General features: G+C 64.9%; 412 protein-coding genes, 1 tRNA gene, 3 pseudogenes and 1 riboswitch (2 of these 417 cut by a window edge). Of the genes and pseudogenes, 221 read left to right on the top strand and 195 right to left on the bottom strand.

Translation table 11 applies throughout. The annotated features are described in order from the left end of the window. Both C3F42_RS27080 and C3F42_RS27085 read left to right on the top strand, forming a co-directional pair. On the top strand, positions 1–85 hold the 3' end of the coding sequence (locus C3F42_RS27080; RefSeq protein WP_023630452.1) for a hypothetical protein. 197 nt of this gene lie to the left of the window's left edge; only the last 85 of its 282 coding nucleotides appear in the window; its start codon lies off the left edge, out of view; its stop codon occupies positions 83–85. A gap of 95 nt (positions 86–180) precedes the next feature. Then, positions 181–1155: a L,D-transpeptidase family protein gene (locus C3F42_RS27085; protein ID WP_023630451.1), complete on the top strand. Its 975-nt coding sequence runs from the start codon at positions 181–183 to the stop codon at positions 1153–1155. Between the two features lie 234 nt (positions 1156–1389). Here the strand turns inward: C3F42_RS27085 and oprI are convergent, their stop codons facing one another. Beyond that, entirely contained in the window at positions 1390–1641 is a 252-nt protein-coding gene (gene oprI, locus C3F42_RS27090; RefSeq protein WP_003259780.1) for an outer membrane lipoprotei OprI, read from the bottom strand. Positions 1642–2304: 663 nt separating this feature from the next. Here oprI and C3F42_RS27095 point away from each other — a divergent pair. Beyond that, a complete protein-coding gene (locus C3F42_RS27095) occupies positions 2305–2586 on the top strand; it encodes a GNAT family N-acetyltransferase (RefSeq protein ID WP_031315036.1) in 282 nt (93 codons plus the stop codon). Positions 2587–2647: 61 nt separating this feature from the next. On the opposite strand, the gene C3F42_RS27100 is transcribed toward C3F42_RS27095, so the two are convergent. Further along, positions 2648–3724: a 3-deoxy-7-phosphoheptulonate synthase gene (locus C3F42_RS27100; protein ID WP_031315035.1), complete on the bottom strand. Its 1077-nt coding sequence runs from the start codon at positions 3722–3724 to the stop codon at positions 2648–2650. 259 nt (positions 3725–3983) lie between these two features. Here C3F42_RS27100 and C3F42_RS27105 point away from each other — a divergent pair, with 259 nt between their 5' ends. The 3 genes from C3F42_RS27105 (at position 3984) to cysB (ending at position 6641) form a co-directional block, all read left to right on the top strand. Beyond that, a complete protein-coding gene (locus tag C3F42_RS27105; protein WP_094011292.1) occupies positions 3984–4946 on the top strand; it encodes a putative 2-dehydropantoate 2-reductase in 963 nt (320 codons plus the stop codon). A gap of 95 nt (positions 4947–5041) precedes the next feature. Further along, positions 5042–5539 carry a universal stress protein gene (locus tag C3F42_RS27110; protein WP_023630447.1) on the top strand — a complete coding sequence of 166 codons (498 nt, stop codon included), beginning with the start codon at positions 5042–5044 and terminating at the stop codon, positions 5537–5539. Between the two features lie 127 nt (positions 5540–5666). Next, positions 5667–6641, top strand: coding sequence for an HTH-type transcriptional regulator CysB (cysB, locus tag C3F42_RS27115; protein ID WP_094011293.1), 975 nt, complete (start codon positions 5667–5669; stop codon positions 6639–6641). 37 nt (positions 6642–6678) lie between these two features. On the opposite strand, the gene C3F42_RS27120 is transcribed toward cysB, so the two are convergent. The 5 genes from C3F42_RS27120 to C3F42_RS27140 all read right to left on the bottom strand — a co-directional run bounded on the left by C3F42_RS27120 (position 6679) and on the right by C3F42_RS27140 (position 12161). Further along, positions 6679–7413, bottom strand: a complete 735-nt coding sequence (locus C3F42_RS27120) for a phosphoadenylyl-sulfate reductase (protein WP_094011294.1) — start codon at positions 7411–7413, stop codon at positions 6679–6681. Positions 7414–7525: 112 nt separating this feature from the next. Continuing rightward, positions 7526–8869, bottom strand: coding sequence for an aminodeoxychorismate synthase component I (gene pabB, locus C3F42_RS27125; protein ID WP_104445117.1), 1344 nt, complete (start codon positions 8867–8869; stop codon positions 7526–7528). Positions 8870–9103: 234 nt separating this feature from the next. Further along, a complete protein-coding gene (locus tag C3F42_RS27130) occupies positions 9104–10084 on the bottom strand; it encodes an alpha-L-glutamate ligase-like protein (protein ID WP_038706442.1) in 981 nt (326 codons plus the stop codon). After that, entirely contained in the window at positions 10084–11619 is a 1536-nt protein-coding gene (locus C3F42_RS27135) for an inactive transglutaminase family protein (RefSeq protein ID WP_046854910.1), read from the bottom strand. Before C3F42_RS27135 ends, C3F42_RS27130 begins: the two co-directional genes overlap by 1 nt. Positions 11620–11624: 5 nt before the next feature. Beyond that, positions 11625–12161 carry an ATP-dependent zinc protease gene (locus tag C3F42_RS27140; protein ID WP_023629916.1) on the bottom strand — a complete coding sequence of 179 codons (537 nt, stop codon included), beginning with the start codon at positions 12159–12161 and terminating at the stop codon, positions 11625–11627. 285 nt (positions 12162–12446) lie between these two features. On the opposite strand from C3F42_RS27140, the gene C3F42_RS27145 reads away from it, so the two are divergent. The 6 genes from C3F42_RS27145 (at position 12447) to prpD (ending at position 20869) form a co-directional block, all read left to right on the top strand. Beyond that, positions 12447–13163 (top strand): GntR family transcriptional regulator, encoded by a 717-nt coding sequence (locus C3F42_RS27145; protein ID WP_094011296.1) that lies wholly within the window; start codon positions 12447–12449, stop codon positions 13161–13163. Beyond that, positions 13160–14050, top strand: a complete 891-nt coding sequence (gene prpB, locus C3F42_RS27150; RefSeq protein ID WP_094011297.1) for a methylisocitrate lyase — start codon at positions 13160–13162, stop codon at positions 14048–14050. The genes C3F42_RS27145 and prpB overlap by 4 nt, the downstream gene beginning before the upstream one ends. Positions 14051–14145: 95 nt before the next feature. Then, entirely contained in the window at positions 14146–15273 is a 1128-nt protein-coding gene (gene prpC, locus C3F42_RS27155; RefSeq protein ID WP_104445118.1) for a 2-methylcitrate synthase, read from the top strand. 156 nt (positions 15274–15429) lie between these two features. Beyond that, positions 15430–18018 (top strand): Fe/S-dependent 2-methylisocitrate dehydratase AcnD, encoded by a 2589-nt coding sequence (gene acnD, locus C3F42_RS27160; RefSeq protein ID WP_104445119.1) that lies wholly within the window; start codon positions 15430–15432, stop codon positions 18016–18018. 107 nt (positions 18019–18125) lie between these two features. Then, positions 18126–19316: a 2-methylaconitate cis-trans isomerase PrpF gene (gene prpF, locus C3F42_RS27165; RefSeq protein ID WP_023630594.1), complete on the top strand. Its 1191-nt coding sequence runs from the start codon at positions 18126–18128 to the stop codon at positions 19314–19316. Between the two features lie 68 nt (positions 19317–19384). Then, complete coding sequence (gene prpD / locus C3F42_RS27170) at positions 19385–20869, top strand: 2-methylcitrate dehydratase (protein ID WP_094011300.1); 1485 nt, start codon at positions 19385–19387, stop codon at positions 20867–20869. A 182-nt stretch (positions 20870–21051) separates the two neighbouring features. On the opposite strand, the gene acnB is transcribed toward prpD, so the two are convergent. Further along, on the bottom strand, positions 21052–23661 hold the full coding sequence (acnB, locus tag C3F42_RS27175; protein WP_104445120.1) for a bifunctional aconitate hydratase 2/2-methylisocitrate dehydratase: 2610 nt from the start codon (positions 23659–23661) through the stop codon (positions 21052–21054). A gap of 407 nt (positions 23662–24068) precedes the next feature. Between acnB and C3F42_RS27180 the strand changes: the two genes are divergently transcribed. Both C3F42_RS27180 and C3F42_RS27185 read left to right on the top strand, forming a co-directional pair. Further along, complete coding sequence (locus C3F42_RS27180) at positions 24069–24536, top strand: DUF1289 domain-containing protein (protein ID WP_023630591.1); 468 nt, start codon at positions 24069–24071, stop codon at positions 24534–24536. Between the two features lie 71 nt (positions 24537–24607). Beyond that, positions 24608–25213 carry a hypothetical protein gene (locus tag C3F42_RS27185; protein ID WP_031315091.1) on the top strand — a complete coding sequence of 202 codons (606 nt, stop codon included), beginning with the start codon at positions 24608–24610 and terminating at the stop codon, positions 25211–25213. A gap of 8 nt (positions 25214–25221) precedes the next feature. Here the strand turns inward: C3F42_RS27185 and queD are convergent, their stop codons facing one another. Together queD and C3F42_RS27195 are read right to left on the bottom strand one after the other, a co-directional pair. After that, positions 25222–25578, bottom strand: a complete 357-nt coding sequence (queD, locus tag C3F42_RS27190; RefSeq protein ID WP_023630589.1) for a 6-carboxytetrahydropterin synthase QueD — start codon at positions 25576–25578, stop codon at positions 25222–25224. Between the two features lie 53 nt (positions 25579–25631). Next, positions 25632–26711 carry a patatin-like phospholipase family protein gene (locus C3F42_RS27195; RefSeq protein ID WP_094011301.1) on the bottom strand — a complete coding sequence of 360 codons (1080 nt, stop codon included), beginning with the start codon at positions 26709–26711 and terminating at the stop codon, positions 25632–25634. Between the two features lie 194 nt (positions 26712–26905). On the opposite strand from C3F42_RS27195, the gene C3F42_RS27200 reads away from it, so the two are divergent. The 5 genes from C3F42_RS27200 (at position 26906) to C3F42_RS27220 (ending at position 30910) form a co-directional block, all read left to right on the top strand. Further along, complete coding sequence (locus C3F42_RS27200) at positions 26906–27214, top strand: PepSY domain-containing protein (protein WP_094011302.1); 309 nt, start codon at positions 26906–26908, stop codon at positions 27212–27214. Then, the gene (locus C3F42_RS27205; protein WP_023632694.1) at positions 27214–27528 is read left to right on the top strand and encodes a PepSY domain-containing protein; all 315 of its coding nucleotides are present in this window, start codon (positions 27214–27216) and stop codon (positions 27526–27528) included. The genes C3F42_RS27200 and C3F42_RS27205 overlap by 1 nt, the downstream gene beginning before the upstream one ends. After that, positions 27529–28197 carry a response regulator transcription factor gene (locus tag C3F42_RS27210; protein ID WP_023632693.1) on the top strand — a complete coding sequence of 223 codons (669 nt, stop codon included), beginning with the start codon at positions 27529–27531 and terminating at the stop codon, positions 28195–28197. Further along, positions 28194–29513: a sensor histidine kinase gene (locus tag C3F42_RS27215; protein ID WP_094011303.1), complete on the top strand. Its 1320-nt coding sequence runs from the start codon at positions 28194–28196 to the stop codon at positions 29511–29513. Before C3F42_RS27210 ends, C3F42_RS27215 begins: the two co-directional genes overlap by 4 nt. 239 nt (positions 29514–29752) lie before the next feature. Further along, positions 29753–30910 carry an HPP family protein gene (locus C3F42_RS27220; protein WP_094011304.1) on the top strand — a complete coding sequence of 386 codons (1158 nt, stop codon included), beginning with the start codon at positions 29753–29755 and terminating at the stop codon, positions 30908–30910. On the opposite strand, the gene C3F42_RS27225 is transcribed toward C3F42_RS27220, so the two are convergent. Both C3F42_RS27225 and C3F42_RS27230 read right to left on the bottom strand, forming a co-directional pair. Continuing rightward, positions 30884–31750, bottom strand: a complete 867-nt coding sequence (locus C3F42_RS27225; RefSeq protein WP_094011305.1) for a LysR family transcriptional regulator — start codon at positions 31748–31750, stop codon at positions 30884–30886. The two genes, C3F42_RS27220 and C3F42_RS27225, sit on opposite strands and share 27 nt — an antisense overlap. Before the next feature lie 81 nt (positions 31751–31831). Then, a complete protein-coding gene (locus C3F42_RS27230) occupies positions 31832–32695 on the bottom strand; it encodes a universal stress protein (RefSeq protein ID WP_104445121.1) in 864 nt (287 codons plus the stop codon). 157 nt (positions 32696–32852) lie between these two features. Between C3F42_RS27230 and C3F42_RS27235 the strand changes: the two genes are divergently transcribed. Next, complete coding sequence (locus C3F42_RS27235; protein WP_094011307.1) at positions 32853–33470, top strand: tRNA-(ms[2]io[6]A)-hydroxylase; 618 nt, start codon at positions 32853–32855, stop codon at positions 33468–33470. Between the two features lies 1 nt (position 33471). Here C3F42_RS27235 and C3F42_RS27240 read toward each other — a convergent pair whose 3' ends face one another. Next, the gene (locus C3F42_RS27240) at positions 33472–33792 is read right to left on the bottom strand and encodes a YqjD family protein (protein WP_094011308.1); all 321 of its coding nucleotides are present in this window, start codon (positions 33790–33792) and stop codon (positions 33472–33474) included. A gap of 131 nt (positions 33793–33923) precedes the next feature. Here C3F42_RS27240 and C3F42_RS27245 point away from each other — a divergent pair, with 131 nt between their 5' ends. Together C3F42_RS27245 and C3F42_RS27250 are read left to right on the top strand one after the other, a co-directional pair. Further along, on the top strand, positions 33924–34187 hold the full coding sequence (locus C3F42_RS27245; protein WP_023630897.1) for a hypothetical protein: 264 nt from the start codon (positions 33924–33926) through the stop codon (positions 34185–34187). A gap of 67 nt (positions 34188–34254) precedes the next feature. Continuing rightward, a complete protein-coding gene (locus tag C3F42_RS27250; protein ID WP_094011309.1) occupies positions 34255–35196 on the top strand; it encodes a carbon-nitrogen hydrolase family protein in 942 nt (313 codons plus the stop codon). A gap of 25 nt (positions 35197–35221) precedes the next feature. Here C3F42_RS27250 and C3F42_RS27255 read toward each other — a convergent pair whose 3' ends face one another. Both C3F42_RS27255 and C3F42_RS27260 read right to left on the bottom strand, forming a co-directional pair. Then, complete coding sequence (locus C3F42_RS27255; RefSeq protein WP_023630895.1) at positions 35222–35692, bottom strand: LEA type 2 family protein; 471 nt, start codon at positions 35690–35692, stop codon at positions 35222–35224. An 86-nt stretch (positions 35693–35778) separates the two neighbouring features. After that, positions 35779–36675 carry a LysR family transcriptional regulator gene (locus tag C3F42_RS27260; RefSeq protein ID WP_094011310.1) on the bottom strand — a complete coding sequence of 299 codons (897 nt, stop codon included), beginning with the start codon at positions 36673–36675 and terminating at the stop codon, positions 35779–35781. A 102-nt stretch (positions 36676–36777) separates the two neighbouring features. On the opposite strand from C3F42_RS27260, the gene C3F42_RS27265 reads away from it, so the two are divergent. The 6 genes from C3F42_RS27265 to C3F42_RS27290 all read left to right on the top strand — a co-directional run bounded on the left by C3F42_RS27265 (position 36778) and on the right by C3F42_RS27290 (position 42260). Continuing rightward, positions 36778–37857 (top strand): extracellular solute-binding protein, encoded by a 1080-nt coding sequence (locus C3F42_RS27265; RefSeq protein ID WP_094011311.1) that lies wholly within the window; start codon positions 36778–36780, stop codon positions 37855–37857. Positions 37858–37880: 23 nt separating this feature from the next. Next, complete coding sequence (speB, locus tag C3F42_RS27270) at positions 37881–38846, top strand: agmatinase (protein WP_094011312.1); 966 nt, start codon at positions 37881–37883, stop codon at positions 38844–38846. Positions 38847–38977: 131 nt separating this feature from the next. Then, positions 38978–39298, top strand: a complete 321-nt coding sequence (locus C3F42_RS27275; protein ID WP_094011313.1) for a hypothetical protein — start codon at positions 38978–38980, stop codon at positions 39296–39298. Positions 39299–39319: 21 nt separating this feature from the next. Then, positions 39320–40468 (top strand): PQQ-dependent sugar dehydrogenase, encoded by a 1149-nt coding sequence (locus C3F42_RS27280; protein WP_094011314.1) that lies wholly within the window; start codon positions 39320–39322, stop codon positions 40466–40468. A 95-nt stretch (positions 40469–40563) separates the two neighbouring features. After that, on the top strand, positions 40564–41664 hold the full coding sequence (gene zapE / locus C3F42_RS27285; RefSeq protein WP_094011445.1) for a cell division protein ZapE: 1101 nt from the start codon (positions 40564–40566) through the stop codon (positions 41662–41664). Between the two features lie 11 nt (positions 41665–41675). Further along, positions 41676–42260 (top strand): DinB family protein, encoded by a 585-nt coding sequence (locus tag C3F42_RS27290; protein WP_094011315.1) that lies wholly within the window; start codon positions 41676–41678, stop codon positions 42258–42260. Positions 42261–42267: 7 nt separating this feature from the next. Here the strand turns inward: C3F42_RS27290 and C3F42_RS30010 are convergent, their stop codons facing one another. Together C3F42_RS30010 and C3F42_RS30015 are read right to left on the bottom strand one after the other, a co-directional pair. After that, positions 42268–42384 (bottom strand): hypothetical protein, encoded by a 117-nt coding sequence (locus tag C3F42_RS30010; protein ID WP_256586237.1) that lies wholly within the window; start codon positions 42382–42384, stop codon positions 42268–42270. 23 nt (positions 42385–42407) lie between these two features. Continuing rightward, complete coding sequence (locus tag C3F42_RS30015) at positions 42408–42635, bottom strand: hypothetical protein (protein WP_256586238.1); 228 nt, start codon at positions 42633–42635, stop codon at positions 42408–42410. Positions 42636–42999: 364 nt separating this feature from the next. Between C3F42_RS30015 and C3F42_RS27300 the strand changes: the two genes are divergently transcribed. The 13 genes from C3F42_RS27300 to C3F42_RS27355 are packed head-to-tail and all read left to right on the top strand — an operon-like array spanning position 43000 to position 50229. Continuing rightward, positions 43000–43776 (top strand): helix-turn-helix transcriptional regulator, encoded by a 777-nt coding sequence (locus C3F42_RS27300; protein WP_158659598.1) that lies wholly within the window; start codon positions 43000–43002, stop codon positions 43774–43776. A 39-nt stretch (positions 43777–43815) separates the two neighbouring features. Beyond that, entirely contained in the window at positions 43816–44238 is a 423-nt protein-coding gene (locus C3F42_RS27305; protein ID WP_023630360.1) for a CesT family type III secretion system chaperone, read from the top strand. Continuing rightward, positions 44226–45791, top strand: a complete 1566-nt coding sequence (sctC, locus tag C3F42_RS27310) for a type III secretion system outer membrane ring subunit SctC (protein ID WP_104445122.1) — start codon at positions 44226–44228, stop codon at positions 45789–45791. The genes C3F42_RS27305 and sctC overlap by 13 nt, the downstream gene beginning before the upstream one ends. A 1-nt stretch (position 45792) precedes the next feature. Beyond that, entirely contained in the window at positions 45793–46713 is a 921-nt protein-coding gene (locus C3F42_RS27315) for an FHA domain-containing protein (protein ID WP_158659599.1), read from the top strand. Continuing rightward, on the top strand, positions 46703–46900 hold the full coding sequence (locus C3F42_RS27320) for an EscE/YscE/SsaE family type III secretion system needle protein co-chaperone (RefSeq protein ID WP_023630363.1): 198 nt from the start codon (positions 46703–46705) through the stop codon (positions 46898–46900). The genes C3F42_RS27315 and C3F42_RS27320 overlap by 11 nt, the downstream gene beginning before the upstream one ends. A gap of 1 nt (position 46901) precedes the next feature. Beyond that, on the top strand, positions 46902–47162 hold the full coding sequence (locus C3F42_RS27325; RefSeq protein WP_023630364.1) for an EscF/YscF/HrpA family type III secretion system needle major subunit: 261 nt from the start codon (positions 46902–46904) through the stop codon (positions 47160–47162). 2 nt (positions 47163–47164) lie between these two features. Further along, positions 47165–47515, top strand: a complete 351-nt coding sequence (locus C3F42_RS27330) for a YscG family type III secretion system chaperone (protein WP_023630365.1) — start codon at positions 47165–47167, stop codon at positions 47513–47515. After that, positions 47512–47742 carry a hypothetical protein gene (locus C3F42_RS29510; protein ID WP_023630366.1) on the top strand — a complete coding sequence of 77 codons (231 nt, stop codon included), beginning with the start codon at positions 47512–47514 and terminating at the stop codon, positions 47740–47742. The genes C3F42_RS27330 and C3F42_RS29510 overlap by 4 nt, the downstream gene beginning before the upstream one ends. Then, positions 47739–48077: a type III secretion system inner rod subunit SctI gene (sctI, locus tag C3F42_RS27335; protein WP_158659600.1), complete on the top strand. Its 339-nt coding sequence runs from the start codon at positions 47739–47741 to the stop codon at positions 48075–48077. Before C3F42_RS29510 ends, sctI begins: the two co-directional genes overlap by 4 nt. A gap of 52 nt (positions 48078–48129) precedes the next feature. After that, positions 48130–48819 carry a type III secretion system inner membrane ring lipoprotein SctJ gene (gene sctJ, locus C3F42_RS27340; RefSeq protein ID WP_023630368.1) on the top strand — a complete coding sequence of 230 codons (690 nt, stop codon included), beginning with the start codon at positions 48130–48132 and terminating at the stop codon, positions 48817–48819. Then, positions 48816–49430, top strand: coding sequence for a SctK family type III secretion system sorting platform protein (locus C3F42_RS27345; protein WP_104445125.1), 615 nt, complete (start codon positions 48816–48818; stop codon positions 49428–49430). The genes sctJ and C3F42_RS27345 overlap by 4 nt, the downstream gene beginning before the upstream one ends. Continuing rightward, complete coding sequence (locus tag C3F42_RS27350; protein WP_023629659.1) at positions 49409–50044, top strand: HrpE/YscL family type III secretion apparatus protein; 636 nt, start codon at positions 49409–49411, stop codon at positions 50042–50044. The genes C3F42_RS27345 and C3F42_RS27350 overlap by 22 nt, the downstream gene beginning before the upstream one ends. Then, positions 50041–50229 (top strand): hypothetical protein, encoded by a 189-nt coding sequence (locus C3F42_RS27355; protein ID WP_023629660.1) that lies wholly within the window; start codon positions 50041–50043, stop codon positions 50227–50229. The genes C3F42_RS27350 and C3F42_RS27355 overlap by 4 nt, the downstream gene beginning before the upstream one ends. A gap of 40 nt (positions 50230–50269) precedes the next feature. Here the strand turns inward: C3F42_RS27355 and sctU are convergent, their stop codons facing one another. From sctU to sctN, 8 genes are all read right to left on the bottom strand, one after another. Then, positions 50270–51322 (bottom strand): type III secretion system export apparatus subunit SctU, encoded by a 1053-nt coding sequence (gene sctU, locus C3F42_RS27360; protein WP_023629661.1) that lies wholly within the window; start codon positions 51320–51322, stop codon positions 50270–50272. Beyond that, positions 51319–52107, bottom strand: coding sequence for a type III secretion system export apparatus subunit SctT (gene sctT, locus C3F42_RS27365; RefSeq protein ID WP_094011323.1), 789 nt, complete (start codon positions 52105–52107; stop codon positions 51319–51321). Before sctT ends, sctU begins: the two co-directional genes overlap by 4 nt. Then, on the bottom strand, positions 52104–52370 hold the full coding sequence (gene sctS / locus C3F42_RS27370; protein WP_023629663.1) for a type III secretion system export apparatus subunit SctS: 267 nt from the start codon (positions 52368–52370) through the stop codon (positions 52104–52106). The genes sctT and sctS overlap by 4 nt, the downstream gene beginning before the upstream one ends. A gap of 1 nt (position 52371) precedes the next feature. After that, positions 52372–53025: a type III secretion system export apparatus subunit SctR gene (gene sctR / locus C3F42_RS27375; RefSeq protein WP_023629664.1), complete on the bottom strand. Its 654-nt coding sequence runs from the start codon at positions 53023–53025 to the stop codon at positions 52372–52374. After that, positions 53022–53945 carry a type III secretion system cytoplasmic ring protein SctQ gene (gene sctQ, locus C3F42_RS27380; protein WP_104445126.1) on the bottom strand — a complete coding sequence of 308 codons (924 nt, stop codon included), beginning with the start codon at positions 53943–53945 and terminating at the stop codon, positions 53022–53024. Before sctQ ends, sctR begins: the two co-directional genes overlap by 4 nt. Beyond that, the gene (locus C3F42_RS27385; RefSeq protein WP_052062220.1) at positions 53942–54496 is read right to left on the bottom strand and encodes a type III secretion system needle length determinant; all 555 of its coding nucleotides are present in this window, start codon (positions 54494–54496) and stop codon (positions 53942–53944) included. Before C3F42_RS27385 ends, sctQ begins: the two co-directional genes overlap by 4 nt. Positions 54497–54726: 230 nt before the next feature. Beyond that, positions 54727–55197: a YscO family type III secretion system apparatus protein gene (locus tag C3F42_RS27390; RefSeq protein ID WP_104445127.1), complete on the bottom strand. Its 471-nt coding sequence runs from the start codon at positions 55195–55197 to the stop codon at positions 54727–54729. Further along, positions 55188–56516, bottom strand: a complete 1329-nt coding sequence (gene sctN, locus C3F42_RS27395; protein WP_104445128.1) for a type III secretion system ATPase SctN — start codon at positions 56514–56516, stop codon at positions 55188–55190. The genes C3F42_RS27390 and sctN overlap by 10 nt, the downstream gene beginning before the upstream one ends. A 204-nt stretch (positions 56517–56720) precedes the next feature. On the opposite strand from sctN, the gene sctW reads away from it, so the two are divergent. The 11 genes from sctW (at position 56721) to C3F42_RS27450 (ending at position 65894) form a co-directional block, all read left to right on the top strand. Then, positions 56721–57569 carry a type III secretion system gatekeeper subunit SctW gene (gene sctW / locus C3F42_RS27400; RefSeq protein WP_081941277.1) on the top strand — a complete coding sequence of 283 codons (849 nt, stop codon included), beginning with the start codon at positions 56721–56723 and terminating at the stop codon, positions 57567–57569. 1 nt (position 57570) lies between these two features. Next, the gene (locus C3F42_RS27405) at positions 57571–57834 is read left to right on the top strand and encodes a TyeA family type III secretion system gatekeeper subunit (RefSeq protein ID WP_052062219.1); all 264 of its coding nucleotides are present in this window, start codon (positions 57571–57573) and stop codon (positions 57832–57834) included. Between the two features lie 2 nt (positions 57835–57836). Then, the gene (locus C3F42_RS27410; RefSeq protein WP_094011325.1) at positions 57837–58208 is read left to right on the top strand and encodes a hypothetical protein; all 372 of its coding nucleotides are present in this window, start codon (positions 57837–57839) and stop codon (positions 58206–58208) included. Further along, the gene (locus tag C3F42_RS27415; RefSeq protein ID WP_104445129.1) at positions 58205–58570 is read left to right on the top strand and encodes a hypothetical protein; all 366 of its coding nucleotides are present in this window, start codon (positions 58205–58207) and stop codon (positions 58568–58570) included. The genes C3F42_RS27410 and C3F42_RS27415 overlap by 4 nt, the downstream gene beginning before the upstream one ends. 4 nt (positions 58571–58574) lie before the next feature. Next, positions 58575–58904: a type III secretion protein gene (locus C3F42_RS27420; RefSeq protein WP_104445130.1), complete on the top strand. Its 330-nt coding sequence runs from the start codon at positions 58575–58577 to the stop codon at positions 58902–58904. Next, positions 58901–61000: a type III secretion system export apparatus subunit SctV gene (gene sctV, locus C3F42_RS27425; protein WP_104445131.1), complete on the top strand. Its 2100-nt coding sequence runs from the start codon at positions 58901–58903 to the stop codon at positions 60998–61000. Before C3F42_RS27420 ends, sctV begins: the two co-directional genes overlap by 4 nt. 162 nt (positions 61001–61162) lie before the next feature. Then, complete coding sequence (locus C3F42_RS27430; RefSeq protein ID WP_158659601.1) at positions 61163–62110, top strand: virulence-associated V antigen; 948 nt, start codon at positions 61163–61165, stop codon at positions 62108–62110. A gap of 8 nt (positions 62111–62118) precedes the next feature. Continuing rightward, a complete protein-coding gene (locus tag C3F42_RS27435; RefSeq protein WP_094011329.1) occupies positions 62119–62616 on the top strand; it encodes a SycD/LcrH family type III secretion system chaperone in 498 nt (165 codons plus the stop codon). Next, positions 62606–63772 carry a type III secretion system translocon subunit SctE gene (gene sctE / locus C3F42_RS27440; protein ID WP_158659602.1) on the top strand — a complete coding sequence of 389 codons (1167 nt, stop codon included), beginning with the start codon at positions 62606–62608 and terminating at the stop codon, positions 63770–63772. Before C3F42_RS27435 ends, sctE begins: the two co-directional genes overlap by 11 nt. A gap of 13 nt (positions 63773–63785) precedes the next feature. Beyond that, positions 63786–64607: a YopD family type III secretion system translocon subunit gene (locus tag C3F42_RS27445; protein WP_104445134.1), complete on the top strand. Its 822-nt coding sequence runs from the start codon at positions 63786–63788 to the stop codon at positions 64605–64607. A gap of 219 nt (positions 64608–64826) precedes the next feature. Further along, the gene (locus C3F42_RS27450; RefSeq protein ID WP_158659603.1) at positions 64827–65894 is read left to right on the top strand and encodes a hypothetical protein; all 1068 of its coding nucleotides are present in this window, start codon (positions 64827–64829) and stop codon (positions 65892–65894) included. 69 nt (positions 65895–65963) lie between these two features. Here C3F42_RS27450 and C3F42_RS27455 read toward each other — a convergent pair whose 3' ends face one another. From C3F42_RS27455 to yegQ, 6 genes are all read right to left on the bottom strand, one after another. Continuing rightward, entirely contained in the window at positions 65964–66962 is a 999-nt protein-coding gene (locus C3F42_RS27455; RefSeq protein WP_094011332.1) for an alpha/beta fold hydrolase, read from the bottom strand. A 70-nt stretch (positions 66963–67032) separates the two neighbouring features. Beyond that, on the bottom strand, positions 67033–67470 hold the full coding sequence (locus C3F42_RS27460; RefSeq protein ID WP_023629647.1) for a YqaA family protein: 438 nt from the start codon (positions 67468–67470) through the stop codon (positions 67033–67035). Next, positions 67470–67898, bottom strand: a complete 429-nt coding sequence (locus tag C3F42_RS27465; RefSeq protein WP_094011333.1) for a DUF411 domain-containing protein — start codon at positions 67896–67898, stop codon at positions 67470–67472. Before C3F42_RS27465 ends, C3F42_RS27460 begins: the two co-directional genes overlap by 1 nt. A gap of 84 nt (positions 67899–67982) precedes the next feature. Continuing rightward, the gene (locus C3F42_RS27470; protein WP_104445136.1) at positions 67983–68888 is read right to left on the bottom strand and encodes a copper resistance protein B; all 906 of its coding nucleotides are present in this window, start codon (positions 68886–68888) and stop codon (positions 67983–67985) included. Next, entirely contained in the window at positions 68881–70608 is a 1728-nt protein-coding gene (locus C3F42_RS27475; RefSeq protein WP_104445137.1) for a copper resistance system multicopper oxidase, read from the bottom strand. The genes C3F42_RS27470 and C3F42_RS27475 overlap by 8 nt, the downstream gene beginning before the upstream one ends. Before the next feature lie 79 nt (positions 70609–70687). Further along, entirely contained in the window at positions 70688–72022 is a 1335-nt protein-coding gene (gene yegQ / locus C3F42_RS27480; RefSeq protein WP_104445138.1) for a tRNA 5-hydroxyuridine modification protein YegQ, read from the bottom strand. Between the two features lie 123 nt (positions 72023–72145). Between yegQ and C3F42_RS27485 the strand changes: the two genes are divergently transcribed. Next, positions 72146–73210, top strand: coding sequence for an AI-2E family transporter (locus tag C3F42_RS27485; RefSeq protein WP_023631352.1), 1065 nt, complete (start codon positions 72146–72148; stop codon positions 73208–73210). A gap of 23 nt (positions 73211–73233) precedes the next feature. Here C3F42_RS27485 and C3F42_RS27490 read toward each other — a convergent pair whose 3' ends face one another. From C3F42_RS27490 to C3F42_RS27570, 17 genes are all read right to left on the bottom strand, one after another. Continuing rightward, the gene (locus C3F42_RS27490) at positions 73234–75315 is read right to left on the bottom strand and encodes a TonB-dependent receptor domain-containing protein (protein WP_104445139.1); all 2082 of its coding nucleotides are present in this window, start codon (positions 75313–75315) and stop codon (positions 73234–73236) included. A gap of 129 nt (positions 75316–75444) precedes the next feature. After that, positions 75445–76914: an NADH-quinone oxidoreductase subunit NuoN gene (gene nuoN, locus C3F42_RS27495; RefSeq protein WP_038706426.1), complete on the bottom strand. Its 1470-nt coding sequence runs from the start codon at positions 76912–76914 to the stop codon at positions 75445–75447. Positions 76915–76921: 7 nt separating this feature from the next. Then, positions 76922–78454, bottom strand: a complete 1533-nt coding sequence (gene nuoM / locus C3F42_RS27500; RefSeq protein ID WP_038706425.1) for an NADH-quinone oxidoreductase subunit M — start codon at positions 78452–78454, stop codon at positions 76922–76924. 40 nt (positions 78455–78494) lie between these two features. Next, complete coding sequence (gene nuoL / locus C3F42_RS27505) at positions 78495–80348, bottom strand: NADH-quinone oxidoreductase subunit L (RefSeq protein ID WP_023631350.1); 1854 nt, start codon at positions 80346–80348, stop codon at positions 78495–78497. After that, positions 80345–80653, bottom strand: a complete 309-nt coding sequence (nuoK, locus tag C3F42_RS27510) for an NADH-quinone oxidoreductase subunit NuoK (RefSeq protein WP_023631349.1) — start codon at positions 80651–80653, stop codon at positions 80345–80347. The genes nuoL and nuoK overlap by 4 nt, the downstream gene beginning before the upstream one ends. Positions 80654–80656: 3 nt before the next feature. Then, a complete protein-coding gene (nuoJ, locus tag C3F42_RS27515; RefSeq protein ID WP_023631348.1) occupies positions 80657–81157 on the bottom strand; it encodes an NADH-quinone oxidoreductase subunit J in 501 nt (166 codons plus the stop codon). A gap of 10 nt (positions 81158–81167) precedes the next feature. After that, positions 81168–81716 (bottom strand): NADH-quinone oxidoreductase subunit NuoI, encoded by a 549-nt coding sequence (gene nuoI, locus C3F42_RS27520; protein ID WP_016488223.1) that lies wholly within the window; start codon positions 81714–81716, stop codon positions 81168–81170. An 11-nt stretch (positions 81717–81727) separates the two neighbouring features. Next, positions 81728–82735 carry an NADH-quinone oxidoreductase subunit NuoH gene (gene nuoH, locus C3F42_RS27525; RefSeq protein ID WP_104445140.1) on the bottom strand — a complete coding sequence of 336 codons (1008 nt, stop codon included), beginning with the start codon at positions 82733–82735 and terminating at the stop codon, positions 81728–81730. After that, positions 82732–85446: an NADH-quinone oxidoreductase subunit NuoG gene (gene nuoG, locus C3F42_RS27530; RefSeq protein ID WP_038706424.1), complete on the bottom strand. Its 2715-nt coding sequence runs from the start codon at positions 85444–85446 to the stop codon at positions 82732–82734. Before nuoG ends, nuoH begins: the two co-directional genes overlap by 4 nt. 133 nt (positions 85447–85579) lie before the next feature. Continuing rightward, a complete protein-coding gene (gene nuoF, locus C3F42_RS27535) occupies positions 85580–86941 on the bottom strand; it encodes an NADH-quinone oxidoreductase subunit NuoF (protein ID WP_094011338.1) in 1362 nt (453 codons plus the stop codon). Then, on the bottom strand, positions 86938–87435 hold the full coding sequence (gene nuoE / locus C3F42_RS27540) for an NADH-quinone oxidoreductase subunit NuoE (protein ID WP_012313767.1): 498 nt from the start codon (positions 87433–87435) through the stop codon (positions 86938–86940). The genes nuoF and nuoE overlap by 4 nt, the downstream gene beginning before the upstream one ends. A gap of 2 nt (positions 87436–87437) precedes the next feature. After that, on the bottom strand, positions 87438–89219 hold the full coding sequence (nuoC, locus tag C3F42_RS27545) for an NADH-quinone oxidoreductase subunit C/D (protein ID WP_094011339.1): 1782 nt from the start codon (positions 89217–89219) through the stop codon (positions 87438–87440). 79 nt (positions 89220–89298) lie between these two features. Continuing rightward, positions 89299–89976 (bottom strand): NADH-quinone oxidoreductase subunit B family protein, encoded by a 678-nt coding sequence (locus tag C3F42_RS27550; protein WP_008096180.1) that lies wholly within the window; start codon positions 89974–89976, stop codon positions 89299–89301. A 9-nt stretch (positions 89977–89985) separates the two neighbouring features. Further along, positions 89986–90399 carry an NADH-quinone oxidoreductase subunit A gene (locus C3F42_RS27555; protein ID WP_011534614.1) on the bottom strand — a complete coding sequence of 138 codons (414 nt, stop codon included), beginning with the start codon at positions 90397–90399 and terminating at the stop codon, positions 89986–89988. 380 nt (positions 90400–90779) lie between these two features. After that, positions 90780–91442: a lysoplasmalogenase gene (locus tag C3F42_RS27560; RefSeq protein WP_038706423.1), complete on the bottom strand. Its 663-nt coding sequence runs from the start codon at positions 91440–91442 to the stop codon at positions 90780–90782. Positions 91443–91586: 144 nt separating this feature from the next. Next, positions 91587–92912, bottom strand: a complete 1326-nt coding sequence (gene aceA, locus C3F42_RS27565; protein ID WP_023630475.1) for an isocitrate lyase — start codon at positions 92910–92912, stop codon at positions 91587–91589. A 490-nt stretch (positions 92913–93402) separates the two neighbouring features. Next, positions 93403–94167, bottom strand: a complete 765-nt coding sequence (locus tag C3F42_RS27570; protein WP_177182911.1) for a secretin N-terminal domain-containing protein — start codon at positions 94165–94167, stop codon at positions 93403–93405. Positions 94168–94342: 175 nt separating this feature from the next. Between C3F42_RS27570 and C3F42_RS27575 the strand changes: the two genes are divergently transcribed. Continuing rightward, positions 94343–95785: a SulP family inorganic anion transporter gene (locus C3F42_RS27575; protein ID WP_104445141.1), complete on the top strand. Its 1443-nt coding sequence runs from the start codon at positions 94343–94345 to the stop codon at positions 95783–95785. Between the two features lie 130 nt (positions 95786–95915). Here the strand turns inward: C3F42_RS27575 and fusA are convergent, their stop codons facing one another. Beyond that, positions 95916–98027 carry an elongation factor G gene (fusA, locus tag C3F42_RS27580; protein ID WP_104445142.1) on the bottom strand — a complete coding sequence of 704 codons (2112 nt, stop codon included), beginning with the start codon at positions 98025–98027 and terminating at the stop codon, positions 95916–95918. A gap of 67 nt (positions 98028–98094) precedes the next feature. Next, positions 98095–98523: a hypothetical protein gene (locus C3F42_RS27585; protein WP_104445143.1), complete on the bottom strand. Its 429-nt coding sequence runs from the start codon at positions 98521–98523 to the stop codon at positions 98095–98097. A gap of 193 nt (positions 98524–98716) precedes the next feature. Between C3F42_RS27585 and C3F42_RS27590 the strand changes: the two genes are divergently transcribed. Continuing rightward, positions 98717–99019: a hypothetical protein gene (locus C3F42_RS27590; protein ID WP_046855047.1), complete on the top strand. Its 303-nt coding sequence runs from the start codon at positions 98717–98719 to the stop codon at positions 99017–99019. 3 nt (positions 99020–99022) lie between these two features. Here the strand turns inward: C3F42_RS27590 and C3F42_RS27595 are convergent, their stop codons facing one another. The 3 genes from C3F42_RS27595 to C3F42_RS27605 all read right to left on the bottom strand — a co-directional run bounded on the left by C3F42_RS27595 (position 99023) and on the right by C3F42_RS27605 (position 101114). Continuing rightward, positions 99023–100273 (bottom strand): aspartate aminotransferase family protein, encoded by a 1251-nt coding sequence (locus C3F42_RS27595; RefSeq protein ID WP_094011342.1) that lies wholly within the window; start codon positions 100271–100273, stop codon positions 99023–99025. 207 nt (positions 100274–100480) lie between these two features. Next, positions 100481–100861 carry a glycine zipper domain-containing protein gene (locus C3F42_RS27600; protein ID WP_094011343.1) on the bottom strand — a complete coding sequence of 127 codons (381 nt, stop codon included), beginning with the start codon at positions 100859–100861 and terminating at the stop codon, positions 100481–100483. A gap of 73 nt (positions 100862–100934) precedes the next feature. Beyond that, positions 100935–101114, bottom strand: a complete 180-nt coding sequence (locus C3F42_RS27605) for a hypothetical protein (protein WP_031316984.1) — start codon at positions 101112–101114, stop codon at positions 100935–100937. Positions 101115–101361: 247 nt separating this feature from the next. Here C3F42_RS27605 and C3F42_RS27610 point away from each other — a divergent pair, with 247 nt between their 5' ends. Then, positions 101362–101712 (top strand): hypothetical protein, encoded by a 351-nt coding sequence (locus C3F42_RS27610; RefSeq protein ID WP_023632956.1) that lies wholly within the window; start codon positions 101362–101364, stop codon positions 101710–101712. Positions 101713–101737: 25 nt separating this feature from the next. Here C3F42_RS27610 and C3F42_RS27615 read toward each other — a convergent pair whose 3' ends face one another. Further along, complete coding sequence (locus C3F42_RS27615) at positions 101738–102190, bottom strand: Lrp/AsnC family transcriptional regulator (protein ID WP_038706418.1); 453 nt, start codon at positions 102188–102190, stop codon at positions 101738–101740. Positions 102191–102301: 111 nt separating this feature from the next. Here C3F42_RS27615 and C3F42_RS27620 point away from each other — a divergent pair, with 111 nt between their 5' ends. Both C3F42_RS27620 and C3F42_RS27625 read left to right on the top strand, forming a co-directional pair. Next, positions 102302–102916, top strand: coding sequence for a LysE family translocator (locus C3F42_RS27620; protein ID WP_094011344.1), 615 nt, complete (start codon positions 102302–102304; stop codon positions 102914–102916). Between the two features lie 61 nt (positions 102917–102977). Then, a complete protein-coding gene (locus C3F42_RS27625; protein ID WP_104445344.1) occupies positions 102978–103445 on the top strand; it encodes an FAD/FMN-containing dehydrogenase in 468 nt (155 codons plus the stop codon). An 18-nt stretch (positions 103446–103463) separates the two neighbouring features. On the opposite strand, the gene C3F42_RS27630 is transcribed toward C3F42_RS27625, so the two are convergent. Next, positions 103464–104213, bottom strand: coding sequence for an NAD-dependent deacylase (locus C3F42_RS27630; protein WP_104445144.1), 750 nt, complete (start codon positions 104211–104213; stop codon positions 103464–103466). Positions 104214–104340: 127 nt separating this feature from the next. Between C3F42_RS27630 and C3F42_RS27635 the strand changes: the two genes are divergently transcribed. The 4 genes from C3F42_RS27635 to C3F42_RS27650 all read left to right on the top strand — a co-directional run bounded on the left by C3F42_RS27635 (position 104341) and on the right by C3F42_RS27650 (position 106756). Then, positions 104341–104553: a PLDc N-terminal domain-containing protein gene (locus C3F42_RS27635; RefSeq protein ID WP_031315336.1), complete on the top strand. Its 213-nt coding sequence runs from the start codon at positions 104341–104343 to the stop codon at positions 104551–104553. 87 nt (positions 104554–104640) lie between these two features. Beyond that, positions 104641–105060, top strand: a complete 420-nt coding sequence (locus C3F42_RS27640; RefSeq protein ID WP_023631062.1) for a RidA family protein — start codon at positions 104641–104643, stop codon at positions 105058–105060. A gap of 117 nt (positions 105061–105177) precedes the next feature. Next, positions 105178–105678 (top strand): GNAT family N-acetyltransferase, encoded by a 501-nt coding sequence (locus tag C3F42_RS27645; protein ID WP_023631061.1) that lies wholly within the window; start codon positions 105178–105180, stop codon positions 105676–105678. A gap of 199 nt (positions 105679–105877) precedes the next feature. Continuing rightward, positions 105878–106756, top strand: coding sequence for a DMT family transporter (locus C3F42_RS27650; RefSeq protein ID WP_023631060.1), 879 nt, complete (start codon positions 105878–105880; stop codon positions 106754–106756). Positions 106757–106763: 7 nt separating this feature from the next. On the opposite strand, the gene C3F42_RS27655 is transcribed toward C3F42_RS27650, so the two are convergent. Further along, the gene (locus C3F42_RS27655; protein WP_104445145.1) at positions 106764–107678 is read right to left on the bottom strand and encodes an AraC family transcriptional regulator; all 915 of its coding nucleotides are present in this window, start codon (positions 107676–107678) and stop codon (positions 106764–106766) included. A gap of 102 nt (positions 107679–107780) precedes the next feature. On the opposite strand from C3F42_RS27655, the gene C3F42_RS27660 reads away from it, so the two are divergent. The 5 genes from C3F42_RS27660 to C3F42_RS27680 are packed head-to-tail and all read left to right on the top strand — an operon-like array spanning position 107781 to position 112219. Next, positions 107781–108341 (top strand): carboxymuconolactone decarboxylase family protein, encoded by a 561-nt coding sequence (locus tag C3F42_RS27660; RefSeq protein ID WP_038706414.1) that lies wholly within the window; start codon positions 107781–107783, stop codon positions 108339–108341. A gap of 48 nt (positions 108342–108389) precedes the next feature. Continuing rightward, the gene (locus tag C3F42_RS27665; protein WP_023633026.1) at positions 108390–109454 is read left to right on the top strand and encodes an acyl-CoA dehydrogenase family protein; all 1065 of its coding nucleotides are present in this window, start codon (positions 108390–108392) and stop codon (positions 109452–109454) included. Continuing rightward, entirely contained in the window at positions 109451–110272 is an 822-nt protein-coding gene (locus C3F42_RS27670; protein WP_104445146.1) for an ABC transporter ATP-binding protein, read from the top strand. The genes C3F42_RS27665 and C3F42_RS27670 overlap by 4 nt, the downstream gene beginning before the upstream one ends. Then, positions 110259–111464: an ABC transporter substrate-binding protein gene (locus tag C3F42_RS27675; RefSeq protein WP_094011348.1), complete on the top strand. Its 1206-nt coding sequence runs from the start codon at positions 110259–110261 to the stop codon at positions 111462–111464. Before C3F42_RS27670 ends, C3F42_RS27675 begins: the two co-directional genes overlap by 14 nt. Continuing rightward, positions 111464–112219, top strand: a complete 756-nt coding sequence (locus C3F42_RS27680; RefSeq protein ID WP_038706411.1) for an ABC transporter permease — start codon at positions 111464–111466, stop codon at positions 112217–112219. Before C3F42_RS27675 ends, C3F42_RS27680 begins: the two co-directional genes overlap by 1 nt. A gap of 102 nt (positions 112220–112321) precedes the next feature. Here C3F42_RS27680 and C3F42_RS27685 read toward each other — a convergent pair whose 3' ends face one another. From C3F42_RS27685 to C3F42_RS27695, 3 genes are all read right to left on the bottom strand, one after another. Continuing rightward, entirely contained in the window at positions 112322–114490 is a 2169-nt protein-coding gene (locus C3F42_RS27685; RefSeq protein ID WP_094011349.1) for a TonB-dependent siderophore receptor, read from the bottom strand. Between the two features lie 149 nt (positions 114491–114639). Continuing rightward, positions 114640–115482 carry a TIGR03915 family putative DNA repair protein gene (locus C3F42_RS27690; protein WP_038706409.1) on the bottom strand — a complete coding sequence of 281 codons (843 nt, stop codon included), beginning with the start codon at positions 115480–115482 and terminating at the stop codon, positions 114640–114642. After that, positions 115479–116699 (bottom strand): putative DNA modification/repair radical SAM protein, encoded by a 1221-nt coding sequence (locus C3F42_RS27695; RefSeq protein ID WP_046855067.1) that lies wholly within the window; start codon positions 116697–116699, stop codon positions 115479–115481. Before C3F42_RS27695 ends, C3F42_RS27690 begins: the two co-directional genes overlap by 4 nt. Positions 116700–116912: 213 nt before the next feature. Here C3F42_RS27695 and C3F42_RS27700 point away from each other — a divergent pair, with 213 nt between their 5' ends. Genes C3F42_RS27700 through C3F42_RS27710 form a run of 3 tightly spaced genes read left to right on the top strand, consistent with a single transcriptional unit; the run spans position 116913 to position 122563 of the window. Next, a complete protein-coding gene (locus C3F42_RS27700) occupies positions 116913–118115 on the top strand; it encodes a TolC family protein (protein ID WP_052062218.1) in 1203 nt (400 codons plus the stop codon). 59 nt (positions 118116–118174) lie between these two features. Beyond that, a complete protein-coding gene (locus C3F42_RS27705; RefSeq protein ID WP_104445147.1) occupies positions 118175–119401 on the top strand; it encodes an efflux RND transporter periplasmic adaptor subunit in 1227 nt (408 codons plus the stop codon). Between the two features lie 15 nt (positions 119402–119416). Continuing rightward, positions 119417–122563 (top strand): efflux RND transporter permease subunit, encoded by a 3147-nt coding sequence (locus C3F42_RS27710; RefSeq protein ID WP_104445148.1) that lies wholly within the window; start codon positions 119417–119419, stop codon positions 122561–122563. A 70-nt stretch (positions 122564–122633) separates the two neighbouring features. Here the strand turns inward: C3F42_RS27710 and C3F42_RS27715 are convergent, their stop codons facing one another. The 6 genes from C3F42_RS27715 to C3F42_RS27740 all read right to left on the bottom strand — a co-directional run bounded on the left by C3F42_RS27715 (position 122634) and on the right by C3F42_RS27740 (position 127261). Further along, a complete protein-coding gene (locus tag C3F42_RS27715; protein ID WP_094011355.1) occupies positions 122634–123122 on the bottom strand; it encodes a DoxX family protein in 489 nt (162 codons plus the stop codon). Positions 123123–123137: 15 nt separating this feature from the next. Further along, entirely contained in the window at positions 123138–123761 is a 624-nt protein-coding gene (locus tag C3F42_RS27720) for a ferric reductase-like transmembrane domain-containing protein (protein ID WP_104445149.1), read from the bottom strand. 128 nt (positions 123762–123889) lie between these two features. Continuing rightward, positions 123890–124555: a hypothetical protein gene (locus C3F42_RS27725; RefSeq protein WP_038707575.1), complete on the bottom strand. Its 666-nt coding sequence runs from the start codon at positions 124553–124555 to the stop codon at positions 123890–123892. A 167-nt stretch (positions 124556–124722) separates the two neighbouring features. Further along, positions 124723–125823 carry a hypothetical protein gene (locus C3F42_RS27730; protein ID WP_232888054.1) on the bottom strand — a complete coding sequence of 367 codons (1101 nt, stop codon included), beginning with the start codon at positions 125821–125823 and terminating at the stop codon, positions 124723–124725. 26 nt (positions 125824–125849) lie between these two features. Continuing rightward, complete coding sequence (locus C3F42_RS27735; protein ID WP_031315284.1) at positions 125850–126482, bottom strand: LysE family translocator; 633 nt, start codon at positions 126480–126482, stop codon at positions 125850–125852. A 2-nt stretch (positions 126483–126484) separates the two neighbouring features. Further along, positions 126485–127261, bottom strand: coding sequence for a YqcI/YcgG family protein (locus C3F42_RS27740; protein WP_094011357.1), 777 nt, complete (start codon positions 127259–127261; stop codon positions 126485–126487). A 170-nt stretch (positions 127262–127431) separates the two neighbouring features. On the opposite strand from C3F42_RS27740, the gene C3F42_RS27745 reads away from it, so the two are divergent. After that, positions 127432–128352, top strand: a complete 921-nt coding sequence (locus C3F42_RS27745; protein ID WP_023630977.1) for a LysR substrate-binding domain-containing protein — start codon at positions 127432–127434, stop codon at positions 128350–128352. On the opposite strand, the gene C3F42_RS27750 is transcribed toward C3F42_RS27745, so the two are convergent. Then, positions 128333–129244: a LysR family transcriptional regulator gene (locus C3F42_RS27750; RefSeq protein WP_104445150.1), complete on the bottom strand. Its 912-nt coding sequence runs from the start codon at positions 129242–129244 to the stop codon at positions 128333–128335. The genes C3F42_RS27745 and C3F42_RS27750 overlap by 20 nt on opposite strands. 114 nt (positions 129245–129358) lie before the next feature. On the opposite strand from C3F42_RS27750, the gene C3F42_RS27755 reads away from it, so the two are divergent. The 7 genes from C3F42_RS27755 (at position 129359) to C3F42_RS27785 (ending at position 140682) form a co-directional block, all read left to right on the top strand. Then, the gene (locus tag C3F42_RS27755) at positions 129359–130564 is read left to right on the top strand and encodes an MFS transporter (protein WP_104445151.1); all 1206 of its coding nucleotides are present in this window, start codon (positions 129359–129361) and stop codon (positions 130562–130564) included. A gap of 93 nt (positions 130565–130657) precedes the next feature. Beyond that, complete coding sequence (locus C3F42_RS27760; RefSeq protein WP_104445152.1) at positions 130658–133018, top strand: DNA polymerase II; 2361 nt, start codon at positions 130658–130660, stop codon at positions 133016–133018. 76 nt (positions 133019–133094) lie between these two features. Further along, positions 133095–137624, top strand: a complete 4530-nt coding sequence (locus tag C3F42_RS27765) for an NEL-type E3 ubiquitin ligase domain-containing protein (protein ID WP_104445153.1) — start codon at positions 133095–133097, stop codon at positions 137622–137624. A gap of 209 nt (positions 137625–137833) precedes the next feature. Beyond that, on the top strand, positions 137834–138394 hold the full coding sequence (locus tag C3F42_RS27770; protein ID WP_023630983.1) for a DUF4174 domain-containing protein: 561 nt from the start codon (positions 137834–137836) through the stop codon (positions 138392–138394). Positions 138395–138561: 167 nt separating this feature from the next. Further along, positions 138562–139050: a hypothetical protein gene (locus C3F42_RS27775; protein WP_031315297.1), complete on the top strand. Its 489-nt coding sequence runs from the start codon at positions 138562–138564 to the stop codon at positions 139048–139050. 95 nt (positions 139051–139145) lie between these two features. Further along, positions 139146–139967 (top strand): DUF692 domain-containing protein, encoded by an 822-nt coding sequence (locus C3F42_RS27780; RefSeq protein ID WP_104445154.1) that lies wholly within the window; start codon positions 139146–139148, stop codon positions 139965–139967. Positions 139968–139971: 4 nt separating this feature from the next. Continuing rightward, on the top strand, positions 139972–140682 hold the full coding sequence (locus C3F42_RS27785) for a DUF2063 domain-containing protein (RefSeq protein WP_104445155.1): 711 nt from the start codon (positions 139972–139974) through the stop codon (positions 140680–140682). A gap of 18 nt (positions 140683–140700) precedes the next feature. On the opposite strand, the gene C3F42_RS27790 is transcribed toward C3F42_RS27785, so the two are convergent. From C3F42_RS27790 to C3F42_RS27800, 3 genes are all read right to left on the bottom strand, one after another. Next, on the bottom strand, positions 140701–141906 hold the full coding sequence (locus C3F42_RS27790) for an NAD(P)/FAD-dependent oxidoreductase (protein ID WP_104445156.1): 1206 nt from the start codon (positions 141904–141906) through the stop codon (positions 140701–140703). 131 nt (positions 141907–142037) lie between these two features. Further along, positions 142038–143093 (bottom strand): GlxA family transcriptional regulator, encoded by a 1056-nt coding sequence (locus C3F42_RS27795; protein WP_104445157.1) that lies wholly within the window; start codon positions 143091–143093, stop codon positions 142038–142040. 293 nt (positions 143094–143386) lie between these two features. Then, on the bottom strand, positions 143387–145504 hold the full coding sequence (locus C3F42_RS27800) for a TonB-dependent siderophore receptor (RefSeq protein ID WP_104445158.1): 2118 nt from the start codon (positions 145502–145504) through the stop codon (positions 143387–143389). 106 nt (positions 145505–145610) lie between these two features. Then, a riboswitch (cobalamin riboswitch) is annotated at positions 145611–145816 on the bottom strand. A 188-nt stretch (positions 145817–146004) separates the two neighbouring features. Between C3F42_RS27800 and C3F42_RS27805 the strand changes: the two genes are divergently transcribed. From C3F42_RS27805 to C3F42_RS27815, 3 genes are all read left to right on the top strand, one after another. Next, positions 146005–146502 (top strand): PaaI family thioesterase, encoded by a 498-nt coding sequence (locus tag C3F42_RS27805; protein ID WP_023631478.1) that lies wholly within the window; start codon positions 146005–146007, stop codon positions 146500–146502. Between the two features lie 65 nt (positions 146503–146567). Beyond that, positions 146568–147089, top strand: coding sequence for a GNAT family N-acetyltransferase (locus tag C3F42_RS27810; protein WP_104445159.1), 522 nt, complete (start codon positions 146568–146570; stop codon positions 147087–147089). Between the two features lie 25 nt (positions 147090–147114). Next, positions 147115–147810: a glutathione S-transferase N-terminal domain-containing protein gene (locus C3F42_RS27815; RefSeq protein ID WP_023631479.1), complete on the top strand. Its 696-nt coding sequence runs from the start codon at positions 147115–147117 to the stop codon at positions 147808–147810. A 39-nt stretch (positions 147811–147849) separates the two neighbouring features. Here the strand turns inward: C3F42_RS27815 and C3F42_RS27820 are convergent, their stop codons facing one another. Further along, complete coding sequence (locus tag C3F42_RS27820) at positions 147850–149466, bottom strand: inorganic phosphate transporter (RefSeq protein WP_094011366.1); 1617 nt, start codon at positions 149464–149466, stop codon at positions 147850–147852. 128 nt (positions 149467–149594) lie between these two features. Between C3F42_RS27820 and C3F42_RS27825 the strand changes: the two genes are divergently transcribed. Then, on the top strand, positions 149595–149981 hold the full coding sequence (locus C3F42_RS27825) for a DUF488 domain-containing protein (RefSeq protein ID WP_023632656.1): 387 nt from the start codon (positions 149595–149597) through the stop codon (positions 149979–149981). After that, positions 149971–150402: a GNAT family N-acetyltransferase gene (locus C3F42_RS27830; protein WP_104445160.1), complete on the top strand. Its 432-nt coding sequence runs from the start codon at positions 149971–149973 to the stop codon at positions 150400–150402. The genes C3F42_RS27825 and C3F42_RS27830 overlap by 11 nt, the downstream gene beginning before the upstream one ends. 4 nt (positions 150403–150406) lie before the next feature. Here the strand turns inward: C3F42_RS27830 and C3F42_RS27835 are convergent, their stop codons facing one another. The 12 genes and pseudogenes from C3F42_RS27835 to C3F42_RS29515 all read right to left on the bottom strand — a co-directional run bounded on the left by C3F42_RS27835 (position 150407) and on the right by C3F42_RS29515 (position 164992). Continuing rightward, positions 150407–151837: a right-handed parallel beta-helix repeat-containing protein gene (locus C3F42_RS27835; protein WP_094011368.1), complete on the bottom strand. Its 1431-nt coding sequence runs from the start codon at positions 151835–151837 to the stop codon at positions 150407–150409. A gap of 14 nt (positions 151838–151851) precedes the next feature. Next, positions 151852–152961: a polysaccharide lyase gene (locus tag C3F42_RS27840; protein ID WP_104445161.1), complete on the bottom strand. Its 1110-nt coding sequence runs from the start codon at positions 152959–152961 to the stop codon at positions 151852–151854. Next, positions 152952–154346, bottom strand: a complete 1395-nt coding sequence (locus C3F42_RS27845) for an alginate biosynthesis protein AlgX (RefSeq protein ID WP_104445162.1) — start codon at positions 154344–154346, stop codon at positions 152952–152954. The genes C3F42_RS27840 and C3F42_RS27845 overlap by 10 nt, the downstream gene beginning before the upstream one ends. Before the next feature lie 26 nt (positions 154347–154372). Then, the gene (locus tag C3F42_RS27850; RefSeq protein ID WP_094011370.1) at positions 154373–155002 is read right to left on the bottom strand and encodes an alginate O-acetyltransferase AlgF; all 630 of its coding nucleotides are present in this window, start codon (positions 155000–155002) and stop codon (positions 154373–154375) included. An 18-nt stretch (positions 155003–155020) separates the two neighbouring features. Further along, positions 155021–156115, bottom strand: coding sequence for an alginate O-acetyltransferase (locus C3F42_RS27855; RefSeq protein ID WP_177182913.1), 1095 nt, complete (start codon positions 156113–156115; stop codon positions 155021–155023). Between the two features lie 9 nt (positions 156116–156124). After that, the gene (locus C3F42_RS27860) at positions 156125–157552 is read right to left on the bottom strand and encodes an MBOAT family protein (RefSeq protein WP_104445163.1); all 1428 of its coding nucleotides are present in this window, start codon (positions 157550–157552) and stop codon (positions 156125–156127) included. 12 nt (positions 157553–157564) lie between these two features. Further along, positions 157565–159010: an alginate export family protein gene (locus tag C3F42_RS27865; protein ID WP_104445164.1), complete on the bottom strand. Its 1446-nt coding sequence runs from the start codon at positions 159008–159010 to the stop codon at positions 157565–157567. Next, the gene (locus tag C3F42_RS27870; RefSeq protein WP_104445165.1) at positions 159007–160455 is read right to left on the bottom strand and encodes a tetratricopeptide repeat protein; all 1449 of its coding nucleotides are present in this window, start codon (positions 160453–160455) and stop codon (positions 159007–159009) included. Before C3F42_RS27870 ends, C3F42_RS27865 begins: the two co-directional genes overlap by 4 nt. Positions 160456–160464: 9 nt before the next feature. After that, positions 160465–161616 (bottom strand): PilZ domain-containing protein, encoded by a 1152-nt coding sequence (locus C3F42_RS27875; RefSeq protein WP_104445166.1) that lies wholly within the window; start codon positions 161614–161616, stop codon positions 160465–160467. A gap of 16 nt (positions 161617–161632) precedes the next feature. Beyond that, a complete protein-coding gene (locus C3F42_RS27880; RefSeq protein WP_177410844.1) occupies positions 161633–163165 on the bottom strand; it encodes a glycosyltransferase in 1533 nt (510 codons plus the stop codon). 54 nt (positions 163166–163219) lie between these two features. Then, positions 163220–164520, bottom strand: a pseudogene (locus C3F42_RS27885) (nucleotide sugar dehydrogenase). Between the two features lie 130 nt (positions 164521–164650). Continuing rightward, complete coding sequence (locus C3F42_RS29515) at positions 164651–164992, bottom strand: hypothetical protein (RefSeq protein ID WP_158659604.1); 342 nt, start codon at positions 164990–164992, stop codon at positions 164651–164653. Positions 164993–165136: 144 nt separating this feature from the next. Here C3F42_RS29515 and C3F42_RS27890 point away from each other — a divergent pair, with 144 nt between their 5' ends. The 5 genes from C3F42_RS27890 to C3F42_RS27910 all read left to right on the top strand — a co-directional run bounded on the left by C3F42_RS27890 (position 165137) and on the right by C3F42_RS27910 (position 168957). Continuing rightward, the gene (locus tag C3F42_RS27890; RefSeq protein ID WP_023631420.1) at positions 165137–165526 is read left to right on the top strand and encodes a helix-turn-helix domain-containing protein; all 390 of its coding nucleotides are present in this window, start codon (positions 165137–165139) and stop codon (positions 165524–165526) included. Positions 165527–165751: 225 nt separating this feature from the next. After that, entirely contained in the window at positions 165752–166390 is a 639-nt protein-coding gene (gene uvrY, locus C3F42_RS27895) for a UvrY/SirA/GacA family response regulator transcription factor (protein WP_023631421.1), read from the top strand. Between the two features lie 9 nt (positions 166391–166399). Further along, positions 166400–168223, top strand: a complete 1824-nt coding sequence (uvrC, locus tag C3F42_RS27900) for an excinuclease ABC subunit UvrC (RefSeq protein ID WP_038706386.1) — start codon at positions 166400–166402, stop codon at positions 168221–168223. A gap of 33 nt (positions 168224–168256) precedes the next feature. Continuing rightward, positions 168257–168817, top strand: coding sequence for a CDP-diacylglycerol--glycerol-3-phosphate 3-phosphatidyltransferase (gene pgsA / locus C3F42_RS27905; protein ID WP_038706385.1), 561 nt, complete (start codon positions 168257–168259; stop codon positions 168815–168817). Between the two features lie 64 nt (positions 168818–168881). Further along, positions 168882–168957 (top strand) — tRNA-Gly (locus C3F42_RS27910). A gap of 266 nt (positions 168958–169223) precedes the next feature. On the opposite strand, the gene C3F42_RS27915 is transcribed toward C3F42_RS27910, so the two are convergent. From C3F42_RS27915 to C3F42_RS27930, 4 genes are all read right to left on the bottom strand, one after another. Next, positions 169224–170462: an MgtC/SapB family protein gene (locus tag C3F42_RS27915; RefSeq protein ID WP_104445167.1), complete on the bottom strand. Its 1239-nt coding sequence runs from the start codon at positions 170460–170462 to the stop codon at positions 169224–169226. Beyond that, positions 170447–171268 (bottom strand): helix-turn-helix domain-containing protein, encoded by an 822-nt coding sequence (locus C3F42_RS27920; protein WP_023630306.1) that lies wholly within the window; start codon positions 171266–171268, stop codon positions 170447–170449. Before C3F42_RS27920 ends, C3F42_RS27915 begins: the two co-directional genes overlap by 16 nt. A gap of 2 nt (positions 171269–171270) precedes the next feature. After that, entirely contained in the window at positions 171271–171489 is a 219-nt protein-coding gene (locus C3F42_RS27925) for a hypothetical protein (protein ID WP_094011377.1), read from the bottom strand. Positions 171490–171560: 71 nt separating this feature from the next. Beyond that, entirely contained in the window at positions 171561–172634 is a 1074-nt protein-coding gene (locus tag C3F42_RS27930; RefSeq protein ID WP_094011378.1) for an NAD(P)-dependent alcohol dehydrogenase, read from the bottom strand. A gap of 197 nt (positions 172635–172831) precedes the next feature. Between C3F42_RS27930 and C3F42_RS27935 the strand changes: the two genes are divergently transcribed. After that, positions 172832–173758, top strand: coding sequence for a universal stress protein (locus C3F42_RS27935; RefSeq protein ID WP_023630309.1), 927 nt, complete (start codon positions 172832–172834; stop codon positions 173756–173758). 27 nt (positions 173759–173785) lie between these two features. Here the strand turns inward: C3F42_RS27935 and C3F42_RS27940 are convergent, their stop codons facing one another. Next, positions 173786–174334, bottom strand: coding sequence for a GNAT family N-acetyltransferase (locus C3F42_RS27940; RefSeq protein WP_094011379.1), 549 nt, complete (start codon positions 174332–174334; stop codon positions 173786–173788). A gap of 181 nt (positions 174335–174515) precedes the next feature. Between C3F42_RS27940 and C3F42_RS27945 the strand changes: the two genes are divergently transcribed. Genes C3F42_RS27945 through C3F42_RS27955 form a run of 3 tightly spaced genes read left to right on the top strand, consistent with a single transcriptional unit; the run spans position 174516 to position 177465 of the window. Next, entirely contained in the window at positions 174516–175442 is a 927-nt protein-coding gene (locus C3F42_RS27945) for a universal stress protein (protein ID WP_104445168.1), read from the top strand. Further along, positions 175433–176800 carry an MBL fold metallo-hydrolase RNA specificity domain-containing protein gene (locus C3F42_RS27950; RefSeq protein WP_094011381.1) on the top strand — a complete coding sequence of 456 codons (1368 nt, stop codon included), beginning with the start codon at positions 175433–175435 and terminating at the stop codon, positions 176798–176800. The genes C3F42_RS27945 and C3F42_RS27950 overlap by 10 nt, the downstream gene beginning before the upstream one ends. A gap of 20 nt (positions 176801–176820) precedes the next feature. Beyond that, positions 176821–177465 carry a hypothetical protein gene (locus tag C3F42_RS27955; protein WP_232888057.1) on the top strand — a complete coding sequence of 215 codons (645 nt, stop codon included), beginning with the start codon at positions 176821–176823 and terminating at the stop codon, positions 177463–177465. 101 nt (positions 177466–177566) lie between these two features. On the opposite strand, the gene C3F42_RS27960 is transcribed toward C3F42_RS27955, so the two are convergent. Further along, the gene (locus C3F42_RS27960; protein ID WP_023629267.1) at positions 177567–178133 is read right to left on the bottom strand and encodes a GNAT family N-acetyltransferase; all 567 of its coding nucleotides are present in this window, start codon (positions 178131–178133) and stop codon (positions 177567–177569) included. A gap of 169 nt (positions 178134–178302) precedes the next feature. Then, on the bottom strand, positions 178303–178728 hold the full coding sequence (locus C3F42_RS27965) for a potassium channel family protein (protein ID WP_023629268.1): 426 nt from the start codon (positions 178726–178728) through the stop codon (positions 178303–178305). Here C3F42_RS27965 and C3F42_RS29520 point away from each other — a divergent pair. From C3F42_RS29520 to C3F42_RS27985, 4 genes are all read left to right on the top strand, one after another. After that, entirely contained in the window at positions 178703–178954 is a 252-nt protein-coding gene (locus tag C3F42_RS29520) for a hypothetical protein (protein ID WP_123902482.1), read from the top strand. The genes C3F42_RS27965 and C3F42_RS29520 overlap by 26 nt on opposite strands. A gap of 274 nt (positions 178955–179228) precedes the next feature. Beyond that, positions 179229–179654 (top strand): YeeE/YedE family protein, encoded by a 426-nt coding sequence (locus C3F42_RS27975; protein ID WP_023629269.1) that lies wholly within the window; start codon positions 179229–179231, stop codon positions 179652–179654. 1 nt (position 179655) lies between these two features. After that, positions 179656–180072 (top strand): DUF6691 family protein, encoded by a 417-nt coding sequence (locus C3F42_RS27980; protein ID WP_094011382.1) that lies wholly within the window; start codon positions 179656–179658, stop codon positions 180070–180072. A 256-nt stretch (positions 180073–180328) separates the two neighbouring features. Then, positions 180329–181093 (top strand): SDR family oxidoreductase, encoded by a 765-nt coding sequence (locus C3F42_RS27985; RefSeq protein ID WP_104445169.1) that lies wholly within the window; start codon positions 180329–180331, stop codon positions 181091–181093. Positions 181094–181276: 183 nt separating this feature from the next. Here the strand turns inward: C3F42_RS27985 and nhaA are convergent, their stop codons facing one another. From nhaA to C3F42_RS28005, 4 genes are all read right to left on the bottom strand, one after another. Further along, positions 181277–182479, bottom strand: a complete 1203-nt coding sequence (gene nhaA / locus C3F42_RS27990; RefSeq protein WP_038707571.1) for a Na+/H+ antiporter NhaA — start codon at positions 182477–182479, stop codon at positions 181277–181279. A 434-nt stretch (positions 182480–182913) separates the two neighbouring features. Beyond that, on the bottom strand, positions 182914–184629 hold the full coding sequence (locus C3F42_RS27995) for a S8/S53 family peptidase (protein ID WP_244891322.1): 1716 nt from the start codon (positions 184627–184629) through the stop codon (positions 182914–182916). A gap of 92 nt (positions 184630–184721) precedes the next feature. Next, positions 184722–185105 carry a DoxX-like family protein gene (locus tag C3F42_RS28000; protein ID WP_094011385.1) on the bottom strand — a complete coding sequence of 128 codons (384 nt, stop codon included), beginning with the start codon at positions 185103–185105 and terminating at the stop codon, positions 184722–184724. Continuing rightward, the gene (locus C3F42_RS28005; RefSeq protein ID WP_104445170.1) at positions 185102–185554 is read right to left on the bottom strand and encodes a thiol-disulfide oxidoreductase DCC family protein; all 453 of its coding nucleotides are present in this window, start codon (positions 185552–185554) and stop codon (positions 185102–185104) included. The genes C3F42_RS28000 and C3F42_RS28005 overlap by 4 nt, the downstream gene beginning before the upstream one ends. Before the next feature lie 153 nt (positions 185555–185707). Here C3F42_RS28005 and C3F42_RS28010 point away from each other — a divergent pair, with 153 nt between their 5' ends. Further along, positions 185708–185911 carry a DUF1289 domain-containing protein gene (locus C3F42_RS28010; protein ID WP_023631435.1) on the top strand — a complete coding sequence of 68 codons (204 nt, stop codon included), beginning with the start codon at positions 185708–185710 and terminating at the stop codon, positions 185909–185911. Here C3F42_RS28010 and C3F42_RS28015 read toward each other — a convergent pair. Further along, positions 185898–186578, bottom strand: a complete 681-nt coding sequence (locus C3F42_RS28015) for a phytanoyl-CoA dioxygenase family protein (protein WP_094011387.1) — start codon at positions 186576–186578, stop codon at positions 185898–185900. The genes C3F42_RS28010 and C3F42_RS28015 overlap by 14 nt on opposite strands. Positions 186579–186719: 141 nt before the next feature. On the opposite strand from C3F42_RS28015, the gene C3F42_RS28020 reads away from it, so the two are divergent. The 4 genes from C3F42_RS28020 (at position 186720) to C3F42_RS29675 (ending at position 189959) form a co-directional block, all read left to right on the top strand. Then, complete coding sequence (locus C3F42_RS28020) at positions 186720–187064, top strand: hypothetical protein (protein WP_023630028.1); 345 nt, start codon at positions 186720–186722, stop codon at positions 187062–187064. Positions 187065–187191: 127 nt separating this feature from the next. After that, positions 187192–189390 carry an OsmC domain/YcaO domain-containing protein gene (locus C3F42_RS28025; protein ID WP_023630029.1) on the top strand — a complete coding sequence of 733 codons (2199 nt, stop codon included), beginning with the start codon at positions 187192–187194 and terminating at the stop codon, positions 189388–189390. 238 nt (positions 189391–189628) lie between these two features. Further along, on the top strand, positions 189629–189772 hold the full coding sequence (locus tag C3F42_RS28030; protein WP_023630030.1) for a hypothetical protein: 144 nt from the start codon (positions 189629–189631) through the stop codon (positions 189770–189772). A gap of 49 nt (positions 189773–189821) precedes the next feature. After that, a complete protein-coding gene (locus tag C3F42_RS29675; RefSeq protein ID WP_023630031.1) occupies positions 189822–189959 on the top strand; it encodes a hypothetical protein in 138 nt (45 codons plus the stop codon). Positions 189960–190041: 82 nt separating this feature from the next. Here the strand turns inward: C3F42_RS29675 and C3F42_RS28035 are convergent, their stop codons facing one another. The 4 genes from C3F42_RS28035 to C3F42_RS28045 form a co-directional block, all read right to left on the bottom strand. Then, complete coding sequence (locus tag C3F42_RS28035; protein WP_094011388.1) at positions 190042–190554, bottom strand: isochorismatase family protein; 513 nt, start codon at positions 190552–190554, stop codon at positions 190042–190044. 91 nt (positions 190555–190645) lie between these two features. Beyond that, the gene (locus C3F42_RS28040; protein ID WP_094011389.1) at positions 190646–191719 is read right to left on the bottom strand and encodes a nitronate monooxygenase family protein; all 1074 of its coding nucleotides are present in this window, start codon (positions 191717–191719) and stop codon (positions 190646–190648) included. Between the two features lie 35 nt (positions 191720–191754). Beyond that, positions 191755–191925, bottom strand: a complete 171-nt coding sequence (locus C3F42_RS29680) for a hypothetical protein (RefSeq protein ID WP_094011390.1) — start codon at positions 191923–191925, stop codon at positions 191755–191757. Between the two features lie 7 nt (positions 191926–191932). Further along, a complete protein-coding gene (locus C3F42_RS28045; protein ID WP_023631136.1) occupies positions 191933–192235 on the bottom strand; it encodes a DUF1883 domain-containing protein in 303 nt (100 codons plus the stop codon). A 161-nt stretch (positions 192236–192396) separates the two neighbouring features. On the opposite strand from C3F42_RS28045, the gene C3F42_RS28050 reads away from it, so the two are divergent. The 7 genes from C3F42_RS28050 to ahpF all read left to right on the top strand — a co-directional run bounded on the left by C3F42_RS28050 (position 192397) and on the right by ahpF (position 199497). After that, positions 192397–192756, top strand: coding sequence for a hypothetical protein (locus C3F42_RS28050; RefSeq protein WP_094011392.1), 360 nt, complete (start codon positions 192397–192399; stop codon positions 192754–192756). Between the two features lie 145 nt (positions 192757–192901). Further along, on the top strand, positions 192902–193552 hold the full coding sequence (locus tag C3F42_RS28055) for a cytochrome c (RefSeq protein ID WP_094011393.1): 651 nt from the start codon (positions 192902–192904) through the stop codon (positions 193550–193552). Further along, positions 193549–194463, top strand: coding sequence for a c-type cytochrome (locus C3F42_RS28060; protein ID WP_104445171.1), 915 nt, complete (start codon positions 193549–193551; stop codon positions 194461–194463). Before C3F42_RS28055 ends, C3F42_RS28060 begins: the two co-directional genes overlap by 4 nt. A gap of 232 nt (positions 194464–194695) precedes the next feature. Beyond that, on the top strand, positions 194696–195535 hold the full coding sequence (gene galU, locus C3F42_RS28065) for a UTP--glucose-1-phosphate uridylyltransferase GalU (protein WP_023631140.1): 840 nt from the start codon (positions 194696–194698) through the stop codon (positions 195533–195535). Between the two features lie 98 nt (positions 195536–195633). Beyond that, positions 195634–196989 carry a glutathione-disulfide reductase gene (gorA, locus tag C3F42_RS28070; RefSeq protein ID WP_104445172.1) on the top strand — a complete coding sequence of 452 codons (1356 nt, stop codon included), beginning with the start codon at positions 195634–195636 and terminating at the stop codon, positions 196987–196989. A 256-nt stretch (positions 196990–197245) separates the two neighbouring features. Further along, positions 197246–197809 (top strand): alkyl hydroperoxide reductase subunit C, encoded by a 564-nt coding sequence (gene ahpC / locus C3F42_RS28075; RefSeq protein ID WP_023631141.1) that lies wholly within the window; start codon positions 197246–197248, stop codon positions 197807–197809. 125 nt (positions 197810–197934) lie between these two features. Next, positions 197935–199497 (top strand): alkyl hydroperoxide reductase subunit F, encoded by a 1563-nt coding sequence (ahpF, locus tag C3F42_RS28080; RefSeq protein ID WP_104445173.1) that lies wholly within the window; start codon positions 197935–197937, stop codon positions 199495–199497. A gap of 72 nt (positions 199498–199569) precedes the next feature. On the opposite strand, the gene C3F42_RS28085 is transcribed toward ahpF, so the two are convergent. Then, a complete protein-coding gene (locus C3F42_RS28085; protein WP_094011397.1) occupies positions 199570–200751 on the bottom strand; it encodes an MFS transporter in 1182 nt (393 codons plus the stop codon). 58 nt (positions 200752–200809) lie between these two features. Next, positions 200810–201613, bottom strand: coding sequence for a 2,5-didehydrogluconate reductase DkgB (dkgB, locus tag C3F42_RS28090; RefSeq protein ID WP_094011398.1), 804 nt, complete (start codon positions 201611–201613; stop codon positions 200810–200812). A 299-nt stretch (positions 201614–201912) separates the two neighbouring features. Between dkgB and C3F42_RS28095 the strand changes: the two genes are divergently transcribed. Beyond that, the gene (locus tag C3F42_RS28095) at positions 201913–202773 is read left to right on the top strand and encodes a GyrI-like domain-containing protein (RefSeq protein ID WP_256586239.1); all 861 of its coding nucleotides are present in this window, start codon (positions 201913–201915) and stop codon (positions 202771–202773) included. Positions 202774–202849: 76 nt separating this feature from the next. On the opposite strand, the gene C3F42_RS28100 is transcribed toward C3F42_RS28095, so the two are convergent. The 3 genes from C3F42_RS28100 to C3F42_RS28110 all read right to left on the bottom strand — a co-directional run bounded on the left by C3F42_RS28100 (position 202850) and on the right by C3F42_RS28110 (position 206714). Continuing rightward, on the bottom strand, positions 202850–204415 hold the full coding sequence (locus C3F42_RS28100) for a hypothetical protein (protein ID WP_104445175.1): 1566 nt from the start codon (positions 204413–204415) through the stop codon (positions 202850–202852). A 168-nt stretch (positions 204416–204583) separates the two neighbouring features. Further along, complete coding sequence (locus tag C3F42_RS28105; RefSeq protein ID WP_023629994.1) at positions 204584–205078, bottom strand: DUF934 domain-containing protein; 495 nt, start codon at positions 205076–205078, stop codon at positions 204584–204586. Then, entirely contained in the window at positions 205062–206714 is a 1653-nt protein-coding gene (locus C3F42_RS28110; protein ID WP_023629995.1) for a nitrite/sulfite reductase, read from the bottom strand. Before C3F42_RS28110 ends, C3F42_RS28105 begins: the two co-directional genes overlap by 17 nt. A gap of 216 nt (positions 206715–206930) precedes the next feature. On the opposite strand from C3F42_RS28110, the gene C3F42_RS28115 reads away from it, so the two are divergent. Next, complete coding sequence (locus C3F42_RS28115) at positions 206931–208007, top strand: ABC transporter substrate-binding protein (protein ID WP_094011401.1); 1077 nt, start codon at positions 206931–206933, stop codon at positions 208005–208007. A gap of 304 nt (positions 208008–208311) precedes the next feature. Here the strand turns inward: C3F42_RS28115 and C3F42_RS28120 are convergent, their stop codons facing one another. Next, positions 208312–208530: a DUF2970 domain-containing protein gene (locus tag C3F42_RS28120; protein WP_094011402.1), complete on the bottom strand. Its 219-nt coding sequence runs from the start codon at positions 208528–208530 to the stop codon at positions 208312–208314. A gap of 45 nt (positions 208531–208575) precedes the next feature. Beyond that, a complete protein-coding gene (locus C3F42_RS28125; protein ID WP_104445176.1) occupies positions 208576–209517 on the bottom strand; it encodes a LysR family transcriptional regulator in 942 nt (313 codons plus the stop codon). A gap of 140 nt (positions 209518–209657) precedes the next feature. On the opposite strand from C3F42_RS28125, the gene C3F42_RS28130 reads away from it, so the two are divergent. Beyond that, positions 209658–210887, top strand: a complete 1230-nt coding sequence (locus C3F42_RS28130) for an acyl-CoA dehydrogenase (RefSeq protein WP_038706377.1) — start codon at positions 209658–209660, stop codon at positions 210885–210887. An 87-nt stretch (positions 210888–210974) separates the two neighbouring features. On the opposite strand, the gene C3F42_RS28135 is transcribed toward C3F42_RS28130, so the two are convergent. Beyond that, positions 210975–212387, bottom strand: coding sequence for a cytosine permease (locus C3F42_RS28135; protein WP_023631216.1), 1413 nt, complete (start codon positions 212385–212387; stop codon positions 210975–210977). A gap of 271 nt (positions 212388–212658) precedes the next feature. Here C3F42_RS28135 and C3F42_RS28140 point away from each other — a divergent pair, with 271 nt between their 5' ends. After that, a complete protein-coding gene (locus tag C3F42_RS28140; RefSeq protein ID WP_023631215.1) occupies positions 212659–213084 on the top strand; it encodes a bifunctional (p)ppGpp synthetase/guanosine-3',5'-bis(diphosphate) 3'-pyrophosphohydrolase in 426 nt (141 codons plus the stop codon). Positions 213085–213090: 6 nt separating this feature from the next. Here C3F42_RS28140 and C3F42_RS28145 read toward each other — a convergent pair whose 3' ends face one another. From C3F42_RS28145 to C3F42_RS28155, 3 genes are all read right to left on the bottom strand, one after another. Beyond that, on the bottom strand, positions 213091–213780 hold the full coding sequence (locus tag C3F42_RS28145) for an endonuclease (RefSeq protein WP_104445177.1): 690 nt from the start codon (positions 213778–213780) through the stop codon (positions 213091–213093). A 6-nt stretch (positions 213781–213786) separates the two neighbouring features. Further along, positions 213787–214029, bottom strand: coding sequence for a DUF1654 domain-containing protein (locus C3F42_RS28150; protein WP_023631213.1), 243 nt, complete (start codon positions 214027–214029; stop codon positions 213787–213789). A gap of 227 nt (positions 214030–214256) precedes the next feature. Beyond that, positions 214257–215345 carry an asparaginase gene (locus C3F42_RS28155; protein WP_094011449.1) on the bottom strand — a complete coding sequence of 363 codons (1089 nt, stop codon included), beginning with the start codon at positions 215343–215345 and terminating at the stop codon, positions 214257–214259. 339 nt (positions 215346–215684) lie between these two features. Between C3F42_RS28155 and C3F42_RS28160 the strand changes: the two genes are divergently transcribed. The 7 genes from C3F42_RS28160 (at position 215685) to C3F42_RS28190 (ending at position 222834) form a co-directional block, all read left to right on the top strand. Continuing rightward, the gene (locus C3F42_RS28160) at positions 215685–216632 is read left to right on the top strand and encodes a sugar ABC transporter substrate-binding protein (RefSeq protein ID WP_104445178.1); all 948 of its coding nucleotides are present in this window, start codon (positions 215685–215687) and stop codon (positions 216630–216632) included. Positions 216633–216776: 144 nt separating this feature from the next. Next, a complete protein-coding gene (locus tag C3F42_RS28165; protein ID WP_104445179.1) occupies positions 216777–218330 on the top strand; it encodes a sugar ABC transporter ATP-binding protein in 1554 nt (517 codons plus the stop codon). Further along, entirely contained in the window at positions 218327–219319 is a 993-nt protein-coding gene (locus C3F42_RS28170) for an ABC transporter permease (RefSeq protein ID WP_038706376.1), read from the top strand. Before C3F42_RS28165 ends, C3F42_RS28170 begins: the two co-directional genes overlap by 4 nt. Before the next feature lie 4 nt (positions 219320–219323). Further along, positions 219324–220349: a LacI family DNA-binding transcriptional regulator gene (locus C3F42_RS28175; protein WP_038706375.1), complete on the top strand. Its 1026-nt coding sequence runs from the start codon at positions 219324–219326 to the stop codon at positions 220347–220349. A 9-nt stretch (positions 220350–220358) separates the two neighbouring features. After that, complete coding sequence (gene rbsK, locus C3F42_RS28180; RefSeq protein WP_094011406.1) at positions 220359–221267, top strand: ribokinase; 909 nt, start codon at positions 220359–220361, stop codon at positions 221265–221267. Then, entirely contained in the window at positions 221264–221668 is a 405-nt protein-coding gene (gene rbsD, locus C3F42_RS28185) for a D-ribose pyranase (RefSeq protein WP_094011407.1), read from the top strand. Before rbsK ends, rbsD begins: the two co-directional genes overlap by 4 nt. Positions 221669–221823: 155 nt before the next feature. Next, a complete protein-coding gene (locus tag C3F42_RS28190; protein ID WP_046855160.1) occupies positions 221824–222834 on the top strand; it encodes a nucleoside hydrolase in 1011 nt (336 codons plus the stop codon). On the opposite strand, the gene C3F42_RS28195 is transcribed toward C3F42_RS28190, so the two are convergent. Next, positions 222806–223018 carry a hypothetical protein gene (locus tag C3F42_RS28195; RefSeq protein ID WP_023632517.1) on the bottom strand — a complete coding sequence of 71 codons (213 nt, stop codon included), beginning with the start codon at positions 223016–223018 and terminating at the stop codon, positions 222806–222808. The two genes, C3F42_RS28190 and C3F42_RS28195, sit on opposite strands and share 29 nt — an antisense overlap. A gap of 288 nt (positions 223019–223306) precedes the next feature. Between C3F42_RS28195 and C3F42_RS28200 the strand changes: the two genes are divergently transcribed. Next, a complete protein-coding gene (locus tag C3F42_RS28200; RefSeq protein WP_023632516.1) occupies positions 223307–223624 on the top strand; it encodes an I78 family peptidase inhibitor in 318 nt (105 codons plus the stop codon). 58 nt (positions 223625–223682) lie between these two features. Here the strand turns inward: C3F42_RS28200 and C3F42_RS28205 are convergent, their stop codons facing one another. Next, on the bottom strand, positions 223683–224297 hold the full coding sequence (locus C3F42_RS28205) for an NAD(P)H-dependent oxidoreductase (RefSeq protein ID WP_104445180.1): 615 nt from the start codon (positions 224295–224297) through the stop codon (positions 223683–223685). A gap of 93 nt (positions 224298–224390) precedes the next feature. On the opposite strand from C3F42_RS28205, the gene C3F42_RS28210 reads away from it, so the two are divergent. Continuing rightward, positions 224391–224987, top strand: a complete 597-nt coding sequence (locus C3F42_RS28210) for a TetR/AcrR family transcriptional regulator (protein ID WP_094011409.1) — start codon at positions 224391–224393, stop codon at positions 224985–224987. A 25-nt stretch (positions 224988–225012) separates the two neighbouring features. Here the strand turns inward: C3F42_RS28210 and C3F42_RS28215 are convergent, their stop codons facing one another. After that, entirely contained in the window at positions 225013–225918 is a 906-nt protein-coding gene (locus C3F42_RS28215) for an AraC family transcriptional regulator (protein WP_104445181.1), read from the bottom strand. Between the two features lie 177 nt (positions 225919–226095). Between C3F42_RS28215 and C3F42_RS28220 the strand changes: the two genes are divergently transcribed. Then, entirely contained in the window at positions 226096–227148 is a 1053-nt protein-coding gene (locus C3F42_RS28220; RefSeq protein WP_104445347.1) for an NAD(P)-dependent alcohol dehydrogenase, read from the top strand. Positions 227149–227162: 14 nt separating this feature from the next. Here the strand turns inward: C3F42_RS28220 and C3F42_RS28225 are convergent, their stop codons facing one another. Continuing rightward, positions 227163–227822, bottom strand: a complete 660-nt coding sequence (locus C3F42_RS28225; protein ID WP_094011412.1) for a DUF3313 domain-containing protein — start codon at positions 227820–227822, stop codon at positions 227163–227165. Continuing rightward, positions 227819–228157 carry a hypothetical protein gene (locus C3F42_RS28230; protein WP_023632737.1) on the bottom strand — a complete coding sequence of 113 codons (339 nt, stop codon included), beginning with the start codon at positions 228155–228157 and terminating at the stop codon, positions 227819–227821. Before C3F42_RS28230 ends, C3F42_RS28225 begins: the two co-directional genes overlap by 4 nt. 121 nt (positions 228158–228278) lie before the next feature. On the opposite strand from C3F42_RS28230, the gene C3F42_RS28235 reads away from it, so the two are divergent. Continuing rightward, on the top strand, positions 228279–229025 hold the full coding sequence (locus C3F42_RS28235) for a response regulator (RefSeq protein ID WP_052062214.1): 747 nt from the start codon (positions 228279–228281) through the stop codon (positions 229023–229025). Then, complete coding sequence (locus tag C3F42_RS28240) at positions 229022–230356, top strand: ATP-binding protein (RefSeq protein WP_104445182.1); 1335 nt, start codon at positions 229022–229024, stop codon at positions 230354–230356. Before C3F42_RS28235 ends, C3F42_RS28240 begins: the two co-directional genes overlap by 4 nt. Before the next feature lie 5 nt (positions 230357–230361). Here C3F42_RS28240 and C3F42_RS28245 read toward each other — a convergent pair whose 3' ends face one another. Beyond that, complete coding sequence (locus C3F42_RS28245; RefSeq protein WP_104445183.1) at positions 230362–231669, bottom strand: substrate-binding domain-containing protein; 1308 nt, start codon at positions 231667–231669, stop codon at positions 230362–230364. 131 nt (positions 231670–231800) lie between these two features. Beyond that, positions 231801–233198, bottom strand: a complete 1398-nt coding sequence (locus C3F42_RS28250) for a cytosine permease (RefSeq protein ID WP_038706367.1) — start codon at positions 233196–233198, stop codon at positions 231801–231803. A 260-nt stretch (positions 233199–233458) separates the two neighbouring features. Here C3F42_RS28250 and C3F42_RS28255 point away from each other — a divergent pair, with 260 nt between their 5' ends. Then, a complete protein-coding gene (locus tag C3F42_RS28255) occupies positions 233459–234352 on the top strand; it encodes an EamA family transporter (protein ID WP_038706366.1) in 894 nt (297 codons plus the stop codon). Positions 234353–234359: 7 nt separating this feature from the next. On the opposite strand, the gene C3F42_RS28260 is transcribed toward C3F42_RS28255, so the two are convergent. The 4 genes from C3F42_RS28260 to C3F42_RS28275 all read right to left on the bottom strand — a co-directional run bounded on the left by C3F42_RS28260 (position 234360) and on the right by C3F42_RS28275 (position 237472). Further along, on the bottom strand, positions 234360–234944 hold the full coding sequence (locus C3F42_RS28260; RefSeq protein WP_038706365.1) for a LysE family translocator: 585 nt from the start codon (positions 234942–234944) through the stop codon (positions 234360–234362). A 49-nt stretch (positions 234945–234993) separates the two neighbouring features. Beyond that, a complete protein-coding gene (locus C3F42_RS28265; RefSeq protein WP_038706364.1) occupies positions 234994–235824 on the bottom strand; it encodes an AraC family transcriptional regulator in 831 nt (276 codons plus the stop codon). Between the two features lie 78 nt (positions 235825–235902). Beyond that, positions 235903–236517 carry a LysE family translocator gene (locus C3F42_RS28270; protein ID WP_038706363.1) on the bottom strand — a complete coding sequence of 205 codons (615 nt, stop codon included), beginning with the start codon at positions 236515–236517 and terminating at the stop codon, positions 235903–235905. Between the two features lie 34 nt (positions 236518–236551). Next, positions 236552–237472, bottom strand: coding sequence for a LysR family transcriptional regulator (locus C3F42_RS28275; RefSeq protein ID WP_094011418.1), 921 nt, complete (start codon positions 237470–237472; stop codon positions 236552–236554). A gap of 103 nt (positions 237473–237575) precedes the next feature. On the opposite strand from C3F42_RS28275, the gene C3F42_RS28280 reads away from it, so the two are divergent. After that, the gene (locus tag C3F42_RS28280; protein WP_038706361.1) at positions 237576–238229 is read left to right on the top strand and encodes an oxygen-insensitive NAD(P)H-dependent nitroreductase NfsB; all 654 of its coding nucleotides are present in this window, start codon (positions 237576–237578) and stop codon (positions 238227–238229) included. A gap of 26 nt (positions 238230–238255) precedes the next feature. On the opposite strand, the gene C3F42_RS28285 is transcribed toward C3F42_RS28280, so the two are convergent. Then, positions 238256–239176 carry a LysR family transcriptional regulator gene (locus tag C3F42_RS28285; RefSeq protein WP_094011419.1) on the bottom strand — a complete coding sequence of 307 codons (921 nt, stop codon included), beginning with the start codon at positions 239174–239176 and terminating at the stop codon, positions 238256–238258. Positions 239177–239287: 111 nt separating this feature from the next. On the opposite strand from C3F42_RS28285, the gene C3F42_RS28290 reads away from it, so the two are divergent. Next, positions 239288–240475, top strand: a complete 1188-nt coding sequence (locus C3F42_RS28290; protein WP_094011420.1) for an MFS transporter — start codon at positions 239288–239290, stop codon at positions 240473–240475. Between the two features lie 3 nt (positions 240476–240478). On the opposite strand, the gene C3F42_RS28295 is transcribed toward C3F42_RS28290, so the two are convergent. The 3 genes from C3F42_RS28295 to C3F42_RS28305 form a co-directional block, all read right to left on the bottom strand. Then, positions 240479–241111, bottom strand: a complete 633-nt coding sequence (locus tag C3F42_RS28295) for a LysE family translocator (protein ID WP_038706358.1) — start codon at positions 241109–241111, stop codon at positions 240479–240481. 115 nt (positions 241112–241226) lie between these two features. Next, a complete protein-coding gene (locus C3F42_RS28300) occupies positions 241227–242234 on the bottom strand; it encodes an aldo/keto reductase (RefSeq protein WP_104445184.1) in 1008 nt (335 codons plus the stop codon). A 109-nt stretch (positions 242235–242343) separates the two neighbouring features. Beyond that, positions 242344–243879 carry an apoptosis inducing factor family protein gene (locus C3F42_RS28305; protein WP_104445185.1) on the bottom strand — a complete coding sequence of 512 codons (1536 nt, stop codon included), beginning with the start codon at positions 243877–243879 and terminating at the stop codon, positions 242344–242346. Between the two features lie 178 nt (positions 243880–244057). Between C3F42_RS28305 and C3F42_RS28310 the strand changes: the two genes are divergently transcribed. The 3 genes from C3F42_RS28310 to C3F42_RS28320 are packed head-to-tail and all read left to right on the top strand — an operon-like array spanning position 244058 to position 249747. After that, positions 244058–245200 carry a MexC family multidrug efflux RND transporter periplasmic adaptor subunit gene (locus tag C3F42_RS28310; protein ID WP_104445186.1) on the top strand — a complete coding sequence of 381 codons (1143 nt, stop codon included), beginning with the start codon at positions 244058–244060 and terminating at the stop codon, positions 245198–245200. Positions 245201–245215: 15 nt separating this feature from the next. Continuing rightward, a complete protein-coding gene (locus tag C3F42_RS28315; protein ID WP_104445187.1) occupies positions 245216–248344 on the top strand; it encodes an efflux RND transporter permease subunit in 3129 nt (1042 codons plus the stop codon). Then, positions 248344–249747, top strand: coding sequence for an efflux transporter outer membrane subunit (locus C3F42_RS28320; RefSeq protein ID WP_104445188.1), 1404 nt, complete (start codon positions 248344–248346; stop codon positions 249745–249747). The genes C3F42_RS28315 and C3F42_RS28320 overlap by 1 nt, the downstream gene beginning before the upstream one ends. 96 nt (positions 249748–249843) lie before the next feature. Here C3F42_RS28320 and mobA read toward each other — a convergent pair whose 3' ends face one another. From mobA to C3F42_RS28335, 3 genes are all read right to left on the bottom strand, one after another. After that, the gene (gene mobA / locus C3F42_RS28325) at positions 249844–250419 is read right to left on the bottom strand and encodes a molybdenum cofactor guanylyltransferase MobA (RefSeq protein WP_104445189.1); all 576 of its coding nucleotides are present in this window, start codon (positions 250417–250419) and stop codon (positions 249844–249846) included. A gap of 61 nt (positions 250420–250480) precedes the next feature. After that, a complete protein-coding gene (locus C3F42_RS28330) occupies positions 250481–253603 on the bottom strand; it encodes an efflux RND transporter permease subunit (protein ID WP_038706352.1) in 3123 nt (1040 codons plus the stop codon). Between the two features lie 11 nt (positions 253604–253614). Then, a complete protein-coding gene (locus tag C3F42_RS28335) occupies positions 253615–254790 on the bottom strand; it encodes an efflux RND transporter periplasmic adaptor subunit (protein ID WP_104445190.1) in 1176 nt (391 codons plus the stop codon). A gap of 158 nt (positions 254791–254948) precedes the next feature. On the opposite strand from C3F42_RS28335, the gene C3F42_RS28340 reads away from it, so the two are divergent. Together C3F42_RS28340 and C3F42_RS28345 are read left to right on the top strand one after the other, a co-directional pair. Continuing rightward, positions 254949–255650 carry a response regulator transcription factor gene (locus C3F42_RS28340; protein WP_104445191.1) on the top strand — a complete coding sequence of 234 codons (702 nt, stop codon included), beginning with the start codon at positions 254949–254951 and terminating at the stop codon, positions 255648–255650. Positions 255651–255656: 6 nt separating this feature from the next. Then, positions 255657–256955 (top strand): ATP-binding protein, encoded by a 1299-nt coding sequence (locus C3F42_RS28345; protein WP_038706349.1) that lies wholly within the window; start codon positions 255657–255659, stop codon positions 256953–256955. Here C3F42_RS28345 and C3F42_RS28350 read toward each other — a convergent pair. Beyond that, the gene (locus C3F42_RS28350; protein ID WP_104445192.1) at positions 256930–258018 is read right to left on the bottom strand and encodes a diguanylate cyclase; all 1089 of its coding nucleotides are present in this window, start codon (positions 258016–258018) and stop codon (positions 256930–256932) included. The two genes, C3F42_RS28345 and C3F42_RS28350, sit on opposite strands and share 26 nt — an antisense overlap. Before the next feature lie 302 nt (positions 258019–258320). Here C3F42_RS28350 and C3F42_RS28355 point away from each other — a divergent pair, with 302 nt between their 5' ends. Next, positions 258321–259073, top strand: a complete 753-nt coding sequence (locus C3F42_RS28355) for an RHS repeat-associated core domain-containing protein (protein ID WP_177410860.1) — start codon at positions 258321–258323, stop codon at positions 259071–259073. A gap of 101 nt (positions 259074–259174) precedes the next feature. After that, positions 259175–260014 carry an RHS repeat-associated core domain-containing protein gene (locus C3F42_RS28360; RefSeq protein WP_256586314.1) on the top strand — a complete coding sequence of 280 codons (840 nt, stop codon included), beginning with the start codon at positions 259175–259177 and terminating at the stop codon, positions 260012–260014. A 30-nt stretch (positions 260015–260044) separates the two neighbouring features. Here the strand turns inward: C3F42_RS28360 and C3F42_RS28365 are convergent, their stop codons facing one another. From C3F42_RS28365 to wecB, 4 genes are read right to left on the bottom strand one after another with little or no spacing between them, the layout of a single operon-like run. Beyond that, positions 260045–260884: a DUF4434 family protein gene (locus C3F42_RS28365; RefSeq protein ID WP_104445195.1), complete on the bottom strand. Its 840-nt coding sequence runs from the start codon at positions 260882–260884 to the stop codon at positions 260045–260047. Then, the gene (locus C3F42_RS28370; RefSeq protein WP_104445196.1) at positions 260884–263886 is read right to left on the bottom strand and encodes a phage receptor; all 3003 of its coding nucleotides are present in this window, start codon (positions 263884–263886) and stop codon (positions 260884–260886) included. Before C3F42_RS28370 ends, C3F42_RS28365 begins: the two co-directional genes overlap by 1 nt. Beyond that, positions 263883–266057 (bottom strand): cyclic di-3',5'-guanylate-activated glycosyltransferase NrfB, encoded by a 2175-nt coding sequence (gene nrfB / locus C3F42_RS28375; protein ID WP_038706347.1) that lies wholly within the window; start codon positions 266055–266057, stop codon positions 263883–263885. The genes C3F42_RS28370 and nrfB overlap by 4 nt, the downstream gene beginning before the upstream one ends. Continuing rightward, positions 266054–267208 carry a non-hydrolyzing UDP-N-acetylglucosamine 2-epimerase gene (gene wecB / locus C3F42_RS28380; RefSeq protein ID WP_104445197.1) on the bottom strand — a complete coding sequence of 385 codons (1155 nt, stop codon included), beginning with the start codon at positions 267206–267208 and terminating at the stop codon, positions 266054–266056. Before wecB ends, nrfB begins: the two co-directional genes overlap by 4 nt. Positions 267209–267523: 315 nt before the next feature. Here wecB and C3F42_RS28385 point away from each other — a divergent pair, with 315 nt between their 5' ends. Together C3F42_RS28385 and C3F42_RS28390 are read left to right on the top strand one after the other, a co-directional pair. Continuing rightward, positions 267524–267961: a PACE efflux transporter gene (locus C3F42_RS28385; protein ID WP_023633207.1), complete on the top strand. Its 438-nt coding sequence runs from the start codon at positions 267524–267526 to the stop codon at positions 267959–267961. 201 nt (positions 267962–268162) lie between these two features. Further along, a complete protein-coding gene (locus C3F42_RS28390; protein ID WP_038706346.1) occupies positions 268163–268915 on the top strand; it encodes a helix-turn-helix transcriptional regulator in 753 nt (250 codons plus the stop codon). On the opposite strand, the gene C3F42_RS28395 is transcribed toward C3F42_RS28390, so the two are convergent. Beyond that, positions 268885–270315, bottom strand: a complete 1431-nt coding sequence (locus C3F42_RS28395) for an efflux transporter outer membrane subunit (RefSeq protein ID WP_104445198.1) — start codon at positions 270313–270315, stop codon at positions 268885–268887. The genes C3F42_RS28390 and C3F42_RS28395 overlap by 31 nt on opposite strands. A 16-nt stretch (positions 270316–270331) precedes the next feature. Beyond that, positions 270332–271084: a helix-turn-helix transcriptional regulator gene (locus C3F42_RS28400; protein WP_104445199.1), complete on the bottom strand. Its 753-nt coding sequence runs from the start codon at positions 271082–271084 to the stop codon at positions 270332–270334. A 420-nt stretch (positions 271085–271504) separates the two neighbouring features. Here C3F42_RS28400 and C3F42_RS28405 point away from each other — a divergent pair, with 420 nt between their 5' ends. Then, the gene (locus tag C3F42_RS28405) at positions 271505–277846 is read left to right on the top strand and encodes a non-ribosomal peptide synthetase (RefSeq protein ID WP_104445200.1); all 6342 of its coding nucleotides are present in this window, start codon (positions 271505–271507) and stop codon (positions 277844–277846) included. A gap of 31 nt (positions 277847–277877) precedes the next feature. On the opposite strand, the gene C3F42_RS28410 is transcribed toward C3F42_RS28405, so the two are convergent. Further along, positions 277878–278522, bottom strand: a complete 645-nt coding sequence (locus tag C3F42_RS28410) for a metalloregulator ArsR/SmtB family transcription factor (protein ID WP_104445201.1) — start codon at positions 278520–278522, stop codon at positions 277878–277880. 311 nt (positions 278523–278833) lie between these two features. Between C3F42_RS28410 and C3F42_RS28415 the strand changes: the two genes are divergently transcribed. From C3F42_RS28415 to ribD, 7 genes are all read left to right on the top strand, one after another. Next, positions 278834–279877: a methyltransferase gene (locus C3F42_RS28415; RefSeq protein ID WP_023631667.1), complete on the top strand. Its 1044-nt coding sequence runs from the start codon at positions 278834–278836 to the stop codon at positions 279875–279877. Next, complete coding sequence (locus tag C3F42_RS28420) at positions 279877–280770, top strand: VOC family protein (RefSeq protein WP_094011433.1); 894 nt, start codon at positions 279877–279879, stop codon at positions 280768–280770. Before C3F42_RS28415 ends, C3F42_RS28420 begins: the two co-directional genes overlap by 1 nt. 65 nt (positions 280771–280835) lie before the next feature. Beyond that, positions 280836–281846 (top strand): SUMF1/EgtB/PvdO family nonheme iron enzyme, encoded by a 1011-nt coding sequence (locus C3F42_RS28425; RefSeq protein WP_104445202.1) that lies wholly within the window; start codon positions 280836–280838, stop codon positions 281844–281846. 34 nt (positions 281847–281880) lie between these two features. After that, complete coding sequence (gene ribA, locus C3F42_RS28430) at positions 281881–282477, top strand: GTP cyclohydrolase II RibA (RefSeq protein WP_023630993.1); 597 nt, start codon at positions 281881–281883, stop codon at positions 282475–282477. 24 nt (positions 282478–282501) lie between these two features. Further along, on the top strand, positions 282502–284193 hold the full coding sequence (locus C3F42_RS28435) for a WD40 repeat domain-containing protein (protein WP_023630994.1): 1692 nt from the start codon (positions 282502–282504) through the stop codon (positions 284191–284193). Positions 284194–284205: 12 nt separating this feature from the next. Next, positions 284206–284865, top strand: a complete 660-nt coding sequence (locus C3F42_RS28440) for a cyclopropane-fatty-acyl-phospholipid synthase family protein (RefSeq protein WP_023630995.1) — start codon at positions 284206–284208, stop codon at positions 284863–284865. Beyond that, positions 284862–285776, top strand: coding sequence for a bifunctional diaminohydroxyphosphoribosylaminopyrimidine deaminase/5-amino-6-(5-phosphoribosylamino)uracil reductase RibD (ribD, locus tag C3F42_RS28445; RefSeq protein ID WP_094011434.1), 915 nt, complete (start codon positions 284862–284864; stop codon positions 285774–285776). Before C3F42_RS28440 ends, ribD begins: the two co-directional genes overlap by 4 nt. Before the next feature lie 124 nt (positions 285777–285900). Here ribD and C3F42_RS28450 read toward each other — a convergent pair whose 3' ends face one another. Together C3F42_RS28450 and C3F42_RS28455 are read right to left on the bottom strand one after the other, a co-directional pair. Then, entirely contained in the window at positions 285901–286629 is a 729-nt protein-coding gene (locus C3F42_RS28450) for a trans-aconitate 2-methyltransferase (RefSeq protein WP_023632689.1), read from the bottom strand. Next, positions 286626–288053, bottom strand: coding sequence for an MFS transporter (locus C3F42_RS28455; protein WP_104445203.1), 1428 nt, complete (start codon positions 288051–288053; stop codon positions 286626–286628). The genes C3F42_RS28450 and C3F42_RS28455 overlap by 4 nt, the downstream gene beginning before the upstream one ends. A 134-nt stretch (positions 288054–288187) precedes the next feature. Between C3F42_RS28455 and C3F42_RS28460 the strand changes: the two genes are divergently transcribed. The 3 genes from C3F42_RS28460 (at position 288188) to C3F42_RS28470 (ending at position 289363) form a co-directional block, all read left to right on the top strand. Further along, positions 288188–288508: a YbjQ family protein gene (locus C3F42_RS28460; RefSeq protein WP_023632483.1), complete on the top strand. Its 321-nt coding sequence runs from the start codon at positions 288188–288190 to the stop codon at positions 288506–288508. Positions 288509–288648: 140 nt separating this feature from the next. Next, on the top strand, positions 288649–288837 hold the full coding sequence (locus C3F42_RS28465) for a hypothetical protein (RefSeq protein WP_023632482.1): 189 nt from the start codon (positions 288649–288651) through the stop codon (positions 288835–288837). A 220-nt stretch (positions 288838–289057) separates the two neighbouring features. After that, on the top strand, positions 289058–289363 hold the full coding sequence (locus C3F42_RS28470) for a hypothetical protein (RefSeq protein WP_038706341.1): 306 nt from the start codon (positions 289058–289060) through the stop codon (positions 289361–289363). Between the two features lie 53 nt (positions 289364–289416). Here C3F42_RS28470 and C3F42_RS28475 read toward each other — a convergent pair whose 3' ends face one another. Together C3F42_RS28475 and ampC are read right to left on the bottom strand one after the other, a co-directional pair. Further along, on the bottom strand, positions 289417–289749 hold the full coding sequence (locus C3F42_RS28475; RefSeq protein WP_046855208.1) for a hypothetical protein: 333 nt from the start codon (positions 289747–289749) through the stop codon (positions 289417–289419). Between the two features lie 346 nt (positions 289750–290095). Then, the gene (gene ampC / locus C3F42_RS28480) at positions 290096–291235 is read right to left on the bottom strand and encodes a class C beta-lactamase (protein WP_104445204.1); all 1140 of its coding nucleotides are present in this window, start codon (positions 291233–291235) and stop codon (positions 290096–290098) included. Between the two features lie 133 nt (positions 291236–291368). Here ampC and C3F42_RS28485 point away from each other — a divergent pair, with 133 nt between their 5' ends. Beyond that, positions 291369–292361, top strand: a complete 993-nt coding sequence (locus C3F42_RS28485) for a bile acid:sodium symporter family protein (protein ID WP_104445205.1) — start codon at positions 291369–291371, stop codon at positions 292359–292361. Between the two features lie 34 nt (positions 292362–292395). Here the strand turns inward: C3F42_RS28485 and C3F42_RS28490 are convergent, their stop codons facing one another. Beyond that, the gene (locus C3F42_RS28490) at positions 292396–293712 is read right to left on the bottom strand and encodes a hypothetical protein (RefSeq protein ID WP_104445206.1); all 1317 of its coding nucleotides are present in this window, start codon (positions 293710–293712) and stop codon (positions 292396–292398) included. 218 nt (positions 293713–293930) lie between these two features. Between C3F42_RS28490 and C3F42_RS28495 the strand changes: the two genes are divergently transcribed. From C3F42_RS28495 to C3F42_RS28535, 10 genes are all read left to right on the top strand, one after another. Then, positions 293931–295145 (top strand): sugar transporter, encoded by a 1215-nt coding sequence (locus C3F42_RS28495; RefSeq protein ID WP_104445207.1) that lies wholly within the window; start codon positions 293931–293933, stop codon positions 295143–295145. A gap of 240 nt (positions 295146–295385) precedes the next feature. Then, the gene (locus C3F42_RS28500; protein WP_038706336.1) at positions 295386–295871 is read left to right on the top strand and encodes a DUF2165 family protein; all 486 of its coding nucleotides are present in this window, start codon (positions 295386–295388) and stop codon (positions 295869–295871) included. 14 nt (positions 295872–295885) lie between these two features. Beyond that, complete coding sequence (locus C3F42_RS28505) at positions 295886–296980, top strand: efflux RND transporter periplasmic adaptor subunit (protein WP_104445208.1); 1095 nt, start codon at positions 295886–295888, stop codon at positions 296978–296980. A gap of 18 nt (positions 296981–296998) precedes the next feature. Further along, positions 296999–300082, top strand: a complete 3084-nt coding sequence (locus tag C3F42_RS28510) for a MexW/MexI family multidrug efflux RND transporter permease subunit (RefSeq protein WP_104445209.1) — start codon at positions 296999–297001, stop codon at positions 300080–300082. Then, positions 300079–301473 carry an efflux transporter outer membrane subunit gene (locus C3F42_RS28515; protein ID WP_104445210.1) on the top strand — a complete coding sequence of 465 codons (1395 nt, stop codon included), beginning with the start codon at positions 300079–300081 and terminating at the stop codon, positions 301471–301473. Before C3F42_RS28510 ends, C3F42_RS28515 begins: the two co-directional genes overlap by 4 nt. Positions 301474–301672: 199 nt before the next feature. Continuing rightward, positions 301673–301894 carry an MbtH family protein gene (locus tag C3F42_RS28520; protein ID WP_023632740.1) on the top strand — a complete coding sequence of 74 codons (222 nt, stop codon included), beginning with the start codon at positions 301673–301675 and terminating at the stop codon, positions 301892–301894. Between the two features lie 4 nt (positions 301895–301898). Continuing rightward, entirely contained in the window at positions 301899–302618 is a 720-nt protein-coding gene (locus tag C3F42_RS28525) for a thioesterase II family protein (RefSeq protein ID WP_104445211.1), read from the top strand. A gap of 70 nt (positions 302619–302688) precedes the next feature. After that, positions 302689–302943, top strand: a complete 255-nt coding sequence (locus C3F42_RS30020) for a hypothetical protein (protein WP_256586240.1) — start codon at positions 302689–302691, stop codon at positions 302941–302943. 797 nt (positions 302944–303740) lie between these two features. Then, on the top strand, positions 303741–304292 hold the full coding sequence (locus tag C3F42_RS28530; protein WP_046855219.1) for an isochorismatase family protein: 552 nt from the start codon (positions 303741–303743) through the stop codon (positions 304290–304292). A 110-nt stretch (positions 304293–304402) separates the two neighbouring features. Further along, the gene (locus tag C3F42_RS28535) at positions 304403–305371 is read left to right on the top strand and encodes a DUF1615 domain-containing protein (protein ID WP_289678194.1); all 969 of its coding nucleotides are present in this window, start codon (positions 304403–304405) and stop codon (positions 305369–305371) included. Between the two features lie 81 nt (positions 305372–305452). Here the strand turns inward: C3F42_RS28535 and C3F42_RS28540 are convergent, their stop codons facing one another. The 9 genes from C3F42_RS28540 to C3F42_RS28580 form a co-directional block, all read right to left on the bottom strand. After that, positions 305453–306322, bottom strand: a complete 870-nt coding sequence (locus C3F42_RS28540) for a metal ABC transporter solute-binding protein, Zn/Mn family (RefSeq protein WP_104445212.1) — start codon at positions 306320–306322, stop codon at positions 305453–305455. Further along, on the bottom strand, positions 306319–307218 hold the full coding sequence (locus C3F42_RS28545; protein ID WP_102685288.1) for a metal ABC transporter permease: 900 nt from the start codon (positions 307216–307218) through the stop codon (positions 306319–306321). The genes C3F42_RS28540 and C3F42_RS28545 overlap by 4 nt, the downstream gene beginning before the upstream one ends. After that, complete coding sequence (locus C3F42_RS28550) at positions 307218–307964, bottom strand: metal ABC transporter ATP-binding protein (protein ID WP_104445213.1); 747 nt, start codon at positions 307962–307964, stop codon at positions 307218–307220. The genes C3F42_RS28545 and C3F42_RS28550 overlap by 1 nt, the downstream gene beginning before the upstream one ends. Continuing rightward, positions 307961–308872 carry a metal ABC transporter substrate-binding protein gene (locus C3F42_RS28555; protein WP_038706328.1) on the bottom strand — a complete coding sequence of 304 codons (912 nt, stop codon included), beginning with the start codon at positions 308870–308872 and terminating at the stop codon, positions 307961–307963. The genes C3F42_RS28550 and C3F42_RS28555 overlap by 4 nt, the downstream gene beginning before the upstream one ends. 10 nt (positions 308873–308882) lie before the next feature. After that, a complete protein-coding gene (locus tag C3F42_RS28560) occupies positions 308883–309452 on the bottom strand; it encodes a DUF6162 family protein (protein ID WP_104445214.1) in 570 nt (189 codons plus the stop codon). Continuing rightward, positions 309449–309766: a hypothetical protein gene (locus C3F42_RS28565; protein ID WP_028692195.1), complete on the bottom strand. Its 318-nt coding sequence runs from the start codon at positions 309764–309766 to the stop codon at positions 309449–309451. The genes C3F42_RS28560 and C3F42_RS28565 overlap by 4 nt, the downstream gene beginning before the upstream one ends. Beyond that, positions 309763–310299, bottom strand: a complete 537-nt coding sequence (locus tag C3F42_RS28570; protein ID WP_038706326.1) for a hypothetical protein — start codon at positions 310297–310299, stop codon at positions 309763–309765. The genes C3F42_RS28565 and C3F42_RS28570 overlap by 4 nt, the downstream gene beginning before the upstream one ends. Further along, the gene (locus tag C3F42_RS28575) at positions 310296–311480 is read right to left on the bottom strand and encodes a PepSY domain-containing protein (protein WP_038706325.1); all 1185 of its coding nucleotides are present in this window, start codon (positions 311478–311480) and stop codon (positions 310296–310298) included. The genes C3F42_RS28570 and C3F42_RS28575 overlap by 4 nt, the downstream gene beginning before the upstream one ends. A 114-nt stretch (positions 311481–311594) precedes the next feature. Then, positions 311595–312788, bottom strand: coding sequence for a PepSY domain-containing protein (locus C3F42_RS28580; RefSeq protein WP_023630533.1), 1194 nt, complete (start codon positions 312786–312788; stop codon positions 311595–311597). Between the two features lie 246 nt (positions 312789–313034). Here C3F42_RS28580 and C3F42_RS28585 point away from each other — a divergent pair, with 246 nt between their 5' ends. The 5 genes from C3F42_RS28585 to C3F42_RS28605 all read left to right on the top strand — a co-directional run bounded on the left by C3F42_RS28585 (position 313035) and on the right by C3F42_RS28605 (position 346842). Then, positions 313035–314018, top strand: a complete 984-nt coding sequence (locus C3F42_RS28585) for a TauD/TfdA family dioxygenase (RefSeq protein WP_104445215.1) — start codon at positions 313035–313037, stop codon at positions 314016–314018. Positions 314019–314154: 136 nt separating this feature from the next. Then, complete coding sequence (locus C3F42_RS28590) at positions 314155–317559, top strand: non-ribosomal peptide synthetase (RefSeq protein ID WP_104445216.1); 3405 nt, start codon at positions 314155–314157, stop codon at positions 317557–317559. Beyond that, complete coding sequence (locus C3F42_RS28595; protein ID WP_104445217.1) at positions 317556–328508, top strand: non-ribosomal peptide synthetase; 10953 nt, start codon at positions 317556–317558, stop codon at positions 328506–328508. The genes C3F42_RS28590 and C3F42_RS28595 overlap by 4 nt, the downstream gene beginning before the upstream one ends. A gap of 15 nt (positions 328509–328523) precedes the next feature. Next, positions 328524–338195, top strand: a complete 9672-nt coding sequence (locus C3F42_RS28600) for a non-ribosomal peptide synthetase (RefSeq protein ID WP_104445218.1) — start codon at positions 328524–328526, stop codon at positions 338193–338195. 1 nt (position 338196) lies between these two features. Continuing rightward, the gene (locus tag C3F42_RS28605) at positions 338197–346842 is read left to right on the top strand and encodes a non-ribosomal peptide synthetase (RefSeq protein WP_104445219.1); all 8646 of its coding nucleotides are present in this window, start codon (positions 338197–338199) and stop codon (positions 346840–346842) included. A 54-nt stretch (positions 346843–346896) separates the two neighbouring features. Here the strand turns inward: C3F42_RS28605 and C3F42_RS28610 are convergent, their stop codons facing one another. Further along, positions 346897–347130: a hypothetical protein gene (locus tag C3F42_RS28610; protein WP_104445348.1), complete on the bottom strand. Its 234-nt coding sequence runs from the start codon at positions 347128–347130 to the stop codon at positions 346897–346899. Between the two features lie 414 nt (positions 347131–347544). On the opposite strand from C3F42_RS28610, the gene C3F42_RS28615 reads away from it, so the two are divergent. Together C3F42_RS28615 and C3F42_RS28620 are read left to right on the top strand one after the other, a co-directional pair. Continuing rightward, entirely contained in the window at positions 347545–348177 is a 633-nt protein-coding gene (locus C3F42_RS28615) for a LysE family translocator (protein WP_038706321.1), read from the top strand. A gap of 87 nt (positions 348178–348264) precedes the next feature. Then, positions 348265–350439, top strand: coding sequence for an ATP-binding protein (locus C3F42_RS28620; RefSeq protein WP_038706320.1), 2175 nt, complete (start codon positions 348265–348267; stop codon positions 350437–350439). Between the two features lie 30 nt (positions 350440–350469). Here the strand turns inward: C3F42_RS28620 and C3F42_RS28625 are convergent, their stop codons facing one another. From C3F42_RS28625 to C3F42_RS28670, 10 genes are all read right to left on the bottom strand, one after another. Next, positions 350470–352650 carry an ATP-binding protein gene (locus tag C3F42_RS28625; protein WP_038706319.1) on the bottom strand — a complete coding sequence of 727 codons (2181 nt, stop codon included), beginning with the start codon at positions 352648–352650 and terminating at the stop codon, positions 350470–350472. 84 nt (positions 352651–352734) lie between these two features. Beyond that, positions 352735–353298, bottom strand: a complete 564-nt coding sequence (locus C3F42_RS28630) for an NUDIX hydrolase (RefSeq protein ID WP_038706318.1) — start codon at positions 353296–353298, stop codon at positions 352735–352737. A 2-nt stretch (positions 353299–353300) separates the two neighbouring features. Then, the gene (locus tag C3F42_RS28635) at positions 353301–354053 is read right to left on the bottom strand and encodes a GntR family transcriptional regulator (RefSeq protein WP_038706317.1); all 753 of its coding nucleotides are present in this window, start codon (positions 354051–354053) and stop codon (positions 353301–353303) included. 89 nt (positions 354054–354142) lie between these two features. Further along, positions 354143–354532 (bottom strand): carboxymuconolactone decarboxylase family protein, encoded by a 390-nt coding sequence (locus tag C3F42_RS28640; protein WP_023632816.1) that lies wholly within the window; start codon positions 354530–354532, stop codon positions 354143–354145. A 105-nt stretch (positions 354533–354637) separates the two neighbouring features. Beyond that, complete coding sequence (locus tag C3F42_RS28645; RefSeq protein WP_038706316.1) at positions 354638–355123, bottom strand: flavin reductase family protein; 486 nt, start codon at positions 355121–355123, stop codon at positions 354638–354640. Positions 355124–355135: 12 nt separating this feature from the next. Beyond that, the gene (locus tag C3F42_RS28650) at positions 355136–356617 is read right to left on the bottom strand and encodes an aldehyde dehydrogenase (protein ID WP_104445220.1); all 1482 of its coding nucleotides are present in this window, start codon (positions 356615–356617) and stop codon (positions 355136–355138) included. Continuing rightward, positions 356614–357447: an alpha/beta fold hydrolase gene (locus C3F42_RS28655; protein ID WP_094011895.1), complete on the bottom strand. Its 834-nt coding sequence runs from the start codon at positions 357445–357447 to the stop codon at positions 356614–356616. The genes C3F42_RS28650 and C3F42_RS28655 overlap by 4 nt, the downstream gene beginning before the upstream one ends. 68 nt (positions 357448–357515) lie before the next feature. Continuing rightward, complete coding sequence (locus C3F42_RS28660; protein ID WP_023632164.1) at positions 357516–358112, bottom strand: amino acid synthesis family protein; 597 nt, start codon at positions 358110–358112, stop codon at positions 357516–357518. Positions 358113–358405: 293 nt separating this feature from the next. After that, positions 358406–359449 (bottom strand): LLM class flavin-dependent oxidoreductase, encoded by a 1044-nt coding sequence (locus C3F42_RS28665; RefSeq protein WP_038706314.1) that lies wholly within the window; start codon positions 359447–359449, stop codon positions 358406–358408. A gap of 73 nt (positions 359450–359522) precedes the next feature. Beyond that, positions 359523–360008 carry a flavin reductase family protein gene (locus tag C3F42_RS28670; protein WP_023630914.1) on the bottom strand — a complete coding sequence of 162 codons (486 nt, stop codon included), beginning with the start codon at positions 360006–360008 and terminating at the stop codon, positions 359523–359525. A gap of 319 nt (positions 360009–360327) precedes the next feature. Between C3F42_RS28670 and C3F42_RS28675 the strand changes: the two genes are divergently transcribed. After that, positions 360328–361731, top strand: coding sequence for a cytosine permease (locus C3F42_RS28675; RefSeq protein ID WP_104445221.1), 1404 nt, complete (start codon positions 360328–360330; stop codon positions 361729–361731). A gap of 87 nt (positions 361732–361818) precedes the next feature. Here the strand turns inward: C3F42_RS28675 and C3F42_RS28680 are convergent, their stop codons facing one another. From C3F42_RS28680 to C3F42_RS28690, 3 genes are all read right to left on the bottom strand, one after another. Next, positions 361819–363441, bottom strand: coding sequence for a methyl-accepting chemotaxis protein (locus tag C3F42_RS28680; protein ID WP_104445222.1), 1623 nt, complete (start codon positions 363439–363441; stop codon positions 361819–361821). A gap of 169 nt (positions 363442–363610) precedes the next feature. Beyond that, a complete protein-coding gene (locus tag C3F42_RS28685; protein WP_104445223.1) occupies positions 363611–365236 on the bottom strand; it encodes a methyl-accepting chemotaxis protein in 1626 nt (541 codons plus the stop codon). 251 nt (positions 365237–365487) lie between these two features. Then, on the bottom strand, positions 365488–366690 hold the full coding sequence (locus C3F42_RS28690) for an NAD(P)/FAD-dependent oxidoreductase (protein WP_104445224.1): 1203 nt from the start codon (positions 366688–366690) through the stop codon (positions 365488–365490). 269 nt (positions 366691–366959) lie between these two features. Here C3F42_RS28690 and C3F42_RS28695 point away from each other — a divergent pair, with 269 nt between their 5' ends. The 3 genes from C3F42_RS28695 to C3F42_RS28705 all read left to right on the top strand — a co-directional run bounded on the left by C3F42_RS28695 (position 366960) and on the right by C3F42_RS28705 (position 369014). After that, entirely contained in the window at positions 366960–367502 is a 543-nt protein-coding gene (locus C3F42_RS28695) for an Rrf2 family transcriptional regulator (protein ID WP_038706311.1), read from the top strand. Between the two features lie 137 nt (positions 367503–367639). After that, entirely contained in the window at positions 367640–368545 is a 906-nt protein-coding gene (locus tag C3F42_RS28700; RefSeq protein WP_031314708.1) for a LysR family transcriptional regulator, read from the top strand. A gap of 208 nt (positions 368546–368753) precedes the next feature. Continuing rightward, on the top strand, positions 368754–369014 hold the full coding sequence (locus C3F42_RS28705) for a DUF1652 domain-containing protein (RefSeq protein ID WP_023629516.1): 261 nt from the start codon (positions 368754–368756) through the stop codon (positions 369012–369014). 2 nt (positions 369015–369016) lie between these two features. Here the strand turns inward: C3F42_RS28705 and C3F42_RS28710 are convergent, their stop codons facing one another. Together C3F42_RS28710 and C3F42_RS28715 are read right to left on the bottom strand one after the other, a co-directional pair. Continuing rightward, on the bottom strand, positions 369017–369304 hold the full coding sequence (locus C3F42_RS28710; RefSeq protein ID WP_023629515.1) for a hypothetical protein: 288 nt from the start codon (positions 369302–369304) through the stop codon (positions 369017–369019). 140 nt (positions 369305–369444) lie between these two features. Beyond that, the gene (locus C3F42_RS28715; protein ID WP_023629514.1) at positions 369445–369795 is read right to left on the bottom strand and encodes a response regulator; all 351 of its coding nucleotides are present in this window, start codon (positions 369793–369795) and stop codon (positions 369445–369447) included. Positions 369796–369882: 87 nt separating this feature from the next. Between C3F42_RS28715 and C3F42_RS29535 the strand changes: the two genes are divergently transcribed. Genes C3F42_RS29535 through C3F42_RS28740 form a run of 6 tightly spaced genes read left to right on the top strand, consistent with a single transcriptional unit; the run spans position 369883 to position 376560 of the window. After that, positions 369883–370053, top strand: a complete 171-nt coding sequence (locus C3F42_RS29535; protein ID WP_158659606.1) for a hypothetical protein — start codon at positions 369883–369885, stop codon at positions 370051–370053. After that, positions 370050–373520 carry a response regulator gene (locus tag C3F42_RS28720; RefSeq protein WP_038706310.1) on the top strand — a complete coding sequence of 1157 codons (3471 nt, stop codon included), beginning with the start codon at positions 370050–370052 and terminating at the stop codon, positions 373518–373520. Before C3F42_RS29535 ends, C3F42_RS28720 begins: the two co-directional genes overlap by 4 nt. Positions 373521–373524: 4 nt before the next feature. Continuing rightward, positions 373525–374346 carry a protein-glutamate O-methyltransferase CheR gene (locus C3F42_RS28725; protein WP_094011900.1) on the top strand — a complete coding sequence of 274 codons (822 nt, stop codon included), beginning with the start codon at positions 373525–373527 and terminating at the stop codon, positions 374344–374346. Beyond that, positions 374343–374918, top strand: coding sequence for a chemotaxis protein CheB (locus tag C3F42_RS28730; protein WP_023629511.1), 576 nt, complete (start codon positions 374343–374345; stop codon positions 374916–374918). Before C3F42_RS28725 ends, C3F42_RS28730 begins: the two co-directional genes overlap by 4 nt. Next, positions 374912–376138 (top strand): hybrid sensor histidine kinase/response regulator, encoded by a 1227-nt coding sequence (locus C3F42_RS28735; protein WP_104445225.1) that lies wholly within the window; start codon positions 374912–374914, stop codon positions 376136–376138. Before C3F42_RS28730 ends, C3F42_RS28735 begins: the two co-directional genes overlap by 7 nt. Positions 376139–376182: 44 nt before the next feature. Beyond that, positions 376183–376560, top strand: coding sequence for a response regulator (locus C3F42_RS28740; RefSeq protein ID WP_023629509.1), 378 nt, complete (start codon positions 376183–376185; stop codon positions 376558–376560). Between the two features lie 137 nt (positions 376561–376697). Here the strand turns inward: C3F42_RS28740 and C3F42_RS28745 are convergent, their stop codons facing one another. After that, positions 376698–377978 (bottom strand): aminotransferase class V-fold PLP-dependent enzyme, encoded by a 1281-nt coding sequence (locus C3F42_RS28745; protein WP_094011902.1) that lies wholly within the window; start codon positions 377976–377978, stop codon positions 376698–376700. Next, the gene (gene pvdM, locus C3F42_RS28750; protein ID WP_046855255.1) at positions 377971–379344 is read right to left on the bottom strand and encodes a pyoverdine-tailoring dipeptidase-like protein PvdM; all 1374 of its coding nucleotides are present in this window, start codon (positions 379342–379344) and stop codon (positions 377971–377973) included. Before pvdM ends, C3F42_RS28745 begins: the two co-directional genes overlap by 8 nt. 181 nt (positions 379345–379525) lie before the next feature. Between pvdM and C3F42_RS28755 the strand changes: the two genes are divergently transcribed. Beyond that, positions 379526–379948, top strand: coding sequence for a hypothetical protein (locus tag C3F42_RS28755; RefSeq protein ID WP_094011903.1), 423 nt, complete (start codon positions 379526–379528; stop codon positions 379946–379948). Positions 379949–379999: 51 nt separating this feature from the next. On the opposite strand, the gene pbpG is transcribed toward C3F42_RS28755, so the two are convergent. Further along, positions 380000–380923 (bottom strand): D-alanyl-D-alanine endopeptidase, encoded by a 924-nt coding sequence (gene pbpG / locus C3F42_RS28760; RefSeq protein WP_046857753.1) that lies wholly within the window; start codon positions 380921–380923, stop codon positions 380000–380002. Positions 380924–381106: 183 nt separating this feature from the next. Here pbpG and C3F42_RS28765 point away from each other — a divergent pair, with 183 nt between their 5' ends. Further along, positions 381107–381532 (top strand): N-acetyltransferase, encoded by a 426-nt coding sequence (locus C3F42_RS28765; protein ID WP_104445226.1) that lies wholly within the window; start codon positions 381107–381109, stop codon positions 381530–381532. Positions 381533–381560: 28 nt separating this feature from the next. Here the strand turns inward: C3F42_RS28765 and C3F42_RS28770 are convergent, their stop codons facing one another. From C3F42_RS28770 to C3F42_RS28780, 3 genes are all read right to left on the bottom strand, one after another. Continuing rightward, complete coding sequence (locus C3F42_RS28770) at positions 381561–382376, bottom strand: protein phosphatase 2C domain-containing protein (protein WP_104445227.1); 816 nt, start codon at positions 382374–382376, stop codon at positions 381561–381563. A gap of 61 nt (positions 382377–382437) precedes the next feature. Next, positions 382438–383046 (bottom strand): hypothetical protein, encoded by a 609-nt coding sequence (locus C3F42_RS28775; RefSeq protein WP_104445228.1) that lies wholly within the window; start codon positions 383044–383046, stop codon positions 382438–382440. 82 nt (positions 383047–383128) lie between these two features. After that, on the bottom strand, positions 383129–383620 hold the full coding sequence (locus tag C3F42_RS28780) for a GNAT family N-acetyltransferase (protein ID WP_094011968.1): 492 nt from the start codon (positions 383618–383620) through the stop codon (positions 383129–383131). A 155-nt stretch (positions 383621–383775) separates the two neighbouring features. On the opposite strand from C3F42_RS28780, the gene C3F42_RS28785 reads away from it, so the two are divergent. Continuing rightward, entirely contained in the window at positions 383776–384096 is a 321-nt protein-coding gene (locus tag C3F42_RS28785; RefSeq protein ID WP_023632009.1) for a DUF2388 domain-containing protein, read from the top strand. Between the two features lie 87 nt (positions 384097–384183). Beyond that, entirely contained in the window at positions 384184–384663 is a 480-nt protein-coding gene (locus tag C3F42_RS28790; RefSeq protein WP_094011969.1) for a VOC family protein, read from the top strand. 5 nt (positions 384664–384668) lie between these two features. Here the strand turns inward: C3F42_RS28790 and C3F42_RS28795 are convergent, their stop codons facing one another. Next, positions 384669–385355 carry a GNAT family N-acetyltransferase gene (locus C3F42_RS28795; RefSeq protein WP_104445229.1) on the bottom strand — a complete coding sequence of 229 codons (687 nt, stop codon included), beginning with the start codon at positions 385353–385355 and terminating at the stop codon, positions 384669–384671. A 234-nt stretch (positions 385356–385589) separates the two neighbouring features. Further along, positions 385590–386519: an N-acetyl-gamma-glutamyl-phosphate reductase gene (argC, locus tag C3F42_RS28800; protein ID WP_038706306.1), complete on the bottom strand. Its 930-nt coding sequence runs from the start codon at positions 386517–386519 to the stop codon at positions 385590–385592. Between the two features lie 122 nt (positions 386520–386641). Between argC and C3F42_RS28805 the strand changes: the two genes are divergently transcribed. Next, positions 386642–387523 carry a LysR family transcriptional regulator gene (locus C3F42_RS28805; RefSeq protein WP_038706305.1) on the top strand — a complete coding sequence of 294 codons (882 nt, stop codon included), beginning with the start codon at positions 386642–386644 and terminating at the stop codon, positions 387521–387523. A 5-nt stretch (positions 387524–387528) separates the two neighbouring features. Here C3F42_RS28805 and C3F42_RS28810 read toward each other — a convergent pair whose 3' ends face one another. After that, a complete protein-coding gene (locus C3F42_RS28810) occupies positions 387529–388326 on the bottom strand; it encodes a helix-turn-helix transcriptional regulator (RefSeq protein WP_094011972.1) in 798 nt (265 codons plus the stop codon). A 181-nt stretch (positions 388327–388507) separates the two neighbouring features. On the opposite strand from C3F42_RS28810, the gene C3F42_RS28815 reads away from it, so the two are divergent. Together C3F42_RS28815 and C3F42_RS28820 are read left to right on the top strand one after the other, a co-directional pair. Further along, positions 388508–389872 (top strand): APC family permease, encoded by a 1365-nt coding sequence (locus tag C3F42_RS28815; RefSeq protein ID WP_094011973.1) that lies wholly within the window; start codon positions 388508–388510, stop codon positions 389870–389872. A 17-nt stretch (positions 389873–389889) separates the two neighbouring features. Then, positions 389890–390999 (top strand): P1 family peptidase, encoded by a 1110-nt coding sequence (locus C3F42_RS28820; protein WP_038706304.1) that lies wholly within the window; start codon positions 389890–389892, stop codon positions 390997–390999. Positions 391000–391044: 45 nt separating this feature from the next. On the opposite strand, the gene C3F42_RS28825 is transcribed toward C3F42_RS28820, so the two are convergent. Further along, complete coding sequence (locus tag C3F42_RS28825) at positions 391045–392376, bottom strand: MFS transporter (protein ID WP_094011974.1); 1332 nt, start codon at positions 392374–392376, stop codon at positions 391045–391047. A gap of 154 nt (positions 392377–392530) precedes the next feature. Here C3F42_RS28825 and C3F42_RS28830 point away from each other — a divergent pair, with 154 nt between their 5' ends. From C3F42_RS28830 to C3F42_RS28855, 6 genes are all read left to right on the top strand, one after another. After that, the gene (locus C3F42_RS28830; RefSeq protein ID WP_094011975.1) at positions 392531–393628 is read left to right on the top strand and encodes a sugar diacid recognition domain-containing protein; all 1098 of its coding nucleotides are present in this window, start codon (positions 392531–392533) and stop codon (positions 393626–393628) included. Between the two features lie 110 nt (positions 393629–393738). Beyond that, entirely contained in the window at positions 393739–394878 is a 1140-nt protein-coding gene (locus tag C3F42_RS28835; protein WP_094011976.1) for a glycerate kinase, read from the top strand. Positions 394879–395184: 306 nt separating this feature from the next. After that, complete coding sequence (locus C3F42_RS28840) at positions 395185–395658, top strand: MarR family winged helix-turn-helix transcriptional regulator (RefSeq protein WP_038706300.1); 474 nt, start codon at positions 395185–395187, stop codon at positions 395656–395658. A 30-nt stretch (positions 395659–395688) separates the two neighbouring features. Continuing rightward, positions 395689–396882: an HlyD family efflux transporter periplasmic adaptor subunit gene (locus C3F42_RS28845; RefSeq protein WP_038706299.1), complete on the top strand. Its 1194-nt coding sequence runs from the start codon at positions 395689–395691 to the stop codon at positions 396880–396882. Then, positions 396879–398414, top strand: a complete 1536-nt coding sequence (locus C3F42_RS28850; protein ID WP_023629481.1) for a DHA2 family efflux MFS transporter permease subunit — start codon at positions 396879–396881, stop codon at positions 398412–398414. Before C3F42_RS28845 ends, C3F42_RS28850 begins: the two co-directional genes overlap by 4 nt. A 95-nt stretch (positions 398415–398509) precedes the next feature. Continuing rightward, a complete protein-coding gene (locus C3F42_RS28855; RefSeq protein WP_023629480.1) occupies positions 398510–399256 on the top strand; it encodes an SDR family oxidoreductase in 747 nt (248 codons plus the stop codon). A gap of 9 nt (positions 399257–399265) precedes the next feature. On the opposite strand, the gene C3F42_RS28860 is transcribed toward C3F42_RS28855, so the two are convergent. The 5 genes from C3F42_RS28860 to ccoG all read right to left on the bottom strand — a co-directional run bounded on the left by C3F42_RS28860 (position 399266) and on the right by ccoG (position 408454). Then, positions 399266–401362: a PAS domain-containing sensor histidine kinase gene (locus tag C3F42_RS28860; RefSeq protein ID WP_094011977.1), complete on the bottom strand. Its 2097-nt coding sequence runs from the start codon at positions 401360–401362 to the stop codon at positions 399266–399268. Continuing rightward, positions 401331–403427 carry a PAS domain-containing sensor histidine kinase gene (locus C3F42_RS28865; RefSeq protein WP_052062212.1) on the bottom strand — a complete coding sequence of 699 codons (2097 nt, stop codon included), beginning with the start codon at positions 403425–403427 and terminating at the stop codon, positions 401331–401333. Before C3F42_RS28865 ends, C3F42_RS28860 begins: the two co-directional genes overlap by 32 nt. A 43-nt stretch (positions 403428–403470) precedes the next feature. Continuing rightward, the gene (locus C3F42_RS28870; RefSeq protein ID WP_104445230.1) at positions 403471–405537 is read right to left on the bottom strand and encodes an ATP-binding protein; all 2067 of its coding nucleotides are present in this window, start codon (positions 405535–405537) and stop codon (positions 403471–403473) included. A gap of 61 nt (positions 405538–405598) precedes the next feature. Continuing rightward, entirely contained in the window at positions 405599–407008 is a 1410-nt protein-coding gene (mapR, locus tag C3F42_RS28875; RefSeq protein ID WP_038706298.1) for a GntR family transcriptional regulator MpaR, read from the bottom strand. Positions 407009–407047: 39 nt separating this feature from the next. Then, entirely contained in the window at positions 407048–408454 is a 1407-nt protein-coding gene (gene ccoG / locus C3F42_RS28880) for a cytochrome c oxidase accessory protein CcoG (RefSeq protein WP_023629544.1), read from the bottom strand. 291 nt (positions 408455–408745) lie between these two features. Between ccoG and C3F42_RS28885 the strand changes: the two genes are divergently transcribed. Then, complete coding sequence (locus C3F42_RS28885; RefSeq protein WP_104445231.1) at positions 408746–409636, top strand: serine hydrolase; 891 nt, start codon at positions 408746–408748, stop codon at positions 409634–409636. 181 nt (positions 409637–409817) lie between these two features. Next, the gene (locus C3F42_RS29540) at positions 409818–410051 is read left to right on the top strand and encodes a hypothetical protein (protein ID WP_158659607.1); all 234 of its coding nucleotides are present in this window, start codon (positions 409818–409820) and stop codon (positions 410049–410051) included. Between the two features lie 104 nt (positions 410052–410155). Here C3F42_RS29540 and C3F42_RS28890 read toward each other — a convergent pair whose 3' ends face one another. Together C3F42_RS28890 and C3F42_RS28895 are read right to left on the bottom strand one after the other, a co-directional pair. After that, complete coding sequence (locus tag C3F42_RS28890; protein WP_104445349.1) at positions 410156–410653, bottom strand: HIT family protein; 498 nt, start codon at positions 410651–410653, stop codon at positions 410156–410158. Between the two features lie 199 nt (positions 410654–410852). Continuing rightward, positions 410853–411335 carry an ATP-binding protein gene (locus tag C3F42_RS28895; RefSeq protein ID WP_082120399.1) on the bottom strand — a complete coding sequence of 161 codons (483 nt, stop codon included), beginning with the start codon at positions 411333–411335 and terminating at the stop codon, positions 410853–410855. 221 nt (positions 411336–411556) lie between these two features. Here C3F42_RS28895 and C3F42_RS28900 point away from each other — a divergent pair, with 221 nt between their 5' ends. From C3F42_RS28900 to C3F42_RS28910, 3 genes are all read left to right on the top strand, one after another. Beyond that, on the top strand, positions 411557–412099 hold the full coding sequence (locus tag C3F42_RS28900) for an AAA family ATPase (RefSeq protein ID WP_104445232.1): 543 nt from the start codon (positions 411557–411559) through the stop codon (positions 412097–412099). Between the two features lie 80 nt (positions 412100–412179). Next, on the top strand, positions 412180–412704 hold the full coding sequence (locus C3F42_RS28905; protein ID WP_104445233.1) for a GrpB family protein: 525 nt from the start codon (positions 412180–412182) through the stop codon (positions 412702–412704). 120 nt (positions 412705–412824) lie between these two features. Continuing rightward, a complete protein-coding gene (locus C3F42_RS28910) occupies positions 412825–413688 on the top strand; it encodes a M24 family metallopeptidase (protein WP_244916735.1) in 864 nt (287 codons plus the stop codon). A gap of 43 nt (positions 413689–413731) precedes the next feature. Here the strand turns inward: C3F42_RS28910 and C3F42_RS28915 are convergent, their stop codons facing one another. Next, positions 413732–414649 carry a LysR family transcriptional regulator gene (locus C3F42_RS28915; protein WP_104445234.1) on the bottom strand — a complete coding sequence of 306 codons (918 nt, stop codon included), beginning with the start codon at positions 414647–414649 and terminating at the stop codon, positions 413732–413734. A gap of 125 nt (positions 414650–414774) precedes the next feature. On the opposite strand from C3F42_RS28915, the gene C3F42_RS28920 reads away from it, so the two are divergent. The 5 genes from C3F42_RS28920 to C3F42_RS28940 all read left to right on the top strand — a co-directional run bounded on the left by C3F42_RS28920 (position 414775) and on the right by C3F42_RS28940 (position 419097). After that, the gene (locus C3F42_RS28920; protein ID WP_104445235.1) at positions 414775–415533 is read left to right on the top strand and encodes a 5-oxoprolinase subunit PxpA; all 759 of its coding nucleotides are present in this window, start codon (positions 414775–414777) and stop codon (positions 415531–415533) included. A gap of 94 nt (positions 415534–415627) precedes the next feature. Then, positions 415628–415873, top strand: a complete 246-nt coding sequence (locus tag C3F42_RS28925) for an acetyl-CoA carboxylase (RefSeq protein WP_046855294.1) — start codon at positions 415628–415630, stop codon at positions 415871–415873. Positions 415874–415883: 10 nt separating this feature from the next. Beyond that, positions 415884–417257: an acetyl-CoA carboxylase biotin carboxylase subunit gene (locus C3F42_RS28930; protein ID WP_104445236.1), complete on the top strand. Its 1374-nt coding sequence runs from the start codon at positions 415884–415886 to the stop codon at positions 417255–417257. After that, positions 417254–418126 carry an allophanate hydrolase subunit 1 gene (locus C3F42_RS28935; RefSeq protein ID WP_094011987.1) on the top strand — a complete coding sequence of 291 codons (873 nt, stop codon included), beginning with the start codon at positions 417254–417256 and terminating at the stop codon, positions 418124–418126. Before C3F42_RS28930 ends, C3F42_RS28935 begins: the two co-directional genes overlap by 4 nt. Then, positions 418123–419097 carry a biotin-dependent carboxyltransferase family protein gene (locus tag C3F42_RS28940; RefSeq protein WP_104445237.1) on the top strand — a complete coding sequence of 325 codons (975 nt, stop codon included), beginning with the start codon at positions 418123–418125 and terminating at the stop codon, positions 419095–419097. The genes C3F42_RS28935 and C3F42_RS28940 overlap by 4 nt, the downstream gene beginning before the upstream one ends. Before the next feature lie 99 nt (positions 419098–419196). On the opposite strand, the gene C3F42_RS28945 is transcribed toward C3F42_RS28940, so the two are convergent. Beyond that, positions 419197–419754, bottom strand: coding sequence for a GNAT family N-acetyltransferase (locus C3F42_RS28945; RefSeq protein WP_104445238.1), 558 nt, complete (start codon positions 419752–419754; stop codon positions 419197–419199). Positions 419755–420201: 447 nt separating this feature from the next. Here C3F42_RS28945 and C3F42_RS28955 point away from each other — a divergent pair, with 447 nt between their 5' ends. From C3F42_RS28955 to C3F42_RS28970, 4 genes are all read left to right on the top strand, one after another. Further along, positions 420202–420468, top strand: a complete 267-nt coding sequence (locus C3F42_RS28955; protein WP_104445240.1) for a low molecular weight protein tyrosine phosphatase family protein — start codon at positions 420202–420204, stop codon at positions 420466–420468. Between the two features lie 132 nt (positions 420469–420600). Then, positions 420601–420993: a hypothetical protein gene (locus tag C3F42_RS28960; protein ID WP_104445241.1), complete on the top strand. Its 393-nt coding sequence runs from the start codon at positions 420601–420603 to the stop codon at positions 420991–420993. 229 nt (positions 420994–421222) lie between these two features. Next, positions 421223–422029 carry a diaminopimelate epimerase gene (dapF, locus tag C3F42_RS28965; RefSeq protein ID WP_104445242.1) on the top strand — a complete coding sequence of 269 codons (807 nt, stop codon included), beginning with the start codon at positions 421223–421225 and terminating at the stop codon, positions 422027–422029. Positions 422030–422129: 100 nt separating this feature from the next. Next, the gene (locus tag C3F42_RS28970) at positions 422130–422756 is read left to right on the top strand and encodes a VOC family protein (RefSeq protein ID WP_104445243.1); all 627 of its coding nucleotides are present in this window, start codon (positions 422130–422132) and stop codon (positions 422754–422756) included. A 99-nt stretch (positions 422757–422855) separates the two neighbouring features. Here the strand turns inward: C3F42_RS28970 and C3F42_RS28975 are convergent, their stop codons facing one another. The 3 genes and pseudogenes from C3F42_RS28975 to C3F42_RS30040 form a co-directional block, all read right to left on the bottom strand. Continuing rightward, a complete protein-coding gene (locus C3F42_RS28975; protein ID WP_104445244.1) occupies positions 422856–423347 on the bottom strand; it encodes a GNAT family N-acetyltransferase in 492 nt (163 codons plus the stop codon). 10 nt (positions 423348–423357) lie between these two features. Continuing rightward, positions 423358–423549: pseudogene (locus C3F42_RS28980) on the bottom strand (transposase domain-containing protein); the annotation flags it as partial. 42 nt (positions 423550–423591) lie between these two features. Beyond that, positions 423592–423936, bottom strand: coding sequence for a hypothetical protein (locus C3F42_RS30040; protein ID WP_104445245.1), 345 nt, complete (start codon positions 423934–423936; stop codon positions 423592–423594). A 364-nt stretch (positions 423937–424300) separates the two neighbouring features. On the opposite strand from C3F42_RS30040, the gene C3F42_RS28990 reads away from it, so the two are divergent. Further along, positions 424301–425050: an alpha/beta fold hydrolase gene (locus C3F42_RS28990; protein ID WP_104445246.1), complete on the top strand. Its 750-nt coding sequence runs from the start codon at positions 424301–424303 to the stop codon at positions 425048–425050. Between the two features lie 195 nt (positions 425051–425245). Here the strand turns inward: C3F42_RS28990 and C3F42_RS28995 are convergent, their stop codons facing one another. Continuing rightward, positions 425246–426160, bottom strand: a complete 915-nt coding sequence (locus C3F42_RS28995; RefSeq protein WP_104445247.1) for a LysR family transcriptional regulator — start codon at positions 426158–426160, stop codon at positions 425246–425248. Positions 426161–426301: 141 nt separating this feature from the next. On the opposite strand from C3F42_RS28995, the gene C3F42_RS29000 reads away from it, so the two are divergent. From C3F42_RS29000 to C3F42_RS29010, 3 genes are all read left to right on the top strand, one after another. Beyond that, positions 426302–426697, top strand: coding sequence for a RidA family protein (locus C3F42_RS29000; protein ID WP_104445248.1), 396 nt, complete (start codon positions 426302–426304; stop codon positions 426695–426697). 367 nt (positions 426698–427064) lie between these two features. Beyond that, positions 427065–427322, top strand: coding sequence for a hypothetical protein (locus C3F42_RS29005; RefSeq protein ID WP_104445351.1), 258 nt, complete (start codon positions 427065–427067; stop codon positions 427320–427322). Between the two features lie 184 nt (positions 427323–427506). Then, positions 427507–427794: a DUF3077 domain-containing protein gene (locus C3F42_RS29010; protein ID WP_104445249.1), complete on the top strand. Its 288-nt coding sequence runs from the start codon at positions 427507–427509 to the stop codon at positions 427792–427794. Between the two features lie 36 nt (positions 427795–427830). Here C3F42_RS29010 and C3F42_RS30045 read toward each other — a convergent pair. From C3F42_RS30045 to C3F42_RS29025, 3 genes and pseudogenes are all read right to left on the bottom strand, one after another. After that, positions 427831–427929: pseudogene (locus C3F42_RS30045) on the bottom strand (RNA polymerase subunit sigma); the annotation flags it as partial. A 127-nt stretch (positions 427930–428056) separates the two neighbouring features. Beyond that, positions 428057–428635 carry a hypothetical protein gene (locus C3F42_RS29020; RefSeq protein ID WP_104445250.1) on the bottom strand — a complete coding sequence of 193 codons (579 nt, stop codon included), beginning with the start codon at positions 428633–428635 and terminating at the stop codon, positions 428057–428059. Positions 428636–428696: 61 nt separating this feature from the next. Then, positions 428697–429269 carry a LuxR C-terminal-related transcriptional regulator gene (locus C3F42_RS29025; RefSeq protein WP_046855313.1) on the bottom strand — a complete coding sequence of 191 codons (573 nt, stop codon included), beginning with the start codon at positions 429267–429269 and terminating at the stop codon, positions 428697–428699. A 140-nt stretch (positions 429270–429409) separates the two neighbouring features. Here C3F42_RS29025 and C3F42_RS29030 point away from each other — a divergent pair, with 140 nt between their 5' ends. The 5 genes from C3F42_RS29030 to C3F42_RS29050 all read left to right on the top strand — a co-directional run bounded on the left by C3F42_RS29030 (position 429410) and on the right by C3F42_RS29050 (position 434573). Then, positions 429410–430588, top strand: a complete 1179-nt coding sequence (locus C3F42_RS29030) for an acetyl-CoA acetyltransferase (protein WP_104445251.1) — start codon at positions 429410–429412, stop codon at positions 430586–430588. A 3-nt stretch (positions 430589–430591) separates the two neighbouring features. Further along, entirely contained in the window at positions 430592–432133 is a 1542-nt protein-coding gene (locus tag C3F42_RS29035; RefSeq protein ID WP_104445252.1) for a class I adenylate-forming enzyme family protein, read from the top strand. A 43-nt stretch (positions 432134–432176) separates the two neighbouring features. Then, positions 432177–433514, top strand: a complete 1338-nt coding sequence (locus C3F42_RS29040; protein WP_104445253.1) for an MFS transporter — start codon at positions 432177–432179, stop codon at positions 433512–433514. A 97-nt stretch (positions 433515–433611) separates the two neighbouring features. Further along, positions 433612–434247, top strand: a complete 636-nt coding sequence (locus C3F42_RS29045; RefSeq protein ID WP_094012004.1) for a LysE family translocator — start codon at positions 433612–433614, stop codon at positions 434245–434247. Positions 434248–434276: 29 nt separating this feature from the next. Further along, complete coding sequence (locus C3F42_RS29050) at positions 434277–434573, top strand: DUF3144 domain-containing protein (RefSeq protein WP_104445254.1); 297 nt, start codon at positions 434277–434279, stop codon at positions 434571–434573. 31 nt (positions 434574–434604) lie between these two features. Here C3F42_RS29050 and C3F42_RS29055 read toward each other — a convergent pair whose 3' ends face one another. Beyond that, on the bottom strand, positions 434605–436257 hold the full coding sequence (locus C3F42_RS29055) for an NAD(P)H dependent flavin oxidoreductase family protein (protein ID WP_104445255.1): 1653 nt from the start codon (positions 436255–436257) through the stop codon (positions 434605–434607). A 79-nt stretch (positions 436258–436336) separates the two neighbouring features. Between C3F42_RS29055 and C3F42_RS29060 the strand changes: the two genes are divergently transcribed. Then, positions 436337–437827: a PLP-dependent aminotransferase family protein gene (locus C3F42_RS29060; RefSeq protein WP_104445256.1), complete on the top strand. Its 1491-nt coding sequence runs from the start codon at positions 436337–436339 to the stop codon at positions 437825–437827. A 6-nt stretch (positions 437828–437833) separates the two neighbouring features. On the opposite strand, the gene C3F42_RS29065 is transcribed toward C3F42_RS29060, so the two are convergent. Continuing rightward, positions 437834–438622 (bottom strand): formate/nitrite transporter family protein, encoded by a 789-nt coding sequence (locus C3F42_RS29065; protein WP_094012005.1) that lies wholly within the window; start codon positions 438620–438622, stop codon positions 437834–437836. A 292-nt stretch (positions 438623–438914) separates the two neighbouring features. Here C3F42_RS29065 and C3F42_RS29070 point away from each other — a divergent pair, with 292 nt between their 5' ends. The 3 genes from C3F42_RS29070 to C3F42_RS29080 all read left to right on the top strand — a co-directional run bounded on the left by C3F42_RS29070 (position 438915) and on the right by C3F42_RS29080 (position 441751). Then, a complete protein-coding gene (locus tag C3F42_RS29070; protein WP_094012006.1) occupies positions 438915–439853 on the top strand; it encodes a Dyp-type peroxidase in 939 nt (312 codons plus the stop codon). Between the two features lie 95 nt (positions 439854–439948). Beyond that, complete coding sequence (locus tag C3F42_RS29075) at positions 439949–440770, top strand: DNA-binding protein (protein ID WP_104445257.1); 822 nt, start codon at positions 439949–439951, stop codon at positions 440768–440770. Between the two features lie 90 nt (positions 440771–440860). Further along, positions 440861–441751, top strand: a complete 891-nt coding sequence (locus C3F42_RS29080; protein WP_104445258.1) for a sterol desaturase family protein — start codon at positions 440861–440863, stop codon at positions 441749–441751. Here the strand turns inward: C3F42_RS29080 and C3F42_RS29085 are convergent. Then, positions 441737–442420: an AraC family transcriptional regulator gene (locus C3F42_RS29085; RefSeq protein WP_038706283.1), complete on the bottom strand. Its 684-nt coding sequence runs from the start codon at positions 442418–442420 to the stop codon at positions 441737–441739. The two genes, C3F42_RS29080 and C3F42_RS29085, sit on opposite strands and share 15 nt — an antisense overlap. A 205-nt stretch (positions 442421–442625) precedes the next feature. Here C3F42_RS29085 and C3F42_RS29090 point away from each other — a divergent pair, with 205 nt between their 5' ends. Further along, positions 442626–444305 carry an MFS transporter gene (locus C3F42_RS29090; RefSeq protein WP_104445259.1) on the top strand — a complete coding sequence of 560 codons (1680 nt, stop codon included), beginning with the start codon at positions 442626–442628 and terminating at the stop codon, positions 444303–444305. 58 nt (positions 444306–444363) lie between these two features. Here C3F42_RS29090 and C3F42_RS29095 read toward each other — a convergent pair whose 3' ends face one another. Next, entirely contained in the window at positions 444364–444933 is a 570-nt protein-coding gene (locus tag C3F42_RS29095) for a hypothetical protein (RefSeq protein WP_094012009.1), read from the bottom strand. Between the two features lie 144 nt (positions 444934–445077). Here C3F42_RS29095 and C3F42_RS29100 point away from each other — a divergent pair, with 144 nt between their 5' ends. The 5 genes in view from C3F42_RS29100 to C3F42_RS29120 are tightly spaced (at most 8 nt apart) and all read left to right on the top strand, a layout consistent with a single transcriptional unit that may run on beyond the window. Then, positions 445078–445755 carry a thermostable hemolysin gene (locus tag C3F42_RS29100; RefSeq protein WP_038706282.1) on the top strand — a complete coding sequence of 226 codons (678 nt, stop codon included), beginning with the start codon at positions 445078–445080 and terminating at the stop codon, positions 445753–445755. Then, the gene (locus tag C3F42_RS29105) at positions 445745–447211 is read left to right on the top strand and encodes an AMP-binding protein (protein ID WP_104445260.1); all 1467 of its coding nucleotides are present in this window, start codon (positions 445745–445747) and stop codon (positions 447209–447211) included. The genes C3F42_RS29100 and C3F42_RS29105 overlap by 11 nt, the downstream gene beginning before the upstream one ends. A gap of 8 nt (positions 447212–447219) precedes the next feature. Next, positions 447220–447900: a TenA family transcriptional regulator gene (locus C3F42_RS29110; RefSeq protein ID WP_023632524.1), complete on the top strand. Its 681-nt coding sequence runs from the start codon at positions 447220–447222 to the stop codon at positions 447898–447900. Next, a complete protein-coding gene (locus tag C3F42_RS29115; protein ID WP_104445261.1) occupies positions 447887–448693 on the top strand; it encodes an SDR family oxidoreductase in 807 nt (268 codons plus the stop codon). Before C3F42_RS29110 ends, C3F42_RS29115 begins: the two co-directional genes overlap by 14 nt. Continuing rightward, on the top strand, positions 448690–448903 hold the beginning of the coding sequence (locus C3F42_RS29120; RefSeq protein WP_104445262.1) for a tetratricopeptide repeat protein. It continues 428 nt past the right edge of the window; the window shows 214 of its 642 coding nt (coding positions 1–214); it begins with the start codon at positions 448690–448692; its stop codon lies off the right edge, out of view. Before C3F42_RS29115 ends, C3F42_RS29120 begins: the two co-directional genes overlap by 4 nt.

A 448903-nucleotide genomic window follows, 5' to 3' on the forward strand; every position in this document is an offset into this window, starting at 1 on the left:
CCGTGATGAGCGCCTGTGTAAGCTGTGCAAGGCAATCCTGGATGCTCAACGGCGAGGCATGCGCCCGGTGTGGCCGGAGCTCTGAGCGCCTTTCATCATCTGAAATGCTTGCGCCTCCCGCTTGTTTCGACGCGGGTGTACAATCGTATCCCTTGACTGACCTTTCGAAGGATTTACCGGATGTTGCCGCGCTTTCCCGCCGTCACTCGTAGCCTGACCCTGGCCGCCTTGCTGGCGACAGGCCCTGCTGTTGCGCTGGAACTGCCGTTGCCACCCCCGGGGGAGGACGTAGTTGGCCAGGTTCACACCATCCAGGCCAAGTACGAAGACACCTTCGCCGACATCGGTACCGCGAACGACCTTGGCTACCTGGAGATGATCGCCGCCAACCCGGGCGTCGATCCCTGGCTGCCGGGCGCTGGTACCGAGATTATCCTGCCGACCCGTTACATCCTGCCGCCGGGGCCGCGTGAAGGCATCGTCATCAACCTGGCCGAGTACCGGCTCTACTACTACCCGAAAGGGCAGAACGTGGTGCATACCTTCCCGTTGGGTATCGGTCGCGAGGGCTGGGGGTCGCCGATCGCGAACACCAAGATCACCGCCAAGACGCCTAATCCGACCTGGACCCCGCCGGCCTCGATCCGTGCCGAGCACGCCGCCGATGGCGACATCCTGCCGGCGGTGGTACCGGCCGGGCCGGACAACCCGCTGGGGCCGTTCAAGTTCACCCTGGGAGTGCCGGGCTACCTGATTCACGGGTCGAACAAGAAGTTCGGTATCGGCATGCGCACCAGCCACGGCTGCTTCCGTATGCTCAACAACAATGTGCTGACGCTGTCGAAGATGGTCCCGGTGGGCACGCCGGTACGCATCATCAATGAGCCTTACAAGTTCGGTATCAGTGCTGGCAAAGTGTATCTGGAAGCCCACACACCGCTGGACGATCACGGCAATCCGTCGGTGGTCGACAAGCACACCGCGGTCATCAATGCGCTGCTCAAGCGTGAAGACCTGGCCAACAACTTGCGTATGAACTGGGACATGGTCCGCGATGTGGTCGCTGCCGAAGATGGCATGCCGGTCGAGATCGCCGTGCCCACCAACGGTGCAAGCGCGCCGATGGTGTCGAGCATTCCGCCGGAACTGCAGTAAGCGGTTGCCCGCCGGTAACTAGCAGGGCACTTTTCTTAGGGGCCGCCATGCGGCCCACCTCGGTTCAAACCCGCTTCTGAAGGCATGCGTGCGCTGTCCTGTAGGAGTGGGCGTGTAGCGGGATGGGCTGCGAGGCGGTCTCTGTTGCTTGGTCTTGCAGCAACAGGTTTTCTATCAGGCAATAAAAAAGCCGACCCACAAGTGGGTCGGCTCCATAACAATCCGTGAGGATTATTACTTGCGGCTGGCTTTGTCCAGCATACGCAGAGCGCGCTCATTGGCTTCGTCAGCGGTCTGCTGAGCCTTCTGAGCAGCTGCCAGAGCGTCGTCAGCTTTGCGGTAGGCTTCGTCTGCACGAGCCTGGGCGCGAGCTGCTGCGTCTTCGGTAGCAGTCAGGCGAGCTTCGGTTTCTTTGGATACGCTGCTGCAACCGGTAGCCAGAACTGCGGCCAGAGCCAGAGCAGAGAATTTCAGAACGTTGTTCATCGTGTTCCCCTTCAAGGACTTTCTATAAAATAGCCATCTCTCGGAAAAGAGAAACTGGCCGGCGTACATAGTACCCATTACTTGTAGTAAGTAAACTGACTGAGCGCAAGAACTGCAAAAAAAATGCTGCCGAGGGCTGCAGCGGCGGTTTTGTAAACAAACTGTGAAAACCTGCACCAGCGTTCGCAAGCGACTGTAGTACCGGAACTTTTTTGTTGAACTAAGGGTGACTTTAACTGTCCGTGAACGTCTTAGCCCTACAACATCCGGTTGCTGTTACCTGGCCATACAGACGTTGCTGTCAGCATTTTCATTCAGGGTGGCTTGAGCATTCTTGCTGGCGCCGCCTACTATTTGAGGGTGCCATCGGCGCAGAACGTTCCAGGTCGCGCTGCTGTCCAAGGAGCAACAGGTGGCGTAGGCTTTGCGCGAAAAGTCGCCGAGCGGCTATCAGGCAAGGCGAAAACAGGCGAGGGACGGTCGGAGTCGCGCTCGACTTTGCTGGTTGCAAATGAGCATTCCGACCGGGCTGGCCACCAGCCTGTTTTCAACGCAGCATTATCGTCGCGCAGGCACTTTTAGCACAAAGCCTAGAGGTTCCTCCGCCGGATAAACCACATCGGTAAGGTAAGGGTCTGCCGACAAGACCTGCGAGGAGTAGTGATGAGCGAAACGCTGACCATCCACCATGACCAGGCCGGTCATCAGTTCGAGACCACCGTGGATGGTCACCGGGCTTACCTGACCTACATGGATCTGGGCAAGCAGACGCTGGATATCTATCGCACTTTCGTGCCCAACGCCCTGCGAGGGCGCGGGATCGCCGCCGCGTTGACCGAAAAGGCCTTGGAGTACGCTGAGCAGATGGGCTACACGGTCATCCCCTCGTGCTCCTACGTCGAACGCTACATGGAGCGCCAGCAGCGTCATTCAAGCAAGGCCTGACCTGACAGCACGCATATGAAAACGCCGGGTATTGCCCGGCGTTTTCATTTATGCGCAGTTTTCAGCCGCGCTGGCGCTTGGGCAGCACATCCTTGAGCTTGGCGTGCATGCTGCGCAGGGTCTTTTCGGTAGCGGCCCAGTCGATGCAGGCGTCGGTAACCGACACCCCATACTGCAACTCGTCGAGATTCTTCGGAATGGCCTGGCAGCCCCAGTTCAGGTGGCTCTCGACCATCAGGCCGATAATCGACTGGTTGCCTTCGAGGATCTGGTTGGCCACGTTCTCCATGACCAGCGGCTGCAGGGCCGGGTCCTTGTTGGAATTGGCGTGGCTGCAGTCGACCATGATGTTTGGCTTGATCTTGGCCTTGACCAGGTCTTGTTCGCACAGTGCGACACTCACCGAGTCATAGTTGGGTTTACCGTTGCCGCCGCGCAGCACAACGTGGCCGTAGGCGTTGCCCTTGGTGGTGACGATGGAGACACCACCTTCCTGGTTGATGCCCAGGAAACGATGGGGCTTGGAGACTGACTGCAGGGCGTTTATCGCCACGGTCAGGCCGCCATCGGTACCGTTCTTGAAGCCGACCGCCGAGGACAAGCCGGAGGCCATTTCGCGGTGGGTCTGGGATTCTGTGGTGCGTGCGCCAATGGCCGACCAGCTGATAAGGTCCTGCAGGTACTGCGGGGAGATCGGGTCGAGTGCTTCGGTGGCGGTGGGCAGGCCCATCTCGGCCAGATCCAGCAGCAACTGGCGGCCAATGTGCAGGCCGTCCTGGATCTTGAATGAGTCATCCAGGTACGGATCGTTGATCAGGCCCTTCCAGCCGACAGTGGTGCGTGGCTTCTCAAAGTACACGCGCATGACCAGATACAGAGTGTCGGAAACCTCCTCAGCCAGTACCTTCAGGCGCTCGGCATACTCGTGGGCGGCCTTGATGTCATGGATCGAGCAGGGGCCGACCACCACGAACAGGCGATGGTCCTTGCCGTCGAGGATATTGCGCACCACTTCACGGCCGGCAGTCACGGTCTGCAGGGCCTTGGTGCTGAGGGGAATTTCCTTCTTGAGCTGATCAGGGGTGATCAAGGTCTCGTTGGAGGCAACGTTAAGGTCATCGATCGGTAAATCAGCCATCGTGTTACTCGTCAGGTCACGGGTGCCGGCCGCCAGCAATCCCCGTGCGGCCCAGCAGCAGATTGTTCGCAGCGGGGAGGCCGAACCTTAGCGCGTTAGCGGGGGCGCGACAATGGGCTGGGCCCGTCGATACGGGGTTTTTGCCTGGCAAGCGGCATTTGGGCGCGAGCTCGCTGCCCTGCGGGATGATTTCGCCGTGGCAGCGACACCTGGGTATAGTGGCTGACCAATAACAATGACTCTTGACCAGGAGCACTGCATGGCATCCCTCGACCCTCAGGTGGGCAATCCCCGCATCGGCATCATCGGCAGCGGCGCAATCGGTGGCTTCTATGGCGTGATGCTGGCCCGAGCCGGTTTCGACGTACACTTTCTGCTGCGCAGTGAATATCAGGTCGTGCGTGAGCAGGGGCTGCAGCTAGACAGCGCCGTGCATGGTCAGGTGCGCATGTCCGTGCAGGCCTACGCCTCTGCCGCCGACATGCCGCCTTGCGACTGGCTACTGGTAGGGGCCAAAGCCACCAGCAATGCCGAACTGGCGCCCTTGATCGTACAAGCCGCAGCACCGCAGGCCAGGGTGGTATTGCTACAGAACGGCCTTGGGGTCGAGGAGCAACTGCGCCCGGCCTTGCGCCCGGACATGCACCTGCTGGGCGGGTTGTGCTTCATCTGTGTCAACCGCGAGCGCCCCGGGGTGATTCGTCACCAGTCGCTGGGCGCGGTGAACCTTGGCTATCACAGTGGGCCCGCACCAGATGATGCAGCGGTCGTGGTGGAGGAGGGAGCGGCGCTGTTCCGGGCTGCGGGCATCGATTCCCAGGCCATGGCCGACCTCGACCAGGCGCGGTGGCAGAAGCTGGTGTGGAACGTGCCCTACAACGGCCTTTCGGTGCTGCTGCAGGCCAGCACCACACCTTTGATGAGCGATGCCGACAGCCGTGCGCTGATCCAGGCGTTGATGGCCGAAGTGGTGGCGGGCGCCAAGGCCTGTGGCCGTGAGCTGCCGGCGGGTTACGCCGAGCACCTGTTCCGCGTCACCGAGAAGATGCCGGACTACTGGCCAAGCATGTACCACGATCATGCCTTGCAGCGGCCGTTGGAACTGCAGGCAATCTACGCCGAACCCTTGGCCCGTGCCCGTGCGGCTGGTTGCGAGCTGCCGCGCATGCAGGCGCTATATCAGGCCCTTATGTTTATCGACCGGCGCAACCGCTCGGCCTGAAGGTCGCGGTGGCCCTGCGCCGGACGGCCAGGCGGCTGTCCATGGCGCTGCTAAGCTCAAGCTTGCTCTGCCGTCGCGGCAGTCGAGGAGGTCGAATGATCCGTTCCATGCTGTTCGCCACGGACCTCGGTGTGTATGCGCCCTTCATCATGCAGCACGCTCTGGCCCTGGCGCGGACCTTCAACGCAGAGCTGTATGTGATTCATGCCGTGGAGCCTATGGGGCAGTTCGCTGAATCCTTGCTGCAAAGTTACCTGGACGAACAAACCCTCGACACGTTGCACAGTGAGGGCGTCAATACCGTCATGGCCAACATCGAGCAGCGGGTGCTGGAGAACTTTCGCGAAGAGCTGGGTGAGGTCGCCGACCTGGCGCTGATCCGTGCAGTACGGGTGCGTCAGGGGGACCCTGCCCAGGTGATCCTCGAACAGGCCCAGCGCCTGGCGGTCGATCTGCTGATTTTCGGCAGCCACAGTGCAGGGGCGGGAGTGGATGTGCCGATCGGTCGCACGGCCGTGCGGCTGCTGCAACTGTCGCCGGTGCCGGTGTACATGGTGCCGTTGGCCCAGCATCTTGGACGTAGGAAAGTGTGAGCCTGGCGGTAGGGCGTTTTCCTGCGGACGTAACAAAATAGTTCTAGATTTATTTCTCAAGCCACTAATATAGTTATAACTCGTCGCTGCCGGCGCGCCGGTGACCTACCGCCTTTGAGGGATATCTATGAAGCTTCAGCAACTGCGCTACATCTGGGAAGTAGCGCACCATGACCTCAACGTTTCCGCGACGGCGCAGAGCCTCTACACCTCCCAGCCTGGCATCAGCAAGCAGATTCGCCTGCTCGAGGATGAGCTGGGCGTCGAAGTCTTCGCCCGCAGTGGCAAGCATCTGACTCGCGTCACCCCAGCGGGCGAGCGCATCATCAGTACCGCCGGCGAGATTCTGCGCAAGGTCGAGAGCATCAAGCAGATCGCCCAGGAATTCTCCAACGAGAAGAAAGGCACATTGTCGATCGCCACCACCCATACCCAGGCGCGCTATGCGCTGCCGCCGGTGATCAGCAACTTCATCAAGCAATACCCGGAAGTCGCCCTGCACATGCACCAGGGCTCGCCGATGCAGATCGCCGAGATGGCGGCCGACGGTACCGTCGACTTCGCCATTGCCACCGAAGCCCTTGAGTTGTTCGGCGATCTGATCATGATGCCGTGCTACAAGTGGAACCGTTGCGTGGTAGTGCCTCAGGGGCACCCACTGACCAAGCTGCCGAAGCTGACCCTGGAGTCAGTGGCCGAGTATCCGATCGTCACCTATGTATTCGGCTTCACTGGCCGTTCCAAGCTCGACGAGGCGTTCAACCACCGTGGCCTGACGCCGAAGGTGGTGTTCACCGCCGCCGACGCCGACGTGATCAAGACTTATGTGCGCCTGGGCCTGGGCGTGGGTATCGTGGCCAAGATGGCGGTGGACCCGAAACTCGACAGCGACCTGGTGTGCCTGGATGCCAGCGAGTTGTTCGAGGCCAGCATCACCAAGATCGGCTTCCGTCGCGGCACCTTCCTGCGTGGTTTCATGTGCGACTTCATCGAGAAGTTCGCGCCGCACCTGACTCGCGAGGTGATGGCCAAGGCGATCCAGTGCCACAACAAGCAGGAGCTCGAAGAGCTGTTCGAGGGTGTCGAGCTGCCGGTGCACTGACCTGAAATAACTGGGGCCGCTTTGCGGCCCCAGTCGTTTATGCCTTGCTGATCAGGTTGCCCGCGTGCAACCCGCATTCCTTCTGGGTCGACTCCTCCCACCACCAGCGTCCTTCGCGCTCATGCTGGTTCGGCAGCACCGGGCGAGTGCACGGCTCGCAGCCGATGCTGATGAAGCCGCGCTCGTGCAGGCTGTTGTAGGGCAGTTCGAGCATGCGGATATAGCCCCAGACTTCCTCGCTGGTCATCTGCGCCAACGGGTTGAACTTGTACAGGGGGCGTTCGGGAGTTGAAAAGGCGCTGTCGATTTCCAGGGCCGCCACCTGGCTGCGGGTGCCGGGGCTCTGGTCGCGACGTTGGCCGGTGGCCCAGGCGCTCACGGTGGCCAGCTTGCGGCGCAGCGGCTCGATCTTGCGGATGCCGCAGCACTCGCCATGGCCGTCCTTGTAGAAGCTGAATAGGCCCTTTTCCTTGACGAACGGGTCGAGCTTATCGCGGTTCGGGCTGAGGATTTCGATCGGCAGGTTGTACTGCTCGCGCACCTGGTCGATGAAGCGGTAGGTTTCCGGGTGCAGGCGACCGGTATCGAGGCTGAACACCTTGACCTGTTTGTTCAGCTTCCAGGCCATGTCCACCAGCACCACATCCTCGGCACCGCTGAAGGAGATCCACAGCTCGTCGCCGAAGTGTTCGAAGGCGAGCTTGAGGATCTCCTGCGGGGACTTGCTGGCGTAGGTCGCGGCCAGGGCGGCGACGTCGAAGGGTTGGCTCATCAGGCGGTTTCCATCGGGTGAGTGGCGCTGTGCGCTCGTAGTGGTCAGATGGTAACAAAAAATGGCGGGGCAGACGCCTGGCGATCGCGGGGCAACCCGCTCCCACGGAGTTCTACAAGGCTTGCAGCGTTTCCATCAGCACGCGCACCTTGGCGATCGACTCTTCGTATTCGGCCTGCCAATCCGAATCAGCCACCACCGCGCCACCGCCCCAGCAACTGACCTGACCGTCCTTGACCAGCAGGCTGCGGATGGCGATCGAACTGTCCATCTCGCCGCGCACGTCGAGGTATAGCAGCGAGCCGCAGTACAGGGTTCTGCGTGTCGGTTCCAGCTCATCGATGATCTGCATGGCGCGGATTTTTGGAGCGCCGGTGATCGAGCCGCCGGGGAAGCTGCCTGCAATCAGATCCAGGGCATCCTTGTCGGCGGCCAGGTGGCCGACCACGCTGCTGACCAGGTGGTGGACGTTGGGGTAGCTCTCCAGGCTGAACAGCTCCGGCACCTTCACCGAGCCGATCTGGCAGGTGCGGCCGATGTCATTGCGCAGCAGGTCGACGATCATCAGGTTTTCCGAGCGGTCCTTGGGGCTGGCTAGCAACTCGGCAGCGTTGCGGGCGTCCTCGGCGGGGTCGGCAGAGCGCGGGCGGGTACCTTTGATCGGCCGGGTCTCGACCTCGCCTTGGCTGACGTGGATGAAGCGTTCGGGCGAGAAGCTCAGCAGGGCTGTGCCTTCATCCAGCTGCTGGTAGCCGGAAAACGGTGTCGGGCAGGCGGCGCGCAGGGCCTGGTAGGCGCGCCATGGGTCGCCCTGGCAGGGTGCGCGGAAGCGCTGGGTGAGGTTGATCTGGTAGCAGTCGCCGGCCTGGATGTAGCGCTGCACCTGATCGAACGCCCCCCGGTACTGCTCGGGGCGAAGGTCGCCGGTCATGGGGGCCAGCAGGTGGAAGTCACCGCTATCGCCCGGGGTGCTGGCCTCGAACAACGCGATGAGCCGTTGCCGTTCGTCCTCGGGCAGGCGCGGGTGGAACACCAGCTGGCTCCTGCACAGCCGATGGTCGGACACCAGTGCCCAGGCATACAGCCCCAGCCGGGCGTCGGGCAGGCCGAGGTCGTCGACAGCGTGCGTCGGCAATTGCTCCAGGCGCCGGCCAAAGTCGTAGCTCAGGTAGCCGATCAGGCCGCCGGCGAAGGGCAGCTCTATGCCCTCGGGCAGTCGGGCTTCCCCAAGGTCCGCCAGTGCCTGGCGCAGGCGCTGCAGGTAAACCTGGCCGTCTTCATCGCTGTGTGCCTGCAGCTGTTGCAGGGGCCAGGCGCTGAGCAGGTCGTAGCGACCGCGTTCGGCACCCGGACGGGCGCTGTCGAGCAGGATCGCGCCGGGCGCGCGGCGCAGGCGTTCGAAGTAGAAGGCGGGGTCGGGCTGGTAGGGCAGGGGGTGCAGCGTACAGGTCGGCATCAGAGTGGACGGCGATGAAAAAGCGAGGAGGGCGATTGTAGACCTGTGGGGGGGATGCGCCTAGCGTCGGCAGCGACATTCGCATGTTGTGTCTCGCCTCGGGGTCGCTATGCGACCCTTTCGCCGCGGTTCGTCGTCACGACAAGCCAGCTCCCACAGGTGGTGTGTGATCCTTGTGGGAACTGGCTTGTAGTGACGACGAACCGCAAAGGGCTGCAGAGCAGCCCCCGAGCATCACTGCGGATGAACGTGTCCGAACAGGCCTTGCGAGACCTTCACGCGTTGCTCGGCATCCTCGCTGCGACCTTCCTTGGCCAGCATCTCCAGGTGCGCCTCGATGGCGTGGGTGCGTTGCGTGAGCCCGCAGTCGTTGGCGATCTGGATGTTCAGGCCGGGGCGGGCGTTGAGCTCGAGGATCAGCGGGCCCTTGTCCTGGTCCAGCACCATGTCCACACCGATGTAGCCCAGGCCGCACAGCTCGTAGCAACTGGCGGCAAGCTTCATGAAGCCGTCCCAGTTCGGCAGTTGCACGCCGTCGACCGCGTTGGTGGTGTCGGGGTGCTTGCTGATGATCTTGTTCAGCCAGGTGCCGCGCAGCGTCAGGCCGGTGGCCAGGTCCACGCCGACGCCGATGGCGCCCTGGTGCAGGTTGGCCTTGCCGCCGGACTGGCGGGTCGGCAAGCGCAGCATGGCCATCACCGGGTAGCCCATCAGCACGATGATGCGGATGTCGGGCACGCCCTCATAGCTGATGCTCTTGAAGATCTGGTCCGGGGTGACCCGGTACTCGATCAGCGCGCGGTCGCGGTGCCCGCCCAGCGAATACAGGCCGGTAAGGATGCTGGAGATCTGGTGCTCGATCTCCTCGTGGCTGATGATCTTGCCCGAAACCGTGCGGTAGCGGTCCTCGAAGCGGTCGGCGATCACCAGGATGCCGTCACCGCCGGCGCCCTGGGCCGGCTTGATGACGAAGTCGCTGCGCCCGCCGATGATCTCGTCGAGCTTCTCGATCTGCTTCTCGGTCTCGATGATGCCGTACATCTCCGGCACATGGATGCCGGCCGCCAGGGCGCGCTCCTTGGTAATGATCTTGTCGTCGACGATCGGGTACAGGTGGCGCTTGTTGTACTTCAACACGTAGTCAGCGTTGCGCCGGTTGATGCCCATGATGCCCCGGGCCTCCAGGGCTTTCCACGTCTTGATCAGGCCGAACATCAGGCGTCAGCCTTCTTCAGGAATGCCTTGAAGCGCACGAGCTCGGTCAGGCGGTAGCCGCGGTAGCGACCCATCGCCAGCATGAAGCCCACCAGGATCAGCAGCACCGCCGGGAAGGTGAAGACGAAGTACACGGCTTCCGGCACGGTCATCAGCAGGTGCGCGATGGAGGCGGCGAACAGGGTGCCGACGGCCACTTTCATGGCATGGCCGCCGCCACGTTCTTCCCAGGTGATCGACAGGCGTTCGATGGTCATGGTCAGGATCACCATCGGGAACAGCGCCACCGACAAGCCGCGTTCCAGGCCCAGCTTGTGGCTGAACAGGCTGATGGCGGCGATCAGCACCACGACGAAGGTCAATACCACCGACAGGCGGGGCAGCATCTGCAGCTTGAGGTGTTCCAGGTACGAGCGCAGCGACAGGCCCAGGGCGGTGATCACCGTGAACAGAATGATGCCGAAGCCCAGTTGCGTCTCGCGGAAGGCCAGGGCGATCAACACCGGGGTGAAGGTGCCCAGGGTCTGGATGCCGATCAGGTTGCGCAGCACCAGGATCACCAGCACGCCGATCGGGATCATCACCATGATCATGAAGGTCTGCTGGGTCTGCAGCGGCAGGCCGTACAGCGAGTATTCGAGGAAGTCGGCGTCGGTGTTCTCGTCGGTCAGCTTGGCCAGGCGGATGGCGTTCATCTCGCTGTTGTTCATGCTGAAGGTGACGGTGGCCTTCTTGCCTCCATCGACGGTGATCAGGTTGTCGTCGCCGGTCCACCACAGCAGGCGGTCGCTGGGCAGGCCTTGCTCGCCGGTTTCCGGGTTGAAGTACAGCCAGTCGTTGCCGTTGAAGCTGCGCAGCCACAGCTCGGGACTCTGTGGGGTGTCGGCCACCAGGCGGATGGTGTGGACCTTCTCCAGCGGAACGTGGGCGATGGACAGCAGCAAGTCGATGACCTGGGCTTTCTTCAGTGGCGAGTTGTCGCCGGCCAGCAGCAGCTTGGCGTTGTCGTCGTTGGCGTTGTTGACGCGCTTGATGGTCTCGCTGACGAAGGTCTCGACGTCGGCCGAGTGCTGGCGGATCGGTGCCATCAGTGCTTCGGCGGCGATTTTCTCCGGGCCTTCGACCGCCAGGCTGTCGCGGAAGGTCGGGCCCTTGATCTTGGCCTTCTCGGTGCTGTAGCGCTTGGTCAGCACCAGGCGGTAGTAAAGAGTCTGGTTGCCGCTGGCGCGACGGGCCGACCAGGTCACCTTGCGGTTTCCGTCGGCGCGGTTGACGCTGACGCCATAGTTGTTGGAGATGAAGCTCTCGTTGAGGCTCACGTAGTCACGGTTCAGTGGGGGCACGAACATCTGCACCTTGACCGGGTCCTTGGCGCTGGCAACGAACTCGACCTTGGCGTCGATGTTCCACAGGTCATCGGTCTCGTCCTCGGTCACCGGGATGCCGAGGGCGAAGATCTGGTAGGCCGTGATCGCGATGCCCAGCACCACCAGGACGGTGATCAGGACTTTCAGGTGGAGGGTAAGAGAGCGCATCGGAATTACTCTGCTTTGGGAGCTTCGGTGGCACAGGCAGGTTTGCCGGCCGCGTATTTAAGGCTTGGGTCGACCAGCGCACCGAAGTGCTTGAGGGCCTCGGAGCCGATCAGCAGCGGGAACTGGAAGGCGCTGCGGTCGGTGAGGTTGACCTCGATGGTGCGTCGCGTCTGGCCCATGCAGATGTCGAGTTCGATGACTGGACGCGCAGTGTAGGCCTTGCCCGAGTCGGCGTCATAGTCCCCGGCGCGGCGCTTGATCTTGCTGACGCGGGCCAGGGGGCGTTCGATGGGGTGCTTGTGCGCGGCGTCGATGGCCAGGTAGAAGCGCACCCAGCTCTCGCCGTTGCGCTTGAAGCGCTTGATGTCGCGGGCACTGAGCGAGGCGGTCTTGGCGCCGGTATCGAGCTTGGCTGCCACTTCCAGGTCAAGGTCGCCCAGGCGGGCGTATTCGTTGAGACCGTACACGGTCTTTTCGGCCGCGGGCGCGAGTGCCGGCAGCAGGGTCAGGCAGAGCAGCAATGAAGCGGGTTTGAGTCTCATAATCCTGGCGCGGTGCTGTGCAAAGTTCAGGGCAAGGCGACTGGCCAAGCGTCCTCATTGATCTGTCATGGGCATGAAATGATGACAGACACACTATCCATGCTCCCGAAGGAGCGCGGCATTCTATCACGCCGGTGCCTTGACGCCAGCGCGCCCGCGATCTGACCGCGGCTAGGCTTGGTTAGTTCGTTATTAGACGATTGTCGACAATGTTCTTTTTGTCTTTGACTGTGGCTGTCTATTTAGCTAGTTTTGCCGTCATCGATTTGCAAGGTGTCGACAATCATGCTGGATGTATCCCAGGCCGTGGCAGTGCCGCAGGACGAGACCGAGACCCTCTCTGAGCATGTCTTTCGGCGTATCCAGGCCGCCATCGTCAAGGGCGAGATCGCCCCTGGCAGCAAGATTTCCGAGCCTGAACTTGCGCGCACCTACGGCATCAGCCGCGGCCCGCTGCGCGAGGCCATCCACCGTCTCGAAGGCCAGCGCCTGCTGGTGCGCGTGCCGCATGTCGGCGCCCGGGTGGTATCGCTGAGCCACGCCGAGCTGATCGAACTGTACGAAATCCGTGAGTCGCTCGAAGGCATGGCCTGCCGCCTGGCCGCCGAGCGCATGAGCCAGGCCGCCATCGACGAACTGCGCCATGTGCTCGATACCCATGAGCGCGATGCAGCGTTCCAGGCCGGGCAGGGCTACTACCAGCAGGAAGGCGATTACGACTTCCACTACCGGATCATCCAGGGCAGCGGCAACCAGACCTTGTACAAGATGCTCTGCGGCGAGCTGTACCAACTGGTGCGGATGTACCGCATCCAGTTCTCCTCCACGCCCAACCGCCCGCGCCAGGCCTTCGCCGAGCACCACCGTATCCTCGATGCCATCGAAGCCCACGACGGTGAGCTAGCAGAACTCCTGATGCGCCGCCACATCGGCGCGTCCAAACGCAATATCGAGCGCCACTACCAGGGTGCCGACAACAATAGCCCACGAGGTGAGTCATGACAGTGAAGAGCACGCCCGGCCAGCGTTTCCGTGACGCGGTCGCCGCCGAACATCCGCTGCAGGTGGTCGGGACCATCAACGCCAACCACGCCTTGCTGGCCAAGCGCGCCGGTTTCAAGGCCATCTACCTCTCCGGTGGCGGTGTCGCCGCCGGCTCCCTGGGCTTGCCGGACCTGGGTATCAGCGGCCTGGATGACGTGCTCACCGACGTGCGGCGCATCACCGACGTGTGCGACCTGCCGCTGCTGGTGGATGTCGACACCGGCTTCGGCGCCTCGGCCTTCAACGTCGCCCGCACCGTCAAGTCGATGAGCAAGTTCGGCGCCGCCGCGATCCATATCGAGGACCAGGTCGGAGCCAAGCGCTGCGGCCACCGCCCGAACAAGGAGATCGTCTCGCAGCAGGAGATGGTCGACCGCATCAAGGCGGCCGTGGATGCTCGCAGCGATGACAGCTTCGTGATCATGGCGCGCACTGATGCCCTGGCGGTGGAAGGTCTCAATGCCGCGCTGGATCGTGCCGCCGCCTGCGTCGAGGCTGGCGCCGACATGATTTTCCCCGAGGCGATCACCGAATTGCACATGTACAAGACCTTCGCCGAACGGGTGAAGGCGCCGATCCTGGCCAATATCACCGAGTTCGGCGCCACGCCGCTGTACACCACCGAGGAACTGGCTTCGGTCGACGTGTCACTGGTGCTCTATCCGCTGTCGGCCTTCCGCGCCATGAACAAGGCGGCCGAGAACGTCTACACCGCGCTGCGCCGCGACGGCACCCAGAAGAACGTGATCGACACCATGCAGACCCGCATGGAGCTCTACGATGCCATCGGCTACCACGCCTTCGAGCAGAGCCTCGATGCATTGTTCGCGCAGAAGAAAGGGTAAGCGAATGCCTGTACCGGCCCTGCGACAGGGCCGGTACGAATCACCAGGATTAGCCAGCAAGACTTCGATAACAAATTCAAGAAAGGAGAAACACTATGGCCGAAGCAAAAGTACTCAGTGGGGCGGGCCTGCGTGGCCAGGTGGCCGGCCAGACCGCGCTGTCGACCGTCGGCCAGGCCGGCGCCGGCCTGACCTACCGCGGCTATGACGTGCGCGACCTGGCCGCAGGCGCCGAGTTCGAGGAAGTGGCCTACCTGCTGCTATACGGCGAGCTGCCGAGCAAGGCCGAGCTTGTCGACTACAAGCGCAAGCTCAAGGGGCTGCGCGACCTGCCGCAAGCGCTGAAGGAAGTGCTCGAGCGCATCCCGCGCGATGCACACCCGATGGACGTGATGCGTACCGGGTGCTCGGTGCTCGGTACCCTGGAGCCCGAGCTGACCTTCGACACCCAGCGCGATAAGACCGACCGCCTGCTGGCGCTGTTCCCGGCGGTGATGTGCTACTGGTACCGCTACACCCACCACGGCGTGCGTATCGACTGCAGCAGCGACGAAGACACCCTGGGCGGCCACTTCCTGCACCTGCTGCACGGCAAGAGGCCCAGCGAGCTGCACGTCAAGGTGATGAACGTCTCGCTGATCCTTTACGCCGAGCACGAATTCAACGCCTCGACCTTCACTGCCCGGGTCTGCGCCTCGACCCTGTCCGATTTGTACTCCTGCGTGACCGCCGCCATCGGCTCGCTGCGCGGTCCGCTGCACGGTGGTGCCAATGAGGCGGCCATGGAGTTGATCGAGCGCTTCCAGAGCCCGCAGGAAGCCACTGCCGAGCTGCTGCGCATGCTCGAGCGCAAGGACAAGATCATGGGCTTCGGTCATGCCATCTACAAAGAGTCCGACCCGCGCAACGAGGTGATCAAGGGCTGGGCCAAGCAGTTGGCCGACGAAGTGGGCGACAAGGTCCTGTACCCGGTCTCCGAAGCCATCGACAAGACCATGTGGGAGCAGAAGCGCCTGTTCCCCAACGCCGACTTCTACCACGCCTCGGCGTACCACTTCATGGGCATCCCGACCAAGCTGTTCACCCCGATCTTCGTCTGCTCGCGCCTGACCGGCTGGGCCGCGCACGTGTTCGAGCAGCGCGCCAACAACCGCATCATCCGCCCGAGCGCCGAGTACGTCGGCGTCGAGCAGCGCCAGTTCGTGCCGATCGAGCAGCGCTGAGGCAACGACCGCTGGGGCTGCCATGCAGCCCTTTCGCCGGCAAGCCGGCTCCCACAATGTCCATGCGTTGCTGTGGGAGCCGGCTTGACGGCGATGGGGGCGCAGCGCCCCCAAAGGCCTGACCTGCAAACCGAATACCGTGAGCCCGATAACGATATGAACACCGCATTCCGCAAGAACCTGCCAGGGACCGCCCTGGACTACTTCGACGCCCGTGCCGCGGTCGAGGCGATCAAGCCCGGCGCTTACGATGGCCTGCCGTATACCTCCCGCGTGCTGGCGGAAAACCTGGTGCGTCGCTGCGATCCGGCCACCCTCGATGCATCGCTCGAGCAACTGATCGAGCGCAAGCGCGACCTCGACTTCCCCTGGTTCCCGGCCCGCGTGGTGTGCCACGACATCCTTGGCCAGACCGCCCTGGTCGACCTCGCCGGGCTGCGTGACGCCATCGCCGACAAAGGCGGCGACCCGGCCGCGGTCAATCCGGTGGTGCCGGTGCAACTGATCGTCGACCATTCGCTGGCCGTGGAATGCGGTGGCTTCGATCCGCAGGCGTTCGACAAGAACCGCGCCATTGAAGACCGCCGCAACGAAGACCGCTTCCACTTCATCAACTGGACCAAGCAGGCGTTCAAGAACGTCGACGTGATCCAGCCGGGCAACGGCATCATGCACCAGATCAACCTGGAGAAGATGTCGCCGGTGATCCACAACGACCGCGGCGTGGCCTACCCTGACACTTGCGTCGGCACCGACAGCCATACGCCGCATGTCGACGCCCTGGGCGTGATCGCCATCGGTGTCGGTGGCCTGGAGGCCGAAAACGTCATGCTCGGCCGCGCCTCGTGGATGCGCCTGCCGGAGATCGTCGGCGTCGAGCTGACCGGGCGCCTGGCGCCGAACATCACCGCTACCGACCTGGTACTGGCCCTGACCGAGTTCCTGCGCAAGCAGAAGGTGGTCGGCGCCTACCTCGAATTCCACGGTGCCGGCGCCAGCGCGCTGACCCTGGGCGACCGCGCCACCATCTCCAACATGGCCCCGGAGTACGGCGCCACCGCGGCGATGTTCGCCATCGACCAGCAGACCATCGACTACCTCAAGCTGACTGGCCGCGATGACCAGCAGGTGCAGTTGGTGGAAACCTACGCCAAGGTCGCCGGCCTGTGGGCCGACAGTCTGGCCAAGGCCGAGTATGAGCGCACCCTGAGCTTCGACCTGTCGAGCGTGGTGCGTAACATGGCAGGCCCGTCCAACCCGCACGCGCGCGTGGCCACCAGCGACCTGGCGGCCAAGGGCATTGCCGGGCAATGGCAAGAAGTGCCGGGGCAGATGCCGGATGGCGCGGTGATCATCGCCGCCATCACCAGCTGCACCAACACCAGCAACCCGCGCAACGTGATCGCCGCTGGCCTTATCGCCCGCAACGCCAACAAGCTTGGCCTGGTGCGCAAGCCGTGGGTCAAGTCGTCGCTGGCGCCGGGCTCCAAGGCGGTGCAGCTGTACCTGAAGGAAGCAGGCCTGGAACAGGAGCTGGAGCAATTGGGCTTCGGCATCGTCGCCTTCGCCTGCACCACCTGTAATGGCATGTCCGGCGCGCTCGACCCGGTGATCCAGCAGGAGATCATCGATCGCGACCTGTACGCCACCGCGGTGCTGTCGGGCAACCGCAACTTCGACGGGCGTATCCACCCCTACGCCAAGCAGGCGTTCCTCGCGTCGCCGCCGCTGGTGGTGGCCTACGCCATTGCCGGTACCATCCGTTTCGACATCGAGAAGGACGTGCTGGGCGTGGTCGACGGCAAGGAAATCCGCCTCAAGGACATCTGGCCGAGCGATGAAGAGATCGACGCCGTGGTGCGTGCCTCGGTCAAGCCCGAGCAGTTCCGCCAGGTGTACATCCCGATGTTCGCCATCGAGGAAGACAAGGGGCCGAAGGTCGCGCCGCTGTACGACTGGCGTCCGATGAGTACCTACATTCGCCGCCCGCCGTACTGGGAAGGCGCCCTGGCCGGTGAGCGTACCCTGCGCGGCATGCGCCCTCTGGCGGTGCTGCCGGACAACATCACCACCGACCACCTGTCGCCGTCCAACGCCATCCTGCTGGATAGCGCCGCCGGTGAATACCTGGCGAAGATGGGCCTGCCGGAGGAAGACTTCAACTCCTACGCCACCCACCGTGGCGACCACCTGACCGCGCAGCGCGCCACCTTCGCCAACCCCAAGCTGTTCAACGAGATGGTGCGCAAGGACGACGGCAGCGTGAAGCAGGGTTCGCTGGCGCGTATCGAGCCGGAAGGCAAGGTGACCCGCATGTGGGAGGCCATCGAGACCTACATGCAGCGCAAGCAGCCGCTAATCATCGTCGCCGGTGCCGACTACGGCCAGGGGTCGTCCCGTGACTGGGCGGCCAAGGGTGTGCGTCTGGCGGGCGTCGAGGCGATTGTCGCCGAGGGCTTCGAGCGCATCCACCGGACCAACCTGGTGGGCATGGGCGTGCTGCCGCTGGAGTTCAAGGCAGGCACCGACCGCAACACCCTGGGCCTGGACGGCAGCGAGACCTATGACGTGCTGGGCGAGCGCAAGCCGCGGGCGACGCTGACCCTGGTGGTCACGCGGCGCAACGGCGAGCGTGTCGAGGTGCCGGTGACCTGCCGCCTGGATACCGCCGAAGAGGTGTCGATCTATGAGGCGGGTGGGGTGTTGCAGCGCTTTGCCCAGGACTTCCTGGAAGGCACGGCATAACGCAGATGATGCATAGCGGTCCATGGGAGCGGGCTTGCCCCGCGATGGCCAAGACATCGCCATCGCGGGGCAAGCCCGCTCCCATGGACGGATAAGGAACATTAACCATGGCACATGCACCACAGGTAAAAATCCCCGCCACCTACATCCGTGGCGGTACCAGCAAAGGCGTGTTCTTCCGCCTGCAAGACTTGCCCGAGCGCGCGCAGGTTCCAGGCCCGGCCCGTGACGCCCTGCTGCTGCGGGTGATCGGCAGCCCCGACCCATACGGCAAGCAGATCGACGGCATGGGTGGCGCCACCTCCAGCACCAGCAAGACGGTGATCCTGTCGAAAAGCATCAAGCCCGACCACGACGTCGACTACCTGTTCGGCCAGGTCTCGATCGACAAGGCCTTCGTCGACTGGAGCGGCAACTGCGGCAACCTGTCCGCCGCAGTCGGCTCGTTCGCCATCAGCGGCGGGCTGGTCGATGCGAGCCGCATTCCACGCAATGGCCTCGCTACCGTGCGGATCTGGCAGGCCAACATTGGCAAGACCATCATCGCCCATGTGCCGGTCACCGAGGGCGAGGTGCAGGAAACCGGCGATTTCGAACTTGACGGCGTGACCTTCCCGGCCGCCGAGGTGCAGCTGGAGTTCCTCGACCCGGCTGCCGACGAGGATGGCGGGGGCGGGGCGATGTTTCCCACCGGTAACCTGGTCGACGACCTCGAGGTGCCGGGCGTCGGTACCTTCAAGGCCACCCTGATCAATGCCGGTATCCCGACCATTTTCGTCAATGCCGCTGATATCGGCTATACCGGTAGCGAGTTGCAGGACGCCATCAACGGCGATACCGCCGCATTGCAGCGTTTCGAGACCATCCGTGCCCATGGCGCCGTGCGCATGGGGCTGATCGAACATATCGATCAGGCCGCCGGGCGCCAGCACACGCCGAAAGTGGCCTTCGTCGCGGCGCCGAGCACCTACACTGCCTCCAGTGGCAAAGCCGTGCCTGCCGAAGAGATCGACTTGCTGGTGCGTGCGCTGTCGATGGGCAAGCTGCACCACGCGATGATGGGCACCGCAGCGGTGGCCATCGGTACTGCCGCGGCGATTCCCGGGACGCTGGTCAACCTGGCTGCCGGTGGCGGGGAACGAAGTGCCGTGCGTTTCGGCCATCCGTCTGGGACACTGCGGGTCGGGGCCGAGGCGCGTCAGGTGGACGGGCAATGGACCGTGACCAAGGCAATCATGAGCCGAAGCGCTCGGGTGCTGATGGAGGGCTGGGTACGCGTGCCCGGTGATAGTTTCTAAGGCATCAGTAGTGCTCGGCATTCGTTGAGCGGGGCCGCTTTGCGGCCCCTGTTATCAAGGAGCCACGAATGAGCGCAAACGTAGACCTCAACACCCGCCCCGACTACGATCAGGTGCTGCAGACCCTCGCCGACTATGTGCTCGGCTACCGCGTCACATCCTCCGAGGCGCTGAACACCGCCCGCCACTGCCTGATGGACACTCTGGGCTGCGGCCTGCTGGCCCTGCGCTTCCCCGAATGCACCAAGCATCTTGGCCCGTTGGTCGAAGGCACGATCGTCCCCCATGGCGCCCGCGTGCCGGGCACCAGCTACCACCTTGACCCGGTCAAGGCGGCCTGGGACATCGGCTGCATCGTCCGCTGGCTGGACTACAACGACACCTGGCTGGCGGCGGAGTGGGGTCATCCCTCGGACAACCTCGGTGGCATCCTGGCGGTCACCGATCACCTGTCGCAAAAGCGCGTGGCCAATGGCGAGGCGCCCCTGGCCATGCGCGAGGTGCTCGATGCCATGGTCATGGCCCATGAGATCCAGGGCGTGCTGGCACTGGAGAACTCCTTCAACCGGGTTGGCCTGGACCATGTGCTGTTGGTCAAGGTCGCCTCGACAGCAGTGTGTGCCAAGCTCATGGGCGCCAGCCGCGAACAATTGCTGTCAGCACTCTCTCACGCCTTCGTCGATGGCCAGGCCCTGCGCACCTACCGTCATGCGCCCAATGCCGGGTCGCGCAAGTCGTGGGCGGCGGGGGATGCCTCCAGTCGTGGCGTGCGCCTGGCCGATATCGCGCTGCGAGGCGAGATGGGTGTGCCCGGTGCGCTGACCGCCAGGCAGTGGGGGTTCTATGACGTGTCGTTCAGCCACTCCAACAAGGACCTGGCGCTCAAGCCCGAGGCGCAGCGTGAGCTGCGCCTGCCGCAGCCGCTGGGCAGCTATGTGATGGAAAACGTGCTGTTCAAGATCAGCTTCCCCGCCGAATTTCATGCCCAGACGGCCTGCGAAGCCGCGGTGATCCTGCACCCGCAGGTGCGCAACCGCCTGCACGAGATAGACCGCATCGTCATCACCACCCACGAGTCGGCGATCCGCATCATTTCCAAGGAAGGGCCGCTGGCCAACGCTGCGGACCGCGACCACTGCCTGCAATACATGACGGCGGTGCCGTTGATATTCGGTGACCTGGTGGCCGAGCACTACGAAGATGCCTTCCATGCCGCTCATCCGAGCATCGACCGCTTGCGCGAGAAGATGGTGATCGTCGAGGATCCGCGCTTCAGTCGCGAGTACCTGGAGGCCGACAAGCGTTCCATTGCCAATGGCGTGCAGGTGTTCTTCAAGGATGGCTCGCACACGCCGCAAGTGGTGGTGGAGTACCCGCTCGGGCATCGACGCCGGCGGGAGGAGGGGATGCCATTGCTGGAGGCGAAGTTCAGGGAGAACCTGGCGACGCGATTTGCGCGGCAGCGCTGTGAGGAGATCGTGGCGTTGTGCAAGGACCAGGAGAGACTGGAGGCAATGCCCGTGCACAGGTTTGTCGATCTGTTCGTGATTTGATGTTGTCTGTTGCGGCCTCATCGCTGGCAAGCCACTCCCACAGGTTTGGCGCTGACCTTGAGCACTGCGCGATCCTGTGGGAGCTGGCTTGCCAGCGATGAGGCCGGCGCCTCTAATAAAAAAGCCCCGGTATCTCTACCGGGGCTTCTTCTTACCGCTTTTAACTTACCACTTGCAGCTGCTTACGCCTGAACCACCGGGATCTTGGCGTTGGCCGCGGCTTCGCGGAACTCGGCGATCTGGTCGAAGCTCAGGTAGCGGTAGACGTCGGCAGCCATGCTGTCGATGTCCTTGGCGTACTGCATGTACTCTTCAACGGTCGGCAGCTTGCCGATGATCGAAGCGACAGCAGCCAGCTCGGCCGAGGCCAGGTACACGTTGGTGGCATCGCCCAGACGGTTCGGGAAGTTACGGGTCGAGGTGGAGACCACGGTCGAACCGGTCTGTACACGTGCCTGGTTACCCATGCACAGCGAGCAGCCTGGCATTTCCATGCGCGCGCCAGCCTTGCCGTAGATGCCGTAGTAGCCTTCTTCGGTCAGCTGGTGGGCGTCCATCTTGGTTGGCGGGGCCAGCCACAGACGGGTCGGGATACCGCCCTTGACCTTGTCCAGCAGCTTGCCGGCAGCGCGGAAGTGACCAATGTTGGTCATGCACGAACCGATGAACACTTCGTCGATCTTCTCGCCCTGTACCGAAGACAGCAGGCGGGCGTCGTCCGGGTCGTTCGGCGCGCAGAGCACAGGCTCCTTGACGTCGGCCAGGTCGATTTCGATGATTTCGGCGTACTCGGCATCGGCGTCGGCCGACAGCAGCTCAGGCTTGGCCAGCCAGGCTTCCATGGCCTGGGCGCGGCGCTCCAGGGTGCGGGCATCGCCGTAGCCTTCGCCGATCATCCAGCGCAGCAGGGTGATGTTGGACTGCAGGTACTCGGCGATGGCCTTCTCCGGCAGCTTGATGGTGCAACCGGCGGCGGAGCGTTCGGCCGAGGCGTCGGACAGCTCGAAGGCTTGCTCGACGGTAAGGTCGTTGAGGCCTTCGATCTCCAGGATGCGTCCGGAGAAGGCGTTCTTCTTGCCTTTCTTCTCGACGGTCAGCAGGCCTTTCTGGATGGCGTAGTAAGGGATGGCATGGACCAGGTCACGCAGGGTGATACCAGGCTGCAGCTTGCCCTTGAAACGCACCAGGATCGACTCCGGCATGTCCAGCGGCATGACGCCGGTGGCGGCGGCGAAGGCCACCAGGCCCGAACCTGCCGGGAACGAGATGCCGATCGGGAAGCGGGTGTGCGAGTCGCCACCGGTGCCGACGGTGTCAGGCATCAGCATGCGGTTCAGCCAGCTGTGGATGATGCCGTCGCCCGGGCGCAGCGACACGCCGCCACGGGTGCGGATGAAGTCTGGCAGGGTGTGGTGGGTGGTGACGTCGATCGGCTTCGGATAGGCCGCGGTGTGGCAGAACGACTGCATTACCAGGTCGGCGGAGAAGCCCAGGCACGCCAGGTCTTTCAGCTCGTCGCGGGTCATCGGGCCAGTGGTGTCCTGGGAGCCGACGGTGGTCATCTTCGGCTCGCAGTAGGCACCTGGGCGCACGCCCTGGCCTTCCGGCAGACCGCAGGCGCGGCCGACCATCTTCTGCGCCAGGGTGAAGCCCTTGGTCGAAGCGGCAGGTTGCTCTGGCTTCTTGAACAGGTCCGATGGGGCCTGGCCCAGCTCGGCACGGGCTTTCTCGGTCAGGCCACGGCCGACGATCAGCGGGATACGACCGCCAGCGCGGACTTCGTCCAGCAGCACTTCGGTCTTCAGCTCGAAGCTGGTGACCAGTTCGTCGCTGTCGTGGCGGCGCACTTCACCTTTGAACGGGTAGACGTCGATGACGTCGCCCATGGCGAGGTTGGTGCAGTCGAACTCGATCGGCAGGGCGCCGGCGTCTTCCATGGTGTTGTAGAAGATCGGGGCGATCTTGGTGCCGAAGCAGAAACCACCGGCGCGCTTGTTCGGTACATACGGGATGTCGTCGCCGAAGAACCACAGCACCGAGTTGGTGGCCGATTTACGCGAGGAACCGGTACCGACCACGTCACCGACGTAGGCGACCGGGAAGCCCTTGGCCTTGACCGCTTCGATCTGCGCCAGCGGGCCGACCGAACCAGGCTGCGAAGGCTCGATGCCGTCGCGGGCCATCTTCAGCATGGCCAGGGCGTGCAGCGGGATGTCAGGGCGCGACCAGGCGTCCGGAGCAGGGGACAGGTCGTCGGTGTTGGTTTCGCCAGGCACCTTGAACACGGTCAGGGTGTATTTTTCGGCGATGGCTGGACGCGAGGTGAACCACTCGCCGGCAGCCCAGGATTCCAGCACGGCCTTGGCGTGGGCATTGCCCGCCTTGGCTTTTTCGGCCACGTCGTGGAAGGCATCGAACATCAGCAGGGTGTGCTTGAGCTGTTCGGCCGCGACGGCGCCCAGTTCGGCGTCGTCCAGCAGCGCGACCAGCGTTTCGATGTTGTAGCCGCCCTGCATGGTACCCAGCAGCTCGGTGGCGTGCTTGCGGTCGATCAGCGGCGACTTGGCTTCACCCTTGGCGACAGCGGAGAGGAAAGCGGCCTTGACGTAGGCGGCTTCGTCCACTCCTGGCGGAACGCGGTTGGTGATCAGGTCTACGAGGAAGGCTTCTTCGCCGGCCGGCGGGGTTTTCAGCAGCTCGACCAGGCCTGCAGTTTGTTCGGCGTTCAGCGGCTGGGGCACGATACCCAGAGCGGCACGCTCTTCGATATGTTTGCGGTAGGCTTCAAGCACAGTTATTACCCTCATCAGTGGTCCCTAAAGGGAGTCCGGGACGCTCATCCAGCATTCTCCTGCACCCATGCGCTGAAGACGGCTTTTTGAGCCGGCAAGCCAGGGTCGCAGAGAATCCTTACAGAAGCTGTTTTCAAAGTTTTACGCCTGTAGAACGGAAGGCTGATGAGGGGTTGGCCGTGGCCATGCGCTCGCATGGACAGGGCCAACGCCGTTCTACCGGATGAACTGTGCTCGTGACGCTTTGAAAACAGCTTCCAACGGACATGGTTGCCTTGAAAAGGCGGAGTGATTCTACGGCAAAAATTAGCCGAAAGTAAGGCGGCGAAGAAGACTTTAACGGGTGACCCTGGTTAGACAAAGGGCTAACATGGGGCCGTGTTCCCCCGCCAAGCCGTTGTTTTTACATGTCCAACCAATCCATCAAGACGCCTTGCGTCGGCCTCTGCTCCACCGTCTACGGAGACCTGGTTTGCCGCGGCTGCAAGCGCTTTCACCACGAAGTGATCCACTGGAACGGCTACGACGACGAGCAGAAGCGCGCCGTGTGGCTGCGCCTGGAGCAACTGCTGGTGCAGGTGATGATGGCCAAGTTGGAAGTGTTCGACAAAGCGCGCTTGCGCGAGCAGCTCGAACAGCGCTCGATCCGCTATGTGGCACAGCAGTCGGAATATTGCTGGGCCTACCAGTTGATCGCCCGCGGGGCGCGGATGATTCGCGACCTGGAGGCCTACGGGATGGCCTTGCTGCCGGAGTTCCGCGACTGGGAGCTGCCACAGCTGCGCGACGCCATCGACCGGGAATTCTTTTTGCTCTCCGAGGCGCACTACCAGCGCTACATCGCGCCGGCGTTTCTGCAGCAGATCGGTGAGTAACCTGTTTCCCTCTGCCTTGTGTGGGCAGGTCTGGCGAGGATGACTCTCTACTCACGGTCGGGAGAGTCATCTTGAGTTACTACCAGTTCCAACCCATGTTGTGTTTCAACGCACGCTGCTGGTGGCAGCATAAGGACAAGCGCCTGGATTGTCGCCACTGGCCGCCGGCCGCCTCCGAGGCAATGCCTGTCTGGGTCACGTTCGACAGCGGCGACCGTGATGATGGGTGGGTACGATGCGAGCCCGAGCCGCCGCGCCAGTCCGATAAAATATTGTGCAATACGTTCTGGTTCGGCGTGTACGCGCTCGGCGAGCAGTACGCCTACGACATCCGGCCGGCTTACTCGGGAGCTACGTTGGAGCTCTGGCCAAGGCTGGAGAGGGTGCTTGATACCAACATCGATGGCTACCTGGGCATGTACGACGTGCCGACCGAGCCCTACCGGTGGTATGAGCCTACGGCGCCGCTTTGGCAGCTGGAAGGCCTCGACCCTGCAAGCTTGGCGCCTGGCGCACGGCGCTGCAATCTGCAGTGGTACAGCCCAAAAGGCAAGGCCGTGCGGCGCATCAGCGATTTGACCCGGTCGTACCTCGATGATTGGAAAGGGGTCAGGGGAATGGTAAGCCTGGAGGTGCACGAAGTGCCCGTGCCGCCACACCCTAGGCCGAAAACCTGAGCGGCTGTTCAGTCCCCGGTGTACTCGCAACCGCTGGTGCAGGTCTCGTGGATGCGCACTTTCGACAGTTCCGGCAGCAGCGGCTTGACCTGATCCCAGATCCACTTGGCGATCACTTCGCTGGTAGGGTTTTCCAGGCCCGGAATGTCGTTCAGGTAGTTGTGGTCCAGCTGCTCGTAGATCGGCTTGAAGATCGCCTTGATCTCGGAGAAGTCGCGGATCCAGCCGGTGTGCGGATCGAGCGGGCCGGTCAGGTGCAGGGCGACCTTGAACGAATGGCCATGCAGGCGGCCGCACTTGTGCCCGGCAGGGACGTTGGGCAGGCGGTGAGCCGATTCGAATGTGAACTCTTTGAAAATTTCCACGCTGGCATAACTCTGTGTGAATCAACAATGCGCGCAGTCTACCAGCATGCCCGCTACAAGGCTTGCAACCGATCCTGCAACCGCCCGGTGGCGATCAGCTCCAGCAGTTCGTCGCCCAGGCGCCGGCTTTCGGCGATGGCCTTGTACCAGTAACGCTTGCGGCTCGGCGCATCGCCCATGAAACGCTTGAAGTCGTTGCGATCCGGCAGCTTGCCGTAGGGCAGGGCGGCCAGGTACTGCGGCGACGGGGTCATCAGCAGCACGTTCTGCAGGCGCGTGGCATCGCCCTTGCGCCAGGGCAGGGCCTTGTCGAACCAGCCGGGCACCACCTTGTCGGTGAAGTGCGGATAGAGCACCAGGTCGTCGCCGCGGTAGGGCAGGTCCAGATGGTAGTCGAGTAAGCCGCCGTCGCGGTAGGTGCCGGCACCCGCGCCGGGGATGTCGCGTACACCCTCCATGACCATCGGGATCGAACCCGAGGCGAGCAGGGCGTGGCGCAGGTTGGCCAGGTCCAGTGGCAGGCTGCGCGAAGGGAAGTCGGTGAGCGCCTCCAGCGGTGGCGCGGCACGTTGATCGTGCAGGATCACGCGCTCGAAGTGTCGGGCCAGGCGCGAGCGGCCCAGCAGGTTGCTGGCGATCACCGAGCCCAGCCCCACGCCCAGGCGGCCGCGGTGATCGTGGGCGAGCTGGCCGTGGCTCTTCACCACCAGGATGTTCAGGCGATAGTGCGGGTTGGCGAGGATCTGCCCATCGTGGCCCTGCAGCAGGTCGTCGAGCATGCGTTGGCAGCTCTGGCTGATTTCCCTGGGGGTCACGCCCTTGGCGAAATCCTGCTCGGTATACAGCTCGCCCAGGCGGCGGATGCCGGCCACCGGGTCGTCGAGGCAGGCACTGGCGAAACGCCAGGAGCCGATCGAGGCGCCGATCAATGCCCGTTGCCGTGGTGCCGTCGGCAGCCATTCACCGAACAGCGCCAGGTCCAGGCCCTGGATTCCCAAGGGCTTGGGGCCACCGGCGGCGCCCGGCAGCACGCCGACATCGGCGGCCAGCAGGCCGCGCTCGCGGATCTGCCGCAAGGCGCGCTGGCCGGCCTTGAAGGTCAGGGCGGGATACTTGATGTGGATGGCGCTCATGGCGGGGTCTCGGGCAGGGCAGGCGGGCAGTATAGGGCTTTATTGCGAGGCGGCGATGCCATCACCGCCCCACGTGGCCGCGACAAGGCCGCAAGCTGCGCTATCATGCGGCCAGCTGTTTTCAGGTTGAGTTAAGGACCGGTGGTTAATCTTAACCCCGTAGACAAATTGCACATCTCGCTGGAGAGAACCTCATGAAAACTTTGACTGCCCTGTTCACCGCCACCGCCCTTGCTTTCGGTGCCAATGCCGCCTTCGCCAAGGATGTTCAGCCCGATGAAGTGGTCAAGCTGGTGAACGCCAAGACCATCAAGTCGCTGGATGAACTGAAGGCCGTCGCTGTGGCCAAGCATCCCGGCGCCACCGTGACCGACTCGGAGCTCGAGAACGAGTACGGCCGTTATATCTACAAGGTCGACCTGCGTGATGCCCAGAACGTTGAATGGGACGTGGACCTGGATGCCAAGACCGGTGAAGTCCTGAAGGACGAGCGAGACAACTGATGCCTGCACTACCGCGAACGGCACGCTACCTGGCCTTGGCCCTGTTGACCGTCTGTTCGCTGGCCGCCGCGCGCGACCTGGACCAGGATGAAGCCCTGGAGCTTCGGCAAAAGGGCATCATCCTGCCGCTGGAGCAATTGCTCGAAGCCGCCCTGGGGCGTTACCCCGGGGCACGGCTGCTGGAGGCGGAACTGGAAGAGAAGCACGAGCGCTACGAGTACGAGGTCGAACTGCTGACCCCGGCGGGCGTGGTGCGCGAGATCAAGCTCGACGCCCGCACCGGCGCGCTGCTCAAAGACGAGGAAGACGACTGAATGCGCCTGCTGCTTGTCGAGGACAATGTTCCCCTGGCCGATGAACTGACCGCCACCCTGCAGCGCCAGGGTTACGCCGTGGACTGGCTGGCCGATGGCCGCGATGCGGTATACCAGGGCCAGAGCGAACCCTACGACCTGATCATCCTCGACCTGGGCCTGCCCGGGCTGCCGGGGCTCGAAGTGCTGGGGCAATGGCGCGCGAGCGGCCTGCCCACCCCGGTGCTGATCCTCACCGCCCGTGGCTCCTGGGCCGAGCGTATCGAGGGACTCAAGGCCGGGGCTGACGACTATCTGAGCAAGCCCTTCCACCCCGAGGAGCTGCAACTGCGCATCCAGGCCCTGTTGCGCCGGGCCAAGGGGCTGGCCAACCAGCCGAAACTGGAAGCGGCCGGCCTGCATCTGGACGAGTCGCGCCAGTGCGTGAGTCGTGAGGGTGTCGATGTCCAGCTCACTGCCGCCGAGTTTCGCCTGTTGCGCTATTTCATGCTGCATCCGGGGCAGGTGCTGTCCAAGAGCCACCTGGCCGAGCACCTTTACGACGGCGAAACCGAGCGTGATTCCAATGTGCTGGAAGTGCACGTCAACCACCTGCGGCGCAAACTGGGGCGTAGCGTGATCGAGACTCGCCGCGGCCAGGGCTACGTGTACGCCGGGAGTGCTGCGTGAAGTCGATCCAGGCGCGCCTGAGCCTGGGCCTGGTGGCGGTACTGGTAGTGGTTGGGCTGGTCCTGGCGCAGTTGACCTTGTGGCTGTTCGAGGCGGGCCTGCAGCGTTACCTGGAAGCTGGCCTGCGCAAGGAAAGCGAAAACCTGCTGGTGGCGCTGGTGCGTGGCCCGTCCGGCCTGCAGTTGGACGAGCGACGCCTGTCGGCAGCCTACCAGCAGCCGTTCTCGGGCTACTACTTCCGCATTGATTTCGACCAGGGTACCTGGCGCTCCCGTTCGTTATGGGACATGGACATGCCCAAGCCCGGCAAGCCCGGCCTGGACGACGGTCACGAACTCGGCCCCGAGGGCCAGCAACTGCTGGCCTATCGTGGGGACTACCGGCGCCTGGGCCAGGACATCTCGATCAGCGTGGCCCAGGACTATTCACCGGTGCGTGAGGGCTTCCGGCGCATGCAACAGATCGGCCTGGGCCTGGGGCTGGTGGCGTTGATATTGGTCCTGGTGCTGCAACGCCTCACCGTGACCCGCTCGTTGCGCCCGCTGGAGCGGGCGCGCCAGCAGATCGCCCAGTTGCAGCAGGGTCAGCGCTCGCAACTGGATGCCGAGGTGCCCAGCGAGCTGCAGCCGCTGGTGGACCAGATCAACCACCTGCTGACCCATACCGAAGACAGCCTGCGCCGTTCGCGCAATGCCCTGGGCAACCTCGGTCATGCCTTGAAGACGCCGCTGGCGGTGCTTGTCAGCCTGGCTGCCAGCGAACGCCTGCAGGCGCTGCCCGAGGTGCGCGCGCAGATGCGTGAGCAACTGGAGCAGATCCAGCAACGCCTGGCCCGCGAACTCAACCGCGCGCGCCTGGCCGGCGATGCCTTGCCCGGTGCGCAGTTCGACTGCGATGGCGAACTGCCCGGGCTGCTGGCGACGTTGGGGATGATCCATGGCGAAGGCCTGCTGCTCGAGCGCGACGTGGCTCCAGGCTTGTTGCTGCCCTGGGACCGCGAGGATTTGCTGGAGCTGCTCGGCAACCTGCTGGACAACGCCTGCAAATGGGCCGACAGCGAGGTGCGCCTGGGCATCGCGCCAACCACCGAGGGTTACCAGCTGTGGGTCGATGACGATGGCCCGGGCATCCCTGAGGGGCAACGCCTGCAAGTGCTCGAGCGTGGTTCGCGGCTGGACGAGCAGGTCGATGGCCATGGCCTGGGGCTGGGCATCGTGCGCGATATCGTCGAGGCCTGGGGTGGGCGCATCGCGCTGCTGGAAAGCCCGCTGGGCGGGCTACGGGTCAGTATCGAACTGCCGCGCAAGGGGCGTTGATCGGAGCCGGCCCAATCGCGGGGCAGATCAACCGTGCAAAAAAATTGCAGTACAGCCGCAGTTTTTTGAATTGGCCCAGCGCCACCTGCGCCCGGCACAATGCCGGCCACGAAACCTTGCGGTTTCCATCTCTCCAAGGACGGAGCCCCCTTGCGCCACTGCATTGCGCAACACAGGGCCCAGGCCGGTCGCGCTGGGCTTTCTTTTTACCATCAGAAGAACACGATCAAGTCACCTCGATGTCTGCCTCGCGTCCCGAATCCCGCTTGCAGCGCCTGCTCCCGGCGCCGCTGAACATCCCTCCCCGAGAATGGTTGCGTGCAGGCCTTGGCGCGCTGCTCGGCCTGTTTCTCGCCGGCTATCTTTGCAGCCTGGCCTATGGGCCATCGATCGCCCTGCATCTGCTGGGCCCGCTCGCAGCCTCGGCGGTGCTGGTGTTCGCCGTGCACTCCGGTCCGTTGGCCCAACCCTGGCCCGTGCTGGGCAGCTACGCGCTGGCGGCTGTCGTAGGCCTGGCCATGCGCCACGCCTTCGGCGATGGGTTGTGGGTCGCGGCGGCGGCGTTGGGCATCGCCATCCTGGCAATGTGCCTGCTGCGCTGCCTGCACCCGCCCGGTGGCGGCGTGGCGGCCAGCGCGGTGCTGGCCGATCCGGGGCTGGTGGCCATGGGTGACCACCTGCTCGAGCCGGTATTGCTCAATGCGCTGATCCTGGTCGGCGTGGCCGTGCTCTACAACCGTCTGACCGGCGTGCGCTATCCCAAGGGCGCGATCCCGCGACGCGACCTGCACCACACCCACGACCCGCTGCCGGGCGAGCGGGTCGGCATCAGCGCGGGGGACCTGGACCAGGCCCTGGAGGAGATCGGCGAGTTCGTCGATGTCACCCGTGACGAGCTGGAGCGGATCATCCTGGCCACCGAGCAGCACGCCCTGCACCGCAGCCTGGGCGGCATCACCGCCAGCTCGGTGATGTCCCGCGACGTGCAATGGGCAACGCCGCGCACCACCCTCGATCAGGCCTGGAAGCTGTTGTCTGGCCATCACCTCAAGACCCTGCCGGTACTGGAAGAGGGACGCCTGGTGGGGATCGTCAGCCTCAGCGACCTGGTCGGCCCGGCCATGACACGTGGGCGTTTCAGCTGGCGCGGCCTGTTCCGGCGCAAGGTGGTGCGCCTGGAGCAGGTGATGAGCCGGCGGGTGGTCAGTGTCGGCAGCCAGCATCCGCTGGAGCGCCTGTTGCCGTTGCTCAGTGAACAGGGGCTGCACTGCCTGCCGGTGCTCGACGACGAAAAGCTGGTGGGGGTGATCACCCAGACCGACCTGATCGCCGGCCTCAAGCGGCACCTGCTCACTGCCGCGGCGCAGGGCTCAGATCACCGGGTCCCAGCGCTGTGACCAGTCGCTTTCGCCAGCGGCCAACAGTCGGCGCAAGACGCTGAAGGCCTGCTGCAATGCCTCGCTGTCGCGTTCGCGGGCATGCACCAGGAAGGTCGGGTAGGTGAACTCCGGCGCCTGGGGCACGCGCTCGAACACCGCGCTTTGCAGGTAGGCCTGGACCACCCGGGTGCGGAAATAGCCGCTGCCGCCGTGTTCGAGAATGAACTGCAGGGCCAGGGGCCCGAGATTGAAGCTCAGGGCCGGGCGCGACAGGTCGGGCAGGGCGGCGTCATGCTGGCGGCGGAACGCTTCGCCCCAGTCTATGTAGATGTACGGATCGGGCGCATCGACCCGGCGCACGCGGATCAGCTTCTCTTCCATCAACTGTTCGACCTGCAGGCCGGGGCCATAGGTCGGCTGGTAGACCAGCGCGGCGTCGAGCAAGCCCATCTCCACCTTGCGCAGCAGCGCTTCGCCATCGCTGACCTCGCTGCGGATGGCGTGGCTGGGCAGTTCCTGGTGCAGGGCGCTGACCCAATCGAGCAGCATCGGGTTGCCCAGGCTCACCTCGGCGCCCACATGCAGCACCTGCTGGCAGCCCTGGGGCAGCGGCAGGTCACGGCGCGCCGCTTCCCAGGTCTGCACCAGCTGGTTGGCATAGCTGACGAACGCCTCGCCATCGGTGGTCAGGCTGGCGCCGTTGCGGCTGCGCACGAACAGCTGGCAGCCCAGTTGCTGCTCCAGGCGCTGCACGCGGGCACTAATCGCCGTCTGTGAGACGAACAGGCGTTCGGCGGCGGCGACCAGGCTGCCGCAGCGGACGATTTCCAGGAAGGTGCGGGCCTGATCGATGTCCATGGTGCTGCTTCTGTGGCTGGAGAGGCGCCTATTCTAGAGCCATTGCACCTGTTTGGGGCGCTGGTTCAGCCACGTGCCAGTTCAGCCACGCGCCAGCTCAGCCAGATGTGCCGTGGCCTCTTCGCTCTTGAGCACCAGCACATCACCTTCCAGCGCATCCAGGACCACTTCCGCCGTGTTGCCGATCAACGCCCCGGAGATACCGGTGCGGGCCACGGTACCGACGATGGTCACCACCGCGTCGAGTTTTTTCTCGGTATAGGGAATCAGTACGTCGGCCGGCCCTTCGGCGATATGCAGCCTGTCATCGGTGATATCGAATTCCGCCTGGAACGCCGTGCACGCCTCGCGATAGCGTTTCTCGATGGTCTCCGTGAGCTGGTAGACCGGGTCGGAAGCCGACAGCATCGGCGAGGGATGGGCGCTGATCACGTGCAGTTGGCCTTTGGCCAGGCTGGCGATGTCGTAGCCGTGGTCGATGATGCTGGCATGCAACAGGCGATGGGCCTCGTCCTGGTTGCCCACATCCACCGCCGCCAGGATCACGCCGCCGGTCCAGGGGCATTCGCTCTTGACCATCAGCACCGCGCAGGGGCACTCGCGCAGCAGCTTCCAGTCACTGGGGGTCAGCAGTGCCTTGCGCAAGGGATTGTCCGGGCGGTGCTCCTTGATCACCAGTTCACAGCCTTCCGCTTGCTGCACATGGATGATCGACTGGTGCAGGCTGTCCTTCCACTTCTGTTCATGGGTGACATTGTCGTAGCCATCGTCATGCAACTGGCTGCTCAGCAGGCTCAACAGCGCGCTGTGGTCCTGCTTCTTGTCGCACATCAGCAGGTGCAGGCGCGCACCGGTCACCCCGGCAATCAGTTTGGCCCGGGTCAGGGCCCGGCTATGGACGTGCTCGGGGTCGAGGACGACGAGGATGCTGCGCACGGCTTGCATGGACGTGAACTCCTTTCGCGGATGGCGACCAATGCCTGACTATAGACGGCGCGGCGGCTCCCACCGGTTGACTTGAGTCAAGCATAGTCACTGGCGCTCGTCAGCGCCGCCGGTATAATCGCCGGTCCCGCCGATGTCCGCTGCGATTGTGAGTACCATGTCCCTGATTCCTGAAATCGATGCCTTCCTGGGTTGCCGCACCCCTGACGCCTGGATCGAGGCGGCACTGGCCGACCAGGAAACCCTGCTGATCGATCACAAGAATTGCGAGTTCAAGGCCGCCAGCACGGCGCTGAGCCTGATCGCCAAGTACAACACCCACCTCGACCTGATCAACATGATGTCGCGCCTGGCCCGCGAGGAGCTGGTGCACCACGAGCAGGTGCTGCGCCTGATGAAGCGTCGCGGCGTGCCGCTACGGCCGGTGTCGGCCGGGCGCTATGCCTCGGGCCTGCGGCGGCTGGTGCGGGCGCATGAGCCGGTGAAACTGGTGGATACCCTGGTGGTGGGGGCCTTTATCGAGGCGCGCAGCTGCGAGCGTTTCGCCGCCCTGGTGCCGCACCTGGACGAGGAACTGGGCACCTTCTACCACGGCCTGCTCAAGAGCGAGGCGCGGCACTATCAAGGCTATTTGAAACTGGCCCACCAGTACGGCGATGAAGCGGACATTGCCCGGGTCGTGGAGCACGTGCGCGAAGCGGAGGTCGGGCTGATCACCTCGCCCGACCAGGAACTACGCTTCCACAGCGGCATTCCCCAGGCTCAGGCCGCCTGAGCTATTGCCGGCGACCGAGCAGCAGCCCGACCACCAGGCCGAAGCCTGCAGAGACCGCCACGGTCTGCCAAGGGTGGCCACCGATGTACTCCTGGGTAGCCTCGACCACCGGCTGCGCCTTCTGGCCCAGGCGGCTGGTGGCATCGCGCGCCTGGCGCAACTTAAGCCCCAACTGCGCGCGCATGCCTTCGGCTTCCTCGCCGACCAGCGACGCGCTGTCGCTGAGCAGCTTCTCGGATTCCTCGATCAATGCCTGCAGTTCGCTGAACACCTGATCCTTGATCTGGTCGTTGTTGCCTTGCGCAGCGGTTTTCCTGGCCATGTACACATCCTCGTGAAGGGTTGGGCGTTGAACAATGGATGCCACGCTGCCGGGAAAGTTGCAGCGGCGTACCGGTGGCGCGTCGTCGCAGTGTAAGATAGCGCCCATTTTCCAGCGGCAGGTAATACCCGATGAGTTTCAATCTGGCCAACATGAGCTTCCAGGAACGGGCGCAGATCGAGGCAGAAAAGGCCCGCTTGTTCGACTACTGGCAGAATAACCTGGGCAAGGCCAAGGGCGAGGCGGCGCGCCTGATTGCTGAGAAGCCACGGCGCAAGGGCAAGTGGGCGGAGTGGGTGCGTGCCGAACTCGACGGCATGTCGCCGCCAGAGTTCAACCAGCTGGTGCGCAGCGAAGTGAACAAGATGATGGCCGCCGCCAGCGCCAACCGCTGAGCCAGGCGAACACCCCGAACGCCTGCGCTGGAGAATCCAACAGACCTTCCTGACTGGAGTTCCCTCGATGCCCAAGTCCATCGTCGCCGCCCTGCAGATCGGTTCGCTGCCTGGTGGCAAGGCCGCCACCCTGGCGCAGATCCTCGACTACGAGCAGGCCATCCGCGACGCCGGTGCCAGCCTGGTGGTGATGCCCGAGGCCTTGCTCGGTGGCTATCCGAAAGGCGAAGGGTTCGGCACCCAGCTCGGCTATCGCCTGCCTGAGGGACGTGAAGCCTTCGCCCGCTATTTCGCCAATGCCATCGATGTGCCAGGGCCCGAGACCGATACCTTGGCCGGCTTGTCGGCGCGTACCGGAGCGAGCCTGGTGATCGGCGTGATCGAGCGCAGCGGCAATACCTTGTATTGCACGGTGCTGTTCTTCGAACCGCACTCCGGCCTGGTGGCCAGGCACCGCAAGCTCATGCCCACCGGCACCGAGCGGCTGATCTGGGGCAAGGGCGACGGCTCCACACTGCCGGTAATCGAAAGCCGTGCCGGGCGCATCGGTGCGGCGGTGTGCTGGGAGAACTACATGCCGCTGCTGCGCACCGCGATGTACGCCAAGGGGGTGCAGTTGTGGTGCGCGCCGACGGTGGACGAGCGCGAGCTGTGGCAGGTGAGCATGCGCCATATCGCCGCCGAGGGGCGCTGCTTTATCATCAGCGCCTGCCAGGTGCAGGACTCGCCCGCCGCACTGGGCCTGGAGGTGGCCAACTGGCCGGCCGAACGACCATTGATCAACGGCGGCAGCGTGATCGTCGGCCCACTCGGCGAGGTGCTGGCCGGGCCGCTGGTGGGCGAGCGCGGCCTGCTTTGCGCCGAAGTCGATACCGATGAACTGGTGCGTGCGCGCTACGACTTCGACGTGGTTGGCCATTATGCGCGGCCGGATGTGTTCGAACTCAGCGTGGACGAGCGTCCGCGGCCAGGAGTCCGTTTCGTCGGTTCATCCAGCGCAGGCGAGTGATCTGCCAACCTGCCGGTAAAGCTGATTACCAGGCGGGGCCTGCGGCCGTTGGCAGGTCGAGCTTGCCTTTGTCGGTAAAACGCACGGTACCGAGTGGCCCTCCTGCCAGCTTGCCGCGCAACACATAGGGCAGGCCCTGCAGCGAGTCCACCTGGCTCAGGCCGTAGGCCTGGCGCAGGAAGGCGAAGGCGGTGACGCTCACCGGCACCACCAGCACTGCTTCGTCGTAGCGGCCGATATGCCCGCGCTGGTCGCTCACCCCGGCCGCCAGGGGCTGGTCGTTGACTTCCAGGTTGAGGGCGATGCCGTTGAAATCCACCGGGGTTTCGTTCGGGTTCTGCACGCGGATCTTCACCGCCATGCGCAGTTCCAGATCCTGGCCTGGCAAAGGATCGATGCCGATCACGCTGATGTTCAGCGGATCGCGCCCCTGGAACAGGGCGCAGGCGTTCAGGCCAAGGGTCAGCAGCAGGATCAGGCAGATGCGGGCATACATGGGTATCTGGCCTTGTGGCACGGGCGAGTCGGCAGTGTCGCAAATGCGTGGCGGCGATGAAAGCCGGGCATGCCGACGTTGCGGGCCTAACGCGAGCCGAATGTCATGCGCAGGTCTTCCATGAACGCTTGCTGCGCCTCACCGGGTGTTTGCCCGCGATGCCTGGCCAGGGTGAACGGCACCACGAAATCCAGCGCGGTATCCAGCGCCCGCAACAGGCCCTGGGCTTCCCAGGGCGCGGCGCAGTGACACGGCAGAAAGCCGATGTGTCGTCCTGACAGGATGAATGTCAGCGCGCTGTCGATCTGCTCTGCCACCGCCATGCTGTGGCGGCTCTGGAACGGCTCGCTCTGTTTGAGAAAACGATAGGGGTGGCTTACCTGATCGGACTCGAGCAACTGCTCGCGGGTTACCTGGGCCTGGCTGAACAACACGTGTCCCTTGCCGCAGTAAAGCCTCTGGCGCTCCTCGAACAGCGGCAGGTAGTCGAACGCCGCCTGGTTGCCGGAGAAGTAGCTGATGGCGCAGTCCAGGCGCTGCTCCAGCAGCAAGCGTTCGAGTTCGGCCGGTGGCGCGCTGGTCAGTTCCAGGCGCACGCTCTCGTCACGCTGGCGAAACCGCGCGATGGCTTGGGCCAGGCGTAGGCTGACGTCACGGTCCTGGTTCTCGGCCAGGCCTATGCGCACGCTGCCCAGCAAGCGCCCGGCAACACCGTTGGCCTGTTGGCGGAACTGCTCGATCTGCAGCAGCAGGCCGCGGGTCGCCTGCAACAGCAACTCGCCTTTCTCGGTCAGCCGGAAGCCGCCCTTGCCCCGGCTGCACAGGCGATAACCCAGGCGGGTCTCCAGTTTCGCCATCTGTTGGCTGATGCTGGGCTGGCTGAGCCCGAGCACACCCTGGGCGGCGCTGAAGCCGCCGGCCTCGACTACAGTGACGAACAGCCGCAGCAGGTGCAGGTCCGGGTCGTGCAATTGTCCGAGCATCACATTGCTCCTGGTGAATGTCAGCTTCGCAAAGTTGCCATTTTTGCAATGTAACCCGGCAGGCATGCTGGCGGCATCCACCCTTATGCCGAGGTGTCCGCCATGCGTTCGACGTTGTGCCTGCTTTCATTGCTGATCGCCCTGCCGCTGCAGGCCGAAGAGAAGGTCGTCAACCTGTACAGCTGGGCCGACTATGTCGCCCCGCAGACCCTGGAACGTTTCGAAAAGGAGACCGGCTACAAGGTCCGCTACGACACCTTCGATACCACCGAGGTGCTGGAGACCAAGCTGCTCACCGGTGGCAGCGGCTACGACGTGGTGGTGCCGTCGGCCACGGTGCTGGCCCGGGCCCTCAAGGCCGGCGCCCTGCAGCCGCTCGAGGCGCAGGCGATGCCCGGTTATGCCAACCTCGACCCGGACCTGCTGGCCAAGCTGGCCGAGGCCGACCCCGGCAATCGCCATGCCGTGCCTTACACCTGGGGCACCCTGGGGCTGGGGGTGAACGTCGAGGCCGTACGCCAGCGCCTGGGCGATGTGCCCCTGGACAGCCTCGACCTGCTGTTCAAGCCTGAGTACGCCAGCCGCCTGAAGGACTGCGGCATCGCCATGCCCGACTCACCGCAGGAAGTGATCGGCGTGACCCTCAACTACCTGGGCAAGGACCCGTACAGCCAGGACAAGGCTGACCTGGACGCGGCGCAGGCGCTGTTGCAGCAACTGCAACCGTCGATCAGCTACGTGGCCAATGGCCGCCAGATCAACGACCTGGCCAACGGCAGCGTGTGCCTGGCGCTCACCTACAACGGCGATGCCGCCATGGCCGCCGACCAGGCGCGCCGCGCTGGCAAGCCCTTCGAGCTGATCTACCGCATCCCCCGCGAGGGCACGCTGGTGTGGCAGGACAACCTGGTGATCCCCAAGGACGCACCGCATCCCGAGGCGGCCCGCGCTTTCATCGCTTTCATGCTGCGCCCCGACTCGGTGGCGGCACTGACCAACACGCTGTTCTTCGCCAACGCCAACCAGGCCGCCACCCCGCTGGTGGACGCGGCGATTCGCAACGATCCGGACATCTATCCGTCGGCCGAGGTGCGCCAGCGCCTGTTCGCCGACCGCAGCATGGCGCTGGCCGACCTGCGCCAGCGCAACCGCCTGTGGACCGCCTTCCGCAGCCGCCAGTGAACGACAACGACAGGAGACACACCGTGGACCTCGCCCAGAACAACGACCAGGCCATCACCCGTGACAGCCTCTATGGCACCGCTGCCGAAAGTACCTATGCCGGCATCACCAGCTTTTCACGGCGCCGCTACAGCCGCGACCTGCGGGGTGTCGACGTGGTGGTAAGCGGCGTGCCGTTCGACACCGCCACCAGCAATCGTCCCGGCGCGCGCTTCGGTCCGCGGGCGATCCGTGCCGCCTCGGTGCAACAGGCCTGGGCCCGGCACTGGCCCTGGGCGTTCGATCCGTTCGACCACCTGGCGGTGATCGACTACGGCGATTGTGCCTTCGATAGCGGTACGCCGCAGTCGGTGCCGCAGAGCATCGAGGCGCATGCCGAGCACATTCTCGAGGCCGGCTGCGCCATGCTCACCTTGGGCGGAGACCATTTCATCAGCTATCCGCTGCTCAAGGCCCATGCCCGTCGGCATGGCCCGCTGGCGCTGGTGCACTTCGATGCGCACAGCGACACCTGGCCGGACGAGGAGGGCCAGCGCATCGACCATGGCACGATGTTCTGGCACGCGGCGCGGGAAGGGCTGGTGGACCCGGCGCGCTCGGTGCAGATCGGCCTGCGCACCACCAACGACGACAGCCAGGGCTTCGCCATTCTCGACGCCCGCCAGGTGCATCGCCAGGGCACCGAGGCGATCGTCACTGCCATCCGCCAGCGGGTGGGCGACCGGCCGGTGTACCTGACCTTCGATATCGACTGCCTGGACCCAGCCTTCGCCCCCGGCACCGGCACGCCGGTATGCGGCGGCCTGAGCACGGTGCAGGCGCTGGAGATCCTCGGCGGGTTGCGCGGGATCAACCTGGTGGGGATGGACCTGGTGGAAGTGGCGCCGGCCTATGACCATGCCGATATCACCGCGCTGGCCGGCGCGACCCTGGCGATGGAGATGCTGTGCCTGTATGCCGCGCGGCACAAGGTAGATACAGTCGGTTGACACCAGGGCTGAAGGTAGCCCAAGGGGCACATACTGAAACATCAGGACCCAAATTCATTCTTTTGCGTCGAACCCTGCGCGCCTTAGGCTATCCAACCTTCGAGCGCGCCTTTTCGTAGCGGAGGTGAAGCATGAATCCCACACTGCCAATCCTGGGCCTCGGCCTGGTGCTGGCGTTGCCACTGCAGGCTGCGTCCTTGGCGCCGCCACTGCTTGCCGCCAACGACAGCAACAATCCCTACAACAGCCCGATCATGCGCGCCAACCCCAACAGCCGGCAGGGCAGCGTGCCGGCAATGCCGCCCGTGCGCGGCCCGTCCACGCAACCCAATCCGCGCCCCCCCACCCTCGACAACCGCGGTATCGGCAACGGTGAAAACCTGCGCCGCGAGCAGCAGACCCCGAACCTGGAACCCACCCGGCCACCACGCGATTCACCACGCGCGCCGTGAGCCCTTGCGAAGGAAGCGAGCATGACGCCACGCATCTGGTTGACCACCCTGGCAGCAGCCAGCCTGTTCCCCTTGTTGGCGCAGGCCGCCGCTGAGCAGCAGTACTCCAGCGAGGCGGGCCCGCTGACCGTCAGCACTGTCGCCGATGGTCTGCGCAATCCCTGGGCGCTGGCCTTCCTGCCCGGCGGAAAGGACATGTTGGTCACCGAACGTCCAGGCAATCTGCGTATAGTCAATGCTGAGGGCAAGGTAGGGCCGCCGCTGTCCGGCGTGCCCAAGGTGTGGGCCGAAGGGCAGGGTGGGCTGCTTGACGTGGTGCTCTCGCCTGAGTTTGCCAAGGACCGAACCGTTTATCTGTCCTATGCCGAAGAGGGCAGCGATGGCAAGGCGGGTACCGCCGTCGGTCGTGGCCAGCTGACCCAGGACCAGTCGCGCCTGGAGAACTTCACGGTGATCTTCCGCCAGCAGCCCAAGTTGTCCGAAGGCAATCACTTCGGCTCGCGGCTGGTGTTCGACCGTGACGGCTACCTGTTCATCGCCTTGGGCGAGAACAACCAGCGTGCCACGTCGCAGGACCTGGACAAGCTGCAGGGCAAGATCGTGCGCATCCTGCCCGACGGCGAGGTACCCAAGGACAACCCCTTCGTCGGCCGCGACAACGTACGCCCGGAGATCTGGTCGTTCGGCCACCGCAACCAGCAGGGCGCGGCGCTCAACCCCTGGACCGGCATGCTCTGGACCCACGAGCACGGCCCGCGTGGCGGCGACGAGATCAACATCCCCAAGGCGGGCAAGAACTATGGCTGGCCGATCGCCACCCACGGCATCAACTACTCGTTGCTGCCGATCCCCGAGGCCAAGGGCAAGCACGTCGACGGCATGGTCGACCCCCATCATGTATGGGAAAAGTCGCCGGGCATCAGCGGCATGGCGTTCTACGACAGCCCCACGTTCAAGGCCTGGGACCACAACCTGTTCATCGGCGCGCTGGCGACACAGGAGTTGATCCGGCTGAAACTCGATGGCGACAAGGTCGTGCATGAAGAGCGGCTGTTGGCTGACCTGAAAGCCAGGATTCGTGACGTGCGGGTAGGGCCGGATGGCTATCTGTACGTGCTGACCGATGCCAAGGATGGCGCCTTGTTGAAGGTGGGGCTGACAGAGGGCTGATCGTCCCGGCGTAAGCCCTGGTGCAAGCTATTGCAGTTGCCCTGGGGCAATGTTGTGGGAGCGGGCTTGCCCCGCGATGGCGTACCATGCGCGGCATGACTCCCGAATCCCTTTATCACAAGGCGCTGGCCGAGCGCGGTTACGTTCCCGATGCCGCCCAGGCAGCCGCTGTGGCGGCCTTGCAGGCCTGCTTCGACTCCCTGCTTCAGGGCCAGCCGACGCAAGGCCTGTATCTCTGGGGCCCGGTCGGCCGGGGCAAGACCTGGTTGATGGACCTGTTCCATCGCAGCTTGGAACTTCCGGCACGGCGCCAGCATTTCCACCACTTCATGGCCTGGGTCCACCAGCGCCTGTTCCAGCTCAATGGTACCGCCGACCCGCTCGCGGCCCTGGCCCGGGCGCTGGCCGAAGAGATACGGGTGTTGTGTTTCGACGAGCTGTTCGTCAGCGATATCGGCGATGCGATCATCCTTGGCCGTCTGTTCCAGGTGTTGTTCGATCACGGTGTGGTGATCGTCGCCACCTCCAACCAGCCGCCTGACCAGCTGTACCGCGATGGCTTCAACCGCGAGCGGTTCCTGCCGGCCATCGCCGCCATCGAGCAGCACATGCGCGTGCTGGCGGTGGCGGGGGAGCAGGACCACCGACTGCGTCCCGGCGTGCAACAGCAACGCTATTGGGTCGACAAGCCAGGGTGGCCGAGCGCGCTCGAGGCGGTGTTCCAGCAGCTGAGCCCGAACGATCCAGGCAGTGATCAGCCGTTGCAGCTCGGCTCCCGGCGTATCGGCGTGCTGCGCCGCAGCACGCACGCCATCTGGTGCCGCTTCGCCGACTTGTGCGAGCAGCCCCTGGCCGCCATGGACTTCATGGCATTGTGCGACCGCTTTCCGGCGATCCTGATCAGCGCTATTCCGGCCCTGGGTGGCGTCCAGCAGGCCGGGCGCATTGCCCGCGGCACCGAGGACGGGGCCGCCCGCGTCGAGGCCGGGGATCGCCAGTTGCCGACGCTGGCGCCGAAGGATGATAGCGTGCGGCGCTTCATCGCCCTGGTGGACGAATGCTACGACCGTCGGGTGTTGTTGTACCTGGAGGCCGAGGTGCCGCTGGAAGCGCTCTACACTCAAGGGTATCTGGCGTTCCCGTACCAACGGACCCTGAGCCGGCTACGGGAGATGCAACTGCAACGCTTCGCCTGAAGGAGCCGACCATGGAGCCGCTGTCGCATCATCTGCTGACCCAGGCCTACAACAATGGCTGGGCCAACCACCGCCTGTACAAGGCTTGTCTGCAACTGACCCAGGACGAGTTCGTCGCCCCCCGCTGCAGTTTCTTCCCGTCGATCAAGGCCACCCTCAACCACCTGTTGACGGTCGACTGGTTCTACCTGGATGCGCTGGAGTGCGAGCAGCGCGGCCAAACGCCGGACCCGGATGGCGAGCGCTTCTTCCAGCCCGAGCAGCCCTTCGCCACCTGCACCGACCTGCAGGCCCAGCAGGCCCAGGCCGACCAGCGGCTGATCGCCTATTGCCGGCAATTGCGCGACGACCAGTTGCGGCGCTACGTGAGCATCGTGCGACCGGACCGGGTGCAACTGGAGCAACGTTTGCGCCTGCTGTCGCACCTGTTCGAGCATCAGATCCATCATCGTGGCCAGGTACACGCGATGCTCAGCGACACGGCGATCAGGCCACCGCAGTTGGACGAATTCTTCTGCGAAGAAGAGGCCTCACTGCGCTCCGGGGATTTTGCCGCGCTGGGTTGGAGCGAGGCGCAGGTCTGGGAGCAACCCTAAGGGACGCTCAGGCTGTTTCGGCACCTGTCAGATCGTGGGCGGCCTGCACCAGCTGCTCCAGCTGGTGATGCACCATGGCACGGTCCAATTGCGCCAGGGCCTGGCGATTCCACAGTATTTGCATGCCGGTGAGTGGGTCGACACCGATCACAGGCTGCAGGTGTCCTGACAGAACAGGTTCTGCTCGCCCCAGCGTACGTCGTCGATTGCGGGCAGTTCGATGAACATCAGCAAGTGATCCGCCGGGTGCTCGCTGACGTTGCACACAAAAGAACCCACCTGCAGGCTGATCACCGGGTCGAAGGTCAAGGGTGGATCCAGCTTCAGGGCAGCATACAGCTGGGTCAATGCATAATCGTAGTTCGTGCCTGACATGGCGAGTTCTCGATAATGAAGGGGGCCGTCACGGTAGTGTGGGCACGCCCTGGTGGATACCGGTCGCTGTCGCCAATTTTTAGTTGTTGGCTGTCAGCAGAGGCGTTGTGGGGACTGCCACATTCATTCTTCGCCAGACCATCTATTTCCTACAGAAAGTGGCGAAATGCCACTTGCTCCTGCGAACTATCCCTGCATTCATTTCAGCGGGCACGCCTTAGTCTACCGCCTCGTCTTCATCGATACGGTCAAGTCCACAGAGGCTGCTCCAGTTCTGTAGGCGTTGCGATTCGTTCGGTGTTCAAAAGGTCTACGGGAAGCAAGGCCTGGTGTGAGAGGGATTTCTCCAGTTGAGGGCTGGTGTGTGCAGGGGCGGCAGTTGGATGTTGTCGGGGCGGGGTTCACGTCCTTGGGGCAGGAAGGTTTTTACGCCATCCTGGCGGGTGAGTTGGCCCTGCGCGAAAAGGACGACATCATTCATCTACGGGCTGGTGAGCTGCTGTTCGTCAAACGCGGCACTTATCTGGTTGCGACCCAGGCGCAGGGCTGTCAGGTGCTTTGGCTGCCGCTGGACGTGAACTTCGTGCAAGCCTTTGTGCAAAGGCATGGCACTGACCTCGCCCGGCTTGAACGTCACGAGGAGGCGTGCGTGAACACCCTCCGGCTCCAGCCTTGCGCAATGGCGCAGGAATGCGTGGCCAGACTGGCGGCACTTGGTGGCGAAGGGGCAGCTTCAATGCTGGCGATGCTGCGCCTGGAGGAGTTGCTGTTGCTGTTGGTCTTCGGTCCGCAGGGGCGGACGTTGCTGGCGGCTTTGCGGCAACAGGGCAATCGCCATGTCGATCGCCTGCATGCCTTCATGGAGCAACACTACCTGCGCGAGTGGCGACTGGACCAGTATGCCGAGGCTTTCGGCCTGGGCCTGACGGCCTTCAAGTGTTTGTTCGCCAGCTTCTACAAATGCCCGCCCCGAGCCTGGATCACCGAGCGCAGGATCGTCCATGCGCACCATTTGCTGCTTAACACGCGCATGAGCATTGTCGACATCGCCATGGAAAGCGGCTTTTCCAGCCAGTCGTATTTCAGCCAGAGCTACCGCCGGCGGTTCGGCCGCACCCCCAGCGATGCTCGCCGTGGCTGACAACTCTTCTGTTCCCTCCGTTGCCCGGATGATGCGTGTATGAACACACTTTTGCAGCAAATGGCCCGACGCTTGGGCATGGCGCCCTGGTTGGCCAGTGAGCGCGGTGACTACCAACTGTGCATCGAGGGGCATCCCCTGTCGCTCGAGCCGCAAGGCACGCGACTGCTGATTCGCAGTTCACTGTCCTCGCTGGCCGGCCAAGGCGCCAGCCTCGACCCGCAAGCCTTGCGCCGCATGATGGGCATGCTGACGGTGTGGGCTCAGCATTGTCCGCAGCGACTGGCGCTGACACCTGCGGGAGAGCCGCTGCTTGAAGCGCAGGTAGACCTGGCGCAGGGCGATCTCGACATCGTCGATCATGTGCTGGGTGCTCAGGTCGACCTTATCGATCTTCTGTGCGGGCAACCTGCGGATCAAGCACCTGTGACCCACGGAGGAGCTCGGATATGGCTGCCTTGAAATCGCTCGCCGCCGGTTTGACTGCGTTGCTGGCCAGCGTTGCGGTCCAGGCTGAGCCACTGGATTGGCCCCAGGAGCCGTTCCACTACGTTGCCCAGGGCGAGAGCCTGCGTGACCTGCTGGGCAATTTCGCCGCCAACTACCAGGGGGCGGTCGTGGTCAGCGACAAGGTCAGGGACCAGGTCAGCGCCACGTTCGAGCAGCCGGACCCGGAGGCGTTTCTCGAACAGGTCGCCGTGCTGTTCAACCTGGTCTGGTACTACGACGGCGCAGTGCTCCATGTCGACAAGTCCAGCGAAATGCAGACACGCCTTGTCCACCTGGAAAACGTGCGCGAGCCACAAGTTCGCACTGCCCTGCAGGAGGGTGGCGGCTGGACGTCGCGCTTCGCCTGGCGCGCTGCGGCGGATGGGCGGTTGGTGTATGCCTCGGGCCCACCGCGTTACCTCGACCGTGTCGAGCAGACCGTGAAGGCGCTGGAGCAACAGGCGGTATTGCAGGACGCACTCGGTGGCAGCCTGAGTGTCGAGGTGATCGCGCTCAGGCACGCGGTAGCTGAAGACCGTGAAATTGATTACCGCGACCAGAAGATTGCGGTACCCGGTGTGGCCACGCTCCTCTCTCGAGTGTTGACGAACGCCGATGTGCGGGTGGTCGAAGGTCAGGCGGTGGCGAAGGGGGCGCCTGTACGCAGCGGTCAAGCCGTTGTCCAGGCCGAAGCGTCGCTCAATGCCATCATCGTGCGTGACCATCCAGAGCGCATGCCCATGTACCGGCGCCTGGTAGCGGCGCTGGACCGGCCGGCGGCACGCATCGAGGTTGGGCTGACGATCCTGGACATCAACGCCGAGCATCTGGCTGAGCTCGGGGTGGAGTGGCAGGTCGGCATTGGCACTGGCAAACACCAGCTGATCGACATCCGCACCAGCGCAGGCCAGGCGCAGGGAACGCTGGCCGGCAGCCTGGTCGACGGCCGGGGGGTGAACCGGCTGCTGGCCAAGGTGATGCTCATGCAGGGAGAAGGCCGCGCCCAGGTTGTGTCGCGGCCGACCTTGCTGACCCAGGAAAACACCCTGGCGGTGCTGGACCACAGCGAAACCTATTATGTCCGGGTGCTGGGCGAACGCGTCGCCGAGCTCAAGGCGATCACCTACGGCACCCTGTTGAAAATGACTCCACGCCTGATCCGCAGTGCGGACCGGCCGGAAATCAGCCTGAGCCTGCATATCGAGGACGGTAGCCAGAAGTCCAACAGCACGGGCCCCGATGGCATACCCACGATCAGTCGCACGGTCATCGACACGCTGGCCCGGGTCGACCTGGGGCAGAGCCTGATGATCGGTGGTATCCACCGCGACGAGACGAGTGTAAGCCTGCGCAAGGTCCCGCTATTGGGAGACATTCCGTTCCTGGGGGCGTTGTTTCGCTATCAGTCCAGCAGCACGCGCCGATCGGTTCGACTGTTCCTGATCGAGCCGAAGCTGATCGATTCCGGGCTTGCAAGTGTCGGTAATGGTTTGGACGCAGTCCCTGCCGGTGATGAGCGCTCTTGAAATGAGTTACCAGCTGCGGGTCTACAGTGGCCTGAATGCGGGGGCCGAAGTGTCCCTGGCGCCCGGCCGGGTAGTCATCGGCGCCGATCCGGCGCAAGCCGATCTGGTGCTGGTGGACGCGGGAATCGCCGCCGTTCACCTGGTGCTGATGGTAGAGCCTGGCGGAGTACGCCTGTTGGAGTGGGGAACCATCGAGCCGCCTACACAGGACGGGGCGACGGTGGTGGCAGGTGTCGAGTTGCAGGCACTGGCCATTCAGCGTTGTGGCCCGTTGTGCTGGGCATTCTGTATAGAGGGCGAGGTTTTTGCCGAGCGGCTTCCCGAAACGCTCTCTCGACCCCGACCCCGACCCCGACCCCGATTGCGGGCTGGCTGGTTCATGGTACCGGGGGGCGGTTTGCTGCTGTTGCTGGCGCTGCTCTCGCGACTGCTGATTCCAGAGGCTGAAGCCCAGCGCAAAGGGGACACAGGCGATCCCGGCGTCGTCTCACACAGCCTGCCCGTTCCACAGGCCCGGACGCGCCTGGCGCAACTCCTGCGCGAATGGCGCCTGGAAGATGCCCTGAGCCTGGAGGACCGCGGTGACACCTTGGTGCTGCGTGGGACTCTGCAGGGCGGCCAGCAGCAGGACTTCCTGAAGTTGCAGCACCAGTTCCGCGAGGCATTCGGCGAGCATCCGCTGTTGAAGCTGGTCGCTGAGGGCAGGGCACCTGTGCCCGGGAAACTCGATTTCCCGCTGCGCGCGGTGTCACTGGGGCGCGTGCCCTACGTGACGCTGAATGACAACCGTCGTTATCCGGTAGGCGCGCTGCTGCCTTCTGGTATCCGCATCCTGGCGATCGATGGCCAGGCGATCACATTGCGCAAGGGCGGGCAGGATTACTCGATCAATCTCAAGGAGCGCCCTATCGATGATGGATGAGCTATTGCAGGAAGCACGCGACCCACACATGCGCGCCCGGATGTACGGTGCGCTGGAGCATGCGCGGCAGGCCCGCGCCGAGCAAATGTCACGCCCCTTGCCGCCCACGGCATTCCAGGCGTTGCGCGATGAGCGAACGGCCCTTGAAGCGGCCTTGTATATCCTGGAAAAACTGAAGGAACATTGAAATGACAGGCATCAGCAGCGGATTCCACGACGGCACCAGCAACACAATGGACATGGTCCACGAGGGCATGGTCAGGCAGGCGCGAGAGGCCAACAAGGCTGTCCTCGAATCGCTCAGCAAGCTCAACGAGAAAAGCGACGACCCCGCGTTGTTGGCCGACATGCGCCACCGCTCGAACATCTGGTCCAACGTGTTCCAGGTCGATGCGACCTTGGGCCAGACCTTCAAGAACACCATCAGTAGCATCCTGCAGAAGTTCTGAGCATGGAGTACTCGGTGAATAATTTGATGGCGCGCCTGGGCTTGCTGGGTGTCGAACACCGTCACCATGACGAAGCGATGGCGATTGCGCGTTGGCTTGCCCGGCAGCCGCAAACCATGGAAGCCGCCTGTGCGATACGCATCGCCGCCCTGATGGGGGCGGGACGCTGCGAGGAGGCCCTTGCAGAAGGCGACCAGGCGCCCTGGCCATCCCTTGGCCCGTGGCTGGCACTGTGCGAGCGCCAGCTTGGCTACATGGCGGCGCTGGAACGGCGGCTCGAGCGCATGGCGCAAAGCGAGGATTGCGATCTGATCCGGTTTGCCGAGGGGATGCGTGCGCAGGTGGTGGCATGAACGGGTTGACCATGTCGCTGTTGACGAGTGCGCAAACAGCTTCGATTCCGCGGCTCGCTCCTGCGGATCGGGACGCTGCTGCATTTCAGGCATGCCTGATCGAGCAGGCCCCAGGCGCCCCCGAGCAGTGGCGGAGGCCGGCAGTGGCAGAGCAACAGCGTCTGCAAGTGCTCGCCATGGCGATGGACTTGCTCAACGACTCCTTCACAGTGGAGAGCGACACATGAGTGGCATTGCCGAGGTGGCACGTGTGGTCACAGACCTGCAGTCCCTGGCGGCACCGGACGTCGACTTGCGCCAGGTGGCCGAGTTCGAGCAGGCGCTATCCAATAGTGCCGGCAGTCTTGAAGAGGGAGTGCTGCACAAAATCGCACAGTTCGGCCAGCAACATGCCGAAGCCAGGCAGGGCGCGCATGCCAGCCTGGTTTCAGGCGTGGGCGATCCGGTGGCATTGATGGATGCCCACTGGGCCCTGATGCGCACCAACCTGCAGGTCGAGCTGATTGCCAAGGGTGTGGGACGTACCACGCAGAATATCGAAACCCTCATGAAAGCCCAGTAGGTGCCCTGTGAAGAGACCATGGCAGTGCTTGCTGCTTTTGACGGTAATGGTAATGGGCGGTTGCAAGGTCGAGTTGTACCTGGGCCTCGGCCAGCGCGAAGCCAACGAAATGCTCGCGGTGCTGGATGCCGAGGGCATCGAGGCGGTGAAGGCGCAAGACAAGGACGGCAAGGTGAAGATCCTGATCGGCGAGGCCGACATCGGCCATGCGGTAGCCGCGCTCAAGCGCCAGGGCTATCCACGGGAGATGTTCTCCACGGTGAGTGATGTATTCCCCCGGGACAGCCTGATCTCGTCGCCACTGGAGGAGCACGCGCGGCTGACCTATGTGAAGTCCCAGGAACTGTCGCGCACCCTGTCGGAAATCGATGGCGTGCTGGTGGCGCGGGTGCATGTGGTCTTGCCTGAGCCGCGTGACGCCCTGCGCGCGCCGGCCCGTGCGGCTTCGGCGTCGATCTTCATCAAGCATGCGGCGGACGCGCCGCTGGACCTGTACATCGGGCAGATGAAACAGCTGTTGAGCAACAGCATCGAAGGCCTGGACTACGAACGCATCAGTGTGGTGCTGGTGCCTTCCACCCAGGCTCGTCAGCTGCGACCAGGGGCGCGGCATGCGACGCTGCTGTCGATTCAGGTGATGGAGGGTTCGCGCCTGCGTCTGCTTGCGCTGGTCGGGGCATTGTTGGGGATGCTGTTACTAAGCAATCTTGCACAGTACCTGTGGTGGCGCCAGCGAGCATGACCCCGTTTCAGCTTCGCTATTGCCCTGCGAGTTACTTGCACCAGGCTCAATGTCCTGAGCCGTTGCTGCAGGTAGTTCAGGCCTTGCCGCATTGGCGTCGGGACAGCGCGATCAATGGTTGGTTGCTGTCGGCGCTGGACCTGGCCGAACCCTTTGAAATACCAGAACGGCTGGGTGGGCTGGCCCTCTATCCGCAGCCAGCATTCGAACGTGTTCTGGCCACTGTGGGCGGCTTGTTGCATGGCCAGGCCATCATGCGACTGCTCGCCCGAGCCGACCAGACGCGCTTGCGCCACGCCCTTGGCGATCAGGGCCTGCGCTATTGCCTGGAGAAATGGCGGCTGATCATCGGTCCATGGCCACCAGGCTGGCAGCGGGCGCTGCCAAGCGGCGCGCTGGAGGTGGACCTGCCCTTGCAGGGGCTGTCGTTCTGGCTGCAGGCCTGTGGTTGTACCGATCCCGGTTTTGCCCGGCGCCTGGCCCTGCGCCTGCCTGGCGCCGGTGTGTTGCCGACCTGGCCGTTGAGCGACGATCAGCGCGCCCTGGCGCGTATCCTTTGCCTGAAAGTGGCCCGAGACAGGAGCCTGGAATGTTGCCATTTATTGAACTGAATGATTGCCGGCCGATGGTCGAACCAGGTTGTACCGTGTTGCGCAGCGCCGACTACCAGCGCTTTCTCGAGGCCGGTGCCTTGATCGAAAGCGCTCGTCAGCGTGCAAGCGAACTCGATGCCCAGGCCGATGCGGTACTTGAGGCGCAGCATCGGCTTGGGCACGAGGTCGGGCTGGAAATGGCCGCGATCGAGCAGGCGGCGATGCTGCACAGCGTGCGTTTGCGCTGTGCAGAGCTCTATCGCCAGGCAGACCGGCAACTGAGTGAGGTGGTGTACCAGGCGGTGGGCAAGGTGCTGGGGGCCTACCCGGACATCGAGCTGACGCTGGCCGCCACGCGCCAAGCGTTGGCGCAGGTTCAGCCATGCGAGGCGTTGGTTCTGCACGTGTGCCCCGAACAGGTGCGCGAGGTCCGCCTGCGTATCGATGCAATTCTCGAGCAGTTTCCCGACACGGGCCCCCTGGAAATCTGTGGTGATGCTCGGCTCGCACGCGGCGGTTGTCGACTGGAAACCGCGGGCTGCGTCATCGACGCCAGTATCGAAGGGCAGTTGAGCGCCTTGCAGCGAGTGTTGGTGCAAGGGGTTGCTGATAACGAGGCTGGATCGCCATGAGCCCGCTCGAACATGGCCATGAGGCGGTGCTGGCCGCCGCGGCGCGAGCCATCCGCGATGACCAGGAGCGCGATGGGTTGCTCCAGGTATTTTGGGCGCAGCTTCGTCAGCCTGTTCGACCGCCTGTGCGGCAGGATATCTTGCCCGTGCGCCGGCCATTGCCGCAGCGCGGTATCGTGGTATAGCAACTGGCCGCTCAGCCATTGAGGAACGGGCGCAACCTGCTCAGACCGGCGGCGTCTTCTCTTGCGCCTGCAACCAGCGAATCACCTCGGCCACCGGCTGGATCAACTCGCCGGGGATGTATTGTTCCTCCAGACTGTCCGCGAACAGCGCCCGTGCCAGGGGTATGCGCTCCAGCACCGGCACGCCTTCTTCCTCGGCGATTCGGCGTACCCGCAGGGCCTGCTCGTCGGTGTACTTCAGGGTGACCAGCGGCAACGGGGTTTCCCCGGCCTCGTAGCGCAGGCCGACTGCGATGTGGGTCGGGTTGGTGACGATGACCGACGAACGCCTGACGTCTGCACGCAACGTCCCGTGCTGCAGTTCACGGTGGCGTTTGCGGCGCTCGCGCTTGAGCTCCGGCGCGCCTTCCTGCTCCTTGCGCTCACGCTTGACCTCATCTTTGCTCATGCGCAACTGCTGGTGATGCTGCCTGCGCTCCAGGCCGTAGTCGGCCGCTGAAATCGCCATGAAACCAACGGCGCAGACGCCGATCAGCTGGCCCAGCAGGTTGCCCAGAACAGGCAGGATGCAGCCGATGCCGCACAGTGGAACCCGCAGCAACGCGGGCAGGTTATCGCTGAGCAGACCGAGCACCAATGCGCCGAGCAGCAGCACCTTGAGCAAGGATTTGAGAAAGTCGAGCAGGTTCCTGAGCGAGAAGATTCGTTTCATCCCCTCCACGGGACTGACCTTCTTGAGGTCGGGTGAGAGCGACTGCGTGTTGAATAGCAAGCCGGTTTGCAGCAGGTTGCCCGCGCTGGCGGCAATCAACGTGGTCAGCAGGAACGGCAGGGTGAGCCACAGCAGTTCGTGCAGCAACTGTTGCAGCATCAGCTCCAATGCCTGGCGAAAAGGCAGGTGGAGCAGGGGCTCGGGAAGCAGCATCAGCGCTCGCAGGTGTCCGAGGAAGTAGTCGGGAAAGCCCAGGGGCAACGTGGCGAGGCTCAGGATCAGCACGCTGGATACCAGTTCCTTGCTCTTGACCACCTGGCCGTTACGTCGTGCATCGCGCAATTTGGCCCGAGTAGGATACTCGGTCTTTTCCGTGCTCATGGCTGCTCCAGCAAGGGGCCGAGCAGGCGCACCGCGTGCAGCGCGCTGAACACCTGATCCTGGGCCTGCGCCATCAACAGGTACAGATAGGGCACCAGCAACGCGCTGCAGACCAGGCTCTTGATCGGCATGGACAGGATGAATACGTTCAGCGTCGGGGCGAAACGGCTGATGAGTGCCAGGCCGAACTCGGCGAGGAACATGGCGATCAGCAGGGGCGCGGCGAACAGTAGGCACAGGGTCATCAGGTAGTCGAACTGGGCCAGGAAGAACACGCTCCACTGGTCGCTGATCTGTGGGTAATAGCTGGCCACGGGCCAGCTGGCGTAGCTGCCCAGCAAGGCGCCAAGCAGTCCCAGGAAGGCGCCACCGGTGAAGAACAGGGTGACCAGGGTCTGCAGCAGCAGCGCTCCGGTGGGGCTGGCCTGGCTGCCCAGCAACGGGTTGAGGGTGGACGCCAGGGTCGCTCCGCGCTGGTTGTCGATGAGAAAGCCGCAGGCCTCCAGCGCCCAGAACGGGATGCACGCGATGGACCCGAGCAGCAAGCCGAGCAGCACTTCCTTGCCGATCAGCAGCCCCAGTTGCAGCCCATCCAGGCCTGGCGGCACGGTGCCCGCCACGCTGGGGTAGATGAACAGCGCCACCGAGCACGCCACGCCATTGCGTACCAGCGCGCCGCCCAGTACCTGCTTGCCGAGGATCGGCAGCACGATGAAGCAACTGAACAGCCTGGGCAGGATCAGGCTGAAGTTCAGCAGGGCCTGTTCAAGCGCATGGACAGTCATCGCACCCACAGGACACGCTCGAGCACCAGATCGGTGTAGCGGTAGAGCTCGCTGCCCATCCAGTCGGCCGTGACGAACAGGGTAACGACCACCGCGACCAGCTTGGCGACGAAGCCCAGGGTCTGTTCCTGCACCTGGGTCAGCGCCTGGACCAGCGACACCAGCGTACCCACCAGCGCGGCCATCAGCACCGTCGGCAGTGACAGGATCAGTATCAACCACAGCGCCTGGCTGGCGAAGTGCAGGACTTCGGTACTGCTCATCTCAGCCCCCGTAGCTCAGCACCAGGCCATGGGAGAGGCGCCCCCAGCCATCGAGCAGGACGAACAGCAACAGCTTGAAGGGTAGCGAGATGGTCACTGGCGACACCATCATCATCCCCATGGCCAGCAGGATGTTGGAGATGATCAGGTCGATGGCGATGAATGGCAGGTAGATCAGGAAGCCGATCTCGAAGGCCCGGGTCAGTTCGCTGATGGTGAACGCGGGCAGCAGGACGAGCAGGCTGTTACCGTCGACCTGTTCGGCATAGTGGCTGGGCCACAACTGGCGCGTGCTGTCGAGGAAGAAGGCGCGCTCGCGTTCGTTGACCTGTTTGTCGAGGAACGTGCGAAACGGTTCCAGGCCTTCGTCGAGAAAATGTTCGATCGAGTGAGCATCACCGAGGACTGTCTCATGGGTATTCAGGTAGTCGTAGGTGGCCATGCCCACCGGCGCCATGACGTAGATGCTGAGGATGATCGCCAGGCCATACAGGGCCATGTTGGGTGGGATCTGCTGTACTCCCAGGGCGTTGCGCAGCAGCGAGAAGACCACGGTCATCTTCAGGAACGAGGTGGCCATGACCGCAATGAAAGGGGCCATCGACAGCAGCGCCAGGCCAAGGATCAGGCTCAGTTCGTCAGGCAACTGGATCATGTCGGGTCGTTTTCCAGCAGCCGCGTCACCCGCACCCCGAGGCGACCGTCGATGCGCACCAGCAAGCCGCTGCCGATATAGCGCTGATTGGCAAGAATGCGCACCTCGGCCGCCAGCGGGCTGTGCAGCTCTATCAGGGCGCCTGGCCCCAGGGTCGACAGCGTGTGCAGGTCAAGGGTCTGGCGACCGACCTCGAAACTGACCGCGATCGGCAATTGCTCCAGTTCCCCCAGCGCGGTATCGGGCGGCGGTAATGATTCGTGCATGCGGACTAGCTCCAGGTGTGTGTCGTTGAGCAGCAGTTCTGCCCAGGGATGGCCGTCGAGCACACCGAGTAACCGGGGTGGCATTGGCGTGGCGGCGGGCAGCAGCAGGATGTCGCCCATGCCGAGTTCACGCAGCTCGTGCAGCGACAGGTCGTGGGGGGGCCATTGCAGTGAGAGGTTCAGCGCGATGTTCAGGCGTTCACGCAGCGGGCGTCGCGGCAAGCTGGCGAGCAGGCGCTCGCAATCGCCTTGCACCCAGCAGGTCAGCGCGCGTGTGGCGTGCTTCAGCGATACTTGCAGGCACGCCGTGCGCTGGCAGACACCTGCCGGTTCGATACCCAGGCATTGCAGGCCAGGAAGCCAAGGGCTGTCCCGTTGCAGCAACGCCATTTGCAACGGTGCCGGCAGGCTGGCGAAGTCGGCTTCCTGCAAATGTGGCGCCAACCATTGCGCCAGATGCTGCCGACGGCACAGCAGGCGCGCCGGCAAGCCTTGCCAATCGACCAGCACGACCAGGTCGGTGTCCCCCTCGCAAGCGACGATGTCCAGCAAGGCCTGGCGCTCGGCATCGACATAGCTACGTTGGCGATGACTCAGCAGTCGCTGCAGGCGCAGCTCCTGTTCGTTAGCGGATGGGAAGCTCGCTGGGCTCATGGTTCGGGCCACCACTCGTCGAGCACGTGGCGCCGGTTGCGTGAACCTTGCTCGCCGTCGCCGTTTGCGGAAAAGCCGAGGCTGACCGGCTGCGCTGGATCAAGCCGTTGCAGGCGTTCGAGCAGGTCTGCGCAAGCCACCTGCAATTGCCGCAGACTCGCTGGCGCGGCCTGGATCTCCACCTGCAAACCTGCGCCTCCATGGCGCATGTGCACCTCGACAGCTCCCAACTGCGGCAACCGAGCACGCAGCAGGGTCAGTTCGCGCTTGTCGGCCTTGCAACCGAGCACTTGCAGGTGCAGGCGATCCACCAGTATCTGCAGGTCTTCATTGAAGGTGACGCCCGGGCAGGGCAGTACCCTGTCGACCACTGCACGTTCACAGGTCAGGGCATGAACCGGGGCCGGTATGGCGCTTTCCTGGGGTAGCAGGCGACTGGGCAGGGTGTCGGCGTGATCGCGAATGTCTCGCTGCACGGTCTCGGGTACGCTCTGGACCGTCGACCCGGGCGCCTCGAGTTCTTCGGGCGCCGTCGCGGTGAAGGGATGCATGACAACATCCTCGGTTAGCGTCGGTGGGGCAGGCACAGGTGGATAGTGCTCCGTCCTGCGCATGGCGGGCGCCAAAGGGTAGCCGAGGCGCAGATGGCCAGCCTCTCGAGGCATGCCCTGCCTTTCCGGTGGTGCTAGCAGCTGTTCGAACAACAGCCGCTGGCTGTTCAGGGGAGGCAAGCGAGGCGTGTCATTCGGCGGGATTGGTAAGGCAGGCACGGGCAGGGTCTTCATGGTTGCAAGCCACCGTGTAAGCGATGCTCCTCCAGCTCGAGCTCCTGCCTGCATTCCGCCAGCCGAGCGGCGCGTTGGTGAGCCTCATCTCGTAGTTGGACGAAGCTGTCCCTTTTTTGTCGAGTCTGGGCGAGCTGCGCTTGGGCCTGCTGGTGTGCCGTGTGCTGGCGCGCCAGTGCCTCCTCGCAGGCAACGACTTGCCTGTGCAGGCTCGCTTCGCGCTCACCGAGCAGGCTGACCTGTCGACGCCAGTGCTCCAAGGCACGACAGTCGATCAACTGGCCGACATGCGCGGCGAACAGGCGCTGTTGTTCTTCGCGGGACCCGCGTTGAAAGGCCAGGTACGACTCGACAGATTGTGCCTTGGCTTTTTCTGCCTTCTGTAGAAAGGCCAGTTGGCTTCGCGCTTCACGCTCGGCCCGCTGAAGCCTGCGTTGCTTGATGTGCGCAAGGGCAGTCAGGGGCATCGGGTGATCTCGAGTAGTTGGTCGAGGCTCTGTCGCAGCGAGACGTTCTCGTCGCAAGGCTGGCAGAGCCAGGCGCGGATGGCTTCGCGTTTGCCGATGGCCTGGTCCGCGAGCAGATCCTGGCCGTGCGTGTATTCACCGATCCTGAGCAGCAGTTCGACTTCCTCATACCGGGCCATCCATTCGCGCAGTCGGCCGGCGGCGGTCCGGTGTTCCGGGCTGACCACCTGGTTCATGACCCGGCTGACCGAGCGCAGCACGTCGATGGCCGGGTAGTGGTTGGCGGCTGCCAGGGCCTGGGACAGGACGATATGGCCATCGAGGAGCGAGCGGGTTTCCTCGGCGATCGGCTCGTTCAGGTCGTCGCCTTCCACCAGCACTGTGTAAAGCGCGGTGATCGAACCCTTGGCCGATTGCCCTGCGCGTTCCAGCAGGCGCGGCAACTGGGCGAACACGGAAGGCGGGAAGCCGCGTCGAGTAGGCGGTTCGCCCGCGGCCAGGCCGATCTCCCGCTGGGCCCGGGCGAAGCGGGTCAGGGAGTCCATCAGCAGCAGTACCTTGTTGCCCTGGTCGCGGAAATATTCGGCGACGCTGGTGGCGACGAAGGCCGCCCGGGCGCGTTCCATGGCCGGGCGATCAGAGGTCGCGACCACCAGCACCGCACGGCGCAGGCCGTGCTCGCCGAGTTCTTGGTGAATGAATTCGCGCACCTCGCGACCGCGCTCGCCGATCAGGGCGAGCACGATCACGTCGGCCTCTGCGTTGCGCAGTAGCGTGGCCAGCAGAGTGCTCTTGCCGCCACCGGCGGGGGCGAAGATGCCTGTGCGCTGCCCTTCGGCGCAGGTGAGCAGGCCATCGATACAACGCACGCCCAGGCTCAAGGGGGTATCGACCAGCTTGCGGCTCAGTGGCGATGGCGCGTCCCGATGCACGGGGTACCAGGCTTGTGGTGTCGCCGTCGTGCTGCCGTCGAGCGGATTGCCCAGGCCGTCCAGCACCGTCCCCAGCAAGTGCTCGCCTACCCCCACGCGGTGCATGCCGCCGGTGGGGCAGACTTCGGTGCGCGTGCACAGCCCCTGCATGTCGCCCAGCGGGGCGAGCAACGCCTGCTCCTGCTGCAGGCCGATGACTTCGGCCAGCAGTTCAGGCTGGCCGCCCGGCTTGCGCAGCCGGCACAGCTCGCCGACCTGCACGCCCGGCGCCAGCGCGCGTATCAGGGTGCCGGTGACCTGGGTGACCTTGCCGTTGACTTGCACCAAGGTGGCGTTGTTCACGGCGCCCAGCAGGGTCTGGGGAATCTGGAGCAGCGATGGCGGCATGGGAAAGGTTACGGCACGAAGATGCGCGCCATTCTAGGTGGCCTGCTGCGCAGCGGATTTCACTGTGAGGCGCATGTTTTTAGTTTTCGGTCGGCTACTGTCGCACCTGGCCACAGGCTAAAAAGAAGCGGCCAGTGGCAACAGTGGGGCGCAGGGCTTGCCTCTAGCATGGTGCTCATTCTTTGACGTGGCGACGAGGTGGGGATGAGCGAAGGCGTCGGCTTTATACGGAGTGAACCGGTGCTGGCGATGGTGCCCGGTTGGGAGGCGCTAGGGGCGCCGGTTTCGCAAGGGCAGCAGGTGATACCGATGGCGCAACAGGCCAGCATGGCGGAAGAGGTGTCCATGGCGTTCTCGTCATTGGCCAACGCGCGGCTCAGTAGCCGCAGTCGCGTTACCGATGCGCGTCAGCTGGGATCGCGCGCCGGCCAGGAGGCCGAGGCCATGTTGGCCAAGGTACCGGATGTGCAGCGTCGGTCACTGGATGAACTGGTGGCCTGGTTGCGCCAGCATCCCCAGCTGACCCCGGGTGAGCTGGACGCGCGCCTGGATGGATTTTCCGCTGAGGCCTGTCATCGCTACCTGGCGCTGGCGTATGCGCGTGACGCGCTGGGCGCGTCGGGCGATGCGCATGGTTTGGCCGGCAAGCTGGACCAGGCCTTGGCAACCCTGATGCAGCGCCACGGCCAGGCGATCGAACTGGGCATCGAGATCGGTCCGCTGGCCCAGGCGACGCAGGCCCAGGGGGTGGCCGACGTGGGGGCGCTGCGCGGCGTGTACTGCGACTTCCTGTGCGACTATCGCGGGCTCAGGCATGCCTGGGATGAGCTGCGTGCACGCTTTGGCGATGCCGCCATCGCCGATATTGCGCAGTTCATGCTCAATGGTCTGGCCAGCCATATCAATGGTCCGTCCTCGAGCCTGGACAGCAACCGGTTGCAACAGGTGGTCAGCGACATGAAGCTGGTGCAGGCGCTCAAGAAACTGGAAGGCGACACTGTCGCGCTGTTCCGCCAGCTCGCCGGAGAGCCCAGTGGCGTACGGACCTTCTGACTTGGTCGGCGACCTCCTGGCGCTGATCGATAAACGCTGGACGACAGTGCAGGACATCCAGCGCCTGCTCGTGGCGATGCCGCTGGGCCCGCAGGCGCAACGCATCCAGTGTCTGCGTGAGTTGCAGCGGATCTTCCGTCTGCTGCCCGTGCAAGTATTCACTGACGAGGCGCATCGCGAGCATCTGCTGACGATCTGGCAGTTGGCCATGGACCAGGCCATCGACGACGAGGAGGCGCTGCTGTGCGGCGCGCGGGAGGCATGAGCATGGATCCGTGCACGGCAGCCGTTGCCCAGTTCTGTCGCCATTTGGGTGTGGCGCCAGCGCATCGGCAGGAGCCGTTGCTGCGCCTGGAGCTGCCAGGGGCAGGCGTTCTGCAGCTCGAACGGCGAGGGGGGCAGTTGACGCTGTGGCTGGAGTTTCCCGTGCACGGGGCGATGTTCGAGCGCGCCATGCAGTGTGCGCTCAGGCAGGTGTACGAACATCAGGCCCCAGGTTGCCTGCTGCGCTGTGGACTGCTTGCCGACGATCGTCTGGTGCTGCTGGCAGGCCTCGACGAACACGGCTTGACCGAGCAGGCCTTGCATCTGGCCTATCGCTTGCTGACGCGTGTACGCACCGAGGTTTTGGCGACATGAGCTTTATCGAACCGGCCGGGCAGGTCGATCATTCCTGGCTACCGTGGGCGCCAGCCGACGCGGCGCGTGCCTCGCCAGGATGCGAGGCTTTGCCTCGGCCGAGGCACCCGGTGCAGGCGCACTTGCGTGAGCTGTACCCGCAGTATCAAGCGGCACGCCTGCGGCTGGCCTACGCCAGGCCCGAGCATGACCTGCGCAGCCTGTACGACCCGCAATGCTTCACCCGTGCGCTGGGTTCGTTGATGGAGCAGTTGCTTGCGTCGCAGATTCCCGGGGACCGAGAGGCAGCGGCGCTTGTGCAAGCGCTGCTGGCCGATCGGCGCACGCTGGGTTACTGCGTTAACTTCTTGCTCAAGGTGTGAACACATGAAATTGTCGAACGAACAGCAGGATGTCTTGCAGCTGTTGGCCTGGTTGCATCTGCAATGCGCTCGGCCCGAACTGGCGCGGGTATTGCTGGAGGTGCTGTTGCGCGCCGTTCCCCAGCATCGCGTCGGGTGCCGGGCCGCAGTGGTGGCAGCGCTGGAATTGGGCGATTGGGCGAGCGCCGAACGGCAGTGCCTGGCGCTGCGCGAAGCAGGCGAGCTGCGGCCGTCCTTGTGGCTATGCCTGAGCCAGGCGCAGCAAATGGCTGGCCGACTGGAGCAGGCCCAGGCCACCTATGCCGAGTACCTGCGTCGTGAGGCGCGTCGATGAATCAGCTGACCCGGATACTCGGCCGGATCGGCAAGCGCAAGGACCTGATGCTGGCCGTGATGTTGCTGGCGGTAGTGTTCATGATGATCCTGCCACTGCCGCCCCTGCTGCTGGACCTGCTGATCGCCCTGAACATCACCATCGCGGTGGTGCTGCTGATGATGTCGGTGTATGTGGTCTCGCCATTGCATTTCTCGGTGTTCCCCTCGGTGCTGCTGGTCACCACGCTGTTTCGCCTGGCGCTGTCGATCAGTACCACGCGGATGATCCTGCTGGAAGCCGATGCCGGGCAGATCGTGCAGACTTTCGGCGACTTTGTGGTGGGTGGCAACCTGGTGGTGGGCTGCATCCTGTTCCTGATCATCACCATCGTGCAGTTCCTGGTCATCACCAAGGGCGCCGAGCGGGTAGCGGAAGTCAGCGCGCGGTTTTCCCTCGACGCCATGCCGGGCAAGCAGATGAGCATCGACGGCGACTTGCGCGCCGGGGTCATCGACGTCAACGAGGCCCGTGAGCGCCGTGGCGAGGTGGAGAAGGCCAGCCAGATGTTCGGTGCCATGGATGGCGCGATGAAGTTCGTCAAGGGTGATGCTATCGCCGGGCTGGTGATCATTATCGTCAACCTGCTGGCTGGCCTGGCCATCGGCGTGATGCAGAAGGGCATGGGCGCGGCTGATGCGCTGCAGGTCTACGCGGTGCTCACCGTCGGCGACGGCATGGTCAGCCAGGTGCCGGCGTTGTTGATCGCCATCACCGCGGGAATCATCGTCACCCGCGACGGTCAAGGTGCCCATGACCTGGGGGCGAACATCGGCAGCCAGGTCATGGCGCAGCCCAAGGCGCTGCTGATCGGTGGCGCCTTGCTGGGGTTGTTCGCACTCATCCCGGGCTTCCCGACAGTAACGTTCTTCATGCTCGCGTTGATGGTCGGCGGCGGAGGCTGGTGGGCGATTCGCCAGCGGCGGGTCGAAGAGGCAGGCCAACAGCACGGCGGCGGTCTGCCGGCGTTGCTGGCCAATGGTGCCGGCGCTCCCGCGCTGAAACCCGCTGGCAAGGCGAAGGCGGGCGGCGATCCGCAGGTCTTTGCCCTGACGGTGCCCTTGCTCATCGATGTGGACAGCGAGTTGCAAGCCGCCCTGGAAGCCGCTTCGTTGAACGATGAACTGGCACGGGTCCGCCAGGCGCTCTATCTGGACCATGGCGTGCCGTTCCCTGGTATCCGCCTGCGTTTCAATAGCGCGCTCGGCCCTGGGGAGTACCGCATCCTGTTGCAGGAAGTGCCGGTGGCGCGAGGCAGGCTGAAGCCTGGGTGTCTTCTGGTTCAGGAGAAGCTCAGCCAGTTGGAGCTTGTCGGCGTGCCCTACGTAGAAGGCGAAGCGCTCTTGCCTGGACGTGCGAGCCTTTGGGTGGAGCAGAGCGAGCGTGATCGCCTGGCGCGTGCCGGCTGTGCCTTCCTGGCGGTCGACCAGGTGCTCGCCTGGCACCTGTCCCATGTGCTGTGCGAATACGCTGGGGATTTCATCGGCATCCAGGAAACCCGCTACCTGCTGGAGCAGATGGAGCAGGGCTATGGTGAGCTGGTCAAGGAGGTTCAGCGGATCCTGCCATTGCAGCGAATCACCGAGGTCTTTCAGCGGCTGGTGAGCGAGGGCATATCGATCCGCAACATGCGTTCGATCCTCGAGGCCATGGTGGAGTGGGGGCAGAAGGAAAAGGACGTGGTGCAGCTGGTCGAATATGTGCGCAGCAGCCTCAAACGCTATATCTGCTACAAGTATGCCAGTGGCCACAACCTGCTGCCGGCCTACCTGCTCGATCCGTCGGCCGAAGAGATGATCCGCAACGGCATCCGGCAGACCAGCGCCGGCAGCTACCTGGCCTTGGAACCTGCGCAGAGCGATGCCTTTCTCGCCCAGCTAAAGGCAGCGCTGGGCAACCTGCATGAAGCCCAGGCAAAGCCCGTGCTGGTGGTGTCCATGGACATCCGACGCTATGTGCGCAAGTTGGTCGAAGGCGTTTGTTCAGACCTGCCTGTGCTGTCCTTTCAGGAGCTCACGACGCAGATCAACATCCAGCCACTAGGGCGCATTGGTTGACGCCATTCTGGCGTCAGAAACCATACCCCTGAACTACAAAATCGCGACCGGGCCTGACGGAATGGTCGCCACCACCTCAATAGACTTCATCTGTCGGTACCTCAGCCTGGTCATGGCCAGCCTTACCTTGAGACGGGGTACCCAGCCAACCGGAAACAGATGATGAACAGCTCTATCGACGCATTCAACCGCCTAGCCCCCTTGCCGCCTGTTGATCGCGTGGCACCCCCGCAGATCTGGGTCGATATCCAGAGGGTGGAGTGCTTTCTCGACCAGAAAGCGATCACGGCTGCGGATGATCATGGCCTGCCATTGAGCCGCGAGCAGCGGCGGCAGGTCATCGAGACCTTGCTGGGCCCCGAAGGACAGGCGCGATTGGCGCAAAGCCGGTCCTACTTCGACAGCCTGCTGCCCGATCCTCTGCCCGACGAGCCAGCCGATGCCCTGATCCAGTTGCTGCAAGCCTATGCGGCGTGGTTGCCGGGCGCTCCCCTGCAGTTGGTGAACCTGGGCGAACGGCTAAGCATGGACGAGCTGGTGATGGCGGCGATGGGTTTACGCATGCGCAAGCAGAAAACCGAGCGTACAGAGCTGAGTGAGCAGCTGAAAAGCCTCACCGCAGAGCTGAAGATCTTCAGCGTGATCCAGTCCAAGGTCAACGTGGTCATGGCAGACAAGGGCACCTTCGATCTTCAGGACCCGGGCTTCAACCTCTTCGACCCGAACTTGTACGACCTGGATGCGGCTGCCTGGGAAACCAGCCCTGAACATCGATTACTTGCTTCGTACGGCACTGCCGCGGTGACGGTACAGCAGTTCCTGGCAGCCAAGCCCACCGGCCTGTCGCCCGATAGCAGTGTTCATCGGCGACACAGGGTCAGCGGACCGATGGATGACCTGAAAGCGGAATACACCTGGCACAAGGACAACAACCCGCTTGCCAACTTCTCCCAGGCCTTGAGCGATCGCACGCGTATCGTCAATGACAGGGTGACCGAGAAGACCACCCTGCTCAATGACGCGGGGTCGCGCTACACCACCTCTACCGAGGTGATGATGAAGTTCGTCGAGACGTGGTTCTCGATGCTGTCGAAGATTATGCAGAACTGAGGTGATTGATGAGTGCAGCTCAACCGACAGGCGCTGATGCCAGCGAGACCGAGGCGATTGAAAGCTTCTTCGCCGAGGGCGGCACGTTCGCCATGTTACGCGGGATTGGCGCGGCACAGCTTGAAACGCTCTATGCCCAGGCATTCGGCTTCTACCAGGCGGGGCGGTTGGAGGATGCCTTGACGATGTTCAAAGGGCTGGCGGCGCTCGACCACTACGACGCCCGGGCATTTCTCGGGGTGGCAGCCAGTTACCAGGGGTTGCAGCGTTATCAGGAGGCACTGCCGGCCTACGCCTACGGCGCAATGCTCGCGCCGCAGGACCCGCGCTTTTGCTTGCATGCCGCTGAATGCCAACAGCATCTGGGTGATCTGGTTTCGGCGCGCAGCGGCTACGAACATGCCCAGGCCTTGGCCGAGAGCGTTGAACATGGCGGCTTGGCGAGCAGGGCGCAGGCGCTGCTCGAGGCATTGCGACAGAAGGAGGCTACACGCCGTGCGAATTGAACATTTTGGCGCTGAACCACGGGAGATCGCGGCTGCAAGCGAGATTGAAGCGCCCGTGACTGGCACTGCCGTCCGCTTGCCAGGCGATACCGGCAGGGTCCCGGTGGACATGCCAGCGCAGCCTGATCGTAGTATCAGGCTGGACCCTCCGTTGATTGAGGAATCCTTGGCGACAGCACGACACCTTCATGGCCTGCTCGATAAAAGTGTCGACCCTGGCCACCTCATGCAGCCGGCATTGGCCACGGTACCCGATGTCGGGGCATTGATCCTCGGGCAGCTTGCCGGAGAGATCTCCGATGCCGAGCTGGATATCCGCCTCACTGAATTGCTGAGCCGGTTGGGCGCACGCCAGACCGAACTCAATTTGCAGCAGGTTCGGCAGATGACCGAGCAGAACCGCCAGCAGATGGCGCTCAACGCGCAGAAATTGGCAGAGGTGAACCAGCGTCACCAGGACGCCGGCACGGCGAGCGTATTCGAGAAGGTCTTCGGCTGGGCGGCGGCCATCGTGTCCATCGTGGTCGGCACGGTGCTGGTTGCGACCGGGCTGGGCGCCGTGGCGGGCGCCCTGATGATCGCCGGTGGCGTCATGGGGATAGTGTCCATGTCGTTGAAACAGGCGGCCGAGGACGGGCATATCTCAAAAGAAGTGATGAAATACCTCGGGCCTGTGCTGATGGCTGTGGAAGTCGCCCTGGCGCTTGCCTCGGTGGTGCTGACCGTTGGCTGCAGCCTTGCGGTGGTTGCGGCAAAACTGGCCGGCAAGGTGAGTGGCAAGGCTGCACAGGTTGCCCTCTCGGTAGGCCAGAAAATCCAGAGTGTGGCCTCCAGCGGGAGCGCCTCGGTTGCCAGCGCAGGTTCCCAAGCCAAGCTGCAGATGACCTTGACCGGTGCCAGCATGGCGACCGCCACGCTGTCGAGCGCGAGTGAGGCGGCCAGTTCGTTCATGCAAGGACTGGCGCTGCGCAGCGAGGCGCAACTGGCCGAAACACGCCTGGTGCTCGAGCAGGGCCACGCTTATCTCGAGCAGCTGGCCAAGGAACTTGACCAACTACTCGCAAAGAAGCAGCAACGCTTCGAGCAACTGCTGGAAATGCTGAGCGCACGCCACAACGCCTGCGCGGATATCGCCTGTCTAAACGTCATCGCCTGATCAAGGAGCAATCATGAGTCTGTCTATTACCAACATCGATCAATCGCCCGCCGTGGAAGCTCCGTCATCGCTCATCAAGGGGCACAATGCCCCGAAGCCCTTGTGGGCGATGCTGGCCATGCCCAACCCGGCAGCGCAAGAGAAGACCGGCGAGCGGCCAGGGCAAATCGGCCTGGATGCGCCACAGACGATGCCCTGCAGGCAGGATGTGCAGTGCCTGCTGGCCATTCTCAGCGCTGCCATGCAGGTGCGCGACGGTAACGCCCAAGGGCGCAGAACACAGGCCGAGGTCAGCGTGCAGGCCGGCAAGGAGCAGATCGGCTGGATGAGAAACGCCAGCAACGCGCTGTTCGCTTCGGCGGCCGTCAGTGGCGCATTGGGCATGTTCACCCTGACCAGCGGCACTACCGGCATGGCCAGAAACCTGAGGGATGCAAGCGCGATCAAGGGGCTGGAACAAGCCAGTCATGCGGCCAGATACGCTCAGCCTGGCGAGGTGGCAGTGGCTTCGAAGCAGCAGATCGGCGCGAACCGGATTGAGGTCAAGCATCTGCAGAACGGCATCGATACCCGTAACACTGGCCTGCACACACTCAATGGCGTGGCGCAAAGCGGGGCTGCGTTCGGCACCGGCATCGCCCATGCCATGAAGTCGCTGCAGGATGCGAGGGCCAAGGAACAGGAGCTTGAAGCAGCGGTTGCTGGCAACCAGAAGGAGCTGTTCCAGCGCAACACCGATGACCTGCCGAAAGTGATCGACCAGGTGCGTCAGCTCATTCAGGAGATCCTGCGTAACGACAGCCAAGGATTCAGGGCTGCAGGGGTCATGGCTTGAGCTCGCCGGGAAGCATGCAGGCGCGCGTGAGTCAGGGCGTAGTTTTTTTTCAACAATTTGATAGAGGTTTGTAAAGTGCCAGACGCGATTTCCATGGGTGGGGTACATCAGCTTTACTCCAGCCCAGTCAATGAGCGCAGTGACTGCGCACAGGTCAGAACCTCCGAGTCCGCTCAGCGGCTGGCTCACCAAGAAGCGCCGTTAGCACACGGCATCCTGATGCGTCTATTCATTGCCGTTGCTGAATTTCTTGGCTTTCGCACCGGTGTGGCGAAGGATGCCAACCAGGCTACGACGTCGACGCCGGATATGATGGGTTCGTTGAACGAGGGTATGGCCAATGGGCTGCCTGAGGTGACGAGGTCGCAAGCCAGAGGCATAACGGCCAAGCTGGAGGAGGTCTCGCTGGAACAGTTCATGGCCAATTACGGCCAACAGCTGGAGGGCAGCAATATCATGCGCAGCACCTGTTGCCTGTTCTCGAATATCACCTCGCTTGGGAACCTCGTCCCTGAGTTGCAGGTAGATACATGCATCAACAAGCTCAAGTTCGCCCAGGAATTTTCGTTCATCGAATCGAATACCCAGGACAATAAAGATCTGATGCAGAGTAATCGACAGGCCGCGGGCAAGGTACTCGAAGCGGTCGGATTCCTCGCCGCGCGATTCGCCGAGTTCCCTGATCCTGATCAGGTTGGGGCCGCCGCAGTGGTCGCGTTCGTCAAGGATGTCGAAACACAGTTCATCGAGCGGTTTGCGCAACAGCCTACGCTGCCAGCGGCAAGCAACAACGAAGAGGCGAACGGGGCGGCGCGGGTTACGGAGCCGGCACTGGCCGCCAGTGGCCTGGACGATGCATTCCAGGCGCAGGCCATCGAGCGGGTTGCGCCAACCGAGATACCGACCGATGGCGCAATTGATGCTGCCAAGGTTTTGAAGGAGGTGACGTTCGGTTTCGGTGCTGACGGCAAGCTACCGAAGCTCGATGACTTCCACGCGGCGATGAGGTCACTGCAGGATCCGGTGGGCCCGCTGTCACGACTGTTCGGGCATTTCGAGTCGCTGGTAGGGCAGGGCAGTGCGTCCGAGCAGAAGATCGCCGCGATGGTGCTGGAGCACACGGCGCTGGGGCAGACTCATACCTTCGGCGAGCTTTTCGGGCATCTGAAGCAGGAGCCCGTGCCGCTTGCAGGTTTCCGGGCGATGGCGATGACGGATACGCTGGAGAGAAGGTGTACCTCCGCCGTTCGCCAACTCGAGGCGCTGCCCGTGGCTCGCGGGGCCTAGTAGGGTGTTTCACAACTAACTGGTGGTATTTGCAAAACACCACATTAGCGGCACCACTGGCCTGGGGCTTCAGCGCCCCAGCCAGTCGATCAGCGCCTTGTGGAACCGCTCGGGTTGCTCGATCTGCGGGGCATGTCCGAGCCCTTCGAAGGTCACCAGGTCCCCCTTCGGAATCAACCCGGCCACCTGCGGTCCCAGGGTCTTGTACCTGCCCAGCATGGCCTTCACCTCGGGGGTGGCGATATCGCTACCGATGGCCGTGGTGTCCTGGTCACCGATCAGCAACAGCGTCGGCATCTTCAGGTCCTTGAACTCGTGCACCACCGGCTGGGTGAAGATCATGTCGTAGATCAACGCCGAATTCCATGCCACCGCCTCGTGCCCCGGGCCCTTGTTCAGCCCCACCAGCATCTGCACCCAGCGTTCGTACTCGGGCTTCCAGCGCCCGGCATAGTAGGTAGCGCGCTCATAGTTGCGCACGCCCTCGGCGTCGAGCTTCAGCTCCCGGGCATACCATTGATCCACGGTGCGATAGGGCACCCCCAGGGCTTTCCAGTCCTCCAGGCCGATGGGATTGACCATGGCCAGGCGTTCCACCTGCTGCGGGTACATCAGGGCGTAGCGAGTGGCGAGCATGCCGCCGGTGGAGTGGCCGAGTACGATGGCTTTGTTCACCCCCAGGCTGGCCAGCAACGCATGGGTGTTGTCGGCCAGTTGCTGGAAGCTGTATTGGTAATGTGCGGGTTTGCTCGAGGTGCAAAAGCCGATCTGGTCCACGGCGATGACCCGATAGCCGGCCTGGCTCAGCGCATCGAGGGTGGTTTGCCAGGTGGCGGCGCAGAAGTTCTTGCCGTGCATCAGCACCACGTTGTGGCCGTTGGCCGTGCCCTTGGCGGGCACGTCCATGTAGCCCATCTGCAAGGCCTGGCCCTGGGACTGGAAGTCGAAGTGCTGCAACGGATACGGGTAGGCGAAGCCTTCGAGTTGCTTGCCGTAGGTTGGCGGTTCGGCGGCGATGGCCGCGCCGGTAATCAGACAGGCCAGGGCCAGGGCAGTTGCGCGCAGCATGACAGCACTCCGTCCAGTTGGGGAAAGAGCGACTGTAGCAGCCGCTGGCGGTTACCCGCCGTGAAAGGTGTTACCCAGTATGAAACCAGCCCAGGGTGACCATCGCCACCACGATGTAGCGCCCACCCTTGGCGAGGGTGACCAGCAGCACGAAGCGCCAGAAGGGTTCGCGCATGATCCCGGCGATCAGGGTGAGCGGGTCGCCGATCACCGGCATCCAGCTCAGCAGCAACGACCATTGCCCCCAGCGCTGGTAGCGCTGCTGGGCGTGCTCCAGCTGGCGGGCGCTGAACGGGAACCAGCGCTTGTCGCGCAGGTGCTCGATGGCCCGGCCCAGCAGCCAGTTGACGATGGAGCCCAGCACATTGCCGAGCGTGGCGACCAGCAGCAGGGTGGCCCAGGCTTGCGGGTCGCGAAGCAGCAGCCCGACCAGCACCGCCTCCGATTGCAGTGGCAGCAGGGTCGCGGCGCCGAAGGCGCTGAGGAACAGCGCCCAAAGGCCGAGCATCAGTAGATGGCGACCACGGTGTCGCGGTCGTCCTGGGTCACGCCGATGACCTGGTAGGCGTCCTTGTGGTCACCCATCTCCATGCCCGGCGAGCCCATGGGCATGCCGGGCACGGCCAGGCCCTTGAGGTCGGCGCGGTTGGCCAGCAGGCGTACCTGCTCGGCCGGCACATGGCCTTCGACGAACTTGCCGTTGATTACCCCGGTGTGGCACGAGGCCAGGCGTGGCGCCACGCCCAGGCGCTGCTTGACCGCGCTCATGTCCGGCTCGACATGGTCGTTGACGGTGAAGCCATTGTCGCTCAGGTGCTTGATCCATTCCTTGCAGCATCCGCAGTTGGGGTCGCGGTAGACGTCGATGGTCTCGGCGGCCTGGGCCAGGCCGGTGATGGCCAGCAGGCCGAGGGTGAGCAGGTGTTTGCGCAGCATGGTGAAGCTCCTGTGAAACTAGACATATCTGGTTGATCAGCGCCGACTCTGTAGGAGCGGCTCATAAAGGACCGGCGTCAAACCTTAGAAACGCAGGCGGACCCCGGCCACCCACCGGGTCTGGCCGCTGTCCTCGTCATTCGCTCGGGCCTGCTCGGCGCGGTTGCCGTGCAGGCGGTTGAAGCTGACCCCGACATAGGGCGCGAACGCCCGGGTGATCTCGTAGCGCAGGCGCAGGCCCACCTCGCTTTCTGCAAGCCCCGCGCCTTGCTCGCGCCCGGCGTCGTTGCGCCCGAAGAAGTTGGCTTCGACGGTCGGCTCGAGGACCCAGCGATTGCTCAGCAGCATAGCGTAAGCGACCTCCAGGCGCAGCGCGGTCTGCTGCCGCTCGCCGGCGTAGGCGGTGGCTTCCAGCTCCAGGCCGTAGAGCGGCGTGCCCTGGATGCCGAAGGCGGCCCAGGCCTGGCCGCTGGCGGGCTTGAAGTCCTGGCGTACACCGCCGACCAGCTCCCACCAGGGGCTGATGGCATGGCCCCAGAGTGCCTGCAGCTCGGCCTTGTGGGTCTTGCCCTGTTCACGTTCACCCTCGCTGCGCAGCCACAGGCGGTCGATATCGCCGCCGACCCAGGCGGTGGCGTTCCAGTTCAGGGCGCCACTGTTTTCGAAGTTCTGGTACTCCAGCTGGTCGACGATCACTGCCCAATTGGTTGCCCGATCGTGCACCTGATGCCCCGGCAGCGGCGGGAAGGCGGCGCGGCGGTCGGCGTCGTTGACTACCGGCAAGGGTGTGCGTGGTTGGTCAGGGGGCGTCGCCGCGTGGTTCATCAGGCTGTGGTCCATGGGCATGCTGCCATGGTTCACCTGGCCGTGATCCATTGGCATGGCGCCATGGTTCATGTGGTCCATACCCGTGGCCAGTGCCCGTTCACTGACCAGCAAGGCCAGCAGCGCGACACCGGTGGCGAAGCTGCGGTTGCGGTTCTCATTCATCGACCCGTACCTCGCGGAACATGCCGGTCTCCATGTGGTAGAGCAGGTGGCAGTGGTAGGCCCAGCGGCCCAGGGCGTCGGCGGTCACACGGTAGCTGCGCCGGCTGCCGGGAGGGATGTCGAGGGTGTGCTTGCGTACCAGGAAGCGCCCTTGTTCATCTTCCAGGTCGCTCCACATGCCATGCAGGTGGATGGGGTGGGTCATCATGGTGTCGTTGACCAGGGTGATGCGCACCCGCTCGCCATACTTCAGACGCAGCGGCTCGGCATCGCTGAACTTGATGCCGTCAAACGACCAGGCGAAGCGTTCCATGTGCCCGGTCAGGTGCAGTTCGATGTCCCGCGATGGCTCGCGTCCGTCCGGATCGGGGTAGGGGCTGCGCAGGTCGGCGTAGGTCAGCACCCGGCGGCCGTTGTCGCGCAGGCCGATGCCTGGGTCGGCCAGGTTGGCGCGGGGCGCCATGGTTTGCATGTCCACCAGCGGGTTGTCGGTTTCGCTGGCTGGATGGCTTTGCATCATGGCCATGGCCGAGTGGTCCATGCCCGCCATGCTGCCGTGGTCCATCGCCGGCATGTTCGCATGGTCCATCTGGCCCATGCCGCCATGCCCCATGTCGTCCATGCTCAGCACCGGGCGTGGATCCGGCTCGGGCACTTGAGCTTGCAATCCGGCGGCGCGGGCCAGGGTGCCACGGGCGAAGCCGGTGCGGTCCATGCTCTGGGCGAACAAGGTATAGGCGGGCAGGTCGCCCACGGTGACCAGCACATCGTAGGTCTCGGCCACGGCGATGCGCAGCTCATCCACGGTCACCGGGGTCACCGGCAGGCCATCGGCGGCGATCACTGTGAGTGTCAGGCCGGGAATACGGAAGTCGAAATAGGTCATCGCCGAGGCGTTGATCAGGCGCAGGCGCACGGTCTCGCCGGGCTGGAACAGGCAGGTAAAGTTGCCGTCCGGTGGCTGGCCATTGAGCAGGTAGGTGTAGCCGGCGGCGCTGATGTCGGCGAGGTCGGTGGGGCTCATGCGCATCTTCGCCCAGGCCCAGCGGTTGTCGAGGGTGTTGCGCCAGCCGCTTTCGGCGACATCGTTTATGAAGTCACCCACCGTGCGCTTGTGGTAGTTGAAGGCGTCGGACTGTTTCTTCAGCGTGGCCATCAGCGCTTCCGGCGCCTGGTCCGACCAGTCGCTGAACAGCAGCACATGATCGCGCTGGTAGCTGTGCGGCTCAGGTTCGCGGGGATCGATGACGATGGCGCCGTACACGCCGGCCTGCTCCTGCAAGCCGGAGTGGCTGTGGTACCAGTAGGTGCCGCTCTGGCGCAGGGTGAACTGGTAGAGGTAGTCGCCACCAGGTTCGATGCCGGCGAAGCTAAGGCCCGGCACGCCGTCCATGTTGGCCGGCAGGATGATGCCGTGCCAGTGGATCGAGGTGGCCTGGTCCAGGCGGTTGCGCACGCGCAGGGTGACGGTGTCGCCCTCGCGCCAGCGCAGCTGCGGGCCGGGCAGGCTGGCGTTGATGGTCTGCGCGGTGCGCGGACGGCCGGTGATGTTGACCGGGGTCTGGCCGATGAACAGCTCGAACTGCTGTCCACTCAGGTCGTGCAGCGGCAAGCGCCCCTCTGCTGCCTGGGCCAGCGGGCGCCACAGGCCAAGGCCGGCCAGGGCGGTGGCGGCGCCCAGGCCCTTGACGAAGGTGCGGCGGGTTGGAGTCGGTGGCATGGCGTGCTCTCGCTACGAAATTGCCACCATCCTTGCCGCCAGCGCCTGTCAGCCACCTGAGGCGTGGATTACAGATTTGTCAGGCAGCGGCCTCGGCGCCTTCCAGGTCGCGCATCAGCAAGCCGAATTCCAGGGACACCTGCTCGGGGATCGGCAGGTAGACCACATGGCCATCGCCCGGCGCCACCTCGATGGCCTGCTGCTGACGGTCGCACAGGCGGTGCAGGTCGAAGTGGTAGTTGCCGCGCGGAGTCATCAGTTCCAGATGGTCGCCCACGGCGAAACGGTTCTTCACCTTCACTTCGGCCAGGCCGTCCACGCGCACCCCGGTCAGCTCGCCGACGAACTGCTGGCGCTCGGACACCGAATTGCCGCGCTGGTAGTTCTGGTACTCGTCGTGCACGTGGCGGCGCAGAAAGCCTTCGGTGTAGCCGCGCTGGGCGAGGGATTCGAGGTTGACCATCAAACCGCGGTCGAATGGCCGCCCGGCCACTGCGTCGTCGATGGCCTGGCGGTAGGACTGCACGGCGCGGGCGCAGTAGAAGTGCGATTTGGTACGGCCTTCGATCTTCAGCGAATGCACGCCCATCTGTGCCAGGCGCTCGACGTGCTGGATGGCGCGCAGGTCCTTGGCGTTCATGATGTAGGTGCCGTGTTCGTCCTCGAATGCCGGCATTTCTTCGCCCGGACGGTTGGACTCCTGCAACAGGAATACCTGGTCAGTGGGGGCGCCGATGCCCAGCGTGGGTTCGAATTCGCGGACGATGTCGCCGGTGGCGTTCTCGGTGGCCGGGGTCGCCTCATATTTCCAGCGGCAGGCATTGGTGCAGGTGCCCTGGTTGGCATCACGCTTGTTCAGGTAGCCCGACAGCAGGCAGCGTCCGGAGTAAGCCATGCACAGCGCGCCATGCACGAACACCTCCAGTTCCATTTCTGGTACTTGCTGGCGGATCTCCTCGATCTCTTCCAGCGACAGCTCCCGCGACAGGATCACCCGGGTCAGCCCCATGCCCTGCCAGAACTTCACGCTGGCCCAGTTCACCGTGTTGGCCTGCACCGAGAGGTGGATGGGCATCTGCGGGAAGTGCTGGCGAACCAGCATGATCAGCCCAGGATCGGACATGATCAGCGCGTCCGGACCCATCTCGATCACCGGCGCCAGGTCCTTGAGGAAGGTCTTGAGCTTGGCGTTGTGCGGGGCGATGTTGACCACTACGTAGAAGCGCTTGCCCTGGGCCTGGGCCTCCTGGATGCCGAGGGACAGGTTGGCGTGATCGAACTCGTTGTTGCGTACCCGCAGGCTGTAGCGCGGCTGGCCAGCGTAGACCGCGTCGGCGCCATAGGCGAAAGCATAGCGCATGGTCTTGAGGGTGCCGGCGGGGGCGAGCAGTTCGGGCTTGGCGGAAGAGGTCATGTGCGCACCGGGGGCAAAAGGCGCGGATGCTAAGTCGGCGCCGCCGTGCAGGTATTGATCTGGATCAACGGCACTTTTACCGATGCGCTGTGCACTAAATGGTTGAGCCCACGAGGAACGCCGATGAACGAGACCGTCCTGCAGAACAAAGCCCTGACCGTGTTGTTGGCCTTGGTGACCATCGCCTTCATCTGGATCATGTTGCCGTATTCCGGCGCGATCTTCTGGGCAGTGATCCTCGGCATTCTCTTCGCACCGCTGCAACGCCACTTGTTGCTGCGCTGTGGCGGGCGACGCAACCTGGCCACGGCGGCGGCCCTGGCCACCTGCCTGCTGGTGGCGGTGCTGCCGGTGATCATCATCAGCGCCCTGCTGGTACAGGAGGGGGCAGCGTTGTACCAGCGCATCGAGAGTGGCCAGCTGGATATCGCCGGCTATATCGAACGGGGCAAGGATATGTTGCCGGCCTATGTCCAGCATTTCCTCGACCGCATGGGCATGGGCAACCTCGATGGCCTGCGCGACAAGATCACCAAGTGGGCGACCCAGGGCAGCCAGTTCCTTGCCGGCCAGGCTTTCAGCTTCGGCCAGGGCACCTTCGAGTTCCTGGTGAGCTTCGGCATCATGCTGTACCTGCTGTTCTTCTTCCTGCGCGAGGGGGCGGAGCTGGCGCGCAAGGTGCGCCAGGCGGTGCCACTGCCCGAGCAGCAGAAACGCCGGCTGCAGCTGAAGTTCAAGCGCGTGGTGCGGGCCACGGTCAAGGGCAACCTTCTGGTGGCGATCACCCAGGGTGCGCTGGGTGGCTTGATCTTCTGGATACTGGATATCCCCAGCGCGCTGGTGTGGGCGGTGCTGATGGCGTTCCTGTCGTTGCTGCCGGCGGTGGGCGCGGGGATCGTCTGGGCGCCAGTGGCGGTGTACTTCGTGCTGGTCGGGGCGCTGTGGAAGGGGATCGTGCTGACAGCGTTCGGGGTGCTGGTGATTGGCCTGGTGGACAACCTGTTGCGGCCAATTCTGGTGGGCAAGGACACGCGCATGCCGGATTACCTGGTATTGGTTTCGACCCTGGGCGGGTTGGCGGTGTTCGGGCTCAACGGGTTTGTGATCGGGCCGTTGATCGCGGCGTTGTTCATTTCCAGCTGGGCGATCTTTGCCTCGACCAAGCCGCAGGTGCAGTTGCCGTCTTGAATGGGCGCAAGGCGCCCCCGGGGTCACCGGAAGCTGTAGGAAACCCCGGTATAAACCCCGAACCCTTCCCCCGGCGTCGAGCGGGCGATGTCCTGCCCGGCATCGTTGTAACCCGGGGTCACCGTCGCCGCGTAACGCTTGTTGGTCAGGTTGCGCAAGTCGAGCCAGGTCTGCCAGTCGCGCTTGGGCGAATCCCAGCCCAAGCGTGCGCCGAGCAGTGCGTAGGCGTCGGCGTGGTAGCTGTTGGCGTAGTCAACCTGCACCTTGGACGCCATCTGCGTGTTGATTCCGGCGTAGAAACCACTCGGCCAGTCGTAGCGCAGTTCGGCCTGGTAGTAGTGCATGGGAATGCCGGGCAGGCGGTTGTCGCCGAACTTGTCGTCGTCACGGTAGTGGAAATCGCTGAAGGTGTAGGCCTGGCGCAGGCTGAGCTTGCCGGTGCCGGATTGTTCCCAGAGGAGGCTGTCCAGGCCGGCTTCGATGCCTTGGTGCACGGTGGGGCTGGCGTTGAATTCGCCCGTGACGGTCGGTTCGATCTCGACAGTCAGCAATTCGTGCCGTACCTGAGAGTAGTACCAAGCCAAGTCCCAACGGCCGATTACCGAGTCGCCACGCGCGCCCAGTTCAAGCGTTGTGGCAGTCTGATTCTGCATTTCAATTGGCTGCGTCTGGAACTGTTGGCCTTTTACCTTTGGCGAACTCCAGATGAGCGCCCAGGGATGAGGTGGTTCGACCGAACGACTCAGATTGCCGTAGACCTGCAAGTCAGGTCGGACGTCGTAGCGCAGTCCGAGCCGAGGCGCATAGTCCCAGTCATGCTGGCTGACCTTGCCGCCAACAGTAGGGTAGGTCACATCGCTTTCACGGCGGGTGTAGATCATCGCTAGACCGGTGGTCAACCAGAGATTCGGCACCAGTTCAAGGTCGTTGCCCAGATGCAGGACGGTATCGGAGCCCTGATAGCTGAAATCGCGGGTTCGTTCGCCAACTGCGAGTGGCGCGTTGCCAGCTTCCTGCACACGAACGAACTCCGATGCACCGCTGTTGGGAAGGTGCTTGGTGGTTCTCCAGCCAATGGTGGTTTTGCTTTCGTGGCCGAACAACGTATCGCGGCGATGGTAATTGAGTGTGCCGCTTACATCGGTGTAGGCAACTTTAAGACGGTTGGCGCCTTCGCGAAGGTCCATGGGGTAGTCGTGATAGACCAGGCCGGTTTCAAGGCGTGAGTCATCGTTCAGATAGAACGTCGTCTTGTTAGCCAGCCAGGTGCTACCAGGTTGAGGGCGGCTGGCGTCACGGCGCAGATACACTGGATTGGCAGCGCGCGGATCGTGCTTGATCTGATCCTTGGTCAGGCGCCCGGCCAGGTCGTTCTCGGTCTCGCGGTAGCGCAGGTAGAAGCGCGTCTCAAGATTCGGATTGAAGCGATAGCCGACGTTGGCGGCGATGCCCTTGGCGCTGCCGCTGCTGTGCCGCTGGAAGCCGTCGTATTCGGCGTCGGTAAGCGCTACGTAATAGTCGAGGTTGCCCAGCACCTGCCCGGAGCTGATGTGCCGGCGCTGGTAGCCACGGCTGCCGACTTCGTAGCGCACCTGCAAAGGCGCGGCATCGTAGCCGGTGTGGGTCACGTAGTTGATCGCGCCGCCCAGGGCCAGCGAGCCCTGGTCGAAACCGTTGGCACCGCGCAGCACTTCGGCGCGGCTCAGCCAAAGCGGTTCGAATAGTTCATAGGGCGTGCCGCCGGGGCCTGTCAGCGGCAGGCCGTCGAACATCGTGTAGACGCCCGAGCCGTGGGCACCCGGCGCGCGGTTGATGCCCGAACCACGGATCGACAGCTTGATGCCGTCGTTGCCCGCCGACTGGGCGAACACTCCCGGCTGGTAGGCCAGCACATCCTGATTGGTCGCCACCCGGCCCTGGCCCACCTTGTCCATGTCCACTAGGTTGCTGGCGCCGGGGATATCACGCAGGTGATCGGCGGCGGCTTCCAGCTCGGACTGTTGATGGTCCTGGATCAGCACCTGGTCGAGCTCGACGCGGTTGGCGGCCTGGGCGGTGCCGGCGACGAACAGGGCCAGCAGGGAGTAGGGCAGGGTGGGGCGCATGGGGACGGGGTTCCAGATCGGGTGCGGGAGTCTGACGCTGCAAAGGGCAGCCGAAGCACAGGGGACGATCTATAGGACCTCAAAAAAACACCCCGCCGAGGCGGGGTGTCTTGTATTGCTGTCAGCCGATCAACCGATCAGTTGCAATCCAGCCTGCTGCACCATCTCCAGCAGCGGCTGCGGGTACACGCCCAGCACGAAGGCAAGGATCGCGATGGCCAGCAGCATCACGCCGCCGGTGCGCTGTTCCCACTTCAGCGGGGCGTCGTGGCGACGCAGGTTCGGCTCGACCAGGTACAGGGTGACCATGACACGCAGGTAGTAGTACACGCCGATGGCGCTACCGATCACCAGGGCGCCGACCAGCCACCACAGGTGCGACTCGACGCCGGTGGCGATGATGTAGAACTTGCCGATGAAGCCTGCGGTCAGCGGGATACCGGCCAGCGACAGCATCATCACGGTCAGTACCGCGGTCAGGTACGGACGGCGCCAGAACAGGCCGCGGTACTCGTACAGGGCGTCGGCGTCACGGCCGGCGTATGGCGAGGACATCAGGGTGATCACGCCGAAGGCGCCGAGGCTGGTGATCACGTAGGTGACCAGGTACACGCCCATGGCTTCCAGGGCCAGGCCCTTGCTGGCGACCAGGGCGATGACCAGGTAGCCGAAGTGGGCGATGGACGAGTAACCGAGCAGACGCTTGAGGTTGCTCTGGGTCAGCGCCAGCAGGTTGCCGATGATGATCGACGCCACGGCGATGACTGCCAGTACGGTGCTCAGCACGCCGCTGCTGGCGGCGGGGGAGAGCATGAACAGGCGCACGACCACGGCGAATACCGCGACCTTGCTGGCGGTGGCCAGGAATGCGGCCACTGGCGCCGGGGCGCCTTCGTACACGTCCGGGGTCCACAGGTGGAACGGTACCAGCGACAGCTTGAAGGCCAGGCCCACCAGCATCATGCCCAGGCCCAACTGCGCCAGCAGGCTCGGCATGCTGGTGGCGGCCAGGGCCTTGCCCAGCTGATCGAAGGTCAGGCTGCCGGCGTCGGCGTAAAGCAGGGCCATGCCGAACAGCAGGAAGGCGGAGCCGGCGGCCGACAGCACCATGTACTTGATGCCGGCTTCAAGCGAGCGCTTGTTGAAGAACGCATACGCCACCAGGCCGTAGACCGGCACCGACAGCAGCTCCAGGCCGATGAACAGGCCGGCCAGGTGGTTGGCGCTGACCAGCACCAGGCCGCCCAGTGCCGACATCAGCAGCAGCAGGTACAGCTCTTCCCGGTTGCCCGGGAAACCTTTGGAGCCTTCGCCGAGGTAGGCGTGGGCGAGGGTGACGCAGGCCAGGGTGGCCACCAGGATGATCGCCATGTACAGGCAGGCGAACTTGTCGATGGTCACAAGCGAAGTGACCGCCAGCGGTGCAACCTTGAGTGCCGGCAGGATCGACAGCAGGGCCAGGTTCAGGCCCACGGTGGACAGCAGGAAGGTCTGCGAGTGGTTGCGCTTCCAGGCGATCGCCAGCATCACCACCACCGTGGTGATGGTGGTGATCAGCATCGGCGCCAATGCGATGAAGTGTTGAGTGGTGAATTCCATAGCGCTCTTACCGGGCCGAAGCGAGTTGAGTGAAAGCGGAACCGAGCCACTGCTGCACACCGCTCATGGTGGCGGCAGAGGTGTCGAGGAACGGCTGCGGATACACGCCCAGCAGGATCAAGAGGCCAGCCAGGCCCAGCACCATGATCAGCTCGCGACTGTCCATGCCGGCCAGCACGGTGTCGGCCTTGGCCGGGCCGAAGTAGGCGCGGTGGATCATGATCAGCGAGTACACCGAGCCGAACACCAGGCCGGTGGTGGCGATCACGGTGATCCATGGCACGTGGGCGAAGCTGCCGATCAGGATCAGGAACTCGCCGACGAAGTTGCCGGTACCCGGCAGGCCCAGCGAGGCGGCGGCGAAGAACAGGCTGATGGCTGGCAGATACGCGATGCGGTGCCACAGGCCACCCATCTGGCGCATGTCACGGGTGTGCAGGCGCTCGTACAGCTGGCCGGACAGAATGAACAGCGCAGCGGCCGACAGGCCGTGGGCCAGCATCTGGATCACCGCGCCTTGCAGGGCCTGCTGGCTGCCGGAGTAGATGCCGATCAGCACGAAGCCCATGTGCGAGACGCTGGAGAAGGCGATCAGGCGCTTGATGTCGGTCTGCGCGAAGGCCAGGAAGGCACCGTAGAAGATACCGATCAGGCCCAGGGTCATGGCGATCGGCGCGAACTCGGCCGAGGCGTTCGGGAACAGCGGCAGGGCGAAGCGCAGCAGGCCGTAGGCCGCGGTCTTCAGCAGGATACCGGCCAGGTCCACGGAACCGGCGGTCGGCGCCTGGGCGTGGGCGTCAGGCAGCCAGGAGTGGAACGGCACAACCGGCAGCTTCACCGCGAAGGCGATGAAGAAGCCCAGCATCAGGATGTACTCGATGCCAGCCGGCAGCTCGGCCTTGAGCAGGTCGCTGTAGTTGAAGGTGATCACGCCGGTGCTGTTGTAGTTGACCAGCACCAGGCCGAGGATCGCCACCAGCATGATCAGGCCGCTGGCCTGGGTGAAGATGAAGAACTTGGTCGCCGCGTAGATTCGCGTCTTCTTGCCATCGGCCGAGCTGTGACCCCAGAGCGCGATGAGGAAGTACATCGGCACCAGCATCATTTCCCAGAAGAAGAAGAACAGGAACAGGTCGAGCGCCAGGAACACACCGACCACGCCGCCGAGGATCCACATCAGGTTGAGGTGGAAGAAGCCGACGTGGCGCTGGATCTCTTTCCACGAGCACAGCACCGACAGCACGCCGAGCAGGCCGGTAAGCAGGATCATCAGCAGCGACAGGCCGTCGAGGGCCAGGTGGATGCTGATGCCGAAGCGCTTGATCCACTCGACCTTGTATTCGAGGGCCCAGGCCGGTTCGGCGCCCGGCGCCGGGGCCAGGGTGTAGTTGCCGTTCGCCCACAGCCACAGGCCGATGCCGAGCAGCAGGGACATGGTCAGCAGCGCGATCCAGCGCGGCAGGGTGGAGCCGAAGCGCTCACCCAGCCAGCACAGGAAGCCGCCGATGAAGGGGATCAGGATCAGCCAAGGCAAAATCATGACGGGTTGGTTTCCTTTGGCAAAGTCGCAAGATTCATGGTCATACCGCGGCCACTACCACGGCACCGAGTACCAGTACGGCACCGACGGCGATCGAAGCGGTGTACCAGCGCAACTGGCCGGTCTCGGTCTTGCTCATGGCAACGTGACCGCCGCGAGCCAGGCGAGGAATAAGGCCGATGCTGCGGTCAACCGGATCCTTGCGCAGGATGTGGCTGATCAGCAGGTAAGGTTTGACGAAGAGCTTGTCGTAGATCCAGTCGAAGCCCCAGGCGGCGAACCACCAGGCCGACAGGACGCGACCGATACCACTGTTGGCGATCGCGGTGACCAGGCGACGCTTGCCCAGGAACAGCAGGGCCGACAGCAGGATACCGGCGATGGCGATGGCGCCCGAGGCGATTTCCAGCGAGTGCTTGGCTTCGCCACCGGCGTGACCGGCGCTTTCAGGCAGCACGCCTGCCAGTGGCGGGTGGATCCAGGCGCCGACGAAGGTCGACAGCACGATCAGCACGCCCAGCGGCAGCCAGTGGCTGATGCCGTGGCCGGCGTGGGCTTCGGTCTTGGCTTCGCCGTGGAAGGCGATGAAGATCAGGCGGAAGGTGTACAGCGAGGTCATGAACGCGCCGACCAGGCCGGCGTACAGCAGGCCGCTGTTGCCGCTGGCGAAGGCTTCCCAGAGGATCTCGTCCTTGGAGTAGAAACCCACGGTCAGGATCGGCAGGGCGGCCAGGGCGGCGCCACCGACCACGAAGCTGGCATAGGCCAGCGGTAGCTTCTTCCACAGGCCGCCCATCTTGAAGATGTTCTGCTCATGGTGGCAGGCAACGATCACCGCACCCGAGGCAAGGAACAGCAGGGCCTTGAAGAAGGCGTGGGTCATCAGGTGGAAGATCGCCGCGTCCCAGGCGCCGACGCCCAGGGCCAGGAACATGTAGCCGATCTGGCTCATGGTCGAGTAGGCGAGGATACGCTTGATGTCGGTCTGTACCAGCGCAGCGAAGCCGGCCAGCACCAGGGTCACGCCACCGACAACACCTACCAGGTGCAGGACATCCGGCGCCAGCAGGAACAGGCCGTTGGTACGGGCGATCAGGTACACGCCCGCGGTCACCATGGTGGCGGCGTGGATCAGTGCCGAAACCGGGGTCGGGCCGGCCATCGCGTCGGCCAGCCAGGTCTGCAGCGGCAGCTGGGCCGATTTACCGACCGCGCCACCCAGCAGCATCAGGGTGGCCAGGACCATCCAGGTGTCACCGGCCTGGAACTTCTGCGGTGCCAGTACCAGCAGTTCCTGCACGTTCAGCGTGCCCAGCTGGACGAACAGGATGAACAGGCCGATGGCCATGAACACGTCGCCGATACGGGTGACGATGAACGCCTTGAGCGCCGCGTTACCGTTGTTGCGGTTGCTGTAGTAGAAACCGATCAACAGGTACGAGCACAGGCCCACGCCTTCCCAGCCGAAGTAGATGAACAGCAGGTTGTCGCCCAGCACCAGGAACAGCATGCTGGCGATGAACAGGTTGGTGTACGAGAAGAAGCGCGAATAGCCGGCTTCGCCACGCATGTACCAGGAAGCGAACAGGTGGATCAGGAAGCCGACGCCGGTGACCACGCCCAGCATGGTGACCGACAGGCCATCCACGTACAGGGTGAAGTTCGGCGCGAAGCCGTCCACCGACATCCACTGCCACAGCAGCTGGCTGTACGCACCGCCCTCAGGCGGGGCGACGTTGAACTGCCAGATCACGTAGGCAGCGGTGGCCGCCGACAGACCGACCGAGCCGACGCCGATCAGCGCCGACAGGTTCTCCGAGAACCGCCCGCGCGAGAACGACAGCAGCAGGAAGCCGATCAGGGGGAATACGAACGTCAGGAAGATAAGGTTCATCCGCGCATCTCACTGGCAGCATCGATGTCGAGAGTGTGGAAGCGGCGATACAGCTGCAGCAGGATCGCCAGGCCAATGCTGGCCTCGGCGGCTGCCAGGCTGATCACCAGAATGAACATCACCTGGCCGTCGGGCTGGACCCAACGGGCACCGGCGACGATGAACGCCAGGGCAGCGGCGTTCATCATGACTTCCAGGCTCATGAGCACGAAGAGAATGTTGCGGCGGACCATCAGGCCAACCAGACCTAAGCAGAACAGGATGCCGGCGACCGCCAGACCATGCTCGAGAGGGATAGCACCCATGATTTACTCCTTCGCCTCGTTGCGGCCCAGGTGGAAGGCGGTGACGGCTGCCGCGAGCAGCAGCATCGAGGCCAGTTCGACCACCAGCAGGTAAGGGCCGAACAGGCTGATGCCGACCTCTTTGGCGCTCACGGTGGTACCGCTGATGGCAGCGCCCGACGGGGTGACGAACAGCACGTAGAGCAGCTCCAGCAGCAGCAGGGCGGCGAGGATCACCGGCCCCGCCCAGATGCCCGGCTTGAGCCAGCCACGCTCCTGGGCGACCGAGGCCGGCCCGAGGTTGAGCATCATCACCACGAAGACGAACAGCACCATGATGGCGCCGGCGTAGGCGATCACTTCCAGGGCACCGGCGAAGGGCGCACCGAGGGAGAAGAAGATCATCGCCACGGAGATCAGCGAAATGATCAGGTAGAGCAGGGCGTGCACCGGGTTGGTGCCGGTCACCACGCGCAGCGTGGAGACAACGGCGACACCGGATGCGAAGTAGAAAGCGAATTCCATCTTTCTGTCCTTATGGGAGCAAGCTCTTCACGTTGATCGGCTCGGCTTCGTTCTGTGCAGCGCCTTTCGGCTTGCCAGCGATTGCCATGCCCGCAACACGGTAGAAGTTGTAGTCAGGGTTCTTGCCGGGGCCGGAGATCAGCAGATCTTCTTTCTCGTACACCAGGTCCTGACGCTTGAACTCGGCCATTTCGAAATCCGGAGTCAGCTGGATCGCGGTGGTCGGGCACGCCTCTTCACACAGCCCGCAGAAGATGCAGCGCGAGAAGTTGATGCGGAAGAACTCGGGGTACCAACGGCCGTCCTCTGTCTCGGCCTTCTGCAGCGAGATGCAGCCGACCGGGCAGGCCACCGCGCAGAGGTTGCACGCCACGCAGCGCTCCTCGCCATCGGGGTCGCGGGTGAGGACGATGCGGCCACGGTAGCGCGGCGGCAGGTACACGGGTTCTTCGGGGTATTGCAGGGTGTCGCGCTTGCGGAACCCGTGGGAGAACACCATTGCCAGGCTGCGCAGCTGGGTGCCGGTGCCCTTAACGATGTCGCCGATATACTTGAACATGGGTCAAATCCTCACTGGGCCGCGACGGCTGGCGTGTTGTAGAGCACGATCGCAGCGGTCACCAGCAAATTGATCAGGGTCAGCGGCAGGCAGAACTTCCAGCTGAAGTCCATCACCTGGTCATAGCGTGGGCGCGGGATCGAGGCGCGCAGCAGGATGAACAGCATGATGAAGAACGCGGTCTTCAGGGCGAACCACAGGAACGGTACCTGCGGCAGGACGCCGAACGGGCCGTGCCAGCCACCGAAGAACAGGGTCACCAGCAGCGCCGAGATGAGGATGATGCCGATGTACTCACCGACGAAGAACATGCCCCATTTCATGCCGGCGTATTCGATGTGGTAGCCGTCGGCCAGTTCCTGTTCCGCTTCCGGCTGGTCGAACGGGTGACGGTGGGTCACGGCGACGCCAGCGATGAAGAAGGTGCAGAAGCCGAAGAACTGCGGAATGATGAACCACAGGTTCTGGGCCTGGTAGTCAACGATGTCGCGCATGTTGAACGAACCCACCTGCACCACCACGCCCATCAGCGCCAAGCCCAGGAACACTTCGTACGATACGGTCTGCGCGGAAGCTCGCAGGCTGCCGAGCAGGGCGTACTTGTTGTTCGACGACCAGCCGGCGAACAGCACGGCGTAGACCGACAGGCCGGCCATGGCGAAGAAGAACAGCAGGCCGATGTTCAGGTCGGCCACGCCCCAGCCCGGGGTGATCGGGATGATCGAGAAGGCGATCAGCAGCGCGCTCATGGCGACCACGGGGGCCAGGGTGAAGATCACCTTGTCGACAAAGGGCGGGTTCCAGTCTTCCTTGAAGAACATCTTCAGCATGTCGGCGGCGATCTGGAACATGCCGAACGGGCCGACCCGGTTCGGGCCGTAGCGGTCCTGCCACCAGCCCAGCAGGCGACGCTCGACGAAGCTGAGCAGCGCGCCGCAGACCACCACGGCCAGCAGCACCACGATTGCCTTGACGACCTGAATGATCACGTCGATCACTTCGGGGGTGAACCAGCTCATTGTGCTGCCTCCTGCAGGCCTTCGACGGCTGCACCGAAGATGGCGGGCGGAATGCCGGCCAGGCCTTTGGGCAACGCAACCAGGCCAGCGCCCAGTTCTTCATTGATACGCAGCGGCAGGCGCAGCGACACACCGGCCACGTTCAGGCTCAGCATCGCGCCGTCGTTGACGCCCAGGCGGTCGGCTTCGGACTTGGCCAAGGCGACGTAGGCGGCCGGGATGCGCTCCTGCACCGGAGCGGCGCGGGAGGAGGACTCTTCGCTGCCGAACAGGTGGAAGAACGGAACCGCGGTCCAGGTGCCGCGAGCCGGGTTGAACGCGCCAGGGATGGCGGTGAACCAGCCCAGGCGGTCGCCTTGGGTCTCGATCAGGCGTACGCCTGGGTCACCGGCACGCAGATGGCCACCCACCTCGTCCTGGAACTTGTTCCAGGCTTGCGGCGAGTTCCAGCCCGGCGACCAGGCGAACGGAACCTGCTGACGCGGTTCGGCCGAACCCGAGTAGCCTTCCATGGAGAAGGCGAACGCGGTGTCCTTGTCCTGCGGGGTACGCGGCTCGTGCACGCTGATGTTGGCGCGCATGGCGGTACGACCCGAGTAGCGCAGCGGCTCGCGGGCCAGCTTCATGCCCTTGATGCGGAACGCGGCGGAAGGTGCTGCGTTGACGATGCCGGCCAGTTGCGGTGCGGCTTCGGCGCAGGCGCTGGTGACGTGGTCCAGCTGGGTCCAGTCCACCGGCTTGTTCAGCAGGGTCGCGCGCAGGGCGTGCATCCAGCGCCAGCCTTCGTGGATCTGGATGCTGCTGTCCAGGTATTGCGGGTCGAACACCTGGAAGAAGCGCTGGGCACGGCCTTCCTGGCTGACCAGGGTGCCATCGCCTTCGGCGAACGAAGCCGCCGGCAGCACCAGGTGGGCACGGTCAACGGTCGGGGTTTTCGAGTGATCGGCGACGATCACCACCTTGGCCGCAGCCAGCGCGGCGTCGACCTTGGCGGCCGGTACGCGGGCGTACAGGTCGTTTTCCAGCACGACGATGGCGTCGGCCTTGCCGCTGATCACGGCGTCCAGCGCCGCGTCGACGGACTCACCGCCCATCATCGCCAGACCGAGGCTGTTGGCCTCAGGCACGACCAGGCTCAGCGAACCGTTCTTCTCGCGCAGCTTGAGGGCCTTGGCGATGTTGGCGGCGGCTTCGATCAGCGCAGGGTCGGCCAGCGAAGTACCGGCGACGACCAGTGGGCGCTGGGCAGCGACCAGGGCGTCGGCGATGCGCTGGGCCAGGGCCTTGGCTTCGTCGTCCAGGCCGGCAACGGCAGGCGCGCTCGGGTCGATGGCATGGGCCACGGCGAAACCGATACGGGCGAGGTCGGCGGGAGCGGCGTGTACACACTCTTCGGCAACGTCATCCAGCTTGGTTTCAGCCAAGGATGCGATGAACAGCGGGTACAGCGCGTGCTGGCCGATGTTCTTCACCGCGGCGTCCAGCCAAGGCTGCACGCGCATGGCGTCGGCCATGGCCTCGGCCTTGCCCTTGGTGGCCTGGCGCACGGCCAGGGCGACACGGGCGGCGGTCTGGGTCAGGTCTTCGCCGAGCACGAACACGGCGTCGTGGTCTTCGATGTCGCGCAGGGTCGGCACCGGCAGCGGGCTGTTGTTCAGCACGTCCAGCGCCAGGCGTACGCGGGCCAGCTCACCAGCCTCCATGCCCGAGTAGAAGTACTCGGCACCGACCAGCTCGCGCAGGCCGTAGTTGCTCTCGAGGCTGGCGCGTGGCGAGCCGATGCCGACGATGGTGCGACCGCGCAGCAGGTCTGCGGCCTTGTCCAGGGCGGCGTCGAGGGACAGCTTGCTGCCATCGGCCAGGTGTGGCTGGCGCGGACGGTCCTTGCGGTTGACGTAGCCATAGCCGAAGCGGCCACGGTCGCACAGGAAGTACTGGTTCACCGAGCCGTTGAAGCGGTTCTCGATGCGGCGCAGTTCGCCGTAGCGTTCGCCGGGGCTGATGTTGCAACCGCTGGAGCAGCCATGGCAGATGCTCGGGGCAAACTGCATGTCCCACTTGCGGTTGTAGCGCTCGGAGTGGGTCTTGTCGGTGAACACACCGGTCGGGCAGACCTCGGTGAGGTTGCCGGAGAACTCGCTTTCCAGCACGCCGTCTTCGACGCGACCGAAGTACACGTTGTCGTGGGCGCCGTATACGCCCAGGTCGGTGCCGCCGGCGTAGTCTTTGTAGTAGCGCACGCAGCGGTAGCAGGCGATGCAGCGGTTCATCTCGTGGGCGATGAACGGGCCGAGGTCCTGGTTCTGGTGGGTACGCTTGGTGAAACGGTAGCGGCGCTCGTTGTGGCCGGTCATTACCGTCATGTCCTGCAGGTGGCAGTGACCGCCTTCCTCGCACACCGGGCAGTCGTGCGGGTGGTTGGTCATCAGCCATTCGACGACGCTGGCGCGGAACGCCTTGGACTCCTCATCGTCGATGGAGATCCAGGTGCCGTCGGAGGCAGGGGTCATGCAGGACATGACGATACGACCACGGGTGTCGTTCTCGTCGGTGTACTGCTTGACCGCGCACTGCCGGCAGGCGCCGACGCTACCGAGCGCCGGGTGCCAGCAGAAATAGGGGATGTCGAGGCCGAGTGACAGACATGCCTGTAACAGGTTGTCCGCACCGTTGACTTCGAGCGCTTTGCCGTCTACGTGGATAGTGGCCATTGTTCAAAGTTCTTCGTTGGCCCGCGTGAGCGGGCGTGGCTAATGGAAATCGGTGAGCTTGCGGCCGGCCTCGAGTCGTTCGGGCCGGCCAGCAGGCTGGCGGATGGCACGGACCATCCGCTGTTTCATCTTGTTATGCGCCGACCACGATCGGCTTCGCCAGGTTCGGGCGCAGGGTGCCAGCGCTTTCTGGTGCCACACCGGCCTCGAACTCCGAGCGGAAGTATTTGATGGCACTGCCCAATGGCTCGACGGCACCTGGTGCATGAGCACAGAAGGTACGGCCTGGGCCGAGGAAGTTGACCAGCCCCAGTAGCGTCTCGATGTCTTCGGCGCGGCCTTGGCCGTTTTCCAGCGCGCGCAGCATCTTCACGCTCCACGGCAGGCCGTCACGGCAAGGGGTGCACCAGCCGCACGACTCGCGGGCGAAGAACTCTTCCATGTTGCGCAGCAGCGACACCATGTTGACGCTGTCGTCGACCGCCATGGCCAGGCCGGTACCCATACGGGTGCCGACCTTGGCGATGCCACCGGCATACATCTGCGCATCGAGGTGCTCGGGCAGCAGGAAGCCGGTACCGGCGCCGCCAGGCTGCCAGCACTTGAGCTTGAAGCCGTCGCGCATGCCGCCAGCGTAGTCTTCGAACAGCTCGCGGGCGGTGACGCCGAACGGCAGCTCCCACAGGCCCGGGTTCTTCACCTTGCCGGAGAAGCCCATCAGCTTGGTGCCGTGGTCTTCGCTGCCTTCGCGGGCCAGCGACTTGTACCAGTCGTTGCCGTTGGCGACGATGGCCGGCACGTTGCACAGGGTTTCGACGTTGTTAACGCAGGTCGGCTTGCCCCACACGCCTACGGCGGCAGGGAAGGGCGGCTTGGAGCGCGGGTTGGCGCGACGGCCTTCGAGGGAGTTGATCAACGCGGTCTCTTCACCGCAGATGTAACGCCCGGCACCGGTGTGCACGAACAGCTCGAAGTCGAAACCGGAACCGAGGATGTTCTTGCCCAGCAGGCCGGCGGCCTTGGCTTCATCGATGGCGCGGTTGAGGTTCTTCGCCGCGGTGGTGTACTCGCCACGCAGGAAGATGTAGCCACGGTAGGCCTTCAGGGCGCGGGCGCTGATCAGCATGCCCTCGACCAGCAGATGGGGCTGTTGCTCCATCAGCATGCGGTCCTTCCAGGTGTTGGGCTCCATTTCATCCGCGTTGCACAGCAGGTAGCGGATGTTCATGGATTCGTCTTTGGGCATCAGGCCCCACTTCACGCCAGTGGGGAAGCCCGCGCCGCCCCGGCCCTTGAGGCCGGAGTCCTTGACGCTCTGCACGATGTCGTCGGCGGACATGTCGGCCAGCGCCTTGCGCGCGGCGGCATAGCCGTTCTTGGACTCGTACTCGGTCAGCCAGACCGGCTCGCCGTCGTCGCGCAGGCGCCAGGTCAGCGGGTGGGTTTCGGCGCTGCGCGCAATGCGGTTGGCCGGGCCGAAGGAAGTGATGGTCATACGTAACCCTCCAGCAGCTTGGAGACGCCGGCAGGTTGCACGTCGCCAAAGGTGTCGTCGTCGATCATCAGCGCCGGGGCCTTGTCGCAGTTGCCCAGGCAGCACACCGGCAGCAGGGTGAAGCGCCCGTCCGCGGTGGTCTGGCCGAGGCCGATGCCCAGCTCGCTCTGGATCTGGCTGACCACCGATTCATGGCCGCCGATGTAGCAGACCATGCTGTCGCATACGCGGATGATGTGGCGGCCGACCGGCTGGCGGAAGATCTGGCTGTAGAAGGTGGCCACACCCTCGACGTCGCTGGCGGGGATGCCCAGCACTTCGCCGATGGCGTAGATGGCGCCGTCCGGCACCCAGCCGCGCTCTTTCTGCACGATTTTCAGGGCTTCGATGGACGCCGCGCGCGGGTCCTCGTAGTGATGCATCTCGTGCTCGATGGCCGAGCGCTCGGTTTCGCTCAGGGCGAAACGGTCGGTTTGGATAAGCGTGCTGTTCATGCTTAGCGGTCCACGTCAGCCATAACGAAGTCGATACTGCCCAGGTACGCGATCAGGTCCGCAACCATGCTGCCTTTGATCACCGAAGGGATCTGCTGCAGGTGCGGATAGCTCGGGGTACGGATCCGGGTGCGGTAGCTCATGGTGCCGCCATCGCTCGTCAGGTAGTAACTGTTGATGCCCTTGGTCGCCTCGATCATCTGGAACGACTCGTTGGCCGGCATGACCGGGCCCCACGAGACTTGCAGGAAGTGGGTGATCAAGGTCTCGATGTGCTGCAGGGTGCGCTCTTTCGGCGGCGGCGTGGTCAGCGGGTGGTCCGCCTTGTACGGGCCTTCCGGCATGTTGCGCAGGCACTGGTCGATGATGCGGATACTCTGGCGCATCTCCTCGACACGGACCATGCAGCGGTCATAGGCATCGCCGTTGTGGGCCAGCGGTACTTCGAATTCGAAGTTCTCGTAGCCGGAGTAGGGGCGGGCTTTACGCAGGTCGAAGTCGCAACCGGTGGAGCGCAGGCCGGCACCGGTGGTGCCCCAGGCCAGGGCTTCCTTGGTGTTGTACGCGGCAACGCCGATGGTACGGCCCTTGAGGATGCTGTTCTGCAGGGCGGCCTTGGTGTATTCGTCGAGGCGCTTGGGCAGCCATTCGACGAAGTCCTTGACCAGCTTGTCCCAGCCGCGCGGCAGGTCGTGGGCGACGCCACCGATGCGGTACCAGGCCGGGTGCAGGCGGAAACCGGTGATCGCCTCGATCACGGTGTAGGCGCGTTGGCGGTCGGTGAAGGTGAAGAACACCGGGGTCATGGCGCCGACGTCCTGGATATAGGTGCCCAGGAACAGCAGGTGGCTGGTGATGCGGAAGAATTCGGCGAGCATGATGCGGATCACGTCGACCTTCTGCGGCACCTGGATGCCGGCCAGCTTCTCTACCGCCAGTACGTACGGCAGGTTGTTCATCACCCCGCCGAGGTAGTCGATACGGTCGGTGTAGGGGATGAAGCTGTGCCACGACTGACGTTCGGCCATCTTCTCGGCACCACGGTGGTGGTAGCCGATGTCCGGCACGCAGTCGACGATCTCTTCGCCGTCCAGCTGCAGGACGATACGGAAGGCACCGTGGGCCGAAGGGTGGTTGGGGCCGAGGTTGAGGAACATGTAGTCCTCGTTGGCGCCCGAACGCTTCATGCCCCAGGCTTCCGGATTGAAACGTGCCGATTCCTCTTCAAGCTGCTGCTTGGCCAGGGTCAGGCTGTAGGGGTCGAATTCGGTGGCGCGGGCCGGGTAGTCCTTGCGCAGCGGGTGACCTTCCCAGGTCGGCGGCATCATGATGCGGCTCAGGTGCGGGTGGCCGGCGAAGTCGATGCCGAACATGTCCCAGACTTCACGCTCGTACCAGTTGGCGTTGGGCCAGATACCGGTGACGGTCGGCAGGTTGAGGTCGCCTTCGCTCAGCGACACCTTGATCATCACGTCGCTGTTACGCTCGACCGACAGCAGGTGGTAGAACACGCTGAAGTCGGCGGCCGGCAGGCCGCGGCGCTGGGTGCGCAGGCGCTCGTCGACGCCGTGCAGGTCGTACAGCATGCTGTACGGCTTGGCGACGTTGCGCAGGAAGGAAAGTACTTCTTTGAGCTGGGCACGCTTTACCCACAGTACCGGCATGCCGGTGCGGGTTTCCTGGGCGACGAAAGCGTCGGCGCCGAATCGGTTGTGCAGTTCGACGACCACATCCTGGTCGTCAGCCTTGTAAGGCGGAATATAAATAGCGTTGTCCGCTGTCATGGTCTCGGTCGCTTTGGGTCAACGTTAAGAATGAAGCCAGGCCGCCGGCTCCTGGGGGAGCGGGCGGCAGGTCGCTGGATCAGACTTCGTCGGGGCTGCGCAGGTTGGTTACCGCGATACGCTGTTCGCGACGCAGGTCTTTCTGGGCGGGCATCTCGGCACGGTAGATGCCTTGATCGCCAACAACCCAGGAAAGCGGGCGTCGCTCCTGGCCGATCGATTCCTGCAGCAGCATCAAGCCTTGCAGGAACGCCTCGGGGCGCGGCGGGCAGCCAGGCACGTACACGTCCACGGGGAGGAACTTGTCGACCCCCTGAACGACCGAGTAGATGTCGTACATGCCGCCGGAGTTGGCGCACGAACCCATGGAGATGACCCACTTGGGCTCGAGCATCTGCTCGTACAGGCGCTGGATGATCGGCGCCATCTTCACGAAGCAGGTACCGGCGATGACCATGAAGTCGGCCTGACGCGGCGAGGCCCGGATGACTTCGGCGCCGAAGCGGGCGATGTCGTGGGGTGCCGTGAAGGCCGTGGTCATTTCCACGTAGCAGCAGGAAAGGCCGAAGTTGTACGGCCAGAGGGAGTTCTTGCGACCCCAGTTGACCGCGCCACGCAGCACATCCTCGAGTTTCCCCATGTAGATGTTCTTGTGGACCTGGTCTTCCAGCAGTTGATCGGTGACGGTTTCCCGCTCACCGACCGGATACTGCTCGTTAGGTGCGTCCGGATCGATTCTGGTGAGATTGTATTGCATGCCAAAGCCTCATTGTTTCAGCTTCGCTTGCCGCTTGCGGCGACCTTCGGGAGCCCAATCGAGCGCCCCGACGCGCCATAGGTAGACAAGACCTGCCAACAGAATTGCTATGAAAACGAGTGCTTCGACGAATCCGGTCCAGCCGCTTTCGCGGACGGACACAGACCATGCATACAGGAAGAGGGCTTCGATATCGAAGATCACGAACAGCATCGCGACCAGATAGAATTTGGCGGACAGGCGCAGGCGGGCACTGCCAACGGGCAGCATGCCGGATTCGAAGGGTTCGTTCTTGGCGCGACCCCAGGCCTTGCTACCGAGCAGGCTGGACAGGCCGAGCATGAAGGCACACAGGCCGACGACACCCAGGAGGAAGATGGCAAAGCCCCAGTTGTGGGCGATGAGTCCTGCCGAATCGGACATGCTAGAAATCCTTATACAGAGACCCAGCTCTGCAGTCTGAAATAAGTAGAGCGGCGACGTGGTGTCGCAGACGCAGTGACCAAATGTCGCAGCTGAATCAATCGCGCTGATTTTATGGGTAAACCCAGTGCAAGTAAAATTTCCGTTGCAAATTTATTCGTAGGTTTAAGAACAAAAATCTTTCGTAACTGGCTGAAAGCCTTGAGTTTCGGGCATTGCACGCGGATTTGTTAATTATGTTTCTTACCCCGCGTAATGACTGACTAGTTGCGTAATGATAATTAATATCATTTGATATGGGCTGTATTGTTTTAGCTGTTCTGGGCCTTGCAAAGTTCATCAGCCGATCTGCCCACTTGCAAATGCGAAAAACTCTCGTTCTAGCAGCTTCCGATGCTGCGGGTACCGCTCTGGATCAATACTTTGTCGTTTGCGCCGCGGCTGACCGACGCGGCAATGAGCCACTGGCCGAGCCAGTAGGACAGGATGATCAGGTACTCGGCAGCGGCGAACGGGCTGACGAAGCGGTCGATGCCGATCAGGCTGTCGGAGAACACGAAGGCGCAGGCACCCATTGCGGCGACACCGCCACACGCCAGGGCGCGCCAGAGCATGCAGCAGATCGCAAGGGCATACAGCGCCACCGGGATCAGCAGTGGGCCCAGGCCGTGGCTGGCGAGCAGGCCGAACAGCGAGGCGCCCACCAGCAGTGCGAAGGCCAGTGAGGGGTAGGCCGGGCGTTGGGTCAGGCTGCAGTAACCGCGAAGGTACGCCAGGTGGGCGCAAAGGAACGCGGCCAGGCCGAACACGAACAGGTCGCGGGGGATGGCCAGGAGGATGTCGCCGAGTACCGAGAAGGCCAGGCCGATCATGATCCAGCGACGGTAGGGCGTGGTGGGCGTACTGCCCAGCCAGGCGATCAGGCTCAGGACCGGGATGGGTTTGCTCAGGAGGCCGAGCAGGGCGTTGTCGCTGGCCAGTGCGTATATATAGAGGGCAGCGGCTGCGACGGCGATCAGGATCAGGTGGCTTGGACGAGGCATGGGCGGTCCTTGCGGCTGGGTAGCCACAAGCATAGACCTGATCTGCGGTATTGCCTGTGCCCCGCGAAAGGGTCGGTACAGGCAATAAGAAAGGCCCAGGACTTTCACAAGCCCCGGGCCTTCCTGTTCAGCAGTTCACCAGACTCAGTGGAACTGCTCTTCCTCTGTCGAACCAGTCAGTGCGGTAACCGACGAAGCGCCACCCTGGATCACGGTGGTCATGTCATCGAAGTAGCCGGTGCCGACTTCCTGCTGGTGCGCCACGAAGGTGTAGCCTTTGCTGGCGTCAGCGAATTCCTGCTCCTGCAGCTTCACGTAGGCGGTCATGTCGTTGCGGGCGTAGTCGTGCGCCAGGTTGAACATGCCGTGCCACATGTTGTGGATGCCGGCCAGGGTGATGAACTGGTGCTTGTAGCCCATGGCCGACAGCTCCCGCTGGAACTTGGCGATGGTGGCGTCGTCCAGGTTCTTCTTCCAGTTGAAGGAAGGCGAGCAGTTGTAAGACAGCAGTTGGTCCGGGTATTCCTTCTTGATTGCTTCGGCGAAGCGACGGGCTTCGTCCAGGTCCGGCTTGGCGGTTTCGCACCAGATCAGGTCGGCATACGGCGCGTAGGCCAGGCCGCGGGAGATGGCCTGATCGAGGCCGGCGCGGACTTTGTAGAAGCCTTCACGGGTACGGTCGCCGATCACGAACGGCTGGTCGTACGGATCGCAGTCGCTGGTCAGCAGGTCGGCGGCGTTGGCGTCGGTACGGGCCAGGATGATGGTCGGCACACCGGCAACGTCGGCGGCCAGACGTGCAGCCACGAGCTTCTGTACGGCTTCCTGGGTCGGGACCAGTACCTTGCCGCCCATGTGGCCGCATTTTTTCACCGAGGCCAGCTGGTCTTCGAAGTGCACGCCGGCGGCGCCCGCTTCGATCATGTTCTTCATCAGCTCGTAGGCATTCAGCACGCCGCCGAAACCGGCTTCTGCGTCGGCCACGATCGGTGCGAAGTAGTCGATGTAGCCCTCGTCACCTGGGTTCTTGCCGGCTTTCCACTGGATCTGGTCTGCGCGGCGGAACGAGTTGTTGATGCGCTTGACTACGGTCGGCACCGAGTCGACCGGGTACAGCGATTGGTCGGGGTACATCGACTCGGCCGAGTTGTTGTCGGCGGCAACCTGCCAGCCGGACAGGTAGATGGCCTGGATGCCAGCCTTGACCTGTTGCACAGCCTGGCCGCCGGTCAGGGCGCCCATGCAGTTGACGAAATCTTTTTCAGGGCGGAAGGACGGGTGGGCACCTTGGGTGACCAGCTTCCACAGTTTTTCCGCGCCCTGGCGAGCCAGGGTGTGCTCCGGCTGCAGGGAGCCACGCAGGCGAACGACATCGGCGGCGGTGTAGGTACGGGTCACGCCTTTCCAGCGCGGGTTCTCGGCCCAGTCTTTCTCGAGGGCTGCAATTTGCTGTTCGCGTGTCAGTGCCATGGAAATAAACCTCGTCGCATCGATCTTGAGTGTAATTGTGCTGATGCTCGGATACGCGGGTCAGAGGGCCAGGCTGTGCTGTCCGGGGGAGTGCGGCGGCGAACGGGGAAGTGCGAAGGGGAAGGGTGGGCAGGCCAGGCGAAGGTGTGCCCTGCAGGTTGGCTCGTGGATGCCTTGCTGCGGTGCGACGCGATTGCCAGAACTGCGGTGATGCGCTTCCGTCCCTCGGGACAACTTCTTCGTTGCAGTCGCAATCCCGTCGAACCGCCTTGTGGGCCGTATGGACACGAGGTGCCTCCACGGTGGGAGGAGCGCACCTCGAAGACCCTTGCCAGGGCCTCTGATTAGCGGGAGCGAGGCCATCATGCCCTTGGCGAAAAGAGCCTGTCAAACATTTTGTAGTGCTTTTTTATGCTTACTACATCTTTGGTCTAATGCGACTTGGCGGTCAGTTTCAAGGCCCTTGGTCGAGGCCTTGAATTACCTGGGGTCAGTCGAGAAGGTCGACTTTGACCCGCAAAGTCATGTTTTCACCGCGCTGGGTGCTGTAAGTGAGGCTTGACGCGCTACGCTCGGACTGGCTCTGCTGGTTGAACCCGGCCAGGGTGATCCACTCGCCGAGCTTGCCGGTAACGGTCGTGTCGGTGCTCTGCACTTTCACTACATCGGCACGTTCCTGGCTCATTCGATCGTTATTGGTGCTGATTTGCAGGCGAACCGTATCGCCGCTAAGGCGTGGCGTGACGTAGAAACCCTGGGTCACGTTGCGGTATTCGGTGTTGTTCTGGATACGCCCGTAACCATCGGTGGAGCTACTGGTGACAGGGATGCTATGGCCCACCTGGATCAGTGCCGGCTGGCCGTCGCTGGCCTGCACCTGCTGCATGCCGCCTTCGCGGTTGGCTGTGCCGTAGCGGATCACGCGGGCGTTGCCGCGGTTGTCCTGGAAGTTGCTGTCGTTGTTGTCGACGCTGATCAGCAGGCGTTTGGGCGCGGTATCGAGCTGTTGCAGCAGGGCGCGCAGGTCGTCGATGCGTTCCTGGCTGGCGTTGACGATCAGCTTGTCCTCGAAGGTGCTGACGCTGCCGTCCTTGCCAAGGAAGGACTGGGCGGCGGGCAGCAGTTCGGCGCTGCTGCGATGTTGCAGGGCAATGACCTCGGTGGCGGCCTGGGCCGTAAGGCTGGCGGCCAGCAGCAGCGAGGCGAGGAGGGGGCGTAGCGGCATGTCCATGATCTCCGCGGGTGGAATGGACATGATGGCAAATTTGTCGGCATCTTGCTGGTCGTGGATCACAGCGGCATGCACAGGTCGGCTTTTCAGTGGTTGCAGTCAGGTAAATTCCGTAACATCGCGGCCCTCGATTTCAAGCTCATTCCCTCGGCATTACGCTCCCACGCAGCGTAATGCCGGGGCTGCTTACAGGACCCCCATGAAACCCGTACGCCTACGCGCCGACCTGCTCGCCGGCCTCACCACTTCTTTCGCCCTGGTGCCGGAGTGCATAGCTTTCGCCCTGGTGGCCCACCTCAACCCGCTGATGGGCCTGTACGGCGCCTTCATCATCTGTACCCTGACCGCGCTGTTCGGCGGCCGACCGGGGATGATCTCCGGCGCCGCCGGTTCGATGGCGGTGGTCATCGTCGCCCTGGTGGTACAGCACGGCGTCCAGTACCTGCTGGCCACGGTGCTGCTGGGCGGGCTGGTGATGATCCTGTTCGGCGCGCTGCGCCTGGGCAAGCTGGTACGCCTGGTGCCGTACCCGGTGATGCTCGGCTTCGTCAACGGCCTGGCTATCGTCATCGCCCTGGCCCAGCTGGAGCACTTCAAGGAAGGCGAGCACTGGCTCAGCGGTGCGCCGCTGTACCTGATGATCGGCCTGGTGGCGTTGACCATGCTGGTGGTCTATGTGCTTCCCAGGCTGACCCGCGCCGTGCCGCCGGCTCTGGTGGCAATCCTCGGCGTCGGCCTGCTGGTCTATCTGCTGGGCCTGCCAACCCGCACCCTCGGCGATATGGCGCACATCGCCGGCGGCCTGCCGACACTTACGCTGCCGGACATCCCCTGGAACCTCGAGACCCTGAAGATCATCGCGCCCTATGCGGTGCTGATGGCCATGGTCGGCCTGCTGGAAACCCTGCTGACCCTCAACCTCACCGACGAGATCACCGAGAGCCGTGGCTATCCGGATCGCGAGTGCGTGGCCCTGGGTGCGGCCAACATGGTCTCGGGCCTGTGCGGCGGCATGGGTGGCTGCGCGATGATCGGCCAGACCGTGATCAATCTCAGCTCCAATGGCCGTGGCCGACTGTCGGGCGTGGTAGCGGGGGTGATGATCCTGCTGTTCGTGCTGTTCCTGTCGCCGTTGATCGAGCGTATTCCGCTGGCGGCGCTGGTCGGGGTGATGTTCGTGGTGGCCCAGCAGACCTTCGCCTGGGCATCGCTACGGGTGCTGCACAAGGTGCCGGTGAGCGATGTGCTGGCGATCCTCGCCGTGACCGTGGTCACGGTGTTCACCGACCTGGCCACGGCGGTGCTGTTCGGTATCGTCATCGCGGCCATCAATTTTGCCTGGCAGCACGCGCGCGAGCTGTATGCCGACAGTCATGAGGACGCCGAGGGCAGCAAGCATTACCAGGTGCACGGCACGCTGTTCTTCGCCTCGACCACACCGTTTCTCAACCAGTTCGACCCGGCCAACGACCCGGCCAAGGTCACGCTGGATTGCCAGCACCTGAGCTTTGTCGATTATTCGGCGATCGCGGCGCTGAAGACCCTGCGCGAGCGCTATGCCAAGGCGGGCAAGCAGTTGCGGGTGGTGCACCTTTCCGAGCGCTGCAAGAAGCTGTTGAAGCGGGCGGGGGAGCAGCATTGAAGGCAATGGTCGCCTGCACCGATCCTATCGCCGGCAAACCGGCTCCCACAGGATTGTCACTGCACTCAAGAACTTTGCAGTACCTGTGGGAGCCGGCTTGCCGGCGATAGCGCCGTTATAGGAGAAAGGCTTACTCCCCGCGATTCTTCTTCACGATGCCATCGGCAATGCTTGCCGGCGCCTCGGCGTAGCGCGTGAACTCCATCGAGAAACTCGCCCGGCCCTGGGTCATCGAGCGCATCGAGGTGGCGTAGCCGAACATTTCGCCCAGCGGCACCTCGGCACGGATCACCTTGCCGGCCGGGGTCTCGTCGCCATCCTGGATCATGCCCCGGCGCCGGCTCAGGTCGCCGAGGATATCGCCCTGGTACTCCTCGGGCGTCACCACCTCGACCTTCATCACCGGCTCCAGCAGCACCGCGCCACCTTTCTGCGAAAGCTGTTTGGTGGCCATGGAGGCGGCAATCTTGTAGGCCATCTCGTTGGAGTCGACGTCGTGGTACGAGCCGTCGAACACCGCCGCCTTCAGGTTGATCAACGGGTAGCCGGCAAGCACGCCGTTCTTCATCTGCTCCTCGATGCCTTTCTGGATCGCCGGGATGTACTCGCGCGGCACCACGCCGCCGACGATCTCGTTGATGAACTCCAGGCCTTCCTTGCCTTCGTCGCCCGGGGCGAAGCGGATCCAGCAATGGCCGTACTGGCCGCGCCCGCCCGATTGGCGCACGAAACGCCCTTCGATCTCGCAGGTGTTGCGGATCTTCTCGCGGTACGCCACCTGCGGCTTGCCGATATTGGCTTCGACGTTGAACTCGCGGCGCATACGGTCGACGATGATGTCCAGGTGCAGCTCGCCCATGCCGGAGATGATGGTCTGGCCGGTTTCCTCGTCGGTCTTGACCCGGAACGACGGGTCCTCCTGGGCCAGCTTGCCCAGGGCGATGCCCATTTTTTCCTGGTCGGCCTTGGTTTTTGGCTCCACTGCCACGGAAATCACTGGGTCGGGGAAGTCCATGCGTTCGAGGATTATCGGCTTGTCCATGTCGCACAGGGTGTCGCCAGTGGTCACGTCCTTCATGCCGATCAGTGCGGCGATATCGCCGGCGCACACGTCCTTGATCTCGGCGCGCTGGTTGGCGTGCATCTGCACCATGCGGCCGATGCGCTCCTTCTTGCCCTTGACCGAGTTGAGCACCGCATTGCCCGAGCTGAGCACGCCCGAATATACCCGGGCGAAGGTCAGGGTGCCGACGAACGGGTCGGTGGCGATCTTGAAGGCCAGCGCCGAAAACGGCTCCTTGTCGTCGGCGTGGCGTTCCAGGTGCTTCTCTTCATCGTCCGGGTCGGTGCCCTTGATCGCCGGGATTTCGGACGGGGCGGGCAGGTAGTCGATCACCGCGTCGAGCATCAGCGGCACGCCCTTGTTCTTGAATGACGAGCCGAGGATGGTCGGGACGATTTCGTTGGCGATGGTGCGTTGGCGCAGGGCGGCCTTGATCTCGTCGACGGTCAGCTCTTCACCTTCGAGGAATTTCACCGTCAGTTCGTCATTGGCCTCGGCGGCGGCTTCGATCATGTGCGCGCGCCATTCGTCCGCCAGTGCCTGCAGTTCGGCGGGAATCTCTTCTTCGCGGTAGCTGGTGCCGTTGTCTGCGTCGTTCCAGTAGATGGCTTTCATCTTCACCAGGTCGATCTGGCCGATGAAGTTTTCCTCGCTGCCGATGGCCAGCTGGATCGGTACCGGGTGGTGGCCCAGGCGCTGGTCGATCTGCTTTACAACGCGTAGGAAGTCCGCACCCTGGCGGTCCATCTTGTTGATATAGGCCAGGCGCGGCACATGGTACTTGTTGGCTTGGCGCCACACCGTCTCGGACTGTGGCTCGACCCCGTCGGCGCCGCTGAATACCACCACCGCGCCATCGAGCACGCGCAGCGAGCGCTCCACCTCGATGGTGAAGTCGACGTGGCCGGGGGTGTCGATGATATTGAAGCGGTACTTGTGCTCGAACTGCTTGGTCGAGCCCTGCCAGAAGGCCGTGGTGGCCGCCGAGGTGATGGTGATGCCGCGCTCCTGCTCCTGAGCCATCCAGTCCATGGTCGCGGCGCCGTCGTGCACCTCGCCCATCTTGTGGTTGACCCCGGTGTAGAACAGGATCCGTTCGGTGGTGGTGGTCTTGCCGGCATCCACGTGAGCGACAATGCCGATATTGCGGTACAGCTCGATGGGAGTCGTGCGGGCCATGGCGGGTCACCTGCGGGTGAGGATTCTCCCAAGGTAGCAGAGCGGGAGAATCCTGCCGGGGCGACCGTCAGTCGGCAAGCACCTGCAGCTGCCATTGGCCCTCGGCTTCACGCGCCAGGCCGCTGGCCGGCAGCAGGGCCAGCAGGCGTTCGTGCAGGGTCGCGTCGGTGAAGGCCTTGAGGGTAGCCATGTCCAGCGCGCCGACGGTGATCAGTTCGGCCTTGGTGTAGGACAGCCAGGCCTTCTTCAGCACCATCAACACGTCGCTGCCGGCGGTGCTGGCAAAGCGTCGGTGCAGGGTGCGGCCTTCCAGTTCGAAGCTGTGGCGGTGGCTGTAGCTGCCCTCGTCGCCATTGCCCTCGACGCAGCGGTGGCAGCGGCAGGAGCCGTCGCCGAAGGCGTTACGCAGGTAGGCGTTGAAGTCCACGACGGGCTTGAGGGTCAGGCGTTTGTCGACCTCGAACAGGTCGGCGATCAGGGGTTGTTCTGCGCTCACTCGGTATCCTCGCGTGGTGTGGCGTGCATCGGCGGGCACCCTAACAGATCGGCGCCCGCGAGGCCATGTCGGCCAGGTCGCAGGGCCTCCCGTGGAAGCGGGCCTGCCCCGCGATGAGCCGATAGAGACAACCCCGAGCGTCTGCCGTACTCTTGTCACCCATTTCCAGCCCCATACCCCGAGGTAACCCCGCTTGAGCAGCAAATACCCCTACATCGCCACCGTGACCGTCAGCGCCGAAGACCGTGGGGGCGATACCGAGGCTTCGGAGAACAGCAACATGCGCGTGGGCCTGGAGGCGGTAACCGAAGTGCTGAAGAAGGTGCATTTCGTCGGGACACTCGCGGCACCGGAAAAAGGCGCCACGCACATCTGCGTCACGTTGGAAAATGGCCTTACTTACTACGGCCTGATCGTCAACGGCCATGCCGAACTCGAAGGCGGCTGGATCGCCTTCGAATGCGACATGCCCACCCCCGAAGAGCTGGGCCTGTAAGCCTTACCCCAGTTCAGCCAGGCACTGCTCGAGAATATCCAGTCCTTCCTCGAGCAGCTCGGCCTCGATGGTCAGTGGCGCCAACAGGCGGATGATATGCCGCGCCTTGCCACTTGGCATCAGCAGCAACCCCTTGGCACGCGCCGCCTCCAGCACCTTGGTCAGTTGCGCCGGTGCCGGGCTGCCATCGCCGTTGACGAACTCCAGCCCGCGCATGGCGCCGACCCCGGTCAGGCGGCCGAGCGAGCTGGGCAACCCTGCAGCTTTCCAGCGCGCATGGCGTGCGACGATGGCCTGTTCCTGGCGTTCGCCCCAGGTGGCGAGGTTGTCGTCGGTCATCTGCGCAATGCTCGCCAAGGCCGCCGCACAGGCGATCGGATTGCCCGAGTAGGTGCCGCCCAGGCCGCCCTTGGGCAGCGAGTCCATGATCTCCCGGCGGCCGACCACCGCGCCCAGGGGCATGCCACCGGCGATGCTCTTGGCCAGCAGCAGCAGGTCCGGCTCGATACCCAGTCGGGGGAAGGCGAAACGCTGCCCGGTGCGGCCAAAGCCGGACTGGATCTCGTCGACGATGATCAGTATCCCGTGGCTGTCGCAAAAGCGGCGCAAGGCCTGGGCGAAGCTTGGATCAAGGGCGAGGAAACCACCTTCACCCTGCACCGGCTCGAAGATGAACGCCGCCACGTCCTCCACCGCCAACTCCACGCTGAACAGGCGTTCCATGGCCTTGAGCGCCTGTTCGCAGCTCACCCCGGTGTCCGGGCTGGGGTAGGGCAGGTGATAGACCGGGCCTGGCAGTTCCCCCACGCGTTGCTTGTACGGGGCTACCTTGCCATTGAGGTTGAGGGTGGCCAGGGTGCGGCCATGGAAGCCGCCGTCGAAGGCGACGACGGCGCGCTTGCCAGTGGCGCCCCGGGCGACCTTCAGCGCGTTTTCCGCCGCTTCCGCGCCGCTGTTGGTGAGCATGCCGGCCAACGGGTAGCTGACCGGGACGAATTCACACAGGCGCTCCATGAGCTCCAGGTAGGGGCCGTGGGGCGCCGCGTTGAAGGCGTAGTGGGTCAGGCGCGTGGCCTGCTGCTGGATCGCTTCGACTACCGCCGGATTGCAGTGGCCCAGGTTGAGCACGCCAATGCCGCCGACGAAGTCGATGTAGCGCTTGCCGGTGATATCCCAGACTTCGGCATTGCGACCATGGGAAAGCGTGATCGGGTGAACGATGGCAATGGACTGGCTGATGCTTGGCTGATTCATGTGCGCGGCGCCTGTGATTCGATGGCGTGAATATCGAAGCGTGCAGGGGGTATCCGCAAACGATTTATTGGATTGCCGTCATTCCTTTGATTCATGAATTTCTGCAGAGCGTTGCCTAGCGCTGAAATCGCGCCAAAGAAAAAGGCGGCTGTCCCTTAAGGGGCAGCCGCCTTTTGCTGATTCGCTTCGAGCCTTCGACCGTTGGGATCAGTGGCGACGCTTGTGCTTGCGGTTGTTGTCGCCCATGTGGTTACCGATGGCGCCACCAGCCGCGCCGCCCAGGCCGGCACCGATGGTCGAACCGTTGGAGCCGCCAAGTTTGCCGCCGATCAGCGAACCGCCCGCCGAGCCCAGGCCGCCGCCGATGGCCGCCTCGGTACGGTTGCCCTTGCGCGCGCCTACCGCGCTGCCGGCCGCGCCACCGAGGCCGGCGCCGATCGCCGCGCCGGCGCTGCCGCCGATCTGTTTGCCCACGACGTTGCCAAGGGCGCCACCCAGGCCGCCGCCGATGGCCGCGGTGCCGTCACCGGCGAAAGCGCCCTGGCAGAGCAGCAGGCCGAGAGCGAGGGAAGGCAGAGTCAGACGCATGTTATGAACCTCAGGGGAATCATCAGGGGTAGATTGCCGCACGCTCGCGGCGAGTCAGGGTTGCAAGGACGCTTCAGCGGTAGTAGCGGTCACGGTACTGGCGGTCGTCATCGTCGCGGTCATGGCGATGGTGGTGACGGTGGCCGCGGTCACGGTCGCGCCAGCCATCGTCATCGTCGTGGTAATGATTGCTGTAGCAGCCGCCGAGCAGCAGCAGGGTGGCGATCATGGAAAGGCTTGCAAGGCGTTTCATCACGTTATAGGTCCTTGATCCGCAACGGTTTACGCGGTACCTCCTGAGACACGAGGCGATCAGTTTGGTTCTTTGTCGCGCAAGATTTTATTGCGGCGGCGATGAACGGCAGCGGCGATTCACCTAGTGTGATGTTTTGCAAATACGACCAAAAATCGCCGCGAGTTATGGTCGTTATTTGTGAAACACCACACTCGTGCCCCGGCAGTGCTAGAGTCACCTTCTTTTTTTGTCCCGAGGATGGAACATGCGAGCAATTCTGCCGATCACCGTGGCGCTGCTGCTGGCGGGCTGTGCATCGTCGACCATGGAAGCGGCGCGCAACGGCGCACCCACCGCGCAGTTGGATTCGCACAAGACGCCGGATCTGGTGGCACAGTGCATTCAGTTCAGCTGGCAGGAAGAAAACACCTTCGGGGTCGACGCCAGCGGCTACCTGGAGGCCCGCAAGCAAGGTGGTTTCACCGTGTACACCCGCGAGGCCGAGTCGTTCGTCGACGTCTATGCCCAGGCCGGCGGCACGCGGGTGGACTACTACGCGCAGAAGAACGACGGCATGGCCCTGCGCCGACGCGCGGCAGCCGCCACCTGCCTGTAGGCTGTACTCGGCCAGCGGCGCAGGGTCACATCGGCAGCAGCCGGTCCTGAATCACTTCCTTCATCACCAGCGTCGAACTCAGGCGCTTCACATTGGGAATGCTGGTCAGTTGCTCGTCATACAGCTTCTGGAAGGCCGGCAGGTCCCTGGCCACCACGTGCAGCAGGTAGTCGGGGTCGCCGAACAGGCGCTGGGCCTCGACGATCTGCGGGATCTCGGCCAGCGCCGCCTCGAAGTCCGCCACCGGCTGGCGGGTCACCTCGCGCAGGGTCACGAATACCAGCGCGGCGAAATTCAAGCCCAGGGCCGCCGGGGCCAGGCGGGCGTGATAACCGAGAATGGCGCCTGTGTCCTCCAGTGCCTTGAGGCGCCGGTGGCAGGGCGACAGGCTCAAGCCCACGCGCTCGGCCAGTTCGGTCACCGACAGGCGCCCGTCTTTTTGCAGCTCGGCAAGGATCTTGCGATCGATTCGATCCATTAGGAAGATTCTTCCATTGTTTGGCTTGTTCCGGGAAATATACGAAATAAAATCCCCGGGCGATATCCGTAGTCTTTCTTCATCGAAACCTGTGTGAAAGGAAGGCTCGAAATGGCCATGAGTGTACTGACGGCGTTCTGGGCCGTTTCCCTGCTGTTCGTGATCACCCCCGGCGCCGACTGGGCCTACGCCATCTCGGCCGGCATGCGTGGGCGTTGGGTCGTGCCGGCGGTGGCGGGCATGTTGTCGGGGCATCTGCTCGTCACCCTGGTGGTGGCAGCCGGGGTCGGTAGTCTGATCGCCGGTCACCCGCTGGCGTTGACCTTGCTGACCCTGGCTGGGTGCGTGTACCTGCTGTGGCTGGGCGGCAACCTGCTGCTGAGCCCGGCGGTGCCCGAGGCCGGCGCGGCTGGTGGGCAGGACTCGGGGTCGCGCTGGGCATTCAAGGGCCTGTGCGTCAGCGGCCTCAACCCCAAGGTGTTCCTGTTGTTCCTGGCCTTGCTGCCGCAGTTCACCGACCCGCAGTCGAGCTGGCCGTTGCCTCTGCAGATCCTGCTGCTGGGCTTGGTGCACCTGGGCAGTTCGCTGGTGATCTACCTGATGGTCGGCTACGGCGCCAAGGCCGTGCTACGCACCCGGCCTGCCGCGGCGCAGGCCGTGGGGCGGTTGTCCGGCGCGGTGATGATCCTGATTGCCGCGGGGCTGATTGCCGGGCAGTTGCGTTGAGCCTGTCAGGCACGGCGGGTTGGGCTATGCTGACGGCCCCCACAAACCGGACCTGATCCTCATGAAATACGCCGCCGCACTTCTGCTCAGCCTGTTGGCGCTCGTGGCCCACGCCGCGCAACCCGGCGAAACCCTCGCGCCCTGGACGTTGCTCGATCAGTACGACCAGCCCTACAGCCTGGGGGCCGATACCCGCATCCTGCTGGTCGCCCGCGACATGGACGGTGCCAAGCTGGTCAAGGCGGCGCTGGCCGAACAGCCCAAAGGCTACCTGGAGGCGCGGCACGCCGTGTTCGTCGCGGATATCCAGCGCATGCCGGCGTTGATCAGCAAGCTGTTCGCCATCCCTGCCATGCGCGACTACAGCTACCGGGTACTGCTTGACCGCAATGGTCGGGTTGCCAGCCGCTATGCCGGGGATGAGGGCAAGGTGCTGTGGCTGGCGCTGGATCACGGCGTGGTGGCAGCGCGCAACAGCTACGCCGATGCCGATGCCCTGAAGGCGGCGTTGGACCAGGCTGGCCGCTGAACCGGCCTGCCCGGTAGCTCAGGCGAAGGCCTGGCGCAGCAGTTGCGGCAGCACCTCACCTGCCTTGCCGGGCAGCATGAACGCCCGCGGATGCTCGCAGGGCACAGGCTGCGGATTGACATGCACCACCGTCGCCCCTGCCGCCAGTGCCATGCGAGGTATCGAGGCCGCCGGCTGTACCAGGCCTGAGGTGCCTACCGACAGCAGTACATCGCACTGTCGCGCGGCGGCGAAGGCCTGCTCCAGCACCGCCTCGGGCAACATCTCGCCAAACCACACCACCCCGGGGCGCAACGGCCCGGCGCAGCAAGCGCAGCGCGGCGGCTCGATGCGGCGGCCGTGTACGGCATCCTCGGGCAGTGCCACGGGCTCATCCGCCGGGCGCGCGCAGTCCAGGCAGCGAAAGGCATTCAGCCGCCCATGCAAGTGCAGCACGGCACGGCTGCCCGCGCGTTCGTGCAGGTCGTCGACGTTCTGCGTCACCAGGGTCAGCTTCGGCACCTGCGCGGCCAGCGCGGCGATGGCCAGGTGACCCGCGTTGGGCTCGGCCTTGGCGATCCCGGCGCGGCGCATCTGGTACCAGCCCCAGACCAGCGCCGGATCGGCGCGAAAGCCCTCGGCGCTGGCCAGTTGCGCCGGATCGAAGCGCGCCCACAGGCCGCTCAGCTTGTCGCGAAACGTGGCGATGCCACTTTCCGCCGACACCCCGGCACCGGTGAACACCACCACGTGGCGGGCCTGGGCAAGCAGCGTCGGATCGAATGGCATGAGGGCTTCCATGGTGCGGTGCAGGGCGGCCGGTCACTGTGCCAGTGGGCCGCGGGTCGGACAAGATCCGAGTGAACCCTCGGCGCGCGCGGAAGACCAAGCCAGTACAGCCAATAGGAGAAGACTCATGGAAATCGGAACAATCTGGTTCGTTGTCGCGCTCGTCGTTATCCTGCTGGAAATCTGGGCGATCTGGCACATCATCGGCAGTGATCGACGCGCCGAGCGCAAGATGCTGTGGGTGGTATTCGTCGTTTATGCACCTTTCCCAGGCTTGTTGTTCTGGGCCTGGCGCGGACCACGGGCAGTGAAGGGCAGGGCGGTCCTGCAGGAAAAATAGGCGCCAATCAAGGCGTGGCTGGGGCTTGACCTCGACTTAACCTGAGGTTTGATACTCGGCCGCTCTTTCCATTGATGGAGCGATACCATGACCCAGCCAGCCGCCTTTGCCCTGAGCAACCCAGAAGGGCTCTACGACCCCAGTGGCAATGCCTATTCCCACGTCGCCGAGGTACGCGCGGGCAGCCGCCTGCTGTACATCGCCGGCCAGGGCGGCGAGGACCTGCAAGGCAAGTTGTCGGCACGTTTCGACGAGCAGGCGCGCCAGGCCCTGGTGAACCTGAAGATCGCCTTGGCTTCACGTGGGGCAACGCTCGAGCACGTATGCAAGCTCACCCTGCTGGTGGTTGACCATTCCGAGGCACGGCTGCGCCAGTGGGTGGCCGAGGCCGAGCATGCCTGGGGCGGCCGGATGACCCCGACCTGCACCTTGATCCCGGTGCCCCGCCTGGCGCTGGACGGCATGCTGGTGGAAGTGGACGCGGTGGCGGCCCTGCCGCAGGCGTGACAAACCCGCATCCATCGTCTTGGCGGCGAGCCGCGAGGGTGGATGCGATACCGCCTCTGCTGCAAACGCGTGGGCGCCCAGGTAGACTCGCGCTCCCGCATTCATCGAGCCTGTTTCATGACACTCCCTGTCGAGCTGCTCCAGACCGGCCCCGAGCATGCCGACCTGGTGCGCAACCTCTACCAATTCTACGCCTACGAGTCCTCGGACTGGGAGCAGGAAGATGTCGAGGCGGACGGGCGCTTCTACCTCCACGAGCCGCACTTCACTCGCTATTGGCAAACCCCGGGCTGGAGCGCCAGCCTGATACTGGTGGACGGTTTCATCGCCGGCTTCCTGCTTATCGAGCGCAGTGAACTGACCGGCATCGACGCCTGGGAGCTGGCCGACCTGTTCGTGCTCAAGAAATATCGCCGCCAGGGCGTGGGCCTGGCGGTAGCGCGGCGCACGCTGTGCCAGGGTCAAGGCGACTGGTTGGTGCGGTGTTATCGCGAGGATGCCCCGGCCCTGGCGTTCTGTCAGGCAGTACTGGGCGACCTGCCACGTCCCGTGCGGGAGATTGTCCTGGATGACGAGCCGTTGTTGTGCAACTTCCTGGTGACTCAGCGACTGCACTGAAGGTCTGCGGGTCGAGCACAGCAAGGTTTGCGTTCTCACGGCCAGCGATTATCGCGGGCGGTGATGGACATGTGAGAAAGTGGCCGATCAGCGAACGGAATGTACTGATTGGACCACAATGCTTTGTCCACCCCGTGGCTTCTCTTCTAGAATCCGTCCATGCCCGGGCGCCATGCCGGGGCAATCGCCCGAGAGCCCCATGAGTTCCAGTACACCGTTGTCCGGAGTCAACCAGCCGCTGCGCGGTATCGCCCTGGTGGTGGTGGCTACCTTCCTGTTCGCCAGCCACGACGGTTTGTCGAAATTCCTCGGCGGGATCTACCCGGTCATCATGGTGGTGTGGGTCCGTTACCTGGTGCACACCTTGCTGATGGCCGGGATCTTCCTGCCCAAGGCTGGCCTGGCGGTACTGCGCACCCGCCGGCCATTGCTGCAAACCCTGCGTGCGCTGAGCCTGCTCAGCACCAGCCTGCTGTTCACCGCCGGGCTGCAGTACCTTCCGCTGGCGGAGGCGACCTCGGTCAACTTTCTCGCCCCGGTGCTGGTCACCGCATTGTCGGTGCCGCTACTCGGGGAGCGGGTGACCCCGGGACAATGGCTGGCCGTGGTCATGGGCTTTGTCGGGGTGCTGGTGGTAGTGCACCCAGGCGGCGCGATGTTTACCCCGGCAATCCTGTTTCCCTTCGGTTCGGCCCTGGGTTTTTGCTTCTACCAGTTGCTGACGCGCAAGCTGGCGGCCCATGACAGCCCGACCACCAGCAATTTCTACGCGGGCGTGTGCAACACCCTGATCATGACGGCGCTGGTGCCGTTCTTCTGGCAGACGCCGCAGTGGCCGCATGTACCGCTTATGCTGGCGCTGGGCGGCTGCGGGATGACCGCCCACCTGCTGTTGACCCAGGCGTTCCGCTACGCGGCACCAGCGTTGCTGGCGCCGTTCAGCTATTGCCAGATCGTGTTCGCCGGGTTGCTGGGCTTGGTGGTGTTCGGGCAGATACCGGACAGCACCAGCCTGGTCGGCATCGCGGTGATCTGCCTCAGCGGCCTGGGGGCTGCCTGGATGCAGCGGCGGCGTTGAACGCCCCTTATCCCACGCGTCCTTCGTGCTGCTTGCGGTACGCCCCCGGCTGTACACCGACAGCCTTGGCGAACGCCCTGGTGAAGGCCGCCACTGACTGATACCCGGCCTGCGCGCCTACCTGCTCGACGGTATTGCCGGCCTTGAGCAACTGGCAGGCATGACGCATGCGCAGGGCCAGCAGCACCTGCCCGGGGGATTGCCCGGCCAGTTCGTTGAAGCGCTTGAAGAACGCCGAGCGCGACAGCCCCGCGCAGGCCGCCATGGCCTCCAGCGTCCAGGCCTGACCTGGTGCCTCGATCAAGCGCTCCAGCAAGCCAGCGAAAGCCGGCTGGCGGGCGAGGGCGACCAGCCCGCCCAGCGCCTGGCCGTCGTGTGCCTGCTGGCGCAGCACATAGAGGAACAATAGGTGGGTCAGGCGTTCGAGCAGCGCCTGGGACGGCTGCGGGCGCCGGCATTCCTCGAGGATCAGCCCGAACAGCGCCCGTGCCGCGCTGCCGGCGGGGTCGCTGGCGCGCAGCAGGATCCAGTCCGCCAGCCCGTCGACGATCAGCGACGACAACCCCGACTGGAAGTGGAAGAAACCGCATACCAGCCCGACGCCATCCCCGGCTTCCAGGTCCAGCGCCTGCATGCTCCGGCGCGGCTGGGCACAGGCGTCGGCGGCATTTTCGTCGCCGGACAACCGATAGGCCAGGTCACGCAAGAGAAACACCGCATCACCGCTCTCCAGGCGCAGCGGCTGCGCCTGGCCGTCGATGTGCAGCCAGCAATGGCCTTGCACCACCAGGTGGAAACTGGCCCGGCCCAGGCCCTGGGTGCTGGCGTGCCAGCCGCCGCAGTAGCGGCCCACATGGAACAGGCTGGCATCGAGCTCCAGGCTATCTAATAACCAATCGACGAGGGGGCTGGAAGAAATCATCTAATGCAAGGACTCTGGAGCAAGGAAAGGCGACTGATGAATATGGATGCTACTTCTTATAACCAACAGACTGTAGCGACCTACATCAAAGGAGACCACTCCATGTCCGCGCGCATCACTCTACACAGCCTGCAGACCGCTCCGGAAGCCGCCCGCCCGTTCCTCGAGAACGCGCAGAAGAACTCCGGCTTCATCCCCAACCTTCTGGGCATCCTGGCCAACGCCCCGGCGGCGCTGGAAACCTACGTCACCGTCTCGGCGCTCAACGGCAAGTCCGAGCTGACCCTGGCCGAGCGCGAAGTGGTGCAACTGATCGCCGCCACCCAGCACGGCTGCGACTTCTGCGTCGCCGGCCACACCGCCGTGGCGCTGAACAAGGCCAAGCTGCCCCAGGAAGTGGTCGATGCCCTGCGCGCCCGCGGCGAACTGCCCGACGCCCGCTACGAGACCCTGGCCGCGTTCGCCCGGGAAGTGATCGCCACCCGCGGCAATGTCAGCGACGCCACCTACCAGGCCTTCCGTGAAGCCGGTTTCAGCGAAGGCAACGCGCTGGAAGTGATTCTCGGTATCAGCCTCGCAACCCTGTGCAACTTTGCTAATGTGTTCGCCCAGACGCCGCTCAACGACGAGCTTGGCAAATACCGCTGGCAGCCTTCGGTCTGACCGAGGCCTGATGCCGGCGCGCCCGGCGTTTCACAAGGAGTTAGGGACATGCTTGACCATGCATTTGGACAGTGGCTGGATGCCAATGCCGAGGCCATCGACCAGGGCCAGTGCGATCCGCACCTGGTGCTGGCGCAGATCGCCGAGTCGCAGTTGCTGCGTATCGGCGTCGACCCGGCCCTGGGTGGCACGGGCGGCGACGTCAGCGAGGCGGTCGAGGCCATTGCCGCCATCGCCAGCCGTTCGCTGGCCGCGGCCTTCGTCTGCTGGGGCCAGCGCGCCTTCATCGAATACCTGCTGCAAAGCCCCAACCGGGAGCTGTGCAAACGGCTGATGCCCGACTTGCTCAAGGGCGAACTCGCCGGGGCCACCGGCCTGTCCAATGCCATGAAGTTTCTCTCCGGCATCGAGGCCTTGCAGGTGCGTGGCCGCCTCGCGGCCGATGGCTGGAACCTCGAAGGTCGGCTGCATTGGGTGACCAACCTGCGCAAGCGCGGTTTCGTGGTGGCGGCGGCCATCGAGGATGACGCCGGCGGTGCACCGTTCGTGGTCGCCATTCCCTCCAACGCGCCGGGCCTGGAGCGCTCCGACGATCTGCAACTGATGGGCCTGCAGTCGAGCAATACCGCGGCGCTGGCGTTCCACCAGGTGCCACTGGCCCGCGACTGGCTGCTGCATGACAACGCCCGCGAGTTTCTGCCCAAGGTGCGCCCGGCGTTCCTGGCGCTGCAGTGCGGCATGGCCATGGGCCTGGCCCGGCGAGCGCTGGATGAAGTGCAGGAGCACCTGCAGGGCCGTGGCTCGTTCCTCGAAGAGGCCCGCCAGGTGCTCAAGGAACGCCTGGAGAATACCGTCGGCGAGCTCAAGCAGGGGTTGCTCGACGGGCGCTTCCAGGGGCAACCGGCCGCGTTGTTCAAGTTGCGCATCACCCTCGCCGAATGTGCCGCCGACGCCGTGCAGCTGGAACTTCAGGCAAGCGGTGGCAAGGCCTACCTGACGGCCTATGGCGAAGGCTTCGCCCGGCGTTGGCGCGAGTCGGCGTTTGTGCCGATCGTCACCCCGAGCCTAGTGCAGCTGCGCGCCGAACTGCAACGCCAGGCGGCCAGCGCATGACCGAGGTGCTGCTCGAAGCCCGTGACATCAGCCTGGGCTATCCGCGCGACGGTGGCTGGCAGGCGGTGCTGGAGCAGTTCGACCTGGCGCTGGTGCCGGGCGAGGTGGTGACCATCCTTGGCCCCAGCGGGGTCGGCAAGTCCAGCCTCTTGCGCGTGCTGGCCGGGCTGCAGCAGGCCCGTGGCGGCAGCGTGCAGCTGCGCGGCGAGCCGCTGCAGGGGCCGCACCCGCGCCTGGCGGTGGCGTTCCAGGACCCGAGCCTGCTGCCCTGGCTGAGCCTGGAGAAGAACGTCGCCTTCGGCCTCGACTTCGCCCGCCAGCCCAAGCTGGCGGCGGCCGAGCGGCGCGCGCGTATCGACCACGCCATCGACGCGGTGGGCCTGGCCCACGCCCGCTGCCAGTACCCGGCGCAGTTGTCCGGCGGCATGGCCCAACGCACCGCGCTGGCCCGCTGCCTGGCGCGCCAGCCCGAGGTGCTGTTGCTGGACGAGCCATTCGGCGCGCTGGACGAGGTGACCCGCGCCGACATGCAGCAACTGCTGCTGCAACTGATCGCCACCCACAATACCGCCGCCGTGCTGATCACCCACGATATCGACGAAGCCCTGCTGCTGTCCGATCGCGTGCTGCTACTGGGCAACCACCCGGCGCGCACCCTCGGCCAGTGGCAGATCGACCTGCCGCAGCCGCGCGCGCAGCGGGTCGAGGAACTGGGCGCGCTGCGTATCGAAATCCTCAAGACCCTTCGGCGGGCAAGCCGCACAGCCGAACCCACTCCATCCCCCTTGCCCTCGGAGGCTGTCCATGTGCATGGATGACTGCTGTTCCACCACGTCCCGTCGCGATTTTCTCAAGCTCAGCGCCATGCTCACCGCCGCCGGCGCCGTGCCATTGCTGTCGAGCCTGCAGGCCCGCGCCGCCGCCGAGCCGGACGCGCCGGTGCGCATCGGCTACCTGCCGATCACCGATGCCACGCCACTGCTGGTGGCGCACAACAACGGCCTGTTCGAGGCCGAGGGCATCAAGGCCGAGCGCCCGGTGCTGCTGCGCAGTTGGGCCCAGGTGATCGAGGCGTTCATCTCCGGGCAGGTCAACGTCATCCACCTGCTGTCGCCGATGACCGTGTGGGCGCGCTACGGCAGCAAGGTGCCGGCCAAGGTCGTGGCCTGGAACCACGTCGGCGGCTCGGGCCTGACCGTGGCCCCGGACATCACCGACATGAAGCAGCTCGGCGGCAAGACCGTGGCCATTCCGTTCTGGTACTCGATCCACAACGTGGTGCTGCAGCAGATGCTCACCGACAACGGCCTGAAGCCTGTGTCCAAGCCCGCCACCGCGCAGTTGGCGGACAACGAAGTCAACCTGCTGGTGCTGCCGCCTTCGGACATGCCGCCGGCCCTGGCCAGCAAGCGCATCGCCGGCTATATCGTCGCCGAACCGTTCAACGCCCTGGCCGAGAACCTCAAGGTCGGCCGCGTGCAGCGCTTTACCGGCGACGTTTGGCGCAACCACGCCTGCTGCGTGGTGTTCATGCACGAGCATGACCTGAACAATCGCCCGGAGTGGTCGCAGAAGGTGGTCAACGCCATCGTCAAGGCCCAGCACTGGACCCGCGAGCACCGCGCCGAGGCTGCGGCGTTGCTGTCCAAGGCCGGCCCTAACAAGTACACCCCGCACGAACCTGCGGTACTGACCAAGGTACTGGCGCCATCGGTCGATGACCGTGCCGGCTACATCGCCAGCGGCGCGATCCAGCACCAGCAGTGGGACGAGAAACGCATCGATTTCCAGCCTTATCCGTTCCCCAGCTACACCGAGGAGCTGGTCAAGCGCCTGAAGAACACCCTGATCGTCGGCGAGAGCGATTTCCTTGCCGCCCTCGACCCGGCCCAGACCGCCCGCGACCTGGTGGACGATCGATTCGTGCGCAACGCCATTGCCGAGGTGGGTGGCCCGGCGGCGTTCGGCATTGCCGAGAACTTCCAGCGTAGCGAGGAGTTCGCGGTCTGATGCGCAGGCATTTCGTGCATGGCGCCCTGGGCCTGGCGGGCCTGGCGGCGCTGCTGTTGCTGTGGTGGGCGGGGGTGCGCCTGTTCGGCGCCGCCGATGGCCTGTCGGCGCGCTTCGCGCCCCAGGCCACGCTGCAAAGCCTGATCGAGCTGCTGGGGCAGGGCGAGGTCTACGGGCATATCTGGGTGAGCCTCGAGCGTATCCTCGTCGGCCTGCTGCTGGCGCTGCTGATCGGCGTGCCGCTGGGCCTGCTGGTGGGCAGCTATCGCCACCTGGAGGCGGCGACCACGCCGGCGTTCCAGTTCCTGCGCATGATCTCGCCGCTGTCGTGGATGCCGGTGGTGGTGATGCTGATGGGCGTGGGCGACCAGCCGATCTACTTCCTGCTGGCCTTCGCCGCGCTGTGGCCGATCCTGCTCAACACCGCCGCCGGGGTGCGTCAGCTGGACCCGCGCTGGCTGCAATTGAGCCGCAGCCTCAGCGCCACGCGCTGGGAGACGTTGTGCAAGGTGATCATCCCCGGGGTGATCGGCCATGTGCTGACCGGCGTGCGCCTGGCCATCGGCATCCTGTGGATCGTGCTGGTGCCGTGCGAAATGCTCGGGGTGAGTGCAGGGCTTGGCTATTTCATCCTCGACACCCGCGACCGGCTGGCCTATTCGGAGCTGATGGCGATGGTGCTGCTGATCGGCGCGCTGGGGTTCATGCTCGACACGTTGGCGCGGGCGCTGCATCGACGCTGGGTGCATGCCTGAAGAACGAGAGCGCGGGCCTGGATTGGTGGGGGCGGCATAACGCAGCGCCTACAAACTCTGCGTTCAACCAGGATTTCAGGCGCATCCCTGCGCCTGAGCAGGTCAGAAGCTGTACTTGGCGGTCAGCATCAGGTTGCGCGGATCGCCAAAGGTGTCGCCCCCGTAGTTCACCGAGCTGGAAATCGACGAGTAGTACTTCCTGTCGAACACGTTGTTGGCATTGAGCTGCAGGTCCAGGTGCTGGTTGACCGCGTAGCCGGCCATCAGGTCGGTCACCGCATAGGCGCCTTGCTCGAGGCGGTAGCGGCCGCCATCGGCCACGCTGAAATCGTTGTACATGCGGCTCTGCCAGGTGACGCCGCCACCAACGCGCAGTTTTTCCAGCGGGCCCTGGAAGCGGTAGGTGGTGAACAGCTTGAGCTGGTGCTCGGGGGTGTCGGAAGACAGCGGCTTGTTGACGTTGGCGGGGTTCTTGGCGTCCTTGATGGTGTGCACGCGGGCGTAGGTGTAGCCGGCACCGATCTGCCATTGCTCAGTCAGCGCGCCCTGCACCTCGAAGTCGATACCCTGGCTGCGCACCTCGCCGGAGGCTTCGTAGCAGGTGAACTGGCCCGCTCTGCAGACGCTCTTGTCGTTCACCTCGACCGCGCGGTTTTCCTGGTCGATGCGGAACACGGCAAGGCTGGCATTGAGCGCGCCATCGAAGTATTCACCCTTGATCCCTACCTCGTAGTTCTTGCCTTCGATCGGCCGTACCGGCGTGCCGCTGCTGTCCTGGCTGTCCTGTGGCTGGAAGATATCGGTATAGCTGGCGTAGACCGAGTGGTGTTCGTCCAGCTCGTAGATCAGGCCGGCATAGCGGGTGACGTTGCGGGTCACCTTGTAGTCGCCATCGTTGCTGCCGCGCTTGTCGTAGTCGTACCAGTCCAGGCGCCCGCCGAGGATCAGCTTGAGCGGGTCGGCCAGGCTCAGGCGGGTGGTGGTGTACACGCCTTCCTGGTTGATCAGGTAGCGACTGCTGCTGGTGTGCAGGAAGTCGGGCTTGCCGCCGTCGATGGGGTAGTCCATGTCGTAGGGGCTGTAGTTGCGCTCGCTCATGTCGTAGATGCGCTTGCTGGCGCCGACCACCAGCTCGTGGGTGCGCCCGAATGCCTCGAACGGGCCGCTGGCGAAGGTGTCCAGGCCCAGCTGGTTCTCGTCGTGGGCCGACTGGTAGACCGTGCGGCTCAGCGGCTTGGCCAGGTCCCAGCGCGACTGGTAGGAGCCGCGGAACAGCGCGTTCTGCTCGCTGTAGGTGGCGTTGACCTGCAGCTTCCAGTCATTGGCCAGGCGCTGGCGAACCTCGGCGAACAGGGTATTGATCTCCTGGTCCTTGACCTCCCAGTCGGTGGCCGGGTTGTAGGAGCGTGGCAGGTCCAGGTGGTGGCCGTCGAGGGCGGTGGGGATCGCGCCCCAGAATACGTTGGTCTTGTCCTTCTGGTGGGAGAGGCCGAGGGTGAGGGTGGTGTCTTCGCTCAGGTCGGCCTCGGTGATCGCGTAGAACAGCCCGTGGTCCTCCTGCTGGCCGTCACGGAAGCCGTTGGCATCCTGGTACGAGGCCACCACGCGGCCGCGCAGGGTGCCGCTGTCGTTGAGCGGGCTGGAGGCGTCCAGTTCGCCACGGTAGTTGTCCCAGCTGCCGGCGGCGCCGGTGAGGGTGACTTTCTGCTCCGCCAGCGGGCGCTTGCGCACCAGGTTGATCGCCGCCGAGGGCGTGCCGGAACCAGTGACCAGGCCGGTGGCGCCGCGCACCACTTCCACCCGGTCGAACATTGCCAGGTTCGGCTGGGCGCCTACCACCCAGCCGGTGTAGGCGCTGGGGATGCCGTCGTACATGATGTTGTCGACGTCGAAGCCACGGGCCTTGTAGGTCTGCCGGCCCGGGCCGTTGGACTGGTTGAGGAACAGGCCCGGGGTGTACCTGGCGACGTCGTTGATGCTGGTCATGCCTTGGTCGTCCATGCGCTGGCGGGTGATCACCGTCACCGCCTGAGGCGTTTCGCGCATGGTCAGCGGCAGCTTGGTGGCGGTGGACATGGCGCCGGTGGTGTACGACTTCGACCCCTCGGTGGTGCTGCCCAGGCTGCTGTCGTCGATGGCCGTGGCGCCCAGCTCGATCACGGCGGGGGCCTGTTCGGCTGCCAGCGCGGGGGTGAGGGTCGCCATGCAGATGGCCATGGCCAGCAGGTTGCGGGAGGGCGCGAAACGGTGGGGCGAGGGGAGCGATGACATGCCGAGCTTTATCCTTATTACTAGTGCTTATGAGAACGATTAGCAATAAGTATGTCGGGATTGCCCGATCAAGAACAGGGTGTATGAATTGAAAATGATGAAATTTTCACATTTTCCATTCGAATGGATTGGTTTGCCCACAGCCACACCTATCGATCGGTGCCACCTGCGCCAATCCGTTTACCTTGTTGCCTGCCTATTTCCAGCGCCTGGCCGTCGCGTTGCTTGCCGTGCCGTGCCTGGCCCACCAGTTCGGGGATCAGCGGCCCCTCGGGCAGGTGGCGCCAGAAGCGTCCGGGCAGATGCTGGCGCAGCGCGCCGGGGTTGAGCCGGGCGGGGTTGAAGGTGTGTCGGTAGTAGGCCAGCCACAGTTCGGCCCCGGGGTCGTCGGCGTTGCGCGCCCATTGCCGCCAGTCTTGCGGGCACTGGCGGCGGTAGTCCAGTTGCGCGCCGTCGTAGCGGATGCCGTCTTGGGGCGTGGCGATCAGCCAGCGCTGGCGGCCGAGGCGTTCGGCGAAGTGCGCGCTGGCGCTGTCGAGGATGTCATGGGCGGGCTCGTGGTAGGCCACCAGATCCAATTGCAGCTGCTCGGCCAGCGCCTCGGGCAGTGGCACGAAGCGCACGAAGGCATGCAGGTGATGAGCCTCGCGGCCGACCTGACGAATGCGCCGTTGCAGCTCGCTGCCCAGGCGGTCGCCGGCCAGCATCGCGGTGCGATCGCCATGGGCGACGCGCCACAGCACCTCGTACAACAGGTTCCAGCGCTGCTCGCCGCGGTAGCGCCCGGCCTGTTCCAACTGGGCCAGCAGCGCCGCCGGCACGCGGGCGTGGAACGGGCCGGGGCCTGCGGGCAGGGGCGTGGGCACGGCCAGCAAGTCATCCATCCAGGTCTGGCCCCAGGTCACCGTGGCCGGGTCGATGCCGTGGCCGAGCAGTTGGCGGGCCTGGCCGCGCCAGATGGCGAAATCATCGCCGCAATCCAGCGCGATCATCCCCACAGCCCCATCTGCACAGGCGCCTGGGGTTCACGCAGGCGGGCCCGCAGCAGGCCGCTGCGCAGCTCGGCCTGGGCCGGGCGGTAGTCGCTGGTGACGATGAACGGGCGGGCCTTCTCCAGCACGCAGCGCAACTGGATCAGGTCGTCGTAGCGGATGCGCCGTTCCCGGCGCAGGGCGACCAGGCGCTGCACGCTGCGCAGGCCGATACCGGGGATGCGCGCCAGCAACGCCGGCTCGGCGCGGTTGACGTCAAGCGGGAAGACCTCGCGGTTGGCCAGCGCCCAGGCCAGCTTGGGGTCGATGTCCAGGGCCAGGTTGCCTGCCTCGCCCAGCAGTTCACCAGCCTTGTAGCCGTAGCCGCGCAAAAGGAAGTCGGCCTGGTACAGGCGATGCTCGCGCAGCAGCGGCGGTGCGGCCAGGGGCACGCTGGAGGGGCTGTCGGGGATCGGGCTGAAGGCGGAGTAGTAGACTCGTTTGAGCCCATAGCCTTGATACAGCGACTCGGCGTTGCGCAGCAAGGTGCTGTCGTCGGTGGCGTCGGCGCCGACGATCACCTGGGTGCTCTGCCCGGCGGGGGTGAAGCGTGGCGCCCGCGGCTCGCCGGCGACGGCCTGCTGGCCGTGGTGGATCACACCCATCGCCTGGCGGATGGTGCTGGCGCGCTTTTCCGGGGCCAGGCGCTGAAGGCTGGCGTCGGTGGGCAGTTCGATGTTCACGCTCAGCCGGTCGGCCAGGCGCCCGGCTTCCTCGATCAGCAGCGGGTCGGCGTCGGGAATGGTCTTGAGGTGGATATAGCCACGAAAGGCGTGTTCTTCGCGCAGCAGGCGCGCCACCCGGATCAGTTGCTCCATGGTGTAGTCGGCGGAGCGGATGATGCCTGAGCTGAGGAACAGGCCGCTGATGCAGTTGCGCCGGTAGAAGTCCAGGGTCAGGCGCACCACCTCCTCGGGGCTGAAGCGTGCCCGGGGCACGTTGCTCGAGCGGCGGTTGACGCAGTACTGGCAGTCGTACAGGCAGAAGTTGGTCAGCAGCACCTTGAGCAGCGACACGCAGCGGCCATCGGGGGTGTAGCTGTGGCAGATGCCCATGCCATCGGTGGCGCCGAGGCCGTCGCGGCCGCGCGAGCTGCGCTTGGGCGCGCCGCTGCTGGCGCAGGACGCGTCGTACTTGGCGGCGTCGGCGAGGATGCCGAGTTTGGCGATGAGTTGCATGGGGTGTTCCGCTGAATACTGAATATTCATACAGTATTTCGGGATTGGTCTGATGGCAAGGGCTTCTGATCGGCCAGGCGCTGCCAAGTCCCCCATGGAACGCCCGAGCGCTCGATTACAGAATTGTAATCTTCATGCCACCCCCCAGATAACCAATGCTCCCTAAAGTCCCTCGCCAAAGCATTCCGCCGCTTGTCGACGAGGACTTCCGCCGTGCCCATCCCCCGCAAGATCGCCTTGCTCTGCCTGTTGCTGGCCGGCCCTGCCGGCGCCGAGGGCCTGAGCCTGGACCAGGCGCTCGACGCCGCCTTTGCCCAGAACCCGGACTTCGCCGCCATCGGCCGCGAGATCGGCATCGCCGAAGGCGAGCGCCGTCAGGCCGGGCTGATTCCCAACCCCGAGCTGTCGTGGGAGGTAGAGGACACCCGCCGTGACACCAGTACCACCACCGTGACTCTTAGTCAGGCCCTGGAGCTGGGCGGCAAGCGCGGTGCGCGGATCGAGGTCGCCGAGGCCGGCCAAGCGGTCGCTCGCCTGGAGCTCGAGCGTCAGCGCAACAGCCTGCGCGCCGATGTGATCCAGGCTTTCCATGCCGCCTTGCGGGCGCAGACCGCGCTGGAGTTGGCGCAGCAATCGCAGGCGCTGACCGAGCGCGGCCTGCGGTTGGTGGAGGGGCGGGTGCGCGCCGGGCAGTCCTCGCCGGTGGAGGCCACCCGCGCCCAGGTGCAGTTGGCCCAAGCCGAGGCGGCGGTGCGCCGGGCGCGAACCGAACGCACGGTGGCCAACCAAGCCCTGGCGCGGCTGACCGGCAGCGCCGAGGCCCGCTTCGACCGGCTCGACGCCAGCTCGCTCTCGCCAGGCCCGGCGCCCAAGGCCGAACGCCTGCTGGCCACGGTCGAGCAGACCGCCGAATGGCGCCTGGCCGCGGCGCAGATCGAGCGTGGCGATGCCAGCTTGAGCTCCGAGAAGGCCCAGCGCATCCCCAACCTGACCGTGAGCCTGGGCAGCCAGTACAGCCGTGAGGAGCGTGAGCGGGTCAATGTGGTGGGGTTGTCCATGCCGCTGCCGCTGTTCGACCGCAACCAGGGCAATGTACTGGCCGCCGCGCGCCGCGCCGACCAGGCCCGTGACCTGCGCAACGCCGTCGAACTGCGCCTGCGCGGCGAAACCCGCAGTGCCCTGGAGCAGTGGGGCACGGCCATGGGCGAGGTGCAGGCGTATGACCGCACCATCCTGCCTGCCGCCCAGCAGGCGGTGGACACCGCCACCCGAGGTTTCGAGATGGGCAAGTTCGCCTTCCTCGATGTGCTCGATGCCCAGCGCACGCTGATCGAGGCGCGCGGGCTTTACCTTGACGCGCTGGCCCAGGCGACCGATGCCCGGGCGCAGGTGGAGCGGATCTACGGCGAGCTTTGAGCCTCGTCCCATCGCGGGGCAGGCCCTGAACTGCAACGACTTTTTCAGCAGGAGCAACAATGACCAACCCACGCAAGCTCGCCATCCTCGCCGCCGCCCTGGCCGTTATCGGCCTCGGTGGCGCGGCCTGGACCGGCACCCTTGGCAAGGCCGGCAGCGGCCAGGCCCAACACGGCGACCACGGCGAAGCCGGCCACGGCCATGACCAAGAGAAGGACGACGGACACGGCCACGGCGAGCCCGCAGGCGAGGAGCATGACGAGGAGGAGGGCCAGCTGCACCTGACTGCCGAGCAGATCCGCGCCGCCGGCGTGCAGCTCGCCACCGCCGGTCCGCGCACCTTGGGCACCGCCATCAGCTTCCCCGGCGAAATCCGTTTCGACGAAGACCGCACCGCCCATGTGGTGCCACGGGTTCCTGGCGTGGTCGAGTCGGTGCAGGCCGAGCTGGGCCAGGCGGTCAAACGCGGCCAGGTGCTGGCGGTGATCGCCAGCCAGCAGATCTCCGAGCTGCGCAGCGAGCAGCAGGCCGCGCAACGGCGCCTGGAGCTGGCCCGGCTGACTTTCACGCGTGAAAAACAGCTGTGGCAGGAGCGCATCAGCGCCGAGCAGGACTACCTGCTGGCCCGCCAGGCGCTGCAAGAGGCCGAGATCGCCGCCGCCAACGCCGGGCAGAAGGTCGCCGCGGTGGCGCCAGCCGGCAAGGGCAACCGCTACGAGCTGCGCGCACCGTTCGACGCAGTGGTGGTGGAAAAGCACCTGACCGTGGGCGAGGTGGTGGACGAGACCAGCAATGCCTTCACGCTATCGGACCTGAGCCGGGTCTGGGCCACCTTCGCCGTGGCCCCGCGTGACCTGGACAAGGTGGTCAGTGGCCGTGGCGTCAGCGTCAGCGCGCCGGACCTCGGCGCCCAGGTGGAGGGCAAGGTCAACTACGTCGGCAGCCTGCTCGGCGAGCAGAACCGCGCCGCCACGGTGCGCGCCACCCTGGCCAACCCCAATGGCGCCTGGCGCCCCGGGTTGTTCGTCAATATCGCGGTCACCGTCGAGCGCTTCGACGCCGCGGTGGTGGTGCCGGAAAGCGCCCTGCAGACCTGGGAAGAGCAGACCGTGGTGTTCGCCCGCACCGATGAGGGGTTCGCGGCCCGCCCGGTCAAGCCCGGCCGGCGTGATGCCGGCCAGGTGGAGATCCTTGAAGGCCTGGCCGCCGGTACCGAAGTGGCCGCCGCCGGCAGCTTCGTCCTCAAGTCCGAGCTGGGCAAAGGCTCGGCCGAACACAGCCACTGACCGGGGACGCCTTCCATGTTCGAACGCCTGATCCAATTCGCCATCGAGCAGCGCCTGGTGGTGATGCTCGCCGTGGTGCTGATGGCCGCCGTGGGCATCCACAGCTACCAGAAGCTGCCCATCGACGCCGTGCCCGACATCACCAACGTGCAGGTGCAGATCAACACCGCGGCGCCCGGCTATTCCCCCCTGGAGACCGAGCAGCGCATCACCTTCGCCATCGAGACCGCCATGGCCGGGTTGCCGGGCCTGAAGCAGACCCGCTCGCTGTCGCGCTCGGGCTTGTCGCAGGTAACGGTGATCTTCGATGACGGCACCGATATCTTCTTCGCCCGGCAACTGGTCAACGAGCGCCTGCAGGTGGCCCGCGAACAGTTGCCCGAAGGCATCGAGGCGGCCATGGGGCCGATCTCCACCGGCCTTGGCGAGATCTTCCTGTGGACGGTCGAGGCCACGCAAGGCGCGCTGAAGGACGACGGCACACCCTATACCGCCACCGACCTGCGGGTGATCCAGGACTGGATCATCAAGCCGCAGCTGCGCAATGTGCCTGGCGTGGCCGAGGTCAACAGCATCGGCGGCCACGCCAAGCAGTACCTGATCGCCCCGGAGCCCAAGCGCCTGGCAGCCTACAAACTGACCCTCAACGACCTGATCGCCGCCCTGGAGCGCAACAACGCCAACGTCGGCGCCGGCTATATCGAACGCAACGGCGAGCAATTGCTGATCCGCGCTCCGGGCCAGGTGGCTTCGGCCGAGGACATCGCCAGCATCGTCATCTCCAGCGTCGACGGCACGCCGATCCGCGTCAGCCACGTGGCCCAGGTCGGCCTGGGCCAGGAGCTGCGTTCCGGCGCCGCCACCGAGAACGGCCGGGAAGTGGTGCTGGGCACGGTGTTCATGCTGATCGGCGAGAACAGCCGCACGGTGTCCCAGGCGGTGGCGGCCAAGCTCGAGGAGATCAACCGCAGCCTGCCCGAGGGCGTGGTGGCGATCACCGTGTACGACCGCACCAACCTGGTGGAAAAGGCCATCGTCACGGTGAAGAAGAACCTCATCGAAGGGGCGATCCTGGTCATCGCGGTGCTGTTCCTGTTCCTGGGCAACATCCGCGCCGCACTGATCACCGCCATGGTCATCCCGTTGTCGATGCTGTTCACCTTTACCGGCATGTTCAGCAACAAGGTCAGCGCCAACCTGATGAGCCTGGGTGCGCTGGACTTCGGCATCATCGTCGACGGCGCTGTGGTGATCGTCGAGAACGCCATTCGCCGCCTGGCCCATGCCCAGCAGCATCATGGTCGCATGCTCACCCGTTCCGAGCGCTTCCACGAAGTGTTTGCCGCCGCCCGCGAGGCGCGCCGGCCGCTGATCTACGGGCAATTGATCATCATGGTGGTGTACCTGCCGATCTTTGCCCTGACCGGGGTCGAGGGCAAGATGTTCCACCCCATGGCCTTCACCGTGGTGATGGCGTTGCTGGGGGCGATGATCCTCTCGGTGACCTTCGTCCCCGCGGCCCTCGCGCTGTTCGTCACCGGCAAGGTGAAGGAAGAAGAGGGCGTGGTCATGCGCACCGCCCGCCGTCGTTATGCCCCGGTGCTGGAGTGGGTGCTGGGCCGGCGCAACCTGGCCTTTGCCGGCGCCGCCACCCTGGTGCTGCTGTCCGGCGTGCTGGCCAGCCGCATGGGCAGCGAGTTCATCCCCAGCCTCAGCGAAGGCGACTTCGCCCTGCAGGCCCTGCGCGTGCCGGGCACCAGCCTGTCGCAGTCGGTGGACATGCAGCAGCGCCTGGAGAAAACCATCATCGAGCGGGTGCCGGAAGTCGAGCGAGTGTTCGCCCGCACCGGCACCGCCGAGATCGCCTCCGATCCGATGCCGCCGAACATTTCCGACGCCTATGTGATGCTCAAGCCGCGCGAGCAGTGGCCGGACCAGGGCAAGTCGCGTGACGCGCTGATCGCCGAGGTGCAGCAGGCGGCGGCCAGCGTTCCGGGCAGCAACTACGAACTGTCGCAGCCGATCCAGTTGCGTTTCAACGAGCTGATTTCCGGGGTGCGCAGCGATGTGGCGGTGAAGGTGTTCGGTGATGACATGGAGGTCCTCAACCGCACCGCCGCGCAGATCGCCGCCAGCTTGCAGCAAGTGACGGGGGCGTCCGAGGTGAAGGTCGAGCAGACCACCGGCCTACCGGTGCTGACCATCGATATCGACCGCGACAAGGCCGCCCGCCACGGCTTGAACGTGGGCGATGTGCAGGATGCGATCGCCATCGCGGTGGGGGGCCGTACCGCCGGCACCCTGTACGAAGGCGACCGTCGCTTCGACATGGTGGTGCGTCTGTCCGAGGCGCTGCGCACCGATGTCGACGGGCTGTCGAGCCTGCTGATCCCGGTGCCGGCCAGTGCTGCCGCGGGCGCTGCGCAGATCGGCTTCATCCCGTTGTCCCAGGTGGCCACGCTGAACCTGCAACTGGGGCCCAACCAGGTCAGCCGCGAAGACGGCAAACGCGTGGTGGTGGTCAGTGCCAACGTGCGCGGGCGTGACCTGGGCTCGTTCGTCGAGGAGGCGTCGCAGACCTTGATCGATAAGGTGCAGATCCCACCGGGTTACTGGACCCGTTGGGGTGGCCAGTTCGAGCAGCTGCAATCGGCGGCCGAGCGCCTGCGCGTGGTAGTGCCGGTGTCGTTGCTGCTGGTCATGGCCTTGTTGCTGATGATGTTCAACAACCTCAAGGACGGTCTGCTGGTGTTCACCGGGATTCCCTTCGCCCTCACCGGTGGCGTGCTGGCGCTGTGGCTGCGCGACATTCCGCTGTCGATCTCGGCGGGCGTGGGCTTTATCGCGCTTTCCGGGGTGGCGGTGCTCAACGGCCTGGTGATGATCGCCTTCATCCGCAACCTGCGTGAGGAAGGGCGCGGCCTGCGTGCCGCAGTCGAGGAGGGCGCCTTGACCCGCTTGCGGCCAGTGCTGATGACCGCGCTGGTGGCATCGCTCGGGTTCATCCCGATGGCCCTGGCCACCGGTACCGGTGCCGAGGTGCAGCGGCCGCTGGCGACGGTGGTGATTGGCGGGATCCTGTCGTCGACGGCGCTGACCTTGCTGGTGCTGCCGGCGTTGTACCAGTGGGCGCACCGGCGTGATGAGGCCGAGACTGCGTGAACCTCTATCGCGGGGCAAGCCCGCTCCCACGCAAGTATTCACTGTGGGAGCGGGCTTGCCCCGCGATGCTTCAACGCCGACGCCACAGCCAGTGGTCCAGGCTCAACCTTCCAGAGCCTTTCAACAGCAGTGGCAACAACGCCACCAGGTAGATCAGCGGCAGCTTGAAGTTGCCAAAGCCCTGGTCGGTGATCGCATACCCCCGCCCCAGTTCCGCCAGGCTTGACCATTGGTTCGGCCAGTGCACCGCCGCGATCGCCACCATCGTCACCACTATCAACACCGCCGAGGCCAGGCGGGTGCCGAGTCCGAGCAACAGGAGCAGAGGGCAGAGCAGCTCGGCCCACATCGACAGTTGCCAGTTCAGGCCCGCCGGCAGCAGGTCGAACGGGAACGGAAAACTGCCTTGCAGGTCGGCGAACCAGTTGGCGCCATTGAACTTCTCCAGGCCCGATTCGAAGAACTCCCAGGCCAGGAACAGGCGCAGCGGCAGGTCGGCGCTCCAGCTGCCGGCCCGGTCGAGGGCCATGAACGGGCGAGTCAGGGTGTTTGTCAGCATGGTGATCTCCTTGGGTCAGTGCGACAGGGCAGGGGCTGCCCGACGTAAGCGTTGGGCCTGCTTGGCGATGAGCTTGAGGGTGATGGCGGCGAACATCAGGGCGAACGCCAGCGGGTACCAACCGCCCATGGGGATGCGCTTGTAGAACGACAGGCAGAACACCGCCGCCAGCACCCAGGTGCCGGTGCTGTGCAGGGCTTTCCACAGGCGTGGGCCGAGCAGGCGCATCGGTGCCTTGAACGAGGTCAGGGCCAGCAACAGAATGAACAGGTAACCCACCGCGCCCGGGATGTTCGCGACGGCGCTGCGCCCGGCCCAGAACAACTCCGGGTAGCGTTGCGCATACAGGTAGATCAGCACGCCATGGACTGTATGCGAGAAGGCGAAAGCCAGGCCCAGGTAGCGCCGTTCACGGAGCAATTGGCGGCTGGCCTGGCTGGGTAGCAGGGTGACCAGCGTCGAGGCCAGGAAGGTCAGCAGGAACAGTGCGAAAGAGCTGCGTGCCGTGGCGCGAATGGCGCTGCGCAGGCCATCGGCCCCCAGCGGATGGGTGACAAGCACCACAGCGGTCATCAGCAGGGCCAGGGCCGCGAGGGCGTGGAACAGCTTCCAGCCAGAGGGCAGTGGTAACGCTTTCATGGGCAGGGTTTCCGGCGTGCTCGGCGACGGCGGGTTGCCGTCGCGCTGTGCTGGCCGGAAGTCTGTGCTGGCGGGGTATCGACAGTGTGTCGAGGAGGGCGGTGTTATGTATCGCTGTGTAGTGGCGTTCAGCGGGTACTGGTCAGACGCTGCTGCGCTGCGGCGCAACCATTGATCTCCACCGCCTTCTGCAGGAAGGTCTGACGCTGGCGTGGATCGAGTTCACCCAGCAGCCGGTAGATCTCGGCCTGATAGTCACGCTGGCGGCCCCACTGCAGCTGCAGGCCCTGTGGCCGGCTGCGATTGCAGGCCAGGCGGGTGGCCGGCTGCGGATAGTAGGCGGCATACAGGGTGGCCATGCTCGGGACTGCCTCCAGGGCCTCGCGGTAGGCCGGGCTGGCATTGTAGGCCGTGCACCAGTGGGCGATGGCCAGCGCCGGTGGAGCAAAACCTTGCTTGAGGCTGGCCTCGAGCAAGGGGCAGGCGGCCTCGGCGATCTGGTTGGCCGGCAAATAAGTGGTGTAGTACAGCGCCAGGCGATACTGCGCCACCGGGTGGCCGAGGGCGACGGATTTTTTCAGCAGCGCCACGGCCGTGGGCAGCGTGTGCGCCATGGCCTGGCCCTGGCGACTGAGCTCGGGGTCGCCAATGGCGGTGCGCAACGGGCTGGCGCTATCGACCTGGTTGTCGGCCTGTTCCAGCAGGGGCAATGCCTGGCGGTAGAGCAGGTCGGCATGGGGGTCGATGTTCACTTCCAGGGCCTGGGCGCCGACGGCGGCCAGCAGCAACGGCATCGCCACGGCCAGGCTGGTGCGATGGCTGCGACCCTGATGGCGGGCCGAAAACGAAGGGGCGGCTGGGATGGTCATGGCAGTTACGCGGTTGCCTCGGGCAAATCAGGAGCGACGACAGCGTATTCTATCCATCCGCACCCCTTCCCCGAAAGCCCGGCGTACGGCCATCAGACCAGCTTGATCGGAGCGACCTTGCGTAGAGCCTGCCTTTCCTGGGCCAGCCCCAGTTTGGCAGTGATCACCTTGGCCAGTGCGTTGTTGCCAAGATCGTTGAAGTGCAGGCGGTCGACGAACAGATGTTCGCTGAAGACCGGCGAGCTGCTGAGCATGCTGTTCATGTCATAGCAGGGCACCGGTTCGGCCTGGTTCTTGATACGGCGGAAGAAGGCCATGTGCAGCTGGCTGTCGAAAGTGTCGCCGAGCAGACGATCGAAATTCGATGGCTGTCGGTCGAGCTTGCCGAGCATGGCCTGTTCGGCGCTGGGCACGACCTCGCGGCACCAGGGTAGCAGTGGCTGGAGGATGAAGGTGAGGGTGGTGTGGCCGTCGGCCAGCAGGCGATCCCATTGACGCAGGGTCCGGCTGACGCAATCGGCGGCGCGGATCAGACGCTTGTCGGGGCTGGACAGCGGCTCGATGTCCGGCCAGCGCGGTTGTCGCGCAGGCGCCAGGACCTGGCCCAGGCGCTGCCAGAGCGATTCGCGGCGTGCCTCGCCGGTGGCTTGCACCCCTTCGTTGAAGCGATTGAGAAAGTCCTGGTAGGCCTGTGCCCGATGCGGATCCTGTGCACCGGCCAGAACCTCGGCCAGTGCCTCCTGGGCCAGCGAGTTGAGGCCACTGAGCACCACCACATGGCCGATCTGGCCAAAGCGGTGCTGGTGGGTCAGGAACATCAGCAGCTCCTGCGTGGCATTGAGCCCGCAACCGGCAAGGCTCAGCCAGATCTCCCCGGTCAGCATCGACAGGTACGAGGCCACGGTGTGCTCGTCGGAGCTGGCGCCGATGCCCATGGCGGTGGAGCCGCCGACGAGCAGGTTGACCCGCGCCGTGCCGCCGCGCTCGGCCACCGAGAAACGCTTGCCGGCGCAGTGGCTGTAGCGCATGCCCAACGCGTCGGTATTGATAGTGCCGGAGCGGTAGCCGCGCTCATGCACGTACAGCGTGTGCGGGGCCCGGCGACTGCCCAGTTGCAGGAAGCGCTGGTAATCCTCTGCCAGGGGGTCGGGGGTGCCCATGCTGCCGGGGGTATCGCTGTCGATCGGTGTCATGGGCGTTCCTTCTTGTGAGGGCGGGCTCAGGCAGCCAGCTCCTTGAGGTTGTAGGCCAGGCCGACGGCGGCGATCAGCAGCAGGGCGACGCCCGAGGCCAGGCTGATGAGGCGGTTGCTGCGCGGCGAGGCGATCTTGCCGATGGCGAAGATGTACAGGCTGAGGACGGCGAAATCGATGGCGATCCACAGCAGCGACAGCACCACCATGCTCTTGCCGAACGACTCGGTGATCTGGATGAACTGCGGGAAGAAGGCGATGAAGAAGATGATGTCCTTGGGGTTGGAGATGCCGACCATGAAGCCCTGCAGCAGGCCGCCACGGCCTGGTTGTGCTCCGCTTGTGGCTTGGGTGGCACTCTGGGCCGGGGCCTGCAGCGCTTCGCGAAGGGTGCCCAGGGCGATGTAGCCGATGAACAGGCAGCCCAGCAGGCTCATGCCACTGAGCCAGGCCTTGTCGATGGCAGCACTGGTCAGGATGATCCAGGCGGCCGCACCGATCAGCACCAGTGATGCCCAGTTGGTGCCGACTGCCGTGAATAGGGCCTTGCGCGAGCCCGAGGCGGCGGCGGTGTTGACGATCAGCGCCACCACCGGACCGGGCGTGGCGATCAGCAGCAGGACGGTTAGGGCATAAGTGGCGGTCAGTGCGGTATTCACGTTCAGTTCTCGGTAAGGCATTCAGCCATTGCGTGGGTGTGGAACGGGCAGCGCGGCGGGCTCGGCGCACCGGGCTCCTGCAGTTGGTACTGCTTCCATTCGAAGTTGTCGTCCTGGCCGAAGAAGCCAAGGGTCTCGGGCATGACGCCGTCGTTGTAGTGACGCACCCGCTCGCGAATCCGCGCCCGGATGCGCTGGCCGCTCTCGGTGCCGGCGCTGGCCACCTCGTCGAAGCTCTCCCGCGGGTTGATGACAAAGGCAATGTGCGGGCCCAGGTTGCGGCTTTTCATCAGGCGATGGGCGGGGAAGCTCATGTTGATGAACAGCGGCATGCCGGCGAAGCAGAATGACCAGCGTGCGTCGTGCGGGTCCTGCGGGATCTCCTCGGGCCATGGCAGCGTGTCGCGGGCGTGGACCTCGCGCAGCACATCCCAGGCCAGTGTCTGCTGCGCCTCAAGCGAGGAGTCGGCGGCCGTTTCGAGAAACACCAGCAACGGGTTGCCGATACGCTGCTTGAGCGGGATCGGCGTGATGGTGGCGATGTAGTCGGCCAGGCCCCCTGCGATATCCTCGGCCAGACGTGCGGCGCGGGCGAAGACGATATGGCAGGTGCGCGCATTGACTGCCTTTCGCCCGAACAGGCAGGGGAAGTCAGGGTTGGCCAAGGTTTCCTTGAAGTGTTCTATGGTCTTGTGTGTCCAGTGGTGTCGGTTCTGGACATGTTCGTCGGCGAGCTCTAGCGCATCCAGGCGATAGCAGATTCCATAACCCGTAAACATGATTTCCCCAGGTAGATCCGAATGTGGCGTTAATAGAACTTTTTCGTCATATCCGTGCAGGTTAGTTATATATAATTGTTATTTACCGGCATTTTCGGAGATGCCCCCTGCGTTGTAAAACGCCTGGATCTATGACCTACTATTAGCTTCACTCATGCTCGGAAGGCGCCATGTCGGAACGGATTCAAGCCTTGCACGCCCTGCGGGCCTTCGAAGTGGCCTCGCGCTATGGCTCTTTCACCCGTGCAGCCCATGAACTCGCCCTTACCCAGGGCGCAGTCAGCCATCACATCAAGACGCTCGAAGCGCTGTTTGGCTGCGATCTTTTCGAGCGTCGCGGGCCCAAGTTGCGCCTGACCGAGCACGGCCGCCTGTTGGCCCAGGAGCTCAAGGTTGGCTTCAAGATCATCGAGAATGCCTGTGCGCTGTTACGCCAGGACCGCTACGGCGTCCGGCTCAAGGCACCGTCCACGCTCACCGTGCGCTGGCTGCTCAGGGCCCTGGACGGCTTCAAGAAGGTTGACAACAGCTGTTCGGTGCAATTGTCGAGCGTGTGGATGGACATCGACGCGGTGGACTTCTATTCCGAGCCTTATGACTGCGCGATCCTGTTGGGTAACGGGCGCTTTGCCGCGGATGTGGAGAGTCTCAAGCTGTTCGATGAATGGCTGGTTCCGGTGTGCCACCCGAGTTACCTTGAGCAGGCGCGGCCGGAGCTCTCGGTGCTTTCCAGCTGCGAATTCCTCCACCCCTCGCCGGACCGCCGCGACTGGCGGCGCTGGCTGGCGCGCATGGATGCACTTGATATCAGCATCGACCAGGGCCAGGTGTTCGACACCCTCGACCAGGGTATTTCGGCTGCCCAGCAGGGGCTGGGCATCTCGGTGGTCGATCTGGTGCTGGCCAGCGCCGATCTTGCCGCCGGCAATCTGGTCACACCATTCCCTCACGCCGTGGCCACCGGCGATGGCTATTACATGACTTGGCTCAAGGCCAGCCCCAAGGCGCATCAGATGCAAAAGCTGCGCGACTACCTGGTGGCCCAGGTGCCGCCACTGTCGCACAAGGACATCAGCTACTTGTACGGCTGAAGTCGTGGGCCGGGAGCACTCGCTCGAGCATGAAGTCGATGAACACCCGCAACTTGGGCGGCATCTGTCGCCCTGAGGGCCACAGCAGGTAGAAGCTGCCGCGCCGCTCCATGAAGTGGTCGAGCACGCTGACCAGGCTGCCGGCCGCCAGCTCCCGGCGCACGCTGAAGTCCGGCAGGCAGGTGATGCCACGGTGGTTGAGGGCGAAGCAGATGCGCGTCTCGACATGGTTGCAGACCATCGAGATGGGAATGGCGTAGTCCTGCTCGGGGTGTTCTCGGCGCAGCGGCCAGGTTTCCAGCTTGCCGCTGTTGGGGAAACGATAGTGCAGGCAGCTGTGCCCGCCGAGCTCGCGGGGGTGCTGCGGCGTGCCGCGTTCGCGCAGGTACTCGGGGGACGCCACCAGGCGATGCTGGAAGTGCCCGAGGAACTTGGCGTTCAGCCTTGAATCCAGCGGCTGGCCGCCGCGCATCACCACGTCGAAACCCTCGCCGACGATATCCACCATGCGGTCGCTGAAGTCCAGATCCAGTTCGATCTCCGGGTAGCGCGCCATGAACTCGGCCAGCGCCGGCATCACCAGCCCGGTCACCTGCGGCAGGCTAACCCGCAGGCGCCCGCGCGGCGTGCCGCTGGCCTGGGACAGTACCTGCTCGGTGGCTTCGATCTCGGCCAGGATGCGCCGGCTGCGCTCGAGGAACAGCGTACCCTCGGCGGTCAGGGTGATGCTGCGCGTGCTGCGGTGGAATAGGCGCACTCCCAGTTTTTCTTCCAGCCGGGCCACGCGTTTGCCCACGGCTGACGCGCTGATCCCCAGCGATTGGCCAGCGGCGACGAAGCTGCGGGCTTCGGCGACCCGGATGAAGACCATGAAGCCACTGAGGCTGTCCATGCTGTGCTCCGATTGCGGACATTGATGTCCTGACTGAGCGGAATTGTACCCGGCTTTTTCCGTAATACCCCAGCGGCGCAAGATGCCTGCCTGTTCGACAAACCGGAGACCATCATGCATTCACCTTCCTCGGCGGCCTGCGCCGGCGCATCCCCCGCCAGTGCCACGCGCCTGCCCATGAGCGCCTTGCTGGCGCTGGCGCTGACCGGCTTCATCGCCATCCTCAGCGAGACGCTGCCGGCCGGCCTGCTCGACCAGATCGCCAACGGCATGCAGATCAGCCAGGCCATGGCCGGGCAATGGGTCACCGCCTACGCCTTGGGTTCGTTGCTCACGGCCATCCCACTGGTGACCCTGACCCAAGGCTGGTGGCGCCGTCGGGCACTGCTGCTGGCCATTGGCGGCTTCATCCTGTTCAACGGGCTGACCGCAGTGTCCTCGGACAACACGCTCACCTTGCTCCTGCGATTTTGCACCGGTGCCGCCGCCGGCCTGGCCTGGGGCCTGATCGCCGGTCATGCGCGGCGCATGGTGGCACCGGCCCAGCAGGGCAAGGCCATGGCAGTGGCGATGCTGGGGCAGCCCATCGCCTTGTCGCTGGGCTTGCCCATCGGAACCTGGCTGGGGGCATTGATGGGATGGCGGGCGACCTTCGTGATGGTGACCCTGGCCGCATTGCTGCTGGCCGCCTGGGTGCTGCGGGCAGTACCGGATTTTCCCGGCCAGGCTGCGGGCAAGCGCCCCGCGGCCATGGCGGTGTTGCGTACCCCGGGTGTGGCACGGGTGCTGCTGGTGATCCTGGCGTGGATACTTGGTCATAACATTCTCTACACCTACATCGTGCCGCTGATTGCCGCGGCGGGCATGGCCGAGGCGGTGGGCCAGGTACTGATGACCTTCGGCCTGGCCTCGCTGGCCGGCATCGCCCTGGTCGGCCTGGGAGTCGATCGGCATCTGCGCGGGCTGGTGTTGCTGTGCCTGGCCGGCTTCGCCCTGGCGACCCTGGCGCTGGGGCAGGTGCAAGGCGCACCCTGGTTGGTGCATGTCAGCGTGGCGCTGTGGGGGCTGACCTACGGCGGCGCGCCGACGCTGCTGCAAACGGCCTGCGCCGATGCGGCGGGCGAGGGCGGCGATGTGGCGCAGTCGATGCTGGTGACCGTGTGGAACAGCGCCATCGCCCTGGGTGGCATCATCGGCGGGCTGTTGCTGGTGGGCGCCGGGGTCGGGGCGTTTGGCGCGGTGGTGCTGGCGCTGGTGGGGTTGGCATGGTTGCTGGTGCTGGGCGGACGCCGAGCCGGGTTCGCCGCCGGCGCCCGCTAGCCCGATGTTCATATCGGCGAATCAGTATTTCTGACGACAGGACAGTTACAATCAGCAGGTGCGAACAAAGCAGCGATTCGAGGTCCCCCCGCAGTGCAATTGCAACAAGGCTTCGTCCTGACCCGCCACTGGCATGACACGCCCGAAGGCACCTGCGTGGAGTTCTGGCTGGCCACCGACCAGGGGCCCCGGCGCGTGCGCCTGGCCCCGCAGCCCTCGGTGGCTTTCCTGCCCGCCGCCCAGGCTGAACACGCCCGCTTGCTGCTGGCCGATGAACAGGGCGTCGAACTCAAGCCACTGCAACTGCGCGACTTCGACCTGCGCCCGGTGATGGGCTTGTACTGCCGCCAGCACCGCCAGCTGATCACCCTGGAAAAACGCTTGCGCGGCGCGGGCATCGAGGTCTTCGAGGCCGATATCCGCCCGCCGGAGCGCTATCTGATGGAGCGATTCATCACCGCGCCGGTGCGTTTCGATGGCCGCGCCGACGACCAGGGCACCATGTTCGATGCCCAGCTCAAGCCCGACCCCGACTATCGCCCAACCTTGCGCCTGGTGTCGCTGGATATCGAGACCAGCGAGCGTGGCGAGCTGTACAGCATCGCCCTGGAAGGCTGCGGCCAGCGTCAGGTCTATATGCTCGGGCCGGCCAACGGCGAGGCCGGCGAGGTGGATTTCGACCTGCATTACTGCAGCGATCGCGCCGAACTGATCACCTGCCTCAACCAGTGGCTTGCCCGCCACGACCCCGATGCGATCATTGGCTGGAACCTGGTGCAGTTCGACCTGCGTCTGCTGCACGAGCACGCACAGCGCCTAAAGGTGCCGCTGTGCATGGGCCGCGACGGTGCGCCGCTGCACCTGCGCGAGCATGGCAGCCGCAGCCATTTCTTCGCCGAGGCGCCTGGACGGTTGTTGATCGACGGTATCGAGGCCTTGCGCTCGGCGACCTGGAGCTTTCCCTCGTTCAGCCTCGAAAGCGTCGCGCAACAGTTATTGGGCGAGGGCAAGGCTATCGACACACCCTACCAGCGCATGGACGAGATCAACCGCCGCTTCGCCGAGGACAAGCCGGCCCTGGCCCGCTACAACCTCAAGGATTGCGAACTGGTCACGCGGATCTTCGCCCATACCCGGCTGCTCGAGTTCCTGCTCGAACGTTCATCGGTCACCGGCCTTGCCGTGGATCGCAGCGGCGGTTCGGTGGCCGCGTTCTGCCACCTGTACATCCCGCACATGCACCGCCTGGGTTATGTCGCGCCCAACCTGGGGAGTGTCGAGGGCGAGGCCAGCCCAGGCGGCTTCGTCATGGATTCGCGGCCCGGCCTGTACGATTCGGTGCTGGTGCTCGACTACAAGAGCCTGTATCCCTCGATCATCCGCACCTTCCTGATCGACCCGGTGGGTCTGGTCGAGGGCCTGCGCCAGCCGGACGACACACATTCGGTGGAGGGTTTTCGCGGCGGGCGTTTCTCGCGCAGCCAGCATTGCCTGCCGGCGATTGTCGAACGGGTGTGGCAGGGCCGCGAGGCGGCCAAGCGTGACGGCAACGCGCCGCTGTCGCAGGCGCTGAAGATCATCATGAACGCCTTCTATGGCGTGCTTGGCTCCAGCGGCTGCCGCTTCTTCGACCCGCGCCTGGCGTCGTCGATCACCATGCGCGGGCACCAGATCATGCGCCAGACCCGGGCACTGATCGAAGCGCGGGGCTTTGATGTGATCTACGGCGATACCGACTCCACCTTCGTCTGGCTCAAAGGCGCCCACGACGAAGAGGGCGCGGCGCGCATCGGCCGCGAGCTGGTGGCCGAGGTCAACCAGTGGTGGCGCCGCCACCTGGCCGAGACCCTGGGTCTGGACTGCGCCCTGGAGCTGCAATACGAAACCCACTACCGGCGTTTTCTCATGCCGACTATCCGTGGCGCCGACGAGGGCAGCAAGAAACGCTATGCCGGCCTGGTGCGGCGTGTCGACGGCAGCGAGGAGATGGTCTACAAGGGCCTGGAATCTGTACGTACCGACTGGTCGCCCCTGGCCCGACAGTTCCAGCAGGAGCTCTATGGCCGGGTGTTTCGCGGCCAGCCCTATCGCGACTATGTGCGCGGCTATATCGAGCGCACCCTGGCTGGCGAACAGGATGAATTGTTGATCTACCGCAAGCGCCTGCGCCGGCCGTTGGCCGACTACCAGCGCAATGTGCCGCCGCACGTGCGCGCGGCGCGGCTCGCGGACGAGTACAACGCCCGTCTCGGGCGACCGTTGCAGTACCAACGCGGCGGCTGGATCAGCTATGTCATCACCACGGCCGGCCCGGAGCCCTTGGAAAACTGCCAGGCACCTTTGGACTACGACCACTACCTGACCCGCCAGTTGCAACCCGTGGCGGATGCCATCCTGCCCTTTGTCGGTGATGACTTCGCTGCGCTGATCGATCGTCAGCTGGCGCTGTTCTGAGTGCGGTGGTAGCGGGCTAGTGCCGGGGCAAGGCAGCTATCCCTAGGCTGGGCCCCCCAGCACAAGGAGTCCACCCATGCCTACCGACAGCGACTCAGCGGTTGCGCCAAGCGACGACACGCTCCGCTTCGAGCAAGCGTTCCAGGATGACCTCATCGCCAAGCGGCTGCCTGACTGGTTGCACGAGCTTGCCGATGCCTCTCTGGCGGCGTTGTGCGCCGCCCTCAAAACCAGCCTTGACTGCCGGCAACGCCTACGGGCGCGCTGGAGGCGTGTGCAGGGCATCGAAGCGTTTGTCGGTGCCGCCTTGCAGGACGCCTTCGACAAACGATTCGCGACAAAGGTGGATGTCGCCACCCTGTGGTTCCGCCACGGGTACCCGGTGCCGTTGCGTGGCCAGTATTTCACTACCCGAGTTCCGGTTTCGGGTACTGACTATGCCCAGACTCCATTGGTGGAAGCCGCAATGCGCAATTTCGTCGCCAGCGAGTCGGTGGATACCGGCCAGCCGCGCGGTAATGGCCTGCTAAAGGGGGATGGGGGGCGTCTTGATCAGCCCAGTGCGTCCGAGTTTGCCCGGTTATGCCGCGAGCTGGATGCTGGCGCGCGCTATCAGCGCCATCTGGATGCGGTCTTTGACCCGCCCGGCGAACAAAGCATGCGCGCCGTGCTGGCGGGGTTGCTGCACTCCACGCTGGTGGTCGACGCGTGCAAGGCAAATGTCGACGGAATCCTGAGCGCCGCCGAGCTTGATCTGCTTCTGCGCGTGTGCAGCGATGGCGATTCGCAGGTACCGGGCGACGCGCCGGTGGTTGTCAAGCGACTGCGCGTGCTGGGATGCGCGCTGGAGCAGGTCATCGTGTTCGACGTCATTGATCAGGGCTGGTTGCGCAATACCAGCCAACGCATCTTCTGCTACATCCCAGGTGATCCACACGGCCCCTGGAGCGCCCACCCCGACCTGGAGCACTTTAGCCGCAAGCGGCTGGGTCGCCACTTGCGCGATGGCGCCTACCTGACATTCTTCAGCCGCTTTCTGAGGCGCCGCGACAGCCAGCGCTTCTTTTCGACCGTCATCGAGTTGTACCGGGATGTCGCGATCTGGGCCACCCGCGACCTTCAGGTGCACATGCACCCCATCGCACTCCCGCTGTTCGACCAACTGGCGGCGGCGCGTATCGCGCAGATCAAGGATGACGCCGCAATGATCGCGCCTCCCGTGGCTCAACTGGATCGAGCCGTGCAGCAGGCCCATGACCGGTACCTTGCGGCGCAGGGGTGGTTGCTGGCGGGCCTGGCGGGGTTCTTCATTCCTGCGGTTGGCGCTGGGCTGCTCGCAGTCTTTGCCTGGGATCTACTTACCGAGGTTTTCCATGGCGTGGAGAGTTGGCATGACGGCGATACCTCGGCCGCCCTCGACCATCTGACGCATGTGGCGCGCGATCTGGCCGTGGTGGCGGTGACAGCGGTCGGGGTTTCGGCCGTGCGTCATGCATGGGGGCGTTCAGTGCTGGTCGACAGCCTGGTGCCGGCGCAAATGGAAAATGGCAAGACGAAGCTATGGAACCAGGACCTGGCGGCCTATCGCAGTGAGGCGCCACTGTTGGCTGCGCGGCAGGCGGGCGATGGCGTCCAGCGGCAAGCCGGGCAAGCGTTCATCGAGATGGAGGGGCAGCACTATGCGGTGCAGCAGCGCAGCGAAGATGGCGCGTGGCAATTGTGCCCCCAGGCAGGCTTCGGTCCTGTGGTGCACGGCAACGGCGCGGGCGCGTGGCGGTTAGCCAGTGCGCAGCCGTCATGCTGGCAGGGTGCACGCCTGATGTTCAGTCGATTGGGCAGACCGTTCAACGAGCTTGATGCTGCCAGGGTTGACGCAGCACTGAGTATTCACGGGATTGGCGCGAGCAATCTGCGGGCGTTGCACATGGAAAGCCAGGCGCCTGACCCCTGGCTTTGTGACAGCGTCGAACGCCTGCAACTGGAGGCACGCATAAGCCGGGCGATCACGGATCTGCGCTCTGGTGTGGGTAGCGAGGATCATGAATTGCTGCGGCATGCCCAGCGTTGGCCGCAAATGCTTGGGCTTGAGGGGCCCCGGCTTGCCGAGCAGATTGGATTGTACCGCCGACCGTTGCTGCAGGCGCTGTACGACAGTGGGCAGGAAGCCGATACGGTCGCAATCGCCACGTTGCGACGGGCCTTTACAGGCTTGCACAGACGAGCGGCGCAGGCGTTGCTGCAAGGCGCCGATGCCGACGACTACCGACGCCTGGCCGAGACTGGCAGGATAGCCATGCGCCTTGCCGAGGGTGCGAGGGCGAGCGTCGCACGGATCCGTACGGTGCGGGTCTTGGAGGCCTTGCATTACGACATGCCGCAGTCAGCGGATCTTGCGCGGGTGGTGATCGGGCTGCTCGAAGCGCAGGCGGGTGCTTCCAGGCCCATACGCTGGCGATTGCTGGACGAGCGTGTCGGGGGGCCGGTGCTGGTCGCGGGAGGCGAGCCCGCGATGACAACCAGCCTGTTGCACCTTGATGGCCGGTATGTGCGCCTCGATTCACATGGCAACGCCGTGGGGGCGATTGGTGAATTATTCGAGGTCATGGCCGCTGCCTACGACGAGGACCAACTCATGGAGCTGGGCCTGGACGCACCTTCTGCCGCCAGCCTGCGCGTGGCGGTGAGGCGGCGCGCGGTTGCCGACCGACCGGCCGTGGAACGCCTGCTGTCACCCAGGCAGCCGGGCGCCATGCGCCCGCCATCGCGGCTGCAGGACGGTCGCTTCGGCTATCTGTTGAACGGCCGCCTGCCCGACAGGGTCTGGCGTAGAGGCAGGCCGCAGGCGCTGGTCGACAGGGCGCACAGCCTGTTTCCAGCCCTGGACCAGGCAGAGCTCGATACGTGGATCAGCGCGGTCCAGGCCTCGGGGCGGCGCGTCGAGGAGATCCTGACGACGCTGCGTGGGCAATCCGAACTGTTGGCCGAACACATGGAGCGTTGGGTTACAAGCGCTTCGCGTGGCGAGGCCCAGGAGCAGCGTCGCTATTTCAGTGATGCGCTTATACGCTGCTGGCAATGCAGTACCTTCGAGGAGTCCGTCGATCGTTCCCCTCCCATCGAGCTTTGGTGGAGCCAGATGGGGACGAGGCCGGGAACGCTGCCAGAGCTGCCGCGGCTGATCCGGTTCAATCGTGTGTCGGTCCTGTCACTCCGGAGTATGGCGCTCGAAGCAGTGCCCGACAGTTTTCTCGAGGCGTTTGGCAACCTGCGAGTGCTGGAGTTGCCTGGCAACAGACTGACCCGTTTGCCAGCGCAACTGCGGTACATGCGACGGTTGGAATGCCTGGACCTCTACAACAACCAGATCGCGCTTGATCCTGGCCAAATTACGGTGCTTGCCGGTTGTGAGGCGCTCACCTATCTCAATCTTTCCTACAACCCGCTGGGGCGAACCTTCTCGGTTGGCGCGATGGCGCGTCTGAGTGAATTGCGCTTGAACAGTTGCAGGATCGGCGCACTGCCGCATGGCGCGCTTGAATGCCCGCGCCTGGTGGCGCTCGATATACGCAACAACCTGATCACCGCGTTGCCCGAAGGCTTCTACCAAGCCCTGCCTTGGACCCGGGGGCGGGTGTGGCTGCAGGGCAACCCCATGACGTCCGAGCAGCATCAGCGGTTGCGGTTAGCCGTGGCTCAGCAGGTGGCACCTGCGCAAGTGATCGAACCTGACATCCTGCCGCGCATGCGCTGGCTCGATGTGATCGGGGATCGGCACCGTGATGAGCTGGGGTCGACCTGGGCGCAGGTGGACGGCAACGAGCGCGGCGAAGCGTTTTTCCACCTGCTCACGGGGTTAACGGAAACGGCCGACTTTCGCAGCCCTGCGGGGGCTCGTGATCTAGCCTATCGGGTACTGGATATGCTCCAGGCGATGGATGCGGATGCCGGGCTATGCAATGAACTGTTCGCCTGCGCCCGCGATGTCACGTGCCAGGACAGCATTACTCTGCGTTTTAGCGACCTGGAGGTGCGTTTACTGGTGTGGCGGGCGCAGCAGGGCAACGTTGGCGGGAATCGTGAACGGGCCTTGCTCTATCTTGGGCGTCAGTTGTGGCGGCTGGAGGCGGTTGATCGCATCGCCCTGGAAGATGTTCAGGCACAGCGAGCGACGGGCGGCAATCCGGACGAAATAGAGGTGGTCCTGGCGTATCGACTGGCGCTACGCCGCGAGCTGGACCTGCCGCTGCGGATCAACGACATGCTGTTTCGCAACCTCGCGGGCGTCGGTACGCGGCAGGTCGCGCAGGCGCGTGAACGTGTGCTGGCGGCGGAGGGCAGCGAGACGCTGGCACGCTCATTGGCCGAGAGGGATTTTTGGTGCCAGCATTTGCGCCAGGCCTATCAAACCCGCTTCGATGCGTTCGATGCGCCCTATCACGCACGCATGGAGGCTTTGATGGCGGATCGGAGTCTGTCGGAAGCTGTCCGGCTGGGGCAGATCGGCCAAGTACAGGAGGAGCGGATGCTAGCCGAACGCACGAGGATGCTTGAAATGACCCGTCATGCATTGGAGGTGGTTGCCGAGCAGGAAGTGGCCGTTCGCTGAGTTCGCTTCGGACCATGATGGCTTTGGACTATGCTCAAGATCGGGAGCGGTGGTTCCGGAAACTGCGTCAGCAGGAGCCGCGATGATTGCGGAAACCACTGGTTACCTTTGACCCAAGCACATGGATGGATAGTTGGTTTAGGCTCCCGGCCCGGATCTTTCTCCCTGATCTGCAGTCTTTGGTTTATCGAGAGAATAAGGAGATGCGCATGCTCGTTCGGTCACTGACCCTCGCCACCTTGCTCGCCGTAGCCGGCCCTTTGTACGCCGCCGACAGCGATGCCCCGCTGGCCAAGGAACTGGGCAAGGCCAGGCCGTTGGTGGTCATCGCCCCGAGTTCGGCCGACCCGACCCTGCGTGGCCTGGAACAGGCGCTGAAAGATCCCGCTACCCAAGCCGGATTCAAGGAACGTGGGCTGGTGCTGTACAGCGTCGCCAGCATGATGGGCAAGCGCGAGGACAAGAACCTCGAGCAGCAGACCACCATGGCGCTGATCCGCGAGCTCAAGCTGGGCGCCAGCAAAGGCACCAAGGTGATCCTGGTGGGCAAGGACGGCGAACGCCATGTGCTCAAGGACGACGACAGCGGCGAAAAGCTCGATCCGCAAGTTATTTTCAAGGCAGTCGATGAGCTGCCGCCCAGCGAGCAGGCGGTGACCGCGCCGGAGCCGGTAGCCGCTGCGCCAGCCGAGCCAAAGGCCAAGGACAGCAAGGCCAAGCCGAGCAAGCCCGCCAAACCTGCCGCGCCGCCCAAGCCGCTGGAAGACTGAGGCCTCTGTCACGGCCTTCTGCGCCAGCAGAAGGCCGTTCTTGTATCCCTGTGTATCTGCGCCTTGCCTCGACCCACTGCCATACAAAACCACGCCCGCTCCGATACATCGACGACACACCGCTGCGGCTCAATGGCTCCACTTTCCAACCACAGTGGAGCGACACCATGAAAACGACCCGTCAAACCCTTAGCCTGCTCGGCGCCACCCTGCTCGGCGGCATGGTCCTGGGCAACAACGCCTTCGCGGTAGAACCGTTGGCCCAGGGCTACCAGCTGGCCGCCGCCAAGACCCCTGGCGAAGGCAAGTGCGGCGAGGGCAAGTGCGGTGCCAGCGGCAAGGCCACGCAAAGCGAAGGCAAATGTGGCGAGGGCAAGTGTGGCGCCAGCGCCAAGGCCGGTGCCGAGGGCAAGTGCGGTGAGGGCAAGTGCGGCGACGCCTCGTTCGCCCGTACCGACAGCAACCATGATGGCAAGGTCTCGCGCGAGGAGTTCCTGGCAGTGGCCAAGGACCGGGCGGCCGACTTCGACAAGATCGACCGCAACCACGATGGCTTCATTTCCGAGCAGGAAGCCCACGATCACCTGGCGGCGATCTACAAGGCCAATGGCAAGGCGATGCCCGACGGGCTGTTCAGCCACCTGACCAGGTCCTGAAGCCTGTCGCGGGGCCAGCCCGCTCCCACCGGCATTTGCCCTGTGGGGGCGGGCTGCCCCCGATGCCGACCCCTGCCATACGGAACCCTCCGATCATGCCCCAACACACCTTGCACACCGTTCTCGGCCTGCGCCGCGGCCTGCTGCCCGACCTGCTGACCATGGAGGCGGGCGCGGTGGACTTCCTCGAATGCGCCCCGGAGAACTGGATCGGTGTCGGCGGCGCCTTCGGCCAGGGCCTGGCGCGTCTGGCCGAGCGCTTTGCCATCGCCTGCCACGGCCTGTCGTTGTCATTGGGTGGCACCGCGCCGCTGGACCTCGGCTTCCTCCAGCGTACCCGGCAGTTCCTCGACCAGCACCAGGTGCGGATGTACAGCGAGCACCTGAGCTATTGCAGCGACGACGGTCACCTCTATGACCTGATGCCGATTCCGTTCACCGACGAGGCCGTCCACCATGTGGCCGCCCGTATCCGCCAGGCCCAGGACATCCTTGGCCGACGCATCGCCGTGGAGAACATCAGCTACTACGCCGCGCCGTACCAGGCGATGGCCGAGCTGGATTTCGTCCGCGCCGTGCTCGACGAGGCCGACTGCGACCTGCTGCTGGACGTCAACAACGTCTTCGTCAACGCCTGCAACCACCGTTACGACGCCCGGGCCTTCCTCGCCGGCCTTCCCCGCGAGCGGGTGGTGGGCATGCACGTGGCCGGTCACTATGACGAAGCGCCGGACCTGAAGGTCGACACCCACGGCGCGCCGGTCAAGGAGGATGTCTGGGCCTTGTTCGCCGACGCCTGCCAGCGCTTCGGCGCGCAACCCACCGTACTCGAGCGTGACTTCAACTACCCGCCGCTGGCCGAGTTGCTGGCCGAGACGGCGCGCATTCGCGACGTGCAACGTGCCCATGGAGCGTAAGACCATGACCGAAACCCTGCGCCACCAGCAGTTCACCCTGGCCCGCCACCTGCGCGACCCGGTCGGCAACCCGCCGCCGCCAGGTATCGAGGCGCGGCGCCTGAAGGTCTACCGCGAACTGTTCTACGGCGCCATCGAAGGGCTGTTGGCCGGCAGTTTTCCGGTGATGCGCCGGACCCTCGGCGATCAGCGCTGGCATGCCCGGGTGCGTGACTTCTACGCCCATTACCGTAGCCAGACGCCGCTGTTCACCGAAATAGCCGAAGCCTTCATTGACTACCTGCAGGGCGTCGCGCCGGACGCCCCCTGGCAGCTGGAGCTGGCGCACTATGAATGGATAGAATCGCAGTTGTACTTGAGCGACGCCGAGGATCCGCCCCACGACCCGACCGGCGACCTGCTGACCGGCGAGCCGTTGCTGTCGTGCGTGGCCCGGGTGCTGGCCTACCGCTGGCCGGTGGAGCGTATCGGCCCCGAGTATCAACCCGACGAGGCGCCGGAGCAGCCCACCTTGTTGCTGGTGTACCGCGACGCCGACCTGCAGGTGCGCTTCGCCCGGTTGGCGCCTTTGGCCTGGCAGCTGTTGGTGGGCTTGCCCGGCACCGGGCGCGAGCGCTTGCGGGCGCTGGGGGATCAGCACCTGCAGCAAGGGCTGCAGATGCTGCGACAGTTGCGTGAGCAGGGCATCATCGTCGGTACTCGAGATGCCCTGTAGGCGCGCGCAGATGTTCCGTCAGGCCACTGGGATCAACGGATCGGCTGCCGCCAGCGCTGCCGCGCGGTCGGCCGCCGGCGGATAGATCCATATTGAATTGATCTGTTGCTTGAGCTGCTTGGCCTCGGCCTTGTCCGTCGGCGGCGAGACCGTGCGCTCCCAGCCTTCGGTGTACACCGCGCCCCAGGCGCCCAGGTCCAGGCAGGTGACGTACTTGGGCTGGCTGTAGGTCATCGGTGCCACGCCGATCAGCTCGGCGGCGGCATTGTTGCCGGCGTAGCGGCCCAGCGGAATGGCATGCTGGCAGGACATCACCGCGTGGTTGCCAGCCTCGTCGCAGGCAGCGTAGGCGACATCGCCCGCGGCATACACCGCCGGGTTGCCGATGACCTTGAGGTTGCCATCCACATGCAGGCGGCCCTGGCGGTCGCGTTCGCCGCTGATCTGCTCGGTCAGCGGGTTGGCCTTGAAACCCACGGTCCAGACAACGGTGTTGGCGGCGATGCGTTCACCGTTGTCCAGCAGCACGCCGCCGCCATCCACCGAGGCCACCGTGGCGCCGCAGATCCACTCGATCCCCAGCGCCGCCGATGCCTGTTCGATGGCCGGGCGGATACCGTCGCCGAGGGCGGCGCCGATCTTCGCGCCGCGGTCGACCACGACGATGCGCGGCTTGACCTTGTCGCCCAGGATCGCTCGCAGCCGGCTGGGCAGCTCGGTGGCGGTCTCGATGCCGGTGAAGCCGCCACCGGCCACCACCACAGTATTGCGTGCGGGGCTGTCGGGGCGGGCGGCCAGGGACTTGAGGTGTTCTTCCAGGCGGGTGGCCGAGTCGATCTTGTCGACATCGAAGGCGTGCTGGTCGAAGCCTTCCAGCGCCGGGCGGTTGAGCAGGCTGCCGCAGGCCATGATCAGGCGGTCGTAACCCAGCTTGGCCTCGATGCCACCCGCCTGACGGTAGGCCACCTGCTGGTTGGTCTGGTCGATGTGGTAGGCCGTGCCTTTGACGAAGCGCACGTTGACCGCGTCGAACACCGCCTGCAAGGGAGCGGCCATGGTGTGTACGTCGGGTTCGTAGAAGCGTGGGCGGATGTGCAGCTCCGCCTGGGGCGCGAGCACGGTGATCAGCACGTCGTCGCGTTTGTGCAGGTCGAGCAGGCGGGCGGCGCCGAGGGCGCTCCACAGCCCGGCGAAGCCTGCGCCAATGATCAGGATCTGTTTCATGAGGGGCTCCTGGATGCCGCGATTATCGATGTTGTCGCTGCGGCAGTAGAAAAAGGTTACGCCTAGTGAGTGAGCCTGGATTACGGCCCGATAGGCGTGCTGCAGATGCTAAGCGCCCCCCAGGTTTGTCCCTAGGCCAAAGAACCCTGGATTTCGGCCAGCGGCACGCCGCGGGCGAAGCGCGCCCGATAGTCCCGCGGGGTCACCGCCAGGTGACGCTGGAACGCCAGGCGCATGCGCTCCTCGCTGCCGAACCCGCAGTGGCGGGCGACCTGCTCGATATGCTGGTCGGAGTTTTCCAGCAAGCGGCGCGCCGCCTCCAGGCGGAACACCTCGATGGCCTTGGCCGGGGTGCGGCCGGTCTTGTGCTTGTACACCCGGGTGAAGTTGCGCAGGCTCATGCGCGCCTGTTCGGCCAGCCGCTCGACCGTCAGCCGCGGGTTGCCCAGGTGCTCGCTGAGCCATAGGTGCAGGGTCTCGAAGGCGTCGCTGTCCTCGCCCTGGGCCTTGAGCAGTTCGCTGAACTGCGCCTGGCCGCCGGGGCGCTTGAGGAACACCACCAATTCGCGGGCCACCTGCATGGCCACCTCGCGGCCGCAGTCGGCCTCGACCAGGGCCAGCGCCAGGTCGATGCCGGCGCTGACGCCGGCCGAAGTCCATACCTGATCCTGCTGCACGAAGATCGATTCGGCATCCACTTCGATGGCCGGGAAGCGTCGGTGCAGGGCATCGCACATCGCCCAGTGGGTGGCGGCCCGGCGGCCATCGAGCAGGCCGGCGGCGGCCAGCAGGAAGGTGCCGCTGCATACCGAAGCGGTACGTCGGGCGCGTTGGGCGGCCTGGGCCAGCCAGGCGACCAGTTCGGCGTGATCGGGGAGGGTGCGGACGATCTCCGGGGCGCCGGGCACGACCAGCGTGTCGAAGGGCTCGTGCAGCCAGGGCGCCAGTGGCTCGGTGGCGACGGCCAGGCCCTCGGCGGTGGCCACCAGGCCCCCTTCGAGGCTGGCAGTGACCACCCGGTAGCCGGGCAGGCCGCGCGCGGCGCGAGCCTTGGTCGCGGCCCAGAACACCGTCTGCGCGCCGCTGAGGTCGAGCAGGCCCATCTGCGGGTAGGCGAGGAACAGCAAGGTGCGCGGCTGGTCAAGCGCGTGCACGGGCGCTGCGGGAATCTGCGGGATGTCGGTCATGGCGCGCTGCTTGTGGACGGGGCTTAGGCCCTAGTCGAGCAGGTGGCGCGATGATGTTCAAGCACGACGCGATGGCCGTCAGACCTGGCTCTTGCGGGCGCGGGGCAGGCCTGCTCCCACGCTGTTACCTGGCCGACCTAGGCTCTGTACGAAAAGCCTTGATACTTGTTCATGCTACGTTGAAAACAGCCTCGGAATGCTCATGTACTCCAGTACAGTCGGGCGCGACCCCGGGCGTTCCTCGGCTGTTTTCGCCTTGCCTGACCTGCGTCTCAAGACTTCTCGTACAGAACCTAGAAGCTGTAGTCCACCGTGGCGAAGTACGAGCGCGGCGCGCCCAGCAGCCACTGTTCGCCGCTGTAGCTCGACTGGGCGTACTCACGATCGAACAGGTTGTTCACCTGCAGGCCCAGGCGCACGTCGGGCAGCACCTGCCAGCCGATGTTGGCATCGACCACGGTGTAGCCCGGCACGCGTTGGTCATTGGCGGCGCTGGTATAGCGGGCGTCTACGTAGCGCAGGCCGATGCCGGTGTCGACGCTTTGCCCGAAGCCTTTGCTCAACCACAGGTTGGCGGTACGACGTGGGACGTCCTGCGGGTGGTTGCCAGACCGGTCGTAGGAAACGCCTCGGCTGAGTTGAGTGAAATCATCGTACTTGGCGCGCACCAAGGCGGCGTTGCCCGACAGTTGCCATTGATTGCCCAGAGCCAGCTCCAGGCTTGCCTCCAGGCCATCGGAGGTCTGTTGGCCTGCCTGCTGGCTGCGTTTAGAGACCACGTCGTACACCGGCAGCTTCTTCTTGACGATGTGGTAGGCCGCCAACGTCCATTCGCCGCGTCCGTCCCAGAACCGTTGCTTGAGGCCGAATTCGGTCTGCTTGGCTTCGGTCAGTTCAAGGCGTTGCTCCGGGCGCAGGGTCAGCAGGTCACCGACACCATCCTCGCTGGTGGAGTACTGGCCGTACACCGACAGGTCGTCAGTCAGCGCGTACACCAGGCCGGCGCGCCAGTTGCCGCCACGCAGGCTCTGGTCTTCGCGAGTGTCCTTCACCAGGTCGTTGCGGTCGATGTGGTTCTGGTCGCGGCGTATGCCGGTGACCAGCGACAGGCGCTCGGTCAGTTGCGTGCGGTTTTCGGCGAACAGCGAGAAGGTGCTGGTTTTCGACAGCGTCTGCGGGCGCGTCGGATCGGCACTGTGGAACCCGCCGGGCGCCGGCCGCCAAGGGTCGAGCGGGTCGGTGTAGCCATCTTCGTAGGGCGAGTTGCTGTCGATGTTGAAGCGGATCTTGTTGTACTCGGCGCCCACCACGGTCCTGCTGGCCAGGCCGAACAGCGAGTGATCAAAGGTGAAGCTCTGGCGGTCGCCGATCTGCTCCTGGTTGTGCTTGATCTCCAGGAAACTGCCGCGCTGGATCACACCGGCATCCCAGGCGTATTCCTCGGCATTGCGCCAGTGGCGACGGCTCTTGATGTAGTACAGCTGGTTGCTGGCGCTGATGCTGTCGCTGATGGTCCAGTCGCTGGTCAGCCGTGTCCACTCATCGTGGTAGCGCTGCTGGTCATTGCTGACGTTGTAGTTCTTGTTGCGCACGCTGCTGCGCAGATGGCCGTCGATCAGCGGCGTGCCGTAGTAGTTGGCAGGTTGTGCGTCGCCGCGATCGTGGGACAGGGTGAAACTCAGGTCGTCACTGGCATCGAAGCGCAGCGCGCCGGAAAACGCCAGGCTGCGCGAAGCGGTGCGGTCGACCCAGCCGTTGCCCGCCTGCTGGTTCAGGGTGGCGCGGTAGCTCAGGCGCTCGCTCAGGCTGCCGCCGCTGTCCAGCCCCAGTTGCTGGCGGTCCCAGGAGCCATAGCCCAGGCGCAGGTGGTTGCGGATATCACCGCTGAAGGGCTTTTTCGGAATCACGTTGACCGTTGCCCCGGTGGCGCCTTCGCCATACAGCACCGAGGCAGGCCCACGGATCACATCGATACGCTCGACCATCCAGGGATCGACCGGGTAGGTGAGGGTGCCGGCGCCGGCGTACAGGCGCGACCCGTCGAACAGGGTCATCACCGAACTCTGGCCCGTGAAGCCGCGCGCCGACAAGCCGGTGCCGCCATCGCCAGGGGTACCGATGAAGGTAATGCCCGGCGAGCGGGTCACGGCATCCTGCACCGTGGTGTTGTTGCGCTGCTGGATTTGCGCGGCGGTGATGCTGCTAGTGCTCGCCGGGGTTTCCAGGGCACTGAGGTTCAGGCGTGAACCGGCCTGGGTGGGGGTGGCCAGGTCGACGGTCTGCGGGTCGCGGCTGTCGGTGATCGCCGTGGAGGGCAGGGTGAGCGCAGGGCTGGGCTGCTCGTCGGCCAGCGCCGGCAGGGACACGGCCAGGCAGGCCGCCAGGGTGTGAAGCTTGTTGATACGGGACATGTCGTTCCACTGCTGCAGGAAAGAATGGATCCCGGTGGAAAACACGCAACGGCGAAGCGCGCGCAGGCGCGCACGCGAATACCGGCCTGCGCCCGCCCACCGCGGGTTGCCAAGTGAAGCCTCAGGCCGGTCTCCGGGCTTGCGAGGGTCGTGAAGCCTTCACCTTCCCATGCGTGTGCACAGTGGTCTGTCGAAGGGTTCGCTCGCTTACCGTTGCGGGGGCAGCGCCGGACTTGTCGTGGTATCGACTCACCGGCTTCCCGTTTCACCCTGCGCGCGGCGGCGCAGGGCACCTGAAACTGGCGCGCATCTGACCACTGAACGAGCAGGGAGTCAATCGTCTGGAGGGGCGGGCTGAGTGAGGTTGAATGGCGGTTCAGAGCGGTTGCCGTCAGGTAGGCGTTGTCTGCGGGCAGGCCGCGTGGATTGGCGCAGGTCGCGCAGGGAGCTACCATCGGCAGCCAGCCTCCTTATCCAACACCAACAAGCCAAGGACGCGTATGACCGAGCAAGCCCTGTCCCTGCAACAACTCGCCGCCCCCGAAGGCATCTGCTACGGCTGCGGCTGTTCCCACCCCAGCGGCCTGCATGTGCAGAGCCACTGGGACGCCGACGGCATCCACCTGTCGTGCCGACATACCCCCGATCCGACCTTCACCGGCTGGCCCGGCCTGGTTTATGGTGGCCTGCTGGCCATGCTGGTCGACTGCCATTCCAACTGGACCGCCATGGCCTGTCACTACCGTGCCGAAGGCCGCGAACCGGGCAGCCTGCCGCGTATCGACTGCGTCACTGGCCAGCTTGGCCTCACCTACCTCAAGCCCACGCCCATGGGCGTCGAGCTGCTGCTCAAGGCCCGGGTCGAGGGTGAGCTGGGGCGCAAGACCCGGGTGATCTGCGAGGTCTGGGCCGGGGATGTACTGACGGTCACCGCCGATTCGGTGTTCGTGCGGGTCGATACCGAGAAGCTCAAGCGCCAGGCGCATGGCGACGCCTGAACTTGCACCGATGGGGTGGGGCTGGCATTGTCGAACGTGACCCGGCTGCCCGACAGGATGTTGCCATGCCCTACCAGATTCGCCCGGCCCGTGACGAAGACTGCGTGGCCCTGAGCCTCGTCGGTCAAGCGACCTTCGCCCTGGCCAGCCCGCCCGATAGTGCGGTCAGCGCCCAGCAGCAATACATCGCCCATCACCTCCAGCCTGAGCATTTCCAGGCGCACCTGGAGCACCCGCACAAGCGGTTGCTGGTGGTCGAGCGGGGTGGCCAGGTGCTGGGCTACAGCATGCTCGACCTGGCGCCCGGCAAGCTGGGTATTGCCGAAGCCGATCAACTGGCGGAAATCTCCCGCTGCTATGTACTACCCTGCGCCCATGGCAGCGGCGCCGGGCAATTGTTGCTCGCCACCACCCTGGCCCAGGTCGATGGCCAGGCGCGCCTGACAGTCAATGAGCTGAACGCCCGGGCGATCCGTTTCTATCAGCGCAACGGCTTCCGCAAGGTGGGCGAGGCTATCTTCCCTTGCGGCGACGAGCGGCACCACGACTGGGTGATGGTCAGGATGGCCGGAGATCATCTAGATTGAACGCCCCCAACGCGAAGGCACCCCCATGACCGAACTTTCCGCATTTCCCATCACCGGCAAATGGCCGGCGCGACACCCCGAGCGTCTGCAACTGTACTCGCTGGCCACGCCCAACGGGGTCAAGGTCTCGATCATGCTCGAAGAAATCGGCCTGCCCTATGAGGTGCACAAGGTCAGCTTCGAAGCCGAGGACCAGTTGAGCCCCGCGTTCATCTCCCTGAGCGCCAACAACAAGATCCCGGCGATCCTCGACCCCAACGGGCCGGGGGGCCAACCGTTGCCATTGTTCGAATCGGGGGCGATCCTGCAGTACCTGGCCGAGAAGAGCGGCCAGTTGCTGAGCCTGGACCCGGCCCAGCGCTACCAGACCCTGCAGTGGCTGATGTTCCAGATGGGCGGCATCGGGCCGATGTTCGGCCAGGTGGGGTTCTTCCATTTCTTCGCGGGCAAGGAGTACGAGGACAAGCGTCCGCGGGACCGCTACGTCAATGAGTCCAAACGCTTGCTGGCGGTGCTCGACCGCCACCTGCAAGGGCGGGAGTGGATGGTCGATGCATACAGCATCGCCGATATCGCCATCTTCCCCTGGGTGCGTAACCTGGTGGAGCGCTACAACGCGCGGGAGCTGGTGGAATTCGACACGTTCAAGGAAGTGCAGCGGGTGCTGGCGCGGTTCCTCGAGCGCCCGGCCGTGCAGCGTGGCCTGAAGATCCCGGCATGACCTCGTCGGGGGCTGCGCGGCAGCCCCCGTCGCACATCCTCAGAGGACCTGGTTCAACAGCCAGTACAAGCAACCCGCCAGCAGCATCGCCGCCGGCAATGTCAGCACCCAGGCCATCAGCAGGTTGACCAGCGTCTTGCGTTGAATCCCCGAGCCGTTGGCCACCATGGTCCCGGCCACCCCCGAACTCAGCACGTGGGTGGTCGATACCGGCAGGCCGAACATATCCGCCGCGCCGATGGTGCACATCGCCACCACCTCGGCCGAAGCGCCCTGGGCATAGCTCAGGTGGGTCTTGCCGATCTTCTCGCCCACCGTCACCACGATGCGCCGCCAGCCGACCATGGTGCCCAGGCCCAGGGCGATGGCCACCGCCACCTTGACCCACAGCGGGATATAGCGGGTGGCGTCGTCCAGTTGGCGCTTGAACAGCTGCACGTGGCGGGCGGTATCGGCGTCGTAGCGGGCCAGCTGGTGCTTGTCGATCTGGCGGATGGCTTCGCTGGCCAGGTACATGTCGTTGCGCACGTTGGCCATGGCCTCGGCCGGCACGCGCTTGAGCGAGCCATAGCCCTTGACCTCCTCGCCGATCATGCCGGTCAGCGCGGCCAGCGCCGGCAGCAGCTCGGGGCTGGCCTTCGGGGTGGCGACGAACGCGGTCAGCACCTGGCGTGGATCGGCCGGGGCGGGCGCGGGGGCGGCCCGTACCAGGGCCTGGCGGGTTACCTCGGCGACGGCCGAGAACTGCAGGGCCTGCTCGTTGGGCATGGTCTTGTTCAGGGCATAGGCCATTGGTAGGGTGCCGACCAGGATCAGCATGATCAGGCCCATGCCTTTCTGCCCGTCGTTGGAGCCGTGGGCGAAGGACACGCCGGTACAGGTGAGGATCAGCACGCCGCGGATCCACCAGGGCGGCGGCGTCTGGCCTTCTGGCGCCTGGTACAGCTCGCGGCGCTTGACCATCGCGCGCAGGACGAGCAGCAACAGGGCGGCGCAGGCGAAGCCGATCAACGGCGAGAACAACAGGGCATAGCCGACCTTGCTGGCCTGGGCCCAATCCACGCCGCTGGTGCCGTCACGCCCGTGCATTAATGCATTGGCCACGCCCACGCCGATGATCGAGCCGATCAGGGTATGCGAGGACGAGGCCGGCAGCCCCAGCCACCAGGTGCCGAGGTTCCAGATGATCGCCGCCAGCAGCAGGGCGAAGACCATGGCGAAACCGGCCGACGAGCCGACCTGCAGGATCAGCTCCACCGGCAGCAGGGCGATGATGCCGAAGGCCACCGCGCCGCTGGACAGCAGCACCCCGAGGAAATTGCACAACCCCGACCACACCACCGCCACCGAAGCTGGCAGTGAATGGGTGTAGATCACCGTGGCCACGGCGTTGGCGGTGTCGTGGAAGCCATTGACGAACTCGAAGCCCAGGGCGATCAGCAAGGCCAGGCCCAGCAACAGGAAAGGAGTGACGGTGGTGACGACGGTGCCGCTGGCGCTGACGTCCTGCTTGAGGCTCCAGAAGGTGTAGGCCAGGCCCGCCAGCAGCAGGCCGAAGAACAAGGTGAGGGTGGCGCGTCCGGGTTTGTGGGCAAGGGGTGGGCCTGGGGTGCGCAGGCTCAGGTCGGGCTGGCTGGCCAGTGACGGGGTTGCCATGAGGGCTCCGGTTGGCGTAGGGCGGTGGTGCCGAAGGTATACAGCATAGAAACAATTCGTTACCGGGCCGTGACCTCGATCAATGAAGGCCTTAGGCTGGTAGGGAAACGATGTCGCAGGAGTACCTGATGATTCGCTGCAAACGCGTCTACGAGAGCGTCGAGGTGCAGGATGGCCAGCGCGTGCTGGTCGATCGCCTGTGGCCCCGCAATAAGCGCAAGGAAGACCTGCATGGGCAGTGGTTGCGCGAAGTCGCGCCCTCCGATGCACTGCGCAAGGCTTTTCACGCCGGTGAATTGGACTTTGCAGCCTTTGTCCAGCGCTATCAGCAGGAACTGGCCGCCCACCCCGAGCATTGGTATCCGTTGCTGGACCTGGCTGGCAAAGGCAACCTGACCTTGCTCTACGCTGGCAAGGATACCGAGCACAACAATGCCCAGGTCCTGGCCCGGTGGCTGGAGGATGAGCTGGAGCGCCGTGGCCCGGCCAGTTCACCGGTGTGCTATGCCCCTTGAACTGATTCCCGCCAGCGATGACTACCTGACGTTTGCCCGCGACCTCACCCGCCGCGCCATGCTGCCGTACTACCGCGAGTTCGACCTGCTGTGGATCGAGAAAGCCTTCGACGAGGCCTGGGGCTGGCGCGAGCAGTGGCTGGTGGTCGAGGACGAACAGGTAATGGGGTTCTGCAGCCTCAGCCAGGATCGCCAGGCGTTGTTCATTCGCGAGTTGCACCTGTTGCCCGAATATCGAGGCCGCGGCGTGGGCGGCTGGGTGCTGGAGGAACTGGCCGCCTGGGCGGCGCAACGCCGGATGCCATGGTTACGGCTGATGGTGTTCGCCAGCAACCCGGCGCGGCGCCTGTACCAGCGCCGGGGCTTCGTTGAAGTGGGCATGGACGAGTGTTTCGTGCGGATGCAGCGCCCGGTCGCCTGAGCTACTACTGACGCAGCCGCACCATTCGCCCCTGGACCAGCGTCGCCTCCAGCACTTGTCCCTGTAGCGCCAGCAGTTCACCGGCCAGCAGGTTCTGCAGCAGCGCCTTGCCGTCGAAGGTATTGTTCCCTAGCTCAACCTCCCGCAGACCCTCGACCCGCACCACCGCCTTGCCCACCTGTCCCAGGCGATTGCCACTGAGCAGCAGCGGGCCCGGCAGTGGCGTGGCATTGCGCAGGCTGACGGCGTACTCCGGGGTATTGCCGATGCGATTGCCGACCAGGGCCAGGGCCGCCACCTCGCTGGCGTCCACCGCGCTGCCCTGGCTGCTGGCCAGCAGGTTGTCGTCGATCAGCAGCGGCGCCTCGGGCGTGGGCGCCAGGTTGCGCAACTGGATGCCGTTGCCCCGGCTGTCGCCGATACGGTTGCCCGCCAGCCACACGGCGCCGCGCTGGTCGCTGATTTCGATGGCGGCCTTGGCGGCGCCGAGTATCAGGTTGCCCTCGACCAGCGCCCGGGTCTGGCCGCGCAGGCGCACGCCGCTGTTGTTGTCGATGCCCCGCACCTGATTGTGATGCAGGTGCAACTGGCTGTCGCGGGCGTCGATGGCGTATTGCTGCGAGCCTTCGAAGCGGCTGCCGGCGATGGTCGCCTGGCTGTGTTGCAGCTCCACCGCGCTGGACAATTCGCTGAACTGACTGCTTTCGATCAGCAGCGTGGCGGGGCGCGTACCGATGGGTTGCTGGGTACTCAGCGCGGTGCTCAGACCCCGCGACAGGTTGGCGTTGTAGCCCAGGCGTCGGAGCGTCGAGCCGATCACCTGGGTGTGGCTGCCGGCCCAGGCCACCACGAAGGGGCGCCAGGCGCGATCGGTGTTGCCCGGTTTGTCGCCGGCCACGCTCTCCAGTGTCGAACGCTCCAGCCCCAACCAGCCCTGGTTGATCAGCGCGGTGCCGGAAAAACTGTACAGGTAGAGATGGGCGCCCTCGAGCAGCAGCCCGGCATCGGCGCCGATCATCAGCGGGTAGCTGAGCAGGTAGCCATCCTTGTAGGGCCTGAGCACCCGCGGATCGCGCAGCGCGTCATGCAGTTGCGCCAGGGTGATGCTGCCACCGCGCAGCACCACGGCTTGCGGGTGGTGTGCCTGGTAGCCGGCGATGGCGCGGAACAGGCCATTGTTGACGAACGGCTCGAACGGCCAGCTGCCGGCCTGGGACGAGAACATCGGTTGCAGGCTCACGCTGGCGCGGCCTGCGGGAGGCGCTCGACGGGCCTGTTCGAAGCTTACGGCCTGGCGGACCTGGCGACGCAGCTGGTCCAGCTGTTGCTGGTGCTGCGCCTGGGGCAGGGTGTCCATCACCGGCGCTGCCTGGGCGGTCGTCGCCAGCAGCAGGGCGGCCAGGCAGGAGAGGGAAAAGCGGCTGAACGGTGCCATGTAAGCGTCCTTGATCAAGGCAGGGTGGGGTAGGCCGGCTTGAGCAGGCCACCGATCTGGCTGTAGTTGTCCACCTCGCCGTCCTCGCTGTCGTACAGCTGGCGGGCGAGGGCGTGCCCTGGCCGGCGGGCGAGGAACGGGATCAGCCAGGCCAGCTTGTACGGCGCGACTTCGGCCTGGCGCTGCCCTTTGAGCTCGGGCAGGGTGTCCGGGGCGAGCACGCTGCGGGCGGCGAAACTGGCCAGTTGGTCGAGGATGCGCTGGTCGTCGTCGCTCCAGGCCAGGCCATTGGCGCGCGCCGATTCGCTCAGCAGCACCAGCGGCACCAGGGCGTACTGGCTGTAGTTGGCAGCCAGCCTGCTGCGCGCCACCTCCAGCGGCAGGTAGGCCTGGTCGCCCCTGCGCACGGCCTGGGCCAGGCCCCGGCGCAGGTTGCCGTCGGCCCAGCGGATGAAATCGTCGCGGCCCACCAGCATGCCGGCGGCGGCCACCGCCCAGGCGGCCCAGTAGTCGTGGTTGTTGAAGTACACGGTGGTGGACTGGCGGCGCGGGTCGTACTCGCGCATCACCTGTTCGCCAAGCTGGCTGAACCAACGGTGTTGCACGGGAGTGAGGCGGACCTTGTCGTCGGCCGCCGCCTGGGTCAGCAGCACCGCGCCGGCCATGGCCGCCAGCGCCCACTTGCGCGCCGCCATGCCGGTGTTGCTGGCATCCGGATCGAGCAGGGCACCGGCTTGCGCCCAATGCTCCAGCCATTGCTCCTGGCAGGCCAGGGCCATGTTGGCCTCCTGGGGCTTCTTCGCCTTCTGGAAGCGCTTGCCGGCCTGGATCACGCCTGCGATGAACTGTTTGACCTGCCGGGCAATGCGCTCGCTGTCGGCGTCGGGCGTGGCGCGCAAGGTCGACTTGCTGGCGTCGCGTTGATCGTACTTGCTCTGCAGGTGCAGGCTGCCGGTATAGGGTGGTGGCGGTTGCTTGCTGCAGGTCAGGCTGTGGTAGTCGGCGATCAGGGCCGACTGCGCGGTGGCGCGGGCGGGCCAGATGGTTTGCGCAGCATGGCCGGGAAAGGGCAGCAGGGCGATTGCAAGCAGCAGGGGCAACCCTGGCAGCGTTTTCACAGGCACAGGCGCGTCTCCACATCGGTGGCGGCGCTGCCGGCCTTGGTTGGCTCGAGGAATACCGAGAGCAAGTTGGCGCCGGCGAACTCGGGCGCCCGGCTCAGCTCCAGGTAGTACTGGCCGCCACCGACCGCCGCCTCGCGACGGAACCACACCTTGTCGCGGGCGCCGTTGTCGTAATAGACGATGATGTAGAAATCCTTGACGTTCCTGTCGCTCAGGCGGATGTCGAGAAAGCCCTTGGACACCGCCTGCCGGGCACTGCCGGCATTGCTCAGCAGTTCGATACGCTCGCCGACCTGCAGTGCCGGCCGCTGCAGTTTCGTGCCCAGTAGCTCCCTGGACGTCTTGCAGCCACCGTGTATCGCCGGCACCAGTTGGCGATACATCAAGGGCGAGTCCAGGCGGTAGTTGGCCGGCAGTTCCCAGACGATCAGCTTGGGCGGCGCCTCGGGCTTGTAGTCGGCGGACAGCAGATATTCCAGGAGCGAGCCGTCCTCGCCCACGCCGGGCAGCGCGTAGTTGAGCACATCCGCCTGCAGGTACTGTTTCAGGTAACCGTCGAAGTTGAACTGCTTGCTCTCGTCCTCGCGGGCCGCGGCATTGCTGTCGCCGACCAGGATCACCTCGGGGTCGGGCGCTTCGTCGAACAACGCATCGCTGCTATCGGCCATTGGCACGGTCTGGTAGCCGCGTACGTACTGGAACCCGTAGTTGTTGCCGCAGATGTAGCTCAGGGCCAGGTTCAGCGTGCCGTCCTTGGGTACCATCACGCCGGGCTCGGTGCTGTAGCGTTTCTTGCTCAAGCCACTGTAGAACGGCTGGCGGCGGATCTCCTCGGCCATCAACCTGGCCGTGGCCTCGGCGCCGGCCGGGGTCCAGTGGTGGTCGCGGCGGAAGAAGTATTCGCCCTGAGGCGGCTGGCGCACCAGCTGCATCATCGGCGCCACCACCGCGCCGCCCTGGCGCAGTTGCCCCAGGTAGGTGTCGAGGTTGCGGCTGGCCCGCTCGAAGTCGAAACCATGCAACTGGTCGGCGTAGAGCTTGTCGCGGTGCATCAGGCCGCGGATCGGCTGGACCGCCATGGCCACCTGGATGCCCTGGCGATGGAATGCGTCCATCAGCCGGGCGAACTCCGGGCGCATGGGCGCGGGAATGCCGAAGTCGTTGGTCAGGTCGACCATCGAGCGGAACAGCCAGCGCTCCTTGCCGGGGACGATCTGGCGCATCAGCTTCATGCGCCCTTCGGCATAGTGCTGCGGTTCGGCCAGGGCCGGGCAGACCATGCACTGCAGGTTCTCGCAGCCGGGCCGGGCGGGCTCGGCGGCCTGGCCGGGCAGGACCGTCAGCGCCAGGGTGGCCGCCAGGCCAAGGGGGAGGAAAGTGTTCATGGGCCAGTCATCCTTGCGGCGGTGTATCACTCGGTCGGGTCGATGCTGTTGGCCAGGCTCAGGCTGCGATTGCCTGGCAGCAGCACGTAGCTGTAGGAGCGGCCTTTCTTGAGAAACAACTCGTCGAAGCTGGCCACTTCCTGACCACCGACATAGGCGGCGAAGTCGATCTTGATTTCGTTGACCATGCGCGCGCCGGTCTGGCCCTTGGCCAGGGCCTTGACCACCTCGTGCTTGCCGTCGGCGGTGCGCAGCGTGGCCTGGGCCGGGGTCAGGTTGTAGAAGGCCACCTGGGCCTTCTTCGGCTCATTGACGTACTGGTCGGCGATCACTTGCAACTGCTTGCCGTCGTACACCACGGTGCTGGCGGCGTTGGCCGCCAGGGTCGGTTCGATGGCCGTGGCGCCGATGCCGATCCTGTGCACCCCGGCCGGCACGAAGCGGTAGCCGCTGAGCTGCCCCGGGGCGACTTTCTGCGGGTTGAGCTTGCCGCTGAGAGCCACGTCGATGCTGCGGTCGGACAGGTTGAGCACGCGCACGAAGGCCGAGTCGGCCGGGGCCACGGCGTCGTACAGGTCGGCATTGCCTTCGGCGGCCAGGAGGGAGTGGCTGGCGGCGGTCAGGGCCAGGGCGGTGAACAGGGGCGAAAGCTTCATCAGGTTCTCCTTGGGACGTCAGAAATGCGCGGGCTGGGCGTCGCGGGCAAGCGCGCCGGGGCGATGGGCAAGCAGGGTGCGCAGGGGAAACTCCCAGATCACGGTGTCGATCTGCGGGTTGTGCAACTGGTCGCTGGCGAGAAACTGGTTCATCGCCTCGAACGGCCCTCGGGCCTCCACGGCGACGGACAACAGGTCACGGTTGAGCGCTTCCTTGAGGAAACCGACGAAGTTCCAATCGTCGATCTTGCTGTAGCTGGTGCCCACCAGCAGCAGGCTCTGCGCCTGTTCGGCGAACAGTTCGTCGCTGCTCTGGGCGGCCTTGAGGGTCTCGTACAGTTCGATCGGATTGGCGCCGAACTGTGGCGCCAGGCGGGCATGGTCGAACTGCAGGTAGTTCATCAGGTCGCCCTTGACCGTCTTGTCGCCGGCCTTGTGCGAGACATACACCTGGTCACCGAGCAGGCGCGGGCGCTGGCGTGCCAGTTCATAGGCCGACAGCCGCGCGCCGTCCGGGCTCCAGTGGGTGTCGGACTTGAGGAACAGGCGCGGACCGGCCAGGTTGCGCAGATAGGCGTCACGCAGCGGCACCACATCCAGGCGGCGCAGTTGCAGGTCGGCGACGAAGCGGTCATAGAGGCTGGCCACCCGTGGGTCGAAGGCGCGCTCGGCATGGGTTGCATAGATATCCAGCTTCATCGGCAAGGGCAGCAGCACCAGGTGCTTGCCATGCTCGGCCAGTTGCTGCTCGACCTTGGCGATCTGCGCCAGCTGGCTCGCCAGGTTGGCGTCCAGGTCGTTGGGCACGCGGTACTCCTGGCTGGTGTAGAGCCAGCCGTCCTTGCCCAGCACCACGCCCTGGGTGCCCTCGCCGAACAGCTGGAAGCGTGCGTCGGCCCACAGCTGCACCGAGGGTTCGCGCAGGAACAAGCGCTTGTCGTAGATCTGCTCGAACTTGCGCAACAGCTTGCCGTCGACGAACAGGTTCCAGCTGTCGGTCTGGGCGCGGGCGAAGCTCAGCACAGGCGGCAGCGAATAGAAGAACATCGCCGCCAACGCCAGGGCGAAGATTACACCGTTGGCCTTGCTGGCCGTCTTCATCACCGGGTACACGGCACTCTCCTAGAACTGGAAATACAGGAACGGCGAAAACGAACTGGCCGCCAGGCTGCTCAGCGCCAGCAGGAAGCCCGCCCACAGCAGCAGGCTGTGCAGCACCCCGACATGACGCATGAAGTAGCCTTCCTGGTTGCCGGCGTAGAAGCGCACGTTGTTGATCCCGGCCAGGATCAGCCAGGCGACTGCCACCAGGGCGAAGGCCATGGCCATCTTCGAGGCGCCGAGCACGTACAGCTCCAGCGAGCCGAAGCCGTTCAGGCCCAGCAGCGCCCGGTAGATGTCGAGGCTGTGACGCAGGTCCATGGTGAAGAACAGCGGCATGCTCAGGATGATCAGCAGCGCGGTGCGCAGGTTGCGGCCCAGGCGGTACGGTGTGCTGACCTTGGTGGCCAGGCCGAACTTGCGCTCCAGCACCATGCCGATGCCGAAGAACAGCCCCCAGCAGATGAAGGCGAAACTCGCCCCGTGCCACAGGCCCGACAGCAGCATGGTCCACACCAGCGCCGGCAGGGCGCCGGCCACGCGCTTGCGCACCAGGGGCATGTAGATGTAGTCGCGCAGGAAATGCGCCAGGGTCATGTGCCAGCGCGACCAGAACTCGGTGATGCTTTGCGACACATAAGGCTGGTTGAAGTTTTCCGGGAAGCGGAACCCCATCATCAGCGCCAGGCCCAGGGCCATGTGGCTGTAGCCGGCGAAGTCGAAGTACAGCTGCAGGGTCGACACCACCAGGCCGAACCAGGCATCGCTGAACTGCAGGCTGCCTTCGCCGATGAACAGCACGTTGATCGGCGCCAGGCGGTCGGCAACCAGCACCTTCATGATGAAACCGAGCATGAACCGGCACACGCCCAGCGAGAACAGCTCCAGCGAGTGGCTGCGCTGGCGCAACTGCGGGGCCAGCTGGCTGTAGCGCAGGATCGGCCCCGCCACCAGGTGCGGGAACAGCGCGACGAAGGCGGCGAAGTCGATGAAGCTGCGCGTGGGCGTGGCGTCCTTGCGGTAGATGTCGACGATGTAGCTCAGCGCATGGAACACATAGAACGAGATGCCCAGCGGCAGGAAGATGTTCTCCAGGGTCCAGGTGTCGATGCCCAGCGGCGCCAGCAGCAGGGCCAGCATCTCGGCGCCGAAGTTGGCGTACTTGAAGTAGCCCAGCGTCGCCAGGTTGCCGGCCACGCCCAACCACAGCAGGCGCAGGGCCCACGGTTTGTCCGCGGCGTCCAGGCGTGCCTTGATGCCCAGGCCGAACGCGTAGTTCCAGGCGGTGATGGCGACGAACAGCAGCAGGAAGTCCGGGCGCCACCAGGCGTAGAACACGTAGCTGGCGGCAACGATCACCAGCGAGCGCCACCGCGGCCGGGCCAGGTAGTAGATAGCCAGGAACAGCGGCAGGTAGAGGAACAGGAATACGTTGGAGGCGAAGATCATGCTGGCCCGTCCTTAGTAGCTGATCACCACGCCGACACTCAGCTGGTAGTCGTCACCGCTGTCCAGCGCGCTGCCTGCGTTGAGGTAGCTGGCGCTGACCAGGGTGTTGACGTCCAGGCGCTTGCCGTCGAGGGCTACCGGGAACATCTTCCAGTAGTAGTTGAGGTCGATCATCTGGCCGACGTTGTCGCCCTTGCCGTGCAGCCCGGCGTTCAGTTCGCTCTGGCGTCGGGCGCGGGCATCGGCGGCCATGCGGATCGGCAGCGCGCCGCCCTCGTCGCGCAGGTTGAGCTGGGTCACCCGCAGGTCCAGGGCGCTGCGCGCGGTGGGGCGGGTCTCCAGGGCGAAGCCGTAGTAGCTCAGGTTGCGCAGGTCGAGGGCGACGAACGCACTGGTCAGGCGCGTGCTGTACGAGCCCTGGCGGGTGATGCGGTCGGACTGGATCGGGTTGAGCCGGAAGCCGTCGTTGTCGTCGTCCGGCTTGTCGGTCAGGCCGCCGCGCAATGCCAGGCGCGGGGTCCAGGGCAGCGTCTCGAAGCGCTTGCCGACCTCGCCCAGCGCCGCCCAGCCTTTGCTGGCGTGGCCGGTGCTGGTGACGCCGTTGCCGGCGGTGTTGTCCATCTTGCCGTCCAGGGCCGCCAGTTCCAGGTGGTAGTCGGTGGCCAGGGGCAGGTTGTCGCCCTTGAAGAACAGTCCGTAGCGCCAGCCCTTGAAGTCGTAGCGATCGTCGACGTCGTGGTCGCTGCGGTCGTTCTCCTGCATCAGGCGCACGCCGACCTGGTTGTTCGGGCTCCAGCGATAGGCGTACTGGCCCATCAGGTACAGCGTGCGCTCTTCGCTCGCGGCCAGCGAATTGACGTCGGTGTTGTAGTTGTGGAATTTCTGCCCGAGCGCGACGAATGCGTCGGAGAAGGTGTCCTGATAGTCGAAGCGCACCGACTCCAGGCTGTCGTCCCACCAGATGCCGTAGTCGTCGGCGAAACGTTGGCGGCCGAACGACAGCGAGAAGCGCGGGTCGTCGCCGATCAGGTTGCGTTTGACGTACAGCTCGCGCAGTTCGGCGTACCAGCCCTCGGGTTGTTCGCGGGCATTGTTGTTGGTCGACTCGTTGGCCAGGTTGCTCGACTGGCTGGAGTCGTAGTTCAGCCACAAGCGGCCATAGACCATCCACCTGGCCCAGCGTTTTTCCGGCGAGTACCAGGCGAACGACGGCTCGTAGCGCAGGCTGTAGAAACTCTCGCGGTCGCGGCCGACCTGGGAGTCCTGCGGCCCGTAGCCGGTCTGCAGGGTGAGCTTGTTGAAGAACTCCGAGGTGATCACCGGTTCGCTGCCGTCGACGGTCGCGACGCGCATCGGCGCGCTGCTGTCGGCGTCGGGGCCGGTGACTTCCTCGGCTGCCAGCACCGTCAGCGGCGCCAGGGCGAGCAGGGCGCCGAGCAGGGGTGGGTGCGCTTTCACAGGGTGGGCTCCTTCAACAGATCGTTGCGCACGGCCAGGGCGCGCTCGATGTCATCCTTGGGCAAGGTCTTGTCCAGCCGTTTGATCAGGCCACGGGCGCGGGTCTCGCCGAGGTCGAGGGCGATGCGGGCGTAGGTGTAGGCCTTGACCGGGTCGTGGCAGATGGCCCGGCCGCGCAGGTGCACGGTGGCCATGCGGTACCAGGCGGCAGTCGAGCCTTGCTCGGCCTGTTGCCGCCAGATGGCCAGGGCGCGCTCCTGGTCGGGCTGGTCGAGGCCGCCCTTGCTGTACAGGTCACCCAGCAGCAGTTGGGCGTCCGGGTAGTGGGCGGCGATCAGCTCGTCGATCAGTGCATGGGCCTTGTACGGGTCCAGGGTCAGCCAGTTATTGACCATGTAGAACTGGGCATCCAATACCTTGGCACGGGACGGGTCCTTGGCCCTAACCTGGGTAATCAGCGCCTGGGCCTGCTCGGCGTTGTGCTCGGTGGGGTTGGAGATCATGAAGTTGGCCTTGGCCACCAGCGCCGGCAGGTAGCCACGGGCGACGGCGTTGTCCAGCCAGCGCTGGGCTTCGGCGATGCCGTCGGCGCGCAACTGGTCGTCGGCCTTGTCGCGGGCCAGTTGCTCGGCCGTCGGCTCGACCTTGGCGCCCATGGCGCGGCTCTGGCGCTGCTCGCGTTCGGCGTCCAGTTCGGCGCGGGTGGTGCCATGGATGCTGTCCAGCAGCGCGCCGATGCGCTGCACCACCTCCACCGGCAGGCTGGCCATCTCCGGCTCCAGGCTGCGGGCGAAGGCGAGGAAGGCCGGGTCCTGGCGCTCGCCGAGGAAGCGGTAGTAGCGCTCGATGCCGCGTGGGTCGATGCGTGCTGCCTGCTGGTACCAGCGCTCGGCTGCGGCGCGGTCGCCCTGGCGCTCGGCGACCACGGCGCGATACAGCTCAGGGCGGCAGTTGAGCAGGCAGCTCTGTTCGTACAGCGCCAGCAGTTCGGCGGCGCGCTCGCCCGGGAACAGCTGCGGATAGACCAGGAATACCTCCAGGCTGGTGCTGGTGCTGCGCGGGTCACGGTCGTTGGGGTAGCGGGCCAGGGCCTGGCGCATCCACGCCTCGTGACTGCGCTGCAGGCGCGGGGTGCGGTCGAGCAGGCGCGCCAGCGAGGCCAGTGCCGGGATCTGGCCGTGGCCGTCGGCGAAGGCCTCCTGGTACAGGCTGACGATGTCCTGGCGGTTGGCACTGTCGCTGTTGGACAGCACATCGCCAAGCAGTTGCTTGGAGGCCAGGTCGCCACGCTCGGCGAGAGCGCGCAGGTCGCTCGTGACGTCGGCGCCCGGGTCCTTGTACAGCGCGTAGCGGATCTGCTCCAGGCTCTGCCCGGCCCAGCCACTGCCGGCGCAGACCAGGCCGAGGCCGGCCAGCAACAGGCGCGGGGCGTTCTTGGCGTTCATGACCTGCCCTCAGTTGCCGCTGCCGAAGGGCAGGCCCAGGTACAGGTCGACCGCCACGGCCTTCTGGTAGGCCGCCGCCGGCAGCGGGCTGTCCGGCTGGATGGTCAAGGCCAGGTTGTGGTTGAGCTCGTCGGAGCGGGCGTCCACCACCTTGCCGCTGAAGTGCTGGTCGAGGCCGAACACCTGCATGTTCACCGAGCGCACGCGGCTGACATCGGCGAGCTTGTCGAACGGCACATTGGCGCGCACGAACATGGCCTCGCCCTTGGGCAGCAGGTGCATCATCGGCGCGGCCTTGTAGCCATAGCCGTCCAGCGGTTGCGACGGGTACCAGACCTGGCAGTCGCACGGGCTGTTGATCACCGTCTCGACGCTGGCGCGGCCCAATAATGCCTGCAGGTCGCCCGGGGCAAGGTCGGCCAGGGCCTTCATGTCAGCCGGGCTGGTGAAGCTGGTGGCCAGCTGGGTGGAGATGTTCGCCAGTGGTTGGCCGGTGCGCACCTCGGTGGCGTCGGCCGGTAGCAGGTACTTCACGTAGCCGTTGTCCGGCATGCTGATGACCTGGGCGTTGCTCGCCACCGTGGCCTGCAGTGCCGGAATGCGGAAGAACAGCAGGTAGCCCTTGTAGCCGACGAAGCCCAGCGCGGCCAGGCCGGCAGCGGTGTACAGTGCGGTGCCGGCGATGGCCCTGAGCCGCTCGCCAGGCGTGCGCGCGCGGGCTTGCTGGTGTTTGCGCGCCTTGATGTAGTTTTCCCGCTGCATCACGTTGAACAGGCCGTTGATGTCGGCAACCTCACCCGACAGATAGGCGCTGATCAGGTAGCGCAGGATGTCGCGCTTCTGCGCGTCGAGGTCGACGAACTGCGCGCCGACCTCCTTGCCGCGCTGGGAGACGATGCGCACCTTGCCTTCGATCGCCAGGTCGACCTGGTTCAGGCGCAGCTGTATCGAGGCGTCGTACAGCGCGCCGATGGTCAGCGGTGCTTCGTGCAGCAGGCCGATGCCGCCCAGCGAGATGTCGGCCAGGTCCGCCTCGAGCGGCTCGCGCCCGGCGCCGGCCAGGCGTACCCGGGCGTTCATGCGGGTGCGCACGTACTGACGCTCGTCGATGGCTTCGTGGACGATGTTGGCCGGGGCCGCGGGGGTATTGGAAGTACTCATGTGCAGGCGCCTTTCCTTAACGTTGCGTGAGTTCTAGAAGCACGGTGATGACCCCGAAGAAGATGGCGATCGAGGAGCACAGCATCGCCTTCGAGGACCAGCGGTTGAGGTTGGCGTCGAAGTCGACGCTGCCGGTGGCCAGGGTGGTCTTCTGCCGCGTCCAGCGTTGCTGGTCCATGTGGAACATCGCGTAGACCTTCATCAGCGAGCCGACGATCTGGTTGTAATAGAGAACGAAGGGGTACATCGGGCTGACCGGGTGCCCGGCGAAGATGAACAGCACGGTCACCAGGCTGCGCGAGATCAGCACCCAGAACAGGTACACCAGCAGGTACTGGATGCCGAACACCAGGCCGGCCACCACCGAAGCGGTCAGGCCCATCAGGCAGGTCCACATCGACACCCGCTGGTCGAGCAGCACGTACAGGGTGAACAGCCCCAGGCGCGTGCGACCGAGCAGGGCGGTGGCGCGGAAGTTCTGCCGCAGCGAGTTGCCGTACCAGCGGAACATCAGCTGGCGGGTGGCGACCCAGAAGCTGTCGCTGGGCGGGTGCTCGACGGTCAGGGTGTGGCTGTCGGGCACGTAGAAGGTGTCCCAGCCGGCGCGCATCAGGCTCAGCCAGCTGGACTTGTCGTCGCCGGTGAGGAACTGGAAGCGGCCCAGGCGCCAGTGCTCGAGGAAGTCCGCCTCGACATCGCGGATGAACGCCGGGTCGGTCATCACCCCGGCGCGGAAGAACGACAGCCGTCCGGTCAGGGTCAGTACCCGATGCGACAGGGCCATCGAGCACATGTTGATATGCCGCTGGACGAAACGCATCGAGTGCCATTGGCGCATCCAGCGGCTGCCCTCGACCTCGCAGAACTCGTTGGTGGTCAGGCCACCGACGTCGGGCAGCACGGCGAACAGCTTGACCGCCCGCTCGACGCAGCCGGGCAGCATCATGGTGTCGCCGTCGACCACGCCGACCACCGCATCTTCCAGCGGCATCTGCCGCGACAGGGCACGGAAGGCGTGGGCCAGGCCATCGCGTTTGCCGGTGCCGCGGACGCGGACGATGACCAGGCGGATGTCGTCGCGGCCCTGCACCTCGTCGCGCATGATGTCCTTGATGAACTGCTCGTCACCTTTCTCGACGATCGAGGCGATCACCGTGCACGGCACCTTGAGTCGCTGCACTTCCTGGAATACCGACTGGTACACCTTGAAGGTGGTATGGGTGGGGATGCGAAAGCTCGTTACCACCATGAACATGTGCGATGGCAATGCCGCGTCGCCCAGGCGCTCGACCTGGCGGCGCAGGCGCGGGAAGCGCCAGTGCAGGAAGTACATGCCGCGTAGGTAGTGGACGATGGCATTGCCGTAGCGCCACATGCCCAGGATGCCGATGATGAAGATGAACTGGTGATGGCCTGGGTCCAGGTACTGCGGCGCGACCATCTGCGCGGCCAGCGCGATGAGCCCGGCGAGCATTGCCCAGGCACAGAAGGTGGCCGCTGCGCGCAGATAGCCCGGGGCCGCGAAAGGCCGCTGTCGTTGTCGTTCCATGGCGCTGTAGCTCCTTGGGTCGGGGCCCGCCGCAGGGGCGGGCATCGGCGTGCCTTACCAGCAGATGCCGTGGTGTTGGGCGTTGCTGCCGTCGGCCATGAAGCCGACCAGGTCGATCACCTGCTTGCCGGCGTCGAGCGCCTGCACGAAGCGTTCGTCGTTGTTGCCCAGCACGATCACCTCGGCTTCATCGATCACCTGTTGCAGGTCGCTGCGCAGCAGGGCGCTGACATGGGGGATCTGTTGCTCGATGTACTGGCGGTTGGCGCCGAACTGGCGTGCATGGTCGACGTTGGCGTCGAAGATCCGCAGTTCGTAGCCTTTTCCGATCAATTGTTCGGCCAGGGTCACCAGGGGCTTTCGCGCAGATCGTCGCTGTTGGCCTTGAAGGCCAGGCCCAGCAGGGCGATACGGCGCTTGCCGGCCTGGGTCACCAGGTCGAGCGCGTTCGCCACCTGGTTGCGGTTGCTGGCCATGATCGAGCCGAGCAGCGGGTGCGCCACGTCAAGCTGGCTGGCACGATAGGTGAGGGCGCGGACGTCCTTGGGCAGGCACGAACCGCCAAAGGCGAAGCCCGGGCGCAAGTAGTAGCGCGACAGGTTGAGCTTGTAGTCCTGGCAGACCACGTCCATCACTTCGCGGCCATCGACCCCGGAGGCCTTGGCGATGTTGCCGATCTCGTTGGCGAAGCTGACCTTGGTGGCGTGCCAGACGTTGCAGGTGTACTTGATCAGCTCGGCGACCTCGATCGACTTGCGGATCACCGGCGCGTCCAGGCCTTGGTAGAGCGAGGCAAGCAGGTCGCCGGAACGGCTGTCGAGTTCGCCGATCACGGTCATGGCCGGGAAGTCGTAGTCCTGGATCGCCGTGCTCTCGCGCAGGAACTCCGGGTTGACCGCCACGCCGAAGTCGCGCCCGGCCTGCTTGCCCGAGGCCTGCTCGAGCAGCGGGATGACCACGTTCTTCACCGTGCCCGGCAGTACCGTGCTGCGCACCACCACGGTGTGGCGGCTGGCCTTGTCGCGCAGGGCCGCGCCGATCTCGCGGCACACCGCCTCCATGTACACCAGATCGAGGTCGCCATTGGCCTTGCTCGGCGTGCCGACGCACAGCAGCGACAGCTCGGTGGCGAGGATCGCCGCCTGCACATCGGTGGTACCACGCAGGCGCCCCTGACGCACGCCGTCGAGCAGCAGTTGCTCCAGGCCCGGCTCGACGATGGGCGAGCGACCCTGGTTGATCATGTCGATCTTCGCCTGGGCGACGTCCACTCCCAGAACCTGATGCCCACGCGCCGACAGGCAACCGGCGCAGACCGCCCCCACATAGCCAAGTCCGAAGATACTGATGTTCATAGGTCCCTCTCCCCAGGCGCGGCGCAATGCCGGCCGAGATACTCAGTTCAAGAAGTTATGCAAATGCCAGACGCGCAGGATCAAGCCGCGCTAGATAGGTAGCGGTTCAGGCTGTTTCGTGGTGGTCTTTTTACATCCTAAGGAGTTTTCTGATAGTGCGGCAAGCGTTGTTGGTTAGTTTGTTTGGAATTTTCTTAAAGTTTGCTTTGTTAGTTAAAAAATCCTTCAAAAACAATAATTTAAAGTTTGATGTAAGTTGGGCGTCAAAAAAATGATTATCTAATTGGTGTCGACATAATGGCGTCAAAACGGTGGTTTTCCGTGGTTCTTGCAGTGCCTTGTCCCGCACGGTTTCTGCAAGCCAATTAATGTCATTCAGGTTTTTTCGTGTTGTCCGCCATCGCCGGCAAACCCCTTGCGCGGGCGATGCAAAGCCTGCAGGCGACAGTGCTGAACCCACTGTGATCGCCATGTCATCTGTCCCCCTGATTCAGGGCGTGGCGCAATGATGGCTTGCAACGATTGGATCCAATTGGCATAGTGCCGGACGATTGTGCAGACATTCACTCGGGTGCGGGATGCACCCGTCTTCCATTCATGCAAAGGAGGCAAGCAGATGAACGGATTTGGTCCGCGACTCAGAGAAGAGCGCGAACGCCTGGGGCTGACCCAGCGCATTTTTGGCGATATCGGCGGTGTCGAGCCCAACGCCCAGGGCAAATACGAGAGCGGCGAACGCACGCCGCGCATGGACTACCTCGCGGCGGTCGCGAGCCGGGGCGTGGATGCGCTTTATGTGCTCAGCGGCGTGCACACCCCTGCGCCCCTGGACAGCCTGACCTCTGATGAGAACCGCCTGCTAGGCGCCTTTCGCCGCCTGCCGTCGGCCGACCAGGCTGCAGTGTGGCACCTGCTCAACCGTCTCGCGGGTGAAGAAAATGGCCATGAAGGGCTGCGCATGCGCCGGCCTGACCGGCAGGCATATTTCCATGATGCTTTGCGCTAGTGTCCTGTCTCGGAAATACGTTCTCTTTTGGCGAGTGGCTTGGGTGTTCGGCCAAGGCGCCGCGACGAGTCATAGCAGGGCTATGGCGAGGAGTGGCAACGCGGGCAGGGCGCCCAAGACGCCGCCAAAAGTGAACAGCTTATTTCCGAGACAGGACACTAGGTTCGTGGTGAAAAATTTTGTTAAGGTGGCGGGATCCAATCGCCCCACTAACGAGGTGTCTGCTTGATTAGGGTCCTGGTGGTCGACGATCACGATCTGGTGCGTACCGGCATCACACGCATGCTGGCCGACATCGACGGGCTGCAGGTGGTGGGGGAGGCGGACTCTGGCGAGTCCGCCCTCAAACTGGCCCGCGAGCTCAAGCCGGACGTGGTGCTGATGGACGTGAAGATGCCAGGGATCGGCGGCCTGGAGGCCACGCGCAAACTGCTGCGCAGTCACCCCGACACCAAGGTGGTCGCGGTGACCGTGTGCGAGGAAGATCCGTTTCCCACCCGCCTGTTGCAGGCGGGGGCTGCGGGCTACCTGACCAAGGGCGCCGGGCTCGACGAGATGGTCCAGGCCATCCGCCTGGCCTTCGCCGGCCAGCGCTACATCAGCCCGCAGATCGCCCAGCAGTTGGCGCTCAAGTCGTTCCAGCCCCAGGGGTCGCCGTTCGATGCGCTGTCCGAGCGGGAAATCCAGATTGCGCTGATGATCGTCGGCTGCCAGAAGGTGCAGATCATCTCTGACAAGTTGTGTCTGTCGCCCAAGACCGTCAATACTTACCGTTATCGAATCTTCGAAAAACTCTCGGTCACCAGCGACGTCGAACTGACCTTGCTGGCCGTCCGTCACGGTATGGTCGACGCAAGTCTTTAAGCACACCTCATGTCACAACCTTTTGATGCAAGTGCGTTCCTGGCGACCTGCAGCGGTCGCCCGGGCGTTTACCGGATGTTCGACGGCGAGGCCCGCCTGCTGTACGTGGGCAAGGCCAAGAACCTCAAGAAGCGCCTGGCCAGCTATTTTCGCAAGACCGGTCTTGCGCCGAAGACGGCTGCCCTGGTGGGACGTATCGCCCAGGTCGAGACCACCATCACCGCCAACGAAACCGAGGCGCTGCTGCTCGAGCAGACGCTGATCAAGGAATGGCGCCCGCCCTACAACATCCTGCTGCGCGACGATAAGTCCTACCCATACGTATTCCTGTCTGACGGGGAATTCCCACGCCTGGGTATCCATCGAGGCGCGAAGAAAGCCAAGGGCCGCTACTTCGGCCCGTACCCCAGCGCAGGTGCCATTCGCGAGAGCCTGAGCCTGCTGCAAAAGGCGTTCTCGGTGCGTCAGTGCGAAGACAGCTACTACGCCAACCGCACCCGCCCATGCCTGCAGTACCAGATCAAGCGCTGCAAGGGGCCGTGCGTGGGCCTGGTGACGCCCGAGGAATACGCCGAGGACGTGCGTCACTCGGTGATGTTCCTCGAGGGGCGCAGCCAGCAGCTGGGCAACGAGCTTAATGCCGAAATGGAAAAGGCCGCCATGGCCCTGAATTTCGAGAAGGCCGCCGAGCTGCGCGACCAGATCGCCCTGTTGCGCCGCGTTCAGGACCAGCAGTACATGGAAGGCGGCTCCGGTGATGTCGACGTAGTGGCGGCTTTCGTCAACCCGGGCGGTGCCTGCGTGCACCTGATCAGCGTGCGTGGCGGCCGGGTGCTGGGCAGCAAGAACTTCTTCCCCCAGGTGGGCATCGAGGAGGAGGTGGCCGAGGTCATGGCCGCGTTCCTTTCCCAGTACTACCTCGGCAACGCCGAGCGCGAGCTGCCGGGCGAGCTGATCGTCAACGTGGTGCATGAAGACTTCGCCGCCATCAGCGAGGCGGTGCAGACCCTGCGCGGCCGCGAGCTGAGCATCAGCCACCGGGTGCGCGGCACCCGGGCGCGCTGGCAGCAACTGGCGGTGACCAACGCCGAGCAGGCGCTTAATGCCCGCCTGGCCAACCGCCAGCACATGGCCGCCCGCTTCGAGGCGTTGGCCCAGGTGCTGGGCCTGGATGAAGTGCCGCAGCGCCTGGAGTGCTACGACATCAGTCACTCCAGCGGCGAGGCAACCGTGGCCAGCTGCGTGGTGTTCGGCCCGGAAGGCCCGCTCAAATCCGACTATCGCCGGTTCAACATCGAAGGCGTGACCGCCGGCGACGACTACGCCGCCATGCATCAGGCGCTGATGCGCCGTTATGGCCGGATCAAGGACGGTGAGGGCAAGCTGCCCGATGTGCTGCTGGTGGACGGCGGCAAGGGGCAGCTGAACATGGCCCGCGAGGTGATGCAGGAGCTCGGCCTTACCGATCTCACCCTGCTCGGCGTGGCCAAGGGCGTGACCCGCAAGGCCGGTTTCGAGACCCTCTACCTGAACGACGTGGCCCACGAGTTCACCCTCAAGGGCGACTCGCCGGCCCTGCACCTGATCCAGCAGATCCGCGATGAAGCCCACCGCTTCGCCATCACCGGCCATCGCGCCCGGCGCGGCAAGGCCCGGCGCACCTCGAGCCTGGAGGACGTCGCCGGGGTCGGGCCCAAGCGCCGCCGCGACTTGCTGAAACATTTCGGCGGCCTGCAGGAGCTCAACCGCGCCAGCGTCGACGAGATCGCCAAAGCTCCCGGCATCAGTAAAAAGCTTGCCGAGTCGATTTATGCCAGCCTGCATAGCGAGTAGAATGTCGGGTTCAACTCGCAGCCAGTCGTACCGATGAATATTCCAAACCTGCTCACCGTTCTACGCGTCCTGCTCATCCCGATCTTCATCCTGCTGTTCTATGTGCCCTATCACTGGAGCTACATGGCCGCCAGCACGGTGTTCGCCATCGCCGCCGCCACTGACTGGCTCGACGGCTACCTGGCGCGTCGGCTGCAGCAGAGCACCCCGTTCGGCGCCTTCCTCGACCCGGTGGCCGACAAATTGATGGTCGCCGTGGCCCTGGTGCTGCTGGTGCAGGTGCACGCCAACTTCTGGCTGACGCTGCCGGCGGCGGTGATCATCGGCCGCGAGATCGTGGTCTCGGCGCTGCGCGAGTGGATGGCCGAACTCGGCGCCCGCGCCCATGTGGCCGTGTCGAACCTGGGCAAGTGGAAGACCGCCGCGCAGATGCTGGCGCTGGTGATCCTGCTGGCCAACCCGCCGCTGCTGACCTTCTGGGTGGTGCTGGGCTACGGCTTGCTGCTGGTGGCGGCGGGGCTGACCCTGGTGTCGATGGTGCACTACTTGGTGGCCGCCTGGCCGCACCTGCGCGAAGGTTCGGAGCAGAAGTAAAAGTTTTTTTGAATCAAGGGGTTGACGCCGTTCTGTAAATCGCTAGAATGGCACCCATCACGACGCGGGAATAGCTCAGTTGGTAGAGCACGACCTTGCCAAGGTCGGGGTCGCGAGTTCGAGTCTCGTTTCCCGCTCCAAATATAGATTTACAGCGTTCCACCGAACTCTGTAAGTCGTTGTAAAAAAGGGCCTTAGGGCCCTTTTTTAGTTCCAGCGGAAATAACCGAACCCGGTATCTGGTCGGTTCAAGGTCAGGTTTGAGACCCTGGCTGGAGATGGCCCACCTGGTTAGGGTTGATGCTTCACATCATTGCGCAAGGTGGAAGCATCTGAAATTTGCGTTACGACAGGGCTGACAAGCACATGCGCATGTCGTTTGGTCCAGGTCCGCCGCTATTGGACATTACGCCAGTGTTCCCAGCCACATCGCCCCTAGAATGATGAGCTGCGCCGGCACCAGGTATCGCGCAAAAGCGTAGCCGCCATTGCTGAGCGCCAGCACGCATTTGCTTAGTGTGTTCCCCGTCAGAGCCATCATGCCCGGCACCATCAGCTCAGTCATCTGCAGCCGACCCGCAACCACCAGCGAGGCTGCCGACGCCGTTGCCGCGTGGGCATCGCCCAGGCCGCTGACGAATGCTGCGATACTGGCCCCGTTGTGTCCCAGATGTTCGAGCAGAAACGCTGAGAGCAGTGCGATACCGGTCAGGGCCAGGGTGATTACGAGGGCTGTCCACAGGTTGAAGGCACCTGCGCCGAGGTGCGCGGTAGAATTGCTCGGTGCCGCGCGCCAAGGCGCGAGCAGCAACATGCCATAGATCGCGGTGACCAGCGCGCCGAGGCCGACCGCGGGCAGGAAAGGACCGAGCAGGTGGCGGTCGATGATGCTCAGCACCAAGGCGAACTGGGTGATGGTCGCCAAGTTGGACAATACCGCCGCCGCCGCGTAGGAGCGCGCCGCGGTAGGTTGTCGACTGGCGTCATGGGCTAGCAGGGCAATGGTCGCCGAACCGGAAGCAAAGCCTGAAGCGATGGCACTCAACGGCAGCCCATAGCGCGGGCCCACCAGGCGCATGGCGATATGACCTAACGCCGCCACTGTCATCAGCAGAACGACCAAGGTGCAAATAGTGCGTGGGTTGAGCACGCTGTAGGGGCCCAGGAACCGGTCCGGTGTCAGTGGCAATACCACCAGGGCCACCGTGAGCAACGTCAAGCCATCGCGCAGTTCCTGCTCGCTCAGTCGCTGCAGCACGAAATGATGCAGCTCGCGGCGCAAGGCCAGCAACACGGTCGAGACCACACCTGCGGCAGCGGCAAGCTCAGGCTCGGCAACGCTCAGCGCGCCCAGGACAAGTACCAGTAGAAGAGCGATCTCGCCTGTCACATCTGGTGCCTTCCCAGGCGAGTAGCGGTATTGCAGGCAAAGCAGCAGTATCAGGCCCAGGCTTGCTGTCCCGACCAGCACCGGTCCTGCCAGCAGCATGCTGACATAGCCCAGCAGGGCGGTGATGGCGAACGTCCTCAGCCCGGCGGCGGCAGGTACCTCGTCGCGGCGTTTCTTGCGTTCGCGCTCAAGGCCAACCAGCATGCCGATGCCCAGCGCGACTGCGCCGTGGCCAACACTCAGTGTGTCGAGCATGGCGCCTTGGGGCTTTGCTTGCGCTCATTGTCAGGGTCGCCTTGCTCGATCGCCATCAAGGCTGACATGTCGTGGATCTCCACCAGCCTGCCGCGCAGGCTGACAATGCCTTGCGCACGCAGGCGGGCGACCGAACGGCATACGGTCTCCAGGCGCAGGCCCAAGTACGATGCCATGTCCTCGCGCGACATACGTAACATGAAGCCATGGGCGGAATAGCCGCGGTTGACGAAGCGTTTGGACAGCCCGATCAGAAAACTGGCCAGGCGCTGCTCGGCGGTGAGGTTGCACAGCATCAACACACGCTCTTGCTCGCGCACTATCTCCCGGCTCATCAAGCGGTTCAGGCTCTGCTGCAATACCGGGAAGTCACGTGCCAGCGTTTGCAGGCGATGATAGGGCACTGGGCAGACTTCGCTGTCTTCCAGGGCAATCGCGTCGCAGACATGGTGGTCGGTGGCGATGGCGTCGAGGCCGAGCACGTCACCCGGCATCCAGAAGTTGATCACTACCCCCTGGCCTTCGGCGCTGTTGAGGCTGCTCTTGAAGCTGCCACAGCGCACGGCATAGAGCATCGTCAAGGGTGCATTGGCGTTGAACAGCGCAGCGCCTTTGCGAATGCGTAGGCGTGGCCCGATCAACGCGCCCAGGCAGCGTTTGTCATCCAGCGGCAGACCGGTGGGCAGGCACAAGCCGCTGACCCGACAATCGCGACAGAGCGTTACCAGCGGTTTCAGGTGAACCGGTGGCGGCGTGTACGGCGCAGCGGGCTGTTCGAGCAGCGAGACCTTCAGTTGGCCCGACATGTTCAGGCCTCCCTCGTGCAAGGCACATCCGCCCGAGCCGTCACGCCTGGACGGGGCGACCAACCCGCCAGCATGTCCAGCGAATGGGGCGCGTTGAGGCGGGCGTTGAGCCGCGCTACAAACTGTTGGGCTTCAACGGCCGTGTTGAAACTCACTCGCCAGTCGTCCATGCGAACCCAGCAGCGGTTGTGTTCGGTGTGGTTCTCGACGTAGACATTCATGGGGCCTCCAGAGCCTGCATGGGCAAGACAACTGCGGGACTAAAGGCCTCCGTGCCTGCATAGCACTTGGGTCAAGGCGTTATTGCCACTTTCATCACGCCATTGCGCTGGTGGGCGAACAGTTCATACGCGGCCTCGATGTCATCAAGGCGCATGCGGTGCGTGACCAGCGGCGAAACATCGACCCGGCCACTGGCTACAACTTGCATCAACCGACGCATGCGTTCCTTGCCACCAGGGCACAGGCTGGTGATGATGCGGTAGTCACCCAGACCAGCGGCATACGGGCCCAGTGGGATGTGCAGGTCGGCGCTGTACACGCCGAGGCTGGACAAGGTGCCGCCCGGCCGCAGCACCCGCAGCGCAGCCTCGAACGTGGCTTGCGTGCCCAGCGCCTCTATCGCCACGTCCACCCCGCGCCCGGCGGTGAGCGCCATGATCTGCTCGACCACATTGCCCTGCGTGAAATCGACGATGTGGTCGGCACCCATGCGGCGAGCGACACTGACCCGCTCGGCCACGGCATCGACACCAATGATGGTGGACGCGCCGAGCAGCCGGGCCCCAGCGACCGCGCACAAGCCGATCGGCCCCAGAGCGAACACGGCTACTGTGTCGCCCAGGATGACGCCCCCGCGTTCGGCCCCTGAAAAGCCGGTAGACATGATATCCGGGCACATCAGTACCTGCTCGTCGCTCAACTGATCGGGAATCGGCGAGAGGTTGACCATGGCATCCGGTACTCGCACGTATTCGGCCTGGCAGCCATCGATGATGTTGCCGAACTTCCAGCCGCCAATGGCCTTGAAGCCATGCGCGGTGCCAACGCCGTCTTGGGCGCTGCACCCACACAGGCAGGCGTTGCTATGGCCACTGGGGGTGATGGCGCCGGCAATGACGCGCTGGCCCTCATGCAAACCTTGCACCTGAGCGCCGAGTTTCTCGATCACGCCGACTGGCTCATGGCCGACGATGAGCCCCTTGGCCACCGGGTATTCACCGCGCAGGATATGCACGTCTGTGCCGCAGATGGTGGTGGTAGTGATGCGTAACAAGGCGTCCAGCGGGCCGATGTCGGGTATGGGCTTTTCCTCCACCACGATACGGTTCTTTTCGACAAACACCGCTGCTTTCATGAGGGCCATGGCACGCCTCCGGGGTGGTGGTTGTTGTGGCTAGGGGAGTAGCGTGCGCCCGGCAATCGGCGAAACATTGATCCTCGTCAAGGTTGTGTGCTGCGAGACATGCCGTCGGTCCGAGGGGCGTCAGTTGACAAACATCAAGCCTGTAGAGCAGGGCTACAGGATGCTTCGGGTATATATCGCAACCGCAGAGGTGTGCCATGGAAACCCCGCAAAGACTGCTGTTGATCGCATCCCCCCTGATGCGCCGAACCCCTGTCTACGACCGAGCCGCAGCCTTGGCCAAGGCCAAGGGCATGGCACTGCACATCGTGGCTTTCGACTACGTGGAGGGGCTTGCCACGGCAGGGCTGGTCAACCAACAGGCTCTTGCAGTGATGCGCGAAGGCTATGTACAGCAACACCGCGAGTGGTTGGAGACCCAGGCGCTGCCGATGCGGCGCAACGGTGTCACAGTCACCACCGAGGTGGTGTGGGTGCAGCACCCCTTGAACGAGATCCTGGTGCACCTGCGAGAGCAGCGCTTTGCCATGCTGATCAAGGCATTCGAGCATGAGCCATGGTGGGCGCGTGCCATGTTCACTTCCCTGGATATCCAGCTGCTGCGCGAAACCCGCATTCCTTTGCACCTGGTGCACCAGGCCAGCCATGCGTTGCCGCGCAGGATCCTGGCGGCCGTGGACCTGTCCAGGCCCGAAGACCAGTTCGAAGGCTTCAATGACCAGATCATCAGCGAGGCGTTGAAACTGGCTTTGCAGTGCAACGCGCAGATCGAATTGCTGTATGCCTACGACCTGGGTTCGATGTACCTGGACGCCAGCGGTAACCGGGAACACGCGTTCCTGTTCGATTCCAACCTCGCTCAGACGCTGCATGAAGCTCAGAGCGATGCCTTCAAGGCCCTTGCCGAGCGCAATGGCATTGCCGTCGAGCACCGCCACATGCGCATCGGCGACCCGGCCAAGGTCCTGGCCCTGTTCATGGACAACAATGATATCGACCTGCTGGTGATGGGCAGTTATCACCACCATGGCATCGGCTGGTTCATCGGCAGTACTGCCGAGCGGATGTTGCATCGTTTGTCCAGCAGTGTGCTGGTGATCTCCCCCGAGCGTTCCCAAGGGTAGCGCACAAGGCCCGCAAGGGCCTTGTTTTCAGGCTCGCAGGTCAAGCTCGTGGAGGATCTCGCTGACGTCGCCGCCCAGGTAGCGTGAGCTGAATCCCAGCGCCTTGGTCATCCGGTGCATGGCGTAGTTAGTCGACAGGTCCCTGGAAATCATCCACTCATAGCCACTGCGCCGCGCCGCGTCGACCAGGTGCCGCAGCAGACGCGTACCCAAGCCTTTACGCTGCCACTCCTCACGCACCGCTATCGCACACTCGCAGCGCGGGCTGTCAGGTAGGCCGGCGTAACGGCTGATGCCAATCTGCTGCAAGCAGCCGTCGACATGTGCCAGTGCGACATAGGCTCTGCGCTGGAAGTCGTCGACCGGCATCGCTTGCGGGGGCAGGCTGGGCAAGCCGCCGCTGAGCCCAGCGGTCAAGCGCAAGCGCCGAGCCTGGTGGGCGATCGAGCTGAGAAAGCGTCGGTTCCGCTCATGGTCCTCCTGGCGCAGCGGGCGGATCAGCACAGGCGTGCCGTCATCGAGCTTCTCGACCCAGTGCTCACTGGGGGCCGGCTGCTTGGACCGCTGCGTGTTCATCGTGCCTCCCGTTACTCGGATAGATACCTGAAAAGCGTTGTAACGTGGCTCGCCGCGGCGGTTCTGACAATCGTCAAGTTCGGGACACGGCCCCTTTTCTGATCTGCATCAAACGCCAGCGCGGGCGCGCCCGGACAATCCTTAGCATCACATCCCTGCCGCGCAAGCCCGGAGGTCCGCCATGGGTCAATATCGACAAATGCTGGTGTTGCTTGGTGAAGTCGACCCGCATTCCGCCGCGTTGCGAAGGGGGCTGGCGCTGGCGCATGTCAGCGGCGCCAGCGTGCATGTGCTGGGGTTGTTCGAACCGCGTGAGGAACCTCTGCTGCGCGAAGAGCGCCTGAACGAAGCCGATATCAAGCGCCAGTACGATCACTATCGTGAGCAACTGCGGGGCCTGGTCGAACGGCACCGCGGCCACGGTGTGGTGCTGACGGTCGACAGCCTCGCCGTCGACGATATCCGCAGCGACGCCATCGACTACATCAGCGAATTGCAGCCGGACCTGGTCATCAAGGACAGCGACTGCGCCTCGACCCTGGCGCGGTTGTTCGGCACCCCGCTGGACTGTGCGCTGATGCGTGGTTTCCAGGGGCTCACCCTGTTCGTGCCGAGGGCAGCTGTTTCATTACCCCGGCGCGTCATGGTCGCCGTGGATACCAGCTTCAGCGAGACCCCGACAGCCCAGCAGCAGTTCAACCAAGGTCTCATTCGCGTCGCCCAGGCTCTGGCACTGCAGTGCGGTGCCGCTCTGCATCTGTTGTCGGCCTACAACCTGGGCGGGGTATTCGCTGCGGACATGAGCGTCACCCAGGCATGGATTGAAGAGATGCGCCAGGCGCTTCAGGAACCCTTCAACGCCTTGGCTGAAGCCGAAGGCGTGGCGCATGACTGCCGCCACTTCATGCAGGGCGGCCCGGTGCAAGTGATCTGCGAACAGGTCGCCGCCCTGGAAGTCGACGCCGTGGTGATGGGTGTGGTGCAGCCCAAAGGGATGGATAAGCTGTTGGGTGACACCACTGAACGCATCGTCGGCCACCCGCCGTGCAGCGTACTCGCGGTTCACCCTCACGTGTTCGAACCCCTGGAGCCTTGGCCATGCAACTGACCTTTCTCGGCGGCACCGGGACGGTGACCGGCAGCAAATTCCTGTTGACCCGCGACCGCACGCGGATCCTGGTCGACTGCGGATTGTTCCAGGGCTACAAGCAGTTGCGCCTGCGCAACTGGGAGCCTTTGCCGCTGGCACTACGGGCGCTCGATGCGATCGTGCTGACCCACGCCCATCTCGACCATAGCGGCTACCTGCCAGTGCTGGCCAGGGAGGGTTACCACGGCCCGATCTATGCCACCCCGGCAACCTGCGCCCTGGCTGAAGTGCTTCTTCTCGACAGCGCGCGACTGCAAGAAGAACAGGCCGAACATGCCAATCGCCACGGCTACTCCAAACACACGCCGGCGCGGCCACTTTATACCGAGGAGGATGCGAAGCGGGTATTGGCGATGTTGCGGCCGGTGGGACTGCACCAGGCAACGCCGATCGCGGAGGGCATGGACCTGCTGTTGCGTACGGCTGGCCATATCCTGGGCGCTGCGACGGTGCAGATCAGTGCCGAAGGGCAGACCTTGGTCTTCTCGGGTGACCTTGGCAGGCCGCAAGACCCGATCATGCGGGCGCCGGAGCTGATCCGCACGGCAGATGTGCTGTTGGTGGAGTCCACCTACGGTGATCGCCACCACCCGGCAGAATCGACCGAGCGATCTCTGGCCCAGGTCATCAACCAGACACTCCTGCGTCATGGCATCGTCCTGGTGCCTTCATTCGCGGTGGGACGCGCCCAATTGCTGATGTATTACCTCCACAAACTCAAGCGTGATGGGCTGATCCCGGATATTCCGGTTTACCTGAACAGCCCGATGGCCACCGATGCGACCGCCCTTTATCAGCAGTTCCGAAATGAACACCGACTGTCGGCGCAGGAATGCGCCGCGATGTGCCAGGGCACACGGATCATCCACTCGGTCGATGAGTCCCGCCACCTGGACCAGTTGCGCGAGCCGGCAGTGATCATTGCCGCCAGTGGCATGGCCACCGGTGGCCGGGTGCTGCACCACCTGAAGGCACTGGCTCCCAACCCGCGCAACAGCATCCTGTTCTCCGGCTTCCAGGCCGGAGGCACGCGTGGCGCGGATATCGTCGCGGGCGCCCCCAGCGTGCGTTTGCAGGGCGAAGACGTGCCCATCCGGGCGCAGGTGCACACCTTGGAAAACCTGTCCGCTCACGCTGACGCCGACGAGATCATGGAGTGGCTGCGCGGCTTCAGCCGGCCACCGCGGCAGACCTATGTCATCCATGGCGAACCACATGCCGCCGACACCTTGCGCCGGCGGATCAGCCTGGAGCTGGGCTGGCAGGTGTGTGTACCGGACTATCAGGAAACCGTTGCCATCGACCCTGTGCGCTGAGCACGGCGCGGGAGGTAGTCATGAACACGAAAGCGCGAGCGAAACTAAGGGCCTGGATGCATCGGCCCAGGGGCAGCCTTGGCTGGATCGTGGCCATCGCCGCGTTGCTCATGGCAGCCTCTGTCTACCGCGCCGTGAGCCCCAGCTGGCGCATGCCGATGCGTGATCCGGCCGTGCTCCTGAGCCTGCTGGCATTGTGCGCGTTGCTGGGCTGGGTCGTGCAGCGCGGAGTGCGCCGTACGGTCGGCAAAGCGATCTTCAACAGCCGGGAGACGGGCGGGCAGGCCAGACTGGCGTTGCTGCGCGCGATCACCCGGGAATCCAACACGCTGATGGTCATGCTGTTGCTCCTGGCGGTTCTGGGCAGTGCCACGGTATGGCAGGCTGGGCGCGCCGTGGCGCAGATCGTGGGAAACTGCTCGGCGAACCTGCAGGCACAGGTGCAGGTACCCGAAGAGGCGCGGCTTGCGGCGTTGGTTGGCAAGCCCGTGTGTGCCTGCCTGGCGCAAACCTTCCTGGAGCGCAATGGGGTGATCCGCCTGGCGTTGTTCGGGACACCGATGCAGCAGGTGAGTGGCCTGCGGGCGCTGACCGCCGCCGACGAGCAGCGTTGCCTCGCGCGGTTCGACCTGCTACCCGAGACAGGCAATTTGAACACGCCTTGACCACAAAGTGAGTGCTGTTGCCTGGACGCTCAATGAATGAAGGGGGCCGCACATGGCACGGGAGATTGCCATGTGCGGCCACGCCTTGGGCCTGGCGCGGCTCAGAGGGTGAGGCGATGGATGACCTGGCTCGGGTCATCCGGGTCCGCGGCCGTGGTGAAGCCTGCTGCCTTGGCCAGGTCGCGCATTGGCTGGTTGGCAGCCGAGTCAATCGAGTACATCTGCCGAAAGCCCTGAGCCTTGGCGTGATCGATCAGGTGGCTGAGCAGGATTCGGCCTAGCCCATGATGTTGCCAACTGTCGAGTACCGTCACCGCGCACTCGCACTCAGCCTTGTCGGCACCGGCGGCATAGCGCGTAATGCCCACTTCCTGCAATTCACCCTCGACGTGGGCCAGGGCGACGTAAGCAGCTTGGCGGTCCTCGTCGACCTTCATCAACTGGTCGAGCAGGGCGTCACTGGGTTCCTTGACCTGGCAGAGGAAGCGAAAGTGCCGCGATTCGGGCGACAAGCGTTCGATGAAGGCCTTTTCGCGTGTCCGGTCCTTGGCTTGCAGCGGCCGGACCAGCACGTGGGTGCCGTTGTCCAGGGCTTCGACCCAATGCTCGCCGGCAGGTGTCGGAAAGATGGATTTGGAGGGTTGACGTGAAGTCTCGGCGGGGGGCATGGCAATATCCTCGGCAGTGATTGAACTAGGGAAGGTAAGCGTCGGCTGTGGACCTGAAGCAGGCTTGACCGTTGTCAAGGTCGTGCACGACAACACCCTTGATCGCGCCGCTGCCCGCCAGCAGCAGGTGAGATGGCTGGCCAGGCAACTGGGCGTTTCGCGCTGGGATTCATTTGGCTTTCCAGTACTTCTGCATTTCCAGAAACAGGAACGAGGCGGTCCAGGTGATCAGCACCAGGCCTGTCAGTGCCTGTAGGCCAGTGAGGTATTTCAGGTGACCGGTGGGCGCGATGTCGCCGAAGCCAATGGTGGTGTAGGTGGTGAAGGAAAAATAAACGCAGTCCAGGAAGCTCCCGTCGAAACTACCGCTGAGCGTTCCCCAGCCCTCGGCATGGGACATCAGGTAATAGGCCAGGGCAAAGCACCAGACCTCCACGGCATGTGCCAACAACGCGCCGAACACCCCCGCGACGATACGGAACCGACTCCACAGCCTCAGGCGCGGTAGCCAGTCATTCAAGCGCAGCAGGCATTCGTAGTGAATGACGACCACCAGGATCACGATCAGCATGTTGATCAGCGTGACAGTGAGCATCGTCGTTACTCGGGTCGGGGCTGCAGGGACACTGCATGCTGATGGTCAACTTGTCGCCGGTGGGGTGAAGGATCTGCAGCAGCAACGTCAAGCCGCCTCGGCGCTGTTTCTGCCCCCGGCCATGATGCGCTCGCGCGCAACAGTGTCCTGCTGCTTGTTTCTATCCCTGCAGCAGGCGAGGCGATTGATAAAGGTCAAACCCGGCGAATCGACGCTGCACCGTTGACAAATGTCAGGCCGCTGGCGGCGCCGCTTCCAATACTCCGGGTCGAGCAGACCACCAAAGAGGCTCTACGCCGGGCAACCCGGAAAGCTCGCCACGGGGGATTCTGGATTTGCCTTTGCAGCAACGTGGCACGATTATCGTCCACGCGATCGCTTGCGTACTGCTCAGCTTGATCCTGCCTGGCATGAGCGCAGGTTCCTGGGCTGCCAGGTTGAGGCGCCTGCCTTGAGCTAGAGCCCGAGTCGCGCACGTCGCATTCCTTGAGGAGTTGAGCATGAACGATTTTACCCCTTGGTCGTCCTTGGCAGGCGGCGCCATGATCGGTTTGGCCGCGGGGCTGTTTGCCGTGGCCAATGGGCGCATTGCCGGTATCAGTGGCCTGATCGGGTCGTTGTTGCAGCGTGGCGCAGAAGGGCGGGGCGAGAAAGCGTCGTTCTTGCTGGGGATCTTCGTCGCGCCGCTGCTGTGGCAGGTGTTTACGACGATGCCACCTGTGCATTTCACCGCCTCGCCCTGGGCGCTAATGGTGGCCGGGTTGCTTGTGGGTATCGGCACACGCTATGGCGCAGGCTGCACCAGCGGCCATGGCGTGTGTGGGCTGGCTCGGTTATCGCCACGCTCTGCGGTGGCAACGCTGTGTTTCATGAGCGCCGGATTTGCCACCGTCTTTCTCCTTCGTCATGTCCTGGCAGGTGCTTAACATGCAGCGATTCATTGGTTTCCTCGCCGGGGCCCTGTTCGGCATGGGGCTGTTGGTGTCGGGGATGGCGAACCCTGCCAAGGTCCTTGGCTTTCTCGACCTTGCTGGGCAGTGGGATCCATCGCTGGCACTGGTGATGGTCGGCGCCATCGGCATGGCGTTGCTGCCCATGACGTGGGCACGGCGGCAAGCCGTGGCGTTGCTGGGAGGACGGATGCAGATGCCAACGCGGCATGACGTCGATCATCGGCTGGTCGGCGGCAGTCTGGTCTTCGGGGCCGGCTGGGGGCTTGCCGGCATTTGCCCTGGTCCTGCGTTGGTGCTGCTGGTGGGTGGGTATTGGCAGGCCTGGCTGTTCGTGGCAGCGATGCTTGCTGGCATGCTGCTGGTCAATGCCTTGGAAGTTTCACGCAACTGAACAAGGCAGTGCACCAAAGAAGTTGTCGCGACTTGAGCGCGAATGTGGCCATGCACGGGCATGCGTGATGGAAAGGTGAGGCCGTGCAGGTTTTGCACGTGGGGCACTGTGTGTGCTCGACCCGGGCTGGGATGCCAATGTCCAAGGCAAATAAGCAATGGCGCCAGAGTGCGCAAGAAACGGAGAGCATCCCCCCGTACCGCACCCGATAGTACCCGCGCACCCTGCAAATCACCTTCAGGACGAGGTACAGATCATGCAACTGGCAGGCAAAGTGGCAATCATCACCGGTGCCAGCTCTGGCATCGGCCGTGCGGCGGCGAAACTGTTCGCCCGGCACGGCGCCAATCTGGTGCTCACAGCGCGGCGTCAGGCTGAGCTCGAGCAGTTGGCGGCGGACATCACGGCAGGCGGACACGGCCGGGTCTTTACGGTGGCCGGTGACATCACCGATGCGGCGCTGGCCAGGGAACTGGTGGACGCGGCAGTGTCGCGCTTCGGTGGCCTCGATATCGCCTTCAACAATGCAGGCACCCTCGGTGAGCTGGCTGCCGTTCCCGAGCTGACGCTGGACGCCTGGCAACATACCTTGCACACCAACCTGACCAGCGCTTTCCTCTGCGCCCAGGCGCAGATTCCGGCGCTGCTGGCCCGTGGCGGTGGCTCGGTGATCTTCACCTCGACCTTCGTCGGCCACGCGGTGGGTATGCCGGGCATGGCTGCTTATGCGGCCAGCAAGGCGGGCCTGGTCGGCCTGGTCCAGGTCATCGCGGCGGAGCAGGGTGCCCTCGGGATACGCGCCAATGCGTTGCTGCCGGGCGGTACCGACACGCCGATGGGCCGCAGTGTGATGAGCAGCCCCGAGGCCCAGGCCCATGTCGAAGGGTTGCACGCCCTCAAACGCCTGGCCAGGCCGGAGGAAATCGCCGAGGCGGCACTGTTCCTGGCCTCGGACGCATCAAGCTTCATGACCGGGTCGGCGATGGTGGTGGATGGCGGGATATCGGTGGTGCGCGGCTGAGGCGCGCCATAATATGTCATGCTGGGGCATATCACCCTTTTCGGCATTGCAGGTCCACCGCCTGCTCGGCGCTATGGCGTGCACGTCAACGTCGGTCACAGTGACAATATGAAGGTCCGCGACCCCTTTCTGCACCTGCTCGACAGCCACTGAGCTGTCGAGCAGGCGCGGGCCGTGGCTACTTCAATCGGCCTGCTTGGGCGCAAATCGCAGGATCAGGCAGGCGATGACTGCCGACAGCAACGAGCCCAGCAAGATGCCGATCTTGGCTGCATCGATCTTCTCGGCCTGGCCCGGGAACGCCAGTTCGCCGATGAACAGGCTCATGGTGAAGCCGATACCGCAGAGCATCGCCACGCCGTAGATCTGCAGCCAGCTGGCGCCTTGGGGTTTGCTGGCCAGGCCGGTCTTGACCGCCAGCAGCACGCCACCGAATACACCGAGCTGCTTGCCCAGCAGCAGGCCCAGGGCAATGGCCAGCGGCAGTGGGGCAAAGATGTCGTCAAGGCCCAGGTCGCCGAACGAGACGCCGGCGTTGGCAAAGCCGAAAGCCGGCACGATGAGGAAACCGACCCACGGCGCCAGGCCATGCTCCAGCTTGAGCAGCGGGCTGGCCTCGCGGGCCTCGCTGCTGCCTGTGCTGTACGGGATCAACAGGGCGCCGACCACGCCGGCGATGGTGGCGTGCACGCCTGACAGCAGGGTCACGTACCACAGCGCGGCCACGCCGATCAGGTAGGGCCACAGGCTGACCACGCGCAGGCGGTTGCAGGCCAGCAGGATGGCGATGATGCCGGCGGCACCAGCCAGTGCCAGCAGGTTCAGCGACGAGGTGTAGAACACCGCGATGATTGCCACCGCGCCCATGTCGTCGATGATCGCCACCGACACCAGCATTACCTTCAGTGACAGCGGCGCATGTCGTCCGAGCAGGGCCAGGGCGCCGACGGCGAAGGCGATGTCGGTGGCGGCGGGGATCGCCCAGCCGTTGGACAGCCCGGGTTCACCGCCTGCCACCGCCAGGTATATGAGCGCCGGCACGGCCATGCCCATCAGTGCTGGCAGTGCCGGCAGGCGGCGCTGCTCCCAGCTGGCCAGGCGGCCGTCGACCAGCTCGCGCTTGATCTCCAGGCCTACCAGCAGGAAGAAGATCGCCATCAGACCATCGTTGATCCACATGTGCACGGTCATCGGGCCGAGTTTCTCGGTCAGCACCGGGCCGACGGGCAGGTGCAGCAGGTGCTGGTAGGCGCTGGCCCAGGGACTGTTGGCAATGACGATGGCCAGCGCGGCGGTGAACATCAGCAAGACGCCGCCGGCCGCTTCGGTGGCCAGCAGGTGACGCAGCATGGAGCGCGGCTTGAGGGTAGGAAGGGGTGCAGTCATGTAACGGTCCTCGTTCATGGCATCACCCTCGCAATGGCAGTGGCGTGGCGGACAACGGGCACGGCGGGACGCTGGCTCCGGACTGGGCGGGCCACTGCGGCGAAGGGCGAGAAGAAGGATGGGGAATGCGGCACGGCAACCCACGCCGTGAAGACACGGGGCAGGAAGGGCCATGGGGAATGGAGGCATGCGTGCAACATGGACAAATCTCACGGAAAACAAATGAATGTTCTCCGTATTCGGGAAGGCTCCCGGGCGCACGCAGCACACGCCAGGCGGTCATTCTAGCTATCCGATCGCAGGAATGCGTCAACATTTTGCGTCCAAATGTTGCCAGGTCAAGGTGGGGCAGCCCGGTATCGGCCATGGCCAGAGGGCCCCACGCTTTGGGCCCACTCGTTACCTAGGCTGCCTGCATTCACATCGAAAACCTGTCAGCGCACCCGCTCAAGGCTTTTCAGCGCAAGGTCGAGGGCTTTTTGCATGTCCAGCCGCGCCGACCGCCCGACATCCTTGTCACCGAGCTGATAGTTGCGTTCCGACGGCAGGATGGGAGCGGTGAGGTCCTCGGCATCCATCCGCTCGAAGTCATGCTGGTCACCGATGCTCATGGCGCTGCGGCGCAACAGCATGCGTACCTGTTCGGGCTGCAGGTTCGGGTTGATCGACAACATCGCCGCCACCAGGCCCGTGACCATCGGCGTGGCATAGGAGGTACCGCAATGCACTGCGCCGGGCGGCCCTGCTTCGAGGGTCGAGGCGTGGGCGCAGGCGGCAGCGGTGATGTCCACCCGCATGTCCATGTTCGAGCTGCTGCGCCTGACGGCAAAGGCCGGGTCGTCAACGGCGCGCTCGCCTCCCTGGGCGCGCTGGTGGCCGCCGACCACCAGCAACTGCTCGGTGATGAACGATGAGGGTAGGCGGTAATCGTCGGTGCCGGCAAAGGTCGAGCCATTGCCGGCGGAGTTCACCACCAGCACATCGGGGTGCGACTTGCGCAGCCAGAGAAAGAACTCTTCCAGCAATTCCTCGTAGCCGCTCATGGCAAGCCCTGAGCGCAACAAGGAGTCGACTTCTTCACCCTCGGCGTTGCGGGTGCCGACGCGGTGGATGCCCCAGCTCCAGTTGAGCACGCGCACGCCGTCCTCGACGAGGTTGACCGAGGCCGCGATATTGGCCGTGATACCGGCATCGGAGTTGCGCTCGACGATCACCTCGAAACCGCCGCTGGCCGGTTCCAGGCCGCGCAGGAAGCCGGTGTTGCCACCATTGTTCCAGCCGGCGGCAAGAATGCCGGCGACCGTGGTGCCATGCGTGTCTGGCTGGTCCGCGTCGCGGGCGTACAGGCACGTGCGGGGAATGGCACACGCACCCAGGTAATCGGCAAAGTCCGGGCTGTCGAAGTCGACATCGCGTTCGATCAGGCCGATGCGCAGCGGCTGTGGCTGGATGACAGCCTGCTTGCCAGGCAGGCGTCGCTGGTAGAAATCGACCGCGTCCAGGAAGCGGTTCGCCGCCCACTCGTCAGAGTCCCGGGGTGGGGTGTGGGGGCGTTCCTGTTCGGCCTGTTCCGGCGCCGACTCTTCGATGACCACCGCATCGACGCTGGCCTCGCTGCTCAGGCGTAGAACCAGGGCATCGCGTTGCTCCAGATTGCGTGCCGGCAGGCGCAACTGATAGAGGTTCAGCGGCGCAATGCTGCCGACGACGTTGGCCCCATATTTGCCCGCCAGGCGTTCGGCCTCCTGGCGACCATCATGACGTTCCTCGATCAACAGACTCACCAGGTTCACATACGTAGTCAGACCGTCCATGTTCCTCGCCACTTCGTCTGGCCCTGCGGCCAGTACGTGACTGTTGCGCAGTGTCAGCCATACAGCGTTGCTGGTGCGCGTGCCATGTTCAAGCCAGAGCGGGCCGCTTTGCCGCTCGCTGCTGTCCAGCCGCAGGCGTAGCCGATCCGCTTCGCGCACCACCGCGCTGGAGGGGATCGTCTTGTCGCCGAGTTTCAGTGTCGGCGGCTGGGCGCTCAGCCCCCGGACGGTCAGGCACCAGTCTTGGCGCCGGGTGTCCAGCAGGTCACCGCAACGCTTCAGGCTTTCGATACGCAAGCCTTCCGACGCCTGTGCCATTGCGCCTGCGAGCAACATGAGCAGGGTGATGAAGGCGGCGAGCAGTACGGCCATGGGGCGGTTTCCTTGCTGAGGGCCTGCAGTTCCGACTGCTGCGCAGCGCGCTTGGTTCAGCTGTCAGAGGTATGGCCTTGCCTTGAGGCCCACGCCACGGCGCACAGTGTCACGCCCGCCACGTTCAGCGAGACCGGATTGAAGGCGTCCACCAGCATCGACGGCTGCATCACCGCCACATCCACCAGCAGCCCAAGCAGCACGCCCGCGGCGACCAGCAACGGCCAGGCCAGGCTCGGCATCAGCAGCAGTGCGGCGAGTACCAGTTCAGCTACGCCGGCAATTTGTGACAGCCAGGCTGCGTGCCCCAGTCCGTGAGCCTGCAACAACAACTGCTCACCGGGGCTGAGCAACAGCAGCTTGGGCACCAGCCCGTGGTAGGCGAAGATGAACGCCAGGCTGGCGCGCGCCAGCCAGTGCACCTGGCGCAGGCGGTTCATGGCTGGCCCTGGAGAAAGCGTCGCTGGTGGTCCGGGCTCGGCAGCAGGCATTGGTCGTGCTTGCCGAACAGGCGATAGCGATTGAGTGCCACACGATCGTACAGCCAGTCCCGTAGTCCCTGCGGGCAGATGCGCAGTACCCGTAGCAGTGGCCAGGCGCCGGGCAGTTGTCGGGTGATTTCGAAAAACGCCGCGGAGCGCACCCAGCAGTTCTGGTCACGGATCACCGCTATGGTGTCGAACGCCGCTAGCGGCAGGCCCGCCCAGGCGAGCAGCGCCTGGCCTTGCGCTGACTGCACCGTGGCCAGGCGGATGCGTTGATGGCGATCATGGCGGATCACGAATTTCGCCCAGCCATTACACAGCTTGCACACACCGTCGAACAGCAAGACGGTTTCTCCTGGCGCAAGCAGTGGCGCAGGGGTAGGGCGTTTCAGGGCAGCGGGCATGGCTTGATTCCGTTCAGGCGGTGGGCCGGTATTGTATAGCGGTCAGGCAGGCGAAGGGGCATGTACGCGCGGTGGGTGGATCACCTGCAAAGGCCCTGGCCTGCACCCCTTGGCCAAAGCCGGTATGATACGCGCCCGTCAGCGGAGTGCCCCATGGCCAAAGACATCGATAATCCGTGCATCTCGCTATGCCAGCTCAACAGCGAGCTGTGCGTCAGCTGTGGCCGGACCCGGGACGAGATCCGTAAATGGCGCGGCATGAAGCGCCCGGAGAAGATGGCGACCGTGCAGCGCGCGGCGGCGCGTATGAAGGCTATCGTCAAGAAGAACGCCAAGCGCCAGGTCATGGCGTCGTGAACGGGTAGTCCGAGGGTTCGAAGCGTTGCTGTGTGTCCATTTGGACGCCACGCAGATGCGCGGTTTCCTCGAACACGGCATACAGCGGGTCGGCGGCATAACCGATCAGCAGCGCGCGGCGCGGTGCACCGCTGGCATTCAAGCTGCCGGCATGTACCAGGTCGACATCGAACACCAGGGCGTCGCCCGCTCGCCCGGAAAGCTGGACGCTGCGTGATTCGTCACTGAAGTCGAAAGGTGGCGCGTCCGGGGCGGGGCGATGGCTGCAGGGGACGATACGGGTGGCTCCGTTGTCCGGGCCGTAATCGTCCAGGTAGACCATCACCCCCACCGTGTCGCCCGGGCGCTGCGCCGACAGGTCACGGTGCAGGCGTTGATGGCCACCCCCGGCAACGGGGGCGCGCCCCTCGACCTGGTAGAGGAAGAACCTTTCGCCGATCAACGCGCCAACCGCTGCCAGCACCTGCGGCAAGCGGCAAACGGCCTGGACCGCTGCTGCGCCATCCAGTTGCGCATGACGCCAGTCCCTGGCGCGGGGCACCGGCCAGTCCTCCGAGGGTTTCACCCCAGCCTCGAATAGCCGACGCAGCTCGTCCAGCCATTGTGTCGGGATCGCCTGGCGGAGCAGGGCATAGCCCGCCTGGTGCAGCTGTTGGTGATGGGGCATGGCACTCTCGCTATCCCTGTCAGTCGTGTGTTGGCCAAGGGTAGTGAGCCTGGCCGGCTTTTGCGAGCGTCACGGGTAGCGTGCACTTGGCCAATCACTTCTAGACTTGCGCACATCACCTGTATCCCGTGGGAGAGGCCCATGCGCAGACTCTGGCAAAAGTACCTGGCACTGCTCGACGCCGACCTCAGCGCCAAAGTGTTCGACAACTTGAAGAACCTGCTGGTGTGCGCGCTGCTGTTCGCCGCAGGCACCGAGGCGATTCACGGTGACCAGCAGATCCTGCTGGGCTTGTGGGTGTCGAGTTTCACTGGCTGGGGGCTGATCCTGGTGTCGGCGCTGCTGTTGCTGCTGAACGTCAGCGATACCTTGCACCGGCTGGCCAAGCTGCCTTACCACACGGCATTGCAGGTGATCCTGTGTTTGCTTTACCTGGTGCTGGCTTCGCGGGTGGTCGAGATCGTCTGGAGCTTCCGGGCGGAGTAGGGGCTGGCGAAGCCATGAAAGATCCTCGCGCGCCCCGTTGCGGCTCGTCAGGCGGTATGCCAAGACATTCGCCGACGAATCCCGGATAATACCCGCCATTTTCGCCCGCTTCCTGGTACCCCCTCGCATGGAAATCAAGGTCAATTTTCTCGACAACCTCCGTCTCGAAGCCAAGTTCGACGACTTCACGGTGATCGCCGACCAGCCGATCCGCTACAAGGGTGACGGCTCGGCCCCGGGGCCGTTCGACTACTTCCTGGCCTCGTCGGCCCTGTGCGCGGCGTACTTCGTCAAGCTGTACTGCCAGACCCGCGACATTCCGACCGAGAATATCCGCCTGTCGCAGAACAACATCGTCGACCCCGAGAACCGCTACAACCAGATCTTCAAGATCCAGGTCGAGCTGCCCGAGGACATATCCGAGAAGGACCGCCAGGGCATCCTGCGCTCCATCGACCGTTGCACCGTGAAGAAAGTGGTGCAGACCGGCCCCGAGTTCATCATCGAGCAGGTCGACAACCTCGACGCCGATGCCCAGGCATTGCTGATGCCGGTGTCGGACACCACCACCTACATCCCGGGCAAGGACCTGCCGCTGGAGCAGACCATCGCCAACATGTCTGCCCTGCTGGCGGAGCTGGGGATGAAGATCGAGATCGCCTCGTGGCGCAACATCGTGCCCAACGTCTGGTCGCTGCACGTGCGCGACGCGCAGTCGCCGATGTGCTTCACCAACGGCAAGGGCGCCACCAAGGAAGCGGCGCTGGCCTCGGCGCTGGGTGAGTTCATCGAGCGCTTGAACTGCAACTTCTTCTACAACGACCAGTTCTGGGGCGAGGACATCGCCAACGCCGCGTTCGTGCATTACCCCAACGAGCAGTGGTTCAAGCCTGGGCCCAAGGACGCGCTGCCGGCCGAGATCCTCGATGATTACTGCCTGCAGGTCTTCAACCCCGACGGCGAGCTGCGCGGCTCGCACCTGTACGACACCAACTCGGGCAACAAGGAGCGCGGTATCTGCTCGCTGCCGTTCGTGCGCCAGTCGGACGGCCAGACGGTGTACTTCCCGTCCAACCTGATCGAGAACCTGTACCTGAGCAACGGCATGAGCGCCGGCAACACCCTGGCCGAGGCACAGGTGCAGTGCCTGTCGGAGATCTTCGAGCGGGCGGTCAAGCGCGAGATCCTCGAAGGCGAGCTGTGCCTGCCGGACGTGCCGCAGGAGGTACTGGCCAAGTACCCGGGCATCGTCGCCGGCATCCAGGGGCTGGAGGAGCAGGGCTTCCCGGTGCTGGTCAAGGACGCGTCGCTGGGCGGTGAGTTCCCGGTGATGTGCGTGACCCTGATGAATCCGCGCACCGGCGGCGTGTTCGCTTCGTTCGGTGCCCATCCGAGCTTCGAGGTGGCGCTGGAACGCAGCCTGACCGAGCTGCTCCAGGGGCGCAGTTTCGAGGGCCTGAACGATCTGCCGCAGCCGACCTTTGACAGCCTCGCGCTAACTGAACCGAACAACTTCGTCGAGCACTTCATCGACTCCAGCGGCGTGGTGTCGTGGCGCTTCTTCAGCGCCAAGGCCGACTTCGAGTTCGTCGAGTGGGACTTCTCGGGCCACGGCGAGGACTCCAACCAGCAGGAGGCGCAGACGCTGTTCGGCATTCTCGAGGACCTGGGCAAGGAGGTGTACATGGCCGTGTACGACGACCTTGGCGCCACCGCCTGCCGCATCCTGGTGCCGGGTTATTCGGAGATCTACCCGGTCGAGGACCTGATCTGGGACAACACCAACCGGGCGCTGGGTTTCCGTGCCGACATCCTCAACCTGCACAAGCTGGACAACCGCTCGCTGAAGCTGCTGCTCAAGCGTCTGGACAATGCCGAGGTGGACGACTACACCACCATCACCACGCTGATCGGCGTCGAGTTCGACGACAACACGGTGTGGGGCCAGCTGACCATCCTCGAGCTGAAACTGCTGATTCACCTGGTACTGCAGCGCTTCGAGGACGCCAAGGAGCTGGTCGAGATGTTCCTGCAGTTCAACGACAACACCGTCGAGCGCGGGCTGTTCTACCAGGCGCTGAACGTGGTGCTGGAGGTGGTGCTGGACGATGAGCTGGAGATGGCCGACTACGAGGCCAACTTGCGCCGCATGTTCGGCAATGAGCGGATGGACGCGGTGCTGGGCTCGGTGGATGGCAGCGTGCGTTTCCATGGCTTGACCCCCACCAGCATGGGGCTCGAAGGGCTTGACCGTCACCTGCGTCTGGTCGAGAGCTACAAAAAGCTGCACGCCGCACGGGCGAGAGCGGCCGGGTTGAGCAGTTGATCATGTCTTGGATGCCAAGGGCCGCCTAAGCGGCCCTTTCTTTTTGGGACAGCGGCTTGCACCGGGGCTGGAGCAGCTGCTGCACGACCCGGGCTTATCCTGGTCACTTTCCAACTCCAACCGCGACGATGCACCACAGTGGCGCAATCCACAGGGTTGGTCTTAGCTGTTGCGGGCCCGGCGAGCGGTTGCCGCCCGTTGGGAAAAGATCGTCAGGGATAGGCCCAAGGAGGGTTGGATGAACAGGAAAATGCTGGCTGGCGCGATACTGCTGTGGATGTGCTCGATGACGGCGCAGGCCGACTGCGCGGTACTGGGACCCTGGGAGGACCCTTGTGCCGGCCCGGTGCTGGGCCCGACGACCTGCGTGTGCGAGCGCTGATCACAGTGAAAGTGCAGGGAAGCATCAATCATTGACCAGGAGGTTACCCATGAAGAAAGTCATGTTGGCTGTACTGCTGCTGTGGGGCTTTTCCGTGACGGCCCAGGCGTCGTGCCCGGTGTTCGGCCCGGGCACAGACCCTTGCGCGGGACCCGTGTTCGGGCCTTCGACCTGCGAGTGCCCTTGATTCCATGGCCGCCTGAGACGGCAGGCGCGAGCTTGCGCGGCGGATAACGGGCGAAAACCAGGCCGGGCTGGCTGCGCACCGATCACTGCGTATTCGAGGGGCTTGGAACATCTCGCTGATCGTGCAGCCCGGCCAGCACCTCGGCGGCGGTGGTGACATGACCGAAATGGTGCTTCCACAGGTCGATGCCCAACTGCCCGGAGCGGTCCAGCGAGGAACCCATGGTCAGGTCGGTGACCAGTGTCGGGGTAAGCCCCGCATCGAACAGGGCGAAGCCTGCGGCCAGCACGCAGGTCTCGGTCTGCAGCCCGCAGACCAACACACGCTCGACGCCGAGGCTTTTGATGTAGTCGAGTGTCTCGGCGCTCTGGCCGTAGCCATGCTTGATGAACACCTTGTCCGCCTCGACCAGGGCCACGTCCTCGCTGGCCGGGTGCCAACCGAGCTGGCGCTGGAAAGGTGTGACCTGCTCGTCGTGCAGTTCGACCGAAGCGATCGTGGGGATGTGCGCGGACAACACGCGGATGCCGTCCACCAGTTTCTCGGAAGGGCTGAAGGTGGATTGCACATCGACGATGAGCAGGACTTGCTGCATGGCGGTTTCCCGGGCGAGGTTCGAAAGCTGGCGAGTATACCGCCGCACGCCGGTTTATTGCGGCAAGGGCCTCTCTATCAACGTGGCGCGTTCACCTGACAATCCGCTTGAGGGCCTCGCCTGCAATTTCGCGGGTCAGTGACTCTGCACCCATATGCCTTCCCAGGCGCAATGCCTGCCCGGACCACAGGTTGCTGAAATCACTGTTGCCTTGCGGGTCGGTGATCGCGCGCAGCGGCATCAGCGCGCCGCCGGCCAACGGGAAACGCGGGGCGAGGGCGCTCATCGGGCCCAGCTCGCGCATGAGGCGGTTGTTGATGCCGCGGGCCGGGCGGCCGGTGAACAGGTTGGTCAGCGCGGTATCGCTGGCGGGGGCGTTGTCCAGGGCGCGGCGGTGTGCAGGTGACACCTTGGCCTCGGGGCAGAACAGGTAGGCGGTGCCGATCTGCACGGCCGAGGCGCCCAGGGCCAGGGCGGCGAGCAGGCCGCGGTGATCGGCCACGCCGCCTGCCGCGATCACCGGCAGGCTCACCGCATCGACGATCTGCGGCACCAGGGCGAAGGTGCCGATCTGGCTGGTGATGTCGTTGCTGAGGAACATGCCGCGATGGCCGCCGGCCTCATAGCCCATGGCGATGATCGCGTCGCAGCCATGCTGTTCCAGCCAGATCGCTTCCTCCACCGTGGTGGCGCTGGACAGCACCCTGGCGCCTGCCGCCTTGACCCGCTGCAGCAGCGCCGGCGCTGGCAGGCCGAAGTGGAAGCTGACCACTTCCGGGCGCAGTTCCTCCACCAGCTTGCAGCTTTGTTCGTCAAAGGGCGCGCGATTGGACACCGGCGTCGGCGCCTCGAAGTCCGCGCCGACTTCATCGTAGAAGGGCTTTAGCGCCTGTTTCCAGCGAGCGTCTTGCTCGGGGTCTGGCGCCGGCGGTTGATGGCAGAAGAAGTTCAGGTTGAGCGGACCCTGGCAGGCGGCACGGAAGGTGTCGATTTCGCCGCGCAACTGCTCGCTGGAGAGCATGGCGCAGGGCAGGGCGCCCAGGCCCCCGGCATTACCGACGGCGATGGCCATGGCTGAGCCGGTGGCGCCGGCCATGGGCGCCTGGAGGATGGGCAGCTCGATGCCAAGCAAATCGAGGATGCGGCGGTCTTGCCAGGTGCTCATGGGCGACTCCTTGAGTGCGGTGGGATCCAGAGTAGCTACAGGGCCTTGCTGACCTGGATGTCGCTGATCTTGTCAGCGTCGTCGCCATGGATCTTGCGCAGGGCTTCCTGCGCCTGCTCCAGGGAGGCGTCGGGCATCAGGGCGAAATCCCAGCGGCGTTCGCCGTCGAGCTTGTACTTGATCACGTACTTGATGGTCTGGGTCATGCTGGCCTCATCCGAGTTTCGACGACGAGCGACGAATGATCTTGATCTTGTGGGTCAGGCTTGGCTTGCGCGTCACGGAGATCGGGCGGGTGGTCACGGTGTCGATGGTGATGTTCCAGAAACCGGTGCTGGGAACGGTGATCTTCGCCGGGAATTTCTCGAAGTGGCCGCCGTGGTAGGTATGCCGGCCGCCATTCTTGAAGCTGCGGAAGTTGGCGTCGTTCATCAGGCGGATGTTGCAGCGCTGGGAACACTCGATGACGACGATATCGTCCTCGTTCAGGTGTTCGCGCTGGTGTACGAATTTCATGGGGCGCTCCGCAAGGATTGTTTCTGCAAACGCGAAAGATATCACGATGTGAGGTTACACTTGCGCCCGGGCTGACCAAGCCAAGGAGATTTCCGCCAGACGTGGGAGCAAAAACGCCTGGACGTGGTCAGAGGATGACTTTGAAGTTGGAGAGTATGTGCATGAAATGGGTAATAGCGGCAGCGGTGCTGGCATTGGGAGGCTGTGTCAGCGTGACGGAACTCGAGCAGTCCCACGCCACCTTGGACGTGATCTCTGGCAAGACGCCACGTGAATACGCCGACTGCGTGAAGCGCAAGCTGGCTGAAACGCGCGATCCGTTGCAGGAGGAGGTGCGCGGGGAAAACCTGCGCCTGACCGTACCGCAGAAGCTGACGGCTGGCGTGGGCCCGGCGGCGCTGCTCGATATCGACAAGCGCGGCAGCGGCAGCGCGATCAAGGTCTACGAGCGGTTGAACAACTTCCCGCTGCGCCTGGGCGACGTGCGCACTGCCGCAACTCAATGCATATCAGGTTCTTGATCCAGCTCAGTTAATCGGCAATTAGCTGGCGTATTGCCACTTTCCTTCCCGGCGGCACGTTGTCGCAGGCCGGGGAATAGGCCTAGTATTTCTGGGCTTATATCGTTTGAGCCTAAGCTTATAACAAGGAAATGGAGCCTCCGTGATGAAACCCCTGAGCCATGTCGTGATCGGCAGCTTGCTGATCTTGGCCTGGCCCTCGGCGCACGCTGCCGACGGCCAGAAAATCTTCAACCAGGGCGGGCAGAATCCCGCCGCCATGGCTTGCCTCGGCTGCCATGGCCCGGACGGCAAAGGCATCGCCGCCGCCGGCTTTCCCCGCTTGGCCGGCTTGCCTGCCGGTTATCTGAGCAAGCAATTGCAGGACTTTCGCAGTGGCAGCCGCAAGCAGGCGGTGATGGAACCACTGGCCAAGGCCCTGGACGATGCGGAAATCGAAGCGATCAGCGCCTACCTGGCCAAGCTGCCAGCCGATCCCGCACCTGACACGCGGCGTCAGCAGATTGCCACCAATCCGGTGGCTCGCCTGGCCCTCTATGGCGACTGGAGCCGCAAGATTCCCGGTTGCGTGCAGTGCCATGGCCCGGGTGGCAGCGGTGTCGGCGAGCACTTCCCGCCGTTGGCCGGGCAGCCGGCCGGCTACCTGGTGGCACAGCTCAACGCCTGGCGCGATGGCAGCCGCAGCAACGACCCCAACCAGCTGATGGTGGATGTCGCCAAAGCGATGACCGATGCCGAGGTCAAGGCGGTTGCCGACTACTTCGCACAGCCGGCGAGCCAGGAGGCCAAGCCATGAAAACCCTTATGCCAAGCCTGTTGCTGTTGGCCATGGGCGCTGCCCAGGCCACCCCTATCGCCATGGAAGACCAGTCCCAGCTCAAGGTGCCGGGCGTGCAGGCGGCCCCGCAATTCGTACCGCCCGCGGAAAGCGCCATTCCGGACAACGCCTTTGGCAAGATGGTCCGTGAAGGGCATGCGCTGTTCGTCGATACCCGCAGGCTGATGCCCGAAGCCGTCGGCAATGGCCTGAACTGCAGCAACTGCCACCTCGACCAGGGCCGCCTGTTCCATTCCGCGCCGCTTTGGGGCGCCTATCCGATGTATCCGGCGTACCGCAAGAAAAACGACAAGGTCAACACCTTCGCCGAACGCATCCAGGGCTGTTTCAGCTTCAGCATGAACGGCAAGCCGCCGGCGGCCGACAGCCCGCAGATGACCGCGTTGAGCGTCTATGCCTACTGGCTGTCGACCCAGGCGCCGACGGGGGTGGAGATCGCCGGTCGCGGCTACCCGGAAGTGCCGAAGCCCAAGGATGGCTACGACTTCAAGCGCGGCGAGCAGGTGTATGACCAACAATGCGCGATCTGCCACGGCGGTAACGGCGAAGGGCAGAAGGTGGCCGGGGACTACGTGATGCCGCCGTTGTGGGGCAAGGACTCGTACAACTGGGGGGCTGGCATGCACCGGATCAATACGGCGGCGTCGTTCATCAAGTACAACATGCCATTGGGCAAGCCCGGTAGCCTGAGCGACCAGCAGGCCTGGGACGTGGCAGCCTGGATCAATCGCCATGAGCGGCCGCAGGATCCGCGCCTGGTCGAGGGCTCTATCGAGAAGACCCGGCTGAAGTTCCATGCCAATGACGGGGTTAACCTCTATGGGCAGAAAGTCGATGGCGTGTTGATCGGGCAGGGGATCGGCGGTTGAGCCGAAACCCTCGCGGGGCAAGCCCGCCCCCACGCCCGGCAAGGGATGATCGTGGGGGCGGGCTTGCCCCGCCATGACGCCGCCAGGCGCTTAAAATTCACGGCCGTCCGGAACTATCTACACTGGAATATCTCTATGATGGCATCGGCCAGCGCGGGGGGCATTGTAAGGTGACCGCCGCCTGATTAGACTGCGCCGAATTTCGTACGCAAAGCCCTTGTTAAGGACGTATATGATCAAGAAATGCTTGTTCCCGGCAGCCGGTTACGGCACCCGCTTCCTGCCCGCTACCAAAGCCATGCCCAAGGAAATGCTGCCGGTGGTCAACAAGCCACTGATCCAGTATGGCGTTGAAGAAGCGCTGGACGCTGGCCTCAGCGAGATCTCCATCGTCACCGGCCGTGGCAAGCGCGCCCTGGAAGACCACTTCGACATCAGCTACGAGCTGGAAAACCAGATCAAGGGCACCGACAAGGAGAAGTACCTGGTCGGCATCCGTCGCCTGCTCGACGAGTGCTCGTTCTCCTACACCCGCCAGACCGAAATGAAAGGTCTGGGCCACGCGATCCTGACTGGCCGCCCGCTGATCGGCGACGAGCCGTTCGCCGTGGTGCTGGCTGACGACCTGTGCGTCAACCCGGAGGGTGACGGCGTATTGACCCAGATGGTCAAGCTGTTCAAGCAGTACCGCTGCTCGATCGTTGCCATTCAGGAAGTCGACCCGCAGGAAACCAACAAGTACGGTGTGATCGCCGGCGAAATGATCCGTGACGACATCTACCGCGTGACCAACATGGTCGAGAAGCCCAAGCCCGAAGACGCGCCGTCGAACCTGGCGATCATCGGTCGCTACATCCTGACCCCGGACATCTTCGACATCATCGCCAATACCGAGCCTGGCAAGGGCGGCGAGATCCAGATCACCGACGCCCTGCTGCAGCAGGCCAAGGATGGCTGCGTGATCGCCTACAAGTTCAAGGGCAAGCGTTTCGACTGCGGTGGCGCCGAGGGTTACATCGACGCGACCAACTTCTGCTTCGAGAACTACTACAAGACCGGCAAGGCGTACTGAGTTCGCCCGGCAGGTCCAGGAGCCACCCTTCGGGGTGGCTTTTTTGTCTGTGGCAGGTAACGGCGCTATGCTGGGCGCCTGCCTAGGAGACTGAATGCATGGCCTACGATTTTGATCTGTTCGTGATTGGCGCCGGTTCCGGCGGTGTGCGCGCGGCGCGATTCGCCGCGGGCTTCGGTGCCAGGGTGGCGGTGGCCGAGAGCCGTTACCTGGGGGGCACCTGCGTCAACGTCGGCTGCGTGCCGAAGAAACTGCTGGTGTACGGCGCCCATGTGGCCGACGAGCTGGAACAGGCCGCGGGCTTCGGTTGGACCCTCGAGGAGGGCCATTTCGACTGGGGTACGCTGATCGCCAACAAGAACCGCGAGATCGAGCGCCTCAACGGCATCTATCGCAACTTGCTGGTCAACAGTGGCGTCACCCTGCTGCAGGGACATGCCCGGATCACCGGCGCCAATGAAGTGGAGGTCGAGGGCCAGCGCTACACGGCGGCCACCATCCTGATCGCCACCGGTGGCTGGCCACAGGTGCCCGACATCCCCGGCAAGGAACTGGCGATCACCTCCAACGAAGCCTTCTACCTTAAGGCATTGCCACGTCGCGTGCTGGTAGTGGGTGGTGGCTATATCGCCGTGGAGTTCGCCGGCATCTTCCAGGGCCTGGGCGCCGCTACCACGTTGCTGTATCGCGGCGACCTGTTCCTGCGCGGTTTCGACGGTTCGGTGCGCACGCACCTGAAGGAAGAACTGGAAAAGCGCGGCATGGACCTTCAGTTCAACGCCGATATCCAGCGCATCGACAAACTCGATGACGGCAGCCTCAAGGCCACCCTCAATGATGGTCGCGAGCTGGTGGCCGATTGCATCTTCTACGCCACCGGTCGGCGGCCGATGCTGGACAACCTGGGCCTGGAAAACACCGGGGTGGAGCTGGATCCGCGTGGTTTCATCCGAGTCGATGAGCAGTTCCAGACCACCGAGCCTTCGATACTGGCCATCGGCGATGTGATCGGCCGGGTGCAACTGACGCCGGTGGCCCTGGCCGAAGGCATGGCCGTGGCCCGTCGTCTGTTCAAGCCTGAGCAGTACCGTCCTGTCGATTACCAGAACATCCCGACCGCGGTGTTCAGCCAGCCGCCGATCGGCACCGTGGGCCTGACCGAGGAGCAGGCGCTGGCCGCCGGGCACAAGGTGCAGATCTTCGAGAGCCGCTTCCGGGCGATGAAGCTGACCCTCACCGACATCCAGGAGAAGACCCTGATGAAGCTGGTGGTCGACGCCGAGACTGACAAGGTCCTGGGTTGCCACATGGTCGGCCCGGATGCCGGTGAAATCATCCAGGGGCTGGGTATCGCCCTGAAAGCCGGGGCGACCAAGCAGCAGTTCGACGAAACCATCGGCGTGCACCCGACCGCCGCCGAAGAATTCGTGACCATGCGTACCGTCACTCGCTGATACGCCTTATCGCGGGGCAAGCCCGCTCTTACGCCAGGTACCGCCGGGCGTGGGAGCGGGCTTGCCCCGCGATGCTTTTGACCCCGCGCAATCCTTTGCTCAGCCCAATCCCTTCTATTAATAATCCCGCCTTATAGCCAAAACCAATCGCAAGCATGAGCTTTGCCAATGAGCCTTTAACGGGACCAGCGGTTAGGATTCTCTCCGTCAACTGATTTCAACCCATTGAAATTCAATCCATGAAGGAGCGTCTCTCATGCCTATCATCAACAGCCAGGTCAAACCGTTCAACGCCACCGCCTACCACAACGGCGAGTTCGTCCAGGTCAGCGAAGCCGACCTGAAAGGCAAGTGGTCCGTCGTATTCTTCTACCCGGCCGACTTCACTTTCGTCTGCCCGACCGAACTGGGCGACCTGGCCGACAACTACGCCGAGTTCCAGAAACTGGGCGTGGAAATCTACGGCGTGTCCACCGACACCCACTTCACCCACAAAGCCTGGCACGACACTTCGGACACCATCGGCAAGATCAAGTACCCACTGATCGGTGACCCGACCCACGTCATCTCGCGCAACTTCGACGTGCTGATCGAGGAAGCCGGCCTGGCCGATCGCGGTACCTTCGTGATCAACCCGGAAGGCCAGATCAAGATCGTCGAACTGAACGACGGTGGTGTAGGCCGCGATGCTGCCGAGCTGCTGCGTAAAGTCAAAGCTGCCCAGTACGTTGCCGCTCACCCAGGCGAAGTCTGTCCGGCCAAGTGGAAAGAAGGCGAAGCCACTCTGGCACCGTCGCTGGACCTGGTCGGCAAGATCTAAGTCGATGCACACCCCGCGGGCGGTAGACAGCCGCCAAAGCTGAAGCAGTTACCGCCCCGTAAAAACGCCCGGGCGACCTCGCCTGGGCGTTTTTGTATCTGAGTTTTGAAAAAGGAATCGCCCGTATGTTGGACGCCACGCTTAAATCGCAACTGAAAACCTACCTGGAGCGGGTCACCCAGCCGATCGAGATCGTTGCCTCCCTCGACGACGGCGCGAAGTCCCGCGAATTGCACGACCTGCTGGTGGAAATCGCCGGCCTGTCGAACCTGATTACCTTCAGCGCGGACGGCGCCGACACCCGTCGCCCTTCGTTCTCGCTGAACCGCCCGGGGTCTGATATCAGCCTGCGCTTCGCCGGCATCCCCATGGGCCACGAATTCACTTCCCTGGTGCTGGCGCTGCTGCAAGTCGGTGGCCATCCCTCCAAGGCCAGTGCCGAAGTGATCGAGCAGATCCAGGCGCTGGAAGGCGAGTTCACCTTCGAGACCTACTTCTCGCTGTCGTGCCAGAACTGCCCGGACGTGGTCCAGGCGCTGAACCTGATGGCGGTGCTCAACCCCAATGTGCGCCACGTCGCCATCGACGGCGCGTTGTTCCAGGATGAAGTTGAAGCCCGCAAGGTCATGGCCGTGCCGAGCATCTACCTGAACGGCGAAGTGTTCGGCCAGGGTCGCATGGGGCTGGAAGAGATTCTCGGCAAGATCGACACCAATGCCGGCGCCCGCCAGGCCGAGAAGATCAATGCCAAGGACGCCTTCGACGTACTGGTGGTCGGCGGTGGCCCGGCCGGTGCCGCCGCAGCGATCTACGCCGCGCGCAAAGGCATCCGTACCGGTGTTGCGGCCGAGCGTTTCGGCGGCCAGGTGCTCGACACCCTGGCCATCGAGAACTTCATCTCGGTGCAAGAGACCGAAGGGCCGAAGCTGGCCACGGCCCTGGAAGAGCACGTCAAGCAGTACGACGTCGACATCATGAACCTGCAGCGCGGCGAAGCGTTGATCCCGGCCACCGACGGCGGCCTGCACGAAGTACGCCTGGCCGGCGGCGCCTCGCTCAAGGCCAAGACCGTGATCCTGGCTACCGGTGCCCGCTGGCGTGAGATGAACGTGCCGGGCGAGCAGCAATACCGCGCTCGCGGCGTGGCCTACTGCCCGCACTGCGACGGCCCGCTGTTCAAGGGCAAGCGCGTGGCGGTGATCGGTGGCGGCAACTCCGGTGTGGAAGCGGCCATCGACCTGGCCGGTGTCGTTGCCCAGGTGACCCTGATCGAGTTCGACAGCCAGCTGCGTGCCGACGCCGTGTTGCAGCGCAAGCTGCACAGCCTGCCGAACGTCAAGGTGATCACCAGCGCGCTGACCACCGAAGTGGTCGGCGACGGTGAAAAGGTCACCGGCCTGCGCTACAAGGACCGCAGCACCGAGGCGCTGCATGACCTGGCGCTGGAAGGCATCTTCGTGCAGATCGGCTTGCTGCCCAACACCGATTGGCTCAAGGGCACCGTGGAGCTGTCGCCGCGCGGCGAGATCATCGTCGACGCCAAGGGCCAGACCAGCATCCCGGGTGTGTTCGCCGCCGGTGACGTGACCACGGTGCCATACAAGCAGATCGTCATCGCCGTGGGCGAGGGCGCCAAGGCTTCGCTGGCCGCCTTCGATCACTTGATCCGCACTTCGGCCCCGGCCTGACCGCCTGCGGTTGCAACGCTAGAACGCCGCCATCCCTTGGGGATGGCGGCGTTCTAATTTGTTTCGGCTGTCTCAGGCCGGCTTGCCCAAGGCCTCGTCGGTGGCCTTGCCACGCCCGCCCAGCCACACCAGCAGCAACCCGGTCGCCGCCAGCAGGCCACCGGCCATCGGCACCGCCGCGTAACCCAGGTCCAGGCTGATCACCGCGCCACCCAGAGCCGCGCCCACGGCATTGCCCAGGTTGAACGCGCCGACATTGATCGACGACGCCAGCCCCGGCGCTTCGGCCGCGGCGATCATCACCCGCATCTGCAGCGGCGGAACCACGGCGAAGGTGAATACCCCCCAGACCAGCAGCGCGAGCGCCGCGCCGACATGGCTGCCCAGTACCAGCGGCATCAGCAGCATGATCGCCGCCAGTGCGCCGAGGAAGATCCTTGCGGCACCGTCCAGCGACCAGTCGGCCAGCTTGCCACCCAGGCTGTTGCCCAGGGTGAAGCCGACGCCAATCAGCACCAGGCCGAGGGTGACGAAACTGGCGGAGGCGCCGGTCAGCTCGGCGAGCACCGGCGCGACATAGGTGTACAGGGTGAACATGGCGCCTGCGCCGAGCACGGTGGTGGCCATGGCCAGCAGCACGTTGGGACGGGCGATTACCGCCAGCTCCTTGCGCACATGGGGCACGTTGCCGCGCTCGCCCTTGGGCAGCGCATACCACAGGGCGGCGATGGCCAGCAGGCCGAGCACTGCGGTGCCGGCAAAGGCCATGCGCCAGCCGACCTGCTGGCCGAGCCAGGTGGCGGCCGGCACGCCGCCGATGTTGGCGATGGTCAGGCCCATGAACATGGTGGCCACCGCGCTGGCCTGCTTGTCCCGGGGCACCACGCTGGCGGCCACCACCGCGCCCAGGCCGAAGAAGGCGCCATGGTTGAGGCTGGTGATCAGGCGCGAGACAAGCAGGGTGTAGTAGTCCGGCGACAGCGCCGACAGCAGGTTGCCGAGGGTGAAGATGCCCATCAGCATCATCAGCGCGGCACGCTTGCCGAAGCGGCTGAACAGCAAGGTCATGATCGGCGCGCCGACCATGACGCCGATGGCATAGGCGGTGATCAGCATGCCGGCGCTGGGAATGCTGGCGCCGACGCCGTCGGCGATCACCGGCAGCAGGCCCATGGGGGTGAACTCGGTGGTGCCGATGCCGAAGGCGCCGATGGCCAGGGCGAACAGCACCCGTCCGGGGGAAAGCGTGCTCATTGGGAGCTCCGAAAAAGCGGTTGAAATCAGGGAGGTGGGCCTCCATGCCCGAAGGATATCAGTCCCAGGCCGGCGCCAGGCCGTCCGGGCTGACTTCACGGCCGTCGCGCTCCAGAGTGGCGATGCGCGCCATGTCGTCGGCGTCCAGGCGCAGGCTCTGGGCGAGCAGGTTGCTGGCCAGGTTCTCGCGCTTGGTCGATGAAGGGATCACCGCGTAGCCCAGTTGCAATGCCCAGGCCAAGGCCACCTGGGCCACGGTGGCCTTGTGCTTGGCGGCGATTTGCGCCAGCAGCGGATCCTTCAGGACCTTGCCATAGGCCAGGGTCATGTAGGAGGTTGTGGTGATGCCTTGTTCCGCGAGGAAGGCGCTGAGCTTGCGGTTTTGCAGGTACGGGCTGAGCTCGATCTGGTTGGTGGCGATCTCGCCCTGGCCGACCACGGCGATGGCCTGGCGGGTCAGTTCGATGTTGAAGTTGGAGATGCCGATCTGGCGGGTCAGGCCCTGGCGCTTGGCCTCGGCCAGGGCCTGCATGTATTCGGGCAGCTCGACGCCATTGCCTGGTGCGGGCCAGTGGATCAGCAGCAGGTCGACATGCTCGGTGCGCAGCTTGGCCAGGCTCTCGCGCAAGCTGGGGATCAGTTTGTCGGCGGCGTAGTTGTCGACCCAGATCTTGGTGGTGATGAACAATTCGTCGCGCGGCACGCCGCTTTCGGCGATGGCCTGGCCGACCTCGGCCTCGTTCTTGTAGATCTGCGCGGTGTCGATGGCGCGGTAGCCCAGCTCCAGCGCCGACTTGACCGAGTCGATGACGGCCTGGCCGGTGAGGCGGAAGGTACCCAGGCCAAAGGATGGAATGCTCATGGATGTGCTCCTGTCGAGTGAATGCTTGCAGTGTGCGCGGTTCGGCGGGATTGATTAAGGCCTCGGCAAAACAAGGTCCTTTGAGCTGGAGTCATGAATGCGGGGTTGGGTTGTGATCAGAGCGTGACAATAATGGCGTACACGCGTGCGGCAGATACGCTGGATAGCACCGGCTTTGCTGGTGATCGCGGCCAGGCCAGGACTACCTGAGAATGTTGTGATTGAGCAAGTGCGGCTAGGCGGGGTCATGGCAGGATCGACGAAGCTGTGGCCTGCCGTATTTCCAGGAGCAACCTGATTTGTCAGTCAATGCCCTTTACCAGCAGCGGTTCGAGACCGTGCTTGCCTATATCGAGGACAACCTTGAAGGTGACCTGTCGGTGGAAACCTTGAGCGCTGTGGCACATTTTTCGGCGTTTCATTTTCACCGTCAGTTCAGTGCCTATGTGGGTGTCCCGGTTGCCCGTTATGTGCAACTGATGCGCCTGCGCCGTGCCGCGCATCGGTTGCTCGGCCAGCCCGAACACTCGGTGCTGGACGCGGCCCTGGCGGCGGGGTTCGAAAGCCCCGAGGCATTCAGCAGGGCGTTCAGGCGGGCCTTTGGGCATGCGCCCAGCGCGTTTCGCCGCCGGCCGGACTGGCAGGTATGGAATACGGTGTTTGCCATTCCTCATTTTTCCAGGAGCATCACCATGCAGGTACGAATCGTCGATTTCGCCGCCGTGCGCCTTGCCGCGCTCGAACATCGGGGGCCGCCGAGCCAGGTCAGCGAAAGCGTGCGCCGGTTTATCGACTGGCGCATGAGCAGCGGGCAATCGCCCGTGGCCAGCAGCCGCAGCTTCGGCATCCCCTACAATAATCCGGACACTACCGCGCCGGAAGACTTCCGCTTTGCCATCTGCGGGGAAATCCACGAGGCCGTGGTGCCGAACGTTCAGGGCGTGCGGGAGTCGAGCCTGCCTGCGGGGCGCTGCGCGGTGGTGCGGCATGTCGGCTCGCCGGATCATATCGGCGAGACGATCTACCCGATCTATCGTGATTGGCTACCGGGCAGTGGCGAGGAGTTGCGCGATCATCCGCTGTTCTTCCACTACCTGAGCATCTATCCGCAGACGCCGCTGGAACAATGGCAGACGGATATCTACGTGCCGATACGCTGAGCGCCAAGGCCGAGTGCAGACGAGCCCGCTTCTGCAGTCCTTGCAGGGGGGGCTTGTCTGCGCGGCGGCGCCTCGGTCAGTCGTGGATCTTCGCCGGGTCGGTTTGCAACTGCCACAGCCCGGCATGGGCCGCCAGTTGCGCGTCGAGGTCGTACTGGCTGCCGTTGCGCCGGGCCTTCTCATCGGTCTTGAACAGATCGTCGAGCAGGTTCAGCAGGTTGCGCGAGCGGCTCACCGACTCGGGTGTGCTGACATCGGACTCAAGCTTGCCACCCTCGTAGGCGAGCACGCGCTTGGTGCTGGTGGCCTCCTGGGTGGCCTTGGCTTCCTTGAGCACATTGTCGACGAACGACAATTCGGTGGTGCTGCTCGCCGTTTCGCTGAGCGTGTGGTAACGGTAGTTCTTCTCGTCGAACGGATCCGCTTCGGTGAGCTTGGCAGCGGACGACAGGCTCGAATGCCAGGCGGCATCCAGCTTGGCCTCCTGGCGTTGCTGACGGGCGATGGTGGTGCCTTGGCCACTGGTCGAGGTCGATTGCGACACCTGGTAGGCGAAGCGGTCTTCCTCGTCCAGGCGCCGTGCGTTCGGGCGGCTGGACGGTTGCACGATCGAGGCCTTGAAGTCGGCCAGGCCGCTGAGCAACGCACGGCTGTAGGTGTTCACCGCGTCGTTATGGCCCGCCGGGCGCGGGCTGTTGTCGTCGATGCTGTTCAGTTGGCTGAAGGCATCCTTGAGCAGCGAGGTCAGTTGCGCATCGCCCTTGCCGCGCTTCTGCGCCTCGTCGAACTGGGTCAGGTAGTTGTCCAGGGCGGCCTGGCGCTGGGCCTTGCCGCCCAGCAGCGCGCCGCCCTGGGAGTCGAGGTCCAGCTGCACCTGGCCACTCGGGCCATCGAGTTTCAGGCTGCGGGTGGAGCCGTCCAGGCGCAGGTCGAAGGTCTGTTGCCCACCACTGGGCAAGTCCAGCTTGGCATTCATTTGCAGGCCGCTGAACAGGTTCGGATCGAGCTTGACCAGCGAGCCGAGCTGCAGGCTCGGCGGTTGCCGGGTCAAACCATTGATCGCCGACTGGAAACCGTCGGCCAGGGCGGCCAAGCCCTTGAGCTCGTTGGCGTTGAGCTCGCCGCCCTGGACTTCGGCGTCGACCGCCAGGCCCCGCTCACCGTTGTACAAACCCAGTTTCACCGTGGCGCCGGAGGCGGTGGTGAGGCTGAGGGTGACGGTATTGCTGGCGAACTCGCGCAGGCGTGACTGCTGCAGGTTCAGCGGGGTGGTGTCGGTCTCGTTGACCTGCAGGGCTGACTGGGAGACGCGCTGGCCGCCGCTGGCCGCCAGCTGCTCCACCAGGGCGCTGCCCAGGCCCTGGAAGCGGGCGGCGGTGGAGGACGACTTGACCGCGCTGAACATGTACATGCTCAGCTTGTCCAGCCCGTCCTGTTCCCAGGTGTAGCTGGGCTGCGCGTTGTCCAGCGTGCCTCGCGAGGTGTAGGTCTCACTGTCGGGAACGCGGGTGTCCTGGCCCAGGATGACCTGGGTGCCTGGGGCGCTGGCGACGCTCGTGGGCTGGCGAACGATCAGGTTCTGCGTGGGAGCGGGTGGAGTTTGGATCGGCGTGAATCGCAGTGCCGAGGTGATTGGGCTCATCGTCGCTTTCCTTGCGGAGTGAAAAGGATATGCCTTGATATCGGCATGCCATCAGCAAACCTGAGTGAACATTCGGATTTTTCCTCGGCCTATCCGGAATGGTCGTCTTGCCGGCGCAGAAACGAATCGGCCCGCCAGAAGGCGGGCCGGGAGTACTGCAAGCGACGATCAGCGGCGGCGGAACAGCGGCAGCGGTTCGTCGGTGGCGCCCTGGTAGGTCACCGAGAAGTCCTTCAGGCTCTGCAGCGCGTCTTCCGGGTCCTTGTCGGCACGGATGGCGAACGCGTCGAAACCGCAGCGGGCCATGTAGAACAGCTGGTCGCGCAGCACGTCGCCAATGGCGCGCAGCTCGCCCTTGAACTTGTAGCGGTCACGCAGCAGGCGCGCATTGGAGTAGCTGCGCCCGTCGGTGAAGGCCGGGAAGTTCAGGGCGATCACCTGGAAGTGCTCGACGTGCTCGCCGATTTCCTCGGCTTCTTCGTCGCTGTCCAGCCAGATGCCCAGGCCGCCGTCGCGCGCCTTGAGCAGGCTCGGATGGTCGCGCCACAGCTGCAGCGGCACGATGTAGTCGTCGCAGTTGGTCAGTTCGTCGATCGAAACGTCCTTGGGCAGCAGGTGCCAGGTTTCGTCGACGATCTGGTTGTTCTTAATGATTCGCTGCATAGACGCGCTCCTTGAAGGGATCGATGCCGATCCGCTGGTAGGTATCGATGAAGCGTTCGTCTTCAGTGCGTTGCTCGACGTACACATTGATCAACTTTTCAATCACGTCGGCCATGTCGTCCTGGGCGAAGGAGGGGCCGAGGATCTTGCCCAGGCTCGCATCGCGGGCAGCGTTGCCGCCCAGCGAGACCTGATAGAACTCCTCGCCCTTCTTGTCCACGCCAAGGATGCCAATGTGGCCGACGTGGTGGTGGCCGCAGGCGTTCATGCAGCCGGAGATATTCAGGTCGAGCTCGCCGATGTCGAACAGGTAGTCCAGGTCGTCGAAGCGGCGCTGGATGGATTCGGCGATCGGGATCGACTTGGCGTTGGCCAGCGAGCAGAAGTCACCGCCCGGGCAGCAGATGATGTCGGTCAGCAGGCCGATGTTCGGGGTGGCGAAGCCTTGCTCGCGCAGTTCCAGCCACAACGCGTGCAGCTGACGCTGCTCGACGTCGGCGAGGATGATGTTCTGCTCGTGGGAGGTGCGCAGGTAGCCGAAGCTGTAGCGCTCGGCCAGGTCGGCGACCGCGTCGAGCTGCTTGTCGGTCAGGTCGCCCGGGGCGACGCCGGTGGGCTTGAGCGACAGGGTCACGGCAACATAGCCCGGCTTCTTGTGCGCGCGGGTGTTGCGCGAGCGCCAGCGGGCAAAGCCCGGGTGCTCGGCGTCCAACGCGCTGAAGTCGGTGTTGTCCAGGGCCAGGTACTCAGGGTCGACGAAGTGGCGGGCGACGCGCTGTACTTCGGCCTCGGTCAGGGTGGTGTTGCCGCCACGCAGGTGGACCATCTCGGCCTCGACCTTCTCGGCGAACACTTCCGGGGTGAGGGCCTTGACCAAGATCTTGATCCGCGCCTTGTACTTGTTGTCACGACGGCCGTAACGGTTGTACACGCGCAGGATCGCGTCCAGGTAGCTGAGCAGGTCCTGCCAGGGCAGGAACTCGTTGATGAACGCGCCGATCACCGGGGTACGGCCCAGGCCGCCACCGACCAATACGCGGAAGCCCAGCTCGCCCGCGGCGTTACGCACCGGCTCCAGGCCGATGTCGTGCACCTCGATGGCGGCGCGGTCGTCGCTCGAACCATTGACGGCGATCTTGAACTTGCGCGGCAGGTAGGCGAATTCCGGGTGGAAGGTGGTCCACTGGCGGACGATTTCGCACCACGGGCGCGGGTCGACCAACTCGTCGGCGGCGACACCGGCGAACTGGTCGGTGGTGACGTTGCGCAGGCAGTTGCCGCTAGTCTGGATCGCGTGCATCTGCACGGTGGCCAGCTCAGCGAGAATGTCCGGGATGTCTTCCAGCGCCGGCCAGTTGTATTGCACGTTCTGGCGGGTGCTGATATGCGCGTAGCCCTTGTCGTAGTCGCGGGCGATTTTCGCCAGCATGCGGGCCTGGCGTGCGTTCAACTGGCCATAGGGCACGGCGACTCGCAACATCGGCGCGAAACGTTGGATATACAGGCCGTTCTGCAGGCGCAGAGGGCGGAATTCTTCTTCGCTCAGCTCACCGGCCAGGTAGCGGCGGGTCTGATCACGGAACTGCTTGACGCGGTCCTCGATGATCCGCTGATCGTACTCGTCGTATACGTACATATAAGTCCTGTCTCAGGCTGCATGCAGCTAATCGCGCGCACGGCCGCGCACTCCGGGTCGGAGCGGGGAAACGATAGCAGAGTGGGTTTATGCGCTAAAGTGATGTTTTAGCATATGAAAAGAACTATTTGGACTAAGTGAGACTGACTGGCATTTGTCCGCTGCGGTACATCACGGGGCTATAATCCGGGGTTTGCTCCGCAGGGATGTAACAGCATGCTCAAGGCCTTGTGCCAGAGCCTGTGCCTGAGCCTGCCGCTGGCAGCTAGCGCACAGGCCGCTTCGGTGGTGTTTCTCAATCCAGGCTACTCCAACGAAACGTTCTGGGTTGACTATTCACGCTTCATGCAGGCCGCCGCCAGCGACCTCGGCATGACCTTGCGCGTGCAATATAGCGAGCGTCGCGCCGACCTGGCCCTTACTCAGGCCCGTGAGGTGCTGCAAGGACCACAGCGCCCGGACTACCTGGTGCTGGTCAACGAGCTGTACGTTGCCCCAGAGATCATCCGCTTGTCGCGAGGCACCGGAGTCAAGCTGTTCCTGGTCAACAACGGCCTCACCGACAGCCAGGCGCACAGTGTCCAGGCGCAGCCGGACAAATATCCTGAAGTGCTCGGCTCGTTGGTCAGCAACGACGAGGAGGCTGGTTACCAGATGCTCAAGGCGCTGGCGGCGCAACTGCCTGCCGCACCCGGGGCGGTCGACTTGCTGGTATTCGCCGGGGTCAAGACCACGCCGGCCTCGCAGTTGCGCGTGCAGGGCATGCGCCGGGCACTGGCCGAGTTCCCCCAGGTGCGCCTGCGCCAGGTGGTGTACGGCGGCTGGAGCCGCCAGCGTGCCTTCGAACAAGCGCAGATGCTGCTCGAGCGGTACCCCGACACCCGCCTGGTATGGTCAGCCAACGACCAGATGGCATTCGGTGCCATGCAGGCGTTCCAGGCACTAGGCAAGGTGCCCGGGCGCGATGTCCTGTTCAGTGCGGTCAATAGCTCGCCTGAGGCTCTGCGCGCGCGAATCGACGGGCGTTTGAGCGTACTCATGGGTGGGCATTTCACCTTGGGTGGCTGGGCCATAGTCATGCTGCACGATGACGCCCGAGGGCTGGCGGTAGGCCGCGATGGCCAGCGCGAGCACAGCGCGCCGGCTCTGCAACTGATCGACTCAGCCAAGGCGCGGCGCTGGCTCGAGTTGTTGGAGCAGGATGGCCATGGTATCGACTTCCACCGTTTCAGTGCCGAAGGGCGACCGGCAGATTTCCGCTACCCGTTTCTCACGTCACCCGTCGAGTATTGAAAGACCCTGCTTGAGCGAAGGGCATTGCTGGACTTAACTGCTGCTTGTGAAGTGCATTCCCATAACCACTACAAGAGGCAATGCAATGGGAAACTCTACCAAGGTCCGCAAAGCTGACAGCAGTGTCGATGCCTGGGCGATCCTCTGTCTGATCGTGCTGGTGGTGGTCACCGCGGTGTACTGGGTCAGCCATCAATAGCGGATAACTGCTCAAGACCGTGAGAAGCACCTGAACCGCCCGCGGAAGGGATATCCGCGGGCGGATTGCGTTTTGGCAAGCAGTATTGGCGGATTTGCCCTGTGATCAGCGCGCCGTCAGGTGCATCGCCAACTGCACCAGGCCGATCAGCACGAAGATGAAGATCAGCGTGAACACTGTCCCCATCACGATGAAATGGCTGGCCTTGCCATAGGTGAAGTCGCGGGCGCGGTTCTTGCCGCTTTGCACGCCAAACGCCGCGGCAAGGATGCTCTGCAGCATCTGCCAAAAGGTCGGTGGCTTGCCATGTTGGCTGTCGTCCATGAGTGGCTCCTGGGTTCAGAGGCAATCATCGACAGTGTAGGCGACTCAGGCCGATGCGATCGCCGGGCTTGCCTTTTCCTGGTCGTCCTGGGCCACCACCCGCTCGCACAACTCGATGATCTGCTCGCGCATCCAGCGGTTGGCCGGGTCCTGGTCGGTGCTCTCGTGCCAGTAGAGATGGGTCTCCAGCGGCGGAACTTCCACTGGCAGTGGCTGGTGGCGCAACTGGTGGCGGCGGGCGAAACGTTCGGGAACGGTCATCACCATGTCGGTCTGCTGTAGCACCTGGGAGGCCATCAGGTAGTGCTGCGAACGCAGGGCGACACGGCGTTGCACCCCCATTTTGCCAAGGGCCAGGTCCACATAGCCCAGGCCATTGCGGCGGCTGGAGATATGGATATGGGTCATGGCCAGGTAGCCGTCGAGAGTCAGCTTATCGTCGGCTTGGGGGTGACCGGGACGCATGGCGCAGACGTAGCGGTCCTGCATGAGCTTGACGTGCCGAACCTGTGGATCGGTGTTAAGCGGCGCGTCGACGGCGAAGTCCAGGCGCCCGGCGGCCAGCTCCTTTGTGGTTTCGCGGCGCTTGCACAGGAAACTCTCGATCACCAGGGCTGGGGCAAGCCGGCGCAGGCGCTGGAACAGCGGCGGCAGGATCACCGCTTCGGTAAGGTCGGTCATGCTGATGCGGAAGGTCTTGCTCGCCTGCAGCGGGGTGAAGATGCGGCTTTCCTGGACCGAGGTGCGCAGCAGCGACAGCGCGTTGCGTACCGGGCCGATGATGTTCTGCGCCATGGGCGTGGGCACCATGCCTTGGGCGGTGCGCACGAACAGCGGGTCGTTGAATGTCTCGCGCAACCGTGACAGGGCGTTGGAAACCGCCGGCTGGGTGATGCCGACGATCTGCCCGGCGCGCGTCAGGTTGGCTTCGGTGTAGATCGCGTCGAAGACGATGAACAGGTTGAGGTCGACCTTGCTGAGGTTCATGGGCGCCGCTCTTTGTTGGAGTTATGGATCGATCATATATTGGTTATGAATGTTTATACACGAAGAAAATAGACTAGGTGGATGAAGGGTGGCTGTTCTAGGCTCAGGTCCATGTTCTTCATTGACGGAAGGTAGCCCCGATGGATTTCGCCTATTCGCCCAAGGTCCAGGTACTGCGCGAACGCGTCAGCGCATTCATGGATGCATACGTCTACCCGGCCGAGCCGGTGTTCGAGCGCCAGGTAGCCGAGGGCGACCGCTGGCAGCCTACCGCTATCATGGAGGAGCTCAAGGCCAAGGCCCGCGAGGAAGGACTATGGAACCTGTTCCTGCCCGAATCCGAATATGGTGCAGGGCTGAGCAACCTTGAGTACGCGCCATTGGCCGAGATCATGGGCCGCTCGCTGCTGGGGCCCGAGCCGTTCAACTGCTCGGCGCCGGACACCGGCAACATGGAAGTGCTGGTGCGCTACGGCAGCGAGGCGCAGAAGCGCCAGTGGCTCGAGCCGCTGCTGCGCGGCGAAATCCGCTCTGCGTTCGCCATGACCGAGCCGGACGTGGCCTCTTCGGATGCCACCAACATGGCCGCCACCGCCGTGCGCGACGGTGACGAGTGGGTGATCAACGGCCGCAAGTGGTGGACCTCCGGCGCCTGTGACCCGCGCTGCAAGGTGATGATCTTCATGGGCCTGTCCAACCCCGATGGCCAGCGTCATCAACAGCACTCGATGATCCTGGTGCCCACCGACGCAGCCGGCGTGAAGATCGTCCGCCCACTGCCGGTGTTCGGCTACGACGACGCGCCACACGGCCATGCCGAAGTGTTGTTCGAGAACGTGCGGGTGCCTTACGAGAACGTGCTCCTCGGCGAAGGCCGTGGCTTCGAGATCGCCCAGGGCCGCCTCGGGCCTGGGCGCATCCACCATTGCATGCGTTCGATCGGCATGGCCGAGCGCGCCCTGGAGCTGATGTGCAAACGCTCGGTCGAGCGCACCGCCTTTGGCCGGCCGCTGGCGCGGCTGGGCGGCAACGTCGACAAGATCGCCGACTCGCGGATGGAGATCGACATGGCCCGGCTGCTGACCCTCAAGGCCGCCTACATGATGGACACCGTCGGCAACAAGGTGGCCCGCAGCGAGATCGCCCAGATCAAGGTGGTGGCGCCGAACGTTGCGCTGAAGGTAATCGACCGGGCCATCCAGATCCATGGCGGGGCAGGGGTGAGCGGTGATTTCCCCTTGGCCTACATGTATGCGATGCAGCGCACCCTGCGCCTGGCCGACGGACCGGATGAGGTGCACCGGGCGGCGATCGGCAAGTATGAGATTGGCAAGTATGTGCCGAAGGAGATGCTCCGTAGCGAGCGCTAGGGTTTCCTGCCTGGGTCGTGGTGGCTGATATTGACGACAGAAGACCCGCCGCAGCGGGTCCCCTCGTCAACTTTCAGCCCGGCGGACTCAGACCCCCGCCGCCAGCTTCGCACTCACCTGCCGACGACGATACGCGCTGTCGCGGCTGGCCAGCCACCAGTACAGCGGCGAGGTGATCGCCAGCCCCACCAGCCACGACAGGTCGGCGCCGTTGATGTGTGCGGACACCGGCCCGACATACAGCGGCGTGTTCATGAACGGGATCTGCACCACGATACCCACCGCGTAGGCAATCAGCGCCTGGGGGTTGTAGCGACCATAGATGCCACCGTCGATCTTGAAGATCGAGTCGATGTCGTAGTCGCCCTTGTGGATGACATAGAAGTCGATCAGGTTGATCGCCGTCCACGGCACCAGCACCACCAGCAACACCAGCACCATGTCGACGAAGTGGCCGATGAAGTCCGCCGAGGCGAACACCGCCACCACGCAGCAGGCCGCCAGCACGAGCAGCGACAGCACGGCGCGGCTCTTGGCAGTGGGGATCCAGCGGTAGGCGAAGGTCTGTACCAGGGTGATGATCGACAGCACCGCGCCGTACAGGTTGAGGGCGTTGTGGCTGATCACGCTGAGCAGGAACAGCACCAGCATCAGCGGGCCGAGGGTGCCGGTGGCAAGCTTGACCGCGTCCATGGTGTCCATCCCGGCAGGGATCGCCAGCACCGCCACCGCGCCGAAGATGAATGACAGGCTCGAGCCCAGGGCCGAGCCAAGGTAGGTGGTCCAGAAGGTCGAGGACACTTTTACGTCAGCCGGCAGGTAGCGCGAGTAATCCGACACGTAGGGCGCGAAGGCGATCTGCCACAGCGCCGCCAGGGACACGGTGGCCAGCCAGCCGGCCAGGTTGAAGCCGCCGCGGGTGAGGAAGTCGTCGCTCTGCACATGGCTGAAGATGTAGCCGAAGCCGACCACGATGCCGATGCCCAGCACCCAGGTACCGATGCGGTTGAGCACGTGGATGAAGCGGTAGCCGATTATGCCGATGATGCCCGAGCCCAATGCACCGATGACGATACCCACGGACACCGGCACCGTCTCGACCACGCCATGTAGCGACTTGCCGGCCAGGACGATGTTGGAGGCGAAGAAGCCGATGTACATCACCCCGGCGATGACCACCACCAGCAGGGCGCCGAGCGAACCGAACTGGGCGCGGCTCTGGATCATCTGCGGAATGCCCATCTGCGGGCCCTGGGCAGAGTGCAGGGCCATGAGCACGCCGCCTACCAGGTGGCCGACCAGGATCGCGACGATGCCCCAGACCAGATTGAGGTGGAATAGCTGCACGCCGAGTGCGCCGGTGACGATGGGCAGCGGCGCGATGTTGCCGCCGAACCACAGTGTGAACAGATCCCTTACCTTTCCATGGCGGTCTTGCGGTGGCACATAGCCGATCGTGTGTTTCTCGATGAGGGGGGCCGAATTGGCTGCACTGGTCATGACTGACTCCAAGGCAAGGTGGGGCATCGGGGATTGCCCGGGTGCGTGCCGGCAAAGGGCGACGCGTTCTTGTTGGCGCGATGATGCGGGGCGGGCGGGGATCCAGAAATTAGTAAATTTGTGCTCATGAGCCTTAAAAAACCTAAGGCTGGAAAAAGCTTGAATGGGAAGGGCGGCAAGCGCGCTGCCGAGGCGCTTTGGCGCCGGACAAACCACGCCCATGACGCAGCGGCTATGCTTTCCAGTGCGCGGGTTGAGTGGGGAGTACTTCATGGCGACGCTGGAACGGGCCATCGCGATGGCCATCAAGGCACACGAAGGGCAGTTCGACAAAGGTGGGGCGGCTTACATCCTTCACCCGCTGCGGGTGATGGGGCGGGTGATCACTCCTGAGCAGCGCATTGTCGCGGTGTTGCACGATGTGCTGGAAGACACGCCGCTGACCCTGGCCGACCTCGCCCGTGAAGGTTTCCCGCTGAAGATCCTCGCCGCGCTGCTGGCGCTGAGCCGGCGCGAGGGCGAGAGCTACGAGGCGTTCGTCATTCGCCTGGGTGTGGACCCCTTGGCGCGCCAGGTGAAGCTGGCGGACCTGGCCGACAACAGCGACCTTTCGCGCATCCCTTGCCCAGGCCCGGCCGATGTGGCCCGGCTGTGCCGGTACCAGCAGGCCAGCGCCTACCTGCAGACGCTGGCCTGAGGGCCTTTAGCCGCAGGCCTTGAGGTTGACCGGGCCGACGAAGGCGTTGCCGCGCCCCATCACGCATGCCACCTGCTGGTTGCGCTGCAGCTCCCAGGGCTGCGGCGGGTAGGTCTTGTTCCAGGCCTCGAACAACTGGCGGTCCTGTTTGGACAGGCGCAGGTCGTACTGCTTGCTCATGTAGAAGTAGGTGCGCGCGATCATCCCGCGGATCGACGGGCGCGGCATGACCTTCTTGGCCTTGAAGTCGACCTGGGTCAGGCAACTGCCGTACTGGCCATGCTGCTCGGGCAACCAGCCGAAGCTGAAGTTGCTGCGGTCGCCGTTGACCTCGCCGATGCTCGGTACCAGGTTGTGCAGGTCGGCCTCGGCCCGCTGGTAGACCTTGTCGTGGCGCGAGCAGTTCTTGCGCCCGCCGTCCTGCCAACACTGGCGTTGATGGCCGATCTTCCAGGCCGGGACAATGTGTTCCCACTCGATGCGCGAGGCACGGTTGAGGTTCTTGCGCGGCGCATAGCCGCAAGACGCCAGGTCGACCTTGTTGCCCTGGTACTTGCAGCCGCAATAAAACTCGGTGGACTGCGGCGCGTACAGCTTCCAGGCAACCTTCTTGGCCTCTTGGAAGGTGCGTGGGGCGTCGGCGTGGGCGAGGGGGGGGAGCAGCAGCAGGCAGGCAGCGAAAAGCGAAACTCTCATGTGCAATCAGTCTTCCTTCGGCACGGTCCAGAACACCTGCACGCCGCCATCGTCGCGGTGGGCGAGGGTGACGTTGTCGTTCTCGGCGATTTCCTCGAGCAGCGTGGCCCAGTCATCGGGCGATTCGTGCTCCAGGCGGAAGATCAGGGCGGCGCGGCTGCGCTGGGCGGTGGGGCTGTTGATGATCTTCTGGATGCGCTGACCCAGTAGTTCATAACTGCTTGGCGACGCTGAGGCGGGTTTGGCCACGGGGCTGTTCCTTGTTTTGCTGTATGTGCATACAGTATTTCACTGTAAGCCATTTCGCAACAACGGGTAGGATGAAAGCCGTATAAGACCGTGGTAGAGGGATTGGTTCAATCGAAGACATCGCGGCGCCAGCCCGTTCCCACAAAGGTCATGTGTGCCCCGGGGGAGCGGGCTTGCCCCGCGATAGGGTCGGTATCTTCAACATACCAACCCGAAGTGCACGCCGATCAGTATTCCCAGAAGATCCGCTGCAGCTCTTTGCTGTCCTGGGTCTTGGTCATTGCGACCATTGCCAGGATCCGCGCCTTCTGCGGGTTCAGGTCATGGGCCACGACCCAGTCGTTCTTGTCGTCAGGTTGTTCGGCATTGCGCAGTACGAAGCCGCCCTGGTTAACGTGGGAGGAGCGGATGATCTGCACGCCGTCCTTACGCAGCTCCTGCAGCGCCGGCACCACGCGCGACGACACCGAGCCATTGCCGGTGCCGGCGTGGATGATCGCCTTGGCGCCGCCCTGGGCCAGCGCCTTGTAGGCGGTGTCGGTCACGTTGCCGTAGCCATAGGCGATATCCACGGCCGGCAGCTTGCTGATGGTCTTGATGTCGAACTCGGAGTTGACGGTGTGGCGCTTGGCCGGCAGGCGGAAGAAGTACGACTTGCCTTCGACCACCATGCCCAGCGGGCCCCACTGGCTCTTGAAGGCTTCGGTCTTGATATTGACCGCCTTGCTCACGTCACGGCCGGACTGGATCTCGTCGTTCATGGTTACCAGCACGCCCTTGCCGCGGGCGTCCTTGCTGCTGGCCACGGCCACGGCGTTGTACAGGTTGAGCATGCCGTCGGCGGACATCGCCGTGCCCGGACGCATCGAGCCGACCACGATGATCGGCTTGTCGGTCTTCTCTACCAGGTTGAGGAAGTAGGCGGTTTCTTCGAGGGTGTCGGTGCCGTGCGTGATGACGATGCCATCGACGTCCTTGCTGTCGGCCAGTTCGGCGACGCGCTTGCCCAACTTGAGCAGGTCGTCGTTGCCGATGCTTTCCGAGGCGACCTGCATCACCTGCTCGCCGCGCACGTTGGCCAGGTCTTTCAGCTCTGGCACGCCGGCGATCAGCTTGTCGATGCCTACCTTGGCGGCCTGGTAGGTGGCGCTGTTGGCCGCGCTGGCGCCAGCGCCGGCGATGGTGCCGCCGGTGGCGAGGATGACCACGTTGGCGAGCTTCTGTTGTTGCGCGGCTTCCTTGGCGGAAACGGTAGTCGGCAGTACCAGCAACAGCGCCAGGGCGCTCGGTGCGAAGGTCTTGATAGCGGATTTCATCATTTCTGCTTCTCTCTTCCACGGTGAGATGTGCGTTAAGTCGCACTGCAGTAAGGCAGATTTCGTACCATCAACTACCGTTCGTCGTATTTCATCTTGAAACCCTTGTCTGGACTGGAGGTACGCGATCCGACCAATTGGTCAAGTTGCGTGAGGTCATTCGGCTGGCCGAACGAGAGTAGGAAATGTGTTCGGTTTTTCGGACGAATTGCGGATAATCCCTCTTGCGTAGCTGCGGCTTCCTACGCGCTGGATTGACAAACCTGCGGCCTGTTTACATAGTTAGTCACCGCAAACGTTTGCGATCCGATAAAAACCACAAGATTCGGAGTCATTTCCATGAAGCTGCCGTTCTCTCGCCGTCCTCTGGCCCTCGCCGTTCTGTCGTCGCTGATATTCTCCCTGCCTGTCGCCCACGCCGAGGAGGCGCCCAAGGTCGCCCTGGTGATGAAATCCCTGGCCAACGAGTTCTTCCGCACCATGGAAGACGGCGCCAAGGATTATCAGAAAACCCATGCCAGCGAATTCCAGCTGGTCGCCAACGGCATCAAGAACGAGACCGATACTGGCGAGCAGATCCGTATCGTCGAGCAGATGGTCAACTCGGGCGCCAAGGCGCTGGTTATCGCCCCGGCCGACTCCAAGGCGCTGGTATCGGCGGTGAAGAAGGCCATGGACAAAGGCGTGATCGTGATCAACATCGATAATCGCCTCGACCCCGAAACCCTCAAGAGCAAGGGCATCAGCGTGCCGTTCGTAGGCCCGGACAACCGCAAGGGTGCGCGTATGGTCGGCGACTACCTGGCCCAGCAAAAGCTCAAGGCCGGTGACCAGGTCGGCATCATCGAAGGCGTGCCGACCACCACCAATGCCCAGCAGCGCACCGCTGGTTTCAAGGACGCCATGGAAGCCGCGCAGATGAAGATCGTCTCGGTGCAATCCGGCAACTGGGAGATCGACAAGGGCAACGCCGTTGCCGCCTCGATGCTCAACGAATATCCCGATTTGAAGGCGCTGCTGGCCGGCAACGACAGCATGGCCCTGGGCGCGGTCTCGGCCGTGCGCGCCGCCGGCAAGACCGGCCAGGTGCAGGTGGTCGGCTACGACAACATCAAGGCCATCGAACCGATGCTCAAGGATGGCCGTGTGCTGGCCACCCTCGACCAGGCTGCCAGCGAGCAGGCGGTGTTCGGCATCCAAGCGGCGCTGAAGATGCTCAAGGGCGAGCAGCCCGGCGTGGATGCCGACAATGTCATCCAGACGCCAGTCAAGCTGATTACCAAATGAAGTGATTTCGCGGGAGCGTGGGAGCGGGCTTGCCCCGCGATGGTGTCGCAAGGTACAGCCTGCCCTGGCGCCTCGCGGGGCAAGCCCGCTCCCACGAAAGCCCGCCTTCTAAACGTGTCATGCTTCGTCCTAGGAGAAATGGCCATGTCAGTACCGGCCAATGAAACCGTGCTAGCCGTCAGCGGCCTGGGCAAGACCTACGCCCAGCCCGTACTCGGCGATGTCACCCTCGAGTTGCGCGGCGGCGAGGTGCTGGCCCTGACCGGCGAGAACGGCGCGGGCAAGTCGACCCTGTCCAAGCTGATCAGTGGCCTGGAGATCCCCACCACCGGGCAGATGCTCTACCGCGGCCAGCCCTACGCCCCCGGCAGCCGCGCCGAGGCCGAGCGTCTCGGCGTGCGCATGGTGATGCAGGAACTCAACCTGCTGCCGACGCTGACCGTGGCCGAGAACCTGTTCCTCGACAACCTGCCCAGCCGCCTCGGCTGGATCAGCCAGAAGCGCCTGCGCCAGCTGGCCACCGCAGCCATGGCCCAGGTCGGCCTGGATGCCATTGACCCGGACACTCCCGTCGGCGAGCTGGGCATCGGCCACCAGCAGATGGTCGAGATCGCCCGCAACCTGATCGGCGACTGCCATGTACTGATCTTCGACGAACCCACGGCCATGCTCACCGCCCGCGAGGTGGAGCTGCTGTTCACCCAGATCGAGCGCCTGCGCCAGCGCGGCGTGGCCATCGTGTATATCTCCCACCGCCTCGAAGAACTGCAGCAGGTGGCCCAGCGCATCGCCGTGCTGCGCGACGGCAAGCTGGTGTGCGCCGAGCCGATCCAGCGCTACAACAGCGAGCAACTGGTCAACCTGATGGTCGGCCGCGAGCTGGGCGAGCATATCGACCTGGGCCAGCGCACGATCGGTGCGCCACTGCTCAAGGTCGACAGGCTCAGCCGCGGCGACAAGGTCCGCGAGGTGTCGCTCGAGGTCAGGGCAGGGGAGATCTTCGGTATCTCAGGCCTGATCGGTGCCGGGCGCACCGAGCTGCTGCGCCTGATCTACGGCGCCGACCGCGCCGACAGCGGCCAGGTCGCCCTCGGCCAGCCGCCGGTACCGGTGACCATTGACTCGCCCAAGGCGGCGGTCAAGGCTGGCATTGCGCTGATTACCGAGGACCGCAAGGGCGAAGGCCTGCTGCTGAGCCAGTCGATCAGCGCCAATATTGCCCTGGGCAACCTTGGCGCCGTATCCCGTGCTGGCGTGCTCGACGCCGACGCCGAGCGTGAGCTGGCCGAGCGTCAGATCGGCGCCATGCGCATCCGCAGCGCCAGCCCCGCCCAGGCCGTGGGCGAGCTGTCCGGCGGCAACCAGCAGAAGGTGGTGATCGGCCGCTGGCTGGAGCGCGACTGCCAGGTACTGTTGTTCGACGAGCCGACCCGCGGCATCGACGTCGGTGCCAAGTTCGACATCTACGGCCTGCTCGCCGAGCTCGCCCGCCAGGGCAAGGCCCTGGTGGTGGTGTCCAGCGACCTGCGCGAGCTGATGCTGATGTGCGACCGTATCGCCGTGCTCAGCGCCGGACGCCTGATCGACACCTTCGAGCGCGATCATTGGACCCAGGACCAACTGCTTGCCGCCGCCTTCGCCGGCTACCAGAAACGTGATGCCCTGCTGCACGACGCAGCTCCCAGGATGGACGCATGAAAACCACAACAAACACCTCGGACGCCGCGCCAGTGCGCCGCAGCGGCACCTATTTCGGCCTGGGCACCTACCTGGGCCTGGCCGGTGCCTTGCTGGCGATGATCGTGCTGTTCTCGTTGCTGAGCAGCCACTTCCTGTCCTATGCCACCTTCAGCACCCTGGCCAACCAGATCCCCGACCTGATGGTGCTGGCGGTGGGCATGACCTTCGTGCTGATCATCGGCGGCATCGACCTGTCGGTCGGCTCGGTACTGGCCCTGGCGGCCTCGGCCGTCAGCGTGGCGATCCTCGGCTGGGGCTGGGGCGTGCTGCCCGCCGCCTTGCTCGGCATGGCCGTGGCGGCCTTGGCCGGCACCGTCACCGGCAGCATCACCGTGGCCTGGCGCATCCCTTCGTTCATCGTCTCGCTGGGCGTGCTGGAAATGGCCCGTGGCCTGGCGTACCAGTTCACCGATTCGCGTACCGCGTATATCGGCGATGCCTTCGCCTGGTTCTCCAACCCGATCGCCTTCGGCATTTCCCCGGCCTTCATCATCGCCTTGCTGGTGATCGTGCTGGCCCAACTGGTGCTGACCCGTACTGTGTTCGGCCGCTACCTGATCGGTATCGGCACCAACGAAGAGGCCGTGCGCCTGGCCGGTATCGACCCGCGCCCCTACAAGATCCTGGTGTTCGCCCTGATGGGTGTGCTCGCCGGTCTTGCCGCGCTGTTCCAGATCTCGCGCCTGGAGGCCGCCGACCCCAATGCCGGCTCGGGCATGGAGCTGCAGGTGATCGCTGCCGTGGTGATCGGCGGCACCAGCCTGATGGGCGGGCGCGGCTCGGTCATCAGCACCTTCTTCGGCGTGCTGATCATTTCGGTGCTGGCCGCCGGCCTGGCCCAGATCGGCGCCTCTGAGCCGACCAAACGTATCATCACCGGGGCGGTCATCGTCATCGCCGTGGTACTCGACACTTATCGCAGCCGGCGTGCGAACCGGCGGAACTGAAACCATGGCAACCATCAAAGACGTCGCGGCACTTGCAGGTATTTCCTACACCACCGTGTCCCATGTACTGAACAAGACCCGCCCGGTAAGCGAGCAGGTGCGGCTGAAGGTCGAGGCGGCGATTGCCGAGCTCGACTACGTGCCCAGCGCCGTGGCCCGTTCGCTGAAGGCACGCAGCACCGCCACCATCGGCCTGCTGGTGCCCAACAGCGTCAACCCGTATTTCGCCGAGCTGGCCCGGGGTATCGAGGACGCCTGCGAGCGCAACGGCTACTGCGTGATCCTGTGCAACTCCGATGACAACCCGCAGAAGCAGCGCAGCTACCTGCGCGTGCTGCTGGAAAAGCGCATCGACGGCCTGATCGTCGCCTCGGTGGGCGAGGACCAGGACCTGCTCGACAGCCTCAGCGGCGTGCGTACGCCGATGGTCATCGTCGACCGCGCGCTGGAAGGCGTCGAGGCCGACCTGGTGCGCATAGACCACGAGCAGGGCGCCTACCTGGCCACCCGCCACCTGCTCGAGCTCGGGCACCGCGAGATCGCCACCATCGGCGGCCCGGTGGACACCGGGGTCAGCCAGCTGCGCCTGGCCGGGTTCCGCCGGGCGATGGCCGAGGGCGGCGTGCGCGTTGCCCCGGGCCATGTGCTGCACAGCGACTTCACCAGCCTCGGCGGGCATGCCGCCGCGGCGCGCCTGCTCGATGGCGAGCGGCCCACGGCGATCTTCGCCGGCAACGACATGATTGGTTTCGGCGTGCTGCGTGCCGCTGCCGAACGCAATATCGACGTGCCCGGCGAGCTGTCGGTGATCGGTTTCGACGACATCGAACTGAGCCGCTACGTGTATCCGGCGCTGACCACGGTCGGCCAGTCGATCCGCGAGTTGGGCGAGAGCGCCGCCGGGCTGTTGCTGTCGCGCATCGTCACGCCGCGCCGCGACGGCGCTGCCGAACAGCGCATCGTCGCCCCGCGCATCGTGCTGCGCGAATCCACCGGGCCACGCCCGGACCTGTTCAACGATTACCGTTAAGGAATGCCCATGGATGCCAAGGTGGTAGTGGTCGGCAGCCTCAACATGGACCTGGTGGCCCGCGCCCAGCGCCTGCCCCGGGCAGGCGAGACCCTGACCGGCGACAGTTTCTTCACCGCGCCCGGCGGCAAGGGCGCCAACCAGGCGGTGGCCGTGGCCCGGCTGGGCGCCAGCGTGGCGATGGTCGGCAACGTCGGCGACGACGCCTACGGTCAGCAACTGCGCCAGGCGCTGCTCACCGAGGGCATCGATTGCCAGGGTGTGAGCGTGTGCCCGGGTGTGTCCAGCGGCGTGGCGCTGATCGTGGTGGATGCCGCCAGCCAGAACGCCATTGTCGTGATCCCCGGTGGCAACGGCCTGCTCAGCCCCGAGTCGGTGAGCCGTTTCGATGCACTGCTGCAGCGCGCCGAAGTGATCATCTGCCAGCTGGAGGTGCCGAGCACCACCGTGGCCTGGACCCTGGCCCGCGGCCGCGAGCTGGGCCGCACGGTGATCCTCAACCCGGCGCCGGCCAGCGGGCCGTTGCCAGCGGAGTGGTATGCCTACATCGATTACCTGATCCCCAACGAGAGCGAAGCCGAGGCCCTGGCCGGGGTGCGGGTCAACGACCAGGAAAGTGCCCGTCGCGCGGCCGAGCGGCTACGCCAGCTGGGGGCGGGGAAGGTGATCGTCACCCTTGGCGGCGATGGTGCCTTGCTGGTCGACGCCAGCGGCAGCCGGCACTTCCCGGCCCCACGGGTGCAGCCGGTGGACACCACGGCGGCCGGCGACACCTTTGTCGGCGGCTTTGCCGCTGGCCTGGCGCGGGGCTTGTCGGAAGACGAGGCGATCAGCTTCGGCCAGCGCGCCGCCGCATTGTCGGTGACCCGGGTCGGCGCGCAGCCGTCCATTCCCCTGTTGAAGGAGCTGGCGCCATGAAGAAGACGCCGCTGTTGAACATCGCCCTGTCGCGAACCATTGCCGGGCTCGGCCATGGCGACATCCTGGTGATCGGCGACGCCGGCCTGCCGGTGCCGCCAGGCGTCGAGCTGATCGACCTGGCGCTGACGCCGGGTATCCCGGATTTTGCCAGCGTGTTGCGCGTGGTACTGAGCGAGATGCAGGTCGAACGGCATGTGCTGGCCGATGAAGTGTTCCAGGCCCTGCCGCCCGGGTTGGCCGAGGTCGAACGTTTGCACGCGGACGGTGAGCTGGGCCAGCGACAGGCGCTGAGCCATGCCGACTTCAAGACCCTGTGTCGCCAGGCCCGGGCCGTGGTGCGCACCGGGGAGTGCAAGCCCTACAGCAATATTGCCCTGGTGGCTGGCGTCACTTTCTAGACCGAATGCGAGGGCTTGCACCCTCGATCGCCGGCAAGCCGGCTCCCACAGGTCGGGCGCAACCTCGGGCTGCCGCTGTGGGAGCCGGCTTGCCGGCGAAAGGGCCGCGAAGCGGCCCCTTGTGAATCCATCCCCCTAGCAACAAGGAGTGCTGAATGTCCCTCAAGAACCTGCTCCAAGGAGCCGTCCTCATGTCCGCGCTGGCCGCGACTTCCCTCATGGCCGCGCCCCGCGACCTGATCATCGACACCGACCCCGGCGCCGACGACGTCGTCGCCCTGCTGCTGGCCATGGCCTCGCCCGAGGAACTGAAGATCCGCGCCATCACCACCGTAGCCGGCAACGTGCGCCTGGAGAAGACCTCTCGCAACGCTCGCCTGGCCCGTGAGTGGGCTGGCCGCGAAGAGATCCCGGTGTACGCCGGGGCAGGGCGGCCGATGGTGCGCACGCCGATCTACGCCGCCAACGTGCACGGCGAGGAAGGCCTGACCGGCGTCCAGGTCCACGAGCCGAAAAAGCCGCTGGCCCAGGGCAACGCCGTGCAGTACCTGATCGACACCCTGAGCGCCGCCGAGCCTCACAGCATCACCGTCGCCATGCTCGGCCCACAGACCAACCTGGCCCTGGCATTGATCCAGAAGCCGGAGATCGTCAACGGCATCAAGGAAGTGGTGGTGATGGGCGGCGCCCACTTCAACGGCGGCAACATCACGCCGGCGGCGGAATTCAACCTGTTTGCCGATCCGCACGCCGCCGAGGTGGTGCTGGCCAGTGGCGTGAAACTCACCTACCTGCCGCTGGACGTCACCCACAAGGTGCTCACCAGCGACGCGCGCCTCAAGCAGCTCGCCGCGGTCAACAACAATGCCAGCAAGCTGGTGGTGGACATCCTCAACGCCTACATCAAGTTCGACATGGACAATTACGGCATGCCCGGCGGCCCGGTGCACGACGCCAGCGTCATCGCCTACCTGCTCAAGCCCGAGCTGTTCAAGGGTCGCCAGGTGCACATGGTGGTCGACAGCCGCGAAGGCCCGACCTTCGGCCAGACCATTGCCGACTGGTACGGCGTGCTCAAGCAGCCGGCCAATGTGATGTGGATCGAAGAGGGTGACGCGCAGGGCTTCTTCGACCTGCTCAGCGCCCGCCTGGCCCGATTGAAATAGTGTCGTGGTGCGCGTAGCGCTCGAACACCTGGTCGATGAAGCTACGCGCCGCCTCGCTGCCTCGGTCGCGTACCAGCAGGTCGATGGCGATCAGCAATAGCTCTTCGGGGGTTCCCGGGCTGTAGGCACTCTGACCTTCGTCCCACTTGACCTTGATATCGGCGTCGATGCTGTGGCTGCTCATGGGGCGGTTCTCGCTTGGGCCTGGATGATAGGTCGAATACCGCGTCCTGGCGTTCGAAGTGGAGGTGTTTCCTGCGCCACTTCTTGCAGTAAATCATGCCTTGGCGCAAGAGGATCTGCGACTTAGGCATAAGCCATGCGTTTGGTCGAACCTGCGGTTCGGTGCAAAATCCGGTGACGATTGCGTTTCGCATCCACTGGCTGCGTCAGGCAGAATCTTGCGGTTTTGCAACAAACAGTTAGAAGAACTGTCGCATAAGGCAGTTCCCGGATCGATTTAGGAGGATTCATGTTCCGTACCCGCGCTACCCTGGCGACCCTGCTGGTGGCTACCGTCCTGGCAGGTTGCAGCACCGGTGGCTCTTCGGGCGCCAGTGCCCCTGCCGCCCCGGCCGGCAATGACGGCCGCTGCGAAGCCAGTGGCGCCGATTTCACCGTCGGCAAGCCGGCCAGCGCCGAGCTGTTGGAGCAGGCGCGCAAGGCCAGCGGCTCGCAGATGGCACGCATCCTCAAGCCGCACGATGTGATCACCCTGGAATACCGCTCCGAGCGATTGAACCTGAATGTCGATGACAAGGGTGTGGTGACCCGCGTCAACTGCGGCTGATTGCCCGCACGCTGTCACCTGGCGCACCTGGCGCGGGCCGGCCCGCGCCTTCCCACGCTTATTCCACGCTTGCCGGTTCGCGCCGTTCCTCGCGAGTGAACAACCCCTCTCCCAAGGCGCGTGCGGCTCGCAGATGCCGTGCCGGATCCTGTCCTTCGCTGTCGTCCAGCAACGTCGAACTCAATACTTGAGCGCCGCAGTAATCGAAGATGCCGTGCTCGATCTGCACGCGCATGGCCTCGCCGTAGCCGTGGCGCTCGAAGGTGCCGGCATCGGCCCCGGCAACGCCGATCAGGTGCGCGGTCAAACCGTGCAGGCGCTTCGTGGTACTACCGTCTGCGGCCTGGTAGAAGGCCCAGCCATTGCTGAACACACGCTCGACCCAGCCCTTGAGCAGGGCCGGTAGCGACCACCAGTAGATGGGATAGACCAGCACCAGGGTGTCGGCGCGTTCGATGCGCGCCTGCTCGGCCAGCACATCGGCCGGCGGCGGCCCCAGGCGGCGGTGCACGGCGTGGTCGGCGAGGCTGAAACGGGGGTCGAAACCTTCACGGGCCAGGTCGGCGAACTCGCTGGTGTGACCGGCCGCGCGCAACCCTTCGGCAACCTGTTGGGCAAGGGCATGGGTGAGGGAGTCGGTGTCGTGGTGACCGATGACGATCAGGGCATGCATGGCAGAATCTCCAGAATCAGGATGCGGGGGCTTCGGGAGCGTTATATACTCCCAGTAAGTTACTCTTAGTAAGTTACTTTTGGTAGGTAATCGATGTCAAGCGAGGAAAAGACCGCGCCGCGCAAACGCCTGTCCCGCGAGGAGCGTCGCCGGCAGCTGCTGGATGTGGCCTGGCAGCTGGTGCGCGAAGAAGGCACCGATGCCCTGAGCCTGGGGCGTTTGGCCGAGCAGGCCGGGGTGACCAAGCCGGTGGTGTATGACCACTTCGAAACCCGCAACGGATTGCTGTTGGCGCTGTACCAGGAGTACGACGCACGCCAGACGGCGATGCTCGACACGGCTCTGGCCGGTTGTCCGGCGGACCTGCCGGGGCGGGCCTGGGTAATCGCCGAGGCCTATGTGGATTGCGTGGCGACCCAAGGGCGCGAGATCCCCGGTGTCAGTGCGGCATTGGCCGGCTCGCCGGAGCTCGAGGCGCTCAAGCGCGGCTATGAAGGGCCTTTCATGGACAAATGCCGGGAAGCCTTGGCGCCGTTCGCGCCGACCGGCGATATCGGCGTGGCCGGCCTGTGGGTGCTGGTGGGGGCAGCGGAGGCGCTGTCCCTGGCGGCGGCGGCCGGCGAATTGGCCGGCGAGGCCGCCAAGCGCGAATTGCAGGCAACCATCGTGGCGATGGTCCTGCGTCAGTAGCTGCCGGCGCGGCGCAGGCCAGCAGTCAAGCCGGCAGGCTCTGGTACGTCTGTTCCTCGCCTGGGCTGCGGGCGAACTGGCGCTTGTACTCGCGGCTGAACTGCGAGGTGCTCTGGTAGCCGACGCGATGCGCAACCTGGGCCACGCCTAGCCCTTCGCCGATCAGCATCTGTTGCGCCTTGAGCAGGCGCAGGCGCTTGAGGTACTGCATCGGCGCGAGGTCGGTGCAGCGCTTGAAATGCTCATGGAAGGTCGACACGCTCATGTTCGCCCGGCCGGCCAGCTCATCCACCCCCAGCGGCTCGGCGTAGTGCTCGCGCAGGTAGGCCAGGGCCGAGGCGATCCGGGCAAAATGTCCCTGTTGTTCGACCAGTGCCCGCAGCACCCCGGCCTGGGGGCCGCGCAGCGCGGTGTAGAGCACCTCGCGCACTCGCGCCGGCCCCAGCACCCTGGCGTCCAGCGGGTCCTGCAGGCACCGCAGCAGGCGCTCGACACTCTCGCGCATGGCCGTGTCCAACGACGCCGAGGTCATAGACTGCGGGGTCTGTACCTGAACCGCGGCATCCGGCCCCAGGTTCATCGCTTGCACCAGCTCGCCGAGCATGGCGCGATCGATGTCCACCGCCACGCCCAGCAGTGGCGCCTGGGGTGTGGCGAAGGTTTCGCAGAGGAAGGGCACCGACAGCGCCTGCACCAGGTAATGCCCGGCGCCGTACTCCAGGGTGCGCGGGCCCAGGCGCGCCAGCTTGCTGCCCTGGGCGACGATGATCAGGCTGGGTTCGTAGATCTGCGGGCTGCTGGCCACGTAGTGGTCCCAGGTCAGGACCTGGACCTGGGGCAGTGCGGTGGGCACGAACCCGGGGCGCGTGGCGAGGCTGCGGATCAGTGAGCAGAGCGTGGCATTGGCATCCACGTGGCAAGTCAGGTGCATGGCGAAACCGGGCAGAGAATCGGACAATGTCATCTTCGCAGATTAGCTGGCTGGCGCCAGAGGGGAGCGGGCAGGTCCGGAGAATCAGGCATGCATGCCGGAGAATCGGCCGTGGCCGGGGCAGGCCAGGCTGCGCAAAATGCGCCGCCTGAACCGTTTCACCTGAGAGAGGTCCGCATGTACACCGCCATCGGCTACGCCGCCCAGTCCCCCACCAGCCCCCTGGCCCCCATGAGCTTCCAGCGTCGCAGCCCGCGGGCCGACGATGTCGCCATCGAGATCCTCTACTGTGGCGTGTGTCACTCCGATATCCATCAGGCCCGCAACGAGTGGGGCATCGCCGTCTATCCGCTGATGCCGGGCCACGAGATCGTCGGTCGGGTCACCGCGGTTGGCGCGCAGGTCAGCCGCTACCAGGTGGGCGATCTGGTCGGGGTCGGCTGCATGGTCGATGCCTGCCGTCACTGCGAAGCCTGCCAACAGGGCGTCGAGCAATACTGCCTGGAAGGCCCGACCATGACCTACGCCACCCCCGACCGGGTCGATGGCAGCAATACCATGGGCGGCTACTCGAGCAGCATCGTGGTCAGCGAGGATTTCGTCCTGCGCATTCCCCAAGGCCTCGACCTGGCCAGCGCGGCGCCGATCCTCTGCGCCGGCATCACCACCTACTCGCCGCTCAAGCACCATGGCGTTGGCCCGGAGCACAAAGTCGGCGTGCTGGGCATGGGCGGGCTGGGCCACATGGGCATCAAGTTAGCCAAGGCCCTGGGGGCGCATGTCACGCTGTTCACCCGTTCGGCGGCCAAGGCCGAGGAGGCCCGGCGCCAGGGGGCAGATGAAGTGATCGTTTCCACCGACGCCGAACAGATGCTCGCCGCGGCCGGCCGCTTCGACTTCCTGCTCGACACCATCCCGGTCCAGCACGACCTCAACCCCTACCTCGAAACCTTGAGGTTCGACGGCGTGCATATCCTGGTCGGCTTGATCGAGCCGGTCGAGCCGCCGTTGCATGCGGCCAACCTGGTGATGAAGCGCCGAGTGCTGGCCGGCTCGTTGATCGGTGGCATCGCAGAAACCCAGGAGGTGCTCGACTTCTGCGCCGAGCACGGAATCAGCTGCGATATCGAGATGCTCGACATCCGCAACATCAACCAGGCCTATGAGCGGATGATCGCGGGTGATGTAAAATACCGTTTCGTCATCGACATGGCCACGCTGAAGGCCTGAGTCGACGCGGCTCGTTACCTGAGGGGCGCCGCATATGCCTGGCGCAGGTCGACGCCCCAACCATCGAGCACGGCCTTGACGTTGTCGGCCGTCATCACCTGGCGGTCGTTCTCAAGCGGCACGCCAGTGCCTGCGAGCATCGCCTCGCCCACCACCCTCCCGCTGGTGCCGGCTTCGAACGACAGTTCGGTGGCGATCTCGCTGTCCCGGTCGCGCATCCCCACGGCACTGCTTACTCCAGCCGCGACCAGGGTGATCGGCAGCCACTCGTAGTAGCGCAGGCTTTGCGCGTCGGCGCTGATACGGGTAATGGCGGGCCTGACCACCAGCGTGTTCGGGCCAGGGGCATCCACTACCGTCATCACCTTGCCTATTTCCTCGCGCAGAACCGCGTCGTAATAGTCGGTGATCGAGGCGAGGGTAGCCTGGGGAATACGCGGGCTCGGTTCGGGTGCCGGGTAGAAGCGGCTGGGCGCCAGGTAGACCTCGATGTAGCGCCCCCGTGGCCATTTAGGGTCGGCCCAGCTCAGTAGGGTACCGCCAGACGGCGCCTGGTGCGGGGTGAGCAGGGCGTAGTCCTTGAGAAACCCGGCCGGGGCCGGCTTGTGGCTGCTGCAAGCCGATAAGCTTAGCGTGCTGGTCAGCATGACCGTCAGCAGATGCCGCTGACTCATGGGCGGCGCTCCTCTTGCGCGGCGGCCTGCCAAGCCTGGGGCGGGGGCGCGTCCTGCGAAGCCTGGATCTGCAACTTGCCATGCGCCATCAGCCAGTGGACCAGCTCACGGATGGGCACGGTATGGCTGTATTCGACCCATTCGCCACAGCCCGGATCGTAATGCTCGAAGTAGCGCCGCAGGATGATGTAGCCCAGGTTGTCCGCCAGGCTCAGGCTCTCTTGCTGCACGATCAGTGAGCCCGTCTGGCCGCGGCTGGTGTGGCGCTGGCTGAGGATCAGGGGGGCGGAACCTTCTTGAACGTCGGTGCTGTTGCGGCTGTCGGCTATCTTCATGGGGAGCCCTCGGCGAGTGGAAGGCCCGCAGGGTGCAGGGCAATGTTTGCCAGGTGATGTCCGAATCGTGTCGGGGGTGACGAAATGTTGCCCGATTGAAATAAATGACCCGGGCGCCGCAATGGTTTTAGATACGCCTTTTATCCGGACCTGTACCACCGTGAGCAGACTGCTGATCGTCGATGACGATGTGGAAATCCTCGCCCTGCTTAAGCAATTCTTCGTCCAGCAGGGGTATGAGGTGGACCTGGCCGCCGAAGGCCAGGCGATGTGGGCGGCCATCGAGCGCCAGCGCCCGGACGCGATTATCCTCGACCTGATGCTGCCGGGCGAGGGCGGTCTGAGTCTGTGCCAGAAGCTGCGTGCGCAGGTCGGAGTGCCGGTCATCATGCTCACCGCCATGGCCGAGCTGAGCGACCGTATCATCGGCCTGGAACTGGGCGCCGACGACTACCTGACCAAACCTTTCGATCCGCGTGAACTGCTGGCCCGCCTGCGCGCCGTGCAGCGCCGTGTCGGCGAGCAGGCTTCGCGCGGCGAGGCGGCCAGGCCGGTGATCGGTTTCGCCGGTTGGCACCTGGACGTCACATGCCGCGAGCTGCGTTCGCCCGAGCAGGTGATGATCCCGCTGTCCGGCGCGGAGTTCGACCTGCTGGTGGTGTTCCTCGAACATCCCCAGCGCATCCTTACCCGCGAGCAGTTGATCGACCTGACCCGTGGCCAGGGCCATGACGCCTATGACCGCAGCATCGATGTGCAGGTCAGCCGGCTGCGGCGCAAGATCGAGCCCGACAGCAAGCGCCCGGATCTGATTCGCACCGTGCGCAATGGCGGCTACCTGTTCACCGCCAAGGTCAGCCGCTCGTGATCCGTCGCCTGCTGGGCCGCGATACCTTGCGTAAACGGATTGCCCTGACCATCTTCGTCGCGTTGCTGGCCTCGTTGGCGCTCAATGCCTTGTTCGTCCAGCTGGCGGGTAGCTGGGCGCGCCCGCCCATCGACCGCACCGGCCTGCTCGAACAGATCGCCGTCATCACGCGGGTGATCGAGCGCGCACCGCCGGCGCTGCGCAGCAAACTGGCCCTGGCGGCGAGCACGCCGACTCTGCAGGTGACCTGGAGCACCCAGCGCAGCGATTTCGGCCTACCCGGTCCTGGCGTGCAGTTTACCTCCGGTCAGGTACCGGCGATGGGGCAGTTGCTGGGGCCGGCACGCGTCATCGAGGTCTACAACCCCGACGACTGGCCCAAGGGCAGCCCCGAGGCTCACTATGTTGCGCTGGTCGCCCTGGCTGATGACAGCTGGTTGTTGTTCGTGCCGCCGGAGCGCAGTTGGGGCCTGAGCGTAACGGCGCGCCTGGCGGTGGTGATCGGCCTGGGGCTGGTGGCGACCTTGTTGGTGGCCTGGCTCGCCACTCGTCAGCTAGCCGCTCCCTTGCAGCGTTTTGCCAGCGCGGCGCGACGTTTCGGTGGCGATCTGCAGGCCCCTCCCATCGACATCGAAGGGCCCGAGGAGATCCGCCAGGCGATCATCGCCTTCAATACCATGCAGGCGCAGATCCAGCACTTCATTCGCGAGCGTACCCACATGCTGGCGGCCATCTCCCACGACCTGCGCGCTCCGCTGACACGCATGCGCCTGCGCAGCGAGTTCATGGAAGACCTGGACCACAAGCACAAGCTGATCCGCGATGTGGAAGAGATGCAGAGCATGATCAACGAAGCACTGGCGTTCTTTCGCGAAGGCACGCAGCTGGAGCAGCGCACGGCCTACGACCTGTCGGAGCTGTTGCAGACCCTGGTCGACGACTACCGCGACCAGCAGCTCGCCGTCACCTTCAAGGGCCCGGCGCACCTGGTGCATGACGGCCGTCCGCTGGCGACCAAGCGGGTGATCGTCAACCTGCTGGAAAACGCCATGAAGTATGCCCGTGATCCGCAGATCACCCTGAGCCATGCCGGGCACCTCATCGTCATCGAAGTAAGCGACCGCGGGCCGGGCATCCCCGAAGAGGCCTTGCAGCGGGTGTTCGATCCGTTCTACCGGCTGGAAGGATCGCGCAACCGCGACACCGGCGGCGTCGGCCTGGGGCTCTCGGCCGCCCGTGCCAGCGTGCGCGAGCAAGGCGGCGAGCTGACCCTGCGCAATCGCGTGGGCGGCGGGTTGGTGGCCCGGGTCGAACTGCCCGATGGGTGCTGAGCGGGTCAGTACACCCACACCTCGACGCGGCGATTGCGCAGGCGCCCCTGCTGCAGATCGTTGTCGGCTACCGGCAACTCGTCGCCCATGCCCGTCACGTCCCTGGCCTGGACCCCGGCCCTGGCCAATTCGCGACGTACCGCCATGGCCCGCAGCCGCGACAGCAGGGCGGCGCGGCCGGGTGTTTCCTTGGGGTCGCCGAAGCCCACCAGCACCACCTTGCCCTGCAGCTTGCCGGCCTGACGCAGGTAGTCGCCGACCCGTTGCACATCGCGCAGGGCCTTGTTGTCGAGGCTGGCGCTGCCTTCCTGGAAACGGAAGTTGACGCTCAGGCGTTGCGCTTCGCTGGCCAGTGCCCGGTAGCGCGGCGGCATGCCGGCCTGGGCCGGTACCGGCTGTGGCTTGATCTGCTGGGAGACGAACCCCTGGTCGGCGACGATCGCCTGTCCGGCGGGGCTCTGGGCGAATTCCGCCAGGGCCCTGGCCTGGGGCGTGGCGTGGGTGGGCAGGTAGAAAAACAGGCGACGCGACAGCGGGTAGTCTTCGCTGGCCACCAAGGCGCGGCTGGGGAGCAGGGCAGGCGCGTCACCCTCGGCCACCGCCAGCACCTTGGTCTGATGGACCGTGCCCAGGCCGCTGAAGCCGATGGCCTGGCGGTCGGCCATGACCTGGGCGGCCAGCGCATCGGCTGATTCGAAGCGACGCGCCTGGGGGGCCAGCGCCTGGTTGTGCGGGGCAAGCACCAGGGCATTGAAGGTCTCGAAGGTGCCGGAGCGGTCGTCGCGGGCATACAGGTGGATCGCCCCGCCGGGCACGCCCAGCTGCTCCCAGCGCTGCAACTGCCCGGAAAACACCTGCGCCAATTGCGTGGTGGTCAGTTGCGCGAGGGGGTTGTCCGGATGGGTGATCACCGCCACGCCATCCAGGGCGATGACCTGCTCCGAGCCCGCGCCGCGCAGGTTGCCCAGGGCCTGCAACTGTTGCAGCTCGCTGTCACTGATCGGTCGCGAGGCCGCGGCCAGGTCCGCTTCGCCCCGGGCCAACGCGGCGAAACCGGTGCTGGTGCCGTGGGCGGCGATGTCGATGTGCAAGGGCAGGCCGTTGCGATCGACAGCGTGAAGCGTGGTCTCGTTGGCGGAGACACCAGGCTGGCGCTCGATGGCGCTTGCGCCCTGCGCTTGCAACAGGCCCCGCACCAAGGCTGGGCCAAGCGCGGCGCCGATGGTGTTGGAGCCCTGGATACGCAGTTGCGCCGGCTCGGCGCAAGCCAGGCTCGCAAGCAGGCACAGCAGTAGGGGAAGCAGGCGAGGCATGCCGGAGACCTGTGGCACCGAGTTGCACCGCAGATTACGACAGAGATCTGACTGAAAGATGACAGCGCTGTTTTGGCCAGATGCAGCCTGGGAGCGGCGCTGCGCCGCTCCCAGGCTTGAGGGCGTTCAGCTCAATGGGTCTGCGGCACGATGATACTCGCCGGTGCCTCGGCCGCCCGACGGCGCGCCACGCAGTAGTACAGCACGCTGGGTACCACCAAACCGATCAGCCACGACACGTCCACGCCGCCCAGGTGCGCTACCATGGGCCCGGTGTACAGCTTGGTGTCGATGAACGGCATCTGCACCAGCACGCCGAAGGTGTATACGCCGATGCCTGGCCAGTTCCAGCGCCCGTAGCGGCCATCCGGGTCGGCCAGTGCCGGGATGTCATAGCGTTCCTTGGTGATGAAGTAGTAGTCCACCAGGTTCACCGCGCTCCAGGGCACGAAGAAGGTCAGCAGGAACAGGATGAACGACTTGAACGCGCTGAGGAACGAGTGCTGCCCGAGCAGCGCGACCAGGGTCGCCGCGCCGACGATGCCGAGCACGAACACCAGGCGCTGCACGCGGCTGATCTGCAGGTGGCCACGAAAGCCGCTGATGATCGTGGCGATGCACATGAAGCTGCCGTAGCTGTTGAGGGTCGAGATGGTCACCTTGCCGAATGCGATGCAGAAGTACAGCAGCGCCGCCGTGGTACCGGCACCGCCCAGGCCGACGATATAGGCCACCTCGCGGCCGGAGAACTGGCCACCGGCGATGGCGGCGGCGAACACGCCGAGGATCATCGAGGCCTGGGCGCCGAGCACCGAGCCCAGGCCGGCGGCGAGGAAGGTCTTGAGTGGCGAGGTGTGGCTGGGCAGGTAGCGCGAGTAGTCGGCCACGTAAGGGCCGAAGGCGATCTGCCAGGAGGCGGCCAGCGACACCGCGAGCAGGAAGCTGGCCCAGCTGAAGTGGCGGTTGTCGAGCAACTGGCCGATATCGGCCAGCATCAGGATGCGGCTGAACAGGTAGACGAAGGCGATGATGCCCAGCACGCTGGCCACCCGGCCGATCCAGTGGATCACCCGGTAGCCGGCCAGGGTCGCCAGCACGATCACCCCGGCGAAGATGAGGATGCCGGCGCTGTCGCTGATGCTCAGCAACTGGCCGATGGCCTGGCCGGACAGTACCGTGCCGGTAGCAGTGAAGCCCAGGTACATCAGGCACACCAGGGCCATGGGGATGGCCGCGCCGTAAACGCCGAACTGCACACGGCTGGAAATCATCTGCGGCAGCCCCAGGCGCGGACCCTGGGCGGCATGCAGGGCCATCACCGCGCCGCCGACCAGTTGCCCGAGCAAAAGGCCGATCAACGACCAGAACACGTCGCCGCCCAGCACCACGGCCAGGGCGCCGGTGACGATCGCGGTAATCTGCAGGTTGGCTCCCAGCCACAGGGTGAATTGGCTGTAGACGCGTCCATGGCGCTCAGACTCGGGGATGTAGTCGATCGAGCGGCGCTCGATCACGGGTTTGCTGGACATCGGGAGGCTCCGCTTCGTTGTTTTTGTGAAAGGCGGCGGCTATCGGCGGGACGCAGGGTGGATGGCCGAAGCCCGATATGATCATGTATATACAAGTCTGGTCAAGTGAAGCTTGCACAGGGTGATCGCGTGCTTTCTCCGGCCATCACAGCCGACTGTTACACAAGGCTGCTACGCAACTGTGCTGGTCCGCGGCGGCGTGATGCCCGTATGCTGTAACCAAATATGTCTATAACAAGCCTGAAGAAGGAATGCCTGCAATGCCACTCAAGGACCTGCTGATCGCCCTGGTGGTGATCATCGCCTGGGGCGTCAACTTCGTGATCATCAAGGTGGGGCTCGACGGCCTGCCGCCGATGCTGCTCGGAGCCCTGCGTTTCCTGCTGGTGGCCTTCCCGGCGGTGTTCCTGATCAAGCGCCCGAACCTGCCGTGGCGCTGGCTGATCGCCTATGGCGCGACCATTTCCCTGGGCCAGTTCGCCTTCCTCTTCCAGGCCATGGCCAGTGGCATGCCGCCTGGGCTGGCCTCGCTGGTGCTGCAGTCCCAGGCGTTCTTCACCCTGGGCTTCGCGGCCATGTTTCTCGGCGAGCGGCTGCGCCTGGCCAGTGTGCTCGGCCTGCTGGTGGCCGCCAGCGGCCTGGCGGTGATCGGTAGCGAGGACAGCGGCCACGTGCCGCTGGTGGCGCTGCTGCTGACCCTGTGCGGCGGCGCCATGTGGGGGATGGGCAACATCATCACCCGGCGTTTCGGCCAGGTGGACCTGGTCGCCCTGGTGATCTGGGGCGGGCTGATTCCGCCGCTGCCGTTCCTGGCACTGTCGTGGTGGCTGGAAGGCCCCGAGCGCATTGGCCATGCCCTGGCCAACATCGGCTGGAGTTCGGTGCTGGCCCTGGCGTACCTGGCGTTCGTCGCCACCATGGTCGGCTACAGCCTGTGGAGCAAACTGTTGTCGCGCCACCCGGCGGGCAAGGTGGCGCCGTTCTCGCTGCTGGTGCCGGTGGTGGGCCTGAGCTCCGCGGCACTGCTGCTGGGCGAGCGCCTGAGCGAGGCGCAAGGCTGGGGGGCGCTGCTGGTGATGCTGGGCCTGTTGATCAACGTGTTCGGGCCACGACTGGGGATGCGCCTGCGCACCGCCAGCGCCGGGCGCACCTGAGCGGCGCTCATACCAGCAAGGCCGACCAGGCCGACACCAGCAGCAACCCCGCCAGACCCTGGTTGAACAGGCGCAAGGCCCGCGACGAGCGCAACCAGCGTGCGCTGCCGATGCCCATCAATGCCCAGGCGGTCATGCTGGGTAGGGCGACCAGCAGGAACACCAGGGCCAGCCAGCCCATCGGCAGTGCCGGGGTGGCGAACAGGCCGACCATCGCCACCGCCGTCACCCATACCTTGGGGTTGACCACCTGCAGGGTCGCCGCGCTCAGTGGGCCAAGGCCACTGTCGTTGCCCGCCAGCAAGGGGGCGCTGGCGCTGCGCAGCATCTTCCAGGCCAGCCAGCTGAGCCACAGGGCGCCGGCCCAGCTCATGGCCAACTGCGCCAGGGGGTAGCGCAGCAGCAACGCGCCGAGCCCCATTCCCACCAGCCACACCACCGCCGCCGCCGCGCAGCAGGCCGCCACGATCGGTGCCAGGCTGGCGCGCAAACCGCGCCGGGCACCGTGGGCGAGGATCAACAGGTTGGTCGGCCCGGGGCTGATGCTGGCGGCCAGGGCAAACAGGATGAAGGGCAACAGCGAGTGCGACATGGTCATGGCTCCGTGTGATCGAGGCACCATGGTCGCGGCCAGCGCGGCTTCAGTCTGGAAGGTTTGAGCAGCGCTTGCGGTAGTCCGCCGGGGTCAGCCGGTAGGCGCGGCGGAACCAGCGGCCCAGGTGGCTCTGGTCGGCAAAGCCCAGGGCGGTGGCGACGCTGGCCGGCGTTTCGCCCAGGGCCAGCAGCCGCCGCGCGCGGGCCAGGCGCAGCTGGATCAGGTAGGCATGCGGCGCCAGGCCGAAGGCTGCCTTGAACGCCCGGGTCAGGCGGAAACGGTCGACGCCGCAGACCTGTGCCAGCTCGGCCAGGCCGATGTCCTGATCCAGGTGCGCATGCAGATAGTCGCGGGCGACCTGGGCGCACAGCGGCAGGCGTGGATCTGGGTCCAGGCGTTTGCGCCAGTGCAGGTGGCCTGTGAGGCAGCTCAGCAGATCGTCCAGGGCGGTCTGGCGGACGATGCGCAGGTCGCTGTAGTGCACCGTCTCGAAGGCCCGGGCGGTGGCGCCGGCCAGGCGCGGATCCTGGTGCAGCAGGGTGCCGAAGCTGGGCAGGGCGCCTGAGGGGGCCTGCTCGAACAGGGCGTGCAGTTCGGTTTCCAGCCAGTTGGCGTCCAGGTACAGGGTCGAATAGGTGAAGCCTTCCACGGTTGGCGCATGGCCGTCGTGCAGGTCGCCAGGCTCGAGCACGAACACCTGGCCGGGCGTGCTGCAATGGCGTTCGCGGCGGCAGTTGAACTGCTGCACGCCCTGTTCGGTCACCCCGACCAGGAAGCTGTCGTGCCAGTGCGGGTCGTAGGCGTGGCCGGTGAAATGGGCGCGGACCGACTCGATGCCGGTGTCGGCGTCCTGTCTGAGGTCGATCCAGTTGCTCATGGAGGCGGGCCGTGTGGGTGGTCGATGGATGACCTTAGCGCACAAACGGCCCAGGTGTTTAGAACGATTGTGCAGCCTTCAGCGCTGGGCCAGTGCCAGGTTGAGGCCAAGCCCGGCGAATGAGGCGGCGAAGCCGCGGCGCAACCAGGCCTGCACCTTCGGCGAGTCGATCACGGCGCGGCGGAACAGGTGGGCGAGCAGGCCATAGAGGACGAAGACGACGAAGGTCATGGCCATGAAAACCGCGCTGAGGCTGAGCATCTGCACGGTCGCGGAGCCGGCCTGGGGGACGATGAACTGCGGCAGGAAGGCGAGGAAGAACAGCGTCAGCTTGGGGTTGAGGATATTCAGCAGGCAGGCTTTGATCACCAGTTGGCTGGCGGCGGCGGGGGTGGCGTGCGCGTCCACGGCGAAGGCCGCACGGTCGCGCCAGGTGGCGTAGGCCAGGTACAGCAGGTAGGCGACGCCGGCGAACTTGAGGCCCTGGAAGGCCAGGGCGCTGGTGTGCAGGAGCGCCGAGAGCCCCAGCACCGAGGCCAGCAAGTGCGGGACGATGCCCAGGGTGCAGCCGGTGGCGGTCCACAGGCAGGCGCGTCGCCCGGCCACCAGGGCGCTCGATACAGTGAGGATGACCCCGCTGCCGGGGATCAGCACGATGATCAGCGCGGTGACGAGAAATTCCAGGCTTGGCATGAATGACAGCTCCTTGCGGTCGGGGGTGGATGCACTATACGCCCGGCGACAACGGCTGCAACATGTCGTCCGGGCGCAGCGCGGCGAAACGCTCGCGCAGCCACAGGTGCAACTGGGCCACGGCGGGGGTGAGCTGCTTGCGGTGCGGGCACACCAGGGTCACCGGGGTCAGCTCGCCGGGGTATTCGGGCAGCAGCAGCTCCAGCTCGCCGGCGGCGACATCGGCGCTGACATCCAGCCACGACTTGTAGACGATGCCTTCGCCTTCCAGCGCCCAGCGCCGCACCACGTCGGCATCGTCACTGAACAGCGGCCCGCGCACCTGCACGGTGCGGTTGCCCAGGCGCCATTTGTCGTACACCCGGCTTTGCTGCAGGTATAGCAGGCAGTCGTGTTGCTGCAGGTCCTCGGGGGTCAGCGGGCGGCCATGGCGCGCCAGGTAGTCCGGGGAGGCCGCCAGGACCCGGCGGTTCCACGGCGCCAGGGGCAGGGCAATGTAGTTGGCGTCCTCGTTCTGGCCGTAGCGGATGGCGACGTCCACCGGATCGCGATACAGGTCGGCCAACTGGTCGGAGAGGAAGAAGCGCAGGCCCAACCCCGGATGCTCGCGGCGAAATGCACTGAGCCAGGGCCGCAGCAGGTTGCGGCCCATGTCCGAGGGCGCCGCCACCTGCAACACGCCGCGCAGGCAGCTGTGGCTGCCATGCAGGTCCTCGCGGCCCTGGCGCAGGGCATCGATCACGCGCTGGGCGGTGGGCAGGTACAGCTCGCCTTCGGCGGTCAGGCGCAGGCTGCGGGTGGTGCGGGCGAACAGGCGCACATCGAGCTCGCGCTCCAGGCGCTTGATCGCCGCGGCCACCTGGCCGGGCAGCAGGTCGGCCTCGTGGGCCGCTGCGGTGAAGCTGCCCAGGGCGTTGGCACGGGCGAACAGTTCGAGGTCGTTGATGCGCAGCATTTTCACTCCAGGGATGAAAGTGTTGCTGCATTGTGCTGGTTTTTCTTTGCGGTCGGGAAGATAAGATGCCATTCATTCACGAACCCTTGAGGAATTGCCCTAGATGGACACCGTTGCCCTCGCCAAACGCCGTTACACCACCAAGGCCTACGACGCCAGCCGCAAAATCCCCCAGGCCACCATCGACGCGTTGCTCGAGCAGTTGCGCCACAGCCCGTCCTCGGTCAATTCGCAGCCCTGGCACTTCGTCGTGGCCGACAGCGCCGAAGGCAAGGCGCGCCTGGCCAAGGCCACCGATGCTCGATTCGCCTACAACAGCCCGAAGCTGCGCGATGCCTCCCATGTGATCGTGTTCGCCGCCCGCACCAACATGACCGAAGCTCACCTGCAGGCAGTGCTGGCGCAGGAAGCCGCCGATGGCCGCTTCCGTAACGAGCAGGCCCGCGAAGTCCAGGACCAGACCCGCCGCGGTTATGTCGACCTGCACCGCCATGACTTCAAGGACCTGCAGCACTGGATGGAGAAGCAGGTCTACCTGGCCCTGGGCACCGCGCTGCTGGGCGCCGCCGCCCACGGCCTGGATGCCACGCCGATCGAAGGCTTCGACGCCAAGGCCCTGGACGCCGAACTGGGCCTGCGCGAGCAGGGCTACACCAGCGTGGTGCTGCTGAGCCTGGGCTATCGCAGCGAGGAGGATTTCAATGCCGGTCTGAGCAAGTCGCGGTTGGCGGCGGGGCAGGTATTTACCTTCCTGTGAGTATCGGTAGTGGCGCTTGACCTGGGTCAGCCCTGAATCAGCGGCCCCAGGCGTTCGGCCAGGGCCTGGACCATCGCGCTCACCTTGGGCAGGTGTCCGCGGTTGCGGCGCCAGGCCAGGTTGATCGGCAATCCTTCCATCGCGTACGCCGGCAGTATCTGTTGCAGCGTCCCGTCATCGAGCTGGCGCTGCACCAGCCAGGTCGGCAACTGGGCGATGCCGTGCCCGGCGCTGACAGCTAGCGCCTGGCCTTCGGCATCGCCGATGGCCAGGCGCCCGGGCATGCCGCGCAGCTGCGTCAGGCCCGGGCGGGCGCCGGCAAAGTGCAGGGCCGGTGTGCTGCCGTCTGCGCAGGCATAGAGCACGCAGCCCTGGGCCTGCAGTTGCTGCAGGTCTTGGGGCGTGCCGTGGCGAGCCAGATAAGCGGGGGCGGCGCAGAACACCAGGCGCTGGCTGCCCAGGTAACGGTGCTCGATGCCTGGCTGCCAGGTTTGTGGTCCGCCGATGCGCACGACAATGTCGATGGCGTCCTCGACCAGGTCGACGAAGCGATCGGAGAGGGTGATGTGCGGTTGCAGCCGTGGATGCCGCGCAGCGAAGTCGAGTACGGCAGGGAGGCCGTGCAGACGGCCGAAGGTAGCTGGCAGGTCGATGCGCAGCTTGCCGCAGGGCGTATGGTGTTCATCGTTGAGGGCCAGCTCGGCTTCCTCGATGTCCGCCAGCACGCGGGTGCACGCGCGGTAGTAGTCGGCGCCGCTGTCGGTCAGGGCCAGGCGCCGGGTGGTGCGTTCGAACAGGCGCACCTGCAGGCGTTTCTCCAGGCGCGCGACGCCCTTGCTCACGGCGGAACTGGTGAGGTTCATGCGTTCGGCGGCGGCGATGAAGCTGCCAGCGTTGGCCACGCTGACGAAGAAGTCGATGTCCTTGAGGCGTTCCGAGGCAGACATGGCGAGGTCTTTTATTAATGAATCTGATTCACTTGATAAAGGAATAACTACCAGCAATAGGAACTAAATTCCAGATTAAGCTGGCCTTCCATTCAACCAGGATTGCAGCGGATGTCCACTTCCAGCCTGACCCACGCCACCCTCACGCGCCCAGCGCCGCGTACGGGGTTATCCATCGGCCTCTTCGCCATCGGCGGCTTCGCGGTGCTGACCACCGAATTTCTGATTCTCGGGCTGCTGCCGGCGCTGGCCCGCGACCTTGGCCTTTCGGTTGCGGGTGCGGGCCAGTTGGTCACGCTGTTCGCCGTGACCGTGATGTTGTTCGGGCCGCCGCTCACCGCCTGGCTGTCGGCAGTGCCGCGCAAGGGACTGTTCATCGCCATCCTGCTGGTGTTCGCCGCGTCCAACGCGCTGTCGGCGCTGGCGCCGAACATCTGGGTGCTGGCATTGGCACGCTTTATCGCCGCGCTGGCCTTGCCGGTGTATTGGGGCACCGCCAGCGAAAGCGCCGGGCAATTGGCCGGGGCGGGGCGCGAGGGCTGGGCGGTGTCACGGGTGTACCTGGGCATCACCGCCGCATTTGTCTTCGGCATTCCACTGGGCACGCTGGCCGCCGGGCTGGTCGGCTGGCGTGGCAGTTTCGCGTTACTCGCCGGGCTGTGCCTGCTGGTGGCGCTGTTGATGTGGGCGTGGCTGCCGACTGTGCCGGCGGCACCCGCCCGTGCGCCGGGGGAGCGGCAGACGGTGATCCTCAAGGACCGCCGCTTCATCGCCCATGTGCTGCTCTCGGCGCTGGTGTTCACCGCCATGTTCACTGCCTACACCTACCTGGCCGAGACGCTTGAACAGCTGGCCGCCGTGCCGGCCGGCGAAGTGGGCTGGTGGCTGATGGGCTTCGGCGTGGTCGGCATGCTCGGCAACGGCCTGGCCGGGCGCATCGTTGATCGGAGCCCGCTGCGGGCGACCTTGCTGCTGTTGGCGATGCTGGCGCTGGGCATGGGCGCGGTCACCCCGTTGCTCGGCACTGCATGGCTGCTGGGGGGCGCGCTGGTGCTGTGGGGCATCGCCTACACCGCGCTGTTCCCGGTCTGTCAGGTGCGGGTGATGCAGGCCGGCGCCAAGGCCCAGGCCCTGGCCGGGACCTTGAACGTGTCGGCGGCCAATGCCGGTATCGCCGCCGGTGCGGCGTTGGGCGGCGCGTCGATCCAGGTCCTGGGCCTGGGCGCCCTGGGCTACGTGGCATGCGGGTTCGCCGTGCTGGCGATGATCGCCACCCTGGCCATGCTGGCGAGCGAGTGAGGCCTACACCGCCCGGGTGTTGAGCAGGCGCACGCCCAGGCCGATGAACAGCGCGCCGCTGGCGCGCTTGAACCAGGCCGCCAGGGGCGAAGCCTTCAGGCGCAGGCCGAAGCGCCAGGCGGTGAAGCAGTAGAAGGAGTGCACCAGGCAGACGATCAGCGAGCCGCTCAGGTACATGGCCGCGAACTGGCCGAAGATCGGCCGCCCAGGCTCGAGGAACTGCGGCAGGAAGGCGCAGAAGAACACCAGGGTCTTGGGGTTGCTCGCCGAGACCAGGAAGGCTTCCACGGCGATCCGCCATTGCGTCTGGGGCGGCGTCGCTACCACCTGCGCCGTCGGCGCGGTGGGGGCGCCTTTGCCCAGCAACTGGCGCAGGCCGAGGTAGATCAGGTAAGCGGCGCCGGCCAGCTTCAGCGCCAGGAACGCCGTGGGCAAAGAGATCAGCAGGGCGCCCACGCCCATGGCCACGGCGGTGATCGTCAGCAGTTGCGCGGTGAGGTTGCCGAACAGGGTCATGCCCATGCCGGACGGGCCGTAGCGCAAGGCGTTGCGCACAGTGAGCAGGACATTCGGGCCGGGGAGCAGCGAGGTGAGCAGGTAGGCGAAGGAGAAGGTCAACCAGAGGTGCAGGGCCATGGAGCGCGTCCTTTGCGCTGGGAAAAACACACAATGCCAGTAATCGGCGCGGACCGCCATTGGGCATCGCTGAGGGAGCGGCTTGCCCGCTCCCAGAGAAGTTGCCCAGGCCGGTTCAGCGTGCCAGGCGCCCGCTGACGAAGTGGGCGACATCGTTGAAGCCCGGGGTCGAGGCATGGCCGGGCGTCACCAGCGAATCGATGAAGGCCTCGTCCTCCGCCGTGACCTTGACCTCCAACGCACCGGCATAGGTGTCCCACTGCGCCTCGGTGCGCGGCCCGACGATGGCCGAGCTGACCAGGCGGTTGTTCAGCACCCAGGCGATGGCGAACTCGACGATGCCCACGCCCTTGGCCTCGGTATAGGCATGGATCTTCTGGGCGATGGCCAGCGATTCCTGGCGCCATTCCACTTCCATGATGCGCTTGTCCTGGCGACCGGCACGGCTGCCTTCGTCGGGGGCGGAGCCTGGCGCGTACTTGCCGCTGAGCACGCCACGGGCCAGCGGGCTGAACGGCACCACGCCCAGGCCATGGTAGGCGGCGGCGGTGAGTTGCTCGGGCTCGGCCTGGCGGTTGACGATGTTGTACAGCGGCTGGCTGACCACCGGCTTGGCCACGCCGAGCCTTTGCGCCACGTTGCAGATCTCGGCGATGCGCCAGCCACGGAAGTTTGACACGCCCCAGTAGCGGATCTTGCCTTGCGCCAGCAGGTCGCCGATGGCGCGCACCGTCTCTTCCAGCGGTACCGAATGGTCCTCGCGGTGCAGGTAGTAGATGTCCAGATAGTCGGTGCCCATGCGCGTGAGGGTGGCCTCGATGGCATTGAACAGGTGTTTGCGCGACAGGCCGCTGCGGTTCGGCAGGCCATCGACCGGACCGTAGCCGGCCTTGGAGGCGACGATCCACTCGTGGCGGTTGCGCGCCACCGCTTCGCCGACGATCTCCTCGGAGCGGCCGCCATTGTAGACATCGGCGGTGTCGACGAAGTTGATGCCCTGGTCCCAGGCCTTGTCGATGATGCGCAGCGAGTCTTCGGTGCTGGTCTGTTCACCGAACATCATGCTGCCGAGCGTCAGGGCCGAGACTTGCAGGCCGGAGTAGCCAAGGGGGCGGTAGATCATTGCAGATAATCCTTTTCTGGCATCCTGAGAGGGGTTCCCCTCTTTTACACAGTTCCGCCCTGCTTTGAAAGCGCGGGCCAGGCGCCGTTTCCAGGCGTTGGCGAATGGCTCATCCCTCTGGCCAGGCATCGATCAGCTCACGCGCCTCGCGGCTCGACAGCGGCCGCTTCATGCGCTGCGACAGCACGGCCATGGCCCGTGAACAGCCCTTGGCGATCACCGCCTCGACCTGGTCGTCCAGGCACTGCAGGGCGATGAAGTCGCCCTGTTCCGGCGAGCCGACGTACTCGATGCGGTTCCAGCCGCTGGCATGCCCGAGCACTTCGTAGGTGCGCCCGTGCTGGTAGGTCCAGAAGAACGGCACGTCGTCGTAGCGGCGCCGCTCGCCGAGCATGTTGGCGGCGGCGATCACGCCGTGTTGCTGGGCCAGGCGCCAATGCTCGATGCGCACCGGGCGGCCTGCCAGGGGGAAGGTGGCGACATCGCCGGCCGCCCACAGGCCGTCGGCGGCCTGCAGGTGCGCGTCCACCGTGAGCGAATGGTCTTCGGCCAGGGCCAGGCCTTGGACGAAACGGGTGGCCGGGGTGACGCCGGTGCCCAGCAGCACCAGCGCGGTTTCCAGGCGCTCGCCATTGGCCAGCAGCACGGCCTCGACGCGCTCGTGGCCGTCGAAGCCGATCACCTCGGTCGGCCCGTGGAACTGCACACCCTTGCGCTCATGCAGCTCGCGCAGGGTCTGGCCGATGCGCTCGCCCAACTGCCTGGCCAGCGGGATGGCGTGGCGTGTGACCACATGCACCTGCAGGCCGTACTTGAGCAGGGCGCTGGCGGCCTCCAGGCCGATGAAACCGTCGCCGACGATCACCACCGGCTGGCCCGGCTCGGCCAGGTCGAGCAACTGCGCGGCATCGGTGCGCGAGCGCAGTACGCAGATGCCGGGCAGTTGCACGCCGGGGAGCTGGGGGCGGTTGGGCTTGCCGCCGGTGGCCAGCAGGGCGGCGTCGTATTTCAACTGCTGGCCGTCGGCCAGGCTGATCATGCGCTTGCCGGCATCCAGCGCGCGTACCTTGCCGTGAATGCGCTGCAGCTGGCCTTGGCGCAGGTCGACTGGCGCGAGTAGTGAGGACACTTCGTCCACCGGCATTTGCCCGGCGATGACGAACTTGCTCAGGGCCGTGCGATCGTAAGCGTTCGGCTGTTCCTGGTCGATCCACAACAGGCGGCCGGCAAAGCCATGGTCGAGCAAGGTGGCGATGGCGGCGGCCCCGGCGGCGCCGGCGCCCACCACGACAAAGGTGCGCGCGTCGCTGTGGCGCGGCGCTTCAGCCTCGGGCAGTGGCTGCTCGTCCACCCATACCTGGCCGTCCCTGACCTGCACGGCATGCCGGCGCAGACCGGCCAGCGCCGGCGGCTCGCACACCGCGCCGTCGTCCACGGCGAAGGCGGCCTTGTGCCAGGGGCAGATCAGCAGCCCACCACAGACCGCGCCTTGTTCCAGTGGCGCGCCCTCATGCGGGCAGTTGGCCTGGAAGGCACGCACCCGCTCGCCCTGGCGTACCAGGACGATTTCTTCGGTACCAACCTGAACGCGCAGGGGACGGAGTTGTTCAAGCTGGTCGAGGCTAGCCACGGGATGGAAGGTCATGGGGATCTCCTCACGGGTTGTGTTCATTTGACGCCTGCACTGGGTACGGGCTGCGCTCAGCCGACGATTGGACGGTGATTACAACATTTCACAAAAACTTCAAATGAGACTAAATTGACTCAAATCGAATGTGTAAGTACCATTCGCGCCAATTCTAGTTAACGGCTCGGGTGAGTTAATGAGCAATTTGCGTGCAATAGGGATGGTCAGCTGGCTGGCAGTGGCGGTAGCACTGGCCGGCTGCGGAGCTGCTGAAGAACAGCAGGCCGCGACTGAAACGGCATTTCCGGTGGAGACCGTGACGCTGGCCAGCGAACAGCTGGCCCTGGCCTCGACCCTGCCGGGCCGGGTCGAACCGATGCGTGTGGCCGAGGTGCGTGCCCGGGTCGCCGGCATTGTCCTGCACAAACGTTTCGAGGAAGGCGCCGACGTCAAGGCTGGGGATGTGTTGTTCCAGATCGATGCGGCACCGTTCAAGGCTGCCCTGGCGCGTGTCGAGGCCGACCTTGCGCGGGCCCAGGCGGTGCAGCAGGAGGCCCAGGCACGGGTCAAGCGCTATGAGCCGCTGGTCAAGATCGAGGCGGTCAGCCAGCAGGACTTCGACAGCGCCAGCGCCGAGCTGCGCAGCGCCCAGGCGGCCGTGCGCTCGGCCCAGGCCGACGTGCAGACCGCGCGCCTGAACCTGGGCTATGCCACGGTCACCGCGCCGATCTCCGGCCGCATCGGCCGCGCCCTGGCCACCGAAGGCGCCCTGGTCGGGCAGGGGGAGGCCACCTTGATGGCGCGCATCCAGCAGCTCGATCCCATCTACGTCGACTTCACCCAGTCCGCCGCCGAAGCCCTGCGTCTGCGTCAGGCCCTCAAGGACGGCGCGCTCGGCGCTGGCGACGACAAGGCGCTGACCGCCCAGGTGGAAGGCACCGACTACCAGCGCCAGGGCGCGCTGATGTTCACCGACGTGGCGGTCGACCGTGGCACCGGCCAGGTCACCTTGCGCGGTCGCTTCGACAATGCCGACGGCATCCTGCTGCCGGGCATGTACGTGCGCGTGCGCACCCCGCAGGGTACCGACCAGCAGGCCATCCTGGTGCCGCAGCGCGCGGTGCAGCGCGGCAGCGATGGCGAGGCGCGGGTGCTGGTGGTCGGCACCGGCAACCTGGCCGAGGCGCGCAGCGTGCGCACCGGTGGGATGCACGGCTCGCGCTGGCAGATCACCGAGGGCCTGCGCGCCGGTGACCAGGTCATCGTCGGCGGCCCGGCCGGCCTTGCTCCGGGCATGCCGGTGCAGCCGGCCCAGGCGCAACAGGCCGCGGCACACTAAGGCGAGGGTAGCGAGATGTCCAAGTTCTTCATCAATCGGCCGAACTTCGCCTGGGTCGTGGCGCTGTTCATTTCCCTGGCCGGTTTGCTGGTGATCCCGGCGTTGCCGGTGGCCCAGTATCCCAGCGTGGCGCCGCCACAGATTTCCATCAATGCCGTCTACCCGGGCGCGTCCGCCAAGGTGATGGTCGAGTCGGTGACCAGCATCATCGAGGAGTCGCTCAACGGCGCCAAGGGCCTGCTGTACTACGAGTCCACCAACAACTCCAACGGCGTGGCCGAGGTGATGGTGACGTTCCAGCCCGGTACCGACCCGGACATGGCCCAGGTCGATGTGCAGAACCGCCTGAAGAAGGCCGAGGCGCGCATGCCCCAGGCGGTACTGACCCAGGGCCTCAAGGTCGAGCAGGCCAGTTCCGGCTTCCTGCTGATGTACGCCCTGACCAGCGCCACCGGTGGCCGTGACGACGTCACCAGCCTGGCCGACTATGCCGCGCGCAACATCAACAACGAGCTGCTGCGCGTACCCGGCGTGGGCAAGTTGCAGTTCTTCGCCTCCGAGGCGGCGATGCGGGTCTGGGTCGATCCGCAGAAGCTGGTGGGTTACGGCCTGTCCATCGACGACATCGGCAACGCCATTCGTGGCCAGAACGTTCAGGTACCCGCCGGCAGTTTCGGCAGCACGCCCGGAGCCAGCGAGCAGGAACTGACCGCGACCTTGGCCGTGCAGGGCACCCTGGAAACCCCCGAGGCCTTCGCCGGCATCGTCCTGCGCGCCAACCCGGACGGCTCCAGCGTGCGCCTTGGCGATGTCGCGCGCCTGGCCATCGGCAGCGAGAACTACAATCTCTCGGCGCGCCTGGACGGCAAGCCCGCAGTCGTCGCCGCTGTGCAGCTGGCGCCGGGCGCCAACGCCATCGAAACCGCGACCCTGGTCAAGGAGCGCCTGGCCGAGCTGTCGCAGTTCTTCCCTGACGGCGTCGAGTACTCGGTGCCCTACGACACCTCGCGCTTCGTCGACGTGGCCATCGAGAAGGTGATCCACACCCTGATCGAGGCCATGGTGCTGGTGTTCCTGGTGATGTTCCTGTTCCTGCAGAACGTGCGCTACACCCTGATCCCGTCGATCGTGGTGCCGGTGTGCCTGCTGGGAACGCTGATGGTCATGAAGCTGCTGGGTTTCTCGGTGAACATGATGACCATGTTCGGCATGGTGCTGGCCATCGGTATCCTGGTCGACGACGCCATCGTCGTGGTGGAGAACGTCGAGCGCTTGATGGCCGAGGAAGGGCTGTCGCCGGCGGAAGCCACCATCAAGGCGATGGGGCAGGTTTCCGGGGCGATCATTGGTATCACCATGGTGCTGGCGGCGGTGTTCCTGCCGTTGGCGTTCATGTCCGGTTCGGTCGGGGTGATCTACCAGCAGTTCTCCGTGTCGCTGGCGGTGTCGATCCTGTTCTCCGGCTTCCTGGCCCTGACCTTCACCCCGGCGCTGTGCGCCACGCTGCTCAAGCCTGTGGCCCATGGGCACCACGAGAAGGGCGGTTTCTTCGGTGCCTTCAACCGCGGCTTCGCCCGTGTGACCGAGCGCTATTCGCTGATGAACAGTGCACTGGTGGCCCGTGCCGGGCGCTGGATGCTCGCCTATGTCGGCATCCTGGTGGTGCTGGGTTATTCCTACCTGCGCGTCCCGGAGGCCTTCGTGCCCGCCGAGGACCTCGGCTACGGCATCGTCGACGTACAACTACCGCCTGGCGCCAGCCGGGTGCGCACTGACCATACCGCCGAAGCGCTCGAGCAGTTCCTGATGTCTCGCGAGGCAGTGGCCAACTCGATCGTGGTGACCGGTTTCAGTTTCTCGGGCCAGGGAGAGAATGCCGCGCTGGCTTTCCCGACCTACAAGGACTGGTCGCAACGTGGCAAGGGCCAATCGGCGGCAGACGAAATCGTCGCGACCAACGAGCGCTTCGCGGCCAACGGCGACGGTGCCATCACCGCGGTCATGCCGCCGCCGATCGACGGCCTGGGCAACTCCGGCGGTTTCGCCCTGCGCTTGATGGACCGGGGCGGCCTGGGGCGTGAAGCGCTGCTGGCGGCCCGTGACCAGTTGCTGGCTCGAGCCAACGGCAACCCGGTGTTCCTGTACGCGATGATGGAAGGCCTGGCAGAAGCACCACAGTTGCGCGTCCAGATCGACCGCGACAAGGCACGCGCCCTGGGGGTGAACTTCGAGTCGATCAACAGCACGCTGGCCACCGCCTTCGGTTCGGCGGTGATCAACGACTTCACCAATGCCGGGCGCCAGCAGCGTGTGGTGGTGCAGGCCGAGCAGGGCGAGCGCATGACCCCGGAAAGCGTGCTGCGCCTGTACGCACCTAACGCCCGCGGCGAGCAAGTGCCGTTCAGTGCCTTCGCCACCACCCAGTGGGAGGAAGGGCCGGTGCAACTGGTGCGCTACAACGGCTACCCGTCGATCCGTATCGCCGGCGACGCCGCACCCGGCTACAGCACTGGCCAGGCGATGGCAGAGATGGAGCGCCTGGTCGGCGAGTTGCAACCCGGCATTGGCTATGCCTGGACCGGCCTGTCCTACCAGGAGAAGGTCTCCAGTGGCCAGGCCGCCGGCTTGTTCGCCCTGGCCATCCTGGTGGTGTTCCTGCTGCTGGTGGCGCTGTACGAGAGCTGGGCGATCCCGCTGACGGTGATGCTGATCGTGCCGATCGGCGCCTTGGGCGCGGTCTGGGCGGTACTGCTCACCGGCATGCCCAACGATGTGTACTTCAAGGTCGGCCTGATCACCATCATCGGCCTTGCGGCGAAGAACGCCATCCTGATCGTCGAGTTCGCCAAGGAACTGTGGGAGAAGGGTTACAGCTTGAGCGACGCCGCCATTGAAGCCGCGCGCCTGCGTTTCCGCCCGATCGTGATGACCTCCATGGCCTTCATCCTCGGCGTGGTGCCCCTGGCCATCGCCACTGGCGCCGGCGCGGCCAGCCAGCGCGCCATCGGTACCGGGGTGATTGGCGGCATGCTCAGCGCCACCTTGCTGGGGGTGGTGTTCGTGCCGATCTGTTTCGTCTGGGTGCTCAAGCTGCTCAAGCGCAAGCCGGCCCCTGTGCAACACGCTGTCGAGGTAAGGAAGTGATGGTCATGGGTAAATGTGCAGTCCCGTTCGCGCTGGCCGTTACCCTGGTCGGCTGCTCCCTGGCACCGACCTACCAGCGCCCGGAGGCGCCGGTGGCGGCTGCCTGGGGCGATGCCGCCGGCCATCATGGCAAGTCGGTGGAGCAGCTGGACTGGCAGGCGTTCATCGTCGATCCGGCCTTGCGTCAACTGGTCACCACGGCACTGGACAACAACCGCTCCCTGCGTCAGACCCTGCTCGACATCGAGCAGGCCCGAGCGCAATACCGTATCCAGCGGGCCGATCGGGTACCAGGCCTGAACGCCGGTGCCTCCGGTAACCGCCAGCACCTGCCGGCGGACCTGTCGAACAACGGCAGGGAAGGGGTCAGCAGCAGTTACCAGGTGGGGCTGTCGCTGCCAGAGTACGAAGTGGACCTGTTCGGTCGGGTCAAGAGCCTGAGCGATGCGGCGCTGGAGCAGTACCTGGCCACCGAGGAAGTCGGCCGTGCCGCGCGCATCGCGCTGATCGCTGATGTCAGCCAGGCCTACCTGACCCTGGACGGTGCCGAACGGCGCCTGACGCTGACTCGCCAGACCCTGGCCAGCCGCGAGGACTCGTTGGCCCTGGTCGGCCAGCGGCGCGCCGCTGGCACGGCCACGGCGCTGGACCACCAGGAGGCGCTGGGGCTGGTCGAGCAGTCACGGGCCGAGCTCGAAGGTATCGTGCGCGAGCAGCGCCAGGCCTACAACGCCCTGGCGCTGCTGCTGGGCAGCGCCGAGGCGGCCAAGGCGATTCCCGCCGAGCGGATGCAGGCGCCGATGGTCCTGCAGGACATCGCCCCAGGCGCGCCGTCGGCGCTGATCGAGCGCCGCCCGGACATCCTGGCCGCCGAGCACCGGCTGCGGGCGCGCAATGCCGATATCGGCGCGGCGCGGGCGGCGTTCTTCCCGCGGATCAGCCTGACCGGCAGTTTCGGCACTTCCAGCGCGCAGATGTCCGGGTTGTTCGACGGCGGCTCGCGTAGCTGGACGTTCATGCCGCAACTGTCGCTGCCGCTGTTCGACGCCGGGCGCAACAAGGCCGGCCTGAGCCTGGCCGAGGCGCGCAAGGATTCGGCGGTGGCCGCTTACGAAGGCACGATCCAGAGCGCCTTCCGCGAAGTGGCCGACGCCCTGGCCGCCACCGATACCTTGCGCCGCGAGGAAGCCGCGCGGCGCGCCCTGGCCGACACCAGCCGGGCGACCGTGGCGCTGGCCAAGGCGCGCTATGAGGGCGGGGTGGACAACCACCTGCGCTACCTGGACGCGCAGCGCAACGGCTATGTCAACGAAGCGGCGTTCATCCAGGCCAGCACCCAGCGCCAGCTGGCACTGGTCGATCTGTTCCGTGCCTTGGGCGGTGGCTGGCCGGCCCAAGGTTGAAATGCCTCCTTTGGTTGGGAAGTCCAACCGCTTGGCCCCAGGTGTCCCTGCCTTGGGGCCTTTTTTTTGCCCGCGATAGGGCCGAGCAGGCGAGCGTTAATCGCGCAACAGATCCGGACTGTTGAAGTTGCTCAACCGCGCATCGTCCCCGGCACACGCCAACCCCTGCACATTCGCCTGCAGCAAGGCCTTCTGCAAACTCCGCTCACCCGCCTGCCAGGCGTGCTCCAGCAATGGCAACACGCGCCGGGGCAACACACTGAACATCGGCTGCCAATACCCACCCTGGCGCACCATGGCCGCGCTGTCATGCGCCTCGGCCAGGCGCAGCAGGTCCTCGACCAGCGCCCGGTCGATGCGCGGCGCATCGCAGGCCAGCACTACCACCCATTCGTGCCGGGCTGCCCTGAGCCCGCTGATCACGCCGGCCAGCGGACCGGGAAAGTCCGCTTCGGCGTCGGTGACGAGCTGGTCGGCGTAGATTGCGTAGGCCGCCTGGTTGCGGTTGCAGGAGATCACCAGGTCATCGCTCAACGCCCGCACAGCGCGCTGCACATGCGCCACCAACGGCTCGCCGCGCCAGGGCACCAGCCCCTTGTCGCGCCCGCCCATACGCTGGCCACGGCCGCCGGCGAGGATAAGGATGGAGCAGGGGGGAAGAACGTCGGGCATGAAAAAGGGTTCCGGGCAGTCAATGCCGGGAACCCTCCCATTTACCGCAGGGCTTGTCCAGTCAGGCCTGGTGGCTGGCCACCTGCGCCGCCTTGGTCTTGCCGCGCCTGGCCAGGCGCATCACCACGACGAAGAACACCGGCACGAACACCACGGCGAAGGTGGCGCTGAGCATGCCGCCGATCACCCCGGTGCCGATGGCTTGCTGGCTGGCCGAGCTGGCGCCGCTGGCGATGGCCAGTGGCACCACGCCAAGGATGAACGCCAGCGACGTCATCACGATCGGGCGCAGGCGCAGGCGCGCGGCCTGGATCGCCGCGTCCGCCGCATCGACGCCCTGGTCCACCAGGTCCTTGGCGAACTCGATGATCAGGATGGCGTTCTTCGCCGACAGGCCGATCAGGGTGATCAGGCCGACCTTGAAGAACACGTCGTTGGGCAGGCCGCGCAGGGTCACCGCGAGCACCGCGCCGAGCACCCCCAGTGGCACCACCAGCAGCACCGCGGTGGGAATCGACCAGCTTTCGTACAGCGCGGCCAGGCACAGGAACACCACCAGCAGCGACAGCGCCATCAGCAGTGGCGCCTGACTGCCGGACAGGCGTTCCTGCAGCGACAGGCCGGTCCACTCCAGGCCGGCACCTGCCGGCAGTTGCGCCACCAGGCGCTCGATCTCGGCCATGGCCTCGCCCGAGCTGTAGCCGGCCGCCGGCTCGCCGGAGATCGACACCGCCGGGTAGCCGTTGTAGCGGGTCAGCTGTACCGGGCCGGACTGCCAGCGGGCACTGACGAAGGCGCCCAGGGGCACCATCTTGCCGCTGCTGTTGCGCACGTGGATCTTCAGCAGGTCCTCGACCTGGCTGCGCCGGTCGCCTTCGGCCTGCACCACCACCCGCTGCATGCGGCCCTGGTTGGGGAAGTCGTTGACGTAGTTCGACCCCACCGCGGTGTCGAGCACCGCGCCGATATCGGCAAACGACACGCCCAGGGCGTTGGCCTGGCGGCGGTCCACTTCCAGCTCGACCTGAGGGCTCTCCGCCAGAGATGCTTCGCGCACGTTGACCAGCACCTTGCTCTTGCGCGCCGCGTCCAGCAGTTGGTCGCGAGCTTCCATCAGCCCGGTGTGGCCCATGCCGCCGCGGTCCTGCAGGCGGAACTCGAAACCGGTCGACTCGCCCAGGCCGTCCACCGGCGGCGGCAACACCGCATAGGCGATGGCGTCCTTGAGCTGGGTGAAGGCCATGGTGGCGCGCTCGGCGATCGACTGCGCGCTGTCGTCGCCACCGCGTTCGGACCAGTCCTTGAGCGTGGTGAAGGCCAGCGCCGCGTTCTGCCCGCTGCCGGAGAAGCTGAAACCGAGGATCAGCGTGGTGTTGGCCACGCCGGGCTCTTCGGCGTTGTGCGCCTCGATCTGCTGCCCGACCTCGATGGTCCGTGCCTGGCTGGCGCCCGGCGGCAGCTGGATGTCGGTGATGGTGTAGCCCTGGTCCTCGGTAGGCAGGAAGGCGGTGGGCAGCTGGCTGAAGCCGTACACCAGCACGCCGACCAGTGCGGCATACACCAGCAGATAGCGACCGCTGCGGGCCAGGGCGTGGGTCACCCAGCGCTGGTAGCCATTGCTCATGCCTTCGAAGCGGCGGTTGAACCAGCCGAAGAAACCCTTGCGCTCATGATGCTCGCCTTTCTCCAGCGGCTTGAGCAGGGTGGCGCACAGGGCCGGGGTCAGGCTCAGGGCGAGGAACGCCGAGAACAGGATCGACACCGCCATCGACACCGAGAACTGCTGGTAGATCACCCCCACCGAACCTTGCATGAAGGCCATCGGCAGGAATACCGCTACCAGTACCAGGGTGATGCCGACGATGGCGCCGCTGATCTGGCCCATGGCCTTGCGCGTGGCTTCCTTGGGCGGCAGGCCTTCCTCGGCCATGATCCGCTCGACGTTTTCCACCACGACGATGGCGTCGTCCACCAGGATACCGATGGCCAGCACCATGCCGAACAGGGTCAGTACGTTGACCGAGAAACCCAGCACGTTCATCACCGCGAAGGTGCCCATCAGCGCCACCGGCACCACCAGGGTCGGAATCAGCGTGTAACGGAAGTTCTGCAGGAACAGGAACATCACCGCGAACACCAGCACCATGGCCTCGAGCAGGGTGTTGATCACCTGCTTGATCGAGACCTTGACGAAGGGCGAGGTGTCGTAGGGGATGTCGTACTTCACCCCGGCCGGGAAGTAGCGCGCCAGCTCGTCGAGCTTCTGCTTGACCAGGGTCGCGGTTTCCATGGCGTTGGCGCCGGGCGACAACTTGACGCTGAAGGCGCTGGTGGCCTTGCCGTTGAGGCGGGTGCCGTACTGGTATTCCTGGGCCCCGATCTCGACCCGCGCCACGTCACCGACAGTGACCGTGGAACCGTCGGTGTTGGCGCGCAGGACGATGGCGGCGAACTCCTCTGGGGTGCTCAGCTGGCCCTTGACCACCACGTTGGCGGTAATCTCCTGGGTCGGTCGGCTCGGCAGGTCGCCAATGCTGCCGGGGGCGACCTGGGCGTTCTGCGCGGCGATGGCCTCGGCCACGTCATTGGGCGTGAGGTTGAAGCCAACCAGCTTGGCCGGGTCGATCCAGATGCGCATGGCCCGTTCGGAGCCATACAGCTGCGCCTTGCCGACACCCTTGAGGCGACGGATCTCGTTCATCACGTTGCGCGCGAGGATGTCCGACAGGGCGATCTCGTCGAGGCTGCCGTCCTCGGAGGTGAGGGTGGCCAGCAACAGGAAACCGGTGGACACCTTCTCGACCTGCAGGCCTTGCTGGGTGACCGGGCGCGGCAGGCGCGACTCGATTACCTTGAGGCGGTTCTGCACGTCCACCTGGGCCATGTCCGGGTTGGTGCCAGGCTGGAAGCTGGCGGTGATGGTGGCGCTGCCCAGGCTGCTCTGCGATTCGAAATAGAGCAGGTTGTCGGCACCGTTGAGCTCCTGCTCGATGATGCTGACCACGCTCTCGTCCATGGTCGCCGCCGAAGCGCCGGGGTAGACGGCGTAGATTTCCACCTGCGGCGGGGCCACGTCGGGATACTGGGCCACCGGCAACTGTGGGATGGCCAGGGCGCCGACCAAGAGGATGAACAGGGCGACCACCCAGGCGAACACCGGGCGGTCGATGAAGAACTGCGGCATGGATCAGGCCCTCATTGGCCGTTGTGTTGGGCGACTGCGGTGGCGCCTGGTTGTTCGTCGACTTGCACCTGGTCGCCGGCCTTGACGTGTTGCAGGCCCTCGACCACCACGCGGTCACCTGGGGCCAGCCCCTCGCTGACGATCCAGCGGTCGCCCTGGGCGCTGCCCAGGGTCACCTGGCGTTCGCTGATGCGGTCCTGCTGGTCGACCAGCAGCACCTTGGGCACACCGGCGCTGTCGCGCAGGATGGCGCGTTGCGGCACGCTGATGCCTTGAGGCTGCACGGCCTGGTCCAGGCGCACGCGCACATAGCTGCCGGGCAGCAGGTCGAGGTCCGGGTTGGGGAACTCGCTGCGCAGGGTGATCTGGTTGGTGCTCGGGTCGACGCTGATATCGGAGAACAGCAGCTTGCCGGCCAGCGGGTAGGCGCTGCCATCGTCCTGGATCAGCGTGGCCTTGACCTGGTCGCGGCCCACCTGCTGCAGCTCGCCGGCACGCAGCGAGCGGCGCAGGGCGTTGAGTTCGCGGGTCGACTGGGTGACGTCGGCGTGGATCGGGTTCAACTGCTGGATGGTGGCCAGCGGCGTGGTTTCACCCTGGCCGACCAGCGCGCCCTCGGTCACCAGGGCGCGGCCGATGCGCCCGGAGATCGGAGCGGTGACGGTGGCGTAGCCCAGGTTCAGGCGCGCGCGTTCCAGCGCCGCCTTGGCTTCGCCGACCGCGGCGTCGGCCTGGAGGAAGGCGGCGCGGGCGTTGTCGTACTCCTGGCGGCTGACGGCCTTGTCGTCGACCAGTTCGCGGTAGCGTTGCTCCTGCAGGCGCGCCTGGTACAGCGTCGCCTCGGCCTTGGCCAGGGTGGCGCGGGCGCTGTCGAAGTCGGCCTTGAACGGCGCCGGATCGATCAGGAACAGCACATCGCCCTGTTTGACGTCGCTGCCTTCGCGGTACACCCGCTTGAGCACCACCCCGGCCACCCGGGCGCGCACCTCGGCGGTGCGAGGGGCAAGGATGCGGCCGCTGAGTTCGGTGCTGATGGCCAGCGGCTGCACGGCAAGGGTTTCGACCCGGACCTGGGAGGGCGGGGCCTTTTCTTCCTGCTCGGCGGCGTCGTTGCAAGCGGTCAGGGAAAGGGTCATCAGCGCCAGCAGCGCCAGAGGGCGCAGGCGCAAAGCACGGAGCGTGGACATACGGATCTTCCAGGTTTGATCCAGCGTATGCTAAAGCAGCCGTTCGGGTGGCGGCTGTTAAGCTGTGTTGGGCGTGTGTGAAAAAGTGTGAACAATCGGCGGTGGCCCGCCCGGGATTCTATATCCTGCCTTACTTCAATCTTTCGTCAAATCCCCTTATGCCGAACATTCTCCTGGTCGAAGACGACAGCGCGTTGTCCGAACTGATCGCCAGCTACCTGCAACGCAACGATTTCCATGTCCGGGTGATTGCCCGCGGCGACCATGTTCTGGACGAATTCCGCCGGCAGAAGCCGGACCTGGTGATACTCGACCTGATGCTGCCGGGCCTGGACGGCCTGCAGGTATGCCGCCTGCTGCGCCAGGAGACGCAGAGCCTGCCGATCCTCATGTTGACCGCCCGCGACGACAGCCACGACCAGGTGCTGGGGCTGGAGATGGGCGCCGACGACTACGTCACCAAGCCGTGCGAGCCCCGCGTTTTGCTGGCCAGGGTGCGCACGTTGCTGCGCCGCAGCAGCGTCAACGAGCCGCGCCTGGACTGCGACCTGATCCAGATCGGCGGCCTGTGCATCGACCTGGCCGAGCGCATGGTCAACTGGCGCGGCGAAGAAGTGGAACTGTCGAGCGGCGAATACAACCTGCTGGTCGTGCTGGCGCGCAATGCCGGCGAGGTGATGAGCCGTGACCGCATCCTCCAGCAATTGCGCGGTATCGAGTTCAACGGCACCGACCGCTCGGTGGACGTGGCCATCTCCAAGCTGCGCCGACGTTTCGACGACAGCGCCGGCGAGGCGCGCAAGATCAAGACCGTATGGGGCAAGGGCTACCTGTTCAGCCGCGTCGAGTGGGAGTACTGATACGCCATGCTGAAGATCCTGGTGCGGTTGTACCTGGTGATCATCGTCGCCTATGCCGGGGCGATCGCGCTGATTCCCGACACCATCGTCGGCTTGTTTCACGATCGCTTCATGGCCTACAACCTCGACCAGGCCAAGGGCGTGCAGACCCTGATCGTGCGTCAGTTCCAGCAGACGCCGCGGGAGCAATGGCCGACGGTGGAAAAGGAACTGGCCGCGGCGTTCAAGCCGTTGGAGGTGCGCTTGCTGCGCATGGACGACGCCGAGCTGAGCAGCGAGGAAAAGGCCCGGCTCGAGCATGGCCTGTATGTGGTGCGCATGGCCGACTGGGGCTACTACGAAACGGCGCTGGCGCCGCTGGACCAGGACTGGCTGGTGCGCCTGCACTCGCCGGACGACCCGTTGGACATCAACGTGCTGTCCTGGGGCGTGACCGTGCTGATCGGCGCGGCCATGCTCGGCTGCCTGCTGCTGTGGGTATGGCCGCACTGGCGCGACCTCGAGCGCCTGAAGGACACTGCCCGGCGCCTCGGGCGCGGCGAGATGTCCGAGCGTACGCATATCTCGCCGCGCTCGAACATCGGCGAGCTGGCCGGGGTGTTCGACACCATGGCCAGCGACCTGGAGCGCCACGTCAACCAGCAGCGCGAACTGCTCAACGCGGTGTCCCACGAGCTGCGCACACCGCTGACCCGCCTGGACTTCGGGCTGGTACTGCTGTTCGACGAGGTACCGCCTGCCAGCCGCAAACGCCTGCTGGGGCTGGTGGGCCATGTGCGCGAGCTGGACGAGTTGGTGCTTGAGCTACTGTCCTACAGCCGCCTGGAAAGCGCCGACCAGGCCCGCGAGCGGGTCGAGGTGTCGTTGCTCGAGCTGGTGGACAGCGTGCTCGGTGGTTTCGCCGAAGAACTCGACGATCGCGGCATCCAGTGGGAGGTGCAATGCGACGCCGACCTGCCACGCTTCGTCCTCGATCCGCGACTGACTGCCCGCGCGGTACAGAACCTGGTGCGCAACGCCATGCGCTACTGCGACGAAAGCCTGCTGCTGCGCCTGCGCCTGGAAGAGGATGGCGCCTGCCTGGTGACGGTCGAGGACGACGGCATCGGCATTCCGGTCGAGGAGCGTGAGCGGATCTTCCAGCCGTTCTACCGGCTGGATCGCAGCCGTGATCGCAATACGGGTGGTTTCGGCTTGGGCTTGGCGATCAGCCGGCGGGCCATCGAAGGGCAGGGCGGTACGCTCACAGTGGCGCAATCTGCGTTGGGTGGGGCGCAGTTCAGGATTCGCTTGCCAGCCGGTTAGTCCACCGGACGAAGCGGTCCTTGCCCGTGTGCTTGGCTTCGTACAGTGCCTGGTCCGCCCGGATCAGCGCCGTGCTCAGGGTATCGCCGCTATCGATCCGGGCCAGGCCGATGCTGATGGTCACCGGGTGTGCCCCGAGGTCCTCGCGCACCCGCTGGCACAGCGCGGCGACCTGCTGCTCGGCAGCGGCCTCGTCCAGCCCCTGGAAGAAGATCGCGAATTCCTCGCCGCCCAGCCGGGCGATCTCGTAGCCGATCATCGCCGCCTTTATGTGCGCCGCCACGCGCTTGAGCACCTCGTCGCCGATGTCATGGCCGAAGCGGTCGTTGACCTGCTTGAAATTGTCGATGTCGATCATCGCCAGGTACTGTTCGCCGGCCTGTCGCAGCTGCTTTTCGGCCTTGGCCATGAACGAGCGACGGTTGGGGATGTCGGTCAACGCGTCGATATAGGCCTGCTCCAGCAGTACCTTGGTCAGGTAGAAGTTGTGCAGCTTGGCCTGGCGGATACGCAGGTAGCTGTAGATCACCAGCCCGCTGAGGCACACCGCGTAGCTGACCAGCATCGCGCCTTCGAGCTCCAGGGCTTCGATACGGGTGTGGAAGAAGGGGTTGAGCATGACCCAGGTGATGCCCATGGCGCAGAAGAATGACCAGCGTCGCACCGGCAGCACCGACACGGTGTACAGCACGGTGGAGACCCCAAGTACCAGCCATACCGGTCGCAGGGCGATGGGGATGCCCTCGATCACCAGGCGCATGGCCAGGGTGATCACCGTCACGAACAGCAGGTTGAGCACGTCGAAATGCTGGCTCCTGCGGGTGAAAGCCAAGACCACGGTGAGGCTGCACAGCAAGGCGATGAACACCCCGGACAGCCAGGTGAAGCCCTGGCCGCCGAGGTAGCTGACGATCAGGTCGAAGACCAGCCAGATGGCGATGCCGATACAGAAGATCAGCAGGCAGAAGCGGCGCATGGCCTCGAATTCGTGCTGACGGAACTCGGCGCGCAGGGCGGCGGGGGCGACCTGTTGGCGGATATGGGCTTCGAGGGTCTTGTACATGGTTGCAGGAGGGATCCTTGGCCTGACGAGTCATGCTGGAGGCACGTTGTGCACCAACCGTTGGCGCAACAGGCAAGCATCACTGCGACTCAATTGCTGAGGGTAGCTGTTTTTTGTCGACCGGCAATCACCTGTCATTTTTGCTAGTTGCATGGCATCAGGTGCAGAACCATAGTCAGGCAAACAGACACCAATTCCCAGCGTGGTGAATGATCAGGATGGAGGGATCTCCAAGCAACCGCACCTCGAAATTGCTGTGCGTCGATGCCCAACGTTCGGTGGTGCGTCGCCATAGCGCAAGCATGCAATCCAGTTGCAGCTACGCTGTATTTGGGTTCGAGCCGGCCAGGGTGCACCAAAGTTGCACAGCGCACGCTGTGTTGGCGTTCAATGGCCAGCGCAAAGAGGCAACGGGCTTGTACCTGATGGGTAACGGTCATCGCGCGTACAACTCGGCATTGATGGTGTTTCTTTCACCCGACCAGTTGAGTCCGTTTGAGGGGGGGGGAATAAATGCCTACGCCTACTGTGGTCTGGATCCGGTTAACTGGCAGGATCTTACTGGTCGGGAGCGGGCAAAGGTCAGTCGACCTCCGAGACTGGCCACTATCTACGATGAACGCTTTGTTCCTGCAAATGATGTAATTGCGGTTGTTTCCAGTGTTCCATCAGGAGCGTTGCCCAAAGACTTAAGGGCTTTATATCAGGAAGTGGAAGCGCTTGGTGGAAATAGGGGCACGTTGCAGGCGAGTATCAATAATAGCTTGAATCAGGCAGCCGAAATGTCCTGGTGGCGTGGGTCGCGTAGAGCGAATGAAAGTGAAAATGCTTCCAGCGTTGTTCTGCCGAAAATGTTTTCGCTTAGCGAAATCGATTCCAGGATACATGCTCTTGAGGTTGATATTACGCGGTGGGTTAATACGCGGTCTCCGGAGGATATGGAGACTATCCAGCGACGTGCTCAAGATCTGCGAAAGACATTTATGTCGAAGCACTCAGAGGGTTGGACTTTCGCGAGTTTGATCAGGCAGTCCATGTCGTTTTTTTCTACCTGAACCACCGCAAGTAAACATTACTTCCAGGTGATATGAAAATGCAGATACGAAAGCTTCTCGCCAGTGATCATCTCCAAAGCGTGTTGTTCGCTCAGTCTGGGATGGATAAAACCGACATTCAATATAGTCCTTATGGCCAGAGGGAAGTGCCGGCTACGCCGCGAACGGGATTCACTGGCCAGCACTGTGAAGTTGATGTTGGTTGGTATTTCCTGGGCAACGGCTACCGTGTCTACAACCCTGTGATCATGCGCTTTCACTCGCCGGATCTTGGGTATAGCCCGTTCGGACGTGCAGGAGTAAACAGTTATGCATATGTCACGGGGAACCCGATAGGGTTGCGCGATCCAAGTGGTTACTATGGGGGAGGGCTTACCGCTATCTCAAGTGAAGGATATCTGTCGGGCGCTACCGCTGAAAGGATATTTTCGTACGCCGTTAATAGTGTTGGTGTAATAGCGCCGCTAGCGCTGTGGACTGAAATGGCTCGGCGAGGGGTGCCCGTTTCAGGATGGACGAAAGTTGCTTTCTTGGCTTCGATTGGTTCAGGAGCCGTTGGTACAGTCGCTCAATTTTTGTCGGATAATGGATTTGAGCATCCAAGTTTGCCATATGCCAAGGCGGGGGCAGCGTTCCTGACGTTAGTATCTGTAGTGGCTGGCGGTGTTCAAGCACATGAAGATAATCGCGCATTTGGGAAAAACCAGCAGAGCCCTGCTGAAAACATGCGGCTGCATGTGATTTCTCCTGCGCCACCCACGGCCGGGGAAATGCCACCTGTCCCCCAGAAGCGTGCCAGAAGACGGTCACCTACGCCAGAGCCGCTCTTGAGTATCCAGAGCGAATCACCTCCTCGCACCCCGCCAGCGGGCCCTAAACGTTACAGTAGGGGCGACCTTGGTAGATTGACCAGATTCGGCTTCCCCTCGATTAAGAAGTAAAGAACGCGGTCCAGCATTGTGATTGTTCGATCAGTTAAGCAGCAGTACGCCCTTCGCCCATGGCCGATAGCGTAATGCGAACACCGCCTCGGCATGGCAATCAGCGCGCAGTATCGGCTCCACTGGCTCGGCACGGAACGCTTGGCCAGGTTTGCTGACCTGGCGAAATGCCTCGCGCACGATGCCCACCCGGCAGGGCAGGGCCTGTTCGTAGCCTTGGCGTACCAGCGGCGCCAGGCGGCCTGTGCCGGCGCCGTCCTGCCACCAGACGTTCAGGCCAAGGCTGGCCAACTGCTCCAGCCACGCACCATTGACCCGCGGCGACAGCTGGCCGGCGCTGAACGCGCTGATATGCAAGGGCTTGTCCAGTTGCCGGTTGAAAGCCTGCAATTGCGTGTGCAGCGCATTGCGCCTGGCCGGGTCGCGAAAGTGCAGGTCGTCCAGTTCCATGGGCAGGTACCAGCCGGCCACCGGCAGCGCCCATTCGGCCTTGAGCTGCTGGTACTGGGTGAGCGAGCGTCCCAGCTGCGCCTTGAAGTAACTGTTCAGGCCTTCGCCGTCGAGCTGTTCGAGGCGCTGGTAGTAGGCCGGATCCATGTACAGACCGAGCACCAGCTCGAGGCCTTGGGCCCGCGCTTCGCGCAGACTCCCGGCCAGCCAGCCCTCGGAGCCTCCAAAGTCGCTGTCGCCGTAGGCGCTCCACTGCACGATCAGGGTCTTGCCGCCCTGGGCCACGGTAGCTCGCCACAGGTTTTGCCACTGCGCCGGGGTGACGTTCGCGTCACGGTTGAGCGGTTGGTAGAACAGGCGCTGGTCGGCCTGGGCGGGTAGCCACAGGATCAGCAGGCAGAGAGCCAGGAAGCTACGCATCAGAAGTTCATCTCCACACCCAGCAGCACGCCGTTGCCGCGTTCGTAGAGGTTGCCGCCCAGTGCCTGCTGGTACTCGGCGCGTACTTTCAGCGAGCCGCGATAGGCGTTGTAGCGGTCGTCGTCGAACCACCACTGCCAACGTACGCCGACCCCGGCGCGGGCGTCCTGGCGCCAGTCGTTGCTTGGGTCCTGGCTGGCAAACTCGAGGAAGCCGTAGGGCATGATCGTCTGCGGCGACTGGCTGGGCAGTTTCCACGCATGGCCCTGCTGGAAGCGCGACAGCCAGGCATGGTCGCCGGCGCGGGTCCACCAGGCGGCGTCGAGGTAGAGGAAGCGCTCGTCCCAGTCGTCCTCGTCGATACGCCAGTCGTTGCGGTACTTGCCCTGATCCAGGAACGAAGCCGTGGCGCGCAGCAGCAGGTCGTTGCTCGATTCGGCGTTGTGACGCAGGTCGCCCCAGTTGCCGCCGACCTTGGCCGGGCTGAGCAGTTCGCCCAGGCTCAGGCCGCTGTAGTGCGTGCTGTCGATCTGGCGCTGGTGGTACAGCTCGGCGTACAGGTTGAGGTTGGCCTGGCCGAGCGGCTTGTAGCGCAGGCCAACACCGGTGCCCATGCTCTGCGCGTAGTCGGTGCGGCTCTGGCCACCGAACAGCACGCGGCCATACACCGACAGGGTGCTGCCATTGCGGCTGGGCTCTTCGCCCAGGGCGTGGTCCCACATCGCCAGTTGCACGTTCTGCGAGCGGGCCCGGCGCGAGGTGCCGCTGCGTTCGCCGGTGTCGAGGAACTTGTCGTTGGTCGAGGTGCCGGCGGGCGACCAGGTGCTGGCCAGGGTGATGCTGTCGCGGCGCGACAGGGATTCATGGGCGCGGCGCTGGCGGTACTTGCGCGCCTCCAGGCTGCCGTACTCATCGTCGCCGTCGACCAGGTTGCGCTCCACGTCCAGTACCCGGCGCAGCTCGCGGCGGGCCGAGGCACTGTCCTCGACCTCGTCGTAGCGCAGGGCCAGGGTCTCGCCCAGGCGGTAGTCCTCGGGGAAGTCGCGGGTGGCGCGCTCCAGGTAGGGTATGGACTGGCGGCGTTGCTGCTTGTCCGCCGAGCCTGCCAGGCGCATGCCGTAGTCGGCGCGGTAACGCGGCTGGTCGGGCGCCAGGCGCACGGCCTCGGCCAGCCAGGCGCTGCTCTGGGCGCTGTCGCCAGCCTGCTGGGCGGTGCCGGCGGCGGCGTAGTAGTGATCGGCGCGCGGAGCATGACGCAGCGCTTCGCGCTGGAAGGCCAGGGCCTGCTGCGGGTCGCCCTGGCGCTGGGCAATGGCGGCGCCCAGCGCCCAGTCGTCGGCACTCTGGTGCGCCGCCGCATCCCAGTGGCGGCGGGCGGCGTTGGCGTCACCGGCGTTCAGCGCGCCACGGGCGGCGGTCAGGCGCGCATTGTCGGTCCAGGCGCTGGCCGGCAGGCTGTTCCAGATCGGCAGCGCCGCCTGGGAGTCGCCGGAGGCTTCCAGGGCGTAGGCCAGGGGCAGGCGACTGCCGCTATCGCCCAGGCGTTCGGCTGCCTGGTAGTAGACCACCGCTTCGCCTGGCTGATCAGGCATGGCGCAGCGCCCCAGGGCGCGATACTGCCCGGCTTCGACCGGGGTGGCCGGGATGGCCTTGCGCACGGCGTCGCACTGGCCGGCTTCGGCCAGGCGGCCCAGTAGCTGGCCACGGGTGACGGCATCGACTCGTGGCACCAGGGCAAGCATGCGCGGACTGTCCAGCGGGCCGTCGTTGCGTGCGTAGAGGTTGCCCAGGCGTTGCAGCAGCGAGGGCGTCAGCCTGCCCTGATGACGCGCGTAGGCGTTGTCGAGCAGCTGCCGGGCGCGCTCGCTCTGGCCGCTTTCGAGCAGCATGAAGCTGGCTTGTTCCAGGGCGGCGAGATCGCCGGTCTGTCGGTAGCGTTGCTCCCACTGCGCCGCGGTGCGCGGTTGCGCAGGCTGCGCGGGGTCGCCATACAGGCGTTGCCTGAGGATGGCATAGCTGCGCGGATTGTCGCGGGCCTGGCATTGGCCGAGCTGCTCGCGGGCCAGCTTCAGGTCCTTGTGGGACAGCCAGTCGACGGTCTCCAGGCACGGGCGTTGCAGTTCATTGCTCAGCTGGCGCACCAGCGGCGCATCATCACCTTCACGGGCCAGCTCCCACAGCTGCTGGCGCTGCTCGGGGTGCTGCAGTTGCTCGGCGGGCAGGCTCTGCAGCCAGCGCTCGGCCTGCTGGTTGTGGCCCATGGCGATGGCGCGGTTGGCCATGGCCAGGCGGGCGCGGGTCGCCGCGTCCTGGGAAGGTGCGCTGGCCAGGAGTGAGTTCAGGCCCTTTTCATCGAGCTGCTGGATATACGCATTGGCCAGGCGCTGCCAGTCCTGCGGGGGCAGTTGGCCCTGGTCGGCCAGCGGCTGCAGCTGGTCGATGGTCTCTCCCCAGTTGCGCAACTGCTCGGCGAAGTTGGCCCGGGTCATGCGCAGCACCATGCCATCGTCGCGTACCGGCAGATGGTTGAGCCACTCCAGGGCCTTGGCCGCGCCGCCGAACTTGGCCAGGCTGACGCTGTAGGCCTGCCACAGGCGCACGCGCTGCTGGCCCTGGCTGTCGGCGAGCCAGGCCTCCACCTGGCTCGCGGCCGGCGGGTCCTGTTCGATCCAGGTCAGGCGCAGCTCCAGCAGGGCATCGGCGTGTTCGGGATTGTCGTCGAGGTCCTCGGCGATGGCCTCGGCTTCTTTGTAGCGACGCTGATGGGCCAGGGCTTCGGCCAGCAAGGCGCGGGCTTCGTTGTTGTTCGGCACGCGCCCCAGCACGTGGCGGGTCAGGCGCTCGACCTCGGCCCAGTTGTCCTTCTGCGCCTCCCGATAGCCACGCTCCATGAACGGGTAGCTGGTGAAGCGCTGGAAGTCGGTCATCGGCTTGGTCGGCGCGGCCAAGGCGGAAGAACACAGCAGCAGGCTGGCGATGGTCAGGGAAAGACGGGGCGTCATGCCACCTCCCGGGTCAGGTCGTAGGCGGCCTGCTGTTCGCTGGCCTGCTCGGCGAGGGCTTGCTGCAGCACCTCCTCGGTGATGATGCCGCGGGCGATCAGGTGTTCGCCCAGGCTCTGCTGCTCAGGGTTGAAGTCGATCAGGGCCTGGTTGAACAGGGTCACCGGCACCATGCCGCGCACCTGCAGCAGCGAACCGAGCATCACCTGGTGGGTGCCGACCCTCTCCAGCAGCGCGGCATCGTCCTGGTGACGTTCGAGAACCTCGAGCATTTCCCGGGTCTCGGGTTTCTGCCAGGGGCTCGGGTAGTGATAGCGCAGGCCCAGGGTTACGCGCCCCTGCGGCGCCAGGCGGGCACGCACCGGGCGCTTGAGCTGGCGGCTGATGACCCCCAGCGAGACCTGGCTGACCGGGCTTTCGCTGGCCAGCACCAGGGTGTCGCCGTCTTCGTCCACCGGCAGCACGCCGTAGTGGGTGGCGAGCTTGCGCGGCAGCTTGGCGATCAGCGCCGGGGCGATCTTGAACGGATTGAGCGGTGCCCAGGGCAGGTCCAGTTGCTCGGCCAGGGTCTCGACCAGCTGCTCGCTGGTGAGCCAGCCGCGCAGCAGCAGCTCGCGGCCGAGGCGTCGGCGTACCGGGCTGGTGATGGCCTGCTCCAGCTGTTCTTCGCTGATCAGGCCTTTCTCCACCAGGCGATGGCCCAGCGGGGTGCGTGCCGGGGCGGCGAGGGCAGGGAACTCGTGGGTGGTCTTGTCCCAGGCCACCCGCCGCGAATCGCCCATCTCCATCACCTGGCGCAGGGCGCGCAGGTTGGCGAAGAAGTTGACGAAGTTGCTCCACATCATCCGTGGTGCCGAGAGCAGGCCTTCGAACACGCCGTAGTAGCGGGTTACGAACCAGAATCGCTGGAACAGGCGGTTGAACAGCAGCAGGCCGTTGAGCCACAGCAAGGTGCTGAGCAGCGTGCTGTCGCTGAGGATCGACATGAACCGCCACGACTCCGGCGCGATCACCGTGACCAGCCACATCGCCAGCAGCACCAGCAGCAACAGGTTGACCAGGAAGCTCAGCAGGTAGGCGAACAGCCCGCGGCGGTCGCGCCAGAGGAAGTAGTTGAGCGCGCCCTTGCGGCTCCAGCCGAGGTTGCTGGTGCCCTGGAACACGATGCCGACGATCCACCGCGATTTCTGGCGGATGGCGTGCTGCCAGTCACGGGGGAAATGCTCGCGTACGCAGATCACCTGGGCGAACTCGCGGCTCATGCCGGGGCGCCACTCCTGTTTGAGGGCCAGCGCCGGGTCGGTAATGGAATAGCGGGCGAAGATGCATTTCATGCCTTTCTGCTTGAGGCGGAAGCCGATGTCGTAGTCTTCTGTGAGGCTCTGCACATCGAAGGCGATGCCGTCGCCGTCCTCCAGCAGCGCGCTGATCGCCCGGCGGCTGAAGCAGGTGCCGACCCCGGCGCTGGGCACCTGGCCGGTGAGCGCCTCGCGCACGATGACGTCCTTGCCGTGGTTCTCGGCGAACTCGTCGACGTAGTGGCCGGCGGTGAAACCCTTCCATTCCGGGGCGTAGGGGTACACCGGGATCTGGATCATGTCCTTGTTCGGCAGCAGGTAGTTGAACAGGCGCAGTTCCATGGGCGAGATGACGTCCTCGGCGTCATGCAGGATGAAACCGGCGAACTCGATGCGCGCGTCCTGCTGGAAACGCAGGATGGCGTCGATGATGTTGTTCAGGCAGTCGGCCTTGCTGGTGGGGCCGGGACGGGCGCAGACCACCTTGTGCACGTTGGGGTAGTGCAGGCACACGGCGTCGACGTCGGCCTGGGTCTGCGGGTCGTTGGGGTAGGTGCCGACGAATATCTGATAGTTCTCGTAGTCGATGGTGGAGGCGGCCAGGCGCGCCATCTCGCCGACCACGCCGACCTCGTTCCAGGCCGGCACCATGATCGCCAGGGGCTTTTCCGGCACCTCGAACAGGCGCTTCTCATCGGCCTTGTCGAACTTGTCGTAGATGCGGAAACGTCGGATCAGCTTGCGGCCCCAGTAGCACAGGTCGATGAACAGGTCGTCCAGGCCCAGCAGGAACATCAGCGTCGCCAGGACGATGGCAAGGATCTTCAGGCCGAACAGGACGTAGGTGAGGAAATCGATGAAGGCCAGGCTCATGCGTTGTCCCGTGCGGCGGATTGCTCGGCGAACCAGCGGCTCAGGCGTTCGGCGATGCGCTCGCTGGCGTGGCCGTCGCCGAAGGGGGTGTAGACCTGGGCCATGCGCTCATAGGCGACCGGATCGTCCAGCAACTGACTGGTCTCCTGGACGATGCACTCGGTGAGCGTGCCGACCAGCTTGACCGTGCCACCCTTGAGCACCGCGGGGCGCTCGGTGACCTTGCGCAGCACCAGCACCGGCTTGCCCAGCGCGGGGGCCTCTTCCTGCACGCCGCCGGAGTCGGTGAGGATGATGTGCGCGCGGTTCATCAGCCAGACGAAGTGCGGGTAGTCCTGGGGCGCGACCAGATGGATGTTGTCGCGGCCCGAGAGCACGCTGTACACCGCGTGCTGCACCTGCGGGTTGAGGTGCACCGGGTAGAGGAACTGCACGTCCGGGTAGCGCAGGGCCAGTTCGGCCAGGGCCAGGCAGATGCGTTCGAAGCCGCTGCCGAAGTTCTCCCGGCGGTGGCCGGTGATCAGCACCATGCGCTGGTCGTCGCGCAGCACATTGAGCGGGGAGTCGGCGGCGGGGCGCCAGTTGTCCTTGTTCAGCTTGTCGCGCATCCACAGCAGGGCGTCGATCACCGTGTTGCCGGTGACCTCGATGTGCTCGGGCGGCACCCCTTCGCGGATCAGATTGGCGTCGGAGTCGCGGGTGGGGGTGAAGTGCAGGTCGGCGAGCACGCCGGTCAAGCGCCGGTTGGCTTCCTCGGGCCAGGGCTGCTGCAGGTTGCCGGTGCGCAGGCCGGCCTCGACATGGCCGATGGGAATGTGACGGTGGAAGGCGCCCAGCGAGGCGATGAAGCTGGTGGTGGTATCGCCGTGGACCAGGACGATATCGGGCCTGACCTGTTCATAGGCCTGGTCGAGCTTGTCCAGCAGGTCGCGGGCCAGGCCGTTGAGGGTCTGGTTCTGGGTCATCACCTGCAGCTCCTGGTCGACCTCGAGGCCAAAGGCGGTGAGGACCTGTTCGAGCATTTCGCGGTGCTGGCCGGTGGAGCAGATCTGCAGGTCGACCTCGGGCCAGTCGCGCAGGACGCGGGCCAGCGGGGCCATCTTGATCGCTTCGGGGCGGGTACCGAATACCATCATCACGGTGTAAGCCATCGTGTAGTTCCTCGTTCGATTCCCTGGACGAAGTTGTACGACGTGTCGCTGCTTGCAGTCATAGATACAAGCAGTGGATCACAGGGTTGTCCAATGCGCGGCATGCCTGCGGCGAGTGCCGGGCAGGCCGTGGCCGAGCGGGCGCGGGGCATGGGTAATGCCGGTGGTGGAAGGCGCCGGACGCCAGGGGTGGGTGTTGCGGAAACGTTTATGCTAATTTTTCTTGATTGAACGGTCAGTCAATAAAGTATTTCTGACTTTTTCTTGCGGCGTTCTTCTTGTAGTTTTGCAGGTCTTTTCTTCAGGGAGCTGAACATGCAAGGCAAGGCGCGCAAGGTCGTCCAGGCCATCCTTTACGAGGCCATCGCCGTGGCCTGCGTGGCGCCGGTACTGGAGCTGGCATTCGGCGCGGGCATGGCGCAGTCGACGGTATTGTCGATCCTCATGTCGGGCATCGCGATGAGCTGGAACATGGCCTACAACTGGGCCTTCGAGCGCTGGGAGGCGCGCCAGCACCAGCGCAGCCGCACCTTGCTGCGGCGCCTGCTGCATGCCTTGGGTTTCGAGGGCGGGCTGGTGCTGATCCTGCTGCCGCTGGTGGCGTACTGGCTGGATATCGGCCTGTGGGCGGCGCTGGTCACCAACCTGGCGTTGTTCGTGTTCTTCTTCGTCTACGCGTTCGTGTTCCAGTGGGGCTTCGACAAGGTTTTCGACGTGCCGGTTTCGGCGCGGGAAGCGGCGAAGGGCTGCTGATTCGGAGTTGTGCAGGGGATTGGGCGACTGCCTTGCAGCGCCTGTGAGATCGAGCGCCGCCCGCGCGGCGCTCGATCTCAAGAACGCCGCAACACTTTCGCCGAACACCTCGAAACACTCCCTCATCTGCAATCCCCAGATTTCCCCTTTACCCGCCGCATCGCCATAATCCTCCATCCACATTTGCCAGGCCCCGCATCGATGCCGCGCCCGATCATCCTGCCGCTCGCCGAGAACTACCGCCATGGCGAGCACATCGCCCCGCACTGCCATGATCGCGCCCAGTTGATCCATGCCATCAGTGGCGTGGTCACGGTCAGTGCCCGCGAGGGCAACTGGGTGGTCCCGCCGGGGCGAGGCGTGTGGGTACCGGCGGCCGTCGAACACGAACTGCGCATGGCCGGCGTGGTGCGCATGCGCACCCTGTTCGTCGACCCGGGCGCGCGCCCGGACCTGCCGCGCCAATGCCAGGTGATCGAGATCTCGCCGTTGCTGCGCGAGCTGATCATCCGGGCAATGGACATAGCTCCTGATCATCCGGCGCAAGGCCGCGAGGCGCGAATCATGCAACTCATACTCGATGAAATCCGCGTGCTCCCGGTGTTCGCCCTGCATGTGCCAAGCCCGCATTCAGCGCATCTGCAAAGGTTGTGCGAGGCGCTGCGCCAGGCGCCGTCCGAGGACTGGGGCCTGGCCCGCGCAGCGGCCCACAGTGGCCTGAACCCGCGTACCCTGACCCGCGCCTTCCAACGCGAGACCGGCCTGAGCCTGGTGCAGTGGCTGCGGCGCATGCGCCTGTTGGCCAGCCTGGATGCCCTGGCGGCCGGGCAGTCGGTGCTGGAGGTGGCGCTGGACCTGGGCTACGACAGCCCAAGCGCGTTCAGCGCGATGTTCCGCCGTACCCTCGGGGTGTCGCCATCGGTCTACTTCGGCAGGACCGCCGAGCGCTGGTAGGCCAGCCCCGGTGCTTCGTCCCAGCCGCCGCCCAGCGCGGTGAACAGGTTGACCTCGGCCAGCAACTGCGCCAGGCGATCACTGATCAGGCCTTGCTGGGCGCTGAACAGCGAGCGCTGCGCATCGAGGAACGTCAGGCTGCTATCGATGCCGGTGCGGTAGCGGTTCTCGGCCAGGTCGTGATAGCGCTGGCTAGCCTCGACCAGGTCGCGCTGGGCCTGCAGTTGCTGCTGGTAGGTGGTACGCGCCGCCAGCCCATCGGCCACCTCCTGGAAGGCGGTCTGGATCGATTTTTCGTAGCGCGCCACCTGCATGTCCTTTTGCAGCTTGGCGTAGTCGAGGCTGGCGCGCAGGCTGCCGGCATTGAACAGCGGCATGTTCACTTGCGGTTGGAACAGCCAGCTGCCGGTGCCGGCATCGAACAGGTCGGCCAGCTCGCGGCTGCTGCTGCCGGCGTTGGCGGTCAGGCTGATGCTCGGAAAGAACGCCGCCCGTGCCGCGCCGATGTTGGCGTTGGCGGCCTGCAACTGGTATTCGGCCTGGCGGATATCGGGCCGGCGTTGCAGCAGGTCGGCGGGCAGGCCGGCCGGCACCCGGGCGATCTGCTCGTCGGCCAGGGGCAGGGGCGGCAAGTGCTCATCGACCTGCGCGCCGACCAGGCGCTGCAACTGGTTGAGATCCTGGGCGGCCAGGCGGGTATAGCGCGCCACGGCGGCGCGGGTGCTGTCGACGCGGGTGGTGGCCTGGATCTGGTCGAGCGCCGACAGCGTGCCGGTGCGGCGCTGGCGTTGGGTCAGGCGCAGGCTTTTCTCGTCGGCCTGCAAGGTCTGGCGCGACAGGGCCAGTAACTCCTGGTCGGCGCGCCAGGTCAGGTAGGCGCCAGCAACGCTGCTGATCAGGCTGAGCTCGGCGCCGCGCCGGGCTTCGTCGGTGGCCAGGTAGGTCAGCAGGGCCTGGTCGCTGAGGCTGCGCAGGCGGCCAAACAGGTCCAGTTCGTAGGCGCTGATGCCGACGGTGGCCGATTGCTGGGTGCTGATCACGCCCTCGCCACCGGTACGTCGCCGGGGCAGATACTGGCGCGTGCCCTGGGCATTGGCGGCGATCTTCGGCAGCAGTTCGGCGCGCTGGATGCGGTACTGAGCGCGGTACGCTTCGGTATTGAGCAGGGCCACGCGCAGGTCGCGGTTGTTGGCCAGCGCGGTGTCCAGCAGTTGGCGCAGTACCGGGTCGCGGAACACTCCCGGCCAGTCGCGAGGCAGCGCCGTGGTAGACGGTCCGCCTCTGTAGGCGGGGCCGCTTGGGTATTGCTCGGCGCTAGGAGAGGGAGGGCGTTGGTAGTCGGGGGCCAGGCTGCAGCCGGACAGTACAAGAGCAAGCAAGGGCAGGGTGATTCGCGGCATGGCAGGGTCTCTGGGTTCAGGTGCCGGCCATCCAGCGGGCCAGGCCGTGGCGTCCGCTGACACCGAGCTTGGCGGTGGCGCGTTTGAGGTAGGTCTCGATCGAGCTGCTCTTCACGTTCAGGCGCTGGGCCATCTGTGGCACCGTGCCGCCGGTGAGCAGGCCGATGCACACCTCCTGCTCGCGGCTGGACAGGCGGATTGCGTCTTGCTCCAGGCGCTCGGTGAACACCTGGCGCAGCGACCCGGCCTCATCGGGCAGCAGGCCGCCCGGTCGGCGATTGGCCGCCTGCAGGAACAGCTGGGCGTGATGCTCGACCAACGGCAGCAGTGTGTCGGACAGGCGCTTGAGCAGCGACAGCTCGGCCAAAGAAAACATTCCCTCGCTGCGTAACCGTTGGCAGCAGATGACCCAACGTCGGTTGCCGCTGCGCGATACCAGGTTGCACTGGTGCACGGGGGCGTTTATCTGGATCAGCAGCGGGTCTTCCATGCGCATGATGCTTTGCAGCAGGGGGTGGCGCAGAGGCTCCTGAACCGGTGTTTCCTCGGGGCGGCCGGCACTGCCCAGTACCTTGACCTGGCGGATGCTGGCCTGGTCGCTGTCGAGGGTCCACTCGCTGAGGTCGAGCCGATGGATCGGCACCTGGTCGCCGATCAGCTGGAGCATCTGTTCGGCGAAGGTGCTATCGCCGGTGCTGGCAACCAGTGCCCCCAGTTGCAGGTACAAGTGCGGGTCGTGGCAGTGTTCGAGGCTGTCGATCAGCTTCATGTGCTTGTCTTCCTTGATCCGGTAACGCGGCGGGTCTCGCGGTCGAGTCCTCTCTGTGCTGGGGCTTGGCGCTATTGAATAGCAGGCTCCGAGCCTGCGTCTGTAGCGGAAAGCGGGGACAGGAAATGCCAATTAATCCGATAAGAAAAGTCGGTGTTTCGCCGCCTATAGACCCTGTGAATCAATGGATTGTCGGACAATTCGTGCTGGTAAGCGGCGAGATCGGCGGCGTTCGCCACGTTCGCGCATGCGAGTAGGCCGCTGTCGGCTGCCCGGTAGCGTCAATGTCCTACAAAAGATTCCGCAGGCTCAGGCCGAGCAAAAGCACCCTTGCCATTGTCCGGGTTTGGGGGGCCATACATGGGCTTGGGGGGGTGCTTGAATCCGTGGACGCCCCCTGTTTCAAGGAAGATCCACGCCATGTCCGCCGCCGACACATTCCCCCTGACCTGCGCCCAGCGCGACATCTGGCTCGACCAGATCAGCCATGGCGACTCACCGCTCTACAATGTCGGCGGCTATCTCGCGTTCGATGGCACTGTTGACTGCGACCTGCTGCGGCGCGCGCTGGACCATCTGGTTGGGCTGCACGACGGGCTGCGCATGGTGCTGGTGCCTGAGGCCGGGGAGGATGGCGTGGCCCGCCAGCGCTTCCTGCCCCAGATGAGGGTGCCACTGGACGTGCACGATCTGCGCGGGCAGACGGCGGCGTTCGCAGCTGCGCAGTGCCTGGCCAAGACTTTGCTGCAGCAGCCTTTCACCCTCGACACCGGGCCGCTGCTGCGCATGGCAGTGCTGCACATCGATGCCGAGTGCAGCTTGCTGATGGCGCAGGCTCATCACTTGATCCTCGACGGCTGGGGCCTTGAGCAACTGCTCCATCTGCTGGGTCAGTACTACGGCCTGCTTGAGCAGGGGCAGGTATTGCCAGGCACGGCACCGTCCTACAAGGCGTTCATCGAAGATGACCAGGCCTACCAGGGATCGGCCCGCCAACAACGCGATCTGGCTTACTGGCTGGGGCGCTACGCACAGCTGCCGGATGCGCTGCTGCGGCCCAGAGAGCGGGGGCTGCCCCTTGGCGCCACGCCAAGCCATGCCCTGGAGCGCAGTTTCGATGGTGCCCTGCTGGCCCGAATGCAGAACCTGGCCGACGCGCTGCAAGGGTCGGTAGCCCATGTGCTGCTGGCAGCCTTGCATGTGTGCTGCGCCAGGGCCTGGCAGCGCGACGACTGGGTGGTCGGCCTGCCGGTGCGCAACCGTGGAAGTGCGCGGGCCAAGGCCACGCTGGGCCTGTTCGTTCAGGTAAACGCCTTGCGCATGGACTTCGGCAGGACCTTGAGCTTCGCCGAGTTGGTACGCGGCATCGGCGATGCGCTTAGGCGTGACCTGCGCCACCAGCGCTTGCCGCTGAGCGAGTTAAACCGTGCGCTGGGCTTGTCCCGCGAGGCGCGCGGGCAGTTGTTCGAGATCACCGTGTCCTACGAGCAAGAGCGCCACGACTTGCGTTACGGCAGCCTCGGCGCGCACAGCGTCAAGGTGTGCAACGACCACGAACCCACGCCGTTGTCGCTCTACCTGCGCAGTAACCCGCACAATGGCAAGGCCTGGCTGCACTTGGTGTACAACCAGGCCTGGCTGGCACCCGAGGACGTCGAGGTGTTCAGCACGCGCCTGCTTCATGTGCTGGCCCAAGGGCTCGAGCAACCCCAGGCGGGCATCGACAGCTACGACCTGTTGCTTGCCGAGGAACACCAGCGCCTGCGCCAGTGGAACGCCACCGCCCAAGACCCCGAGGGCCCGACCCTGATTCACCGCCGTATCGAAGCCCAGGCCGCAACACGCGCCGAGGCGACGGCCGCCGTGCATCAGGGGCGCAGCCTGAGCTATGGCGAGCTGAACGACCGCGCCAACCAGCTTGCCGTGCAGCTACTGGCCATGGGCGTGCTGCCAGAGCAGCGGGTGGCGGTGCTCGCCCGGCGTGGCCTGGACACCCTGGTCGGCTTGCTTGCGGTGCTCAAGGCCGGCGCGGCCTATGTGCCGGTGGACCCGGCGCACCCGAGCGAGCGCCTGCAGTACCTGATCGATGACTGCGCACCGACGGTGGTGCTGACCCTCTCAAACCTGCGTGACCGCCTGCCGGTCACCAACGTGCCGGTTATCGAGCTGGACCGCCTGCTATCGGCCACGGCTGGGCTGGCCAACCCCCAGGTAGAGCGGCTGTCCGGCGCCAACCTGGTCTACGTGATCTACACCTCCGGTTCCACCGGCCAACCCAAGGGCGTGATGGTCGAGCACCGCATGCTGGCCAACCTGGTCGACTGGCACTGCGCCGCCTTCGATCTGCGCCCTAACAGCCATACCTCCAGCCTGGCCGGTTTCGGCTTCGATGCCATGGCCTGGGAAGTCTGGCCAGCCCTGTGCGCCGGCGCGACGCTGCACCTGGCGCCGGTGGGCGAGGGGGGCGAGGATATCGATGCGCTGCTGCGCTGGTGGCGCGCCCAGCCGCTGCAGGTCAGCTTCCTGCCCACGCCCGTGGCCGAACACGCCTTCGCCCAGGGCGAGCCACACCCGACCTTGCAGACCTTGCTGGTCGGCGGCGACCGCCTGCGGCGCCTGGCGCGGGAGCGAGGTTGCCGGATCATCAACAACTACGGCCCGACCGAGGCCACGGTGGTCGCCAGCGCTGGCGAGGTATGCCCGGGGCAGGTGCTGCATATCGGCGCGCCGGTGGCCAATGCGCGGCTATACGTGCTGGACGCCCAGGGGCGGCAACTGCCGGTGGGCGCCGTCGGCGAATTGTACATTGGTGGCGCGGGGGTCGCCCGTGGCTACCTGAACCGCCCGGATCTTACCGCCGAACGCTTCCTCGACGACCCCTTCACCCAGCAGCCCGGGGCGCGGATGTACCGCACAGGAGACCTGGTGCGCTGGTTGCCCGAGGGCACTCTGGAATACCTGGGCCGTAGTGACGACCAGGTGAAGATTCGTGGGGTGCGAGTGGAGTTGGGCGAGATCGAGAGCGCGCTGGGCTGCCATGAGAATGTGCGCGAGGCCGTGGTGCTGCTGCGTGACGGGCAACTGGTGGCCTGGTATGTAGCAGGGCAGGTGCTTGACCCGCTGGACCTGCACGAGCACCTGCGCAAGCGCTTGCCTGCGGCCTTGCTGCCGACGGCCTATGTGGCGATGGCGGCCTGGCCGCTCACCACCAATGGCAAGCTCGACCGGCGCGCCTTGCCGGCACCGAACCGTGAAGCCTTGGTACGGCGCAGCCACGAACCGCCGCAGGGCGACCTCGAACAGCGCTTGGCTGCGCTGTGGGCCGAATTGCTGGAGGTGGAGCAGATCGGGCGGCATGATCACTTCTTCGAACTGGGGGGCCATTCGCTGCTGGCGGTACGCCTGATCGAGCGCATGCGCCAGGCAGGGCTGCACGCCGATGCCCAGGTGCTGTTCGGCCAGCCGACCCTGGCCAGCCTCGCCGCGTCGCTGGGCAGCGCCCCCGCACAAGCGGTACCGGCCAATCGTGTGCCGCCGGGTTGCCAGCGCATCACCCCCGAGATGCTGGCCTTGACCCACCTCGACCAGGCCAGCATCGACCAGATCGTCGGCACGGTTCCGGGCGGCGCGGCCAATGTGCAGGAGATCTACCCCCTGGCACCATTGCAGGAAGGATTGCTGTACCACCATCTCACCGACGAGCGCGATCCCTACCTGCAACAGGCGCTGTTCGCCTTCGACAGCAGGGCGGCGCTGGAGGCGTTCAACCAGGCCCTGGCCGGGGTCATCGAACGTCACGATATCCTGCGCACCAGCCTGGCCTGGGAAGGCCTGGCGCAGCCCCAGCAGGTGGTGTGGCGCCAGGCCGGGCTGCAAGTGAACGTCCTCGGGCCCGGACCTGGCGAAGCGGCCGTGCGGCTGCGCGAACAGGGGCTGCGATTGGACTTGCGCCAGGCGCCGATGATGGCCTTGAGCTGTGTGGAGGACAGTACCCAGGCGCGATGGTTGGGCCTGCTGTATTTCCACCACCTGGTTAACGACGCGGTCTCGGTACAGGTGCTGTTTGCTGAATTGGCGACGCTGATGGCAGGCGAAGGTCATGCACTGCCTGTCCCGGTGGCTTACCGCAACTACGTGGCGTTGAGCCGCGATGAGAGCCGGCAGGCGAGCCATGAATGCTACCTGCGCGAGTCCTTGGCCGGGGCAGAGGCGCCGCCGCGGTTGGCCGGCATGGCTGAGGGGCCGGCTGTGATGGCGCATGTCGAAACCTGCGTCGTCGACTTGCCTGAGGCCCTGGCCGCCACCCTGCGCCAGAGCACGCGCCAGCATGACGTTGGCCTCGGCAGCTTGATGCATCTGGCCTGGGCGCAGGTGCTGGGGGCGTTGGGCGGCCGTGACGAAGTGGTATTCGGCACCGTGTTGCTGGGCCGGATGATGGCCGGCGAGGGCGCCGACCGAGCGCTGGGCATGTTCATCAACAGCCTGCCGCTGCGGGTGTCACTGGTGGAACGCAACGTGGCCCAGGCCTTGGCTGGAATCCACGGCCAGCTGGCGGAGTTGCTTGCGCATGAGGACGCGCCATTGGTCCTGGCCCAACGCTGCAGCGGCCTGCCGGCCGGCGTGGCGCTGTTCGACAGCCTGCTCAATTATCGGCATGGCGCGGCGCAGACTGCATCGTTGCCGGGCGTGACGCTGCTTGAGGCCAGCGAGGTGCACAGCCATGCCCTGGTGCTGACCGTGGACGAGCAGGGCGATACCTTGCGCCTGGGCGTGCGCGCACCCCGTGAGCTGGGCGCCGAGCGCGTGCTCGGGCATGTGTCGTGCGCGCTGCGGGTCTTGGCCGAGGCACTGGCCAGCGAAGCCCCGGTGGCGCTGGAATCGCTGTCGACCTTGCCGGAGGACGAGCGCCGCTACCTGCTGGAAATCGTCAACGCCACCGAGCTGGCGCTGGACCCTGGGTACCCGCATCTGCCTGCCCTGTTCGCCGCCCAGGTGAGGCGTGCGCCGGATGCCGTGGCGCTGCAGACCGAACAGACGCAACTGACCTACCGCGAGCTCGACGCCCAGGCCAATCGCCTGGCGCACCACTTGATCGGCCTCGGCGTGCGGCCCGACACCCGGGTCGCCGTATGCCTCGAGCGCGGCGTGGCGCTGATCGTCGGCCTGCTGGGCGTGCTGAAGGCCGGTGGCGCCTATGTGCCGCTGGACCCCGACCACCCCGACGAGCGGCTGCACTACCTGCTCGCCGACAGCGCACCGCTGGCGCTGTTGGTGCAGGGCGCCACCCGCGGCCTGTTCGATGGCCAGCCAACACCGCTGGTGGACCTGGACCAGGGCGCCTGGCAGGCGCACAGCGACCAGGCGCCCGCGCTGGCGGAGCTTGGTGGCGGGCACCTGGCCTATGTCATGTATACCTCGGGCACCACCGGCACGCCGAAGGGCGTGATGGTCGAGCACCGCGGGCTGTGCAACCTGATGCGCTGGGGCAGCGACCTGTGCCCGCCGCAGGCCGATGATGCGTTGCTGCAACGGGCGCCGTTCAGTTTCGACGGTTCGGTGTGGGAGCTGTTCTGGCCGTTGTGCGCGGGGCTGCGTCTGGTGCTGGCGCGTCCCGACGGTCACCGTGATCCGGCCTACCTGGCGCAACTGATCGAGGCCCGCAGGGTGACCACCGTGAAGTTCGTGCCGGCCTTGTTGCATGCATTCCTCGACACCCCGGGCGTGGAGCGCTGCACCAGCCTGCGCGATCTGTTCTGCGGTGGCGGCGAACTGACCCTGGCACTGGCGCAGCGGGTGCGCGAGCGACTGCCCCAGGTGCGCCTGCACAATGTCTATGGCCCCACCGAGGCCACCGTCGACAGTACCGTCTGGACGCTGGAGCCGGGGCAACCACTGCCCATCAACGCTCCCCCGATCGGGCGGGCGATCGCCAACACGCGCCTGTATGTGCTCGATGAGCATGACCGGCCTGTACCCGTGGGCTGCCCTGGTGAATTGCACATCGGCGGCATAGGCGTGGCGCGTGGCTACCTGGGCTTGCCGGTCCTGCAGGCCGAACGCTTCATTCCCAGCCCGTTCGTGGCCGGTGACCGGCTGTATCGCACCGGCGACCTGGTGCGTTACCGCGCCGATGGCGAGCTGGAGTTCCTGGGCCGCAACGATTTCCAGGTCAAGCTCAATGGTTTGCGTATCGAACCGGGCGAAATCGAGGCGCTACTTGCGAGCCACCCGGCCCTGGGCCAGGCCGTTGTGCTGGTGCGCGATCATCGCCTGGTGGCATATGCCAGCTGCCGCGATGGCCACGCCGCGCCCGCGCTGGAAGCGTTGCGTGCCTACCTGCTGGCGCGCCTGCCGGCCTACATGGTGCCGTCGGCCTACGTGCTGCTGGCCGAGCTGCCGCTGAGCGCCAATGGCAAGGTCGATCGCAACGCCTTGCCGGTGCCGGGCGCTGCGGCGGTAATCAGCCGGGCCTACCAGGCACCGCGCGATGAGCTAGAGCAGACGCTGGCGCAGATCTGGACCGAAGTGCTGAAGATCGAGCAGGTCGGTCGCGACGACAATTTCTTCGAGTTGGGCGGGCATTCGCTGCTGGCGGTCAGCCTGGTGGCGCGCATGCGCCAGGCCGGCTTGCACGCCGATGCGAGGTTGCTGTTCAGCCAGCCGACGCTGGCGGAACTGGCGGCCAATACGCGGCGCGATCAGGTACAGGTGGAGATCGCCCAGACCACCGTCCCGGTGCTGAAGGGCAGGCGGCGGATCTGATGGAGTAGCGTGACGAGCACTGCGTGGGGGACTACTTCGGCGAAATGCGATAGACGCAGCGCCGGTCCCCCGAGATCAGGTGCTCGCAGCGTTCCACCAGCCCTTGCTCGCCGATCGCCGCCTGGAACACCTGCAGCTCGCTGCGGCAGAAACCTTGGCAACGGCTGGCTGCGATGCAGATGGGGCAGTGATTCTCGACGATCAGCCAGTTGTCGCCGTCGGCCTGGATCTCGGCCATGTAGCCTGCGCGCTCACGCAATTGCACAAGGATGCGCACCTTGTCTTCCAGGCTTTCGGCACCTGCGCAGGCTTGCTGGTACTCGCGGCTGTTGCTGTCTTCCATGCGGCTGATCAGGCGGTCGACGCCGTCGCTGCCGAACACTTGCTCGACGCTCTCGATCAGTTGCAGGGTCAACACGCTGTGGGAATCGGGGAAGCGGCGCTGGGCGGCGGCGGTCAACGCCCATTTCTGCGAAGGCCGCCCGGCGCCCTTGGCCGGCACGCTGATGCCGCTGATCAGTTCGGCCGCTTGCAGTTTCTGCACCTGCTGGCGGGTGGCTTCGAAGGTGATGGCGAGCAATTGGGCAAGGTCGGCGGTCTTGAGCGGCCCGCGGGTCTTGAGCAGGAACAGGATGCGGTCGGCGGTGCAGTTCGAATCTACGGTGGTCGAGGTCATGGAGCGCTGGAAACCGGGCGTGAATGAGCGGATCGGGCACTCTCCTGGGCCATCCTTTGCGCAGGCAAGTGGACGAAGGATAGCCCGGATTCGCGGTGATTTGTGCAAGGGGGAACAATTATCGATAAGAAAATTTATATGCGATAAAAATATAAAAGGTATTAGTTGTATTTATTTGATCCGCGTCTAGGCTGATCTGCGGAGCCTGTGCTTGCCGGTCCCAGGGAGGGGTGCGTGCAAGTGCGTCAACACCTTGCTGGCAAATGCCGGGCATGGGCCCATCAACAACAACTCGACAGGGATGTGAGTGCATGAATGCCCAGAAACCCGTGACCATCTATGAACATGCCGATGAAGTGAGCAGCCTGCAGAGCGTGGTCGACCTGGTGAAGCTCTCCGACCAGTACCGCCAGTCCGCCATCCTGCATTCGGCGCTGGCCCAGCGCGTGTTCGACCACACCCGCCAGCCAGTCGGTGCCGAGGCTTTGAGCGATGCGCTGGGTTGGGTGCCGAACAAGGGCCGGATCTTCCTCAACGCGCTGGTGGCCATGGGCCTGCTCAAGCGCACCGCCCAAGGCTTCGAGAACCTGCCGCTGAGCCAGCGTTTCCTGGTCAGCGACAGCGCCGAGTTCATCGGCCCGATCATTGACCACCAGCGCCTGCAGTGGCACAACTGGCCACGCCTGGACGAAGTCCTGCGCAGCCGTGCCTCGCTGGACTTCCAGCAGGAGAACCGCTTCAAGCACGACCTGGCGGCCCGCGATGCCTTCAACGACGCCATGGTCCGTTTCAGCCAGCCCATGGTGGATGTGCTGCGTGACCTGCCGCTGTTCGACAAGGCCCGTCGGGTGATCGACCTCGCCGGCGGCCACGGCACCTACCTCGCCGAGATCGCCAGCCGACATCCGCAGGTCAAAGGCGAGGTCTGGGACCTGGAGCCCACCCGCGAGGCGGCCGCGGCCACCTTCGCCAAGTACCGGCTCGACGACCGTCTTGGCTTCCATGCCCGCAACCTGCTGGACCTGGCCCAGTACCAGGGCGAGCGCGCCGATGTGGTGATGCTCAACGACTGCCTGCACTATTTCACCCGTGAGCAGGTGCGCACCCTGATCGCCGGCGCCGCCGGCATGGTCGAGGACGACGGCGCGCTGCTGGTGCTGAGCATGGCCCTGGAAGACGATGAGATTCATCCCGCCCTGTCGGCCGACTTCTCCCTGCACATGATGCTCAACACGGTCAACGGTGAACTGCACCCCAGCCGTTACCTGATCGACAGCATGGCAGCGGCGGGGCTCACGGTGGAGCAGGAGCCGATCGGCCGCTATACCCTGCTGATCGGGCGGAGGGCTGCCTGATGTTGCGTCTATTGGCATTGCACGCCGCGCCGCTCGGTGACGCGGCTGCCCAGGCCCTTGACAGCCTGGGCAGCGCTGCGGCGGCAGCGGGTTTCAGCCTGCAGGTCAGCCAGAAGCCGGCCGGCCAGGGGCCGGTGGACGCGGTCTGCCTGCTGCTCGACAGCGCCACGCCCCCGGGGGCGCTGAACACCTTGCTCAGCGAGGCCGCCGGGCTGTGCCGCAATACCGCGCTGGTGCTGGTGCGGGTGCAAGGTACGCTGGCGCAGTTGCCGTCCGCCACGGGGGTGATCGCCCAGTGGCAGCAGGCCAGCCATGGCTTCCTCTATCCGTACCCGCTGGATATCGCCAGCGGGCAGGTGCCCGGGGTGGTGATCAAGGACTGGCTGGCGGGCTTCGCCAAGTTCGCCGCGGCAACCAAGCTGTGGCGCTCCCTCGACGGCCTGGGGCTGGACGAGGCGGCGCGGGCCAGGCAGCGCCCGGAAATGAACCACGTGAACATCCTGACCCGCGACCTGGAGGCGTCCAAGGCCTTCTACAGCGACATACTCGGCGCGAACTACTGCTACAACCTCGGCCCGCGCAAGGCAGTCATGGAGCTTAACGGCTTCGACTTCTTCATCGAGCAGAGCGAGTCGTTCAGCTACCCGGCCGGCTACCACATCGGCATCCGGGCACTGCCCGAGGATGTAAGGCGCATTGCCGACCAGGTCACCGCCGCCGGCACCATCAAGCTGGTCAAGGGCAACGGCCCGGCTCCGGGTTATCACCATGGGCCGGACAACGTGCGCAGCGCCGTGTACTTCGAAGACCCCGATGGCCTGGTGATCGAGGTGTACAGCGCCGAAGTGGAGATGATCGAAAGCAACCCGCGGTTGCTCCTCGACCGTCTCTGATCCCACGTCGTCACACGCCTGCCGCGCCTTTGCGCGTGCAGGCCTGTGCCCAGGCAGGTATTCGCATGAACAGCTACAAACAGTGGCATTGGCCACGGCTGCCCAGCCCGCTGCCCAAGGATGTCAGCGACCGGGCATTGATGGGCTATCCCGAGCAGTACCAGGAGCATCCCCTGCAGGCCAAGGTCAGCGAGGCGTTCGCTGATCTGCTCCAGGCTCCGCTGGATGTCCTGCTCGCCATCCTGGAACAGCCGCGCCAGCCTTTGGCGCGTCGCATCGGCGCCGGCGAGGTGTTGGCGCTGCGCGGTGATCCACGCATCGACACCTTCGCTCCGGACATGATCGACATTCCCGCGGCGCGGGTGCACATCGGCCTGGACCCAGGCGCGGTGACGCAGGTGATGGAGCAGTTCGACGGGCTGGGCCTGGACCGCAGCTGGATCGACAAGGAGACCCCGCGCCACGCGGTCGAGCTGGCGGCGTTCCGCATCGCCCGCTTCCCGGTCACGCACCAGGAGTATCGCCAGTTCCTGCTCGACAGCGGTCATACCGGCATCCCCGACGGCTGGGCCTTCGGCCGCTACCCACGGCACCATGCCAACCACCCGGTGTACAGCGTCTCGGCCAGTGATGCCGATGCCTATGCCCGCTGGCTCAGCGAGCGTACCGGCCGGCGCTTTGCCCTGCCCACCGAGGCGCAGTGGGAGTATGCCGCCGCCGGCCCCGAAGGGCGGCAGTTCCCCTGGGGTGACGCCTACCAGGTCGAGCATGCCAACACCGCCGAGCTGGGTTACCTGGATAGCACGCCGGTGGGCGTGTTCATCGACGCCGCCTCGCCGTTCGGGGTGCTGGACATGGCCGGCAACGTCGAGGAGTACGTTGCCGAGGACTACCAGCCTTACCCCGGTGGCCCGCGCATCGAGGACGACCTGGTGCTCGATGTCGGCACCCACCGCGTTGCCCGCGGTGGCAGCTTCACCCGTTTCCGCGACCTGGCGCGCACCGCGCGCCGCCACGGGCGTTACCCGCGACCGATCTACGTCATGGGTTTGCGCCTGGTTGAAAACCATAACTGAGTTTTTCCGTCTTCCGTGCAAGAGGTCTGATTCCATGAACAAGGATGTTTCGCTTCACACCATCGTGCCGATTTCCATCCTCGGCGGCGATGTCGATGCCCATTTCTTCGGCTTCAACGGCTTCGCGCGCGATCAGGAGCATTTCGCCGTGGGGATCGGGCGCGATCAGTGCGACGTGCCCCTGGTGCGGGTGCATTCCGAGTGCATCACCGGCGATGTGTTCGGCTCGCAGCGCTGCGATTGCGGCCCGCAGCTGCAGGAGGCCCTGCGCACCCTGAAGGAGGTCGGCGGCTACCTGATCTACCTGCGCCAGGAAGGGCGCGGCATCGGCCTGTATTCCAAGTTCGAGGCCTACCTGCTGCAGGACTCGGGCCTGGACACCTACGAAGCCAACCTGCGCCTCAACCACCTGGCCGACTCGCGTTCCTTCGACCCTGCCGTGCAGATCCTGCGCGCCCTGGGCGTGGACCAGTGCCGCCTGCTGACCAACAACCCGGAGAAGGTCGCCCAGTTGCGCGCCGGCGGCATCGATGTGATCGAGCAGGTACCCACCGGGGTGTTCCTGACCAACCACAACCGCAACTACCTGCAGGCGAAGGCCGTCAAGTCCGCCCATTCGATCAAGCTCTGACCTCCAGCGAAAAAGGATCTTTCGATGAAACACATTGGCCCTATCAGCGGTATCGCCGCCCATGCCGCGCATTTCGTCGCCACCGCCGGCTACGACAACCAGGTGATCCTGTGGAACGCCACCACCGGCGAGCCGATCCACCGCGTGCACCATGACCACCTGGCCAACCAGTGCGCCTTCAGCAGCGACGGCAAGCACCTGGTCAGCGCCAGCAGCGACTACACCGCGCGTATCTGGGAAGTGCCGAGCATGCGTCTGAAGGCCGTGCTGCAGGGGCACAACGACGACGTCGAGATGGCGGTGTTCTCGCCCGACAGCCAGCGCGTGGCGACCTGCTCGCGTGACCACGTGCTGCGCATCTTCGACCTCGATGGCGTGCAACTGCAGGCATTCCATGGCCACCAGGCCGACGTGATCTCGGTGGTCTGGTCGCCGGATGGCCAGCGCCTGATCTCCAGCAGCGATGACGGCACCGTACGCCAGTGGGACACCCGCAGCGGCCAGCAATGCGATGAGGTGGACATCGGTGGCGTGGAAACCGACACCATCGCCATCACCCGCGAAGGTGTGGTGTTCGCCGGCGATGACGAGGGGCGCATCTCGATCATCGCCGATGGCCAGGTGCAGACAGTGCCGGCCCATGCCGCAGGGATCAAGCGCATCGTCTGGAACGACGACAAACGCCTGCTGGTGAGCCTGAGCTATGACCGCTCGGCGATCCTCTGGACGTTTGATGCCGGGCGCAACCTGGTCAAACGCCGCAGCACCGCGCTGCCGAGCATCGTCTGGCCACGCAGTTGCGCCTTCGTTGGCGACGAGCAGCTGGTGTTCGCCACCTTCGGCTCGCGCTACGCCACCTGGAACTACGAGCAGGACCAGTGGCAGGTGTCGGGCATCGAGCCGGCGGTGAGCATCAATGCCGTGGTGCGCAGCGAAGAGCGCCAGTACAGCATCGGCGACGCTGGCATCCTGCACCGTGACGACCAGCCGGTGACCTGTGTCGGCAGCCTGTGCAACTTCCTCCTGCCGTTCGGTCCGCTGCTGCTGACCGGTGGCCAGATGGGCCAGGTGTTCGATGGCCTGTCCGGGCGCATGCTCTACCAGCACCGTTCACCGCTCAACTGTGGCGCCACTTTCGTCAAGCAGGGCGAGGACCTGGCGCTGATCGGCACCTACACCGGCGAAGGCCTGGTGTTCGGCCATGACGGCAAGGGCGGCTTGCGCCTGGTGGCATCGATCCCGATGCACGACAACGCGATCAAGGGCGTGGCCGCCGACGAGCGCCACCTGTTCAGCGTCTGCGCTTCGGCCGACGCCGCGTTGCACAGCATCGCCGACTTCAGCTGCGTGCGGCATATCGAGGCGGCGCATACGCGCATTTCCAACGGCTGCTGCCCGATCACCGGCGGTTTCGCCAGTATCGGCCGCGACCTCAAGTTGCGCCTGTGGCTGGAGACCGGCGACGAGGTGTTCGACTCGCCGCACCAGCACTCGATCAAGTGCATCGCCGCCTCCAGCGATGGCCGGGTGATCGCCACCGCCGCCTACAACGGCACCGTGGCGTTGTTCGACCTGGCCTCGCGGCGCTGGCTGCCGGTGCAGCGGCCCACCGCCAGCGGCATTTCCTGCCTGACCCATGACGCGGCCAGCGATGCGTTCCTGGCCAGTTCCTATGATGGGCGCATCTACGGCATCGACGCCCGCCTGGCATCCTGAAGGAGCAGCACGATGAGCAAGCAAGCAAGCGACTTCATGCCCCAGGGCGACTACCGCAAGGCCCTCGACACCTCGTTCGTGCACCGCTACAGCCACGGCGAGGACGAGTGGTCGTGGGATGTCGGCATGATCCAGGCGGCCCAGGCCTTCCTGGAACGGCTCGACCCGCACGGTGACCAGCATGTGCTGGATATCGGCGTGGGCCGTGGCCGCGATGCCTCCACCTTTATCCTCGCCGGGCACCGCGTCACCGGGCTGGATATCGTCGAGAACTCCAGCTGGCCGTTGTTGCGCAAGCGCTGGGGTGATCGTCTCGACCTGGTGAACAAGGCCATGCAGGACTGGCAGCCGGCGCCGGGGACGGTGTTCGACGCGGCCCTGGACAACGGCTGCTTCCACCATCAGCACCCGGACGAGTGGGGCCCTTACCTGGCCCATGTGCGCCGCCTGTTGCGCCCCGGCGCGCTGGTCGGGCTGAACGTGTTCGGGGTCGATGATGCCCACCCCGAGGCGGGGTGGCGGGAAATGGACAACCAGCGCCAGGGCTATTTCTTCACCGACGCTGGCATCCGCCAGACACTGGAGGCCCATGGCTTCACCTGGCAGGGCCTGGAGGTGATCGAGCGTCAGCATGGCGAGGCCCGCTATCTGCTGGCGCTGGTCCGCACGTGAGTGCGCTCGACCGCCATTACCTGGACATGGCCCTGGCGCTCGCCAGCCAGGGCCTGTACAGCACCATGCCCAACCCGCGGGTCGGCTGCGTGATCGTCAACGACGGCCAGGTGGTGGGGCGCGGCTGGCACCAGCGCGCCGGCCACGCCCATGCCGAGGTCCACGCCTTGCAGGAGGCAGGCCCGGCGGCGCGCGGGGCCACCGCCTATGTGACGCTCGAGCCTTGTGGTCACCATGGGCGCACCCCGCCGTGCGCCGATGCCCTGGTGGCCGCCGGGGTGCGCCGGGTGGTCACGGCCAGTGCCGATGCGTCGCAGAGCATCGGTGCGCTTCGGCTGCGCGAAGCGGGCATCGCGGTCGAGGCCATGCCCTGTCCCACGGCGCGAGCCCTCAATCGCGGGTTTTTCTCGCGTATCGAGCGCCAGCGCCCCTGGGTGCGGGTATTGCGGCCGGCGGCGCTGGCCATTGGCGCGATGGGTGAGGGCGCAATGCTCAGCCATTGCGACGAGCAAGCGCCGCTGGAGCACTGGCGGGGCAGGGCCTCGGCGTTATTGACCACCTGTGACTGGGTCAAGGCCTGCGACCCGTCGCTGCTGGCGCAGGTTCCGGCACAGCGAGTCGAGCCGGTGACTCCGTTGCGGGTGGTGGTTGATCAGCGGCTCGATTGCCCGGCCTCGGCCAAGGTGCTGGATGGCCTTGCTCCGACGCTGGTGCTGCATACGGCGCAGGCGATGCGTGACGGGCGCTATGCCCGGGCGCGCTGCCAGGTGATCGAGGAGGTTGATGCTCAGCGGGTGTTGCAGGCGTTGTACGCGCTCGACTGCAATGAAGTCCAGGTCGAGGCGCAGCCTGCGTGGTGCGAGGTTCTGGCGCGCCAAGGGCTGGTGGATGAGTGGCTGGTGCAGGTCTGAGCGGGGACGCCTTGTGCATCCCATCGCTGGCAAGCCGGTTCCTACGGGATGGCGCATGGCTTGAGGTTGGACGCGATCGGAGCCGGCTTGCCGGCGATGCGCCGCGTTGGCGGCGCCAGCGATCTCAGCGGCTGCAGATCAACCCGACTTGCAGGCTGTTCTGTTCGAACAGGTCCCAATACCCCGGCGGATGTGCCTTCTTGCGGATGCCGCTGATCAGCGGGGCGATCCAGCGCACATTGCGCAGGCCCACGTCATGGGCGGCCTGCTCGTAGACCGCCTTGTGCCAGCGGTAGTAGGTGAAGTCCGCCGGCGGCGTGCTCATGAACTGTCCCTGGCAGCGGAAGCCGCCCTCGACCGGCTGTTCGTCCAGTACGCGGATGCCGTACTCGGTGAAGTTGCCACGGGCCAGGTCGAAGGTCGGGTTGGCGGTGTAGGCAATCAATCGACCGGACGGCTTGAGATTGAGGGCGACGCTTTCGAACATGCGCCGCAGCTCCTCGACGCTGCCGGCGTAGTTGAACAACCATGCCGCAGTGACCTTGTCGAACTGGCCGATCTGGCCCATCTGCGCCACGTCGCGCACCTCGTAGGCGATGCCGTCGTTGGCCTGGCGCGCCTGGTAGATCATGCTCGGCGAGATGTCCACGCCATGCACCTTCGCCGCGCCCCAGTCCTTCAGGCGGCGGCTGAAGAAACCGTGGCCGCAGGCCAGGTCGAGGATCTCTTCGCCGATCACTTCGCCGGCCATGTAGCGAAAGGTGTCGACCTCGACCCCGCGCTGGCTGGCGTGGCTGGTGAAGTCCTCGAACTGCTCGCTGATGCGCTCGTAGACTTCCTTGGATTCCTTCATGGGCACTCCTTGCGTTCAGAGGTGAGGCGCAACGCCAATGGCAGGGCCAACAGCGGTGCGCAGGCGAATACGGCGAACAGCCACAGCGCCGCACTGCGTGCGCCTTCCACGCCACCGGGCTCGACCAGCCCGGCGCTGTTGGCCACCAGGCCGGCCAGGGCCGCGGCCAGCGCGGTGGCATACAGCTGCACGGTGGTGATCGAGGCTGAAGCGAGGTTTTCCTCGCCGGGGCGCGCCGCCTGCAGCACGCGGGTAAGCAAGTGTGGCCAGCCCAGGCCGATGCCCAGGCCGACGCCGGCCAGGGCCAGGGCAAACAGGGCCAGGCCCGGCGTGCTGGCGACCCACGCCAAGGCGGGTGTCAGCAGTGCCAGGGCCAGCAGCGCCAGGGCCACCAGCAGCGGGCCGCAGCGGATCTGCCAGGCTCCGCCATTGCGGTCACGCCCGGCGCTGGCCAGGGCGCCGACCGTCCAGCCGGCGGCCATCACGGCCGTCAGGTAGCCCGCGGCCAGGGGGCCGAAGCCATGGATGCGCTGCAGGAAGTAGGGCACATAGATCTCGGTGGTGATGGCCGCGACCAGCAGGCACATCATGGCGAACAGTGCGCCCATCGGTTGCCTGAGGCTGTAGGCGCCGGTGGGCAGCAGGTGGTGGCGGGCGCGGGGATCGAGGCGGGCGATCAGCGCGGCGATGGCCAGGCCGGCGACGATCCCGCCCAGGTTGACCCACAGTGAGTCGGCCAGGCTGGCCGCGCAGATCGCCAGCACCGAGGCCACCAGCCAGGCGATCAGGCCATAGGCCGGGCGGGCGCCATTGTCGTCCAGCGCCTGGCGCGCCGGCAGGCGCAGGCAGACGATCAGCGCCAGGGCGGCGGCCACCGGCAGTAGCGACCAGAATGCCCAGCGCCAGTGCCCACCCTCGGCGAATACGCCGCCCACGGCCGGGCCGCACAGCGTGGCCACCCCCCACATCGCCGAGACCAGGGCCATGGCGCGGGGCCACAGGCGGCTCTCGAACACCAGGTGGATCAGCGCATAGCTCAGGGCGAACAGGATGCCGCCGCCCAGGCCCTGCACGCTGCGCCCGACCAGCAGCAGCGGCATGCTGGTGGCCATTGCGCACACTGCCGAACCGAGGGTGAACACCAGCAGTGCCAGCAGGTAGGCGACCCGTGGCCCACCGCGGGCCAGCAGGCGGGTGGAAAGGGTGGAGCCGATGATCGAGGCCACCACGAACAAGGTGGTGTTCCAGGCATAGAAGGCCAACCCGCCGATTTCGTCGATCACCGTGGGCAGCAGCGTGGTGACGATATAGACATTGACGGCGTGCAGGGCGACACCGCCGGCCAGGGCGATCGAGCGCAGCGCATTGCCACCGCTGAGCAATTCGCTCCAGCGTGCGGGGGGCTGTTCGGGGATGGCGGTCATGAAGGCTCCTTGCGTGATCCTGCGCTGGGAGTCTAGGAGCCGGAAAATCATTATTCAAGAAGTTGCTTGTGTAATTTGGCCGCAGAGGATTTGTTAGGATCGTGCTCTTTTGTCTTGTTCCAGGAGCTTCACCCATGATCATCAGCACCACCAGCCAGCTCGAAGGCCGCCCCGTTGCCGAATACCTCGGTGTGGTCAGCGCCGAATCGGTGCAGGGGATCAACTTCGTGCGCGATTTCTTCGCACGCTTTCGCGACTTCTTCGGTGGCCGTTCGCAGACCCTGGAGAGTGCGCTGAAGCTGGCCCGTGAGCAGGCCACCGAGGAGCTTGTGGCGCGGGCACGGCAGTTGCAAGCCGATGCAGTGGTGGGCGTGGACTTCGAGATCAGCATGCCGTCGGTGCAGGGCGGCATGGTCGTGGTGTTCGCAACCGGTACGGCGGTGCGCTTGAAGTAAGGCCAGTTGCCACTGGTCGGGCAAGGAGTTTTTGTCCGACTGGTCTGCAAATGACCGGCTAGTCTCACTTCAACGGGCCGCTGCTTCACTAGGCAGGTGCATTGCCTGCCGGCACGGTCGCCATTGGAGGGAGTCAGGGCATGAGCGAATCTTTTTTTGAAGACCTGAACGATGCGTTTCCGATCAACAGCCAGGTGCGCTGCGGGCAAGCGGCCTTGCGCCTGGGCTTTGCCAACATGACCTTGGACGAGTCGGAGCAACTGCAGCCGGCACACCTGCAACGGGCCAAGAAGGGGCGGTTCACGCCGCGTGTCCCGTCGAAAAAGTGAAACAGCACATTAGCGGGGCAAGCCCGCCCCACAGGCAAACAAGGTCTGTGGGGCGGGCTTGCCCCGCGATCATGTTTGTCCGATCTGTGCAAAACCGCCCAATGGCACGCATTTCCCGTCATTTCTTGATCCCGCTCATGGTATCGGCGGGTCCCCCTCGCCGTCGGCTCGAAGCTGTGCTTTTCTTGCGCGGCATTTCAGACACGGAGTATCGACTTCAATGCGAATCAGGGAAGAGACCTACTGGCAATGGGCCGATGCACAGTTGCACAGCCGTTGTCATGACGAGGAGTTGAGCGACGGCACCAGCATCGATGTGCAGGTGCGCCTGTCCAGGGTTGGCGCCACGCAGCTGTTTCTTGGGCTGTACGCCCGCGACGGCAAGGCATTGCTGGAGGAGTATTACCCCTCGCGCCCGGGCGAGACCATGACCCGCGCCCTGGTGTGGGGCGTTGACCGCGCCCGTGCCCTGGCCACGGGCGCCTTGCCGCTGCCCGAAGCCATGCCGCGCAGGCGCCAGGCATGAAAAAGCCCGGCCTTTGTCGGGCCGGGCTCAAGAAACGGTGTTAAGCCGCGGGATCAATTCAACGCGTCGATCACCTTGATTGCCTGCCGCTCACGGGCGGTCGGCCATTCTTGTTGCAGGGTCTCGAGCACACGACCGACGAAAGAGGTGTCGGCGGCGGCCTTCTTGCCGACGTAGCCCTGGCCACGGCGGTAGACCTTGAAACGGGCGCGCATGCTGGGCATGTGCGATTCGAACTCGTCTTCGACCGTGTTCGGCGGCAGGCGATCCAGGCGGACCTCGCCGGATTGGCTGACCCACAGCAGGTGGTCGTCGAGGCTGTCCTTGCGCGCGGCGAACAGCTGGGCCAGTTGGTCGATGGTTGGATTGTTGTTCAAGTTCATCATAAAGCCCCCATTACTCACATTCGTTGGTGAAGTTCGTCCGAAGTTCACATTTGGCGCCACAACATGTAGCGCGCTAACCAAGGCTGCTACAGCAGCTTCGCAACAGGGGCTTTCTCACGCTGCCTTCTGGGCAGATTCCCTCTCCACGGACGGCCTGCGTTACCGCGCAGGCCGTCTGGAACACCCTTGCCACCGCTCCCGATCAGGGAGACGGCCTCATCATGCACAAGGCGCGGGAAGGGCGTCAACCGTTTTGTAGTGATTATTTTTTGTCACTACATCTTGTCGGACAATCCTGGTCGTTCTGTCTGCCGAGTCCGTTAGCCGGCGCCAGGAATCGGCCGTTTCATGGCTCCAGGCTCGAGAGGATACGTTGTGCGGCGCGTACCCGCTCCTCGTTAGGATAGTTGCGGTTGGCCAGCAGCACGATGCCCATCTGTTTCGACGGCACGAATGCCACGTAGGCGCCAAAACCGCTGGTTGCGCCGGTCTTGTTGTACCAGGCGGCGGGTTCGGCGGGCAGTGCCGGGGTCAGTGCGCGGGTGGGGTTGGGCTCGCGGACCAGCCTGGCGCCGTTGTAGTCCAGCAAGGTGTCGAGGGCGACGGGATAGGGGTAGCGCTCCCAGCCCAGGCCCTGGGTCATGGCGCCAACCTGGAAGTAACCGGACTGGGTAATGGCGATGGCCTGGCGCAGGGCGGGGTCGAGTGCGGTCGGTTGCAGTTGCAGCTGGACATAGCGCAACAGATCGCTGGCGCTGGTCTTGATACCGTAGGCCTGCTCGGCGTAGGGGCCCGGGCTGACCCGTACCGGCTGGTCCTTGGCGTCGTAGCCCTGGGCATAGAGGCCACGGGCGTTGGCCGGTACTTCCAGGTAGGTGTGCTTGAGGCCCAACCGGGGCAGCAGCCCCTGGGTCATCAGCTCGGCAAATGGCCGCTTTTGCGCGCGGGCTGCCAGATCACCGAACAGGCCCAGGCTGGGGTTCGAGTAGCAGCGCTGGGTGCCGGGTTGGGCGCGGCGTTGCCAGTGCTGGAACCAGGCCAGGGTTTGCTCCTTCGTCTGCACCTCGTCAGGGAACTGCAGCGGCAGGCAGTCGCCGCTGTAGGCGCCCAGCTCAAGCACCGTGGCGCTACCGATCGGCGCCTTGGCCAGGGCGGGCTGGTAGCGGCTGGCGGGCGCCGCGAGGTCGAGCTTGCCTTCGGCGCTGGCCAGGGCGGCGAGGGTGGCGGTGTAGGTCTTGCTCACCGAGCCGACCTCGAACAGGGTGTCGCGAGTCACTGCCTGGCCGCTGGCCTTGTCGGCCAGGCCATAGTTGAAATAGTGCGCCTGGCCATTGGCATACACTGCCACGGCCATGCCGGCGATGCCGTGCTCGCGCATCAGAGGCTGGATGACGCCATCGACGCTGTGCTGCAGGTCATCGGCCAACAGCGGTGGCGCCGCCAGCGTCAGGGCAGTGGCCAGCAGCAGGTGTGGGGGACGTTTCATGGTGCAAGGTTCCTTTTCGTGTTTCAGCCGCCAGGTTGTCCGTTGGGCGATACCGGCGGGGGTTCCGGCGTTAGCGGCATGAGGGCCGAGACCTTATCGTCCAGGCTTGCACAAAGACAAGACGGAACCTGTGATGAGATATTTGCGCATGCTGTTCGACAATTTCACCCTGGCCCTGCTCGGGGTGGTGTTCATCGCCACCGTGCTGCCGTGTTCAGGCGATGGCGCGGTGCTGTTCGGCTGGCTGACCAACCTGGCCATCGGCCTGCTGTTCTTCCTGCACGGCGCCAAGCTGTCGCGCGAGGCGATCATCGCCGGTGCCGGCCACTGGCGCCTGCACCTGCTGGTGTTCTCCTGCACCTTCGTGCTGTTCCCGCTGCTGGGGCTGGCGTTCAAGCCGCTGTTCGTGCCGCTGGTGGGCAACGAGTTGTACCTGGGCGTGCTCTACCTGTGCGCCTTGCCGGCCACGGTGCAGTCGGCCATCGCCTTTACCTCGCTGGCCCGTGGCAACGTGCCGGCGGCGATCTGCAGCGCGGCGGCCTCGAGCCTGCTGGGGATCCTCCTCACGCCGCTGCTGGTGGTGATGCTGCTGGGCGCCTCGGGCGACACCGGCTCCGGGCTGGACGCGGTGCTGAAGATCACCCTGCAGTTGCTGGTGCCCTTCGTCGCCGGGCAGATCGCCCGCCGCTGGATCGGTGCCTGGGTCAAGCGCAATGCGCGCTGGCTGAAACTGGTGGACCAGGGCTCGATCCTGCTGGTGGTGTACACCGCCTTCAGCGAGGCAGTGGTGACCGGGTTGTGGCACACGGTGTCGCCGCAGCACCTGGCAGGCCTGTTTGCCGTGTGCGGAATCCTGCTGGCAATGGTGCTGCTCGGCACGCGGCTGCTCGGGCGGCTGCTGGGCTTCAATGTCGAGGACCGCATCACCATCCTTTTCGCGGGGTCCAAGAAGAGCCTGGCGACAGGCGTGCCCATGGCCCAGGTGTTGTTCGTCGGCGGTGGCATCGGCGCGATGATCCTGCCATTGATGCTGTTCCACCAGATCCAGCTGATGGTCTGCGCGGTGCTGGCACAACGTTATGCGGCGCGGGTCGAGGAGGGCGAGCAGGCGACGACGGCTTCCTGAGACGGATGCCTTGCCGCAGGCCCGCGCCAGCGACCTACCAGGCCAGCGGCCGGTCGAAGCCTTTCCAGCACAACCAGCGCCGTACCTCGCCATGCGCCCCCGTGCCGATCTGCCACTGCGGTCGGCCACGGTCCAGGGCGATCTGCGAAATGAATCCGGCATGGCTGGCCGCCACCAGCGTGCGGCCGTCGGCGCTGATGTCCATGGCGCTGATGGTCGAACCAAGATAGTGCTGCCAGTGCTCGTGGCCGTCCTCGCCGAAGGCGCGCAGGTAGCCATGGGCGTCACCGACGATGTACTCGCCGTCACGGGCCACCCCGGCGTAGACCCTTGCGCCGCACTGCAGTTGTGGCGTGCGTGGGTCTTGACTGTAGAAACCGGTATCCAGTCCCGGCAGGTCGGCCACCCGCACGCCGAGTGTGCCGCCCTGATAGAAGTGGCAGGCATTGAGAATCAACTGGTCGCCCCGGCGGTTGAACAGCGCGAAGTGCGGGTATTCGCTGGCCGGGCCGACCTCTGCGATGCGCCTGAACTGCTCGTCGAGCACCAGGTGACGGCCGCATTGTTCGCCCAGGGCAACCAGCCTGCCGTCCGGTGACAGCGCGGCATGTGCCATGGTCAGGCCCAAGGCGATGTCGTCCGGGTCGGTGCCCTGGCGCAGTTCCTCGAGAATGTCGTCCTCGCGTGGCAGCAGACGTGTGGCGCCGGCGGCGGCAAGCACGAAGATGCCGTCGCTGCTGACCAGCAGCACCCGCTGGCCGTCGGGGAAGGGCAGCAGCGCGGTGGGCGTCGGCGGCAGGTCGAAGGGATCGAACGGGTAGCCCGCCGGCAAACCTTCCAGGCCATGGGGCCAGGCCAGTCGGGCCACCTGCGGGCCGCCCCAGCCATCGGTCACACGGACCCCCTCGGCGTTGGCCAGGGCATAGTAGCGCCGTCCTGGGCAGCGCCCGAAGTGCTCGACACCGATCACCGGGGTGACGCCCTGGCCATCAAGGTGCAGTACCTGGCCGCATTCGAACGGCATGCCGATGCGAACCAGCACGCTGCCGTCATCGAGCAGCAGCAGGTTGCCGATGCCTCGGGCCTGTTCGTCGAGCAATGGCAGCAGCGGCAGGTGAGCCGGGGGCCAGGCTTCGCGGAACAGCTGGCGTTGCTGCTCGTCGGTGCCCGGGCGGTTGATGGCCAGCAGGGCTGCCTGCCAGGCCTCGAGCAGGTGCTCGGTGGCCGGTGCCTGTGGTTCCTCCAGATTGTCCCAGCCTTGCGCGCGGCCATGCGCGACATAGCGGTTGATGGCCTCGGCATAGGCGATGACCGCCTCGCGCCATTGCTGCTGGGGGTGCTGCTTGTCCATGGGCGGATCGAACTCCTTGTTCCGCAGGGTAGGTGATGTGCGACAAAAAGGTGCACGCAGGCGCGCATGGTACTCGGTCCGCACCTGCGGTTGTGAGGCCCCGCCTTGATGCGTACCATGCCGGACATCCTTCCAATAAAAAACGTGCGTCACCGGCCTGGCATCCGGGCAGGCGATGCGCGTCCTGTTGCCTTGTCCGCGGAGAAAAACGTCTACACATGAATGGTCCCGTCCCCACCTCCATGCCTCCGACCGCCGGCAGCGGCAGTTGGCTGAGCGTCATCGCCCTGGCGCTGGCGGCGTTCATCTTCAATACCACCGAGTTTGTCCCTGTGGCGCTGCTCAGCGATATCGGCCGCAGCTTCGAGATGAGCACCGCGCAGGTCGGCCTGATGCTGACCATCTACGCCTGGGTGGTGGCGCTGGCCTCGCTGCCGATGATGCTGGTGACCCGCAACATCGAGCGCCGCCGCCTGCTGCTGCTGGTGTTCCTGGTGTTCATCCTCAGCCACCTGATGTCGTGGCTGTCGCAGAGTTTCGCCATGCTGCTGGTCAGCCGCATCGGCATCGCCCTGGCCCATGCCGTGTTCTGGGCCATCACCGCGTCGCTGGCGGTGCGCGTGGCGCCGCCCGGCCAGCAGGCCAAGGCGCTGGGCCTGCTGGCCACCGGCACTACCCTGGCGATGGTCATGGGCATCCCGTTGGGGCGGGTGGTGGGTGAGGCGCTGGGCTGGCGCATCACCTTCCTGTGTATCGCCGGGGTGGCACTGGCGACCATGCTCTGCCTGATGAAGTCGCTGCCGCTGCTGCCGAGCCAGAACTCCGGCTCGCTGCGCAGCCTGCCGGTGCTGTTCAAGCGTCCGGCGCTGGTGATCACCTACATGCTGGTGACCCTGGTGATCACCGCGCAGTTCACCGCCTACAGCTACATCGAACCCTTCGCCCTGCACGTGGCACGGATCAGTGGCGAACACACCACGTTGCTGCTGTTGCTGTACGGCGGTGCCGGGGTGTTCGGCTCAGTGCTGTTCAGCCGCTACAGCGAGCGTTTCCCCCATGGTTTCCTGGTGGGTGCCATCGGCGCCCTGGCCGCGTGCTTGCTGCTGCTGTTGCCGCTGTCGGGCAATTTCCAGGTGTTCGCCGCCCTGAGCATGGTCTGGGGCGTGGCGATCCTGAGCTTCAGCCTGGCCTTGCAGTCCAAGACCCTCAAGCTTGCCTCGGATGCCACCGACGTGGCCATGGCGTTGTTCTCCGGTATCTACAACATCGGTATTGGTGGCGGTGCGTTGCTTGGCAGCATTGTCAGCAGCCAGGTGGGCGTGGCGCATATCGGCCTGGTGGGGGGCGGCGTGGCGGTTGTCGGCCTGGTGCTGGCGCTGGCCAGTACCCAGCGCTTTCGCGAAGCCCTGACTCGGGTGCCTGGGCAGGCGTGAACCACGCCTTCTGCAGGAGCGGTCAAAGCCGCTCCTGCAGAAATTCCATTGACCGAGAATCCCGGTTCCTGGCACCTCCAGCCCTGCAAATGTCTCCCTACTGATCCGCATCAACTTCCCTGGCAACACGCGCCCCTGTAATAGGGGCGCTTGTGTATCGGCTAGGCTGCCTCTAATATCCAAGCGTTTTCTTGTGTAATTGCCTGGCCTCCCGCCCAGGCCATCAATACGGACGTTGATATGGATTTGCACACCTCCCTGTGGCTGTTCCAGGCCATCCAGGCCGTGGGCCTGGCGTTGTGGCTGAGCATCGCGGTATTGAACAACCTGCAGGCTTTCGCCAGCTCCGTCGGCGCCATTGGCGCCACCTTGGCCATGGCGCCACTGCGCCAGCCGCCGGCCATCGAATTCCCCTTGCTGCGCAGGGCCTGTCATTCGGCGGGCCTGGCCCGTGCCGCGCTGGTGGTGATCCTGCTGCTGCAGATCGTCGCCAGCCTGGCGGCCTGGGTCGGCACCTATGGGCTGATCGTCGTGCAGGACCCGCTCATGGCCCGCACCTGGTTGAACCTGGCGCTTGGCGCCTTCCTTGCCTTCACCTTCGCCATGCTGCTCGGGGGCCTGTGGTTCGGCTACTGGATACGCCAGGAAGGCCTGCAGCTCACCCACCTGGTGCTGGTGCTGTGGGCGACCCTGGCGTTCTTCCTGTTCAACCTGGATTGGGCCTGAGGCGAGGACGCGCAATGAATAGCAAGGCAATACTTGGCAGTGCCCTGGTGCTGGCCCTGATTACCGCCGGTGGCCTGGCCTGGCGCCACGCCGGGGAGGCCCAGGCCACGGCATCCGCGCCGCGGCACTTGGTCAAGGTGGCCCTGGCCACGGTACAGAAAGCACCGCAGAAGCGCGCCTTCGCCGGCGTCGGCGAGCTGGAGGCGGTGCACCAGGTGCTGGTGTCGGCCGAGATCGGCGGGCGGGTGACGGCGATCAACTTCAGCTCCGGCCAGCAGGTGCGCAAGGGTGATGTGCTGGTCACCCTCAACGATGCCCCGGAGCAGGCCGAGCGCCTGCGCCTGAAGGCCCAGCTGGACAATGCACGGACCAACTACCGGCGGGTCAAGGACCTGCTGCGCGAGAACGCCGCCACCCAGGAACAGCTGGACAACGCCCTGGCGGCCCGCGACATGGCCCAGGGCGAGCTGGCCCGTACCGAGGCGGTGATCGCCCAGAAGGCGGTGCGCGCACCCTTCGACGGGCGCCTGGGTATCCGCCGGGTGAACCAGGGCCAGTATCTCAATGTCGGCGACCCGGTGGTCAGCCTGATCGACACCCGCAGCCTTTATGTCAACTTCTCCCTCGAGGAGCAGCTCAGCGCCCAGCTGCGCACCGGCCAGCCGGTCGAGGTGCGCCTGGATGCGTTCCCCGATACGGCCTTCACCGCGCATATCACCGCCATCGATCCCCTGATCGGCCGTTCGCGCACGGTGCAGGTGCAGGCCACCCTGGCAAAGCCCGATGCGCGCCTGTCGGCCGGCATGTATGCCAGCGTGCAGGTAGCCAGCCCCGATGACGGCCAGGTGCTGACCGTGCCGGAAACCGCCGTGGCCTACACCGCCTACGGCGACACGGTGTTCGTCGCCCGCCACGATGCCGCCGCCAATGCCTTGGTGGTACAGCGTGTGTCGGTGCGTACCGGTGAACGCCAGGCCGGCCGGGTAGTGATCGAGCAGGGCCTGCGCGAAGACGACCAGGTGGTGGTGTCCGGGCAGTTGCGCCTGAGCGACGGCACCGCCGTGCAAGCCACCGTAGACACCCTGCAGGCTCCGGCCAGCGGCGCCTGACCCCAGCGAGAACACGCCATGACATTTACCGACCTGTTCGTGCGCCGGCCTGTGCTGGCGCTGGTGGTCAGCACCTTGATCCTGCTGCTGGGGCTGCTGTCGCTGCTGCAGTTGCCGATCCGCCAGTACCCCTTGCTGGAAAGCTCGACCATTACCGTGACCACCGAATACCCCGGCGCCCCCGCCGAGCTGATGCAGGGCTTCGTCACCCAGCCGATCGCCCAGGCAGTGTCGTCGGTGGAGGGCATCGACTACCTGTCGTCCTCGTCGGTGCAGGGCCGTAGCCTGGTGACCGTGCGCATGGAGCTGAACCGCGACTCGACCCAGGCCCTCACCGAGGTGATGGCCAAGGTCAACCAGGTACGCTTCCGCCTGCCGGAACGGGCCTACGATCCGGTGATCGAGCGCTCTGCGGGCGAGTCCACGGCGGTGGCCTACATCGGTTTCTCCAGTGCGAGCCTGCCTATCCCGGCCATGACCGACTACCTCACCCGAGTGGTCGAGCCGCTGCTCAGCACCATCGAGGGCGTGGCCAAGGTCCAGGTGTTCGGCGGCCAGACCTTGTCCATGCGCCTGTGGATCGACCCGTCGCGCCTGGCCGCCCGTGGCCTGACCGCGGCCGACGTGGCAGAGGCGGTGCGCCGCAACAACTATCAGGCGGCGCCGGGCAAGGTGAAAGGCCAGTACGTTATCGCCAACATCCGCGTCGACACCGACCTGACCTCGGTCGGCGACTTCCGCGAGCTGGTGATTCGCAACGACGGCAACGGCCTGGTGCGCATCCGCGACATCGGCACGGTCGAGCTGGGCGCGGCCTCGGCGGAGACCAGCGCCAGCATGGACGGCGTGCCGGCGGTGCACCTGGGGCTGTTCGCCACCCCGGGCGGCAACCCGCTGGTGATCGTCGACGGCATCCGCCAATTGCTGCCGCAGATTCGCCAGACCCTGCCGCCGGACGTCAAGGCGGAGCTGGCCTTCGAGACGGCGCGCTTCATCCAGGCCTCCATCGACGAGGTCACCAAGACCTTGCTCGAGGCCCTGGCAATCGTCGTGGTGGTGATCTACCTGTGCCTGGGCTCGCTGCGCACGGTGCTGATCCCGGTGGTGACCATCCCGCTGTCGATGCTCGGCGCCGCGGCGCTGATGCTGGCGTTCGGCTTCAGCGTCAACTTGCTCACCCTGCTGGCCATGGTGTTGGCGGTGGGGCTGGTGGTGGACGACGCCATTGTCGTGGTGGAGAACGTCCACCGCCATATCGAGGAAGGGCGCACCCCGGTGGCGGCGGCGTTGATCGGCGCTCGCGAGGTAGCCGGGCCGGTGATCGCCATGACTATCACCCTGGCGGCGGTGTACGCGCCGATCGGCATGATGGGCGGGCTGACCGGCGCGCTGTTCCGCGAGTTCGCCCTGACCCTGGCCGGGGCGGTGGTGGTCTCCGGCGTGGTGGCCCTGACCCTGTCGCCGGTGATGAGCTCGTTCCTGCTCGACGCGCGCCAGTCCGAGGGGCGCATGGCCCATGCGGCCAACCGTTTCTTCGACTGGCTGGCCGAGCGCTACGCCCATGTACTGGGCTTCTCGCTGAAACACCGCTGGATCAGCGTCGGTTTCGCCTTGCTGGTGCTGGTCAGCCTGCCGCTGCTGTACGCCTTGCCGCAGCGCGAGCTGGCGCCGACCGAGGATCAGGCCGGGCTGCTCACGGCGATCAAGGCGCCACAGCACGCCAACCTGGCCTATGTGGAGCGCTTCGCCGACAAGCTCGACGCGGTCTACCGGACCCTGCCGGAGACCGTCAGCACCTGGATCATCAACGGCAGCGACGGCATCGCCTCAGGTATTGGCGGCATCAACCTGCAACCGTGGAACGAGCGCGAACGCAATGCCTCACAGATCCAGCTCGACCTGCAGGCGGCGGTGAACGATGTCGAGGGCACCAGCATCTTCGCCTTCCAGCTGCCCGCGCTGCCGGGCTCCACTGGCGGCCTGCCGGTGCAGATGGTGCTGCGTAGCTCCCAGGACTACCGGGTGCTGTTCGACACCATGGAGCAGGTCAAGGCCAAGGCGCGGCAGAGCGGCTTGTTCGCCGTGGTCGACAGCGACCTGGACTACAACAACCCGGTGGTGCAGGTGCGGGTCGACCGGGCCAAGGCCAACAGCATGGGTATCCGCATGCAGGACATCGGCGAGTCGCTGGCGGTGCTGGTGGGCGAGAACTACCTCAACCGTTTCGGCCTGGATGGCCGCTCCTATGATGTGATCGCGCAGAGCCCGCGTGACCAGCGCCTGACGCCGCAGGCCCTGACCCGGCAGTACGTGCGCAGTGAGGAGGGCAGGCTGGTGCCGCTGTCCACCGTGGTGCAGGTCAGCGAGCAGGTCGAGCCCAACCGCCTTACCCAGTTCAACCAGCAGAACGCCGCGACCTTCCAGGGTATTCCGGCGGCCGGCGTCACCCTGGGCGACACCGTGGCCTTCCTCGAGCAGGTCGCCGCCGAATTGCCGGCGGGCTTCAGCATCGACTGGCAGTCCGACGCACGCCAGTACCAGCAGGAAGGCAATGCCCTGATGCTGGCCTTCCTCGCCGCCGTGGTGGTGATCTACCTGGTGCTGGCGGCGCAGTACGAGAGCCTGGTCGATCCGCTGATCATCCTGATCACCGTACCGCTGTCGATCAGTGGCGCGCTGCTGCCGCTGGCACTGGGGGTGGCCACGGTGAACATCTACACACAGATCGGCCTGGTGACGCTGATCGGTCTGATCAGCAAGCACGGCATCCTCATGGTCGAGTTCGCCAACACCTTGCAGGCCGAGCAGCACCTGGACCGGCGCACGGCCATCGGCAAGGCGGCGCAGATCCGCCTGCGACCGATCCTGATGACCACGGCGGCCATGGTGGTGGGCCTGATCCCGCTGTTGTTCGCCTCCGGAGCCGGCGCCGCCAGCCGCTTCGGGCTCGGCGTGGTGATCGTCACCGGGATGCTGGTCGGCACCTTGTTCACCTTGTTCGTGCTGCCGACCATCTACAGCCTGCTGGCCCGTGACCATGCCAGCACGGCGCGTTCGGCGCGGGCCCGCTCGTTGGCCGAAACCTTGGAGAGCCAGCCATGAAGCCGGTATTCGTCGTATCCCTGGTGGCCCTGGCCTTGTCGGCCTGCAGCGTCGGCCCCGACTACCGCAAGCCCGAGGCACCTGCCAGTGGCCTGCACAGCCCGCAGCGCGCCGCCTTCGCCGCCCGTGGCGAGATGCCGGAGCAGTGGTGGCGGTTCTTCGACGATCCGCAACTGGTGCGCCTGGTCGACCAGGCCCTGGCCAATAACCACGATATCCGCCAGGCCCATGCCAACCTGCTGGCGGCGCGGGCGCTGTTCGACGACCGCAGCCTCGACCGCTACCCCTGGGTCACCGCCCGCGCCGGCTACAACCAGAGCCTGGAGCAGCAGCAACCGGCCGATGGCAGCGACCCGCGACGCATGCGCACCGAGCAGTACCGCGCCGGGTTCGACGTGCAGTGGGAGATCGACCTGTTTGGGCGCCTGCAACGCCTGACCGACGCCGCCGAGGCGCGTGCCGACGCGGCGGCGGCGGACCTGCGCCAGGTGCGGCTGAGCATCGCCGCCGAGGTGGCGCGCAACTACTATCTCAAGCTCGGCCTCAAGCGCAGCCTCGTCGTGGCCGAGGACCAGGTCGAGGCCTGGCGCGAGACCCTGCAACTGACCAGCGCCCAGGTGCGTGCCGGCAGTGGCCAGTACGAGGATCAGCAGAACGCCCATGCCAACCTGCTGCTCAGCGAGGCGGCGGTGCCGCCGCTGCAGGCGGCCATCGAGCAGGCCAGCTATCGCCTCGATGTGTTGACCGGGCAGGTGCCGGGCAGCCTGGAGCAGGGCGCCGCGCCGTTCCTGCCGCCGTTGGCGCGCCAGTTGCCGCTGGGCGACGTCGATGCGCTGATTGGCCAGCGACCTGATGTGGTCAGTGCCGAGCGCGAGCTGGCGGCCAGCACCGAGGACGTCGGTGCGGCCACTGCCGAGCTGTACCCGCGCCTGGACCTGGGCGGGTTCATTGGTTTCTTCGCCTTGCGCAGCGGCGACCTGGGCAGCGCGGCCCGCGCTTATGAGCTGGCGCCGATGGTCACCTGGCCGGCCTTGCGCCTGGGCAATGCCCGTGCGCGCCTGCGGGTGCGCGAGGCGCTGGCCGAGGGCAGCCAGGCGCGCTACCAGCAGGCGGTGCTGCTGGCCCGCGAGGAAGTGGAGAACGCCGTCACGCAGCTGGTGCGCAACCAGGCACGGTTGCAAAGCCTGGTGGCCTCCGCCGGGCACGGCAGCGAGGCCATCGACATCGCCAACAAGCGCTATCGGCGCGGGGCCGGCACCTACCTGGCGGTGCTGGAGAACCAGCGTGCGCTGTTCTCGATCAAGCGCGAGGTGGCGGAGGCAGAGACGGCCTCGTACCTGGATGCGATTGCGCTGTACAAGGCCTTGGGCTGGGGGAGTGAAGCCCAGTAGCACCAGACCTGTCGTGCAACCAAGGCTGGCAAACGTAGGAGCGGATTCATCCGCCATGCGCCGCGCGGTCGGCGCTCGATCTTGAGCGCGCCGCAAGGCTATCGTCGAGCGCCCCTAATTTTCCCCGCGCTCTTTTCGTTTTCATGGGAGCCGCCCTGCGCCCGGCGCGTTCGGCCCTCATCATTCAAGGAGACAGGCAATGACTTCCGTTTTCGACCGCGACGATATCCAGTTCCAGGTAGTGGTCAACCACGAAGAGCAGTATTCCATCTGGCCCGACTACAAGGCGATCCCCAATGGCTGGCGCGCGGTGGGCAAGAGCGGCCTGAAGAAGGACTGCCTGGCCTACATCGACGAAGTCTGGACCGACATGCGCCCGCTGAGCCTGCGCCAGAAGATGGCCGAAGTCGCGGCGCAATAAGGCGGTGTCGACCCTGAATCTGCTGTGCCTGCCGTATTCCGGTGCCAGTGCGATGGTCTACAGCCGCTGGCGGCGCAAGCTGCCGGCCTGGCTGCAGGTGCGCCCGGTGGAGCTGCCCGGGCGCGGTGCGCGCATGGCTGACCCGCTGCATACCGACTTGCGGGCATTGGCCCGGCAGTTGGCCCATGAGCAGCGCGCCGTCACCCATGCGCCTTACGCCGTGCTCGGGCACAGCCTGGGGGCGCTGGTTGCCTTCGAGCTGGCCCATGAACTGCGTGCACTCGGCTGCCCGCCGCCGGTGGCCTTGTTCGCCTGCGGCACTGCGGCGCCGACCCGGCGCGAGGATTACGCCGGTGGCAAATGGACCGAGCCGCGTGGCGATGCCGAATTGATCGCCGAATTGCGCAAGCTCGGTGGTACCTCCGAGGAAGTGCTGGCCAACGACGAGCTCATGAGCCTGACCTTGCCGATCGTGCAGGCGGATTTCCTGCTTTGTGGCCGTTATGCGTACGAGCAGCGCCTGCCGCTGCAATGTCCCTTGCATGTATTCGCTGGCGAGAACGATCGCGCCAATGACGAGCAGTTGCAGGCCTGGGGGCGGGAGACGGTTGGTGAGTATTCGCTGGCTAAGTTTCCGGGAGGGCATTTCTTTATTCATGAGCATGAAGATCGTGTGCTTGATGCGCTTTGTAGGACATTGGAGCCATTGCGGCTTTGTGCGTGATAGACAGGGCGGATTATAGAATTCGTCTAACAGTTTTATGATTCTGCAGAGGCCTCATGCCTGGTTGTCGGTGAGAGGCCTGACTGCAATAAGAACTTCCAACTCCAAATCTCAAACTTATTTTATTGCTCTTGCTCTTGCTCTTGCTCTTGCTCTTGCTCTTGCTCTTGCTCTTGCTCTTGCTCTTGCTCTTGCTCTTGCTCTTGCTCTTGCTCTTGCTCTTGCTCTTGCTCTTGCTCTTGCTCTTGCTCTTGCTCTTGCTTTTGCTTCTAAGTGCGCGATAGTTCAGGCGCCACAAATTGCGACTTCAGGAGGCCGAACGTAGGTCTTGCGGAGGGAGGTGACGGGCATGGATGCCCGTCAAGCGCTGCGCCCCAGGATGGGGCGTTCAGCGCGGTCCTCCCGGGAGCAAGGCCGGAGTGAGGGGACCCCGGAGCGAAGCGTAGGGGCCGGATGATGGAGCGAGGATTTTTTGGTTCCTTTTTGATCCTTCAAAAAGGGACCCGCCGTAAGGGCGGAAAGGTGATTATGCGTCACCATCGCAAATGAATGCGCATATAACTTTCAAAGCGCACACTGTGTAAGTCAAAGTCAAAGTCAAAGTCAAAGTCAAAGTCAAAGTCAAAGTCAAAGTCAAAGACAATCGGCATCGGTTTTTATAGTTGTAAGTGCATTCATTTACGATGTCGACGCATAGTCACCTTTCCGCCCTTACGGCGGCTTACTTTGGTCGTGGCCAAAGTAAGCAAAGCCGTGGCGCTCCATTCATCCGGCCCTCCGCTTCGCTCCGGGTCCCCTCACTCCGGCCTTGCTCCCGGGAGGACCGCGCTGAACGCCCCATCCTGGGGCGCAGCGCTTGACGGGCATCCATGCCCGTCACCTCCCTCCGCAAGACCTCCGTTCGGCCTCCTGAAGTCGCGAAGTTACGGGCGGCGCCTGGGCTGACGCAGCTGTCGCTAGCTGGGTAGGGCGCTAGACTCCTGATCGGCAACGGCAACGGCAACGGCAACGGCAACGGCAACGGCAACGGCAACGGCAACGGCAACTTGCCCAGGTGCTGCTTTGATTGACGTAATCCCGCGCCTGGGTAAGGCTAGCCCTTTTCCAGGCATGAGGCTGACAATGCTGATCGATCCTCGCAAGGCCACGCTGTTGGTCGTCGATATCCAGGAAAAGCTCATCGGTGCCATGAGCGACCCCGAGGGCACTGCGGCCCGCGCCCGCTGGCTGCTGGCGGCAACCGCCGAACTCGAACTGCCCACCGTGATCTCCGAGCAGTATCCCAAGGGCCTGGGCCACACCCTGTCCGCCCTCAAGGCCGCGGCGCCAGCCGCTGAGGTCGTCGAGAAAATGCACTTCTCCTGTGTCGCCGCCGAGTGCCTGCCGCCCAGCCTGCTGGCGCGCGAGCAGGTGATCGTCTGTGGCATGGAGACCCATGTCTGCGTGCTGCAGACCGTGCTCGGCCTGCTGGCCCTGGGCAAGCAGGTGTTCGTGGTCGAGGATGCCTGCGACAGCCGCACTCCGGCCAGCAAGGCGGCGGGCCTGGCGCGCATGCGCGATGCCGGGGCGCAGGTGGTCACCCGCGAGATGGTGCTGTTCGAATTGCTGGGCAGCTCCAGCCATCCGCTGTTCCGCCAGATCAGCAAGACCTACCTGGTGGGGGAGCAACCCTGAACGGGCGTCTGTGGGCCTTCGGGCTGCTGGCGCTCGGTCTGCTGCAGGGCTGCGCCGGGCGCCGCGAAGAGGCACCGGAGGCCGATCCGGCCAAGGTCCGCGCCCAGCTCATGCGCCTGCTGCCGGCCCAGGTCAAGGACCGTCAGGGTTGGGCCGAGGATATCCAGGTGGCGTTCCAGGCTCAGGGCATCAGCCCGAGCAAGAGCAACCTGTGCGCCGTGCTGGCGGTGGCCGAGCAGGAGTCCACCTTCAACGCCGACCCTCAAGTGCCAAACCTGGGGCGCATCGCCCGGGAGGAGATCGACCGCCGGGCGGCTCGGCTGCATGTGCCTCGGCTGCTGGTCGATGGCGCCCTGAGCACGCCTTCGGCCAACGGCAAGACCTACCAGCAACGCCTGCTCGCCGTACGCAGTGAAAAGCAACTGAGCGCCCTCTACGACGAGGTGATCGGTGGCCTGCCGCTGGGGCGTTCGCTGCTGGGCGGGCTTAATCCGGTGCGCACCGGCGGGCCGATGCAGGTCAGCGTGGATTTTGCCGAACAGCACGCCAAGGGCTATCCCTACGACCACCCTGGCAGCATTCGCCAGGAGGTGTTCAGCCGCCGTGGCGGGATGTACTTCGGCATCACTCACCTGTTGGGTTATCCCACCCATTACCAACGCCAGCTTTACCGCTTCGCTGACTTCAACGCCGGTTGGTACGCCAGCCGCAACGCGGCGTTCCAGGCGGCGCTGAGCCGGGCCAGCGGGGTGCCGCTGGCGCTCGACGGCGACCTGATTGCCCCTGGTGCGATCATGCCCGGCACCACCGAGCAGGCGGCGCGCAAGCTGGGAGCGAAGCTGGGGTTGCGTAATCCGCAGATCAGGGCGCAGTTGGAGAAAGAGAATGACCTGGCGCTGGAGGAGACCGAGCTCTACCGCAAGGTCTTCGCCCTGGCCGAAGCCAAGGCCGGCAAGCCCTTGCCAAGGGCGGTGCTGCCTGGGATCGAGCTGAAAAGTCCGAAGATCACTCGCAAGCTGACCACGGCGTGGTTTGCCGGCAGGGTGGATGAGCGTTATCAGCGTTGCATGAAGCGCTGAAGCGGTCGCGGCGTGGGAGAGGGCTTGCCCCGCGACAGGGCCGGCATTGCAATCGCGGGTGCAATCCCGCCCCCATGTCGATCAGCCCTGACCGAGCGCCTTGACCACCTGCTCGACACTGGCCTTGAGCCCGGCTACGGTATCGTCCGCATCGCTCTCTACCACCAGCAGCTTGGCCCCGGTGGCGGCGATCACTTCGGCTACCTTGGCATCCGGCTGGCGATGGTGCAGCACCAGCGCCACGTCCTGCGCGTTGAGGTTGTCTGCAAGTGCCTTGAGCGCCGCTTCGTCCCACTTGTCGTCGGCTGGCAGCGCCTGCTCGACCACGTCCAGGTTCAGCCCGCTGGCCAGGTAGCCCAGGCGTTCGGACAGGCTGACCACGGTCAGGTTGTCGACCTCGGCCAGGCGCGTCTGGCTGTTGGCGGTCAGCTCCAGCATCTGCCGCTTGATGTTGGCCAGGTTGGCCTGGATCTTCGCTTTGTCCGCTGGCGAGAGGCGCTCCAGGTCATTGGCCACCACGTCGGCCATGCGCCCCAGGTTGGTCGGGTTGAGCCAGGGGTATGCGGCGAAGGCTTCGTCGCCCTTGACCGCGATACCGGGCAGGGCTCCGTCCACCGGGCGCGCGGCGTCGATCTCGACGATGCGGATGTTGCTGCGCCGGGCCATGGGGTAGAGCGGGTCGTCGCGCCAGATCGAGCGCACGCCGATCACCGCGTCGGCCTGTTGCGCCACCTTGTGCAGGCTGGCGCCGCCACGGCCGCTGAAATATGAAGGCTGGCGGCTGGCCGGCAGGTTGGCCGGGGCGGCGCGCTTGAGCTGCACCGAAGTGCCGTCGAGCAAGGCGCTGGCCAGGCTGTGGGTCACCGGCAGGGTGGTCAGTACTTCGGTGGCGCCCGCCAGCAGCGGCATGCCGCTCAGGGTCAGGGCCAGGGTGAGTTTCTTCAGGGTCATGCCGGGTTTCCTTGCAGGCGTGGGACGAGGGCGCGGGCCAGGGCGGCGAGGGCGAAGCAGATCCCGGCGACCAGGATGATCGCCGCGCCCGAGGGCACCGGCAGGTCGAAGACGATCGGCAGCAGGATGCCGAGCAACGTGCTGAGGGTGGCGATGATCACCGAGACGAAGAAGAAGCCCTTGAGCGACTGGCTGACCAGCCGCGCCGCCGCCGCCGGGATCACCAGCAGGGCGCCGACCAGGATCGCGCCGATCACCTTGACCGAGGCCACGGTGACCAGGGTCACCAGCACCACGAACAGGTAGTCGAGGGTCTTCACCGCCACCCCGCGCACCGCCGCCAGCTGCGGGTTGAAACTGGCCAGCATGATGCGGTTGTACAGCGGCAGGGCCAGGGCCAGCACCAGCACCGCGACGATGCCCAGCACCAGCAGGTCGTGGGCGCTGACGGTGAGCACCGAGCCGAACAGCACGTTTTCGAGGATGTGCACGTTGATCTTGCCGGCCAGCATCAGCAACAGGCTCGCGCCCAGGGCCAGCGACACCGAGAGGAACACGCCGATCAGGGTGTCCGGCGACAGGCCGGTGCGGTTGCGCAGGAAGTTGAGCAGGATGCCGAACAGCAGGCAGTAGCCGAACAGGCTGCCGTACGGGCCGGTGTAGGGCTCGCCAAGCAGGATGCCGATGGCCACCCCGGTGAGCGCCGCGTGGCCGACCGCCTCGGAGAAGAAGGCAAAGCGCTTGACCACCACCAGGGTGCCCAGGCCGCCGAGTACCGGGCCGATCATCAAGCCCGCCAGCAGGGCGTTGACCACGAAGCCGTAGGCCAGGGCCTCCGGCAGATAGCCAGCCGTGGCCCAGTCCTGGACCAGCTGGCGCAAGGTTTCGAAACTCATCAGGCAAGGCTCTCGCTGCGCGGGTGAACGGAGAACAGCCCGAGCAGGCGCTCGGGAGTCAAGGCCTGGGCTGGCGGGGCGTCGAACAGCACCTGGCGGCTCAGCCCGGTGACGCGGTCGGCCAGGCGCAGCACCGCTTCGAGGTCGTGCTCGATCCACAGCACGGTGGTGCCGGCCCGGCGCCAGCCGTGCAGCAGTTGCTCGAACACCTGGATACCGGCCTCGTCGAGGGCCGACATCGGCTCGTCCAGCACCAGCAGCTGCGGCTCGGGGATCAGCCCCTGGGCCAGCAGCACGCGCTGGCGCTCGCCGCCGGAGAGGGCGCCCATGCGCCGCTTGCGCTTGTCGAGCATGCCCACCCGTTGCAGCGCCGCGTCGATTTGCGGGCGCACGCGCCGCGACAGGCCGAGGAACGCCGGGCGGCGCTGGCACATGGCGGCCATGAAGTCGTCCACGGTCATCGGCAGGCCGCGGTCGAACTCCAGGGCCTGGGGCACGTAGCCGATCACCTCGCGCTCGGCGGGCCAGTGCAGGGTCAACTGGCCCTGGTGCGGCATCTGCCCGAGCAAGGTCTTGATCAGCGAGCTCTTGCCGCCGCCGTTGGGGCCGACAATGGCGTGCACGCTGCCCGGGGCGACACTGAAACGCACGTTCTCGAGGATGCGCGTGCGGCCGAGGGTGAGGTCGATGCCGTCGAACTCGATGCGCGGCCCGCAGGCGCTGGTGAGGTTGGCGGCGGCGGTCATGTGCGGTTTTCCTGGATGGCCTGGACCACGGTGTCTAGGTTGCGCTTCATCTCGACCTCGTATTTTTCCTTGGTGTAGTCGCCGTAGGAAATGTGGGTGAGCGGGTAGATGCGCACGCCGGACTCGCGGTGGATGGTGTCGACATAGGCCGAGGGGAAGTCCATCTCCGAGAAGATCACCTTCACGTCCAGCGCCTTGAGCTGGTCGATGGTCTTCTTCAACTGCGCCGGGCTCGGCTCGATGCCGTGGGCAGGCTCCACCACGGCGGTGACTTCCAGGCCGAAGTCACGCACCAGGTAGTCGTAGGCGGCGTGGATGGTGGCCACGCGGAAGGTCGCGTCCGGCGCCTGGGTGACCTTGGCCAGGGCCTCGGCACGCAAGCCACGCAGGCGCTTGGCGTAGGCACGGGCATTCTGCGTATAGAACTTGGCGTTGTCGGGGTCGAGCTTGCCCAATTCGCGGGCGATGTTGTTGACCTGGGCGATGGTCGCGCTGATCGACAGGAAGGTGTGCGGGTTGACCACCTTGCCGGCGCCGCGGGCGGCGATGCCGGTGGCTGCCAGCAGCGGCACGTTGGCGTTGGACTCGATGGTCCTGATGTCGGGCTTTTCGCTGGCGGCGATCATGCGGTCGGCGAAGTCGTCGTGGCCGACGCCGTTGAGCACGATCACGTCGAGACTGCCGATGCGCTTGATGTCCTCGGCGCGCGGCTCGTAGGCATGCGGGTTGAAACCGGCCGGGATCAGCGGCACCACTTCGGCCTTGTCGCCGACAATATTGCTCACGTAGCTGTAGTAGGGGTGCAGGGTGATGCCGATGCGCAGGGGCTTGCCGTTGTCGGCGAGGGCCAGGGCGGGCAGGGCGCAGGCCAGGAGCAGCGCCAGGGTGCGGCGGGCGAAGCGGAGCATGGGCAGGTCCTTAGTGACGGTGTTGGCGGGTGACCCCGGCGTCGTAGTGGGTGACGATCTGCTGCCAGCCGGCGGCGATCAGTGCATCGCTGTCCAGCGCGTCCGGGGGCAGGGCGGTGCTGTCGCGGCGCAGCCAGACATCAGGCTGGGCATCGCTGGCGGCTGGCAGGATCACCAGGAAGCTGCCGGCCACCTCGGCGTCCTGGCTGCGTCCCAGGTAGGCACCGTTGGCCAGCAACGACCACTGGTGGCTGCCGCGGCTCTGGCTGCTTGCGTCGCTGACGAAGGGTGGCAGACCCTCGGCGGCCAGGGCCTGGGCGTCCGGGGCGACGCCATTGTCCTCGTGCAGTGCGCGGATCTCCTCGACGGCCACCCACAGGTCGGTGTGGATGCCCTGTTCGGCGGCATTGAGGTCGCGACGGGCGTCGAGCTGGTGGGCGGCGATGGCCTGTTCATCCTCGCGCTCGCCGCGCACGGCCACCACGCTTGCGGCCAGCACCACGATCAGCACGGCGGCCAGCAGCACGTAGAGGGTCTCGTGCCCGGCGCCGGCCGGGCGCACCACCTGGGCGCGGCTCATGGCGCACCGATGTCGGCGTGGTCGACTTCCACCACGTGGCCGGGGCCGGCGTCGAACAGCACATAGAACTCGCCGTCGGGGCGCTTGAACGTCAGGGTCGAGTCGTCGCCGAGCTTGCTCGCCACCAGCACCTGTTCGTCGTAGCCGATCACGTCCAAGGTCACCCCCGGTGCGCCGCTGCCGTCGGAGAAACCGCCCTTGCAGGTGATCTGTTCGCCGTGCTCGGTGCACTCGCACATGGGGTTGTGCGCCAGCGCCGGGGTGGCGGCCAGGGCCAAGAGGGGCAGGGCCAGCCTGCGCATCAGCTGTTTCATTTGTTGCCTCCTTGTTTTTCAAGCCAGGCCGCGGTGGCGGGGGATGCCTTGGCCAGCGGCACCGAGGCCTGGTACATCTTGCCGTCCCAGCCTTCGATGGTGATCCAGATGTCGGCGTCGGAACGGGTGCGTGGCGGGATCGGCAGCGAGGTGCCCATGCGCGCCGGCGCACCGAAGAAGATCGTGCCGGCGGCGCGCAGGCTGCGCGGCTTGCCCACCCGCAGGTAGATGGCCTTGGCGCCGTCGTTGCAGTTGCCGCAGGCGGCGTTGAAGGCCTTGAAGTAGCCGGCCGGCCCTTCGGCACGCGGGGCTTCGTCGCGCAGCTCGGCCAGGTCCAGGGTCCAGCGCCCGACCTGGACGTCCTGGATGATATTGGCGCCCAGGCCGCTGTCGCCGCGGAACAGGCTGGCGTCGGCGAAGTACTTGGGCATGAAGCCCAGCGGCACGAGGATCAGCAGGATGTTCAGGTGAAAGCGCCATTTCAGCCACAGCTGCTTCAGGCCGCTCGGCGGCAGGGTGTCGGTCTGGCTCAAAAGTGGGCCTCCAGGGTGATTGGGCGCGCCGGGCGTTCGCCGCGCTTGAGGGCGGCGCGGGTGGCCTGGGTGGTTCGTTTGGTCCAGATCAGCAGGCCGCTGAACACCATCAGGGTCAGCACCAGGCCGAAGAAGAACCAGATCAGCTTGATCGCCAGGCCACCGAAGTCACCGGTGTGCAGCGGACGCATGGATTCGGTGACGAACTCCAGGGCCGAGCGGTCGCCGAGCAGGAACTGGGCGTCGACGTTGCGCGTGTAGGGGTTGACCTCGGCGGTCTGGAACATCAGCGGGTACCAGCCACGGCCGCCCATGCTGTAGTGGCTGTAGGCGGTGGCGGGCAGCGAGATGAAACTGACGTCCAGGCCCGGGACCGCCTGGGTGGCGATGCGCGCCGCCTCGTCCAGGTCGATGCGTGGCGCCGGGCTGCCGTCGGGGGTTTGCGGGACCTGCTGGCGGGCGATCACCGGGGTGACGGGCTCGCTGGAAATGGTCACGTGGTTGTCGCCGAGGATCGCCTGGATCAGGAACCAGGTGCCGGTGATGGAGATCACCGCGATGAACCAGATCGACCACACGCCGGCCAGGCGGTGCAGGTCGCCCCAGAAGATCCGCCGGCCATGGCCGGTGCGCACGGGCTTGAAGAAGCCGCGCCAGAATTTCTTGTACACCACCAGCCCGGTGACCAGCGAGGCGAGCATCGGCAGCCCGAGCAGCGACACCAGGTACCAGCCCCAGCTGTAGCCGTTGGTGAAGGGCACCAGCCACCAGCCGTGCAGGGCGCGGGTGAAGGCCTCGAAGTCGAAGTCCGGGCGCTGGCCCTGGATGGCCCCGCTGTACGGGTTGACGTAGAGCAGCGCGTTGGTGCCGTCGGCGCGGGTAACCGAGGCCTGCAGGGCGAAGTGCGAACCGTCCGGCTGGCTGAAGAAACGCACCGCCAGGTCCGGTTCGGCCTTGTGCATGGCGTCGAGCACCTGCTGGTAGCTAAGGCGCTGGCTGTCGTCGTCGGGCTTGCTGGCGCGCACGTCGGCATTGGCCAGCCAGACGATTTCCTGGCTGACCACCGCGAGCATGCCGGTGAAGCAGACGATCAGGACGAAGAACCAGATCGGCAGGGCAAGCCAGCTGTGCACCAGAAACCACAGCTTGGAATTGGATTTCTTTCTCGATTGTCGGGCCATCGGTCGGTCTTCTGCATAAAAAAATACGGTCGAGTCTGTGCTCAACCTGGAGGGCTGCATAAGTAAGGACGAATGAGAATCAGAAAGCTGCCAAAGCAAATGAAAGAAAATGTTTCAAGAACTGGACGTAACCTCCGTTGCAACCGGCTGCTTGGCCGTGCGCGCCTGCTTTTGGCTGCGCTTGAGCGCGTTGGCGGTGGCCAGGGCGGTACGTTTGCTCCAGATCAGCAGGCCGCTGAGCACCATCATGCTCAGCAGCAGGCCGAAGAAGAACCAGATCAGCTTGGTGGTCAGGCCGGCGAACTCGCCGGTGTGCAACGGGCGCATGGACTCGGTGACGATTTCAACCGCCTTGCGATCGCCCAGCAGGCGGCTGGCTTCCATCTTGCCGGTATAGGGGTTGATCTCGGCTTTCTGGTACACCAGTGGATACCAGCTCATGCCGCCGATGCTCAGATGGGCATAGGCGTTGCTGGGGAAGCCGACGTAGTCGACGGTGAAACCCGGAATTTCGCGCTGGGTGATCCTGACGGCCTCGTCCGGGCTGATCATCGGCGTCGGGCTGCCGTCGGCGGTTAGCGGCACCGTCTCCCTTGCCACCACCGGCACGATGGGTTGGCTGGAGATGGCGATATGGTTGTCGGCGAGCAGGGCCTTGACCAGGAACCAGGTGCCGGTGATGGAAATCACCGCGATGAACCAGATCGACCAGATGCCGCTCAGGCGGTGGAAATCGCCCCAGAAGATTCGCGCGCCCTGGTTGAAGCGCAGGGTCGGCTTGAAGAAACCTTTCCAGAAGCGTTTATAGATCACCAGGCCGGTGACCAGCGAAGCGAGCATCGGTAGTCCGAGCAGTGACACCAGGTACCAGCCCCAGCTGTAGCCATTGGTGTGCGGCACCAGCCACCAGCCGTGCAGGGCGCGGGTGAATTCCTCGAAGTTGAACTGCGGGGGAACGCCCTGGATGTGCCCGGTGTAGGGGTTGACGTAGACCCTCAGCGTGCGGCCGTCAGGGTAGGTGACATCCGACAGCATGGCGAAGTGCGACTCGCTCAGGGTCATCAGGCTGGCCACGGCGATGCCGGGCTCGTCGCGCTGCATGGCCACCAGCAGCTCGTCATAGGACAGCCGCCGGGCGTCATCCGAAGGCGGATTGGCGCGGGTTTCCGGGTTGGCCAGCCAGACGATCTCCTTGCTGATCACCGCCAGGGTGCCGGTGACGCAGACGATGAGCACGAAGAACCAGATGGGCAGCGCCAGCCAGCTGTGCACGAGGAACCAGATTTTCGAGCGTGACTTTTTCGACATGGGTACACAGTGTCAATGGCGAATTAAGGGGCGGATTGCCCGGCCGTATCAGAAAGAGACGCACGAGCAGGGCAAAACCTGATGGGTCAATTGCAAGCAAGTGTTTCCAGGTTGCCCTGCCTGTTGCTGAAGGTTCCTGCGCCGGGACTAATTTGCCTGCGTCCCGAAACGTCCCCCTATCACCGGATGCGAGCGTGCCCCTGGGCCGTCGCTACCTTTTTCTTAGGTGTGTACAGGAGGCCCGTCATGGGTGTTGCTGTGGGATTTACAGTGCGTCCGCTATTGCCGGAGCAGGGACGTTTGCCATTGCTGGTGGAGGCCGGTGACCACGACACCAGCCTGCTGGACGTGTTCGATGAGCTCAAGGCGCTGGTGGACGAGCACCTGTTACGCGATGGCGGCATCCTGTTCCGCGGTTTCCGCCTGGAGGGCGCTGAACAGTTCCGTCAGTTCGCCGCCAGTTTCGGCCATCCGCTGCTCAACTACGAATTCGGCTCCACGCCGCGCACCAACGTCACCCAGGGGGTCTACACCTCCACCGAGTATCCGGCGCACCAGCACATTCCGTTGCACAACGAGCAGGCCTACTCCCGCGACTGGCCGATGAAGATCTGGTTCTACAGCATGATCGCGGCGAAGTCCGGTGGCCAGACGCCGATTGCCGACAGTCGCGAGGTTTACCGCAAGGTGCCGGCGCACATTCGCGAGCGCTTTGTCAGCAAGGGTCTGATGTACGTGCGTAACTTCGGCAATGGCCTGGATGTGTCCTGGGAAGATGTATTCAATACCGAGGATCCGCAGGAGGTCGAAGCCTATTGCAAGGCCCACGGCATCACCTGTGAATGGAAGGACGACGGTGAACTGCGCACCCGCCAGGTATGTCAGGCGGTGGCTGAGCACCCGGTCACCGGCGACAAGGTCTGGTTCAACCAGGCGCACCTGTTCCATATTTCCAACCTGCCGCCCGAGGTGCGGGAAAGCCTGCTGGATATCGTCGACGAGGAAGACCTGCCGCGTAACGTCTACTACGGTGACGGTTCGCCCATCGAGGATGAAGTGCTCGACGAGATCCGTGCGGTGCTCGAGGACTGCAAGATCAGCTTCCTCTGGCAGGAAGGCGACGTGATGATGCTCGACAACATGCTCGCCGCCCATGCCCGCGCGCCGTTCGATGGCCCGCGCAAGGTGATCGTGGCGATGGCCGAGGGGCACTCGCTGGACCAGGCCTGACCTGTCGACGCCGGGGCTGCCGCGCAGCCCCAGGCTTTTCAGGCTCGATACCCGCTAAATCATCCCCCCTTCCATTCGTTCTTGTTGATGCGCCCGGACCTTCCGGTCGCGCCGCCGATCAGCAAGGACCCCACACATGAATGCCGCAGACGCCCAGAAACTTTCCCGCCGTTTCATCGAGTTGCCCCTGGACAAGCGTCGCTTGTTCCTCGAAGGGATGCGACGCGAGGGTATCGATTTCGCGCAGTTGCCCATGTCGTCCTGTGTCGGCCTGAGCGAGCGCGACGGCCTGTCCTACGCCCAGCAGCGCATGTGGTTCCTCTGGCAGCTGGAACCCCATAGTGCCGCCTACAACCTGCCGATGGCCGTGCGCCTGGAAGGCGAGCTGCAGGTCCAGGCGCTGGAGCGGGCCTTCACCTTGCTGGTCGGCCGCCACGAATGCCTGCGCACCACCTTCGCCCAGAACGGCGAGTGCGCCGTGCAGCGGGTGGCCGAGCCAACGCCGGTAGGCATCCAGCTGTTCGACCTGGCTGATCTGCCCGAAGCCACGCGCTGGGAGCGCGCCCACCAGCAGATGGCGGCCCAGGCCACCCAGGCCTTCGACCTCGAGCGCGGCCCGCTGTTCGGCATCGCCCTGCTGCGCCTGGCGCCCCAGGAGCATGTGCTGCTGCTGACCCTGCATCACATCATCGCCGACGGCTGGTCGATGAACGTCCTGATCGACGAATTCATGCGCAGCTACGACGCCCTGGTGGCGGGGCGCGAGCCTGCGCTGGCGGAAATCAAGGTGCACTACCGCGACTACGCGCTGTGGCAGCGCAGCTGGCTGGAGGCCGGTGAGCGCGAGCGCCAGCTGGACTACTGGCGCGAGCAACTGGGCGACGAGCACCCGTTGCTGGAGCTGCCGACCGACCGGCCTTATCCGGCCCAGCCCAGCCACCTGGGCGAGCGCCTGGAACTGGTGCTCGACGCTGGCCTGCGCGAAGATCTCAAGCAACTGGCCCAGCAGTGCGGCGTGACCCTTTCCACCGTGCTGCTGGCGGTGTTCAAGACCCTGCTGCACCGCTACAGCGGGCAGGCCGACATCCGCGTCGGCGGCCTGATCGCCAACCGTAACCGCAGCGAAACCGAGGGGCTGGTCGGCTTCTTCGTCAACACCCAGGTGCTGCGCAGCCAGTTCAGCGCGCAGACGCCATTCAGCGACCTGCTGCGCAGCCTGCACCAGGCTTCGGTCGGCGCCCAGGCGCATCAGGACCTGCCGTTCGACGCGCTGATCGAGGCCTTGCAACCCCAGCGCAGCCAGAGCCACACGCCGCTGTTCCAGGTGATGTTCAACCACCAACCGCTGGTCACCGACCTCAAGGACGTGCGCCTGGACTGCGGCCTGCGCGTGGGCTACCTGAGCGCCGAGCAACTGGCCGGCAGCCGCCGCCAGCATGCGGCCACCAGCGACCTGATGCTCGATACCCGGGAGGAGGGCGAGCAGGTGTTCGCCGCCTTCACCTATGCAACCGATATCTTCGATGAAACCACCATCAGTGCCCTGGCCGGGCACTGGCGCAACCTGCTGCGCGCGGTGTGCAACGATCCGCGCCAGCGCCTGGGCGAGCTGCCGATGCTGGTCGAGGCCGAACGCCAGGCGTTGCTGTGCCCGGTGGCCGATGTGGCGCCGTGGGAGCCGGTGCAGCGCCTGTTCGAAACCCAGGCCGCGCGCAGCGGCGAGGCGCTGGCGCTGATCCTGGCCAATGGCGCCGAGGCGCCGTCGATGCGCTATGCCGAGCTCAACGCCCGGAGCAATCGCCTGGCCCATTACCTGCGTCGCCAGGGCGTTGGCCCCGACAGCCTGGTGGGCGTGGCCCTGGATCGTTCGCTGGACCTGCCCGTGGCCCTGCTGGCAGTGCTCAAGGCCGGTGGCGCTTATGTGCCGCTGGACCTCCAGGCACCGACCGAGCGCCTCGGCCATGTGCTCGAGGACAGCGGCCTGCAGTGGCTGTTGACCACTTCCGCGCAGTTGCCCGGCCTGCCGGCGCGGGAGGCAGTGCGCTGCCTGTGCCTGGACCAGCTGAAACTGGAAGACGAGCCGGTCGCTGACCTGCCGCTGACCGTCGTGCCCGACAACCTCGCCTATGTGATCTACACCTCCGGCTCTACCGGCCGGCCCAAGGGCGTGGCGATCAGCCACGGCGCCCTGAGCGAGTTCATTGCCCGCGCCATCGACTACAGCGACCTGCGCGAAGGCGACCGGGTGCTGCAGTTCGCCACCAGCAGCTTCGATGGTTTCGTCGAGCAGTTCTTCCCGCCGCTGTGCCATGGCGCCTGCGTGGTGCTGCGCGATACCCGCCTGTGGGACAGCGCCGCCCTGCACGAAGTGCTGATCGAGCACGGTGTGACCCTCGCCGACCTGCCGGCCGCCTACTGGTACTGGCTGGTGCAGGACTTCGCCGCGCGTCCGCCGGCCAGCTATGGCGCGCTGCGCCAGATCCACGTCGGCGGCGAGGCGATGGCGGTGGACGGGCTGCGCCTGTGGCAACTGGCAGGGCTCGGCCATGTGCGCCTGCTCAACACCTATGGCCCGACCGAGGCCACGGTGGTCTCGACCATTCACGACTGCACCGGGCTTGGCCATGAGGCAGTGTCCTGGCGTGGCATCCCCATTGGCCAGGGCCTGGCGCAGCGTCGCCTGTACATCCTCGACGATGACCTCGAACTGCTGCCCCAGGGCGCGGTGGGCGAGCTGTACATCGGCGGCCCGGGCCTGGCCCGTGGCTACCACGGCCAGCCATCACTGACTGCCCAGCGCTTCGTCGCCGATCCGTTCGCCCAGGGCGAGCGCCTGTACCGCACCGGCGACCGCGCGCGCCTGGGCGCCGATGGCGCCATCGAATACATCGGCCGCGTCGATCACCAGGTCAAGGTACGCGGTTTCCGCATCGAGCTTGGCGAGATCGAGGCGCGCCTGCAACAGTGCCCGGGGGTTCGCGAAGCGGTGGTGCTGGCCCTGCCGATGACCGGCGGCCTGCAACTGGTGGCCTACATCGTGCCTGACGCCGCCGAGCAGGACGCCGCCGAGCAGGCGCGCTTACGCCAGCAGGTGCGCAGCCTGCTCAAGGCCCGCCTGCCCGAGTACATGGTGCCCGGCCACCTGCTGCTGTTGCCGCGCCTGCCCCTCACGCCCAGCGGCAAGCTCGACCGCAAGGCCCTGCCAGCACCGGACCCGAGTGCGTTGCAGGCCGAGTACCGGGCGCCGCAGAGCGCGGTCGAGCAACAACTGGCGCAGATCTGGATGGACGTGCTGAACGTGCCGAAGGTCGGCCTGGACGATCACTTCTTCGAACTCGGCGGGCACTCGTTGCTGGCTGCCCAGGTGCTGGCGCGGATCAAGGACCAGCTGGGCCTGGTGCTGCCATTGCGCAGCCTGTTCGAACAACCGGCGCTGGGTGACCTGGCCGCCGAGCTGGCCCGGCTGCAGGGCGGCGATACGGATGACGACTGGTCGGATATGGACGCGTTCCTGGGTTCCTTGGAAGGGGTTGAGGCATGAGTGGCAACATGGCGGTACGCATTGCGAAACGGTTCGTCAGCCTGCCCCTGGAGCAGCGCCGGCAGTTCCTCGCCAAGCTGCGTGAGGACGGCAAGGACTTCAGCCTGTTGCCGGTGGTCGAGTCGCGGCACGACTTCGCCAGCATCCCCTTGTCCTTCGCCCAGCAGCGCCTGCTGTTCCTCTGGCAGCTGGAGCCGCACAGCGCGGCGTACAACATGGCGGCTGGCCTGCGCCTGAACGGTCGGCTCGACGTGGCGGCGCTGCAGCGCTCATTCGACTTCCTGGCCACGCGCCACGAGGCGCTGCGCACGGTGTTCCAGGTCGAGGGCGAACAGCCGCGCCAGGTGATCCTCGATCATCTGGCCGTGCCCCTGGAACAGGTCGACCTCACCGCCATCGCCACTGACCAGCGTGAGGCCGAGCTGGCCACGCGGGTGCGCGAGGCCAGTCACCAGCCGTTCGACCTGCTGCACGGCCCGCTGCTGCGCGCCACCCTGTACCGGCTGGCGGCCGAGGACTATGTGCTGCTGGTGTGCATGCACCACATCGTCTCCGACGGCTGGTCGATGGACGTGATGGTCAAGGAGTTCGTGCACAGCTACCAGGCGTTCACCCAGGGCCAGGCGCCGCAGTTGCCGGCGTTGGCGGTGCAGTACGCCGACTACGCCATCTGGCAGCGCAGCTGGCTGGAGGCCGGCGAGGGCGCGCGCCAGCTCGACTACTGGCGCGAGCAGTTGGGCGATGAGCAACCGCTGCTGGAGGTCGCCGCGGACTACCCGCGTCCACTGGCCCAGAGCTTCGACGGCCAGACCCTGGGCTTCGACTTCGGCGTCGAGCTGTCCCGACGCCTGGGCGGCTACGCCCGCGCCCAGGGCATGACCCTGTTCATGCTGGTGCTGACCGGCTTCTCGCTGTTCCTGTCGCGCCAGGCCGGGCAGCGCGATATCCGCATCGGCGTGCCCAACGCTAACCGCGGCCGTGCCGAGGTCGAGGGGCTGATCGGCTTCTTCGTCAACACCCAGGTGCTGCGCTGCCAGGTGGACGAACGCCTGAGCTTCGATGACCTGCTGGCCCAGGTGCGCGAAGCGGTGCTCGGCGCCCAGGCGCACCAGGAGCTGCCGTTCGAGCAACTGGTGGACGCGCTGGTGCCGGAGCGCAACCTCGGCCACAACCCGCTGTTCCAGGTCAAGTTCAACCAGAACGTCGGCATGCAGCGCCAGCGCTCGCTGGCCTTGCCGGGCCTGAGTGTCGCCGAGTACTCGCTGGACAAGGTCGGCACCCACTTCGACCTGGCGTTGGACATCACCGACGACGGTCAGCTGATCCATGGCGAAATGACCTTCGCCAGCGACCTTTACCAGCGTTCGACCGTAGAAGCCTTCATTCCGGCCTTCATCGAGCTGCTGGGCCAGCTGCTCGACGCTCCGCAGCTGCCGCTGCACCGCCTGGCCGCGCCGCTGCGCAGCGAGCAGGCGCCGCAGCGTGAAGTGCCGGCGCTGGTGCTGGAACAGTGGCAGCAGCAGGTGTACCGGCAGCCCGAGGCGCTTGCCGCTTGCAGCCTGGAGCACAGCCTGAGTTTCGCCGCTCTGGACCAGGCCGCCAACCGCCTGGCCCATCACCTGCAACAGCAGGGTGTGGTCAGCGGCCAACCGGTTGCGGTGCTGATGGAGCGTTCGCTGGACTGGCTGACCTGCATGCTCGGTATCCTCAAGGCTGGCGCCGTGTACATGCCGCTGGACACCAAGGCGCCTGAAGCGCGCCTGCGGCAGATGCTCGACGCCGCGCAAGCCAAGGTGCTGCTGTGCGCCGCCGACGATGCACGACTGACCAGCCTGGCCGCCGCCGATCGCCTGACCTTGGCGTATGTCCCCGAACAATGGCAGGACCTGCCGGCCAAGGCGCCGGCGCTCACGTTGTGGGCCGAATCGCCGGCCTACGTGATCCACACCTCCGGCTCCACCGGCCAGCCCAAGGGCGTGCTGGTCAGCCATGGCGCCCTGGCCAGCTACGTCGCCGGCCTGCTCGAACGCCTGGCGCTTGCGCCGGGGGCGAGCATGGCGCTGGTCTCGACCATCGCCGCCGACCTCGGCCACACCGTGCTGTTCGGTGCCCTGTGTGCCGGGCGCCTGCTGCATGTACTGCCCGAGGCGCTGGGCTTCGACCCGGACGCCTTCGCCCGCTACATGGCCGAACACCAGGTCGGCGTGCTGAAGATCGTCCCCGGCCACCTGGCGGCGTTGCTGCAAGCCGGCAACCCCGTCGATGTGCTGCCCCGGCATGCGCTGATCGTCGGTGGCGAGGCCTGCACGCCAGCCCTGGTGGAGCAGGTACGCCGGCTCAAGCCGGGCTGCCGCCTGATCAACCACTATGGCCCGAGCGAGACCACGGTCGGCGTGCTGACCCATGAAGTGGCCGCGCTCGCCGAGGGCGCCCGCGCCGTGCCGGTGGGCGAGCCCTTGCGGGGCGCCCATGTGCTGTTGCTCGACGATGTGCTCAATCCGGTGGCCGACCAGGTCGCCGGTGAGCTGTACATCGGTGGCGCCAGCGTGGCCCAGGGTTACCTGGGCCAACCGGGCCTGACCGCCGAACGCTTCCTGCCGGACCCGACGCGGTTGGGCCAGCGCCTGTACCGCAGCGGCGATCGGGTGCGGCGCAATCGTTCGGGCCAAGTGGAATTCATCGGCCGCGCCGACGACCAGGTCAAGGTGCGCGGTTATCGCGTCGAGCCGGCCGAGGTGGCGCGGGTGCTGCGGGGGCTGGACGGGGTCGCCGAAGCGGTGGTCCTGGCGCAGCCGGTGGAAGGCGACGAAAGCCGTCTGCAACTGGTCGGTTGGTGCGTGGGGCAGGGGCTGCAGGGTGAAGCCTTGCGCCAGCAACTGCAGGATCGGCTGCCGGACTACATGGTGCCGGCGCAGGTTCTGGTCCTTGACCGCCTGCCGCTGACCGCCAACGGCAAGCTGGACAAGCGCGCCTTGCCGGCGCCGGGTGTTGCCCGGCGTCAGTACACGGCGCCGGTCGGCGAGATCGAAGAGACCCTGGCCGCGATCTGGGCCGAGGTGCTCAAGCTCGACCAGGTCGGCAGCACCGACAACTTCTTCGAGCTGGGCGGCGACTCGATTCTCAGCCTGCAGATCATCGCCCGGGCCAAGCGCCAGGGCATCAAGCTCAGCCCCAAGCAACTGTTCGAGAAGCAGACCATCGGCCAGCTGGCGGCGGTGGCCAAGCGCATCGAGAAAAAGGCGGTGGCGGCCGAGCAGGTCAGTGGTTCCATGCCATTGCTGCCGATCCAGGCACGTTTCTTCGAAACCGCTATCCCCGAGCGTCAACACTGGAACCAGGCCCTGCTGCTCAAGCCGACCCAGGCCCTTGGCGCTGACCACCTGCAAGGCGCATTGCAGGCGCTGGTCGCTCAGCACGACGCCTTGCGCCTGCGCTTCGCCCAGGGCGAGGCCTGGCAGGCCGAATTCCAGCCTGCCAAGGCCGACGATATTCTGTGGGTTCGTCAACTGAGTGACCTGGCCGAGCTGCCGGTGTTGGCCGAGCAGGCCCAGCGCAGCCTCGACCTGGCCCAGGGGCCGCTGCTGCGGGCGTTGCTGGTAGAACTGCCTGAAGGCCAGCAGCGCTTGCTGCTGGTGATCCACCACCTGGTGGTCGACGGCGTGTCCTGGCGGGTACTGCTGGAAGACCTGCAACTGGCCTACACGGCCCTGGCCGCCGGCAAGGCGGTGACACTGGCAGCCAAGAGCAGCTCGCTCAAGGCCTGGGCCGAGCGCCTTGGCGCCTATGCCCGCAGCCCGGAGCTGCTGGCCGAGGCCGACCACTGGCTGCGCGATTTTGAAGCCGCTGGCGGCGAGTTGCCCCGCGATAACCCGACGGGCGCCCAGACCAATCGTTATGTCGCCCATGCCTCGTCACGCCTGGACGCCACGCTGACCCGCAAACTACTGCAAGTGGCGCCCGCCGCCTACCGCACCCAGGTCAACGACCTGCTGCTGGCGGCCCTGGCGCGGGTGCTGTGCGACTGGACCCGAGAGGATTCGGTACTGGTCCAGCTCGAAGGCCACGGCCGTGAAGACCTGTTCCCGGAACTGGACCTCAGCCGCACCCTCGGCTGGTTCAGCAGCCTGTTCCCGGTACGCCTGACGCCGGCCCAAGGGCTTGGCGCGGGGCTGTGCGCAATCAAGGAACAACTGCGAGCTGTGCCGAACAAAGGCATCGGCTATGGCGTGCTGCGCTATCTCGGCGAGCCTGACCTGCGCGAGCGCCTGCAGGCGCTGCCACGGCCACGGGTGACCTTCAACTACCTCGGCCAGTTCGACGGCAGCTTCGCCCAGGCCGAGGGCGCCTTGTTCACTCCGGCCAGCGAGGCCAGCGGCGCCACCCAGGACCTGGACAGCCCGCTGGGCAACTGGCTCGGCATCAACGGCCAGGTCTACCAGGGCGAGCTGGAGCTGGACTGGAGCTTCAGCCGCGAGGTGTTCCATCCAGGGACCATCGAGGCCCTGGCGCGCCGCTACGAGCAGGTGCTGGCCGAGCTGGTTGAGCATTGCGCCCAGGCGCCGCACCAGGGCGTCACGCCATCGGACTTCCCACTGGCCGAGCTGACCCAGGCGCAACTGGACAGCTTGCCGCTGGCTGCGGGGGACATCGAAGACCTCTATCCGCTGTCGCCGATGCAGCAGGGCATGCTGTTCCATAGCCTCTACGAGCAGGACGCGGGCAACTACATCAACCAACTGCGCGTGAACGTGCAGGGGCTGGATGTGGCACGCTTCCGCGCGGCCTGGCAGGCGGTGGTGGACAATCACGAAGTGCTGCGCAGCTGCTTCCCGCAGGACCTGCCGTTGCCTGTGCAGGTGGTGCGGCGCCAGGTGCAGGTGCCGTTCGTCGAACTCGGCCAGGCCCAGGACCTGGACGCCGTGGCCCAGGCCGAGCGCCAGGCCGGCTTCGACCTGGCCAGCGGCCCGCTGCTGCGCCTGACACTGATCCGCACGGCTGACGGCGGCCATCACCTGATCTACACCAGCCACCATATCCTGATGGACGGCTGGAGCAGCTCGCGCCTGCTCGGCGAGGTGCTGCAGCGTTACAGCGGCGTCGCCCCGAGCGCCAGGACCAGCCGCTACCGCGACTATATCCAGTGGCTGCAAGGCCAGGACCAGCAGGCCAGCGAAACCTTCTGGCGCGCCCAGGTGGCCGAGCTGGACGAGCCAACGCGACTGGTACAGGCGTTCAAGTCCTCGGCCCAGGGGCGAGGCCATGGCAGCCTGGCGCTGCGCTTCGAACCGCAACAGACCCAGCAATTGGCGGACTTCGCCCGGGAACAGCGGGTCACCCTCAACACCCTGGTCCAGGCCGCGTGGCTGTTGCTGTTGCAACGCTACACCGGCCAGGCCAGCGTGGCCTTCGGCGCCACCGTGGCCGGCCGTCCGGCGGAGCTCGCGGGCGTCGAGGAGCAGCTGGGGCTGTTCATCAACACCTTGCCGGTGGTCGCCAGCCCACGCCCGGAACAGACCGTGGGCGACTGGGTGCAGCAGGTGCAGGCGCTGAACCTGGCCCTGCGCGAGCACGAGCACACGCCGTTGTACGAGATCCAGCGCTGGGCCGGCTGGAGTGGCGAGGCGCTGTTCGACAACATTCTGGTATTCGAGAACTACCCGGTCGCCGAGGCGCTGCAACAGGGCGCGCCGCAAGGCCTGCAGTTCGGCGAGGTGCAGAACCAGGAACAGACGAACTACCCGCTGACCCTGGTGGTGCAGGTGGGCGAGCGCCTGGAGGCGAGCTTCAGTTTCGATCGCCAGTGCTTCAGCGAGCTGGCCATCGACCAGCTGGCGGGGCACTTCCGGCACCTGCTCGCGCAGTTGGCGGCTGATGGTCAGCGTGCCCTGGGTGCGCTCAGCCTGCCGGTGGAAGACCAGCAGGTGGTTGCCAGCTATCCAAGTACGGCTTGCACCCAGGAGCTGATCGAAGCGCAGGCGGCGCGCACGCCTGAAGCGATCGCCGTGACTTTCGCCGGGCAGGCGTTGAGCTATGACCAGCTCAACCGCCGTGCCAACCGCCTGGCGCACAAGCTGCGCGCGCAGGGCGTGGGGCCGGATGTGCTGGTGGGCATCGCGGTGGAGCGTGGTTTCGAGATGATCGTCGGTCTGCTGGCGATCCTCAAGGCCGGGGGCGCCTATGTGCCGCTGGATCCGGAGTACCCTCAGGATCGCCTGAGCTACATGATGGAGGACAGCGGCATTCAGTTGCTGCTGACTCAAGGCCATCTGCTGGCCGGGCTGCCGGTGCCGGCGCACGTGCGCAGCCTGTCTCTCGAAGATGATCTGACCGACTATAGCGACGAAAACCCCGAGCACCTGACCCAGCCAGACAACCTGGCCTATGTGATCTACACCTCGGGCTCGACCGGCAAGCCAAAAGGCACGCTGCTGCCGCACCACAACCTGCTGCGCCTGTTCAAGGCCACCGATGCCTGGTTCGGCTTCGGCCCGCAGGATGTGTGGACACTGTTCCACTCGTACGCCTTCGACTTCTCGGTGTGGGAGATTTTCGGTGCGTTGCTGCACGGTGGCCGTCTTGTCATCGTTCCGCGTGAAGTGACCCGTTCGCCGGAGGACTTCCACCAGTTGCTGGTGGAGCAGGGCGTGACCGTGCTGAACCAGACCCCATCGGCGTTCAAGCCGCTGATGCGCGTGGCCTGTGACAGTGCATCCGACCTTTCGCTGCGCTACGTGATCTTCGGCGGCGAAGCCCTGGATGTGGCCGCGTTGCAGCCGTGGTTCGAGCGTTTCGGCGAAGAGTGCGACAACCTGATCAACATGTACGGCATCACCGAGACCACGGTCCACGTGACCTACCGGCCGATCCGCTTCGCCGACACGCAACAGGCGGGCAGCCCGATCGGTGCGGCGATCCCGGACCTGTCGATGTACGTGCTGGACGCCGATTTCAATCCGGTGGCCAAGGGCTGCACGGGCGAGCTGCATGTCGGCCATGCCGGCTTGGCAAGGGGTTACCACAACCGTGCCTCGCTGACCGCCGAACGCTTCGTGCCGGACCCGTTCTCCAGCGAAGGCGGGCGCCTGTACCGCACCGGCGACCTGGCGCGTTACCGCGAACAGGGCGTGATCGAGTACGTGGGCCGGATCGACCACCAGGTGAAGATCCGTGGCTTCCGTATCGAACTGGGCGAGATCGAAGCGCGCCTGCAAGAACATGCGGCGGTGCGCGAAGTGCTGGTGCTGGATATCGACGGGGCAGGTGGCAAGCAACTGGCCGCCTACCTGATTGCTCAAGATTCATCAGCCGACCATGCAACCCTGCGTGACACGCTGAAACAGCACCTGAAAGCCGACCTGCCGGACTACATGGTGCCGACGCACTTCCTGGTCTTGGACCAGTGGCCACTGACCGCCAACGGCAAGCTGGACCGCAAGGCGTTGCCGAAGCCGGACGCCAGCCAGCTGCAACAGGGCTACGTGGCCCCGCGCACGGCGCTGGAGCAGCAACTGGCGGCGATCTGGGCGGAGGTGCTCAAGGTCGAGCAAGTGGGCCTGCACGACAACTTCTTCGAACTCGGCGGCCACTCGTTGCTGGCCACCCAGGTGACCTCGCGGATCCGCCAGCGCCTGAATGTGGAAGTCCCGCTGCGCAGCCTGTTCGAATCCGCCGACCTGCAAGCCTTCGCCCAGACCACCGGCCAAGGTGCGGCCAGCCAGGCACCGGCGTTCAGCGTCGTTGACCGCAACCAGCCGTTGGCCTTGTCCTACGCCCAGCAACGCCAGTGGTTCCTCTGGCAGCTGGAACCGGCCAGCGCTGCCTACAACATCCCTTCGGCCCTGCGCCTGCAAGGCGAGCTGGATATCGAGGCACTGCGCAGCAGCTTCGCCGCGCTGATCGCCCGTCACGAAACCCTGCGCACTACCTTCCGCCAGCAGGGCGACAGTGCCGAGCAGGTGGTGCATGCGCGGCTGGAAACGCCGCTGGACATTACCACGGCCGTTCTGGACGAAGCCGGCGTGCAGGCCTGGGTCGAGAAGCAGGTACGCCAGCCGTTCGACCTGGAACACGGCCCGCTGCTGCGCGCCGGCCTGCTGCGCCTGGCCGCCGACGAGCATGTGCTGGTACTGGTCCTGCACCATATCGTTGCCGACGGCTGGTCGATGCCGATCCTGGTCGACGAACTGGTGCGCGGCTATGAAAGCCATCTGCACGGTCAGGCCCCGCAACTGCCGGCGCTGGCCTTCCAGTACGCCGACTACGCGGCCTGGCAGCGCCAGTGGATGGAAGCCGGTGAGCAACAGCGTCAGCTCGACTACTGGCAGGCGCGCCTGGGCAGCACACAGCCGATCCTCGAGCTGGCCACCGATCGCCCGCGCCCTGTGGTGCAGCAGTATGAGGGCGCGCGCCTGCCGGTGGACCTCGAGCCAAGCCTGGTTGCCCAGCTCAAGACGCTCGCCGGGCAGCATGACGTGACCCTGTTCATGCTCCTGCTGGCCTCGTTCCAGGCCTTGCTGCATCGCCACAGCGGCCAGTCGGACATCCGTGTCGGCGTGCCGGTGGCCAACCGCACCCGGGCCGAGACCGAAGGCCTGATCGGCTTCTTCGTCAACACCCAGGTGCTGGATGCGCGCTTCGAACCGCAGATTCGTTTCGACGAGCTGCTGCAACAGGTCAAGCACACCGCCCTGGGCGCCCAGGCGCACCAGGAGCTGCCCTTCGAGCAACTGGTCGAAGCCCTGCAGCCCGAGCGCAGCCTGAGCCACAGCCCGCTGTTCCAGGTGATGTTCAACCACCAGACCCAGGTGCTGGGTGAATCCCGCGTACTTGCGGGCCTCAGCCTGCAGGGGCTGGTTTCGGACAAGCAGACCGCACAGTTCGACCTGACCCTGGACACCGCCGAACACGAAGGCGGCCTGAGCGCGACCCTGACCTACGCCACCAGCCTGTTCGAGCCGGCGACCGTGGCGCGCATGGCCGAGCACTGGCGCAACCTGTTGCAGGGCATCTGCCAGGACGCCGGGCTGCGCGTCGCCGAACTGCCGCTGCTGAGCCGCGAGGAGCGCGAGCGCACCCTGTACGCCTGGAACGACAGCGCCGCCGACTACCCGCGCGGGCAGACCGTCCAGCAGCTGATCGAGGCACAGGCTGCCCGCGCGCCGCAGGCCGTCGCCGCGGTGCTGGGCGAGGAGTCGCTGAGCTACGCGCAACTGAACCAGCGCGCCAACGCCTTGGCCCACCACCTGCGCAGCCTGGGCGTCGGCCCCGATGTGCTGGTGGGGATCGCGGTGGAGCGCAGCCTGGACATGCTCGTCGGCCTGCTGGCGGTGCTCAAGGCCGGCGGCGCCTACGTGCCGCTGGATCCGCAGTTCCCCGAGGATCGCCTGGCCTACATGATGGAAGACAGCGGCATCGCGCTGCTGCTGACCCAGTCCAGCCTGGTGCAACGCCTGCCGATCCCGCCGCAGGTGCGCAGCCTGTGCCTCGACCAGGCGCTGCCGGGCGAATACGGCGAGGACAATCCGCGCCCGCTGGCACAGCCGGAAAACCTTGCCTATGTGATCTACACCTCCGGTTCCACCGGCAAGCCCAAGGGCGTGACCATCCGCCACGATGCGCTGGTCAACTTCCTCTGCAGCATGGCGCGCCAGCCGGGTATCGATGCTCATGACAAGGTGCTGTCGCTGACCTCGCTGTCGTTCGATATCGCCGGCCTCGAGCTGTACCTGCCGTTGCTGCGCGGTGCCTGCGTGGTGCTGCTGGGCGAGCAGGTGAACAAGGATCCGCAGGCGTTGCTGGCGGTGATCCAGGCCCAGGCGGTCAGCGTCGTCCAGGCCACCCCGTCGACCTGGCGCATGCTGCTGGACGCCGCGGCGCCCGGAGCCTTCGCCGGCAAGAAGGTACTGTGCGGCGGCGAGGCGCTGAGCGCCGAGCTGGCCCAACGCCTGATCGCCCAGGCCGGGCATGTGTGGAACGTCTACGGCCCGACCGAGACCACCATCTGGTCGGCCTGCCATTACCTGACCGACAGCGACGACGTGTGGCTGGGGCGGCCATTGGCCAACACCCGCCTGCACGTGGTCAGCGACGAGCTCGACGTGCTGCCGCAAGGCGCGCGTGGCGAGTTGCTGATCGGCGGCGACGGCCTGGCGCGGGGCTACCACAACCGCCCGGGCCTGACCGCCGAGCGTTTCGTGCCGGACCCGTTCGCCAGCGAGCCGGGCGCGCGCCTGTATCGCACCGGCGACCTGACCCGCTACCGTGAGGACGGGGTGGTCGAGTACGTCGGGCGCCTGGACCACCAGGTGAAGATCCGTGGCTTCCGTATCGAGCTGGGCGAGATCGAGGAGCGCCTGCTGTTGCATCCGGCGATCCGCGAGGCCGCGGTGATCGATATCGATGGCCCGGTCGGCAAGCAATTGGCGGCCTACCTGGTGCTGCACGATGCGCAGCAAAGCGTGGAAGCGCTGCGCGGCGAGCTGCGTGCACACCTTAAGGCCGGCCTGCCGGACTACATGGTGCCGAGCCATCTGGTCGGCCTGGCGCGCATGCCGCAGACCCCCAACGGCAAGCTCGACCGCAAGGCCCTGCCGCTGCCGGATGCCAGCCAGCTGCAGGCAACCCACGTGGCACCGGTCACGGAGCTGGAGCGCAAGCTGGCGGCGATCTGGGCCGAGGTGCTGCAGGTCGAGCGGGTGGGCCTGCAGGACAACTTCTTCGACCTCGGCGGGCACTCGCTGCTGATCGTCCAGGTGATCGGCCGGGTGCGCGAGCAACTGGGCGTCGACCTGAGTCTCAACGAGCTGTTCGAGCAGGCCACGCTGGCCGACTTCAGCCAGGTGGTGGAGCGCAAGTCGGGGCAGGTCGCCAACGCCCATGACGAGCTGACTAAATCCTTGGAGGCCTTGAAACGTCTTACTGCACAGGAAATAGATAATCTGATCGCTTAGCGGGAGACATTCAAAGTGCAAGAGCTGCTCGACTCCGTAAAGTCGCTGTCCACCAGGGAGCGCAAGGCATTGGCAGCCTTGCTCAAGCGCCAGGGTGTCAACCTCTACGGGGTCACCCCGATCTTCAGAAGGGACTCGGCGGACGGGGCAGCGCTTTCCTATGCACAGCAGCGCCAGTGGTTCCTCTGGCAGCTCGACCCGCACAGCGCCGCCTACAACATCCCGGCGGCGCTGCGGCTCAAGGGCGCGCTGGATGTCGAGGCGTTGCAGCGCAGCTTCGACAGCCTGGTGGCGCGCCACGAAACCCTGCGCACCACCTTCCGCCAGGAAGGTGACGGGGCGGTGCAGATCGTCCATCCGCCAATGCCCGTGGCGCTGGCGGTGGAGCCCTTCGTGCCTGCGGATTCGACGGATCTGCAGGCAGCCATCCGCGCGCGGGTAGAGGCCGAGGTGCAGCAGCCGTTCGACCTGGAGCATGGTCCGTTGCTGCGGGTCAGGCTGCTGGTGCTGGGGCCTGAAGAGCATGTGCTGATCCTGACCGTGCACCATATCGTTTCCGATGGCTGGTCCACGCCGATCCTGGTGGACGAGCTGATCCGCCTGTACGAGGGCTTGCGCCTGGGCTCGCCGGTGACCCTGGTCGAGCTGCCGATCCAGTACGCCGACTACGCCCTGTGGCAGCGCGACTGGATGGAGGCGGGCGAGCAGGAGCGCCAGCTCGGTTACTGGCGCGAGCAACTGGCGGGCGAGCAGCCGTTGCTGGAGCTGCCTGTCGACCGCCCGCGGCCGTCGGTGCAGAGCTTCCAGGGCGCACGTCTGGGCATCGATATCGATGCCTCCCTGGCGCAGGGACTCAAGGCCCTGGCGCGCCAGCAGGGGGTGACCCTGTTCATGCTGTTGCTGGCCTCCTTCCAGACCCTGCTGCACCGCTACAGCGGGCAGGTCGATATCCGTGTCGGCGTGCCGGTGGCCAACCGTACCCGTGCCGAAACCCAAGGGCTGATCGGCTTCTTCGTCAACACCCAGGTGCTCAAGGCCGAGTTCGCGCCGCAGACCACCTTCGCCGCGTTGCTGCAGCAGGTGCGTGAAACCTCGCTGCAGGCCCAGGCGCACCAGGACCTGCCGTTCGAGCAACTGGTCGAGGCGCTGCAGCCCGAGCGCAGCATGAGCCACAACCCGTTGTTCCAGGTGCTGTTCAACCACCAGGCCGAAAGCCCGGGCATGGTCCGTGAGCTGGGCGGGTTGCAGGTTGAGGGCTTGAGCTGGGAAGGGCAGACCACCCAGTTCGACCTGATCCTCAACACGGCCGAGCACGAGGGTGGGCTGATTGCGGCGTTCACCTATGCCACCTCGCTGTTCGATGTGGCCACGGTCGAGCGCATCGGCCGGCATTGGCGCAACCTGTTGCAGGGCATCTGTGCGGATCACACCCAGCGCGTGGCGCAGTTGCCGTTGCTCGATGCGGCAGAGCTGGGGGCGTGGAAGGCTGATGTGCAGCGCTACCCGAGCACCGAGTGCGCTCACGCGCTGATCGAGCAGCAGGCGGCGCGCACGCCTGAAGCAATCGCCGTGACCTTCGCCGGGCAGGCGCTGAGTTACGACCAGCTAAACCGCCGTGCCAACCGTCTGGCGCACAAGCTGCGCGCGCAGGGCGTGGGGCCGGATGTGCTGGTGGGCATCGCGGTGGAGCGCGGGTTCGAGATGATCGTCGGCCTGCTGGCGATCCTCAAGGCCGGCGGCGCCTATGTGCCGCTGGATCCGGAGTATCCGCAGGATCGCCTGAGCTACATGATGGAAGACAGCGGCATTCAGTTGCTGATGACTCAAGGCCATCTGCTGGCCGGGCTGCCGGTGCCGGCGCACGTGCGCAGCCTGTCTCTCGAAGATGATCTGACCGACTATAGCGACGAAAACCCCGAGCACCTGACCCAGCCAGACAACCTGGCCTATGTGATCTACACCTCGGGCTCGACCGGCAAGCCAAAAGGCACGCTGCTGCCGCACCACAACCTGCTGCGCCTGTTCAAGGCCACCGAGGCCTGGTTCGGCTTCGGTGCGCAGGACGTGTGGACACTGTTCCACTCGTACGCCTTCGACTTCTCGGTATGGGAGATCTTCGGCGCGCTGCTGCACGGTGGCCGTCTTGTCATCGTGCCGCGTGAAGTGACCCGCTCGCCGGAAGACTTCCACCAGTTGCTGGTGGAGCAGGGCGTGACGGTGCTGAACCAGACCCCGTCGGCGTTCAAGCCACTGATGCGCGTGGCTTGTGACAGTGCGTCCGACCTTTCGCTGCGCTACGTGATCTTCGGCGGCGAAGCTTTGGACGTGGCCGCGCTGCAGCCGTGGTTCGAGCGTTTCGGTGAAGACTGCGAAAACCTGATCAACATGTACGGCATCACCGAAACCACGGTGCACGTGACCTATCGGCCGATCCGCTTCGCCGATACGCAACAGTCGGGCAGCCCGATCGGTGCGGCGATCCCGGACTTGTCGATGTACGTGCTGGACGCCGACTTCAACCCGGTGGCCAAGGGCTGCACGGGTGAACTGCATGTCGGCCATGCCGGCCTGGCGCGGGGTTACCACAATCGTGCCTCGCTGACTGCCGAACGTTTCGTGCCGGACCCGTTCTCCAGCGAAGGCGGGCGCCTGTACCGCACTGGCGACCTGGCGCGCTACCGCGAGCAGGGCGTGATCGAGTACGTGGGGCGGATCGACCACCAGGTGAAGATCCGCGGTTTCCGAATCGAACTGGGCGAGATCGAGGCACGCCTGCAAGAGCACGTCGCCGTGCGTGAAGTGCTGGTGCTGGATATCGACGGGGCAGGGGGCAAGCAACTGGCCGCCTACCTGATTGCCCAGGACGCGAATGCAGATCACGCAACCCTGCGCGATACGCTGAAGCAGCACCTCAAAGCCAACCTGCCGGACTACATGGTGCCGACGCACTTCCTGGTCTTGGAACAGTGGCCATTGACCGCCAACGGCAAGCTGGACCGCAAGGCCCTGCCCAAGCCGGACGCCAGCCAGCTGCAACAGGGCTACGTGGCCCCGCGCACGGCGCTGGAGCAGCAACTGGCGGCGATCTGGAGCGAGGTGCTCAAGGTCGAGCAAGTCGGCTTACACGACAACTTCTTCGAACTCGGCGGCCACTCGCTGCTGGCCACCCAAGTGACCTCGCGAATCCGCCAACGCTTGGACCTGGAAGTGCCGCTGCGCAGCCTGTTCGAGTCCGCCGACCTGCAAGCCTTCGCCCAGGCCGCCGGCCAAGGTGCGGCCAGCCAGGCGCCGGCGTTCAGTGTCGTGGACCGCAACCAGCCGCTGGCCTTGTCCTACGCCCAGCAGCGCCAATGGTTCCTCTGGCAGCTGGAGCCGGCCAGTGCCGCCTACAACATCCCTTCGGCCCTGCGCCTGAAGGGCGAGCTGGATATAGATGCGCTGCGCAGCAGCTTCGCCGCGCTGATCGCCCGCCACGAAACCCTGCGTACTACCTTCCATCAGGAAGGTGAACAGGCCTGGCAACGCATCCACGGCGCAGGTGACTTCGACCTGCCGGTCGAGACGGTGGCGAGCGAGGCACTGCAGGCGCGAGTTGCGCAGGAGACCGCGCAGCCGTTCGATCTGGAGCACGGCCCGTTGCTGCGCGCCCGCCTGCTGCGCCTGGCTGCCGACGAGCATGTGCTGGTACTGACCCTGCACCATATCGTCGCCGATGGTTGGTCGATGCCGATCATGGTCGATGAAGTGGTGCGTCTGTATGCCGGGTACCGTCAGGGCGCCGAGGCGCAACTGCCGGCCCTGGCGTTCCAGTACGCCGATTATGCCGCCTGGCAGCGCCAGTGGATGGCGGCGGGCGAGCAGGCGCGCCAGCTCGACTACTGGCGCCAGCAACTGGGCGACGAGCAACCGGTGCTGGAGTTGCCTGCCGACCGCCCACGCCCGTTGCAGCTGAGTCATGCCGGGGCACGCCTGGATATCCGCCTGGAGCCGGAACTCGCCGAGGCGCTGAAAGCCACCGCACGGCAACAGGGCGTGACCCTGTTCATGCTGTTGCTGGCCTCGTTCCAGGTACTGTTGCACCGCCTCAGTGGTCAATCGCAGGTGCGCGTCGGCGTCCCGGTCGCCAACCGCAACCGGGTCGAGACCGAGGGCCTGATCGGCTTCTTCGTCAACACCCAGGTGCTCAAGGCTGAGTTCGCGCCGCAAACCACCTTCGCCGGGTTGCTGCAACAGGTCCGGCACACCGCCGTGCAGGCCCAGGCGCACCAGGACCTGCCGTTCGAGCAACTGGTCGAGGCGCTGCAGCCCGAGCGCAGCCTGAGCCACAGCCCACTGTTCCAGGTGCTGTTCAACCACAAGGCGGAAAACCCCGGCATGGCCCAGGAACTGGCCGGGCTGCGGATCGAGGGGCTGGGTTGGGAAGACCGCAGCACCCAGTTCGACCTGGTCCTGAACACGGTCGAGCACGACGCGGGGTTGAGCGCCATCCTGACCTACGCCACTGCATTGTTCGATCCGGCCACTGCCGAGCGTCTGGGTGGGTACTGGCGCAATCTGTTGCAGGGCATCTGCCAGGACAGCGCCCAACGCGTGGCGCAGTTGCCGTTGCTCGATGCGCTCGAGTTGGATGAGTGGCAAGCGCATGTACAACGTTACCCAAGCTCCGAGTGCGCTCACGCGCTGATCGAGCAGCAGGCGGTGCGCACGCCTGAAGCGATCGCCGTGACCTTCGCCGGGCAGGCGTTGAGCTATGACCAGCTTAACCGCCGTGCCAACCGCCTGGCGCACAAGCTGCGCGCGCAGGGCGTGGGGCCGGATGTGCTGGTGGGCATCGCGGTGGAGCGTGGTTTCGAGATGATCGTCGGTCTGCTGGCGATCCTCAAGGCCGGGGGCGCCTATGTGCCGCTGGATCCGGAGTACCCTCAGGATCGCCTGAGCTACATGATGGAGGACAGCGGCATTCAGTTGCTGCTGACTCAAGGCCATCTGCTGGCCGGGCTGCCGGTGCCGGCGCACGTGCGCAGCCTGTCTCTCGAAGATGATCTGACCGACTATAGCGACGAAAACCCCGAGCACCTGACCCAGCCAGACAACCTGGCCTATGTGATCTACACCTCGGGCTCGACCGGCAAGCCAAAAGGCACGCTGCTGCCGCACCACAACCTGCTGCGCCTGTTCAAGGCCACCGATGCCTGGTTCGGCTTCGGCCCGCAGGATGTGTGGACACTGTTCCACTCGTACGCCTTCGACTTCTCGGTGTGGGAGATTTTCGGTGCGTTGCTGCACGGTGGCCGTCTTGTCATCGTTCCGCGTGAAGTGACCCGTTCGCCGGAGGACTTCCACCAGTTGCTGGTGGAGCAGGGCGTGACCGTGCTGAACCAGACCCCATCGGCGTTCAAGCCGCTGATGCGCGTGGCCTGTGACAGTGCATCCGACCTTTCGCTGCGCTACGTGATCTTCGGCGGCGAAGCCCTGGATGTGGCCGCGTTGCAGCCGTGGTTCGAGCGTTTCGGCGAAGAGTGCGACAACCTGATCAACATGTACGGCATCACCGAGACCACGGTCCACGTGACCTACCGGCCGATCCGCTTCGCCGACACGCAACAGGCGGGCAGCCCGATCGGTGCGGCGATCCCGGACCTGTCGATGTACGTGCTGGACGCCGATTTCAATCCGGTGGCCAAGGGCTGCACGGGCGAGCTGCATGTCGGCCATGCCGGCTTGGCAAGGGGTTACCACAACCGTGCCTCGCTGACCGCCGAACGCTTCGTGCCGGACCCGTTCTCCAGCGAAGGCGGGCGCCTGTACCGCACCGGCGACCTGGCGCGTTACCGCGAACAGGGCGTGATCGAGTACGTGGGCCGGATCGACCACCAGGTGAAGATCCGTGGCTTCCGTATCGAACTGGGCGAGATCGAAGCGCGCCTGCAAGAACATGCGGCGGTGCGCGAAGTGCTGGTGCTGGATATCGACGGGGCAGGGGGCAAGCAACTGGCGGCCTACCTGATCGCTCAAGATCCAGCTGCCGATCACGCAACCCTGCGCGACACGCTGAAACAGCACCTCAAAGCCGACCTGCCGGACTACATGGTGCCGACGCACTTGCTGGTCTTGGACCAGTGGCCACTGACCGCCAACGGCAAGCTGGACCGCAAGGCGTTGCCGAAGCCGGACGCCAGCCAGCTGCAACAGGGCTACGTGGCCCCGAGCACGGCGCTGGAGCAGCAACTGGCGGCGATCTGGTCCGAGGTGCTGAAGGTCGAGCAGGTCGGCCTGTACGATAACTTCTTCGAGCTCGGCGGCCACTCGTTGCTGGCTACCCAAGTGACCTCGCGCATCCGCCAGCGCCTGGATCTGGAAGTCCCGCTGCGCAGCCTGTTCGAATCCGCCGACCTGCAGGCCTTCGCCCAGGCCGCAGGCGAGGGTGCGGCCAGCCAGGCCCCCGCCATTACCGTGGCGGACCGCAACCAGCCGCTGGTGCTGTCCTACGCCCAGCAACGCCAGTGGTTCCTCTGGCAACTGGAGCCGGATAGCGCCGCCTACCACATCCCTGCAGCCCTGCAACTGAAGGGGCGACTGAACCCCGAGGCGTTGCGTCAGGCCTTCGAGAGCCTGATCGCTCGCCATGAGAGCCTGCGCACCACCTTCGATCAGCAAGGTGGCGAGGCGCAGCAGCGTATCCACGCGCCCGCGACGTTCACCCTGGTCATGGAATCGCTGCAGGACACCTCCACCGAGGCAGTCCGCGAGCGCGTGGCTCGGGAGATCCAGCGCCCGTTCGACCTGACCCAGGGGCCGCTGTTGCGAGTACGCCTGCTGCGCCTGGCCGAGGACGATCACGTGCTGGTGCTGACCCTGCATCATATCGTCGCCGATGGCTGGTCGATGCCGATCATGGTCGATGAAGTGGTCGACGCCTACCTGGCCTTGAGCCAGGGCCGGCAACCCGAACAGCCGGCCTTGCCAGTGCAGTACGCGGACTATGCCGTCTGGCAGCGCCAGTGGATGGAGGCCGGCGAGCAGGCCCGCCAGCTGGACTACTGGCTGGCACAGCTGGGCGGCGAGCACTATGTGTTGCAACTGCCCACCGATCATCCACGGCCCACTGTGCAAAGCCACGCCGGTCGCAGCCTCGCCATCGAGGTACCGGCGCCGCTGGTCCAGGCTTTGAAGGCGCAGGCGCGCCAGCAAGGGGTGACGCTGTTCATGCTGCTGCTGGCTTCGTTCCAGAGCTTGCTGCACCGCCAGACCGGGCAGGCCGACATCCGTGTCGGCGTGCCGATCGCCAACCGCACCCGGGCCGAGACCGAAGGCTTGATCGGCTTCTTCGTCAACACCCAGGTGCTCAAGGCGCAGTTCGAGCTGCACACGACCTTCAGCGCGTTGCTGCAACAGGTCAAGCACGCCGCCTTGCAGGCCCAGGCGCACCAGGACCTGCCGTTCGAGCAACTGGTCGAAGCGCTGCAGCCGGAGCGCAGCCTGAGCCACAACCCGCTGTTCCAGGTGATGTTCAACCACCAGGCCCAACGCTCGGACCAGGGGCGCGAACTGCCTGGGCTGAGCATCGAAGGCCTGAGCTGGGGCAACCCCACGGCGCACCTCGACCTGGCCCTGGATACTTTCGAAAGCGAAGACGGCCTCGGCGCGACCCTGACCTACGTCAGCGACCTGTTCGAGCATGCCACCATCGAGCGCATGGCCGCGCACTGGCTCAACCTGTTGCAGGCAGTCAGCACCCAGCCTGCCCAGCGGATCGTCGAGTTGCCGCTGCTCGATGAGGCGCAGCGCCAGGTCATCCTCGGGCAGTGGAGCCGGCACGAGGGGATCTACCCTGACCTGCGCACCGTGCAGCAGCTGATCGCCGACCAGGCCGCGCGTACCCCGCACGCCACGGCGCTGATCTGCGAAGGGCAGCAGCTCACCTACCAGGCCCTGGACCTGCGCGCCAACCAGCTGGCCCATCGCCTGCGCGAGGCGGGCATCGGCCCGGACGTGCGCGTGGGCATCGCCCTGCCGCGCAGTCTGGACATGGTGGTCGGCCTGCTGGGCGTGCTCAAGGCCGGCGGCGCCTATGTGCCGCTGGACCCCGACTACCCGCACGAGCGCCTGGCCTACATGATGGAGGACAGCGGCATCGCCCTGTTGCTCGGCCACAGCGCCCAACTGCAAGACCTGGCCATGGCACCGCAGGTGCGCAGCCTGTGCCTGGACAGCGAGTCGCTCGATGCCTGGCCGAGCCATGCGCTGCCGGCGCTGGGCGACCCCGACAACCTGGCGTACATCATGTACACCTCCGGTTCCACCGGGCGCCCCAAGGGCGTCGGCATCAGCGCTGCGGCCCTGAGCCGCCATGCCCATGTCGCCCAGGGTTTCTGCGGCCTGTCGGCGGCCGACCGGGTGCTGCAGTTCTCCACCTTCAACTTCGACGCCTTCGTCGAGCAGCTCTACCCGGCGCTGATCTGCGGCGCCAGCGTGGTGCTGCGCGGCCCGACGCTGTGGGACAGCGAGACCTTCTACCGTGAAGTGGTGACCCAGGGCATCACCTTCGCCGACCTGCCAACCGCCTACTGGTACCTGTTGGCCAAGGACTTCGCGGCCAAAGGCCCGCGCGACTATGGTTCGCTGCGGCGCATCCACATGGGCGGCGAGGCCATGGCCGCCGATGGCGTGCTGGCCTGGCAACAGGCCGGGCTCGGCCATGTGCGCCTGCTCAATACCTACGGGCCGACCGAGGCCACCGTCAGCGTCATGAGCCACGACTGCAGCGCCTATGTCACCGGCGAGCAACCCCTGCCGGTGCAGATCCCGATCGGCAAGGCCCTGGGCGGTCGCTCGATCCACCTGGTGGACGCCGATGCCGACCTGGCCCTGCCGGGCGCCATCGGTGAACTGCTGGTCGGTGGCGAGCTGCTCGCCCGCGGCTATCACAATCGTCCGGGGCTGACCGCCGAACGCTTCATCCCCGACCCGTTCGCGACGACGCCGGGCGGGCGCCTGTACCGCACCGGCGACCTGGCGCGCTATCGCGAGCACGGCGTGGTCGAGTACGCCGGGCGTATCGACCATCAGGTGAAGATCCGCGGCTTCCGTATCGAGCTGGGCGAGATCGAGGCGCGCCTGCGCGAGCACCCGGCGGTGCGCGAAGTGCTGGTGGTCGATATCGATGGCCCGGGCGGCAAGCAACTGGCGGCCTACCTGGTGCCCAACGCCATGCCCGAGGCCGAGGACGGCCTGCGCGCCGAGCTGAAGGCGCACTTGGGCGCCAGCCTGCCGGACTACATGGTGCCGATGTACCTGGTGCTGCTCGAACGCATGCCGCTGCTGCCCAACGGCAAGCTCGACCGCAAGGCGCTGCCGGCCCCCGATACTCGCCAGTCGCAGCCGGCCTACGTGGCCCCGGTCAGTGAACTGGAGCAGCAGTTGGCGGCGCTCTGGGCCGAGGTGCTGCAGGTCGAGCGTGTGGGCCTGGGCGATGACTTCTTCGAGCTGGGCGGGCACTCGCTGCTGGCGGCCCAGCTGATTTCCAAGATCAACTCGGGCCTGGGCATCGACATCCCCCTGCGCCTGCTATTCGAGAAACCGCAATTGAATGATTTTGCCCAGGCTTGTGCCAGCACCGGCTTGTCGTTGAGCGAGGACGGCTTGTCCGATATCGAAAGAATGATGAATGAAATGGCGGGCGTCTGAGATGGACAAGAGCACAGCAGAACGTATCGCCAAGCGCTTTGTCGGCCTTGCCCTGGAGCAGCGTCGGCAGATCCTCGACAAGATGCGCGAGACCGGGCAGAGCTTTCGCTTGCTGCCCATCGCCGTGACCCGTCACGACAGCCCGCGCATCCCGCTGTCCTATGCCCAGCAGCGCATGCTGTTCCTCTGGCAGCTGGAGCCGCACAGCAGCTTCTACAACGTGCCGATGGCGGTGCGCCTGAGCGGTTCGCTGAACCAGCAGGCCTTGGCCCAGGCCCTGGATGCGCTGGTGCGGCGCCATGAGAGCCTGCGCACGCGCTTTGTCTCCGAGCAGGGCGAGTTCCACCAGCAGGTTCTCGAACAATCGGGCGTCGGCCTGGAGGTGCGCGAGGTGCAGGCCGGGCCGGGCGAGGATATCGAGCAGTGCCTGCGTACTGCGGTGCGCGAGGCGCTGGATGCGCCGTTCGACCTGCTCGAAGGCCCGCTGCTGCGGGTCCGGCTGTTGCGCCTGGCACCGACCGAGCACGTGCTGACGGTATGTATGCACCATATCGTCTCCGACGGCTGGTCGGGCGAGCTGATGGTGCAGGAGTTCGTGCACCTGTACGAGGCCCTGTCGCAAGGGCGTGACGCCAACCTGCCGCCGCTGGAGGTGCAATACGCCGACTACGCAATTTGGCAACGCGCCTGGCTGGAGGCCGGCGAGGGCGAGCGCCAGTTGCAGTACTGGAAGCAGCAGTTGGGCGATGAACACCCGGTACTGGACCTGCCGCTGGACCACGAGCGTCCGGCGCACCCCAGCTACCGTGGCGCGACCTTGCGCAGCGATGTGCCGGTGGCGCTGTCGGCGCAGCTCAAGGCCCAGGCGCGTAGCCAGGGCCAGACCGTGTTCATGCTGACCCTGGCGGCGCTGGCCGTGACCCTGTCGCGCTACAGCGGCCAGGCCGACATCCGCATCGGCGCGCCCAACGCCGGGCGCAACCGCAAGGAAGTCGAAGGCCTGATCGGCTTCTTCATCAACACCCAGGTGCTGCGGGTGCAGGTGGACGAGCGCCACAGCGGCGAGGCGCTACTGGAACAGGTGAAGCAGGTGGTCAGTGGCGCGCAATCGCATCAAGAACTGCCGTTCGAGCACCTGGTCGACGCATTGGCGCCGGAGCGCAACCTGGGCCACAACCCGCTGTTCCAGGTGAAGATCAACCAGAACATGGCCGATACCGAGGGCGGCGCCCAGGCCCGCCAGACGCTGGGTGAGCTGAGTGTCAGCGGTTTTTCGGTCGAGGGCAGCGATGCGCGCTTCGACCTGGCCTACGACTTCACCGAGACCCCCGACGGCCTGCAAGGCTACTTCACCTACAGCACCGACCTGTTCGAAGCCGCGACCATCGAGCGCATGGCCGCTTCGTTCCAGGCCGTGTTGCGTACGCTTGTCGAGCACCCCGACGCAGCGTTGCTCGATTACCCGGACGCCCAGGCTGAGCAGGTCGAAACCGCTGCCCAAGACTGGCCGCAGCAGGACTTCCTCGCCCTGTGGCGTCAGGGACTGCAAGCCGGGGGTGGGCAGCCGGCATTGCGAGCTGGGGATCGCACGCTCACCTACGCCGAGCTGGAGCAGCAGGCCAACCGTTTCGCGCATTACCTCAAGGCGCAGGGTATCGCCCCGGGCATGACCGTGGCGCTGTGCCAGGAGCGCTCCATCGAGTGGGTGACCAGCCTGCTGGCGGTGCTAAAGCTGGGCGCGGTGTACCTACCGCTGGACAGCCGCCAGCCGGCCGAGCGTCTGCAGCAGTTGCTGCAGGCCAGCGCCGCGCAGCTTCTGGTGCATGCCCAGGGCGACGCCCAGGCGGCGGGGCTGGGCGTGTGCCGCGCCGTGGCTTATGACGCTTCGTTGTATGGCGACTGCGACGACCAGCCACCGGCGGTGCGTGTCTTGCCGCAGCAGGCGGCCTACATCATCTATACCTCGGGTTCCACCGGGCAGCCCAAGGGCGTGGTGGTCAGCCACGGGGCGCTGGCCAACTACCTCCAGGGCGTGCTGCAACGCCTCGACCTGCAGCCCGGCGCCAGCCTGGCGATGGTTTCCACGGTGGCCGCCGACCTTGGCCATACCGTGCTGTTCGGCGCGCTGGCCTCGGGCCGGCTGCTGCACTTGCTGGGCCACGACCAGGGTTTCGATCCGGATGCCTTCGCCAGCTACATGGCCGAGCACCGCGTCGATGTGCTGAAGATCGTGCCGAGCCACCTGCAGGGCCTGTTGCAGGCCGCGCAGCCGGAGCGCGTGCTGCCCGAGCAACTGCTGATCCTTGGTGGCGAGGCCAGTTCCTGGGCGCTGATCGAGCAGATCCGCCGCCTGAAGCCCGGCTGCCGGATCATCAACCACTACGGCCCGACCGAAACCACCGTGGGCATCCTCACCCACGAAGTCGGCGCGCGCCTGCCCGGCTGGCGCAGCGTGCCGGTCGGCCGGCCGCTGGACAACGGCCAGGCGCGGGTGCTGGACGCCTACCTCAATCCGCTGCCCGAGCGCGTGGCCGGCGAGCTGTACCTGGGCGGGCAGGGCCTGGCCCAGGGTTATGTCGGCCAGCCGGGCCTGACCGCCGAGCGCTTCGTCCCCGATCCGTTCGGTGACAACGGCCAGCGGCTGTACCGTGCCGGTGACCGCGCACGCCTGGACCAGGGTGTGCTGGAGTACCTGGGCCGTGGCGATGACCAGGTGAAGATCCGTGGTTACCGGGTCGAGCCGGGCGAGGTCGGCCAGGTACTGCAAGGCCTTCCCGGCGTGGCCGAGGCCGTGGTGCTGGCACTGCCCCTGGACAGCGACCCTACGCGCCTGCAACTGGTGGCCTGGGCCGTACCGGCGGCGGGTGTCGAGCTGCAGGCCGAGGCCCTGCGTCAGGCCTTGCTGGAGCGCTTGCCAGAGTACCTGGTGCCGGCGCAGGTGCTGCTGCTCGAACGCCTGCCGCTGACCGCCAATGGCAAGCTGGACAAGCGTGCCCTGCCCAGACCCGGGGTGGTGGCCAAGCAGCGCTTTGTCGCGCCGGTGGGTGAAATCGAAGAGAAACTCGCGGCGATCTGGTGCGAGGTGCTCAAGCGTGAGCAAGTGGGCAGCACCGACAACTTCTTCGAGTTGGGCGGCGACTCGATCCTCAGCCTGCAGATCATTGCCCGCGCCAAGCGCCAGGGCATCAAGCTGAGCCCCAAGCAGCTGTTCGAGAAGCAGACCATCGGCCAACTGGCGGCGGTGGCCAAGCTGATCGAGAAGAAGCCGGCGGCCGAGGTGGTCGAGCAGGTCAGCGGCAACCTGCCGCTACTGCCGATCCAGGCGCGGTTCTTCGACAGCGCGATTCCCCAGCGCCACCACTGGAACCAGGCGGTGCTGCTGACTCCGCGCCAGCCGTTGACGGTGGCCTTGCTGCAACCTGCGCTCAAGCTGCTGGTGGAACAGCACGACGCCCTGCGCCTGCGGTTCAGCGAGGACCAGGGCCAGTGGCAAGGCCAGTTCGCGCCGGTCGACGCGCAGCAGTTGCTGTGGGTACATCAGCTGGACGATGCCGCGCGCCTGCCGGAACTGGCCGACGAGGCCCAGCGTAGCCTGGACCTGAAGAATGGCCCGCTGCTGCGCGTGGTGCTGATCGACCTGCCCGAGGGGCAACAGCGCCTGCTGGTGGTGATCCACCACCTGGTGGTCGATGGTGTGTCCTGGCGCGTCCTGCTCGAAGACCTGCAACTGGCCTGCCAGGCACTGCTGGCCGGCAAGGCGCCGGTGCTGCCGGCCAAGAGCAGTTCGCTCAAGGCCTGGGCCGAGCACCTGCGCGAGCAGGCCCGCAGCCCCGCGCTGGTGGCCGAGCTGGCCTACTGGCAAGCGCAGTTACAGGGTGTCAGCGACGTCCTGCCTGGGGCGAACCTGCAGGGTGGCCAGCAGCGCAAGCATGAAATCTCGGTGCGCACCCACCTGAACGCCGAACTGACCCGGCAACTGCTGCAGGAGGCGCCGGCCGCCTACCGTACCCAGGTCAACGACCTGCTGCTGACGGCGCTGGCGCGGGTGATCCGCCGCTGGACCGGCGAGGCGCACGCGCTGATCCGCCTGGAAGGCCATGGCCGCGAAGACCTGTTCGATGACCTCGACATCACCCGCACGGTCGGCTGGTTCAGCAGCCTGTACCCGTTGAAGCTGACCCCCGCCGATGACCTGGGTGCGTCGCTGATGGCGGTCAAGGAGCAACTGCGCGCCGTGCCGGCCAAGGGCATTGGCTACGGTGTACTGCGTTACCTGGGTGACGCGCAGGCCCGCGAAACCCTCGCCGCCCTGGCCCAGGGCAGCATCGTGTTCAACTACCTGGGGCAATTCGACGGCAGCTTCGATAGCGAACAAGGGTTGTTCACCCCGGCGCCGGAAGGCGCGGGGCAGGGGCAAAGCCCGGAGGCGCCGCTGGGCAGCCTGCTGAGCATCGATGGCCAGGTCTACTCCGGTGAACTGGCGCTGGACTGGAGCTTCAGCGGCGCCGTGTTCGAACGTGGGCAGATCCAGCGCCTGGCCGCCGAGTACGCTGAGGAGTTGCGCCTGTTGATCGGCCACTGCACCACTCCGGGCGTGGCGGGTGTGACGCCTTCGGACTTCCCGCTGGCCAACCTCGACCAGCGTCAGATGGAGGCGCTGCCGGTGGCGGCGGGTAACATCGAAGACGTCTACCCGCTGTCGCCGATGCAGCAGGGCATGCTGTTCCACAGCCTGTACCAGCAGGAGGCGGGCAACTACATCAACCAGACACGCGTCGAAGTGCAGGGGCTGGACGTACCGCGCTTCATCGCGGCCTTGCAGGCCACCGTGGACAACCACGAAGTGCTGCGCAGCAGTTTCTTCAGTGGCTACGACCAGTCACTGCAAGTGGTGCAGCGCCAGGCGCGGCTGCCGCTGGTCGAGCTCGACTGGCGTGATCAGGCCGACCTGCCGCGGGCGTTGCAGGAATGGGCCGAGGCCGACCTGCGTGGCGGTTTCGACCTGGCCAGCGGTCCGCTGCTGCGCCTGGCGGTGATCCGCAGCGCCGAACAGCAGTACCAGCTGGTGCTGACCAACCACCATATCCTGCTCGATGGCTGGAGCAGCTCGCGCCTGTTCGGCGAGGTGCTGCAGCGTTACGCCGGTGTCACCCCGGCAGGCAAGAACAGCCGTTACCGCGACTATATCCAATGGCTGCAGCGCCAGGACCAGGCCGCCAGCGAGCGCTTCTGGCGCGAGCGTACGGCGGAACTGGACGAGCCTACGCGGCTGGCCCAGGCCTTCAGGTCCGAAGCCCAGGGCCACGGGCAGGCCGAGCATCAGATCAGCCTGGATGCACAGCGTACCCAGCGCCTGGGCGAGTTTGCCCGGGACCAGCGGATCACCCTCAACACCCTGGTTCAGGCCGCGTGGCTGTTGCTGTTGCAGCGCTACACCGGGCAGGCCTGCGTGACCTTCGGCGCCACCGTGGCCGGCCGCCCGGCGGAGCTCGCGGGCGTCGAGGAGCAGCTGGGGCTGTTCATCAACACCTTGCCGGTGGTCGCCAGCCCGCGCCCGGAACAGACCGTGGGCGACTGGGTACAGCACGTGCAAGGGCTGAACCTGGCCCTGCGCGAGCACGAGCACACGCCACTGTACGAGATCCAGCGCTGGGCCGGCTGGAGCGGCGAGGCGCTGTTCGACAATATCCTGGTGTTCGAGAACTACCCGGTGTCGGAGGCGCTGCAGCAAGGCGCTCCCCAGGGGCTGGTGTTCGGCGAGGTGGCCAGCCAGGAGCAGACCAACTATCCGCTGACGCTGGTGGCCCAGGTGGGCGAAAAACTGTCGGCCAGCTTCAAGTTCGACCGCGCCAGCTATGCCGGATCGGCTGTCGGGCAGATTGCGGCACATTTCGTCGAACTGCTGGAAGGGTTGGCGGACTCGTCGCAGCGGGCTTTGGGTGAGCTGGTGCTGAGCACAGCGCCGCTACAGGTCATTGACAGCTATCCGAGTTCGGCCTGCGCTCACGTGCTGATCGAGCAGCAGGCGGCGCGCACGCCTGAAGCGATCGCCGTGACCTTCGCCGGCCAGGCGCTGAGCTACGACCAGCTCAACCGACGCGCCAACCGCCTGGCGCACAAGCTGCGGGCACAGGGCGTGGGGCCGGATGTGCTGGTGGGCATCGCCGTGGAGCGCGGTTTCGAGATGATCGTCGGCCTGCTGGCGATCCTCAAGGCCGGGGGCGCCTATGTGCCGCTGGATCCGGAGTACCCGCAGGATCGCCTGAGCTACATGATGGAGGACAGCGGCATTCAGTTGCTGCTGACTCAAGGCCATCTGCTGGCCGGGCTGCCGGTGCCGGCGCACGTGCGCAGCCTGTCTCTCGAAGATGATCTGACCGGCTATAGCGACGAAAACCCCGAGCACCTGATCCAGCCGGACAACCTGGCCTATGTGATCTACACCTCGGGCTCGACCGGCAAGCCAAAAGGCACCTTGCTGCCACACCACAACCTGCTGCGCCTGTTCAAGGCCACCGATGCCTGGTTCGGTTTCGGCCCGCAGGATGTGTGGACGCTGTTCCACTCGTACGCCTTCGACTTCTCGGTGTGGGAGATCTTCGGTGCGCTGCTGCATGGCGGTCGTCTGGTGATCGTGCCGCGTGAGGTGACCCGCTCGCCGGAGGACTTCCACCAGTTGCTGGTGGAGCAGGGCGTGACCGTGCTGAACCAGACCCCGTCGGCGTTCAAGCCGCTGATGCGCGTGGCCCGTGACAGTGCATCCGACCTTTCGCTGCGCTACGTGATCTTCGGTGGTGAAGCCTTGGATGTGGCCGCGTTGCAACCGTGGTTCGAGCGCTTCGGCGAGGATTGCGACAACCTGATCAACATGTACGGCATCACCGAGACCACGGTGCACGTAACCTACCGGCCGATCCGCTTTGCCGACACGCAACAGGCGGGCAGCCCGATCGGCGCGGCGATTCCGGACCTGTCAATGTACGTGCTGGACGCCGATTTCAATCCGGTGGCCAAGGGCTGCACCGGCGAGCTGCATGTCGGCCACGCCGGCTTGGCACGCGGTTATCACAACCGCGCCTCGCTGACCGCCGAACGCTTCGTGCCGGACCCGTTCTCCAGCGAAGGCGGACGCCTGTACCGCACCGGCGACCTGGCGCGTTACCGCGAACAGGGCGTGATCGAGTACGTGGGGCGGATCGACCACCAGGTGAAGATCCGTGGCTTCCGTATCGAACTGGGCGAGATCGAAGCGCGCCTGCAAGAGCATGCGGCGGTGCGCGAAGTGCTGGTGCTGGATATCGACGGGGCAGGGGGCAAGCAACTGGCGGCCTACCTGATCGCTCAAGATCCAGCTGCCGATCACGCAACCCTGCGCGACACGCTGAAACAGCACCTCAAAGCCAACCTGCCGGACTACATGGTGCCGACGCACTTCCTGGTCTTGGACCAGTGGCCGCTGACCGCCAACGGCAAGCTGGACCGCAAGGCCCTGCCGAAGCCGGATGCCAGCCAACTGCGACAGGGCTACGTGGCCCCACGTACGGCGCTGGAGCAGCAACTGGCGGCGATCTGGAGCGAGGTGCTGAAGGTCGAGCAGGTCGGCCTGCACGACAACTTCTTCGAGCTCGGCGGCCATTCGCTGCTGGTGATCACCCTGGTGAACAAGGTGCGCGAAGCCTTCGCTGTCAACATCAGCCTGCATGAGTTCATGTTGATGGCCAGCTTCGATAAACTCGCCAACTTCATCGGCGGCGGCAAGGATCGCCTGAAATCGCCGGTAATCAACCTCAACGGCTGCCAGCGCCAGCGTCCGGCGCTGTTCTGCCTGCCGCCGGGTGGCGGCGGTGCCTACGCCTACTACCCGCTGGCCAGCCGCCTGGCCGATGAGCGCCCGGTGTATGGCCTGGTCAACCGCTGCTATGCCGAGCCGGGCTGGGTGGACGAATCCTGGGCGGCGATGGTCGGCTACTACGTCGAGCAGATCCGCCGTACCCAGGCCAGCGGCCCGTACCATCTGCTGGGTTGGTCCATGGGTGGCGCCCTGGCGCTGGAGGTGGCTCACGCCCTGGAGCAGGCCGGCCAGCAGGTCGGTTTCGTCGGCCTGGTCGACACCCAGCTGCCGCAGGAGGTATCCGGTCTCGACGCCGAGCCCGTCGAGGTGGTGCAGGTGGCGCGGGCGGACGAGAGCCTGCTGCGTGGCCTGCTGGCCTTTGCGCCGGGCGTCGGCGAGGCGCGGATCGCTGGCTTCATCGACGAGGCCGAGCGTCTGCCGGCCGAGGTCGACAGGACCGAGTGGGTCATCGCGCAGGTGGCCGCCGCGGGGAATGTCAGCGCCGAACGCCTGCGCAGCATCCACGAGGATGTGCACTTGCAGCGGGAGATCGTCGATGGCTTCGCCGTGCTCGACCGCAACGCCGAACTGAGCCAGGCATTCCGCCTGCGCCCGCTGGTGGTTCAGGTGGACTGCTGGTGGGCCAGTGAAAGCCGCAGCGCCGAGCGGGTACGCCTGGGCGAGGCGGGGCTGCTGGCCCAGGCTTCGGTCAACGGGCTGGCCAGTTCGACGGTGATCGCCGATGGGCATGAGGGTGTGATCAACGCCGTCGCGTTCATCGACGGGCTGGTGCAGCGGCTTGCCGACAAGGCGTAAGGGTTGCTGTCGCAGCGAGCCGGGACCGCACTGTGGTCCCGGCATTGCTGCCCATCAAACCGTGCGCAAGCGCGCCTGCTCCACCTGTCGCATCTCCACTCCATCGAGCAATGCCTCGACCACCGCCTTGGCCGCATCCAGCCCATGATCATTGCCCAGCAACAGGTCATGGCAGGTGCCGGTCGCCAGTTCCATTGCCTTGAGGTTGGTGGCGAACGCGCCCTTGAGCAGAGTGGACAGGTGCACCAATGCATCTTCGAAGTCCACGCCTTCGCGCACGGCGAACAGGGAAGGGTGGCTGCATTCGCAGTTGCCGAAGCTGGAGTGCGCCGTGGTGGCGCGGGAAGGGGGATCGGGTAAGCCTTTTGTCATTGTGTCGCTCCTTGATTCAATGGAGCCGCCACAGATCGCTACCAAACGAAGTGGTGACGGCTGTACGCAGGTTGGTAGACCGGGAATCAAGGAAACCGGCGCGCACGAGTGCGCCCTACGCACAGCCGCCATAAAACGAAATAGCGGGCACAGAAAAAGCGCCGACTCTATCGCAATGGGGGCGCTTGTGCGCCTTGATTGATCGCGGGCTACCAAACCCGGCTGCTGGACTTACAGCAGCGCGCAAAGGTTACCGGGCTCAGGCAACCGTTTCAAGGCGCGTTCATATGCGGATACACTCGCCGATTCACCACCACAAGGATGTGCCTGATGCCCGAACCCTCCAACCTGTTGGCCTTCGCCTTGATCAGCCTGGGCATGGTGCTGACCCCCGGCCCCAACATGATCTACCTGATCTCCCGCTCCATCTGCCAGGGGCGCGGCGCCGGGCTGGTCTCGCTGGCAGGGGTGGCCATGGGCTTTGTCTTCTACATGCTCTGCGCAGCGCTCGGGATCACCGCGCTGGTCATGGCCGTGCCGTTCGCCTACGACGCCCTGCGCATCGGCGGTGCGCTGTACCTGCTGTACCTGGCCTGGCAGGCGCTGCGCCCGGGCGGGCGCTCGCCGTTCCAGGTGCGCGAGCTGCCGGCGGACAGCCCCAGGCGGTTGTTCATGATGGGCTTTGTGACCAACCTGCTGAACCCCAAGATTGCGGTCATGTACTTGTCGCTGATGCCGCAGTTCATCGAGCCGGGCCATGGCAGCGTCTTGCTGCAGTCGCTGGTACTGGGCGGCACGCAGATCGCCATCAGCGTCACGGTCAACGCGTTGATCGCGGTCATGGCGGGGTCGATCGCCGTGTTCCTGGCCGGTCGGCCGGTGTGGCAGCAGGTGCAGCGCTGGCTGATGGGCACGGTGCTGGCCGCCCTGGCCGTGCGCATGCTAGCTGAAGGGCGCCGTTGATCGCCAACAGCGATCAGATGGAACGTTTTGCCACCGGCCGACTTCTTACCCTCAGAGGAAAGACAACGTGCCCGGGATTACCGCGACATGAAAGCCCGCCAGGAGAGCAAATCAGTCAACCTGCAACCATTACCGGGTTTCATGCGCGGTGGTGGCGAAGTCAGCTGCCTGTTGCAGGCCATGGATTGGGGACGTTCGCCACTGGGCCCGCCGGACGCTTGGTCGCCAGCATTGAAGGGCGTGGTCGCCACGCTCCTCAGCGCCGAGGCACAAATCGTGCTGTTCTGGGGGCCGCAGTACGCCGCGCTGTACAACGATGCTTACTGGCCGACCATTGGTGACAAGCACCCCGCGGCGCTAGGGCAACCCGCCCAGGTTCACTGGCGCGAACTGTGGGACGACCTGGAACCTTTGTTGCGCGGAGTGCGTGAAACCGGCGTGAGCTTTTCCGCCAAGGACCGGCCGTTCTACATCGAACGCCATGGCCCTGGTGAAACGGCATACTTCGACGTCTCCTACTCCGCCGTTCGCGAGGCCGATGGCGCCGTAGGCGGCGTGCTTTGCATCGTCACCGAGACATCCGAACGCGTGTATTTCCAGCACCGTCAGGCATTTCTCCAGGAACTGCGCCAGGCCTTGCCCGGCCTCGGCCAGGCCGAACGCATCGAAGCCCATGCGGTAAGGCGCCTGGCCAAGGAGCTGGGGGCCGCAAGAGTCTGCTTCGGCGAAGACCTGGGCGATGGACGCTACCGGGTAGGACAGGAATGGGCCGCACACGTGCCGCCAATCACCGGCATCAACCAGTACGCGGCCTTGGACCCGGCATTGCGCGAGGCGCTGCTGGCCGGTCAGGTCGTGCAGCGTAACTATGAAGCGAACAGTGCTATGCCCGGTTTCCAAGGGCTGTGTGCCACGTTGCACGCCCCTGTGCTGCGCGCCGAGCGGCTGGAGGCTATGCTTGCGGTGCACTTCCACACCCCCCATGCATGGACACCCAACGAGTGCGTGCTGGTCCAGGAGACCGCCAGCCAGGTGTGGGCGGCCATCACCCATGCCCGCGCCGAGCGCGCGCTGCATGCCTTGAACGAAGACCTCGAGGAAAGAGTGGTAAACATGCTCGCCCAGCGCGAGGCCTCACTGGTGCACCTGCACGAGGCGCGCAAGGCGGAGATCATCGGCCAGCTGTCCGGCGGTATCGCCCACGACCTGAACAACATGCTCACGCCGATCATTGCTTCGTTCGAGTTGCTGCGCCGCCATCCGCAGCAGGAGCGTGCCGAACGCCTGATCGACGGCGGCCTGCAGGCGGCGGAGCGGGCGCGCAATCTTGTCGGGCGCCTGCTCAGTTTCGCCCGGCGCCAGACCCTCAAGCCCGTCACGGTGTCGCTGGCCGCGCTGGTGGCGGACATGCACGAACTGATGGCGCGCTCCCTGGGGCCGGCCATTGTGTTGCAGGTCGACATCGACACGGCGCTGCCAGGTGTATTGGTGGATCCGCACCAGTTGGAACTCGCACTGCTGAACCTTGTGGTAAACGCCCGGGACGCCATGAGTGAGGGTGGCCAACTGATCATACGCGCGGGAGCCAATGAGGGCAGCGTGCCTAGGCCGCAAGGGCTGGAGGGCGGTCGCCAGTTGTGGCTGCAGGTCAGTGACAACGGCTGTGGCATGAGTGACGAAGTGCTGGAGCATTGCATCGAGCCGTTCTACTCGACCAAGGGGGTGGGTCGGGGCACCGGCCTTGGTCTGCCGATGGTGCAGGGCCTGGCGTTGCAGTCTGGCGGCGGCTTCAGCATTCGCTCATGGGTCGGTCGAGGCACGGAAGCGACCTTGTGGCTGCCAGCCAGCGAGGCTGAGGTGGTCGAGCGCTTCGTCGAAACGGACGCGCCGCAGCGGGCGCAACGGCCGACCCGGGTGCTGCTGGTTGATGACGAGCCGCTGGTGCGCCAGGCCACGTTGATGCAGTTGCGTGCTCTCGGTTACGAGGTGACCGAAGCGCAAGGGCCCGCCGAGGCCCTGGGGTTGCTGGACCAGGGGCTGGTGCCCGATGCGCTGCTGACCGACCATGTCATGGCCGAGATGACCGGGGCGCGACTGGCCCAGCAGGTACGTGAACGCCTGGGCCAACTGCCGGTGTTGATCATTACCGGTTACACCAACCTCACGCCACGCGAGTTGCATGGCTTCGACGTGCTGCGCAAGCCGTTTCGCCAGGATGAGCTAGGACGCAGCCTGGCGCGTTTGCTGACGGCACGAGGGTAGGTCACGAGCCGTTCCTGTGCGACACAGCGCTCACTGCCGCCGCAGCACCTCCTCCAGCATTCGGCACACCTGCTCGGCCGAATAGGGCTTGGCGAGAAAGGCGAAACCCTGGTGGCCACCTTCGGCAATCGCCTCGCTGTAGCCGGAGGTGAGGATCACCGGCAACTGCGGCTGGCTGCGCTGTAACTCCAAGGCCAGGGCCAGTCCCCCCATGCCCGGCATCATCACGTCGGAGAACACCACGTCGAACCCGCCTTGTGTCGAGGCGATCTGTATCAGCGCATCCTCGGCCGAGACCGCCCAACTGACCCGATAGCCATGATCGCGCAGGATCTGCGCGATGAAACTGCCGACATCCGGGTTGTCCTCGACCACCATGATATGTCGGGACTCGCCAGAGGGCTCTAGCGCTGGCATCGCGGCGATGTCCTCGACCGCTGCCTGAGGTACCTGGGGCAGATACAGGGTAAAGGTAGTGCCTTTGCCTTGGCTGCTGCTGACCTGGACATCGCCGCCCGACTGCTTGACGAAGCCGAACACCTGGGACAAGCCGAGCCCGGTACCCTGGCCCGCGCCCTTGGTGGTGAAGAATGGATCGAAGATCCGCTCCTGCAGGTGCGGGGCGATACCCACGCCACTGTCGATCACCGAGATCGCGGCGAATGGCCCGGCCTGGGCGGCCTGGCCGCGCAGCGCCGGCATGGGCTGGTCGGCTTCCAGGCGCAAGCGCAGGGTGCCCGCGCCCGCCATGGCATCGCGGCCGTTGATCATCAGGTTGATCACCGCGGTTTCCAGCTGGCCGAGGTCGGCGTGCACGTGGCAGGGCGTGTCGGGCAGTTCCAGGCTCACCTGGATGCGCGCGCCGGTGGCGGTATCGAGCATCTCGGCCATTGCTTCGAGCCTCGGGCCTGCGTCGAACACCTGGGGGCTGAGCGCCTGGCGCCGAGCGAAGGCGAGCAGTTGCCCGGTCAGCTTGGCGCCGCGGTCGACGGTGTCGGAGACGGTCTTGAAGTAGCGGCTGCGCCGGTTGTCGTCGAGGTCCGGCCGCTGCAGGAAATGGATGGAGGAGCGGATGATGGTCAGCAGGTTGTTGAAGTCGTGGGCCACGCCACCGGTCAGCTGACCGATGGCCTCGAGCTTTTGGGTCTGGCGCAGGACCGCTTCGGTGTGCAGCAACTGGCAGGTACGTTCTTCGACACGCTGCTCGAGGGTCGCGTTGAGCGCCTCCAATGCCGTCATCGCCTCGCGCACCTCGGCGTTGGCCTGGACCCGCTGGATATGCGCCCAGCAGCGTTCGGTCACTTCGCCAAGCAGGGTCTGTTCGTAGCGGGTCCAGGCCCTGGGCCGCTTGTCGTGGATGGCCATCAGCGCCGTCAGGCGGCCCTCCTTGATCAGCGGCATACAGATGGTCGCGGTGATGCCGATGGCCTGAAAGGTCGCCGACTCGGCGGCCGGCAACTGGCTGAGGTTGTCATCGATCACCAGCGCCTGGCCTGCGCGCAGGCGGCTGACGGCCAGTTCGCCGAAGGCGGCCAGGCGATACTGGCCGACCAGCCGTGGCGAGCCCGGTGCAACCCAGTCGCCACAGATGGTGAAACCGTCCTCGTCGGACGCCATCACGGCATAGGCGCAGCTGGACAATTTCAGGTGCTCGCCCAGCAGGCGGGTGGTGGTTGCCATGATCCGTTCGGGATCGGTGGCGTGCGCGGTGGCCCGGCCGAGGCTGTCGAGGAAGTTCAGGCGGCGGTTGGCCACCACGCTCGCGGTAGTTTCGGTGACCGTGTCGAGCATGCCCACAACGTTGCCGTCATGGTCGCGCACGGGGCTGTAGCAGAAGGTGAAATAGGCGCGCTCCGGGCTGCCGTGGCGCTCGATCGTCAGCGGGAAGTCTTCGATGTACACCGCTTCGCCGTCGAGGGCGCGCCGGGCCATGCGGCCGATATCGCTCCAGGCTTCCTGCCACACTTGGCTGAAGGGGCGCCCGAGGGCCGTGGGCTTGTTGCCGAGGATTTCGCTGAAGGCGTCGTTGTGCAGGGTCAGCAGCGCATCGCCCCAGAGCACGGCCTGGGGGAAGCGCGAGGCCAGACACAGGGCGACGCTGGTCTTGAGCACGTCGGGCCAGCCGTCCAGAGGCCCAAGGGGCGTAGCCGCCCAGTCGTGGTTGCGGATGCGCGCGGCCATCAGCCCGCCGCCGTCTAGCCATTTCGCCATGAACGCTTGCCGGTCCTTTTGTGTGGGATCATCAGGTTGCACCGAGACGCGACGCTTGGCGAGGGATTTGTATGCGCTGTCGCCTCAGCGGATGAAATGCACCTTGCCGGTATCGTCGTTGCCCATGTAGATGCCGTACACACCGGCCTGGCGCTCGAGGATGTAGCGTTCGAGGATCTGCCGGATCGCTGGGTAGTAGATCTCGTCCCAGGGAATCTGGTCCGGCTCGAAGAAGCGGTAGTCCAGGGTCTCGGGCCCGTACTGGCCGGTCTCCTCGGTGGCCACGGCGCGGAAGATGATGTACACCTCGCTGATCTGGGGCACGCTGAAGATCGAGTAGGGCGAGACGATGTCGGCGCGCACGCCGCTCTCTTCCCACACCTCGCGCAGCGCCGCCTGCTCGGTGGTCTCGCCGGCCTCCATGAAACCGGCTGGCAGGGTCCAGGTCCCGGGGCGCGGCGGGATGGCGCGCTGGCACAGCAGGTACTTGCCGTCGCGCTCGATGATGCAGCCGGCGATGATCTTCGGATTGATGTAGTGGATGTAGCCGCAACCGGCGCAGTGAAGACGTTCGTGGGTGTCGCCGTTGGGGACGCCCCGGGCCAGTTCCGTGGTGCAGTGCGGGCAGTAGCGCGGGGCGGTGGGCATGGTCAGTGGCCTATGCGAGGGTCCTTGAGGGGCAGGGGGGCGACGATATCGCGGACCTTGGCGTTGTCGTCCTGCTTCTGGCGCAGGTAGTCGAGGGCGACCTTGGCGGCGGCGCGCACATGGTCGACCGAGGCCTGGTGGGCGGCCAGGGGGTCGCCGCCCTTGATCGCCTCGACGATCTTTTCCATCTCGCGGTTGCTCGCGCCCCGGCGGTTCTCCTGGGACACCGAGGTGGCGCGCAGGTAACTGATGCGCGCCTGCAGCTGGCGCAACTGCTGGGCGGCGACCTGGTTGCCCGAGCCTTCGAGCAGCACGTCGTAGAAGCCTTGCACCGAGTCGAGCACCTGCTGCAGCTCGCCGTCTTCCAGCGCCTCGCGGTTGACCTCCAGGGCGCGCTCCAGGGCGCGGATGTCCTTGGCCTTGGCGTTGAGGGTGAACAGTTGCACGATCAGGCCTTCGAGCACGCAACGCAGCTCGTAGATATCACGGGCGTCTTCCAGGGTGATGATCGCCACCCGAGGACCCTTGGCGTCGGCGAACTCCACCAGGCCTTCAGACTCCAGGTGCCGCAGGGCCTCGCGCACGGAGGTGCGGCTGACGCCCAGGCGCTCGCAGAGGTCGCGCTCGACCAGGCGATCGCCTGGTAGCAGGTGGAAGTTCATGATCGCGCCGCGCAGCTTGTCGAGCACGATTTCACGCAGGGTGACGGGGTTGCGGTTGACCTTGAAGCTGTCGTCGAGGGGCTGGCGTTTCATCAGGGGCGCTCTTCTATGCGGCTGTTGCGCCAACATCGCGGAATGCCTTGAACCGGGGCATTCCTTGCAGTGGTTCACACAGCCCGCTGTTAACGGGTGGATTGCGCATCGGCTTCGGCGAACGCTTCGCGGGCCAGGCGGAAACTGTCCACCGCCGCGGGCACGCCGCAGTAAATGCCGACTTGAAGCAGGATCTCGCGAATCTGTTCGCGGCTCAGGCCATTACGCAGCGCGCCGCGGATGTGCAGCTTGAGCTCGTGGGGCCGGTTGAGCGCGGAAATCATCGCCAAGTTTATCATGCTGCGCTCTTTGAGCGACAAGCCATCGCGGCCCCAGACATGGCCCCAGCAGTACTCGGTGACCAGCTCCTGGAGTGGCTGGGTGAACTCGTCGGCGTTTTCGATCGAGCGGTTGACGTAGTCTTCGCCGAGCACTTGTGTGCGGATCTGCAGGCCTTTCTCGTACTTTTCGTTACTCATCTGCCGAGGTCCTTGAACGTTGAATAAAAATGGGGGCCGCAACCGAGGGTGAAGGGGTATGCGCGGCCCCCGGAAACTGTGGGGCGCACAGCGCCCCCGCGAGTGTCAGCCCAGCGGCGGCAGCGCGCCGAGCTTGCCCTTGTGGTAGACCATCGGGGTGACCGGCTGCTCGGGCAGCACCAGGTTCTTCACCTGGCCGACGATGATCGCGTGGTCGCCGCCGTCGTACTCGCGCCACAACTCGCACTCGATGATCGCCGTGGCCTTGGTCAGCAGCGGGTTGCCCAGCTCGCTCAACTGCCAGTCGATGCCCTTGGCCTTGTCCTTGCCCTTGCCGGCGAAGGCATAGGCCTCGGCGGTCTGGTCGGCGGACAGCAGGTGGATGGCGAACTGCTTGCTGTCACGCAGGATCGGGTAGGTGTCGGAGGCGTAGTTGGGGCAGAACAGCACCAGCGCCGGCTCGATCGACAGCGCGCTGAACGCGCTGGCGGTGATGCCGACGATGCCGCCGTCGGCATCCAGGGTGGTGACCACGGTGACGCCGGACGGGAACGAGCCCATCACGTCTTTGTAGATGCCAGGTTCGATCATGGTGGCGTTCTCCTAGCGCATCACGAAGGGGTCGGGCATGGGCGCGGTGGACAGGTTGATCCACACCGTCTTCAGCTCGGTGTAGGCCAGTACCGAGTCGATGCCGCTCTCGCGGCCGTAACCGCTGTTCTTGAAGCCGCCGATGGGGGCCATGGCCGATACGGCGCGGTAGGTATTGACCCAGATGATCCCCGAGCGCACGTCACGGGCCAGGCGGTGGGCGCGGCCCAGGTCGCGGGTCCAGATACCGGCGGCCAGGCCGAACTGCGAGTCGTTGGCCATCGCCAGGGCCTGTTCCTCGGTCTTGAAGCGGATTACCGCGGCGACCGGGCCGAACACTTCTTCCTGCATGATGGTCATCGAGTTGCTGTCGCACTCGAACAGGGTCGGCTCGTAGAACCAGCCATCGCCTTCGACTTCGGCACGCTTGCCACCCATGCGCAAGGTGGCGCCCTCGGCCTTGGCCGCGGCCACCAGGCCTTCGATCACCGCCAGTTGCTGGGCGGTGGCGATCGGCCCCATCTCGCTGTTGTCGTCCTGCGGGCTGCCGATGCGGATGCTTTTGGCGCGTGCGATCAGGCGTTCGACGAACTCGTCGAAGATCTCGTCCTGCACCAGCAGGCGCGAACCTGCCACGCAGCTTTGCCCGGAGGCGGCATAGATGCCGGCCACGGCGCCGTTGATGGCGCTGTCCAGGTCGGCGTCGGCGAAGATGATGTTCGGTGACTTGCCGCCCAGTTCCAGCGACAGCTTGGCGAAGTTCTCGGCGCTGCTGCGCACCACGTGGCGGGCGGTGGCGGCGCCGCCGGTGAAGGCGATCTTGCGCACCAGCGGGTGGCGGGTCAGCGCCGCGCCGGTGCTTGGGCCGTAACCTGTGACCACGTTGACAACGCCAGCCGGGAAGCCGGCTTCCAGGGCCAGGCGGGCCAGCTCGAGGAGGGTGGCGGAGGCGTGTTCCGAGGGTTTGAGCACGATGGTGTTGCCGGCGGCCAGGGCCGGGGCCAGCTTGATCGCGGTGAGGTACAGCGGGCTGTTCCACGGGATGATCCCGGCCACCACGCCGATCGGCTCGTGCACCGTGTAGGCGAACAGGTCCGGCTTGTCCAGCGGCAGGGTGCCGCCTTCGAGCTTGTCGGCCAGGCCCGCGGTGTAGTGGAAGAACTCCGGCAGGTAGCCGACCTGGCCGCGGGTCTCGCGGATCAACTTGCCGTTGTCGCGGCTTTCCAACTGGGCCAGGTGTTCCTTGTTCTCGGCAATCAGGTCGCCGAGGCGGCGCAGCAGCTTGCCCCGGGCGGTGGCAGTGAGGCCGCGCCAGGCCTTGCCTTCGAAGGCGCGCTGGGCGGCCTGTACGGCGAGCTCGACATCGGCTTCGCCGGCATCTGGCAGTTGCGCCCAGGCCTTGGCGGTGGCCGGGTCAAGGCTGTCGAAGGTCTTGCCGCTCTGGGCATCGCGCCATTGGCCATCGATGCACATCTTGAAACGAACGAGGGTCATGCAACTATCCCCTTGGCGGATTCGGTGAGGGTGCGGGCCTGCCTGAGGAAGTCCAGCAGCATCTTGTTGACTTCGCGCGGTGCTTCCACCGGCATCATATGCCGTTGCTCGGCCAGGACCACACTCTGCGCGCCGGGAATTCGCGCGGCGAGTTGGCGGGTCATGGCCGGGGTGGAACCGCTGTCGAGCTCGCCGGTAGCGATCAGCGTCGGTACCTGGATGCTGCTCAGGTCGGCTTCGCGGTACATGTCCTGGGTGGCGAACAGCGAGTAAGTGGTGTGGTAGCCCTGCGGGTCGTTGCTTGCCAGGATCTGGCGGATGGCGGCGACCTGGGCCGGGTTGGCGGCCTTGTACTCGCGGCTGAACCAACGCTCGAGGGCGGCATCGACGTTGGCGTCTGGACCCTGTTCGTAGGCTTGCGCGGCGCGTGCGATCACCCCGGCGCTCTGCTCGGGAGTACGGTTGAAGACGCTGTTGAGTATTACCAGCGCGGCCAGGCGTTGCGGGTAGTCCAGGGCGAACGCGCGTGCCACCAGGCCGCCCATGGAAAAGCCGATCACGCAGGCCTGAGCGACCTGCAGGTGGTCGAGCAGTTCGGCGAGCTGCTCGGCATAGCCTTCCAGCGGCGTATCGGCGCTGGGCACGCGGCTCTGGCCATGGCCGAGCATGTCGTAGGCGATGACGCGATAGTCGTTGGCCAGGCCGACGATCTGCCCGCCCCACATTTCCTTGTTCAGGCCCACGCCGTGGATCAGTACCACGGGCTGGCCCTGGCCCAGGTCCAGGTAACTGGTCCCGGCCGGTGTACGTTCAGCGACAGGCTGAATCATGGAGGGCGCTCCTTGAAGGTCGGGCGCGGCGGGTATGCACGCCACGCCCAGGCCCGGCTTGGTTGTTGTTATTGAGCGTTGGCCTTTTCGGCAGCCAGTTCTTCCAGGTCGATGTAGCGGTTGCCAATGCGTGGGTGCAGGCGGCCACCGTCGGCGGCGCCCAGTACCACGACGATCTCGTCGGCACGTGGCGCATCTTCGATCTGCATTTCCAGGGTGATGTAGTGCGAGCGCAGGCCTTCGTCGTCCTTCTGCATCATCGGGATCTGGATCGAGGTGCCGGGGCCGCCGCGCTTGTTGGTGAAGCTCAGGTAGCTCTTGGCCTGCACGGCTTCGCGGTAGTGGTTGCCGAAGCGCAGGGTGTGGATCACCGCCGAGGCGTGCTCGATCTCGCCGTCGGCGCCGACCACGGCGGCCTTGCCATAGGCCTCGATCTTGTCGGCTCCGCCGATGGCGGCGGTCAGGCGCTCGACCATCAGCGCACCCAGTGCGGAGCAGTTGGCGCGGATCTCCGGCTTGAGGTCTTCGACGAAGCCGCGACCAGCCCATGGGTTCTTGATCACCACGGCCAGGCCGACCATGGTCACCGGCTTGTCGGTGGCCTTGCCGCCTTCGATGCGGGTCTCTTCGGAGTAGGTGACGATCTTGCGGATTTCGAAACTCATGGGGGGCTCCTGGTTAGGGTTATCAGCTCTTGTTGTCTGATGGTATACCATAATATTTGATGTGCAAGAGCCGGTCGAAAATTTCTCTCACCGGAGGACGAAAGGCTGTGTGCCTGGCTTGGATTTGGAGGCGATGCATCTATCGAGCGCCCCCCGCGCGGCGCTCGATCTCACAGGTGCAGAACCTGCCCCGACGAACGTTTCAAGGCGACCCGCAAAAAAAGCCCGCTCGCGCCGGCCACGGGGGCCAACGCGAGCGGGCTGGTCCCCGCAATCAATCAGGCAAAGGGAATTCAGGCGAAGGCCGGGACCACTTCCTTGATGAACAGCTCCAGCGACTTGCGTTTCTCGGCATGGGGCAGGCTGTTGTCGCACCAGAAGCTGAACTCGTCGACGCCTAGCTCCTGGTAGTACTTGATGCGCGCGATGATTTCTTCAGGGGTGCCGATCATGGTGTTCTTGCGGATGTTCTCCAGCGCGAAGGCTGGCACCTCGGCGAACTTCGATTCAGGGCTTGGCTCGAGGAAGCCGTTGACCGGCACGCTCTTGTTGCCGAACCAGGCATCGAAGGTGCGGTAGAAGCGTGAAATTGCCTGGGCGCCGACCTTCCAGCCGTCCGGCTCGGCCGGGCTGTGCACGTGGGTGTGGCGCAGCACCATCAATTGTGGGCGCGGCACGTCCGGGTTGTTGTCCAGCGCGGCCTGGAACTTGTTCTTCAGGTCCAGCACCTCTTCGTCGCCCTTCATCAGCGGGGTGACCATGACGTTGCAACCATTGGCCACGGCGAAGTTGTGCGAGTCCGGGTCGCGGGCGGCGATCCACATCGGCGGCATGCCCTGCTGGACCGGCTTTGGCACGCTGGTGGAGGTGGGGAAGTTGTAGATCTCGCCTTCATGGGCATAGTCGCCTTGCCACAGCTGGCGCACCGCCGGGACCATTTCGCGCAGGGCCTTGCCGCCGTCGGTGGCCGGCATGCCGCCGGCCATCCGGTCGAACTCGAACTGGTAGGCGCCACGGGCCAGGCCCACTTCCATGCGGCCATTGCTGATCACGTCGAGCAGGGCGCATTCGCCGGCGACGCGGATCGGGTTCCAGAAGGGCGCGATGATGGTGCCGGCGCCCAGGCGGATTTTCTCGGTGCGCGCGGCCAGGTAGGCCAGCAGCGGCATCGGGCTCGGCGAGATGGTGTACTCCATGGCGTGGTGTTCGCCGATCCACACGGTGCTGAAACCGCCGTCTTCGGCCATCAGGGTCAGTTCGGTGAGGTCTTCGAACAGCTGGCGGTGGCTGACCTGCTCATCCCAACGTTCCATGTGCACGAACAGCGAAAATTTCATGGGGCTTTTCCTCGGAGCTTTGTTGTTGTCGCCCGCCGGGGCAGGCGCTCTAAGTGGAATCGGTCGTCAGGGTTCAGGCGAAGGCCGGCAGGCTGGCCATCTTGCCGCGGCAATAGACCATCGGGCGGGGCGCCTCCTGGGGGACGATCAGGTTGTGTACCTTGCCGACCATGATGGCGTGGTCGCCGCCTTCGTATTCACGCCACAGTTCGCATTCGATCACGGCGGTGGCGCCGGCCAGGATCGGGTTGCCCAGTTCGCTCAGGGTCCACTCGATGCCGACGGCCTTGTCCTTGCCTTTTTTCGCGAACGCATACGCCTCGGCCTGCTGTTCACCGGAGAGCAGGTGAATGGCGAAGCGCTTGTTCTTCATCAGGACAGGGTAGGAGTCGGAGCTGTAGTTGGGGCAGAACAGCACCAGCGGCGGGTCCATGGACAGGGAGGAGAAGGCGCTGGCGGTGAGGCCGACGATCGAGCCGTCGTCGTCCAGGGTGGTGATGACGGTTACGCCGGAGGGGAAGGAACCCAGGACGTGCTTGTAGACGGTTGCGTCGATCATCTCGTGTACCTCTGATGAGAAGGCTGCGGTGGTCCGCGGTTTTTATCGTAGATGTGTCTGATGGTATACCGTAATACCTATATTGCAAGCGGAATTTTCCGTGGCCTGGAGTTCGCGATAAACGGTGCAAGCCCCGTAATCACTGGCCTTGGTGTAAACATTTGTGCTGCGTGACGGTGCAAGGAGCGGATCAGTTGCGCTGAAAATGAGCAGCGCAGTGTTGTCAAACTGTTGGAATACCATAATATGGTCTTCAGCTGAGAGGCCGCCCCGAGCGGTTTCCATACAACGATAAAAACGACCTTTCGAGCTGAATCCTATGTCCCAACCGTCGTCGCAACACCATCTCGTCGAGCAACACACGGTCGATTACGTGCCACCGTCCGAGCGCCATGGGAAGGCGCGCGACCTTTTCACCCTGTGGTTCAGCACCAACATCGCGCCGCTGCCGATTGTCACTGGTGCCATGGTGGTCCAGGTGTTCCATCTGAACTTGCTGTGGGGGCTGCTGGCCATCGTGCTGGGGCATCTGCTGGGCGGGGTGGTGATCGCCCTGGCCTCGGCACAGGGGCCGCAGCTGGGCATTCCGCAGATGGTGCAGAGCCGCGGTCAGTTCGGCCGCTATGGCGCGCTGCTGATCGTGTTCTTCACCGCGTTGATCTACGTCGGATTCTTCATTTCCAACATCGTCCTGGCCGGCAAGTCGATCCACGGCATCGCCCCAGGCGTGCCGATGCCCGCCGCCATCGTCATCGGCGCCCTGAGCGCCACCGCCATCGGGGTGATCGGCTACCGCTTCATCCATACGCTGAACCGCGTCGGCACCTGGGTGATGGGCTCGGCGCTGCTGGCCGGCTTCATCATGATGTTCGCCCAGGAACTGCCGGGCGATTTCTTCAGCCGCGGCGCGTTCAACCTGTCCGGCTTCGTTGCCACGGTGTCGCTGGGCATCATCTGGCAGATCAGCTTCTCGCCCTACACCTCGGACTACTCGCGCTACCTGCCCCGTGAAGTCGGCATCGCCAAGCCGTTCTGGGCCACCTACCTCGGTGCCACCCTGGGCACCATCCTGTGCTTCAGTTTCGGTGCGGTGGCGGTGCTGTGCGTGCCGGAAGGCACCGATGCCATGGTGGCGGTCAAGCAGGCCACCGGCTGGCTGGGCCCGGTGCTGATGGTGCTGTTCCTGCTCAACATCATCAGCCACAACGCCCTCAACCTCTACGGTGCGGTGCTGTCAATCGTCACCGCGATCCAGACCTTCGCCGCCCATTGGACGCCGAGCATCAAGCTGCGGGTGGTGCTGGCGGGGGTAATCCTGGTGGGTTGCGGTCTCGTGGCGCTGAACGCCTCGGCCGACTTCATCGGCCAGTTCATCGGGCTGATCCTGGCGCTGTTGCTGGTGCTGGTGCCGTGGGCGTCGATCAACCTGGTGGACTTCTACCTGATCAAGCGCGGCGATTACGACATCGCCTCGATCTTCCGCGCCGATGGCGGCATCTACGGGCGCTTCAACCACCATGCGATCATCGCCTACGCCTGCGGCATCCTGGTGCAATTGCCATTCGCCAATACATCGCTGTATGTCGGGCCGTACTCGAACATCGTCGAAGGGGCGGATCTGTCGTGGCTGTTCGGGCTGTTGGTGACGGTGCCGCTGTATTACTGCCTGGCGACGCGGGCGCAGCCGGAAAAGGCGCAGCGGGTGGTTGGCGTCAAATCCTGAAATTTGCGACAAACTCATCGCGGGGCACGCCCGCTCCTGCACAAGCCTTGCAGGAGCGGGCGTGCCCCGCGATATTCATCAGGCCGTTCAGACCTTGAACTGCGCGACCAGCCCGTTGAGTTCCAGCGCCAGCTGTGACAAGTCCTGGGCCGATACGCTGGTTTGATTGGCCCCGGTGGTTGTCTGCATCGCCAGGTCGCGGATATTCATCAGGTTGCGGTCCACTTCCCGTGCCACCTGCGCCTGTTCCTCAGTGGCGCTGGCGATCACCAGGTTGCGCTGGTTGATCGAGGCGATGGTCCGGGCGATCAGCTCCAGAGCCCGGCCGGCCGATTGCGCCACCTCCAAGGTGCCGCTGGCGCGGCCCTGGCTGCTGTGCATGGCACTGACTGCGCGCTCGGTGCCGATCTGGATGGCGCCGATCATCTGCTCGATCTCCGCCGTGGATTGCTGCGTGCGGTGGGCCAATGCGCGCACTTCGTCGGCGACCACGGCGAAGCCACGGCCTGCCTCGCCAGCTCGGGCGGCCTCGATGGCGGCATTGAGCGCCAGCAGGTTGGTCTGGCCGGCAATCGCGCCGATCACATCCAGCACGCGGGTAATTTCGTTGGCGCTGTTGGCCAACCGTTCGATCTCTGTGGCGGTACCGGTGACGTCGTCGACCAGGTGCTGAATCGAAGCGAGTGCCTGGTTAACCTGGTCTTGACCATCACGGGTGGTCTGGTCCGCGTCTTGCGAGGCTTCGGCGGTGCTCACGGCGTTGCTGGCCACTTCCTCGACGGCACTGGTCATCTGGTTGACCGCGGTGGCGGCCTGGTCGATCTCGGTGCTCTGCAGCAGCAGGTCACGGCTGGTGTCCTCGGTGACGCCGTGCAACCGCTCCGAGGCCGAGGCCAGGCGGTTGGAGGAGGTGGCGATTTTGCCAATGGTCTCGCGCAGGCTTTGCTGCATGCGGCGCAGAGCGTGCAGCAGCAGCGCGGGTTCGTCCTGGCCGGCCACTACGATCTCGCGAGTCAGGTCGCCAATGGCAATACGCTCGGCCACCATGACGGCCTCCGCCAGCGGTGTGACGACACTGTTGGTGAACAACAAGGCGACGGCGACCAGCACCAGAATGATCAGCAACAGCGCAAGGACGATTGCCCGCAAGGCATCGTCCCCAACATCGCTGCTGTGCTGCGAAGCGGTGTGCGCACCTTTGTAGTTGAAATCAACCAGTGTCGACAGCGCGTCCATCATATGGTCCGCCCGCTGGATCAGCGGGCCGCTGATCTGTTGCTTGGCTTGCGTCATGCGGCCTTCATTGATGTTCGCGAGTACCTGGAGCTGCAGGTCGGTGTATTGCTTGCGCGCCTCGAGAAAGGCATTGAACAGGTTGCGATCTTGCGGACCATCGATGGTCGACTCGTAGCTGTTCAGGCTGTTGCGCAACGTATCTTCAATGCTGCCAAGCAAGTGCAGGCTCGTTCCCTCGCCGCTGCTGTCCTCAAGGGCAGCACGCAGTGTGGCCGCACGCTCCTGGGCAAGGCTGGAGCTAATGCCGTTGAGCGCAATCATGGCCGGTAGCCAGTTAACCCGGATTTCATCCGTGGCACTGTCCATTCGTTGGGTTTCGTACACTGCGACCCCACCCATGGACAGAATGAGAACAGCCAGGGTGGTGAAAAAACAGCCAGCCCTTTTGCCGATTTTCATGTTTCTAAGCAGCATGGATATTCCTTGACGTGAGATAAATTTACACGTCAAGAGCATGGTGGCGCGGCGACTTACGGAGTAGTCGGCGAAGACCACACGCTACTGCGAGTTTTTCTGACTTTTTATCTGCGTGAATTGTGATGAGAAGGGGGCGCACGGCTGCGCCCCACACTGCTGCGAATGGTCAGACCTTGAATTGCGCCACCATCGCGTTCAGCTCCACCGCCAGGCGCGATAGGTCCTGGGCCGCAGCGCTGGTCTGGTTGGCGCCCGCCGAAGTCTGCATCGCCAGGTCGCGGATGTTCACCAGATTGCGGTCGACCTCCCGCGCCACCTGGGCCTGCTGTTCAGAGGCCGTGGCGATCACCAGGTTGCGCTGGTTGATCGTGGCGATCGCCTCGGCGATCAGTTCCAGGGCCCGGCCGGCCGATTGCGCCACTTCCAGGGTGCCGCCGGCGCGGCCCTGGCTGCTGTGCATGGCATTGACCGCACGCTCGGTGCCGGTCTGGATGCCGCCGATCATCTGCTCGATTTCCGCCGTGGACTGCTGGGTGCGGTGGGCCAAGGCGCGTACCTCGTCGGCGACCACGGCAAAACCACGGCCCGCCTCGCCGGCACGGGCGGCCTCGATGGCGGCGTTGAGGGCCAGCAGGTTGGTCTGGCCGGCGATCGAACCGATCACGTCGAGCACCTGGCTGATCTGGTTGGCGTGGCTGGCAAGTTGCTCAATTTCCTCGGCGGTGCCGGTCACGTCATCGACCAGGTGCTGGATCGAGGCCAGTGCCTGGTTGACCTGGTCGCGGCCGTCGCGAGTTGTGCGGTCGGCGCCTTGGGAAGCATCGGCGGTGCTCACGGCGTTGCTGGCCACTTCTTCGACAGCGGCGGTCATCTGGTTGACCGCGGTGGCGGCCTGGTCGATCTCGGCACTCTGCTGGTGCAGGCCGCGGCTGGTGTCTTCTGTAACGCTGTGCAATTCCTCGGAGGCCGAGGCCAGCTGGTCGGAGGAGGCGGCGATCCGCCGCAAGGTATCGCGCAGGCTGTGCTGCATGCGGCTCAGGGCGCGCAGCAGCAAGGCCGGCTCGTCGCGGCCGAGCACGGTGATCTCGCGGGTCAGGTCGCCGGTGGCGACGCGCTCGGCCACGGCGACGGCGTCGGCCAGCGGCACGATGATGCTGCGGGTGAGGAGGGTGGCGATGGCGACCAGCGCGAGCAGGATCACGGTGATGGCGCCGATGATCAGGGCAAAGGCTTCGTCCGAGGCCGCACTGCTGCGCTGCGAGGCCTGCTCGGCGCCCTGGGTGTTGTAGGCGATCAGTTCGCCCAGAGCCTTCATCATGCTGTCGGCGTATTCGGCCAGCGGGCCGTTGACCAGGCGGCGGGCTTCGTCGAGCTGATCGTTGCCGGCGGCGCTGCGAATGGCCTTCTGCAGGCCGTGGTAACGCTCGCTGAGGCCGATGAAGGCATCGAACAGGGCGCGGTCGTCGGCTTTGATGATGGTGCGCTCGTAGGCCTTGAGGTCGCTTTCGAGCTGCTGGTTGACCTGGACGATCTTGTCCAGGGTAGTGTGACGTGCGCTGCTGCTGTCCTCCAGGACACTGCGCAAGGTGAGGGCGCGGGCTCGGCCCAGATTGCTGCTGACTTCGCCCAGGGCGATTACCGCGGGCATCCAGGTGATGCGGATCTCGTCGGTGGCGCTGTCCATTCTGCGGGTTTCGTACAGGGCGACCAGGCCCATGACCAGGACCAGGACCCCGAGCAGGGTGAACATTCCTGCTGCCCGAATGCCAATCTTAACGTTCCGTAACTGCATGCGACGCTCCTTGACGGTGGCTGGCAGGCGTCAAGAGCGCGGACTGACCGGGCTCGGCTGGAAGGGCTCTCGATGCACTGCGAAAGGGGATATATCCTCACGGTTCATGTTGTTTTTTTCTGGATGATGACACAGTGCCACTATTATTGACCAGTCGTTCAATGAAAGCTCGTTCCCTCGGGTATGTCGTCACTTGCTGACCGTTAGTCTTCATTGCGTCGCAAAAAGGGCCGCAGAGCGGCCCTTTCTTATCATGCAACGATTGGAATGGCGGGGTCGGCAGCTGCTAGCGCCTGGGCGCGATCAGCTGCGGGAGGGTAGATCCATACCGTGTTGATCTGGCGCTTGAGACTCTTGCCTTCCAGGCCCTGCAGGTGCAGTTCGCGTTCCCAGCCTTCGCTGTAGGCCGCGCCCCACCCTCCAAGGTCCAGGCAGGTGACGTACTTGGGCTGGCGATAGATCACCGGCTTCACGCCCAGCAGCTCGGCCATGGCGTTGTTGCCCGAATGCCGGCCCATGGGAATGGCGTGCTGGCAGGTCATCAGCGCTAGGTTGCCCTTGTCGTCGACGGCGGCGCAGGCGACATCGCCAGTGGCGAAGATGTAGTCCTGCCCAATGACTTTCAGGTGATCATCAACTTTCAGGCGTCCCAAGCCGTCACGCTCGCCTGCGACCTGGGCGGTCAACGGGCTGGCCTTGACCCCAACGGTCCATATCACAGTCTTGCTGGCGATGTATTCGCCGTTATCCAGGGTCACGCCCCCCGCATCCACCGCCACCACCGAGGTGCCAGTCAGCCATTGCACCCCGGCCTGCTCGCTGGCGCTGACAATGGCCGGGGTGATCCCGGCGCCGAGCGCGGCACCGATGCTGGCGCCACGGTCGATCAGCACCACGCGGGCCTGGCCTTCGCCGAGGATGGCGCGCAGTCGGGATGGCAGCTCGGTGGCCGTTTCGATACCGGTGAAGCCACCGCCGCACACCACCAGGGTGTTGCGCGCCGGGGAGGCGGGCAGGCTGGCCAGGCTATGCAGGTGCTGCTCCAGGCGAGTGGCCGACTCCATCTGGTCGACATCGAAGGTGTGCTCGGTCAGGCCCGGGACGGCGGGGCGGGCCACCTGGCTGCCGGCGGCGAGGATCAGACGATCGTAGGCGAGCTGGTGCGTGTGCCCGTTGGTATCGCGATAGCCGACCAGGCGGGCGTCGCTGTCGATGGTGTCGGCGGTGCCGTGGATGAACTCCACGCCCACCACGTCGAACAGGGCCTCCAAGGGCGCCTGCAAGCTGTGCACGTCGGCTTCATAGAAGCGTGGGCGGATCCGCAGTTGCGGCTGCGGCGCCAGCACACTGATGCGCACGTCGCCGCGCTGGGCCTGGTCGAGCAGGCGGGCGGCGCTCAGGGCGCTCCAGACACCGGCAAAGCCGGCACCGATGATCAGGATACGAGAGGTCATGAAGGTGCTCCGCAAGGTAGGAAAGGGCTTCGACGAAGCATGTGCTACTTGTCGAATAACTACGACTGTATTGATCGTAGTTTAATTCGGCAAGTGTTTTTTAAGCATCGGGTTGTGCGTCAACCGCCATAAAATGCGCGGATGCCGCGTATTTAACGTCGTAAAGCGGGGGTCTTGACCGGCCATCCCGACGACAGGCGGCTACGCCCGGCTTTGATTTCCAGCATTGACGGGCGTACAATTTACGACTAAATCAGTCGGAGATTTATATGTCCCTCTACAGTGCAGGCGTCGAGTACGGCATCCACTGCCTGCTGTTCCTGGTGGACGAGCGTGGCGACAGTCGCGAGTCCAGCGTGCGTGACCTGGCCGAGCTGCAGGGGGTGCCCCAGGAATACCTGGCCAAGGTCTTCACCAAGCTCGCCCGGGCCGGGCTGGTCGCCGCGACCGAAGGCGTGCGCGGCGGGTTTCGCCTGGCGCGGCCCTCCGACGAAATCACCGTGCTGGATATCGTCACGGCCATCGATGGACCGAAGAAGCTCTTTGATTGCCGGGAGATCCGCGAGCGCTGCGCGGTGTTCGAGGGTTCGGCGCCGGGCTGGGCGACCGAGGGCACCTGTGCCATTCACGCGGTGATGCTGGGGGCGCAGAAACGCATGGAAGAGGCGTTGGCCCAGCAGACCATCCTCGACCTGGTACGGCGGTTCGGGCGCAAGGCGCCGGCTGAGTTCGGGCAGAAGGTCAATGACTGGATGAGCGAGCGACGCGACGGCAAAGGCAGCGCTGGCGATATTCCGTTGCAGGCGGTCTGACTGAGCCTGGGCCACCACGGAAAATGCTGCTCAACCCCCAGGTAAATCCTTGCCTGGGTGATCCGCCCGCGCGCCTCAAGGCGCGGTAAGCTGACAGGAAAATCCCGCGCGCCGCCCACGGCGCCAGAGAGGTCAGCGTGGCTTCCTACACCTTGCGTCAACTGAAGTACTTCGTCACCACCGTGGAGGCCGGCAGCGTCGCCGAAGCCTCGCGCCAGTTGTACATCGCCCAGCCGTCGATCTCCACGGCGATCAAGAGCCTGGAAGAGAGCTTCGGCGTGCAGCTGTTCATTCGCCATCACGCCCAGGGCGTGTCGCTGACGCCCAGCGGCAAGCGCTTCTACGCCAAGACCCGGTCCCTGCTGCAGATGGCCCACGAGTTCGAGCAGAACGCCCTGGCCGACAACGACACGGTGGCCGGGCAGATCGACATCGGCTGTTTCGAGACCGTGGCACCGCTGTATCTGCCGCGGCTGATCGCCGGCTTCCGCGAGCGCTACCCCGGGGTGGACATCCGCCTGCGCGACGGTGAGCAACAGGACCTGATCCAGGGGCTGACGGCCGGTACCTTCGACTTGGCGTTCCTCTATGACCATGACCTGGACGGCACCATCGAGACCGAGCCGCTGATGCCCCCACAGAAGCCCTATGTGCTGCTGCCGGAAAAGCACCGTTTCGCAGGCCAAGCCCAGGTGTCGCTGCGTGACCTGTGTCCCGAGCCGATGATCCTGCTCGACGTGGCCCCAAGCCGCACCTATTTCGTCAGCCTGTTCAACGAACTGGGGCTGACGCCGAACATCGTCTTCAGCTCCCCGTCGATCGAGATGGTCCGGGGCATGGTCGGGCAGGGCTTTGGTTTCTCGCTGCTGGTGACCCGGCCGCACTCGGAATTCACCTACGACGGGCAGCGGCTGGTGACGCTGGCGATCGCCGAGCCGGTGACGCTGTCGGGGTTGGCGGCGGCGCACCTCAGGCGTGTGCAACTGACCAAGCCGGCGCAGCTATTCGTGGAGTTCTGCCGTGAAGAACTGGCACGGATGTAGGTGCTGACCGCCCGTCGCCTGTAGGGCGAAGACGACCGAACGTTGCCCGGTCAGTGGTTTCTTCCACTAAGGTGCATGAGACACTTCGGCGTTGTCATTACCGGGGCGAATGGACCTGCGCCCGGTGATGCTCAACTTCGACTGACAACCTTGCCGGTCGAGGGCGTAGCACATCTGACAGGCCATCCACTACAGAGAGGGTCGTACCATGTCTTTGATTGGCGTTTCTATGCTTGAGATGCGGCAGATGATCGAGCAGGCTTGCCTGCCCGACCACTGCGAGGTGAGCTGCGCCGATGGCGAGAACCTCACCATTCGCTTGGGTCAGGGCTCGAGTCCGGACGATTGCCTTACCGTGGCAGTGGTGCCAATTGCCAACCTCAACAACTGTCGAGATCTGGTGAACCTTGTGAGTCGGGTCAAGGCGCAACGTGATGCCCCGCCGGGGGCCCGTAAAGCGATTGCCTGAGGTCATTGCAACTCGAGCAACAGATTGATGCCGCCGTCGCCGCACTTGACGTGTTCACGGACAACGCCCCGATAATTGCGTCCCTCCCAGGCGAAGGCGACGCTGTGCGCCTTCTCCACCTTGGCAGGTAACGGTGGCTCGATATGCAGGCGCAGTGCGGGGCGGCCCTGCAGGCTAAGTGCCGCCAACTGGACCTGGCACATGGCACGCTGGGCCATTGGACCGAATAATGTATCGCGGACGAAATCCAGTTCCAGGCAAGCGCAGGGGGCACGACAAGGCATCTTCATGGTGGCTTTCCGACTCAAAGAGGCATAGCTCGAAGTTGGAAGCGTAAAGGCGCCAGACGTTCAAATTATTTCAGTAGGCTGAAGCAGCTCATTCGGCCTGGCATGCGCGGCACCCGCTAAGCCAGTTGCTAACAGGCGGCTCAGGGGGGGCCGAGAATCTCCAGCACCTTGTCGCGCAACTGGTCGATGCTGAACGGCTTGCCTATGAGGTGCATGCCTGGGGGCACGTTGAAGCTCTCGGCGTAGCCACTGGCGAACAGCACGGGCAGATTCGGCCGGCTTTCCCGGGCCTTGGCCGCCAATTCCTCGCCGCGCAGGTCGGGCAACCCGACGTCGGTCATCAACAGCGCCAGCGGTTGCGTGGGATCCTCGATGATCTTGAGGGCCGCGGCAGCGCTGTCGGCCTCGATGGCGGCATAGCCCAGTTCGTCGAGCACTTCGACTATCAGCATGCGAACGATGTCGTCGTCTTCGACTACCAGAAGGTGCATTTCATGGGTCCTGTTTCGATGGATTGTCTCTACTCTGTGCGCGGGGCCATGGCAGAAGTTCCCAAGCTTAACGGCATGCGCAAATAGATGGAACGTTTGCTGCAAGCAGGCTTCAAATACTGGCTAAATGCCCTGCCAGATCTGCCAAAGCTGGTTAGACTCGCGGTATTCGCGGTCGGTCTGGCGCAGGGCATCACTTACACGACGTTGACGCCGGTCTGTTCAATGGATTTTTTTCGCTCGGGCACTTTCACATGATTCAAGCAGCCTCGATGGACCAACGCAGTTTTCGCAAACTGCTGAGCCGCAACGTCGGCCTGCCCCTGGGAGTGGGGCTACTGGGCGCCGTGGCCTTTGTCGCGGTGATCTACTACCTGCTTTCGGCCATGCAGTGGGTCGAGCACACCGATCGGGTGATCGGCAATGCCAACGAGACGATCAAGCTGTCGATCGACATGGAAACCGGCATGCGCGGCTATCTGCTGACCGGCGAAGAGCGTTTCCTCGACCCCTACGAGGTGGCCAAGCCGCGCATCTTCGGCAGCCTGGACAGCCTGCGGGCAATGGTGGCCGACAACCCTCAGCAAGTTGACCGCATCGACCGCATCGCGGCGCTGCAGCGCGAGTGGAACACCTTCGGCAACGAAGTCATCAGCCAGCGGCGCACCCAACAGGGTGATGTGGCGTCGTCGATTGGCCGTGGCCGCGGCAAGCGCCTGACCGACGAGATCCGCAAGGAGTTCGACACTTTCATCAACACCGAGCAGCAACTGCGTACGGCGCGCAACGAGACGGTCAGCACGGTCACCATGACCGCGATCTCGGCGTTCGTGCTGTTCATCGTTGCCCTGAGTGCGTTGCTTGCTTACCTCGGACGGCGTGACTTGCTGGCCTTGTCTTCAAGCTATGTCGAAAACCTCGAAGCCCAGCAACGCGCCGCCGAGCGCCTGGAGCAACAGGCCTGGGTGCGTGCCGGACAGACCCAGCTGGCCGAACAGGTGCTGGGCCAGCTGACGCTGCCGATGCTTGGCGACAATATCCTGCGCTTTTTCGCCGGTTACCTGGGCAGCGTGGTCGGTGCGCTGTATGTGCGCGATGAGCATGGCCAGCTGGTGCGGGTCGCCGCCTATGGTCTGGATGCCGAACAGAAGGCCAGCGAACCGCGCGTCGGCGATCATGCCGGCCTGCTGGGCGAGGCGGTGGCCCAGGGGCGGCTGTTGCGCCTGGATGAGCTGCCGGAGGATTACTACCGCCTGAGTTCCGGGCTGGGCCGTGGCTTGCCTCGCAGCGGTGTGCTGGTGCCGGCGCAGGACGACGCGCGGGTCAACGGCGTACTGGAGCTGGGATTCCTACGCACGCTGCAAGATCGTGACTTGGAGCTGCTGCAGCGCGTCGCCGAAAACCTGGGTATCTCCATCGAAAGCGCCCGCTATCGCCAGCGCCTGCAGGAAGTGCTCGCTGAAACCCAGCAGCTCAACGAAGAACTGCAGGTGCAGCAGGAGGAACTCAAGACCGCCAACGAAGAGCTCGAGGAACAGTCGCGGGTGCTCAAGGAGTCCCAGGCCCACCTCGAGACCCAGCAGGCCGAACTCGAGCAGACCAACGAACAACTGGCCGAGCGCACCGAGGCGCTGGACCGCAAGAACGGCGAGCTGAACCAGGCCCAGGTCGAGTTGCAGGCCCGCGCCGATGACCTGCAGCGCTCGAGCAAGTACAAGTCCGAGTTCCTCGCCAACATGTCCCATGAGCTGCGCACTCCACTCAACAGCTCACTGATCCTGGCCAAGCTGCTGGCCGAGAACGCCGAAGGCAACCTCAGCAAGGAGCAGGTGAAGTTCGCCGAGTCCATCTATTCGGCCGGCAACGACCTGCTCAACCTGATCAACGATATTCTCGACATCGCCAAGGTCGAGGCCGGCAAGCTGGAGGTACGCGCCGAAAACACTCCGCTGGAGCGGCTGGTCGAAGGCTTGAAGGGTATGTTCCAACCGTTGGCGCAGGACAAGGGGCTGTCCTTCGCCGTGCAACTGGAGCAACCGTTGCCGGCTTCCCTGTTCACCGACCGTCAGCGCCTTGAGCAGATTCTCAAGAACCTGTTGTCCAACGCCATCAAGTTCACCGAGCGTGGCCAGGTCAGCCTGCGCATCAGCCATCAAGCGGGACGGGGGATCGTCTTCGCGGTGCGCGACACCGGCATCGGCATCGCCGCCGACCAGCAGCAGGCGATCTTCGGCGCCTTCCACCAGGTCGATGGCACCAGCAACCGGCGCTATGGCGGCACGGGCCTGGGCTTGTCCATCTCGCGTGACCTGGCGCACCTGCTGGGTGGGCAGATCGATGTCGATAGCACCCCGGGGCAGGGCAGCGTTTTCAGCCTGGTCCTTCCCGAGCATTTCGAGCCTGATACCCAGCAGATCGAGGTGCACAGCCTGCGCCCGGCGGTCGACGAACTGCCTCCGGCACCGCCGATGGCGACAACCGTACGCAGCGAGCGCCCGACGCCGGCCTTCGCCGACGATCGCGAGCAGGCGCCATTCGGCAACCGCTGCATCCTGGTGATCGAGGATGAGCCGAATTTCGCTCGTATCCTCTTCGACCTCGCCCACGAACTGGGCTACAGCTGCCTGGTCGCCCATTCCGCCGACGAGGGCTTCGAGCTGGCGGCCCAGTACCTGCCCGATGCCATCCTGCTGGACATGCGCCTGCCTGACCATTCCGGGCTTACCGTGCTGCAGCGCCTGAAAGAGCAGGCCGGCACCCGGCATATTCCGGTGCATATCATTTCGGTGGAGGACCGAGTCGAGGCGGCCATGCACATGGGGGCGGTGGGCTACGCAGTCAAGCCCACCAGCCGCGAGGAACTCAAGGCGGTGTTCGGTCGGCTGGAGGCGAAGCTCACGCAGAAGCTCAAGCACATCCTGCTGGTGGAAGACGATGACCTGCAGCGCGAGAGCATTGCCCGCCTGATCGGCGACGACGATATCGAAATCACTGCCGTGGCAATGGCTCAGGATGCCCTGGCGCTGCTGCGCGAGAATATCTACGACTGCATGATCATCGACCTCAAGTTGCCCGACATGCTCGGCAACGAGCTGCTCAAACGCATGACCGCCGAAGATATCCGTAGCTTCCCGCCAGTGATCGTCTACACCGGCCGTAATCTCACCCGCGAGGAGGAGGCCGACCTGCTCAAATATTCGCGCTCGATCATCATCAAGGGCGCGCGCTCGCCCGAGCGCCTGCTCGATGAAGTGACACTGTTCTTGCACAAGGTCGAGTCGCAGCTGTCCAACGAACGCCAGCGCATGCTCAAGACCGCTCGCAGCCGCGACAAGGTGTTCGAGGGGCGCAAGATCCTGCTGGTGGACGATGATGTGCGTAATATCTTCGCCCTGACCAGCGCCCTGGAACACAAGGGTGCCATCGTCGAGATCGGCCGCAACGGGCGCGAGGCCATAGAGTGCCTCGAAGCCAACGACGACATCGACCTGGTGCTGATGGACGTGATGATGCCGGAAATGGATGGCTACGAGGCGACGCGCCTGATCCGTCAGCAACCGCGCTGGCGCAAGCTGCCGATTATCGCCGTGACCGCCAAGGCGATGAAGGACGACCAGCAGCGTTGCCTGCAGGCCGGGGCCAATGACTACCTGGCCAAACCGATCGAGCTGGACCGCCTGTTCTCGCTGATCCGAGTCTGGCTGCCGCAATTGGAGCGAATCTGAAATCTTGACCAGTGAACGCAATACCGATATCGAAATCCGGCTGCTGATCGAGGCGATCTACCTCAAGTACAGCTACGATTTTCGCGATTACTCCGGCGCCTCGATCAAGCGCCGGATCCTCCATGCCATGCGCCAGTTCGACTGCCGCACGGTATCGTCGCTGCAGGAGCGAGTGCTGCATGACCCGGGCATGTTCCTCGAGTTGCTGCAGTACCTGACGATCCCGGTCAGCGAGATGTTCCGCGACCCTGGGCACTTCCTGGCACTGCGCACCGAAGTGGTGCCGCTGCTGCGCACCTGGCCCTCGCTGAAGATCTGGATCGCCGGTTGCAGCACCGGCGAGGAGGTGTACTCCATGGCCATCCTGCTGCGCGAGGAGGGCCTGCTCGAACGCACCATCATTTATGCCACCGACATCAATCCGCACTCGCTGGAGCGTGCCAAGCAGGGCATCTACTCCATGCAGGTCATGCATGAGTACGAAGATAACTATCGCAAGGCAGGTGGTCGGCGGGACTTTTCCGAGTACTACACCAGCGCCTACGGCAACGCCATCATGGATGCCAGTCTGCGCGACAACGTGACCTTCGCCGATCACAGCCTGGCCACCGACAGCGTGTTCTCCGAGACACAACTGGTGTCGTGCCGCAATGTGCTGATCTACTTCAACAAGGGGCTGCAAGACCGTGCCCTGGGGCTGTTCCACGAGTCGCTGTGCCACCGCGGCTTTCTGGTGCTGGGCAGCAAGGAGTCGGTGGACTTCTCGGCCTACGGCGAGCGTTTCGAGCCGCTGGTGCGGCCCGAGCGGATCTACCGCAAGACATGAACAGCGTGCGAGCGATTGTGATTGGCGCCTCGGCGGGGGGCGTGTCGGCGCTGTTCAGCGTGCTCGGCGCGCTGCCCGGCGATTTCGCCATCCCGGTATTATGCGTGCTGCATCTGCCCGATGATCGGCACAGCCAGCTGGCCGAGGTGCTGCAACGCCGCTTGCGTCGACCGGTTCGCGAGGCCCTCGACAAGGCGCGAATAGAGCCCGGCCTGATCTATGTAGCGGGGCCGGGCTACCACCTGTCGGTGGAGCGTGATTTCAGCCTGTCGCTGAGCCAGGAAGAACCGGTGCATTTCTCACGACCGGCAATCGATTTTCTCTTCGAGTCGGCCGCCGACGCCTACGGCTCGGAGCTGCTAGGCGTATTGCTCACCGGGGCCAATGAAGACGGCGCCCAAGGGCTTTTACGCATCAAACAAAGCGGAGGCCGGACGGTAGTCCAGGACCCTCGCGAAGCACAGGTCGCGTTGATGCCGGAGGCCGCACTGGCCCTGCACGACCCGGACCACATTCTTTCCCTGAGCGGTATCGGGCAGTTGCTCGCTACCCTGGAACCCAGCGCATGCTAAGCCACATCACCGCGAAACTGCTGATCGTCGACGACCTGCCGGAAAACCTGCTGGCCCTGGCCGCCCTGATCCAGGGCGATGACCGCGAGGTGTATCAGGCACAGTCCGCCGACGAGGCGTTGTCGCTCCTGCTCGAGCACGAGTTCGGCCTGGCCATTCTCGATGTGCAGATGCCTGGCATGAACGGATTCGAGCTGGCCGAGCTGATGCGCGGCATGGAGAAGACCCGCAATATTCCCATCGTCTTTGTCAGCGCCGCCGGGCGCGAGATGAACTATGCCTTCAAGGGGTATGAGAGCGGAGCGGTGGATTTTCTGCACAAGCCCCTGGAACCCTTGGCTGTGAAGAGCAAGGTGTCGGTATTCGTCGACCTGTTCCGCCAACGCAAGGCGCTGGACCGCCAACTGCAGGCCCTGGAACACAGCCGGCAGGAGCAGGAGCTGCTCCTCAACCAGTTGCAGCTGGCTCGTGGCGAGCTGGAGCGAGCAGTGCGCATGCGCGATGACTTCATGTCGATCGTCTCCCATGAGGTGCGCACGCCACTCAACGGGCTGATCCTGGAAACCCAGTTGCGTCGCATGCATCTTGCGCGTGGCAACCTGGCGGCGTTCAGCGAAGACAAGCTCAAGGCCATGGTCGAGCGCGACGAACGCCAGATCAACAGCCTGATCCGCCTGGTCGAAGACATGCTCGACGTGTCGCGGATTCGCACCGGCAAGCTTTCGATCCGGCCGCGCACCTTCGACCTTGGACAACTGGTGCGGGGGCTGGTGGAGAACTTCACCGCCCAGGCCAACGCGGTGGACACCTTTATCGAGCTGCAGCGCTGCGATGCCTTGCAGGGCGAGTGGGACGAGTTCCGGATTGAACAGGTGGTGGCCAACCTGTTGTCCAATGCCTTGCGCTATGGAAATCGCAAGCCTGTGCAAGTGCGGGTGTTCGAAGAGGACGCAATGGCCTGTGTACAGGTGCAGGACCAAGGTATCGGCATCGATGTACAGAACCAGCAGCGGATCTTCCAGCAGTTCGAGCGTGTCGCTGCGCAGCAGGCCAGTGGTGGCCTGGGCTTGGGCCTGTACATTTCCGAGCAGATCATCCTGGCCCATGGCGGGCGGATCCGGGTCGACAGTCAGGTTGGAACTGGGTCGACGTTCACCGTCCAGCTGCCGCTATCGGTATTGCCGCATGCCTGTGATCATCCCCGGGCAACCTCTGCATAAAGCTGCGGTCTGATAGCCAACTTATTGAATTCGAAGGCGTTGTCATGAGTGAAGATGCACAAGACGTGGTACTGGTGGTCGAGGACGAGCCGGCGATCCGTATGATCCTGCGTGATTACCTGGCAGGCGAGGGCTACCACGTGCTGGTGGCCGAGGATGGCGAGCAGGCGTTCGCGATCCTGGCCAGCAAGCCGCACCTGGACCTGATGGTCACCGATTTCCGCCTGCCGGGCGGGATTTCCGGGGTGGAGATCGCAGAGCCTGCGGTGAAACTGCGGCCTGACCTGAAAGTGATCTTCATCAGCGGCTATCCGGCGGAGATTCTCGAGTCGGGTAGCCCGATCGCGCGCAAGGCGCCGATCTTGGCCAAGCCGTTCGACCTGGATACCCTCCACGAGCAGATCCAGGCGTTGCTGCGCTAGGCCATCGCTGGCAAGTCGTTGCGGCGAACCGTAGCTCCCACAGAGGCGGCGCTTGGCTTGAGGGCGGCGCGGTCGGGGTGGGAGCCGGCTCGCCGCCGAATGGGCTGCACCGCAGCCCCGGTATGGATGGCGTTACCTCAACCGATCTGCGTACGCAGCAATGCCATGGCCCGGTCAACCTGCTGTTCATCGTTGAGCAGGCTCGGCGCAAAGCGGATCACCGGCCCTGCGTCGCGGTCCACGGCATCGACCATGACCTTGTTGGCGTTCAGGTAGGCGGCCACGGCATCGGGATCGCGATCCTTGATGCGGAAGAAGGTGAAGCCTGCGGAGAACTCGCGGCTGACCGGCGTCACCAGCTCCACGGCGCGGTGTTCAGCCAGGCGCGCCTTGAGGTAGTCGTTGAGCTGGTGGATACGTGCCTGGACATCGGCCTTGCCCAGCTCCAGGTGCAGCTTGAAGGCCTCGCCCAGCGCCCAGCGGTGCTCGAAGGCGTGGTACCCGCCCGGGGTCATGATGGTGCCGAAGTCCTCGTTGCGTGAAAAGGTGGCGAAGGTCGGTGTCAGGTACTGCATCTGCTCGGACGCCGAGCAGATGATCCCGGTCCCGCGTGGACCGAACATCCACTTGTGGGTGCCAGCGATGAAGTAGTCGCAGTTGAAGTCGGCGAAGCGGGCGTTTTCCACGCCGAAGCCATGCACGCCATCGACCACGTAGACAATCCGTTCGGCCTCGTCGCGGTTGCGGTTGTGCTGGCGCACCAGCTCGCCGATGGCGCCCACCGGCAGCTTGACGCCGCTGCCCGAGTGTACCCAGGTCATGCCCAGCACACGGGTTTCAGGGCGAATGCTGCGGTCGATCACGCTCAGCACCCGGTCGGTGGACACGTCGCCCGGTTTGTCGAACAGGCGCAGCTTGCGCACCTGGGTGCCATGCTGGCGCAGACGGAAGGCCAGGCAGTTGTGGGTCGAGTAGTGCTCGTGCTCGGTGGTCAGGATCTCCTGGTGCGACGCCACGTGCAGGCCGCCGTAGATCATGCCCAGACCCTCGGTGGTGCTGCCGGTGAGGGCGACCTGGCGGGGGCGCACGTCCAGATAACGGCCAGCCCACTCGCGGACCTCATCCTCGCGCTGCCATTCGTACTGGCTCTCCCAGTCCATGCACACCGCGGGGTTGTGGTCGAGGGTGGCGCGGTGGCGGTCGATCGCATCCTGTACCGGCCGTGGGTGGGCGGTGATCAGGAAGTTGGCGAAGTGCGCGACATCCGGCGCCAGGGGAAACAGCTGGCGCAACTGGCGCCATTTGTCCGGGCCCTGCAATGACGGCGGGGTGGCGGTGGCGGCCAGGGCGCTTGGCAGCAACGGCAGGCTGGCCGCCAGGGCGGCGGCCTGCTTGAGGAAGGCGCGCCGATCAGTCATGGCGGGTTTCCTGGGCGGTATTGGCGAGCTGGGCCACGGGGTTGGCGGCTTTCTGCACCTGCCCCCAGACGCGCAGGAAGTTGCCTGCCCAGAGCTTGGCGATATCGGTTTCGGAATAGCCGCGGGTCAGCAGTTCGGCGGTCACGTTGCGGATCTCGCCGACGTTCATGAAACCGGTGACGCCGCCGCCATCGTTGAAGTCGGAACTGATGCCGACATGGTCGATGCCCATCTTCTTCACCGCGTAGTCAATGGCGTCGACATACTCCTTGAGGCCGGCGCGGGGCTCTTCGTCGACGATGGCATACAGGCTGCTGGCGTATTCGCCGAAGCGCGCCTCTGGCCAGATGGCGATGATCGGGTCGCCCGGCATCAGTGCGTTGGTCAGGCCTTGCAACGGTTGCAGGTCGAAGCGTGCGCGCAGGGCTTCGAGCTTCTCCAGGGTCGGCTTGCTCAGGGGCTTGAGGTAAGTGGTGAAGGCCACCACCTGAAGCACGCCGCCGCTGTCCTTGATCAGTTGCATCTCTTTGTCGGACAGGTTGCGCGGAATGTCCACCAGCGCCCGTGGCGCCGAATGCGAGGCCACGAACGGCGCGCGGCTCAGGCGGGCGACGTCTTCCAGGGCCAGGGTGGACATCTGCGAGACATCGATGATCACGCCCAGGTCGTTGAGCCGCTTGACCGCCTGCTCGCCCAGTGGCGACAGGCCGCCGAAGGCGTCGGGGGTGTCGTTGAAGAATGGCAGTGGCCGCGAGGAATCGGCCCAGGCGTTGTTGCCGGTGTAGCTGAAGCCGAACATGCGCATGCCGCGCTTGGTCCACAAATCGAGCTGCGACAGGTCGCTGCCCAGTGGGTAGGCGTTGAGCATGCTGATGAAGATGGCGAACTTGCCTTCGCCGTTCAGGCGCCGGAAGTCGTCCGGTGTGTAGGCGATGCCGACCTGGTTGGGGAAGTCGCGCACGATGCCGCTGATGATCTTGTAGCGCACTTCCTGCTGGTTGCGGGCCTCGTCGATGAAGCCAGGGGTAGGGCGGTGCGGCGCGTTCGGGCCGTTCCACAGCTCCGGCCAGCCGAAGACGGTCAGCGCCGCGCCGGACAGCCGGCCCTTGGCCGCCTTGGCCAGGTCGAACTGGCCACGGCCGTCCTTGTCTGCTTCGTAACCGGTGCTGCCGTAGCCCAACGGCACGGTGACATGGCTGTCGAAGGAGAGCATGTGCTCATGCAGGTCGTTGGCCTGCTGCACGATCGCACGGGGGTAGCCGCCGTCCTGTTTCCAGAAGTAATAGCCGGCGGCTCCACCCAGGGCGGCCACCAGGGCCAGGGGCAGGCCGATGTACAAGGCTTTGCGGGAGCGGGTCTTGGTCATTGCCATCTCGTTGCAGGGCTGATCGGTTCCGGCCTGGCCGCGCGGTGGGCGCTAGGGCAGGGCTCGGGTATCAGGTGGACGAATGGCGGGCGGGTAAATTTATCGGTGGGCGAGAATCAAGTTTGCACGCGTGGTGCCGATACCCCAGTCATTGAAAGGACCCACCGTGGAGGATTAAGGAATGGTAGGCATCAACAACGTCAGCAGCAGCATCGCCACGCAACTGGTCAAAGGGCAGGCCAAAGAAGACGAGAAGTCGCCGGCTACTGTCGCGGTAGACCTCAAAGGCACCAGCGAACCAGGCAAGCCTGCCGGCGCAAAGAAGGCCGAGGATGACGAGGGTAGCGGCGAGCCGTCGTACATTCAGCAAATGCGCGAGATGATCAGGCAATTGCAGAAGCAGATGGCCGAAGAACAGCGTCAGCTGGCGAAGATCGCCGCGCAGGAAATGGACGACACCACGAAAGCGACGATGATTCTCGCCAAGCAGTCGAGCATTGCCACCTTGAGCGGGCAAATACAGGCAGCGACCGCGAAGCTGCTTGATGCACTGACCAAGACCGGCGGCAACAGTGCCGGTGGCATGGTATCCACCCAGGCCTGAAAACGCCCGGTTTCAGCCCACAACGCCCCGCTTGCGCGGGGCGTTGTCGTTTCAGTCCTGCGCCAGGCGCGCGCGCTGCCTTTCACTCTTGTACTGCATGGCGACTGCCGGCGCCGGCTTGGCGCTGCCGGTTTCCAGCCACTGGCGCATGCGGCTGGCGTCGGCGAAGTGGGTGTACTTGCCGAAGGCGTCGAGGATCACCATGGCCACTGGACGGTTGTCCATTTTGGTCAGCAGCACCAGGCAATGCCCCGCTTCGTTGGTGAAGCCGGTCTTGGTCAGCTTGATGTCCCAGTTGCTCTTGTTCACCAGGTGGTCGGTGTTACGGAAACCCAGGGTGTAGTTGGGCTTGCGGAACGCCACGGTCTTTTCGCGGGTGACCGACAACTCGCTGAGCATCGGGTACTTGCGCGAGGCCATCAGCAGCTTGGCCAGGTCCTGGGCGGTGGAGACGTTCAAGGTCGACAGGCCGGTCGGCTCGACGTAGCGGGTGTGGCTCATGCCCAGGCTGCGGGCCTTGGCGTTCATCGCCTTGATGAACGCGCCGTAGCCACCGGGGTAGTGGTTGGCCAGTGAGTTGGCCGCACGGTTTTCCGACGACATCAGGGTGATCAGCAACGTCTCGCGACGGTTAAGCTCGCTGCCCAGCCGCACCCGGGAATACACGCCTTTCATCTCCGGGTTGTTGGCGATGGTCATGGTGAGCATCTCGTCCATGGGCAGCTTGGCGTCGAGCACGACCATCGCGGTCATCAACTTGGTGACCGAGGCGATGGGGCGCACGCGATCGGCGTGGCTGGAATACAGCTCCTTGTTGGTGTTGAGGTCGATCAACAGGGCGCTGCCGGACGCCAGGTGCAGTTTGCTCGGGTCACGCTGGACCTGGGCCGGGGGTTGTGCAGCAGCGGTCGACGGTAGGGTCGCGGTTCCTGTGAGCAACAGCAGCAGGCTGAGGATGGACAGGGAAGTTTTCACGTTGAGGCTCACTAAATGTTGGTATGTCGTTGGCTGTGCAAGGGTTTCCCCCAAAAACCGTTGCATTCTGGAGTATGGCCGAACGGCTGTCGAATGCCTTATATCCAAAGGGCGCAACGTGAAGTAAATTTAATCCGGCGGGCTTTGCGCCGCATTCCCATATGGTCAACCGGACGACCTGCCATGACACTCCGTATCGATTTCACCGACCAGGCGACTAGCCTGCATCACGATGCAATTTTGAAACCCTTGCGCGAATTCAATGGTGGCGTGATCGGCTCGCCTGGAGCGGCCTCCGTCGCCTGGACGCTGCGTGACCCCAACCTGGATGAAATCGTCGGTGGCCTCTACGCCAGGCTGGGTGGGGGGTGGATGTTCGTCGAACTGCTGGTGGTGCCCGAGCGGATGCGCGGGCAGGGCTGTGGGCGCGAGCTGATGGCCAGGGCTGAGGCGCTGGCGAGGAGAAAGGGCTGTGGCGGGATCTGGCTGGATACCTTCAGCTTCCAGGCGCCGGACTTCTACCGCAAGCTGGGGTTCGAGGTTTTTGGTGAGATTGCCGATTTCCCGCCTGGGCATACCCGTTATTTTCTGCAAAAGCGATTGGCCTAGTCTTGCAGGCTTCGCACAGGAAAAGGTCTCAGCCAACCCGCAACCAGATCGCCGAGGCGTCGTCGCTCATCTTGAATCGTGGGTAGCGCAGGCATGCCGCATCGTCGTGCTCGATGCCACGCAACGTCCGCGCCAGGTCATCGAGGCCGTGGGCCAGCAGGCGCTCGATGAAACCGGCTGGGTCATAGGCGCGATAAGTGTCGAACAGTGCGGCGAAACCGTCGCTCATCAACAGCACATCGTCCCCCAGGGACACTGATGCCCGGCTGTAGAGCGTGCCCTCCCTGGACAGCTCGGCATCGATGCCAAGCACGGCCCGGGGACGCTCACGGGCAACCCGCCGGTCAGCCAGTACGGCAGGGGTCCGCACGCCGTGGGCGCCAGTACCGGGCCCAAGTGCCGCAGCCTCGGCGCGTTCGGCCTCGCGGTCGGGCTCCGGGGTGAGGAAGTGGATGCCGCTCGCGCTGCGGTGCAGTACCACGCAGTCGGCCAGGTGGGCGCAGACCAGCTCATCACCTTCCAACGCTACCGCGGCAAAGGCGGCGCGCGGCAGTTCCCAGGTGGCCAACGGCTCACGTTGACGGTCTTGCTGGTAAGCCTGGGCAATCGCCACGAAAACCGATTCGCAGACCTGCCGCAGGGGCCCCGACGCCGCGGAGAAGGCGCGCTGGGCCGTGGCCGAGAGCCAGGCCGCGCCGCCGCGCTCACCCAGCAGGCCGGGAGCGCCGAGGTCAGTAGCGCCGTCGATTACCCAGGCATGGCGGTCGGCACTGCCGACGCGGTCGTCATTGGGGACATCGGGCTTGCCAGCCAGGCTCAGGGACTGGATCAGGTCGAAATGCATATCGGGCTCCGGATCGATGGGGTGCAGCAACCTTGAACGCTGGGTCGGCGTGCGTCAAATATCAAGGTTTGGGTGCGCGGTCCCAGCAGTCGCTGTCCAGGGCGCAGACGCCGTATTGCCGGTCCATCAGCGCCATGCGCCGCAGGTGGGCGTCGATGATGTCGCGGTTCACTTCGCTGTCGATGATGTAGCGGCTGTAGCGCTCGATCAGGCGGAGTTTCCAGGCCTCTCGGGTGGCCGCGTCGAGTGTGTCGGGCGCATTGGCCAGCCGTTGCAGGGTGAGGTCGTCGACACGCTTGAGCTGGTCGGTGAGGGTGTCGATGTAGAGGCCGCGCTGCGTTTCCTTGTGGCGCGCAGTGTCGGCATCGAAGACATCAAGGTTGCGCTGCCATTGGCTCCAGTAGGCGTCCGGCAGCTGGATATCGCGTTTCTGACGCAGCTTGGCGACGATTTGCGCGTTGCTCTGGCGCGGGGGTGGTTGGCGGTTCTGACTGGCCAGCGGGTCCAGGGCGAGGGCCTGGGCAATCCAGGCATTGCGTGCCTCGCTGTCCGGCAGCACCGGGCCAAGTGGCGGGGCTTGGTCGGTGGTGGAGCGGGGCAGGGCATTGCAGCCGGCAAGCGACAGGAGCAGTGACAGTACCAGCAGCGCTGGTAGGTTGTGACGCGACATGAATCTTCCTTGAGTAACTGCAAGATCGTGCATCCGTGGCGGATGCACGAGAAGTATCGGCGCTTGCGCGGCTGACTTGAGCTCAGTCCAGTTGCTTGGCCATTTCCGCGGTCTGCGCCCAGCCCAGGCCGGCATAGACCGGCCGGCCCACCTCGGTGGCGTGCAGGACGGCAAAGCCCAGGCCGCGCCGGATGAACTCGGCCTCCGCCAGGCACATCAGTTTCGAAGCCAGTCCCCGGCGGCGATGGGAAGGCTCCACGTAGACATTGAGCACGTAGCCGCGCTGCTCGTGACAGGGATGCGCCGGGTGCGGCGGCCAGTCGATCGACATCAGGCCGATGGCCGCCACCGGCTGCTCCTCATCCAGTAGCACGAAACCGTAGTAGCGACCATCGGCCAGGCGTGGTTGCAGCCAGGGCCGGAAGTGTTCGGTCATGGTTCGCAGGCTCACAGGGTCGCCACCGGCCTCCAGGAACATGGCCTCGCGATGGGCGCAAACCATGGCCTGGTCGCCCGGCAGCAAGCGGCGCAGGACCAGCCCGGGAAAATCGCTGGTGGTTGGCAGTTCGTTCATGGCAGCTCCCTTGGTTACAGGCTTCGATCCTAGGCGCAGCGGGCAATCGCCGTTAGATACAGATGGCCGGCAAACCTGGCATACAGCAACCTTGCCGCTGCCTGCGTTTATGGCGATGATCCGTGGCAACGCGACCACCCGACGAAGAGGCCCGCATGCCTGTTGCCCCGCTTTTGCGTTGCACCCTGCTCCTGCTGCTCGCAACCCCGGTGTGGGCGATGGACGGCAAGGGCAACTCGATCGATCACTTCACCGTTGGCTCCAGCCTGGGCACGGCCGCAGTGAGCGGCTCCACCAGCCACTCGCAGCGCAGCTACCAGGCCGCCCGCGATGATGCGCTGATGTTCATCGCCAGCGACGGGCGTTTGCGCGGCGCACGCCTGGAGCAGGCGCTGGGTGACTATCGCCAATTGCACCCCGCTAGCGCGCTGGGTGACCTTGAGCTGGCCCGGGCCTTCGCCTGCCAGGGGAGCTGACTGGCCAGCCGTTGATCGCGCTTGCTCGGGGCGGATGGATCCGGGGGCTAGACTCGTGGGCAGTGAGACCCGCCCAGGAGAGTGCCCATGACCGCCAAGAACACTGTTTGCCTGTGGTACGACAACGACGCCGAGGACGCGGCGAATTTCTATGCCAGCACCTTTCCCGACAGCCGCGTGACCGCAGTGCACAAGGCGCCTGCCGACTACCCCTCGGGCAAGGCGGGCGACGTGATCACCGTCGAGTTCACAGTGATGGGCGTGCCCTGCATTGGCCTGAACGGCGGCAAGGCGTTCAGCCACAGCGAGGCGTTTTCGTTCCAGGTGGCGACCGACAGCCAGGAAGAGACCGACCGCTACTGGAACGCCATCGTCGGCAATGGTGGCAGTGAAAGTGTCTGTGGCTGGTGCAAGGACAAATGGGGCCTGTCCTGGCAGATCAGTCCACGGATACTCACCGAGGCCGTTGCCAGCGCCGATCGCGGCGTGGCGAAGCGGGCGTTCGAGGCGATGCTGCAGATGAGCAGGATCGATATCGCCGCCATCGAGAAAGCCATCAAGGGCTGAACCCTTCAGTGCACGCGCTTGCGTTCGCTGACGCATGCCCTCGCTTGCTCTGCCAGCGTATCCAGCCGTACGTCGCGCAGCCGTTCGGCCTCGACCATCGCCGCTTCGCCCTGCTGCTTGAGCAGGTAGGCATGGATCTGCCGCACCTCGACGGTCTGGTAGATCGGCGCGATATCCAGCCGCCCGATCAGTGCCTCGCTGGGCTTGCCGGTACTGCTCATCAATACCTGCGGCCCGGCGCTGGCGACTACCTGCAGGCCCATGTTCTCGAACCACGGCACTTGCTGGGCGAAGGCGCTCAGCTCGACACAGGCATAGCGGCCACGCACGGCATCCAGCAGGCCACGGGCGATACCTTTGCGGCGGTGGTTGGCGTCCACGGCGAGGTAGGCGAGGGCGCAGGCTTGCGGGTTGTCCTGGGCCGGCAATACCAGGGCAAAGCCGAGCAACCGGTCCGGCGCGTCGGCATCCAGGGCGAGGGTCAGTTCGACTCGCAGGCCGCGGGTGCCGTCCAGGGCCATCAGGTACTGGTGCACCTCCAGGCCGACACCATACTGGTACAGCGGGTACAGCGGGTTGTCCGGGCTGATGGCGACGCTGCTGAGCTGACCGACGTGGTCGATCACCAGTTGGCGGATCTGGTTCTGGAAGGATTCGGGCGGCACGCCGTCAAGGCGGCGGAGGATGAACATCGCGGGTGGAACTCCGGCAAGGTGTGAAACACCCGCCCCGGACGAGGCGGGCGTCCATTCTACCCGCAGATGCTAGTGTCCTGCCTCGGAAATAAGCTGTTCACTTTTGGCGGCGTCTTGGGCGCCCGGCCCGCGTTGCCACTCCTCGCCATAGCCCTGCTATGACTCGTCGCGGCGCCTTGGCCGAACACCCAAGCCACTCGCCAAAAGAGAACGTATTTCCGAGACAGGACACTAGCGCAGCCCAGCCAGCATCAGGTCGAGGTTCTGCACGGCGGCGCCCGACGCGCCCTTGCCCAGGTTGTCGAATACCGCGGTCAGCAGCACCTGGCCGTGCTCGGGGTTGGCGTACAGGGCCAGGCGCAGGTCATTGCTATCGTTCAGCGCCTGCGGGTCGAGCGCTGCGGCCGCGCCGTGCTGGTGTAGGGGCATGACCTGCACGTGCTGGGCTCCCTGGTAGTGCTGTTCCAGGCAGGCCTGCAGTTGCTCGGCGCTGACCCCGGGCAGCAGGCGCAGTTGCAGGGGAATGCTCAGCACGATGCCCTGGCGATAGTCGCCATAGCCCGGGACGAACACCGGTCGTGCGCTGAGCCCTGCGTGTCGCTGGATCTCCGGCACATGCTTGTGGGCCAGTTCCAGGCCGTACAGTTGCAGCGCCGGCAGGTAATCATCGCTGCGCTGTTCATGGCGCTCGACCGCGGCACGGCCACCCCCGGAGTAGCCGGATATGGCATGGATGCTCAGCGGGTAGTCGGCGGGCAGCAGGCCGGCCTTGACCAGCGGATGCAGCAGGGCGATGGCGCCGGTAGGGTAGCAGCCGGGGTTGCTGACCCGGGTAGCCGTGGCGATGCGCTCGGCCTGCTCGGCGTTCAGCTCAGGCAGGCCGTAGACCCAGCCTGGAGCTGTGCGGTGCGCAGAGCTGGCGTCGATCACCCGTACCGCCGGGTTGCGCAGGATGGCCACGGCCTCGCGGGCGGCTTCGTCGGGCAGGCAGAGAAGGGCAATGTCGGCGCTGTTGATGGCCTCGCTGCGGCGGGCCGGGTCCTTGCGCTCGGCCTCGGGCAGGGTGAGCAAACGCAGGTCGTCGCGGCCTTGCAGGCGGGCGTGGATCTGCAGACCGGTGGTGCCTTGGTCGCCATCGATGAATACTAGGGGTTGATGCATGTCGATTGTCCGGTGACGGGAGTGATGGCTAATCCTCGCTGCTCACTGGACGAAAGAAAATTTGAATATCATGATGCCCACGTTCAGTAATACTGAATTGATAGCCGCCCTTGCGAGACCCCATGCGAGAAATCAGCCTCGACCGCCTGCGCACCCTGGTGGTGATCGCCGACTGCGCGTCCTTCGCGCAGGCCGCCCGCCAGCTCAACCTGGCGCCCCCGACCATCAGCCTGCATGTGGCGGAACTGGAGGCGCGCATCGGAGCCCCATTGCTCACCCGCACGCGCGGCCAGGTTCGCCCCACGACCATCGGCGCGACGTTGCTGGCCCGCGCCCGGCGCCTGCTGGCCGATGCCGACCAGGCGCTGGACGAGGTGCGCCGGCAGGTCGAGGGCCTGACCGGCCGGGTGCGCCTCGGCGCCTCGACCGGCGCCATTGCCCACCTGCTGCCCCAGGCCCTGGAAACCCTGCGGGTGGATCATCCGGGGATCGACGTGCAGGTGCAGGTGCTCACCTCCCAGGCCTCCCTGGCGCGTCTGCGTGAAGGCACCCTGGACATCGGCCTGGTGGCGCTGCCGCAGGTGGCGGGCAAGGGCTTGAGGATCACGCCGTGGCGGCGCGATCCGATCATGGCCTATGTGCCCGCCGACTGGCAGCCGCCGGCGCGGGTCACCCCGGCCTGGCTGGCCGGCAGGGCGCTGATCCTCAACGACAGCACCACCCAGCTGTCGCGGGTCACCTCGGAGTGGTTCGCCACGGCAGGTCTGTATCCCGAAGCGCGGATCGAGCTGAACTACAACGATGCGATCAAGAGCTTGGTGGCCGCCGGGTATGGCGCCACCTTGCTGCCGCAGGAAGGTGAGGTGCGCCAGCCGCAGGGGCGTATTGCCCAACGGCCATTGCGACCTGGCTTGTGGCGTCAGCTCGGCATTGCCTGCCGTGAAGGGGAGGTGGAGCGGGCGACCGCGCATGTGCTGGAGGCGCTGGGGCGGTTGCGCCAGTGACAGGCTCAAGGGTCCTGCGGATCGTGCCCCAGCGATTGCAGAAACAATGAGAACAGCTCCGGTTGCGACGAGATGTCCAGCTTGGCGTACAGATGCCGGCGATGCACCTTGATGGTCTCCGGTGAAATGGCCAGCCGCTCGGCCATGGCCTTCGATGAATAACCGCGCAGGATAAGCCGGGCGATCTCCAGCTCGCGCTCCGACAGCACCTTGGCGCCGAACAGGCTCATGGCGTCGCGCACCTGGTGGGCCATGCCCGCCACTGGCGTCGGGCGCAAGCTGTGCTGCTGCCAGTGCTGGGTCATCAGTGCGACCACCCACGGACAGACCAGCGCCAGCAGGCCGTGGCTGGCGCTGTCGAACCGTTCGCGCCGGCCCAGCGACAGGGACAGGGCGCCGCTGTCGCCGAGCTGGACGATGAACTGCACCTCGTCCTCCAGGACATGGTCGTGAAAGTACTTGAGGTAGTACTCGCTCTGGCGGAACTGGTCCGGCGCCACTTCTTCCAGGCGATGCAGGCCATCGCCTATGCGCTCCTGGCAGGCCTGGTAGAACGGGTCGAGCTGATACAGGCCACTCAGGTACAGGGCCATGGCCTCGGGGTTGCCTTCACCCCGTGCGTCGAAAATTTCCAGTGCCCGGGGCAGCCCGGTACGGGGGTAGAACATCGCCAGGGCGTTGTCGAACGCCAGCCATTGCTGCAGCAGCAGGATCAACTGGCGCCAGAAGCGCGGCTGGCCGATTTGCTCGACGGTGCGGGCAAGGCCGGCGTGGGCGCTGGCTTCGGTGAATAGATGGTGCATGGGGCCCGCCGCGGCTGGTGGTAGGCCCGCAGTGTTCAGAGCTTTGCACCGCCCCGTCAAGGGGCGTACCCCCTAAGGGTAATTGGCCAAAGGCTTGCCCAGGCCTACAGTCCAGCCCAGGTCCAGCGGCCGCGCGACCGGTTTTCCCCTCACAACCAATAACAATCAGAGGAAAAACGCCATGAGCTCCAGCGAAGAGCCCGCAAGCGCGCTCAAGCAGCGCCTGGGTGTGTTCGACGTGGTCGCCATCACCGTTTCCGCGGTGACCCCAGCCAGTTCCGTGTTCGTCATTGCCCCGTTCGCCATCCAGCAGGCCGGCAGTGGTGCGTTCCTGTCCTTCATCATGGCCGGAGCGCTGGCGTTGATGTTCGCCTGGTGCTACGCCGAACTGGGGCGCGCCCACAGCTCCGCTGGCGGCGAGTACGTGTACGCCAAGCGCGTGTTCGGCGGGCTGGCGGGTTATGCCACCTTCCTCACCGTGCTGGCCTCGATGCTGTTCATACCGCCGGTGCTCGCAGGTGGCGCCGCCACCTACCTGAACAATGCCCTGGGCACGCGTTTCGATACCCAGACCGTGGCCTTGGTGATCGTGGTGTCGAGCTATGCCCTGGGTATCCTCAATATCCGCCTGAATGCCTGGATTACCGGGGTGTTCCTGTTCTGCGAGGTCGCCGCGCTGCTGGTGATCGTGATCCTGGGCTTCGGCAATGCCAGCCAGCCGGTGGCTAGCCTGTTGCAGCCGCAGATGCTCGAGCAAGGGGCGCTGACGGTCGCGCCCTGGGCACTGGTGCTGGGCGCGGTGGGCATGGCGCTGTTCGCCTTCAATGGTTATGGTGGCGCGGTGCTGCTGGCCGAAGACATGAAAGACCGTGGCCGCACCGTGCACCGGGCGGTGCTGTGGTCGCTGGCGGTGGTGGTGGCCATCGAGGTGATCCCGCTGGCGGCGCTGTTGATTGGCGCGCCGTCGCTGCAGGCAATGCTGGCCAGCGGCGATCCGATCGGCTACCTGCTGACCGCCCATGGCAATGAGACCCTGGCGCGGCTGGTCAGCGCGGGGATCTTCCTCTCGGTGTTCAACGCCATCGTCGCCATCGTCATCCAGGTCGGCCGGGTGGTGTACAGCAGCGGGCGCGACGCGATCTGGACGCCCACGCTAAACCGTGCCTTCACCCTGATCCATCCGCGCTGGGAGTCGCCGTGGCTGGCCACGCTGTTCCTCGCCGTGCCGTCGGCCTTGCTGAGCCTGTCCGGCAGCCTGGAGGAACTGACCTCGTTCACCGTGCTGCTGTTGCTGCTGATCTACCTGGTGGTGGCCGCATGCGCCTTGTGCAGCCGGGTACTGCGCCGCGACCGCGAGCATCCGTACCGCATGCCGCTATGGCCATTGCCGGCGCTGCTGGCGGTCAGCGGTGCCGCCTGGCTGCTGGTGACCCTGCTGCGCGAGGCGTCCTTGCGTGACCTGTTGATCATTCTCGGGCTGCTGGCCGTGTCGGTGACGCTGTACAGCACCCACGGCCGGCTCAGCCCGACCTTCCAGAAATTGTGAGTATCCAAGGAGTACACATGCGTGCGCGTCAACTGGGCATCACCCTCGGCCACGGCACCCCGGGCCCGTTCAATGCCATCACCGACGTCCCTGGAGTGCGGGTCGGCCACAGTACCTTGATCGACGAACAACGCCCGGCACCGATCCGCACCGGGGTGACCTTGATCGAGCCCCGTGCGGGCGCGGCCCGCCAGCAACCCTGCTTCGCCGGCTGCCACGTGCTCAACGGCAACGGCGACGCCACGGGCCTGGAGTGGATCCGTGAGGCTGGCCTGCTGACCACGCCGATCGCCATCACCAACACCCATAGCGTCGGCGTGGTGCGCGATGCGCTGATCGCCGCCGAGCGCGAGCGCCTGCCGGACGATGCGGTGTACTGGTGCATGCCGGTGGTGATGGAAACCTACGATGGTTTGCTCAACGATATCTGGGGCCAGCACGTGACCCCGGCGCAGGTACGCCAGGCGCAGGAGGCAGCCATCCCGGGGCCGGTGCAGGAAGGGCCGGTGGGCGGTGGCACGGGGATGATCTGCCACGAGTTCAAGGGCGGCATCGGCACGGCCTCGCGGCGCCTGGAGGACGGGCAGGGCGGCTGGACTGTCGGTGCGCTGGTCCAGGCCAACCATGGCCAGCGGCGCGAGTTGCGGGTGGACGGCTACCCGGTGGGGCGCCAGCTGGGGCATTTGCCGTCGCCTTTCGCCGAACCTGTGACGGGCACCCCGGGCATGGGCTCGATCGTGGTGGTGATCGCCACCGACGCACCGCTGCTGCCGCACCAGTGCCAGCGCCTGGCCCAGCGCGCGTCGATCGGCATCGCCCGCACTGGTGGCGGCACCGAGGACTCCAGCGGCGATATCTTCCTGGCGTTCTCCACCGGTAACCAGAATCTGCCGCCGGCGGACTATGCACGCAAGGGGCTGGAACAATGCACCGAGTTGCGCATGCTCAACAACGACCATATCTCGGCGTTGTTCATGGCGGCGGCGGAAGCGGTGGAGGAGGCGATCGTCAATGCCTTGCTGGCGGGGCGCACGATGCAGGGCAAGGGAGGGGTGGTGGTGCCGGCGCTGGATGGGGATACCTTGCTGACGGCATTGCATGAAGCAGGTTGGAAACCTCGCGACTAGCGTAGTGGCCATCGCGGGGCAAGCCCGCGATGGCCTCGTCGACACTTACTGGCGAGCGCCTGCCAGGGCGCTGCTGGTGCTGCGCGAAACGCGCAAGGCCACCAGGCTACCGACCATGATCAACCCGGCCAGCGCATACAGCGCCGCATCGGTCGAGCCGGTCTGGTCCTTGATGAAGCCCACCAGGTAGGGGCTGAGGAAGCCGGCCATCTGTCCCACCGAGTTGATGATCGCCAGGCCCGCCACGGCGGTGCCGGCGGTGAGCAGCGCGGTCGGCATCGGCCAGAACATCGGCAGGCCGGTCAGCGCGCCCATGGTGGCAATGGACAGGCCGAGGATGGCGATGGTCGGGTGGGCGGCGAAGTTCACTGCGATCAACAGGCCCAGCGCGCCCATCAGCATCGGTACCACCAGGTGCCAGCGGCGTTCGTTGCGCAGGTCCGCCGAGCGGCCGACGACAATCATGAACACACCGGCCAGCAGGTACGGGATGGCGCTCAGCCAGCCGATCAGCAGGGGGCTGTCGAAGCCCATGTTCTTGATGATCGACGGCAGCCAGAAGTTGATGGCATAGACACCGCTCTGGATGCAGAAGTAGACGAAGCCAAAAGTCCAGATCAGCGGGTTGCCCAGCACCGACAGCACGCTATCGCCGCGAGTGGCCGGCTTGCCGGCGGCGTCGGCTTTCAGGTCCGCCTCGATCAGCTGGCGTTCGGCCGGGCTCAGCCAGCGGGCGCTCTGGTAGCCGTCGCTGAGCAGCACGATGGCCAGCGCGCCCAGCGCGACGGTGGGCAAGCCCTGGATCAGGAACATCCACTGCCAGCCGGCCAGGCCGTGCTGGCCCGCGGCGAAGTGGTCGAGGATCCAGCCAGAGAATGGCCCGCCCAGCAGCCCGGACACCGGGATCGCCGACATGAACAGGGCCATGATGCGGCCGCGACGGTCCGCCGGGAACCAGCGCGAGAGGTACAGCACAACGCCCGGGAAGAAGCCCGCTTCGGCGGCGCCGGTCAACAGGCGCAGGGTGTAGAACTCGGTGGGGGTGGTGACGAACAGCAGGCAGGTGGACAGGCTGCCCCAGGCGATCATCATCAGCGCGATCCAGCGCCGCGGCCCGAAGCGGTTGAGCGCCAGGTTGCTGGGCAGGCCGCAGAGCACGTAGCCGATGAAGAAGATGCCGGCGCCGAGGCCGTACACGGTTTCGCTGAATTTCAGTGCGTCGAGCATCTGCAGCTTGGCGAAGCCGACGTTGACGCGGTCGAGGTAGTTGAACAGGTAGCAGATGAAAATGAACGGGATCAGCCGCAGGGTGATGCGCCGGTAGAGCGCGTTGCGGGTGATCTCGTTGCCTTGGTCAGGGGCGGGGCTGTGTGCCATGATCGGGTTCTCTGTTGTTATGGTTGTCACCGCGTCGCCTGTGCCGGCGCTCGCCTGGAAAAGTCTCGGGCAGTGTAGCGCGGCTGTCTTTGTGCTTTTGCACAGCGTCAGGTATGGGCTGCTGTGCCGCCGACCAAAGCCGAAGGATCCTTACATGTTCGAGCTGGACCACGACCTGGCCCAGGACATCGTCGACCGGGCGATGGCCATCCTGCCGTGCAACGTCAACGTGATGGACAGCCAGGGGCTGATCCTGGGCAGTGGTGAGGCCGAGCGTATCAACACCCGCCACGAAGGCGCGCAGCTGGTGCTGGCCAATGGGCGCATCGTCGAGCTGGACGTGGAAGCGGCCAAGTGCCTCAAGGGCGTGCAGCCCGGTGTCAACCTGCCATTGATGCTCGATGGCCGGCTGATCGGCGTGCTCGGCCTCACCGGCGATCCTCAGCAACTGCGCACCTACGCCGAGCTGGTGCGCATGACCGCCGAGATGCTCCTGGCCCAGCGCCACCTGCAGGTGGAGCAGCAGTGGCGGCGCCAGCGCTGCGACGACCTGCTGGCGCTGTTGCTGGGCGGCAGCGGCGACTCGCCGCGGTTGGTCGATGAGGCCCGGCAGCTGGGGCTCAAACCGAACCTGCCACGCATTGCCTGCCTGTTCGAGTTGCGTGGCGGCCCGCCTGCCGAGGCGCTCTCGGCCTGGCTGATGAGCCGCTACCCGGACAGCTGGTGTGTCAGCCCTGCGCGGCAGTCGCTGCTATGGTGCCGGCCAGCTGGCGTGCCGCTGGACGAGCCGCGCCTGCTCGAGCGCCTGCAACGCCATGGTTGGGACGTCGAGCGCCTGGCCTTGGGCAGCCCGGCGCAGAGCCTGGAGCAACTGCGCCGCAGTTATCGGCGGGTGCGCGACCTGCTGGCCTACGGTCGTGAGGTGCTGCCCGACGAGCGCCTGCTGAGCCTGGCCCGCTACCGGCTGCCGGCGTTGCTGTGGCGGCACCGCAACGACGATGCGCTGGACGAGCTGCTCGAACCCTTGCAGCGCATTCGCGCCAAGGATGCCAGCGGGCAGTTGCTGCTCACCCTGCGCGCCTGGTGCGCCCATGACGGGCAGAGCCAGGCCTGCGCCGAGGCGCTGGGGATCCACCGCAACAGTCTGCGCTACCGGCTGGAGCGCATTGCCGAGGTTGGCGAGGTGGATCCGTTGCGCATGGAGGGGATGCTGAGCTTGTACCTGGGGTTGCAGCTGTTGCCGGCGGACTGACGGCTGGCAAAGGCATCCGCCCAAACAACCGCCGCTGGTTTTTGTGCATTCGACCGAGGCCAGTGCACCGCGCACCTGTCAGCATGCGCGGAACAGGACAGGAGAATCCCATGAAAATCGTCATCGCCCCCGATTCGTTCAAGGACAGCCTCGACGCCGCCGGTGTCGCCCGCGCCATCGCCAGCGGCCTGGCCGAAGTGTGGCCGGCCTGCGAGCGCATCGAATGCCCGATGGCCGATGGCGGTGAAGGCACCATGGAGGCGATCGTCGCCGCCAGTCAGGGCGAGTTGCGCTGCCAGGTGGTGCGCGGCCCGCTGGGCGAGCCCGTCGAGGCTGCTTGGGGCTGGCTGGCCGAGAGCCGCACGGCAGTGATCGAGATGGCCCAGGCCAGTGGTATCCAGCTGGTGCCCAACGGGCGGCGCGATGCGTGTCGTAGCAGCACCTGGGGCACCGGCGAGCTGATCGCCGCGGCGCTGGCGGCCGGCGCCTCGCGCATTGTCCTGGCCATCGGCGGCAGCGCCACCAACGACGGCGGCAGCGGCATGCTGCGCGCGTTGGGCCTGCGCCTGCTGGACGCACAGGGCGAGCCGCTGGCCGAAGGCGGGCTGGCCCTGGCGCAGTTGGCGCGCATCGACGCCAGCGGCCTGGACCCGCGCCTGGCGCAGGTGCGGGTGGACGTTGCCGCCGATGTCGATAATCCGCTGTGCGGCGCCAATGGCGCCTCGGCGATCTTCGGCCCGCAGAAGGGTGCCAACTCCGAGCAAGTGCAGGCTCTGGACCAGGCTCTGGCGAACTTCGCCGATCATTGCGCGGGTGTGCTGGGCAAGGATGTGCGTGACGAGCCTGGCAGCGGTGCGGCCGGAGGGATGGGGTTTGCGGCCAAGGCGTTCATGGGCGCGCAGTTCCGCCCGGGGGTCGAGGTGGTCGCCGAGCTGGCCGGGCTCGATGCCCTGGTGCAGGGCGCGGATCTGGTGATTACCGGTGAAGGGCGCTTCGATGCCCAGACCCTGCGCGGCAAGACACCCCTTGGTGTGGCGCGGGTAGCCAAGCGCCACGGCGTGCCGGTGGTGGTGCTGGCGGGTACGCTGGGTGCGGGTTACGAGCAACTGTATGGGCTGGGCATCGATGCGGCCTTCGCCCTGGCCAGCGGGCCGATGAGCCTGGAGCAGGCCTGTGCCGAGGCTGGGGCGTTGCTCAAGGCGCGGGCCGCGGATGTGGCGCGGTTGTGGCAGGTGGCGCGCCAACACTGACGACGTCATAAGACAACCAGGCTTCATGAAGCTGACCCGGTCCCTGTGGATGCAACTGTCTCGTGATGCTTGCAAGGGACTCATCGCTGGCAAGCCAGCTCCCACAGGGACGGTGCTTGCCCGCCAAGCGGGTGCCACCCATCTCGATGCGCCGCCTCTGGCGGCGCTCCTTGCCTGTCCTCGCGCAGCAAAGCGCTGACGCTTTCAGCCCCTCCCAATGAATATTTATTTAGCATCCTAATCAAGGCTTTGACATTCACTGCCTAAGCAGTAATATTTTCACACAATTACCCGAGCAGGCCGCCGATGTCCCATTTCACCCCGGAAAACTTCCAGACCTGCGCCATCGGCATGCTGCTCGGCCGCGCCGCGCTGCTCAAGGACCGCATCCTCGACTGGCACCTCGAAGCCGACGGCGTCACGGCCGCCCAGTTCAAGGTGCTGATCATCGTCACCCAGTACCAGGTCGACACCCCCGCCGAACTGTGCCGCTACCTGGGCCTGGACAGCGGTTCGATGACCCGCATGCTCGACCGCCTCGAGCAGAAGGGCCTGATCCTGCGCAACCGCTGCCCCGACGACCGCCGCCAGGTGCGCCTGGCCCTGACCGCCGACGGCCAGCGTCTGGCCGACCGCCTGCCCCAGGTCGGCGCGGCGGCAATGAACGAACTAGTCGGCGTACTGCAGCCCGAGGAGCTCAAGACCCTCGAGCAACTGCTTGCCAAGGTCCTGCTCAGCGCCGGCGACCCCCTGACGATTCGCCGTTTCGGCGACCGTTGATCCCAGTCACGCATTTTCCAAGGTATTGTCATGGCCACTCCCGTTGACACCTCCACCCCGGCCCCTGAGCCTGACAACTCGGGCAAGCGCAAGGCCTGGCTGCTCGCTTTGTTGTTGATCCTGATCCTCGCCGGTGCCGGCACCTGGGCCTGGTACAGCCTGGTCGGGCGCTGGCACGAAAGCACCGACGATGCCTACGTCAACGGCAACGTCGTGGAAATCACTCCGCTGGTGAGCGGCACTGTCACCAGCATCGGCGCCGACGACGGCGACCTGGTGCATGCCGGCCAGGTGCTGCTGCGCTTCGACCCGGCCGACAGCGAGGTTGCCCTGCAGGCCGCCGAAGCCAAGCTGGCGCGCACCGTGCGCCAGGTGCGCGGGCTGTACAGCAATGTCGATTCGCTCAAGGCTCAGTTGCAGACCCGCCAGGCCGAGCTGCAGAAGGCCCAGCAGGACTACAACCGACGCAAGGTGCTGGCCGACAGTGGCGCCATCGCCGCCGAGGAAGTCGCCCACTCCCGTGATGACCTGACCGTGGCCCAGGCCGCCGTCAACAGTGCCCGCCAGCAACTCAACACCAGCTCCGCGCTGGTCGACGACACGGTGGTCTCGTCGCACCCGGAAGTGATGGCCGCCGCCGCCGACCTGCGCCAGGCCTACCTGGACCATGCCCGCACCACGCTGGTGGCGCCGGTCACCGGCTATGTCGCCAAGCGCACCGTGCAACTGGGCCAGCGCCTGCAGCCGGGTACCGCGACCATGGCGGTGATCCCTCTGGACGAGGTGTGGGTCGACGCCAACTTCAAGGAAACCCAGCTGCGCGACATGCGCATCGGCCAGCCGGTGGAAATCACCGCCGACCTGTACGGCAGCGAAGTGACCTACTCCGGCACCGTCGACAGCCTCGGCGCCGGCACCGGCAGCGCCTTTGCCCTGTTGCCGGCGCAGAACGCCACCGGCAACTGGATCAAGATCGTCCAGCGGGTACCGGTACGCATCCATCTGGCCCCTGAGCAGCTGAAAAGCCACCCGCTGCGGATCGGCCTGTCCACCGTCGCCGAAGTCGACCTGCACGACCAGAGTGGTCCGGCCCTGGCCCAGCAACCGCCGCAGCAGGCCAGCTATACCACCGAGGTGTACGACCGCCAGCTGGTCGAGGCCGATGACCTGATCGCCCGGCTGATCCACGAGAATAGCGCCACCGGCAAGACGGCCCAGCGATGAGCCAGGCGGCCCCCGCGCAGTTCACCCCGCCGAGCCTGCTGCTGACCACGATCGGGCTGTCCCTGGCGACGTTCATGCAGGTGCTCGACACCACCATCGCCAACGTGGCACTGCCGACCATCTCCGGCAACCTCGGCGTGAGCTCGGAGCAGGGCACCTGGGTGATTACCTCGTTTGCGGTGAGCAATGCCATCGCCCTGCCGCTGACCGGCTGGCTGAGCCGGCGCTTCGGCGAAGTGAAGCTGTTCATCTGGGCCACGCTGCTGTTCGTGCTGGCGTCGTTCCTGTGCGGTATCGCCCAGTCGATGCCCGAGCTGGTGTTCTTCCGTGTGCTCCAAGGCGTGGTGGCCGGCCCACTGTACCCGATGACCCAGACCCTGCTGATTGCCGTATATCCACCGGCGAAACGGGGCATGGCCCTGGCGTTGCTGGCGATGGTCACGGTGGTCGCGCCGATTGCCGGGCCGATCCTCGGCGGCTGGATCACCGACAGCTACAGCTGGCCGTGGATCTTCTTCATCAACGTGCCGATCGGCCTGTTCGCCGCCGCCGTGGTGCGCCAGCAGATGCGCACGCGCCCGGTGGTCACCAGCCGCCAGCCCATGGACTACATCGGCCTGCTGACCCTGATCGTCGGCGTCGGCGCCTTGCAGGTGGTGCTGGACAAGGGCAACGACCTGGACTGGTTCGAGTCGTCGTTCATCGTCATCGGCACGCTGGTCTCGGTGGTATTCCTGGCGGTGTTCGTCATCTGGGAGCTGACCGATCGCCACCCGGTGGTCAACCTGCGCCTGTTCGTGCACCGCAACTTCCGCATCGGCACCTTGGTGCTGGTGGGTGGCTACGCAGGGTTCTTCGGGATCAACCTGATCCTGCCGCAATGGCTGCAGACCCAGATGGGCTACACCGCCACCTGGGCGGGCCTGGCAGTGGCGCCGATCGGCTTGTTGCCGGTGCTGATGTCGCCGTTCGTGGGCAAGTACGCGCACCGGTTCGACCTGCGCCTGCTGGCCGGCATCGCCTTCCTGGCGATCGGCACCAGCTGCTACATGCGCGCCGGCTTCACCAACGAGGTGGACTTCCTGCACATCGCCCTGGTGCAGCTGTTCATGGGTATCGGCGTGGCGCTGTTCTTCATGCCGACCCTGAGCATCCTGCTGTCGGACCTGCCACCGCACCAGATCGCCGACGGATCGGGGCTGGCGACGTTCCTGCGTACCCTGGGCGGCAGTTTCGCCGCGTCGCTGACCACCTGGATCTGGATCCGCCGGGCCGACCAGCACCATGCCTACCTCAGCGAGCACATCAGCACCTTCGAGCCGGCCACCCGCCAGACCCTGGAACAACTGGGCGGGGCCAGCCCGCAGAACTACGCGAAGCTTGAACAGATCCTCAACAGCCAGGCGTACATGATGTCGACGGTGGACTACTTCACCTTGCTGACCTGGGTGTTCGCCGGTTTGATCCTGCTGGTGTGGCTGGCCAAGCCACCGTTCACGGCCAAGGCCGCGCCGGCGTCGGCAGGGCACTGAGTCCAACCTGTGGAAAGGTCCGATAAGCCTGCCGTTTTCAAATGGTGGTATTTCCCCTAATCTTGTAGGTCCTTTCGGGACTACTTGGCAGGCTCATGGACAAGGTCATCGTCATCACCGGCGCCAGCCGGGGCATAGGCGCCGCCACCGCGCTGTTGGCGGCGCAACAGGGTTACCACATATGCATCAACTACCACGCCGATGACCAGGCCGCCGAGAAGATACTGGCGCAGGTCCGCGCGTTGGGGGCCGAGGCTATTGCCGTGCGCGCCGACGCCAGTGTCGAAGACGAAGTGGTGCGGCTGTTCCACTGTGTCGACCAGCAACTCGGGCCTGTCACCGCGCTGGTCAACAACGCCGGGACCATCGGCCAGCAGAGCCGGGTGGAGGACATGTCCGAGTTTCGTCTGCTCAAGGTGATGAAGACCAACGTGGTCGGGCCGATGCTGTGCGCCAAGCATGCCTTGCTGCGCATGGCCCGGCGCCATGGCGGGCAGGGTGGGGCGATCGTCAATGTGTCGTCGGTGGCCGCGCGCCTTGGCTCGCCCAATGAGTATGTCGACTACGCCGCGTCAAAGGGTGCGCTGGATACCTTCACCCTTGGCCTGGCCAAGGAAGTGGCGGGCGAGGGCGTGCGCGTCAACGGTGTGCGGCCTGGGTACATCCATACCGGCTTCCATGCACTGAGTGGCGATCCGGACCGGGTCGGCAAGCTTGAAGCCGGCCTGCCGATGGGGCGTGGCGGCAAGCCCGAGGAAGTGGCCGAGGCGATTATGTGGCTGCTGTCGGACAAGGCCTCCTATTCGACAGGGAGTTTCATCGACCTGGGCGGCGGGCGCTAGAACCGCTCCTCACTCCTGCAGCAGGCAATCGACCTGCTCTGCCAGTTGCTGCAAGGAAAACGGCTTGGTCAGCACGCTCATGCCTGTCTCGAGGCCGCCATCGCCCAGCGCAGCCGTTTCGTCGTAGCCCGTGACAAACAGTACTTTTAAGCCTGGGTAGCGCTGGCGCAGCAGGCCGGCCACCTGGCGGCCATTGAGGCCGCCGGGTAGGCCGACGTCAGTCACCAGCAAGTCTGGCGCCTTGCTTGCCTGCAGGCCTGCCACGGCTTCGGGGCCATCCTTGAACATACGCACCTCATGGCCCATCTCCTCGAGGACTTCGCCCATCACCTTGCGCATGGCCAGCTCATCTTCAACCACCGCGACGTTGCGCGCACTGCCCTGTGTCTGAGGTGCGACCACGCACCCTGTAGTCTTGCCTCGCAGGCACTGCGCCGCGCCGTGGTGGCGAGGCAGAAACATGGATATGCTGGTGCCTTGCCCAGGTATCGAGGCTATTTTTAGCTGGCCCCCGGACTGACGTACGAAACCGAAGATCATCGAAAGCCCAAGGCCGGTGCCCTGGCCAAGCGGCTTAGTGGTGAAGAAAGGATCCATGGCCCGTGCCAGCACGGGCTTCTCCATGCCGCGCCCATTGTCGTCGACGCTGATGCGCACGTACTGCCCGGCGCCCAGATCCAGGATGGCGGCATCCTGCTCGTCCAGTTCGACGTTGCTGCAGGCGATGCGCACCGCGCCATTGCCGCTGATGGCGTCGCGGGCATTGATGCACAGATTGAGCAGCGCGCTCTCCAACTGCGGCGGATCTATGCGCACTGTCCAAAGTTCGTCATCGTTCTGACAAGACAGGTCGATATGCGGCCCGACAGTGCGCGCAATCAGTTCGCGCATGCCCTCGACCAGTGCCGCCACAGCGGTAGGCTTGGGCTGCAGAATCTGTTGGCGGGAGAACGCCAGCAGTCGGTGAACCAGCGAGGCGGCTCGCAGCGCGGCGTCCTTGGCGTTGCCCAGCAGCAGCGGCAGGGCATCGTGACGTTGTTGTTGCACGCGCTGGTCAGCCAGTTCCAGTGCCCCAAGAATGCCGCCGAGCAGGTTGTTGAAGTCGTGCGCCACACCGCCGGTCAGCTGGCCCACGGCCTCCATTTTCTGCGCCTGGCGCAACGCTTGTTCGGCTTGCGCCAGGCGTTGTTGCTCCTGGACCCGCTCGGTAATGTCGTAGGCGAACAGGTAAGCGCCCACTGGTTGGCCATCGTTATCGTGCAAGGGCGCGAAACGCATTTCATAGTGACGGCGCGCGGCACCTTCACCGAACGCGTCGATTTCGATGAAGGTTTCTCCGGACAACGCCTTGCGCCATAGCGCCAGAGAGCGTTGGCAGTCGCTCGTTGCGGCTGAGAATTCGGCCATCAGTGGCGCACCGATTTCGGGCTCGAAAGCGAAAATCCGCTGGAATTCGACGCGAGTGGCGGCGTTGACGGCCAGCCAACGCATGTGCCTGTCCACCACTTGCACGCAGGCGACGCTGGCATCGATCAGGTCGGCGAAAATCTTGCGCTCGGCTACTGCCTGCTCGATGCGCCGTTCAAGTTGCGTATTGAGCTTGTGCAAGGCCGTTTCGGCGCGCTTGCGCGCCGTCACATCGCGAAAGATCACCGCGACTTGATGATGTTCGGCGGGCTCGACCCGAATCGCCGCCAACCCAAGGCAGCGGTCAGTGGCGTACAGATCGTGTTCGAAGTAGATGGGATCGCCGGTGCGTTCCACTTCACCGAAGCGTTCCAGCCAGATTTCGGCCTCGTCGGGGATGACTTCGCGCAAGGTGCGCCCCACTACATCGGACAAACCTGCATGGCGGCAATAGGCGGGATTGGCCATCAGGTGCAGGTAGTCGTTCCATTGGCCGTCGGCGCCGGGGATGAACTGGATGATGCAGAAACCTTCCTCCATGGCCTCGAACAGGAACCGGTAGCGTTCGGCCTCCTGCACCCGCGCCTGCAATCGCTCCAGCTCTTGTGCCATGCGCATGTTGCGCTGGCGCTCTTCGCTGAGGGCCTGCCGCAGCTCATGCACATCCTCAGGATTCTCGCTTCGCGGGCACACAGTCATCGACGGGGCTCCTTGTCATCGACAGCAATTGCTCTACCTGTTCGACCAGCGCTTCGAGCGTGAAGGGTTTGGTCAGTACTCGAGCCCCAGAAGGCATGGGCCGCTCATTCAATACGGCATTCGCATCGTAACCGGTGATGAAAAGCACAGGTACCTCAGGCAGGCGCAGGCGAAACGCCTCGGCTACCTGTCGTCCATCAAGGCCGCCGGGCAGGCCGATATCGGTGATCAACAACTCGGGCTGGCCGTTCGCCTCGAGGGCTGCAGGGCCGTTTGGGTAGCTGTCGATGCAATGGCCGAGGTCTTCGAGTACTTCAGTGATTATCGCGCGCAGTGGTTCATGGTCTTCTACCAAGGTTATGCGTCGCCCGGAGGCGGGAGTGCGGGCAGCAGGCTCGATTGCCGCCAAGGGCGGGCGTTCGCTCCCGGGTTTCCAAGGCAGGTAAAGGCGTATGCATGTCCCTTCACCAGGCGCCGAGCGGATCTGCAATTGGCCACCGGACTGGCGGACGAAGCCGTAGACCATGGACAGCCCAAGCCCGGTGTTGCGCTCTGACGGCTTGGTGGTGAAAAACGGTTCGACCGCACGTGCCGCCACCTCTGCAGACATGCCTTGGCCATTGTCCTCTACCGCCAGGCACAGATAACGACCCGCCGGCAAATTCAACGTCTGGGCAGTATCATCTGTAATCTGCACCCGGCGGCAATCGATATCGATGCGCCCGCCACTGGGCATGGCATCGCGGGCGTTGATGCACAGGTTGAGCAGCGCGCTCTCCAATTGTGGCGGGTCGACAAAGCTCAGCCCCTTGTCATGCTCGAAATGGCAGCTCACTTCAATGGCCGGGCCGACACTGCGACTGATCAACTCCTGCATGCCCTCGACCAGGGTACGGAGCCGGATCATCTGGGGCTGCAGGGTCTGTTGTCTGGAAAAAGCCAGCAGCCGCTGAACCAGCGTGGCGGCCCGATGAGCTGAACTGCAGGCGCTGTCCAGCAAGGCCGGGATATCATCATGGCGTGCTTGCTGCACACGTTGGCGCATCAGCTCCTGAGCGCCGAGTATCCCCGCCAGCAGGTTGTTGAAGTCATGGGCGATGCCACCGGTAAGCTGGCCAACTGCCTCCATCTTCTGGGCCTGGCGCAAGGCCTTTTCAGCCTCCAGCAGTTGTTGCTGCTCGTTGACCCGGCGGGTGATGTCGTAGACGAACAAATAAGCGCCGGTTATTACCCCGGCGCCGTCGCGCAGTGGCGTGAAACGCGACTCGAAATGGCCAAGGCGGCCATTTTTTTCGTAAGCGATCACTTCAGTGAAGCTTTCACCTGCCAGTGCTCTGCGCCACAGCGCCATGCAGCGGTCAAGCTCGGTGGGGAAGTCTGCCAGGCAGTCGATCAGGCTATCGCCTGCCTTGAGCGTATGGTTGAACAGATACTCGAAGTCCCTGACCGCGCGTTTGTTTACCGCGAGGAATGTCATCGAGGTGTCCACCACCTGTACCCGCGCAACGCTGTTCTCCACCAGCTCGGCAAACAAGCTGCGTTCAGCGAGGGCGGCAGCCACGCGTTGTTCGAGATGCTCGTTGAGTTGTTGCAGCGCCGTTTCGGCGCGGTAACGCTCGGTGACGTCCTTGAACAGTACCGCCACTTGCCGGCGTTCGGCCGGCTCGATGCGGAAGGTGGTCACCGACAGCACCCGCCCCGTTGCCACCAATTCCTGCTCGAACTGCAAGGGCTTCCCGGTGCGCAGCACGGGGCCATAACGGGCGATCCAGTCATCGGCTTCGTCGGGCACCATTTCCCGCAGTTTCTGCCCGGTTACGTCGGCAATGCCTGCGTGGCGGGTATAGGCCGCATTCGCCAGCACATGCACGTAGTCGCTGAGCGGACCGTGAGGCCCATCGAAGAACTCGATGACACAGAAACCTTCGTCCATCGTGTCGAAGAGAAAGCGGAACAGGTCTTGATCATCCTGTTGATGGCGGGCCCATTGTGTTTCCAACTCGGTGTTGCGCTGACGAAGGACTTCCATCTGTTGGCGAAGGGACTGCAGTTCGCGCGAGGGCATGAGGGCTTCCAGTGATAGGGGGGGGCGCCGTGGCGGCTTTGCGTCAGAGTGTGTCAGGAGCTTGGCGGGTACCGCTGAGCAACTGGTCGACCCGTGCCATCAGCAACGCCAACTCAAAGGGTTTGCGCAGCAGGAGGGTGTGATCGGATTGCGTCCACCGGTCCTTATCCAACTCCCCGTCGTAGCCGATGATGAACAACACGGGCATGTGCGCGTTACCGGCACGATAAGCGTTGGCGACCTGGTAGCCATCGACGCTACCTGGCAATCCGAGATCGACTATCAACAATGCGGGGCTGGGGGCCTGGCCAAGGGCCTGTACGGCGCCAACGCCTTCGTCGAAGACGCGAACCCGATGCCCCCGTTCTTCCAATACCTCACGGATTACCATGAGCAGGGTCTGCTGGTCTTCGACCAGCAGAATGTCGAGGCCAGTATTACATGCAGACTCTATCGCTCGGTGAGGGTCCAAGTGTGCGAGCGGTAACGTGGAACTCTGTTCCCGTGGCAGGTACAGGCTTATGCGTGTGCCGCCTTGGGGAGTGCTGTGGATACTCAACTGTCCACCGGACTGGCGCATCAGTCCATATGCCATGGACAAGCCCAGGCCAGTACCCTGGCCAAGTGGCTTGGTGGTGAAGAACGGCTCGATGGCGCGGGAGGCAACCTCGGCGGGCATGCCGCAGCCCGTATCTTCCACCACGATCTGAAGGTAGTCGCCTGGAGCGAGCTGCAAGGCGGCGGCCTCGGGCGAGCCGAGTGGATTGTTCTGGCAACTGATACGCAAGGTGCCGCCTCTGGACATGGCATCCCGGGCGTTGATACACAGGTTCAACAAGGCGTTTTCCAGTTGCGGGGGATCCACACGCACTGCCCACTGCCCGGCCAGCGTCGCATCGACAAATGTGATGTTCGCATCGAGGGTGCTGTTGATCAGGTCGTGCATGCCCGCCATCAGAAGGTGCACGTCCACGGCCTGTGGCGTCAGCGTCTGCTGGCGGGCGAATGCCAGCAGGCGTTGGACCAGCGTGCTGGCACGCGTGGCGTTCTGCTGGACGATGCCGAGCATGTGCCGACAGTCGCGGCTATGACCGTGTCTGAGTCGTTTGTCGGCGATCTCGAGGGCGGCCAGGATGCCCCCCAGGAGATTGTTGAAATCGTGGGCGATGCCCCCGGTAAGTTGGCCAATAGCTTCCATTTTCTGCGATTGGCGCAAGGCTTCTTCTGTCAGTTGCAGGCGTTTCTGCTCCTTTACCCGCAATGAGATGTCATAGGCGAAGAGGTAGCCGCCCTGAATCCGTCCCTCGGCGTCGCGCAAGGGGTTGTAGCGCATATCGTAGTGTCGCTGCGCTTCAGCGGGGCCGACGGTGATGACATGAGTGAATGGCTCGCCCGCCCGCACTCTCGGCCACACCGGCTCGAGGCTTGGCAGGAGGTCAGGCGTTGCCGCCAGGATCTGCGAAATGGAATCGCCCACCTTGGGGATGAAGCCATGCAGACGCTCGAAGGTTTCGCATGCTGTCCGGTTGATGGCGATCAGGCGCTGGTTGCAGTCGGCAGCAAATACGTTGGCCAAGCTGTGGTCGACCAGCTCTCCCAGAAGCTTGTTGTTTACACGCGCTTCGTCAGCGCTCTTGCGGGCGCGGTCAAGCATGGCATTCGTGACCCGTTCGCTGGCCGGGGCGCCGGTAAACAGCACCGCCACCCGGCGGTCGGTGGCCGGGCCTAGGCGATGGGCAGCGATGGACAGCAGACGGTCGGTGGCGTTCAAGCGCTGCTCGAAGCAGGCCGGTTTGCCGGTACGCACGACTTCGGCGAAGCGTGCTACCCAGGCGTCGGCTTCGCTGGGGAGGAGTTCACGCACCGTCTGCCCCATCTGCTTGGCATGTGCGGTGTGCTGGAGGCAGGCATCGTTGCTGAGGATGTAGCGATAGTTACTCAGCGGCCCCTCTGGCCCGTCAAGCAGCTCCAGCACGCAGAAACCCTCGGCCATATGGCTGCGCAGCAATGCAAAGCAGTTTAATTCGAGCTCATTGCGCGCAACTTGCGCCTCGAGCTCGGCGATGCGTGCGCTCAAGCGTTCGATGGAGGGGGCTGGAGTATTGGCCATGGGCAGGTACCGGTCGGCTAGTGGCGAAACTATAACCGGGCCGACCTTTACCTGCCATGTATCAGAACGAACGCACGATTCGCCCCAAGGTTTCCATGGCCTGTTCCGCGCCATCGCCCCAGGGGCTGCCATAGTTCAGGCGGATACAGTTGCCGAAGCGCCGGGTGGGCGAGAAGATCGGCCCTGGCGCGATGCTGATGCCCTGGGCCAACGCCATGTGGAACAGCTTCAACGCGTCCATCTGCTCGGGCAGCTCCAGCCACAGGAAGTAGCCGCCAGAGGGCTGGCTGACCCGGGTCTGCGCCGGGAAGTGACGGGCGATGGCGGCGAGCATGTTGGCCTGTTGGCCCTCCAGCGCGTAGCGCAGCTTGCGCAGGTGGCGGTCGTAGCCGCCGTGTTGCAGGTAGTCGGCGATCGCCGCCTGGGCCGGCATCGAGGCGCACAGGGAGGTCATCAGCTTGAGCCGCTCGATTTTCTGCGCAAAGCGCCCGGCCGCCACCCACCCAATGCGATAGCCCGGGGCCAGGCTCTTGGCGAACGACCCGCAGTGCATCACCAGGCCTTCGGTATCGAAGGCCTTGGCCGGCTTTGGCGCCTGCTGCGAGTAGTACAGCTCGGCATAGACATCGTCCTCGATCAGCGGTACCTGGTGGCGTTTGAGCAATTCGACCAGTTCCTGCTTCTTGGCCTCCGGCATGCTCGCGCCCACCGGGTTCTGGAAGTTGGTCATGCACCACACGGCCTTGACCGGGTGTTTGTCGAGGGTCTGGGCCAGCACGCCGAGGTCCATGCCCTCGCGCGGGTGCACCGGGATTTCCACCGCCTTGAGCTTGAGGCGTTCGAGCACCTGCAGGCAGGCATAGAAGGCCGGTGCCTCGATGGCTACCAGGTCGCCAGGCTGGGTCACGGCCTGCAGGCACAGGTTCAACGCTTCCAGCGCGCCGTTGGTGATCAGCAGTTCTTCCATGGGCAGCATCAGCCCGCCAACCATGTAGCGCAGGGCGATCTGCCGACGCAGTTGCGGGTTGCCCGGCGACAGGTCGGTCACCACCATGCGCGGGTCCATGGCCCGGCTGGCGCTGGCCAGCGAACGGGAAAGGCGCTGCAACGGGAACAGGCTCGGGCTGGGGAAGGCCGAGCCGAACGGTACGGTGTGCGGGTCCTTGATCGAGTCGAGGATCGAGAACACCAGGCCGCTCACATCGACATCGGTGGACTCGCTGGCCGGCGCCTGGGGCTGCGGCTCGCAGAACGGCCGCGGCGCATGGGCGTTGACGAAGTATCCGGAACGCGGCCGGGCACGGATCAGTCCGCGGCGCTCCAGCAGGTAATAGGCCTGGAACACGGTGGACGGGCTGACCCCGTGGGTCTGGCTGGCGTAGCGCACCGAAGGCACCCGCTGGCCGGGGCCTAGCACCCCGGAGCGGATCAGTTCGGCAATGTCGTCGGCAAATCGTTCGTAGCGTTTCATTATGGCTTTGGCAGGCAAGGTGATGATCAGTGTAAGGGATCAGCGATTCATCGGTGCGACGAAACGGCTGCGCGCGGTGCTGCGGATCCCCGGCTGGTCGCTGTCCTGGATCTCGAAGGTCAGTTCTTGGGAGCTGCTGGTCGGGCGATCAGCCAGCATCGCCACCGACACCGGCAGCTCGCTCATCTCGCCGGAGGCCAGGGTGAACTCAGTACGGCCATGCAGCTCGAAGCCGTCGGCGTCCACCAGGCGCAGGCGATAGTGCTGCGGTTCCTGGGTCTTGTTGATGATCTTGAGCAGGTAGATGTTCTCGATCTGGCCCAGGGCGTTCTCGCGGAACAGGCCACGGTCCTTGATCACGTCCATCGACACCATCGGGCGCATCTGCAGGGCCAACACCAGGGCGCCGATCATCACCGTCAGCGCGGCGGCGTAGCCTAGCAGGCGAGGGCGCAGCCAGTGGGTCTTGCCGCCTTGCAGGTTGTGTTCGGACTTGTAGCCGATCAGGCCACGGGCATAGCCCATCTTGTCCATCACCCCGTCGCAGGCGTCGATGCAGGCGGCGCAGCCGATGCAGGCCATCTGCAGGCCTTCGCGGATGTCGATGCCGGTGGGGCATACCTGCACGCACAGGGTGCAGTCGATGCAGTCGCCCAGGCCCTGGCTGCGCGCATCGCTGCCTTTCTTGCGCGGGCCACGGGCTTCGCCGCGGCTGGGGTCGTAGGCCACCGCCAGGGTGTCCTTGTCGAACATCACGCTCTGGAACCGCGCATAGGGGCACATGTGCATGCATACCGCCTCGCGCAGCCAGCCGGCGTTGAGGTAGGTGGCGGCGGTGAAGAACAGCACCCAGAACAAGGCCACGCCACCCAGCTCGAAGGTGAACAGTTCGGCAGCCAGCGGGCGGATCGGCGTGAAGTAGCCGACAAAGGTCAGCCCGGTCAGCACGCCAATGGCCAGCCACAGGCCGTGCTTGAGAGCGCGGCGGGCGATCTTCTCCACGCCCCAGGGCGCGGCAGCCAGCTTGATGCGTTGGTTGCGGTCGCCCTCGGCGATTTTCTCGCACCACATGAACAGCCAGGTCCAGGTGCTTTGCGGGCAGCTGTAGCCGCACCACACGCGGCCGGCAAACACGGTGATGGCGAACAGGCCGAAGGCGCAGATGATCAGCAGCGCCGACAGCAGGATGAAGTCCTGCGGCCAGAAGGTCGCGCCGAAGATATGGAACTTGCTGTCGGCCAGGTCCCAGAGCACGGCCTGGCGGTCGCCCCATTGCAACCAGGCAGTGCCGAAGAACAGTACGAACAGCAAGCCGGCGAAGGCGATCCGCAGGTTGCGGTAGAAGCCAGTGAAACTGCGTGTATGGATGCCACCGGCCACCTGGCTTTTGCTCTTGTGGGTGGTGGGGGCAACCTCGATGACTCGGAAGGGGATTCTCTCGCTCATGGTTCGTCGCTCATCAGGCCTCGATCAGGCCAGGGCACTATGGCCCGCGATCTGTTTTCAGCACAGGCCCAGGTATCGCGATAAAAACCATATCAGATGGCAGGTTTATTTGTTGAGGCCTTGTATTTCGGGGTATGGCGTACTGGATGGCAGATGCCTGCGGCTATCCACCGCACCTGTGTTGCTACGGCTCTGGACGTGGAACGAGAGAAGCGGCCCGCATCGCCACAATGGGGTAAGGTGTTGCTTCTATGCCTGCGTACCGGTCCGTCATGACTCCATGAGTATTCGATGCTGATTTCCACGCTGTTCAAAGGTCGCTCATTAACGCCATCCCTCCAGGCCGAACCCTGTGTGCCCTGGTGGAGCTTCACAAAGACGGTATTGGCCGCGACCGCCTTGACCTTGGTGCGTGACGGTCGACTTGCCCTGGATGCCGCGCTGCCTGAAACCCCTTGCACCCTGCGCCAGCTTCTGCGTCACGAGGCGGGCCTCGCAGATTATTGCGAGCTTGCCGATTACCACGCGGCGGTTGCCAAGCATGAACCTGCGTGGCCCGTGGACGAGATGATGCAGCGCCTGGATGGCGCCCGGCTTCGCTACGCCCCCGGAGCGGACTGGCGCTACTCGAATGTGGGTTACATGCTGGTAGCCAGGCTCATCGAGCGGGCCACGGGCTTACCGCTTGAGGAAGCGCTCAGGCAGCAGGTGTTGGCGCCACTCGGTAACTCGGCGGTTCGCCTGGCGAGCAAACGCGCGGATCTGCATGGGGACTACCTGGGCGATTCGTTGAACTACGACCCTGGCTGGGTCTATCACGGGCTGCTGATCGGCCCTGTTTCGCAGGCTGCGCTTTTGCTGGATCGTCTGCTTGCCGGGGCACTGCTTCCGGCCAAGCTGCTGCAGGAAATGCAGGTGACAAAGGTGTTGGGTGGGCCAATGGCTGGCCGGCCTTGGATCGCGCCTGGATATGCTTTGGGGCTGATGCGAGGGGCGGTCGAGGGCGGTTTGACGCTGGCCGGGCATACCGGGTGCGGGCCCGGGAGTGTGGTGGCGGTCTATCGATGTGCGGTGGGGGAGGCCGTCGCGTGTTGCGCAGTGTTCTCGATGGAGCTGGATGAGGGAAGTGTCGAGGCGCTGGTCGTGCGGGAGATACGTAAGGTACTTGAGACGCAGTGCTGAAGCTTTCTGGGGCTGGTTTCGCTTCTGCGGGATATCACTTGAGGCCTGGATACAACATCCGTTTTGGTTCGATAGCTGAACGTTGTGGATGACCGCTATCAACCCAGAGCAGCCCTTGAACAACACCATGACGAAGCAGTAGCGTTAGCAGAAAAGTTGGCGAGTAATACTCAGGCAAGAAATGTCCTTCAATTCGCATAAGAAAAAGCTGCTCGATGAAACCGAGCCACTCTCGCACCGTGCGTCACATGCGCGCTCATGCGCCCTGCTGGTGGCTCAAAAATTAGGATTGACCCGTGATGATGTAATTGAACTGGTGGCGCGTCAAACTGGCGTCGATCTCCATAAGCCACAGTCTGTTGCCGAACTGCTGATCGCTTTAGCGGATCTGGAGAGAGTACGCCTGGGTCAATAGTGGCCATCCCACTCTGCCGCGCTGCATGCTTCGTCTGAGGCGGTCAGTCGCGAATGGCTGCTGACGACCCATAGCGGCCAACTGCGTAAGCTAAACTTCCTAGGTCAACGAGGCAGCTCACAATCCAAAGCGCCGCGTAGGGCCGCAATAACGTCGTCAACACAGGGGCCTTGAACCGGTGGCGGCACAGGGCGTTCACAAAATTCCCGCCAGACAAACAGCATCAGTTCTGCGCCATCTGTTTGCAGCAGCGCGCTGTCGATTGAGCCGAATGTTTGCAGCAGCCTGTACCTTTCGTCGAGCCAGAACAAGGCTTCCACCCAGTCATACACTGGGATGAAGTGGAAGTGAATGGAGTAACCGGCATCATGCCCAAAGCGACCGATATACAAGCGTTTGGGCCGGAGATCCGCTTCGATCGCGTGCTGAATTCGCGCCTGCAACATACCCAACTCTGCCTGCGCTTCGAGCGGCAGTGCTGCCAGGGAATTGGTCATCTGCTTGGCACTGAGCATCAGGTAGCCTGGCAACGCACTGTCCATGCGTTGATTGAGAATCCAGTACCTGGATTCATGGATGATGAAGCTAGACGGTATATCCATGGGGCGGCCTTGAGTGGATCGGTCGCAGAGTAGCATTGCAGCAGATCTATGTCCGATTTTGGCTGATTGCGGGCCGCCGCTTTGGGTTGAAAGCTGCCGGCATTGAAGGGCTGCTACCGTCCCATAGAGGCCATCCGATGTCGGCCGTTAGCGGCCCAATGCCGCATTAGAGATAACTCAATCTCGCAGGGGCTACTCGTTATCGGTGAATTTCAATCTGGAGCCCTTCATTCTCATGTGGTGCTCGAAAGTAGCTAGTGATCAGATCGAACTCCGCGTCAGTCGCCGCAAACTCATGCTCACCATGGTGATTACGAATATGCAACCTGTCTCGACAGGTGTCATCGTCCACCTCGATATAGTGGACGCAATGTGAAACCTCGGCGGCGTCAGCCAGGCCGCGCAGCCATTGTCGATCTTGAGGAGTATTGGCAGGAAAATCCAAAACGACAGTCACTCCAGCCCGAAGAACATCAATGACGAGTGGGCCCAGCACCTCCCGAATCTGGTGCGCAAAACGCACATAGTCGGTTACTGACTTGATCTGTCCAGGGTATAGCCGTGAGAGCCAATGATCCTCAGTCAGCAGAACCGTCGATCCTTCAGTTGCCAAACTTTTGGCTAGTGTTGACTTACCGGATGCAATCTTTCCTGAGATGAGATGCAGCACTGGTTTGGGCATAGAGACGTCTCCTTGTCGAACCCCGATGATGCTCATTGAAAAGCGTCGAAGCAATCACCGATCACTCAAACGTCCACTATGGGTCGAAACCAGTCATCAATGAACGGCTATCGACTTACAACAGACGCTCAAAGCATGCATGCGCTTGCAGTTGACCGAACCCGCCGTTGCCGTACAATCGCGCCCCCAAAAATCAGCAGGCATGGCGAGAGGGAGCTTCAATGCAACGGGTGATGATCATTGGCCAGCCAGGGTCTGGGAAAAGTACCCTGGCGCGCAAGCTTGGCGAGCGCACGGGCTTGCCGGTCGTGCATATTGACACGATTCACTGGCAGCCAGGGTGGGTCGAGCGCAGCCGTGACGAGAAGACGCGTCTTTGCCATGAAGTCGAGGCCCGTGAGCGTTGGATCTTCGAAGGTGGGCACTCGACGACATGGCAAAACCGGCTGGCCCGCGCTGACACGGTGATATGGATCGATCGCTCGGCGCCGCTTCGATTCTGGCGTGTGTTCTTCAGAACGATGCTGAGCCGAGGTCGATCTCGGCCTGACTTGCCGGACGACTGTCCGGAACTGCTGGCCAACCTGCCGGAGTTTTTCAGGTTCATGTGGCGGACGAAGAACTCGTCCCGGGAGGCGATGAAGCGATTCGTGGCGACCGCCCCGTCGGTTTGTCGCGTGGTCTGCCTGCGGTCGAATCGAGATACCGAAGTTTTTCTCGCGAGCCTGGGAGCATTGCCTGATCAGGTGGCGCGAGGTCATTAGAGGTTCGTTCTCGTTTGATTGTTGGCAGACGCCTGCCTTGAAGACGCATCACAACGTTTCAACCTGCCCAAGGATGGCCCATGGCGCTGACCAGCAAGATCACGATCTACAACCCTGAATGGCCGCAGCGGTACGAGGCGGACAAAGTGCTGCTCGCTTCGGCATTCGGTGATGAGCTTCTCGCCCTGCACCATGTCGGCAGCACGGCTGTCCCGCAACTTGCAGCCAAGCCAGAGATCGATGTGCTGATCGAGGTTTCAGAGCATCGCAATGAGGCAGCGCGGGACCAGGTGTTGCTGAAACTGGGGTATGTACGTGGCACTGACCTGTCGGAAGGACACCATTTCTACCGCCGCAATGTTGGCGAGGTGCGCACCCACAAGATCCATATTTGCAGGTGTGGTCACGATTCAGTCATCCAGATGCTGACGTTCAGGGATCTGCTCAGAAACGACGCCTCCCTCCGGCAGCGATATCAAGACCTCAAGCTCGAGCTGGAGGCCTCCAATACCGGCGGTATGGCTGAGTATCTGGCGAGGAAGGGGCCGTTCATCATCACCGCGCTGTGTGAGGTCGGCATCAGACCTGGTGATTATTATCTATAAGGCGACTCAGTCGCTCGTGTCCGGCTGTTTCCGAACCAAAGCAGTGTTTTCAGAGCGGGCAAATCCTTATGGTCGGGGCGGAGATCATCTTTCTGAGCGTACCTGTCAAGGAGTTAAATTTTGAGAAGCATAGGGATATTGTTGTTGCTCTATTGCGTGAATATTTTCGCCACAGAGTCATCGCTCGAGAGTTATGCCGAAGCTAATCGCTCCCGTGCGGTTGGCATCACTCAACTAGATAGCTCGACAATCCTTGCCGAGGAGACTCGGCTCGCACCGTTGGCCAGTGACCTGTTGCTCAAGGTCAAGCCGATGATCCGCGAGGGCGGCAGCGGTGCGGCGATTCAACGCTACGTATTGACGCAGTTCGAACGCTACGGCTGGCTACCAATGCTAGTGGGCTACAAAGGCTATACGGCAGCCGTGCCGGTGTCGGTGAATAGCCAAGTGGGTAACGCACCGCCTACTAATACCCCATTCCCGAACGCAGCCTTGGTTAAAGTTGAGTTGGTTGCGGCTTCGGCCCAGGCCCATGTCGCCCAGGTTTGGACATTTGCCACCGCCAACGCCACCGAACAGCAGCGACAGTTGTTGGCAACAGCCCGCAGCGCGTTGCGCAGTGGCATTGATCAGGTTCGTGGTGGCGAGCCGCTGTTCAATGTGGGCCAGGCCATTCAAGAGGTGCTTGACGCCAACCAGGCGGTTGCGATTCATGAACTCGCGGGCTACGCCATGGGGCAGTCGCGGGTACAGGAACCTCAGGTGCTGGGTTACAAGGGCTACACAAACGATAACACCCTCATGCAACCAGGGCAGGTGCTGAATGTTTATGTGATCGCGAAGGCAGGCGCATTCGGGGTGCGCTTCCAGCCGCCTGATTTTTGGACTGTCCACACACAGGATGGTGCAGACAGCGTCATGCTGTCGGCGATGGTGGAGGTTACAGTTGACGGGCACCGGCTGCTGAGCAGATTGGTGGACTAATTGCTGTTGGCCAGTCCATCACTCGGATAGGCTTTCGCTGCTTTCAGCGCCGTGCGGAAAGTTGCTGCGGCGCCAGGAATGCATCGTGGAAGTAATTGTGGAACGCGTGCATCGCCGGGCTGAATTCCCGCTCGCGATGCCAGGCCAAGCCGACGCTCATGGGGGTGACCTTGTCGGTGATGGTCACGGTTTCGATGCGTTTACCCTCCAGCGACCAGGGGCGGTGTACCAGGTCGGAGAGAATCGCCACGCCGCTGCCGTTGGCCACCATGCTGCGCACCGCTTCCACGGAGCTGGTGCGGATTCGCACGTTGGGCTGCTGTCGGGCATGTTCCCAGTAGCGCATGGCGCTTTGTTCGGCTTCGTCGACCGTAAGCAGGATGAAGGGCTCGTGTGTGACGTCGGCAAGGCTCACGGCCGAGTGTTCGCACAGCGGGTGATGGCTGGGCAGCCACAGCCGGCGCTCGGAATTGAACAGGGTTTTCGAGACGATGTCCGGGTGGGTCAGGTTCGAGGTCAGCACCACCGCCATGTCGAATTCGCCTTCCAGCAGGCCTTGCTCGATGGCCTGGCGCTCCCGTTCGTGCACTTCGATGGCCACGTCCGGGTGCCAGTGTTCCAGGCGTTGCAGATGGTGCGGCAGGAAGTAGCCGATCACCGTGTAACTGGCCGCTACCCGCAACAGGCCGCTGGCGCGAACGTCCGGCAGTGGGCTGTTAAGAGCGTCGTCGACGCTGCGCAAGATCACGTAGGCCCGATTGAGAAAGTGCCGTCCGGCATCGGTCAGGCTCATGCCCTGTGCCGAGCGCTGGAACAGCAGCGTGCCGAGCATGCCCTCCAGCTCCTTGATCGCCGTGGTTACCGCCGACTGGGAAATATTCAAATGAATCGCAGCCTGGGAGATTTGCCCGATCTCGGCCGTGGCGACGAAATAGCGAACCTGGCGCAGGGTCAGTGACATGAACACTCCGCTTGATGAGGTATCTGATTTTCAGAAGATAACCCCTCTGATAATAGATCTTCCCAAGGGGGCGGCTGGAATTTAACGTGCTCTGCATGAAGTCACAAGGGTCAGGAGCAAGTGTCATGCAGGCAGTAGATTTCAATTCGGACATGGGCGAAGGCTTCGGTCCGTGGACTATCGGCGACGGCGTCGACAACGAACTGATGGGCTTCATCAGCTCGGCCAACATCGCCACCGGTTTCCATGCCGGCGACCCCGGCACCATGCGTCGCACTGTCGAGCAGGCCAAGCGCCTGGGCGTGGCAGTCGGTGCCCATCCGGGCTTTCGCGACCTGGTCGGTTTCGGCCGCCGTCACATCAATGCACCGGCCCAGGAGCTGGTGGACGACATGCTCTATCAGCTGGGCGCCCTGCGTGAACTCGCCCGGGTTCAAGGCGTAGCCCTGCAACACATCAAACCCCACGGCGCGCTGTACATGCACCTGGCCCGGGACGAGGAAGCGGCGCGTTTGCTGGTGGAAAACCTGCAGCGCCTGGAGCCCGAGCTGCTGCTGTATTGCATGCCCGGCTCGGCGATCTGGCGTATCGCCACGGAGCTGGGCCAACCGGTGATCCGCGAGTTCTACGCCGACCGCGAATACGACCTCAGCGGCTCCATCGTCTTCACCCGCAATGTGCGTGCCTACGACCCTGCGCAAGTAGCTGCGCGGGTACTGCGTGCCTGTCAGGAAGGCGTGGTGCGCACGGTGGAGGGTGAAGACCTGGCGATCGAATTCGACTCCATTTGCTTGCACAGCGATACACCCGGTGCCCTGGCACTGGTCGAGGCTACCCGTAATGCGCTCGATGGCGCGGGGATCCAGGTGCGCGCTCCGCGATAACGCAACCGAAGTCACCTGGCACGCAGACGCCAGGGCTTACTCGACACACAGATTTTTTGCCTGCCTTTCTACAACTATTCCAAGAGGAACAGACATGGCGCAGCACACAGTCATCACCCCGTTGCCGGGGACTTTCTACCGCAAGGCTACCCCGGACTCGCCGAACTACGTCGAGGCGGGTGCCCAGGTCAGCGCCGACACGGTGATCGGCCTGATCGAGGTCATGAAGCAGTTTTCCGAACTGACCGCCGGCACGGCAGGGCGTCTGGACGCGTTTCTGGTCGAAGACGGTGATCCGGTGGAGCCGGGTCAGGTCATCGCCACACTCGAAGACGCGTGAGGGCACGACCATGACCCAAGGCATTGGTAAACTTCTGATCGCCAACCGTGGCGAGATCGCCGTGCGGATCATCCGTGCCGCGCAGGCGCTGGGGATTCCCACTGTGGCGGCGTGCAGCGAAGCAGACGTCGATTCCCTGGCCGCACGCATGGCCGACGAAGTGCACATCCTCGGCCCGGCCCGCGCCGACAAGAGCTACCTCAATGTCGAAGCGCTGCTCGGTGCCCTGAAGGCCACCGGCGCCAACGCGGTGCACCCCGGCTACGGCTTTCTCTCGGAGAACGCCGAATTTGCCGAAGCGGTGCAAGCCGCCGGGGCGATTTTCGTAGGCCCAAGCCCCGAGACCATCCGGCGCATGGGCGACAAGGCCGAAGCCCGGCGCACTGCGCAAGCCGCGGGTGTGCCGGTGGTGCCCGGCTCCCCGGATGAACTGTTCGATGTGGAGTCGGCGCTCAAAGCCGCCGAATCCGTCGGTTTCCCGCTGCTGATCAAGGCCTCGGCCGGTGGCGGAGGGCGTGGGATTCGCCTGGCGGAAAACCCGCAGCAACTGAGCGAAGAATTCCCCCGTTCCCAGCGCGAAGCCCAGGCCGCCTTCGGCAACGGCGCGGTGTATCTGGAGCGCTTCATCGGCAAGGCCCGGCACATCGAAGTGCAGGTGCTGGGCGACGGCAAGCATGCGGTGCATCTGTTCGAACGCGAGTGTTCGCTGCAACGCCGCCGGCAGAAGATCTTCGAAGAAGCGCCGTCGCCTGTGCTCAATGCGCAGCAGCGCGAGACCCTCTGCGCGAGTGCCGTGCGCCTGACCGAGGCCCTGGGCTATCAGGGCGCGGGCACCCTTGAGTATCTGTACGACGACGCCACCGGCGAGTTTTTCTTCATCGAGATGAACACGCGGATCCAGGTGGAACACCCGGTCAGCGAGCTGATCACCGGCATCGATCTGGTTCAGGCCATGTTGCGCATCGCCGGCGGCGAACCGCTGGGCCTCAAGCAAAGCGATATCCGGCTCAACGGCGCGGCCCTGCAAATGCGCCTGAACGCCGAAGACCCGGCGCGGGATTTCTTCCCAAGCCCGGGTCTTGTGCAAGCGCTGAACTGGCCGGAAGGCGAGGGCGTGCGCGTCGACAGCCATCTGTATGAAGGCTACCGGGTACCGCCATACTATGACTCGCTGCTGGCCAAGCTGATCGTCCATGGCAGCGATCGCGCCGAGGCCCTGGCCCGCGCGCGACTGGCCGTGGAGCAGACCACGCTCACGGGCATGGCCAGCACCTTGTCTCTGCACGGCGAGTTGCTGGAGCAACCCTGGCTGCACACCGCCGACTTCCACACCGGCACTTTGGAAACCTGGCTGGCCGAGCGCCGCAGCGGAGGTGCAGCATGAACAGTCCGATTCGCTACAGCTTTGGCGCCGACGAACACCTGTTTGCCGAAGTCAGCGACAGCATGTCCCTTGAAGCCTTCTTCAAGGGCATGGCCGTCACCCGTGCGGTGGAGCGCCTGGCCCTCGATGGCGTGCTCGACGTGTGCCTGGCCAACGCTTCGTTCCAGATCCGTTTCGACCCGGACCGCATCGCCCCGGCCGATCTGCTCGAAGCGGTGAAGGGCGCCGAAGCCGAGGCCGTGGCCGAGCGCACCCTGCACACCCGGATCATCGAAATCCCGGTGCTCTACAACGATCCGTGGACCCACGAAACCCTGATGCGTTTTCGCGACCGCCACCAGGACCCGAACGCCACGGACCTGGAGTACGCCGCGCGCATCAACGGCCTGGCCGACGTCGAGGCGTTCATCGCCGCCCACAGTGGCGCGCCGTGGTTCGTTTCGATGGTGGGCTTCGTCGCGGGCCTGCCGTTCATGTTCCAGATGGTCGAGCGCGAACGGCAGTTGCAGGTGCCCAAGTACCTGCGACCCCGCACCGACACACCGAAACTGACCCTGGGCCATGGCGGCTGCTTCGGTTGCATCTACTCGGTACGTGGCGCTGGTGGCTACCAGATGTTTGGCGTCACTCCGGCACCGATCTACGACCCGCAGCAGAACCTGGGGTACCTCAAGGAACACATGGTGTTCTTCCGTCCGGGCGACATCGTGCAGTTCAAGTCGATGGACCGCGATGCTTATGACCACGCCGTGGCCGAGGTCGAAGCCGGGCGCTTCGACCTGCGCATCCGTCCAGTAGAGTTCTCGCTCGATGCGTTTCTCGCCGACCCGATCGGCTATCCCAAGTCGCTGCAGGAGGTGCTGGCATGATCAAGGTACTCAAACCCGGTCTGGCCACCTCGGTGCAGGACCTCGGCCGCGAGGGCTACTACCACCTGGGTATCCCGCCTTCCGGGGCGCTGGACCAGTACGCCCTGAGCGCGGCCAACCAGTTGGTGGGCAATCCGGCCAATTCGGCGGCGCTGGAGTGCACCTTGCTGGGGCCGGAGCTGGAGTTTCAGCAGGACGCCCTGGTGGCGGTCTGTGGTGCGCAGATGACGCCGAAAGTCGATGGCGTGGACATGCACTTGGACACCGCCTTCGAAGTGAAGGCCGGACAAGTGCTGCGTTTCGATTTTCCCAAGGCTGGCGCGCGGGCTTATCTGGCGGTGGCCGGCGGTATCGATGTACCGGTGGTGCTCGGCAGTCGCTCCACCTACACATTGGGGGCGTTGGGTGGTTTTCAGGGGCGCAGGCTGGTGATGGGTGATGAACTGCCGATCGGCACCGCCAGCGGCAAGGGGTGTGTCGGGGCGAGCTTGCCCATGGCGTTGCGACAGTCGCTGGGAGGGGAGATCACCCTGCGGGTGGTGCCAGGGCTGTACTACGACCGTCTGACCCTGGCGGCGGCGGACAGCTTCTTTGCCGAAGCCTGGACCGTCGGCTCGGAGGCAGATCGCATCGGCTATCGCTTCAAGGGTGGCAGCCCGCTGAGCTTCCAGCCTCGCGAGCAGCCGTTCGGCGCCGGCTCCGATCCTTCGAACATCGTCGACAGCTGCTACCCGATCGGCTCTATCCAGGTGCCTGCAGGGCTCGAGCCCATCATTCTGCACCGCGATGCAGTGTCCGGTGGCGGCTACGCGATGATCGGCACGGTGATCAGCGCCGACCTCGATCTGGTCGGCCAGATGCAACCCAACCAGAAGGCCCGCTTCGTCGCGGTGACTCTGGAAGAGGCGCTGCAAACCCGACGTTCCTACAAGAAAAAACTCAGCTATCTGAGCAAGCTGTTCCCTTCCTGATCTGCCCGCCGTACTGCGCGGGTAAAGCCAAAAAAGGCAAGTCAACGCCGCCCCTCGGTACGGGGCGGCTGCCCGCGCTTGAACCGCTGACGTAAAGAACTAGCGACTGGCAGTCGAGCTTTCTAACCAGTCAGCACGAGTCATCTCCCATATTTCGACCTCCATCTGTCCAGATACAAAATCACCTGAACGCACGTCTACCAAGCGCATACCCTCATGTTTCGAGACCCTGCGAGATGCGTCGTTGGCAACCGCTTTGGGAACCTGCATGAGCGGACGCGACAGTGTCTCGAACCAATAGGCATTGATAATCCGGCATGCCTCGCGCATGTAGCCCTTTCCCCACCACTGTGGGGCGAGCCAGAAGCCTCTGTTGTTTCCAGGCTGATCATACAAACTGATGCTACCCAGGGTGCAGCTGGCATCGTCGCGCATGCGGATCATCCAGTGCCATTCCCGACCTGCTGCCATGGCAGGCAGGGCGATATCTCGGACATAGACCAGCGCCCCGTCTTCTGGATACGGCCATGGGATACGACGATCCAGGTAGCGAACCACCTCCCAGCAGGGGAACAGCTCCTGGATGATGGGCGAGTCCTCTAACTGGAGGGGGGTGAGAACCAGTCGATCAGTGACAAGCGTCGGAAGACAGTCCATGACATTCGTTCCCGGGCATCCCTGTGAGATTTTGATTATCTGTACCGGGCTGGTTTGTGTCGACTGCTTCTGGCCGTTAGCTGACCTTCGCCAAGGGCAGCCATGGGGCGTAAGCGGCCGGTCGCGAAGGGCCGCTCTGGGTCGAAATTACGCCGACCAACTCTGACAGGGCTCGCAACATCGCCCAAACCCTTCTATCCTGTGCTCGACTCGTATTACTGCGGCTGCTGAACCCGGTACTCACGAGGAAGCCAATATGCAAAGAACCCGAGCCTGGAGACGCCAGCAGGGCCGTACACACGGCAAGATCAACACAGTACAACCACCTGTGTTCAAGCCGGAAAAGAACTGGAAATTGCTGTACGGGCGCGCCGAGAAGCTGAAGAGGGCGTGCCAGCTCGGCATGAGTTACCCCGTTCGCTCCACCCGCCAATTGCTGGATCAAGGATGACCAACCTTCTGTTCATTTGCAGCCGCAACCAATGGCGCAGCCCCACTGCGGAAAATCTGTGGCGCCGCCGCGCAGGCTTTGAAGCCCGCTCGGCAGGCACCAGCCCGAATGCATGCAGGGCCATCGGCCCGGCGGATATCCGCTGGGCCGATGTCATTTTCGTCATGGAGAGCAAACACCGGCAGCGGCTGCAGGCGGAGTATTCACGTTTGCTTGAACACAAGCGGTTGCACGTCCTGGATATTCCCGACGACTACCGCTAAATGGACCCTGAGTTGATCTCCATCTTGGAAGACAGCGTGGCGGCCTGCCTTGAGAGTTAGCCCTCAGATTGGGTTCCGCGTGTATCGCGTGGGCGCCTCGCCAGCAATCAACCGCCCAGTGCCAGGATGCCAATGATCAAAGCGCTCCCCGACACCAAGATCGAGACCCTGCTGAGCACGGCGCAACAGGCCGAGCTGAAACTGACCGATTTATTGTTTTACTCCAGGCAATTGGGCCTGCGCCCTGCGGAGCTGCTGAATACTCTGTCGATTGAAGCTGCTCGACGATTCATCTTCGGTGAAATGTCGTTTGAGATTGGCGATGACATCATGAACGGTCTGTTCACGCTCATTGTTGACCTGGGTATGGATGAGCAGATGCCGCAGCCAGCGTTCAACATCTATCTGGCTTTCGACGAGGGGGAATATCAACACTCGGGGGACTCGGAACACATCAAGCCGTCTGAGTGCTATACCCGGCTACAGCTTTTGGAGTTACTACGAGAATTGCCCGACAGCGATTGACCGTTTTGGGTCGAAAGCTGCCACTCGCGACCGGCAGTTTTCGACCCATTGCAGACGCTGGAAAAAAGCAGTACCTACTGCCTTCTTCGCTACCGATCAATATTCCTCTGTTCAGACACTCATAATGAGACGCGCTCAACCCGGGCCCGCTGGCGATTCAGCGGTCGTGTGCTATTTTACAACCTCACGTCATTAATCCCCGCCCCGAAGCGTCTTGGTGCCACATCTCATGCAATTCGTAAAGTATCACGCAGTTGGCAACGACTATCTCGTCTACCACGAAAATGCCCCGTTCGATTGCTCGACCCAAGCTATCTCGTTGATATGCGACCGGAATAGAGGACTGGGAAGTGATGGCATCCTGGTGCCTGCCATTGCACCAGGCGAGATGCTCTCGGTGCACATCTTCAATACCGATGGAACCGAGGCGGAGAAGAGTGGCAACGGTCTGCGAATTTTATGTCGCTATCTATGGGATCAAGGCATCGTTACTCACGAGCCGTTCGAGTTGATAACCAAAGGCGGGAAGGTTCATTGTCAAGTAATAGACTACGGTCGACGCATTTCTATCGCCATGGGACTGGCGGCATTCCCTGAGGACGAACAACACTCAGTGGACGTCGATGGCGTGCACCTGTACTTGAACCCGGTGTCGATGGGTAACCCCCATTGTGTGGTGTTCGTCGACGAGCCCACCGAGGCACTTGCACGCAAGCTCGGGCCAATAATTGAGCATTTGTCGCTATTCCCAAACAGAACCAACGTTCAATTCGTGAACGTTGTGGATCGCCGAAACCTAGCGGTGCAGATTTGGGAGCGTGGAGTTGGCTACACCCTGTCTTCGGGCACTAGCAGTTGCGCTGCTGCGGCAGTTTCTCGCCGACTGGGGTTCGTTGATGATCAGGTGACAGTGCACATGCCGGGCGGTCAAATCACTATCGAACTTGATGACGAGAACAACGTCCTCATGCAGGGGCCGGTATGTAAGGTTGGGCAGTATTGGTTGGATCAAGAGTGTCTGTCGCAGAATGGCTGAATGCTCTCACTCTCAAGCCTTTTTTCCGCTACGGTAAGGGCTTACCAAATATGGGTTACCGACACTGCATCGAGAACATGTTCCTTGGAGACAGAGGGCCATGAGGCGTTCCACCTTAGATCATTTGGTCATTGTGTCACCGAGCCTTCGGTTAGGAGCCCGATTCGTTGAAAGCCAGCTCGGAGTCCAGATGCAGCCAGGTGGACAGCATACGCGTATGAGCACTCATAATCTGTTGCTGCGGTTAGGAGAATCTTTTTATCTTGAAGTCATCGCTCCTGACAGTATGGCTCCCTCGTCCACAAGACCTAGATGGTTCGCTCTGGATAAACTTAGTGCTCAGACATCGCCATTTTTAGCCCACTGGGTCGCACGTACGGAGCATCTGGATAACGCAGACGAAGGCCTCAGGAAGGTTTTTGGAGAAATCGAGCCGATGAGCAGGGGAGCGCTGTCGTGGAAAATTTCGATACAGCCTGACGGACAACTGCCCTTTGAAGGAGCACTCCCTAGCCTGATCGACTGGGGCGAGTCGGAGCATCCAGCTCAGCGACTCGATGATAGCGGCTGCAAATTGCAACGCTTGGAAATTTCTTACCCCGATCCCCACTTAGTGGAACGCCAGCTGGAATCCATCGGCTTTAACGGCCCGGTTAGTGTCCTTCGCAATGAACGATACGCATTGAAGGCCTACATCACTACGCCGAATGGCCTTAGCATCCTGTAGTGCTAACGCTGTGCAACCTGCACTTGGAAATTTAGTGACCGGGCCTTAATCATCACCGTACGATGACCAATTTTACTCTCCAGCGTCCGGCCGATCCCCTCATCCAAAAGCGTCATCTGGGCCAGCCTGGGGAGGCCGCATCCGATTTGTAAGGTCTTTTTCGAAGTAAACGCGATTGAAGCCATCCTCCGTGCGCTCCGCTACTTTCACATAACCAAGCCTGGAATAAATCGAAAGGTTGTCTGCCATCTTTGCATTGGTATACAGACGAACGGCGCTCACACCACGCTGTCGGGCGGCATTTTCACAGAAGCTAATTAGCTTCTTTCCAATCCCGCATCCGGCTGCGCTCGGGAGGACGGCCACGTTTTCTAACAGGAAATACCCATCCATGTCATAAAACACAATAAAGCCCTGAAAACCGGTTTGGCCGTCCGTCGCAACATAGACCACTCCTGCCGCTATCTGCGCGACGTAATCGGCGACCATCGGGGCTGGCTTGCGCCCGATCACTGGCACATAACGAACGTACGCTTGTTCAGCGCAATTTCTAATATCGGGCTCATCACTTATGTCGGCTAGGCGGATCATATTGCTTTCCTTAACGACCTCTACACTGCCAAGCTGCCGCCCACTGGTGCGGCAGCAGCTGCTCAACTTCACTGGCCCGCTGAGCCGGCAGCCGCATCAGCACAACGTTGAAATAGGCTTAAGGATCATGTCCGTTCATGCGCGCCGACTGGATCATACTCATAATGGCCACGGCGGCCGGTTGCGCAGATCGCTTTCGACCCATTGCAGGCGTTCGAGAATCTCTGCTTTTACGATAGGCGAGCTAGTCGACAAGCTCTATGTAACTAGACTCTCCCCCACCCGTAGCACCGGATAACCACCCCCAAACAAAATGAAGCGTCGTGCGCCCTTGATCGTCTTGGCCAATCTCACCGCGCGACCAGCCAGCAAGGATCTCATCCTCAGTGGTGAGGCAGTGATAAAGAAGCTCGATGGTGTTGATGCCCGTCACCCGACCCACTTGACTACCCATGCGGATACGGCCACCGTGGTAAGTTCCGGTGATGGCCCTACCGTCGACGAGATAGTGAAATACCGTTCCACTACCCGATAGCCCATGGGAGTTGTTGGCTACAGTGAACCGACGGTTGTTCAACCGCTCGTGAATTCAGGAATTTGCCATAAGCCACTTGCCCTCACCTAGAAATCCATTTCAGCAGTGCACAGCCTATACCTACATGGCTGGGGCTTCTACCTGGATGTCCGCTACGAGTCGAAGGCGGCCGGTCGCGGCTGGCCGAAATCGACCCATAGCTGCCCTTCACCACAAATCAAAAGGCCTGAAGTGGATGCGCAATCCACGCCGCCACACACACATCACTCTGACGTGAGTGCTGCGTTCAGACAGGGTCACTGGCCAGCTCATTGCTTGTCCGCCGTCAGTACATGCGTCAATGCAAAAAACAGAGGCTGGCAAGAGCCCACCTGGCGCATGCAAGATCAATCATTCTTCATGCCATCGGGGTGCACTCATGCACAAGGAAACGCCCGTCGTGTTCATCAACGGCCTTATCGGCTGTCTTCATCACAGCTCCTTGTATCAAAGTCTGTATCCGCGTCCGGTCGTCGTGCCTGACCTCCTCGGATATGGGGATCTGAGTATCGTTGCGCCAAGCTCCGTGGATATCCCCTCTCAGATCGAGCATCTGCATCGAGAGATCAGCAACTACGCGCAAGGTGAGCGAGTACACTTGGTCGGGCACTCAGTGGGTGGCGTTGTAGCGATGCTCTATGCGAGGCGTTATCTGGATGAGGTAGCCAGCATCACGAGCGTAGAGGGCAATTTTTCACTCAAAGATGCGTTTTGGTCTTCGAGCGTGGCGAGAATGTCTGCGGAAGAAGCAGAGGCTCTGCTAGGCGGCTTTCGTGCAAACCCGAAAGATTGGATGGAGCGAGCAGGGGTTGCATTCAGTCAGCAACGCTATGAGGTCGCTGCGACCTGGTTGGCTCATCAACCCTCCAGCACACTGCAAGCCATGGCCCGATCAGTATTGATCGAGACCGGAGGTGATCACTACCACGATGGATTGAAGACGGTATTTTCTTCTATCCCTGTGCACTTATTAGCAGGAGAGCGCTCCTGGGCTGAATGGGATGTGCCTGACTGGGCAATAGCAAAGGCGACCAGCATGACCATCATGCCTGAGGTGGGGCATCTGATGATGCTTGAGCAGCCACAGGCCTTTGCACAGGTGATGGCCCGGATACTCGATCGGGTTTGATCGGATTCGCGCGCTACTCCTTGGAAGCTCAGTTAGCGGAAAAGCGGCCATTGGGCATAAACGTTCGCAATGGGGCGGAAGCGGCCAGTCACGAAATGCCAGTAACGACCCATAGTCGGCCTCCACCGCACTGTCAGAAAACGGGCAAAAGCAAAAATTCGGAGTACCTGGTCCTGGAGCGGCCTTGCACTTGTATCAGCCAATCACCGGCGCATGTTCGGCCATCAATTCGGTTATCCAGTCGATAAACACACGCACCTTGGCGCTGACATGGCGATTCGGCGGGAAGGCCAGGTACATCGGCATTGACGCCATGTGCCAGTCTTCAAACAGCGGCAGCAATTCGCCGCTGATCAGGTGCGGTTTGGCCATGTACTGCGGCAGCCAGAGCATCCCGAGGCCAGCCAGGCCGGCGGCTAGGTATGCATTGCCGTCATCGACTGTCAGTTGCGGCCGCGCCTGGACCTCCAAGCGTTCATCACCTCGGTGCATTGCATAGGGCAAGGTCTTGCCTGTACGAAACCAGAGAAAGCCGACGGTCTTGTGCGGGCCTTCCTCCAACTCAAGGGGGTGCGCCGGTGTCCCGAAGCGCTGCAGATAACCGGGCGTGGCATAGATACCGAGTTTCAGATCGCCCACATGCCTTCCCACCAGGGACTGGTCGGTGATCTCGCCGCCACGCACCACGCAGTCAACGTTTTCACCAATGATGTCGACGATGCGATCGCTCACGCCCACCGTCAGCTGGATTTCCGGATAACGTGCAAAGAACTCCGGCAAGGCGGGTATGAGCAGCATCCGCGCCAGCGGGCTGGGTACATCCACCCGCAGCCGACCGCGCGGCGCCATCGACGCGCTGGACAAGCTGGTCTCGGCGTCGTCCATGTCTGCCAGTAACCGGACGACGCGTTCGTAGTAGGCCGCGCCGTCGGCGGTGACATTGACCTTGCGTGTGGTGCGGTTGAGCAGGCGCACGCGCAGCCTCGCTTCCAACTGCTGGATGAGCTGCGTCACGGTGGTCTTGCTCATGTGCAGGGTGGCGGCGGCCTTGGTGAAACTGCCGGTTTCCACCACCCGGGCAAACGCCTGCATTGCATCGAATCGGTCCATTCCACGCCTCGTTCGCCCCTGGATTGTTTGGAGTATACAAACAGTCCTGGCCAGCGCTGCCCGTTTATCCAGACAGGTGGCGTTTTTTATAGTGGCCTCACCGTAAACAGCGGGCCGCGATGGCCCAGAACGAGGTAGGCCATGTCCAGCAAACGTGATGTCGTTTTCCCGCCAGATCGCCATGCTTTGTACGAGTTGCACCGCTACTCGCCGGCGATTCGCTCCAATGGTTTTCTGTTCGTATCCGGTCAGGTCGGCAGTCGCAAGGATGGTTCGGCCGAGCCTGACCTCGCGGCGCAGGTTCGTTTGGCCTTTGCCAACCTCAACGCGATCCTGGCCGAGGCCGGTGGTAGTTTCGAGGATGTGGTTGATACGACCATCTTCATGGTCGACCCCGACTCGACATTCGAAACCATTTGGGAGGTGGCTGCCGAGTATTGGGGCGAAGCGCCTTATCCCACGGTGACCGCTATCGGCGTGACCTGGCTGTCCGGCTTCGATTTCGAGATCAAGGTGATCGCGAAACTGCCGCAATAGTAATGGGATAGGGGAGCAAGTTCATAACACGTCCTACAGGCATTAATAAGATTTTCCCTATTTCGAGTAGTCCGTTTCCGAAGCATGCTTTGGCAACTGTTGCGCCCTCGAAGTGGCGGCTAGTCTCGCTGGGTCGTTGCCAAATCAACGACCGGGTCTGCAAGCCTGCGCGGTATTACGATGGTGCTCACCACGAGCCTCGGCGTTGAGTCGTGGGTCTCGCTTTATGGTGGCTACGTGCGGGTGACCTTTTGGTCAGCCGGGTTTTCGCCTCGTAATGCCCCGGTCTTGCAGGCCTGCACGTAGCTGCCACCTTTCACCTGCAAGTGAAAAGGTGGCGGTCTGACTCATGCATTGCGAGGTGCTTATGCTCAAGATCGTCCCGGATCCACCACCGTCCACCGAATCCCCCCATCTCCTTGAAGACACCCTGGTCCAGGCCACCGAGTACGTTATGTGCGCGCTGGCCGTCGCCCATCAATCGTTCAATCACCTGCCGAAGTCACCGGCCACCCTGGTGATGCTGACGATGATGCACGAGCTTGACGCCACCCGCACATTGCTGGAATCGGCGCTCGCCCAGCTCCACATGAGTACGCGACCGCCGTCATACACTGTGCACTGACAGAGCCGCCACGGACTGGTGAGAGTGGGCGCTCGGATCAGTGAAACTGCTGATGCGATTCCCGTCATCACCTGGACTTGCCTCATCGCGGGGCAAGCCCGCTCCCACGCATTTTATGCATACCGGTCGGCACGCGACCGTGTCTTCGAGCCCGCTACATCAAAGACACCCGAGGATTTCGCAAATGGACAACGAAACCCCTGCAGACCACGGCCAGCTCGGCTGGACCGTCGGCACCTGCACCTGCCTGGAAGGCGCCACCAAAGGTACGCGGCTGTTCCGCGTAGAGCCTGGCAACTGTGCGAACTACGCCATGGAGCAGGCTTCCGTGCTGCTCGACAGCGCCCGCCGGGCTTCCTTCATCGGTGTGATGGACAACGAACCGGTGCTGGTCTGGGCCTCGCACTACCTGAGCGATATGGCCAAGGCATTGATGGATGATGCGCATATGGGAATGGTGAAGAACGTATGACGCAGACAGGGGCGGCGCGCGCAGGGCCGCCCCGTCTTGCAGGAAGGTGTCGTGGGCCAGGTCGGACGCATCGGCGGCATTGCCCAGGCGTGCGCGCAGCCAGCTTTTCAGCCAGCTGTTGTTTTCGCAGTACAGCTGGTGAAGCGCCTAGCGGTCGAGCGTCGACATGGAGCAGGGCCCAAGGTGTAAATGGTAATTGATCGCATTTTCTCGGGATGGCGGGGGGATTGCTAGGTGCAGTTCAGCCGGGATATGCTGGCGACTAACTTATAGGCTGGTGAAGGAATGCATATTTCGAAACAGTCAGTAAGTTTTGAATGATCACCCAGGCCATGAAGACAAACGCTAAATAGGTCAAGCCAACAGCCATTTTTCTGGATTTTGGCGTCTGCCACTCGCCGAGATTGTGGAATGCCCAGAACTGGTCTTGCAGTAACCCGCCAGGACTGCGAGTGGGCTCCACTTGCCAAGCTTCATCTTTTGCCTGTGCCGAAACGTCTAGGTTGTCGACATAATTTGAAAGGTGCTCCATGCCCTTTCCGTGCTCGGCATAGCTTCTCCAAGAGCTGTGGTCTTTTACCAGTTGAGGGCACCTAAAGTTGAAAATCAGGTTTGATAGTACAAAAAAGAAGGCGCTTAGATAAAAGCAGAAAAATGAAAATGGAAGCTCCATTTTAATCGGAATCGCTTGTCCTGCGATTTGAAAATTTAGGTCTAAAGGGACTTCGCTAAGTGCCTTTACCAGTATAGGAACGATGAACAGCCATATATAAATTGACTTGACTATTTGCGTATTGTGGATGTGGCTTATTTGACTCCACTTTTTGTCTAGCAGTTTCAAGGTGACTCCGGTCCTATCTGGTTTGTATGGTTTGGTTGGCGTTTTGCTACTGGTGTAGGGATCAGCTAATGAAAATTATCCTCGATACCAGCTCTGCACTGTTCTTGGCCTGCAACTTCTTCATCAACCGCGCCCGATGCACTTCCACCGTCCGATGCGATATCCCCAGCTGCCGCGCCACTTCCTTGCAGGTCAGCCCGTTGACGATATGCGATGAAATCTGCCGCTCCCGCGGCGTCAGTTGCACCGCTGGCGCCGGCTGCCGGTCGAGCCGTTCGAAATGCCAGATCATCAGCTTGAACGGATCCTCCGCCGTCAGCGTGAAACCCTGGGCCCGGGCCCAGAACACCTCGCCGTTGCGGTGCTGCATGAAACGCTCGTCCGAATAGAAGGCGCCCAGACCGTTGCGCAGCCAGTGCTCGCTGCGCTCGCCAATGCTCTGGTAGTCGGCCTGGGAAGGGTAGAGCAGCAGGGTCAGGTGCCCGCGCAGCTCCTCGCGGGTGTAGCCGAACAGCCGGGCGAAGGCCTCGTTGCAGTCGAGCATGCGCCGGTGGCCGGTGATCAGTTGCGGCGCGGGTGACACCTGGAACGCCAGGCGCTCGAGGTCCGGGGAGGCGTGGGTGGGTACGGTCATCAGGCTTCCTGCCTCGGTGCTTATGGTCATGCCCCGTAAGGCTCACTACTTACTCGTGTACGTAGTTGCCCCAACTAGCGTGGGATTCGGGTGCTGACACATTGTATGCAATACCCGCTTCAAGGACAGAAGAAAACACCATGTTCCACGATTCCGTCGCCATCGTCGCCGCCGCGCACAGCCCTTTCGGTCGCCTGGATGGCCTGAACCTCGAAGACCTGATCGTCCAGGTCACCCGCGATGCCTTGCAGGATGCAGGCATCGACGCCGCCGAGATCGACGCGCTGTTTCTCGGCCACTTCAACTCGGGCCTGGTGGCCGACGGCTTCCCCGCATCGTTGATGCTGCAGGCCGACCCGCAACTGCGCTTCAAACCCGCCACCCGCTGCGAAAACGCCTGTGCCTCGGGCTCGGCGGCGATCCAGGCCGGGATCAACGCGATCCGCAGCGGCGCCGCCGAGCTGGTGCTGGTGGTCGGCGCGGAGAAGATGACTGGCAACAGCACGGTCGAGGTCACCCGGGCGCTGACTGGTGCCGGTTACCAGAACGCCTTGCAGGAGGCCGGCCTGAGTTTTGCCCAGCTGTTCGGCCAGGTCGCCCAGCAATACACCGAGCGCTACCACAGCCCACTGGCATCGATGGCGGCGATCGCGGTGAAGAACCACGCCAATGCCATGGCCAACCCGCTGGCGCAGATGCACCGGGTGATGGATTTCGAGCACTGCAACCAGGTGTCGCCGAGCAACCCGCTGATCGCGGCGCCCCTGCGCCTGACCGACTGCTCGCTGATCAGCGATGGTGCTGCGGCGATCATCCTGGCTTCGCCTGCCCGCGCCCGCTCGATGCGGCGCCAGGTGGCGATCCGCTCGATGGTTCAGGCCAATGATTTCTTGCCGTTGTCGCGCCGCGACATGCTGGCTTTCGAGGGGCCGCAGCGGGCCATCCACGGGGCGCTGCGCGAGGCAGGGGTGACCCTCAACGACCTGAGTTTCGCCGAGGTGCACGACTGCTTCACCATCGCCGAACTGTTGATCTACGAAGCCATGGGCCTGGCGCCCCGTGGAGAGGGGCATCGCGCCCTGGACGATGGCATCGTGCGCCAGGGTGGGCGCTTGCCGGTGAACCTGTCCGGCGGGCTCAAGGCCAAGGGGCATCCGGTGGGGGCCACCGGGGTGTCGATGCATGCCCTGGGCTTCGCCCAGCTGACCGGCAAGCCCATCGGCCTGGGCGTGCCCAATGCCGAGTTCGGCCTGCTGTTCAACATGGGCGGCATGGCGGTGGCCAACTACGCCAGTGTGCTGCAAGCCGTCAGGGTCTGAGCCATGAACATCGCCCATTGGTTGCAGGATGCGGCCCTGCGCTGGCCTGAGCGGCCGGCGTTGTTCGAGGGGCCGCGGCAGATCGCCGACTACCGGATGTTTGCCACCCGGGTGCGGGCACGGGCGCTGGAGCTGCGTCACGTGCACGGCATCGAACCGGGCGAGCGGGTGGCGCTGCTGATGAAGAACAGCTGCGACTACCTGCAACTGCTCTACGCGATCTGGTGGTGCGGGGCTGTGGCGGTGCCGATCAACCACAAGCTGCACGCCCTGGAGGCCGCGTGGATCGCCGGCAATGCCGGGGCGCGGCTGATCTTCACCGACGAGGGCCAGCTGTTCGCCGACCTGGCATTGCCGAACGGTTGCCGCGAGCTGGCCACGCCTGCCCGGTGCATGCCGGGGTTGCCGGCCAGCGATGAGCTGCAGGCGCCGCACCCACGCCTGGACAGCGACCTGGCCTGGCTGTTCTACACCTCCGGCACCACCGGGCGCTCCAAGGGGGTGATGCTGTCCCATGGCAACCTGGTGGCCATGTCGCTGTGCTATCCGCTGGACGTCGACCCGGTAGCCGCCGAAGACGCCGTGGTCTATGCCGCGCCGATGTCCCACGGCGCAGGGCTGTACAACTTCATCCACGTGCGCTGCGGCGCCCGGCACGTGGTGCCCCTGTCCCGGGGCTTCCAGGCGACGGAGCTGTTCACCCTGGCGCGATCGCTGGGGCAGGTCAGCCTGTTCGCCGCGCCGACCATGGTCAAGCGCATGGTCGAGCAGGCGCGCGAGCAAGGCTATGCCGGCGAAGGCATCAAGACCATCGTCTACGGCGGCGGCCCGATGTACCTGGCGGACCTGGTGGATGCCCTGGATACCTTCGGCCCGCGCCTGGTGCAGATCTACGGCCAGGGCGAATGCCCGATGACCATCAGTGCGTTGTCCCGCGAGGCCATCGCCGACCGTGGCAACCCGGGCTGGCCGGCCATCGCCGCTTCCGTTGGCCGCGCCCAGGCCTGCGTGGAGGTGCGCGTGGTCGATGGCGCGGGCCGGGAGACGGCGGCTGGCGAGGCAGGGGAGATCGTCGTGCGCGGCCCGGTGGTGATGCAGGGTTACTGGGACAATCCCCAGGCCACCGCGGCGGCCCTGGTGGATGGCTGGCTGCACACCGGCGATATCGGCTTTCTCGACGGCCAGGGCTACCTGTCGCTGACGGACCGCAGCAAGGACGTGATCATTTCCGGGGGCAGCAACATCTATCCCCGCGAGGTCGAGGAAGTGCTGATCCAGCACCCCGAAGTGTTCGAGGCCTGCGTGGTGGGTGAAGCCGACCCCGAGTGGGGCGAGTCGGTGGTGGCCTTCGTCGTGCCGCGCACGGCAGGCAGCCTCGATGCGCGGACGCTCAATGAGTGGTTCCTGGCGCGCATGGCCTCGTTCAAGAAACCGAAGAAGTACCTGTTCTGCGCCGAGCTGCCGAAAAACAGCTATGGCAAGATTCTCAAGACCCAGTTGCGCCAATGGCTGCTGGACCCGGACGGGTCGCTCGGCAGCGCTTGAGCCGCGACATTTCATGGAAAGCGACACGACAGGAGTTACCCGCATGGGCATGTCACCCGCCAACACCCAGCGCCAGCGGCACCGGGCTTTCATCGGCGCCACCACCGGCCACCTGATCGAGTGGTACGACTATGGTGTATACGGTTTCCTGGCCTTGTATATCGGCAAGGCCTTCTTCGTTTCCGACGACCCCACCAGCAGCCTGCTGGCGAGCTTCGCGGCCTTCGCCCTGAGCTTCTTCATCCGCCCGCTGGGCGGGCTGTTCTTCGGCCCGCTGGCGGACAAGATCGGCCGCCGTCGCACGCTGATCACGGTGCTGGTAATGATGGCAGGCTCCACCTTCCTGCTCGGCCTGCTGCCGACCTACGCCAGCATCGGCATCGCAGCGCCAGTGCTGCTGGTGCTGATCCGCTGTGTGCAGGGCTTCTCCGCCGGCGGCGAGATCGGCACCATCACCAGCTTCATCTCCGAATACGCCGGCCCCGGCCGTCGGGGCTTCGCCACCTGCTGGCTGATGGTCACGGCGGTGCTCGGGTTGCTGTTGGGCGGCGCGGTGGCCAATGGTATGACCTGGGCCTTGGGCGCCGAGCTGATGCAGGACTGGGGCTGGCGGATTCCGTTCCTGATTGCCGGCCCTCTGGGCTTCATCTCGCTGTATATTCGCCTCAAGCTCGAGGACAGCCCGGAGTTCCTCGCCCTGGTGGAGGCCGGGCAGACCTCCAAGGCGCCGCTGCGCGAGGTGTGGCAGTGGAAGCGCTCGATTGCCCTGGTGTTCTTCATCATCACCTTGCACAGCTCGATCTTCTACCTGGTGCTGACTTTCGCCTCGACCTACATGTCCAACACGCTGAAATTCGACAGCGGCACCACCTTGCTCTATGTGTTCGTCGCCAGCCTGTCGGCGGCGCTGGTGATGCCGTTTGGCGGCGCCTTCACCGATCGCTACGGGCGCAAGCCGTTCCTGATGGTGATCGGCACGTTGGCGACCCTGGCCATGTACTGGTTCTTCAAGACCGCGCCGGGCGCTACACCTGCGACCCTGTTCTGGCCGCTGATGGCGGTGGCGATCCTGTTCGGGCTGTATGCGTCGTCGACCTACGCGCTGATGAGCGAGCTGCTGCCGACGCGCATCCGCTCCACCGGCATCGCCATGGCCTACAACATTCCGGTGGCGGTATTCGGCGGCAGCGCGCCGCTGATCTCCACCTGGCTGATCAAGGTGACCGGGGATATTACCGCGCCGTGGTACTTCTACGTGGGCACCGGCGTGGCGTCGCTGCTGGCGCTGGTGGTGCTGCGCCAGGAGGACTTCGTGGCGTGCAACCGTGCACCGACGCAAGAACGGCCGGTGGGGACGGTACTGGCGGATTCTCAGGCTTGATGTAGCACGGGGATATCAGGCGCAGCGCCAATTCCGGAGCGGGGCGGCATTCTGTTACAGTCGCCGCCTCATGTAATCGGCCCGAGGATGTACAAGGATGTCGCTGCACGATTGGTTCGGATTTGTCGTTGTCTCGATGGTGGTGACCTTGTCGCCAGGCCCGGGTGTCATCATGGCGTTGTCCAACTCGCTGTCCCACGGGCCGAAGCGGGCGATGCTCGGCTCGCTGGGCAACGCGCTCGGGCTGCTGGTGGTGTCCACCGCCACCAGTGCGGGCCTCGGGGTATTGCTGCAGACTTCGGCCACGGCTTTCCTGCTGCTCAAGGTGCTCGGCGCGAGTTACCTGATCTACCTGGGGATCAAGCAGTGGAAGAGCCGTACCAGCGCCTTTGACCTGCTGGAGCAGCCGGTCAAGGCCAGCGCCAGCAATCGGCGGCTGCTGCTCAATGGCGTGGCAGTCGCGCTGACCAACCCGAAGGCGATCCTGTTCTTCGCCGCCTTCCTGCCGCAGTTCATGCGCACCGGCCACGGCGCCGATGGCCAGCTCGGCCTCTTGGTAGTCACCTTTGCCCTGTGCTCGATACTGTCCCACGCTTTCTATGTCACCCTGGCCCAAGCCTTGAAACGCCAGCTGGCTGCGCCGAACCGTGCGCGCCTGATGAATCGCCTGTTCGGCGTGTCGTTCATGACGCTGGGGGCCAGCCTGTTCACCGTTCAGGCCAAGACCGCCTGAGCACAAAGTTTTCCGATAGGTATATTCCCATGGCACAAGCCACCGACCAGGCCTTTTACGACCGCGCCGATGCGCATGTGGAACTGGCTAACCAGCAGATCGAAAAGCTCGAGGACCTCGGCAAGGTCAGCGCTTCGATGACCTTCGCCGCCAGCCGCTTCAATGCCTGGATGGCGGCACGCAGTTTCAAGTCCGCGGCGGAGATGGCGGCAGCGCGCGAGGAATTGTTGAAGTATTTCAGCGAGCAGTACCGGATGATGCTCGAGGACAACCTCGACGAGCATATCGAGCACTTCGACCGCTATGTGCTGGGCAAGGACGGCTGAGCCAGCACCCGCAGGCGTTGTGAAGGCGGCGCTAGCGCCTGGCCAGCAGGATGTCTTCGAAAAACGCTCCCACCGGTTCTGTGGGATGGCACAGCTGAATTTCCAGCACCCAGACCATCTCCCCCGGCACGATCGGTAGATCGGCCAGCTTATCCTGCCCGAACAGGGCATGGGGGAAGTCGGTGATGCGGTGCCCGGCCAAGTTGCGCTCCAGCCGCCAACCCTTTGCCGCGGCGCTGCGCTCGGCGACGTCATACAGTTCGCGGCCGGTCAGTCCTGTGTGCCAGGCCTGGCGCGTTTCCTCGAACACCTCGTGCAAGGCCGTGACGCAGGCCAGATGCAGGGGATGCTTGCCAAACACAAAGGTGTCGCCATAGTCGCCTTCATAGCCGTCCCACACAGGGCCGAGGTCGACCACGGCGATATCACTGGCGCGCAGCCGGCGCTGCGGGTCAATCCCCTGGCGTGGTGTGGGTACGGTGTCGTCGCCAAAGCGGATGTAGGTCGGGTGCCAGGTGTGCGAGGCGCCCATGGCCTGCAAGGTCTGCTCGGCCATCGCCAGGGCCTGGGCGGTGGTCATGCCGATTTTCAATTGACTGGCAATCGCCGCCAGCGCTCTTACCGTCTGCTCGCGGGCGGCCAGCATGCCATCGAGCGAATAGCGCGGGCCTACCTGTTCCCAGTACGGATCCAGTGCGTTTGGCGCCGCCGCGGTGCCGCTGGGGACAAACGCCTCGGCGATGAACCGATGCGTCTGAACCCCCGCAGCCAGGCACTGTTCGCGGGCCTCGCGGATCATCGCCGCGTTACCGCAGGCATAGACCTGTGTGTCCCCCCAGGGATGTCCCTGGGCCAGCGCCACCTGGTGAACGCGCGCGCGCGCCGACAGTACCGGGTGCCACTGAAACCGAGGGTGCTCCAGGCCGGCCTGGTCGAGAAAGCCACGGTCATAGAAGTCGTCCGGCGTTGAACCGCCCCAGTACAGTGAAACCTCGGCCTTGCGCGCCAGAGCGGTCAGCAGCAAGGGCTTGATGCCGGCGTAACCGGTCCCGGTGGCGAACAGCACCATTGGCCGTTCATTTTCATGCTGCCAAGTGCAGGCACCTGTCGGGCCCTCGAGCTTCACCATGTCGCCCCTGCGCAACGTGGGCAGCAGACGCTCGGAAAACAGGCCGCCACTGACCTTGCGGATATGGAACACCATGCGTCCTTGATCGTGCGCCGGCAGGTTGGCGATGGAGAAGCAGCGGCTGTCGCCGTTGTCGAGACACAACCTGACGTACTGGCCAGGCCGAACCTCCACAGGCTGTGCGGGCTGCAGCACCAGTTCACTGATGTCTTGGCTCAAGGCGCGCAGGCTCTGTACCTGCGCGGTGAACGCCAGGGTGGGGGTGTCCAGTGACCAGCCGGGAATCTCCAGGCACATGTCGCTGCAGGCATGGCTCTGACACAACAGCATCTCGTCGGGAGCCAGGGGATAGGAGGGCGCGGGTGTGTCCGCGCTACGTGGCGTGTCGCGATAGCTACCCGAAACAACCTTGACCTTGCACGAGCCGCAGGCACCTCGGCGGCACGAGAACGGCACGGCAAGGCCGCTGGCAAGCATGGCGTCGAGCAGCAATTCTTGGTGGGCGTCGAACGTGCTGCCCGAGGGCGACAATTCAATGACATGACGATTGGGCATGGGCACCTCGGGGCAAGGAGAAGGCGTGATTGTTGCGGTAGACTTGGCCCAGGAAAACCTCCAGTTTTGGATAGTTCACATGGTCCAGCTCCGCAAATGGCGGCTGTTGCTCAACCTCGATGACGCTGCGCCACAGGCGTCCTACCGGAAAATCGTCGAAGGCCTGGTGGCCGCCATCACCGAAGGCCGTCTGCGGCCCGGCACTGCGTTGCCCGGCACGCGGGAAATGGCCCAACTGCTCGACGTCAACCGCAAGACGGTGATCCTTGCCTACGAGGAGGCAGTGACCAAGGGGTGGCTGGAAAGCGTGCCGCGTCGTGGCACCTTCGTCAGCCAGCAACTCGCGACAGCGGCAGTGCCGGTGCCCGGTGGCCCGCGCTCATTCGCCCGGGTGCTGCGCGACGCACCCGCTGGCGCCTATTTCGCGGCAAACGACCAGGCGACGGCATTGCAGCAGCGGCCCTGTGCGTTGTTCTTCGATAACGGTGCCTGTGACCATAGGCTGTTGCCCCAGGCCGTGCTGCATCGTTACTACCGCAATGCCCTGCGCTATAGCTTCGCCAGCAACACGGTGCGCCACGGCAGTGACGGCAGCGGTCATTATCTGCGTTGCGCGTTGGCGCAGATGTTGCGCCACGACCGCGGCCTGAATGTGCAGGCAGAGCATATCTGCCTTACCCAAGGCGTGCAGATGTCGCTGTACCTGGCCGCCAGTGCGCTGATCGAGCCCGGGGACGTGGTGCTGGTCGAGCGCCTGAGCTATCCGCCGGCATGGGAGATCTTCCGCCGGCTGGGCGCTCGGCTGGTGACCGTGGACCTGGACGAGCAGGGCTGCCGGGTCGAGCAGATCGACGCGTTGTGCCGGTTGCACCCGGTGCGCATGCTCTATATCACTCCCCACCACCAGTTCCCCACCACCGTCAGCCTACGTGCCGGTCGCCGGCGACGGTTGCTGGAGCTGGCGCGAGTGCATGAATTCTGCGTGATCGAGGAAGACTACGACCATGAGTTCCACTTTGCCGGCCGGCCGTACCTGCCGCTGGCCAGCGATCCGGCGCAACGCCATGTGATCTACATCGGCTCGCTTTCCAAGTCGCTGGGCAGTACCTTCCGGTGCAGCTACATCGTCGCGCCAGCACCGGTCATCGAAGTATTTGCGCGGACCGCGGCGCTGACCTTGGGCCAGGGCGACGCGGTGATGCAGCGCATGCTGGCAGACTTGATCAACGCCGGTGAGCTGAGAAAGCACCTGCGTCGGGTGAGCAAGGAGTACCTGCGCCGGCGCGAGACACTGGCGCGTTGCCTGCGCGAGGCGTTCGCCGAGCGGGTGGTGGTGCGCGAGCCGGAAGGGGGCCTGGCCCTGTGGGTGGTGTTCGATCCAGCTATTGATGTGCAGCGGCTGGTGGCCGAGGCGCTGCGACTGGACCTGGTGGTGCGCAGTGGCCGGCAGTTTTCACCTGCCGGCGAGGCGGAGAATGCTCTGCGCCTGGGCTTCGCATCGTTGGACCAGGGCGAGATCTCCCTGGCTGTGCGGCGCTTGGCCCAGGCAGCAGCGGCAATCGCCGGGTAGGTGCTGTCAGCGCAGCGCACCCTGTTCCTGAGCAGGTACACCGTACGACACGTAATAGGCCAGGCCGACGAAAAACGCTCCACCCACGGCATTGCCGAGGAACACTGCTGCCAGGTTCTCCAGCAGTTGCCCCCAGCTCAGGTAGCCGGCGAAGATCGCCGCCGGTATCAGGAACATGTTGGCCACCACGTGTTGGAAGCCGATGGCGACGAAGGCCATGATCGGGAACCAGATGCCGAGGATCTTGCCGCTCATCTCGCGACTGGCGTAGGACAGCCACACTGCCAGGCATACCAGCCAGTTGCAGCCGATGCCGGAAACGAAAGCGTGCAGGAAGTCGGCGCTCACCTTGCTGGTGGCGCTGGCCAGGGTTTTGCCCAGGTAAGCACCCTCGGTCAGCCCTAGCAGATGGCCGAAGCAGTAGGCGACGAACAGCGCGCCCAGCAGGTTGGCGAGGGTCACCAGGGTCCAGTTGCGTGCCACTGCCCGCAGGCGGATACGCCCGGCGAACATTGCCAGAGGCAGGCTCATCATGTTGCCGGTGAGCAGCTCGCCACCTGCCAGGATCACCAGGATCAAGCCGATGGGAAACACCGCGGCGCCCAGCAGCGTGCCGAACGAGGCCCACTGCGCGGGAATCATGGTGCTGACGTGGATCGCCAGGAGAAAACCCAGGGAAATGAACGCACCGGCCAGAAAACCGAGGATCAAGATGGCGCGGGCGGGTAAGAGGGCTTTGCGGGTACCGGCTTCGATGACCAGCTCGGTGATCCGGGAGGGGGTATTCACAGACATTTCAACAACTCGAACGCAAGGACAACGGCAAGGCCGTGGGTCGGGGTTGGCGGCAATGGGCAGGTGATGCGCTTGGCCTTATGGAGGACGACGTGGCTTTGAAGCGGGCGGCACGGTAGCTGAGGCAATTTGACGCGGTCAAATCGATAGCCTGGATCAGGTGATAGATCCCCTCTATGAGGGTGGGAAGGCCATCGGGCTGTGCTATACCACATGCGGCCCGGCGCGTATTAACGCACCGCATGGGGTAATGCGCCGACCTTTTCCAGCGAAGCGTGGGGATGAAACCTGTATGACTATTGACCAGATCGAACCGCAGGCGGTGGACAGCCCGATCACCCGCAGCGCGCTGTTCATGGTGGCGACGCTCGGTCCAGGCGAGCACTGCGCGGTCCGTGTCCGCGAAGTGTGCGGTGACCTGGCCGGGCTGGTGCGCTCGGTGGGCAAGCGCGTGCCCTCGGGCAACCTATCTTGCGTCATCGGCTTCGGCGCGGCGGTGTGGGAGCGCCTGTTCGGCACCCCGCAGCCGATTGGCCTGCACCCCTTCCGCGAGTTCGGCAGTGGAGCGCGCAAGGCGCTTGCCACGCCGGGCGACATTCTTCTGCATATTCGCGCCGAGCACATGGACCTGTGTTTCGAGTTGGCGGCGTTGCTGGTCAAGCGCCTGGGTGATGCGGTGGCGGTGGTCGATGAGGTGCAGGGTTTCCGCTATTTCGACATGCGCAGCATCATCGGCTTCGTCGATGGCACTGAGAATCCCGGTCCGCGGGACGTGGCACGCTTCACCCTGGTAGGCGATGAGGACCCGGCGTTCGCCGGCGGCAGCTATGTGCTGGTGCAGAAGTACCTGCATGACATGGCCGGCTGGGAGGCGCTGTCGACCCAGGAGCAGGAGCGCATCATCGGGCGCACCAAGCTGGCCGACATCGAGCTGGATGCCGCGAGCAAGCCCAGTTGCTCGCACAGTTCGCTGACCACCCTGGAAGAGGGCGGGCAAGAGATCAAGATCCTGCGCGACAACATGCCCTTCGGCCGCCCCGGTGCCGGGGAGTTCGGTACCTATTTCATCGGTTACGCCCGGTCGCCCGCGCCGATCGAGCAGATGCTCGAGAACATGTTCGTCGGCAAGCCGCCGGGCAACTACGATCGTCTCCTGGACTACAGTCGCGCCGTTACCGGCGGGTTGTACTTCGTGCCGCCGGTGGATTTCCTCGAACAGGCCGCTGAATGATATTTCACCCGCAGGCTTGAATCGAGGTGCAGTGCCGTGCAGTATTGCGCCGTATTACATGGTACATGCCATGGTACGAATAGGTGGAATGAGCAATGGCCCGCAATGGCATAGACAAGGCTGCCGTTCAGCAGGCACGGCAGGCACTGATGGCCCGGGGTGAACACCCCAGTATCGATGCGGTACGTATCGAGCTGGGTAATACCGGCTCGAAGACCACTATCCATCGGTACCTCAAGGAACTGGACCGGCAGCCGCTGGAATTGCTGGGCAGCCAGGGGGCCTTGAGCGAACCGTTGGCGCGATTGGTCGAGCAGCTGGCTGCCCAGTTGCAGGAGGAAGGGCTGGCCCGGATCGCCGCCGCCGAGCAGGCGGCGCAAGCGCGTTGTGCGGCGATGCAGGCCGAGCTGCAACTGACCCAGCGCGACCTGGCTGGCACGCTGCGCCAGGTCGAGGCCCTGACCGCTGCGCTGCACGCCGAGACTCAACGCCTCACGACCGCCCAGGCCAGCCTGCAAGCCGAGCAGTTGCGCAGCGCCAGCCTCAGCCAGTCACAGGGTGAGTTGCAGGCGCGCCTGGCCGACAAGGACGGGCAACTGCGCGCCAGCCTCGAGCAGCGCCAACAGGATCAACGCCGCAACGAGACCCAGGTGCGCCAGTTGCAAGGCCAGTTGCAGACCTTGCAGCAGGGCGCCCTGGCGCGTCAGGACGAGCTGACGCGCCTGCACCGCGACAATGAACGCCTGCTCGCCGAGCATCGCCAGGCCACGGCCCGGGGCACGCTGCTGGACGAGCAATTGCAGCAGCGTGACGCGCAGGTGCAGGGGCTGCGCGCCATCCTCGCCCAGGCCCAGGGCGCCAACGATGAGATGCGTAGACAGCTGGCAGCCCGAGCTGCGGACACCCCGACCCTGTAGAGCATCGCTGCGACAGATGCGCCGTTCGTTCAATCGCCGAGGTCAGGCACCAGGCAACACTGGCGGCTCCAACCATGACTGGAGCCATCCATGCGTATCCTCTATGCCCCGTGTTTCTTCTTCGGTTTCATTGCCACCGCGGTGTGGCTGATCGATCTTGGCGCCGATATCCTCTGGCTGCTGCCCCTGCTTGGCGTGGCGATCTTGCTGTCGTTCTCCTGCGAAGTGCTGTGCCCCTACAAATCGGCCTGGCGCGAGGCAACAGGCGAGGGCGGGCGCGATGCACTGCACGCATTGGTCAACGAAACCCTCAATATCGCCAGCATCGCCGCCATCCCGCTGTTCGCCGGCTGGCTGCCGGCCACAAGCCTGTGGCCCAGCCACTGGCCCGTGCTCGGGCAACTGTTGCTGGCGCTGCCCTTGGCCGACCTGGGCATCACCCTGGTGCATTACGCCAGCCATCGCAGCGCGCTGCTCTGGCGCCTGCACGCGGTGCATCACAGCGTGACCCGGCTGTACGGCTTCAATGGCTTGATGAAGCACCCGCTGCACCAGATGGCCGAGGGGCTGGGCGGCGTGCTGCCATTATTGCTGCTGGGTTTGTCGCAGGACGTGGCGGCGTTGCTGGCGTTCTGCATCGCGGTCCAGCTGCTGTTGCAGCACAGCAATGTCGACATGCGCATCGGCGCTCTGCGCCATCTTTTCGCCTGGGCCCCCGTGCACCGGCTGCACCACCTGAAGTACGGCACCCTGGGCGACGTCAACTTCGCGTTGTTCTTTCCCGTCTGGGATCGCTTGCTCGGCACTGCCCTGCACCTGCCGGCCTACGGGTTGGCCGATGACGACATGGGCATCGGCGACCGTCCGGACTATCCCAAAACGTACCTTGCGCAACTGCGTGAGCCGTTCTGCCAAGTGGCCACGGCGCATCCGCCGGCAGCCGTGCCGGACAGCCTGCGTCAGGCGCTAGAGCACGTCTGAGCGCAGGTGGCGCAGGGCTTCGCTGGCGCGGATGCCGAATTGCTGGCGCAGGCTGCGGCTCAGGTGCGCCGAGTCGGCGAAGCCGGCGGCCATGGCCGCCTCGGTCAGGCTGGCACCGGCCAGCGCTTCGCCCAGGGCCACGCGCAGGCGTTGCCACAGCACCATGCGCCGCACCGACAGGCCCAGGCGGCCACTGAACAGGCGCTCGAGCTGGCTGACCGACAGCGCCGCTGCCTGTGCCAGCTCCGTGGCCGGCAGGCGCTGCTCGTCCACCGCGCGAATCCGTGCGAGGGCCCGCGCCAGGCGGAGATCCAACGGGCGACGCGGTGCCTGGCGCAATGCCTGGGCGAGGCTTGAGATATCGCGGGGGGCTTGCCGGCAGACGTCGAGCAAGGTCTCCAGGGAAAACGCCAGGGGCTCGGCGAACAGGGTGATGCAGGCGGTGCCGGGCGCGAGAATGGCGTGGGGCTGCAACGAGGCGATGGCCAGCATGTCGCCGCGGTGCTCTTCGCCATTGACCTGCAGGCAGGCTTGGCCCTCGAGGGCGAGCACTACCTGGTGGGCATAGTGGGCATGGACACCGGTGTGGCCCGCCGTGCCGAGCAGCAGGCCGTGATCATCGGCCAGCCAGAGCCGACCTCGCCAGGCGCCGTGCCGTGCTTCGCTCATTGCCGGTTCCCTATCCGTTTCGGCGCTCGATCACTCAGGCGAGTGGCTATCGTGCAAAGGCCGATTATGCTTGAAGTGACTTGCCGCGATTCGAGGCCGATGCCTCGTCGTGCTTCGCGCAGCCTGCAATGCCGTTGGGCCTGGGTGCGTGCTTTGGCTACCTGATGGAGCACTCCGGTCTACCACAACCAGACGGAGGCGACCCATGGCGGTCCTTGACAGCGCATCCACGGGCAGTAGCGCGCCCCAACGTGGCATTTCCCGGGAGGAGCGCAAGGTCATCTTCGCCTCTTCGCTGGGCACCGTGTTCGAATGGTACGACTTCTACCTGTACGGCTCGCTGGCGGCAATCATCGCCAAGCACTTTTTTGCCGGGGTCAATGAGACCACCTCGTTCATCTTTGCCTTGCTGGCTTTCGCCGCCGGCTTTGCCGTGCGGCCGTTCGGCGCCATCGTGTTCGGCCGCCTGGGCGACATGATCGGGCGCAAGCACACCTTCCTGATCACCATCGTGATCATGGGCGTGTCCACCGCGGTGGTCGGGTTGCTGCCCAGCTATGCGACGATCGGCGTGGCCGCGCCGGTGATCCTCATCACCCTGCGGCTGTTGCAGGGGCTGGCATTGGGCGGGGAGTACGGCGGCGCTGCCACCTATGTGGCCGAGCATGCGCCCAAGGGCAAGCGCGGTTTCTTCACCGCGTGGATCCAGACCACTGCCACCCTCGGGCTGTTCCTGTCGCTGCTGGTGATCCTGGCCTGCCGCACGGCCATGGGCACCGAGGCGTTCGAGGACTGGGGCTGGCGGATACCGTTCCTGCTGTCGATCCTGCTGCTGGCGATTTCGGTGTACATCCGCCTGCAGCTCAACGAGTCGCCGGTGTTCATGAAGATGAAGGCCGAGGGCAAGGCGTCGAAGGCGCCGCTGACCGAATCGTTTGCCCGTTGGGACAACCTCAAGGTGGTGATCATGGCACTGCTCGGCGGCACCGCCGGCCAGGCGGTGGTGTGGTACACCGGGCAGTTCTACGCGCTGTTCTTCCTGCTGCAGACACTGAAGATCGACCCGCAGACCGCCAACCTGCTGATCGCCGGTTCGTTGCTGATCGGCACACCGTTCTTCATCGTCTTCGGCAGCCTGTCCGACCGCATCGGGCGCAAGAAGATCATCATGGCCGGCTGCATCATTGCCGCGTTGACCTACTTCCCGATCTTCAAGGCGCTGACCGAGTACGGCAACCCGGATGTGTTCGTTGCCCAGGAGCAGAACCCGGTCGTGGTGGTGGCTGACCCCGGGCAGTGTGCCTTCCAGTTCGACCCGGTGGGCAAGGCCCGCTTCACCAGTTCCTGCGACATCGCAAAGAGCCTGCTGGCCAAGCGGGCGATCCCGTATGAGAACGAAAAGGCCGAGCCGGGCAGCGTGGCGCAGATCCGTATCGGTGAGCGGGTGATCCCGAGTTTCGAGGGCACTGGCCTGGCCGCGGCTGAACTGAAGACTCAGGCCGACGCCTTCACCGCCACGCTGACCGGTGCCCTGAAAGGGGCCGGATATCCCGAGAAGGCCGACCCTGCGAAGATCCATTACCCGATGGTGTTGCTGCTGCTGACCATCCTGGTGATCTACGTGACCATGGTCTACGGGCCGATCGCCGCCTGGCTGGTGGAGCTGTTCCCGGCACGGATCCGCTACACCTCGATGTCGCTGCCGTACCACATCGGCAACGGCTGGTTCGGTGGCTTCCTGCCGACGGTGGCCTTCGCCATGGTGGCGGCCACCGGGGATATCTACTACGGGCTGTGGTATCCGATCATCATTGCGGTGATGACCGCGGTGTTGGGTATCTTCTTCCTGCTCGAGACCAAGGATCGGGATATCCATCACACCTGAGCGATGACAGTCTGCTGCTGCGGCGATGGCTCGCTCCACGCCGCAGCAGCGGCCCTGGTCAGTCGAAGTACCCGCGCAAGGTATACCGGTAGCCGACATCCACCTCCAAGGCCTGTGGCCGCGCATAGGTCTTTTTCATGACGAATTCGAACGCCGGTTCGTACACCCCGTCGCGGACTACTGCGCCCGCGAGCACTTCCACCGAATACCAGCCGTTGTCCAGCTCGATGATCGGCCGCCCCGGCTCCTGGTAGCGCGCCAGCAGATCACCCAGGGTCTTGTTGGTGAAGTGCTGCAGGATGCGCCAGGTGAAGAGCATCACGGCGCCGTGTTCGACTCTCAGCATATGGCCCGGACGACGGTGCTTGAGGCGGCTGCCGGGTTCGAGCAGTGCCGGGGTGCGTTCGTCGAGGGTGAACAGGATGCGGTAGGGCAGGTTGTCGACGCCGGCCAGCGGCAGGATCACGCCTTGTTGCACCGCCAGGTCGCCGCTGTCGCTGCTGGTGAACGCGCGCGCCAGGTCATCGGGCAGGTCTTGGTCTTCCTTGAACTGTTCGAGCAACTGGATATCGCCCAGCAGGAAATAGTCGACCAGGTCGTTGAACACTTCGCTGAATTCGTAGCGCATGGGGTGTCCTTGTTCTGGCTGCGCCGGGGAAGTCAGCAATGTAGCAGCCCCAGCGAGGGGCGCCAGCACCTCGATCGCGAGACTTCAGACTGGCTTCAGATTCGCCCTCGATACTGCCTCCACTGAAATGAGCGGGGGCCCGTCATGACCGAGCTGAATTGGAACACCCTGTTTCCCGTGGCCATTGGCAGCCATGCGCAACACCAGGCCCAACTACTGCTGCATGGGCCGGAAACGCCAGGTCGACTTGAACTTGAGCAATTCATTCATGCGCGATTCGCCTGCGTGCATCACGCCGATGTGCATCATTACATGCCCGAGCTGCTGGGGCTGCGTGATCGCCATGGCCGGCTGATCGCAGCCGCCGGCGTACGCCTAGCTGGCAGTACACCGTTGTTCCTGGAGCGCTACCTCGATGTGCCGCTGGAGAACGCCGTGGCGAACGTGGCAGCGGCGCCGATCACCCGCGAGCAGCTGGTGGAGGTGGGCAACCTGGCCGCGCTCAGTGCCGGCAGCGCACGGATCATGATCGTCGCGGTGACCTGGCTGCTGGCGGCCCGCGGCCTGCAGTGGGTCGCATTCACTGGGGCGGCGACCTTGCTCAACAGTTTCCGTCGACTCGGGCTGGAGCCCACGGTCGTGGCGCAAGCGGCTGCGCACCGGCTGGGCGAGGAGTCCGGCAGTTGGGGCAGTTACTACGCGCAGCAACCCCAGGTGTACGTCGGCAATATCGGACTAGGCCACACGGCTCTGGCCCGCGCCGGCGTGTTCGAACGGCTGGGCCTGCCGGTGCTGAATCAGGAGAGCGGTCATGCCGCATGATATCGAGGCATTTTTCGAAACACTGCAGGTCCATGCCCGCCACCGTGGCGAGCAACCGGCGCTGCTGGGCAGTGATGAACGGTTCAGCTACGCGCAGTTGCTGAGTGAAGTGCGCCTGCGAGCGGACTGGTTGCGCGAACAACCTGCCGGCACCTTCGCCGTGGCATTGGATAACGGTCCGCAAGCCGTGCTTTGGGACCTTGCCGCGTTGCTGGCCGAGCGTCCGATGCTGCTGCTGCCGGGCTTTTTCAGTGCGGCCCAGCGACGCCACTGCCTGACGCAGGGGGGCGTCTCACTGGTGCTGGCCGACAGCGCGCTTGCCGATGAGCTGCAAGCCTGTGGGTTCACCCGTGGCACGCAGTTCTGGCACCGTGATCCGCTTGTGTCCCCGCAACTGCCGCTCGGCACCGCCAAGATTACCTACACCTCCGGCAGTACCGGTGCGCCCAAGGGCGTTTGCCTGGGCGCCGCGTCGATGCTGCGCGTCGCCCGCGAGCTTGAGGCGGCCAGCCGGGAGGCGGCGCCGGGCAAGTACCTTGCCGTGCTGCCGCTGCCGGTGTTGCTGGAAAACCTGGGGGTGTACGCGGCGCTGCTGGCCGGCGCCGTGGTCATGCTCTATCCGCAGGCGCAGCTGGGTATCCGCGGCGCCAGCCAGGTGGACTTCGCGCGTCTGCTGGGGGTGATCGCCCTGAGCGGCGCCGAGAGCCTGATCCTGGTCCCGCAGCTGTTGCTGGGGCTGGTCACGGCCATCGAGCGGGGGGCGATGCGTGTCGGCCCGTTGCGTTTTGTCGCCGTGGGCGGTGCCCGGGTGGCGGCCAGCCTGCTGTCGCGTGCCGCAGCGGTCGGCCTGCCTGTGTACGAAGGCTACGGCTTGTCCGAGTGCGCCTCGGTGGTATGCCTGAACCGTCCCGGGGCGCGGCGCCTGGGCAGTGTCGGCCGGCCGTTGCCCCATGTCCAGGTGCGCATCGCCGAGGATGGCGAGGTGCTGGTGGCCGGCTCTAGCATGCTTGGTTACCTCGGCGAACCCGCGTTCGATGGCCAGTGGTGGCCGACCGGGGACCTCGGCCAGCTTGACCGCGACGGCTACCTGCACCTGGCTGGGCGCAAGAAACACCAGTTCATCACCAGCTTCGGGCGCAACGTCAACCCTGAATGGGTCGAGGCCGAGCTGACTCAGGGCGGGGTCATCGCCCAGGCCTTTGTGCATGGCGAGGGCCTGCCGGGCAACCTGGCACTGCTCTGGCCGCTGGACCCGCAGGCCAGCGATGAGCAGATCGAGCGTGCGGTTCGCCAGTGCAACGAAGGCCTGCCTGACTATGCCCGGGTCCATGCCTGGCGACGCTTGTTCGAGCCGTTGAATGCCGAGGCGGGGACTCTCACCGCCAATGGCCGGCCACGCCGCGAGGCGATCCTGCTGCATTACCAGTCCCTGTTGTCCATTCTCCAACAAGCATGAGGTTCGCCATGTCCTTTTTCGAAAACCTGCAAGCACAGACCGCCAGTGAGCGCGAAGCGCTGTTCAGTGTCCCGGTGATCCGCGATGCCCTGGGTGGCGTGGTCAGCCTGGAGGGTTATGTGGCCTTCCTGACCCAGGCCTACCACCATGTGCGTCATACCGTACCGTTGATGATGGCCTGTGGCGCCCGTCTGCCATCGCGTCTCGAGTGGTTACGTGGCGCCGTGTGCGAGTACATCGAGGAGGAATACGGCCACGAACGCTGGATCCTCAACGACATCGCCGCCTGTGGCGGTGACCCGGACAAGGTCCGCGATGGGCGTCCCGCGTTGCCGATCGAGTTGATGGTCGCCTTCCTCTACGACTTGATCGCTCGGGGTAACCCGGTGGGGCTGTTCGGCATGGTCAATGTGCTCGAGGGCACCAGCATCGCTCTGGCCACCCAGGCTGCCGGCAGGATACAGGGTAGCCTGGGGCTTGCGGACAAGGCTTTCAGCTACCTCAGTTCCCACGGCGCCCTGGACCAGGATCACATGGTGACTTACCGCGGCCTTATGGACCGCCTGGACGACAGTGGCGATCAGCAGGCGGTGATCCATGCGGCCAAGGTGGTATACCGCCTGTACACCGAAATGTTCCAGCACCTGCCACGTGCAGGCCAGAGTGAGGTGCGGCATGCGCTTGCCTGATTGCGTGGTGGTGTTGACCGGGGCCAGCGGCGGAATCGGCCTGGAGCTGGCCGAGCAGCTGTGTGCCGCCGGCGCCCGGGTGCTGGCCGTAAGCCGACACCTTGGCCCGCTGGCGCAGTTGATGAACCGTTATCCGCAGCAATTGCGCTGGCAAGCGGCTGACCTGCGCTGTGCCCAGAGCCGCGAGGACGTGCTGGCGGCGGCGCGGTCCATGGGTGGTGTCAACGTGCTGATCAACGCTGCGGGGATCAATCGCTTCGCCTTGCTCGACCAGCTTGACGAGGCGGCTCTCGACGAGCTGCTGGATATCAACCTCAAGGCCGCACTGCAGCTGACCCGTGCCTGCCTGCCGCTGTTACGCGATCAGCCTCGGGCCCTGGTGGTCAACGTGGGCTCTACCTACGGCTCGATCGGCTACCCCGGCTACGCCGCCTACTGCGCTAGCAAGTTCGCGCTGCGCGGCTTTTCCGAAGCACTGCGCCGCGAGCTGGCCGACACCCCGGTGAACGTGCTATATGCCGCGCCACGAGCAACGCGCACGGCAATGAACAGCAATGCCGCCACGGCGCTCAACCAGGCACTGAAGGTCGGCGTGGACCAGCCGCGGGATGTGGCCCGCGCGGTGCTCGATGCGGTCCAGTCCGAGCGCAGCGAGGTGTACCTCGGCTGGCCGGAAAAACTCTTCGTGCGTTTGAACGGCATGCTGCCGGGGTTGGTTGATCGTGCCCTGCGCAAGCAACTGCCGCTGATTCGTCGTTTTAGCGCCCATCCGGGCAAGGAGTCAGGCAAATGAAACGTCTGCTATTGGCCGGTGTGCTGGCCTTTTCGCCCCTTGTCTGGGCCCTCGACCAAGCCGGCAACCAGCGCCTGAGCGAGGTGCAGCAGCGCTGGGCGCAGATTCAGTACCAATTGCCCGAAGCGCAGCGCGCCAAAGCGTTCGAGGCGCTGGCCGTGGAAGCGGCAGGGTTTGTCCGTCAATACCCGGGGTCGGCGGAACCCTTGA

Source organism: Pseudomonas sp. PONIH3 (assembly GCF_002934345.1).
In the GTDB taxonomy this organism is placed as follows: Bacteria; Pseudomonadota; Gammaproteobacteria; order Pseudomonadales; family Pseudomonadaceae; genus Aquipseudomonas; species Aquipseudomonas soli.

Bases quoted from the DNA above. Each gene is read 5' to 3' on its own strand.
- C3F42_RS27085 (WP_023630451.1), top strand. From the start codon at position 181: ATGTTGCCGCGCTTTCCCGCCGTCACTCGTAGCCTGACCCTGGCCGCC.
- oprI (WP_003259780.1), bottom strand. From the start codon at position 1,641: ATGAACAACGTTCTGAAATTCTCTGCTCTGGCTCTGGCCGCAGTTCTG.
- C3F42_RS27095 (WP_031315036.1), top strand. From the start codon at position 2,305: ATGAGCGAAACGCTGACCATCCACCATGACCAGGCCGGTCATCAGTTC.
- C3F42_RS27100 (WP_031315035.1), bottom strand. From the start codon at position 3,724: ATGGCTGATTTACCGATCGATGACCTTAACGTTGCCTCCAACGAGACC.
- C3F42_RS27105 (WP_094011292.1), top strand. From the start codon at position 3,984: ATGGCATCCCTCGACCCTCAGGTGGGCAATCCCCGCATCGGCATCATC.
- C3F42_RS27110 (WP_023630447.1), top strand. From the start codon at position 5,042: ATGATCCGTTCCATGCTGTTCGCCACGGACCTCGGTGTGTATGCGCCC.
- cysB (WP_094011293.1), top strand. From the start codon at position 5,667: ATGAAGCTTCAGCAACTGCGCTACATCTGGGAAGTAGCGCACCATGAC.
- C3F42_RS27120 (WP_094011294.1), bottom strand. From the start codon at position 7,413: ATGAGCCAACCCTTCGACGTCGCCGCCCTGGCCGCGACCTACGCCAGC.
- pabB (WP_104445117.1), bottom strand. From the start codon at position 8,869: ATGCCGACCTGTACGCTGCACCCCCTGCCCTACCAGCCCGACCCCGCC.
- C3F42_RS27130 (WP_038706442.1), bottom strand. From the start codon at position 10,084: ATGTTCGGCCTGATCAAGACGTGGAAAGCCCTGGAGGCCCGGGGCATC.
- C3F42_RS27135 (WP_046854910.1), bottom strand. From the start codon at position 11,619: ATGCGCTCTCTTACCCTCCACCTGAAAGTCCTGATCACCGTCCTGGTG.
- C3F42_RS27140 (WP_023629916.1), bottom strand. From the start codon at position 12,161: ATGAGACTCAAACCCGCTTCATTGCTGCTCTGCCTGACCCTGCTGCCG.
- C3F42_RS27145 (WP_094011296.1), top strand. From the start codon at position 12,447: ATGCTGGATGTATCCCAGGCCGTGGCAGTGCCGCAGGACGAGACCGAG.
- prpB (WP_094011297.1), top strand. From the start codon at position 13,160: ATGACAGTGAAGAGCACGCCCGGCCAGCGTTTCCGTGACGCGGTCGCC.
- prpC (WP_104445118.1), top strand. From the start codon at position 14,146: ATGGCCGAAGCAAAAGTACTCAGTGGGGCGGGCCTGCGTGGCCAGGTG.
- acnD (WP_104445119.1), top strand. From the start codon at position 15,430: ATGAACACCGCATTCCGCAAGAACCTGCCAGGGACCGCCCTGGACTAC.
- prpF (WP_023630594.1), top strand. From the start codon at position 18,126: ATGGCACATGCACCACAGGTAAAAATCCCCGCCACCTACATCCGTGGC.
- prpD (WP_094011300.1), top strand. From the start codon at position 19,385: ATGAGCGCAAACGTAGACCTCAACACCCGCCCCGACTACGATCAGGTG.
- C3F42_RS27180 (WP_023630591.1), top strand. From the start codon at position 24,069: ATGTCCAACCAATCCATCAAGACGCCTTGCGTCGGCCTCTGCTCCACC.
- C3F42_RS27195 (WP_094011301.1), bottom strand. From the start codon at position 26,711: ATGAGCGCCATCCACATCAAGTATCCCGCCCTGACCTTCAAGGCCGGC.
- C3F42_RS27200 (WP_094011302.1), top strand. From the start codon at position 26,906: ATGAAAACTTTGACTGCCCTGTTCACCGCCACCGCCCTTGCTTTCGGT.
- C3F42_RS27205 (WP_023632694.1), top strand. From the start codon at position 27,214: ATGCCTGCACTACCGCGAACGGCACGCTACCTGGCCTTGGCCCTGTTG.
- C3F42_RS27210 (WP_023632693.1), top strand. From the start codon at position 27,529: ATGCGCCTGCTGCTTGTCGAGGACAATGTTCCCCTGGCCGATGAACTG.
- C3F42_RS27220 (WP_094011304.1), top strand. From the start codon at position 29,753: ATGTCTGCCTCGCGTCCCGAATCCCGCTTGCAGCGCCTGCTCCCGGCG.
- C3F42_RS27225 (WP_094011305.1), bottom strand. From the start codon at position 31,750: ATGGACATCGATCAGGCCCGCACCTTCCTGGAAATCGTCCGCTGCGGC.
- C3F42_RS27230 (WP_104445121.1), bottom strand. From the start codon at position 32,695: ATGCAAGCCGTGCGCAGCATCCTCGTCGTCCTCGACCCCGAGCACGTC.
- C3F42_RS27235 (WP_094011307.1), top strand. From the start codon at position 32,853: ATGTCCCTGATTCCTGAAATCGATGCCTTCCTGGGTTGCCGCACCCCT.
- C3F42_RS27240 (WP_094011308.1), bottom strand. From the start codon at position 33,792: ATGGCCAGGAAAACCGCTGCGCAAGGCAACAACGACCAGATCAAGGAT.
- C3F42_RS27245 (WP_023630897.1), top strand. From the start codon at position 33,924: ATGAGTTTCAATCTGGCCAACATGAGCTTCCAGGAACGGGCGCAGATC.
- C3F42_RS27250 (WP_094011309.1), top strand. From the start codon at position 34,255: ATGCCCAAGTCCATCGTCGCCGCCCTGCAGATCGGTTCGCTGCCTGGT.
- C3F42_RS27255 (WP_023630895.1), bottom strand. From the start codon at position 35,692: ATGTATGCCCGCATCTGCCTGATCCTGCTGCTGACCCTTGGCCTGAAC.
- C3F42_RS27260 (WP_094011310.1), bottom strand. From the start codon at position 36,675: ATGCTCGGACAATTGCACGACCCGGACCTGCACCTGCTGCGGCTGTTC.
- C3F42_RS27265 (WP_094011311.1), top strand. From the start codon at position 36,778: ATGCGTTCGACGTTGTGCCTGCTTTCATTGCTGATCGCCCTGCCGCTG.
- C3F42_RS27275 (WP_094011313.1), top strand. From the start codon at position 38,978: ATGAATCCCACACTGCCAATCCTGGGCCTCGGCCTGGTGCTGGCGTTG.
- C3F42_RS27280 (WP_094011314.1), top strand. From the start codon at position 39,320: ATGACGCCACGCATCTGGTTGACCACCCTGGCAGCAGCCAGCCTGTTC.
- zapE (WP_094011445.1), top strand. From the start codon at position 40,564: ATGACTCCCGAATCCCTTTATCACAAGGCGCTGGCCGAGCGCGGTTAC.
- C3F42_RS27290 (WP_094011315.1), top strand. From the start codon at position 41,676: ATGGAGCCGCTGTCGCATCATCTGCTGACCCAGGCCTACAACAATGGC.
- C3F42_RS30010 (WP_256586237.1), bottom strand. From the start codon at position 42,384: ATGCAAATACTGTGGAATCGCCAGGCCCTGGCGCAATTGGACCGTGCC.
- C3F42_RS30015 (WP_256586238.1), bottom strand. From the start codon at position 42,635: ATGTCAGGCACGAACTACGATTATGCATTGACCCAGCTGTATGCTGCC.
- C3F42_RS27305 (WP_023630360.1), top strand. From the start codon at position 43,816: ATGAACACACTTTTGCAGCAAATGGCCCGACGCTTGGGCATGGCGCCC.
- sctC (WP_104445122.1), top strand. From the start codon at position 44,226: ATGGCTGCCTTGAAATCGCTCGCCGCCGGTTTGACTGCGTTGCTGGCC.
- C3F42_RS27315 (WP_158659599.1), top strand. From the start codon at position 45,793: ATGAGTTACCAGCTGCGGGTCTACAGTGGCCTGAATGCGGGGGCCGAA.
- C3F42_RS27320 (WP_023630363.1), top strand. From the start codon at position 46,703: ATGATGGATGAGCTATTGCAGGAAGCACGCGACCCACACATGCGCGCC.
- C3F42_RS27325 (WP_023630364.1), top strand. From the start codon at position 46,902: ATGACAGGCATCAGCAGCGGATTCCACGACGGCACCAGCAACACAATG.
- C3F42_RS27330 (WP_023630365.1), top strand. From the start codon at position 47,165: ATGGAGTACTCGGTGAATAATTTGATGGCGCGCCTGGGCTTGCTGGGT.
- C3F42_RS29510 (WP_023630366.1), top strand. From the start codon at position 47,512: ATGAACGGGTTGACCATGTCGCTGTTGACGAGTGCGCAAACAGCTTCG.
- sctI (WP_158659600.1), top strand. From the start codon at position 47,739: ATGAGTGGCATTGCCGAGGTGGCACGTGTGGTCACAGACCTGCAGTCC.
- sctJ (WP_023630368.1), top strand. From the start codon at position 48,130: ATGGGCGGTTGCAAGGTCGAGTTGTACCTGGGCCTCGGCCAGCGCGAA.
- C3F42_RS27345 (WP_104445125.1), top strand. From the start codon at position 48,816: ATGACCCCGTTTCAGCTTCGCTATTGCCCTGCGAGTTACTTGCACCAG.
- C3F42_RS27350 (WP_023629659.1), top strand. From the start codon at position 49,409: ATGTTGCCATTTATTGAACTGAATGATTGCCGGCCGATGGTCGAACCA.
- C3F42_RS27355 (WP_023629660.1), top strand. From the start codon at position 50,041: ATGAGCCCGCTCGAACATGGCCATGAGGCGGTGCTGGCCGCCGCGGCG.
- sctU (WP_023629661.1), bottom strand. From the start codon at position 51,322: ATGAGCACGGAAAAGACCGAGTATCCTACTCGGGCCAAATTGCGCGAT.
- sctT (WP_094011323.1), bottom strand. From the start codon at position 52,107: ATGACTGTCCATGCGCTTGAACAGGCCCTGCTGAACTTCAGCCTGATC.
- sctS (WP_023629663.1), bottom strand. From the start codon at position 52,370: ATGAGCAGTACCGAAGTCCTGCACTTCGCCAGCCAGGCGCTGTGGTTG.
- sctR (WP_023629664.1), bottom strand. From the start codon at position 53,025: ATGATCCAGTTGCCTGACGAACTGAGCCTGATCCTTGGCCTGGCGCTG.
- sctQ (WP_104445126.1), bottom strand. From the start codon at position 53,945: ATGAGCCCAGCGAGCTTCCCATCCGCTAACGAACAGGAGCTGCGCCTG.
- C3F42_RS27385 (WP_052062220.1), bottom strand. From the start codon at position 54,496: ATGCATCCCTTCACCGCGACGGCGCCCGAAGAACTCGAGGCGCCCGGG.
- C3F42_RS27390 (WP_104445127.1), bottom strand. From the start codon at position 55,197: ATGCCCCTGACTGCCCTTGCGCACATCAAGCAACGCAGGCTTCAGCGG.
- sctN (WP_104445128.1), bottom strand. From the start codon at position 56,516: ATGCCGCCATCGCTGCTCCAGATTCCCCAGACCCTGCTGGGCGCCGTG.
- sctW (WP_081941277.1), top strand. From the start codon at position 56,721: ATGAGCGAAGGCGTCGGCTTTATACGGAGTGAACCGGTGCTGGCGATG.
- C3F42_RS27410 (WP_094011325.1), top strand. From the start codon at position 57,837: ATGGATCCGTGCACGGCAGCCGTTGCCCAGTTCTGTCGCCATTTGGGT.
- C3F42_RS27415 (WP_104445129.1), top strand. From the start codon at position 58,205: ATGAGCTTTATCGAACCGGCCGGGCAGGTCGATCATTCCTGGCTACCG.
- C3F42_RS27420 (WP_104445130.1), top strand. From the start codon at position 58,575: ATGAAATTGTCGAACGAACAGCAGGATGTCTTGCAGCTGTTGGCCTGG.
- sctV (WP_104445131.1), top strand. From the start codon at position 58,901: ATGAATCAGCTGACCCGGATACTCGGCCGGATCGGCAAGCGCAAGGAC.
- C3F42_RS27430 (WP_158659601.1), top strand. From the start codon at position 61,163: ATGAACAGCTCTATCGACGCATTCAACCGCCTAGCCCCCTTGCCGCCT.
- C3F42_RS27435 (WP_094011329.1), top strand. From the start codon at position 62,119: ATGAGTGCAGCTCAACCGACAGGCGCTGATGCCAGCGAGACCGAGGCG.
- C3F42_RS27445 (WP_104445134.1), top strand. From the start codon at position 63,786: ATGAGTCTGTCTATTACCAACATCGATCAATCGCCCGCCGTGGAAGCT.
- C3F42_RS27450 (WP_158659603.1), top strand. From the start codon at position 64,827: ATGCGTCTATTCATTGCCGTTGCTGAATTTCTTGGCTTTCGCACCGGT.
- C3F42_RS27455 (WP_094011332.1), bottom strand. From the start codon at position 66,962: ATGCTGCGCGCAACTGCCCTGGCCCTGGCCTGTCTGATTACCGGCGCG.
- C3F42_RS27460 (WP_023629647.1), bottom strand. From the start codon at position 67,470: ATGCTCGGCCTTTGGGCGCTGTTCCTCAGCGCCTTCGGCGCCGCGACC.
- C3F42_RS27465 (WP_094011333.1), bottom strand. From the start codon at position 67,898: ATGCTGCGCAAACACCTGCTCACCCTCGGCCTGCTGGCCATCACCGGC.
- C3F42_RS27470 (WP_104445136.1), bottom strand. From the start codon at position 68,888: ATGAATGAGAACCGCAACCGCAGCTTCGCCACCGGTGTCGCGCTGCTG.
- C3F42_RS27475 (WP_104445137.1), bottom strand. From the start codon at position 70,608: ATGCCACCGACTCCAACCCGCCGCACCTTCGTCAAGGGCCTGGGCGCC.
- yegQ (WP_104445138.1), bottom strand. From the start codon at position 72,022: ATGACCTCTTCCGCCAAGCCCGAACTGCTCGCCCCCGCCGGCACCCTC.
- C3F42_RS27485 (WP_023631352.1), top strand. From the start codon at position 72,146: ATGAACGAGACCGTCCTGCAGAACAAAGCCCTGACCGTGTTGTTGGCC.
- C3F42_RS27490 (WP_104445139.1), bottom strand. From the start codon at position 75,315: ATGCGCCCCACCCTGCCCTACTCCCTGCTGGCCCTGTTCGTCGCCGGC.
- nuoN (WP_038706426.1), bottom strand. From the start codon at position 76,914: ATGGAATTCACCACTCAACACTTCATCGCATTGGCGCCGATGCTGATC.
- nuoM (WP_038706425.1), bottom strand. From the start codon at position 78,454: ATGATTTTGCCTTGGCTGATCCTGATCCCCTTCATCGGCGGCTTCCTG.
- nuoL (WP_023631350.1), bottom strand. From the start codon at position 80,348: ATGAACCTTATCTTCCTGACGTTCGTATTCCCCCTGATCGGCTTCCTG.
- nuoK (WP_023631349.1), bottom strand. From the start codon at position 80,653: ATGGGTGCTATCCCTCTCGAGCATGGTCTGGCGGTCGCCGGCATCCTG.
- nuoJ (WP_023631348.1), bottom strand. From the start codon at position 81,157: ATGGAATTCGCTTTCTACTTCGCATCCGGTGTCGCCGTTGTCTCCACG.
- nuoI (WP_016488223.1), bottom strand. From the start codon at position 81,716: ATGTTCAAGTATATCGGCGACATCGTTAAGGGCACCGGCACCCAGCTG.
- nuoH (WP_104445140.1), bottom strand. From the start codon at position 82,735: ATGAGCTGGTTCACCCCCGAAGTGATCGACGTGATCATTCAGGTCGTC.
- nuoG (WP_038706424.1), bottom strand. From the start codon at position 85,446: ATGGCCACTATCCACGTAGACGGCAAAGCGCTCGAAGTCAACGGTGCG.
- nuoF (WP_094011338.1), bottom strand. From the start codon at position 86,941: ATGACCATCACTTCCTTCGGCCCGGCCAACCGCATTGCGCGCAGCGCC.
- nuoE (WP_012313767.1), bottom strand. From the start codon at position 87,435: ATGAACAGCACGCTTATCCAAACCGACCGTTTCGCCCTGAGCGAAACC.
- nuoC (WP_094011339.1), bottom strand. From the start codon at position 89,219: ATGACAGCGGACAACGCTATTTATATTCCGCCTTACAAGGCTGACGAC.
- C3F42_RS27550 (WP_008096180.1), bottom strand. From the start codon at position 89,976: ATGCAATACAATCTCACCAGAATCGATCCGGACGCACCTAACGAGCAG.
- C3F42_RS27555 (WP_011534614.1), bottom strand. From the start codon at position 90,399: ATGTCCGATTCGGCAGGACTCATCGCCCACAACTGGGGCTTTGCCATC.
- C3F42_RS27560 (WP_038706423.1), bottom strand. From the start codon at position 91,442: ATGCCTCGTCCAAGCCACCTGATCCTGATCGCCGTCGCAGCCGCTGCC.
- aceA (WP_023630475.1), bottom strand. From the start codon at position 92,912: ATGGCACTGACACGCGAACAGCAAATTGCAGCCCTCGAGAAAGACTGG.
- C3F42_RS27570 (WP_177182911.1), bottom strand. From the start codon at position 94,167: ATGTCCATTCCACCCGCGGAGATCATGGACATGCCGCTACGCCCCCTC.
- C3F42_RS27575 (WP_104445141.1), top strand. From the start codon at position 94,343: ATGAAACCCGTACGCCTACGCGCCGACCTGCTCGCCGGCCTCACCACT.
- fusA (WP_104445142.1), bottom strand. From the start codon at position 98,027: ATGGCCCGCACGACTCCCATCGAGCTGTACCGCAATATCGGCATTGTC.
- C3F42_RS27595 (WP_094011342.1), bottom strand. From the start codon at position 100,273: ATGAATCAGCCAAGCATCAGCCAGTCCATTGCCATCGTTCACCCGATC.
- C3F42_RS27600 (WP_094011343.1), bottom strand. From the start codon at position 100,861: ATGCGTCTGACTCTGCCTTCCCTCGCTCTCGGCCTGCTGCTCTGCCAG.
- C3F42_RS27605 (WP_031316984.1), bottom strand. From the start codon at position 101,114: ATGAAACGCCTTGCAAGCCTTTCCATGATCGCCACCCTGCTGCTGCTC.
- C3F42_RS27610 (WP_023632956.1), top strand. From the start codon at position 101,362: ATGCGAGCAATTCTGCCGATCACCGTGGCGCTGCTGCTGGCGGGCTGT.
- C3F42_RS27615 (WP_038706418.1), bottom strand. From the start codon at position 102,190: ATGGATCGAATCGATCGCAAGATCCTTGCCGAGCTGCAAAAAGACGGG.
- C3F42_RS27620 (WP_094011344.1), top strand. From the start codon at position 102,302: ATGGCCATGAGTGTACTGACGGCGTTCTGGGCCGTTTCCCTGCTGTTC.
- C3F42_RS27625 (WP_104445344.1), top strand. From the start codon at position 102,978: ATGAAATACGCCGCCGCACTTCTGCTCAGCCTGTTGGCGCTCGTGGCC.
- C3F42_RS27630 (WP_104445144.1), bottom strand. From the start codon at position 104,213: ATGCCATTCGATCCGACGCTGCTTGCCCAGGCCCGCCACGTGGTGGTG.
- C3F42_RS27635 (WP_031315336.1), top strand. From the start codon at position 104,341: ATGGAAATCGGAACAATCTGGTTCGTTGTCGCGCTCGTCGTTATCCTG.
- C3F42_RS27640 (WP_023631062.1), top strand. From the start codon at position 104,641: ATGACCCAGCCAGCCGCCTTTGCCCTGAGCAACCCAGAAGGGCTCTAC.
- C3F42_RS27645 (WP_023631061.1), top strand. From the start codon at position 105,178: ATGACACTCCCTGTCGAGCTGCTCCAGACCGGCCCCGAGCATGCCGAC.
- C3F42_RS27650 (WP_023631060.1), top strand. From the start codon at position 105,878: ATGAGTTCCAGTACACCGTTGTCCGGAGTCAACCAGCCGCTGCGCGGT.
- C3F42_RS27655 (WP_104445145.1), bottom strand. From the start codon at position 107,678: ATGATTTCTTCCAGCCCCCTCGTCGATTGGTTATTAGATAGCCTGGAG.
- C3F42_RS27660 (WP_038706414.1), top strand. From the start codon at position 107,781: ATGTCCGCGCGCATCACTCTACACAGCCTGCAGACCGCTCCGGAAGCC.
- C3F42_RS27665 (WP_023633026.1), top strand. From the start codon at position 108,390: ATGCTTGACCATGCATTTGGACAGTGGCTGGATGCCAATGCCGAGGCC.
- C3F42_RS27670 (WP_104445146.1), top strand. From the start codon at position 109,451: ATGACCGAGGTGCTGCTCGAAGCCCGTGACATCAGCCTGGGCTATCCG.
- C3F42_RS27675 (WP_094011348.1), top strand. From the start codon at position 110,259: ATGTGCATGGATGACTGCTGTTCCACCACGTCCCGTCGCGATTTTCTC.
- C3F42_RS27680 (WP_038706411.1), top strand. From the start codon at position 111,464: ATGCGCAGGCATTTCGTGCATGGCGCCCTGGGCCTGGCGGGCCTGGCG.
- C3F42_RS27685 (WP_094011349.1), bottom strand. From the start codon at position 114,490: ATGTCATCGCTCCCCTCGCCCCACCGTTTCGCGCCCTCCCGCAACCTG.
- C3F42_RS27690 (WP_038706409.1), bottom strand. From the start codon at position 115,482: ATGATCGCGCTGGATTGCGGCGATGATTTCGCCATCTGGCGCGGCCAG.
- C3F42_RS27695 (WP_046855067.1), bottom strand. From the start codon at position 116,699: ATGCAACTCATCGCCAAACTCGGCATCCTCGCCGACGCCGCCAAGTAC.
- C3F42_RS27705 (WP_104445147.1), top strand. From the start codon at position 118,175: ATGACCAACCCACGCAAGCTCGCCATCCTCGCCGCCGCCCTGGCCGTT.
- C3F42_RS27710 (WP_104445148.1), top strand. From the start codon at position 119,417: ATGTTCGAACGCCTGATCCAATTCGCCATCGAGCAGCGCCTGGTGGTG.
- C3F42_RS27715 (WP_094011355.1), bottom strand. From the start codon at position 123,122: ATGCTGACAAACACCCTGACTCGCCCGTTCATGGCCCTCGACCGGGCC.
- C3F42_RS27720 (WP_104445149.1), bottom strand. From the start codon at position 123,761: ATGAAAGCGTTACCACTGCCCTCTGGCTGGAAGCTGTTCCACGCCCTC.
- C3F42_RS27725 (WP_038707575.1), bottom strand. From the start codon at position 124,555: ATGCCGTTGCTGCTGGCCGCCGTCGGCGCCCAGGCCCTGGAAGTGAAC.
- C3F42_RS27730 (WP_232888054.1), bottom strand. From the start codon at position 125,823: ATGACACCGATCGACAGCGATACCCCCGGCAGCATGGGCACCCCCGAC.
- C3F42_RS27740 (WP_094011357.1), bottom strand. From the start codon at position 127,261: ATGTTTACGGGTTATGGAATCTGCTATCGCCTGGATGCGCTAGAGCTC.
- C3F42_RS27745 (WP_023630977.1), top strand. From the start codon at position 127,432: ATGTCGGAACGGATTCAAGCCTTGCACGCCCTGCGGGCCTTCGAAGTG.
- C3F42_RS27750 (WP_104445150.1), bottom strand. From the start codon at position 129,244: ATGGACAGCCTCAGTGGCTTCATGGTCTTCATCCGGGTCGCCGAAGCC.
- C3F42_RS27755 (WP_104445151.1), top strand. From the start codon at position 129,359: ATGCATTCACCTTCCTCGGCGGCCTGCGCCGGCGCATCCCCCGCCAGT.
- C3F42_RS27765 (WP_104445153.1), top strand. From the start codon at position 133,095: ATGCCTACCGACAGCGACTCAGCGGTTGCGCCAAGCGACGACACGCTC.
- C3F42_RS27770 (WP_023630983.1), top strand. From the start codon at position 137,834: ATGCTCGTTCGGTCACTGACCCTCGCCACCTTGCTCGCCGTAGCCGGC.
- C3F42_RS27775 (WP_031315297.1), top strand. From the start codon at position 138,562: ATGAAAACGACCCGTCAAACCCTTAGCCTGCTCGGCGCCACCCTGCTC.
- C3F42_RS27780 (WP_104445154.1), top strand. From the start codon at position 139,146: ATGCCCCAACACACCTTGCACACCGTTCTCGGCCTGCGCCGCGGCCTG.
- C3F42_RS27785 (WP_104445155.1), top strand. From the start codon at position 139,972: ATGACCGAAACCCTGCGCCACCAGCAGTTCACCCTGGCCCGCCACCTG.
- C3F42_RS27790 (WP_104445156.1), bottom strand. From the start codon at position 141,906: ATGAAACAGATCCTGATCATTGGCGCAGGCTTCGCCGGGCTGTGGAGC.
- C3F42_RS27795 (WP_104445157.1), bottom strand. From the start codon at position 143,093: ATGACCGACATCCCGCAGATTCCCGCAGCGCCCGTGCACGCGCTTGAC.
- C3F42_RS27800 (WP_104445158.1), bottom strand. From the start codon at position 145,504: ATGTCCCGTATCAACAAGCTTCACACCCTGGCGGCCTGCCTGGCCGTG.
- C3F42_RS27805 (WP_023631478.1), top strand. From the start codon at position 146,005: ATGACCGAGCAAGCCCTGTCCCTGCAACAACTCGCCGCCCCCGAAGGC.
- C3F42_RS27810 (WP_104445159.1), top strand. From the start codon at position 146,568: ATGCCCTACCAGATTCGCCCGGCCCGTGACGAAGACTGCGTGGCCCTG.
- C3F42_RS27815 (WP_023631479.1), top strand. From the start codon at position 147,115: ATGACCGAACTTTCCGCATTTCCCATCACCGGCAAATGGCCGGCGCGA.
- C3F42_RS27820 (WP_094011366.1), bottom strand. From the start codon at position 149,466: ATGGCAACCCCGTCACTGGCCAGCCAGCCCGACCTGAGCCTGCGCACC.
- C3F42_RS27825 (WP_023632656.1), top strand. From the start codon at position 149,595: ATGATTCGCTGCAAACGCGTCTACGAGAGCGTCGAGGTGCAGGATGGC.
- C3F42_RS27830 (WP_104445160.1), top strand. From the start codon at position 149,971: ATGCCCCTTGAACTGATTCCCGCCAGCGATGACTACCTGACGTTTGCC.
- C3F42_RS27835 (WP_094011368.1), bottom strand. From the start codon at position 151,837: ATGGCACCGTTCAGCCGCTTTTCCCTCTCCTGCCTGGCCGCCCTGCTG.
- C3F42_RS27845 (WP_104445162.1), bottom strand. From the start codon at position 154,346: ATGAACACTTTCCTCCCCCTTGGCCTGGCGGCCACCCTGGCGCTGACG.
- C3F42_RS27850 (WP_094011370.1), bottom strand. From the start codon at position 155,002: ATGAAGCTTTCGCCCCTGTTCACCGCCCTGGCCCTGACCGCCGCCAGC.
- C3F42_RS27860 (WP_104445163.1), bottom strand. From the start codon at position 157,552: ATGATCTTCGCCTCCAACGTATTCCTGTTCCTCTACCTGCCGCTGTTC.
- C3F42_RS27870 (WP_104445165.1), bottom strand. From the start codon at position 160,455: ATGAACGCCAAGAACGCCCCGCGCCTGTTGCTGGCCGGCCTCGGCCTG.
- C3F42_RS27875 (WP_104445166.1), bottom strand. From the start codon at position 161,616: ATGAGTACTTCCAATACCCCCGCGGCCCCGGCCAACATCGTCCACGAA.
- C3F42_RS27880 (WP_177410844.1), bottom strand. From the start codon at position 163,165: ATGGAACGACAACGACAGCGGCCTTTCGCGGCCCCGGGCTATCTGCGC.
- C3F42_RS29515 (WP_158659604.1), bottom strand. From the start codon at position 164,992: ATGGCGATCACAGTGGGTTCAGCACTGTCGCCTGCAGGCTTTGCATCG.
- C3F42_RS27890 (WP_023631420.1), top strand. From the start codon at position 165,137: ATGAACGGATTTGGTCCGCGACTCAGAGAAGAGCGCGAACGCCTGGGG.
- uvrC (WP_038706386.1), top strand. From the start codon at position 166,400: ATGTCACAACCTTTTGATGCAAGTGCGTTCCTGGCGACCTGCAGCGGT.
- pgsA (WP_038706385.1), top strand. From the start codon at position 168,257: ATGAATATTCCAAACCTGCTCACCGTTCTACGCGTCCTGCTCATCCCG.
- C3F42_RS27915 (WP_104445167.1), bottom strand. From the start codon at position 170,462: ATGCTCGACACACTGAGTGTTGGCCACGGCGCAGTCGCGCTGGGCATC.
- C3F42_RS27920 (WP_023630306.1), bottom strand. From the start codon at position 171,268: ATGTCGGGCCAACTGAAGGTCTCGCTGCTCGAACAGCCCGCTGCGCCG.
- C3F42_RS27925 (WP_094011377.1), bottom strand. From the start codon at position 171,489: ATGAATGTCTACGTCGAGAACCACACCGAACACAACCGCTGCTGGGTT.
- C3F42_RS27930 (WP_094011378.1), bottom strand. From the start codon at position 172,634: ATGGCCCTCATGAAAGCAGCGGTGTTTGTCGAAAAGAACCGTATCGTG.
- C3F42_RS27935 (WP_023630309.1), top strand. From the start codon at position 172,832: ATGGAAACCCCGCAAAGACTGCTGTTGATCGCATCCCCCCTGATGCGC.
- C3F42_RS27940 (WP_094011379.1), bottom strand. From the start codon at position 174,334: ATGAACACGCAGCGGTCCAAGCAGCCGGCCCCCAGTGAGCACTGGGTC.
- C3F42_RS27945 (WP_104445168.1), top strand. From the start codon at position 174,516: ATGGGTCAATATCGACAAATGCTGGTGTTGCTTGGTGAAGTCGACCCG.
- C3F42_RS27950 (WP_094011381.1), top strand. From the start codon at position 175,433: ATGCAACTGACCTTTCTCGGCGGCACCGGGACGGTGACCGGCAGCAAA.
- C3F42_RS27955 (WP_232888057.1), top strand. From the start codon at position 176,821: ATGAACACGAAAGCGCGAGCGAAACTAAGGGCCTGGATGCATCGGCCC.
- C3F42_RS27960 (WP_023629267.1), bottom strand. From the start codon at position 178,133: ATGCCCCCCGCCGAGACTTCACGTCAACCCTCCAAATCCATCTTTCCG.
- C3F42_RS29520 (WP_123902482.1), top strand. From the start codon at position 178,703: ATGTTGATCAGCGTGACAGTGAGCATCGTCGTTACTCGGGTCGGGGCT.
- C3F42_RS27965 (WP_023629268.1), bottom strand. From the start codon at position 178,728: ATGCTCACTGTCACGCTGATCAACATGCTGATCGTGATCCTGGTGGTC.
- C3F42_RS27975 (WP_023629269.1), top strand. From the start codon at position 179,229: ATGAACGATTTTACCCCTTGGTCGTCCTTGGCAGGCGGCGCCATGATC.
- C3F42_RS27980 (WP_094011382.1), top strand. From the start codon at position 179,656: ATGCAGCGATTCATTGGTTTCCTCGCCGGGGCCCTGTTCGGCATGGGG.
- C3F42_RS27985 (WP_104445169.1), top strand. From the start codon at position 180,329: ATGCAACTGGCAGGCAAAGTGGCAATCATCACCGGTGCCAGCTCTGGC.
- nhaA (WP_038707571.1), bottom strand. From the start codon at position 182,479: ATGACTGCACCCCTTCCTACCCTCAAGCCGCGCTCCATGCTGCGTCAC.
- C3F42_RS27995 (WP_244891322.1), bottom strand. From the start codon at position 184,629: ATGTTGCTCGCAGGCGCAATGGCACAGGCGTCGGAAGGCTTGCGTATC.
- C3F42_RS28000 (WP_094011385.1), bottom strand. From the start codon at position 185,105: ATGAACCGCCTGCGCCAGGTGCACTGGCTGGCGCGCGCCAGCCTGGCG.
- C3F42_RS28005 (WP_104445170.1), bottom strand. From the start codon at position 185,554: ATGCCCGCTGCCCTGAAACGCCCTACCCCTGCGCCACTGCTTGCGCCA.
- C3F42_RS28010 (WP_023631435.1), top strand. From the start codon at position 185,708: ATGGCCAAAGACATCGATAATCCGTGCATCTCGCTATGCCAGCTCAAC.
- C3F42_RS28015 (WP_094011387.1), bottom strand. From the start codon at position 186,578: ATGCCCCATCACCAACAGCTGCACCAGGCGGGCTATGCCCTGCTCCGC.
- C3F42_RS28020 (WP_023630028.1), top strand. From the start codon at position 186,720: ATGCGCAGACTCTGGCAAAAGTACCTGGCACTGCTCGACGCCGACCTC.
- C3F42_RS28025 (WP_023630029.1), top strand. From the start codon at position 187,192: ATGGAAATCAAGGTCAATTTTCTCGACAACCTCCGTCTCGAAGCCAAG.
- C3F42_RS28030 (WP_023630030.1), top strand. From the start codon at position 189,629: ATGAACAGGAAAATGCTGGCTGGCGCGATACTGCTGTGGATGTGCTCG.
- C3F42_RS29675 (WP_023630031.1), top strand. From the start codon at position 189,822: ATGAAGAAAGTCATGTTGGCTGTACTGCTGCTGTGGGGCTTTTCCGTG.
- C3F42_RS28035 (WP_094011388.1), bottom strand. From the start codon at position 190,554: ATGCAGCAAGTCCTGCTCATCGTCGATGTGCAATCCACCTTCAGCCCT.
- C3F42_RS28040 (WP_094011389.1), bottom strand. From the start codon at position 191,719: ATGAGCACCTGGCAAGACCGCCGCATCCTCGATTTGCTTGGCATCGAG.
- C3F42_RS29680 (WP_094011390.1), bottom strand. From the start codon at position 191,925: ATGACCCAGACCATCAAGTACGTGATCAAGTACAAGCTCGACGGCGAA.
- C3F42_RS28045 (WP_023631136.1), bottom strand. From the start codon at position 192,235: ATGAAATTCGTACACCAGCGCGAACACCTGAACGAGGACGATATCGTC.
- C3F42_RS28050 (WP_094011392.1), top strand. From the start codon at position 192,397: ATGAAATGGGTAATAGCGGCAGCGGTGCTGGCATTGGGAGGCTGTGTC.
- C3F42_RS28055 (WP_094011393.1), top strand. From the start codon at position 192,902: ATGAAACCCCTGAGCCATGTCGTGATCGGCAGCTTGCTGATCTTGGCC.
- C3F42_RS28060 (WP_104445171.1), top strand. From the start codon at position 193,549: ATGAAAACCCTTATGCCAAGCCTGTTGCTGTTGGCCATGGGCGCTGCC.
- galU (WP_023631140.1), top strand. From the start codon at position 194,696: ATGATCAAGAAATGCTTGTTCCCGGCAGCCGGTTACGGCACCCGCTTC.
- gorA (WP_104445172.1), top strand. From the start codon at position 195,634: ATGGCCTACGATTTTGATCTGTTCGTGATTGGCGCCGGTTCCGGCGGT.
- ahpC (WP_023631141.1), top strand. From the start codon at position 197,246: ATGCCTATCATCAACAGCCAGGTCAAACCGTTCAACGCCACCGCCTAC.
- ahpF (WP_104445173.1), top strand. From the start codon at position 197,935: ATGTTGGACGCCACGCTTAAATCGCAACTGAAAACCTACCTGGAGCGG.
- C3F42_RS28085 (WP_094011397.1), bottom strand. From the start codon at position 200,751: ATGAGCACGCTTTCCCCCGGACGGGTGCTGTTCGCCCTGGCCATCGGC.
- dkgB (WP_094011398.1), bottom strand. From the start codon at position 201,613: ATGAGCATTCCATCCTTTGGCCTGGGTACCTTCCGCCTCACCGGCCAG.
- C3F42_RS28100 (WP_104445175.1), bottom strand. From the start codon at position 204,415: ATGAGCCCAATCACCTCGGCACTGCGATTCACGCCGATCCAAACTCCA.
- C3F42_RS28105 (WP_023629994.1), bottom strand. From the start codon at position 205,078: ATGCAGCGAATCATTAAGAACAACCAGATCGTCGACGAAACCTGGCAC.
- C3F42_RS28110 (WP_023629995.1), bottom strand. From the start codon at position 206,714: ATGTACGTATACGACGAGTACGATCAGCGGATCATCGAGGACCGCGTC.
- C3F42_RS28115 (WP_094011401.1), top strand. From the start codon at position 206,931: ATGCTCAAGGCCTTGTGCCAGAGCCTGTGCCTGAGCCTGCCGCTGGCA.
- C3F42_RS28120 (WP_094011402.1), bottom strand. From the start codon at position 208,530: ATGGACGACAGCCAACATGGCAAGCCACCGACCTTTTGGCAGATGCTG.
- C3F42_RS28125 (WP_104445176.1), bottom strand. From the start codon at position 209,517: ATGAACCTCAGCAAGGTCGACCTCAACCTGTTCATCGTCTTCGACGCG.
- C3F42_RS28130 (WP_038706377.1), top strand. From the start codon at position 209,658: ATGGATTTCGCCTATTCGCCCAAGGTCCAGGTACTGCGCGAACGCGTC.
- C3F42_RS28135 (WP_023631216.1), bottom strand. From the start codon at position 212,387: ATGACCAGTGCAGCCAATTCGGCCCCCCTCATCGAGAAACACACGATC.
- C3F42_RS28140 (WP_023631215.1), top strand. From the start codon at position 212,659: ATGGCGACGCTGGAACGGGCCATCGCGATGGCCATCAAGGCACACGAA.
- C3F42_RS28145 (WP_104445177.1), bottom strand. From the start codon at position 213,780: ATGAGAGTTTCGCTTTTCGCTGCCTGCCTGCTGCTGCTCCCCCCCCTC.
- C3F42_RS28155 (WP_094011449.1), bottom strand. From the start codon at position 215,345: ATGAAATCCGCTATCAAGACCTTCGCACCGAGCGCCCTGGCGCTGTTG.
- C3F42_RS28160 (WP_104445178.1), top strand. From the start codon at position 215,685: ATGAAGCTGCCGTTCTCTCGCCGTCCTCTGGCCCTCGCCGTTCTGTCG.
- C3F42_RS28165 (WP_104445179.1), top strand. From the start codon at position 216,777: ATGTCAGTACCGGCCAATGAAACCGTGCTAGCCGTCAGCGGCCTGGGC.
- C3F42_RS28170 (WP_038706376.1), top strand. From the start codon at position 218,327: ATGAAAACCACAACAAACACCTCGGACGCCGCGCCAGTGCGCCGCAGC.
- C3F42_RS28175 (WP_038706375.1), top strand. From the start codon at position 219,324: ATGGCAACCATCAAAGACGTCGCGGCACTTGCAGGTATTTCCTACACC.
- rbsK (WP_094011406.1), top strand. From the start codon at position 220,359: ATGGATGCCAAGGTGGTAGTGGTCGGCAGCCTCAACATGGACCTGGTG.
- rbsD (WP_094011407.1), top strand. From the start codon at position 221,264: ATGAAGAAGACGCCGCTGTTGAACATCGCCCTGTCGCGAACCATTGCC.
- C3F42_RS28190 (WP_046855160.1), top strand. From the start codon at position 221,824: ATGTCCCTCAAGAACCTGCTCCAAGGAGCCGTCCTCATGTCCGCGCTG.
- C3F42_RS28195 (WP_023632517.1), bottom strand. From the start codon at position 223,018: ATGAGCAGCCACAGCATCGACGCCGATATCAAGGTCAAGTGGGACGAA.
- C3F42_RS28200 (WP_023632516.1), top strand. From the start codon at position 223,307: ATGTTCCGTACCCGCGCTACCCTGGCGACCCTGCTGGTGGCTACCGTC.
- C3F42_RS28205 (WP_104445180.1), bottom strand. From the start codon at position 224,297: ATGCATGCCCTGATCGTCATCGGTCACCACGACACCGACTCCCTCACC.
- C3F42_RS28210 (WP_094011409.1), top strand. From the start codon at position 224,391: ATGTCAAGCGAGGAAAAGACCGCGCCGCGCAAACGCCTGTCCCGCGAG.
- C3F42_RS28215 (WP_104445181.1), bottom strand. From the start codon at position 225,918: ATGCACCTGACTTGCCACGTGGATGCCAATGCCACGCTCTGCTCACTG.
- C3F42_RS28220 (WP_104445347.1), top strand. From the start codon at position 226,096: ATGTACACCGCCATCGGCTACGCCGCCCAGTCCCCCACCAGCCCCCTG.
- C3F42_RS28225 (WP_094011412.1), bottom strand. From the start codon at position 227,822: ATGAGTCAGCGGCATCTGCTGACGGTCATGCTGACCAGCACGCTAAGC.
- C3F42_RS28230 (WP_023632737.1), bottom strand. From the start codon at position 228,157: ATGAAGATAGCCGACAGCCGCAACAGCACCGACGTTCAAGAAGGTTCC.
- C3F42_RS28235 (WP_052062214.1), top strand. From the start codon at position 228,279: ATGGTTTTAGATACGCCTTTTATCCGGACCTGTACCACCGTGAGCAGA.
- C3F42_RS28245 (WP_104445183.1), bottom strand. From the start codon at position 231,669: ATGCCTCGCCTGCTTCCCCTACTGCTGTGCCTGCTTGCGAGCCTGGCT.
- C3F42_RS28250 (WP_038706367.1), bottom strand. From the start codon at position 233,198: ATGTCCAGCAAACCCGTGATCGAGCGCCGCTCGATCGACTACATCCCC.
- C3F42_RS28255 (WP_038706366.1), top strand. From the start codon at position 233,459: ATGCCACTCAAGGACCTGCTGATCGCCCTGGTGGTGATCATCGCCTGG.
- C3F42_RS28260 (WP_038706365.1), bottom strand. From the start codon at position 234,944: ATGTCGCACTCGCTGTTGCCCTTCATCCTGTTTGCCCTGGCCGCCAGC.
- C3F42_RS28265 (WP_038706364.1), bottom strand. From the start codon at position 235,824: ATGAGCAACTGGATCGACCTCAGACAGGACGCCGACACCGGCATCGAG.
- C3F42_RS28270 (WP_038706363.1), bottom strand. From the start codon at position 236,517: ATGCCAAGCCTGGAATTTCTCGTCACCGCGCTGATCATCGTGCTGATC.
- C3F42_RS28275 (WP_094011418.1), bottom strand. From the start codon at position 237,472: ATGCTGCGCATCAACGACCTCGAACTGTTCGCCCGTGCCAACGCCCTG.
- C3F42_RS28280 (WP_038706361.1), top strand. From the start codon at position 237,576: ATGGACACCGTTGCCCTCGCCAAACGCCGTTACACCACCAAGGCCTAC.
- C3F42_RS28285 (WP_094011419.1), bottom strand. From the start codon at position 239,176: ATGTCTGCCTCGGAACGCCTCAAGGACATCGACTTCTTCGTCAGCGTG.
- C3F42_RS28290 (WP_094011420.1), top strand. From the start codon at position 239,288: ATGTCCACTTCCAGCCTGACCCACGCCACCCTCACGCGCCCAGCGCCG.
- C3F42_RS28295 (WP_038706358.1), bottom strand. From the start codon at position 241,111: ATGGCCCTGCACCTCTGGTTGACCTTCTCCTTCGCCTACCTGCTCACC.
- C3F42_RS28300 (WP_104445184.1), bottom strand. From the start codon at position 242,234: ATGATCTACCGCCCCCTTGGCTACTCCGGCCTGCAAGTCTCGGCCCTG.
- C3F42_RS28305 (WP_104445185.1), bottom strand. From the start codon at position 243,879: ATGACCTTCCATCCCGTGGCTAGCCTCGACCAGCTTGAACAACTCCGT.
- C3F42_RS28310 (WP_104445186.1), top strand. From the start codon at position 244,058: ATGAGCAATTTGCGTGCAATAGGGATGGTCAGCTGGCTGGCAGTGGCG.
- C3F42_RS28315 (WP_104445187.1), top strand. From the start codon at position 245,216: ATGTCCAAGTTCTTCATCAATCGGCCGAACTTCGCCTGGGTCGTGGCG.
- C3F42_RS28320 (WP_104445188.1), top strand. From the start codon at position 248,344: ATGGTCATGGGTAAATGTGCAGTCCCGTTCGCGCTGGCCGTTACCCTG.
- mobA (WP_104445189.1), bottom strand. From the start codon at position 250,419: ATGCCCGACGTTCTTCCCCCCTGCTCCATCCTTATCCTCGCCGGCGGC.
- C3F42_RS28330 (WP_038706352.1), bottom strand. From the start codon at position 253,603: ATGCCGCAGTTCTTCATCGACCGCCCGGTGTTCGCCTGGGTGGTCGCC.
- C3F42_RS28335 (WP_104445190.1), bottom strand. From the start codon at position 254,790: ATGTCCACGCTCCGTGCTTTGCGCCTGCGCCCTCTGGCGCTGCTGGCG.
- C3F42_RS28340 (WP_104445191.1), top strand. From the start codon at position 254,949: ATGCCGAACATTCTCCTGGTCGAAGACGACAGCGCGTTGTCCGAACTG.
- C3F42_RS28345 (WP_038706349.1), top strand. From the start codon at position 255,657: ATGCTGAAGATCCTGGTGCGGTTGTACCTGGTGATCATCGTCGCCTAT.
- C3F42_RS28350 (WP_104445192.1), bottom strand. From the start codon at position 258,018: ATGTACAAGACCCTCGAAGCCCATATCCGCCAACAGGTCGCCCCCGCC.
- C3F42_RS28355 (WP_177410860.1), top strand. From the start codon at position 258,321: ATGCAATCCAGTTGCAGCTACGCTGTATTTGGGTTCGAGCCGGCCAGG.
- C3F42_RS28360 (WP_256586314.1), top strand. From the start codon at position 259,175: ATGGATAAAACCGACATTCAATATAGTCCTTATGGCCAGAGGGAAGTG.
- C3F42_RS28365 (WP_104445195.1), bottom strand. From the start codon at position 260,884: ATGCGTAGCTTCCTGGCTCTCTGCCTGCTGATCCTGTGGCTACCCGCC.
- C3F42_RS28370 (WP_104445196.1), bottom strand. From the start codon at position 263,886: ATGACGCCCCGTCTTTCCCTGACCATCGCCAGCCTGCTGCTGTGTTCT.
- nrfB (WP_038706347.1), bottom strand. From the start codon at position 266,057: ATGAGCCTGGCCTTCATCGATTTCCTCACCTACGTCCTGTTCGGCCTG.
- wecB (WP_104445197.1), bottom strand. From the start codon at position 267,208: ATGGCTTACACCGTGATGATGGTATTCGGTACCCGCCCCGAAGCGATC.
- C3F42_RS28385 (WP_023633207.1), top strand. From the start codon at position 267,524: ATGCAAGGCAAGGCGCGCAAGGTCGTCCAGGCCATCCTTTACGAGGCC.
- C3F42_RS28390 (WP_038706346.1), top strand. From the start codon at position 268,163: ATGCCGCGCCCGATCATCCTGCCGCTCGCCGAGAACTACCGCCATGGC.
- C3F42_RS28395 (WP_104445198.1), bottom strand. From the start codon at position 270,315: ATGCCGCGAATCACCCTGCCCTTGCTTGCTCTTGTACTGTCCGGCTGC.
- C3F42_RS28400 (WP_104445199.1), bottom strand. From the start codon at position 271,084: ATGAAGCTGATCGACAGCCTCGAACACTGCCACGACCCGCACTTGTAC.
- C3F42_RS28405 (WP_104445200.1), top strand. From the start codon at position 271,505: ATGTCCGCCGCCGACACATTCCCCCTGACCTGCGCCCAGCGCGACATC.
- C3F42_RS28410 (WP_104445201.1), bottom strand. From the start codon at position 278,522: ATGACCTCGACCACCGTAGATTCGAACTGCACCGCCGACCGCATCCTG.
- C3F42_RS28415 (WP_023631667.1), top strand. From the start codon at position 278,834: ATGAATGCCCAGAAACCCGTGACCATCTATGAACATGCCGATGAAGTG.
- C3F42_RS28420 (WP_094011433.1), top strand. From the start codon at position 279,877: ATGTTGCGTCTATTGGCATTGCACGCCGCGCCGCTCGGTGACGCGGCT.
- C3F42_RS28425 (WP_104445202.1), top strand. From the start codon at position 280,836: ATGAACAGCTACAAACAGTGGCATTGGCCACGGCTGCCCAGCCCGCTG.
- ribA (WP_023630993.1), top strand. From the start codon at position 281,881: ATGAACAAGGATGTTTCGCTTCACACCATCGTGCCGATTTCCATCCTC.
- C3F42_RS28435 (WP_023630994.1), top strand. From the start codon at position 282,502: ATGAAACACATTGGCCCTATCAGCGGTATCGCCGCCCATGCCGCGCAT.
- C3F42_RS28440 (WP_023630995.1), top strand. From the start codon at position 284,206: ATGAGCAAGCAAGCAAGCGACTTCATGCCCCAGGGCGACTACCGCAAG.
- C3F42_RS28450 (WP_023632689.1), bottom strand. From the start codon at position 286,629: ATGAAGGAATCCAAGGAAGTCTACGAGCGCATCAGCGAGCAGTTCGAG.
- C3F42_RS28455 (WP_104445203.1), bottom strand. From the start codon at position 288,053: ATGACCGCCATCCCCGAACAGCCCCCCGCACGCTGGAGCGAATTGCTC.
- C3F42_RS28460 (WP_023632483.1), top strand. From the start codon at position 288,188: ATGATCATCAGCACCACCAGCCAGCTCGAAGGCCGCCCCGTTGCCGAA.
- C3F42_RS28465 (WP_023632482.1), top strand. From the start codon at position 288,649: ATGAGCGAATCTTTTTTTGAAGACCTGAACGATGCGTTTCCGATCAAC.
- C3F42_RS28470 (WP_038706341.1), top strand. From the start codon at position 289,058: ATGCGAATCAGGGAAGAGACCTACTGGCAATGGGCCGATGCACAGTTG.
- C3F42_RS28475 (WP_046855208.1), bottom strand. From the start codon at position 289,749: ATGATGAACTTGAACAACAATCCAACCATCGACCAACTGGCCCAGCTG.
- ampC (WP_104445204.1), bottom strand. From the start codon at position 291,235: ATGAAACGTCCCCCACACCTGCTGCTGGCCACTGCCCTGACGCTGGCG.
- C3F42_RS28485 (WP_104445205.1), top strand. From the start codon at position 291,369: ATGAGATATTTGCGCATGCTGTTCGACAATTTCACCCTGGCCCTGCTC.
- C3F42_RS28490 (WP_104445206.1), bottom strand. From the start codon at position 293,712: ATGGACAAGCAGCACCCCCAGCAGCAATGGCGCGAGGCGGTCATCGCC.
- C3F42_RS28495 (WP_104445207.1), top strand. From the start codon at position 293,931: ATGAATGGTCCCGTCCCCACCTCCATGCCTCCGACCGCCGGCAGCGGC.
- C3F42_RS28500 (WP_038706336.1), top strand. From the start codon at position 295,386: ATGGATTTGCACACCTCCCTGTGGCTGTTCCAGGCCATCCAGGCCGTG.
- C3F42_RS28505 (WP_104445208.1), top strand. From the start codon at position 295,886: ATGAATAGCAAGGCAATACTTGGCAGTGCCCTGGTGCTGGCCCTGATT.
- C3F42_RS28510 (WP_104445209.1), top strand. From the start codon at position 296,999: ATGACATTTACCGACCTGTTCGTGCGCCGGCCTGTGCTGGCGCTGGTG.
- C3F42_RS28515 (WP_104445210.1), top strand. From the start codon at position 300,079: ATGAAGCCGGTATTCGTCGTATCCCTGGTGGCCCTGGCCTTGTCGGCC.
- C3F42_RS28520 (WP_023632740.1), top strand. From the start codon at position 301,673: ATGACTTCCGTTTTCGACCGCGACGATATCCAGTTCCAGGTAGTGGTC.
- C3F42_RS28530 (WP_046855219.1), top strand. From the start codon at position 303,741: ATGCTGATCGATCCTCGCAAGGCCACGCTGTTGGTCGTCGATATCCAG.
- C3F42_RS28535 (WP_289678194.1), top strand. From the start codon at position 304,403: ATGCGCCTGCTGCCGGCCCAGGTCAAGGACCGTCAGGGTTGGGCCGAG.
- C3F42_RS28540 (WP_104445212.1), bottom strand. From the start codon at position 306,322: ATGACCCTGAAGAAACTCACCCTGGCCCTGACCCTGAGCGGCATGCCG.
- C3F42_RS28545 (WP_102685288.1), bottom strand. From the start codon at position 307,218: ATGAGTTTCGAAACCTTGCGCCAGCTGGTCCAGGACTGGGCCACGGCT.
- C3F42_RS28550 (WP_104445213.1), bottom strand. From the start codon at position 307,964: ATGACCGCCGCCGCCAACCTCACCAGCGCCTGCGGGCCGCGCATCGAG.
- C3F42_RS28555 (WP_038706328.1), bottom strand. From the start codon at position 308,872: ATGCTCCGCTTCGCCCGCCGCACCCTGGCGCTGCTCCTGGCCTGCGCC.
- C3F42_RS28560 (WP_104445214.1), bottom strand. From the start codon at position 309,452: ATGAGCCGCGCCCAGGTGGTGCGCCCGGCCGGCGCCGGGCACGAGACC.
- C3F42_RS28565 (WP_028692195.1), bottom strand. From the start codon at position 309,766: ATGAAACAGCTGATGCGCAGGCTGGCCCTGCCCCTCTTGGCCCTGGCC.
- C3F42_RS28575 (WP_038706325.1), bottom strand. From the start codon at position 311,480: ATGGCCCGACAATCGAGAAAGAAATCCAATTCCAAGCTGTGGTTTCTG.
- C3F42_RS28580 (WP_023630533.1), bottom strand. From the start codon at position 312,788: ATGTCGAAAAAGTCACGCTCGAAAATCTGGTTCCTCGTGCACAGCTGG.
- C3F42_RS28585 (WP_104445215.1), top strand. From the start codon at position 313,035: ATGGGTGTTGCTGTGGGATTTACAGTGCGTCCGCTATTGCCGGAGCAG.
- C3F42_RS28590 (WP_104445216.1), top strand. From the start codon at position 314,155: ATGAATGCCGCAGACGCCCAGAAACTTTCCCGCCGTTTCATCGAGTTG.
- C3F42_RS28595 (WP_104445217.1), top strand. From the start codon at position 317,556: ATGAGTGGCAACATGGCGGTACGCATTGCGAAACGGTTCGTCAGCCTG.
- C3F42_RS28605 (WP_104445219.1), top strand. From the start codon at position 338,197: ATGGACAAGAGCACAGCAGAACGTATCGCCAAGCGCTTTGTCGGCCTT.
- C3F42_RS28615 (WP_038706321.1), top strand. From the start codon at position 347,545: ATGCCCGAACCCTCCAACCTGTTGGCCTTCGCCTTGATCAGCCTGGGC.
- C3F42_RS28620 (WP_038706320.1), top strand. From the start codon at position 348,265: ATGAAAGCCCGCCAGGAGAGCAAATCAGTCAACCTGCAACCATTACCG.
- C3F42_RS28625 (WP_038706319.1), bottom strand. From the start codon at position 352,650: ATGGCGAAATGGCTAGACGGCGGCGGGCTGATGGCCGCGCGCATCCGC.
- C3F42_RS28630 (WP_038706318.1), bottom strand. From the start codon at position 353,298: ATGCCCACCGCCCCGCGCTACTGCCCGCACTGCACCACGGAACTGGCC.
- C3F42_RS28635 (WP_038706317.1), bottom strand. From the start codon at position 354,053: ATGAAACGCCAGCCCCTCGACGACAGCTTCAAGGTCAACCGCAACCCC.
- C3F42_RS28640 (WP_023632816.1), bottom strand. From the start codon at position 354,532: ATGAGTAACGAAAAGTACGAGAAAGGCCTGCAGATCCGCACACAAGTG.
- C3F42_RS28645 (WP_038706316.1), bottom strand. From the start codon at position 355,123: ATGATCGAACCTGGCATCTACAAAGACGTGATGGGCTCGTTCCCGTCC.
- C3F42_RS28650 (WP_104445220.1), bottom strand. From the start codon at position 356,617: ATGACCCTCGTTCGTTTCAAGATGTGCATCGATGGCCAATGGCGCGAT.
- C3F42_RS28655 (WP_094011895.1), bottom strand. From the start codon at position 357,447: ATGATTCAGCCTGTCGCTGAACGTACACCGGCCGGGACCAGTTACCTG.
- C3F42_RS28660 (WP_023632164.1), bottom strand. From the start codon at position 358,112: ATGAGTTTCGAAATCCGCAAGATCGTCACCTACTCCGAAGAGACCCGC.
- C3F42_RS28665 (WP_038706314.1), bottom strand. From the start codon at position 359,449: ATGAAATTTTCGCTGTTCGTGCACATGGAACGTTGGGATGAGCAGGTC.
- C3F42_RS28670 (WP_023630914.1), bottom strand. From the start codon at position 360,008: ATGATCGACGCAACCGTCTACAAGCACGTCCTGGGTTCCTTCCCCTCC.
- C3F42_RS28675 (WP_104445221.1), top strand. From the start codon at position 360,328: ATGTCCCAACCGTCGTCGCAACACCATCTCGTCGAGCAACACACGGTC.
- C3F42_RS28680 (WP_104445222.1), bottom strand. From the start codon at position 363,441: ATGCTGCTTAGAAACATGAAAATCGGCAAAAGGGCTGGCTGTTTTTTC.
- C3F42_RS28685 (WP_104445223.1), bottom strand. From the start codon at position 365,236: ATGCAGTTACGGAACGTTAAGATTGGCATTCGGGCAGCAGGAATGTTC.
- C3F42_RS28690 (WP_104445224.1), bottom strand. From the start codon at position 366,690: ATGACCTCTCGTATCCTGATCATCGGTGCCGGCTTTGCCGGTGTCTGG.
- C3F42_RS28695 (WP_038706311.1), top strand. From the start codon at position 366,960: ATGTCCCTCTACAGTGCAGGCGTCGAGTACGGCATCCACTGCCTGCTG.
- C3F42_RS28705 (WP_023629516.1), top strand. From the start codon at position 368,754: ATGTCTTTGATTGGCGTTTCTATGCTTGAGATGCGGCAGATGATCGAG.
- C3F42_RS28710 (WP_023629515.1), bottom strand. From the start codon at position 369,304: ATGAAGATGCCTTGTCGTGCCCCCTGCGCTTGCCTGGAACTGGATTTC.
- C3F42_RS28715 (WP_023629514.1), bottom strand. From the start codon at position 369,795: ATGCACCTTCTGGTAGTCGAAGACGACGACATCGTTCGCATGCTGATA.
- C3F42_RS29535 (WP_158659606.1), top strand. From the start codon at position 369,883: ATGGAACGTTTGCTGCAAGCAGGCTTCAAATACTGGCTAAATGCCCTG.
- C3F42_RS28720 (WP_038706310.1), top strand. From the start codon at position 370,050: ATGATTCAAGCAGCCTCGATGGACCAACGCAGTTTTCGCAAACTGCTG.
- C3F42_RS28730 (WP_023629511.1), top strand. From the start codon at position 374,343: ATGAACAGCGTGCGAGCGATTGTGATTGGCGCCTCGGCGGGGGGCGTG.
- C3F42_RS28735 (WP_104445225.1), top strand. From the start codon at position 374,912: ATGCTAAGCCACATCACCGCGAAACTGCTGATCGTCGACGACCTGCCG.
- C3F42_RS28740 (WP_023629509.1), top strand. From the start codon at position 376,183: ATGAGTGAAGATGCACAAGACGTGGTACTGGTGGTCGAGGACGAGCCG.
- C3F42_RS28745 (WP_094011902.1), bottom strand. From the start codon at position 377,978: ATGACTGATCGGCGCGCCTTCCTCAAGCAGGCCGCCGCCCTGGCGGCC.
- pvdM (WP_046855255.1), bottom strand. From the start codon at position 379,344: ATGACCAAGACCCGCTCCCGCAAAGCCTTGTACATCGGCCTGCCCCTG.
- C3F42_RS28755 (WP_094011903.1), top strand. From the start codon at position 379,526: ATGGTAGGCATCAACAACGTCAGCAGCAGCATCGCCACGCAACTGGTC.
- C3F42_RS28765 (WP_104445226.1), top strand. From the start codon at position 381,107: ATGACACTCCGTATCGATTTCACCGACCAGGCGACTAGCCTGCATCAC.
- C3F42_RS28770 (WP_104445227.1), bottom strand. From the start codon at position 382,376: ATGCATTTCGACCTGATCCAGTCCCTGAGCCTGGCTGGCAAGCCCGAT.
- C3F42_RS28775 (WP_104445228.1), bottom strand. From the start codon at position 383,046: ATGTCGCGTCACAACCTACCAGCGCTGCTGGTACTGTCACTGCTCCTG.
- C3F42_RS28780 (WP_094011968.1), bottom strand. From the start codon at position 383,620: ATGAACGAACTGCCAACCACCAGCGATTTTCCCGGGCTGGTCCTGCGC.
- C3F42_RS28785 (WP_023632009.1), top strand. From the start codon at position 383,776: ATGCCTGTTGCCCCGCTTTTGCGTTGCACCCTGCTCCTGCTGCTCGCA.
- C3F42_RS28790 (WP_094011969.1), top strand. From the start codon at position 384,184: ATGACCGCCAAGAACACTGTTTGCCTGTGGTACGACAACGACGCCGAG.
- C3F42_RS28795 (WP_104445229.1), bottom strand. From the start codon at position 385,355: ATGTTCATCCTCCGCCGCCTTGACGGCGTGCCGCCCGAATCCTTCCAG.
- argC (WP_038706306.1), bottom strand. From the start codon at position 386,519: ATGCATCAACCCCTAGTATTCATCGATGGCGACCAAGGCACCACCGGT.
- C3F42_RS28805 (WP_038706305.1), top strand. From the start codon at position 386,642: ATGCGAGAAATCAGCCTCGACCGCCTGCGCACCCTGGTGGTGATCGCC.
- C3F42_RS28810 (WP_094011972.1), bottom strand. From the start codon at position 388,326: ATGCACCATCTATTCACCGAAGCCAGCGCCCACGCCGGCCTTGCCCGC.
- C3F42_RS28815 (WP_094011973.1), top strand. From the start codon at position 388,508: ATGAGCTCCAGCGAAGAGCCCGCAAGCGCGCTCAAGCAGCGCCTGGGT.
- C3F42_RS28820 (WP_038706304.1), top strand. From the start codon at position 389,890: ATGCGTGCGCGTCAACTGGGCATCACCCTCGGCCACGGCACCCCGGGC.
- C3F42_RS28825 (WP_094011974.1), bottom strand. From the start codon at position 392,376: ATGGCACACAGCCCCGCCCCTGACCAAGGCAACGAGATCACCCGCAAC.
- C3F42_RS28830 (WP_094011975.1), top strand. From the start codon at position 392,531: ATGTTCGAGCTGGACCACGACCTGGCCCAGGACATCGTCGACCGGGCG.
- C3F42_RS28835 (WP_094011976.1), top strand. From the start codon at position 393,739: ATGAAAATCGTCATCGCCCCCGATTCGTTCAAGGACAGCCTCGACGCC.
- C3F42_RS28840 (WP_038706300.1), top strand. From the start codon at position 395,185: ATGTCCCATTTCACCCCGGAAAACTTCCAGACCTGCGCCATCGGCATG.
- C3F42_RS28845 (WP_038706299.1), top strand. From the start codon at position 395,689: ATGGCCACTCCCGTTGACACCTCCACCCCGGCCCCTGAGCCTGACAAC.
- C3F42_RS28850 (WP_023629481.1), top strand. From the start codon at position 396,879: ATGAGCCAGGCGGCCCCCGCGCAGTTCACCCCGCCGAGCCTGCTGCTG.
- C3F42_RS28855 (WP_023629480.1), top strand. From the start codon at position 398,510: ATGGACAAGGTCATCGTCATCACCGGCGCCAGCCGGGGCATAGGCGCC.
- C3F42_RS28860 (WP_094011977.1), bottom strand. From the start codon at position 401,362: ATGACTGTGTGCCCGCGAAGCGAGAATCCTGAGGATGTGCATGAGCTG.
- C3F42_RS28865 (WP_052062212.1), bottom strand. From the start codon at position 403,427: ATGCCCTCGCGCGAACTGCAGTCCCTTCGCCAACAGATGGAAGTCCTT.
- C3F42_RS28870 (WP_104445230.1), bottom strand. From the start codon at position 405,537: ATGGCCAATACTCCAGCCCCCTCCATCGAACGCTTGAGCGCACGCATC.
- mapR (WP_038706298.1), bottom strand. From the start codon at position 407,008: ATGAAACGCTACGAACGATTTGCCGACGACATTGCCGAACTGATCCGC.
- ccoG (WP_023629544.1), bottom strand. From the start codon at position 408,454: ATGAGCGAGAGAATCCCCTTCCGAGTCATCGAGGTTGCCCCCACCACC.
- C3F42_RS28885 (WP_104445231.1), top strand. From the start codon at position 408,746: ATGCTGATTTCCACGCTGTTCAAAGGTCGCTCATTAACGCCATCCCTC.
- C3F42_RS29540 (WP_158659607.1), top strand. From the start codon at position 409,818: ATGTCCTTCAATTCGCATAAGAAAAAGCTGCTCGATGAAACCGAGCCA.
- C3F42_RS28890 (WP_104445349.1), bottom strand. From the start codon at position 410,653: ATGGATATACCGTCTAGCTTCATCATCCATGAATCCAGGTACTGGATT.
- C3F42_RS28895 (WP_082120399.1), bottom strand. From the start codon at position 411,335: ATGCCCAAACCAGTGCTGCATCTCATCTCAGGAAAGATTGCATCCGGT.
- C3F42_RS28900 (WP_104445232.1), top strand. From the start codon at position 411,557: ATGCAACGGGTGATGATCATTGGCCAGCCAGGGTCTGGGAAAAGTACC.
- C3F42_RS28905 (WP_104445233.1), top strand. From the start codon at position 412,180: ATGGCGCTGACCAGCAAGATCACGATCTACAACCCTGAATGGCCGCAG.
- C3F42_RS28915 (WP_104445234.1), bottom strand. From the start codon at position 414,649: ATGTCACTGACCCTGCGCCAGGTTCGCTATTTCGTCGCCACGGCCGAG.
- C3F42_RS28920 (WP_104445235.1), top strand. From the start codon at position 414,775: ATGCAGGCAGTAGATTTCAATTCGGACATGGGCGAAGGCTTCGGTCCG.
- C3F42_RS28925 (WP_046855294.1), top strand. From the start codon at position 415,628: ATGGCGCAGCACACAGTCATCACCCCGTTGCCGGGGACTTTCTACCGC.
- C3F42_RS28930 (WP_104445236.1), top strand. From the start codon at position 415,884: ATGACCCAAGGCATTGGTAAACTTCTGATCGCCAACCGTGGCGAGATC.
- C3F42_RS28935 (WP_094011987.1), top strand. From the start codon at position 417,254: ATGAACAGTCCGATTCGCTACAGCTTTGGCGCCGACGAACACCTGTTT.
- C3F42_RS28940 (WP_104445237.1), top strand. From the start codon at position 418,123: ATGATCAAGGTACTCAAACCCGGTCTGGCCACCTCGGTGCAGGACCTC.
- C3F42_RS28945 (WP_104445238.1), bottom strand. From the start codon at position 419,754: ATGGACTGTCTTCCGACGCTTGTCACTGATCGACTGGTTCTCACCCCC.
- C3F42_RS28955 (WP_104445240.1), top strand. From the start codon at position 420,202: ATGACCAACCTTCTGTTCATTTGCAGCCGCAACCAATGGCGCAGCCCC.
- C3F42_RS28960 (WP_104445241.1), top strand. From the start codon at position 420,601: ATGATCAAAGCGCTCCCCGACACCAAGATCGAGACCCTGCTGAGCACG.
- dapF (WP_104445242.1), top strand. From the start codon at position 421,223: ATGCAATTCGTAAAGTATCACGCAGTTGGCAACGACTATCTCGTCTAC.
- C3F42_RS28970 (WP_104445243.1), top strand. From the start codon at position 422,130: ATGAGGCGTTCCACCTTAGATCATTTGGTCATTGTGTCACCGAGCCTT.
- C3F42_RS28975 (WP_104445244.1), bottom strand. From the start codon at position 423,347: ATGATCCGCCTAGCCGACATAAGTGATGAGCCCGATATTAGAAATTGC.
- C3F42_RS28990 (WP_104445246.1), top strand. From the start codon at position 424,301: ATGCACAAGGAAACGCCCGTCGTGTTCATCAACGGCCTTATCGGCTGT.
- C3F42_RS28995 (WP_104445247.1), bottom strand. From the start codon at position 426,160: ATGGACCGATTCGATGCAATGCAGGCGTTTGCCCGGGTGGTGGAAACC.
- C3F42_RS29000 (WP_104445248.1), top strand. From the start codon at position 426,302: ATGTCCAGCAAACGTGATGTCGTTTTCCCGCCAGATCGCCATGCTTTG.
- C3F42_RS29005 (WP_104445351.1), top strand. From the start codon at position 427,065: ATGCTCAAGATCGTCCCGGATCCACCACCGTCCACCGAATCCCCCCAT.
- C3F42_RS29010 (WP_104445249.1), top strand. From the start codon at position 427,507: ATGGACAACGAAACCCCTGCAGACCACGGCCAGCTCGGCTGGACCGTC.
- C3F42_RS29025 (WP_046855313.1), bottom strand. From the start codon at position 429,269: ATGACCGTACCCACCCACGCCTCCCCGGACCTCGAGCGCCTGGCGTTC.
- C3F42_RS29030 (WP_104445251.1), top strand. From the start codon at position 429,410: ATGTTCCACGATTCCGTCGCCATCGTCGCCGCCGCGCACAGCCCTTTC.
- C3F42_RS29035 (WP_104445252.1), top strand. From the start codon at position 430,592: ATGAACATCGCCCATTGGTTGCAGGATGCGGCCCTGCGCTGGCCTGAG.
- C3F42_RS29040 (WP_104445253.1), top strand. From the start codon at position 432,177: ATGGGCATGTCACCCGCCAACACCCAGCGCCAGCGGCACCGGGCTTTC.
- C3F42_RS29045 (WP_094012004.1), top strand. From the start codon at position 433,612: ATGTCGCTGCACGATTGGTTCGGATTTGTCGTTGTCTCGATGGTGGTG.
- C3F42_RS29050 (WP_104445254.1), top strand. From the start codon at position 434,277: ATGGCACAAGCCACCGACCAGGCCTTTTACGACCGCGCCGATGCGCAT.
- C3F42_RS29055 (WP_104445255.1), bottom strand. From the start codon at position 436,257: ATGCCCAATCGTCATGTCATTGAATTGTCGCCCTCGGGCAGCACGTTC.
- C3F42_RS29060 (WP_104445256.1), top strand. From the start codon at position 436,337: ATGGTCCAGCTCCGCAAATGGCGGCTGTTGCTCAACCTCGATGACGCT.
- C3F42_RS29065 (WP_094012005.1), bottom strand. From the start codon at position 438,622: ATGTCTGTGAATACCCCCTCCCGGATCACCGAGCTGGTCATCGAAGCC.
- C3F42_RS29070 (WP_094012006.1), top strand. From the start codon at position 438,915: ATGACTATTGACCAGATCGAACCGCAGGCGGTGGACAGCCCGATCACC.
- C3F42_RS29075 (WP_104445257.1), top strand. From the start codon at position 439,949: ATGGCCCGCAATGGCATAGACAAGGCTGCCGTTCAGCAGGCACGGCAG.
- C3F42_RS29080 (WP_104445258.1), top strand. From the start codon at position 440,861: ATGCGTATCCTCTATGCCCCGTGTTTCTTCTTCGGTTTCATTGCCACC.
- C3F42_RS29085 (WP_038706283.1), bottom strand. From the start codon at position 442,420: ATGAGCGAAGCACGGCACGGCGCCTGGCGAGGTCGGCTCTGGCTGGCC.
- C3F42_RS29090 (WP_104445259.1), top strand. From the start codon at position 442,626: ATGGCGGTCCTTGACAGCGCATCCACGGGCAGTAGCGCGCCCCAACGT.
- C3F42_RS29095 (WP_094012009.1), bottom strand. From the start codon at position 444,933: ATGCGCTACGAATTCAGCGAAGTGTTCAACGACCTGGTCGACTATTTC.
- C3F42_RS29100 (WP_038706282.1), top strand. From the start codon at position 445,078: ATGACCGAGCTGAATTGGAACACCCTGTTTCCCGTGGCCATTGGCAGC.
- C3F42_RS29105 (WP_104445260.1), top strand. From the start codon at position 445,745: ATGCCGCATGATATCGAGGCATTTTTCGAAACACTGCAGGTCCATGCC.
- C3F42_RS29110 (WP_023632524.1), top strand. From the start codon at position 447,220: ATGTCCTTTTTCGAAAACCTGCAAGCACAGACCGCCAGTGAGCGCGAA.
- C3F42_RS29115 (WP_104445261.1), top strand. From the start codon at position 447,887: ATGCGCTTGCCTGATTGCGTGGTGGTGTTGACCGGGGCCAGCGGCGGA.